The organism is Microbacterium sp. Leaf161, from assembly GCF_001423645.1.
Taxonomy (GTDB): domain Bacteria; phylum Actinomycetota; class Actinomycetes; order Actinomycetales; family Microbacteriaceae; genus Microbacterium; species Microbacterium forte.
On record NZ_LMOW01000001.1, the window covers coordinates 1,233,555 to 1,680,689 of the forward strand.

Genomic DNA, 447,135 nt, shown 5'->3' on the forward strand with positions numbered 1-447,135 from the left:
CCGCTACCCGCACGAGTTCTCGGGCGGGCAGCGCCAGCGCATCGCGATCGCGCGGGCGGTCGTCTCGCGCCCTCGGGTGCTGCTCGCCGACGAGCCGGTCAGCGCTCTCGACGTCACCACGCGCGTGCAGGTGCTCGAACTGCTCGACCGACTGCGCCGCGAGAACGGCCTGTCCCTCGTGATGGTGTCGCACGACCTCACCGCGATCGCCTCGGCGTGCGACCGGACGGTCGTGCTGCAGAACGGTCGCGTGGTGGAGCAGGGTGCCACGGCATCCGTACTGCATGACCCGCAGGACCCGTACACGCGGGCGCTGGTCGACGCCGTTCCGCGCCTCCCCCGCTGAGCGCCGCCAGCGGCGTGACTTGGCATCAATCCGCAGCCGTCAACCCGCCGAACCCGCCAGCCCGAAGTACTCCAGCTCCGCGTCGTTCAGCATCCGGGAGCGGATGAGAAACCGCATCCCCGTGGGCCCCTCGACGCTGAACCCTGCGCCGCGGCCCGGCACGACGTCGATCGTGAGGTGCGTGTACTTCCAGTATTCGAACTGCGACTCCGACATGAAGACCTCGACCGCGGCGTCCACCCCCACGTCGAGTGCGCCCAGCAGCACATCGCCCGGACCTGTGATGAACATCCCCACGGGGTAGCACATGGGCGACGAGCCGTCGCAGCATCCGCCCGACTGGTGGAACATCAGCGGGCCATGCTGCACGGTGAGGTCGCGGATGAGGGATGCCGCGGCATCCGTCACGTCGACCCGCTGATAGGTGCCGATGCTCACCATGATTCGTACCTTTCGTTAGCTCCCGGTCGTTGAGCGAGGACGGCGAAGCCGACCGAGACGAAACGCGGCGAGCGGATCAGCGCGTTTCGTCTCGGGGCTTCGCTCCTCGCTCAACGACCGGAGGTGGGCTTCGCTGCTCGAGCGAATAGCGACGGAGGGGTGACTCAGAAGAAGCCCATCGGGCCCTCCGCATACGAGACCAGGAGGTTCTTGGTCTGCTGGTAGTGGTCGAGCATCATCTTGTGGTTCTCGCGCCCGACGCCCGACTGCTTGTATCCGCCGAACGCGGCGTGCGCAGGGTACTGGTGATACGTGTTCGTCCAGACACGACCGGCCTCGATCGCACGCCCCGCACGGTACGCGGTGTCCCCGCTGCGGCTCCAGACCCCGGCACCCAGCCCGTAGAGCGTGTCGTTCGCGATCGAGATCGCGTCGTCGAAGCCGTCGAACGAGGTGACCGAGAGCACCGGCCCGAAGATCTCCTCCTGGAAGATGCGCATGTCGTTCGTGCCCTCGAACACGGTCGGTGCGACGTAGTATCCCTCGCTGAGATCGCCGCCGAGGTCGACACGGTCGCCTCCCGTGAGCAGCCGCGCGCCGCCCTGCTTTCCGATGTCGATGTAGCTGAGGATCTTCTCCAGCTGGTCGTTCGACGCCTGAGCGCCGATCATGGTGGCGGGGTCGAGCGGGTTGCCCTGAATGACCTTCCCGACGCGCTCGAGTCCGTCGGCGAGGAAGCCGTCGTAGATCGACCGCTGGATGAGGGCCCGCGACGGGCACGTGCAGACCTCGCCCTGGTTCAGCGCGAACATCGTGAAGCCCTCGAGCGCCTTGTCGTAGAACGGGTCGGCGGTGTCCCGGGCGACGTCCTCGAAGAAGACGTTCGGGCTCTTGCCTCCGAGTTCGAGCGTGACCGGGATCAGGTTCTGCGACGCGTACTGCATGATCAGGCGCCCCGTCGTGGTCTCACCCGTGAAGGCGACCTTGCGGATGCGCTTGTGCTGCGCGAGCGGTGCACCCGCCTCGATGCCGAAGCCGTTGACGATGTTCACGACACCGGGCGGCAGCAGGTCTCCGATGATGTCGAAGAGGAAGAGCAGGGATGCCGGGGTCTGCTCGGCCGGCTTGATGACCACGCAGTTGCCTGCGGCGAGCGCAGGCGCGAGCTTCCACACCGCCATCAGGATCGGGAAGTTCCACGGGATGATCTGCCCGACCACTCCGAGCGGCTCATGGAAGTGATACGCGACGGTGTTCTCGTCGAGCTGGCTGATGCCGCCCTCCTGCGCGCGCAGCACACCGGCGAAGTAGCGGAAGTGATCGACCGCGAGAGGGATGTCGGCGGCGAGCGTCTCGCGCACGGGCTTGCCGTTCTCCCAGGTCTCGGCGACGGCGATCTCCTCGAGGTGCTGCTCGATGCGATCGGCGATCCTGTTGAGGATCACCGATCGCTCTGCCGGGCTGGTCTTGCCCCAGCTCGCGAACGCCTTCCAGGCGACGTCGACGGCACGGTCGATGTCCTCGACGGTTCCCCGGCCCACCTCGGTGAAGGGCTTGCCGTTGACCGGGCTGACGTTCTCGAAGAACTGGCCCTTGACCGGATCCACGAACTCGCCGCCGATGTAATGGCCGTACCGCGGACGGTAGGTCGCGATGGCGCCCGGCTGGCCGGGAGCGGCGTACGCGGAGGATGCGGGGGCGGTGGACACGTCTTCTTCGACGATCGTCATCGGAACTCCTTCGACGGGCCACGGCGTCGGTGCTGCGGCTGTCCTCCGACGGTAGGTCGGCGGAGGTTGCACCCCGATGCGCAACGTTGCGAGGGGTTGCACGGCGGGCGCTGGCTGGATCCGCTCGAACGGCTGACGATTCCCCGGATGGCGGGCATGCCGTCGGCATGGACACGTCCGGACGGAGATCCGTCAGCCGGATGACCCCGTGTCAGCGATCTTCGATGCGTTCGATGCGCGCGACGAGTCCGGCGCGCTTCGGAGACCGGGCCGGCAGCATCTCGAGAGCGAGACGCAGCGCCGCGGCATCCCCCTGCCCCTCCGGGATCTCGGCGTATTCCAACAGGACGTCGAGGCTCGCCTCCGACAGCATCGTCTCGCGCAACGCCGCTCTCACCGACTCGCGGAATTCCTCCACCCCCGGCGAGGTCGACTCGGGAAGCACAGGGCCGCGATAGGCGGTGAGGGCGACACGATGTGCGCCTCGGTCGAGCAGCGAGAGCACGTCGTGCGCATCGGTCTCGAGCGGCACCGTCAGTCGGTAGGGCCGGGACTCGGGAACGAGGCTGGGCGCGTGCTTCTCGAGAACCTTTCGCAGGCGCACCATCTCAGGACGCAGCGTGTCGGCGGACGCTTCGGGGCCGTAGACGAGTTCGCTCAATCGCTCGGCAGACAGGCCCTGACGGTTCACCGCGAGCATCAGCAGGATGGCGGCGTGGCGGGCGCTCAGCTCGATCATCGACTCCTCGAGCTCGGTCTCGGTCTCGAGACGCGCTCTGTCTCGCCCGAGCACGTGCAGGGTCGCGCGGGTCGTGGGCTTGGCGCGCGACGAGAACGTCGCGGGGCGTGGGGCGTCGCTGCGCGCCCGAAGCCGCGCCACCATCAGCTCGGACTCGACGGCGCGCGCCGTGGCGTCGACCAGCAACCGCGCCTGGGTCGAGACGACCTCGTCACCACCCGTGACATCGATCACTCCGAGCACCCGCCGCGTCTCGGGGTCGCGCACCGGCGCCGCGGTGCACGACCACGGATGCACCCGCCGGTTGTAGTGCTCGGCCCCACGGATCTGCACCGACTGATCGAGCGTGAGAGCCGTGCCCGGTGCGGTCGTGCCGACGGCATCCTCTGCCCAGTTCGCGCCGGCGACGAACCCCATGCCCTCGGTGAGCGACTGCAGTTGGCGGTCGCCTTCGATCCACAGCAGCCGACCGGCCTGATCGCCCACGGCGACGACCACCCCCGACTCCTCGGGGGTGCCGGGCAAGAGCAGAGCACGGATCATGTCCATGGCGGATGCGAGCGGATGCGCCAGTCGATAGGCGTCGAGCTCTTCGGTCACGAGCTCGATCCGCGGCGCCTCCTCGGGCCCGACCCGGCCTCTCCACGACCGCACCCACGACTCGCGGACGAGAGGACGCACCTGCTGCAGTCGATGATCTTCGAGGTTGCCGGCGATCAGCTCTTCATGCGCACGCTCGATCAGGAGACGAGAGGCCTCAGGAGGGCCATCACGTGACACCTGCCACGACGCAACCACAGCGTCTCCATTCGTCGTCGGTGGAGCGTTACCTCAGTGTAGGAGCCGGATGCCGCGGGCGGTACCCGCGATATTCCGGTTGCGCGCTCAGATCCACGCGCAGGTGAATGCTCGGATCACGGATGCAGATCGCCACGCCGCATCCGCGCCACGCGCACTACTGTGCAGTGCGTGGTAGTGTGCAGTGCATCGAAGGAGGTCCGATGGACACCACTCAACTTCTCAAGGGCGTGCTCGATGTGGCCGTGCTCGCGGTGCTGCGCACCGAGGACGGCTACGGCTACGACATCGTTCGTCGACTCAGGGATGCCGGTCTCGGCGACGTGGGTGACGCGTCTGTGTACGGGACTCTCCGTCGTCTGTATGCCGCGGGCAGCCTGTCGAGCTACGTGGTCCCCTCGGAGGGCGGCCCACACCGCAAGTACTACGCGATCAATCCTCAGGGGCGCGCGGCTCTCGACTCGCAGACAGTCACATGGCTGGACTTCGCGGGGGCGATGTCCACGCTGCTCACTGCCGAGACCACAGACACAACCACGATCGGAGAGAACCGATGAACGACACCGCCGTCTCGATCGACGAACAGATCCGCTCCTTCGCTCTCGCGGTGCGGGAGCACCTCGACGACCTCCCGTCCGACGAGCTCGACGAGATCATCGGCGGTCTCACTGCAGACCTCACCGACCAGGCCGCCGACAATGACGGAGTGCTCGACGTCGGAGACCCGGCTGCCTATGCCGAGGAGCTGCGAACGGCTGCGGGTCTTCCGCCCCGACGCGAGACGCGGCAACGAGTGCCCCTCGGCGTGCGAATCCGGGGCTGGCGCAGTCGCACGACGCAGACGATCCGGCGCAGCCCCATCGCGGCGTGGTTCCTCGACCTGCTGCTCGCGCTGCGCCCGGTGTGGTGGGTGCTCCGTGGGTACGGTATCTACGTCGTCGTGCTGACGGTGGTCATCACGAGGGTGGGCAACGGAGGACGCCTCGACCATTGGATGGTTCCCGACTCACTACTCGAATGGGCAGCCGTCGCGGTGCTCGCGGTCGTGAGCGTCCAGTGGGGACGCGGTCAGTGGCTGCCTCGCAACGCGCTGCGCCACATCCGCACGATCTCGAGCGTCGTGGCATTCATCGCTCTCGTCGTGGCACTGCCCGCCGCGCTCACGCCCCGCGTCGAATACGTCGGCGACGAGTACGGCCTGCAGAGCGGCCTGCGTCTCGATGGTGTGCAGATCAACAACATCTTCGCGTTCGACACCGAGGGCAACCCGATCGACCAGGTGCAGCTGTTCACCGGCAAGGGCACACCGATCGATCTCTACGGTCAGAACGGCGCGCAGACCGTGCTGACGCCCGACGGTCAGATCGTGGGTTCCAAGAACGGCGGCGACCAGCAGTTCGGGATGCAGGACGATGGTCTGCGGGCGACGATTCCCGGCGACGACTACCGCGGACGCCCCGTCTGGAACGTGTATCCGCTCGATGAGGCCGACCTCGACCCGTCCTCGCTGATGCCGGAGCTCGAGACCGTCAAGCGCCCCGAGCCTCCCTTCCAGAAGGCGCCGGGCATCGACGCGGTGAACGCGACGCCGTCGCCGACCCCGTCGCCGGCCGACGGGACAGTCCCGTCTCCCACCGCGACGCCGGCACCGTGACCGCCATGGGTGAGCAGATCATCTCGATCGACATCAGCCATCTCGTCCGGGAGGCGCTGGGTCAGAGTCCCGATGCCCTCGAGTCGACCACGCCGAGCACGCCGGAACACGTGTGCGAGCGGCGGGATGACGAGTCGATACCGACACCTCCGCCGGATCGCCTTCAGCCGCAATCGGACGTCAGCGAGCTCAGGCCCGGGCGGCCCACCATTCGCGAAGGCGCTGCTCAGCGGCATCCGTTCCGATGACACCCTCGTCGAGGCGCAGCTCGAGCAGGAATCGGTAGGCCTCGCCGACCTCGCGGCCGGGCGCGATGCCGAGGATGTTCTGGATCTGGTTGCCGTCGAGCTCCGGGCGGATGGAGTCGAGCTCCTCCTGCTCGCGCAACGCGGCGATGCGCGACTCGATGTCGTCGTAGGCCGAGGCGAGCCGCCCTGCCTTGCGCTTGTTGCGCGTGGTGACGTCGGCGCGAGTGAGGATGTGCAGGCGTTCGAGCTGGTCGCCCGCATCGCGCACGTAGCGGCGCACCGCGGCATCCGTCCAGGCGCCCTCGGCGTAGCCGAAGAACCGCAGATGCAGTTCGATCAGCTTCGACACGGCCTCGGTCGTGTCCGTGTCGAACCGCAGCGCCTGCAGACGCTTGCGCGCCATTCTCGCCCCGACCACGTCGTGGTGGTGGAAGGTGACGACGCCGCCGTCTTCGAGCTTGCGAGTGCGGGGCTTGCCGATGTCGTGCAGAAGCGCGGCGATGCGCAGTGCGACGTCAGGTTCAGCCCCGGGGTTGCGCGACTGCTCCAGCGAGATCGCCTGGTTGAGCACCGTGAGCGAGTGCTCGTAGACGTCCTTGTGGTGGTGGTGCTCGTCGACCTCGAGCCGCAGAGCGCTCACCTCGGGCAGGAACTCCTCGATCAGACCTGTCTCGACGAGCACGCGGATGCCGCGCACGGGGTCGTCGGTCTGCATGAGCCGCACGAGCTCCGACTGGATGCGCTCCGGGCTCACGATCTCGAGAGTCGCTCGCAGCTGAGTGATCGCGTCGAACGTGTCGTCGTCGATGCGGAAGCCGAGCTGAGCGCTGAAGCGCGCGGCGCGCAGCATCCGCAGCGGGTCGTCGCCGAACGACACGTGAGGGCTCGCCGGCGTGCGCAGGACACCCGCGATGAGGTCTTCGACTCCCCCGGTCGGGTCCACGAGCTTCACGGCCGGCACGAGCAGCGCCATCGCGTTGACGGTGAAGTCGCGTCGGTGCAGGTCGGCCTCGATCGTGTCGCCGAACTCGACGGTCGGCTTGCGGGTCACGCCGTCATAGCTGTCGGCCCGGTACGTCGTGACCTCGACCTGTTCGCCCTGCACACGCGCGCCGATGGTGCCGAATGCGCGGCCGATGTCCCACTGTGCGGTCGAGATCGGCTTGACGATGCGCAGGATGTCGTCCGGCATCGCGTTCGTCGTGAAGTCGAGGTCGTGCGTCGGCCTGCCGATCAGCGCGTCACGCACGGGTCCGCCGACCACGGCGAGGTCGAAGCCCGCTGCCTCGAACGCCCCGGCGAGGGTGCGGACGACCGGGTTCTCGGCGAGCGCGCCGAGACGGACGAGGCCGTCAGCCATATTGAGCATGGGTTCCAGCGTACCGGGGTGCGGGTGTCATCCGTCGGCGGCTGGTGTGACTGGGCAGGGTGTCAGAACAAGGGGTTCTCGCCCTTGGCCTGCGCGACCGCGCGAGCTCTCGCCTGCACCAGCCGCATGAGGAGCATGCTCATCAGGAACCCGCCGATCACCGCGACGGCGACGATGAACCAGATCCCGATCTCGGGGTCGATCAGCTCGAAGCCGTAGATCGCGACAGCGAGGAGAAGCAGCACCGGACCCTCGATCAGCGCGAACGTGACGAACAGCCGCGTCTGACGGCGACCGAAATCGGCAGTGACCGCCCGGACGCGCGCCTCGATCGAGGACTCTCCTGCGTAGCTCATGCCCCCACCGTAGCGGCGCCGCTTTCAGCATCCCGTGCGTCGACACCCTCCGCGTCCTAGGATCGGCATCGTGACCGGAGAACAGAGCGAGTCCCCCACCGCGCCTGAGCCCTCCCGGCGAGGATTCCTCAAGATGGGCGGCGCCGCACTGGCCGGCGCCGTGATCGGCGGCGCCGGAGGTGCGGCGATCGGTGTGAACGTCGCGAATCAGCGAAAGGGCTTCGCCTCCGACCCCGATCCGTTCGCCGCGCTGACTCCGCGCAGCGAACCCGGCTTCGACCACCTCGTCGTGGTGATGGGCGAGAACCGGTCGTTCGACAACCTGCTCGGCTATCTGTACTCGAAGGAGACGCTCCCGAAAGGCGAGAAGTTCGAGGGTCTCGCGTTCGGCACGCACAGCAACACCGCGGCCGACGGCACGGTCGTCGACGCACACGTCTACACCGGAGACACCGACCGGATCATGAGCCTGCCCGACCCCGACCCGGGCGAGGAGTATCCGCACGTCAACACCCAGATCTTCGGCACGGTCGACCCGAAGGACAACGCAGACCTGTTCGTCGATCAGATGTCGGCCCCGTTCAACGCACCGACGCACGGCGAGAAGGCGACGATGTCGGGGTTCCTCGAGGACTACATCATCAACTTCCGCCGCCTGCGCAAGGGCGTCGAGCCCAAGCCCGAGGAGGCCGCGCACATCATGGGCTCCTTCTCCCCTGAGATGCTGCCCGTGCTGTCGACGCTCGCCTCCGAGTTCGCGGTGTTCGACCACTGGTATGCCGGGGTGCCGTCGCAGACGTTCTGCAACCGGTCGTTCTTCCACGCGTCGACCTCGCATGGCTTCGTCACCAACCAGGCGGGCGGCGGCTACCGCAAGTGGCTCGACGCCCCTGCGGCGCCGACGGTGTTCAATCGGCTCGAAGACGAGAAGGTCAGCTGGAAGATCTACATCGACAAGCTCCAGCTGGTGTCGTTCACGGGGATGCTGCACGCCGCAGTGCTCGAGAAGTACTGGCGCACCGAGCACTTCGGCACGATGGAGGACTTCTACGCAGAGGCGAAGAACGGCACCCTGCCGGCATACGCGTTCATCGAACCGCGCATGGTCTACGACCACAACGACTTCCACCCGCCGTTCGGATCGCCTCGCGAGAGTGTCGTCGACGGCGAGCCCGTCTACGACAGCGCGATCTCCGATGTCCGGGCCGGAGACCGTCTGATCCACGACATCTACGAGGCGGTGCGCACCAGCGCGTCGCCCCAGGGTTCGAACGCGGTCAACACCCTGCTGCTCATCACCTTCGACGAGCACGGCGGGTGCTACGACCATGTGCCCCCGCCCTCGGCGACGAAGCCGACGAAGGACACCGGGGCGGGCGAGATGGGTTTCACGTTCGATCGACTCGGATGCCGTGTGCCGGCGATCGCGGTGTCGGCGTACACGCGTCGAGGAACCATCGTCCACGACGAGATGCACCACGGGTCGGTCACAGCCACCCTCTCGCGCCTGCACGGCCTGAAGCCGCTCAACGACCGCGACCAGTCGGCGAACACGCTCTTCGCCGCCGTGAACCTCGACCAGCCTCGGCATCCCGCCGACTGGCCCGTCACGACACCCGCCTACACGCCGCCGAACCCCGAGCGCGCTGAGCCGAAGCCCGGTGACCCCACCGAGATGAAACCGCTCACCCCGCCTGCCCGAGGTCTGCTCGGTCTGCTGATCGCCAAGTACGGCAAGCCGGGCGAACCCGAGCCCGAGACCTTCGCCGACGCCTACCGGCTGCTGCACGAGCACGGCGAGGAGCTGTTCGGCCCCGCGGCCAAGTAGCACGGCAATAGGCTTGCCGCATGACCGACAGTGCCGCGCTCACCGCCTTCTGGAACCATGTCCGCGCAGAGAATCCTGCGCTTCCGGAGCAGACGCCCGGCGCCTGGGCCTTCGGTGCGACGCCCGACCATGCCGATTCTCTGCTCGCGCTCGTCCTCGCCGGCGTGAAGACCGGCACCGCCTCCTCGCAGTGGGATTACGACGAGACAGGGGACCCCGAGCCGTACGTCGGAGAGCTGAGCATCATCCTCGACGGATCCGGCGCTCCGCGCGCCGTGCTCGAGACGACCGCGGTCCGCACTGTGCCCTTCGACGAGGTCACCGACGAGCACGCGCACGCGGAAGGAGAGGGAGACCGCACCCTCACCTACTGGCGCGAATCGCACGAGCGGTACTGGCGCGCCCACTCCGAGAACCCTCGGGGATTCGAGGCCGACATGCCGATCATCTGCGAGCGCTTTCGCGTCGTCCACCCCGCCTGACGTGCCGGTCGGCCTCCGCCGCGCCGGACTCAGTCGCGTCGTGAACGGCGGCGCGAGATCAGCAGCAGCACGGCACCGACCACGAGCACCGCGGCGCCCGCTGCTGCCCAGATGAAGGTCTCGGGTCCGAGGCCTGTTCCCGGCAGCTGAGCGCCTCCGGTGTCCGGCGGCGAGGCCGGGTCGGTCGGATTCTGCGTGGGCGGGTCGGTCGGGGTGATGACGGCGGCCGAGACCGTGAAGTTCTGGCCGACGAACGACTCTCCCGCAGCCGTGACGACGAAGGTCGCCGTCGCCGGGCCGATGATCGTGCGCCCTTCCGGGGCGGTGATCGTCAAATCGTACGAATCGGGCGGCAGATCGGAGATCGCGTATCCGCCGTCGGCGTCGGTCGTCAGCTCCTGCGAGACCTCATCCGATTCCACCGTGATGATCACTCCGGCCACGGGTGTGCCGTCGTCGGTGCGCACCTCTCCCGAGATCGAGCCCAGGCGGGCGAGCTCGAAATCGACGCTCGTGAGGTCGGTCGTGGTGAGATTCTCGGTGCGAGTCACCGGGCCGGACGCGACGTAGCCGTCCGGCGTCGTCATCGTGATCTCGTACTCCCCCGCCGGCAGGCGCGGGAACGTGTAGACGCCGTCCTCGTCGGTGACCGTCGTGACCGTGTCGACGCCGTCATCGACGGTGATCGTGACGTCAGGCACTCCCGTTCCGGCGGCGCTGACGGTGCCGCTCAGATCGGCGTTCTCGACCACGACGAGGTCTTCGAGGACGATCGGCTCCTCACTGTTCTCCGGCACCAGGACCTCTGTGGGCTCGATGGCGCTGAACCCGGGCGGTGGTGTGACCTCGACGGTGTGCGGGCCGACAGGAACCCTCTCGATCAGGAACTCGCCACCCGCGTCGGTCGTCGCCGGGCCGACGCCCTCGATCGTGACGATCGCGCCGGGGACGCCGGTGCCCTCGTCGTCGACGATGCGACCCGAGACCGCGACCGGCTCGATGTCGCGCACCTCGAAGGCCGCGCTGCCGTCTTCGGTCGTGAGGTCGACGGCCTGCACGGTCGGCCCGACGGCGATCTTGCCGTCGGGAACCGTGACGGTCACCGTATATCCGTCGGCCGCGATGAAACCGGGGAAGGAGTACGTGCCGTCGGCATCCGTCGTGGTCGTTCCCACCACCGCGCCGTTCGCGTCGGTGAGTGTGAGTGCCGCTCCCGGCAGCGGGCCCTCGGCCTGGTCGGTGACGGTTCCCGTGATGTCGCGTGCGATCGAGGCGAACCAGGTCTGGTAGATCGGGAACCCCGAGCGCTGGGTGAAGAAGAACGTCAGCGACGTGATCGGCACCGAAGGCTCGAACCAGGCCGCCGAGCCGCTCGTGTCAGACGCCGCCGCGTTTCCTGTCAGGGTCTGGGTCGCGGGATCCCACGAGGGCACGTCCGTGGCGACCGCTGAGCACGACGGCTTGCCGGTGACGCCCGGTGCGCAGTAGTTGAAGCCGCCGTTGAATCCGATCTCCTCGGCGGTGAGGGTCTGACCGTCGACGCCGATTGCCTCGATGCGCACCGAATCGGCGTCGATGTCACCCAGCACGAAGGTCCAACCGGATGCCGGTGTGGGCGTCGCGAACGAGTAGGTGGTGGTCGACGGGCTCGTGGGACTGTCGGCCTTCGGTCGCAGATTCAGGTACTGCTGATTGATGCTGCTGCCGTACTTCTCACCGACGGGGGTGCCCTGCGAGAGCCAGGTCGATGCACCCGAGATGACGCCGACCTGTCCTGCGCGGGAGTCGGTGGTCATGGTCGCGGTCAGTGCCGGCTGCGCGGCCACTTGCACGGTGGTCGTATAGGCGCCACCCGTGCCGGTCAGCGGCTGCCAGGTCGCCCAGGCGGTCGTGGTGGCCGCGGCGGCCGGCACAGCTCCGACGAGCGCCGCGACGAGGACGATGACTCCGGCCACGATTCCGCTCTTGGGCGCTCGCATGCGGCCAGCGTATCGATATATCGCTGAGGGAGTCGAGGAAAAAGGGGCGGATGCAGTCCGCATCCGCCCCTCACATCCGCAGTGTCCGGTCTGTCTTCAGACCGGATCGCCCTGCACAGGCCCCTCGGTGTTCGGCTTCCAGCCGAGTGCCGGAGCGACGTGCGTCGCGAACGACTCGAGCACGTGGAGGTTGTAGGCGGGCCCCAACTGGTTCGGGATCGTCAGCAGCAGTGTGTCTGCCGACATGACCGCCTCGTCGGCCAGAAGCTGCTGGATGAGCACGTCCGGCTCGGCCGCATACGTCTTGCCGAACGTCGAGCGGAAGCCGTCGATGATGCCGATCTGGTCGGCGTTCTCCTCGCTGCGCAGCCCGAAGTAGGCCCTGTCCATGTCGGAGACCAACGGGAAGACGCTGCGACTGACCGAGACTCGCGGTGTACCGGTGTGCCCTGCCTCTTTGTAGGCGGCGCGGAAGAGGTCGATCTGCTCGCGCTGCAGCTGATGGAAAGGCACGCCCGTCGCCTCGGTGAGAAGCGTGGAGCTCATCATGTTCAGGCCCTTGCGCCCGGTCTCCTCAGCCGTGGCCCGAGAACCGGAGCCCCACCAGATGTGGTCGCGCAGAGTCGGCGACTGGGGCTCGATCGCGAGATAGCGCCCGGCGCCGACCATGCGGGGGTCGCCGGGGGCGAGGCCCTCTCCGTCGATCGCACGGAGGAACAGATCGAACTTCTCGCGAGCGATCACGCTGCCCCGCTCGGGGTCTTCCTCGTCGTGGAAGCCGAAGGTCTCATAGCCGCGCAGAGCCGTCTCGGGTGACCCCCGGCTCACGCCGAGCGCGATGCGCCCGTCGGCGATCAGGTCGAGGGCGGCGGCCTCTTCGGCGAACTGGAAGGGGTTCTCGTACCGCATGTCGATCACGCCGGTGCCGACCTCGATGCGCTTCGTGCGCGCGGCCATGGCCGACAGCAGCGGCATGGGCGAGGCGGCCTGCCGTGCCCAGTGGTGAACGCGCACCGAGGCGCCGTTCACGCCGATCTCGTCTGCACCCTCCGCGATCTCGATGGTCTGCTTCAGCATGTCTCCCGCTGTGCGGGTCGCCGAACCGGGCACGTCTGCATAGTGCCCGAAGGAGAGGAATCCGAAAGCCTTCATGGTGTATTCGAACGCATAGATGTGGTGCGGTATTCCGTCATCACTCCCCCGGAACCAGCAGGCCGTCGAGCACGAGCTGCCGGATGCGGGGTTCGAGGTCGGCCCACAGCTCGACGAGCGGCACCTCGAACAGGTCGGCGAGGGCCGAGACGATCTGCACGACGGTGAGGTCGCCGTCGCACGCTCCGACGAAACCGGCGAGCGCGGGATCGACCGTGATCGTGCGGGCGAATCCCCCGCCCTGTCGGAGTTCGATGATGCTCGGGTCGTCGTTGCCGGGGAGCAGATGGCGTGCCTCGGTGACGTCGGGAGCGACGAGCAGCGTGGCGGGCAGTCCGGTCGCGAGCACATCGTGTGCGGCGAGGCCCGCGCGCAGTGCGGCGCCCACATTCGAGACGGGTTGCGTCACGCGCTCGAGACGGCGCAGCGGGATGCCGTCGGCAACCGGCCGGCGCACCAGGATGTAGCCGAATCCGACCGCGGTGACTCCTCGAGCCGTGAAGTCGTCGAGCCAGGCCGTGAGGAGCGGAGTGAACGCGGCATCCCGCGGCGTCGTGCCCCCATCCCTGATCCACAATTCTGCGTATCCGAGCGGCGAGAGCTCTTCACGCTGGATCACCCACAGGTCGAGGTCGCCGGGAACCCAGGAAGAGAGGCGGTCGAGACCGGAACGCCCGGTCAACGCCACCTGGCCCCCGCGTGACTCCCAGTTGCCGAGCAGCTGCGCCACACCTCCCGGAGTCAGGAACGACGGAACCGCACGCAGAAACTGCTCGACGAGGGCGTCGCCGACGAGCCCTCCGTCGCGGTACTCGTATTCGGGCACGCCCTCTGCGCGCGGGGTGATCACGAAGGGCGGGTTCGAGACGATCAGGTCGAACGCCTCCCCCTCCACCGGGTCGAACATGCTGCCCAGGCGGAACTCGATGTTCGTGACGCCGTTCAGCTGGGCGTTCAACTCGGCATAGGCGAGTGCACGCGCCGAGATGTCGGTGGCCACGACCGAGCCTGCGTGGCGAGCGACCAGAAGTGCCTGGATGCCGCAGCCTGTGCCCAGATCGAGAGCGCGGTCGACCTCGATCGGCATGATGATCTCGGCGAGGGTGCGCGAGGCTCCGCCGACGCCGAGAACGTGATCCGCCGGAAGCGCGCCGTCGAGCGCCACCTCATCCAGATCGCTGGCGATCCACCATTCACCGATCCCATCCGAGTCGACGAACGACTGCGGCCGCAGAAGCGAGGTGGGAACCACGTCGCTCCCCTCGATGCGTGCGAGACCGAGAGCGGCGAGGCCGTCGGCGCCGAGTCTCGGCAGAGCCGCGGTCACCGCGGCGAGCGGCTGCGGCATGCCGAGCACCAGCAGCCTGCCGAGCGTGGCGAGCACACCGCCGTCACCGGCGATCGAGCGCAGGATCGGCTCACGCATTCCTCTGGCCAGCGCGTCGTCCTCCTCTTCGCCCCACAGTCGGCGAAGAGGCTCCGAACGCAGATCCGCGGCGTCGAGATCCGCGGCGAGTGCGGTGCTGCGGAGCGGATCTGGCGTGGGGGCGAGGGTGTCGGACACGGCCGTCACTCTACGCGTCTTCAGGGTTCTCATTCAGCCAGCCGCCTAGAATCACAAGGTCAGCACTCACGAGCAGCCTGGGATCCCCGGCGTTCGAGGAAGACCTTCATGACCGCGACCACCCCCGAGAACGGCCTCCGCACGCGCCTGCACCGCCTGGCACGCGGATCCGTCATCTCGGCGATCGTTCTCGGCCTGGCCGGCGCGGGGGCCGGCAGCGCGTTCGCCGCCACCGATGCCGAGTCCGAGGGCTCGTCGATCGATCTGCTCGTCTCTGCCGGTGTCCGCGGCACGGTCGCTCCTGGGGCCGCGACGACGGCCTCGATCACCGTGCAGAACGACTCCCGGACCGAGCTCTCGTCCGGTCGCGTCACCGTGGAGCTCAACCGCACCCCCCTCACCGACGAGGCCGCCGTCTCGACATGGCTCGACGAGGCAGACGCCACGGGCGGCTTCGAACTGCTCGGCTCTGAGACGACTGCGCCCGTCGACGCCGAGGGATCCGTGACCTCGAGCCTCTTCCTGCCGCCCGAGGTGCTGGGCGACCTCGCCCCCGGCGTCTACCCGTTGCGAGCGACCCTCAGCGGAGCACAGACCGATGCTCAGGACGATGCGCGATCGGTGACGTCGACAACGGTGCTCGTCGTGACCGCCGCCGCGAACCCTCCCATCGCCGTGATGGTGCCGATCACGGCCACGCCCGACAACGGTGCCCTCCTGACCGCAGACGAACTCAGTGCCCTCACCGCCCCCGACGGCGCACTCACCGCGGCCGTCGAAGGAGTTCGCGGAACCTCGGCGATCCTGGCGATCGACCCGGCGATTCCTGCCGCCATCCGGGTGCTCGGCTCCTCCGCGCCGCAGAGCGCCCGCGAGTGGCTGCGCCTTCTCGACGCATTGCCCAATGAGCGCTTCGCTCTGCAGTTCGCCGATGCCGACGCCACCACGCAGGCGCAGGCGGGCCTTCCCACGCTCCTGCAGCCCACGACGCTCGCGCCGTTCCTCAACCCGAGCAACTTCACCGAGCCCGCAGACGAGACTCCCACCCCTACCCCCACCGCAACTGCTGAGCCGACTCCGGCCTCGGTACCGACAGAGGGCGCTGCGCCGTCAGAAGGCACTGCGCCGACGCCGGCGCCGACACCGAGTGACGAACCGACGTCGCCGCCCACCGATGGCCCTGTGCTGCCCGATGATGCCGGACTCACCGCCATCGACGGCACGACCCCGGGAATCCTGTGGCCGCGCAGCGATGTGTCCGCCGCAGACCTCGACGTCTTCTCGACGTATATGAGCGACGGAGCGGTCACGGTCCTGTCGTCCTCGGCCATCGAGGGCGCCGTCGGTGCACACGTCGGCGTGGATGGGCGCAGCGTGCTGGTCACCTCGGCTGCAGCATCCGATGCCCTGTCGCAGGCCGCAGGGGAAGACGACACCGCCGCGCGTCAGCAGTGGCTCGCCGAGGCGAGCGCCCACATCTCCCTGACGGGCCAGTCGAACCCGACCGCACCGCTCCTGATCGGACTCGACCGCGACGAGACGCGCACGGCCGAGGCGCTCAGAGAGGCCGTCGCGTCGGTCGACTCCCTCGGATTCGGTCTCGCCGAGGTGCTGGCCGTCCCGGAGACTCCGGCGACGCTCTCGACCGATCCCGATCAGGCTCGTGCGACGGCTCTGCAGCGGATGCTCGAGAGCGAGATCGTGCTCGGCGATTTCTCCACGATCCTCGACGACAGTCAGCTGCTGCTGAGCCCCAAGCGCATCCAGATCATGCGGGCGACTGCGGTCGGCCTCACGGAGAAGGGATTCGACGACGCCGTCTCCGACGTGAACATCGCGACGACAGAGACCCTGAACGCCGTCGACATCCCTCCGGCAAGCACCATCCAGCTGCTCTCCGCCAACGCCGACCTGCCGTTCTCGGTGCGCAACGATCTGCCGTGGCCGGTGAACATCCAGCTCAGCGTCAAGCCGAGCGACCCGCGTCTCGACGTGCAGTCGGTGACGCCGTGGACGATCCAGCCCGGAACCACCACGAGGGTCAAGGTCCCCGTATCGGCCCGTGTCGGTAGCGGCGAGGTCACCCTGACGCTGTCGCTCTCGAGCCCCACCGGCGTGCCCATCAGTCAGCCGGAGAGCGTCCGCGTCTCGGTGCGGGCCGAATGGGAGGCGATCGGTCTCGGAGTCTTCGGCGGCCTCATCGTGCTGCTTCTCGGTCTCGGCATCATCCGCACCGTCCGACGTCGGCGCCGCGAGGCCATCGCTGAGAACGAACAGGAGACGACATCCGAGTCCGATGCCGTCGAGGAGATGAATGAGTAGTCTCGGGCGCGCCAGCGCCGTCATCGCGGCCGGCACCATGGTCTCTCGGGTGACGGGCCTCCTCCGAAGCATCGTGCTCGTCGGAGTACTCGGATCCATCTCTCAGGCTGCCGACGCCTTCACGGTGGCGAATCAGCTCCCCAACAGCGTCTTTCAACTGATCTCCGTCGGCGTGCTGACGGCTGTCATCGTGCCCCAGATCGTCAAGGCCACCGCAAAGCCCGATGGCGGCGGCGCCTTCATCTCGAAGATGTTCACGCTGGGCGTGGTGGTGCTCCTCGTCTGTACGGCGATCGCGATGATCGCCGCCCCCGGACTCGTCGCCCTCGCGACGTCCGACAAGCAGCAGGAGCTGCGCGCACTGGCGACCGCGCTCGCGTATTGGTGTCTCCCACAGATCCTCTTCTACGGCATCTATGCGCTCCTCGGCGAGACACTCAATGCGCGTCGCATCTTCGGCCCGTTCACGTGGGCGCCCGTCATCAACAACGTCGCGTCGATCGCCGGCTTCCTGGCGCTCGGTGCCCTGTTCGGCAACGTGCCTACGAGAGCCGCCGCCTGGACGCCCGAGATGACCGCGATGCTCGGAGGCACGGCCACCCTGGGCATCATGCTGCAGGCGCTGGTTCTGCTCGTCTTCTGGCGGCGCACCGGCCTCTCGCTCCGCCCAGACTTCCGCTGGCGAGGCGCGGGCCTCGGCACTGTGGGACGACTGGCCGGGTGGACCCTGCTGATGGCTCTCGCCGGCATCGCGGCGGGGTTCTTCCAGACCAGCATCGCTACGACGGTGTCGGGCACCGACGCTTCGACCACGGTGATGGCGAACGCATGGCTCGTCTTCATGCTCCCGTACTCGGTGATCGTGCTCTCGATCGGCACCCCGTACTTCACTCAGATCAGCGAGCACGCGGCGGCCGGTCGGGACGACGAGGTGCGTGCCGACATCAGCCGCAGCATCCGCACCCTGGTGTTCTTCATCATCGCCGCGATCGCCGCGGTCGCAGCGGCCGCTCTTCCCGCATCCCGGGTGTTCACGCGTTCCATAGACGAGACGTTCCAGGCAGCCCCGGTGCTGATCGCGTACCTCATCGGACTGCTGCCCCTGACGATCCTGTTCATCGTGCAGCGGACGTTCTACGCCTACGACGACACCCGTACGCCTTTCTGGTTCACGATCTTCCAGTGCACGCTCGTCGTCGGCACGGCCCTACTCGCGTCATTCCTCTACACCGCCGATGTTCTCCCCGCGAGCCTGCTCGCCGCAGCAGTCGCCCTCGGCCAGTCCATCGCGAGCACGGCGCAGACGCTGCTCGCGATCTGGTTGCTGCACCGCAAGATCGGCGGGCTGCAGATCGCGTCGTGGATGCTGTCCATCGGCCGGTTCGCTCTCGCGGCGATCCCGGCGGGAGCCGCCGGCTGGGGCGTGTTCCTCCTCATGGGCGGTGACGACGGCTGGACACTCCGGAGTCAGCTCTTCGGTGCCCTGGGCACCTGCATCATCGGCATCGCCGTCGTGGCGGTCTACATCGGCATCCTGGCCCTGCTGCGTGCCCCCGAGCTCAAGGTCGCGGGCTCCATGCTGCGGCGGTTCCTGCCAGGTCGCTGACCGCTCCTCGCGTGGGAATGTCGCGCGGCTACCATTGGTTGAAGCAGTCGAACGTCTTTCGGCGTCTCAGCATCTACGACGGAGAGCACATGCGTCAGGTCATCATCATCGGTTCGGGTCCCGCCGGATTCACCGCCGCCATCTACGCGGCGCGCGCGAACCTCAAGCCGCTGCTCATCGCGAGCACGGTCGAGGTCGGCGGAGAGCTGATGAACACCACCGAGGTCGAGAACTACCCCGGCTTCCCCGAGGGGATCCAGGGACCCGAGCTCATGGCCAAGTTCCAGGAGCAGGCTGAGAAGTTCGGCACCGAGGTCGTCTACGACGACGTCACCGAGCTCGACCTCGCCGGCCCCGTCAAGAAGGTCACGCTGGGCAGTGGCACCGTGCACGAGGCCCAGGCGCTGATCTACGCGACCGGCTCGGCCTACCGCAAGCTCGGCATCGAGGGCGAAGAGCGTCTCTCGGGCTACGGCGTCTCGTGGTGCGCCACGTGCGACGGCTTCTTCTTCCGAGAGAAGACGATCGCTGTCGTCGGCGGCGGCGACTCGGCGATGGAAGAGGCCACGTTCCTCACCCGCTTCGCCGAGAAGGTCTACGTCATCCACCGCAAGGACTCCCTGCGTGCGTCGAAGATCATGCAGGAGCGCGCGTTCGCGAACGAGAAGATCGAGTTCGTGTGGAACAGCGAGGTCGCCGAGATCCTCGGTGGCGACTCCGTCTCGGGCGTGCAGCTGCGCAACACGGTCGACGGCACGCTCAGCGATCTCGCCCTCGACGGTCTGTTCATCGCGATCGGCAACGACCCGCGCACGCACCTCGTGCACGACAAGCTCGAGCTGACCGCAGAGGGCACCATCTGGGTCGACGGCCGCTCGTCGGTCACGTCGGTTCCCGGTGTCTTCGCCGCCGGTGACGTCATCGACCCCACCTACCGCCAGGCCATCACGGCCGCGGGCTCGGGAACGGTCGCGGCCCTCGACGCCGAGCACTTCCTGGCCGATCTCGAAGACGTCTCGGTCGAGTTCCCGGCTGCGGAGGCCGCCGAGATCATCACCGCCTGAGCGGCAGGGAACAGTTTCACCTCGTCTGCTGTTGTAGCAGGCGAACCTCGAACAAGGAGAACTCTGATGAGTGCAAAGGCTACGAGCCAGGCGACCTGGGAGCAGGACGTTCTGCAGGCCGAAGGTCCCGTCCTCGTGGACTTCTGGGCCGAGTGGTGCGGACCCTGTCGCATGGTCGCGCCGGTGCTGGACCAGATCCAGGCCGACAACCCCGACAAGATCACCATCCTCAAGCTGAACGTGGACGAGAACCCGCAGCTGGCGATGAAGTACCAGATCACCTCGATCCCCGCGATGAAGGTGTTCCAGGGCGGTGAGGTCAAGACGACCATCATCGGCGCCAAGCCGAAGCCGGCCCTCGAGCAGGATCTCGCCGCCTTCATCGGCTGATCCCGCGTCGACACGGGCCGTCACTCCTCCGGGAGTGGCGGCCCTTTCTTGTGCCACCTACTTGTCGTAGACCGGCACCGAGGGCAGTCCTCGGGCTGCGCGCGCTCGGTCGACGATCTCCTGGATCACTGGAGTCTTCGCGGCGTTGTAAGTCGACGCACCGCGTGCGGCGGCGGCCACCGCGTCGCACTTGGCGTGGGAGTAACGGTCGGCATCGTCGGGATGCGACCGCAGCCAGTCCCTGAGCAGCCGCTGATGCACGGCATCCCACTCCCCCTCGACGAAGAAGTGCGCGATCGCACTGCGGATGCCGTCGGCTTCGAGGATCATCACCGGATGCGAGCGCACGGCGCTGCCCCGCCGCCAGCCACCGGCATGCAGAGCCTGGCTGTGGATCTCGAAGTCGTCGAGGTCCCTGATCCTGACGGCCACATCGATGATGGGCTTCGCCCGCATCCCCGGGATCGCCGTCGAACCGATGTGCTCGATCGTCCAGTCGGCATCCCCGAGAGCGCGGATCTGCCGTGCGATCCTCTCGAACTGCTCCGGCCAGGTGGGGTCGTAGCCGACAAGCATCCGAGGCACGATTCCGCGGCCCTCAGGAGGCGTCGGCGACCGAGGGATCCCAGCGGCGGTGGCGCTGCTTCTCGTCGAGAAGGCCCCAGACCGCCGGAGTGAGCTCCGGGTACTCCAGCGCGATCTGGCGAAGCACACGGTAGTGCCGGGCGGCGTTCGGGCGCACGCCGTCGTTCGCCGTGATGTTGTCGGCGCGCAGCAGGTAGACGACGAGCTCGTCGACGCTCGGCAGCTCCTCCATGAACTCCCAGGGGTCTTCTCCGCTCAGAAGCCTCTCCTGGATCAGCACGGCGAGTTCGTCCGACGCTTCTGCTCTCAGCACTTCGAGGCTGGCGCGGCGCGGAACGGACTCTGTCATGCTTCCAGCCTACGTCGCCTTGCGCGTGCCCCGGCGCTCCACCGTCAGCTCGTCGGTCATCTCCTCGAGCTCTTTGCCCTTGGTCTCCGGCACCTTGAAGTACACGAAGAAGAACGACAGCAGAGCGAAGAACGCGTAGAAGCCGTACGCGAACGTGAGGCCGATGTCGGCGAAGATCGGGAACGTCGTCGAGATGAAGAAGTTGGCCGCCCACTGCGCGGCCGCAGCGACGGCAAGGGCACCGGCACGGATCGAGTTCGGGAAGATCTCGCCCAGAAGAACCCACACGAGCGGACCCCAGGTGGCTCCGAAGAACACCACGAAGCCGTTGGCGCAGATCAGGGCCACTGTCGCCCATGGATCGGGAAGCGTCGCCGCGCCTTCGGCGTCGAGAGTGCCGAACGAGAAGGCCAGGGCCATGAGCCCGAGGGTCACTGTCATGCCCACCGAACCGACCAGGAGCATGATGCGGCGCCCCACCTTGTCGACGAGCAGGATCGCGATGATCGTCACCACGATGTTCGTCACCGACGTGATGACCGAGGTCAGCAGAGCGCTCGACTCGTCGAATCCGACCGACTGCCACAGCGTCGTCGAGTAGTAGAAGATGACGTTGATGCCGACGAACTGCTGGAACACCGACAGCAGGATGCCGACCCAGACGATCGGCTTGAGCCCGAGACGGCTGCCGCGGAGGTCGCGCAGCGACTCCTTGCGCTCCGTGTCGATCGTGCTGGTGATCTCTTTGATCTTCGCGTCGACGTCGATGGCGCCTGTGACGGTCTCCAGCACCTCTGCGGCACGTGTCATATCGCCCTTGCGCACGAGATACCTCGGTGACTCCGGAAGCCGCAGAGACACCAGCCCGTAGACCAGCGCGGGGATCGCCGCGACCATGAACATCCAGCGCCATGCCGTGAGCCCCCACAGGGGCTGGTCCGCTGCCCCTGCGATGTTCGCGAGCAGGGCGTCGGACAGCAGCGCAGCGAAGATACCCGTGACGATGGCGAGCTGCTGCAAAGACCCCAGTCGTCCTCGAATCGCGGCAGGTGAGACCTCAGCGATGTATGCAGGGGCGATGACGGATGCCGCACCGACGCCGAGTCCGCCGATGACCCGCCAGATGATCAGGTCGACGACGCTGAAGGCGAGTCCTGATCCGATCGCCGAGATGAAGAACATCGCTGCGGCGACGACCATCACGGGGATGCGCCCCCGTTTGTTCGCGATGGGGCCTGCGAACCATGCTCCCACCGCGCAGCCGATCAGAGCCGACGAGACGGCGAAGCCCTTGAGCCCGACCCCGAGGTCGAAGCCCGAGACATCGCCGGCCAGGGCATCGACGGCGCCGTTGATCACGGCAGTGTCGAAACCGAAGAGGAACCCTCCGAGAGCTGCGGCGATACTCACCGCGATGACGCGTCGCCTGACGCCTTCCGGATTCAGCGCTTTGGACATGGCATCCCTCTCGTCATCGCGATGTCGAGAGTCTACGACCGGTCAGTGGCTGCGGCGCGGCATCACGCCGGGCCATACCCCGATTCGCCGAGTTCGCTGAGGATCCGGTTCAGGTCCTGGATCGAAGCGAAATCGATGATGACCTGGCCTTTTCGTGCACCCAGCGAGACCTTGACCCGGGTGTTGAGGCGATCCCCGAGGGTGCCGGCGACCTCATCGAGATAGGCTCGGCGGGCGCCGGGGGTCGGCTTCGCGGTGCGACCAGGACTCGCCGGCTCGGTCTTCGCGGCGACCTCGGTGGCTCGTACCGACAGGTCTTCGTTCACGACCTTGTCAGCAAGACGCTGCATCGCCTCCGGCGTCTCCAGGCTGAGGATCGCGCGAGCGTGTCCAGCGGTCAGCACACCTGCGGCCACGCGCTGCTGCACGGGCATGGGCAGCTTGAGCAGGCGGATGGTGTTGCTGATCTGCGGGCGCGATCGGCCGATCCGAGTAGCCAGCTCCTCCTGGGTGATGCCGAAGTCCTCGAGCAGCTGCTGGTAGGCCGAGGCCTCTTCGAGGGGGTTCAGCTCGGAGCGGTGCAGGTTCTCGAGCAGTGCGTCGCGCAGGAGATCTTCGTCGGCTGTCTCGCGGACGATGGCGGGGATCTTCTCCAGGCCGGCTTCACGGGCAGCGCGGGTGCGCCGCTCCCCCATGATCAGCTCGTACTCGCCGTCACTGTTCTTGCGCACCACGACCGGCTGCAGCACGCCGAACTCGCGCACGCTGTGCACAAGCTCCGCGAGATCCTCCGCATTGAAGTGCGTACGCGGCTGGCGCGGGTTCGGCACGATCTTCTGCGGGTCGACCTGAATCAGGTGGATGCCGGGCACGACCTCGAGGTCGGCTTCAGCGGCAGGCTGGTCGCTGGTCTGATCCGTCGCCGGACGCAGGTTGGCACCGGGGAAGAACACATCCACGGGACGCTCGGACTGATCTGCTGTGGGAATGAGAGCACCGATGCCCCGACCCAGTCCAGTGCGCTTCGCCATCATTTCTCCTTGCTCTGCGTCGCCGTCCGCGACGCGATCTCGACAGCGGCCTCGCGATACGCGACGGCGCCGGCGGATTGCCCATCGTAGGCGATCACGGTCTGACCGAAACTCGGTGCCTCCGACACCCGCACCGAGCGCGGGATGACGGTGTCGAGCACCTGATCGGGAAAGTGTGTGCGGACCTCGTCAGCGACCTGCTGCGCCAGCCGCGTGCGGCCGTCGAACATCGTCAGCAGGATCGTGGAGAGATGAAGCCCAGGATTCAGGTGCTTCTGGATCATCTGGATGCTGCCGAGAAGCTGGCTCAGCCCCTCGAGTGCGTAGTACTCGCACTGGATCGGGATGAAGACCTCACTCGCCGCCGTGAATGCGTTGATCGTGAGCAGACCCAGAGAAGGAGGGCAGTCGATGATGACGAAATCCATCGGGCTGTCGACGAGATAGGCGTCGAGCGCTCGTCGCAGGCGATGCTCACGGGCGACCTGAGCCACGAGCTCGATCTCAGCCCCGGCGAGGTGGATGGTGCTCGGAGCGCAGAAGAGGTTCTTGTCTTCCGGGCTCTGCTGCACGATGTCGGCGAGCGGGACGTCGTCGATCAGAACGTCGTACACACTCGGGGTATCAGCGTTGTGCGGCACACCGAGAGCGGTCGATGCATTGCCCTGTGGGTCGAGGTCGATCACCAGCACCTTGGCGCCGAGACCCGCCAGTGCCGAAGCGACGTTGACGGCGCTCGTGGTCTTGCCGACACCACCCTTCTGGTTCGAGACCGTGAGGATGCGGGTGTCTCCGGTGAAGTCGATGTTCACCGTCTCGAGCGCACGGCGTCGAGCGGAGAGGTCGGCGAGTTCCCGCGCGAGCGGCGTATCCATCCCGAAAGAGTTCTTCGGTGATGCCTTTTCGGGCTGTTTCACGTGAAACATCCACTCCTTTCGGGGCCGTCCTCCACTCTAATCGCTGCGGGGGACGTTGCCGCGTCGGAGCTGGCGCTGGCAGCGGGATCGGTGGCGATTTCTGAGAGTCTCTGTGGGTGAACTCCCCCGGGGGCAGCGAGTCTCGCGGCGCACACGCCCCGCTGCGCGCCGAGGTTCTGGGGCGAGCATGGGTCGCGGTCAGAGGTGCCGCGTCGTGCGCGGGATCTGGGCACGGCCTGGTCCCGCACATTGACTCCCGGGGTGTGCGCGATTGCGGTCCCCGCGCCTTCGTCGTCATCGACTCCCTCGCACGGTGTGCACGGTGGTGGCACTGCAGATGGATCGCGCTCTGTCTGTGATGCCTTGGTGCGGCGTCTCGTCTCCCGCCCTGGGCTGCACACACGCCGGCGGGGCACCACGGCTGCGTCGTCATCCGCTGGAGCATCGCCGACTGCGATCTGCCCTCGCCCTCTGCGTCGTGGGCCTCACACGCGAAGTGGTCGCACAGCAGGAACGCCTCATCCCGTGCAGCACGTGATGTGCGGGCTGGCCCCATCCTCACCATCGTTGTGATGCGCGCTCATGCCGGTGGAGCCCAGCCGAATCACCTTCTGAACTGCACATCCGCTGCGCTGCCGGCAGCCTGCGCACAGCTAGGGGACCACGGCTGGGTCCTCCCTGTCATTGCCGCGTAGCTTTGTCAGCCTCTGCAGTCGTTCTCGCGCGCGCATCCGCGCAAGCGAACGAAGTCGGTGTGTTTCACGTGGAACGGTCAGGTCAGCGCAAGAGCTCTTCAACCCGATCGACCACACATTCGAGGGGTTGCGTAGCGTCGATCTCCACCGTCGCCGTCGCACGGAGCCGAGGTTCAACCGACGCCTGATTTGACGTGATCTCTTCCTGCTCAGCTGCGGTCGAGCCGTAGGGGTTCGTGGTGCGTCGCCGGACCCTGTCGAGAAGTACCGCGATGGGCGCCGACAACAGAACCACGTGATCGAAGCGGTCGTAGAACTCGCCTTGATTTTCGACGGTGCCGGACACGACCACTTCGGTACTCTCCCCCAACAGAGCACCCATCAGAACGTCGTCCCACAGCCCCGCCTCGGTGGTCCAGTGGCCGTAGTCCGTATCGACGACGGGGTAGCCCCGATCCCCCAACTCGCGGAGTACGCTCGACTTGCCGACACCCGACATACCGGTGATGAGCAAGCGAACCATGTGCTCACGATACCGATGTTTCACGTGGAACATTGGCTCTCCGCGTCAGCGTCACTCGCCTGTATCACTGATGGCACATCGGCGCTCGCTTACCCCTCTACGGAACGCGCGATTCACTGCGACCCCTATGGCCCTGCGTTCCGTCAGCTCCTCCACAATCGAGGCGCCGGGTGACTCCGGCTCTCTCGGGTACTGCCGCACTGACTCGGTCTCCGGTCGGGGTAGCTCGGCCAGAGACCCCATTCCTCAATGTGGCCGCGCCGCTCACGGTCTACGCGCGAGAACTCTCCCTAGTTCGGCCGTCCTGAAGAGCCTCGCAAATCGCTCACCTACCCTCTGTTGCCACAGCGTGTGTTGGCCCCAAACGCGTGAAGTGAGTCTTCGGAGTAGGAACGGCCTCCTACCCAGCGCGTATCCCCACTTCCCCGCGCTTGGGTCAGCCACCAAGGCCGGAACGCCCGACCACCCACCGTCGTGGGATCGCACATCCCGCGATTAAAACGGGTCGCCTGCACTTCACGTAACCCCAAGAGGTGGCCTCCTGTGGGGCTCGAACTCCCGCGGCCCATAGTCCCAGTCGCACTCAGAATCTGATCGGACCGCTCGAGTCACGTATATGAGAGTCACGCGACCACGGTGTTCCACGTGAGACAGCTGCTTCACGTGAGCGCGATGTTTCACGTGAAACGACCTTGATGATCATCCTCTGTGCAGCCCCTCCCCCCCCAATCGGGTCCAGACCCCAATCTCGCGCCTACGGCTCGTTCGCCATAGGACACAACGGACGTGTGACACTCCCAACACGACCCTGCGGTTCCGCTGGGTGTGTGGAAGCACGCTCCAAAGGACTCCTCCATGTTCCTCTGGTGAGGAGACGATGCCGCAACGCACCGCGGCATCGCTAAGAGGTACGAACCCTCTCGGCTGCCACTGTTATCGCCATCTCATGGCTGTACGCGCCGACTGGTGCGGGCGCACTCGAGCCTTCTGGGGTAGACGACGCTTCTCACAATGACGTTTCACGTGAAACACCCGTCCCATGCCCAGATGGTGCGTGTTAGATGTGGTCACACCTCACCGCCACCTGTCGTGGTTCGACTCCTCACGCCACGAGCACCGTTATCGCGGCTACGAACAGCCACTATGCACGTAGGCAGCCGGGCTGATTGGAAGGTCGCGAAGGCGTGTCCGCGGCACGACCAGATCTCGAATCGCGGCACTGCGTTCAGGTACTTCGCCGAGTCCACTGACGCTGGACGAACGAGTCACTCCGGACGAGGGGCTCTCCCCCGAGGGGCAGAGAGGTGCGTTTCACGTGAAACATGCTCAAGGGACCCCTATTGAAAGCGCAGCTCAAGACACAACGGGATAGCGCCCCGCGCGCCCTGGCTACTCGGATCGGTCCGGTCCCCTCCGGCGCGGTCTGGTCGACAGAGCATTGTCACCAGTGTCAACCGGGCTGGATAGGCACCTCCCACTGAGAAGGATCTACTCCAGGGACGCGCACATGACGCATGCCCGCCCACCTTCCATGAGATCTCGGCGAGCAGGCTCAATGCCGGGCGACTTCGCTGACCCGGCTCAGGCCGGACAGGGGGCGTGACGCTCGCGGCGGGCGTCGAACCCTATGAGCAAACCACAGCTCCTTCACCAGAAGTGTTTCACGTGAAACATGATGCCGAACTACCTACCCCCCCCCGGACTGCCGGAGCGGATAGTGACGCTCACGGCGGGTGTCGAGCCCTATGAGCGGACCACTGCTCCCTCGTCAGAAGCGTTTCACGTGAAACACCATGCCGATACACCAAACCCTCGAACGGGCCGACCCGGCAGTGACCTCGGTCTCCTCCCATACTCACCACCAGAAGTCGCATGCGACCGCGACACCGGTTCAACACCTGTGTCCATTGCGACTCGGCTCGCGCAGGCCGGCGAGTGAAGTTCGCGAAGTACCCCGCGACGCCTAAGAGCAAACAACAGCGGCATAAACAAGGAGTGTTTCACGTGAAACACTCCTTGTTCCCACCGACGCGTGACCGAACCACGCTGCCACTATGACTCACCTTCACTGTCCCACGGCGAAGATCCGGTTGAACGAGCGGATTCGCCGGCGCAGCCCGCGCCCGCGCCCGCGCGCGCTCCTGCTCCCGCTCGAAAAGCAACGACTCGACTCTGTGTTTCACGTGAAACATCGAAAACACTCGCCACACCAGCTGAAGTCCCTCGTCCACTCCCCATCGCCCCAGACCAGCGTCACTCACGGCGCGCAGGATCTCCGAGGGCTCCTGCACCTCCTCGGCATCCACCTCCCGCGGACGCTGACGTCACGATGTATGAGCGCCGGCCGGTGACGCGCGGGCACTGTGCGCCCTGGAATCAGGAGCGTGACCTCAGTTGCCGCGAGAGTTCGTCCGCGATGCCGCGGCAGGGGCGCCACAAGAGAAGACGTCACTGAGAACGTCAGAACCACGCAGGAGTTTCGCCGTTGACCTATCGCGCGCCGACGGGGACGTGGGGAGCAAACGCCCCCTCGAGCAGTCTCGGATTGTCTACCCCTGCCACGCCACTCAGCACTGGAGTGGGTGCCACGTCCGAAAAGGCGGACCCTGCACTCCGACGATTCCCGGCGCGGTGCGGCCACGATCCAGTGGGAGCTGCAGCGCGCGGCTTTGTCTACCGAACCCGAGCCCGAACGACGCGGGTGCTCTCAGCGAGGACTCCCTCTCCGAGCACTTCGACACGGACGTCTGAGAGGCGGAACTTCTTGATCTGCTTCTGCGCCGCTTCGATCTCGTTGTCGGCGTTCATCCCCTTGAGCAGCAGGAGCTCTCCCCCATCACGAACGAGAGGAGCGGTGAGCGGGATGAGCGTCTTGAGCGCGCTGACCGCGCGCGCGGTGACGACATCGAACCCCGCCGGACGAGGCACGTCCTCAGCACGCGCGCGCACGACCTCGACGTTGTCCAGGCTCAACCCCGCCACCTGCTCTTTCAGCCACGTGGTGCGACGCTCCATCGGTTCTATGAGCGTCCACTCCACGTCAGGGCGGGCGATCGCGAGCACGATTCCAGGCAGTCCCGCACCGGAGCCGATATCCGCAACCGATCCGTGAAACAGAGGAGCAGCGATGACGCTGTTCAGAATGTGCCTGGTCCACAGACGCGGAAGCTCGAGGGGGCCGATCAGACCCCTCTCTTCCCCATGCTCAGTCAGGGCTGCTGCGAACCGGCGTGCCAGCTCGATCCGGTCTCCAAAGAGCTCGGGCGCGACGGAGGGCTCGACCTCGACATCGACATCACTCACGACAGCATCCCGATCAGATGTCCACGTGAGACGTCAACGACGCCGCAGAACCGTGTGGCGGTCGGCACCCTCGCCGTACGACTCGGAAACAAGTCCCTGATCAGCGGCAATATCGTGCACAAGCTTGCGCTCATAGCTGGACATCGCGGGCAACGATGCCTGAGTCGCTCCATCATCGAGCTTCGCGGCCGCCGCATTCACCAGCGTCTCGAGCTGGCGACGGCGTGCGTCGCGAGACCCGCCGACATCGAGGATCAGTCGCGAGAACGAACCGGTCTTGTTCTGAACAGCCAGGCGGGTCAGTTCCTGAAGAGCCTGCACCGTGTCGGGTGCCGACAGCAGAGCCAGTCCATCTCCCTCAGCCTCGACCGACACGTAGGCGCGGCCCTGGCGGACATCCAGGTTGAGGTCACCGTCGATGTCAGCGATGTCGAGCAGCTCTTCGAGGTAGTCAGCGGCGACGTCGCCCTCGTTCTCGAGCTCGGCGACCGTGGGCTCCACGGTCTCGGTCATGTTGTCGGTCATGAACCGCTCCCCTTCTTCTTGGCACGCTTCTTGCCCACGGGCTGCTGGCGCTTCGGAGTCTGCGCCTTGGCGCGCTCCGCCTCTTCGAGCAGCCGCTGCTGCTCTGCTTCATAGGTGGCCATGGGAACGACCTTGCCCGAGGAATCGATCGCCTTGCCCTTGCGGGCGAGTCGCTCTTCACGCGCCTTCGCGGCTTCAGAACCGGGAGTCGGCATCTCGCGGATGACCAGGAACTGCTGACCCATGGTCCACAGGTTCGAGATGAACCAGTACACGACGACGCCGAGCGGGAAGAAGATGCCCGAGAAGATGAAGCCGAGCGGCAGCACGTAGAGCATGATCTTCTGCATCTGGTACGCCTGGCCGGTCTTGGCCTCGGGCGACAGGTTCTTCGAGATGATCTGCAGCTGCGTGAAGAACTGCGACGCGATCATGAGCACGACGAGCGTGACCAGGATGATGATCGCGGTGGTGTTGCCGGCGTCCACTGCGTTGCCGAGCGTCTCGTGAAGAGACGCGACCCCGAAGAGCTCTGCGTTGTAGAACTGCTCGGTGAGCTCTGCATTCAGCAGGCCCACGCCGCCGACACCCTGATTGTGGTGCTTCGAGACATCGCTCAGCACACTGAACAGAGAGAAGAAGATCGGCATCTGCACGAGGAGCGGCAGACAGCTCGACATCGGTGTCGTGCCGTGCTTCTTATAGAGGCCCATGGTCTCGCGGCTCATCGCCTCACGAGACAGCTGATCCTTCTTGCCCCGGTACTTCTCCTGAACTTTTCGCAGTTCAGGAGCGATTTCCATCATCTTTCGCTGGCTCTTGATCTGCTTCACGAAGAGCGGGATCAGGGCAGCGCGCACCACGATCACGAGGCCGACGATCGAGAGCACCCAGGTCAGACCGGATGCTGCCGGCAGACCGACGGCGGTCAGAAGCCAGTGCCAGGCGACGAGGACGAGCTCGACGACCCACTTGAGGGGCCAGAGAATGGTTCCGATCAGATCGAAGCCGCCGGAGGCAGGCTCCGGTGACGGTGTTGCGCTGGCGAGCAGAAGGTCAAGACCCACCGATCAATCCTTTCGGGCAGGGACGACGAAACCGCGAGCGGTCAGGTCATAACGGAAGTGTTGGTGCGGACGGACGTCGTCGACGCCGCCGTGGCTCCAGGGATTGCAACGAAGGATGCGCCATGCCGAGAGCATCGCTCCCTTCACCGCGCCGTGCTGTTGCACCGCACCTACAGCGTAAGCGGAACAGGATGGGTAATAGGCGCAGACATCTCCGTACATGGGGGAGATCACCTTGCGATACCCGGTGAGGAACCCCAGAACGAGATTCCTCGGAATCAGCGGGATGCTGCGAAGCACGTCCCCGGTCTGCAGATGAGCGCTGCCGATCGAAGATGCCGGAAGGGCGGTCATGCTCGACCCTGCCCGAGGCGGTCGAGGCAGCGATTCACATCGGCGCTCAGCTCTGCGTAGGTGGCTGTCGCGGATGCAGGAAGGGCACGGATGACGACATCCGTGCCCTCGGGGACCCGCGACAGCGCATCCGCACACACGGCTTTGAGTCGCCGACGCACGGTGTTGCGCACCACAGCGGTGCCCACCTGCTTGCTGATGATGAATCCGAACCTCGCGGCTCTGCTCTCGCCCGTCGTCAGCATCGATGTGACGACTTTGGCTCCGCCACAACGGGATCCGCGTCGAACGACCAGGCGATAGTCGCTCCCGCGGGTCACACGAAACGGGCGGGCGAGCACAGCGATTTACGCGGAGAGCTCGGTGCGGCCCTTCGCGCGACGGGCCGAGAGGATCGAACGACCGGCGCGCGTGCGCATGCGAAGACGGAAGCCGTGCTTCTTGGCGCGACGACGGTTGTTGGGCTGGAAGGTGCGCTTGCTCATGAAATCACTCCGGGAATGCTGCCACCGGGATCATTTTGACCGGAGACATAGGGATCTGCCATTCAGGCATAAGTCAACCGATTAAGGGTACGTCCTGGCGGCCCACAGAGCAAATCTGCGCGCTTCGGCACGGACCCAGACAGGATCCGCACAGCTATTATCCACAACCTGCCGCGTGCACGTATGCGCAACACGCGCGCGGATTTCTCAGGGCAGGTTGCCGTTCACAGCCGTGGTGACTACCGTGGCATCCGAAGTTATCCACAGGCGAGCCGCGTCATCCCGACGGCCCGTCGCCCCTCAGCACGGAGCGTCATGTCATCACCTGCCCAGCCCGACGTTCCGATCTGGACCACGGTGCAGGAGCTCCTCGAAGCGGATGACCGAGTCACCCCTCAGCTCCAGGGATTCCTCAGCCTCGCGGTTCCGGCCGGTGTGATGGCGGCGACGCTCTATCTCGAGGTTCCCAACGATCTCACCGCGGCGCAGATCAACAAGAGGCTGCGGCTTCCGATCATGGAGGCTCTCTCTCACATCGGCGACGAGGTCACCTCCTACCGGGTGGTGGTCAACCACGAACTCGCCGAGCAGCCGACGGCGCCCATCGCCGTCGCGGATTACGGCCGCCAGGAGCAGACGCGCGTCGAATCTCCGATGGAGCAGCCGACGCAGCAGCGTCACGAATCACGCCTCAACCCCAAGTACACCTTCGACAACTTCGTCATCGGCCAGTCCAACAGGTTCGCTCATGCCGCAGCAGTCGCGGTCGCCGAGGCGCCGGCCAAGGCATACAACCCGCTCTTCATCTACGGTGACTCGGGCCTGGGCAAGACCCACCTGCTGCACGCGATCGGAGACTACGCCCAGTCGCTCTATGCCGGCGTCAAGGTCAGGTACGTGTCGAGTGAGGAGTTCACGAACGACTTCATCAACTCGATCGCGAACAACCGAGGCGCGGCCTTCCAGGCTCGTTACCGCGATGTCGACATCCTCCTGATCGATGACATCCAGTTCCTCCAGGGTCGCGCCGAGACGCAGGAAGCCTTCTTCCACACCTTCAACACGCTCCACGACCACAACAAGCAGGTCGTGATCACGAGCGACGTCGCCCCGAAGCACCTGACCGGCTTCGAGGACCGCATGCGCAGCCGGTTCGAGTGGGGCTTGATCACCGACGTCCAGGCCCCCGACCTCGAGACCAGAATCGCGATCCTCCGCAAGAAGGCGCAGAGCGAAGCCCTTCATATTCCCGACGAGGTACTCGAGTACATCGCCACGGTGGTGTCGTCGAACATCCGCGAACTCGAGGGCGCGTTGATCCGGGTCTCGGCCTTCGCCAGCCTGAACCGCTCGGCTCTCGACATCTCCCTCGCTCAGACGGTGCTGCGCGACATCATCGACACGACGGAAGACAACATCATCTCGCCGACCGACATCATCACCGCCACCGCGCAGTACTTCAAGCTGACCGTCGACGACCTCTATGGCTCGAGCAGGTCGCAGCAGATCGCCACGTCGCGTCAGATCGCCATGTACCTGTGTCGGGAGCGCACGAGCCTGTCACTGCCGAAGATCGGGCAGCTGTTCGGCAACCGGGATCACACCACGGTCATGTACGCCTACAAGAAGATCAGTGAGCTCATGAAGGAGCGTCGTTCGATCTACAACCAGGTGACCGAGATCACCACGCAGCTCGGTCGGCGCTGACCTCACGACACCTCGAAAAGGGGGTCGTAGCTTCCGTTGGGACGCTACGACCCCCTTTCTGTGCGTGTGAGAGGCATACGGCCGGCTCGATCGATGCCAGTTTGCACATGTGGATAACTTGTGGATGACTCGCCTCGAGATCGGGACGGATGTGTGTGAAACCACCGAACCTGTGGATAACTAGGGGAGACGGTCGGACCGAGGGGAAGGTGTCCACCCGCGGATTCCTCAGGGTTTCCACAACTGACAACCGTGTAGTTCCTTACTCGCGTCTGCTTTCCACCGAGTTATCCACAGTATCCACAGGTGTTAACACCGTTAAGGAGTTAATTCAATTCAAGGGCGATCCGATCACCAGACGGTGGGGAAAGTCCGACGGGACGGAGGTTTGCGCCGCTCGTAGGGATCCGCCCGACTGTGGGGCTAGCATGGGAAGCCCTGCACAGGCAGGACCGATGACGAACCGTCTCAGAATGACGACAAGGGAGCACCCGTGAGGTTTCAGGTCAACCGCGATGTCTTCAGCGAGGCTGTGTCCTTCGTCGTCAAGCTCCTTCCGCAGCGCAACCCGCAGCCGATCCTCGCCGGAGTCCTGATCGAGGCAGACGGATCCGGACTGACTCTCTCCGCTTTCGACTACGAAGCATCCGCTCGAACAACCATCGAAGCAACGGTCGACACTCCCGGCACGATCCTCGTCCACGGTCGCCTGCTCTCCGACATCGCCAGCCGCCTCCCCAACGCGCCGATCGAGATCGCCGTCGAGGACGACGGCAGCATCACGGTCACCTGCGGCTCCGCACGATTCACCCTGGCCGCCATGCCGGTCGAGGAATATCCCTCGATCCCCGAAGTCTCAGGCTCGTCCGGTGTGGTTCCCGCCGACGACTTCGGAACGGCGATCGCACAGGTCGGCTTCGCCGCATCACGCGATGATGTCACCCCTGTCCTCACCGGTGTCCAGCTCGAAGTCTCCGGGCACACGCTCAGCCTGGTCGCCACCGACCGCTACCGCGTCTCGCTCAGGGACGTGCCGTGGGATGGCGAGGCCGTCGAGGCGAGCGCACTGGTTCCCGCACGCACGCTTCTCGAGGTCGGAAAGACCTTCGGTCACGCCGGGACGATCCAGATCGCGTTCTCCGGAGCCGGCGATCGTGAGATCATCGCCTTCACGGCGGGAAACAAGACCGTCACCTCGCTCCTGATCAAGGGCAACTTCCCGCCTGTCCGTCGTCTCTTCCCCGAGCAGACTGAGCACTACGCGGTCGTCAACACCGCCGACCTGGTCGAAGCGGTGCGCCGTGTGTCGCTCGTGCTGGATCGTGCAGCCCCGCTGCGCTTCACGTTCACGTCCGACAGCGTCACGATGGACGCATCGGGCAGTGAGCACGCCCGTGCATCGGAGTCCGTCGACGCGATCCTGAACGGTGGCGACGATGTCACTCTCGGTCTCAACCCGCAGTACCTCATCGAGGCACTCGGAGCGGTCAAGAGCGAGTTCGTGCGCGTCACGTTCACCTCGAGCGACAACGCGAACAAGCTCAGCCCCGTGCTGATCACGAGCCAGACCTCGGTCGATCAGGCCGGACTCGACTCGTTCAAGTACCTGCTGCAGCCCAACCTGCTGCTCCGCTGATCCTGCGACGGGCGCGCTCCGCGCGGCGACAGCGGTGTCAGACCCCGAAGGTAGGCTGACAGCGTGATTGTGGAACACCTGAGCCTGGTCGACTTCCGCAACTACGCGACCGCGGATCTCGCACTGCACAAGGGGCCCAACGTCCTGGTCGGCCGCAACGGTCAGGGCAAGACCAACCTCGCCGAGGCCGTCGTCTTCCTCGCCACGCTCGGCTCTCACAGGGTCTCGTCGGATGCGCCGATGGTGCGTGAAGGTCAGGATTTCGCGATCATCCGCGCGCGCCTCTCGCACGGCGAACGCAAAGTGCTGATCGAGGTTCAGCTCAACAAGCAGGGCTCGAACAAGGCACGCATCAACGGCTCGCCGTCGAAGACCAACGAGCTTCCCCGGTATGCCCATGTGGTGCTGTTCGCCCCGGAGGATCTGCAGATCGTGCGTGGCGACCCGTCTTCTCGGCGTCGCTTCGTCGACCAGCTGCTCATACAGCGCACTCCTCGCATGTCGTCGGTGCTCGCCGACTACGACCGTGTGCTCAAGCAGCGCAACGCCCTTCTCAAGTCGGCCCGAGCGCGGGGCATCAAGGGCGAGGGCCTGAGCACCCTCGATGTGTGGGACGACAAGCTGGTCTCCCTCGGAGCAGAGATCATCACGGCGCGACAGCGTCTGGCGGCCGACCTCCAGACCCCGGTGGCAGAGGCGTATGCGGCGATCGCCGGCGAAGACCATCGTCCCCAGCTCGACTGGGCGCTCTCGGTGCGAGGTGCAGACCCCGAAGAGGGGGTCGACGCGCCGGCCGAGACCTCGGGAGACATCGCCGAGATGTTCCACGCCGCGCTGCTCGCCAAGCGGTCGAACGAGCTCGACCGCGGGCTCACCCTCACCGGACCCCATCGCGACGATCTCGTTCTCCGCGTTCGCGGGCTGCCCGTGAAGGGCTATGCGTCGCATGGGGAATCGTGGTCGGTTGCTCTCGCCCTGCGCCTCGCCTCGGCGGAGCTGCTGCGCAGCGAGTCCCCCGCCGGCGACCCCGTGCTCATCCTCGACGACGTGTTCGCCGAACTCGATGCCGAGCGCCGTCAGCGCCTCGCCGCGCTGACGGCAGGGTACGAACAGGTGGTCGTGACCGCGGCCGTGGAGGAGGATATCCCCGAGGTGCTCCACGCGCATGTGGTGAGGATCTCGGCCGGAACCATCAGCGACGAGAGGGAGGTGCCGCATGAGTGACGCCGCACCCGTTCCGGCATCCGAGACTCCCGAGACGGTCGCGACGTATCTGCGTCTGCGCGGTCTCGCACCGAGCTCGAAGACGTGGAAGCGCAAGCGGCGCATCGTCACCGACGATGACAACGCCCCCTTCACCCCCGGACGTGACCCCGGTCCCCTCGGAGCGGTGCTCGACAAGCTCAGCCGCGACTCCGGGTGGCAGAAGACTCTTGCCCGTGAAGACCTGGTCAGGCAGTGGGCCGATCTTGCGGGTACGGACACGGCGAAGCGCTCCGAACCCGTCTCGCTCGAACGCGGAGTGCTCACCGTGAAGTGCGATTCGACGGCCTGGGCGAAGAACCTGCAGTACATGCGCGGGACCATCCTCACCGAGATCGGCCGACGGTATCCGGATGCGGGGGTCGAGAACCTCCGCTTCATCGGACCGGACGTACCCTCATGGAAATGGGGTCCCAGAGTCGTTCCAGGACGGGGCCCGCGCGATACCTACGGGTAGGGCACCGTTCAGGGGGTTCAAGAGGCTCAGAGGGCCACACACGGCCGTTCAGCGGGATTTCGAGTCGAAAGACCGCTAGAATGGGAGTTCGTGATATTGATGTGGAGAATGCCCTCTGATGACGCCTGAATTCCCTGCTGACGAGACGGAATCGACCACCGGGGAAACCCCTGACCCCTCACAGGGCGCAGAGACCCAGGCTCCCGCGGAAGCGGAGACGAGGTCCACATCGATCTCCCCCAAGATCAAGCAGCCCGGCGAGTACGGCGCCGACTCGATCCAGATCCTCGAGGGACTCGAGGCGGTGCGCAAGCGACCCGGAATGTACATCGGTTCCACGGGGCCGCGCGGTCTGCACCACCTGGTCTACGAGATCGTCGACAACTCGGTCGATGAGGCTCTCGCCGGCTACGCAGACACGATCCACGTGACGCTGCTCGAAGACGGCGGCGTGCGCGTCATCGACAACGGCCGCGGAATCCCGGTCGACCCGCACTCCTCCGACCCGTCGAAGTCGACGGTCGAGGTCGTGCTGACGATCCTGCACGCCGGTGGCAAGTTCGGTGGCGGCGCGTATGCCGTCTCCGGTGGTCTGCACGGCGTCGGCTCCTCTGTCGTGAACGCCCTGTCGACCCGCTTCGACGTCGAGGTCAAGCAGAAGGGCTTCGTCTGGCGGCACAGCTTCGCCGACGGCGGAGTGCCGCAGCAGAAGCTCGTCAAGGGCGAGGCGACCGACGACACCGGTACGAGCATCACGTTCTGGCCGGATGCCTCGATCTTCACCGAGTCGATCGACTTCGACTACGACACCCTGCGCACGCGCTTCCAGCAGATGGCGTTCCTCAACAAGGGTCTTCGCATCGAGCTGCTCGATGAGCGCGCGTCCTCGGCCTATGAGGTCGAAGAATCCGGTGTGACCGTCACGAAGCAGCCCGGTGATGTCTTCTTCTACGAGCGCGGACTCGTCGACTACGTCGAATACCTGAACAAGGTGCGTCACGCCGAGGTCGTCAACGAGGAGATCATCGCGTTCGAGTCCGAGGACACGGCGCGCAAGATCTCGCTCGAGGTCGCGATGCAATGGACCACGTCGTACACCGAGAACGTCTTCACCTATGCGAACACGATCAACACCCACGAGGGTGGAACCCACGAAGAGGGCTTCCGCGCCGCGCTCACCACGCTGGTGAACAAGTACGCGCGTGCGAACAACATCCTCAAGGAGAAGGACGACAACCTCTCCGGAGACGACGTCCGCGAGGGATTGACCGCCGTCATCTCGATCAAACTGGGCGAGCCACAGTTCGAGGGTCAGACCAAGACCAAGCTGGGCAACACCGAGGCCAAGGCGTTCGTGCAGAAGGTCGTGGGCGATCAGCTCGGCGACTGGTTCGACCGCAACCCGGCCCAGGCGAAGAACATCATCCGCAAGGCGCTCGACGCCGCGACCGCGCGCCTGGCCGCGCGCAAGGCGCGCGAGACCGCACGGCGCAAGAGCGTGTTCGAGTCGGCCGCGATGCCCGACAAGCTCAAGGACTGCACCAGCAAGGACCCTTCGATCAGCGAGATCTTCCTCGTCGAGGGTGACTCGGCCGGCGGTTCGGCAGTGCAGGGACGTGACCCGCACACGCAGGCGATCCTCGCGCTCCGCGGCAAGATCCTCAACGTCGAGCGCGCTCGCCTCGACAAGGCGCTGGGCAACCGCGAGGTCCAGGCGATGATCCAGGCCTTCGGCACGGGCATCGGCGAGGACTTCGACATCGAGAAGGCGCGCTATCACAAGATCGTGCTGATGGCGGATGCCGACGTCGACGGGCAGCACATCACGACGCTGCTGCTCACGCTGCTGTTCCGCTACATGCGCGGCCTCATCGAGGCGGGCTTCGTGTACCTCGCGATGCCGCCGCTGTACCGCCTCAAGTGGTCGAACCAGCCGCACGAGTACGTGTTCAGCGACGCAGAGCGCGATGCGCTGCTCAAGTTCGGCCTCGACAACGGCAAGCGCATCCCGAAGGATGCCGGCATCCAGCGCTACAAGGGTCTCGGCGAGATGAACGCCAAGGAGCTGTGGGAGACCACGATGGATCACACGACGCGGACGCTCCGCCAGGTGACCATCGAGGATGCCGCGGCGGCAGACGAGATCTTCAGCGTGCTGATGGGTGAGGACGTCGAATCACGACGCAGCTTCATCCAGCGCAACGCCAAGGACGTCCGCTTCCTCGACATCTGAGGCGCTCCGCGCCCTGCATTCGCTCGAACAACGACCGGAATCGACAACACACATGACTGACGAAGTACGCCCCGAGCCCCCGGCCCACGACCACGGGAACATCGACCAGGTCGACCTGAAGTTCGAGATGGAGCGCAGCTATCTCGACTACGCGATGGCCGTCATCGTCGGACGTGCCCTGCCCGACGTGCGCGACGGTCTCAAGCCCGTGCACCGCCGCGTGATCTACGGCATGTACGACGGCGGGTTCCGCCCCGACAAGTCGTTCTCGAAGTGCGCCCGTGTCGTGGGCGAGGTCATGGGTCAGTACCACCCCCACGGTGACTCGGCGATCTACGACGCCCTCGTGCGTCTCGTGCAGCCGTGGTCGCTGCGGTACCCCCTCGCGCTGGGGCAGGGCAACTTCGGCAACCCCGGCAATATGGGCGCGGCGGCTCCGCGATACACCGAGACCAAGATGGCCCCTCTCGCACTCGAGATGGTGCGCGACATCGAAGAAGACACCGTCGACTTCCAGGACAACTACGACGGACAGACCCAGGAGCCGACGGTCCTTCCGGCGCGATTCCCGAACCTGCTCGTGAACGGCTCGGTCGGAATCGCGGTCGGCATGGCGACCAACATCCCCCCGCACAACCTGCGCGAGATCTCGGACGCCGCGCTCTGGGCGCTCGACAACCCCGGCCTTCCGCGTGAAGAGCTCCTCGACGGGCTGATCCAGCGCGTTCCGGGCCCTGACTTCCCGACCGGCGCTCAGATCCTGGGCACCAAGGGAATCCACGAGGCCTATCGCACCGGCCGCGGATCCATCACGATGCGTGCGGTCGTCAACGTCGAGGAGATCCAGGGCCGCACGTGCCTCGTGATCACCGAACTGCCGTATCAGGTCAACCCCGACAACGTCGCGGTGAAGATCGGCGATCTCGTTCGCGACGGCAAGATCAGCGGCATCGCCGACATCCGTGACGAGACCTCTGACCGCACGGGGCAGCGACTCGTCGTCGTGCTCAAGCGCGATGCCGTCGCGAAGGTCGTGCTCAACAACCTGTACAAGCACACGCAGCTGCAGGAGAACTTCGGCGCGAACATGCTGGCGATCGTCGACGGCGTGCCGCGCACGCTGGCGATCGACGGATTCGTGACCTACTGGATCACCCACCAGCTCGAAGTGATCGTCCGTCGCACGCGCTTCCGTCTGGCGAAGGCCGAGCGTCGCATGCACATCCTGCGCGGCTACCTCAAGGCGCTCGATGCGCTCGACGAGGTCATCGCTCTGATCCGTCGGTCGGCCACGGTCGACGACGCGCGTGAGGGACTGAAGAAGCTCCTCGACATCGACGACGACCAGGCGCAGGCCATCCTCGACATGCAGCTCCGTCGCCTCGCGGCTCTCGAGCGGCAGAAGATCCTCGACGAGGCGGCCGAGCTCGAGCGGCTCATCGCCGAGTACCAGGCGATCTTGGCCGACGAGATGCTGCAGCGCGACATCATCCGCGAAGAGCTCACCGGCATCGTCGAGCGCTTCGGCGACGACCGTCGCACGCACATCCTGCACGGCTTCGACGGCGATGTCTCGATGGAAGACCTCATCGCCGAAGAGGAGATGGTCGTCACCATCACCCGCGCCGGCTACATCAAGCGCACGCGGAGCGACAACTACCGGTCGCAGCACCGCGGCGGCAAGGGCATCAAGGGTGCGCAGCTGCGAGCGGATGACATCGTCGAGCACTTCTTCGTGACGACGACCCACCACTGGCTGCTGTTCTTCACCGACAAAGGACGCGTCTACCGCGCGAAGACCTATGAGGTCCCCGAGGCCGGGCGCGACGCGAAGGGGACGCACGTCGCGAACCTGCTCGCACTGCAGCCCGACGAGAACATCGCGCAGGTGCTCGACATCCGGGACTACGCGGTCGCCGACTATCTGGTGCTCGCGACGCGCGACGGTCTCGTCAAGAAGACGCGCCTCGACACGTATGACACCAACCGCCAGGGCGGCGTCATCGCGATCCGTCTGAACGACGAGGACGAGCTGGTCTCGGCGCTCATGGTCAACGCCGAGGACGACATCCTTCTCATCAGCCGCCGGGGCATGTCGGTCAGGTTCAGCGCGACCGACGATGCGCTGCGACCGATGGGACGCGCGACCGCCGGAGTGAAGGGCATGAAGTTCCGTGAGGGCGACAGCCTGCTGTCGGCATCCGTCGCCGCTCCCGGTCAGTTCGTGTTCGTGGTGACGGACGGCGGGTACGCGAAGCGCACGGCCGTCGAGGAATATCGAGTCCAGGGACGCGGTGGTTTCGGCATCAAGGTGGCCAAGCTGCACGACGATCGGGGCACTCTCGCGGGTGGTCTGATGGTCTCGGCCGACGACGAGGTCCTTGTGGTTCTGTCCAGCGGCAAGGTGGTACGCTCTGCCGTGGCCGAGGTGCCCGCCAAGGGCCGAGACACCATGGGAGTGGTGTTCGCACGGACGACGGAAGCCGACCGGATCCTCGCCATCGCCCGCAACGGCGAGCGGGGCCTCACCGAGGAAGACGAATCGGATGAGGCTGAGGTGGACGCCGAGTCCACCGCCCCCGAGACGAACGAGAACCCTGAGGAAGCAGACGCATGAGCACAGTAGCCGACAAGCTGGCGAAGAAGTCCACGCGCAAGACCAGTGGCAAGCAGGTGCGCCTGCGTCTCGTCTATGTCGACTTCTGGTCGGCCGTGAAGCTCTCGTTCCTCGGAGCGGTCGCACTCGCGATCGTCACCATGGTGTCGTTCTTCCTGATCTTCCTGGTGCTCCAGGCCACGGGCCTCCTCACTCAGGCTGACGAGATCGTCGGCGCGATCACCGACAACTCGGTGCGCATCTCCGAGGTGGCAGGTCTGCCGCAGGTGATGGCGTTCGCCGCCGTCGTCTCGATCCTGAACCTCATCGTGTTCACGGTGCTCGGCGCGGTCGTCGCCGGCATCTACAACGTCGCCGTGAAGGTGACGGGCGGTCTGCTCGTAGGCTTCATGTCGAACTGATCCTCCGGATTCGAAGAGGGGCGGATGCTTCGGCATCCGCCCCTCTTCTGTGCTCTCCGACGGAGTAGGGAAAACCCGAAACCGGGTGTCTGGTTGGCTCGGTGTCGGCCCGATCGGCGCCGCCGTACCTTTGAACCATGACGACACACACTGCCACGCCACCACCGGCGACGGCCACGAAGCCGCCGCTGCGCATCGTGCTCACGATCCTGCACCTCGCAGGCATCGGAGTCATCGGCGGCTTCATCTTCGCGACTCTTTCCGGACTCCTCGGCACCGGGCTCGGCCTGCTCTTCGCGGCGGGCGTCGGCATCGTGCTGCTCGTCGGACTCGTCTACGCCCTCTTCGGCGTGGGCTGGTTCGAGGTGGCCCGGGTCAGCGCCCTCTACCGGTCGCCGATCACGCCGCTCAGGTGGCGCCCGCGGGACCGCGCCGGATTCGTGGGCTGGCTGCGCTCGCTCGGACGCCAGGCCATCGACGGCCGCATGTGGCGCGCCCTCGCGAACTTCGCGATCACCGCTGTGCTCGGCTGGATCGTGCTGCGCCTCGCCTTCGGCCTCGTCTGGTCGATCACGATCTCGTTCGCACCCCTCACCGGAGCGGACGCCGTGATGGGCCCGTTCGGCGGGGGCGGCATCGACCCTGCGTGGGCGCCGCTCGTCGGCATCCTCGGCATCGCCGCCTGCATCGCCGGAATGATCGGACTGGCACTGCTGAACCGGGTGCTCTCGCTCGCCATCGTCGTCCGCAGCCGTGAAGCAGAGCTCACGGAGCGCGTGCGCACCAGCACCGCTCAGCGCGAGGGCGCCGTGCGCGCCGCAGACGTCGAGCGCACCCGCATCGAGCGGGATCTGCACGACGGCGTGCAGCCCCGCCTGGTGTCGGTCGGCATGACCCTGGGGCTCGCGCAGCAGAAGATCGACAACGATCCGGATGCCGCGAAAGAGCTGATCGCTGAAGCGCACACTTCGACCAAGGCAGCGATCACCGAGCTGCGACAGCTCGCCCGAGGCATCCACGCATCCGTCCTCGACGATCGAGGCCTCGACGCAGCCCTGTCCGCCCTCGCAGGGCGATCCCACATCCCCGTGAGTCTCGACGTGAGGATGGACGGACGCTGCAGCCGTGAGGCCGAGGCCGCCGTGTACTTCTCGATCGCCGAGTCGCTCACGAACGCCGCCAAGCATTCACGAGCCAGTGAGGCCCGGGTCACCGTTCGTCTTCGCGACGGTGGAGTGCTCTGGGCACGTGTCGAAGACAACGGCATGGGCGGCGCACAGGTGCAACCGGGCGGTGGCCTCGACGGCATCGCGAACCGCGTCCTGGCAGCGGGCGGGACCTTCCGTCTCGAGAGCCCCGTCGGCGGGCCGACCAGCCTGGAGGTGAACGTGCCATGCGCATCCTGATCTGCGAGGATTCCGTCCTGCTGCGCGAGGGACTGGTGCGACTGCTCGAGGATGCCGGCCACAGTGTGGTCGCCGCTCTCGCTGACACCAGCGGTCTCAGCGAAGCCGTGATGGAGACCGATCCGGAGCTCTGCATCCTCGATGTGAGGCTGCCCCCGACGTTCACCGACGAGGGCATCCGCGCGGCGCTCGGACTTCGCGTCACGCACCCTGCGCTGCCGCTGCTCGTGCTCTCGCAGTATGTCGAGGAGCGTTATGCGTCCGACCTCATCTCCGCGCAGGGCGGACCGCTCGGCTATCTGCTCAAGGACCGGGTCGCCGATGTCTCAGAGTTCCTCGCCTCGGTGCAGAGGATCTCAGAGGGCGCGACGGTGCTCGACCCCGAGGTCGTGGCTCAGCTGCTCACCCGTCGCAACCGCGACGACCGCATGCAGCGTCTCACCGAGCGCGAGCGCACCGTGCTGTCGCTCATCGCCGAAGGCAAGTCGAATCAGGCGATCGCGGGCCTGCTCTTCCTCTCGGAGGCGAGCGTCGAGAAGCACATCACCGCGATCTTCCAGAAGCTGGGCTTCGAGCAGGGCGAGTCGGGCAACCGACGCGTGCTGGCGGCCCTCGCACACATCGAGAACACGGGCGGCAGCACGCCGACCGGACAGACAGGACTGGGACGATGACCACGAACGACGACTTCCAGGGCGGGCACACCCCCCTCACTCCCCCGCCGGCATCCGCGCCTCAGGGCCACGATCCGGCACCGGCACCCCCCACTGCTCCCGTTGCTCAGGCGGCGCCCGCCGATGCCGGCCGTTCATCGGGAACGACGGCGATCATGATCGTGACGGCGATCGTCGGCGGTATTGCGCTCCTCGGGGCGGGAGGGTCTGCGGCGTTCGCGGCGACCGGCAGCATGATGGGCTCCACGCAGGGCAGCGACTCGGTGCTGACCGAGGATGCATCGGGAATCAAGGGTCTCGACCTCGACGTGGATGCGGGAAACATGCGCATCGAGTTCGGGGATGTCGACGAGGCCCGGCTGGCCGTCACCGACGCCCGTGGCCCGGCGTGGACTCTCGAGCGCGACGGCGACGACCTGGTGGTGCGCAGTCCCGAGTTCCGGTTCGGATGGTGGTTCGGCAGCTGGTTCGGCGACGACCAGTCAGCCGTGCTGACTCTCCCCGAAGACCTTCTCGACGCGCAGCTCGATGCCGACCTCACCCTCGACGCCGGCAGCCTCGATGTGGTCGGCGAGTTCGGCGCTCTCGACGTCACCGTCAACGCGGGTGCGCTCGATGTTAAAGGAGCCGCGCGGAGTCTCACCATCGACATGAGCGCCGGCCGTGCGGACGCGCTGATCGACGGCGTCGACGAGGCGGATCTCAGCGTCTCGGCAGGCGATCTCAACGTCGAGCTGACCGGACGTGCACCGTCGCAGACGACGATCGACGTGAGCGCGGGGTCGGTCGACCTCACTGTTCCTGACGAGTCGTACTCGATCAGGCAGGACGTCAGCGCGGGATCGCTCGATGCGAAGGTCGACCAGTCATCCGACACCCGGAACGCGATCGACGTCTCGCTTTCGGCGGGCAGCGTGACCATCCGCCCGGGGCGCTGACCATGATCGAGGGCGAGGGCGCGCCGGTGCCCCGCCCTCGATTGGGTATTTCCGGAAATCTCCGGTAAAGTTTCGGAGGTTGACGGGCCCATAGCTCAGGCGGTTAGAGCGCTTCACTGATAATGAAGAGGTCCCAGGTTCAAGTCCTGGTGGGCCCACTCCTCAACTTAAAAATTCCCTCACGGGGCCTTAGCTCAGTTGGTAGAGCGCCTGCTTTGCAAGCAGGATGTCAGGAGTTCGAATCTCCTAGGCTCCACACTGTGTTGAGACAGTTCGAGAAGGCCCCGCCACGTGCGGGGCCTTCTCGTTTCTCCCTTCGCGTGTGCTCGGCAGGTACGATGCGGGGATGAGTGCAACGGCGACCGATCACCCTCAGGTCGCGGTCCGCGCACCGCGCTGGTTCGCCCGACGCCGCTTCGTGCTGATCATGAGCCTCTTCGTCATCCCGATCGCACTCTCCGCATCCCTGAACAGTTACGGACCACTCACCGTCGACTCCGCGCTGCGGATGGCCTTCGCTTCGGTCGCAGGCCATACGATAGCCGTCGTCGGGGCGCTGGTGGCGCTCGTCATCACACTCACTTCCCGGCGCACTCTCCCCGGTGTCATCTTCTTCGCACTCGTGGTGTTCTTCGTCACTGTGAATGCCGTCTCGGCGATGAGTGGAACAGGACAGCTGCTTCTCGATCAACTCGACCTGATCGCAGAGACGGCCGCCCTGGATTAGGCGATCTGCGCTCCTCCACAGGTGTTAACAACCCTGTTAACAACTGCCCGAGCCTGCCGGATCAGGGGCTCCTCAAGTCCACAGCTGTGGATGCATCTGTTAACAACTCGAAGATGCTCTAGTTATCAACCCCCCTTCTCACTTCCAGGTCGAGGGCGTAGCGTGCACGCATGGCTGACAGGGAGACGATGATCCAGACCGAGATCGTGTTCGACGGATCGAGCTATCTGCTCTCCCAAGACCAGGACGTGGGCGACCTGCGAGAACGCATCGAGTCCGCGACCAAGACCGCCGGCACCTTCGTCGACCTGGTCGTGGTCGGAAACAGGGCCGTCAGCGTGCTGATCACCCCGAACACTCAGGTGACGATCAGCGTGGCTTCGGTGGCGTACGACCCACGCGACACCGGCGACGTGGACTTTCCCTACAGCGGGTACTACGACGCGCTCTAGTCAGAGCTTCGGACCGCGGATGATCCGCACGGGGCCCCTGGCCTCACGGATGCTCACCGGCTCGCCCTTCTGGGTCACGACGATCTCCTCGCGGTCTGCGAGCGCGGCGGCGACCCGCCGCACGTCCGGCATCACCGCTCGCCATGATTCACCGCCCACCGTTCGCGCCACGTCACTCGGACAGATCGAGGACTCGTTCCGCTTGCGGGCGAGCGCGCGCAGCGCGGCCGCGATCCTCTCGTCGAAGCCGTCGCCGCTGCGGTCCTCCCACCAGGGCTCGCCGCGTTCACCCAGCGCGGTCTTCGCGTCCTACACCCGCCGTCGCGCATCGGAATCCTGCGCCTTCATGGCACGACGGGCAGCCATCAGCTCGTCCACGAGCTCCTGACGGAACGCGTCGGGGATCGACGGGTCCGTCGCCCGCCATCGCCGGCCGTCGATGATGACGTGATGCCCGTCTGCGGTGTGCTCCGGGCCGCGCGCATCGCCGCTCTCGGTGCTGTCGTCGGATGCCATGGGGACAGTCTCACCACCCCGATCGTGTCGTCCAAGGGGCTTGACCGCTCGGGCGCAGGCGACCCGCCGGCGAGATTCAGACGGCGGTGAGCCCGTGGGGCGCGACGTTCAGGCGTTCGCATCCGTCGGCGGTCACGACGACGATGTCCTCGATGCGTGCACCCCACTCGCCTGGGAAGTAGATGCCGGGTTCGATGCTGAACGCCATGCCCTCGCGCAGCAGCAGATCGTTGCCGGGCGCGATGTAGGGCTCTTCGTGCACTGAGACGCCGATGCCGTGACCGGTGCGGTGCAGAAAGGCCTCTCCGAGCCCCGCCTCGGCCAGCACAGACCGCGCGGCGGCGTCGACCTGCTCGGCCGTCGCTCCGGGACGCACGGCGTCAACCGCGGCCTGCTGAGCGCGCACGAGCATCGCGATGCGGTCGGCAGCCTCGGGGTCCGGGCCGCCGACGACGTAGGTGCGGGTGCTGTCGGAGTTGTAGCCGCTGGACACCGCTCCCCCGATGTCGACTACCACGATCTCTCCGTCGCCGATCACCCGGTCCGACACCTCGTGATGCGGGTCGGCGCCGTTGGGGCCGGAGCCGACGATGACGAACTCGACCGTGCGGTGCCCCTCTGCGACGATGGCTTCGGCGATGTCGGCCGCCACCTCGCGCTCGGTGCGCCCGGCACGCAGCCACTCGGGCACGCGCCTGTGCACGGCGTCGATCGCCTCGCCGGCCAGCCGCAGCTCGGCGATCTCCTCGGCATCCTTGATCATGCGACCCTCACGCAGCACCGGCGTCGCGAGCTCGACGCGCACATCGATCCGGTCGGCCAGCGGAATGACGTGCAGTGCCGGCAGTGCGTCGGAGACGCCGACCCTTGAGACGGTGCCGAGGGCCGCGGCCACGAGGTCGTAGGGGTTGTCGCCGTCGACCCAGTCGGAGACCGCGAGTCCGAGCGCCCCCACAGCGGTGGTCCTCACCTTCGCCAGCTCCATCCTCGGCACGACGATCGTGGGAGCGAGTCTGGGACCGAGCACGAGTGCGGTGAGGCGTTCGATCGTGTCACCTTCGACACCGACCAGGTACTGCAGGTCGGGGCCCGGCCCCACGACTATTCCGTCGAGACCGGCGTCGGCGGCGAGAGACGCGGCGCGGTCGAGTCGGGCGGCGTACACGGAGGCGGGGAACGGCAGTGTGCTCACGGCATCCACGCTACTGCTCGGGCCTCCGACAGGGAACGGCGACTCAGCTGACGGCGAGGCGAATACGCTCGGTGAGCACCTTGCGGTTCGCGGCAGTGAGGTCGAGCAGCGCGTAGGCGGTCGGCCACATCGTGCCGTCGTCGAGGTTCGAGATGGGCTCGAAGCCGAACGTGCCGTAACGCACCTTGAACTTGCTCGCCGGCTGGAAGAAGCACAGCACCTTGCCGTCCTTGCCCCACGCCGGCATGCCGTAATAAGTGCGCGGCATCAGCTCGGGAGCGACCTCGGTGACGAGGGCATGCAGCGCCAGCGACAACTCGCGATCCTTGTCGTCCGGCAGCTTCGCCACCGCCGCCTCGAGATCTGCGATCCCCTCGGCGCGCACTTCTTCAGGACTCTTCTTCGCTCGAGAGCGCGACTTGCGCTTGTCGGCCGCGGCCTCTTTCATCGCCTCGCGTTCCTCGGCGCTGAAGTTCTTCTCGTTGTCAGCCATGACGGGTTCCTTTCCTGGCGTGATCTGCGATGAACTTCACACTACGGATGCCACGGCCGGTTGTGCTTCTCGATTCCTGATCGATCGGGCACCCTCTGTCATGACGGCCCGACACACAGCGGTGGACGCCATCGCTCGGGGGCTAGTGTGAGGACATGGACATGCGGGTCGCGGCATACGCGGTCGTCACCGATGACGACGGACGCATACTTCTGGCGCGCTGGATCGAAGGGCGCCGAGTCGCCTGGACGATGCCCGGCGGCGGTCTGGAGGCGGGCGAGGCACCCGAAGACGCCGTGCGGCGGGAGCTTCGTGAGGAGACCGGCTACAGCGTCAAAGTCGGAGAGCTGCTCGGCATCCACTCGCGGGTGATCCCCGCCGGTCAGCGGGTGGGCGAGTCGGACCAGCCGCTGCACACGCTGCGCATCGTCTACCGCGCATCCGTGACGGGCGGGAAGTTGACCTTCGAGGCCGACGGCTCGACCGACATGGCGGAGTGGTTCCCCCTCAAGGCGGTGAAGGAGCTGCAGAGGGTGAAGCTGGTCGACATCGCACTGCGGATGGCCGGCATCCTCTGAGTCAGTCGCGCGCCTCTTCAGGAATCGAGATGTCGGCCACTGTGGCGCCGTAGGCGGCGATGAGATCGTCGGCATCGACGAACAGGCTGTACCCGTGGGCGCCGGCTCCCATGGCGATCCGCTGTCCGACGATCGACTCGTCGGCGAACACGGGCCACTCGGTGGTGCTGCCGATCGGCACGATCGTGCCGCGCTCGTATCCGGTCGCCGCGAGGGCCAGCTCCGGCTCAGGCAGGCGCAGCTTGTTCACGCCCACCACCGCACGCAGCTTGGGCCACGAGATCGACCTGCCGCCCGGAACCAGCGCGAACAGATACGTGTCGTCCGAGCGCTTGACGACGAGGGTCTTCACGATGCCGGAGGGCAGGATGCCGAGCAGCTCCGCAGCTTCGACGAGGCTGCGGGCCGCCGGTCGTTCACGGATCTCGATCTCGAGGCCCCGCGCGGCCGCGGCATCCTTCACCCGCGCATGGAGATCCCCCGGCTCAGTGGCCGGGGGATCCGGTGTCGAGGTCACGCGTCAGGTGCGGAGAGCGGGTCGTCGGCGACCCAGAGCTCGTCGTCGGCGCGCAGTGCCTGCCAGGCGGCGTAGAGAACACCGGCTGCTGCGGCGACTCCGAGGATCAGGGCGATGATCGAGCCGACGCCCGGGCCCTTCGGCTCGGGCTTGGTGGCCTTCCGGACCTTGCGAACGACACCCTCACGCTTGGCGTTCGCCACGTCCCACGCGGTGAGCGCGGTTCCGACGACTCCGCCGACGATCGGGACGACCTTGTCGTCCACGACGTGGTGGCCGAATCGCACGCCACGGTCGACGACCGGGGCGACGCGACGGTTGTAGGTGTCCTGCACGACAGGACCGACCTGCTCGCGGCCGAAGTGGCCGAGCTGGCGTCCGGCCTCACGGGCGACGTCGGCGGCGTGGCCGACCAGGACCTGCTGGTTCTCCCAGAGCTGATTCGCGTCGTTCTGAAGACGACGCAGCTCCTTCTTCCGCTTGCGGCTGATGCTCACGATGCTCTCCTGTCGATTGGAGTACGGATTCCCCATCTTGCCACGCGACCCTGGATGGGGCGAGGGAATCGCCGAACCCTTGCGCCGAAGGCGGATCGACGCTAGACGCGGGCCAACTCATGGGAAGCTCTGCGAGAATGGACGCATGGCTCACGCTTCTCATGTCGCAACCCTGCACACCAACCACGGTGACATCGTCATCAACCTCTTCGGCGACCACGCCCCGAAGACGGTCAAGAACTTCGTCGGCCTCGCCGACGGCACCCAGGAGTGGACACACCCCGCCACCGGCAAGCCGGGCGAGGGTGCTCTCTACAAGGACGTCATCTTCCACCGGATCATCCCGAACTTCATGATCCAGGGCGGCGACCCGCTCGGACAGGGCGTCGGGGGCCCGGGCTACAACTTCGACGACGAGATCAACATGGAGCTCAACTTCAACGAGCCCTACATCCTCGCCATGGCGAACGCCGGCCTGCGTCGCAACGCCATCACGGGCAAGCCCGAGGGCACCAACGGCTCGCAGTTCTTCATCACGACCGACCCCACTCCCTGGCTCCAGGGCAAGCACACGATCTTCGGCGAGGTCGCCGATGACGCCTCCAAGGCTGTCGTCGACGCGATCGCCGCAGTGCCGACGGCCGCGGGCGACCGCCCGATCGAGCCCGTCGTGCTGCAGTCGATCGACATCGTCGCGGCCTGACGCCGACGCTGGCCGATCCGGATGACGACGCCTGAGTTCGCGGACAACCGCGACAACTTCTGCTACCGGCATCCGGATCGGCAGAGCTTCGTGCTCTGCCAGCGGTGCCTGCGCACGATCTGCCCCGAGTGCCAGACGCAGGCGCCGGTCGGAGTGATCTGCCCCGAGTGCATGGCCGAGCAGCGCAAGAGCCGCACTCCCGCCCAGAAGCGTGCAGAGCGCCGGTGGGGCGGCCGCAACACGGCGACCGCCGCCGTGCGCAGCGGCAAGCCGATCGTCACGTACGCACTGCTCGCAGTGACGTCGTTCATCGGGCTGGTGCAGCTGATCCCAGGGATAGGCGACGCGATCACGGGCCAGCTGCTCTTCGCGGCGGGATATCTGTATCCGAACCTGTCGCTCATGACGTTCGAGCCCTGGCGGCTTCTCACCGCCGTGTTCGTGCACGGCGGGTTCCTGCATCTCGCGCTCAACATGCTCGCGCTGTGGATGCTGGGGCAGAGCCTCGAGCCGATGCTCGGTCGGGTCCGCTTCCTCGCGCTCTATCTGATCAGCGGACTCGGCGGTTCCGTCGCCGTCGCCCTGCTCGCGCCCGGGACCGCGACGGTCGGCGCCTCCGGGGCGATCTTCGGCCTCATGGCCGCGCTGCTCATCATCGGCAGGCACATCGGCGCGAACGTCACGGGTATCCTCGTGATCCTCGGCATCAACTTCGTCGTCGGATTCGTGTTCTCTCAGAACATCGCCTGGCAGGCGCACCTCGGTGGAGCGATCGTCGGCGCACTCGTCGCATTCATCCTCACGAGAACCCGAAGGCGAGAGCAGCGCACGCTGCAGATCCTGCTGCTCGCTGCGGTGGTCGTGGCACTCGTCCTGATCGTCGCCTTCCTGGTGCCGTTCCTGATCACGACGGTTTACTCCTGATCAAGAGTTGTTAACAGGGTTGTCAACCGTTGTGAATAACATGGGTGTAATTCTCCCCAGGGTGGGGATAACCTGTGGATAACTCAGGACGACATGTTGACCGAATCGCTCGTCGACAACACGAAGAAGGCCCCTCTCGCCTGAGCGAGAGGGGCCTTCTTCGAAGAGAGGGGGCTGGCGTCAGCGCCAGCGGGTGGTCATTAGGAAGCCGATCAGGGCGATGCCCAGACCGATCGCGAGGTTCCAGTTGTCGAGACCGGGAATCGGGAACTGCATGCCGGAGATGTAGAACACGAGAATCCACACCAGACCGAGGAGCATGAAGCCGACCATCACCGGCTTGAACCACACGGCGTTGGGTGCGGCTTCGCCTTCGCTGCGCGGAGCTTCGGGTTCTTCAGTCTTGCGGTCGCGTGCCATTCCCACAGTGTACCCAAGAGTGTCATATCGCGCGGAAAAGCAAGGCCAGAGGGCTGGTGTCCAGGTCTGGAAGATAAGATCTGGCCATGACTGCATCCGTCGTCTCGGGGGAGCGACGTGCACGACGCCGTCGCCCCCGATCGCGCGCGACCTTCACGAGCGTGCTCGGCGAGCTGTTGCTCACCGGTGGCGTGCTCGTGCTGCTCTTCGTCGCCTGGCAGATGTGGATCGGCGACATCATCATCGCCGCGCAGAAGAACGACGAGGGCGCGGCCATGTCGCAGACGCTTGCCGAGGCTCCCGCACCCGAGCCTCCGCCCCTGATCGAGGGGGAGGACGGCACGACCTACTACGAGCCCGTGATACCCGCCGCCCCCGCCGACGCACAGTGGTTCGCGCAGATGCACGTGCCGCGCTTCGGTGCTGACTACAACGTCGGCATCTACGGGGGCACGAGCCGTGCACGCACTCTCGACGACCTGGGAATCGGCGTCTACACCGACTCGAAGATGCCTGGCGAGGTCGGCAACTTCGCGATGGCCGGGCACCGCACCACCTGGGGCAAGCCCTTCAACCAGCTCGACAAGCTCCAGGTCGGCGATGCGATCGTCGTCGAGACCCCCGACGGATGGTTCACCTACCGTTTCCGGACGCTGGAGTACGTGAAGCCGACGCAGACCGACGTGCTGCTCGACGTGCCGCAGATGCCGGGCGTCGAGACGGGCGAGAAGTACATCACTCTGACCGCCTGCTCCCCGCTCTACTCACTCGCTGAGCGTATCGTCGCCTACGGGGTGTTCGACAGCTTCCAGCCCCGCGCCGAGGGCCCGCCCACGGCGCTCACCGACCCCCCGCCTCCGCCGGCTGCGCCGTCGATCTAGCCGAACGGAACGAGACGAAATCATGTATGCCGCACTCTGGCGCCTGCTGCCCGGTCCGTGGTGGCTGAAGCTCTTCTTCCTCCTCGTGCTCATCGCAGCAGTGCTCTACGGGTTGTTCTGGTTCGTGTTCCCCTGGGTGAGCCCCCTGATCACACCGGGCGAGGTCGATCTCGAATGACCCGCGTGCTGGTCGTGGACAACCACGACAGCTTCGTGCACACCCTCGTCGGGTACCTGCGTGAGCTCGGCGCCGATGTCACCCTGATCGAAGCGGATGCCACCGACGCCGCGCAGCTCGAGGCGATGCTGTCCGTCTTCGACGCGCTGCTCCTCTCGCCGGGCCCGGGCACACCAGCCGACGCCGGGGTATCGATCGATGCCGTGCGCCTCGCAGCGCGGATCAGCATGCCTCTCCTCGGCGTCTGCCTCGGCCATCAGGTGATCGGCGCGGCTTTCGGCACAGCCGTGTCGGAGGCGCCGGAGCTGATGCACGGCATGGTGTCGCGGGTCACGCACGACGGCTCGGCTCTCTTCGCCGGCATCCGGTCGCCGTTCGATGCGGGCAGATATCACTCTCTCGCCCTCGCGGAGTCGGCGCTGCCGGCCGATGTCGTCGTCACCGCGCGCACGGAGAGCGGCACCGTCATGGCCCTGGCGCACACCCGGCTGCCGATTCTCGGGGTGCAGTTCCACCCCGAGAGCGTGCTCACTGAAGGCGGCTACCGCCTGCTGGCGAACTGGCTCGACCTCTGCGGCGACCCGGACGCCGTGGCTCTGTCGGCGAACCTGCATCCGCTCTCGGGCGTGTGAGGCATCGGTGACGCCTCGGGTCAGCCGGCGGCGACGCAGTAGCGCAGTTCGACGGTCGAGCCGATCGCGACATCGCCCGGCGCGGCCGACATCGACGACACGGTGGGGGGCTCGGTCGGCGTGCAGTCGATCAGCTCGACCGGGCTCGGCGTGAGCCCGATGCGTTCGAGCTCTGCCTGCGCGGCATCCATCGTCCACCCTGTGACGTCGGTGAGGGTCACCCGGCCGCTGGCGACCACGAGATTCACGACGGTCTGCGGCGCGACCTCGCTCTCGGCGGCCTCGCTCGCCTCCATCACCGTCTCTGCTGCCAGGCCCTTGTCGTTGCGCTGGATCACCGTGCCGAGTTCGAGACCCGCTGCCGCGAGAGCATCTTTGGCGGCCGTCAACGACAGCCCCTCGAGAATCGGCACCATCACGGTCTCCTTGCCGGATGACACGTAGATGGTGACGGAATCACCCTCGCTGACGGCTGTCCCGCTCTCCGGATCGGTGCGGATCACGTTGCCCTCGACGATGTCGTTGCTCGACTCGAGCACGAGCTTGGTGGTCAGATCGAGCTCGGCGAGGTCGTCCTGGGCACGCTCGGACGAGACGTTGACGAGATCCGGCACGACGCGAGCGCTCGACGGCACATCATCCGGGCGCATGCTGAGCGTCCACACCCAGAACAGCACGGATGCCAGGAGCACCGCGAGCAGCGCGACACCTGCCCAGATCCACGCGACCGGCGGACCCGACTGCGTGCGAGCCATGGTCGTGTCGGTGCTCAGCTGGCGCAGCGACCGGGCCGTCTCCTGCGCGGCGCGCGGGCTCGGTCCATACAGCTCGCTGGTGAGCGCGCCGAGTTCCTTGCGGCTCGGCGCGTGGCCGGAGACCGCGGAGTCGAGCGCCGCGCGGAAATGCGCGGCATCAGGGTACCGCTGGTACGGGTCTTTCGCGAGTGCGCGGAGGACGATCGGGTCGAGCGCACCGGGGGAGTCCTCGTTCACCTCGGTCGGAGGCACGGGGGTCTCGCTGACGTGCTGGTACGCGACGGCGACCGGCGACTCGCCGCGGAACGGCTGACGACCGGTGAGCAGCTCGTAGAGCACCACGCCGGTGGAGTAGAGGTCAGCCCGGGCGTCGACGGGCTCGCCCTTGGCCTGCTCGGGCGAGAAGTATGCGGCGGTGCCGATGATCTGCGTGGTCTCGGCAACGGTCGAGGACGAATCGGACACGGCGCGGGCGATGCCGAAGTCCATGACCTTGACCTGGCCCTTGTCGGTCACCATGACGTTGCCCGGCTTGATGTCTCGGTGCACCACGCCCGCGCGGTGCGAGTAGTCGAGCGCCTCGAGGATGCCGTCGACGTAGCGCACGGCGTCTTCGACAGGCACCGGACCCTTCGCGATGATGTCCTTCAGCAGGGTTCCGCTGATCAGCTCCATGATGATGTACGGAGGCTCATCGGTGCTGCTGTCGGTGGTCGAGGGGTCGCCGGCGTCGTAGACGCGGACGATCGACGGGTGCGACATGCGCGACGCCGATTGCGCCTCGAGACGGAAGCGTGTGCGGAACGCGTTGTCCCGTGCGAGCTCGGGGTCGAGGATCTTGATCGCGACCGCGCGACCGAGCGTGAGGTCGTACCCTCGGTACACCTTCGCCATGCCGCCGTGCCCGATGAGCTCGTCTACGCGGTAGCGACCCGCGAGAACGCGTGGCTCTGTCGACACGTACTGACCCCCTGATACGACCTTGTGGATGCTCTAGCCTACGGCGAGAGCGGTTTATTCGCCTGAGTCGCCGCCGTCGGTGTCGCCCTCACCGGGATCCGGTGCGGCAGGCAGAATGGCGACGCCCGGCATCGCGTCGGACTGCTCGGACGGCATGTCGCTTCCGCAGAACACACGGAACGTGGCAGTGATCGTCTGACCGGCCGTGCCGGGGACGATCTGCGTCGAGAGAACGCTCGGTCCGAAGCTGCGGATGGACTCACCCGAGTTCCCGCCCGAGAAGGTCGCGTTGGTGAGCGTCACCTCGAAGGCGGACCGCGCCGGGGTGCCCGAGGGGCACTCGAAGCTCGGCCAGTTGAGCGTCACAGGAACGCCCTCGGTCGCGGTGCCGGCGATGGTCGGGGTGCCCGAGGGCTTGCCCACCTTCACCTGCTCCTTGAAGGTCGTCAGGGTGATGGTCGTGCCCTCCGGCACGTTCCCACCCGGCTGGACCGATTCGACCGTTCCGACCTGACTCGCGCTCGGGGCGATGGTGTTGCCCACGGTGCACTCGGCCTGCAGTCCGGCGTTGACCGCCGCGGCCTGCGCGGCCTCGCACTGCATTCCGACGAGCCCGAGAGCATCGACATCGATCAGCTCGGGCTCGGGCGTCTCGGTCTCACTCGGCGTCGGCTTGGGCGTCTGAACAGCCGTCTCCGACTGCGTCGGCTCGGGCTCGGGGTCACCGGGGTTCATCAGAGCGAACACGGTTCCGCCGAGCACGATCACGAGCAGGGCGATCAGAGCGATGAGCGGCCACGTCCAGGGGCTGCGCTTCTTCTTCGTCTTCTCGGCGCCCTCATCGGCCTGCTCGCCGGTGGGCAGCTGGGCCGTGGTGGGGAGGATGCGCGTCGTGCCATCGTCGCCCGATGCGGTGAGCAGTCGGGTGGCGTCGTCGGATGCCACGCCGCCGGTCGCGATGGCCGGCACGGCGATGGCCGCGGAGTTCAGGTCGCCTCGGCGCAGTGCCTGGGCCGCGCGTGCCACCGTCGCGGAAGACGAGGGCCGGTCGGCCGGCTTCTTGGCAATCATCGCCATGACGAGGTTCTGAACCGGGATCGGCACGGTCGGCGGCAGCGGCGGAGGCTGCTCGTTGATCTGCGCCATCGCGATCGCGACCTGCGACTCACCAGTGAAGGGGCGCTTGCCTGCGAGGCACTCGTACGCGACGATGCCGAGCGAGTAGGTGTCGGTCGCCGGCGATGCCGGGTGCCCGGAAGCCTGCTCCGGCGAGAGGTACTGCACGGTTCCCATGACCTGGCCGGTGGCCGTCAGCGGCACCTGGTCGGCGATGCGGGCGATGCCGAAGTCGGTGATCTTGACGCGGCCGTCGGGCGTGATCAGCAGGTTTCCCGGCTTGATGTCGCGGTGCACGAGGCCTGCTGCGTGGGCGGCCTGCAGAGCGGATGCCGTCTGCGCGACGATGTCGAGGGTCTTGTCGGCGCTCAGCGCGCCCTCGCGCTCGAGCACGGTCGAGAGCGCCTCGCCGGGCACGAGCTCCATGACCAGGTAGGCGCTGCCGTTCTCCTCGCCGTAGTCGAAGACGCTCGCGATGCCCTCGTGGTTTACGAGTGCGGCATGGCGCGCCTCAGCGCGGAACCGCTCGAGGAACCCGGGGTCCCCCATGTACTCGTCCTTGAGGATCTTGATGGCCACGGTGCGGCCGATGACGTGATCCGTCGCCTCCCACACCTCGCCCATGCCGCCGATCGCAATACGCGACTGCAGCTCGTAGCGACCACCGAACGACACACCCTGCGTCGGTCTCATCTGCCCAGCACCGCCTCTATGACCTTCTTTGCAATCGGAGCGGCGATGGTGTCGCCGGATCCTGACTGCCCTTGTCCGCCGCCGTCTTCGACGAGGACCGCTACTGCCACTTCCGGGTCGTCCGCCGGCGCGAAACCGGTGAACCACAACGTGTAGGGCTTGTTACCGTTCTCGGTCGTGCCTGTCTTTCCAGCCACATCGACCCCGTCTATTCTTGCACCCTGCGCCGCGCCGTTTGAGACGCTGGCGACCATCGACGCCGTGATCTGATCGGCGATCGTCGCATCGGTGGCCTGGCCGAACTGCGTGTCGTCGTACGAACGGATGACCGAGAGGTCGTTGCCGATCACCGTGTCGACCAGACGGGGGTTCATGACGACGCCTTCGTTCGCGATTCCCGCCGCCACCATCGCGATCTGCAACGGTGTGGCGGTGACCTGTCCCTGTCCGAATCCGGTCAGTCCGGTCTGCGGGTCGTCGAGGGCGCGGGGGTAGCTCGAGGGCGTCGATTCGAGAGGGGTGGAGAAGCTCTGGTTCCACCCGAACTTCTCCGCCATCTCGCGGATCTTGTCGTCGCCGAGCTGCACGGCGAGTTCAGCCATCGGGATGTTGCAGCTCAACCGGATCGCCTCGGCGATCGTCACGGTGTCACCCGGCCCGCACGTGCCGCCCCATGCGTTCGAGACCGTGTTGTTGGACTGCGGCAGCTGGTAGCGAGCGGGGTTCGGCAGCGTCGAGTCAGGGGTGTAGTCGCCGCTCGCATAGGCCGCGGCTGCGACGACGAGCTTGAACGTCGAGCCGGGCGGGTTGAGGTCCCCGGCGATTGCCCGATTCGAGAGCGGCTTCGTGGGGTCTTCGTCGAGCTGGTCGTAGGTCGCGTTCGCGGCATCCGCGTCATGCGTCGCGAGCAGGTTGGTGTCGAAGCCGGGCGTCGACACCATGGCGAGAATGCGCCCGGTCTTCGGCTCGATCGCGACGACGGCGCCGTTGAGTCCCTGGAGGCCCTCGTAGGCCGCTCGCTGCGCGGCGGCGTCGAGGGTCAGCTCCACACTGAATCCGCTCTGCGGCTGGCCCGAGAGGATCCGCTCGATCTCGGCGAAGAACGCGCTCGAGCCCGTGCCGGAGAGATCGGCGTTCATCGCCCGCTCGATCCCCGTCGCCGACTGCAGCGCAGGGTTGAAGTACCCGGTGACGGGCGCCCACATCGCGGCATCCGTGTAGACGCGCTGGAACTGATAGCGGTCGTCGGAGGCCGTCGAGGAGGCGATCGCCACGTCGTCGACGATGATCGATCCTCGTTGGATCTCGTAGCTGTCGAGCAGCGTGCGCCTGTTGTTCGGGTTCTGCCCGAGGGAATCGGCCTCGACGACCTGAATCCAGCTGGTCGCCGCGAACAGCGACAGGAACATGAACAGCATGACGATGCTGAGACGGCGGAGCTCTTTGGTCATGCGACGCCCCCTCGGGCGGAGTGCACGCCGGTCACTGAGCGCGGAGCGCGGCGACGAGTCGAAGAGTCGGTCATGTCAGCCGATCACCGCCCTGGGTTGGCTGCGGACACCGTCGGAGATGCGCAGCAGGATGGCCACGATGAGCCAGTTGGCCACGAGTGACGAGCCACCGGCGGCGAGGAACGGGGTGGTCAGACCGGTGAGCGGGATGAGCCGGGTCACACCGCCGACCATGATGAACACCTGCAGTGCGATGGTGAACGAGAGGCCGATGGCGAGGAGCTTGCCGAAGTCGTCCTGACCGGCGAGCCCGATGCGCACGCCGCGGCTGACGAACACCATGTAGAGGCAGAGGATGGCGAACAGCCCGATCAGGCCGATCTCCTCACCGAGGCTGGTGATGATGTAGTCGCTGTGCGCGAGCGGGGTGACCTCGGGACGACCCTGACCCCACCCGGTGCCGAGCAGACCGCCGTGTGCGAGGCCGAACAGGCCCTGCATGGGCTGGAACCCTGCGACGTCCGGGTCGACCTTCTCAGGATCGAAGAGGAACAGCCAGTTCGTGAAGCGGCCCTGCACGTAGCTGAGGATCTGGGTGGCGACCGCGACGCCGGCTGCGACGAGGCCGAGGCCGATCAGCACCCAGCTGGTCTTGCCGGTGGCGACGTAGAGCATCGCGACGAACATGCCGAAGATGAGGGTTCCGGTGCCGAGGTCGCGCTGGATCACGATGATTCCGAGCGAGATCGCCCACACGACCAGCACGGGTCCGAGCTCGCGCATGCGCGGCCAGGTGATGCCGAGGAACTTCGTGCCCACCGACGTGAGGCTCTCACGGGTGCGCACCAGGTAGCCGGCGAAGAAGATGGCGAGGCAGATCTTGGCGAGCTCGCCCGGCTGGAAGGCGAACATGCCGCCGAGCGACACCCACACCTGGGCGTTCGCGTCGGGGATGCGCAGGCCGGGCACGAATGGCAGGAGCAGCAGCAGGATGCCGGAGAGTCCGAAGATGTACGTGTAGCGGAACAGCACACGGTAGTTGCGCAGCAGGATCACGACGGCGATCGCTCCCGCGAGCGAGATCGCGGTCCACGCGAGCTGCTTCGTCGAGTACGCGTTCCACCCGGTCAGCGACTGGGCGATGTCGATGCGGTAGATCATCGCGATGCCGAGACCCGTGAGCAGGGTGGCGATCGGCAGGATGAAGGGATCGGCCGCGGAGGCCACGGCGCGCAGCACGAAATGCACCGCGAACGCGAGAACGGCGAGACCGCCGCCGATCGCGAGGATCATCGGGTCGATCAGGCCGAGCGCGCCGAGCTGCACGAGCGTGAGGGACGCGCCGCTGATCGCGACGGCGAACAGCAGCAGCCAGAACTCGCGGTTGCGCTGCGTCTGCGGCATCCGCATCTTCTTGAGGGCCTTGATGACGCTGGTGTCGGCCGTGACGTCGGTGCTCATCCCGCATCCTCCGTCGGCGTCTCGGTGGGCAGGGGAGTGGGCAGAGGAGTCTCTCCGATCACGCGGTCGGCTCCGGCCTGGAGCCGCGTGACGATCGCTTCTGCATCGGAGAAGGAACGGGCGGTGATCGTGCGCTCGACGGAATCCCGCTGGTAGGGCGGGAGGTTCGCGAGCAGGATGTCGGTGTCGCGCAGCGGCGTCGACAGCGTGATCGGGCCGATGTTCTGCTGCACGCCCTGGTAGATCACGACGCTGTCCTCGTCGGCGCCGACGAAGTAGCGGGTCTGGGTCCAGCTGTAGGCCGCGAAGGCGGCGAACACGAGCATCGCGACGACCACCAGCATCCCGGCGATCCAGCCGAGACGACGGCGCTTGGCGCGTCGGCGGTCTTCTTCGATGAGCTCCTCGAGGTACTCGGGAGCCGGCTCGAAGTGGCTGGGCTCGTTCGCCGCCTGCCGAACAGGATGCAGCCAGTTGCCGCGCGGTGCGCGCACGGGCGGCACGGTGATGTTGGCGGGGTTCGAGGCCGATCCGACGATCGTCGCGGTGCCGGAGTGCATGGCGTGCTGGCCGCCGACCTCGACGAGGACGATCGTCACGTTGTCGGGCGCGCCGCCGTCGAGTGCCTGCTTCAGCAGATTGTCGGCCGTGCGCCCAGGCGCCATGCCCATGCGCATCGCCTTGAGGATGTGCGCCTCGTCGACGACACCGGAGAGCCCGTCGGAGCACAGCAGCCAGCGGTCACCCGGCTGGGTGTGCATGACGAACATGTCGAGCTCTGGATCGGCGTCCATGTCGCTGAGCACGCGCATGAGCACCGAACGACGCGGGTGGTACCGCGCCTCTTCGGGGGTGATGCGACCAGAGTCGACGAGTCGCTGCACGAAGGTGTGGTCGGCGGTGATCTGGGTGACCGCATCGTCGCGATAGAGGTAGATGCGCGAGTCGCCGATGTGACCGATCACCGCATAGTCGTCGACCATGATGATCGCGCTGAGCGTCGTGCCGAGGCCGGCGAGTTCGGGGCGGTCCTTGGCGGCGCGGATCAGATCGCCGGCTGCCGTGGTCGCGGCGGCCTGAAGGGAGGCCTGCGCGTCCTCGACCGAGGTGTAGGGCTGGTCGAGCGGCTCGAGCCGGTGGATCGCGATGCTCGATGCGACGTCGCCGCCCGCGTGGCCGCCCATGCCGTCGGCGACGACGAACAGGTTCGCCCCGGAGTATCCGGAGTCCTGGTTGTTGGAGCGGACCTTCCCGGTGTGGGAGATCGCGGCACTCGAGCCTTCGAAGACCATGCCGGGGTCAGGCTCGCAGCTCGAAGGTCGTGGCGCCCACCTTGATCGGGGTGCCGAGGGCGAGGCCGACGGGACCGCCGGTCACCCGCTGGCCGGCGACGTACGTGCCGTTGGTCGAGTCGAGATCCTGGATGGCCCAGCTGTCGCCCCGGAGCAGCAGGCGCGCGTGATGGCTGGAGGTGTAGTCGTCGCGGATCACGAGAGCCGACTCGCTCGAGCGGCCGATCGTCAGAGTCTCGGTGCCGAGGGGCAGTTCGAGCCCCGCCTTCGGGCCGGAGGTGATCACGAGGCGCTTGGCCGTCGCGACCGTCGCGGGGCCGGTGCTGGGCTTCGACGATGCGGGGCGGGATGCCGGTGCTGAGGCGGGTGCCTTCGTCGGGGCGGGCATCGCGGCAGCGGCCTCGGCCGGCAGCTTGCGCACCTTCATGCCGAACAGGTCGGCGCGCAGCGAGTAGACGACTCCGAACACGAAGAACCACAGGATCAGCAGGAAGCCGATGCGCAGCAGGAGCAGGACGAGCTCGCTGGGAGTGCTCACGAGATGGCTCCGAACGCGCGGGTCGCGTCGTCGTCGCGCGGCCGCGGCGGGCGTGACGGGGTGGCGACGGGAACGATGCGGAACACCAGGTCGGTGCGTCCGATGGTGATGGTGGTGTCAGAGGGAAGGGCCGCTTCTCGCACCTTCTGGCCGTCGACCTTGGTGCCGTTCGTCGAGCCGAGGTCGCGCATCATGGCGCGCTCGCCGTCCCAGAGGACCTCGACGTGCTTGCGGCTGGATCCCGCGTCGGAGATCGTGATGTCGGCATCCGTTCCGCGGCCGATGACCGTGCGTGCACGGGTGAGCGAATGGCGGCGGCCGTCGACGTCGATGACGGCCTGCCAGTTGACGCGGCCCTCGACCGTGCCCGAGCTGACGTTGATCGTGCCGGTGGCGATCTTGTCGTCGCCTTCGAGTGAGATCGACAGCGGGCCGGAGAAGCTGTAGCCCTGCGCCTTCGCGTGCTTCGTGAGCAGTGCATGCAGCTCATCGGTGAGGGCCCCGCCGAGCCCCTGCATCCGCTCGGCGTCGTCTGTGCTGAGGCGCACGACGAAGTTGTTGGGCGCGATGATGCGGTCCCTGCTCACCACAGCCGCTTTGGTGTCCGCTTCACGCCGAAGGGCCGAAGCGATCTCCACGGGCTGGATGCCGCTGCGGAAGGTCTTCGCGAAGGCGCTGTTCACAGCGCGCTCGAGACCCTTCTCAAAGCTGTCAAGTAGTCCCACTGGGCTCCTCTGGCATACCGACCGGTACGCACATCGTAGCCAGGTGTGCTGGGTGAACGCCCTCGCGAGGCGGGAAAGCGCCGAGAATCCGGGGGAGTGGAGAGGGGTGTGCGGGGTTGAGGGCTGTGTCTCGCGGCGGTCGGGGGCGCGGCGTTCGGGAGGAGAACTGCCCCTGGGGAGGAGGAAATCGAGGAGATCCTCCTCCCGAGGGGCAGAAGTCCTCCCGAGGGTGCTGGGCCCACCGCGGCCTCGGTTTCTTCGCGAGGCGGAACGCGTGATATCTTTGGGAAGTTGAGTTCTTCGGAGCCCGACATACTCGCGCGAGTGGCGGAATGGTAGACGCGCTGGCTTCAGGTGCCAGTGTCCTTATGGACGTGGGGGTTCAAGTCCCCCCTCGCGCACAGCGAGAAGCAGATTGTGAAAAGGCCCGGTTCCTCTCGAGGAAGCCGGGCCTTTCGCATGCGTCGGAAGTGTGTCAGCCGCGAATCGCCCGCCGAGCCGCCTCGAACCGCACCCAGTCATGGTCGGATGCCGGGGTCAGCTCCCACTCTTCGACGGGGCCGCTCTCCCATGCTGTCGCGGCCACAGCGCCACCCGCGTCGGTGAGATCCGTGACGACCGCGGCGTCGAGTCGACCGCCGGCGAGGAGATTCTGCTGAGATGCCTTCGTCACTCGACCCCACCACTCGGGCTCGGCCGTTGCGGTGAGCACCTCACCCTTCTTCAGGACGACGGCGACGGCATCCGCATCTCCAGGCGCGGAGTCGTCGACGACGAGCACGGGCGCCCGCCTCACGCCCAGCGCCGCGATCACCGCCTCGCCGAGAGTGTCGTAGCTGCCGGTGCTCGTGTGGCGGCCGTCGAGTGTGTGCTCGATGTGGAAGCTCATGGATGAAGGCTACTCACCGCTCGCGTCTGACGCGCCGAGTGTGGCGGTTATTTTGAATGACTCAAAATAAGGTACGGTGGAAGAACAACGTGGTGCCGGGGTTGCAGCCCCGGCACCACTGTCCGTGAGACACCACCACCCCTGACTGAGGAGGCTCGCATGAGTCACGAACACGCCCCAGAGTATAGATCTCTGCCCGCCCCGCTGCTGCGGTTCGCACAGCATGAGTCCGTGCAGCGCATCACGACCGCCGACCTGCTCGCCACCCCGCCTCGCGCGAGCGAGCCCGGTCACTTCGTCGGTCGGGTGGACTCGGGCGGTCTGGGGAGCCCGCGCTATTTCGTCGGCGAGTACCGCGACGGGCGGATGCCGACTGCACTCGTGCTCGAATACGGCGCTTCGTCCCCCGCCCAGACGGGATCGGCACGGGTGTGGAGCCTTGCCGATCACCGTGGAGCGAGCCCGGACTACCGCCTCATCCACGATGACTCCTCCCGCGGCTACGTCACGGTGTGAGCCCGAGCTCACAGCACCCTCGCAGGACTCGCCGCCTCCACGTGTTGGTGGTGGCGGCTGAGTCGTGATGGTGTGAACAGGTGAGACCGCCAGCATCCTCCCCCAGTGACGGCCAGAACGACGTATCGCCCGAGACCGGACCGGTGCCACGACCTCGCCGGCGGCGTGGCCGGGTGATCGGCTGGATCAGCGCTGCCGTCGTCGTGGCGCTGGTCGCTGTCGGTGCGATCGCCTACGCGCAGCTGCAGGGGAACGTCACGACCGCGCCGATCCGCTCCGACGACGGGGAGTCCGAACCCGAGCTCGCGACAGGGGATCTGAACATCCTGCTGCTCGGATCCGACTCGAGAGCGCTCGAATCGGACGGCTTCGGCGAAGACGACGGCACCGAGCGCAGCGATGCGATGGTCATCGCTCACATCTCGAGCGACAACACCCGGATCGACGCCGTGCAGCTTCCGCGTGACACCCTCGGCGACCTGCCCGCCTGCGACGACAACGGACGCGGGTCGTACGACGGCGGCTTCGGGATGCTGAACTCGGCCCTGCAGTACGGGCCGGCCTGCTCGGTCGCGGCGGTCGAGCAGCTCACGGGCATGACGATCGATCATTTCGTGCAGATGGACTTCGAGGGCTTCATCGGCATGGTCGATGCGATGGGCGGCATCGACGTGTGTCTGCCCGAACCCCTGCAGGACGGCCACGCGAGGCTCGACCTGCCGGCCGGCGCTCAGTCGATCAACGGCGACCAGGCGCTCGCGCTCGCCCGCACCCGGCATGCGCTCGCCGAAGAGAGCGACATCGCTCGCCTCGGGCATCAGCAGATGGTGCTCTCGGCGATCGTGCAGAAGGCCACGAAGTCCGACGTGCTGGTGCGCCCCGACCGTCTCTACGCGTTTCTCGACGCCGTCACCTCGTCGATGACCGTCGACCCGGGGCTCGGCGCCCTGACCGATCTGGCCGGCCTCGCCGCGCGGGTCGCGAATGTTCCCCTGAGCAGCGTGACGTTCGTCACGATGCCGACGACCGAGGCTCCGGAGGATCCCAACCGCGTGGTGCCCACGGCGGATGCCGATGTCATCTTCCGGGCGCTGATCGACGACGTGCCGATCGTGCTGACCACCGACGAGGTGCAGCCCCCAGCCACCGTGCGCACCGCCCCCGTGCAGATTCTCAACGGAGCGGGCATCAGCGGGCTGGCATCCCGTGTCTCGGAGGATGCGACCGGCTACGGATACACCGTCGCGAGCATCGCCAATGCCGACCCGGTCGAACTGACGACGATCACCGCTGCGGACACCCCAGACGCCCAGCAGACGGCGCAGGCGCTGGCCGCCGAACTGGGCCTCGCGGTGATCGTTCAGGTCGGGGACGTCGAAGGAGTGCAGGTGCTGCTCGGTGGCGACTACGAAGCGCTCGTCTCGCAGCCCAACGCGACGCCGGTGCCGCCGCGCCCGGTCGACGCGGTGAACCGCAGCGCCGACACCGACCTCTGCGCCGGCTGAGCGGCCCTCGCTCCGGGCTGCGCCAGGCAGACTGGAGGGAACTTCGTTCCTCACCGTCAGGAGACGCAATGCCGGAGCAGCCTCGTCGAACCCCCAGCCAAGCCGTGCTCAGCGTGCAGCACGTGGAGCAGGTCAGTCCTGACCTCGTGCGCATCACTGCCGGGGGCGACGGGTATGAGGCCTTCACCGACAACGTCTTCGCCGACAAGTACGTGAAGATCCTGTTCGCCGACCCGAGCCACGGGCTCACTCCTCCGTATGACCTCGCGCAGCTGCGCGAGGAGAGCCCCGAGAAGCTGCCCACCCGGCGCACCTACACGGTGCGCGCGGCGGATGCCGAGCGGCAGCGCCTCGTGATCGACTTCGTCGTGCACGGCGACGAGGGCGTCGCGGGCCCGTGGGCTCGCTCGGCGCAGATCGGCGACACGCTCGTCGTCAGCGGAGCAGGCGGCGGGTACCTGCCCGCGCCGGGAACCCCGTGGCATCTGCTCATCGGCGACCACACCGCCCTCCCCGCGATCTCGTCGGCCGTCGAAGCCATGGACGCGGATGCCGTCGGGCACGTCATCCTCACCGTCGCCGACCCCGCGGACCGCCTCCTGCCCGAGGCGCCGGCCGGCGTGACGGTTCGATGGACCGACTCGGATGACGAGCTGCTGGCCGTTCTCGCCGAGCTGCCCTGGGGCGCGGGTCACCCCGGAGTCTTCGCGCACGGCGAGCGCGGAACCATCAAGGCCGTTCGGGCTCTGCTGAAGCAGCGCGACGTGCCGCGAGAGTCGCTGTCGATCTCGGCCTACTGGGCGCGGGGCCGCGCAGAGGATCAGTTCCAGGCCGAGAAGCGCGAGCCCATCGGTCAGATCGAGTAGCGCTCGACCTGGGTCAGAAACCCTCCGGCTCGCGAGGCGTATACGCACTGGTGAGCGCTTCGAGCTCGGCAGGTTCGAGATGGATGCTGACGGCCGCGACGGCATCCTCGATGTGACCCGCCTTCGTCGCGCCGACGATCGGCGCCGTGACCGCGCTCTGCTGAGCGACCCATGCGAGAGCGATCTGCGCGCGGGAGACTCCTCGCGCCTCGGCGACGCGAGCGACCGCCTCGACGATGGCGCGGTTCGACACCTCTTCGCGGCGATACAGCGTCGCTCCGAAGGCATCCGTCGCGGTTCGTGCCGTCTTCTCGTCCCAGTCGCGTGTGAGCCTGCCGCGCGCGAGCGGCGACCAGGGCAGTACCCCGACTCCGGAATCGAGGCAGAACGGGTGCATCTCGCGCTCCTCTTCGCGCTGCAGCAGGTTGTACTGGTCCTGCATCGACACGAACGGCGTCCACCCGTTCTGCGCCGCAACGTGCTGAGCCTTCGCGAACTGCCATGCCCACATCGACGACGCACCGATATATCGCGCCTTGCCGGAGCGGACGACGTCGTGCAGAGCCTGCATCGTCTCCTCGATCGGCGTCTGCGGATCCCATCGGTGGATCTGGTAGAGGTCGACGTGGTCGGTGCCGAGGCGCCTCAGGCTCGCGTCGATGCCCGAGAGGATGTGGGCGCGACTGAGCCCGGCCTGGTTCGCGCCCGGCCCCATGCGCCCGTGCACCTTGGTCGCGATCACGATCTCATCGCGGTTCGCGAAGTCGGCCAGAGCGCGACCGACGAACTCCTCGCTCGTGCCGTCGGAGTAGACGTCAGCGGTGTCGAAGGTGGTGATCCCGGCTTCGAGTGCGTGCCTGATCAGCGGGCGGCTGGCCTCTTCGTCGAGGGACCACCCGTGCGCGCCGCGATCCGGGGAGCCGAAGCTCATGCATCCGAGAACCACCGGGGAGATCCGGAGTCCTGAGCGACCGAGCCTCACGCTGTCTGCTGTGTCGAGCATCCGAATACTCCCTCGTGTATGGTCTGCGATCGATGCTCTCACGGTGCGGAGCGGTGCGGCTCGTCGGTCAGCTGGATCCGAACAGCACGAGCACGAGCGCGAACCCGATCGCCGGACCGAGAAACGTCGCCCAGACCTGGAGACGGATGTTGGGAGCTGACGGCGACGCTGTCGCTCGGCGCCGTGGTTCAGCGGGCGATCGGTGTCTCCGAGGCGACCACACCATTCGTCATGGGCAGTGCGCCGAGGATGTGCGCGTCGCCATCGACCCACTCGACGGCGATGCCTTCGGCGGCCAGACCCTCGGGGCGGATCGCGATGTCGAGGAGCGGCAGGGTGAGGTCGCCGAAGCGGGCGGCGACCACCGCGCCGAGGCGGTCGGCGGTCGTGGCGTGGATGAATCCGGCGTCATCGAGATGGACTCCCCGGGTCGAGACGACGTATTCGCCGAAGCCTCGGCTCATCTCCCAGTCGTCCTGGATGGCGATGTGGTGGATCAGGTCTGACACGGTGGACTCCTTAATGAAACGAGTGCGTAGCATTTATTGCTAGAGTCATCCTATGACGGGAAAACGAGGTCGGCCTTCCGCCGGTGAGGCGACCGCTCGAGACGAGAGAGTGGTCGACGTCGTCGTCTCTCTCCTCAGCGATGAGGGCTTCGAGGCGCTGACCTTCGATCGCGTCGCGGCGGACGCGCATGTCGCGAAGCGCACACTGTACGGAGTCTTCGGCGACCGCGCCGGCCTCGTGCGGGCGGCGATCCTCCGACAGCACGCCTATCTCGGCGAGGCGGGGGTCGCGGGGGACGACCTTCGATCGGCATGCCGAGCCATCCTGGCGCACCTGCTCGGAGACGAGGCGATCGGCATCCATCGTGCGATCATCGCCGAAGCTGCCCGGCATCCGTCTCTCGCCGTGGAGTTCTATGACGAGGGTCCAGGGCGCGCTCAGGGGTTCATCGCGTCGCACCTGCCGGCGGATGCCGTGGTGACGGCGGAGTTCCTTTTCGCCGCGCTGCTCGGCGAACTCCACCGACGTCGGCTGCTCGGCCTCGCCGGGCCCCCGACTCCGGCTGAGATCGACGCGCAGGTCGATGGGGTGCTCCGCTCGTTCGGACTTTCTGTCGAACCCTGATCCTGACCGGATCGGGCGGAATCCTCCCCGTCTCGAGGTGAGCTGTCAACCGCCCTGCGCTCGCCGCGGATCGGACGCATCATGATGATCCGGACGAATCAGAGGAGGGCACCATGTCGAACATCGACGCATTCGCCAACAGCTTCCCGCCGAACATGCCGGGGGTACCCCCGGTCGACGACTTCACCGATGGGACGTTCCCCACCGACACCTCGCAGCCTGAGACGCAGGGCGACGAACCACTCGAGGCCGAGCTCGGCGAGGACGGACAAGGCGATCTCGCCCCGGAGGACGAAGGCCTGCAGCACAGCGGCGACGCGCCGTCGGACCTGCGGGACGGCACCGAGTGACCCCTGGCGGCCACGAGTCCGACCGGGATGTGAGCGGCGCAGAACCCTCCGAAGACGGGATCGCGGCGCTCATCGAGGATCGGGATGCCGACGACCCTGACCAGGTCGGGGAGATTCCCGCGGGCAACGCCGGCGCGGACTCCGGAGGGTCGGGTCCGGTGCGGGTCGATCCGTCCTCGGAGTCATCCGTGCAGGACGAGTCTGTACACAACGACGAGCCGGGTGTCGGCACGCGTCGCTCCGGCGACTGAGGGACTGAGGCAGGCGCTCCGCCGGGAGGAGGACTGCGCTTCGGGAGGAGAGAATCCGAGGATTCATCCTCCCCACGCGCAGGTCTCCTCCCCACGCGCAGGTCTCCTCCCCACGCGCAGGTCTCCTCCCCACGCGCGGCGCGCCCTCCCCAGGCAGTGCCCTCCCCAGGCGCAGTGCCTTCCCCGGGGCGCGGATCTCCCCCTCACGTGCAGATCGGCCCCCGGGTACAGTGCCCTTCCGCGGCATCCGGAGCAGTCGTAGGCTGTGGCGGTGAGCGACGCACTGGATGACGGGCCCTTCTTCCACGGCACCAAGGCGGATCTGCGCCCGGGTGACCTCCTGACGGCGGGGTTCGCGTCGAACTACCGCCCCGAGATCGTGATGAATCACATCTATTTCACGGCCGTGGCTGATGGCGCGGGTCTCGCCGCCGAGCTCGCGCCGGGTGATCGCGAGCCGCGCGTGTACGAGGTCGAGCCGACCGGCGACTTCGAGAACGACCCGAATGTGACAGACAAGAAGTTCCCAGGCAATCCGACCCGCTCCTATCGCAGCAGTGCGCCGTTGAGGGTCGTGCGCGAAGTGCTCGACTGGACCCGTCTCTCACCGGAGGCGCTCGCCACCTGGCGGGAGAGGCTCGCCGCCCTTCACGCCGACGATCGCGCCGAGATCATCAACTGACTCGGCGGCGAGCACACATCTGCAGGACCCGAGCACGGATGCGGGACAGAAGGTCAAGTTCGGTCCTGCATCCGTGCGTCGCTCCTGCAAATGGGCCAGGGGTCTCCCGCGAGGGGAACGGGCCCCGTGAAGGGACCGGAAGCGTCGGATGGGACCGGAACCGTCAGGAGGGAGACCGGATCAGCGCCGTGCGACCCGTCGGGCGAGTGAGCCGAGCGCGCGGTCGATGATGACGAACACGAAGCCGACAGCGATGAGGGCGATCGTCAGGGCGATGATCCACTGGGCGACGCCGCCGAGACCGAGCGCGTCGACGTCCATGAAGGGGTACGGATACGTCTGGCCGGGCGTGAACTCTCCGCCGAGCGCTCCGTAGGCGAACGCCCACGTCAGATACGCGTAGGGGACGAGCGTCCACAGCAGCGGGTCGACCCACCGGAACGATCCCTTCGGCACGAAGAGCAGCCAGTCGACGATCACCAGCACCGGCGTGATGATGTGGATCAGGTTGTCGGTGAGCGAGAAGATCTCGGCGTCGCCGTCGGCGAACCGCGTGGGCACGAGCACGATCAGATAGATGAGCATCGTGACGGTGATCGCGAACATCACCGCTCCGCTGCCCCTGGCACTGGGCGTCGAGGTGCCGAACGGGCCGCTCTGACGCAGGTCTCGGATGGTCCGGACGATGAGGAACAGCACCCAGGCGAGACAGAGCAGATTGCTGACCATCGTGTAGAACAGCACGGTCGTCCACGACGGGTCGCCGGTCAGGAGGTTGGCGTGCCGGATGACCCCGGTGAGGATGACCGCCAGCGCCAGGAGTCGGTAGACGAGCGCGACCGGTCGGGAGTTCACCGCAGCGTGCGAGAAGAGCGATCTGCGCGCAGGCTCCGCATCGGGTGGGCCGGAAGCCGTGGACAGAGAAATGACGGCTTTGGACATCCTTCGAGGCTACGCGTTCTCGGGCTGCTTCAACGCCGAATCAACGCCGCACCGGGTCGGAATCGCCGTCGACGAACCGCTCGAGATCGCGCAGGGTCGGAGCGGCCTCCCAGTCACCGGGAACCAGGCACGCCATCGCGCCGCAGGCGTTCGCTCGCCGCAGCACGGCCTCGAGATCCTGGCCGTCGAGCAGAGCGCTGAGATAGCCGGCGACGAAGGCGTCGCCCGCACCCACGGTGTCGACCGGGTCGATCGCGAATCCCGGCGCGCCGACCACGGATCCGGCCGTGAAGACCGAGGCGCCGTCGGGACCCTGCTTGAGCACGGTCGTCGCGCACCCGGCATCGTTCAGTCGTGCCGCCGCATCCGCCACCGAGATCCCGGGATACAGGATGGCGAACTCCTCGACGCCGCCGAAGACGACATCGGAACGCTCGGCGATGTCGCGCAGTGCCCGGCCCGCGACCGCGGGGGAGGCGAGCGCCGAGCGGTAGTTGATGTCGAAGCTCACCCTGGTCCCGGCTGCACGCGCCCGGTCGATCGCGAGGTGCACGGCGGCCTCGGCCGTGTCGGACAGCAGGGGAGTGATGCCGGTGATGTGCAGCAGGGAGGCGCGTTCGACCCATCCGTCCGGCAGATCCTCCGGCCGCAGCCTGGATCCGGCCGACCCCGCGCGGTAGTAGTGCACGGCGGTGGATGCCGCAGACGGGCGCTCCTTCACCATGAGGCCGGTCGCGGCATCCGCGTCGACGATCGCTCGCACGTCGACGCCGTCGCCGCGGATCTCCCGCGCGACGCGCTCACCGAGGGAGTCGTCGCCCACGCGTCCGAGCCACGACGTCGGGATGCCGAGCCGGGCGAGGCCGATCGCGACGTTGCTCTCGGCGCCGCCGATGCCGAACGCCAGGGAGTTCGCGTGCCGCATCGAGCCGATCTCGGTCGTGCGCACGAGCGCCATGGTCTCGCCGAGGGTGACGACAGACGGCGAGGTCACGCGGAGTCCCGCGCGCACACCTCGACGAAGGCGGCCGCGCGCTCGCGCAGCGCGGCGAGATCGCCACCGCTGAACGTATCGCCGAGCAGGGGACCGCCCACGCTCACCGCGACCGCACCGGCTCGCAGCCAGGCCTCAGCACCCGCGAGGTCGACTCCGCCGGAAGGCACCGCGACGAGGTCGGGGAAAGGCCCACGCAGGTCCTTGAGATATGCGGGGCCGACCTGACCCGCGGGGAACACCTTGACCGCAGACGCACCCGCAGACCACGAGGCGAACAGCTCGGTCGGCGTGAGTCCGCCAGGGACGATCGGCACACCGGCATCCGTCGCCTGGGTGACGAAGTCGGTCGACGTGATCGGGGTGATGATGTAGGCGGCGCCCACCTCGATCGCCCGCGCCAGGTCATCGGTGTTGGTGACGGTGCCGATTCCGAGGTCGACCGTGTCGTCGAACCGCGCGAGCAGCTGGGGGAAGTGCTCGAAGGTGCCGGGAGTCGTGAGCGTGAGCTCGACACTGCGGATGCCGGCGTCTACGAGCACGTCGAGCACGGCGTCGTAGTCCTCCGCCCGCTTCGCACGGGCGACGACGATCAGGCGCGAGTCGACCGTGCGCTGCGGCAGCGCGACCCGGCGCGGCTCACCGGTCATGGCCTCACCAGTCATGGACGGTCCCGTCGAGCAGACGGTTCACCGGCAGGTAGGCCTTCGTGTAGTCGTGGCCGGCCGCGGCATCCTCGTCGAGGTCGACACCGAGTCCGGGCTTGTCGCCGGGGTGCAGGAAGCCCTTGTCGAACGTGAAGGAGGTCTGGAACACCTCGAGCGTCTGCTCGTTGTGCGGCATGTACTCCTGGATGCCGAAGTTGTGGATCGCGAGGTCGAGGTGCAGGGCGGCGGCCATGCCGACGGGAGAGATGTCGGTCGGACCGTGGATGCCCGACTTGATGCCGTAGATCGCGGCGAAGTCGAGCAGCTTCTTCATGGCGGTGATGCCACCGGTGTGGGTGACGGCAGAGCGCACGTAGTCGATCAGACGCTCGGTGATGAGGGTCTGGTAGTCGAAGACCGAGTTGAAGACCTCGCCGATCGCGAGCGGCGTCGTCGAGTGCTGGCGCACGAGGCGCAGCGCGGTCTGGTCTTCGCCGGGCGTGCAGTCCTCGAGCCAGAACAGGTCGTAGGGCTCGATGTCCTTCGCGAAGCGCGCGGCCTCGATCGGCGACATCCGGTGGTGTCCGTCGTGCAGGATGCGCAGGTCGGTGCCGAAATCCTCGCGGATCTGCGAGAAGATCCCCGGCATGTGGTTGAGGTAGTTGCGGGTGTCCCACGTCTCTTCGCTGGGGCGGTCGCCCGAGCGCTTGGCGGGCTCGTAGTCGTAGCGCACGCCGGGGCCCGTCGACGAGACGCCGTAGATCTGGCCGAGGCCGGGCACACCGGTCTGTACGCGCACCGCGGTGTAGCCGAGCTCCTCGTAGCCGGTGATCGCGTTCTTGAGTGCGGCGTAGTCGGTGCCCGAAGCGTGGGCGTAGACGCGGACTCCCTCGCGGCTGGCGCCGCCGAGCAGCTGGTACAACGGCATCCCGGCCTTCTTGGCCTTGATGTCCCACAGCGCCATGTCGACCGCGGCGATCGCCGCCATGGTCACCGGGCCGCGACGCCAGTACGGGCCGCGGTAGAGGTACTGCCAGGTGTCTTCGATGCGGTCCTCGTCGCGGCCGATGAGCATCGAGGCGACGTGCTCGGAGAGATACGAGGCGACGGCGAGCTCGCGTCCGTTGAGCGTGGCGTCACCCAGGCCGACGATGCCGTCGGAGGTCGTGATCTTGAGCGTGACGAAGTTGCGTCCGGGGCTGGTGATGTTGACGTCGACGATCTCGATGGTCATGTCGTTCTCCTGAAGAAGCGGGTCGAAGTGGGGGTGCGGGCGTTCGGGCGCCCGCACCCCGGGTCGTGATGAGCGGTTCGGTCAGATCGCGTCGCGGGGGTCCGTCAGATCGCGACCGGCGACCTCGGGCATCCAGATCGATGCGACGAGCGCGCTCAGGGTGAAGATGAACAGCATGATGATGATCGGGATGAACGAGCCGGTGACGGCCGACACCCATGCGGCGGCGATGACGGGGCCCGCACCGGTCGCGACGATGGCGGCGATCTCTCGTGCCATGGCGGTGAAGGTGTAGCGGTTGCGGGAGCCGAAGAGCTCGGGCAGCGTGAGGTTCTCGAGCGATGCGAAGCTCATCACCGCGAGGTTGTGCAGCACGACATAGCCGACGAAGACCTGCACGGTGTCCTTGCTGCTGATCATGAGGATCGTCGGGACGATGACGATGAGCGCGACGATCGACCAGACCATGTACATGCGCTTGCGGCCGAAGCGATCGCCGAGCCAACCGGACAGCGGAACGGTGATGAAGGCGACGAGTGACGACACGATCACGGCGTTGACGCCGATCGAGCGGTCGAGCAGCAGCACGACGGTGATGTAGCTGATCAGGTACGTCTGGATCATGCCGGAGTTGCCGGCCTGGCCGAAGCGCAGCAGGAGCGCGATCGAGAACGCCTTCCACGGCTTGCGCTGCAGCGCCTCGAGAGTGCGGATGTCGTTGGTCTCGGTGGCGAGCTTCACGACCTCGTCGCGGGAGAGCGCCTTGCCGTCGACGACGTCGTCGCGCTCCTCGAAGACCGGGGTCTCCTTGAGGTTGAAGCGCACCCAGATCGCGAAGAGCATGATGACCGCGCTGGCGATGAAGGGGATGCGCCATGCCCAGGCGATGACCTCGTCTTCGCTGTAGGCGACGAGGAGGATGGCCCAGATGCCCGAGGCGAGCAGCGTGCCGCAGTTGGTGCCGAGGGCGACGAGCGAGGCGATGATGCCGCGGCGCTTGGCCGGTGCGTACTCGGCGAGCATGACGCCGGCGCCGGAGATCTCGGCTCCCGCGCCGAAGCCCTGCGCGATGCGCAGCAGCACGAGGAGGATCGGTGCGAGGACGCCCACCTGGTTGTAGGTCGGCAGGAAGCCGATCAGGGTGGTCGCGAGACCCATCAGGAGGATCGTGTAGAACAGCACCTTCGTGCGGCCGGTCTTGTCACCGAGACGAGCGAAGAAGAACGCACCGACCGGGCGGGCGACGTAGCCGACCCCGTAGGTGGCCATCGCGGCGACCACGGCGACTGCCGGGTTCTCGGAGGAGAAGAACAGGTCGGCGAAGACGAGCGCGGCGGCCAGCGAGTAGAGCTGGTAGTCCATGAACTCGAGCGCCGTGCCGAGCCATCCGGAGATGGCGGCGCGGACGAGGTCTTTGACCGACCTCTTCTCGGCGGGGTCGACGGCCGTGGCCGTCGTCTGCGGTTCTGACATGGGAGGTACTCCTTCGGACCAGGAACAGGGGGGTCGGGCGGGGTGTCGCTAGAGGGAGAGCAGGACCTTCGCCGAAGCGGACGAGTCGCGGGCGAGCTCGAAGGCCTGGACGGCGTCGGATGCCGGGAGGACGTGAGAGATGACGGAGTCGAGGGCGTCGGACACGGCCAGCAGGGCGACCGCGTCGTCGATCTCGGTGGAGAAGCGGAAGGCGCCGCGGATGGTCAGCTCCTTCGCGAGCATCGGGGCGAGGTTCACTCCGATGTCGGCGTTCGGGAGCATCCCGACCTGCACGATGGTGCCGGTACGGCGGGCGGCGCGGACGGCCTGCGTGAGCGCGACTCCGACGCCGGAGCACTCGAAGACCACGTCGTAGGACTCGTTGTCGATCGTGTCGCGGCCGACGAGCGAGACCTCGGTCGCGCCGAGGTTCTTCGCCCGCTCGAGGGGCTCTTCGCGCACATCGCTGGCGCCGACGACCGATGCTCCCGCGTTGACGGCGGCGGCCACGACGAGGAGGCCGATGGGCCCTGCGCCGATCACGAGCACGCGCTTGCCTGCGATGTCGCCGGCGAGGTTCACGGCGTGGATCGCGACGGCCAGAGGCTCGGCGAGGGCGGCGCGCTCGAGGGGAAGCGAAGCCGGAAGCACGCGGATCATCTGCTCTTCGACGATCAGCAGCTCGGATGCTCCGCCCTGACGGTGCGGGTTCGCCGCGGCGCTGCCGAAGTAGTCACCGCCGGGGCGCAGGTGCGGGCGGTCCTCGAGACCGGGCACCTCGGGGCCGTAGCGCGCGGGGTGCACGGTGACGGGGGTTCCCGGTGCGAGGCGACCTGACGGATCGAGGTCGACGACACCCGAGAGCTCGTGACCGGGGGTCAGTGGCTCCTGGATCGTGTACTCGCCGTTGGCGCCGTGGAAGTAGTAGTGCAGGTCGGATCCGCAGATGCCCACGTAGTTCACGCGGAGGCGCACCTCGGCGTCGCCGGGGGTGGGAACCTCGCGGTCCTCCCAGCGGATGTCTTCTTTGCCGTGGATGGCGAGAGCCTTCATGGCTGCATCTCCTCTGCGCCGGTGAGTGATGATGTGGTCTGGGATGCCGAGACGGCATCGGCGATCGCGGCATCGACGCCGCGTCGCTGGATGGTGTCGACGAGCTCGCCGACGCGGGTGATGAACGCATCCTGAGATCCGAGTTCATCACCGAACAGGTGCAGTTCGCCGATCACGCGCTGCGCGAGCTCGCGTCCGTCGCGAGCGCTCGCCGCGTATCCTGCGAGGCGTTCGCGGGCGCCGTCGGTCATCGCGGCGGCGTGCGGGCCGGGGTCGAAGCCCGGCAGGGGAGCGAGGCACGACAGGTAGCCGGCGACAGTCAGGGCGATCAGGTGCGGCATCCCGCCGTTGCGGATGGCGAGCATGGCCGGCTCGGGGATGCGCTGACGCAGCTTGACCGAGCCGTCGGTTCCGACCTGGCTGGTGCGGTGGCCCAGGGCGCTGTTGGCCCAGCGCTCGAACAACTCGCTCTCGTAGGCGCGGATGTCGACGCCGGACGGCACCTCGATCGAGGGTTCGTACTCGTCACGCAGCACGGCGCGCGCGGCACTCTCGATGCCGTCGAGTCCGATCGCCTCGGGGATCGTGCCGACTCCGCTGAGTGCGCCGAGGTAGGCGATGAGGGAGTGCGTGCCGTTGAGCAGCCGCACCTTCATCTGCTCGTAGCGTCCGACCTCGTCGGTGAACACGGCGCCGCCGGCCTCCCAGGCGGGGCGGCCGCCGGCGAAGCGGTCTTCGATCGCCCACATCGTGAACGGCTCTGCCGGCACGGGGATGTCGTCAGTGGCGCCGAGCAGGGCGCTGACGCGGGTGCGCAGCTCAGCGGTCGTCGAGGGCACGATGCGGTCGACCATGCTGGAGGGGAACGATACGGAGCGGTCGAGGAACGCGAGCGCATCTGCGCCCTCCGAGCCCGGCAGCTCGTGCAGGAACTCGCGAACGAGCTTCTCGGTGTGCTTGCCGTTGGCCGACAGGTTGTCGCAGCTGAGGATCGAGATCGGTGCGCCGCCGGCAGCGGCACGGGCCTGCAGGCCGCGGGCGAGCTGGCCGATCGTCGAGCGAGCGGCACCGCCACGGAGGTCGGCGCGCACCGTGTCGTCGTCGAGATCGAGGCGCTGGGTCGCGGGGGAGTAGCTGTAGCCGTTCTCGGTGACGGTGAGGGTCACGATGCGGATGCCGGGGTCGGCGATCTGCGCGATCACGCGCTCGGGCTGCTCGGCGCCGACGAACGCGTCGGTGTGCACGCCCGGGATGGTCAGCGACGTGCTGCCGGGGCTGATGGTCGCGACCGAGTAGAGCATGTCCTGCGCGTGCATCGCGTCGACGATCGAGCGCGAACGCGATGCGACGCCAACGATTCCCCAGTCGCCGCCGGCGGACTGGAGTGCTGCTGCGGTGTAGACGGCCTGGTGTGCGCGGTGGAAGCTGCCGAGTCCGAGGTGCAGGATGCCTGCAGCAGTCGGGGCGACCAGGGGGGATGCGGTCGCAGAGGTCGTGCGGCGCAGGGCCGGTGCTGGGATGCTCACGCGGTGGCTCCTTCGCTCGGGGCCGCGCACCGCTGAGGGTGATCGGCCTTGATCGTCATGCAAATCAGTGTGCAGTGTTTGTACAAACTTGTCAACCTGTTTTACATCGAGGTCGAGGATCGTAGGATTACAGCGAGGGCGGGAGGTGAAGATGGCAGCGACGCTGACAGACGTGGCACGACGAGCAGGCGTCTCGATCGCGACCGCCTCCCGCGCGTTCGGAGAGCCGGATCGTCTCGCGCCGAACACCCTCGGTCGCGTCCTCGAAGCCGCGGGGGAGCTCGGCTACTCCACCCCGCAGTCAGCCACCGCGACCCGCACTTTCGGGGTCGTCGTGCCCGACGTGTCGAACCCTGTCTACGCGACGCTGCTCAAGGCGATCCAGGGTCAGGCATGGCACGGCCGCCACCGCATCGTGCTGTTCGACGCCGACGAAGACCTGCGCCGCGAGCGAGAGCAGATCGAGCAGGCCCGCAAGCTCGACGGGATGCTGCTGTGCAGCCCTCGTCTTCCCGATGCCGACGTGCTCGAGCTGGTCGGCGACACCCCCTACGTCGTGGTGAACCGCCAGATCGACGGCGCCCCCTGCGTGCTGATGGACACCGAGCATGGGCCGGCGCAGGCGATCGAGCACCTCGCGGCGCTCGGCCACACGCACATCGCCTACGCCGCGGGTCCTCGAGGGTCGTGGGCCGATGTGCGTCGCGCCGACACCGTGGCCCGCGCGTGCGAGCGCCACGGCATCCGTCTCACCGGCCTCAGTCACCACGCCGCATCCATCCAGGGTGGCCGAGCGGCCGCCGCCCCGGCCGCAGCGAGCGGCGCCACGGCCGTGATCGCCTACAACGACCTCGTCGCCCTCGGACTCGAGGCAGGACTGCTCGAGCTCGGCAAGCGCTGCCCCGCCGACATCAGCATCGTGGGCATCGACGACATCGACCTGGCCGGCGCGGTCACGCCAGCGCTCACCACGGTGCGGATGCCGATCGAACGCAGCGGTGCGCTCGCCGTGGATCTGCTGCTGCAGGCGATGAGCGGCACGGCGATCGACGACGTCGTGACGCTCGGGTCGCAGCTGATCGTGCGCGCGTCGACCGCGGCTCCTTCCGCCGTCATCCCTGGTCTCTGAGGCCCTTCAGCGGGCTGTTCAGAGCAGCCACAGTCGTATCGGACGCGAGCTCAGACCCGCTCGGGCGCGGCCGCCGCCTCGATGGTGACGTGTGGTTCCCAGGCTGGGTGCCGGAGGGCCGGGCAGTGCTCCGGCGTGGGGTTGTGGGCGATGTCGATGATGAGGTCCAGGGCATCGCGGGCGGCGGTGAGCCCCTCGATGGCGCCGGTGATGCGATCGCGTTCCGCTGCCAGCAGGGCGAAGGCCTCCGGGGAACCGTGTCCGGTGTCGACGCAGGGCAGCAGCTGCGCGATCGTGCGGCTCGGCACCCCCGCAGTGAAGAACTGCTGAACGAGTCGGACGCGCTCAACGGCCGACGCGGCATACTCGCGCTGTCCGCTGGGCGTGCGCTCCGAGGCGAGCAGCCCCTGCTCTTCGTAATAGCGGAGCGCCCTCGTGCTGACCCCGGCCTGACGTGCGACCTCGCCGATCCGCATCCGTTCCTCCGTGTTCGTGACTGGGACTTGACCTTGACGTCAACGTCAAGTTCTAGCGTAGTGGTGTCGGCCCGATCGGGCCGGAGAGCGCACAATCCCAGCCAAGCAAGGAACCCATGAACGTCACCGACCAGATCGCCCTCGTGACCGGAGCAAACCGCGGAATCGGCCGTCAGTTCGTGCTCGAACTGCTCGAACGCGGCGCCCAGACCGTGTACGCGACCGCCCGCCGCACCGACACGCTCGACTTCGCTGACCGGCGCGTGGTGCCGTTGCGGCTCGATCTGCTCGACCACGACTCGATCGTCGCGGCGGCCGGCGTGGCTCGGGACGTGACCGTCGTCGTGAACAACGCGGGGATCTCCACGGGTGCCGGCCTGGTGACCGGCGAGCTGTCAGAACTGCGCCGCGAGATGGACACCCACTTCTGGGGCACCCTCGACGTGATCCGCGAGTTCGCCCCCGTCCTCTCCGCGAACGGCGGCGGCGCAGTCGTGAACGTGCTGTCGGCGCTGTCGTGGTTCTCGTCCCCTGGTGCCGGAGGGTATGCCGCGGCGAAGGCCGCGGCGTGGAACATGACCAACGGGGTTCGGCTGGAGCTCGCAGGTCAGGGAACCCTCGTGCAGGGCGTGCATCTCGGTGCCGCCGACACGGATCTCATGGCGAACTACGACGGACCCAAGATCGATCCCCGCGACGTGGTCCGCCAGTCGCTCGATGGCCTCGTGGCCGGCTCGATCGAGGTGATCGTCGACGACTGGAGCGCGATGGTGAAGGCGTCGCTCGCGGGGGACCCCGCTGTGTTCTACGCCAAGATGACGGAACTGCTCGGAGCCGCCTGACGCCGCGTCTGCGTCGTCTCACGATCAGCGGAACGCCTGGCTGAGAACATGATGCGCCCTGCCTCGTGAGACGTCGCCTCGACAGCGAGTGATGCCAGTTGTCTCCGGAGGGCCTGGCGGAGGCCCGTGGGGCGAGGGTCGTGGGTTTTCGCAGGAACAGCACGCAGGTGGAGACTGGTGGCATGACAATCCCCCGCGTCGTCTCGGTCAGCAGTGACGACGAGCACCGCTTCACCAAGCCCCGCCGTGAGGCGATCACCCTCGTCGCCGGCCTGGGGGTGGAGGGGGACGCGCATTTCGGCGCAACGGTGCAGCATCTCTCCCGGGTTCGACGCGACCCCACGCAGCCCAATCTCGGCCAGGTTCACCTCATCCATCGAGAACTGTTCGATGAGGTCGACGCGGATGTCTCTCCGGGTGATCTGGGCGAGAACATCACCACCGAGGGGATCGATCTGCTCGCCCTCACCCGAGGAACGCTGCTGCGGCTGGGAGCGGACGCCGTGGTCGAGGTGACGGGGCTGAGGAACCCGTGTCTGCAGATCGATCGTTTCGAGTCTGGTCTGCTGAAGCAGGTCGTCGGGACCGACTCCGAAGGTCGCACGGTGCGCAAGGCGGGCGTGATGGGTGTCGTGCTCGCCGGCGGTGTCGTGAAGCCCGGCGATCTGGTCGTGGCGGAGATCCCTGCGGGGGTGGGTGAACCACTCGCTCCCGTGTGAGCACTCGATCCGGCCCGGATCTCCCGGGACGCTCCAGGCCTCAGCGGAGAATGCCCTTCCGGCGGGCCTCCGAGACCGCGGCGGTGCGTGAGCTGACGTCGAGCTTCGAGAAGATGTGCGCGAGATGCGACTTCACCGTCGTCTCGCTGACGAAGAGCTGTTCTGCCACCTCGCTGTTCGATCGCCCGGCGGCGACGAGCTCGAGCACCTCGATCTCGCGACTGCTGAGGCTGACGCGGGGCGCGCGCATGCGGCCGAGCAGGCGGGAGGCGATCACCGGGGCGAGCGCGCTCTCTCCGGCTGCCGCCGCGCGCACGGCGGCGGTCAGCTCATGCGGTGGGGCGTCTTTCAGCAGGTAGCCGCTCGCGCCGGCCTCGACGGCGCCGAGGATGTCGGCATCCGAGTCGTAGTTGGTGAGCACGAGAACGTAGGGCGGAGCCTCGAGCGCACGGATGCGCCGCGTCGCGTCCACGCCCGTGGCCTGGGACTGCGAGCCGAACTGCAGGTCCATCAGCACCACGTCGGGGTTCTCGCGCTCGGCGCAGGCGACGGCCTCGTCGGGTGTCGACGCTTCTGCGACGACCTCCAGGTCCGGTTCGAGGCCGAACAAGGCGATGAGACCGGCGCGGACGATGGGGTGATCGTCGGCGATGACGAGGCGGATCATGCGAACTCCGTCAGAGGGAGGTCGACGGTGAGCGTCGTTCCCCGTCCTGGTGCCGCATCGATCTCGAGCCTCCCGCCCAGCTGCTGCACCCGCTCGGCGGTGGCGCGCAGACCGAAGGAATCCGACTTCTCGGCGGTCCCCGGTGCAGGAATCTCCGCACCGAACCCGGTTCCGTCATCTTCGACGGCGAAGTGGAGGTGGTCGTCCTCGATGCCGATCGTGACCGTCGCCGTCTTCGCGTGAGCGTGCTGGATGACATTGGCGATCGCACCCTGGGTGATGCGCAGCAGGGCCGTCTGCAGATGCATGGGCAGGACGACCGTGTCGGACACCCGCACCTGCACGTCGAGTCCCTGCGTCGCCCATTGCGTGCGGGCCAGTCGGCGCAGCGCCCCGCCGAGGGTCTGGTCGTCGAGCTGGGGAGGCGTCAGCTCGCGGATGAACCGCCGCGCCTCGACGAGGTTGGCGGCAGCCGTCTCGCGGGCGAGCCTGATGTGCTCGATGCCCGGGCGCGCGTCGTCGGCGCGCTCTGCGGCATGCAGCAGCATCTGGATGCTGGAGAGTCCCTGCGCGAGCGTGTCGTGGATCTCACGGGCGAGGCGGGCGCGCTCTGCGAGGACGCCGGATTCATGCTCCCGTGCGGCGAGCTGCCCGCGGGTCGCGAGCAGCTCACTGACCAGCGCTTCGCGTTGCTGGGCCTCCTTCGCCAGAGCCTGGTAGCCGAGGCCGATCAGGAGTGCGACGCCGGCACCGACGAACGGGCCGACCACGCCGCCGACGCTCCACCCGCCGTGAATGCCGAGGGCGTACACCGCGACGATCGTCGACACGAGGATCGCGGCCGATCCCGCCCAGCGTCCCAGCAGGTGGAGGAACAGGAAGAACAGTGGGAAGACGAGATAGGCGGCATCGGCACTCAGCCAGAGCAGGCCCAGCCACTCCAGGGAGAGCAGCGCCAACCAGACGAGTGACACGGGTCGTCGACCATGGGAGAGGCGGGCGAGCAGCACACCCGAGGCGTACGTCACGCCGACGATCAGTGCCAGCACGATCGCGGCGGCGCTCGAATCCGACGGGTCGAGCACGGCGCGGGCGATGACGACCCCCGTCAGGGCGAAGAAGAGGACGTGGAGGCCGGTCCGCAGACCCACGAACACCGGGGTCAGAGCGGTATGCGCCATGGATCGAACTCTACGCCGCCGCACCGAGCGCGGCATCGTCCGAAAGGACGATCGAGGCGTACTCATCCTGGGCGCAAAAGCCCGTCCCGGCGGCCGATGACCGTGACGGCGCCGACGACGAGAGTGGAATGGTCGCCGCACCGGAGACAGGAAAGGCCACACCATGTTCGTCGCGTTACGCGATCTTCGCTTCGCCAAGGGGCGATTCATCCTCATCGGCTCCGTCGTCGCCCTCATCACCCTTCTCGTGGGGTTCCTCAGTGGACTGACCGGGGGCCTCGCCATCCAGAACGTCTCTGGCGTGCTGGCGCTCCCCGCAGACCGCATCGTGTTCTCGGCCCCCTCGGGCGGAGAGAGCGCGGCCAGCTTCGCGGACTCTGCGATCAGCGAGCAGCAGGCGAACGACTGGGCGGCGACGTCCGGCGTGACCGACGCGCGCCCCCTCGGCATCAGTCAGACCCGCGCCGAGACCGACGACACCCGTGCTGCGATCGCGGTGTTCGGTGTCGAGCCCGGCTTCGACGCCGGTGCGCCCTCCGGGGACGGGCAGCTGCGCCTGTCGGTGCCCGCTGCGGATGCGCTCGGCGTGAAGGTCGGAGCGCAGATCGAGATCGCCGGCGTCTCCTACGACGTCGAGACGGTCGAGGGAGACGCGTGGTACAGCCATACGCCCGTCGTTCAGATGAGCCTGCACGACTGGCAGGCCTACTCGGCATCCACGGGAAACCCCGATGCCTACGCCACGGTGCTCGCCGTCACAGGCGCCCCTGATTGGGATGCCGCGGATGCCGCGAACGACACGATCTCGGAGACGACCCTCGGATCGCTGACGGCGCTGAGCGCCTTCCGCTCCGAGATCGGTTCCCTCCTGCTCATGGTGGCGATGCTCTTCGGCATCTCGGGACTCGTCATCGGGGCCTTCTTCACCGTGTGGACCATGCAGCGCAAGGGCGACGTCGCCGTCCTCAAGGCGCTCGGCGCGAGCACGCCGTCCCTGATCCGCGACGCACTGGGCCAGGCGTTGATCGTCCTGCTGGTGGGCATCGGCATCGGTCTGGGATTGGTCACTGCGCTCGGGTTGCTCGCCGGCACCGCCCTCCCGTTCCTGCTGAGCCCGATCACGACCCTTCTTCCTGGGGGCATCATGATCGCCCTCGGCCTCGCAGGCGCCGCCTTCGCCCTGCGCTCCGTCACCTCCGCCGACCCCCTCACCGCCCTCGGGAGCAACCGATGATCCGCCTGAACGACATCACCCTGACCTTCCCCGACGGTGATTCCCGGGTGACCGCCGTGGACGGCGTCTCCCTCACCGCCCACCCCGGAACCGTCACCGGCATCACGGGCCCGAGTGGCTCGGGCAAGTCGAGTCTGCTCGCCGTCGCCGGCACCCTTCTGCGTCCGGACTCCGGCGAGATCCTCATCGACGGCAGCGATGTCACGGCCCTCGATCCGGCTGAGGCGACACGTCTGCGGCGGGACCGGATCGGGATCGTCTTCCAGCAGCCCAACCTCATCCCGTCGTTGACCGCCCGCGAGCAGCTGAGCGTCATGAACGAGCTCGGGGCCCCGCACAGCCGGCGGAATCGCGCCAGGGCGGCAGCTCGTGCGGATGAGCTGCTCGCCGCGGTCGGCCTCGCCGAGCACGGTCATAAGAGGCCGCACCAGCTCTCGGGCGGACAGCGTCAGCGCGTCAACATCGCGCGAGCGCTGATGAACGATCCGAGCGTGCTCCTGGTCGACGAGCCCACCAGTGCTCTCGATCAGGAACGCGGGGCCGCGATCATCGACCTCATCCTGCGGCTCACCGACGAGTTGAACACCTCGACGCTGCTCGTCACGCATGACCTCGTGCACCTCCCGCGCATGCACGGGGTCCTGCACCTCGTCGACGGCCGTGTGGTCGACGCCGCCGTTCCGACGCGCTGAGAGCCGACTACTCTCCGGAGCTCTGCTTGAACTGACGCTCCCAGTCGCGCAGCTCGCTGCGACCGATGAGCGAGTCGAGCGACACCTGGAACAGCAGTCCCTTGCGGGCGTTGACCTGTTTGATGTTGTCGACGATCTGGGTGGTCACCGACGACAGCGCTTCGCGCACCTCGGCGATGCGCTCGTCGGGGGCATCCCACAGGTCGGGCCGGGTGAGCAGGTCGAGCAGGTAGTCGCGGTCGAGGGCCGCGACCAGGCGGGCGAGCTTGTCGGAGTACTCGGCTTCGGCCAGCACGCTCTGATCCTCGCCGGCCTTGGCGTCGAGACGGATGAACAGCTGCTCGACGTGCGAGGCGAGGGCGTCGATCCCCGCCGCCGTCTCGGCCGCCACCGGGCTGCCCGGCACGGCGGCGTAGTCGGCGCGGAGTTCGCGCATGCGGTTCACTCGCAGACGGATGCCGGCGGGCACCGGGTCGATCGAGACGGCCGGGGTGCGACGTCGACGTCGCGCGATCAGGCCGGCGGCGGTCACGGCGGCTGCCACGAGAACCACGCCTCCGATCACCAGCGGGATCACCGGCCCGGCGACACCGGAGTCAGACCCCGATGAGGTCGGGGTCTCGGCTGAGATCTCCTGCACCGTCTCGACGAGCTTGTCTTGGAGGTTCGCCCCCGACGACTCGTTCTCGTTCGCGATGCGCAGGGCGTCATCGCTGGGAATCGCCGCTGAGGCCGCCTGCAGATCGTCGCCGACGGCGAGGATCACGGTCTCGTGGTCGCCCGCGGCAGTCAGCCGCTCGAGGATGTAGCTGCTGTAGGGCGTGGTCTTGTCGGCCTCTGCCGGCAGCACGACCACCGCGATCGATCCGTCACCGGGAACGACCCCGGCAAGGGCGTCGGTCAGCGCCTGTCCGCCCGACACGTCGGGGTCGACGTAGACGTTCTGACCGGATATGCCTGCGACGGCATCCTCGAGCCACGGGTTGTTCGACGAGGAGAGAGACGGCATCGCGAGACCTCAGAAGTTGTTGATCACGGACGCGAAGACGAGGTCGATGCGCTCGGCATCAGAGGCGTCGAAGAGCTGACCGCCCGTCACATCCGCGATCCGCTGCAGTGCCGAGGTGTCAGCACCCTCTCCATACGCGATCGGGAATATACGCACCGGAGCATCGTCGCCGCCCTCCTTCGTGCTCTTGCCGATCTTGGCGATGAGCGAGTCGAGCGAGGTGCTCGAGTCGGTGTCCTCGCCGTCGGAGAGCACCACGATCGCGTTGATGCGACCGGGTTCGGCCCGCTCGCTCATCGCCTCGTACGCGAGCAGGATCGAGTCGTAGAGCGGAGTGCCGTTGCGCTGCGCGTAGCGCAGATCGTCGAGCGATGAGTCGAGCTTCTCGCCGTCCGAGCCGAGGGCGCTGACATCGCGGAGCACCTGGATGCCCTCACCCTCGTCGGACGAGATGCCGGTGGTGAACGCCCAGACGCCGATCTCATCCGTGGAGCGGAAGTGGTTCAGTGTCGACTGCGCACCCTCGATCGCTCCGTCGAGGCGCGAGCGTCCGTCGCCGATCGGGTCGTCCATGGACCCGGAGATGTCGATGAGCTCGAGCACTGACGAGGGCTTGCGCACCTGCGTCCACTGGTCGATCGCCGTCGAGATCACGTCGACCTCGGGCTTCGGCAGCGTCACGGCGGGCTGTGCGGGGTCGACTCCGTACTTCGCGGTGAACAGGTCGCCCAGCGGCACCGATTCGTCGAGCGGGCGGAAGCCGTACTCGGGCAGGATCTTCTGCGCCGCGGTGGTCTGCACGAACTCGGCGAACGCCTCGCCGGCGGTGCGCTGCTCGGCTGTCACCCAATCGGCCCCGAGCACGGTGATCGGGTTGTCCGACCACATGGAGCCGCCTTCGGGGTAGACGGCGACGAGCTTGGTCTTCGGCGGCGTCAGGGTCTCGCCCGGCTGCACGGTGTGCGAGTCGGGGTTGCCCTGGTTGTAGTTCAGCAGCGAGGTCTCCTCCAGCGCCACGGCAGAGACGTAGGCCGAGCCGTTGGAGCCGTTCTGCGTCTCGTCATAGAGCGTCGAGAGCACGTTTCCGGTGGTGTCGCCGTAGTGGATGACGCACTCCTCGAACACCCGGGAGAAGTCCGCCGCGGCCTCGACATCGGCCGAGGTGAGTCCCTCGAGCTTGCCGGTCGCCTCGTACGACTGCATCAGGATGGTCGAGAGCCCGGTGGTCGACGTGTTGGGGTTGGTCTTCGAGATCTTGAAGGCACCCCAGATGTCCTTGCCGACGCTGCCCCACCCCGCGGGGTCCTGGCACAGGGTCTCGAGGTCGGTGATGCTGATGGGGGTGTTCGGCCAGCCGAGGGCCGTGGCCATCGGCTCGGGCATGCCGAACACGACGGGCGTGCGCGTGAACGACTTCGGTTCGCCCACGAGGCTGGGTGATGCGGCGGCCGCCACGCGATCGGTCCAGACGGTGGATGCCGGAGACCACAGGGTGGGCCAGAGCGACGTGTCGTCGCTCGGCCAGTCTTCGCCGGAGGTCAGGAAGCGCGTCGCGTTGCCGGACGACACGTTGGTCGGGCGCACCGTGGCGCACGTCTCGAGCCCCTCGTGCTCAGGTGAATCCTTGAATGCCTCGGCCAGCTCGTCGAGCATGTTGACCTTCTCAGACGAGGTGGCGACCGCGATGTGGGTGCAGCCGTCGTCGGGGAATCCCTGGCCGCCGTCGCTCGTCGTGCCCTGTTCGCCTCCACCGCCGGTGCACGCGGTGAGCGCCAGGGCGACGATCGCCGCCATGGCGAGGGCTGCGGGTGTCCGACGTGCGTTGCGAGGCGCGCTCATGGGCTTAGGGTACCCAGGTATCGGCCTCCCGATGACGTATCGATCCGATCCCGTGACCGCGGAGTACGCTCGCTGGTGTGGGGCGGATCACGACGCGGAGACCGATTCTGAAGCTCACCCTCGGCGAGGGTGCGAGCCGTCGCGCCGACACGCTGGCCGTCGAGGAGCCGCTGGAGATCCGCGTCGCGGGCTCGCCGCTCGCCGTCACGATGCGCACTCCGGGGCACGACGTCGAGCTGGCTGCCGGGTTCCTCGTGTCCGAGGGGATCATCGCCGAAGGCGCCGAGTTCTACTCGGCGATCCACTGCGGCGGCCCGGGCACGGGTGGCCAGGAGAACACGTACAACGTCCTCGACATCAGCCTGGCTCGCGGCGTCGCGCTTCCCGACCCCGATGCTGCCCGACGCTTCTACACCACCAGTTCGTGCGGCGTCTGCGGCAAGGCCAGCATCGACGCGGTGCGCACGGTGTCTCGCCACCCGGTCGACCAGGATGACGTGCAGGTCGATGCCGAGCAGATCGCCGCGTTCCCGGATCGACTGCGGGCGGAGCAGGCCGCCTTCGACAAGACCGGCGGTCTGCACGCAGCGGCGTTGTTCGACGCCGACTCCGGTGAACTGCTCGTGCTGCGCGAAGACGTCGGGCGTCACAACGCGGTCGACAAGGTCGTCGGCTGGGCGCTGCTGAACGACCGGCTGCCACTGCGCCGGCAGATCCTCCAGGTCTCCGGTCGCGCCAGCTTCGAGCTGGTGCAGAAGGCCGCGATGGCCGGAATCCCTGTGCTCAGTGCCGTCTCGGCGCCCTCGTCTCTGGCAGCGGAGCTCGCCGAGGAGTCAGGGGTGACGCTCGCCGGATTCGTCCGCGGACGATCGATGAACATCTACTCGCACGCGCATCGGGTGCGCGTCGACGGCCACGCGTCGTCTGCTTACGCCGAAGAAGGGGCACAGCATGCTCGATGACCGGGGAACAGCCGGAACCGCCGGGACAGCCTTCGGGCTGATGCCCGACGAGCCGCGTCAGGGCGGGTACGGCCCGCGCACGGATCGGCCCTGGTCGCGCAAGCCGTACGGTCACCCCGCCGCCGGCTGGGGCGCGGCGGTGTCAGTGGGTCGAGTCGTGCTGAGGGAGAGCGAGCCGATCGCCGGTCCCCTCGCGATGCTGCAGATGAACCACCCGGTCTCGGGCTACGACTGCCCCGGATGCGCGTGGCCCGACGACCCCGGCAATCTGAAGCTCGACATCTGCGAGAACGGCATCAAGCACGTCACGTGGGAGATGACGCGCAAGCGGGTCGATCGTCGGTTCTTCGCCGAGCACACCGTCACGGAGCTCGCGACCTGGCCCGACTTCGATCTCGAAGACCAGGGGCGCCTGACCGAGCCGATGGTCTACGACGCGGCCACCGATCACTACGTGCCGATCTCGTGGGACGACGCGTTCGCGCTCGTCGGCGACGAGCTGCAGGCGCTCGACAGCCCCGACGAGGCGTCGTTCTACACCTCAGGGCGGCTCAGCAACGAGGCCACGTTCCTCTACCAGCTGATGGTGCGCGAGTACGGCACGAACAACCTGCCCGACTGCTCGAACATGTGCCACGAGGCTTCCGGTCGCGCGCTCAAAGCCTCGATCGCCACAGGCAAGGGCACGGTCGACCTACACGACTGGGACGATTGCGACGCGCTCTTCGTGCTCGGCGTGAACGCGGCCTCCAACGCCCCGCGCATGCTCACCGCGCTGGCGGATGCCGTGAAGCGCGGCGCCCAGGTCGTGCACGTCAACCCGCTCGTCGAGGCTGCCGCCACCCGCACCATCGTGCCGCACGACTTCGTCGACATGGCGCGGTTCAAGGCCACGGGCACGAGCACCATGAACCTGCAGGTGCGCCCAGGAGGCGACCTCGCTCTCATCAGGGGCATGTCGAAGGTCGTCTTCGAGGCCGCTGCCACCGACCCGTCTGTTCTCGACACCGGGTTCCTCAGCACCCTCACGAATGGCGTCGACGCCTACCGCGAGCTGGTCGACGCCACCTCATGGGACGACCTGGTCGCGCAGTCGGGACTCAGTGAAGAGCAGATCCGAGAGGCTGGCGCGGTATACCTGGCTTCCGACCGCACGATCATCAGCTGGTGCCTCGGCGTGAGCCAGCACGAGCACGGCGTCGACACCGTGCGCGAGATCGTCAACCTGCTGCTTCTGCGCGGCAACATCGGGCGCAAGGGCGCCGGCCCCTCACCCATCCGCGGGCACAGCAACGTGCAGGGCAACCGCACCTGCGGAATCGACCACCACCCCACGGACGCCTGGCTCGACGGTCTCGCCGACGCCTGCCGCATCGATCCGCCGCGGCATCCGGGACTCGACACCGTGCGGACGATCGAGGCGATGCATGACGGACGCGTGAAGGTGTTCGTCGGCATGGGCGGCAACTTCGTGCTCGCGGCTCCCGACACCCCGTTCACGGCGCAGGGGCTCGAGAAGTGCCGCCTGACGGTGCAGGTGAGCACCAAGCTCAACCGCAGTCACCTCGTGCATGGCGAGAAGGCGCTGATCCTGCCCTGCCTCGGTCGCACCGAGCGCGACCGGCAGGCTCAGGGCCCGCAGGGCGTCACGGTCGAGGACGCGATGAGCATGGTGCATCTCTCGATGGGGCGCAAGCAGCCGGCATCCGCGTATCTGAGGTCGGAGCCGGCGATCATCGCCGGGATGGCCAAGGCGACGCTGCCCCACACGGCCACGCCCTGGGATTGGTATGTCGGCGACTACGACAACATCCGCGACGTGATGGCGAAGGTGCTGCCCGGGTTCGAGGGGTTCAACGAGCTGATCCGCGACAGGCACGGATTCCGGATCCCCCAGCCGGCGCGGGAGCGGGTGTTCGAGACCCCGTCGGGTCGTGCCGAGTTCTCGCACGCTCCGCTGCCGAACGTCATCCCCGAGTCGTCCGAGACCCTGGTGCTGCAGACCATGCGCTCGCATGATCAGTGGAACACCACGATCTACTCGAACGACGACCGCTACCGGGGCGTGAAGAACCTGCGAGAGCTCGTGTTCCTGCATGAGGACGACATGCGCGACCGCGGTCTCGTCGAGGGCGACCTCGTCGACATCGTGTCGACCTCGAAAGACGGATCGACGCGGATGCTGACCGCGTTCCGTGCCGTGCCCTACGACCTGCCACGCGGCAGCGCCGCCGGCTACATGCCCGAGATGAACGTGCTGATCGGACGCAAGGACTTCAGCGTGCAGAGCGACCAGCCGCTGATGAAGAGCATCCAGGTGACGGTCTCGCGCACCGGTTCGTGACCGCGCTCGCCGCGGGCTGATCCCGGTCCGGTGAATCCCGCCGTGGGTCAGGCGCCGCTGTCGGGGGTGGTCGCGAGCAGCGCCGGCTCCTCGGACCTGAAGTCGATCGACGCGACGTGCATCTGTCGCTCGGAGTGATCGGCATTCCATGCGTGGAACGCGATGCGGTCGCCACCATCGGGCCCGACGACGAGCGAGTTGTGGCCGGGGCCGATCAGCGAGGCACCCGACGAGAGAAGGGGAGGCGCCGTCGGCGGTGCGGCGACCCACGGGCCGAGCGGACTCGCTGAAGACGCCCAGGACACCGCGTAGCCGGGGCCCGTCCATGCGCCGCCGGAGAACGTCATCCAGTACCCGCCCTGCCTGTGCACCACCGCGGGTCCTTCGAGCGTGTGCCAGTCGAACGTCCCGCCGTACATCGGGCGTTCTCTTTCGTAGATCTGCCAATCGGCGTAGGGCTCGAGCACGGCCTGCGTGTCGGCGAGCTGCGCCGGCGCGGGCAGGCGGGCGACAGCGAGATGCGTGCCGGGTCGCTCCGCATCGAGCACGTCACGCGCGAAGTACAGGTACCACTCCCCGTCCGCGTCTTGGAACGGGTGCGGATCGATCGCGAAGGTCTCGTGAGGGGTGAGATCGACGCCCAGATCGTGGAATGGACCCGTCGGCTCGGCCGCGCGGGCGACGCGCAGGTGATGACCGCTGATGCCGTGCCCGACGGAGTAGTACATCCACCACGAGCCGTCGCGGAAGCAGACCTCTGGCGCCCAGTACTCGTCTCCCATCTCGGAGTCGAGCCGCATCAGTGCCAGACCGGCACTGCGCCACGTCTCGAGATCGCGCGAGAGCAGGACCTCGAAGACCCCCTCGGTCGACGTCGCCGTCGGGTTCGTCCCGTACGCCGCGTAGGTGTCGTCGGGCAGACGCAGCACGAAGGGGTCGGCGAAGTAGCCGGGATGCACGGGGCCATGCCCGGCACCGTCGCCCCGCTCCGGGACGCTCACTCCCACGGCTGGGATCCTCTCGGACCGACCATGATCGCGCGCAGCTCGTCCACGGGGAGCTTGGGGACCCGGTCGGCGCCGACGAGGCCGTTGGTCTCCTGCAGGGTGTCGGTGAGCTGCGTGTAGCAGTACCCGGCGAGGGCGGTGCTGTCGTGGATGCCGGCCATCAGCGAGCTCAGTCGGTCACGGAAGTCGCTGTCGGAGCTGGCGCTCGTGTAGCCCCAGGCATGGTCGGTGCGGTGCACGTCGAACGAGATGCCGCCGAACTCCGTGAGCATCACCGGCGCGTCGTCGACGTCGCCAGCGAGCACGAGTCGTCTGCCCGCGGGCCCGACGCCGGTGATCAACTCGTCGACAGCGGCGCGGTCCTTGTATCGGGCGCCCATCACCTCGCCGTCGCCCTCGTAGTCGTGGATGGCCACGATGTCGGTGTCGGCCTGCTCCCACCCGTCGTTCGATACGACAGGGCGAGTCGGGTCGAGGGCTTTCGTCAGGTGCACGAGCGCCAGAGCGTGGTGCAGCATGCGGCTGTCGTGCGCGATGTGCTGCACGCCCCAGCTCTCGTTCAGCGGCACCCAGGTGACGATGGAGGGATGCGAGACGTCGCGGTGGACGACCTCCAGCCACTCGCGCACCGTGCGCTCGACGGCCGTCGGTGTGAAGGAGAAGACGGCGGGCGCCTCTGCCCAGATCATGAGCCCGAGCCGGTCGGCCCAGAAGAGGAAACGCGGATCCTCGAACTTCTGGTGCACCCGGGCGGCGTTGAACCCGAGTTCCTTGATGAGCTCGACCTCTTGGCGCAGGGCGTGCGCCGACGGGGCGGCGAGATGGGTGCCCGGCCAATATCCCTGGCTGAGGACGGAACGGACGAACCGCGGCTTGTCGTTGAGCAGGAAGCAGCGCCGATCGACGCTCGTCGAACGAAGCCCGAGGTACGACGACACGGTGTCCAGGGGTTCCCCGTCATCCGATGTCCGGATGACGGCGTCGATGAGCCGCGGGTTCTCCGGCGACCACACCAGCTCTTCGTACGCTTGTCCGTTCGCCTGGCTCGGAATCGGGATGTCGATCTCGATCTCGGATTCGCGAGCGAGAGTCGAGGCGCGTGCCAGCAGGGTGTCACCATGACGCAGTTCGACGTCGACCACGCACTCGGATGCCGGCGTGGTGGTCAGACCGATGCGCGCGTGCACGCGTCCTGACGGCAGATCCGCGCGCCAGTGGATCCACTCGATCGCCGGGCCGGCGGGTACGGATTCGAGCCAGACGGGCTGCCAGATTCCGCTCGTCCGGTGGTACCAGATCGCATGGGGCTCGTCACGCCAGTCCTGCTTGCCGCGGGGCTGGGCGACATCCGTCGCCCGGTCCTCGACCCGCACCACGACATGGCCCCCGCCGTCTCGCTCGAGAGCGTCGGTGATGTCGACTGCGAACGGCGTGTGCCCGCCCTCGTGTGAGCCGACTCGCTGCCCGTCGACCCAGACGATGGCGCGGTAGTCGACTGCCCCGAAGCGGAGGATCAGTCGGCGCCCGTCACGATGGCCGGCGGCCAGCACCTCGTCGTGCGTGAGGGCGCGGTGGTACCACAGCGCCGTGTGCGGACGGGGGTCACCGATTCCCGACGCCGACGACTCGGGCGGGAAGGGCACCACGATCGACGCGTCGAAGGAGGGATTGGCGAACCACTGCTCTCGAATGCCGCGGTCGTCGTCGTCGACGGCGAAGCCCCAGCGGCCGGTCAGGTCGCTCCACTCGCTCCGGACCAGCTGAGGGCGCGGGTAGGTTCCGTCCCCCTGGCTCGCGATGGGCGGGAGTGGCGGATCGATTCTCAGCATGCAGTCCAGCATGCATGATTTATGCAGCGCTGTAAACCACGCGGAATCCGAGTCCGCGTGCGACACGCATCCCGATCACCGAGGGGACGGCGCGCTCTCGCGGACGGCCAGCCGGTAGCCGACCAGCTCGTGGCGTCCGGCCTCGGAGAACCCGGAGATCCGCTCGATGAGCATCTCGACGGCGCGGCGGGCGAGCTCGTGCAGATCGGGAGCGATGGTGGTGAGGCTCGGGAAGGTCACCCGGCTCAGCTCGATGTCGTCCCAGCCGGTGACGGCGACGTCGTCGGGAATGCGGCGGCCGCGCTCGTGCAGCGCGCGCAGGGCGCCGATCGCGGCGAGGTCGTCGCGGCAGACGAGCCCGTCGAAGTCCGCTCCGGCGTCGAGCGCGCCCCCGACGCCCTCGACCGCTCCGGACGGCGAGATCTCGCGGCTGGGGAAGAGGAGGAGGGGGTCGGGCCGAAGGCCCGCATCCTCCAGGGCCTGCTGATAGCCAGCGATGCGCTGCAGGGAGGTCGACGACATCTCCTGCGTCTCGTGGCCGGCGAAGCCGATCCGCCGTCTCCCCAGCGACACCAGGTGCGCCGTGGCGGTGCGAGCGGCGTCGAAGTTGTCGATCATGACGCGATCCACGGGGAGGGGTGCTGCCCCTTCTCCGAGGATCACCATCGGCAGGTCGCTGCGGTGGCGCGAGATCTCGGCCGACGACATCGCGGACGGCTGGAACAGGATGCCGTCGACCATCCCGGACTCGGAGCTGGTGAGCACGGCGCGCTCGCCCTCCAACGTTCCGTCGGTCTCCTCGAGCAGCACCCGGTAGCCCGCCTCGCCGGCCGCCGCCGAGACGGCGCGGGAGAGCTCGGCGAAGTACGGAAGGGCGACGTTCGCGAAGGCGAGGGCGAGAAGACCCGTCCGGCCGGTCGCGAGGCGTCTGCCCATGAGGTTGGGCCGGTAGTCCAGCTCGTCGATCGCGCGCTGCACGCGTTCGCGCGTCGATGCGCTCACGTGCTCGTATCCGCGCACCACATTCGACACGGTCTTCATCGAGACGCCGGCGAGCTCCGCGACATCCTGCAAGCGCACACCCATGCGGTCTCCAATTGGTCGCTACGTCGTCACCCGCGATACTACCTTGACAACAAAATTCCAGCGCTGTAAATTGCGAACACGGCTGGGGTATCCGGTCATCCCGCTCCGGTGCGCCGGAGTCACTCAAAGGAGAGCAATCACATGAACAGTCCATGGGCTCGCCGAGCGATAGGTGCAGGCATCGCACTCGCCATCGGCATCACGGCATCAGGGTGCGCGGCGTCGGCCGGCACCGGTGGGGGCGGCGTCTCCGGCGACGGGGAGTACACCGGCCCCGATGTCGAGATCACCTTCTGGCACGGCTGGACGGGTGGAGCAGCCCCCAAGATCGTCCCCGAGCTCATCAAGGAGTTCAACGCGGAGCACGACAACATCACGGTGAAGGCCGTCCCGCAGGAGTGGGCGGACATCACGGCGAAGATGCCGCTCGCCATCAAGGCGGGCAAGGGGCCGGACGTCGCCGTGCTGCACGGAGACGACCTGGCCACGTATGCGGCGCAGAACCTGCTGCTCGACTCCGGCGAGATCATCGACGGGCTCGGATATGCGGCGGAGGACTTCCCGCCCACCGTCTTCGACAAGGGCAACTACCAGGACACCCAGTACGCGGTGCCGTGGAGCGTGACGCCGCTGGGCCTGTTCACCAACAAGTCGGTGCTCGCGAAGGCCGGCATCAGCGAGATCCCCACCGACGAGGCGTCGTATCTGGCCGCACTCGACGCGCTGAAGGGTGCGGGAGTCCAGGGCGAGTGGGTCGACGGCTACGTCTTCACCGGCACGTTCGAGTTCCAGAGTCTGATCTGGCAGTTCGGCGGAGACCTCTACAACGACGACGTCACCGAGGCCACATTCAACTCGGAGGCGGGCGTGAAGGCCCTCACCTGGATGACCGACATGGTCGACAAGGGGTACAGCCCCGCGAACGTCGCACAGGACGGCAACATCAAGGCGCTCATCGCCGGCGACACCGCATTCAACTGGAACGGCGTCTGGCAGACGACGAACACCGCCTTCGACGATCTCGACTGGGCACCGGCACCCGTGCCGCAGATCGGCGACGAGAAGGCCGTCTGGTCGAGCTCGACCCACTGGGTCTTCCCCGCCAACAAGGGCCAGGACGCGAACGAGACTGCCGCCGCATCGGTCTTCGTGAAGTGGATGAACGACAACTCCCTCGGATGGGCCGAGACCGGCGAGCTGCCTGCCGCGAACTCGGTGCGCGAAGACCCCGAGCTGCTCTCGACCTACCCCAACCTCGCCCCCTTCATGGAGCAGCTGGAGTACGCCCACTACGAGACGGTCTCGCCGGGGATCTCCGAGGTCAACGCGCAGATCACCCTCGCGCTGAACGAGGCACTCACCGGCAAGAAGGATCCGAAGACCGCGCTCGACGACGCTGCGGCCAAGGCCGATCAGATCCTCGAGCAGAACCGGGCCAAGTACGGTGACTGAGACAGCCACCCTCGTCGCCCCCCAGCGCAGCAGCGCTGGGGGGCGACACCCGCGCAGACCTGCGGGCTCCGCATCCTCCCGGCGCAAGACGCTCACCGCGTATCTGTTCCTCGCTCCGTTCCTCGTGCTCTTCCTGACTTTCGTCGCCGGCCCAGGGATCTTCGGCATCTGGATGAGCCTCACCAACTGGAGTCCGTTCCGCGATGTGCAGGAGTTCGTCGGATTCCAGAACTACATCGATCTGTTCACGCCGGGCAACGTGCTCTCCAGCGACTTCTGGAAGTCGATGAGCGTCACCGGGATCTTCATCGTGATCAGCGTGCCGTTCCTCGTCGTCATCCCGCTTCTCGTGGCGATCCTGCTGAACCAGCGCATCCGCGCGGCCACGACGTTCCGCACGATCTTCTTCGCGCCCTATGTGCTGGGCGTCGCGGTCATCGGCGTGATCTGGGGCTACATCTTCGACACGCAGTCCGGCATCCTCAACCACCTGCTCGGCGTGATCGGGCTCCCCTCGGACATCCCGTGGACGGTCGACGTCCCCTGGGTCTGGGTCTCCATCGTCGGCGTCACCGTCTGGTGGACCATGGGACTCAACACGATCATCTTCCTCGCCGGCCTCAAGGGCATCAACGGCGACCTCTATGAAGCGGCCGCGCTCGACGGCGCCGGAGCGATGCGGAAGTTCTCGAGCGTCACCCTTCCAGGACTTCGTCCGGTGATGACCTTCATCACCACGACCACGATCCTCGCGTCGGCGAACATGTTCGGCCAGTCCTACCTCCTCACGAAGGGCGGCCCGGGCACCGAGACGCGGACGGTGATCATGTACATCGCCGACCAGGGTCTCTCGCAGAACAACATGGCACCGGCTGCCGCCATGAGCTACATCCTGTTCCTCGCGCTCGCGATCGTCAGCGTGATCAATTTCCGGCTGCAGCGCGAACGAGTCGAGAAGGCATCATGACCACAGCACTGACCCGTCGCCCGTCCGCCCGCCGCACGTGGGGGCGCGTCGCCCTCTATGCCGCGCTCGTCGCACTTGCCCTCATGATCGTCCTCCCGCTTCTGTGGATGCTGATCACGTCGTTCAAGACCGATGCCGATGCGATCAGATCGCCGTTCTCGCTGCCGGACCCGTTCTCGATCGAGGCCTACCAGAGCCTGCTCGGCTCGGGAGAGCAGCCGATCTTCCTCTGGCTCTGGAACAGCTTCGCCGCCGCGACCCTGCAGACCGTCCTCATCCTCGTGACGGCGTCGATGGGGGCGTATGCACTGGCTCGGCTCGAGTTCGCAGGCAAGAGGATCATCTTCGGCGTCATCATCGCGACGCTTCTCGTTCCTCCGGTGGTCTTCCTCATCCCGAACTACCTGATCGTGCAGAACCTCGGCTGGCTCGACACGATCTGGGCCATCACGGTGCCCGGCGCCGCCGGTGCCTTCGGCATCTTCTTCCTGCGACAGTTCTTCGTCGGGCTGCCGCCCGAGATCGAGGAGGCCGCCCGCATCGACGGTGCCGGCGACATCCGGATCTTCGTGCAGGTGGTGCTTCCGCTCGCTCGACCCGCGCTGGCGACTCTGGCGGTGCTGTCGTTCCTCGGCAACTGGAACGACTTCCTCTGGCCGGTGTACGTGCTGCTGAGCCCCGAGAACCTCACGTTGCAGCCGGGACTCAGCCAGTTGCAGGGCGCATACTCGACGCACTTCGCGATCGTCATGGCAGGAGCGGTGATCGCATCCGTCCCCGTCCTGATCCTCTTCGCGTTCGCGCAGCGGCAGATCGTCGAATCCGTCGCCGGATCGGCGGTCAAGGGGTGACCCAGGTCGCGAAGAAGTTCGCGTCCACGGTCGCCGCGAGCATCATCCTCGCTCTGGGCGTCGGTGTCGTGGGATGCTCCGGCGAGGCCGAACCCGAGGCGACCGTGGAGCGGGCGCCGTTCCTCATCGATCAGGACTTCGCCGATCCCGACGTCGTCCACGGCGACGACGGGTACGTCGCCTTCGCCACCGAGAATCAGGGCGCGAACGTGCAGTTCGCGACCTCGACCGACCTGGTCACATGGGACGTCTCGACCGATGACGCGCTGCCGGTCCTTCCGGCGTGGGCCAGCGCGGGGCGGACCTGGGCGCCGGACGTCTCGGAGCGAGCCGACGGGAGCTACGTGATGTACTTCTCGGCCGAGCACGCCGACTCCGGGAGGCAGTGCATCGGATCCGCCACCTCCGACTCGCTCACGGGTCCCTATGTCGCTGTCGGCGCGGAGCCGATGATCTGCCCGCTCGAAGAGGGCGGCGCGATCGACCCCGCCGCCTTCGTCGACGACGACGGGTCGCGGTTCCTCCTGTGGAAGAACGACGGCAACTGCTGCGAGCTCGACACGTGGATCCAGATCGCGCCCGTCTCCGCCGACGGCACCCAGCTGGCGGGACCGGCGACCCGATTGGTCATGCAGACCGAGGCCTGGGAAGGGCATCTGGTGGAGGCGCCGGTGCTGGTCGAGCGCGACGGCACCTACGTCCTGCTCTACTCGGCGAACGACTACGGCTCCGAGGACTACGCGATCGGCGCGGCGACGTCCCCGTCGCTGCTCGGACCCTACGAGAAGCTGCCGGACCCCGTCCTCTCCACCTCGTCCGCCGACGACCGCTACATCGGTCCGGGGGGTCAGGACGTCGTCTCCACACCCGACGGCGATGTGCTCGTCTTCCACGGATGGGACGACCTCTTCATCTACCGGGGTATCGCCGCCCTGCCGCTCGACTGGGAGGGTGACATGCGCTCCGTTCGGCTCTCGACCACCGACTGACGACGGCGAGCGGGCGCTCAGGCGTCGACGGTCACTGCCTGCAGAGCATGCACGACGGGCGCGAGCTCCGGCTGTGTGACCGCGTCCCCGAGAGCGCGTTCGAGCGTCTCGTCGTGGATCGGATGCGCCTGTTCGTAGAGCGCCTGGCCGGCGGCGGTGAGCTCGGTGTAGATGCCCCGGCGGTCATCGGCGCACAGGATGCGGGTGAGCAGCCCACGGTCTTCGAGGCGGGTCACGAGTCTGGTCGTCGCGCTCGGGCTCAGCGCTGTCGCTCGGGCGAGCTGCTGCATCCGCATGTGCCAGCCGTTTTGCCTGCTGAGGGCGTCGAGCACTGTGTACTCGACGACCGAGAGGCCGACCGAGGCGCCGAGCGCCTTCTCGAGATCGGCCTCGATGATGCCGTGCAGTGCGGCGAGCGTGCGCCAGCCGCGCGCGCGGATCTCGATAGCGTCGTCTGAGATGCCCACAGTGACCTCCGAAGTAGTTGCTTGCGCTGGATAGTTGCGTGTGCAATGATTATCCGTCGGACGCAATATCCCGCGTCTGCAACTACTTTAGCAGAGGACCACGGAGCACACCCATGCCACTCGGACTCATCGGGCGCGTTCGGACTCGGCACGGTGCCCGCGCTGCAGAGCCGCATCATGCACTACGCCGGCGGAGCACCGACCCTCGCCTCCGGCCGCACCCCGCCGAGTTCAACGGCTGACGCCACCGCCGGGTCATGCGGGCGCGGCGGTCACTGCGCCCGCATGAACTCCTCGGCCGCCGCGACCTGCTCGGCGGTCGGGCGAATGCCCGTGTAGAGCACGAACTGCTCGAGCGCCTGCAGCGTCGCCACCTCGGCGCCGGTGATGACGGTCTTTCCGGCCTCGCGCCCCGCCGCGATCAACGGCGTCTCGGCAGGCAGGGCGACGACGTCGAACACGACGGATGCCGCAGCGATCTGCTCCTCGGTGAACGACAGTGCATGCTCGTCCGCCCCACCCGCCATGCCGATCGGCGTGATGTTCACGATGATGTCGGCGGTCGCGGCATCCGCATCGGCCGTCCAGGCGAACCCGTAGAGGTCGGCGAGCCCCCGACCGCGCGCTTCGTTGCGGGCGGCGATCGTCACACGAGCGAAGCCTGCGTCACGGAAGGCGGCGGCCGTGGCCTTCGCCATTCCGCCCGAGCCGCGCAGCAGCACGGATGCCGCGGAGTCGAGCGAGTTGCGCTCGATCAGCTGGGCGATCGCGCTGTAGTCGGTGTTGTAGGCCGTGAGCACCCCGTCGTCGTTCACGATCGTGTTCACCGAGTCGATGGCAGTCGCAGAGGGATCCATACGGTCGACGAGCGCGATGACCTCCTCTTTGTAAGGCATAGAGATCGCGCAGCCGCGGATGCCGAGACCCCGCATGCCGGCGATCGCCTGGCCGAGGTCGGTCGGCGCGAACGCCTTGTAGATCCAGTTGAGGCCGAGCTCTTCGTAGAGGAAGTTGTGGAATCGCGTGCCGTTGTTGCTCGGGCGTGCAGACAGCGAGATGCACAGGGTCATGTCCTTGTTCAGCATGGTCACCGCACCAGGCTACTCGGGGACTCTGCTGCATCCGACCCACTGATGACCGCGATCGTCAACCCCCCTTGGCGGGATCCGATCGCCTCCCCTAGGGTGAAGCTGCATGCACAGGGGATTGATCGTCTTCGTCTTCCCCAGAGACGAGCTGCCTTCCCCAGAGGCAAAGGCGATTCGTGCATGCGATTGGGCCCTCTCGAGTAGTTCTGTCCCCAACGGATTGCTCGAGAGGGCCGCTATCGTTTGTCTTCTTCTCACAAGTTTTCGGATTTGTCCCCCAAATGGGGGACAAACGCGTGCCGGAGGGGTTAGGCTGGGATCTGACGCACCCTCCGGTCGTCTTCGGCCCTCATCGCTCCCCCCGCGGTGAGGGCCACACCATTTTCTGGGCGCGTTCGTGTGCCCCCTCGTGTGACCGCGGATGACCGCTCATGCAACATTTGGGTTACGGGCTGACCTCGGGACTTCCGCTCAGCGCGTGCTCCACTAGCGTGGAGCACGTCGGGGCATCCTGCGTCGGCTTCTTTCCAGCAGAACAGGCAGTACATGAGCACCCAGGGCACGGTTAAGTGGTTCAACTCGGAGAAGGGCTTCGGCTTCATCTCCCCCGACGACGGCGGCGCTGACGTTTTCGCGCACTACTCCGCCATCGAGTCATCCGGCTACCGCTCTCTTGAAGAGAACCAGCGGGTCGAGTTCGACGTGGCGCAGGGCCCCAAGGGCCTGCAGGCTGAGAACATCCGTCCGCTCTGAGAGCGGACGTCATAGAACTCCCCGACCGGAGGCCCGCACCCGTTGCGACCCTCCGGCGGGGAGTTCTGTGCTTTGCGGGCCGATCTCGCGGGCTCACGCTCGCTCGACGGACGTGTCCGGACACGCTCTCGGGAGGAGATCTGCCTCTCAGGAGGAGATCTGCGGGCTGAGGCTCCTCCCCGGGGAGAGTTCTCCTCCGGAGGGAGCGGGCGCGCCGGTCAGTTCAGCAGAAGCGCGCGCAACTCGTCGGGCGATGCGGCGCGGAAGGCCGCCTCGTCGCCTTCATGCGTGTCGCTGAAGCCCCATTCGACGAAGATCACCGGGACGCCGTTCGCGTTGCCGCCCTCGACGTCGTGGTGACGGTCGCCGATCAGCACCGGACGCGAGACGTCGGCGCCTCGGTCGGCCAGTCGGCGCAGCGCCTCGGCGACGATGTCGGTCTTCGACGCGAGGGTCGATTCGTCGGGTGTCGCGCCCACGGTCGTGACGAAGTACGGGCGGAGTTCGAAGAAGTCGATGATCGCGTCGACCTGGATCTCGGGCTTCGAGCTCGCGGTCGCCTGCGGGATGCCGGCGTCGTGCAGGTCGCGGATGATCTCGGGCACGCCGGGGTACGTTCTGACATCGGTCGTGTAGCCGTCGGCCTTGCCGAGCGTGCGGTAGAAGCTCACGGCCTCGGCCGACTGCTCGGGGGTCATGCCCGCCTGCGCCTGGAACGACTGGAACATCGGCGGCCCGATCCAGTGCACGAGCTGCTCGCGCGTGGGAGCGGGGTGACCGAAGTGCGTGAGGGCGACGTTCAGGCGGCGGAGGATGCCGACCGACGCGTCGGCGATGGTGCCGTCGACGTCCCAGAGCACGCACGAGTAGGGGGAAGAAGCCATGTCTTCCAGCCTATGGGCAGTGCGCGAAGCGACCGAACGCCATGAACATCTGTGCAGCTCGCCTCAGAAGAGGCGGGGGATGCCGGACTCGATGCCCTTCATGTCGTCGTAGTCGAGCACGAGGCAGCGGATGCCGCGGTCCTCGGCCAGCACACGCGCCTGCGGCTTGATCTCCTGCGCGGCGAAGACGCCCTGCACGGGGGCGAGGTGCGGATCGCGGCCCAGCAGCTCGAGGTAGCGGGTGAGCTGCTCGACGCCGTCGATGTCGCCGCGGCGCTTGATCTCGACGGCGATGGCCGCGCCGTCGGCATCCCGCACGAGGAGATCGACGGGGCCGATGGCCGTCGGGTATTCGCGGCGCACCAGCGTCGCACCGTCCGAGATGCGGTCGACCTGCTCGGCGAGGAGGCGCTGCAGGTCGGCTTCGACGCCGTCCTTCTGCAGCCCGGGGTCGACGCCCAGGTCGTGGTTCGTGTCGTGCAGGATCTCGTAGATCTGCACGCGAAGCGCGTCGCCGGTCTTCTTGTGCGTGACACGCCAGACCTCGGTGACGCCGGCGATCGACTCCTCCTCGCCCGGCTCCTCGGAGGCGAGCGAGCAGGGCGGGCTCATCCAGTTCAGCGGCTTGTAGCTGCCGCCGTCGGAGTGCACGAGCAGACTCCCATCTCCCTTGTGCACGAGCAGACGCGTGGCAAGCGGAAGGTGGGCATTGAGCCGGCCCGTGTAGTCCACGGAGCAGCGGGCGATGACGAGACGCACCCGTCGAGCCTACTTCGTCGGGCGCACTCCTTCTGCGGCGGCGGGCTGACTCGACATCTCGTCTGTGCGCAGGGGACGGGCGGCACCCGAGAAGAGGCCGGACAGCACGACCAGCCCGACCAGGATGTAGAGCGTGTTGAGCAGGCCGATGTGCTCGCTGATGAAGCCGAGCACCGGAGGGCCGCCGAGGAAGGAGATGTAGCCGATCGTCGCCGCGGCGCTCACCCGCGCGGCGGCCTTGGCGGGGTCATCTGCTGCGGCCGACATTCCGAGCGGGAAACCGAGCGATGCGCCGACGCCCCACAGGGCCGCACCCACGAAGACCAGCGGGAGGCTGGGCGCCAGGATGAACAGCAGGATGCCGGATGCCGCGGCGACCGAGAGGATGCGCAGCACCGCGACGCGTCCGAACCGGTCGACGAGCGGGCCGCCGAACACGCGGACGACGGTCATCGCGACCGAGAACGTCGCGAGGGCCGCGGCGCCCAGTGCGGTTCCGCCGCCGTGGTCCTCCGCGACACCGAGAGCCAGCCAGTCGTTGGCGCCGCCCTCGGCGAACGACATGCCGAGCATCACCACGCCGATCGCGTAGGTACGCGGCTCGCGCCAGGCCGACAGGGCGACATGCATGCGCTCGCGCCAGTGCACCTTCTCGCCGTCGTCGGTCGTCGGGTCGAGCGCTTCGGCGCGGCGCGGGACGCTGGCGATGCTGATGACGCCGATGGTGGCGATCGCCACCGCGACGACGAGCGTGTGCGTGAAGACGTTGATCTGCAGCTGGGCGGCCAGGGCGCCGAGGCCGGCGCCGATCACGGTGCCGAAGCTGAAGAAGGCGTGGAAGAGCGGAAGGATCGTCTTGCCCGAGTGCTGTTCGATCGCCGTGGCCTCGACGTTCATCATGACGTCGACGCAGCCGTTGCCCAGGCCGAACAGCACGAGACCGATCAGCACCACCGGGTACGAACCCAGCACGTTGGCACCGATGCCGATCAGGGCGACGCCGAAGGCGAACGTGAAGATCGACACCATCATGCCCAGGCGCGCGCCGGTGCGCGCCATGATCGCGGGGCTGGTCGAGATTCCGATGATCGACGCGATTCCCGCGCCGAGCAGCAGCATGCCGACCTGTGCCTTGTCGACCTCGAGCGCGAGCTTGATGTCAGGGACACGCGATGCCCAGGTGGCGATCGACAGACCGCTGGCGAGGAAGATCGCGAAGATCGCCGTGCGCCAGCGCACGTACTGCGATCGAGAGAGAGCCGTGTCCATGGTTCACAGCATATCGAATCGATTCGATGGACGGGAACCGGGGGAGCTATCCTCGGAGTATGACGAGTCATGAGACCCCGCGCCGAGCGACGATCGCCGATGTCGCCCGCGCGGCGGGAGTCGCGACGTCGACCGCCTCCGTCGTCTTCAGCGGCAAGACCAACGTCGCACCGGCAACGCGCGAGCGGGTGCTCGCCGCAGCGGCCGAACTCGGCTACGCCGGGCCCGATCCGCGCGCCGCCTCGCTGCGCCGGGGACGCAGCGGCATCGTGGCCGTGGTGCTCGAGGGGCATCTGCGCGCCGCCTTCCTCGACCCGGTGACGACCGCCATGATGGACGGCCTCACCGACGGGATGGCCGACCTGAGCGCCGGCATCCTGCTGATGCGCGACGAGCCAGGCGATGACGGATCATCGCTCTCGAGCGCGCCGGTCGACGCGGTCGTGCTCATCGGATGCTCGGGGCGCGCCAAGGCATCGCTCGACATCGTCCGCAGCCGTGGGCTGCCCGTGGTCGTGATCGAGGGCGACGCCGGAGAGGGCATCCCGAGGATCACCCTCGACAACGCCGCCGCTGCCGCGGACGTCGCCCGGCACCTGCGCGATCTCGGCCACCGCGACGTGGCGCTCGTCACACTGCCGCTCGACACGGGCCGCGAGCGCGGCCCCGTCACTCAGGAGCGCATCGATGCGGCGACGGTGGATGTGACGATCGATCGCCTCGCCGGCATGCGCGAGATCTTCCCGGATGCACCGGCGATCTCGGCGGGAGGCAGCTTCATCGACGAGGGCCTCCTTGCGGGGCGGACGCTGCTGGCGGATGCCGAGACCAGGCCGACGGCGATCCTCGCCCAGAGCGACCTCATCGCGGTGGGCGTCATCCGTGCGGCGGAGGAGCTGGGGCTGCGGGTGCCCGAAGACCTGTCGGTCGCCGGCTTCGACGGCATCGCCGCCGACGGGCTCGGCGACCTCGTGCTCACGACCAGCGTGCAGCCAGCGGTCGAGAAGGGGCGTGCCGCGGGTGAGCAGGTCGCACGGATGCTGCAGGGAGAGCCGGGCCTCACCCTGCACCTCACCTGCCGGTTCCGCGAGGGCACGACCACGGCGGCGCCCGCCCGCTGAGCGCGCTCCCTGTCAGGAGCGCTGCGGACCCAACGGCAGCGTCTCGGTGCCCAGATCGAGGATCGAGTACCGACCGCAGTCGACGACCCTCTCGGGGAGAACCGCTTGCGGCGGGTCCCACGGCACCGTCTGCGAATCCTCGACGAGGAACGACACCTCGCCGACTGCGAAGTCCGTGCGGTCGACCAGCCAGGCATACGCGTTGAGCTGATGATCGACCTGCACGAGTTGTGAGGGATCGGCCAGGTGCAGCTTGGGCAGGCGCACTGTCCAGAACGGCCCGGCACCGGTGCGACCGGAGGCGTCGACCCAGTCGGTGACGCAGGCGAGATCGGCATCGGGCCGGGTTGCGGCATCCGCGAGTCGAGGGATGCTGAGCCCCCCGGCGACGAGCAGCAGGACTCCGACCATCGCCGCCACGGGTCGCCGCACACGGTCGCCGACCCGCAGGGGGTGCGGAGCAGCGACGAGTGCGAGCACCGGTGCGAAGGCGAACGGCTGCAGATAGCGTGCCGCGTGGGTTCCCAGCATGACGGCACCGACCACGACCATGACCGGCGCGACCCACGCCATCGCCGCGACCAGCCGTGAGCCGGGGTCGCCCGCCCGCACGGTGCGCACGACGGCTGCGACGATGAGTGCGGCAGCGATCAGCAGCCCGATCACGCCGAGTGGGCTCTGCATCCGTTCGCCGACGAGCCGGCCGTAATAGTCGATCGATTCGTGCCACTGCCCGGGCTGTATGTAATCGACGCCGGTCTTCGTGATCCATGCCGCGAGCGGAATACGTGACAGGAATCCGAGCGTGGTGCCCGCGAGCAGCACGGCGATGATGACCGGCGCACGCGAGCGCAGCCCTGTGGAGACCGACGCGATCGCCAGCAACGTCACGAGCGGAATCGTCGCCCACACCGCGTAGAGCGGGTTCGAGAGGGTCGACACGAGGGCGACGACGCCGAGTCCGATCGACGGCCACGCCATGAGCGCGCGGCTGTCGATCATGCGCCGCACGATGCCGATCGTCAGGACGGCGGCGACGACGGTCGCGGAGTAATAGGTGGTCGTCAGCTGCAGCGACGCGAGGTCGAGCGCCTCGCGCGACGCCGAGACGTCGGTCATCGCGAGCACCCCGAACACCGCGAGTGCGAGCACGGACCAGGCAACGGGGGCCATGCCGGCACGGGCGCGGCCGGCTGTCAGACGGATGGCGCCGTAGAGGGCGAGCAGGTTGACGACCGCGCTGATCGCGAAGAGACCGCTCGCATCGACGGGCACCGCTGCGTCGAGGGCGGTGAACGCTGCGGACTCGGGCAGGAACAGCACGCTCGACATCGCCCAGTCGAGCGGTTCGCCGGAGAGCAGCGAGCGGGCGAGCATCGCGACGACCATCGAGTCGCCGTCGCGGAAGAGCAGATCTGCTCGGGCCGACGACGCGACCTCACCGGCGGTGACGAGCGACACAGCGGCAGCGCCCAGCCAACCAGCCAGCTCCCGCACCCACGCCCGCGTCACGGGGCTACTCTGCCACGACCGCCGAGAAGACTCCGGTCTTCGCCGGTCCGCCGGTCACGCGGTCAGCCGATCAGCCGATCAGCCGATCTGCGACCTCAGATCCCAGACCTCTTCGAGAGGAGCGGTTCCCTCGGCGCCATCCGCATCGCGGAAGAGCTCGACGAAACGCCCGATGTCGGCCTGCCAGGCGTGATCGGCCGGGTCATCCTCGAGCGCGGCGACCGCAGCGTCCCAGTCGTCGCACTCGACCAGGTGGAAGAGGCGGTGGCCGGATCGCCAGATGGTCCAGTCGTGGATGCCGATCCGCGAGAAGGTCTCAGCGAGGGCATCGGGGATGCGCGCGTGGTTCGTGCGGTAGTCGTCGATCGCGCCGTCGCGGATCTCGGAGTGCAGGGCGATGCGCATGGGTGTGCCTTTCAAGCCAGAGGGCGGAACGAGATCACGACGGGGGTCGCGGCATCCGCCACATCGACCAGGATGGCACCGTCGACGCGCTCCGCGGAAACCCCGGTGTCACCGATACGGGCCGTCTGCTCGTCGAGGAGGCCATCGGGATCGGGCAGGCGAACACTCCCGTTCTGATCGATGACCGCATGCACCGCGTCGTCGGTGCGCGTCCAGCGCAGCCAGGGTTCGTCGGACGCCCGCAGTCGCTCCTCCGGTCGCGCGCCGAACACCACGTGACCGTGACGGCTGTTCCACTCGCCGAGGCCCTCGAGGGTCTGCCGCTGGAGCTCGGGGATGCGCCCGGATGCCTCGAGCCCGATGTTCAGCAGCAGATTGCCGCCTCTCGAGACGACGTCGACGAGCAGGCGCACGGCCTCATCTGCCGACAGCAGGTGCTCGCTCGTCTCGTTGCGGTTGTGCCCGAAGGAGAGACCGATGCCCCGGGTGTTCTCCCACGCCTCTCCCACCTCGACCGCCGTGCCGTGCACATACTCGCTGGTGCGGAAGTCCCAGTGCGATTCACCCCAGCGGTCGTTCACGACGCCCTCGGGCACTCGCGCGTAGAAGGTCTCGAATGCGTGCGCGAGACTCTTGGGTCCCGGTGCGATGCCGGCATCCGGCCAGCGGATGTCGCCCCACAGGATGTCAGGTCGGTATCGGTCGATCAGGTCGATGACGTGGTCGTGCGCATACTCGGCGTAGGCGAGGTCATCGGGGGCGGGGTCGCCGTCGTGCTCGATCGGCGGAAGGTCGGAGAAGTGCCAGTCGAGCCCGCCCGAGTAGTAGACGCCGAAGCGGAGTCCCGCGGCGCGGGTGGCCTCGGCGAAGGCCCCGATCAGGTCCTGCTGAGGCCCGCGTGCGACGGTGTTGCGTCCGTCGGTGCCCGGTGCGTCCCACAGGGTGACTCCGTCGTGGTGCTTGGTGGTCGGGATGAAGTAGCCGGCTCCCGTCGCCGCGACGACCGCGAGCACCTCGTCGGCGTCGAACGCCTCGGCCTTCCACTGGTCGAGGAAGTCGTCGTAGGGGGCTCCGCCGTGCACCTCCTGCTGATGCGCGTGTGCGGGGGAGCCTTCGATGCGGATCGTGTTCGCGTACCACTCGGCGTAGGGATTGTGGGCGTACCACTGCTCTCGCGGCACTGCCCCGAGTTCGCCTGTCGGCTCGGCCCACGCGGGCACGGAGTAGGGGCCCCAGTGCACGAATATCCCGAGCGCCGCACCACGGAACCACTCGGGCAGGGGCCGTTCGAACTCTCGGTAGGCCTCGGGGCGAACGGGGTCGGTCTCGAACATCGCCATCGGAAAACACCTTTCATCACACCCTTGTGAACCGTTTCGTCTATCACGTATCCTATAGGAAATCTTGAACTCAGGGAGAGCTTCGATGACTGACGCAGGATTCCGCCGCCCCACCGACCGCATCCCCGGCGGTGAGTGGTTCAGCGGCGCGGGTTTCGGCATCTTCGTGCATTGGGATCAGGCCTCGCAGCAGGGGATCGAGATCTCCTGGCCGCTCGTCGGCCGCTCGATCATCCCCGGCGAGGACGCCGTCGAAGATGCGGTGACAGTCGCCCAGTATCAGGCGACGGCGCCGACATTCGACCCGACGGAGTGGGATGCCGCCGATCTCGCCCGCCGAGTGCGCGACGCGGGAGCGACCTATGTCGTCTTCACCGCACGCCACCACGCCGGCTACAACATGTTCTTCACCGAGCAGTCCGACTTCGGCGTCGAGCACGGCCCCTTCGGCCGCGACATCACACGCGAGTTCGTCGACGCCGTGCGGGCCGAGGGGCTGAAGGTCGGCATCTACTACAGCCTTCCCGACTGGAACCACCCGGACTACCCGGCGTTCCGCGACGAGGACCTGCCGTACAAGCTCGAGCACTGGCCCGCCGCGGGGCTGGCCGAGTTCGCCGACACCCCGGATGCCACCGATCGCCATCGTCGCTCGTCGCCGGAGGAGTGGTCGCGCTATCTCGAGTACGTCCGCGCGCAGCTCACCGAGCTGCTCACGAACTACGGACAGATCGACCTGCTGTGGTTCGACGGAGACTGGGAGCGCTCGGCGGTGGAGTGGACCTCTCCCGGCCTGCGTCGTCTGATCAAGGAACTGCAGCCGCACGTCGTCATCAACGACCGCCTTCCCGGTCAGGGCGACTACCGCACGCCGGAGCAGGGATTTCCGCTCACCCCGCCGACCGGTCCATGGGAGCTGTGCCTCACGATCGGCGATCACTGGGCATGGCGCAGCGGGCCCGACAACGAGAAGTCCGCGCGGTCGCTGCTCGTCACCCTGATCGACGTCGTCGCCCGCGGAGGCAACCTGCTGCTGAACGTCGGCCCCGGCCCCGACGGCACGCTGCCCGCGGTCGAGCAGGAGCGTCTGCAGGAGTTCGCCGAGTGGATGCAGTCGCACGCCGAGGCCGTGATCGGCGTCGAGCCCACCGTGGGCATCGACTTCCACGGCCCGACCACCGCCCGTGCCGGCCGTCTCTACCTGCACCTGACCGCGCTGCCGGTCGAGGAGATCATCGTGCGAGGGCTGCCGGTGCGTTCGATCACCCGAGTGCATCGCCTCGCCGACGATCTCGAGCTGCAGCATGACGCCAGCTTCGAGGTGCACGAGGCGTCCATCGCGGGCGACGACCTGGGCGAGCTGCGAATCGTGGCACCCGCACCCAGCGGCGCGCTGATCGACGTCATCGCCATCGACTTCTCCGAGTAACCGCACCACCCGAGCGACACCCCCTCACCCATCGCATCGAATCAGCATCCAATGAAGGAGGCAGACAGAATGAATGCACTCTCATCCCGACGCGCGAAGCGTCTCGTCCTGACCGGGGCCGCGGGCCTCACCGTGGTCGCCCTCGCCGGTTGTGCCGGGGCATCCGCCGGAGGCACCGGCGGATCCGGCGGTCCGCTCGTGCTCTACACCTGGGCCGCCAGCGAGGGCGACCAGGCGCAGTGGGCCGACTTCATCGAAGGCGCGCAGGTCGAGGATCCCGACCTCGACATCTCCGTCGAGGGCCCGAGCTTCTCGGACTACTGGACCAAGGTGAAGACCCGCCTCAGCGGATCGAACCCGCCCTGCCTGCTCACGACCCAGGCCGCGCGCGCACAGGAGCTGGGCGACCTGCTCATGCCTCTCGACGATCTGATCGAGAAGAGCGGTTTCGACATCGACAGCATCGACGCCTCGATGCTCAGCGGTATGACGGTCGACGGGACGATCCGCGCGATCCCCTATGACGCCGAGCCGATCGTGCTCTTCTACAACGTCGAGGCGTTCCAGGCGGCAGGGCTCGAGCTGCCCGGCACCGAGTACACGCGCGACCAGTTCATCTCGGACGCCAAGGCGCTCACCGATGGAGAGAAGAAGGGTCTCGCGCTCGCGCCGGGCATCTTCATCCCCAACGCCTGGTCGCTCGCCGACGGCGTGCCCGCCGTCACCGAAGACGGCGAGCTCGACCTCACGAACTCCGATTTCGTCGACCAGATCCAGAGCTTCTTCGACCTCGTCTCGGTCGAGCAGGTCGCGAAGGCTCCCGAAGCCGCCGACGGCTCCGAAGTGTCGCAGCAGGCGTTCACCTCGGGCGAGGTGCCGATGCTCATCGAAGGCCCCTGGATGTACGGCAGCTTCGCGGACGCCGCCGACTTCACCCTGGGCGTCACGATCGTCCCGTCGACGAGCGGGACGGCAGCCGCGATGACCGCAGGCTCGGGATTCGGCATCGCTGCGAACTGCGACCGCCCCGATGAGGCCTTCGCCGCGATCGAGGCGCTGACCTCGGTGTCGGTGCAGGAGAAGCAGGCCGAGGCCCGTGGCATCGTCCCCTCTCGCATCGAGGCGCTTCCGGCCTGGGCCGAGGGCAAGACCGAGGGTGCCGCCGACGTCGTCGAGGCACTCCTCGCAGACGCGACGCCGCAGCGCACCACCTCGACCTGGAACCAGGTCGAGACCCTGATGACCCAGTACGGAGTGCAGGGCTACCGGGGTGAGCTGACGGCTGCGGAGATCATGGAGACGATCCAGAACTCGGTCGCGGGCTGAGCGGATGGCGATCATGAGCGACCGGAGTGAGGCGACGGCCTCCTCGGCGATGCCCGGCGTGGCGGGGGTGCCGATCGGTGCCCCCGCCCCGCGGGCTCCACGTCTGCGACATCGGCGCGGCGACGGCTGGGTCGCCGTGGCCTTCCTCGCCCCGGGGTTGATCGGGTTCGTCCTGTTCATCCTCACTCCGCTGTTCGGATCGGCCTTCATCAGCCTGTTCGACTGGAAGCTGTTCGGCAGCCCCGACTTCATCGGGTTCGAGAACTACGTCAAGCTGTTCCGCGACCCGACGTTCTACACCGTGCTCGGCAACACGCTCATCTTCGCGGTCGTCTACACGGCGCTGAACCTCTTCGTCGCCCTCACCATCTCGCTGTGGCTGAACACTCGCATGAAGGCCGCGGGTGCGTGGCGGGTCATCTTCTTCCTTCCCGTGATCACCCCGATGGTGGCGAACGCGCTCGTGTGGCGGCTGCTCCTCTCGCAGGACGGACTCGTCAACTCGATGCTCGCGACCGTCGGCATCGACGGCCCCAACTGGCTGTCCGACTCGGCGTGGGCGCTCCCCTCGGTGATCGCGATGTCGGTGTGGCAGTCGTTCGGCTACAACGTGATCGTCCTGTCGGCCGGCCTCAGCGCGATCCCGAAGGAGCTGCTCGAGGCCTCCCGCATCGACGGCACCTCGGCCTGGCAGCGGCTGCGGTTCATCATCCTGCCGCTGCTGTCGCCGTCGCTGTTCTTCTGCTCGACCATGACGATGATCGGCGCGTTCCAGGTGTTCGTGCAGCCGCTGTTCCTCACGCAGGGCGGGCCGGGCGAGAGCACCAACACGTTCGTGCTCTACCTGTATCGCAACGGATTCGTCTTCGATCGGCTCGGCTACGCATCCGCCCTCGCGTGGATCCTCTTCCTCGTCGTGATGCTCATCACCGCCCTGCAGTTCGTCGGCCAGCGCAGGTGGGTGAACTATGAGTGACGTCGTGAGCCTTCCCCGCCGCGCACGTCAGCGCCGGGACTCCCTCAAGGAATGGCTGAACACCGCAGCCATCGCCGTGGTGGCGCTGATCTTCGCGTTCCCCTTCATCTGGATGTTCCTCACGGCGCTCAAGCCCGAGAACGAGGTGTTCACCGCGACCCCTCAGATCTTCGGATCGGAGATCCGCTGGGCGAACTTCGTCGAGGCCTGGACGGTCGTGCCGTTCGGCCGCTTCATCCTCAACGGCCTGATCGTCGCGATCCTCGGCGCCCTGCTGTCGGTGATCGTCGCCGTGCTCTCGGCCTACGCGTTCTCGCGCCTGCGCTTCAAGTACCGCGACAAGCTGTTCCTGCTGTTCGTGCTCACGCTCGTGCTGCCTCAGGAGGTGCTGGTCGTGCCCCTGTTCATCATGATCAACAGCTGGGGATGGAACGACAGCTTCGCGGCGCTCATCATCCCGTTCGCCTTCACGGCGTTCGGCACCTTCCTCATGCGGCAGTTCTTCCTCACCATCCCGATGGAGTACGAGGAAGCGGCCCTGATCGACGGTGCGTCGCGCCTGCGCACTCTCTGGTCGGTGCTGCTGCCGCAGCTGGTCGCGCCGCTGAGCGTGCTCGCGGTCTTCTCGTTCATCGGCTACTGGAACTCGTACCTGTGGCCGCTGATCATCATCAACACACAGGACATGGCCACCGTGCCCCTCGGGCTCGGCATGTTCACCGGTCAGTTCGGCACGCAGTGGGCTCTGCTCATGGCGGCGTCGACGCTGGCCGTCATCCCCTCGCTGATCCTGGTGCTGCTGCTGCAGCGGCAGCTCATCAAGGGGGTCACCCTGGGCGGACTCGGAGGACGCTGATGCACACGACACAAGACACCGCCGCGAGACTGCTCGAGGTCAGGGCGGATGCGACGGCAGGAAGCCGCATCGTGCACGTCGAGGCGCAGCTGTGCGACCTTCCGGTCGAGACGGAGCGGACGGATGCGCTGCAGACGTTCGTGAAGCAGGAGACGATCCTCGTGCGACTGCGCACCGCCGACGGCACCGAGGGCATCGGCTACAGCTACACGATCGGCACAGGCGGCGGTGCCGTGCTCAGCCTGCTGCGCGAGACACTGCTGCCGGCGCTGATCGGCCTCGAAGCAGAGCGTCCGGAGGCCGTATGGCTGGCCCTGTTCGGCATCACCCGCGCGACCACCGTGGGGCCGATCACCGCGCTCGCGCTCGCCGCGGTCGACACCGCCGTGTGGGATGCGAAGACGCGGCGATCCGGGCTGCCGCTGTGGGTCGCCGCCGGCGGCGCCTCGCCCTCCGTCCCGGTGTACGACACCGAGGGCGGATGGATGCACTTCGGCACCGATGAGCTCGTGGCGCACGCCGTCGATGCGAAGGAACGAGGCATGGGCGGGGTCAAGATCAAGGTGGGGATGCCGCGGGGCCACCAGGACCTGGAGCGACTGCGGGCCGTGCGGGACGCGGTCGGACCCGGCATGGACATCATGGTCGATGCGAACCAGTCGTTCTCGGTGGCGGAGGCGATCAGGCGCGCCCGTCTCTTCGAAGAGGTCGACGTCTTCTGGTTCGAGGAGCCCCTGCCGGCCGAGGACATCGAGGGGCACCGGCAGCTCGCGCGCTCGACATCGGTGCCCATCGCGGTCGGCGAGAGCATGTACTCGCTCGGGCACTTCCGCGAGCATCTGCAGCGCGGTGGTGCATCGATCGTCCAGGCCGACGTGGCGCGGGTGGGCGGCATCACGCCGTGGCTGAAGATCGCGCACCTCGCCGAGTCGTTCAACGCCCCCGTGGCGCCGCACTTCCTCATGGAGCTGCACGTCTCGCTCGTGTGCGCGATCCCCAATGCGCTGTATCTCGAGCACATCCCGCAGCTGCGTGCCGTGACGAGGGGCGAGCTGCGCATCGAGAACGGGCGGGCCTGGGCGCCGAACGAGGCAGGGCTCGGGATCTCCTGGAACGACGACGCGCTCGGGCGGCTGGTCGTCGCATGAGCAGTGTCGTCTCCGGAGTCGCGCAGCCCGTCGCGCAGTCGGTCGCGATCGGACGCGGCGGGCTCGCCGCTCCACCCGTCGGGTACGGCGCCGCGGCGCTCGGCAACCTCTATCAGGCGCTGGGCGACGACGAGTGGCCGGGCATCGTGCCTGCGGCGTGGGCAGGAGGCATCCGGTATTTCGACGTGGCTCCGCACTACGGGCTCGGTCTCGCCGAACGACGACTCGGCGACAGCCTGCGGCAGCTGCCGCGCGACGAGTACATCGTCTCGACCAAGGTCGGGCGCCTGCTCGTGCCGCAGGATGCCGCCGGTCGCACCGACATCGACAACCTGTTCGACGTACCCGCCGACCATCGCCGCGTGCAGGACTACTCGCGAGACGGCGTGCTGCGCTCGATCGAGCAGTCACTCGAACGGCTCGGTCTCGATCGCATCGACATCGCACTGGTGCACGACCCCGACGCGCACGAGCGCGAAGCCCTCGAGGGTGCGTTCCCCGCGCTCAGCGAGCTGCGCGATCAGGGGGTCATCACCTCGTTCGGGGCGGGGATGAACCAGAGTGCGATGCTCGCGCGGTTCGTGCGAGAGACCGACGCCGACGTGATGATGGTCGCCGGGCGCTGGACCCTCCTCGACCAGTCGGCCGCCGATGACCTGCTTCCGCTCGCACACGAGCACGACGTGACGGTGCTCGCCGCGGCGGTCTTCAACTCGGGCATCCTCGCGACGGATGCGCCCGCGCAGGACGCGCTCTTCGACTACGGGCCCGCCGAGCTCGCGGTCATCGAACGAGCCCGATCGATCGCGCGCATCGCGCGGCGGCACGGCAGCTCGCTCCCCGAGCTCGCCGCACAGTACCCGCTGACCCACCCTGCGGTGGCGGCGGTGGTGATGGGCGGCGCGAGCGCCGAGCAGGTCTCGAGGAACAGCCGCCTCGTCGCGCGCCCGGTCGCCGCCGAGGTGTGGGACGAGCTTCGAGAACACGGGCTGATCAGCCGAGAAAGGCACCCCGTACGATGAGACTCATGTTCGGCGACGACGAAGCACGCGGACCGCGGCCGCTCCCGGCGCGGCGCGCCCTCGTCGACGATGTATACGACGCCGTGCTCGGCCTTCTCATGGACCGCGTGATCGAGCCCGGCGCCCGCGTGAACATCGACGCGGTCGCTCGCGATCTCGACGTGTCGCCCACCCCGGTGCGCGAGGCGCTCACGCGCCTCGAGGCCGAGGGTCTCGTCGCGAAGCGCGCACTCAAGGGCTACGTCGCGGCTCCTCTGCTCGACGCTGCGGGGCTCCGTGACCTGTACGACATGCGCGAACTGCTCGAGCCCGAGGCCGCGCGTCGCGCATCGACCCATCTCGACGCCGCCATCGAGAGCGAGCTCGCGGAGTCCGTCGTTCAGATGCGTGCAGCGTCGGCGCCCGACGCGGAGGAGAGCTTCCGCAACTACCGCCGGTTCATCGACGAGGACCTGCACTTCCATCACCTGATCGCCGAGCAGGCGCAGAGCCCACTGCTCTCGGAGGCCATCGTGCGGCTGCGGTCGCACATGCACCTCTACCGCCTGAACTTCCGTCACCACTTCGAAGACGACACCCTCAGCGAGCACGAGAGCATCCTGGCGGCGCTTCGCCGACGCGATCCCGAGGCCGCAGCAGAGGCGATGCGCACCCACATCGCGAAGTCGTACGACAGGCTCGGCCCCGCGATCGCTCGACGGGCCGAGAACGCATCCGAATGATCTGATTTCGCGATCGACATCGCGCAAAGTGCCCGAAATCCCGGGCAAAACCGGCCATTTGCGCGGTCCGACGCCGACATGATCGACCCGGAACAGCGAAAAATCAAGGTAAACTCGATATCGACACCCGCCCGCCCGCCTGTGCCGCACCCCCGGCCGACGAGCTTTGAGGAGCCGCGTATATGCTGACGCTCCTCGCCGTGTTCCTTCTCGGGTCGATCCTGATGCCCGTTCTGGTGCGCTGGCTGGGATCCCAGGCATTCGCCATCGCGGCTCTCATTCCCGCCGCGGCATTCATCCACGCTCTGGTGCTCACCCCCCAGGTGCTCGACGGCCCGACGCCCTTCGTCTCGGTCGCGTGGATTCCGCAGCTCGGGTTGAACCTGTCGATGAACATGGATGTGCTCGGCTGGGTGCTGACCCTCATCGTCACGGGTGTCGGCGCGCTCGTGCTGCTGTACTGCCGCTGGTACTTCCACGACGACTCCGCGGGGATCGGCCAGTTCGCCGGTGTCCTGCTCGGATTCGCGGGTGCGATGTACGGCCTCGTCCTGACCGACGACCTGGTCATGCTCGTCATGTTCTGGGAGGTGACGAGCATCCTCTCGTACCTCCTCATCGGCCACTACCGTCGGCGTGCGGCCAGCCGACGAGCCGCTCTCCAGGCGCTCCTGGTCACCACCCTCGGCGGGCTCGTGATGTTCGTCGGAGTCGTGCTGCTGGTCGTCGATGCCGGCACCTCGAGCATCCGCGAGATCCTCGAGATCGCTCCCACCGGGGCGATCGTCGATGCCGCCGTGGTGATGCTGCTGGTCGGTGCCATCAGCAAGTCCGCGATCTTCCCGTTCCACTTCTGGCTCCCCGGCGCGATGGCCGCGCCCACCCCCGTGAGCGCCTACCTGCACGCTGCGGCGATGGTGAAGGCGGGCATCTACCTGATCGCGCGCTTCGCTCCGATCTTCGCGTTCACCGGACCCTGGCGGCCGATCATCATCTCGCTGGGGATCGTGACGATGCTGCTCGGCGGCATCCAGGCGCTGCGAGAGACCGACCTCAAGCGCATCCTCGCCTTCGGCACAGTCAGCCAGCTCGGGTTCTTCTCGATCGTGATCGGCTACGGCACGCAGGCGAGCGCACTGGCGGGTCTTGCACTCGTGATCGCGCACGCGCTGTTCAAGTCGGCGCTGTTCCTGATCGTCGGTGTGATCGACCGCCAGCTGTCGACGCGTGACATCACCGAGCTGAGCGGTGTGGGCCGGCAGGCGCCGGTCATGGCGACTGCCGCATTCATCTCCATCGCCTCGATGGCCGGCATCGCGCCGACCCTCGGATTCGTCGCGAAGGAGTCCACCCTCACAGCCCTCCTCGACGACGCACTGCATGGATCGCCATGGGGACTCGTCGCCATCATCGGCGTCAGCGTCGGATCCATTCTCACTGCGGCATATGGCATCCGCTTCCTCTGGGGCGCGTTCTGGACCAAGCGCGACGCAGCAGGCGATCGTCTTCCCGACACCGCGTGGCCGGACCCGCCCGTCGGATTCCTCTCGGCGCCGATCATCCTCGCCGGCTTCACGCTGGCCACCGGCATCGGAGCCCCTGCTCTCGACGTCGCGCTCCAGGGATACGCCCTCACGGCCACGCCCGGCCTCGACGCCGAGGGCGTCGCCGCCGAGGGACCAGGGCACCTCGCCCTCTGGCACGGTCTCGAGCCCGCTCTCGGCATCTCGATCCTGTCGATCCTGCTCGGCGCCGCGGTGTTCCTCCTGACCCTGCGCACGGGGTGGGATCGCAAGGCGCGGCTGATCCGCTTCACCGCGGCAGACGTCTACTACCTGGTCATGCGCGGCGTCGACCGGCTCTCGGTGCTGAGCACGACCCTCACCCAAAGAGGCTCGCTTCCGGTCTACGTCGGCACGATCTTCGTGGTCTTCGTCGCCGCCGAGATCACGGCTCTCGTCGCCAGTGACATCGACCGCTTCCAGCTCTCGGCCTGGCACACCCCCGCGCAGCTGGTTGTCGCGCCGATGATGGCCGCCGCCGGCGTCATGGCCGTGCGGGCGCAGAAGAGGTACACCGGGGTCGTGCTCGTCTCGATCACGGGTCTCGGCATGGTCGTGCTGTTCGCGACCAGCGGCGCCCCCGACCTGGCGCTGACGCAGATCCTCGTCGAGACCGTGACGATGGTCACCTTCGCGCTCGTGCTGCGTCGCCTGCCTGCGCGAATGGGCGAGCACAACGCCTCCGTCGGTCGCATTCCGCGGGCGCTGCTGGGTGTCGGAGTCGGACTCACCATGGCCCTCGTCGCGGTCGTGGCGACCCAGTCGCGTATCGCGGACCCGATCTCGGCGGCCTTCCCGAAGCTCGCGTACGAGATCGGTCACGGCAAGAACGTCGTCAACGTCGCGCTGGTCGACCTTCGCGGCTGGGACACGATGGGCGAGCTCTCGGTGCTCGTGCTGGCCGCCACGGGCGTGGCGTCGCTCGTGTTCGTCACTCACCGCGCCGACATGCTGTCGGCGACCAAGACGCTTCCCAAGGCGCGGCGCCGTCGAACTCTCAGCCGTCCCCTGGTCGAGACGACCGAGGGCGTGCGCTTCCAGACCGACGAGAACGAGAGCAGCCCCCGCGCCTGGCTCGTCGGCGGACCGAAGATGAACCCGGAGAACCGGTCGATCCTGCTCGAGGTGATCGTCCGCATCCTCTTCCACACGATCATCGTCGTGTCGATCTTCCTGCTCTTCTCCGGCCACAACCTTCCGGGCGGCGGCTTCGCGGGCGGACTCGTCGCGGGCATGGCACTCGTCATGCGCTACGTCGCCGGCGGACGCTGGGAGCTCGGCGCGGCCGCGCCCACGGATGCCGGTCGACTGCTCGGCGCCGGTCTGATCCTCGCGGTCGGCACTGCCGTCGTACCGCTGTTCTTCGGCCTCGCCCCGCTCACCAGCAACTTCTGGGAATGGGAGATCCCCGGCATCGGCCACATGGAGTTCGTCACCTCGACGATCTTCGACGTCGGCGTGTACCTCGTCGTGATCGGACTCGTGCTCGACGTGCTGCGCAGTCTCGGTGCCGAGGTCGACCGCCAGGCGCAGGAGTTCCGCGAGCGGGGGGTGAGCATCTGATGGATGTCTCGTTGACCCTGATCGTGATCATGGCCGTGCTGTTCGCCTGCGGTGTCTACGCGATGCTCGAGCGCAGTCTCACCCGCGTGCTGATCGGCTTCCTGCTGCTCGGCAACGCCACGAACCTGCTGCTGCTCATCGTGATGGGCGTGCCGGGCAACGCTCCCTTCTTCGGCACCGAAGGAGAGCTGAGCGATCCGCTGCCCCAGGCGCTCACCCTCACGGCCATCGTCATCACCTTCGCCGTCTCGGCCTTCCTGCTCGCGCTCATCTACCGCTCGTGGCAGCTGGGTCAGGCCGACACCGTCGAAGACGACGAGGCCGACATCGCTCTCCGCGAGCGCACCGACGCCGACGAAGACCTCATGGACGACGAGGCCGACGCCGCCGACGACGAGGCGACCACCGACTTCGTCGGCGTGCAGACGTCGCCGATCACGGTGCTCCATATGCGCGACCACCCCTCGATCCACGACGACGCCCCGACCGACAGACCGACGGGAGCCCGCACGGCGCCCACGGATGCACATGGGGAGGCGGAGGCGGACGTCGATGCCGGTGCGGGTGCATCCGTCCTCGACGGAGAATCGGCCCCGCCAGACGACGGCGACGCAGAGGACTCGCGGGACTCGACTGCATTCCGGACGGACTCCGACACTCACGCGGCCGACGCCCACGAGACCGACGCCGCGGATGCCGCTCGCGACACAGCGGCAGACACGGCATCCGACGACAGCGCACCTGAGCACACCGACGACGGGGAGGACCGCCGATGAGCGCCCTCGTCCCCCTGCTCGTCGCCCTGCCGCTGCTCGGCGCGGCCGCGACCCTGATCTTCGGCCGCAACCCGCGCCTGCAGGCCTTCGTCACGGTCGCGACGCTCGCGACGGTCTCGGTGATCGCCGCCGTGCTGCTGGTCGTGGTCGACGCGGGAGAACCGCTCGCGGTCTCGGTCGGCGGATGGCCCGTGCCGTTCGGCATCGTGCTCTACGTCGACAGGCTCGCGGCTCTCCTCGTGCTTATCTCGAGCATCGTGCTGCTCGCGGTTCTGCTCTTCTCGATCGGTCAGGGCGCGGCCGACGGCACCGACGAGACGCCGATCTCGATCTTCAACCCGTCATACCTGATCCTCGCCGCGGGAATCTTCAACGCCTTCATCGCGGGGGACCTGTTCAACCTGTACGTCGGATTCGAGATCCTGCTCGTGGCGTCGTACGTGCTGATCACGCTGGGCAGCACCGAGTCGCGCATCCGCACCGGCGCCGTCTACATCGTCGTCTCCCTGGTCTCGTCGATCCTGTTCCTCGCCTCGATCGCGATGATCTACGGCGCGCTCGGCACCGTGAACATGGCGCAGATCGCCGAGCGCATGACCGAACTCCCGCAGGAGACGCAGCTCGTGCTGCACCTCATGCTCGTGATCGCGTTCGGCATCAAGGCCGCGATCTTCCCCGTGTCGTTCTGGCTGCCCGACTCGTATCCGACCGCCCCTGCGCCCGTCACCGCGGTGTTCGCAGGCCTGCTGACGAAGGTCGGCGTCTACGCACTGATCCGCACTGAGACGCAGCTCTTCGCCGAGAACAGCATCGACACCGTGCTGCTGATCATCGCCCTGGCGACCATGATCGTCGGAGTGCTCGGCGCCGTGGCGCAGGCCGAACTCAAGCGAATCCTGTCGTTCACCCTGGTGAGTCACGTCGGATACATGATCTTCGGTCTCGCGATAGCGACCCCGGCGGCGATCGGCGCGACGGTGTACTACATCGTCCACCACATCATCGTGCAGACGACCCTGTTCCTCGCCGTCGGTCTCATCGAGCGCAGGGCGGGAAGCACCTCGATCCTCCGGGTGAAGGGCCTGCTCAAGGTCGCGCCGGTGATCGCCGTGCTCTACTTCATCCCCGCGATCAACCTGGGTGGACTCCCGCCGTTCTCCGGGTTCATCGGCAAGTTCGCGCTGTTCGAGGCCGCGGCATCCGTGGGGACCCCCCTCATGATCGTGCTGATCTTCGGCGGGATCGTCACTTCGCTGCTCACCCTCTATGCGCTGATGCGCGCGTGGAACCTCGCGTTCTGGCGCGAGGAGGACGACTCGACCGAGACCGAGGGGCGCATCTCGTACCTCGGCAACGCCCCGGCCGCCGACGAGCAGCAGGAGCGTCGCCGCATCCCTCGCATCATGACGGTCGCCACCGCCGGCATGGTGGGGGTCACTATCGCGCTCACCGTCTTCGCCGGTCCGCTCTACGCACTGTGCGACCGCATCGGTGCGGCGCTGCTCGACCCGGTCACCCTCGTGCAGCTGGAAGACGAGGTCGAAGGATGAGCCCCACCGAGACCGGCCGTCACTTCTGGCGGGACATCCGCGTGCAGCTGCCGTTCCTGGCATGGCTCGTCGTGCTCTGGATGCTGCTGTGGAGCCAGTTCACGGTGCTGTCCTTCCTCTCGGGTCTCGTCGTCGCGGTGTTCGTCACGCGCGTCTTCCGGCTGCCGACCGTCGAGCTGTCCGGGCGGATCAACATCTGGTACGCCGCGCTGTTCGTGGTGCAGTTCCTGTTCGCCGTCCTGCGTGGAGCGGTCTCGGTCACGGCGCAGGTGTTCGACTTCCGCCGTCAGCCCGGCGCGGCGATCATCGCGGTGCCGTTGAAATACGCCGACGACCTCATCATGACCCACGTCTCGGTGGTCTCGTCGCTGGTGCCCGGATCGCTGATCGTCGAGGCCGACCGCGACAGGCAGGTGCTCTACCTGCACGTGATCGGGGTTCGCAGCATGGCCGACGTCGAGAAGCAGCGCGAGGGCGTGCTGCGGTGGGAGCGACGGGTCGTGCGTGCGCTCGGTGCCCCCGCGCAGTACCGTGCCCTCAAGGCCGACGAACGCGCGGCGCGCGCCGGCGGTGCCGGCGGGCTGACCAGGGGAGGTGCCCGATGAACGTGCTGATGCTGGCGATCATGGTCGTCTTCGGGGTGGCCGCCATCCTGACGATCATCCGCATCGTGCGCGGACCCTCGATCCTCGATCGAGCCGTCGCCTCCGACGTGCTGCTCACCGAGGTCATGTGCGTGCTCGGTGCCGAGATGGCGATCAACGGTCACACCCGCAACATCCCAGTGCTGCTGATCATCGCCGCTGTGGGTGTCTTCGGTTCGATCTCGGTCGCCCGGTTCGTGGCCAGAAGGGACAACACGACCCCATGAACGTGTTCGGTCTCGCCATTCCCGACGCCGTCATCGACGTTGCCATCCTCGTGCTGATCCTGCTCGGCGCGGTTCTGTGCCTGTCGGCCGCCGTCGGTCTGCTGCGCTTCCGTGACGTGCCCTCGCGACTGCACGCCGCGACGAAGCCCCAGGTGCTCGGCCTCATCCTCATCTGCCTCGCGATCGCCCTGTCGCAGCGCACCGTCGGCGGAATCCTCATCGGGCTCGCGCTCGTCGCCCCGATCGTGCTGATGCAGTTCGCCACGGCCCCGCTGTCGGCCCATATCGTCGGCCGGCAGGCCTACCGCAACGGCACGACCGACGAGCGCAGTCTGGTCGTCGACGAGCTCGCCGAGTCGAAGCAGACTCCGCCGGGCGCCGGCTGACCAGAAGGAAGACGGATGTCAGCACCCCAGGGATGGTACGACGCGGGCACGCCGGGCCGGCAGCGCTGGTGGGACGGCGTGCAGTGGACCGCACATGAGCGCACGGCGCCGCCGACCGCCCCGTCGATGGGGTGGTACCAGGTGCCGGGGACCACAGACGTCCGCTGGTGGGACGGAGTCATCTGGACGCCGTACCGCGTGCGCAAGGGCAAGCCGCGGCCCGACGCCCTGGCGGTCGAGCCGCCGGTGATGGGGCTGGTGCTCGGCATCATGTTCTTCATCCTCGCGATGCTGCAGCTGTTGGCGGCGGTCATCACGCAGAGCCCCGGCAACTTCGCCCTTCCGGTGGTCCTGATGTCCATCGCCGTGATCTGGGTCCTCGGCGCCGCGCATACCCGCGCAGTGCGCAGTCTCCCCGCCCCGCAGTCGGCGGCGGTCGTCGACGCATCCGTGCAGCCGCTGCCCGGAGAGGTCGATGGACCGCATGCCGGGTGGTATCCGGTGACGGGGCAGGCCAGCCGCTGGTGGACCGGTTCCCGCTGGACCTGGTACCTCGGCACGAAGTTCGGCCCGCGCCCCGGACACGCCGGGCCCCGCGGCTATCTCACGTCGATGATCGTCGGCTGGTGCGTGGTCGGCATCGCGGTGGTCGGCCTGGTCGTCGCGGTGGCGGGAAGCGTCATGGAGCAGAGTCCCGTCACCGGGTTCATGATCGTGTTCGGCATCATCTTCGCGGTGCTCTTCGGCGGTCTGGGGGCGTTCGTCCTGCTGCTGACGAGGGCGCGACGCAACGCGATGCTCCTTCCGACCACACCCCCGCCGCTGCGCTGAGGCGGGCGCGCCGCGCGCCCGCGCGGAGCCGGTTGGTGTTCATAATTCAGCATGAGCCTGTCCCCGTGGGCGTGAAAGGGGCAGCAGGACAGCCCGACACGAGATCCATGCTGAATAGTGAACGACGCCGACCAGTGCTACTTCTCCTGCACTGACCTCTGTTCCGCGCAAGTCATCCCTGGCTGTGCGGACGACGCACTTCGATGCCCTGCGCTGTCTGCACACTTCTGCGATGGGGAAAAAACAGAAGACCGTCGCGCAGCGCGCGGACGACGGCTATGCGCATACTGTTCTCAGCCGATCGGATCTGGTGCACCGAGGGTTTACGGCGCGTCTCATCGCCGAGTCAGTCGCGCGAGGAGAACTCCTGCACGTGCGTCGCGATCGATACGCACTGCCGTCGACCCACCGGGACATCATCGAGGCGGTCCGCATCGGCGGGCGAGTGTCCTGCTTGTCTCTCCTCGCCCTTCTGGGTGTCTTCGTGTTCCGCTGCCGAGAGCTGCATGTGCTCGTGACTCCCGGTTCGTCTCGTCTGCGTGTCACGAAGGACAGAAAGGTCGTGCTCCATTGGAAGGTGCTTACAAGCGTGCGGGAGAGCCTGCATGCGGCTCCGTTGATCGATGCCGTCGCGCACTCTGTGCTGTGCCAGGCTCCGCGCGAGGCGCTCGCCACCTTGGACAGCGTGCTTCATCACGCACTCCTGACACACGATGAGCTGGCCACGATGTTCGCGGCCCTTCCCGCCCGATTCCGCCCGCTGCTCACGTTGGTCGATCCGTCGGCGGGCTCCGGCCCCGAAACGTTCATGCGATTGCTGCTGCGGGCGATGGGCGTCGCATATGAGACGCAGGTGTATCTCGAAGGCGTCGGGTACGTCGACTTCATGGTGGAGGGCTGGTTGATCATCGAGTGCGACAGCAAGGAGTTCCACGAAGGGTGGGAGAAGCAGATGCAGGATCGCGAGCGCGATATCGCCGCGGCCCGACTCGGCGTCATGACCATTCGGCCACTTGCGAAAGACATTCTCGGTGACCAGGCGTCCGTGCGACAGGCTCTCGAGCAGATCATCGCTGTACTCGGGCCGAGGTTCACCGACGCACCTCGTTCACAATTCAGCAAGAAGCGCCCCTGAGCGGCGCTCGAGTAACGAAACCACGTGGCCCAGACGCGTTCATGCTGAGTTGTGAACTACACGGCGAAGAGAGTACGGGTCAGAGATCGTCGGCGAAGGCCTGGATCAGGCGGGCCGCCGGCTCGGAGTCGCTGATCAGCGTGCCGTGACCGTGGTCGGGGATGACCCGCAGGTCGGCGCCGGGGATCTCGTCGATGATCTCCCGGCACCAGCTCATCGGCGCGAGCGGGTCGTCTTCTCCGCGCAGCACCAGCACCGGCTGTTCGATGCGCGCGAACGCCTTCTCCGGCTGGTGCACGATGGTCGCGCGGATCTTGCGGATCAGGTGCGGGCCGCCGCGGAGGTACTCCCGGGCGCCGCGCCAGATCACCAGCGGACGCTCTCCGATCAGGTCGGTGAGGAGGTACCTCGCCTGTGAGGCGATGTTACGGGCTGCCTTGTTGACGGTGGGGCCGGCCAGCACGACACCTTCGACGCGCGACGGATGCCGCGCGGCGAGCTCGGCGGCGATCTGGCTGCCCATGGAGTGCCCGATCACGACGACGGGGCCCTCGCCGACGTGACGGAGGTAGGCGGCGACGAGGTCGGCGTGGCGTTCCATGGTGAAGGTGCGCGCGGGCTCGGGCGCTTCGCCGAAACCAGGCAGGTCGAGCGCGATGACTCTGCCGCGCAGTCGCTGCACGACATCGAGGTAGACGCTGCGACCCATGCCGATGCCGTGCAGCAGCAGGAACGTGCGAGGGCCCTCGCCGAAGGTCTCCGCGATGAGCGTCGCCCCTGCATGCTCGAACTCGAGCAGGGTGACGGGGGTGCCCTTCGGGGCGAGATAGCTGGAGACCACGCACCCACGCTAACCGAGTGGGGGCCTTGCGGCTAACCGGATACAGCGTGCGCCGTATGCCGGTGTGCGGCAAGACGCGCGTGCGCGCCATGCGAGGATGAAGGGTGTCTTCGCTCAGCCCCGATCCCGATCAGATCGAGACGGGGGGCGAGACCGCACGTCCGTCGAAGGGCTTCATCGCACGCATCGCAGACGGGTTGAGCGATCCGGTGCTGCGGGCGCTCGTCGCCGCGACCGCTGTGTCGCGCATCGGCCGAGGAGTCTTCCTCGCGGTCACGGTGCTGTTCTTCACCCAGATCATCGGTCTCTCGCCTGCGCAGGCCGCCGTGGTGCTCGCGGTGTCGAGCGGATGCGGTGTCGTGGGGTCGCTCCTCGGCGGCTGGCTCGCCGATCGGTGGAGCGCCCGACGCCTCGCATTCGGCTTCGAGATGGCCGGCGGCGTGCTGCTCGCCGCCTATGCGTTCGTCGGGGATTTCGTGTCGGCGCTTCTGCTCGCCAGCCTCTCCGGCTTCTTCGACTCGCTCGGATACTCGGCTCGGTCCGCGATCATCGCGCGAGGATTCGCCCCCGACAGGCGGGTGCACGCCCGCGCCGTGCTGCGCACGGTCACGAACCTCGCGATCGCCGCAGGCTCGGGCTTCGGCGCGATCGCCCTGGCGCTCGGCACCCCCGAGGCCTACCGGGTCGTGATCGCCGGCGCGGGTGCCGTCTGCGCACTCGGGTCGCTCTCGCTCCTCCGGCTGACGTCGGCGGTCGACGCACCCGCACGCGTTCGTGTCGCGACTCAGCTCACCGAGACGGGATCCATCGACACGCAGGCGACGGCTGCGGCATCCGCTGAGCGCAGGGAGTGGAACCGTCGCTCGCCGTGGCGCGACCCGCGGTACCTGCTGCTGAGCGGGCTCTCGGCGATCTTCGGCATGCAGTTCGGAGTGGCGGAACTCGGGGTGCCCCTGTGGATCAGCGAGTACACGAATGCGCCGGATGCCACGTTCGCGGTGCTCCTGATCGTCAACACGGCGCTGGTCGTGCTGTTCCAGGTGCGTGCCTCGCGCGGCACGCATGACGTTCGGGTCGCGGGACGGGTGACCATGATCGCGGGGTGGCTCATGGTCGCCGCCTGTCTGATCTACGCGCTCGCCGCCGGGCTTCCGACGTGGGCTGCGATCGTCATCCTCATCGTCGGCATGATCACGCACACGTTCGCCGAGATCCTGTCGCAGGCCGGAGCCTGGGGGCTCAGCTTCGAGCTCGCCGATCCGGTGCGGGCGGGCGCCTATCAGGGCGTGTTCGGCATGGGCTTCTCGCTCGGAGCCCTCGCGTCGCCGATCGTCGTGAACGCCACGGCGATCACCTTCGGCTTCGCCGGATGGGCGATGCTGGCGGCGATCTTCCTCGCCGCGGCGGTGGGCATCTGGGTGATCGCACGCCGCGCAGCCGCGTCCGCCGCAGCCGGATCCGCCTGAGGCGCGGGCCCGCATCCGCCTGAGGCGCGGGCCGAGGAGAGCTACCCGGCGGGGGTCAGCACCAGGGTGTTCTGCGTCGCCGCATCGACGGCCTTCTCGGAGAACGCCCACGGCTTCTGCGCGCCGGCCGCCCAGTCTGCGGTCTGATCGACGTAGTGCTCATTGAACGCATGACCGGATGCCCCGGTGAGGTGGATCCAGGTCGAGGCGTCGAGGTCGGAGAGGTCGACCACCATCCGCATCGACGGCACAGTGGTCGTGGCGTAGGAGGTGCCGAGATCCCACCCGGTCGCGTTGACCACCGATGCGCCGCCGCCGACCGCATACGGACCGCGGTTGAAGAGCATCTCGATCGGGGCGATGCCCGACGAGCCCAGAGTGTCGCTCGTGAGGGTGATCGCGTGCAGGTCGCCCCACCGCCACCCGGTGACGGCGTCGCCCTGCAGGGTGGAGAGCTCGTCGTATGCCTCTTCGGCAGACAGCGCCAGCATCTCGTCCATGCTCGTGACGTCGATGCTCGGATTCGTCCAGAGCGGGTCGGAGGGGTCGTCGAGCAAATTCGCGACGACCGTGAAGAGGCGGCCCTGGCCGTCGATCGGCAGCGGCTGGTCGCGTTCGGCGAACAGGTTCTGCACGAGGTTCGACCAGAGCACGTTCGCGTAGGCGGCGGCAGGGGACGCCGCGTCGTTCTGCGCATCCCACGAGCGCAGCAGTGCCACGGCATCCTCGGTGCCTGCGCCCTTCACCTCGACATCGTCCATCGCGGATGCCAGGCGCTTGCCGATCCACATCTCGCTGTCCATCTGGATCTCGCGCATGTCCTGCGCGGTGAGCGGTGCGGCTGCCGCGCGTCGTTCGATCAGGTGCGCGATGCGATCCGCGCGGTAGCCGTAGTCCCAGTCCCGCGAGAGGAAGTACGGATAGTCGTCGGTGACGATCGCGTTGTTCGCGGTCACGATGTATCCGGAGGCCGGGTTGTACGACACCGGCAGCTCGTCGAAGGGGATGAACCCCGTCCAGTCGTAGCTGCTGTCCCACCCGGGCTGCGGCATCCATCCGTCGCCGGCTCCTCGCACGGGCAGGCGTCCGGGCGTCTGATAGCCGATGTTGCCCTCGACGTCGGCGTAGATGAGGTTCTGCGCCGGCACATCGAACAGGGCGGCCGCCGAGCGGAACTCCTCGAAGTCCTGGGCGGTCGACAGCGCGAAGATCGCCGTGGCGGCCGTGCCGGGGTCGAGCGCCGTCCAGCGCAGACTGACCGCGTACTCGGAGGCCTCGCCGGTGGGCGCGGTGCTCGTCGCGCCTCCGGCCGTGAGTCCAGGCTCCGGGTCGTCGGCGATCGCTGTGAAGTCATCGGTGAGCCCCGAGATGATGGGGCCGTGCGCGGTCGACCGGATGGTCAGGTCGATGTCGTCGCCGCCGGCGACCTTGATCGTCTCGGTAGTCTCCTCGACCGGCACCAGCGCTCCGTCGCGCCAGTACTGGTCGCCCTCGATGCGCTCGATGTAGAGGTCGGTGACATCGGTGGTCAGATTGGTGAAGCCCCACGCGATCTGCTGGTTGTGGCCGATCACGATGCCGGGGAGTCCGGAGAAAGAGAAGCCGCCCATGTCGAACGGGCATTCGTCTGTGACCTCGCTGCAGCGCAGCTGCACCTGGTACCAGACCGACGGCAGCGATGCGCCCAGGTGCGGGTCGTTGGCGAGCAGCGGCATGCCCGTCTCGGTCAGGTCTCCCGACACCACCCAGGAGTTCGAACCGATGCCCTCGCCGACATCGCCGACGAGCAGGCTCGCGGCCTCGATCACGTCGGAGGCCTCCTGCCACTCGATCGTCGTCGCGGCCTGCTGCATCTCATCGTCGTTCGCGTCGGTCGTGAACGCGGCGGGCTCGGCGCCGGTCTCGAGCGTGGGCACCGTGGAGATCTCGGGCACGATCACCGGGTGCTCGTCGAACGGATACGCGGGGTACAGCTCATCGAGCGTCGCGGTGATGTCGGTCGCGTCGGAGCCGTCGGAGCCGTCGGAGCCGTCTGAGCCGTCTGAGCCGTCTGAGAGCTGCGCGGTCAGCAGCGCACGCTCGGCCTCATCCTCGATGTTGCCGCGGAGATCCCAGGCCATGGCCTTCAGCCAGGCGACCGAATCGGCGGGCTCCCAGGGCTCAGGCACGTACTCGGGGTTCTGTATTCCGAGCACGGCATACTCGAGCGACAGCTCCGCACCCGAGCGTGACGAGAGATAGGCATTGACCCCGTCGGCATATGCCTCGTAGTACCCGCGCGTCTCGTCGTCCATCGCCTCGACCTCGGCCTCAGCGACCTTGCGCCAGCCGAGGGTGCGCAGGAAAGCATCCGTTGCGGCCTGCGATTCGCCGAACATCTCGGCCACGCGACCGGCCGTCACGTGGCGTCGGAAGTCCATCTCGAAGAAGCGGTCCTGCGCGTGCACGAACCCTTCTGCATAGAACAGATCGTGGGATGAGTCGGCCGTGATGGTCGGGATGCCGCGGTCGTCGCGCTGCACCGTCACCTCGGACTGCAGACCCTCGAGCGGCAGGGTGCCCTCGGTCTGCGGGAAGGACCGCTGGATGGTCCAGGTCACGAAGAAGGCGGCGGCGACGGCGACGACGATGATCGCCGCCACGACGAGGAAGGCGATGCGGCCGATGCGCGCACCCAATGATGGGCGTGAGGGCACGGCGATCTCAGGCGAATCGGTTGTCATCATCGAGAACTCTTTCGGGTGGCATTGCGGGACTCAGTCCCAGAGAGTCCCAGAGGGCGTCTCACCGACGCACTCTGGGAATACTACCCACAACGACGACGCGTGGCGGGGGAACTTCTCGCCCCGCCACGCGGCGTCAGCCGATAAGGCTCGGCTGCAGATCGCGCAGCGTGCGCCGGTGCGTCATGCGCGTCACCCCGATGGCGGCGAGCAGCAGAGCGCCGACCAGCCAGATCCCCAGCACCACCAGGTCCCATCCGGCCCTGCCGAGATTGCCCCCGTACATGAGCTGTCGCATGGCATCGACGACGTAGCCGAGCGGCAGCACGTGGTGCAGCGCGGCCAGTGGCGCGGGCAGCGTCTGCCAGGGGAAGGTGCCGCCGGCGGTGACGAGCTGCAGCACCATGAGCACGAGACCCAGGAACTGGCCGACCGAGCCCAGCCAGACGTTCAGCGTGAGGATGATCGCCGCGAACGTCGCTGACGCGAAGATCATCACGCCCAGCGTGCCGATGGGGTTGTTGAACGTGAAGCCCAGGGTGATCGCGAGGATGCCCATGAGCCCGACCATCTGCACCGCGCCCAGCATCGCCGGTGTCAGCCATCCGGCCAGAGTCACCCGGATGGGGGAGTGCAGCGCGGTCACGGCGCGGCGGGAGATCGGCTTGACGATGAGGAACAGCGCGTAGATGCCGATCCAGGCCGACAGCGCGGCGAAGAACGGGGCGAGGCCCGCGCCGTAGTCCTCGGCCGACGCCACCTTGTCGCTCGAGACCTTGACGGGATCCGCGATCGTGTCGGCCTGCAGCGCGCGCAGGTCGGGAGTCGATGCGGGTATCTGCTCCACCCCGTCGGACAGCCCGTCACGCAGCTCGGCCGTGCCCGACGCGAGGGTGCCGAGTCCGTCGCGCAGCTGGGCCGCGCCGTCCCTCGCCGCCGCCGCGCCCGTGGCGACGGTCTGCGCGCCGCCGGCGAGGGTCTGGGCGCCACTGGCGAGCGTCTGCGTGCCGCTGGCGAGCTGCGAGGCACCGGATGCCACCGACTCGGCTCCGGCGGCGAGCTGGTCGACCTTGTCGACCGCGTTCTGCACGGTGGCGTTGCCCTCTTCGAGGCGGGTGCCGAGCGGATCGAGGGTGGACAGCACCCGATCGATCTCCTCCTGCGTCAGGCCCTGATCTGCGAGCACCGTCGCGATGTCCTGGCGTGCCTGGGGCAGGGCATCCGTCGCCTGCTGCACGGCAGACCCGGCGCGGTCTGCGACGTCGGCCAGTTGCCGGTTGCCGTCGCTGACCTGCTGAGCACCCGAGGCGAGAGTCGCCGCTCCGCCGGCGAGCTGAGACGCGCCGCCGGCGAGCTCAGACGCGCCACCCGAGAGCTGAGACGTGCCGTCGGCGAGCTGAGACGTGCCGTCGGCGAGTGTGGCGCTGCCGGTCGCCGCGGTGTTGGCACCGTCGGTGAGCTGGCTCGCCCCGTCGACGGCGGTGACGAGGTTGTCTCGCACGTCGCTGAGTCCGGTGAGCAGGCGCTCTGCCGCCTCGCTGCCGACCATCTCGGCCACCGAGCTGCGGATCTTCTCGACCGCCTGAGTGCCCATGCTCGACGCGAGGTAGTTGTTCGCGTCGTTGGTCTCGAGTTCGATGCGCGCCTGGTGGGGGTCGTCGCCCGCGGCCGAGGTCAACGCCGAAGAGAAATCCTCAGGGATCGTCACGGTGAAGTCGACCGTGCCCTCGCGCAACGCGTCTGCGGCCTCGTCGGCGGACATGCGCTGCCAGTCGAAGGCGTTGCCGTCGATGAGGTTCTCGGCGACGTCCTCGCCGTAGTTGACGGTCTCGCCGGTCTCGGCCTCCGTTCCCGTGGTGGGGGCAGGGGCCCCGGCATCGTCGACGACAAGTGCCACAGGCACCTCGGGGAACTTCGCATACGGGTCCTGGTTGGCCCAGAGGTACAGGCCGCCGTAGAGGATCGGCACGCACACGAGCGCGATCAGGGCGATGATGCCCATCTTGCTCGCGGTGAGCCGCCGCAGCTCGGCGGCGATCATGGCGGGAACCTTCATCGCTCGCCTCCGTTCTCTTCTGTGTCTGTGTCTGCGTCTGTGACTGTGTCGGGCGTTTCGCGGTGGTCGGCGTCGGCGTTCTCGCTCACCGAGCCCGGATCGGCACCCGCGGGAGAATCCTGGGCGTCGGAGGCATCCTCGGCGTATTCGTCATCGAAAGGCGGCACCGCGGGCAGGCCGTCTGGGCTCACCGGCTCCGCGTCGGTGGTCGAGTGCTCGTCGGATGCGGATGCGGATTCGGACGCGGACGCGGACGCGGATTCGGACTCGGACACGGATGCCTCGTGGCCGGGGTGGTCGAGCACGAGGGGCTGGATCGGACCGGAGGCGTTGATCGCCTCGAGTTCGTGCATCCGTTCGAGGGCGACCGCAGCGGATCCGCCGATGACGACGAGCATGGCGTAGCCGCGGTCGGCGAACTCCGACGCGATGCGCCACCAGCCGTCCGGGCTGCCGCCGTGACGGTCGGGCGCGACGAGCACGATGCCTTCGGTGCCTTCGCGGAGGATCGCGAGTTCGCACAGGATGCGTACCCGCGCGGCCGGGTCGACGTTGCCGATCGGCACACCGGCGAGCTCGCCGAATCCGAGCTGATTCAGCCACCGACGAGCGTGCAGCGGGGTCGCGCCGACCCCGGCGAACATGAGCTCTTCGCCCACCACGCCGGCAAGGGTGATGTCGGGATGCGGGTCGCTGACGTCGGGGGCGTCGACCAAAGCGATCGTGCGGCGCAGCGCCTTGTTGTTCGAGTCGCCGTCGATCGTCACGCGTCCGGTGTCGGGCCGCATCCGTCCGCTGGCGATCAGGCCGAGAACGGTCGGTCGCTGCTCGGTCTCGGCGAGGGCGAAGCGCACCGCACCGCTGTGGAACTCGAGGCTCGTCGTCGGCAGTGACTGCCCGCCGCGCCCTTTGCTCACCTCGTGCAGAGTGACTCTCATGCGCTGACCTCCTGCGATTCGACGATGTCCGGGTGTGCTGCCAGCAGTTCGTCGGCCTCGCGCCACGAGAGCCCGGCGATGCTGAGCAGGGTGCGCACGGCGAGCCCGGCCGCGCCGGCGCTGTGTGCGTCCGTGCGCGAGACGACCGTGCGCGCGACCTCTTCGATGAGACGGGCGAGGGTCGGGGCGGGGAGGTCGGTGCGGAAGCTGCCGTCTTCCTGCCCGCGCCGTGCGAGGGCGGCGACGGTGCGGCGCAGAGGGGCGAGAGCGTCGGCGGTGTGCTGCACGTGGGCTTCGTCGAGCGCGAGCGCCGCGGCGACCTGCACGTGCGCGGCCTCCTGCCAGAGTCGTGCGGCGAGGCGGGCCAGCGCGATGCGCGAGTCGGTGTCGGTGACGGACTCGGCGATCGCGTTGAAGCGCTGCGCTCCGACCGAGATCAGCTCGCGGATCAGGGCCTCTCGGTCGTCGAAGTGTCCGTAGAGGGTCCGGCGTGACAGGCCGGCGCTGCGGGCGATGGCGTCGATCGATGCGCGCGGGTCGGTCGCGAGGGTCGCTCGGGCCGCATCGAGGATTCCGGCGCGGTTCTCGACGGAGTCACGGCGGGGAGCACGGGTGGTCATGCGCCCATTCTACGTATAGTGCACAGCAGTGTGCAAGATAATTCGGAGGACTCACAGGGTCCGAACAGTGGGCCGTTCACAACTCAGCACGGATCGCCGCTCAGAGCCTCTACCAGCGCGATCCAGCGTCGAAGCCCGACGTTAATGCTGAATTGTGAACGCCGAATCGCCGAGCACACGCAAAAGGGGGCGGATGCCGCAGCATCCGCCCCCTCCCGAAGAACCGAGTGTCAGTCGAGCCCGGAGTCGAAGGCCGCGCCCTCGGATGCGGTGTCGACCGCGTCGGCGAGGTTCTCGTCGACCTCCTCGACGGAACCAGTGATCTCGCCCGACTCGCCGGCGGTGACGCGCCCGACGAGCTCACCGGTCGCTCCGCCGATCAGGCCGAGACCTGCGTACTGCTCGAGGCGCGAGCGCGAGTCGGCGATGTCGAGGTTGCGCATCGTGAGCTGTCCGATGCGGTCGACCGGGCCGAAGGCGGCGTCGCCGACGCGCTCCATCGAGAGCTTCTCGGGGCCGTACGACAGGTTGGGCGACGTGGTGTCGAGGATCGTCCAGTCGTCTCCGCGGCGCAGACGGATCGTGACGGTGCCCGAGATCGTGAGGCCGACCCAGCGCTGGATCGACTCGCGAAGCATGAGCGACTGCGGCTCGAGCCAGCGTCCCTCGTACATGAGACGACCGAGACGGCGACCCTGCTCGTGGTAGGTCGCGAGGGTGTCTTCGTTCAGGATGCCGTTGACGAGGCGCTCGTAGGCGATGAAGAGCAGCGCCATGGCCGGAGCCTCGTAGATGCCGCGCGACTTCGCCTCGATGATGCGATTCTCGATCTGGTCGCTCATGCCGAGGCCGTGGCGCCCGCCGATCGTGTTGGCCTCCATGACGAGGGCCACCGGGTCGGTGTACTCGACGCCGTTGATGGCGACCGGGCGGCCGGCCTCGAACGTGACGGAGACGTCTTCGGTCTCGATCGCGACGGAGGGGTCCCAGAACTTCACACCCATGATCGGGTCGACCGTCTCGAGCGAGACGTCCAGGTGCTCGAGGGTCTTGGCCTCGTGCGTGGCACCCCAGATGTTGGCGTCGGTCGAGTACGCCTTCTCGACCGAGTCGCGGTAGGGGAAGTCATGGGCGACGAGCCATTCGCTCATCTCCTTGCGGCCGCCGAGCTCGGTGACGAAGTCGGCGTCGAGCCAGGGCTTGTACACGCGCAGGCGCGGGTTGGCCAGCAGGCCGTAGCGGTAGAACCGCTCGATGTCGTTGCCCTTGTAGGTCGAGCCGTCGCCCCAGATGTCGACGCCGTCTTCCTTCATGGCGCGCACGAGAAGCGTGCCGGTGACGGCGCGACCGAGGGGCGTCGTGTTGAAGTAGGTGCGTCCGCCCGAGCGGATGTGGAAGGCGCCGCACGACAGTGCGACGAGACCCTCTTCGACCAGGGCGGTCTTGCAGTCGACCAGACGCGAGGCCTGGGCGCCGTATTCGAGAGCGCGACCGGGGATCGACTCGATGTCGTCTTCGTCGTACTGCCCGAGATCGCCGGTGTACGTGTAGGGGACGGCACCCTTGTCGCGCATCCACGCGACGGCGACGGAGGTGTCGAGTCCTCCGGAGAAGGCGATGCCGACGCGCTCGCCGACGGGAAGTGACTGGAGGACCTTGGACATGCTTCCCAGTCTATCGGCGGCGTGTCGGCTGTTTCGGACGGGAAGGGGAGTCAGCGTGCGACGGCGGCGTCGAGCGTCTCGGGTTCGGTGTCGAGCCGTTCGAGTTCGCCTCGCTGGTGAGCCGCATACCGACCGCCCCAGTCGGTGAGCGCTTCGACCAGGGGCATCGCCCCCCGGCCGAGGTCGCTCAGCCGGTATTCGACCTTGGGCGGCACCTGGCGGTACACCGTGCGGATGAGCAGCCCGTCGTCTTCGAGCTCACGCAACTGACGGGTGAGCACGCGAGCGGTCGGCTCGTCGAGCAACCTGCTGAGCTCGCCGAATCGCAGCACCTCATGCTCGCCGAGCAGGCTCAGGATGCTGGGCTTCCAGGCCCCGCCGAGCACCGCGATCGAGACCTCCGCGTCGCACGCGTCGCCCCACTCCCGGACGATGCGCTCCGTCTTCTCCCTCATGGGATCCGCCTTCCGTTCGTCGCAATGGTATCCAAACGGTCACTATGTACCCTGAATGACCGTACTTGCCTGAAGTGTACTCGCCCACGAGACTGAGGCGGTGACCTTCTCGACCCCTACGGCATCCGCCCGTCCGCGCACGGCCATGCATCCGTGGCTGGCCATGATCCCGCTGCTCCTCGGCATCCTGATCGGGGCGCTCGCGATCAGCAGCATGTCGACCGCGCTGCCCGCGATCCGCGGCGACCTCACCCTCAGCGACAGTGGCGCCCTGTGGCTCGTCGACGTCTACGCGCTCTCGTTGGCGGCGACCCTGATCATCGCCGCCCGGATCGGCGACGCGTTCGGGCGCAAGCGCATCGTGCTCGCAGGCCTCGCGGGCTTCGCCGTGCTCAACCTGGTGGGCGGGTTCGCCCAGGACGGGATGGTGCTGATCGTCGTCCGCGCGCTTCTCGGCGTGGCAGAAGCCTTCGTCGTGGCAGGTGTCGTCGCCACGATCGGCGCGCACTATCACGCACGGCAGCGCGTGCTGGCCTATGGGCTGTGGACCGCGACCTTCGGCGCGGGCAGCGCGCTCGGCCCCGTGCTCGGCGGGTTCGTCACGGAAGGCCCGGGATGGCGCTGGCTGCTGCTGGGCAGTGTGCCGCTCGCGGTCGTCGCCGGTGTGCTCGCGATCTGGCTCGTGCCCGACTCTCGCAGCTCGCGGCGGCCGTCGTGGGACATCCTCAGCATCGTGTCGTCGATCGTCGCGCTCGGAGCCCTCGTCTTCGCCCTGCACGAGGTGCTCGCCGCTCCCCTCGCCGCGGGCGTCGCCGGCGTGGTCGCGGTCGGCACGCTCGTGTTCTTCATCCGCCGCCAGCGCATCCTCGCCGAGCCTCTCATCGACATGCGACTCTTCCGAGTACCCGGTTTCAGCCCCGCCATCGTGCGCATCGTGGCGAGCGGCGGGGTGTCGACGGCATCCGTTCTCCTGGTGAGCCTGCACCTGCAGGACGCCAGGGGCTACAGCGCGGCCGAGGCCGGAATCGCGATTCTTCCCCAAGCTGTGGCGATCGCGCTCGGCGGAGTGCTCGCCCCCCTGTTCCTGCGGTGGCTGAGCTCACCCACGCTCACGGTGCTCGCTCTCGTCGTGCAGGGCGCGGGGCTCATCTGGCTGTCGACCGGGGTCGATCTCGTCGCGATCCCGCTCGTGCTGGTCGGAGTGGGATTCGGGGTCGCGGCGACACTCGCCGCAACCACGCTCTTCGACGTGACGACCGAAGACGACGCCGGTCAGGTGGGGGCGATCCAGGAGGTCGGCTTCGCCCTCGGCGGCGGTCTCGGCATCGCGGTGCTCGGCACGATCGCCGTGATCGCAGGGTCTCGCGGATTCGTCGTCGCCCTGCTCGTCGCAGCCGGGGCGGTCGTCGCCGCCGCACTCCTGCCGCTGTGGCGGCGCACAGCCCGTCACCCCGTCTCCCACTGAAGAAAGGCCGTCCGTGTCCGCATCGCGCCCGACCGTCCACTGGATCTATGCCCACCCCCAGCAGAATTCCTTCAACGCCCGCCTGTTCCGCGACGGAGTCGAAGCCCTCTCGGGCGACCACCACGTCGAGATCACCGATCTCTACGCTCAGCGGTTCGACCCCGTTCTCGCCGCCCAGGATCTCGGCGAGCCCCATGGCAGGGAGGGCAATGTCGTCGATCTCATGGGCGAGGCGTTCGCCGCAGGGCAGCTGCCGGCGGATGTGATCGAGGAACAGCGCAAACTCGGGGCGGCCGATCTCGTCGTGCTCCAGTTCCCGCTGTGGTGGTACGGCCCGCCGGCGATCCTCAAGGGGTGGTTCGACCGTGTTCTCACCAACGGGTTCGCGTACGGCCCCTCGGATGCCGAGACCGGTCTTCCGCTGCGGTACGGCGAGGGGCCTCTCGCGGGGCGCCGAGCCCTCGTGATCGTCACGGCGGGGGAGGACGACCGGTCCATCGGGGAACGGGGCGTCAGCGGTGATCTGGACTCGCTGATGTTCCCTCTCACCCACGGAACCCTCTGGTACACGGGCATCGAGCCGCTCGACCTGCATGTCGTCCACGACGCCGACGGAATGGACTCGGCGGGCATCGATCACGAGAGCGCGCGCCTGGTCGAACGGCTCTCGGGGATCCGCGATGAATCACCGAGCCATCCCTACCGCCGGCTGCGCGACGGCGACTATCACGGAACCCGAGCGCTTCGAGCGGACCTTCTGCCCGGTCGCACCGACCTCGGCATTCACCGCGTGCGAGGCCATTGAGCGGAGCGCGAGGCGGCGGTGACGCGCGGGGTGAGCCGGATGCATCTGCGATTTCCGCCGCAGCGGTGGCAGAGTGTCCGTGAAGGAGGCGGCACATGGGTGGAGCGATTCTCTGGGGCGTCGTCGCGGCCTCGCCCCTTTTCGTCGGGGCGGTGCTGGCCCTGCTGCGCACCTGGCCGCCGCGCTGGCTCGGCATCGTGTTGGGCTTCGGCGCCGGTGCGCTCATGGCCTCCATCGCGTTCGAGCTGTGGGAGGAGGGTCTTGACCTCGCCGGGCCCATTCCGCTGGTCATCGGCGTCGCGGCCGGCGCGCTGGCGTACTTCCTTGCAGACAGGCTCCTCGATGCGCGAGCCGCGAAGTCGAAGGATCAGGGGGCCGGGGCGCCGCTCGCGCTCGGCGCGCTGCTCGACGGCATCCCCGAGCAGCTCGTACTGGGCATCGGTCTGGCATCCGGCGAGCCGGTGAGCATCGCGCTCGTCGTGGCGATCGTGGTCTCTAACCTGCCGGAGTCGATCGGCTCGGCCGCCGACCTGCTGAAGGGCGGCATGGCCAAGTCGCGCGTGCTGCTGCTCTGGGCCGGCATCTCGGTGATCTGCGCACTCGCGACCGTCGCGGGCTTCGGGCTGGCGAGTGCGACCGGCGACGAGTTCCGTGCGGGTGCGAGCGGCTTCGCGGCCGGTGCGCTGCTCGTGATGCTCGTCGACTCGATGGTTCCCGACGCGCAGGAGAAGGCGAAGCAAGTGACGGGGCTCGCGACGGTGCTCGGCTTCGCGCTCGCCGCCGGGCTGTCGCTCGCGAGCTGAGAGCGGGTCAAGGCTGCCGATGCCGGTGCGGCCGCCCGCCATCCGGCGCGCGACCTGCCTACCGGGACTCAGAACCCGGGGTACTCCTGCAGCTTCTCCTCGAACTCGGCGCGGTCGGCGTCGCTGAGCACTGCGCTCGCGATGACGACCATCTGCAGCCCTTCGAGCGGTTCTCCGGTGCGGGCGTTCTGCGCCTCCCGGGTCTTCAGGAAGTCGCCGGACGGGTCGTTCGAGAGGTCGAAGATGTTCGCGTAGAAGCGCATCGGATCGGGGTAGTTCTCGGTGTAGTACTCCCACGTGTGCTGTTCGCGGGGGTCCTCGCTGCCGTAGAGCTTGGCGATCATCGACGGATCGATTCCCGAGTACTCGCCGTTGAACGAGTACAGCGACGGCAGACCGTGCTCGGCGACGACCTCGTCGATCGTGGCCATGACCTCGAGTTTGAGGCTGTAGTCCTGGATCGGCTCGGTCGTCGCCCAGCCGACGGAGGTGTATTCGATGAGCATCGACTCTCCGCCGTAGCCGTTGCGCTCGGGGCGCAGATCCTCGTCGCCGACCTGCACCCAGTCGTACCCGTATTCGGCGGTGACGCGCTCGCGGATGTCGGCGAACAGGCTGTCGGCCTCGGCCTGCACCTCTTCGAGCGACTGCTGCCGCAGCGCATCCTGCGGGTCCGTGCCCTTGATGCCCGGGTAGGCCTCTTCGTGCTTCTGCTCGTCGGTCTTCATTCCGTCGTAGCTGCCGGAGGCCGAGGTCTGCAGTGCGCCGATGCCGCCCACCGTGGCGACGTTGAAGATCAGGGTGATCGCGAGGGCGACGGCTCCCAGGGTGCGTCCGCGAGCGGTGAACATCGCGCCGATGATGACGGCGACGACCACCAGCTGCAGCGCAAGCATCGTCACACCGTAGAGCGCGTCGGTCGCTCCGATGGCCAGCGTGATGAGCAGGATCAGAGCGAACAGGACGCCGGCGACGAGCGCGACCCAGCCGAACGCGTTCGCCGGCTTCTTCTCCTCCGCCGCGGCCTCGGCGGTGGTCGCCGTGCCCGACATGGCCGGTGCACCCGGATGCTGCACGACGGGACCGGCCTGACGGCGTGCGTTTCGATAGCCGCCGGGTGGCGGCACGGGCGGCGCACCCTCGGAGCCGGCGACGTAGCGCGCCCGCTGCTTCTCGTGATCCATCACCATGGCTTGTCCGTCCCCGAGCCTCCGCCGTCGTCGCCCTGCTGCTGATCGCGCTCCTGCGTGCCCTGCTCCAGCTTCTTCTCGAGTTCTTCGAGCTTCTCCTCCGAGGGCTGCGGCTCCTGCTCCTGCTGCTCCTCCGGGGGCGGCTGCTGCTCGTTCTGCTGCTTCTGCTTCAGACGGTCTTCGAGGTCTTCCTTGCTCTGCTGCATGTCGCGGTCAGGGTCGGACGATTGCTCCTGGGCCTCTTCGCTGTTGCATTCCTCTGGCGTCTCGGTCGTCAGGGTGAGTGCTTCGCCGTAGAACTCGGCGGCTGCTGCACCGTCGCCGTCGGCCCGAGCCGCGTCTCCCATGCGCTCGAGCACCAGTCCCAGGTTGATGCGCACCGTGCACACCTCGAGGCCGGTCGCGAGGTCGAGCGACTCCTCGAGTTTGACCCGCGCCTCCGGCAGCTTCTCGGCACCGGCGAGAGCGGTTCCCACGTTGAACGGCGCCTTGTAGGGCTCGAACCAGTTGAGGAACTCCTGGCCTCGGGCCGATGCCTCGGAACCCGAGTAGTCGTCGGCCACATAGGCGGTGATCGACTGGTGCGCGAACGCGTACATGCTGAGGATCTTGCCGACGAACAGCAGCGCCGCCAGCGCGAGGGGCAGGGTGCCGATCGCGATCCAGCGTCGGATGCTGCGCCGCCGGCGATTCGAGGCGAGCAGCGCAGCGGCGGCCGACGCCTTCAGGTCGTCGGGGCTGACGGGTGGCGTCGCGCCCGCCTGGGTCGACAGATCGGTCATGCGGCACCTCCGCCGGTCGGCTTCTTCCGGCGCGGTGACGCCGACGCCGACGGCGCTCGCAGCAGACGCAGCCGGGCCACGAGCATGCTCGCCCTCGTGAGCTCCACCCCGAGCAGCGCCACGACGACGAGGGCGGCGATCCAGTACAGTTCGGTGACGTTGCCGACCGAACCCGACTCGGCATAGCTGGTGGTGGTCGATGGGGCGGCAGGCAGTGTCAGCTCGGCATCCGCCGTGCGGTGCTGGTACTCGACGCCGAGATCCGAGGCGATCGCCTCGAGGTTCGCCTCGTCGATCACCGACAGGGCGTTCGCCCCCTGATATTCGATGTACTCGCTCGACGAGCCGTCGACGCCGCCGGTGGTGAGCCTCATCGGCCCGCCTTCGGCGGTGCCGTAGCCGAGAACGGCGCCGGCGTCTGTGAGCTTCTCGCTGCCGTCGAACGGCTCGGGCGGCGACGTCACCGTCTGCTCGCCGTCGCCGAAGTAGAACACCATGCGCGAGCGGTCGGGCGAGGTCTCGGCCGCGTTCGACAGCGTGTCGGTGAGCAGCTGGTTGGCGATGCCGATCGAGCTGCCGCGCGACTGGCTCGTCACCTCGGGGCGGAGCACCTCGAGCGATGAGACGAGCGCGGTCGTATCGGTGGTGAGCGGCATGCGCAGATCCGCCGAGGCGTCGAAGGTGATCAGGGCGAAGCGGGCGCCCGGGTACTCGTCGACGATGGCCTGCACGTCGGCGCGGACGCCGTCCAGGCGCGGCTCGTCTCCGTTCCAGTCCTCGGCGACGATGCTCGCAGTCGTATCGACGACGAGCACGATGTCGGTGTCGGTGGCGAGAGTCTCTGTCGCACCCCCGGGGATCCCCGGGCGCAGGAACATGACGAAGCACGCGAGCAGCATGACCAGCCGCATGGCCCACAGGGCCCTGTCGCGTCCCTTGGCCTTCATCAGCGCGATCACGGCGAGAGCGGCCACCGGCGCGCAGAGAAGCGCCAGGAGGAGGACGTTGAGCACAGGCTGGAAGATCACAGTCTCACCCTCCAGAGCACGACGATGAACGAGAGCATCGAGATCATCAGCACGACGATCCAGAGGTTCGGGGCGTCGGTCCAGACGACCTGCGCCTGACCCTGCAGCGCGGACGCCTCCTGCTCCTGCACCTGCGCGACGATGTCGCTCACGGTGGTCGTGTCGCGCAGACCGTAGGCGGCGCCACCCGTGGCTTCGGCGGCCTTCGCGAGCTCCGCGCTGACGTCGGCGTCTTTGCCCTGCACCGGGTTGAGCGCGAACACCCGCACCCCGTTCGAATCGGCGTACGCCGCCGCTTCGTCGAGAGTGACGATCGAGGCGCCGTTGACCTCGTTGTCGGTGGCGAAGATGATCGATCGCGACCGCTCGTCATCGGGGTGGTCGAATGCCATCGCGCACGCGGCCAGACCGTCGCCGATCAGCGAGGCGCCGTTGCCGTTGAGCGTGCCGACCCAGTGCTCGGGGATCGACTCGGTGAACTCGAAGCTCTCGCGGATGCTCTGCAGGTGGTCGCGGATGAACTCGTAGTCATCGGTCAAGGGGAAGATCTGCACGGGCGAGCTGTTGAAGATCGTGAGACCGATGCGTTCGCCCTCGAAATCCTCGAGCAGCTCCTCGAAGACCGTGAGCACCTCGACGTCGACCTCGCTCATCGACCCTGAGACGTCGAGGCACAGCATGATGTCGCGGCTCGTGTTGACGGGCTGGATGGTCTGCGACGCCATCGGGCGCGCCGAGACGACTCCGGCGGCCAGGGTTGCGACCACGCCGATCAGCAGGATGCTCGACAGCGCCAGCACTCGTCGGTTCAGCGCCTGCCGGAAGGTCGGAAGCGCGCGCAGCCGTTCGGCTCGGGCGACACGAGCGCGCTCGTGCGCCTCGGTCTTCGCAGTGCTGCGCAGACCGAGCACGATGCCGAGCGCGATCGCGATCACGACGACGCCGACGGCGACGAGGATGAGCCACCCGTTCGCTAGTGCCATGTGCGCACCACCGTTCTGGCCGCCTCGGCGCCGGCGATCGGATCGATCGCAGGGCCCGGTCGGAAGATGCTCGGATAGTAATGACGGCCCATGGCGTCGACGAGCGCGGGGTGCACTCCGCGAGCGACGAGATCGTCGAGAGCGAGCACCGGCGCCTCGAGGCCGCTGTATTCGTTCACGAACGTGCGCACCACCCGGCTGAGCTCGAGGTTCGCGTTGCGGGCCGAGAGCGTGCGTGCGCGGTAGTCGTCTTCGATGCGCTGGATGCGGTCGAAGTACTCGACCCTCAGCTGCGAGAGCACGTCGGTCGTGAGCAGAGTCGGTCCCTGTGCGTCGCGCGTCAGCGTGAGGTCGCGCCGCGGACGCGTCAGGGCGACGATCAGCCACGCCGCCGCGATCAGCAGCAGCAGGATTCCGAAGGCGAGGAGGAGCCAACCCCAGCCGTATTGGAACGGCGGGTAGAGCTCATCAGAGCCGGGCATTCGACCTCCGATTCAGCAGCTGCAGCAGCTGCGAGACGGCGTCATCCTGACCTGCCAGAGCGCTGTGGCTGATCTCCATGCGCTTGAGCAGCTCTGCCAGACGCGTGGCGTCGGCCTCGGTCTGCGCTGCGAGCTCGCGGATGATGTCGGGGTCGCCCTGCACGAAGTCGGGCACCTCCCACATGCTGTCGACATCGCTGCGGATGGTGCCCGTCGCGTGGTCGAGCACGGGGTCGGCGTCGCTCACGGTCAGCCACAGCACGTCGTGCTGCACGCGCAGTCGGCGCAGCATCCGCTCGGTCTCCGACGTGACCGGCGCCTCGTCGGTGATGACGACGACGATCATGCGCCGCGAGATCGTGCGGGTCACGTAAGACAGGAGCGCGTCTCGGTCGCTCGATGCCGTGCTCGAATCGATCGACTGATCGATCGTGCGCAGGGCATGCTCGAGCGCGCCCTCGCTGCGACCCGGTGCGCGACGGCGGATGCGATCGGAGTCGCCGTAGACGAGCGAGAAGTCGTCGCCGTGCCGAAGTGCGAGCACGCCGAGCACGCCGGTGGCGAGGATCGCGAGGTCCTTCTTCGACTTCTCGTCGTGCGCGAGCGCGGCCATCGAGCGTCCGGTGTCGACCACGAACAGGATCGTGTGCATCCGCATCGCGCGGTGCCGCTTGACCAGTGGGGTGCCCAGTCGTGCCGTGGCGCGCCAGTCGATGTCGCGCACCTGATCGCCGTACTCGTACTTGCGCAGGTCCTCGAAGTCGAGGCTGCGGCCGTGCAGCAGCGACGCGTAGGCGCCGTCGAGCGCGTGCAGCGACTTGCGCGACGAGTGGATGAAGAGCTTGCTCTTCACCTGGGCGATCAGGCTGGCCATGGCGAGGTCAGGGCGTGGGCACTGCGGCGAAGATCTGGTCGATGATCTCTTCGCTGCGGATGCCGTCTGCGTCGGCCTCGAAGGTCAGCAGCACACGGTGGCGCAGCACGAGGTGGCGCAGCGAGCGGATGTCCTCCGGGATCACGTGGCCGCGTCCGTTCAGCAGCGCCAGAGCGCGGGATGCCTGCAGGAACGCGATGCTCGCACGAGGGCTCGCGCCGTACTTGATGAAGCGGGCACGCTCTTCGCCGATGTACGGCGCGGGGTTTCGGGTCACGTACGCGATCGAGACGATGTAGTTGCGGATGGCCGGGTCGACGTAGATGCGGCTCGCGACGTCCTGCAGCATGTGCACGTCGTCGAGGCTGATCGCGCTCGAGACGTGGCGGTCGGGGTCGAGCACCCCCGAGTCGATGCGCCCGAGGATCTCGAACTCCTCGGCTGGGCTCGGGTACTCGACGATCTCCTTCAGCAGGAAGCGGTCCATCTGCGCCTCGGGCAGCTCGTAGGTGCCCTCCTGCTCGATCGGGTTCTGCGTCGCGATCACGAGGAACGGCTTGGGCAGGTGGTGCACCTCGCCGCCGATCGTGGTCTGGTGCTCCTGCATGGCCTCGAGCATGGCGCTCTGGGTCTTGGCGCTCGAGCGGTTGATCTCGTCGAGCAGCACGAAGTTCGCGTGCACCGGTCCGAGCACGGTGCGGAACGATCCGGTCGCCGCGTCGTAGATCTGGTTGCCGGTGATGTCGCTGGGCAGCAGGTCGGGGGTGCACTGGATGCGCTTGAACTGCGCCCTGACCGTGTCGGCGAGTGTGCTCGCCGCGGTCGTCTTCGCGAGCCCCGGGACACTCTCGAGCAGGATGTGGCCGCCCGCGATCAGCGAGATCAGCAGGCTCATCCGCAGGCGCTCCTGGCCGACCATCTTGGCCGAGTACGCGTCTGACACGGTCTTGAGCACGGCACTTGCGCGCTGAAGCTCAGCCTCGGAAGGGGCCTCGGACTTCTTGCTCGCAGACGTCGACGCGGCAGGAGCTGCCGGAGCGGATGCTGCGGCGTCGCGGGTCGCAGGAGCGGGTGGAGCCGGTGGGGCTGCCTGGGCGGAGGGCGCCGGAGGCGGAGGCGGCGTCGAACCTGCAGAGGGGCCGGGCGCGTAGGGCTCGTTCATCGGTATGTCTCCTCGTTCCCACGGGGGACGCGTAGACGACCCCCGTCGACCAGCGTAACCGCATCCGATCTCGCCGCTTCGGCCCGGGCACGGATGCAGGTCGAGATCACGGATGCATGCTCAGAACGGCCCGTGCGGCATGCATCCGTGATCCCGGCCCGCAGGTGTCGGCGGGGGCGCGAGCCCGAGCGTAGATCGGCAGGTGCGATGAGCCCGTGGCCGGCTGAACGGTCGATCCTCGGCCCGGTGCTCGCCGAATTCACACCTGAGGGTGGAGCTCGGCAGACCTGGCCCTCCTGCGGCCGACCCACACCACGAAGCAGGCGACGCCGATGATGGCGATGGCGATGCCGATGATGTAGCCCGCGACGCCGAGATAGCCGCCGGGCACGATGTGCGGGTTGAGGAACGGATACGGGTACCACCAGGTCTCGCCGGTGGCGGGGGCGATGATGAAGTTCGCGCGGATCATCGTGTAGACGACCCAAACGATCGGGAAGAGGGCGGCGATGGCGACCGTGCGCCAGCGCAGCGCGCGGCGACGCGGGGCGAACAGCAGGTCGGCGAGCAGGAAGAGCGGGAAGACGACATGCAGCACCTCGTTCGACCAGGGGACCGTGGAGCCCTGCGGCAGTTCGACCCCTCGAAGCAGCGTGTTGTAGACGATGCCGGTGACGATCATGTAGGTGCTGACGCAGACCAGGAGGACCGCCAGCCAGGTGGGCTCCAGTTCGGTGTCTCTGCGATGGCGGAGCGCCCAGATCGCGGCGACGATCAGCACGATCGCCGCGAGCAGGTTCGACAGGATCGTGAAGAAGCTGAAGAAGTTCGCGGCGACAGTCGGCAGGTGCTGACCCCACTCGGTGGTGGTTGCGAGAGCATTCTCGAGGCTGCGCGCGAGCTGCGCGATGATCGCCGCGAGTGCGAGCGCCGCCGCTGCGAGGCGTGCGTAGGGCCACCAGGTCGTCATTTCGCCTCCGCGCACACTTTATCGGTCAGGATGCGTGTCGACGCTAGGTCGATATGTCGGTATGTCGTCGCTGAGCCCGCGGGCCGATGGGAGTGCGGTGCGTGGACGGGGCAAGATGTGGGTGACGTGCGGTGCGTGGTCAAAAGGGCATCGGATGGTCGCGTTCAAGGTGCTTTTCTGGCCACCCACGGGCACAGCGCTCGATGACCGGTTTCGGAGAGAGATCACGCACCGGACGAACGCCGACGGTCAGGCCGTGCGGCGGCCCCACCGCATCCGGGTCACGAGCACTCCGAGCAGGCACAGCGCGCCGCCGACGAACATGAGCAGGGTCGGCACCTCGCCGAGGATCGCCCACGACAGGAGGATCGCGATCGCCGGCACGACGTAGGTGGTCGCGGAGGTCTGGCCAGCGGTGCTGCGCTGCAGCACGTACGCCCACGTGGTGAAGGCGATCGCCGTCGGGAAGATGCCGAGATACACGACCCACAGCGTCGAGCCGAGCGGAGCCGTCTGCAGCGCGCCGATCAGGCTGCCCACCCAGGGGAGCAGCGCGACGGTGCCGGCGGCGGCGCCGAGGAAGGTCAATGTCGTCGCGTCGGTGCCGGCGCTGAGCAGGCGCTTCTGCAGCAGGGTGCATCCCGCGTACATCACGGCGGCGAGCAGCGCGAGCAGCAATCCGGTGATGTCGGGGCCCTCGCTCGTCGACGAGTTCATGCCGATCAGCACGACCCCGAGGAACGCGATCGGCGCCCCGATGATGAGGGGCTTGGGAAAACCTTCCCGCAGGAAGAGCCCGCTGAAGACCACGACCATGAGCGGCGCGAGGTTGACCACCATCGCCGCGGTGCCCGCGTCGAGCGTGCGCTCGGCGGCGTTCAGGGCCAGGTTGTAGACGCAGAACCAGCCGACCCCCCACACTGCGACGAGCCACCAGTGCCGGCGTTCGGGCAGACGGATGCCGTGGCGCACCGCGATGATCGCGAGCACCGCGGTGCCCACGGCCATGCGCAGCAGCGCCAGCGCGCCGGGATCGAAGTGCGGCCCTGCGCCGCGGATGCCGATGAACGCCGACGCCCACAGCACCACCGTCACCAGAGCGGCGACGAGCACGAGCGGGCCCTGGGTTCGAGGCTTCGCTGTGGTCAGGCTGTCGTCGCGGATCGCGCGAACGGTCTTCGGCATCCTTCGATCCTGGCACCGGCCACCGACATCGGCGATGCGCGCGAGCGACAGCATCCGATGCTTTTCCGCCAGTCCTCCGTCGAGTCCGCCGGCGCCGCTTCGGCAGTCCATCTGCAGGATGGGAGCACGGATGCAGGACGACGTCCGGGCTCTCGTCCTGCATCCGTGAATCGCTCCTGCAGATGCACGGCCGAGGACGGGATCCGCCGGCAGCGACGCATCGCCGCTCCGCAGCCCGGGGGGTCGGCGAACGACCTTCGATAGGATGGAGCCGCCCGAAGAGGGCCAGCTCATCAGCCGGTGCAAACCCGGCGAAAGCAAGGGGGATACCCATGCCAGGAATCGTTATCGTCGGCGTCCAGTGGGGCGATGAAGGCAAGGGCAAGGCCACCGACCTGCTCGGCGAGCGCACCGACTGGGTCGTCAAGTTCAACGGCGGCAACAACGCGGGCCACACCGTCGTGGTCGGCAACGAGAAGTACGCGCTGCACCTGCTGCCCTCGGGCATCCTGTCGCCAGGGGTGACCCCGGTGATCGGAAACGGCGTCGTGATCGACCTCGAGGTGCTCTTCAGCGAGCTCGAGGCGCTCGGCGGCCGCGGCATCGACGTCTCGCGCCTCAAGGTGAGCGCCAACGCGCACCTGATCACCCAGTACCACCGCACGCTCGACAAGGTCACCGAGCGGTTCCTCGGCAAGCGCATGATCGGCACGACCGGCCGCGGCATCGGTCCGGCCTACGCCGACAAGATCAACCGCGTCGGAATCCGCGTGCAGGACCTCTTCGACGAGAACATCCTGCGTCAGAAGGTCGAGGGCGCCCTCGACCAGAAGAATCACCTGCTGGTGAAGATCTTCAACCGTCGAGCGATCACCGCGGACGAGATCGTCGAAGACCTGCTGTCGTATGCCGAGCGCCTGCGGCCCATGGTCGCCGACACCGGATACCTGCTCGACGAGGCTCTGCGCCGCGGCGAGGTCGTCGTGTTCGAGGGCGGCCAGGCCACGATGCTCGACGTCGACCACGGCACCTATCCGTTCGTCACGTCGTCGTCGGCCACCGCCGGTGGAGCATCGACCGGCTCGGGCATCGGACCCGGCGCTCTCGACCGCATCGTCGGCATCGTCAAGGCCTACACGACCCGCGTCGGCTCGGGCCCGTTCCCGACCGAACTGTTCGACGAGCAGGGCGAATGGCTGCGCTCGCGCGGCTTCGAGTTCGGCACCACCACCGGCCGGCCGCGCCGCGTCGGCTGGTACGACGCCCCGATCACGCGCTACGCGACCCGGGTCAACGGCATCACCGATCTCGTGCTCACCAAGCTCGACATCCTGACCGGGCTCGAGCAGATCCCGGTGTGCGTCGCCTACGACGTCGACGGTCGGCGCTTCGACGAGGTGCCGGTCAACCAGACCGACTTCCACCACGCGACGCCCGTGCTCGAGTACTTCCCCGGCTGGAGCGAGGACATCTCGACCGCGCGCACCTTCGACGACCTGCCGAAGAACGCGCAGGACTACGTGATCGCACTCGAGGGCATGAGCAACACGCGCATCTCGGTCATCGGTGTGGGCCCCGAGCGCGACCAGGTCATCGTGCGCCACGACCTGCTCGACTGAGCGCCCCGTGACACGCTTCTGGCTCGGCGGGTACGGCCCCGCGATGGACGGCTCCGCCGAGGGCATCGGCCTGCTCGCCGGTGACGAGAGTGCGCCGACAGCGCTCGAGTACCGCGGTGCGGTCACCCGCACCTCCTCGCCCTCGTGGCTGGCGCAGCATCCGTCCCTCGATGTCGTCTATGCGGCGCTCGAGGGGGATGCCGGTGTGCAGGCGTTCGGCCGCAGCGGCGAGTCGGCTCTGCGGCCGCTCGGCGAGCCGGTCGCCGCGGGCGACGGCGTGTGCCACGTGGCGGTGTCGTCGAGCGGATCGTTCCTCATCGCGAGCTGCTACGGCGACGGGCGAGTCGTGCGCATCGGCATCGACGCGCAGGGACAGCTGGTGCCGGATGCCGTGAACAAGGCCGCCGAGCTGCGCGCGGCACTCCTCGGCGAACAGCTCGAGGAGACGGCGCCGGCCGGCGTGGCCGCCGCGGCATCCGATCCGTACTCCGGAGAACTGACCGCCACCGGCGATGCGCGCTCCTCGCATGCGCATTCCGCGGCCTTCCTCGCGGACGGGCGCATCGCGACGACCGACCTCGGTTTCGACCTCGTGCGCATCTGGCGTCCGATCGCCGGAGGCCTCGTGCTCGATCACGAGGTCGTGCTGCCCCTCGGCACCGGTCCGCGCCACATGGTCGCGCACCCCAGCGGCCACCTGCACGTGGTGACCGAGTACTCGTGCGAGGTGTTCACGCTCGCCGCAGGACGCGACGGCACGTGGGCGGTCGTGTCGTCGGTGCTCGCGAGCCCCGTCGCCGAGATCGGCGTGGACTTCCCCGCCGAGCTCGCCCGCACCCGCGACGCTCGGTTCCTCTATACGGCCCTGCGCGGCAGCAACACGATCGCCGCGCTGCGCGTCCGCGGCGGAGGCGAAGCGCTCGAGGCGATCGCGCTCGCCGACTCGGGGGTCGACTGGCCGCGCCACCACCTCGTGCACGAGGGCAAGCTGCTCGTCGCTGGGCAGCGCTCCGACACCGTCGCACTGATCGACCTCGACGAGCGCACAGGGGCACCGCTCGACATCCGGCACATCGCGCAGGCTCCGGCGCCCACGCACATCCTGCCGGTGCGCTGAGGCGGTCGCAGGCCGCAGCTTGACCTCAACCTTTGTTGAGGTTCTACGGTCGAGCCTATGACCATAGACACCGATGCGGTTCCTACCGTGAAGCCCGCCACCGGCATCCTGAGCGGCGCCTACCTCTGGATCACCATCGGCGCCTGTGCGCTCGTGTTCCTGGGGGCGTTCGAGTCCCTCGCCGTCACCACGGTGATGCCTGCGGTGAGCGCCGACCTCGACGGCGACCGGCTGTACGCCCTCGCGTTCGCGGGGCCCCTGGCCACCGGAGTCATCGGCATGGCCGTGGCGGGCAACTGGGCGGATCGCCGCGGGCCCGTGGCCCCGCTCTACGCCTCGGTGGGCCTGTTCGTGATCGGGCTGATCGTCGCCGGACTCGCGCCGAGCATGGAAGTTCTCGTGGCCGGGCGCTTCGCGCAGGGTCTCGGCAACGGCGGGCTGATGGTGGCGCTCTACGTGGTCGTCGCCCGCGTATACCCGCGTGACCTGCATCCGGCGATCTTCGCAGGCTTCGCTGCGGCCTGGGTCGTTCCCTCGCTGGTCGGGCCCACCGTCGCCGGGGCCGTCACCGAGATCTGGAGCTGGCACTGGGTGTTCCTCGGCGTCGTCTTCCTGGTCGTGCCCGCGCTGCTCATGGTCGTCCCTGCTCTCCGAGGACTCTCGGGCGAAGGCGACGCCACCACGCCGTGGGCCTTCGGGCGGCTCGGCTGGTCGGTGCTCGCCGCGGTCGCCGTGCTCGCACTGAATCTCGTCGGCGATCTGCCGGGAGCCGGGCCAGTGCTCGCGGCCGCAGCCGTGGTCGTGGCGCTCATCGCGGTTCGTGCGCTGCTGCCGAAGGGCACTCTGCGGGCGCAACGGGGTCTGCCGTCGGTGCTGCTCGTGCGCGGTCTCGCCGCCGCGGGGTTCTTCGGTGCTCAGGTCTACATCCCCTACCTGCTGACCGAGCGCTACGAGGTCTCGCCGACCGTCGCCGGGCTCTCGCTCACGGGCGGCGCACTCGCCTGGTCGGCGGCCGCCACCGTGCAGGGACGCATGGGAGCCAGGCTCTCGAGCGTGCTGGCCGTGCGCATCGGAACGGTGCTGGTGGTCGTGGGCGTGATTCTCGCCCTGGTCGCCACCGTGCTCGCTGCACCCGTGGTCGTCACCATCGTCGCGTGGATCGTCGCAGGCGCCGGCATGGGCCTGATGAGTCCGAGGACCAGCGCCCTGACGCTCGAGATGTCGGCGCCCGAGAACCAGGGCTTCAACAGCTCTGCCATGACCGTGGCCGACTCCTTCGGCAGTGCGCTGGCCCTCGCGATCACGGGCGTGCTGTTCACCGGGCTGGCCGCGACGGGAGACCCGTTCATCGCGGTGTTCGCCTTCGCCGCGATCATCGCGCTCGTCGCGGCGGTGCTCGCCGTGCGCGTCGCGCCCCGGGAGCCGTGAGCCGGCCGTTCATAACGCAGCATGGATGGCGGTGATCCGGCCGAAACGGGTGGCATCGGGGGTGATTCGGCCGGTTCGTGCTGAATTGTTCACGGCGGCGAGCCATGACCGGAGGACGGGTGCCGGGTGTTGGGTGCTGGGTGGGGTGTTGGAGCGGCGGGCTCGTCCGTGTGCAGGACCACGGCGCAGATGCAGGACGAAAAGGTGGATCTGGTCCTGCAAACGTGCCTCGGCCCTGCAGACGGATCGGATCGGTCCTGCAGACGGATCGGATCGGTCCTGCAGACGGATCGGATCTCCCGGGTCGAGCCCCGGGTCGAGCCCCGGATCGAGCCCCGACGAGGCGCCTTGCGAGACTGCCGACGCGCCCGGCGACGGGCCAGCGGAACAACCACCCCGTGACTCGACGTTGCTCTTGAGCAAGACTGGGCGACGGAGAGGTGCATCTCATGACTGCTGAGAAGACAGACGAATACGACCTGATCGTCCTGGGCGGCGGACCGGTGGGCGAGAACGTCGCCGACCGCGCCGTGCAGAACGGCTTGACCGCGATCATCGTGGAGAGCGAGCTGGTCGGCGGTGAGTGCTCGTACTGGGCATGCATGCCGTCGAAGGCCCTGCTGCGTCCGGCCCAGGCGCTGCGCGCGGCGCAGAAGGTCAAGGGCTCAGCCGAGGCCGTGACGGGAAGGCTCGACGTGCGCGCGGTGTTCGACCGTCGCGATTCGTTCACGAGCAACTGGTCTGACGACGGGCAGGTGAAGTGGCTCGACTCGGCCGGCATCGACCTCGCCCGCGGACACGGTCGCCTCACGGGCGAGCGCGAGGTGACGGTGACGGATGCCGATGGCGGCACCCGTGTGATCCACGCCCGCCACGCGGTCGCGATCAGCACGGGGTCGGATGCCGTGATCCCGCCGATCGAGGGGCTGCAGGAGTCCGCTCCCTGGACCAGCCGCGAGGCGACCAGCGCCGAGGAGCTTCCGGAGTCGCTCGCGGTGATCGGTGGCGGAGTGGTCGCCGTCGAGATGGCCTCGGCCTATGCGGCGCTCGGATCCGTGGTCACGATCATCGCCCGCAGCGGTCTGCTGGGGTCGATGGAGCCCTTCGCGGGCGAGCGGGTCGCGGCAGGGCTGAAGGAGCTCGGCGTCGACGTGCGCACAGACACCGGCACCACGAGCGTCACGCGCGGCGACGACGGCGTCTCGATAGTGCTCGACGACGGATCGACGATCACCGCGACCGAGGTGCTCGTGGCCACGGGGCGCTCTCCGCGCAGCGGCGACATCGGCCTCGACGTCGTGGGCCTCGAGGCCGGGCGCTGGATCACCGTCGACGACACACTGCGGGTGCCCGGGTCGGACTGGCTCTATGCGGTCGGCGACGTCAACGGCCGGGTTCTGCTCACGCACCAGGGCAAGTACCAGGCCCGCGCTGCCGGAGACGTGATCGCCGCACGCGCCAAGGGTGAGGGCGTCGACGACGCTCCCTGGGGCAAGCACGTGGCGACCGCAGACAGCGCGGGGGCTCCGCAGGTCACCTTCTCGTTCCCTGAGGTCGCGTCCGTCGGTCTGACTGAGGCGGACGCCCGCAAGGCGGGCACCGACGCCGCGGTGATCGACTACGACCTCGGCTCGGTCGCCGGCGCGAGCCTCTACGAAGACGGGTTCGAGGGCCAGGCGCGACTCGTCATCGACAAGGAACGCGATGTCATCGTCGGTGCGACGTTCGTGGGCCCCGAGGTCGCCGAGCTCGTGCAGACGGCCACTGTGGCGATCGTCGGCGAGGTGCCGATCGCCCGGCTCTGGCACGCGGTCCCGGCCTACCCCACCATCAGTGAGATCTGGCTGCGACTGCTCGAGACCTATGGGCGGGACTCGGCATGATCGCGTCGGGCGGATGCGAAGAGCGGATGCCGCGCGGCGCCATCCGCTGCGGCATCCGCTCCGAACAGCCGGTGAGAGACCTGGCGCGATCGGCGCGCCCGGAGCAGGATTGTTTCCCACATTGACGGCCCCGGGCACAACCCCCGGCCGAATGTCGCACACCTCTTATACGCTCGAACCCACATCCGAGGAGGCAGGACCATGAAGGCTGTACTCGCAGGAACCGTCATCGCCGAAGCAGACGAGAGCGATCTCGCCCGCATCGAGGGCAACTGGTACTTCCCGCCCGCGTCGATCACCGAGGGAGCGCTCGTCGAGAGCCCGACCCCGTACACGTGCCCCTGGAAGGGCGCTGCTCAGTACTTCTCGGTGCAGGCCGGCGACGAGCTGTACACCGACTACGCCTGGTCGTATCCCACTCCGTTCCCCAGTGCCTTCGACCGCGTGGGCAAGGACTTCTCGGGCTTCGTCGCGTTCGACCCCCGGGTCGAAGTCTCAGCATGACCTCTGTATGCCGCAGCCGGGGCGCCGATGCCCGACTCGTCGATCGACCGACCGGAGAATAATCGTGATCGAGTTCCGCAACGTCACCAAGCAGTTCCCCGACGGCACCACCGCCGTCAAGGACTTCAGCCTGGTGCTGCCGTCACGCAAGACGACGGTGTTCGTCGGATCCTCGGGATGCGGCAAGACCACACTGCTGCGCATGATCAACCGCATGGTCGAGCCGACCTCGGGTGAGGTCGAGATCGACGGCGAGAGCGTGCTCGGCGGCGACCCCGTCGCGCTGCGTCGCCGCATCGGATACGTCATGCAGAACTCGGGTCTGATGCCGCACTTCACGGTGATCGACAACGTGGCCACCGTGCTGCGTCTCACGGGTGTGAAGAAGGCACCGGCGCACGAACGCGCGCGGGAGCTGCTGAAGACTGTCGGCCTCGACCAGTCGCTGGCCGAGCGGTATCCGAGCCAGCTCTCGGGCGGTCAGCAGCAGCGCGTCGGTGTGGCCCGTGGCCTCGCGGCGGATCCGAACATCCTCCTGATGGACGAGCCGTTCGGCGCGGTCGACCCGATCGTGCGCGCCGACCTGCAGCAGGAGACCCTTCGGCTGCAGCACGAGCTCGACAAGACCGTGGTGTTCGTCACGCACGACATCGACGAGGCCTTCCTGCTCGGCGATCAGGTCGTGATCCTCGACAAGGGCGCTCGCATTGTCCAGGTGGGCAGCCCGAGCGAGATCATCGAGAACCCGGCAGACGATTTCGTCGCCTCCTTCATCGGCGCCGACCGAGGCCGCCGCGCGCTGCACCTGAAGGAGACGCCCCACGGCACCGTCGTGGTCGACTCCGAGGGTCGCACGCAGGGCGCGATCGTGGCTGAGGCCGAGAAGTCCGACGGTCCGCTCGCAGGCCCGGATGCCGCTGCCCTGGGCGCCGTGCAGAGTGGGCTCACGTGAACTGGGTCGTCGACAACCTCGACCTGATCCTCGAGCTGACTCTGGTGCACCTGCGTCAGAGCATCATCCCGATCGTGCTCGGTTTCGTGCTCTCGCTGCCCCTCGGCTGGGTCGCGTGGAGATTCAAGCTCGTGCGCGGGCCGATCATCGTGCTCACGGGGCTGCTCTATACGATCCCCTCGCTGGCGCTGCTGATCCTGCTGCCGTCGGTCGCGGGATACTCGGCCCGCAGTGAGACCAACCTCATCATCGCGTTGACGATCTACGCCATCGCCATCCTCGTGCGGGGAGTCTCCGACGGCCTCGACTCCGTCGACGACGACATCCGCCAGGCGGCGACGGCCACCGGATTCGGGTCCTTCCGGCGCTTCTGGGCGGTCGAGTTCCCGCTCGCCGGCCCGGTGATCCTGGCGAGTCTGCGGGTCACCGCGGTCAGCACCATCTCGCTCGCGACCGTCGGCATCCTGATCGGCATCACGAACCTCGGCTACCTCTTCACCAACGGCCTCGATCGCCGCATCATCGCCGAGGTGTTCGCCGGCATCATCGCCGTCGTCGTCATCGCCCTGGTGATCGACCTGCTGCTTCTGCTCGCGGGTCGGGCTCTCATGCCGTGGACGCGTGCGGCGACGAAGACGAGCACGGCGCGGCCCGTCGTGGTGGGGGCGCCCGCATGAACCTCTTCCTCGAAGCATTCGCCTGGATGCTGGCCCCGGCCCAGTGGACCGGCAACTACGCCCTGCCGAAACTCCTCGGTGAGCACCTGACGCTCACAGCGATCTCGGTGGTCATCGCGGCCGCCATCGCCGTGCCGCTCGGCTGGCTCATCGGCCACACAGGCAAGGGACGAGAGATCGCGGTGGCGGTTTCGGGCGCGGCGCGTGCGATCCCTGCGTTCGGCCTCATGATCCTCCTCGTGCTCCTGCTGGGCGTGCTCCGCGTTCCCCAGGCGGCGGTCACGACGTTCGTGCTGCTCGCGATCCCGTCCCTGCTCGCCGGTGCCTACACCGGGCTCGAGGCCATCGACCGACGGGTGATCGACTCGGCGAAGGCCATGGGCATGACGGGCTGGCAGATCTTCTGGAAGGTCGAGGTGCCGCTCGGTCTTCCGCTGCTCGTGGGCGGCATCCGCTCGGCCCTGCTCCAGGTCATCGCGACCGTCACGATCGCCGCGTACGTCGGCCTGGGCGGGCTCGGGTACCCGATCATCCAGGGCATCCCGCTGCAGCGCTTCGACCAGGTGCTCGCGGGAGCGATCCTCGTCGCCACGCTGGCGCTGATCGTCGACCTGCTGCTGGCCGCAGCCCAGCACCTCGCGGTGCCGAGGGGGCTCCGCACCGGTGGGCGGCCCTCGCGCCGACGCTCGCGTTCGCTCACGCCGGCCGCCGAGCCCTCCACCACCGAGCCCTCCACCACCGACCCGTCGGCCGCCGAGTCCGGGCAGACGTCGGTCGTGACCCAGCCCGCCACCTCCTGAATCCACAGCACAGCAGTTCCAGCAGTCCCCCAGAGAAGAGGAAGTCCATGTTCACAGCACGAGGCAAGCGCTCTGTCTTCGCCGTAGGCCTTGTCGCCGCGGCCGCACTCGCCCTGTCCGCCTGCGGCTCGAGCGAGTCGCTCGGCGAGCCCGCCGACTCGGGCGAGAGCTCGGGCAGCGGCGACACGATCGTCGTCGGCTCGCAGGCGTACTACTCCAACGAGATCATCGCCGAGATCTACGCCCAGGCGCTCGAGGCAGCCGGCTTCGACGTCGAGAAGCAGCTCAGCATCGGTCAGCGCGACGCGTACATGCCCGATGTCGAGTCCGGCGACATCGATGTCTTCCCCGAGTACACGGGCAGCCTGCTCGAGTACATCTCGGACGACGACATCGACGTCACCAGCCCCGATGACGTCTACGCGGCACTGCAGGATGCCCTGCCCGAGAGCCTCACGGCCCTCGACTTCGCCGAGGCGACCGACCAGGACTCCTACACGGTGCTGAAGAGCTTCGCAGAGGAGAACGGCCTGACCACGATCGGTGACCTCGCGAAGGTGACCTCGCAGGTCACGATCGGTGCGGCTCCCGAGTTCGAGCAGCGCCCGTACAGCCCGGCCGCGGCCAAGGAGGTCTACGGCGTCGACCTGGCGTTCTCGGCCACCGGCCCGACCACGCTCGAGTCGCTGCTCGCCGGCCAGATCCAGGTCGCAGACATCTACACCGCCGACCCGGCTTTCGAGACCGAGGAGATCGTCGCGCTCGAAGACCCCGAGAACCTGATCATCTCGTCGAACGTCGTGCCGATCGTCTCGAGCGACATCGCCGACGACGTCTCCGATGTGCTCAACGCGATCAGCGCCAAGCTCACGGCCGAGGAGCTCGTCTCCCTCAACGTCCTGAGCACGGTCGACCAGCAGTCGTCGGCTGACATCGCGAAGAAGTGGCTCGAGGACAACGACCTCGTCTGACACTGAGTCGTCTTCACACGGAAGTGCCCGGTCCCTCAGTGGCCGGGCACTTCTGCGTGTGCGGGGCGGTGAGGCCGCGGTTTCTGCACGAGACCCGTGTGCGGGACGCGTGTTCGTGCGCGGATCGCAGGGGTGCCCCGGACGCGGGCGCCCGAACGTAGGCGCTAGATCCGGGCGTCCTGCCGTGGAACCAGCACCTGTTTGATGATGATGAGTATGGATGCCGCGACCGGCACTGCCACGAGTGCTCCGAGCAGCCCGAGCAGCGTGCCGCCCGCGAGTGCGCCGATCACCACGAGCGCGCCAGGCACCGAGACGGCGCGGTTCATGACGCGGGGGGTGATCACGTACGCCTCGATCTGCATGTAGACGAGGTAGATGAGAGCGAAGACCAGCGCTGCGATCGGAGTGGTGAACAGGGCGAGACCCGTGCCGATGATCCAGAAGATCACCGATCCGACGAGCGGGATCAGGGTGATGCAGAACGCGACGGTCGCCATGAGCGGCGGGAACGGCAGTCCGAGGAACAGATACAGCAGGAATGCGAGCACGGCGTTGCAGAACGCGAGCACGACCATCCCCATGACGTAGGCGCCGACAGAGTCGGTGATCTGGTCGGTGATGTCGCTGGCGCGAGCACGGTCACGGGCGGGAGCGAGTCGGAGCATTCCCGTCTTGATCGCGGGCAGTGTCGCGACGAAGTAGAGCGTGAGCACCAGCACGACGATGATGCCCGAGATGGCGTTGGCGATCGAGGCGCCGACCTTCAGGGCTCCGCCGCCGATCGCAGCGATGTTGCCGGGGTTGGTGAGGAACGACTGCACGTCGGCGACGAGATCCTGGAACTGATCGCCGAACTGCTCATCGAGCGCCGCATAGATGTCGCTGCGAGTGAATTCCTGGATCATCCCCGGCACGGATCCGACGAAGCTCGCGATCTGGTCGATCACGACCGGCAGCACCATCCACACGACGAGGCCGGCCACGACGATGAGCCCGAGGATCGCGACGACCACCGAGATCGCCCGCGACAGCCCCCGTCGCTCGAGGAACCGCACGGTGGGGTCGAGTCCGAGCGCGGCGAACATGGCGAGTGCGATGTAGATGAGCACGGTCGACAGGTTCGCGACTGCCAGGCCGAGCACGATGGCACCGAGGGCGCCGAGCGTCACCAGGAACCCGAACACGAAGGGGCGGTCGATGCGCGTCCAGAACGACCGGCTCGGCGTCATCGGCTCGACGACCCCGTGACGAGGAGCGGGCGATGTCGTCGGGTCGTGCGGGGCGGTGGCGGCGACGGCGGTGGCCCCTGACGCGGCTGAGCTCGTGGACGCAGAGGCGTCGGCGGATGCGTCGGTCGTCGAGGCCTCGCGCGCGGACGCCCGCGCGGAGTCCGCGGACGGGTCGGATGCGGCAGCGGACCCCTTCGAGGACGGTTCGTGCTCTTCTCGGCTCATGTGCTCACGATAGCGTCCGATCGGTGCCAGACCCGGCAGCATCCGCATGGTCACGAAGGGTCGTCCAGCCCCGTGTTTCCGTAGAGTAGGGGGCATGACCGCCGCCGAAGACCCCCGGGCTGAACTCCTCCGACTGCGCTCGAGCATCGACAACATCGATGCCGCACTCATCTTCATGCTCGCCGAGCGCTTCCGCGCCACGCAGCAGGTCGGGCAGCTCAAAGCCGAGCACGAGATGCCGGCATCGGATCCGGGGCGCGAGGAGCAGCAGGTCGCCCGTCTCAAGGCACTGGCCGAGGACGCGCATCTCGACCCGGAGTTCGCCGAGAAGTGGTTCAACTTCGTGGTGGCCGAAGTCATCCGCCATCACACCGAAGCCGCCGAGGGGCGATGATCCGGCCTTCCGGGCGAGTGACAGTGTGTGCAGCACTCACCCGCCCGGGGACCGAACTAAGTTTATTGAATAAACTATGACCGAGGGTACGCAGAACCACCAGGTCTGTCAACCAATTCCGACAACGGGACCGGCACCATGCTGAACGGCGACGACGCACTGGACACGCAGGCGTCGGTTCGCCGCGCGAATCTGCGTCGTGCGCTGCAGCTCGTGTTCCGCAACCCCGGCTCGGAGACGAGGGCAGGGATCGCCCGCGCCACCGGACTCACCGCCGCAACCGCCTCGTCTCTGGTGGCGGAGCTCATCGATCTGCAGCTGATCGTCGACGGCGAGCAGGCCGCCAGCACGGGTGGCAAGCGGGCGACGACCCTGAGCATCGCAGCCGAGCATCACGTCATCCTCGTTCTGGTGATCAGGCCGACCGATGCGCGCATCGCGCTGGTCGCGCTCGACGGCACCGAGGTCGAGGCGCGCAGAGTCGCGTTCTCCGACGAGTCGCGTGATCGGATGCTGGACGACGCCGTATCCGACGTCGCGGCCGAGTACTTCGGTCGGCTGCTCGTGGCGGGAGTGCAGCTGCCTGGCACGACCGACGGACGGCGCGTGTTCGAGAGCGTGCAGCTGGGATGGACGGATGTGCCGCTCGCCGAGCGCTTCGAAGCAGTGCTCGGGATTCCCGTGCTGCTCGTCAACGACGTGGATGCCGAGGCGATCGCCGAAGCCGCCAGGGAGGACGAGTCGTCGGGGTATCGACTGTTCATCCACATCGGCACCGGTATCGGTGCGGCGGTGACTCTCGACGGAGAGCTGGCTCCCGGTCCTCGCGACCGTGCGGGCGAGATCGGGCACGTCCAGGTGGAGTTCGGCGAAGAGGCGCGGACATGCCGATGCGGACGGCAGGGGTGCCTGGAGTCGGCGTCGTCGATGACGGCGATGCTCGGTGATGACTTCGATGACGCCATGGACGACGAGGCCATCGCGGCGCTCGCCGCGGCCGCCGACGACGAGCGCCTGGCTGAAGGAGCACGAGCGCTCGCCCGCACCATCAAGCTCATCGCCGCGGTGCTCGATGCGGCCGAGGTCGTGATCGGCGGGCCCGCGCGAGCGTTGGGCGACCGGTTCCTGCCACTCGTGCAGGCGGAAGTCGACTACACGGCGACCGGCACCACGAACGTGCCGGTGCGATACGCCGACTCGGACGCGTCGATCTCGACGGGTGTCGCACAGGTGGCACTCTCGAGCGCTTTGGGAGTGCGCTGGAGTCCGGCGCAGCTGCGCGCAGCATCCGCTGTTCGCGACTGAACCTCAGCGCTCTCTCCTGCGGCCGCTGCGGACGCGATGCCCGCTCAGCGCGGAGAAGCGATCCCGACCAGTGCGGCCACCAGTCCGGCCATCACCAGGATCGCGATCGCGAGGTAGTGGACGATCTTGCCGATGAGCAGCATCGGGAGGTCCGGCCCGTCGTACGACGCCGGGTTGAAGAGCGAGCCGCGCGCGCGGAAGCTCCAGCGCATGCCGAACCCGATGCGCCGCAGCGCGTGCGATGGTGCAGCGAAGCTCTGTCCGCGCTGCTCGCGAGGCGCCTTCCACGCTGCCTGCGCCGCGTACCAGGCGATCACGAAGAAGGGCATCGCGAGGGGCACCGCCCAGGCGATGAGGGCGACGCCGATCAGGGTGCCCATCCCGGGGTCGAGCGATCGGATGAAGAACAGCCCGAGCGCTGCGAGTCCGACCGCTGCCGGAACGAGCACCACGCCCCATCCCCACCCCGGGTGCGCGTCGCCTGACGGTCGTCGACCAACTCGTCCAGCATCCTGCCATGTCATGTTGCCCCCCTGTGTCAGATGTTATCGTATTAGAGAACAGGGGGTGAGGGCATGAGCATCACGAACTCTCTGCGACGTGCCCGGAAGCACTCTGGCGCGAGCCTGAGAAGCATCGCGTCTCGCGCGGGTGTGGGTGCAGGCAACCTCAGCGCCATTGAGAACGGGCACCGCGACCCCACCACATCGACGGTGGACCGACTCGCCTCCGCCATCGGCATCGATTGGATCCCTTTCTCGGCCCAGGGTCGTTCTCCCGCCGCGCGGGCCGCAGAGGACATCATCGACGCCGAAGCTCGCGGGCAGTTCGCCCAGGCTTACCGGCGATTCATCCAGCTTTCGGACGACCTCGCTTCTGCAGACCCGGTGACACGCGTGCTCCTCGCCGCTGAGAGGCCGGATGATTCGACTTCTCGATGGTTGGACGCCATCGCGGCGCTGATCGAGGTGCGATTGCACGAGGCGTCCGCGCCGGTCCCTTCGTGGGTGACAGAACGTGCCGGTCTTCCCGAAACAATCTGGGAGCCGCAGCGCAGCGCGCGGGCGTTGCCGATGTGGGCTGACCGCACTCAGGTGCCGACGGAGTTCCTCCGCAGAGGTGTCGCCATCGAGCAAGGCGAGTTGGCGAGCGCATGATGCGATCTCGGCCAGCTCAAGGGGAGAATCATGTCCGGCATCCTCACTCGCGATGACATCATCGACGGTGTCGGCGAGGTCATCACGCTGCTACGCGATTCCGGCACCAGGGCGACGCTCCGGATTGTCGGAGGCGCGGCCATCGCCTTGACGATCGACGGCGACCGAGGCAGGCTCGCCTCTGCTCGCCCGACCGCTCCCGCCTGACTTCCGATGAGACGACGATGCGGGGCGCCACCCGGTGGCGCCCCGCATCCCCTCCGTTGCTGGTTCTACTTGACGCTGCCGGCGGTGAGGCCGCCGACGAGGCGCTTCTCGATGAGCATGAACAGGATGACGACCGGCAGGATCGCGACGATCGAGACGCCGAACACGTACTGCCAGCTGGTCTCGTACTGACCGACGAACTTGGTGAGCGCGACGGACAGCGGCTGGTTCTTGTCGGTCGAGAGGATCACGAGCGATGCCGCGAACTCGTTCCAGCAGGCGACGAACGTGAAGACGATCGCGGTCACGATTCCGGGCCAGACCAGCGGCAGGTTGATCTTGAACAGCACGGTGAAGCGTCCGGCGCCGTCGATCTGAGCGGCCTCGTCGATCTCCTTCGGGATGCCGGCGAAGAACGAGTGCATGATCCACACCGCGAACGACAGGTTGAACGCGGCGTTGATGAAGATCATCGCGGCCCACGTGTCGCCGAGTCCGAGCACCGTGAACTGGCGGAACAGGCCGGAGGTGAGCACGGCCGGCTGCAGCATCTGCGTCACGATCACCAGGAACAGGAAGACCATTCGCCCGGGGAACTTGAACCGTGCCGTGTAGTACGCGGCCGGCAGCGACACCAGCAGCACCAGCAGCGTTGCGAAGACGGCGATGATGATCGTCGAGATCAGGTTGTAGGGCAGCGGCGTCTCGGGGGTCGACCACATCGAGATGTAGTTCTCCCAGTGCCACTCGATCGGCAGGTACGTCGGATCGACCGAGCGGATCTGCGACTTCGTCTTGACCGAGCCGAAGAACATGATCAGGTACGGCAGCACGAAGATCGCGAGCACCAGGATGCCGGCGGCCATGCGCAGGATGACGCGGGGCAGCGTGACCTGGTCTTCGGTGTAGCGGCGCTTGCGCCCGGGGATGCGGGGTGCGGCGTCGTCGCCTGCGGTCGTGACGAGGGCGGTCTCGGTCAGAGTCATGATCAGACCTCCTTCATGGGCTTGACGGCCTTGACGTAGATCGCGACGATCACGATCACGATGAGGAAGGCGACGACCGACAGCGCGCTGGCGACGTCGACCTTCTTCTGCAGCTCGATGTACTTGAAGATCATCGTCATGATCGTGTCTGCGCCGTAGCCCGGGATCGACCCGGTCATCACCTTGAGGATCGGCAGCGAGTTGAACACGTTGATGATGTTGATGAGGATCGCGACCGCGAGGGCGCTGCGCAGCTGCGGGACGACGACCGTCCAGTAAGTGCGGGTGGGACCGGCGCCGTCCATCTTCGCGGCCTCGAGGGTGTCGGCCGGAACCGTCTGGAGTCCGGCGAGGATCGTGTAGGTCGTGAACGGCAGGGACACGAAGATCGCGATCACGATCGACCACGCGAATGCGGTGGCCGGGTTCTTGGTCCAGCCGTAGCCGACCGCGTCATCAGAGAGCCCGATGTCGTAGAGGAACTTGTTGAAGACCCCGAAGTACGGCTCGAGGCTGTAGTAGAACACCATCGTGGTCATCACGACGGATGCCGCCCACGGCACGATGACGGCCATACGCACGATCTGCCGACCGGGAAAGGCCTTGTTGAGGATCTGCGCGAGACCGAGCGAGATCATCACCGTGAAGGTCACGACCGCCACGACCCAGATGATCGTGCGGAAGATGATCGGCCAGAACTCGGCGAACGTGAACACCGTCACGAAGTTGTCGAAGCCGACCGAGCCCTTGTCGAGACCCGAGAGCGAGATGTCGCGGGTGGAGTTGAAGAACATCACCCCGGCGGGGAACAGCACCACGCCGATGATGAGCAGCAGGGCGGGGGCGATCCAGGGCAGCGCCTGGAGCAGGTCCTTTCCGCCCGGCCTGCCCCGGGTCGCGCCCGTGCGGCGACCCGGGGTGCGGGGGCGGCTGGTGGCCGCCCCCGCGAGGTTCGAGGATTCTTTCGTCTGGCTCATGGGAATTCCCGAACCTCTCCGTCGCTTGGTGTGGGCAGGGTCGGCGGGACTCAGCCCGCGTCGACCTGTGCCTGGATCTCTGCCAGGACGTCCTGGGCAGGCTTCGACTGCAGCTGGCCGAACAGCGCCTTGAAGGCTCCATCCGTGGCCGACCACTTCTCGTTCGTCGACGGGTAGAACTGCGCGTCGGGCAGCACGTCGAGGAAGGGCTTGAGCGCCTCCTCGCCGGAGAGCTGCTCGGCACCCGACTTGGTGACGGGCAGGAAGCCCTCGGCCTGCACCCACGGCACGTACACGTCGGCCGAGTAGTAGTAGTCGAAGAAGGCGGTGATCGCCTCCTGCTTGTCGCCGTCGTTCTGGAACGCCATCAGCTGGTCCATGACGCCGAGGGTGAACGGCGAGCCGTCTTCGGTCGGGATCGGGACGATCGAGTAGTCGAGCTCGGGGTTGCCCTCTTCGATCTGGCCCACTGTCGGCGGCAGGCCGACCTGCATGCCGATCTTGCCCTGGATGAAGATGTCCATCAGGGGCGAGCGCTGGGTCGAACCGGGGTCTGCCTGAGTGGCGCCCGCGTCGATCATCTTCTTGATCTGCTCGGCACCTGCGAGGTTCTCGGGGGTGTCGATCGTGATCTCGGAGGCATCGCCGAACGATCCGCCGCCGCCCCACAGCCACACGGCCGCTTCGGCCTGAGCCTCTTCGGAGCCGAGCGGCATGCCGTAGCCGGCCACGCCGCCGCCGAGTGCCGAGACCTTGGTCGCGGCATCGAGCAGCTCGTCCCAGGTGGTCGGAGCCTCGACGCCCGCCTGCTCGAGCAGGGCGTTGTTGACGAACAGCGCGCGGGCCGACGCGATCAGCGGCAGGGCGTACGCGGTGCCGTCGACCTCGGCGTTCGCGAGGAACGCGTCCTGGAAGTCGGAGTAGGTCTCCTCCGAGACCACGTCCTCGACCGGGTAGAGCAGCTCGTCGCCCACGAAGCCGGCGAAGGGTCCGCCGTTGTAGATGTCGGGCGCCTCACCGGCCTGGATCTTGGTGGAGACGACCTTCTCGAGGTTGTCCCACGACTGCACCTCGAGGTCGACCTTGATGTCGGGGTTCTCCTTCTCGAACCCGTCGATCACGTCTTCCCACAGACCCTTGGTGGCGTCGGAGTAGCTGGGCACCAGAAGGTTGAGCGTCGTCTCGCCCTCGGCGTCTCCGCCGCCTCCTGTCGAGCCGCCGAACCCGCACGAAGCGAGCGTGAGCGTGGCGGTCGCCGCCAGGGCGACGGCACCGAATCGCAGTGACTTCTTCATGTGTATTGCATTCCTCACTGTGTAGGTGGTGCACAGTCGCAAGCACAACTCACGCGACGGTGCGTGTGATCGCCTTCGCCGGTGGCTGGGCGATCGGTTCAAGCCGGGTCGGCTCGAGGAACCCTCCGTGGACCGGATCTGCGGAGGGGCGGTGGAACTTGTTCGATTATTTGTCAGGAGAATAAACAAATCAAGAGGAACCTTGCAGGATTTCCTCGTGTCGAAATACTATGATCGAATCAGCACTTAAACGATCACAAACTTGCAACATCTGGTCCGGAGGGCCCGACATGACCGAACTTCTGCCCGGCGCACACATGCGCGAAGAACTGAACTCGCAGCCCGAGACCTGGGCCCGCGCGGCCGATCTCCGCGATGCGCAGGCGCTGCTGCCGGCATCCGGAACCCGCATCGCGGTCGTCGGCTGCGGAACGTCGTGGTTCATGGCGCAGTCCTATGCGTTCCTGCGCGAGACCTCCGGCCAGGGCGAGACCGACGCGTTCGCGGCATCCGAGTCGTTCGTCGACCGCGGCTACGACGCCGTCGTCGCGTTGACGCGCTCCGGCACCACGACAGAGGTGCTCGAGCTGGTCGACCGCATCAAGGGCCGCGTGCCCACGATCGGCGTGATCGGCGACGAGACCTCGCCGCTCGTCTCGCTCGTCGACGAGGCTGTGCTGCTGCCATTCGCCGATGAGAAGTCGGTCGTGCAGACGCGCTTCGCGACCACCGCTCTGGCGCTGTTCCGCGCCTCGCTCGGTGAAGACCTCACGGGGGCGATCGACGACGCCGCGGCCGTGCTCGCGGCAGAGGACGACGACGAGCTGCGCGATGCCGAGCAGTACTCGTTCCTCGGCCGCGGGTGGACCGTCGGTCTCGCACACGAGGCTGCTCTGAAGATGCGCGAGTCGTCGCAGTCGTGGACCGAGTCGTACCCGTCGATGGAGTACCGCCACGGTCCGATCGCGATCGCCGCACCCGGCCGCGTGACGTGGCAGTTCGGCGAGGCTCCCGAGGGGCTGGCCGCGCAGGTCGAGGCCACGGGGGCGCGTTTCGTGCAGCATCCGATCGACCCGCTCGCCGACCTCGTGCGCCTGCACCGCGTCGCCCTCGACCGCGCCGTCGCCAAGGGTCTCGACCCCGATCAGCCTCGCAACCTCACGCGATCCGTCATCCTGGATGCATGACCCGATCCACCCGCGGAGAGTTCGATGACCAGCCCTGAGGATGCCGCGAGCATCGCCGACGTCGTGAGCGATGCGTCGGGCGAGAAGCTCGCCGCCGCACGTCCACTGGGCAGCGGCACTCCGGTGCTGGCGTTCGACGTGGGCGGCACCGACATCAAATCGGCGCTGTTCGACGCAGACGGCACGGCGCTCGGCCTTCGTCGCACGCCGACCCCTGTGGCCGAGGGCGACCGCACCGAGGTGCTGATCGAGCGGCTCGGGGTGCTCGCCGCCGAGCTGCGGGCAGACCACCCCGACGTCGTGCCGCAGGCCGCGGGGCTCGTGGTGCCGGGGATCGTCGACGCGGATGCCGGACTCGGCGTCTTCGCGAGCAACCTCGGCTGGCACGATTCTCCGCTGCGCGATCTCGCCTCGGCGAAGCTCGGCCTGCCCGTCGCCTTCGACCACGACGTGCGCGCGGCGAGCTGGGCCGAGCACCGCCTGGGCGGCGCCCGCGCCTACTCAAACTCGGTCGTGCTCGTGATCGGGACCGGCATCGCGGGTGCGCTGCTCGTGGGCGGAGAGCCCTACACCGCGGGCGGCTATGCGGGCGAGATCGGCCACTCGCCGATCGCCGACGGGCCGGTGTGCGCGTGCGGTGCGACGGGCTGCCTCGAGGCGGTCGCGTCGGCAGGTGCCATTGCTCGTCGCTACCGCGATGCGACCGGCATCAACCCCGATGGCGCGAAGGACGTGATCGCCCGTGCCTCGGCCGGCGACCGCGTCGCATCCGAGATCTGGAACTCGGCGCTCGACGCCCTCACCCTGTCGCTCGCCCAGCTCACCGCTGTCGTCGCTCCCGAGGCCATCGTGATCGGCGGTGGGCTCTCGCGCGCAGGTGGGGCGCTCTTCGACGAGCTGCGTGCCCGGCTCGCCGAACGCCTGAGCTTCCATCGACTTCCCGAGCTCGTGCCGGCCGAACTGTCGGGCAACGCCGGCATCCTGGGTGCGGCACTGCGCGCACGGGAGCTCGCATGATCCTCACCGTCACCCCGAACCCGGCCCTCGACCTCACCTGGCACGTCGACCGACTGACTCTCGGCGAGACGCACAGAGCGGATGCCGGCGCCGTGCGCGCCGGCGGCAAGGGCCTCAATGTCGCCAGAGTCGCGCACGCGCAGGGTGCCTCGGTGCTCGCGGTGTCGACTGCCGGAGGTGGCAGCGGCGTCGAGCTCGCCGCCGAACTCGGTGCGAGTGGGGTGCCTCATCGGCTCGTCCCGGTGGTGGGTGCCACTCGGCAGAGCATCGCTCTCGTCGACGAGGCGCTCGGAGACACGACGATCGTCAACGAACGGGGCGTGAACCCCTCCGATCCCGAGTGGGCGGCACTGCTCGGCGAGGTCGTCGATGCTCTCCCCGGCGCACAGGTGCTGGTGATCTCGGGCAGCCTCCCGCCCGGGGCGCCTGAGACGCTCCTTCCGCTGCTCATCGGCACGGCGCGAGACGCCGGTGTGCCGGTGATCGTCGACACCTCGGGTCCGGCTCTTCTGCACGCGGCGGATGCCGGAGCATCCGTTCTCAAGCCCAACGCCGCAGAGCTCGTCGAGGCGACCGGCATCACCGACCCCGTCGACGGCGCTCGCTCGCTGATCGAGCGTGGTGTCGATCTCGTGCTGCTGTCACTCGGCGCCGACGGAATGCTCGCGGTCACGGCATCCGAGGTGCTGCACGCTCGTCTCGATGCTCCGCTCGCGGGCAACCCCACCGGCGCCGGTGATGCCGGAGTGGCCGCGTGCGCGGTGCTCTATGCCGACGGCATCCGTGATCCGGAGACGATCCTGCGCCGCGCGACCGCCTGGTCGGCTGCCGCCGTGCTCATGCCGCTCGCCGGCGAGATCTCCGACGACTGGCCGGCGCTCGAGCAGCGCCTGGTCGTCGCCCCCTACGACCCCACTGTTCGAGAGGACCCTCTGTGACCCTGGTCTCCGCCCGAGAACTGGTGACGGATGCTGCAGCGCGCGGCACCGGCATCGGCGCGTTCAACGTGATCCACCTCGAGACCGCCGAGGGGCTCGTGCGCGCCTCCGAGGCAGCGCGCCTGCCCGTGATCCTGCAGATCTCGCAGAACTGCGCCGACTATCACGGCGGACTCGAGCCGATCGCATTGGCGACTCTCGCGGTGGCGAGACGCGCGCAGACGCCGGTCGCCGTGCACCTCGATCACGCTGAGCGACCGGAGCTGGTCGATGAGGCGATTGCCCTGGGGTTCGGCTCAGTCATGTTCGACGGCGGAGCGCTGCCCTACGACGACAACGTGGCGATCACCGCGGCCGTCGCCGAGCGGGCGCATGCCGCAGGCGTCTACATCGAGGGCGAGCTGGGCGAGGTCGGCGGCAAAGACGGAGCCCACGCACCGGGCGTGCGCACCGACCCCGATGAGGCCCGCGCATTCGTGGCGGCGACCGGCGTCGACGCGCTCGCCGTGGCGGTCGGCTCGTCGCACGCGATGACCGACCGCACGGCATCCCTCGACCTCGAGCTCATCGCTCGACTGCGTGAGGCACTCGAGCGCAGCGGTCGTGACGAGCAAGCCGTGCCGCTCGTGCTGCATGGCTCGTCGGGCGTGGCGGATGCCGTCATCTCCGACGCCGTGCGCGCGGGAATGACCAAGATCAACGTCTCGACGCACCTGAACGGTTTCTTCACCCGAGCGATCCGTTCGACGCTCGACGCCGACGAGAAGCTCGTGGACTCGCGGAAGTACCTGACCCCGGCCCGTGACGCGCTCGCCGGGGAGGCCGCGCGGATGCTGCGCCTGTTCGCGCTCGAGTCCGCGGGGTGATTCGTGTGAATGCGGGCAGGATGGTGACATGAAGCGCGCCGCCCGCCTGAATGCGATCCTCGACCTGCTGGCCGAGGACGGCGAGGTGAATGTCGACGAGCTCGTCGAGCGCTTCGGCGCCTCGGCCGCCACCACCCGTCGCGATCTCGACTCGCTCGCCGAGCAGCGTCTGCTCACCCGCACGCACGGCGGGGCGGTCGCGCACTCGGTCGCCTACGAGCTGCCTATCCGCTACAAGAGCCACCAGCGCGCGCACGAGAAGGAGAGCATCGCCCTGGCCGCCGCCGCCCTCGTCGCGCCGGGCATGGTCGTCGGGCTGTCGGGCGGAACCACGACCACGGCCATCGCCGCGGCACTCGCCGCTCGAGACGATCTCGCGGCGGGGCCCGGCATCACGGTCGTCACCAACGCCGTGAACATCGCCGCGCAGCTCGCGACCCGACCCGACATCAAGGTCGTCGTCACCGGCGGGGTGATCCACTCGCGCAGCTATGAGCTGGTGGGCCCGTTCGTCGAGCAGCTGCTGCGAGGGGTGCGGCTCGACATCGCCTTCATCGGGGTCAACGGCATGGATGCCGCGGCCGGAGCCACCACGCAGGACGAACGCGAAGCCGCGGTGAACCGGATGATGGCCGAGCGAGCCCGCCGGGCCGTGGTCGTCACCGACAGCAGCAAGATCGGCACCGTGGCATTCGCGGCCGTCGGCGGCTCGGAGCTGTTCCCCGTTCTCCTGACCGACGACGGGGCGGATGCCGCGACTCTGGCCGCGTTCCGCGACGCGGGTTACGAGGTCCTGACAGCCTGACCAGCTGACTGCCGGACCTGCCGACTGTCGGCCCTGGTGGCTTGCCCGGTGTGCTCTGCCTCGGCCCACCCACCTCGGGCGCGAGCATCGCCCGCTGCGTCCCCTGTGCGGACTCCTGGTGGGGGTGCCGCGACCCCTCTCGCGGCACCCCCGGAGCAGATGGTGACCTGTCGTTCCCTCACACTCCCCAGTGCACGAGGGTTTTCCCCAGTTCGACTGCGCCTCCCTCGCGCTTCGTTTCCGAAGCCCTTCGCGTGGCACCTTCTGGAGATAAGGAGCCGGCCACCGATGTTCTGATACATCGACTGGAGAAAAGATTCAGAGTCCGCTTCCGTGGCACTGGAACGGCGCACTGAGTCCGGTGGATTCGGATGCCGCAGCCAGCGCGACGGCCGGTCGCGCGCCGGCTGCCAGCTCGACGTGCACCGCGCCGAGCAGCTCGCAGGCGATGTCGTCTGCCACCACCACCGGTGCCGCGATGACGCAGCCGGTGCCGGCGTGCAGCCAGACCCTCGTCATGCCCAGTGCCTCCTCGCCCCAGCGCACCGAAGAGCGGCCCAGCTCGCAGGCCGAGAGCACCACCGTGGCCGGCGCCCGCGAGATCAGGTCGACGTCGTAGCCGAACAGTGTGCCGTCGTGGAGTTCGAACCCCGAGAACAGCGGGTTGTCGACCGCGTGACGACCGTGGGCGGCGATGTGCAGCACGTCGACGTGCGTGGCGAGCTCGGTGACCGCCGCGACGCGGGCATCGTCACCGGTCAGGATCGTCGCGCCGCTCCAGGCCGCCGCCGCCCGGCGCACCTCCTCTTCCGCGCGCGCGACGCGGGGACCGGTCGCGAAGCCCGCCTGCCTCCTCTGTGCGGAGAGAGGTCGGCCCGAGTCGCCGAGCCAGCGCGAGACGGAGGTCGCGAGGGTGAACGGCGTGCCGGCCATGCCCGGGAGCATCGCCCAGGGGATGCCACCGAGGATGCCGGGCACGGTGAGGGCGAGACGAGCCGCCCCATCCGTCGCGGCACGCGCCGGGGCGAGGAGCGCGTCGTCGAGCAGGCGCAGCCTCTCGTCGAGCGACCGCTGCACGACCGATGCCATGGGACCGGCATGCGTGAGCGCCGCGACATCGAGATCGGCGCGGAGGCCGTCGAGTGCGGCCTCGATGCGCGGCAGAGACAGCTCGACGATCGATGAACCGGATGCGGTCACCACGACGCACAGCAGCTCTTCGCGGGTGAACACGTAGGCGAGTATCGCCGTCTCGTCATCGAGTCTGTGCCTGGTCTCGACAAGCGCGAGGCGTTCGCGATTTCCACCGGCCCCGGTCGATGACCACTGCCGGTCGCGCACCCGGTCGCGCAGCTCGCGCACCCGAGCGTCCGTCGTCCAGTCGGACCCCGCGAGGTCGGCGCGGAGCATTCGCAGCTCGGCCAGATCGGACGACAGCTCTGCGTCGTGCGGGGGACGCACGGGCGCGACCTGCTGGCTCAGGTGCCGGGCGCGCTCCGACCACTCGAACAGCACCTCGGGGTCGCGTGATCGTGCCGCGGCGGCGAGCCCGGTGAACATCAGCTCGGTGCCGTGCATCGCGAGGGAGGCCTGCAGGTCGAGGGCGCCGAACGACTGCTGCCACGCGGTGAGCAGGTCGAGACCCTCCGCAGCGAAGCGGCGGGCGTCGGCATCCCTGCCCGCGGACGCCGCCCGCACCGCACGCACCTCGTGCTCGCGCAGACGCAGCGGAGTCGGGGCGTCGCGGGTGAGCCGAGGCAGCCGCCCTCCGTCAGCGAGGCGTGCCGTCAGAGACAGGGCAGTGGCCTCTGTGCGGAATCCTCCACGGGCGAGCGCTGCGGCGGTGCGCGCGAAGTCCTCGGCCATGGGCTGGGTCGTCGGACGCGCGCGCAGCCGGGCCTCGAGACGGACGGCCTCCGCGCGAGCGGCCCAGCCTTCGCTCCCCAGAGCGGTGAATCGGCGGGAGGCCGTCGCGGCGGCACGTTCGGCGGAAGCCGCGTCGTGGCGGAGAAGTGATCGTGCGAGGTGGAACTCGGCCTCGCCGCGGGCCTGCCGCATGCGCTGCGCCCCGAACTGCACCGCGACGGCGCCGAGCAGTTCTTCGGCCTCGGTCGTGAGGCCCGCATCGCGCAGCACCTCGGCGCGGTCGAGGTCGCTGATCGCCGCGGCGAGGTCGCTGGTGGCCGCGAGGATCGGGCGCGAGCTCGTCATCAGTCCCAGTGCGGTGACGAGGTCGCCGCCCAGCAGCGCAGCGTAGCCGAGGTTGTGGCGCGCCTCGGCGAGGGGTTCCTGTTGGTCGTGCGCCTCGTAGGCGGCGATGGCGCGCTGCAGATCGGCCGCGCAGTCGTCGAGTCGGTGCCGCTGCATGCTGACGATCGCTCGGCTCATCAGCAGGTTCGCGCTCTGGATCGACCCGTCGTCGAGGCCGTCGATCGCCCGCGTCAGGAACTCGTCCGCCTCATCGAGGCGCCCACCGTGCATCAGCAGAGTGCCGAGTTGCCCGTTCGCGAGGGCGATGGTCTCGGCGCTGAGCCCCGGTCGCGACAGCGCCGCGCGCGACAGTCGCTCGGCCTCGGCGGGCTCGCCCGTCTGCGCGAGCACATACGCCAGGGTCCCGTCGATGCGGGCACGGAGGTTGTCGTCGTCGGTGCGGGCGGATGCCGCGGCCAGAGCGCGCCGCGCCTGCGCGAACCGTCGGGAATTGGCCGCGTCGACGCCACGCCGGTGCAGCTCGCGCGCAGACAGGGGCATTCAACCAGAATGCCGGTCGGTGCGGTCTCAGGGAAGGTCTGTGACCGCATCCGAGGTTCTTTCCGCCGGTAGGGAGCGTTCGTCGCGCACGTCCTGTGCAGTCAGGCCATGGCCCCTCGATCCGCAACCACAGCACACTCAGAGGTCGGGACCTCAGGTCCAGCGCGGAGCGCTCTCGCGAGTGGTGGTCGCTCTGGGGGTGCCGAAATGAGACACCTTTCACCTACCCTCGTTCGACCGGCGTCGGCAGCGTCTTGAGCACGGCGGCGACGGCCTTGGCCGCGGCATCCGCCTTCACGCCCTGCGGAGGCACCGTGCCGAGCTGCGCGGCGATCCGGCCCGCGACGTACGGAGCCGCGAACGACGTGCCGCTCCAGATCGCGAAGCCGCCGCGGTAGTCGTCGGGGTCGATCGTCTCGCGGCGCAGCCCGTCGACGTCTGCCCTCGTGGCCGCCTGCTCGCCGCCGACGAACGCCGGCGAGGTGCTGACCACCGCGGCTCCCGGCGCGTACACCTGCACCCACGGACCGACGTTCGAGAACAGCGCGACCGAGCGGGCGGAGGGGTTGAGGGCGCCGACCGACACGTGCGGGGCATCCTTGTCGCGGGGGATGCCGTTGTCGGCACCGGGCCACGGCCAGAGGGATGCCGGGAACGACGGTCGATCGATCGCGTCGTTGCCCGCCGAGCACACGACCACGCATCCGAGCTGGCGTGCCGTGGTGAGCAGCGCGTTGAGGGTCCTGCTGAACTGACCGTCGACCGGAGTCTCGTGGTAGTAGCCGAGCGACAGATTCAGGACGTCGATCGGATGCCCGGTCTTCGGGTCCTCTCGGTGTCGGCGAAGCAGCTCGACCACTTGCGCGACCGTCGAGAGGAACGTGCTCTCGTCGATCACGCCGAGCGCGCCGGCCATGCGGATCGACAGGATGTCGGCCTCCGGGGCGGTCTGCCGGATGATGCCCGCGATGAAGGTGCCGTGACCCGCGACCGCGTCGATCTCGCCGTCGAGCTGCCCGTACAGATCGGGGTAGCGCTCGGGATCCGCGTCGTCCGTGAGCCCGACCGGCACGCCGTCGAGCTCGATATGCCGGGTGACGATCTCGTCGGGCAGCCAGTCGTGCACGCCGCATCCGGTATCGAGCACCGCCACCACCGGGCGACGGCCGCGCTTCGGAGCGGCAGTGCGCTGGGGTGCGGGGCCGAGCCAGGCGACCGGCTGTCGTGCACCGCGGCCTGGTTCGAGGTAGTCGTCGCTGCCGCCGGCGCCCCCTCCGGCGCCGCGCACCGGGTTGGTGCGGCTGAACGGGTTGGTGCGGCTGAAGGGATTCGTGCGGCTGAACGGATTGAGACCGACAGGATCGATCGACAGCACGTGCTCGAGGCTGGTCCGCGGCATCGGTGTCCCCGAGCTGCGTCGTGCGCGCTGCAGCACGCGCCAGGCGTCGGGTGGCACGGGCGATTCGCCGCGGACGGGCTCGTCGGGGGTCGTGAGATGTGCCCGGAGGAAGCCGGGCACGCCGGGCACCAGCGGGTCGGCGGCGCGGACAGCATCCGGAGACTCGATGTCGAGGTTCCAGCCGAACGATCCGGCTGCCGCTCGCAGCTCACGGATCTCCGCGTCGTACGCCTCCTGGCCGTTGTCGACCTGGTCCTGCGTGATCAGCAGGCGCTCCTGCAGATACGCGGTCGGGAACGCGCGGACTCCGTCGACAGGCTCGACGGACGGATCCAGTGCCGTCCCTCGACGGATCGACCCTTCTGCCCGGTCCTGCCAGCTCCACCCCTTGGGCTGCTCCATCGTCGGTCCTCTCCTCGCGGGCGAACCCGCGTCCTGTGCGGGGAATCCTGCGAGGTGCGGGACTTGCCCTGCGGTGTGTGCGGGCGGTCCCGCGGTGTGAGCGGGTCGCCCCGCAGTGGATCACAACTCGAACTGCGGGGTCGACAGGGTGCGCTGCTCGTCGCCGACCGTGGTGGTGAGGCGCACGAGCGTCAGCCCGTCTGGTACGTCGTCGAACACGAAGCGGCCCGTGTCGCTCGCGGTCGTCGTCCGGATCCGCTCGCCCTGGGCGAGTTCGATCAGGCCGGCCGCAGTGTCGACCCAGCCGTCGATGCGATGCGCGCCGCTCGCCGTGCCCGTGACATGCAGCAGGATGCTCGTCGTGCCGTCGCTGAACTGCAGCGTCAGGGCGTCCGCGTCTCCGCGCACGGCACCGAGCGGCTGCTCGACGAGGGTCAGCAGTGCGTATTCCGCCGACAGGCCCTCGGTCGCGACGGCCGCGATCATGCGATCGATCAGCGCTGCGGGCATCGGATCGACATCGCGCCACAGCGAACGCAGGTGCGCGAAGAGCTCGGCATCCTCGTGGTTGTCGCCGCCGTTGTTGCCGTCGTTCTCGCTCATGAGGCGCCTCCCGGCCGAGGTGTCGGGGCATCGAGCAGGTCGCGCAGCTTCGCGAGGCAACGCTGGCGGGTGGGGCCGATGCTGCCCACCGCCATTCCGAGGTCAGCGGCGAGTCGTGCGTAGTCCGGCCGTTCCTCGAAGGCGATCACCCGCAGCAGACGCTGACACCTCTCGGCGAGACGCTGCACGGCAGACCAGAGTCGGCGGTTCTCGTCGCCGGTGGCGGCGCGGTCTTCGGCGGAGGCCTGTTCGGGGAGCAGCGCGTCGAGAGCATCCGACTCCGTGGTGTCGACCCTGTTGTGGGCCTTGCCCGCCCGCCAGGCCTCGCGTCGGGCGGTGGTGGTGAGCCAGGCCGAGACGGCCTTCGGGTCGGCGATCGATCGGTGTCCCCGCACGAGCTGCAACCAGGTCGTCTGGATCACGTCTTCGGCGAGCGTGCGCTCGAGACCGTAGGCGCGCACGACGTGCCAGAGCACAGGAGTCATCAGCCGCACGAGGTCGTCCATCGCGCGGCTGTCGCCGTCTCGCCATGCGTCGAAGAAGTCGGCGGCTCGCCTCCAGCGTGCCGCACCGTCGTCCGGTGCAGGATCGAGGGCGGCGCCGTCGGGTGCGCCGTCGATCATGAGTCCCATTGTGATCACACCAGTAAGGAGCACGGCAAGCGTTTGGTGATACATGGACTCGGTCAGTTTTCCGGAATATCGGTTGCGGCTGTCGGGGCCCGATCTCGCGGCGTGCCGAAAGCAGGAGAGAGGGAGGCCGCGGGCGATACCGTGGAGAGGTGATCGCCCTCGCTGTCGTCCTCTTCCTCAACGCCGCCTTCAACGTGCTGGTGTGGCCCCGCTTCTACAAGCGCGTCGCGACCGACCCGCGGGCACGGGATGCCGACGGCAAGGCGACGACCTTCCTGAAAGTGCACGCCGTGCTGATCGCGATCGCCCTCGTGCTCGCGCTGGTCTCGGTGCTGGTAGGCGTCGCGGCGCTCGCCGGCGCACTCTGACCGTCAGTCGCGGGCGACCGGCTGCTGCAGCTCGGTGATCCAGTCGGCCTGGTCTTCGGATTCCGACTGCAGGTAGACCTCGCGGCACGGACCGACAGCGGTTGCGCCCCGCTCTGTGATCGCGGCGTTCACCGCGCCCCAGCTGTCGTCGATCGTCGCCATGGATCCGTGGTGGGTGGCGGTGAACGCCGACTCGACCGCGGGCAGCTCGGCGATCACGAGGCCGTCGATCGCGGGACCGTCGTAGGTGAAGCCGACGGTGATGCGCACCCCGTGCCGGTCCATGTCGTACTCGGCTATCGGCAAGCCGGGGGTCGCCCCGGACGCCAGCAGCGCGTCGGCCACGCGGTCGAACAGCGGCCCGACGACTGCGGCGACCTCGGGCTGTGTGTCGACTTTCTCGGTCAGGGTCGCGAGGCGGACATAGGGAAGAGGCTTCTCGCTGATCTCCAGGGCTGACATCGTCGTCTCCTCAGGTCGTAGGTGCGTGCCGCCGATACTACGCGCGGACACCGACATCCGTCACAGTCCCGGTCATCCACCTCGCGAGGATCCGTAGGAAATCGGGGAAGTCCTCCGTCGCTCCTCCGAGACGTGGCGGAGCCTCTCATCTGGCGGAGCAGGATCTGTGGACGTAGGGTGATGACGCCGCGGGCCCTGGCCCGTGAGGGAGCCTGGGGGTCTGATGCGAAGTGGGACGAGTGCGAATGAGGCGGCACGCCCGACGTCACGAGAGAGCGTACGACTGTCGCCCAATCGGACGCTGGTGTGGGGAGGGGCGCTGCTACTCGTTGCCGCGCTGGGTCAGACTGCCTATTGGGCGGTCTATCCGCTGTTGTCCTGGCAGTCCCAAATCGTCTATCTCCCCGCCGCGGTCATACCAACCCTCGTTCTTGCGGCTCTCATCGTGTTCGCGGTGGGGGTGCGCGGCGGTGGCAGCGTGGTGGGGAAGAGTGTCGTGGGCAGGATCTCCCTGATCGGCTTCGGCGCCTGCCACGCGTATGCCGGATGGTTCGAGTTTCTCGGTCTCCAACTCTCCGAACCTCTTGCGTACGGCCTGATCGTGGCCCCGGTCCTGGGCTCAGTGCTCCTGATCGTCTCCGTGACCGTCATCGCGTGGAGGGGAGCTCTGCCGAGCCCGTGGCGTTTTGCTCCTGCGCTCATCGTGTCCGCACTCATCGCTCGGTACTGGCACGCGCTCGTCGTTCAGGAGGACGCCGTCGCCTTCATCAGCATCGATGCCTCCGTGATCGTCGCCCAGCTTCTGCTCGGGATCCTGTCGCTCTTCCTTTCTTTCCGTGTTGCGAGACTCCCCGACAACTCCCGATCATCGGCGTGAATTATGGTGCTGACACTCGCCATGCGATGGCTGCGGCGTACGTGAGGGTCAAGACGCCTCGTACTGCTTCGCGTGCTCGGCCCAGCGGGACTCGACGGGCAGAGCGCGCAGCGCGCGGTTGCCGAGCGCCAGGGAGACGGCGACGATGCACAGCGCCGCGCAGACGAGAATCGTCCATTCGCGGCCGATCCAGGTGAGGCCGAAGCCGGCGATCAGCGGCGCGAGCGGCAGCGCGCCCATGCCGAGAACGCCCGCGGCGCTGTTCGCCCGCCCGAGCAGCTGTGTCGGCGTCGCGACCATGAAGTAGCCCATCATCCCCGCATTGAGGGCGGGAAGCAGCAGCACCGAGGCGCCGAGCACGACGACGATCGCCCACGGCTCGGTGACCATCGAGAGCAGGATCGAGCCGATCGCGCCTCCGGAGAGACCCGCGATCGCGAGGACTCCCGTGCGGATGCGGGGCACGAGCATCGGAGCCACGATCGCCCCGACGAGCATGACCGCACCCACGCCCGCGCCGAGCGAGCCGATCAGGAGCTCGGAGTAACCCGCCTGCTGGAGCGCGTACATGACTGTCGTGATCGCGGCGTTGAAGCCGAGGTTGATGATCGTGATGATGAGGAGCACGCCGCCCAGGTCGGGTCGGGAGAACAACCAGGTGAAGCCCTCGCGGAGCTCTGCCCACGCGCTGGTCTTGCCTCGCGCACCGGCGTCCGATGCGGTGTCTGCGGGAAAGTCCAGACCATCCGCCGGATCCGCGGCGAGCCCCGCGGTGACATGCCCGTCGCCGATCGGATGCTCTCCGACCTCCGCGCCGGTGCCGTCGGCATCGGCCTCGGCCCCCGTGTCGGCGATCCCGGCGCGGCGCGCCTGCCGCTGCAGCATCCATGCCGTCACTGCGGCGACGGTGTGGCAGAGAGTCATGACGACGCCGACCAGCCAGCCGCCGACGCCGAGCAGCAGCCCGCCCAGGGGGCCACCGGCCAGCTGCAGCGCGGCATCCCGACCCTGGTTCGCGGCCTGGGCCCTGCCCATCGCGTCGTCGGGCACGATCTCCTTGATCGCGCTCTCGCCGGCGACGTCGAAGAGTCCGCTGCGCGCGGCCAGCAGCACGTTCGCCGCGAGCAGGGTGCCGAAGGTGAGGGCATCGGCGAGAGCCAGCACCGTGAATGCCCCCGCCAGCAGGATGCCGATCAGCGAGCCGATGAGCATGAGCAGGATGCGCCGGTGTCGGTCGGCGAGAATGCCCCCGGCGAGTGTGAGGACCAGCCGCGCGACCATGCCGGCGCCGCCGATGATGCCGGCCTGAGCAGGGTCGTCGGTGACCACCAGGGCGAGCAGGGGGATCGCGAAAGCGAACAGCGTCGCCGCGAGACCCTTGCTCGTGTCGCTCACGAGCCAGGTCAGATACCGGGCGTTCCGCCAGAGCCGGTGGGGTTCGGTCATGGTCGTCGTCATGCTCTCGAGAGTACTTCCGCAAGAAGACTTGCGCAACTACTCTTGCGCAATGCTTCGTGCGAGTAGGATCTGATCATGGGCGACGGCATTCACGGCGAAGATCCCGTATGGATGACGACGGCCATGCTCAAGGCCTACACGCATCCACTGCGGCGACAGATCCTTCGCCTGCTCGCCCGCCGCGATCACATGCGCGCGGCCGACATCGCCGCCGAGCTCGACGTCGCCGCGAACAGCGTCAGCTTCCACCTGCGCACTCTCGCTGACGCGGGCCTCATCGTCGAGGCTCCTGAGCATGCCCGCGATCGTCGCGACCGCGTCTGGGCGCCTGTGAAGGGCGCGATGAGCGTCGGCGACCCCGACCACCCGGTGGCCGACGAGGAGCTCGGCGACGCCGTCGTGCGAGCCGTGGCCGCCGAGCATCAGGACCTTCTCCAGCGTGTGATCGCGTGGTCGCCGGAGTACTACGGAGGTCGAGCCTCGGGCATCCATGCCGTGTTCCAGCAGCGGACCACCCGGCTCACCGAGGCCGAGTTCACCGCAGTCATGGAGATCTTCGACAAGGCGGTGGCCGAGGCTGAGGCCGCGCATGACGATGATGACCCCGAGGGCCGCTTCTGGCAGATCGATCTCGTCGCCGCCGACGACACGATTTGACCCCTACGCGCCTTCTGCCTCGGTCTCGCCCTCGGTCTCCTCTTCCGGCTCCCTGTGCCCGCTGAGAATCAGGATGCGGCGCAGCTGCATGGCCGCGAGCACGCCGGGGCCCATCGACCGCCGCACATCGATCGTGCGGTCGTCGACGGTCTCGAGCAGCAGCCTGATCGCGCGGGCGGCCTCTCCTCGAGCGCGGTGATCTGCGGGCGTGAGCGGATCCTGCTGAGCGATGACCTCGGCGACCGCGTGGCACGCGGCCGAGAGCGGCTCGGGCAGCGCCGCATCCAGCTCGAGCGCGCCAGGGCGATCCCAGATGGTGTCGGCGATCTCGTCGGAGATGTCGCGGATCAGGTGAGCGATGCGATCGAGGCGCGTGAGTTCCTCGTGGATGTGCCGTGTCTCTCCTCGGCGTCCGAACGCGCGCGGGTTGCCCCGCCGGCTGTCGTCGGCATCAGAGAGAGCGGTGCGAAGCTCCGACGTCGTGTCGGCGAGCGATGACGCGTCGTCGGCCCATTGCTGGTGCTCCGGCGGCCACGACTCCGAGACGGCCGAGCCGATGTCGTGCAGGTGCTCGCTCAGCTGCGTGCGGAAGGCGTCGACCTTCGCCGCGGCGGCGAGCGTGAGCGGAGCGGGGGCGATCACCAGGTTCACGATGAGCCCGACGACCACTCCGACCCCCATCTGCACCAGGTAGCCGAGGGAGTACTCGTCGGCGTTCTGACCGCCGACGATCAGCACGAACAGCGCGGCCATGGGCACGTACTCGCGCCCGACGCCGAACCAGCCGGTGCCCGAGACCAGCACGCCGACGCCGACCACGGCCGGGATGGACCACCACGTCGGCCCGACGGTCAGCACGACCACTGCAGCCAGGGCGATGCCGGTCGCGAGTCCGAGCAGGGTCTGCAGGCCCGATCGCACCGACCCCATCAGCGTCGGATACATGCTGACCAGCGCGCCGAGCGGAGCGTAGTACGGGTACTCGTCCGTGACTCCGGGCGTATGCGGGGCGATCAGCCACGCGAGCCCGACCGCCAGTGCGGTCTTGGCGACGAGCAGCAGCCGGGCGGGGTCGACCGCCTCGCGCAGCGAGCGCACGATGCCAGGGCGGCGCGCGCGCACTCGTGTTCTGATGTTCGTCACGGCATCCTCTCGTCATCCTCCCCGAACGGATGACGCTAGCCGTTCGGCATCCGTCCTCGCACCTGGTTGCATCTGGCGGCGAGGGCAGGTAGCGGTCGGAACGCGCGACGCCGGCCACCCCGTGAGGAGCGACCGGCGCCGACTGATCACCGAGTGATCAGGGGATCGCCCTGCGGAAGGCGAGGAACGATATGCCCGCGAGCACCGCAGTCGCGACGAGGCCCCACAGTGCGAGTCCGAGCGCGCCGGCGTCGAGGATCCCCCGCCACACCTCATCCCACAGCTCGAGTCTCGTGGCGAGGAAGGCGAGCCCGACGAGGATGAGCCCCAGACCGACGCTCGCGATGGTGAGCACGGTGGGCCCCCAGCTCTTGTAGATCGTCGCGCCGGTGAATCCGACGACGAACAGGAAGAGAGCGAGCGCGAAGTACACGGTGAACGCTCCGAGCGGACCTGCCTCCCACAGCCACGGCAGGTAGAACACGTAGCCGTTGATGCCGTATCCGTTCGTCAGCGTCTCGATGCCGCCGCCGATCAGGAACACGATCCCCAGGAACGCGCTGCCCAGGATCGCCGTGAGCATGGTCCCGAAGAAGAAGTCGCGCCGGGTGATGCTCATCGCCTGCGAGAACGGGAAGGTGAGTGTCATCGCCGAGAGGCCGATGGCGAAGAAATACCAGAGCGGAGCCTGGCCGCCGCCGCCGTACTTCGGGCCGTCCGTCGGGATCATCGCGTAGATGAGTATCGAGATGATCACCGCGGAGCCGAGGATGATCAGCGGCACCCAGATGAACGTCTGCCGGTTGATCAGCTGCAGGCGGATGACGTTGAGTGTGCGTCGCATCAGCGGACCTCCTCTTTCGCGACGGAGGCTCTGGTGGCAGAGCCCGCCTCGGCCTTCTGGGTGAGACGCACGATCAGCTGCTGCAGCGACACCGGAGCCAGATCGAGACCGGATGCCGTGACCTCGGCGCGCTCGGCGGCAGACAGCGCCCCGAGCACGGTGACGGATGCGACGCGGCCGAGCGCCTCGCGGTGCAGCACCTCGCGATCGGCGGCCCACGCGTCGACCTTGGTCGCATCGCCGATCACGGTGACGGCGCGGTCGCGCACGGCATCGGTGTCTTCGTGGAGCAGGATCTGGCCGTTGTCGATCACGATGACCTTCTCGATGAGGTTCGACACCTCATCGATCAGGTGCGACGACAGGATGATCGTGCGCGGGTGCTCGGCGTAGTCCTCGAGCAGACGGTCGTAGAAGATCTGTCTGGCGACCGCGTCGAGGCCCAGGTAGGGCTCGTCGAAGAAGGTCAGCTCGGCGCGCGAGGCGAGACCGATGATGACTCCGACGGCCGAGAGCTGGCCTCGCGAGAGCTTCTTGATCGTCTGCTTCATCGGCAGCTGGAACTGCTCGATGAGCTCGTCGGCGAGCTCCTGGCTCCAGTTGCGGAAGAACAGGCTCGCAGCCTTGAACGCATGACGCGGGTATGCGTCGTCGGGGTACTTCTGGCTCTCGCGCACGAAGCAGACCCGGTTGAGGACGTTCGTATTCTCGTAGGGGTGCTCGCCGAAGACGCGCACGGTGCCAGACGACTCGAAGTTCTGCGCGGTCAGGATCGACATGAGCGTGGTCTTGCCCGCCCCGTTGCGGCCGAGCAGTCCGTAGATCGCGCCGCCCTCGAGGGTGAGCGACACGTTGTCGAGCGCGTTCTTCTCCTTGTAGTGCTTGGTGAGGTTCTGCACCTCGATGACGGCGGTCATGCGGGGGTCGTCCCTTCTGTCTGTCGTGTCTGTGCTGGCTGTGGTTCCTGCGCCGCACGCTCGCGGAGCAGTGCGGCGAGGTCGTCTGGGCCGAGCCCCAGCGTGCGGGCCTCGGCGAGGAGCGGGTCGATGTAGCGGTCGGCGAAGGCGGCGCGGCGCTCGCCGAGGAGCAGATCCTTCGCCCCGGCGGCGACGAACATGCCGATGCCGCGGCGCTTGTACAGCACTCCCTTGTCGGTGAGCATGGCGACTCCCTTCGCAGCCGTCGCGGGGTTGATCCGGTAGAAGCCGGCGAGCTCGTTGGTCGAGGGCGCCTGCGATTCCTCCGAGAGTGAGCCGTCGAGGATCGAGTCCTCGATCTGCTCGGCGATCTGGAGGAAGAGCGGCTTGCCTTCTTCGATCACGCGTCCTCCGCTGTGGTTAGTGGGTTAGTTACATGAGTAGGTAACCATCTAACTTTGATCGTGTCAAGAGTCGGTGGCTGCTCCGGTGGTCGGCGCCCGCGTCCGAGCCGCCCTTGCCGAGTCGTGCGGGGTCAGTTGCGCATCGCGGGCGCCTGATTGCGGTGCGGAAGTCGCTCCGCATCGTGCTCGCCATGCGGAGGTGGCCCCACGTGCCGGCGGCGGCGCGGGGCGGAGCGGGGCGGGGCGGGAAGGTACGCGAAAAGGGCGGATGCCGCAGCATCCGCCCCTTCGTGCGTGGGATTCAGCCGCGCAGGTCGCGGGCTCGGAGCGCGAGGGCCGACGCGACGACGAACGCGACCGCGAGACCCCAGGTCAGGGCGAGGCCGCCGGGGTCGACGCCCTCGGCGAGCGGTGACTGCCGGTACACCCACGCGTAGGGCGAGAGTGCGTTCATCCAGTCGAGATCCTTCGACTGCTTGGCGAGTGCCTGCAGGATGTACCCGACCACGGCGATTCCCGCACCGACCCCGGTCGCCCAGATCCGGCGCCCGGTCGCCGCTCCCGCGAACAGGGCGGCAGATGCCGTGAGGAACGCAAGACCGGTGAGTGCCGCGCTCGCCCCGACGATGTGCCAGCCCTCGAGGTCGAGCCCGGCGGAGTCGTTCAGAGCCCGGACGACGACGCCCGAGAAGGCACCGAGCCACAGCAGTCGGACGAGCACCGCGAGTGCCGACTCGAGAGCGTACTGACCGCGTCCGATGCCGTGCGCGAGGTCGAGTTCGGCGCGACCGCTCTCCTCCGCCCCGGCGATCGCCGCGGAGCCCCAGATCACCGCGGCGATCGTGAGCAGCAGAAAGCCCATCAGCCCGTAGAACGTGCTCTGCGTGTACCCGGCGCCGCTGGAGATCTGGTCGTATCCGATGGTCTCGACGAGCTGCTTCGGAAGGGCGTCGATGATGTCCTGCATCTGCCCGTTGCCCCCGATGCTCGGATACAGCGGCAGATAGAGGAACAGCACGGCGGCGAGGCCGACCGTCCACCCGAGAAGACTCCGCCACGATTCGCGCAGGTTGCGCCGGAACACCGGAAGGATGCCGTTCATCGCTCCGCCTCCCCGTCGCGGATCGAGCGTCTCGTCGGGACTTCGGTGTCGGCCCCGGCATCGGCGCTGCCGCGCGTGGGACCCGATGCTGCGCTCGCCGCAGTGTCGCCGTACAGCCGCAGCACCGACTCCTCGAGGTCGGGTTCCTCGACTGTGAGGTCGCGCACCTCGAACGGGGCCAGGGCCTTGATGAACGGATCGATGGCCCCGTCGATCGTGCCGGACAAGTGCAGGATGCCCTCGGCATCCCTCGTATCGATGCCGCTCAGCCCCGGAACCCGATCGAAGTCGGCGCGGGCGGCCGCGGCATCCGTCGTCGAGATCTCCGCTCGCACGCGGCGGATCGATCCCAGGCGCAGCGAGGCGACGTCGCCGTCGGCGACGACCCGCCCGTTCGCGAGCACGGCGACCTCGTCTGCGGTCTGCTGGATCTCGCTGAGCACGTGCGAGCTCAGCAGCACGGTCTGCCCGGCATCCTTGGCCTCGCGGACCATCTGCAGGAACTCGCGCTGCACCAGCGGATCGAGACCGCTGGTGGGTTCGTCGAGGATCAGCAGCTTTGGCCGGTGCATGAACGCCTGGATCAGCCCGACCTTCTGCTTGTTGCCCTTCGACAGGGTGCGCACGGGGCGCGCCAGGTCGACCCCGAGACGGTCGGCCAGCTCGCGGCCGGTGCGGAGAGTCGCGGTGGCCTCGCGGGATCCGGAGACCTGGGCGTAGAACGACAGCATCCGGTGTCCGCTCGATCGCCCTTCGAGGTGCAGCTCGCCCGGAACGTAGCCGATGCGCCGTCGCAGCGCTGCGCCGCCATGGCGTGGGTCTTCGCCGAGGACGCGCACCGAGCCGGAGGACGGGCGGATGACGTCGACGAGTGTGCGCAGCGTGGTCGTCTTGCCGGCGCCGTTCGGGCCGATGAGTCCGAAGACGGTTCCGGGTCGCACGTGCAGGTCGAGCTCGTGCAGTGCGATGCGGCTGCCGTAGCGCTTGTGCAGACGGTCGATCTCGATCGTGTCGGTCATGATGCGTCTCCTTCCGAGGCGTTCGCCGGTGGCGTGAGTGCGTCGCGGGCGCTGTCGAGCAGTGCGGTCGTCGAATAGATGCCGTGGGTGAGCAGTTCCAGCGTGGGCAGCGTCATGCGGATGAGCCCCGCAGGGTTCAGCTGGTCGGTGCCCAGTGCGCGCGCGATCTGACTGCGCATCACGACGGGTCCGAGGCCGATCAGCGTCACGAGCAGCGTCGTCATCTCAGGATCGCTCATGGGCTCGAGCATGCCCGCGTCGCGCTGCTCGGCGAGCACGCTGCGGGTGCTCGCCAGGAAACTGTCGAACAGCCGGTCGGCGGCGGGGGAGCCGTCGACGAGCATGCGCGAGAGGTAGTCGACGTACGTGCCGTAGCGGTCGAGATCATGCAGGGCGGCGCGGATGCGATCACCCGTCGGCGCCTCGATGAGGTCGTGCTCCTCGTCGATGAACACACCGACCACATGGTCGTCGCACTCGGTGCGAAGCGCATTCTTGTCGCCGAAGTGGTGGACGATCAGCGCCGCGCTGACTCCGGCCTCCTTCGCGATGCCGCGCATGCTCGCGCCGTCGAATCCGTCGCGGGCGAAGGCGACGATCGCGGCATCGCGGATGCGGGCACGAGCGGTGAGATCGTCAGAAGCTGAACGCATGTACAGCAGACTAAACAGTCGTTCAGTCTGCGTCAAGGGGTGCCGCTCGTAGTCTTGAGTCGTGGACTTCCCCTACGGCCGCCTGCGCCGCTGGCCCGATGTCGAGGCCGACAACCTGCAGGCCTACGACGCCACCGACGTGCTGCTCGTCGAGTGCGCTCTGTCGCTCGGGATCGAGGGACGCGAGATCGCGGTGATCGGCGACGAGTACGGCGCGATCACGCTCGCTCTGACCTCTGCCGGCGTCGACGGCGTGCGTGTGCATCAGGACCTCACGACGGGCCGGCGCGCCCTCGTGCGCAACGCAGAAGAGCTCGGGCTCAGCGGGTTCTCGTCGCATGAGCTCGATGCGACTCTGCTCGACGGGGCGCGACTCGTGCTGCTGCAGCTGCCCAAGGCGCTCGCCGAGCTCGAGGAGATCACGGACGCCGTGGCGCGCTGGGCCGCGAGAGATGTCGTGCTCGTCGCCGGTGGCCGGGTGAAGCACATGACCATCGCGCAGAACGAGGTCCTCGGTCGTGGTTTCGCCGAGGTCCAGGCGCAGCGGGCCGAGCGGAAGTCCCGCCTGGTCATCGCGAGCAGGCCGAGAGAGGTCCCGGTCACACCCCCTTTTCCGGTCGTGGCGCAGCACGACTGGCTGACGCTGGTCGCGCACGGCGGGGCATTCGCGGGGGCGAAGCTCGACATCGGCACCCGGGTTCTGCTCCAGGTGCTCGGCCTCGACGGTTCACAACTCAGCACGGGTGCGCCCACTCGGGCCGAAAGCATGCCGAGATCGGCCGATCCGGCCGATCCATGCTGCGTTGTGAACGGCGGCGAGCCGAGCCCGGGGCCGATCGCCGTCGATCTCGGCTGCGGAACCGGCGCGCTCGCCACGTCATACGCCCTCGCGCATCCGGAGTCCCGCGTCATCGCCACCGATCGCTCTGCCGCAGCGGTGGCCTCCGCCCGAGCCACCGTGGCTGCGAACGGGGTGGCTGACCGCGTCACCGTCATGCACGACGACGCGGGCTCCGAGATCGCGGACGCCAGTGCCGATGTCGTGCTTCTCAACCCACCTTTCCATCTCGGCAGCAGCGTGCACACCGGGGCAGCGACACGTCTGTTCGAGGCCGCAGCCCGCATCCTCCGACCCGGCGGCGAGCTGTTCACGGTCTTCAACTCGTCACTCGGCTACCGGGCCGAGCTCACCCGTCTGGTGGGGGCGACCGAACAGGTCGAGCGCACCCCGAAGTTCACGGTGACGCGCAGCATCCGCCGCTGATCCCGCCTCCGAAACGCCCGCGCCGCACCTGCCCGCACGCACGTCCGAAACCCGCGCAATCCCCCGGTCAGCCGACGAAACTAAACGTCGATAGAAATGGCGGATTTGCCCCTGACCGGCCATTTCGTTACGTTGGTTGGTGGGCCTGACGGCCCGAAGACCAGTCCGCGATCACGTCCTTCTTTCGAATGTGCTGTGCTGCGAAGAGGCGTGGACGTACGGTCGATGCTCTATCGCGGTGGATCCGAAATCCGCCGTCCGCGCCGCCACAGCACCATGTCGAAACGGCCGGGAGGATCACCCGGGCGTAACCGAAGCAGGCTCAGCCACCCGAAGGCGAGCCGCAGGGGAAACGTGTCCGAAATCGCTCTTGAAGCGCGCAATCTGTACAAGGTGTTCGGGAAGAATCCGAGCAGTGCCGTCCGTCGACTGAAGGCCGGTGAGAGCAGATCCGAGGTCGGCGACGCAGGAACCGCCGCCGTCATCGACGCCAGTTTCACCGTGAACCGAGGCGAGATCTTCGTGATCATGGGCCTCTCGGGCTCCGGCAAGTCCACCATCATCCGCATGCTCAACGGGCTGCACGAGGCGACAGACGGATCCGTCGTCGTGAACGGCGACCCCATCACGGGCATTCCGTCGTCTCGGCTGCGCGAGATCCGCCGCGACCGCATCTCGATGGTGTTCCAGCACTTCGCACTGCTGCCGCACCGCACGGTCGCCGCGAACGTCGCCTACCCGCTCGAACTCAAGGGCGTCGGCAAGGACGAGCGGCTGAAGAAGGCCGACGAGATCCTGTCGCTCGTGGGTCTCGAGGGCCAGGGCGACAAGCTGCCGTCCGAGCTGTCGGGTGGCATGCAGCAGCGTGTGGGCATCGCCCGTGCGCTCGCGGCCGACTCCGACATCCTGCTCATGGACGAGGCGTTCAGCGCCCTCGACCCGCTGATCCGTCGCGAGATGCAGGAGCAGCTGCTCGAACTCCAGGAGAAGCTGCAGAAGACGATCGTCTTCATCACCCACGACCTCAACGAGGCCATGTTCCTCGGCGACCGCATCGCCGTGATGCGCGACGGCCGCATCGTGCAGATCGGCACGCCGGAAGACATCCTCATGGACCCTGCCAACGACTACGTCGAGCAGTTCGTGCAGGATGTCGACCGCGCCCGCGTGCTCACCGCCGCGAACGTCATGGAGCGCCCGCGCCCGGTCGTCGCCGAGACCGCCGGCCCCCGCACCGCCCTGCGCCAGATGCGCGACGCGTTCATGTCGGCCACCTACGTCACGGGTCGCGACCGCAAGCTGCTCGGAATCGTCACCGACCGCGACGCCGTCAAGCTGGTCCGCAAGGGCGTGTCGACGCTCGAGTCGATCATCAAGCCGGTGCCGCAGAGCGTCAGCGAAGACGAGGTCCTCATGAACCTCTTCATCCCGTCGGTGGAGTCACCGCTGCCGCTGGCCGTGGTGGATGCCACGGGGCGCCTGACCGGCGTGATCCCCCGCATCACCCTGCTCGCCGCCCTGGGCCCCGGCCCCGGAGCCACCGGTGAGCTCACCCTGCCGCTGCTTCCGATGCCGCAGGCCGAGATCGATGCAGTGCTCGACGACGGGTGGACCGCCGACCCGGCGGCCGCCGTGAAGACAGAGGAGGTCCGCTGATGGATGGTTTCCGCATTCCCCTCGGCAGCTGGGTCGCGACCGGAGTCGACTGGATCAAGACGAATCTCGACGGTCTGCTCGACGTCATCTCGTTCGTCGTGACCTCGCTCGTCGAAGGACTCACATTCCTCCTGCTGCTGCCCTACTTCTACGTCGTGATCGTCATCGCCGCGCTGATCGCGTGGCTCGTGCGCTCGTGGCAGCTCGCGATCGGCACGATCGTGTCGTTCACGCTGATCGTCGCGATGGGCCTGTGGGTGCCCGCGATGCAGACTCTCGCCCTCGTGCTCGTCGCTGCGCTCGTCGCAGTCGTGATCGCGATCCCGCTCGGCATCTGGTCGGCCCGCAACGCTGCCGTGCGCGCGGTGCTCAAGCCCGTGCTCGACTTCATGCAGACCATGCCGGCGTTCGTCTACCTGATCCCGGCGATCGTGTTCTTCAGCATCGGCGTCGTCCCCGGACTCGTCGCGACAGTGATCTTCGCGCTGCCCCCGGGCGTGCGACTCACCGAGCTCGGCATCCGCGGAGTCGACTCCGAGACCGTCGAAGCCGGTCAGGCGTTCGGCGCCAAGCCAGGGCAGATCCTGCGAGGCATCCAGCTTCCGCTCGCCATGCCGACGATTCTCGCCGGCGTGAACCAGGTCATCATGCTCGCGCTGTCGATGGCGGTCATCGCCGGAATGGCGGGTGCTGACGGACTCGGAAAGATGGTCGTCGAGGCCATCTCGACCGTCAACATCGCCAAGGGCGTCGAGGCGGGTCTCGGGGTCGTCCTGATCGCGGTCTTCCTCGACCGTGTCACGGCCGCTCTGGGAACGCTCGGACGCAACCCTGGTTCGCTCCTCGCCGTGATCCGGCATCGGGGCGAGTCGCAGCGCGCGGCCTCCGCGTCTGCGGCGGCCACGGCATCCGCCCCGCTCGATATGCCCGCTGAAGAGAAGGAGCTGCAGAATGCGTAAGCGCAGGATCATCACCATTGCGGCGTTCGGCGCCGCGGCATCTCTCGCCCTCGCCGGTTGCGCGAGCGACGGGGCCGGCGGCACCACCGAGTTCGGCGGTGGCGGCGGAGGATCCACCGGCGAGAAGGGCACGATCACGCTCGGCTTCCTGCCGTCGTGGACGGACGGTCTCAGCACGGCCTACCTGCTTCAGGACCAGCTCGAGAAGATCGGCTTCACCGTCGAGATGAAGACGCTCACCGAGGCGGGCCCTCTCTACACCGGGCTCGCTCAGGGTGACGTCGACGTGTTCCCGTCGGCATGGCCCGAGATCACCCACGCCGAGTACATGGCGACCTACGGGGACTCGATCGAGGACCTCGGCACCTACTACGACAACGCCAAGCTCACGATCGCGGTGCCCGAATACACGGACATCGACTCGATCGAGGATCTGGCCTCCGCCGGCGACCAGTTCGGCGGCAAGATCTTCGGCATCGAACCGGGTGCCGGACTCACGGCGCAGACTCAGAAGATGATGCCCGAGTACGGTCTCGACTCGTCGTACGAGCTCGTGACCTCCTCGACCGCGGCGATGCTCACCGAGCTGAAGTCCGCGACCGAGAAGAAGGAAGACATCGTCGTGACGCTGTGGCGTCCGTTCTGGGCCAACGACGCGTTCCCGCTGAAGGACCTCGAAGACCCGACGGGCGCCATGGGCGAGGCCGAGGGTCTGCACTTCCTCGGCACCGATGGCTTCGCCGAGGAGTTCCCCGAGGCCGCAGAGCTGATCGAGAAGATCAAGCTCGACGACGCACAGTACGGCTCGCTCGAGGATCTCGTCGTCAACGAGTTCGGCGAGGGCCGGGAGGCCGAGGCCGTCGACGCCTGGCTCGAGGAGCACGGCGACGACTTCGACTGGGTCGTCAGCTGACCTGACCCGCCTGTCGACCGTCGACATCCCGCCGGTCGTCGAGCGAAGACGACGGAGTCGACTGAGACGAAACGCGGCGAGCCGATAGCGCATCGGTACCGCGTTTCGTCTCGCTCGGCTTCGCCGGGCTCGCTCAACGACCGCCGGAGCGGGTGGCGGTGCCGGCTGTCCGCAACCCCCTCCGCGGCGTGGTGCCGCGAGCGTAGCCTGTGCTCGTGGACGGGTTCGCGGCGGTCGACTTCGGGTTCGCTCGCGAGGTCCTGCAGCGGGGCATCGCAGGGCTGTATCTCGTCGCGTTCGTCTCGACTCTGAACCAGTTCCGGGCGCTTCTCGGCGACAACGGGCTGCTGCCGGCGCCGGTGCTGCTCGACTGGATCGGCGAGAAGCGCGAGCGGCGGCGGATGCTGCATCCGACCCTCTTCGTCCGCATCCGGTACTCCGATCGACGACTCGCACTGCTGTGCGGGGCAGGGATCGTCGTGTCGGCGCTGCTCGTCATCGGCGTTCCGCAGTGGGGTCCGCCGTGGGTGCCGATGCTGTGCTTCCTCGCGCTGTGGCTCGGATACATGTCGGTGGTCAGCATCGGGCAGACCTTTTACTCGTTCGGCTGGGAGATGCTGCTGCTCGAGGCGGGGTTCCTGGCCGCGTTCCTCGGGTCGAACGACCAGCCGGCGCCGACCGTCGTGATCGTGCTGTTCTGGTGGCTGCTGTTCCGGGTCGAGTTCGGCGCCGGCATGATCAAGATCCGCGGTGGGCAGGAGTGGCGAGACCTCACCGCGCTGACCTATCACCACGAGACGCAGCCGATGCCGGGGCCGCTCAGCCGTCAGGCGCACCTGCTGCCCCGGTGGTTCCATCGCGGCGAGGTCGTCGGCAACCACTTCGCGCAGCTCGTGGTGCCCTTCTTCGTGTTCGCGCCGCTGCTGTCGGTGTGGGTCCCCGGGCCGGTGCCGCAGATCGTCGGGGCCGTGGCCGCCGTGATCGTGATCGCGACGCAGGTGTGGCTCGTCGCGACGGGCAACTTCGCCTGGCTGAACTGGGTGACCATCGTCATCGCGTTCTCGGCGATCGGCATGCCGGGGGTGGGCGCTCCGGTCGCCGAGCGAGCGGTCCCGGACGAGTCGCTGTGGCCCGGCATCCCCCTGTATTGGTTCGTGATCACCACGGCCGTCGGGATCCTCGTCGTGGCCCTGAGCTGGCCGGCCCTGCGCAACCTGTTCGCGCGTCGCCAGCTGATGAACGCGAGCTTCAACAGGTGGCAGATCGGCAACGCCTATGGCGCTTTCGGCACCGTGACCAAGGAGCGCATCGAGATCGTCGTCGAGGGGTCGGTCGACGACGACGGGCTGCTGTGGCGTGAGTACGAGTTCAAGGGAAAGCCGGGCGATGTGCGCCGCATCCCCCGCCAGTTCGCGCCGTACCACCTGCGGCTCGACTGGCTGATGTGGTTCCTGCCGCTCGGGCGCTCACTCGACGAACTGGTTCACGGTGTTCCTGCTGCGACTTCTCGAAGCGGATGCTCCGACCCTCGCGCTGCTGCGCTCCGACCCGTTCGACGGCGAGCAGCCTCGGTGGGTGCGTGCGGTGTCGTATCGCTACCGCTTCGCCACCCGAGCCGAACGGCGCGCCGACGGTGTGGTCTGGGTGCGCACGCGCCAGCGGATCGTGCTCGGCCCCCTCGGGTTGCGGTAGGGCGGGTGGCAGCCTCTCCTCTGTTCGGCATCCCCTGCCAGCCCTCACCCCTCCCTCGCCCCCACCTCGCCCTCGCTCTCACCCCTCCCTCGCCCTCACCTCTTCCTCGCCCTCACCTCCTCGGGAGGAGGACTGCTCTTTGGGAGGAGGTTTCGCGCTGATCCGTCCTCCCGAAGGGCGGATCTCCTCCCCGAAGGGCGTCACATGGCCACGGCCGAGCGCCACGAACTCCGACGCCGAGCGCGGCGAAACGCCCCGGCCGGGCGCGGGGCCCGGACGGAGCGTTCCGTCTCACTGCAGACGTTCAACTGACCTTCTTGCGGTACGCGAGGATCGCGAACACGTAGGCGACGATCAGGATGCCGACGCACCACGCGAGGGCGACCCAGATCTCGGTGCCGACCGGCTTCTCGGCGAACAGCGCCTGGATGGTGTCGACGATCGAGGTGACCGGCTGATTCTCGGCGAACCACCGCACCGGGCCCGGCATGGTCTCGGTCGGCACGAACGCCGAGCTGATGAACGGCAGGAAGATCAGCGGATACGAGAAGGCGCTCGCCCCGTCGACCGTCTTGGCGCTCAGGCCGGCGATGATGGCCAGCCAGGTGAGGGCGAGGGTGAAGAGGAACAGGATGCCGATGACGGCGAGCCACGCGAGCGGGCCGGCTCCGGTGCGGAACCCCATCAGGAACCCGACGCCGAAGATGATCGCCAGCGTGATGCCGTTGGCGGTGAGCGACGTGAGGACGTGCGCCCAGAGCACGCTCGATCGCGCGATCGGCATGGAGTGGAACCGCTCGAAGATGCCGCTCTGCAGATCGTTGAAGAGCCGGAAGGCCGTGTAGGCGATGCCGGACGCGATGGCGATGAGCAGGATGCCGGGGAGCAGGTAGTTCACGTAGTTCTCGGCGCCGGTGCTCTCGCGGAGCGCGCCGCCGAAGACGTACACGAACAGCAGCATCAGGGCGATCGGCGTGACCGCCGTGGTGATGATCGTGTCGGGACTGCGAAAGATGTGCCGCATCGAGCGGCCGGTGAGCGTCGCGGTGTCGGCGACGAAGTGCGTGCTCATGCTGCGCTCTCCTTTCCGGTTGTAGAGCCCGACTTCGGGCCGACGAGGGTGAGGAAGATCTCCTCGAGGGTGGGCTGCTTCTCGACGTACTCGACCTTGGCCGCCGGCAGCAGGCGCTTGAGGTCGGCCAGGGTGCCGTTGGCGATGATCCGACCCTCGTGGAGGATCGCGATGCGATCGGCCAGCTGCTCGGCCTCGTCGAGGTACTGCGTGGTGAGCAGCACCGTGGTGCCGGTGTTCGCGAGCTCCGTGATGACGTCCCACACCTCGATGCGGGACTCGGGGTCGAGCCCGGTCGTCGGCTCGTCGAGGTAGATGACCTCGGGGTGGCCGACCAGGCTCATGGCGATGTCGAGGCGACGGCGCATGCCGCCCGAGTAGGTGCCGACCTTGCGAGCTCCGGCATCCGTCAGTCGGAACTTCGTGAGCAGGTCGTCTGCCACCTTCGCGGCGTCCGGCAGGTGCCGTAGCTTCGCGACCAGCATGAGGTTCTCGCGTCCGGTCAGGATCTCGTCGACCGCGGCGAATTGACCGGTGAGGCTGATCTTCTGCCGCACCGCGAGCGGGTCGGCGGCGACGTCGACTCCCTGAACGACGGCCGTGCCGGCATCCGACTTCAGCAGCGTCGAGAGGATGCGCACCACGGTCGTCTTGCCTGCGCCGTTCGAGCCGAGCAGGGCGAAGATCGATCCCTTCTCGACCTCGAAGTCGACGCCGCGCAGCACGTGGAGGTCCTTGTAGGACTTCTCGAGGCCGCGAACGGCGATGGCGGGGCTGGTCATGATCGTGTCTCCTTCTTCTTCGCGTCATCGACCGCCTTGGTCAGGCGGGCGCGTTCCTTGTCGACCCACTGGGTTCCGCCGTACGCCTCGGCGTAGGTCTCGGCGAACGAGACGGGGTCGTCTCCGACGATGTCGTCGATCGGGGTGCCGTCGATGGCGGCGCGCTCCCACAGATCGGCGAGGTCGAGGAAGATCTGCACGAGGGTGTCGCCATCGGTGATGCCCCCGTAGTACATCGTGTAGCGGTGCTGGGCGTTCGCGACCGTGCGGTACGGCTCGGGGAGGGAGTCGATGCGCTTCTTCGCATCGCGGTACTGCTTCTTCTGCTCGAGCGATCCGGTGAGCGCTTCGATCCACTTCGCGGCCATGGTCAGTTCTCCTTGTTCGTGGTGCTGTCGGTGTTGTTCGTGTCGGTCTTCGTGTCTTCGGTGCGCAGGCTGTCGATGCGCTGCGCGAGGAAGCTCCAGGTCTTCCAGAACTCCTCGAGTTCCTGCGTGCCCGCCGGGTTGAGGGAATACACCTTGCGGGGCGGCCCCTTCTCGCTCGGCACCTTCTCGACATCGACGAGCTTCTTCTGCTCGACGCGCACGAGCAGGGCGTAGATCGTGCCCTCGGCGATGTCGGTGAATCCGTGGTCACGCACGCGGGTGGTGATCTCGTATCCGTAGGCCGGCTGCTCGGCGAGGAGAGCCAGAACGATGCCCTCCAAGGTGCCCTTGAGCATCTCGGTCATCTGCTTGCCCATGAAGGCCTCCTCTCGTTGTTCGGTACTCAGTGTTGCTGGGTACCAGTACAAAGTAACACTGAGTACCGGTACTTAGCAACACCGAATACTGATCTTCTCGGAGGTGGCGAAGCGGCGCCGTGCGCAATTCAGCACCGACTGCCCAGATCACCGCTGAGCGGGCGAGATCAGCAGGGGAACCGAGCACCCATGCTGAGTTGTGAACGCTGAGCAGTCCCGCACTGCCCAGGGACGGGTCTCAGGGGACCCTCACGTCACGAGAACAGGAAGGAGAGCACCACACCCACGACGATCGCGACGCCGATGTAGACCAGGTTCGGCAGCTGGAACGAGTGGTCGAAGACGAACTTGCCCATCTTCGTCGTCCCGGTCTGGTCGAACGCGACGGTCGCGACCTGGCTGCCATTGGCCGGCAGTGTGTAGATGCCCATGGTCGACGGCCAGAGTCCCACCAGCAGCGGCGCAGGCAGCCCGATCGTGATGCCGATGGGGACGATCGCGTTGGTCGCACTGGACTGGCTCGTCGTCAGCATCGCCACGGCGAACAGGGCGAGCGCGAAGAGCAGTGCGCCGAGGAACGCCGACGATCCAGAGACCACCGAGCCGAGGCCTTCGACGATGAGCGTCTGGTTCGCCGCGACGAAGGTGTTCGCGAGCCACGCGATTCCGAACAGGGCGATCGCACCGACGAGGCCGGCGGGGAACGTCGGCTGCTTGGGGACGTCTGCGGCCTTGACCTTGCAGAACACGAAGATCAGCGCGGCGATGACACCCATCACCACTTCGATGATCACGGTCACGCTCAGGCGCACGGGGTCGCCGGCGTCATCCGTGCCGATCACCGGGCGCAGTCCCTCGAAGAGTCCGAAGAGAACGATGACGCCGACACCGGCCAGGAAGAGCGCGGCAGACAGCACCGCGGTGCGCGGCAGCTTCGTGTCGTGCGCGTCCACCACCGGTGGCTTGATCTGGTGACTCTCGAGACGGCGCTGGAATTCGGGGTCGTCCTCGAGGTCTTTGCCGTGCCGCATCATCACGAGGGCCGCGACGAACAGTCCCGCGATCGACGCAGGCCACATGATGAGCAGCAGGCCGCCGAGATCGACTCCCTGGGGCGCGAGCAGCACGACCATCGACGCGGTCGCGGCCGAGACGGGGGAGCAGAGGATGCCGACCTGCGAGGCGACGGCCGAGACGGAGAGCGCCCGTTCGGGGCGGATCTTCTGCTGGTACGACACGTCGTAGATCACCGGGAGCAGCGGATAGAAGATGTTGCCAGTGCCGGCGCCGACCGTGAAGAGGAACGACATGGCGGGGGCGAGGAACACGACCGACTTCGGCTTGCGCCGGATCACCTTGGCGGCGACCGACACCATCCAGTCGATGCCGCCCGCGGCCTGCATGGTGGATGCGGCGGTGATGACCGTGATGACGATGAAGACGGCATCCACCGGGGCGTTGCCGGGGGCCTCCCCGAAGACGAAGATGAGCACGGCCACGCCCACGAGTCCCCAGACGCCCAGGCCGATCCCGCTGGTGCGGGTGCCCATGTAGATCGCGAGGATGACGACGATCAGCTGGGCGACGAGGATCCACACGTTGTCGTTCACGTCGACGGCCCCTTCGTGATCGGTGCAGAGGGGGTGAGGATCTCGGTCGCGAGCTCGGTCTCGACGATCTTTCCGTCGATGGCTTCGACGCGCAGCGCGAGCGGGTTCTCGACCGGGCTGATCGCGGTCACGAACTCGGAGTTCTCGAAGTGCAGTGACTGCAGGTTGCCGACCGCATATCCGGTGGCGAGCTCGCCGCTCAGCAGCGACGCGTGGAACAGCGGGCGTCGCTGATCCTCTGCGTCGTAGTGCGGACAGAAGCTGCCGTGCAGGAACCCGAGTCCCTCGGGCAGCACCTGCAGGGTCGGGCCATAGCTGTCGGTCGTGCCGCCCTCGAACCAGCAGATGCCGCCGGCGCTGCCTCCGGTGAAGACGACGTTCGAGTCGGGGTCCTCCCACATCTCGCGCATGATCTCGTCGAGGCCCTGCCGCTTCCACACGTCGAGCATGTTCGCCGTGTTGCCGCCGCCGACGTGGATGACGTCGAATCCCTTCACGAAACCCGCGAGGTCGTCGACCGAGCGGTGGAAGAGCGGCAGGTGATGCGGCGCGCAGCGGTCGGAGTCATATGTCGAGTAGAAACTCACGATGTAGGCCGCGTCGTCGCCGGTCGCGGTGCCGACGAACAGCACTCGCGGTCTCTTCTTTCGAGTGAGCCCGAGGATGTAGTCGTGCGTCGGATCGTTCCGGCGCTCCATCATCGCCTTGCCTGCACCTGTTGCCACCACATGAGACATGGCGCCCCCCTTCATCGCTCCCCCGCGGTACGACTCCGATGCGGCCCAAGGTACTGGTATACGACTCGATGCACCAGTGCATCTTGCGGGTCGAGTCGCGAGGGGCGGGCAAGAGGTGGGTGGTCGAAAAAGCATCGCTGTCAGGGCTGGGGGATGCGTTCTTGACCACCCACCGAGTGCCGGATGCGCGTGTGACCACCCACCACGGGGTGGCCGGAGTCGGCTCAGGCGTTGAGGCGCGCGATCGCGATCTGCGCCTCGAGCAGCGGCAGGGTGCGGTCGCGGTCGTGCGGCGGGCAGATGTCGAGCGCGTTCGCGAGTTCGAGCGCCAGTGCGGCATGACCCGCGGCGTTCGGGTGGAACGGGTCGCCCATCAGCCCCCACGGCACACCGCCGTTGCCGAGCTCGGTGAAACGGGCGTGCTGGTCGACGAGGATCACGTCCTCCGATGCGGCGACCTCGCGCACGGCATCCGCGAACTTGATGATCCGCTCGCGCCCGGGTGCGTTCGCGACGTCGATCGACGGCGGGGTCTGCAGCACCGGAACAGCGCCGGACGCGCGCACTCGTGAGACGAACTCGCGCAGCGAGGCGGCGAACGCGGCGGGCTCGACGGTGACCTGACCGGGGCCGGTCGCCATGTCGTTCGTGCCGATCATGAGGGTGACGATGTCCGGCTGCCAGGACGCGACGCGGCGATCCCAGTCGTCCAGGATGTCGGTGATGCGGTGCCCGCTGATCGCGGTGTTGATGACGGCGTCACGGGTGCGCGCGAGTTCGCCGCGGATCAGCTCGTGCAGATGCTCGGCATAGCTGCGACCGCCCTGCGTGTGGACGAGTCCGTGGGTGATCGAGTCGCCGGTGATGACCCAGTTCAGCGGATCGGGGCCGACGAGCGACGCCGCGATGCGGCTGAGGTCGGATGCGGCGGAGGCGGGGGCGTCTGCATTCGGCACGCACACGAGCCTAGCGGCGGCGACGTGGAAGACTGGTCTCATGGCCTCGTCACTGCTCGACCACCTTCTCGCCCGCATCGTCGACAGCGGCCTTCTCGATGATCCGGTCGCCGAGAACGGTCTCATCTACGGCCGCGCGACCATCGATGCCGCCGGCGCGGTGGTGACGGTCAACGTCGATCCCGAGCTGGAGGACGACGAGGAGACACTCGACGACGACGCGCTGCTCGAGGCGATCGCGCGCATCCTGTCGGTGTCCGAGACGCGGTGGCGTGCGGTGATCGACGAGGTCGCCGACGACATCGACGAGGCGGTCGACGACGAGCCGGTGCTCGAGCAGATCGACCTGCGCGACGATCTCGAGGCCACCTCCGTGGTGGTGTTCGCCGACGCGGTGCTGATCGCCTTCGACGCGCCGAAGCAGTTCCCTGACTCGCGGATCCTCGTGCAGCTCGACGACGACCTCGAGGTCGCCAACATCGAGGTGCGCGATCGCGCCGAGGTCGAGACCGTCGAGGTCGACGACATCGACGACCTGCTCGACAGGCTCAGCGGCGACGACCGCTGAGCCCGCCCGGCCTCACAACCACTTCTTGTACTTGAACACCCCGTAGAGGCCGACCGCGAAGGCGGCCATCGCGCCGATCGCCATCGGGTATCCGTGTGCCCAGTGCAGCTCGGGCATGACCTCGAAGTTCATGCCGTAGACCGTGCCGACGAGCGTGGGCGCGAAGATGATCGCCGCCCACGAGGAGATCTTCTTGATCTCGTCGTTTTGCGCCAGCCCTGCCTCGGTCTGGCGTCGCGCGACGAGAGCGGAGTGCACCGTGAGGGCGTTCTCGAGGATCGCCCGGAACGAGTCGACCCGCTCGTTCACGCGGATGACGTGGTCGAGCACGTCGCGCAGCGACCGCTGCAGCTCCTCGTCGATGCGGTACTTCTCCGACCCGCGGCGCAGCCATTCCAGCATCCCGGCGAGCGGATGCACGGCTCGCTGGAAGTTGATGACCTCGCGTGAGAGCTCATAGATGCGCCGCGAGAGGGCGTCGTCGTCGCTGTCGCCGAAGAGCTGGTCCTCGATCTCGTCGATGTCGTTGAGCAGGCCCGTGACGATCGGCTCGTAGCCGTCGACGACCTCGTCGAGGATCGCGTAGAACACCGCCTCGGGTCCCATCGCGAGCAGCTCGGGGTGCGCCTCCATGCGACGGCGGACGGCTGCGAGGTCGGGAGACTCCGCGTGCCGGATCGTCACCACGAAGTCGGGGCCGACGAACAGGTGCAGCTCGCCGAACTCGATCGACTCCTGTTCGTCGCGGTAGCGAGCGGGGCGCAGCACGGCGAAGAGCGTGTCGCCGTAGCGCTCGACCTTCGATCGCTGGTGGCCCGAGAGCGCGTCTTCGACGGCGAGCGGATGCAGATCGAATTCGCGCGCGACCGAGGCGACCTCGACGGGGCTCGGTCGATACAGGCCGATCCACGCGATGCCGCCGTGGGCGTCGAGCGACCGGTAGGTCTCGTCGAGGTTCTTCGGGGTCTCCACTCGGCGTCCGTGCACGTATACGCCGTTGTCGATGAGGGCCATGGTCGGCTCCGTTCTCGCAGGCGCACGCCGGATCAGAGATGGCGTGCGCAGAATTCGTCAGGGGGCGGAAGACGCCGCCGACGGCTGCGAAGCAGGACGTGCAGGTGCGGAGCCGAAGCTCAACGCACGGATGCCGTCAGACGCGACGCAACGAAGGCGGCGTCGCAACTATCACCGGACATCGCCATCACCGCCTCTCGCGCTCTGAACGGGCCACGTGACCCGGTGAGCCAGCATACTCCTGCCGTCTGGGAGAGGTCTCCGCGCGGTGCTGAGCTGCCCGCCGGCGCGTGCGGGATGCGGGGGCTCGGCGCCGGGCCTCGTGTCAGCTCGCGCTGATGCCGACGAGTTCGGCGCTCTTCTGCCACAGCGCCTCGGCCAGTGCGGCATCCTCGATCCGCGGGTTCACGCGACGTGTCAGCACACGTTCGTCGTAGTACTCGCCCGAGATCCAGGTCTCGTCTGGCGTGCCCTCGATGAACCAGCTCAGCGTGCTGCCGCCCTTCTCGCTGCTGATCAGCAGCAGGCGTTTGAGCGGGGTGCGGTAGACGAATCGCATGGGCGTGTTCGAGTCCGAGGCGAAGTTCGTCTGCACGGTGCCGGGGTGAAAGGCGACCGAAGTCAGCCCCTCGCCGTGGAACTTCGCATGCAGGCTCTTCGTGAACAGCACGTTGGCGAGCTTCGCATCGCCATACGCCCTGTTGGCGCTGAAGTTCTTGCGGTTGTCGAGGTCGTCGACGTCGAGCCGTGCGAACAGGCGGTGCGCGACGCTCGACGTGTTGATGATCGACGCGCGGCCGGCGCGCAGCTGGGGCAGCAGCAGGTTCGTGAGCAGGAACGGCGCGAGGTGATTGACCTGCATCGTCTTCTCGAAGCCGTCGACCGTCGGGGTCTGATCGCCGAAGATGCCACCGGCGTTGTTCGCGAGCACGTCTATCCCGCCGTCGCCCACGGTGTCGGCGATCTTCGTCGCGAGCTCGCGCACGTCGTCGAGTCTGGTGAAGTCGGCGGTGAACCACTCGGCACCGGTGTCGGCGGCGACCGCCCTCGTCTTCTCGACAGAGCGGCCGACGAGGATGAGTCGGTGACCGGATGCGGTGAGCTGGCGCGCTGCGGCTGCGCCGATGCCGTCGGATGCTCCGGTGAGCACGACCGTCTTCGGGGTCACGAGGCCACCTTCTGTGCATGCCCTGCGGTCGCGCCCGCATCCGCCGTGCGGCGGCTGCGCGCGATGTAGACGGTGTTCGAGGAGGTGCCGCCCGTGACGGCGTTCGCGAAGTCGACCACGTGGGCGACCGCATCATCGAACACGCCGTGCATCAGGCCCATGAAGTCCTCGTCGGGCGGATCGTCCGACCACAGGGCGAAGACGCCGGCGGCGGCGAGGTGCCGGTCGAGCGCACGCAGGCCGTCCGCGGTGTAGAGGTCGGCGTGCGTGGGGTCGAGTTGGTGGCGCGGCGAGTGGTCGACGTCCAGCAGTATCGCGGAGTATCCGGGGTGGTCTTCACGGGGTGCTGCCCGGACCAGGGCGAAGAAGTCGTCTTCGACCAGACTGGTGCGCTGGTCGTCGACGAGCTCTGCCGACACGGGCAGCAGGCGGCGCTGGTGCCAGCTGATCACAGCGCCGAGCCGATCGACCACGGTGAGCGAAGCCACGCGCTCGTCTCGCAGTGCGGCGACCGCGGTGTATCCGAGCCCGAGCCCTCCGACGAGGACCGAGAGACCGTCGCCGCCGACAGCGGCCAGACCCAGGTTCGAGAGCTCTTCCTCGGCCACCGTGAACAGGCTCGACATGAGGTATTCGTCGCCGAGCCTGACCTCGTAGATCTCCTGGCCGACTGCAGGCTCGGTGCGTCGGCGCAGCGTCAGCTCGCCGATCGGGGTCTTCTGCCAGTCGAGCTCTTCGAATCGGGTGATCACTGCGGGGTCTCCCGGTCGTCGTTCGCGCTCGGCTGCGCGGGCTCGGCTGTTCTGGTTCGGGGCGGGGGTGTCTTCGTCGCGGAGGGCAGGACGATCCTCTCGGGCTCCGAAGCAGGCGAGGCGGCGGCCGTCGCGTGCTCGGGCAGCTCACGGGCCACCTGCTTCTCGAGCACCTGCACGGCCTCGTCGCTCAGCAGGATCAGCCCTTCCAGTTCGTCGCGCACGCGGCGGTAGGCGACGTTGCGTTCGGCCTGCGTGGCGGATTCGTCGACCGCGACCTTGAGCAGCTGCTGCGCACGGTCCAGACGTTTGCGCTCGGGTTCGGTGAAGGTCGAGTCGCGCAGCCTGCGCGCATCCTTCTCGGCGATCTCGAATGCCACGGCATACGCGCCCACCGCGTCGAGGTACTCCGAGACCTGCCGCTCGGTCACGGTCGCGTCGGCAGACGGCGGGCGCAGCGCATCCGCCGTCTTCTTGGCCCGCAGGAAGGCGGCGACAAGCGGCTGACGGCCGTCGCTCATGGCGGGGAAGGCGATGAGCTTCGCGACGTCGAGCTCGTAGTCGAGCCAGCGGGCGGTGATCTCGTCGTGCTCGGAGAAGAGACGCTCGAGCAGGGTGTTCGGGGCGACCGATGCCCTGGTGTCGACGACCGCCGGGCCGATGCGCTTCGCGCGACCGTTGCGGGCCTCCAGCTGGGCGGTCTTGATCTCGGCCTTCAGGCGCAGAGTCTCGATGCGTCGTTCATGGCGGCGCCTCGCGCTGCGCTCCCACGCCTTCGCAGCACCTCCGGCCATACCGAGGATCGGGAAGGCGAGCCACCAGTAGTTGCCCGCAAAGATCCAGAAGCCCCGGATGAACTCGTCCATGATGTGCTCAGCCTACTTCTCGGGCCTCGCGGCGTCGCCTGCGGTTCGTTCGGGAGCTTCTGAGCCGGCATCCCTGCTCTGGGCCGGGCCGCAAATCCCCCATTTTCCGTAATTACGAACTTTTGATAGGTTCGCATCATGGAACCCGACAACCAGAGCACGGTCGAGCGCCGACTCGCCGACCTCGAGCACGAGGTCGCCCGGCTCTCCGCCCTCGCTGCGCGCGGTGCCGAATCCGCTGAGGCTGCGGAACGGGATCCGGATCCGTCGGATGCTGCGCCCGAGCCGGCCGGCTCCGACGACCCGCTCTGGTTCGTGAACGAGCTCGGCCGTCGTGCGCCGGGGGCCGTGATGATGGCCGGTGCGGTCGAGACGCAGGCGGGGCCGGTGCGCTGGCAGTACGGCCTGCACGCCGAAGGGCTGCTCGCGCACGACTGGAGCGATCTCGCCCGTCCGCTCGAAGCCCTGGGGCACCCGGCGCGCATCGAGCTCGTGCGCCAGGTGATGCGCGGAGCGCACACGACGGCCGAGCTGCTGCAGCTCGAGCACCTCGCCTCGTCGGGCCAGCTCTACCACCACCTGCGGCAGCTCGTCACTGCGGGGTGGCTCGTCTCTCCGCGCCGCGGGTACTACGAGGTACCGGCCGCCCGCGTGGTGCCCCTTCTCGTGCTGACCATGATCGCTTCGAGCTGAGGAGCCCACCGTGACCACCCCCTCGATCCCTTCTCCAGACCTGCAAGACCGCCAGAGCGCACCGGATGCTCCGCGCCGCCGCCCCACTCGAGCGATCCTCGCCGTGATCGGCGCGGCTGCAGCCGTCGGCGTCGCGCTCGGTGCGGCGATCGGTCCGCAGCAGCAGACGGTCAGCGCGTCGACCGCAGGCGATGAGGCGCTCGCCGACCGCATCCGCTCTCTGCCCGGTGGTCTCGACAGCTTCCGGGCGCTCTCGGTCGCCGAGATCGGCGCAGACGGAGCCGTCTTCGCGGGACTCGGCGATGCCGACCCGTCCGCCCCTGGGGCTCCGACCGCCGACACGGTGTTCGAGCTCGGCTCCATCACCAAGACCTTCACCGGCGCGCTGCTCGCCGATGCGATCGAGCGCGGAGAGGTCAGCGCCGACGATCAGCTCGCCGAACACCTTCCCGAGCTCGAGGGCGCGGACGCCGGCGAGGTGACGCTCGCGTCGCTGTCGCAGCACTCGTCGGGTCTGCCCGGGCTCGGCGCCACGGCTGAAACGGAGGCACTGAGCGGCGTCCTCCTCAACGAGAACCCCTACGCGACCACCACGACCGAGCAGCTGATCGCCGACGCCGCAGTCGCCCCGGTCGACCCCGATCAGGGTTCGGTCTATTCGAACTTCGCCGTCTCGCTGCTCGGAACGGCGCTGGTCGAGGCAGCGGATGCCGATGACTACGCGACGCTGCTGAGGGAGCGCATCACGGAACCGCTCGGCATGGATGACACGGTCGTCGCGGCGACGGCCGACGAGGTCCCGGCTGATGCTGTGCCCGGATTCCTGATCAACGGCGTCCCCGCTCCTCGGTGGTGGGGAGAGGGCTACCTGCCGGCCGGCTCGTCGACGTTCACGACGGCCGCCGATCTCGCGACCTGGGCGCAGGCCAACCTCGACGGCACAGCCCCGGGCGCAACAGCCCTCGACCCGACCGCCCCCATGGGAGAAGGGGCCGAGATCGGATGGGGGTGGATCACGTCGACATCGTTCGACGGCGACGGCCTGCAGACCTGGCACAACGGCGGAACCGGGGGATTCCGCACCATGCTCACGCTCGACCGTGAGTCCGGCACCGCCTTCCTCGCGCTGTCGAACACAGTGGCCCCTGCCGACTACATCGCGATGTCCTATGTGTCGGGCGCGCCGATTCCGGCGGTCGACAGTGCATCCGTCGGCATCGCGTGGGGCATCTTCGGTCTCGCTGTGCTGTTGAGCCTGGTGGCCCTGATCCGCGCGTTCCGGGTGAAGGCCCTGCTGCCGTCGATCGGCGACCTGATCTGGGCGGCGTTCGGCCTCCTGCTGCTCTGGCACAGCGGGCCGTGGTTCTCCGTCGGCGGCTGGCTGTGGGGCATCGCGTTCGCGCCGGCGCTCGCCGCGATCGGCGTACTCGTGCTTCGTGGGTCGCGGGCTCGCCTGCCCTTCCTCCCGCGCCGGCGGGCGTGGTACTGGTGGGCGGTGGCCGTGATCGGCGCGGTATGCACCGTCGGGGCCACGTTCCTCTGGTGATCCTGCACGGGGTACCGGCGTGCTCGGTCGTCGAGCGACGACGGCTGCGCCTCCCGAGATGAAACGTCGTCAGGTCGTCTGAATCTCCGGCTCAGAGGCCGAGCTTCTCGGCACACGCGACACAGTGGGTCGCGAACGGACGCACGTCGAGACGAGCCTGCGGAATCGGTCTGCCGCAGTTCGCGCAGATGCCGTAGGTGCCGGCATCCCACCGAGCGATCGCATCGTCGACCTGCCGGAGTTCGGATGCCGCGGCCTCGGCGAGCCCGGTCAGCCGTGACCACTCCGAGGAGAGCGTGACGCCTTCGGGGTCGTGCTCGTCATCGTCGTTCGAGCTCTCACGGTCGTGCATGAGCTCGGCGAGCGCGGCTCCGGTCGCCTCGACCCGCTCCGCCGCCTGGGCGCGCAGCCGTTCGAGGCGAACACGGACATCGGGGGTCATCCGCACACTCTAGGCCCGGGCGCCGACATCCGTTCCCCCGACCACCGACACCAGCCGTTCACTCAGCGTTCCGTTTCGAGTACGGCGGTCTCGTAATTCCCTGTCACCTTCGCGAGTTGGAATACTCCTGTTCTCGGAATTCGGGAACGTCTCCTCCCGAAAGGTCATCATGCGCCGCCTCACCCTGCCCGCCGTCGGCCTCCTCGGCGTCGCCGCCCTCGCCCTGACCGGCTGCCAGAGCCCGTCTGCCGAAGCGGCTCCCGCCGACCCGAACGCTCCCATCACGATCGCGACGCTTCCCGTCGGCGACGACCCCACCGCCGAGAACCCGATCGAGGTCTTCGCCGAACTGCTCGAAGAGTCCACCGGCCGCGATGTCGAGATCACCGATGTGCCCGACTATCTGAGCGTCGTCGAGGCGATCCGTGCCGACCACGTCGACATCGGCATCATGAGCGGTTTCCCCTCCGCCCTCGCCGTCAACACGGGCGAGGTCGACGCACTCGTCGCCTTCCAGGGCGACGGCAAGCCGGTCTCGACCTGCGTCGTGCTGAACGATTCGCCGATCGAGACTGTCGAAGACCTCGAGGGCAAGACCGTCGCCTTCGCCGACCAGGCGTCGAGCTCGGGCTACTTCATGCCGGTGTACATGCTGCACGAGGCAGGGCTCGAGCAGGGAACCGACTACGAGGCGATCTTCGCGGGCGGCCACGAGGGCAGCTTCGCGGCGCTGCAGCAGGGGCAGGTGGACGCCGCGTGCACCGCGGTCATGCTCACCGAGCTGGGCGCCCCTATGTTCCCCTTCGCCGACGGCGAGTGGCGCGCGGTGGGCGAGAGCCCGGCCATGGACATCCAGGGCGCGGTGCTCGGCCGTCAGTCGCTCGATGACGAGACCCGCAAGCTCATCCAGGACGGCATCGCCGAGGTCTTCTCGCCCGAGAACGCCGAAGCCCTCGGAGCCTACGGCGCCTTCGCCGCGGCAGAGCAGACGGTCGACCCCGACGGCTCGTCGTTCGCCTCGTTCGCCGAGATCGCCGAGGTCGCGGGCGTCGAGCTCAAGGACCTCAAGTGACGAACCCCTCACTGATGAGGGCGGATGCTGCGGCATCCGCCCTCCCGGCCCCGGCCACCGGATCCGCCCGCACCTCCACCGCCGAGCTGCGCCAGGCTCTGCCGCTCGTGTCGGTGCGCGACCTCAGCGTCGCGTATGACGCCACCACGGTGCTCGACGGCGTGGACCTCGAGCTGTTCGCCGGCGAGATGGTCGCGCTGCTCGGCGCCTCGGGGTCGGGCAAGTCGACGTTGATGCGCAGTCTCACCGGCTTCGCCCCGATCTCTGCGGGGTCGGTCAGGGTCGCCGGCCACGACGTCACCAACCTCGCACGCGGAGAGCTGCGCACCCTGCGGTCGGATGTCGGCCAGGTCTTCCAGCAGTTCAACCTGATCCCGCGGCTCAGCGTCATGACGAACGTGCTCACCGGAGCGCTGCACGGCGCCGGCGCGATCAACCTGGTGGGCGGCTTCTCGACTGCGCATCGCCGCCGCGCGCTCGAACTGCTCGACCGCGTCGGCATCGCTCACAAGGCCACTGCCCCTGCGCGGTCGCTCTCGGGCGGCCAGCAGCAGCGCGTGGCGATCGCCAGGGCGCTCATGCAGCAGCCCAAGGTGATCCTCGCTGACGAGCCGGTCGCATCGCTCGACCCCAAGCTCGCCGATTCGGTGCTCGAACTGCTGCGCGAGATCGCCACCGAAGACGGCATCCCGGTGCTCGTCAGCCTGCATGTGCTGCCGCTCGCCCTCGCGCACAGCGACCGCATCATCGGCCTGCGGCACGGACGGATGCTGGTCGCCGGCGCCACATCGCAGCTGGATGCCGCGGCACTCGCGCCGCTCTACGACGACGAGGAGCACGACGATGACGCTCACCACTGATCCCCGTTCGACGGATGGCCCGGCGGGCCGCTCGACGGATGGCCCAGGCGGCAAGGCCGACCGGCCGTCCACTCGCCCGACCCTGGATGCCGGGGAGCGCTCGCGCCTGGAGCGCGCCTTCCGCATCCCACGGGCTCGATTCCTGATCGGCCTGCCGATCGCCGCGCTGCTGCTGATCTGGTCATTCAACGGCGCCGAGTTCAACTTCATCAAGCTGGGTGACGGCGCCGTCAACATGGGCGAGTTCCTCTCCCGGCTGTTCCCGCCGGACTTCTCGAAGATCGGCACCATCCTCGCGCTGCTGCTCGAGACGTTCCAGATGGCCGTCGTCGGCACGGTGCTCGGCGCCGTGCTGTCGCTGCTCGCCGCGTTCGGCGCATCGTCGAACATCGCGCCGAAGTGGGTCTACTACCCGACGAGATGGGTGATGAACATCATCCGCTCGGTGCCCGATCTCGTGTTCGCGCTCATGTTCGTCTCGGCCGTCGGACTCGGCCCGTTCGCCGGCATCCTGGCCATGACCCTCGGATCGATCGGATCGATCGGCAAGATCTTCGCCGAGGCCATGGAGCAGGTCGACCGCGGACCCGTCGTCGCGATGGAGGCCGTCGGCGCCTCGAAGCGGCAGGTCATCCAATACGGCATCCTGCCGCAGTCCGCGCCCCTGCTGACCTCGTACACGCTGCTGCTGTTCGAGGGCAACGTGCGAGGCGCGACCATCCTGGGTCTCGTCGGCGCCGGTGGCATCGGCCTCGAGCTGACCACCGCGATGCGCATGTACGACTACGGACACCTCAGCGCCATCATCATCTGCATCATCGTGCTCGTCACGGCGATCGACCAGGGCAGTGCCCTCATCCGAAGGAGAATCACATGACCATCGCAGACATCGACCTCGTGCTCAGCGCCCCCGTGAACCTGCGCGACCTCGGCGGCATTCCGATCGACGGCGGCGTGCTGCGCGAGGGCCTCGCCATCCGCACCGACGACCTCGCCTACGTCACGACCGACGTCGCCGCACAGCTCGTCGCCGCGGGGCTCACCGCGATCATCGACCTGCGCTCGCCGCTGGAGGTCTCGGTCACCGGCCGCGGCCCTCTCGCCGAGTACCCGGTGGCCTACCACCACCTGCCGTTGATCGCGGATGTCGGAGAGTCGATGAACCGGGATGCCCCCGAGCTCACCCACGACGCGATGGGGCGGATGTACCTGCGCATGGTCGAGGTCGCCGCACCGCAGCTGGTCACGGCGCTGAACGTGATCGCACACACCCCGGGAACCGCGGCGTTCCACTGCGCAGCCGGTCGTGATCGCACCGGTGTGGTGGCGGCGATGCTGCTGCTCGCACTCGGCGCGGCGGATGACGACATCGTCGCCGACTACGCGCTCACCGGCGGCAACATGGTCGCGATCATGCAGCGGACCGCCCCGGTGATGGGCGCGATGTGGAAGGCGCTCGGGTTCGACGCGGGTGCCGCCGGGGCCAGCTCGGCTCTGCTCGAGGGATCGATGGAGGTGTCGATGCGCACCCTGCTCGACACGCTGCGCGCGCAGCACGGCGATGCTCTCGCACCGCTGCGAGCGGCAGGGCTGTCGGACGCGACGATCACGCGTCTTCGCGAGCGGGCGCTGGTGTGATCACGGCTGTGGCACAGGATGCTGTCGGGGCTGCGGTTCGCCGCCGCCCCGGCCGTCCGCGCGATGAGGACATCGACGGGCAGATCGTCGCCGCGACGCTCGAGATCATCGACGCGGGGGAGGAGGTGACCGTCAGCCGCGTGGTCGCACAGAGCGGGGTGAGTCGGGCAGCGCTGTACCGTCGGTGGCCGTCGCTCACGACCTTGATCGCCGCAGCGCTCGACGTCGGGCGCATGGTGCCGCCGGAGTATCCGGACGATGTCGATCTTCGTGATGCGCTGTTCGACGGGCTCGGACTCGGCGAGAGCGGAGTGGCTCTGTCGGTCGCGGCATCCGGGTATGCAGAGGAGCGATTCCGTCAGCGCATCCGGCTCGTGATGTCGGATCGCGCGCTGCAGAAGGCGTACTGGCAGTCACATGTGTCGCGTAGGCGGGTGCCGTTGCTGAACGCGCTGCGCGCAGGAATCGCTCGCGGCGAGCTGCGGGCTGATCTCGACGTCGACGCGTGCTTCGATGCGATCGCCGGCACCGCCTACTACCAGATCGTCGTGCGCGGCGACCGGATGGACGACCCCGCAGTCGCCGCCCGTCTCAGGGCAGCCGTCGAGGTGATCTGGCGCGGGATGGTGGTCTGACCCGGGTGTGGTCGTGCCGGTTCGTTTGGCTGGAGACCCGGTTCGTTTTGGCTGGAGACCCGGTTCGTTTGGCTGGAGATCGCATGCCTGGCGGGCGAATCGCCCGGGGCCTGTCCAGCCATTCGGGATTCGGCCATCCGACCGCTGAGCGAGGGTGACTACTCCAGCCACTCCGTGATGAACCGGTCGCTCGAATGGATGTGGGTGGCCTCATAAGTGCCGCCGTCGAGCACCTCGAAACGGTGGCCGACGAGCGCCGGAACGACCAGCACCTGCCCTCCGGATCCGACGACCCGCTCGTCGCCCACGGTGAACAGCGCGCGGCCTCGGTGGATCACGAAGGTCTCGACGTACGGATGCCGGTGCAGTCGCGGCCCGCTGCCGAGGGTCGAGGTGAACTCGCGGATGATGCTGACGGGTGAGCCGATCAGGTGGCCCTCGATGTTCGCGTCGAGGGCCACATCGATGGGTGCGATGGCCATGGTGCCTCCTTGCTGGCCGAGGCTACCCACGCTCGAGCGTCCGCGGAAGAGGAGGCGTGCTGTTGCCGCCTCATCCGGGTTCGGGGTGCGTGACGTCAGCGCGCTTCTGTGTTGTCTGCGGGCGCGACGACCTGAACCGTGTCGGTCCGCACGCCGGGGTGGTCGCGCTCGAGCGCTGCACCTTCCATGTCGACGTTGGGGAGGATGCGGTCGAGCCACCGCGGCAGCCACCAGGCCGAACGGCCGAGCAGGTGCATGAGCGCGGGCATGAGCAGCATCCGCACGACGAAGGCGTCGAGCAGTACACCGAAGGCGAGGCCGAAGCCGATCGAGCGGATGATCGTCGACTCCGAGAAGATGAACCCGCCGAAGACCGAGACCATGATGAGTGCCGCGGCGACGACGACCGAGCGTCCGGCTCGGAAGCCCTGGGCCACCGCATCTCGGGCTGAGGCGCCGTGCACATACGCCTCGCGCATGCCCGAGGCGAGGAACAGCTGGTAGTCCATCGCGAGCCCGAACAGGATGCCGACGAGGATCACCGGCAGGAAGCTCAGGATCGGACCCGTGCTGTGCAGACCGATGATCTCGGCGCCCCAGCCCCACTGGAACACCGCGACGATCAGGCCGTAGGTCGCGAAGAGCGAGAGCACGAAGCCACCGGTCGCGATGATGGGCACGAGCAGCGAGCGGAACACGACGATCATGATGAGCAGCGAGAGCCCGACCACGACCACGAGGTAGAGCGGCAGCACGCCGGCAAGCGCCTCGGAGATGTCGATGTTGGTGGCCGCCTGGCCGGCGACCCCGAGAGTGATGCCGCCGTCGAGCTGCGGCAGTGCGCGGATGTCCTGCACGAGCTTCTCTGTGGAGGCGCTGTTCGGGCCCTCTGCGGGGAGCACCTGGAACGCGAGCAGCGTGTTGTCGTCGGACGTCGCGATCGGTGCGACGCCGACGACGTCGTCCTGATCGGAGAGAGTCTGGGCGATCTCGACCTGCGTGGCGAGCAGGTCGTCGTCGCTGACCGCGTCGTCGAGAGTGGCGGTGACGAGCAGCGGACCGTTCGCCCCCTCGCCGAACTGCTCGTCGACGATGTGGAACGCGCGGTAGCTGGTCGAGTCGGAGGGCTCGCCCGCGCCGTCGGGCAGGCCGAGGCGCATCGACATCGAGGGGATCGCGACGATCAGCAGCGCGATGACGCTGACGAGCACGGTGACGATCGCACGCAGCGTCGACATGCGCTTGACGGGCTTGCCCGCGGCGTGCGGCTGACCGATCGTGGAGCGGGCCTTGCCGCTGAGCAGGCGGGTGCCGACGAGCCCGAGGATGGCGGGAGCGAGCGTGATCGCGACGAGCACGGCGACCGCGACGCAGACCGCACCGACGGTGCCCATGAGTCCGAGGAACGGCACGCCCGTCACATTGAGGGCGAGCAGAGCGACGATGACCGTGGTGCCGGCGAACACGACCGCCGTGCCCGAGGTGCCGGTGGCGAGGCCGATGGACTCCCTCACCGGCACACCGTTCAGCAGCTGCTTGCGGTGCCGGTTCACGATGAAGAGCGAGTAATCGATGCCGACCGCGAGACCCAGCATCACACCCAGCACCGGGGTGACGGATGCCATGTCGACGACGCCCGAGAAAGCGAGGGATGCGGTCACGCCGACGCCTACGCCGACCACCGCCGTGACGATCGGCAGGGCCGCGCCGATGAGCGTGCCGAGCATCACGATCAGCACGACCGCAGCGAACGCGAGACCGATCGCCTCTCCGACGCCGAAGATCTCGGGGACCCCCTGCGCGATGTCGGTGCCGAAGTCGACCTCGACGCCATCGATCGGCGAGGAGTCGAAGTGCTCGATCGTGCCCTGCTTGACCTCTTCGGAGAGTTCGAGGCGGGGATCTTCGAACGAGACGTTGACGATCGCGGTGGAGCCGTCGTCGGACACGACGCCGATGCCGTTCGTGAGATCGAGGAGCGTGGATCCGAGGTCGACCTTCTCGGCGTTGGCGTCGAGCTCGTCGCGCGACTCATCGATCGTCTTCTGCTGGGCTTCGAGTTCGGCGAGCTGGGCGTTGAGGGCGGCGATCTGCGCGTCGAGCTCGGCGAGCTGCGCGGAGGGGGCACCGCCCGCCTCGGCCTGTGACCGGGCAGTGGTGAGCTGTTCGAGACCCGCATCCAGCTGGGTGCGTCCGTCGTCGAGCTGTGTCTGACCGGCATCCAGCTGGGCGCGACCGCCCTCGATCTGGTCCTTGCCGTCTGCGAGGTCCTGCGCCTGCACGGCCTGCTGCTCCTGCGCGTCGAACGGGTCGACGACAGAGGCGACCCCGTCGAGGTCTTCGGCGCTCGCGGCGAGCTTCGAGATCTCCTGCTTCTGCTGCTCGGTGAAGGCCGAGCCGTCGGTCGTCCGGTAGACCACGGTTCCCGTGCCGCCGGCGGTGTCGGGCAGCTTCTCGGCGAGCTGGTCGGTCACGGCACCTGAGGCAGTGCCGGGGATGTCGAAACTGTTGCTCAGCGTGCCCCCGAGCGTGAGGAACGCGCCGACACCCAGGCCGAGGATGACGACCCACGAGACGATCACCGTCCACGCCTTGCGTGCAGCGAACGAACCCAGGCGGTACAGCAGTGAAGCCACAACGATCTCCTTCAGACGGATAGATCATACGGGGCGTCTCGTCTAGTGTTCTGTGGTTATCCTGAACGTGTGGTGAACGAGCATCGAAGCGGACCCGTGCGCAGCACTGCCGCCCGTGAGGCGATCCTCGACGCGACCTCTCGCCTGTTCCACAACCAGGGGTACGACCGGCTCACGATCGAAGGCATCGCGAAAGAGGCCGGGGTCGGCAAGCAGACCATCTATCGCTGGTGGCCGTCGCGCGGAGCCCTCATCGGCGAGTGCCTCGCTGAGGGCCGCCTGATTCCTGTCGACTTCGTCGTCCCGGATACCGGAGACCTCGCCGCCGACGTCGAGACCTGGCTGCGCAGCGTTCTCTCGATCCTCGAGGCACCCGAGGGAGGCGCTCTCCTCCGATCTCTCGTCGCAGCGGCGACGGAGGACGCCGGAGTCGGCGCGCACCTCGGCGAGAGCCTCGGTGTCGAGAAGTACCTCACCGAACGCATCCGTGGGGGCATCCGCGACGGGCAGCTCGCAGAGGACGCGCCTGTCGAGCAGCTCGGACGAGCGATCCTCGGCGCGATCATCGTCGAATCGCTGGGGCGCGAGCACCACGACCCGGATTCGATCGTGCGGCTGACCCGCTTCTTCTTCTCCCGCTAGGCGCAGCGGTCTCAGGCGCAGCCGGTGCGGTCATCGCGCCGCCACCGCTCTGCCGCCACCTGTCTGAGCCTCCAGACCTGAGCGGTGACCGTGCGCGAAGGAACCGGGGTCCGCACCGCGTCGCCGCCGTGAGTGCTTCGTCGCCATCTCATCGACCGCGGCATCCACGCGGCTCCGGCGCGAGGTGAGAACGAGCTCGGTCCCGGTGCCGCTCTCTTCGACGGCCGCGCGACGACTCTCCTCGATCCGGTTCATGGCACCGACGGCGAAGCCTCGGAGGAAGCCGCTGCGCGCTCGACGTTTCACCCCGTCGCGATGGCCGGTGTACAGGTCTCGATGCTCGAGCCACCAGTTGCGCATCGCGACCATCGCCTGCACCTCCAGGCTGGCTGTCAGCGTCTGGACCTGCCTCACATCCGACGAGTGTCCGACCAGGAGCAGACCCGCGAGCGGCGGGTGCTCGGCGAGCAGCGGGCGCACGACGCCGAGCGCCCGGGCGACGCCGATCCCGATCTCGCGGAGGTCTTTCGCGTAGACGCCGCGGAAGAGCATCCGCTCGGTGACGATCTGCTCGCGCGTTTGCCCCAGTCGGCCTCGTCGTTCATCGATCTGCGCCTGTTCGATCCCGTACTTCACGATGAGTCGTTCGGCGTGCTCGGTCAGAGCTTCGGCCTCTTCGGGCGTCGTGCTCTCGGCTTTGGCGAGCAGCTTCGCGATGAGATCGAGTTTGGCTTCGGTCATGGCATCCCCCTGAGATCTGTGATCCCTCGAATCCTTCGCGGGGGCGCCTACATTGCGCGGCTGAACTCCGGGGTCTGTGGAGAAGGTCAGAGCAGGGGAACCGGTGCAGAAGAGAACGTCGATTCAGATGCAGGCTCAGACCACAGGTGCATGCGCAGAACCTCGGGCCCGGGCATGCAGGTGCGGTCTGAGCCTGCGAGTGTCAGCTGAGCGGCGACGTCAGCCGAGAGACGATCTCAGCCGAGCAGCAGCGTGATGACGGTCGCGCCGCCGCCGCCGAGGATGAGCGCGATGATGACGCTCCAGGCGACGATGCGCAGACGGCGATTGCGCTTCTCGCCCAGGTCGCCGTAGTCCTCGCTCAGGCCGTCGCCGCTCATGCGCTGACCGGCTCGCTGACGGTCGGGCCGAAGGCGGCGGGCAGGGTGGCCTGCGAGCGCTCGCGGATCTCGGCGACGGGAACCGTGAAGACGTCCTGCACCTCGAGCTTCGCGCCCTCGGAGTCGGTCACGCCGATGCGCATCACGGGGTAGTCGCGGCCTTCGCAGAGCCCACGGAACTTCACGTCGTCCTCACGCGGGACAGTCACGATGACGCGACCGGTCGACTCGGAGAACAGTGCGGTTGCAGCATCCACTCCGTCGCGCTCGATGATCTCGTTGAGCCAGACGCGTGCGCCGACGCCGAAGCGCGAGACGCCCTCGGCGAGGGCCTGCGCGAGGCCACCCTCCGACACGTCGTGCGCCGACGAGATCAGCCACTCGTCGCGTGCCGCGCCGAGCAGACCTGCGAGGCGCTTCTCGCCCGCGAGGTCGACCTTCGGGGGCAGTCCGCCGAGGTGCTGGTGCACGGTCTCGGCCCACGCTGAACCCGAGAGCTCCGTCGAGGTCGTGCCGAGCAGATAGATGTTCTGACCCTCGTCCTGCCACCCGGAGGGGATGCGACGAGAGACGTCGTCGATGATGCCGAGCACGCCGACGAGCGGGGTCGGGTGGATCGGCACGTCGCCGGTCTGGTTGTAGAACGAGACGTTGCCGCCGGTCACAGGGGTGCCGAGCTCGTAGCATCCGTCGGCGAGACCGTCGACGGTCTGCCCGAACTGCCACATGACCTCGGGGTTCTCGGGAGAGCCGAAGTTGAGGCAGTCGGTGATCGCGGTGGGCACGGCGCCGGTGACGGCGACGTTGCGGTACGCCTCGGCCAGGGCCAGCTGCGCACCCGCATACGGGTCGAGCTGGCAGTAGCGGCCGTTCGCGTCGGTCGAGATCGCGAAGCCGAGACCCGACTCCTCGTCGACGCGGATCATGCCGGCGTCATCGGGGAAGGAGAGGGCCGTGTTGCCGAGCACGTAGTAGTCGTACTGGTTGGTGATCCAGCGGGTGTCGGCCAGGTTCGGCGAGGCGACCAGGTTGAGGAACTGCTCGCGCAGCACCTCGGGGTCGTTCGAGCGGGGCAGGTTCTCGGCGGCATCCGCCTGCAGTGCGTCGATCCACGTCGGGTAGGCGACCGGGCGGTCGTAGACCGGGCCGTCGACCGCGACGGTCGCGGGGTCGACGTCGACGATGCGCTCGCCCTGCCAGTCGATGATGAGGCGGCCGTCTCCGGTGACCTCGCCCAGCACCGACGTCTCGACGTCCCACTTCTGCACGACCGCGAGGAACGCGTCGAGCTTCTCGGGGGCGACGATCGCCATCATGCGCTCCTGCGACTCCGACATGAGGATCTCCTCAGCCGTGAGCGAGGGGTCGCGCAGCAGGACGTTGTCGAGCGAGACCTTCATGCCGCTGTTGCCGTTGGCCGCGAGCTCGCTGGTCGCGCACGAGATTCCCGCGGCGCCCAGGTCTTGGATCGCCTCGACGAGCTCGTCGCGGTACAGCTCGAGGCAGCACTCGATGAGCACCTTCTCGGCGAACGGGTCGCCCACCTGCACCGCGGGGCGCTTGGTGGGTCCGGTGCTGTCGAACGAGTCGGATGCCAGGATGCTGGCGCCGCCGATGCCGTCGCCGCCCGTGCGGGCGCCGAACAGCACGACCTTGTTGCCGACGCCGGTCGCGTTGGCGAGCTTGAGGTCTTCGTGGCGAAGGACGCCGACCGCGAGCGCGTTGACGAGCGGGTTGGCCTGGTAGACGGAGTCGAAGACCGTCTCGCCGCCGATGTTCGGCAGGCCTAGGCAGTTGCCGTAGAAGCTGATGCCGCTGGTCACGCCGTGCACGACGCGGGCGGTGTCGGGGTGGTCGATCGCGCCGAAACGCAGGGCGTCCATGATCGCGACCGGGCGTGCGCCCATCGAGATGATGTCGCGGACGATGCCGCCGACGCCGGTCGCCGCACCCTGGAACGGCTCGATGAACGAGGGGTGGTTGTGCGACTCGGCCTTGAAGGTGACGGCCCAGCCCTCGCCGACGTCGATGACGCCCGCGTTCTGGCCCATGCCCACCATCAGGCGTTCCTTCATCTCGTCTGAGACCTTCTGGCCGAAACGGCGCAGGTAGTTCTTCGACGACTTGTAGGAGCAGTGCTCCGACCACATCACGGAGTACATGGCCAGCTCACCGGAGGTCGGGCGGCGGCCCAGGATCTCCCTGATGCGGGCGTACTCGTCGTCCTTGAGGCCCAGCGCCGCGTAGGGCTGTTCCTTCTCCGGAGTCGCGGCTGCGTTCTCGACGGAGTCGGGGACGTGCTTGTGGGCAGGTGCAGGGGCGGTGGTCACGCGCACTCCTAGATGAGGGGCCGGCGGGGCATGGCCAGTCTACCGGGGGATGCTGTGGCCGATCGCCCGGGCGGAGGAGCATGACGAGTGCGTGGTCGAAAACGCATCCTGAACCGGGTGCGTGGTCGAAAAGGCATCCGAATCAACGCTGGAGCATGCACTTTTGACCACGCACGGGAAGCGATGCAGGCCGCAGATCAGGATGCGGCGGCGAACCGCCCCGTGAGGGTGCGAGCAGCATCCGCCAGAGCGGGTGGCCCGACGACCGTGAACGGCGCATCGAAGCGGGCGATCGACGCGAGGATGCCGACCCACGACCACGACCCGACCGTGACGCGACACGAAACGTCGTCGATGGGCTCCACCGTGCCGTCGCGGCCGATCCACTGCGCGACCTCGTAGGTGGGCAGGTCGAGCACGAGCTCGCCGATGCAGGGCCAGCGGTCCTCGGCATCCGACCCCTTCGCGCGAGCCGCCAGGTAGGTCTGCGCGCCGGCGGCGGGAAGTTCGCGCGGCGTGAAGGCGGGGCCGGTCGGGATGCGCGGGGTCATCCGATCGAGTCGGAAGGTGCGCCAGTCGTCGGCTTCGAGATCCCACGCGAGGAGGTACCAGCGTCCTTCGCGGGCGACGACGGCGTGCGGTTCGGTGCGGCGGGCCGGGCGGTCGTGGTCGCCGTAGTCGAAGCGCAGCACGTGCCGGTCTCGCACTGCGGCGCTGACGGCCTCGAGCACCGCCGGATCCACCCGGGTCTCGTTCTCGACGCCGGTGAAGCGGATGCCGTCGACCCGATGTCGCAGGCGCGACGGCATCACTTGGCGCACGGTGGCCAGCGCGCGAGCGGCGCCCTCGTCGATGTCGATCCCCGTGGCCGAGACGCTCTGCAGCGCGACCGCGATGGCGACGGCCTGCTCGTCGTCGAAGAGAAGAGGTGGCAGCTCCGATCCCGCAGCCAGCCGGTATCCGCCGTCAGGGCCCTTGATCGCGCTGATCCGATAGCCCAGTTCGCGCAGGCGGTCGACGTCTCGGCGCACCGTGCGCGGTGTGACGTCGAGGCGGTCGGCGAGCATCTGCCCCGGCCAGTCGCGCTGCGTCTGCAGCAGCGAGAGCAGGGCGAGCATGCGCGAGGAGCTGCCTGTCATGGCATCCATTCTGTGTCAGGTAGAGGACCGAAACTGTCCTCTTCTGCTGTGAGTGTTGGTCTCGACGGCGAATCCGCCGCACGACGATCGAGGAGACATCATGAGCATCGCAACCACCACCCACCTGAACTTCCGCGGCACCGCTCGCCAGGCGCTCGAGTTCTACGGAGCTGTCTTCGGCGGCGAGGTGACACTCGCCACCTACGGCGACTTCGGGATGCCTGCGGGCGTGCCAGGCGCCGACAAGATCGTGTTCGGGCAGGTCGAGAACGCCGACGGCTTCCGGTTGATGGCATACGACATCCCGGGTGCGGATGACTCTGACGCGACCGCGGGCACCACCGCGCGGGAGAACGGGATGACGATCACCGACCGCCCCTTCTTCCAGTCGCTGCGCGCCGACTCGCTCGACGAGCTCACCGGATACTGGGACGCTCTCGCAGACGGCGCCTCGATCGTCGAGCCGCTCGCCGCGTCGGCCTGGTCACCCGGGTTCGGGATGCTCACCGACCGCTTCGGCGTGACCTGGGTGCTCGACGTGCGGGCCGCCTACGCGGGCTGACGCACAGCGAGACTGTCGCGCCGTCGCGGCCGGGCGGCGGCGTCGGCGGTGGAGTTCTTGGGTTGGCACCTGCTGTCGGTGTTCCGAGGGGATACCGACGGGAGGTGTCAACCGAGGCGCGGAACCCACCCCGCCGCCAGCACGAACCTGCCGAGCGCGGAGGGTTCGCCAGTGCTACTTGTCCTTCTCCTTCGGCGTCTTGCCGTTGGACTGGCCCTTGTCCGAGTTCCCCGAGTTCCCCGAGTTCCCGGAGTTCCCCGGGTTGCCCTTGTCGGCCTTGTCTTCTTTGTTGCCGTTGCCCTGATTACCCGAATCGGTGACGACCTCGACCGGTGCGGCGGGGGCCTCTTCGGTCACGGTTTCTGCGGGCGTGGTCTCCGCAGGCGTCACGGCGGTGCGAGCCGCCACAGCCGACGCGAGCCGGCCGAGATCGGGGTTCGGCGCGGTGAAGGCCGCGAGACCCACGACGAGTGCGCCCGTCGCGACGAGTCCCGCTGCGCCGACGAGCATTCGTCGGCGGGGGTGGGGGCGCGCGCGCACTCGCGTCGGCGAGAGTGACGACGCATCGAGCACCGCCGTCGCGCCGGTGGTGCCGGCGATCTGCGTCGTCCGGGTTGTCGGGCCGGCAGCGGCCTCCGGCGCCGCCGGCGGCGCGGCGCTGCCGTCCGGCTGACCGACGACAGCCTCACTCGGCGGAGTCCCGCCGCGAGCTGAATCCGCACCGGCATCCTCTACCGGCGCCGTGCTTCCCACAGGATCCGCTCCGGCCGACGCGACGATGGCTGCCGCCGCCGCGGCGACTGCGGAACCGTTGGCGTCCGACGCATAGCCCCGCAGCAGACCTCGCGCTGCGCGAGCGACCTCGGCCGCGGTCGGTCGCTCTTCGGGCTCGAGCCGCGTCATGCGGGTCAGCAGATCGCGCCACTCCTGGGGAACCGTCTCGGAGATCCTCGGCGGTTGCGCGAGGCGGGCGATCGCCGCCGCGCGCCCGGAACCGAGCGCGGCGTACCCGGTCTCCCCCGAGAGGGCTTCGAGCACGACCAGGCCCAGCGCGAAGACATCGACCGGAGTGCCGGGGGCGGCGTCGCGCAGCTGCTCCGGAGCCATATAGGTGAGTGTGCCGAGCACGATCCCCGGCGTCGTGAGCCGAGTGTCCTCGATCGACGTGGCGATGCCGAAGTCGGCGAGCTTCGCGGCGAGAGGCCGGCCCGACCGACCCCGTGCCAGCAGCACGTTCGACGGCTTGACGTCACGGTGCACGATCCCCGCCGCGTGCACGGCGGCCAGTCCCTCGGCGAGGTCGCGAGTGATGCGCGCGACGTCTCGGGGTGGTAGCGGGCCTTCGGCCATGCGCGCGGCGAGGGTCGGTCCGTCGACGAACTCCATCACGAGGTATTGGGGGCGCCCGGGGACGAGCTGCGCGTCGTACAGCGTCACGAGCGACGGGTGGCTCAGCGACGCGAGAAGCGCCTTCTCGGTGTGCGCCCGCTCGATCGATGCGACCGGGCCCTCGCCGTGGATCATCTTGATCGCGACGATGCGTCCGAGGTGCGTGTCTTCAGCACGATAGACGGTCGCCATGCCGCCCTGCCCGACGCGGTCGTGCAGCACGTACCGTCCGTCGAGGAGTGCAGCCGTGGGCGAGACCACTTCCAACGTCATCACTTGCTCCCTGCTGATGCATCCGGGTCATGCATCCGATAACCGTAAACCGCACGAGCAGAGCTCGTCACAGGGCTTGACGTCGCGACTATTTGGTGAATGGTCCGCTCTTTCGACCTTCATCGCGACGCTCATGGCCGTCTGACGACGGGGCGGCACACTGTCAAGGGGCTCTCCCGGTGTCAGGCCCGTCACGTAGAAAGGAGGCAGATCGAAAGGACGTGGCATGGCCGCAGGCGACATCGAGACCTTCCAGCGTGACGGGATCTGGTTCAACCGCATCGAGGGCGAATCCCGCACCCTGGGTTCCAGCTTCGGGACCCAAGACGAAGCTGTCCGGGCCGGCCGCGGGGCAGCGGCGGCGCGTCAGGTGCAGCACACCGTGCGCACCGACGAGGGACCATCCGACACCGGAAACCTGTACGACTGGCATCCGCGCGACCTCATGAACTGATGGGCGGCGATTCGTTGGACCGATCAGACCGACGGATGCTGTTGCAGGCCTGCATCAACGGCGCCCGTTCGGCAACAGAGCATCCGGCACTGAGTGCCGACGCAGCCCTCTCCGCAGCTGATGCGGCGCGGGCGGTGGCCGCGGGAGCGACCGAGATCCATGTGCACCCGAAGGATGCCGCGGGGCGCGACAGCCTGGCTGCCGCTGACGTCGAGCGGTGGCTGCTGGCTATGAGGGCCGCGTGCCCCGAGGTGCCGATCGGTGTGACCACGGGGGCGTGGATCGAGCCTGACGTCGAGCGGCGGCTGGCCGCGATCTCGGAGTGGACGGACCTGCCCGACTTCGCATCCGTCAACTGGCACGAGGCCGGCGCCGACGACGTGGCCGAACTGCTGCTCAGCCGGGGAATCGGAGTAGAAGCGGGCATCTGGGACGCCACGGGACTCGAAGCCTGGAGTCAGTCGCCGGCCCGAGGCAGGTGCGCTCGCGTGCTCATCGAACTGCCGGATGAGGCCGTCGAGGTCGTGCGACGCCATGCCGAGGGGCTGATCGCACACGTCCGGCTCGACGAGCCGAGCATCCCGATCCTGCTGCATGGGGAGCTGCGATCGGCGTGGCCCGCGTTCACGCTCGCCGTCGAGCTCGAGCTCGATTCGCGCATCGGACTCGAAGACACCCTGTCCCTCCCCGACGGACGGACCGCCCCCGACAACGCGACGCTGGTACGCACGGCGAGCGGGATGGCCTTCGCAGGCCGACGCGACGCGGCATCCTGACCGTCACTCACCGAAACGAGAATCGCACGACGACAGGACCTTCCTTAGTGTGGAAGCTCACGTTGTGAAGGAGTACTCGTGTCTGAGATCACGACCACCGACCGCGCCGGTCGACCGACGACGGGTGACCGCGTGAGCACCCGTCGTGCCGGTGGCGCTGCTCGATGTCGGTTCGCGGGCTGCTGAGAGCCGCTCGCCATGACCGATCACCGCGCCCGCACTGACCCGCATCCGTTCGACTCCCGCACGAGGTTCGACCTCGATCGACCTGAGAGCCGCAAGTGGAGTCTGCACCCTGGACGCATCGGCGCGTGGGTCGCCGAGATGGACTTCGGCGTCGCGCCCGTGATCGCCGATGCGATGCACCGAGCGATCGACGAGGAGAACCTCGGATACCTGTCGCCACCGCTCGCCGCCCGGCTCGGTGAGGCGACCGCCGAGTGGATGCAGGGCGAGTACGACTGGGTGATCGATCCCGAGCGCGTGCACCCGGTGTCCGACGTGATGGCCGCACTGCGCGTCGCGGTGGAGGAGTACGCGCCCGCCGGATCACCGGTCATCGTGCCCACTCCCGCATATATGCCGTTCCTGACATATCTGCCCGCCATCGGGCATCCGGTGATCGAGATCCCCGGTGTCGAGGTCGACGGACGCTGGCATCACGACCTACAGCGCATCGATGATGCGTTCGCAGCCGGTGCCCGCACGCTCGTGCTCTGCAACCCGCACAACCCGACCGGAACCGTCGTCGAGAGAACCGAGCTCGAGGCGCTCGCCGAGATCGTGGAGCGCCACGGCGGTCGGGTGTTCGCGGATGAGATCCACTCTCCACTGCGCTTCGACGGCCGGCCGTTCATCCCCTATGCGTCGGTGTCTGAGGCGACGGCCGCGCACACCGTCACCGGCACGAGCGCGTCGAAGGCATGGAACATCCCCGGGCTCAAGACCGCTCAGCTGATCACGTCCAATGACGCCGACCAGGAGCTCTACCGCCGGTTCGGGTTCTCGGTGCAGCATGGAGCCGCGACGCTCGGCGTGGTCGCGTCGACCGCGGCGTATCGCGAGGGCAAGCCGTGGCTCGACGGAGTGCTCGCGTATCTCTCCGAGTCGCGACACCTTCTCGGATCTCTTGTCGCCGAACATCTCCCCGGCGCGATCTATCGTGAACCGGACGCGACCTACATCGGCTGGATCGACACGAGCGCGCTGGGGATCGAGGGCGCGCCGGCCGCCTTCTTCCGCGACCACGCCGGAGTCGTGCTGACCGAGGGTGCGCTGCTCGGACGCGGGTACGAGGAATTCGTACGCGTCGTGTTCGCGACTCCGCAGCCGATCCTGCGCGAGGCGTTCGCCGCGATGGGGGATACCGTTCGCGCACGATGAATCGTTCCCGTGGCGGCGAGGCCGTTCGCGCGAGGTGGCTCCCGAAGATCGGCGCGCGCATCCGCAGAAGGAACTCCACCGCCCGGCGGGTGCGTGGTCAAAAAGGCATCCCCAGGGCGCCGTTCCGGTGCAAAATTGGCCACGCACGACCCGAGCGTGAGCGAGGGTGCGAAATCGATCTCCTTCGGCGGGAAAAGCTCGCCCGGCAGGCCGCCTGTCGTCGGGTGCTAGACCCGCGGCCCCGCGTCGATTACGAATCGCTGCGCGGCCGCCGCGAACTCGAGGTCGAAGGTGAGGATGCTCTCGATCGCGGCGCCTATCTCGAGGGCGGTCGCGAGATGCAAGGCAGCGAGGGTGCGCAATCCGCTGTGCAGCTCTACGGCCCGTGCGAGCGTGTCATCGCTGAGCGAGACGAGAGCCACGCGGTCGAGGAGCTCCTGTGCGGCCTCCGTGCTGATAGCTCGCCGGTCGGCGACGGCATGCAGCTCGACCGCCAGCAGTCGGGAGGAGACGAAGCCGGTGCCGTCGGCGAATGCCTGGCGCATCGCTGCGCTGCCATCCTCGTCGATGAGAGCCTTGGCTGCTGCGGAGGTGTCGAGGTAGATCACAGCCGCTCGGCACGAAGGTCGTCGAGGATGTCTCGGGTCGAGCGTTCACTCGCGGCGGCGGGTGTCGGGAGCGCCCCGGACTTCGCGGGCAGCGTCACGCGGCCTGACGATATGAGTCGCTCCCAGTCGTTCTGTGCGGGAGGGGTGAGCTCAGCGATCGGGCGTCCGCGGTCCGTGATGATCAGTCGCTCCCCGGCGGCCACCCGCGCCAGCACCTTCGCGGTCTGCTGATTGAGTTCCGTCTTCGTCACCCTGGCCATGCCGCCGATTCTACGCGCGATCTACTAGAAGTAGTAGATCGCTGGCTCTTGCTGGATTCCCTTCATCCTGCAGTGGGTTTCGGACGTTTCCCCCGGGTGTCTGGCGGGCCGCTGCGATCCACATACTTGTGCCGTCCTATATATGTATGGTCTGATACCAGCATGCAGCTTCGGCACGCCGTCCTCGGCCTCCTCGACGTCGCTCCGCAGAGTGGATACGACCTCGGTCGGGCGTTCGACCGGTCCGTCGCCCACTTCTGGAACGCCGACCAGTCGCAGATCTACCGCACCCTCGACCGTCTTGAGGCAGACGGCGCGATCGAGACCGAGACGATCCCTCAGCAGGGCAAGCCGGATCGCCGGGTGCACTCGCTGACCGACGTGGGCCGAGCCGAGCTCGCGCAGTGGCTCAGCACTCCGCTCGAGACGCTGAAGCCGAAGGAGCCGTTCCTCGCGCGACTGTTCTTCGCCGAGTCGCTCGGGGTCGACGGCATCCTGGCCCTGCTCGACGAACGCGAGGCGGCGGTGCGCGAAGGGCTCGAGCAGCTGCGCTCCCTTCCCGCGGCGAGTGGCGATCTCGGTGCAGTCTTGCGCATGGCGACTCTGGATGCCGGCATCCGACAGGGCGAGGTGGAGCTGGCGTGGCTGCGCGCTACGCGGGCATCGGTCGCAGGCATCGAGGAGTCCTGATGGATCCCGACTACGCCGTCGAGCATGGCAAGCGCCGGGGCGAGTCGATCATCCTGCTGCACGGAGGCAACGTCGGCAACTGGATGTGGGAGCCGCAGGTCGAGCGTCTCGTCGGAAGGCATCTGATCACACCGGATGTCATCGGCTTCAACGCCCGCCGCGGCGAAGCCTGGCCAGGTCTCGCGGGCGCCGCCGATGACGTGGCGGCGACAATCAGAGAGCGCGCGGTCGGCGGGCGGGCGCATGTCGTGGGGCTGTCGATGGGAGCGGTCATCGCCGTGCACCTGGCCGCCCGGCATCCGGACCTCGTGCGATCGTGCATGGTCACCGGCGCGATGATGCTCGGCGTCACCGGAACCCAGCGTCGCCTGGCGGAGCTGCAGCTGCGCGCCTGGGATCGGCGATGGTTCTGGCGGATGCAGGCGGCGATGTTCCGGATTCCCGCCGATGCGAGCGAGCAGTTCATCGCCGCGGGCATGGGTGTCAGTTCGCAGACGGCGCACGCGATGTACGGGGAGATCTTCGACGGATCGATGCCGGAGGGCCGGTTCGATTACGAGGGTCCGATGCTGGCGATCGCCGGAGAGCGCGAACCGCGCGATGTGGCCAGGGCGTTCCCCGCGCTCGTGGGGGCGATGCCGCAGACCCGCACGTGGGTCGCCCCGCGGATGCGCCACGTCTGGAGCATCCAGGACCCCGACCTGTTCACGAAGACGATCGTCGACTTCGTCGACCGGGATCTCGTCCCGCAGCCCTCGGTTCGTTGAGCGCCTTCGTCCCTGTTCGTTGAGCGGGGCCGGCGGACCCTTCGTCCCCCGGTCGTTGAGCGAGGCCGGCGGAGCCTTCGCCCCCGGTCGTTGAGCGAGGCCGGCGGAGCCGCCCGAGACGAAACGCGCTACCTCACCGCGGGACGCTTCCCCCGAGCCGCCCGCTCGCGCCGCTCCCGCACGCTCCACCCACGCACCGCATCCAGCCCGCCGTCGATGAACGCCAGTCGCTTCGCGTGGCTCCACCCCTGCAGACGCTTCTCCCATGCGAAGGCGTCATCGATGCGGGCGTGCTCGCTGCTCCAGATGAGTTCGACCGGGAGCCGCCGTTTCGTGTACTCGCTGCCCATCCCCTCCTGGTGCTGGACGATCCGCTTGCTGAGATCGCGGGTGCTGCCGACGTAGAGCGTGCCATCGGAGCAGCGAAGAATGTAGACGTATCCCATGCAGGCGGAGCGTACGCGCGGATGCCGACACTCGCCGCCGTCCGCAGTGTGGGTGCGTTTCGTCTCGGTCGGCTTCGCCGTCCTCGCTCAACGACCGGGAGGAGGGGGTGCCGTCCTCGCCCAGAGGAGCAACGCGCTCAGACGGCCCGGTCGCGCAGTGCGGCGGCGATCCGGTCGACCGCCTCGACCATGACCGGTCGCGGGAGCGCGAAGACGAAGCGCGTGTATCCGATCGCGGCCTCACCGCAGGCGGCGCCATCCGTCATCGCGACCCCGGCGTGCTCACGGAACCACTCGCCGAGGTCCCCGGTCAACCCGGTCTCGCGGAAGTCGAGCAGCGCGATGTAGCTGCCCTCGGGCACGATCATCCGCACGCCGGGCAGCTTCTCGTCGACGAGCTGCGCCAGCATCCGCCGGTTGCCGTCGAGGTAGTCGACCACCTCGTCGAGCCACTCGCGGCCGCCCGTGTAGGCGGCGATGTTCGCGACGACGCCGAGCGTCGAGGTGCCGTGCCCTGCCCAGAATCCGAGGCTCTCCCACAGCGCGGCGTCTGCATCGTTCGAGAGGATGACCTGCGCGCACTTGAGGCCTGCGAGGTTCCACGCCTTCGACGCCGACGTCGCGGTCAGCGTGTGCGACGCCGCCGCCTCCGACACCGATGCGTACGGAATGTGCTGAGCCGGCGCGTAGACGATGGGTGCGTGGATCTCGTCGGAGAACACCCGGCCACCGGCATCCGCCACGACCGAGGCGATCGCGAGCAGCTCGTCACGGGTCGCCACGGTGCCGAGCGGGTTGTGCGGGTTGCAGAGCACCAGCATCTCGCCGCCGTCGCGGAATGCCTGGGCGACGGCATCCAGGTCCATGACCCAGCGTCCGTCGACCTCGATGCTCGGCACCTCGATCACTCGACGGTCATGCATCGGCGGCACCAGGAGGAACGGCATGTATGCGGGCGTCGGCACGATGATCGCCGAGCCGGGAGTCGTGAAGTGCTCGATCGCCAGCTCGAACGCGGCGATCACGTCGGGGACATGGTGCACCCGCTCGGGCGAGATCTCCCACCCATACGAATCGGAGTACCAGCGGGCCGTGGCCTGCGAGAGGTCCTTGGCGAGCTTCTCGGGCAGGTAGCCGGTGACGCCCAGATCCAACGCATCCTTCACCGCGCTGTTGATCGCGGGGGCGAGTCCGAAGTCCATCTCGGCGACGAACGCGCCGATCATGTCGGGGAAGTTCGTCCATTTCAGGCTGCCTGCCGCTCGCAGGTCGTCTTGCGTGATCTGGTCGAACGTTCCGGTGGTCATTCTTCAATCCTTCCATCCGCCGGGAGCCCTCGGCCCGGATGCGGAAGGTCTGGGCTGTTCACTCGTCGACACCTGCGCGTCCGGATCACGGATGCGTGCCGAGAACGAGGGGCTCGGCCTGCATCCGTGATCTGAGCGTGCATCTGTGAGGGCTGCCCGGACGCGGCCCTCACCGAGTGCGGGCCGCGTGCGGGGTCACTTTCGCATCGGAAGACGGCCTTTCGGATGCGTTTTCGACCCCGCACCGAGTGCCCGATGCGTGCGAGGTGACTTCTGCACCGCAAACCGAGGCCAGCGGTGCATCATCGACCCCGCACCGAGTGCCCACCGAGCCACGGCATTGAGCCACCCCTGAACCCGTGCCAGGATTGCCCCGACTCGGCCCATCGGGGGCGGGGACGAAGGGATTCTCATGCAGCTGGCGATGATCGGACTCGGTCGGATGGGTGCCAACATCGTGCGCCGCCTCATGCGGGCGGGGCACGAGTGCGTGGTCTATGACGTGAATGCCGATGCGGTGCAGGCGCTGGTCGCCGAGGGAGCCGTGGGTGCAGACAGCATGGCCGACCTGGCGTCGAAGCTCGAAGCGCCGCGGGCTGTGTGGATGATGGTGCCTGCCTCGCTCACGGGAGCGGTGGCCGACCAGGTCGCGGAGGTGCTCGATGAGGGCGACATCCTGATCGACGGCGGCAACTCGAATTACCGCGACGACGTCAGGCGCGCGAAGGTGTTCCGCGAGCGCGGCATCCACTACGTCGATGTCGGCACGAGCGGTGGCGTGTTCGGGCTGGACCGCGGGTACTGCCTGATGGTCGGCGGACCGGATGAGGCCGTGCAGCGCATCGAGCCCGTGCTGCGCACGATCGCTCCAGGGGTCGGCGAGATCGAGCGCACTCCCGGTCGCACGGGAGATCTCACCCCCGAGGAGCAGGGCTATCTGCACTGCGGGCCGTCGGGCGCGGGGCACTTCGTGAAGATGGTGCACAACGGCATCGAGTACGGCATCATGGCGTCGATCGCCGAGGGCCTCAACCTGCTGCACAACGCGGATGCCGGAGTGCGCGAGGCCGAGCACTCGGCCGAGATAGCCCCGCTGGAGGAGCCCGAGTTCTACCAGTTCCCGATCGACACGTCGAAGGTCGCGGAGCTGTGGCGCCGAGGGTCCGTCATCTCGTCGTGGCTGCTCGACCTGACGGCCGCCGCGCTGGCAGAGAATCCGCAGCTCGACGATCTGGCCGGTCGGGTCTCCGACTCGGGCGAAGGCCGCTGGACGGTCAAGGCCGCTGTCGACGTGGGCGTGCCCGTGCCGGTGCTCGCGGCGTCACTGTTCGAGCGCTTCGCCTCGCGCGACGAAGACAAGTTCGCCAACCAGGTGCTGTCGGCGATGCGCCTGCAGTTCGGCGGACACCAGGAGCTTCCGGCCGGCGACGTGCTCGAGGCCGGGTCGCGAAAGGCCGACTCGGACAGCGCCTGACCTGGGGCTCTTCCCGTTCGAGCGTGGCTTGCGGCGCGGCCCACGTTCACAATTCAGCAAGAATCGGATGCGTCCGCGGACTCGGCCCCGCAATTCCGTGGGACCGATGCGTCGGCCGACTCGTTCTTGCTGAGTTCTGAACCGGCGGCGCCGCTCGCCGGGTCGAAACGAAGCGCTCCACCCGAGAAAGGCAACCGCATGACCACCGTCACACGTCGAGCCACCTCCCACGACGCCAACCGCCTCGCCGCGATGCTGCACGCCTTCAACACGGAGTTCGACACCGAGACCCCGGGGGTCGAGGTGCTCGCCGAACGATTGCGCACGCTGCTGGCCGGAGACTCGACCTTCGCGGTGCTCGCAGACGACCCTGCCGCGGGAGTCGCGCTCGTGACCCTGCGCCCGAACGTGTGGTCTGACGGGCCGGTCGCGCTGCTCGACGAGATGTATGTCGAGCCCGAGCAACGCGGCACCGGCATCGGCAGCGCGATCCTGCAGCACATGGTCGAGATCTGCCGGGAGCTCGACGTCGCAGCGATCGAGATCAACGTCGACGAGTCGGATGCCGGGGCGATGCGCTTCTACGAACGGCACGGGTTCAGTGGCGTCGACCCGAACTCCGGCGAGCGCGCGTTCTACTTCTATCGATCGCTCGAGGCGGGAGACTAGCGGCTAGTCGCAGGCGATCCCGTCTCCGTCGCGATCGAGGTCGTAGATGTCCGAGCCGACGATCTGCACCGGGCCCTGCACATACGCCGGTCCGTTCCCGCTGCCACCTGCGCAGTCGACGTCACTGGAGATCGGCACGCATGCACCGGTGTAGTTCGAGTCGCAGCCACCACCGCCCTGCTGCACGAGCGGCACCGGCGCGGGCGCAGGAGCGGGCACGGCAACCGGTGCGGGAGCCTTGCTTCCGATCGCTGTCACCTCGTTGACCGGCTGCACCGAGACAGCCTCGCTGACGACCTCGCGAGACACTTCCACACCGTCGACCATGGTCACGCGGTATGTGATCACCTTCACACCGTTCACGCCGGCGGAGACGAGCGCTGTGGCGCCTTGATCGAGCTGAGGGTCGTCGACCGTGGCCGCCTCGAACGGCACGGGCACCTCTTCGGTCGCGGTCTCGAACGTGGTCGGCGTGGGGGTCGGGCTGGGCTTCGGGGTCGATGTCGCTACCGCTGCGAAGTTCTGAGGTTCGGATGCCGTCGGAGTGCCTCCGCCGTTCGCGCTGGCGATGCCGCCACCCGTGACCAGAAGAGCAGCCATGCCCAGGGCGACCACACCCGACATCCGTGACCGCAGTCCCAGTGCCGGAAGAGGGCGAGCGGCCATCACATAGAGGGCGACGCCGACCATCGCCGTGGCCACCAGGAGGATCGCGATCGGCGACACGCGGGCCAGTACCCCGCCGACCACGAGTGCGCCGATGATGATGCCGGCGGTGCGCCACCCGCTGCGTCGCTTCGATGCGACGGATGCTCCGGTCGGAGCGGGGTGCGACATCTGCGATGTCACGGCAGCAGCCGGCGACGGCGATGTGGCATCCGTCCAGCGATGGCCGTCCCACCAGCGCAGCTGATGCGGATTCTGCGGATCTGGATGCCAGGAGGCAGGCGGCAGTGACATGAGAGTTCCCCTCGACAGTGAGGCGACGAATCGCCAGCGCCCCCAGAGCGCTTTGACCTGTATATCGGTTGCTGGACGCGTCGGACAAGTAACGATTCAGACCGGAATGCCACCTCGGTCGGCGAGAGCGTCAGCGCTGGGGCGGGACCGCGTCGCACTCCCCGGTCGGACGGCGATGCAAGATACTGCACTGTCCTCATATGTGTGCTTTGCTACGTCGTGCGGTCGCGAAGACGGGCAAAGGCGCCGATTGACATGTCTCCCGACCGTTCGAGCGGACCTCGAGCGCTCGCACTCTCCCGGGGTCCGCTCGACAACGTCTGGCGAGGTGAGTTTCGACGAAGGGGGCGGGTATGAATCAGAACGACCGGGTGCGGTATACGCGGCTGCGATTGCTGGGAAGCACGGGGATCGTGGCTTCCCTCGCGATGCTCGCCCTCGCCGGGTGCACGGGGACGGTGACGAGCATCCAGACTTCAGCTGCGTCACCGGACACTCGTGACACCCTTGACTTCTCCGGGCCTTTCGCATCGGACTATGCCGAAGCGTGGGTGGAATCGGAGTCGGATTTCGTGCGCCTCGTGATCGAAGACGAGAAGATCTCCGAACAAGAGTGGGCTGCGGTCGAACGACGGATGGCCGCCTGCTTCTCGAGTAAGGGTGCGACGTTCGAGGGGTACACGCGGGATGGCGGCTACGAGGCGCAGGGAAACTCTCTGTCGGTCGATCGTCTCAGCGAAGTCATGGGCGAGTGCGAGCGATTCACGGGCGAGGCCTGGCTCGGCTTCCTCTGGTTCTGGCCACAGAAGAATCCGCATAACCTGCCCATCGAAGAGATCGTTTCTGAGTGCCTGATCCGTAACGGCATCGTCGCTCCTGACTACACGCCCGAGGACTTCCTCCGTGACAATCCGACCCTGTCCTTTCCCTACCTGCGTTCTGGTGAGGGAGAGCGGGGTGCGCTCGAATGCAACGCAGACCCGAGGGTCAATCTGTAGGCGCGGTTCCAGCGACCCGGCTCAGTCTTCCCGATACCGCTCCCACCCCGCCCAGTCCGGTCGGTCAACGACACAGAATCGGTTGCCCTCGGGGTCTTCCATGATCACGTAGTCGGCGTCGTCGGCCCGGTTGTCCCAGTGCACCTCGTGGGCGCCGAGCTCGGCCAGGCGGCGCACTTCGGCATACTGATCCTCGGCGTAGATGTCGAGGTGGATGCGCGGCGGCAGCACCCGCTCGGAACGGTGAGCGTCGAGCGCGATGCAGGGGGCGTCTGCATCGCGCGGCTTCAGCACGACCCAGTCGTCGGATGCCGGGTCCCGCTCGACATAGTCAAGAGCTGCCTGCCAGAAGCGCGACTGCGCCGGGAGGTCGTTCACGCGGATCACGATCGACACGATCTTCAACATGCGCGTCAGTGTAGGCAGGGCGTGGCACTCCGACCAGGGGGTTCCGCTCAGATCGTGAGCGGCACGACTTCGCCCGACGCGCGCCCGTCGGCGTGCAGCAGATGCCCGAGATGCTTCGTCGTCCGCAGCACGACCGACCGGTCGGCGATGCTCACCCCGGGCAGACGTTCTTCGATGATCGCCTCCATGCGTGCGACGTCCTGCAGGGTGCGCAGCCACACCGCCATGATCACGTTGTACTCGCCGACGGTGTTCGCGACGAGGCGCACCTCTTCGATGCGTCCGAGCTGCGCACCGATGCGGGCCGCCATCGCGGCCGGCACCCGCAGGAAGTACCACGCGTAGATGGGCCAGGGCGTGTAGCGCCGGGCGACGTCGACGCGGATCGCCAGCCGCCCCGACTCGCGCATCTCGGCGATCGCATCACGCACCCGCCGAGGGGCCATCCCCAGCCGCGAGGCAAGCTCCGTGATCCCGACGCGACCGTCGTAGGCGAGCTCGGCCGCGATGGCGTTCCTCTGCTCCGCCGACATGCGCACGGATGCTGAGGGCGCCCGCCGTTCCAGGGCCTCGATCTGCGCGACCTCCTGCGTGGTGAGTGCGCGGAGCCGCCATCCCCGCGCATCTCGGACGGTCTCCGAGACCAGGTGAGTGCGCATCGAGCGCACGCCGGCGACCCCGCGGATGCGCTCGAGCGTCCAGACGGCCAGGGCCTCGGCATCCGGCACTGCGAGTGTCAGGAAGATGTCGCGTCCACCCGCGGTGAGGTCGATCGTGAACGCCTCGGGGTCTCTTCCGAGAGTCTCGGCGACCGCCAGCGTCTCGCCCGGGCTGCACTCGATCTCGATCAGCACGAGCACCGCCGGCGCCCCCGCGCCATACCCGGTGACGTAGACGATGCCCTCCCCCACGAGCCGAGCCCACCGCCGCGACAGGGTGGCGGGGTCAGCGCCGACGATGGGTGCCAGCGCGTTCCAGGTCGCCCGCGGACTCACCTGCACGGCGTGGATGAGTCGCTGGTCGAGGTCGTCCAGTCCGATTTCCTGCATACGCCACACCCCTGCATCCGATTTCGTGCACCTGACCGTGATCGTACAACCCCGTTCCTAGAGTCGCTGCAACCCGATCCGCTCTTGCTCCACCCGATCCCTCTCAAGGAGTCCTCATGGCTGTCCCCGCACCGCCTGGCAAGACCATCTCCGGCCGCACCGCTCTGCGCGGTGCCGTCGGCTTCCTCGTCGTCATGGAGCTCGGCTCCGGAATGCTGCAGGGCTGGTACCCCGTGCTGCTCGCTGCGATCGGCGAGGAGTTCGGCGTCGGCGCCGCGCAGCTCAACTGGGTCAGCGCCGCCTACATGCTCGCTACCGTCGTCTGTGTGCCGATCCTGGCCAAGCTCGGCGACCGCTACGGGCACAAGCGACTGCTGCTGATCTCGACGGCACTCGTCGCGCTCGGATCGATCGTGGTCGCCGTCGCCCCGAGCTACGAGCTCTTCCTCGTGGGCCGGGCCCTGCAGGCGCCGCTCGCCGCCTTCCTGCCGCTGGAGTTCGCCATCGTCCGCGATCGCGACGAGAAGTCCGCCGGACGATCGATCGGCAAGCTCGTCGGTGCGCTGACCTTCGGGGCCGCCCTCGGAGCACTCGGCTCCGGCCTGCTCTTCAGAGCGCTCGGCGACCTTCGGGCGGTTCTCTGGTTGCCCGCGATCTTCCTGCTCATCTGCGTCCCGGTCGTGGCGTTCCTCGTTCCCGAGACCACCGTCCGCGCCACCGGCAAGACCGACTGGCTCGGCGCCTCGCTGCTCGGCATCGGCCTTCTCGCCGCGCTCGGTGGCATCTCGAACGCGTCGGCGTGGGGGTGGACGAACCCGATCACATGGGTCGCGATCCTCGGCGGTGTCGCTCTGCTCGTGGTCTGGGTGATGGTCGAGAAGCGCGTCGCGCACCCGCTCATCGACATCGCTCTGCTCACCAAGGGCGGCATCGGACTGCCGATCATCATCGCGTTCCTCTTCGGTGCGCAGCTCTTCGGCGGGCAGACGGCCTCCAGCGTCTACGTGCTCAGCGATCCGGATGCCGTCGGCTTCGGCCTCGGGTTCACCGCGGCCATGGTCGGCGTCATCTCGCTCGCCGCAGCGCTCTCGGCCTTCCTCGCGTCGATCGTCGGAGACCGCGTCGCCGGGCGCATCGGAGCGAAGGGCGCGATCGTCCTGGGCGGCGCGCTGGTCGCGGGAAGCTACCTCGCTTTCATCACTGCGCCGACCGTCGTCGCGGTGTTCGTCGGGTCGATGGTGATGGGTGGCCTCGGCAACGGTCTGCTCATCTCGGTGCTGCCGACCATCGTGGTGCGTCGTGCCCCCGCCGACTCGGTCGGCATCGCCTCGGCCCTCTACAACACGTCTCGCACCGCGGCCGGAGCCGTCGCGGGTGCCGTGTTCGCCCTGGTCATGGGCAGCTTCCTCATGACCGTCGGCACGGGTGACACCGCCGTGACCACCACCTCGTTCGGCGGATACGTCGCAGTGTGGAGCATCTGCGCGGCCATCGGCGTCGCGATCGCGGTGCTCGCTCTCTTCCTCCGCGTCCCTGCTCCGGTCGCTGAGACCCCTCTTCCTGTCCCCGCCGCCACGGCCGACCCCGTTCTCGAAGGAGAAACCGCATGACCCTCGCCGACCCGTCCACCCGCACCCTGCTCGACCTCGCGGAGGCGAAGCAGCGCAGCGCGGATGCCGTGCGCTCCTGGGAGCAGCGTCTCGTCGAGATCAGCCATCAGATCCACGACGATCCCGAGATCGCGTTCGAGGAGGTGCGGGCGGCGAACCTCGTCGCGGCGGCCCTGCGCGATGCCGGCTTCACCGCCACCGTCGGCGCGTTCGGCGTCGACACGGCCATCGACGCCAGCTTCGGCGACGGGGAGTTCGTGGTCACGGTCTGCGCCGAGTACGACGCTCTTCCGGTGATCGGTCACGCGTGCGGACACAACGTCATCGCGGCTGCCGGACTCGGTGCGGCCATCGCGCTCGCGGCCATCGCCGACGACGCAGGACTCACCGTCAAGCTGCTCGGCACGCCCGCTGAAGAGCACGGCGGCGGCAAGGTGCTCATGCTCGAGGGCGGCGCGTGGGAAGACGCCACGGTGTCGCTCATGGTGCACGGCGCTCCCGGCATCGACGTGCGCTGCGAGAGCTTCGCAACGCAGGCCGTCGATCGCTTCCAGATCACCTACACGGGACGCCCGGCGCATGCTGCGGCGGCTCCCGACAAGGGCGTCAACGCGCTGGATGCCGCGACGATCGCGCTCACGGCGATCGGACTGCTCCGTCAGCAGCTGCCCGGCACCGTCCGCACCGCAGCCGTCATCACACAGGGCGGCGAGGTCACGAACATCATTCCCGCGCGCACCGTGCTGCAGGCGGAGGTGCGCTCGTTCGATCTCGACGAGCTGCGCGACGCCAAGCGGCGGGTGATGGCCTGCTTCGAAGCGGGAGCGCTCGCCTCGGGCTGCGCGTGGGAGCAGGTGCGCACCGAGCCGCGCTATGACCCGCTCGTGCAAGAGCCGCTGCTCGCCGACGCCTGGAACGACGCGCTGACCGAGCTCGGCCGCGAGCCGATCGCCTTTTCAGGCATGGCTGGCGGATCGACCGACATGGGCAACGTCTCTCAGGTCGTGCCGTCGATCCACCCCGGCATCGCGATCATCGGCTCGACGTCGGCTCCACACACCGAGGGATTCGCGGCGGATGCTGCGACACCCGCCGCCGACCGAGCAGTGATCGACTCGGCGATCGGCCTCGCGTGGGCGGCGGCCACCGCGGCGCTCACGCCGTCGTCGCGTGCGGATCTGCTCGCCCGACAGGCCGCGCGACCGGTCGGAGCGACCACCCACCCGCAAGGCGAGGAGTGACGACTCTCGCCTCCGCGACCGACGCCCGCCGCGGCGTGTACGTCTCGGCGTTCGACCTGTTCTCGATCGGCATCGGCCCCTCGTCGTCGCACACGGTGGGGCCGATGCGCGCCGGGTGCGACTTCGCCCGGCGCGTGCTGGCGCAGCATCCCGGCGGCCCTCGTCGTGTGGAAGTGGTGCTGTACGGATCGCTCGCGGCGACCGGACTCGGGCACGGAACGCCGGATGCCGTCGTCGCGGGGTTGGCCGGTCTTGATCCTGAGACATGCGATCCGGCATCCGTGCGCGGCGCGTGGTCGGGGCATCCGGCGGGGTCGCCGTTGCTGTTCGGTGGCGTCGCGCCCGTGGCCTTCGACAGCTCCGATGTTGTGCTCGATCCGTTCACCCGGCAGCCCGCGCACCCGAACACGTTGGTGATCCGGGCGTTCGGGTCTAGGGAGGCGTTGCTGGCGGATGAGACGTACCTCTCGGTGGGTGGCGGGTTCATCCAGCGCGTCGGCGAGGTCGTCGAGAGCCCGGTCGTGGCTGACGGGATGCCGTCGTTCCGCACGGCTGCGGAGTTGCTCTCGCTGTGCGTCGATGGCTTGTCGATCGCCGACGTCGCGCGTGCAGGTGAGCTCACCGCCCGTGACGCCGATGCCGTCGACGCTGGTCTCGATGCGATCTGGACCGCCATGCGCGACTGCGTCGAGGCGGGACTGGATGCCGAGGGAGTGCTGCCGGGCGGACTCGGCGTGCCGCGGCGGGCGCGCTCGATGCGCGACAGCATTCTGCGTGCGGAGGCGGCGGGACAGCCGGTCACGTCCGACTGGCTGCAGGCGTTCGCGCTCGCCGTCAACGAGGAGAACGCCGGGGGCGGACGGGTCGTCACCGCTCCCACGAACGGTGCTGCCGGCATCCTGCCCGCGGTGCTCATGTACTACTCGCGGTTCGTGCCCGGCGCGGATGCTGCGGCTGTGCGGACCTACTTGCTCACCGCCGCCGCGATCGGATCGCTCATCAAGGCGAACGCGTCGATCTCGGGAGCGGAGGGCGGATGCCAGGCGGAGGTCGGGTCCGCGTGCGCCATGGCGGCCGCGGGACTCTGTGCCGTGCTCGGCGGAACCCCGCAACAGGTCGAGAACGCGGCGGAGATCGCAATGGAGCACCACCTCGGGCTCACGTGCGACCCGATCGCCGGACTCGTGCAGATCCCCTGCATCGAGCGGAATGCCGTCGCGGCGTCGACCGCCGTCACGGCTGCTCGCCTCGCCCTGCACGGCGACGGCAGCCATGTGGTGTCGCTGGACGCCGTGATCGAGACGATGCGCCAGACGGGCGCCGACATGAGCGACAAGTACAAGGAGACGAGTCGCGGTGGGCTCGCGGTGAACGTCGTGGAGTGCTGACGGGTCTGCGCTCCCCTGTCTCGGTGCGGAAAGGCATACCGATATGTAGTCGTGTGTGTGCTTTGCTACCCCAAGATGAGACTGTCTCGCTCGATCAGCGCAGTTTCTTGCTCACGACGGAGAGGGCCTTATGGCAATCCAGGGTCTCGGCGAAATGGTGGTCTACGTGATCGCTGCGGCCCACGCGGTGGGCGTCGGCATCGTATTCGCAGTCGCTTCGGCGAACAGACATCGAACGGGCCTGCGTGTTGCGGGAGTCCTGTTCGTCGGGGTGGCCGTGGTTGCAGGCTTCCTGCTCGGCGCGAGCGCTCCATGGACAGGGCCGATCCTTGCGGTCGTCGCAGCTGTGACAGGCATTCTGGCCGCTGCTGCGACGCTCGGGAGCGATCCGGCTATGCGGGAAGAATCCTTCGGGCAGCGGGTCGTCTTCGCACTGTCGCGACGCCCACATTCGTCCGACCTCGACAAGAACTAGGGCTGGGGGATACGCGCACCCGCGCAGCAGTACCCTGGTGCTCATCACGCACCACGCACCGCCCGCATCGAAGGAGATCGGCGAGATGAGACCCCTGCGCTACGCGATCAACGTCACGCTCGACGGCTGTGTGCATCATGAGGCGGGCATCGCTCCCGATGAGGAGCTGATGGGCTTCTGGACAGCCGAGATGCAAAGCGTGGATGCCGTGCTCTACGGCAGGACGACCTACCAGATGATGGAATCCGTCTGGCGGCGTCCGGCATCCGGGCGGTGGCCAGACTGGATGGAGGAGTGGGAGATCCCGTTCGCCGAGGCCATCGACCGCGTGCCGAAGCACGTCGTGTCGAGCACTCTGGATGCGGTCGACTGGAACGCCGAGCTGGTTCACGGCGACCTGGCTGACGCGGTTCGCGCGCTGAAGAATCAGCCGGGCGAAGGGACGTCAGTTGGTGGCGTGACGCTTCCGCTGCGATTGGCCGAGTTGGGGCTCATCGACGAGTACATCTTTGTCGTGCATCCAGTCCTCGCTGGGCACGGGCCGAGGCTGCTTGATGGGTTGAGTGAGCGCACAAACCTTGAGCTCATCGACCGGCGGGAGTTCGGATCGGGAGCGGTCGGGCAGTGGTATCGGCCGGTCGCTTGACCGCGGACTTACGGTAGAAGGTATGTCTTCGAGCGCAACCGCCCAGGAGGATCCCAAGGGGGTCGAGCCGCACCTCTACTTCGGAGAAGCGTGGCGGAAGTACCCTAAACATCGCTGGTTCGCCGGAACTGCCTGGCACTACACGTCAGTCGAAGGCTGCTTCGGGATCGTGTCGAATCATGAGCTTTGGGCTACTGCTGCGCCGATGCTAAATGACGCGGGTGAGATGCTGTACGGCCATGATCGGGTCCTCAACGTCATGCGTGGGTGGATGCCCGAGGCCGGAGCTGAATCTTCGGCTGTCGAGATGCTCAAGGCCGCAGTAGAGGTCTTTGAGCGCACGCTGGTTGAGAAGCCGCTCTTTGTAGTCAGCGCATCGAAGTCGCCGGATCTTCTGAATCAGTGGGCAAACTACGGCGATTCATCCGGGTGCGCTGTTGGGCTCAAATCAATGTCTGTTCTCGTGTCCGGGGGCAAGCAGGGTGGATTCAACGCCCCGGCGGCACTCCCGCTTTGGCTTGATGTGCTGTACGACAGGGATGAGCAGGATGCCCACATTGCCGCATTGCTCAACGAACTTGTCGCGCCGGAGGGGTTGCTTACTCAAGCTATACGCTTCGAGACGCAGGCAATGGAGCTGGCCGAGCAGAACTTGGCGATGTTGGTTGCGAGCCTGAAACACCCGGGTTTCAAGGCGGAAGACGAAGTCCGATTTGTCACGGTGAAGGAGTCGGACACCGAGGTGCATTACCGGCCGTCTCCGCGGGGCATCGTCCCTTACGTGAGGCTTCTTGGGACGGAACAGTCGGAGACGGAGGGAGTGCAGTACTCGACGAGCGCGGTCGACAAGATCCGGTTGCCGATTGCGGGAGTTCGGGTCGGGCCGCCCGAAGGCGCCTCCGAAGCGCGCCGCGTTGCGTCAATGCGGGAGTTCCTGCAAGCGAATGGGTACGCCGTCGATGTCGCTGGTGCGGGTATCCCGTACTTACCGTGAGCTCAACAATGCCGGGCCGACCAGTTCGGCTGAGTAGCCTGTTCAGGTGCCCCGTCCCCGAAGTGAAGCCGCGCGCCAGTCCGTGCTCGAGGCGATGCGCGCTGCTGTCGTGGCCGGCACCTACGAAGCGGTGACGATCGAGGGGCTTGCCGAGACCGCGGGAGTCGCCAAGCAGACGATCTACCGCTGGTGGCCGTCGAAGGCGGCGATCCTCGGTGAGGCGCTGCTCGAAGGAGACCTGCCCGGGGCGGATCCCGCCGTCGCGATGAGCGACGACATCCGGGCTGACCTGCACGCCTGGTTCTCGGCGATGTCCGCCGGGCTCGCGAAGCCCGAGGGCGTTGCACTCGCCCGTGCTCTGATCGCGGTGACGGCCACCGACCACGAACTCGGCCTGGCGCTCAACGAGCGTCTCGCGGCTCCGATCCGCTCGTGGGTCGCCGAACGGATCGCGCGTGGACAGGTCGACGGGCAGGTGCGGGCAGACGTGGATGCCGACGCGATCGCCGACCAGCTCATCGCCATGGCGTCGTACGCGGCGTTGATCGGTCAGCCGTTGAGCGCAGAGCGCGTCGAGGAGACGGTGACGCGGCTGCTGCGAGGCATCGCTCGGTAGAGGGTTACGGGGTGCAGTAGGCGAGCATCGCGTCGGTCGCGGCGTGCATCTCCGTCGTCGCCGCGTCCAAGCCCGTGACGTCACCCGCGATGGCCTTCTCGCCCTCGGCGGCGAATGCGTCGATGCTTGTTGTCCACGAGTCGCGGAGCGTGACGAACTCCTCGGGTCCGTCGACACCCCGGAGGTTCTCAGCGACCTTCTGGACTTCATCGAGAGCCGCCTGCGCGGCCTCGGGAGTCGGCGAGCTGACGCTGCCGATCACACCCGTCACCTGCGCGGCCTGAGCGGCGACCTGGCCACAGGCCGCGATGGTCGACGCCTGCGAGCATCCGGAGAGCATCAGGATGCCGACGGCCAGCGACGCGAGCGTGGGGAGCTTCTTCATGAGAGCCACTGTAGGCGGGGGAGATGTGATTCTGCGGCGCTTACGCCGTCGCCTTCCGAATGGCGTCGATTCGGCAGAGAACTCGCACGTGTGCCGGCGCGCCAGGGTTTACCCGCTCCGCGACAGCTGTCAGCGACCATCCGTCCTTGATCAGATCGTGGATGTCGTGGCAGAGCCAATCCGGAACGTACCCAATCTTCGAGCCGTCGACCGTGTCGATGAGTACTGCCTTTGGATTCGCTTGGTTCGCCTCGTCGAGCTCCAGAGCAAGCACGGATCCGTCGTGAATCTCGCCGAGGATTCGGGCGGCATCCGGAATGTAACGAATGCCCGAGATGAAGAAGCGGCTGGTGAATGTGGCGCTTCCCTGGACCGGCAGATCCACGACGTGGAAGGTGTCGGTGGCCCGCCCGCCGCCTGAGCGCGCGAGAAACTCGAATGGGATCGCGGAGCCATCAAGTTGTTCAATGCCAAGCCACGTCAAGTACTTGTTGTACCCGCGGCGCTCCGCGGAGAGGATGCGGTTCGCGAAGAACGCCGGAACCTCATCTGACACGTACGCGTGGGTCAGGCTAGGGAACTCGTCGAGGGGCACGAAGTCCTCGACATCGACGATCTGGGGAAAGTAGTGAAATGCGAATCGATTATCGGGAAGGGAATCGAGCTGGCCGACCTTCGTGAATCGGCGGTTCGCCGGGTTCTGCCAGACGAGGATCAACGCGCGTTGGCTCACGCCGAGATTAACTTGGTCAAGCGGGAGCAGCTGAGTAGCCATCGAGTAACCTCCTTCGATTCGTGTCTAGCAGGGAGACGACAAACCTACGGGACACCTCCGACATTACGTCATGGGGTACTGGCTCTAGCTCAGCGTCGACTCCGTCAGGCTGAAAATCATGCAGGTGGCCTATCCAGAAATCCTGTGCGTCGCGCGAAGACACGCGCAGTGCACCAATCGCCAGGTCGACCAGCGTGGGGCGCCCGACGAAGTGTTGACTGGTGCCTCGGCGTACCCACCGATCAAAGAGCTCGCGGTCCCTGAGAAGGCGCATCCGCTTCGCGTCACGTTCCTGGAACCCGAGTGCGTTCCCGTGATCGAAGGAAGGAGCCAACCACCGATCACCGCCGCGGCGAATGACTCCCCAGTTTTCGTGGTGACGGTCACGACCTGCGACGAGCGCGTCACACATCAGATAGCCCGCGATCGTGTCGAAGGCCTCCAGGCGAATGGACAAGTCAGGCGGGCCGGGGATCCCCACGACCGCGTCCTGCACGGCACTCAGCGTGTATCCGGGGTTCTCGCCCCGGATGCTCTGGTCGTAATTCGGAAACCGAGCGCTGAGGAGCTCGTTTCCATGGATCAGACGTTCGGAGTCATTCCGAAGCATCGACCGCGATGCCGTTGCCCTCTGCCCTTCGAATAACGCTGGCCGAACATGGGCCGTGGGCACGCCTACGCTGTTCGCGATGTGCTGCACTAGCCACTCGGCCCAGTCTTCACCGCTAATTGTGCCGTCGCGTTCGTCTACTCGTGCGACCTTGACCAACCAGCGCCGATCGTCGTCCGCGATCCGGACCCAGTTCTTCTCCTTCGACCCCATCTGTTCTTCGGGGTCGTCGGCGTCGAGATCGCTCTCCCCGAGATCGAGTGGCACCCATTGATGCGGCATGACTTGACGGTACTCGAGACGCCCGACACCGAAGCGAGCCCTCGCGGCGGGGCGCTTACTGCACCGACCATCCACCATCGGATGCCAGCACGGCACCGTTGATGTTGACGGCGTCGTCCGACAGCAGGAACGTGATCGACGCGGCGAGGTGCTCGGCGGTCGCGACCGTCGGGATCGCCTGCTGGAACGGGGCCAGACGAATCGAGCCGTACTCCGACATGTTCGGGGGCATCGGGATGCCGGTGGCGACGCCGCCCGGTGCGACGGAGTTCACGCGGATGCCCTTCGGTCCGTACATGAACGCCGCGGACTTCGTGACCCCGATGATGCCGTGCTTGCTGGCCGTGTAGGCGTTGCCCGACGAGTTGCCGCGCAGGCCCGCTTCGCTCGAGACGTTGAGGATCGAGCCGCGGCCGGCCTTCTCCATGATCGGCAGCACCGCGCGCATGAGCTTGAACGGGGCGGTGAGGTTGATGGCTATGACGCGGTCCCAGACGCCATCCGTCGTCTCGCCCGCGGGAGAGAAGTCGTCGTTGATACCGGCGACGTTCGCGAGGGCGTCGATGCGGCCGCCCGCGGCGGCGATGACGGCGTCGATTGCGTCCTGCTTGGTGAGGTCGCCGGCGACGGTGGTGATGTCGGAATCCGGGAGTTCGGCCTTCAGGGCGCCGAGCTTGTCGGCGGCGATGTCGGAGGCGATCACGCGTCCGCCTTCGCGGGCGATGCGGGATGCGGTGGCCTTGCCGATTCCGGATGCTGCGCCGGTGACGATCACGGTCTTGCCGGCGAAGCGACCGGTGGTGGGCTTCTCGGTCCAGCCCTCCGACTCGTCGGCCTCGGGGATCTCGCCGCCGTTGGCTGCGCGCACGAGGCCGTCGACGACCGGCTGGGGCAGTTGGCCCTGGCTCATCGCGACGAGCTGCTGCAGCGGCAGCCCGAGCACGGGGGTGAGGAGCTCGGGGTCGGCGCCCGTCTGCTCGAAGAGTGCGCGGATGAGTGGCCCACCGGTCGGGTCGTTCAGCCAGTCGCCAATGGTGGAGTGTGCGGTGAGGGCCATGGTCGAGCTCCTTGAGGCTTGGGTTTCGCAACGGTGCGTCTACTTATTGGAGTCTACTGCGTGAGCGCGCACGTTCGAACTATCTCTTGAATGAGCAGGTCGTACGGCTGCCCCCAGAGTCGAATCTCATCGTCGACACGCTGCAGTCTGCAAGGGTGTTGGCTTTAACAACTGTGCGTTGGGGCTCGACAAACCGAGAATTGGGGCGCGGCAAGAGCTGAATGGAGCGCTCGTCCAAGGTGCGTCTCCGCCCATCACGAGTTGAGTCACCGAATCGGTCTACCTCGCTAGGGTTCGGAACAAGAGTCCATAGGCGACGCCGTTTGCGTACCCATATCCCAGCAACTCAACACGAGCCACAATGCCACGCACCAATTTTCTCATCATGGGTACGAGCGATGCCGCGAGGGTTCGCTACACGAATCGTGCCTGTTCGCTCCATCGCCCAACCTCGGCAAGGCGTTCCCGAATACCATCGAATCGTTTGGTAGCGGAAGCGATCAGCGCTTGCTGCTCTGTCGTAGGAGCCATCGTCGTTTACAGGAACGGAAACCTCTAGTTCCCTGACTCGCGTGGCAAACAGCTTCGCCTCATACAGATAGCCACCAGCGGTGACCGAGTTTTGCAGAGCGATGGACAGATAGTCCAGATTAAACAACCCTTCTTGTGCTGGGGTGACAGCAATGACATCGTCGGTTAGCAGACACCCGGCGGGTCGAACAAATACCTTTCCTACGGATGCCCCGTTTGCGTTCACTGTGATAGTCGCTGTGGGTTCGAGCGGATATTTGTCGCTTCGAGTCTTGTTTCCGCGCCGAAGCGCTGTCTGCGTTGCCAGCCAGGTCCTACTGACCGAACCTTTCGAGATGTATGGGTTCTTGAAACAAGAATAAACCACCACCTCATCTCGCGAATCGGAAGGGGGATGCTCGTTAATCTCGCGAGTGGTGATGCGGGTTCCTGAGCGAACCTTGAATAGACTCTCATCAGCAATTGAAATGGAAACGGTCGGTCCCGCCGTCAGTACCTCGAGCTCCCGTCTTGCCTCATCGAGATCCGTGATCAGCGCGTCGAGCGAGTCACGAGCTTCCTCGATAAAGTCAGTTCGCCCAACTGGGGCCACGCTTTCGCCGAGTTCGACAAGCTCCTCATCGTCCCAGAATCGGAGCACGTCCCAGCGATCGTCGGGACCAAAATGCGAACCAGGAACTACTTTGACTACCGCCGAACCTTCGGCAAGCGTGGGGTCGCCGTTGTCTCGACGGACGAAGGCGGCTGCAATGTCCGCGAGATCATTATCATCAGGTGAGGGAGTGCGTCTCCAGTCAAGAGATTCGCCAATTGATCGAGCGATTCCACACAGTACATCAGGGCGGTCATCAACGCTGGTGTGCCTACGCTCAAGAACCAGAATATATGTCTTTTGGGCGGTGTTGAAGAAAGCGTTTCGCGGGAGTTGTATCGACGCCAGAATATTGCACTCGTCGAGAAGTAGTTGCTTGGGTCCTGTTTCTGTTCTATTCAGGAGTCCCTGCGGCACGATGACGAATGCGCGGCCGCCCGGCTTAAGCGCCCCAGAGACGTAGCGGAGAAAAAGCGCCTCGACACCCAGGCCAGCTTTGTCGTAATAGTCCTTGAGGACCTTCCCGTTCCGTGCGCCTTGCACCTGCTTGATGTGGTCCTTGTAGACGGCGCTCCCTCGAGTTACGTAAGGAGGGTTGGTCAAGACCACCGATACTGAATCTGTCGGAGGCTGGAGGAGAGAACCAAGTGTTTTGTCGTCGTCCATCAGGACGAAGCTCTCAGCCATTGCCTTATTGAGCGCGCTCATCGTCGTCGCAGGGTCTCGAACTATCTCAGCCAGGTGAATAAGCATATTCGCCTTGGCTAGAATATGGAGATCGGGGTCTATGTCCAGGCCGATTGTTCTGATTCGACGCTTTGGTTTCCCATTCTTGATCTCCAGGTTACCTTCGAGCGCGTCCGCCCACATGAGTGGTTCAAGCAGAAAGCCACCAACCCCAGCTGCGGGATCGAGCACGATGTCGCCGTCGTTTAGCTTGTCCAGTTGCGCCATGGCCACCATCGGTCGAACGACGTTTCGCGGTGTGAAGAACTGGCCAAGACGCTGCAATCGCGCTGATTTCCGGAGGAACGTCTCGTACAACCGCAGCTTGAACTCGGGGTCGATGTTTGTAAGCGGCCCGAAATCATCAAATGCGTCGATGATCGAACGGAAGGTGTTGTTATACGACTCGTGGGTTTTCGCCCCGCCTTGAAGAAACACAAATCCATCGATGATTGATGTCTTCGAGGTTATAGCTTTCATTCCGAAGAGCGCGGGGATGGCAGGATCCTCGCAAATAGTTTCCTCGGGGAAAAGGGACTTAATCTTGGGGCGAATCTGGTTGACGTAGTATTCAACTTCAGTCACCCCGAAGTTCTTAGCGAATTCGGCTGGGTCGCCAACCAATGAATAGAAGTCAAGGTTTGAGGGCAGGACCGAGTTTGGCAGGTTGTCGCTCAAGAATTTGAGCATGAATATTTCCACAAACGTTAGAAGGCACTCTTTAGGCTCCGCTTTGGTCGCGTGCCAGATGAGCTGCCATATCCGCTCCGCGAGTGGTGTCGGGTCAGTGACCTGGCCTGTTTGCCCTCTCAATAGCTCCTCAAGAACGCCAGGCGTGAAGGCTCTGCGATCTTCTAGGGCGACCACCGCTCCAGTGCTTACGGAGGCGGAAACATCCACGTAGGAGATCGTCGAGCCGTCAGTCGTGAAGGCAAGAGGTGCTTCTAGCGCTAGCGCGGACATCAGCGCTTGCTCCTGGGCGGAAAGGAGTCGGCGCTGTGCACCGGGCCCCGAAAATTCGCTGGGTTTTTTGTGCTCCCCAACCGCAACCGGCATTGGTTTATCGTCGTCGCGCCGGAGATACACAGTGTCTGGCTTAAGGGAGGCAGGCTTTTGCGGCGCCTTGTACGCGAGAGGAGTAAAAGAGTGGCTGGACGGAATCCTAAGCTGTAAGCCGGCTCTCACCAGAGCAGCAAGGTTGGTATTTCCGATGTTCAGCAGCTCGAACGCACCGAAGGTCGTACCCCTGAGGGCTCCCTGGCTTAGGTAGCCTCGCTGATTGAGCTCTTCGTTTGACATGCACCACTTCCGGATTGACGTTGAGTCGACTGTATCAACGAGGTGTGACATCGACAGCGATCGGATCGTCGATCGGGCGCAGGTCGACCACCACCTTCGACACCAGGTCGTGCTGCAGAGCGAATCTCCAGAGCGCGGCCAGGGCATCCGTCGTGGTCGAGGTCCGTTCGTTCGTCACCGCAGGTCGGGCCTGCGGCGCCAGCGCCGTGCGGTCGATGAGCGCATAGAGACCGCCATCGACGAGGTCTTCGGGGAGTCTAAGGTGCGATCGGATCGTCGATCGGGCGCAGGTCGACCACCACCTTCGACACCAGGTCGTGCTGCAGAGCGAATCTCCAGAGCGCGGCCAGGGCATCCGTCGTGGTCGAGGTCAGGTGGTGGATCTCCATGTCCGCGCGAAAGCTCCCCGCGACCTCCTTGAGCGTGTACGCCATCGCACCCCGGACTGCCCCGTCGGCGTCGACGTAACGCACGCCTCGGACGGCCCGTGGAGCGGTGTGTCCCACCGACAGCCCGGCGATCCGCTCCCAGCGCGCGTCCCACCCGGCGATCTGCCCCGAACGCTGGGTTCGCGCCTGCNGCCCCGTCGGCGTCGACGTAACGCACGCCTCGGACGGCCCGTGGAGCGGTGTGTCCCACCGACAGCCCGGCGATCCGCTCCCAGCGCGCGTCCCACCCGGCGATCTGCCCCGAACGCTGGGTTCGCGCCTGCATCCGTCTGCTTGCGTCGCCGGCGTCTGCCGCGGGTAGTGCCCCGAGGCTTCATCGTCTACTGACTGACCGCGCGAGTTTGTGGCGCTCTGCCGAAGACTAGGCACCGTCCATGCGCATCGACCCGCATACCGGGCCCCTCGGGCTTGCCTCTCAGGTTCACCGCGTGTCGACGATGGCCGACGCCTTGGCGGGACACGTCGGGCACACCGTCCAAGAAGGGGCGATCTGCTCACAGCGCCCCTCGGCAGATACCGACGAAGTCGCGTCGATAAGCTTCCGGCGAGGCGAGGCGAGGCGAGGCGGGGCCCGGGCTGGCGGTGCTCGCTCGGGACGAGAGAGCTTCGAGACGCCGGAGGCAACATCCAGTTTGTCCTTGGCGCTGAGAAGTATGGTCAGCCGCTATCCCGATCGGACGGCTCACGCTCCCCTTCAGCCATGACAGCACTGCTGCGCAGACGGAAACCTCCATCAGCTTGTTCGAAGTATGCGGTGTCACGAAGTGACAGGTCGCGCCGCAATGTAGCTTCCGGGGTTCGAGCGCTTCGGAGGTCGCGGAGCCCAAGCCGGCCGATCTGTTCGACGAGTTCGGCGATGGACCATACGCGGCGTGGATCGCTTGCCGCCACCTGAGCAGCCGCCTGAATCCAGCTGAGCTGATTCTGTTCCTGGCTCTCATACTCGACGAACTCGGGAGGCACCCGATATCCGATCGTTCGCCCTTGTCCCTCATACACAGCTTCAAGTGGAGCATCTGCGTTCTCGGCGACGATGCCGTCCTCGACGAGGCTTAGCGTGACTCGCTGCGCCGGCAGCGCGAATCTTCGCAAGGAGCGGTCCTCCGAGAAACCGGCAAACTCGTAAATCTCGGCGCGCGAAATGAATCCGCCAGCTCTCGCAGCTAGAGCAATCACGTCAGCTTGCAATTCGCTTCCCGAAGCGCGAAGCTCCGCGACGAGCCTTCGGAAGGCGGCATGCGACCAGGGGGCCACCGATGAGTCGGCGGGTGCACTGGCCGTTCGGGTGCTTGCCTCCACTAGAGAATCCGAAACAGCGACGTCCACTTGGCTGAGTCGGGTCATGAGGCGGTAGAAGTCGCTCTGTTGTAGGAGTACCAGTCGGGCATTTGTGCGCGCGAGGGACTCCGCGACTAGTTCGGGGCGAACGCCAAGAGATCGCTTGCGGGGCTTGGAGACAGCAATTCGCCAGTCTTCTTTAGCGTCGTTCGTTACGAGAACGAATGACTCCTGGGGGCCGAGAGATGATATGTGACGGAGCGTCTGCTCCCAAAGCAGAAAATCTCCGGTGCCTTGCTCTGGAAGTTGATCGCGCTTCTCTTCGCCGTCTTTATAGCCAGGCGGAATCTGCATCGCGAAGCGGCGCAGGCCTTCAGCAACCATTGCCGGTTCCTCTTCCTCAAACGAGGATCCGACTCGGGTGTTGAGCGTCTCCTCGAGCTTCTCCAGTACTGGATCAAGGCTCGTGTCGTTCAGTAGCTGGTCCTTATTCAACGGAGCGCCGCGGGCCTTTTCTATTGCGTCGGACAGATCGTTCAGCTGAGCCTCAACGGTGTCACGCATAGCCTGAATGTCCTCAGGGCGCTCCCGATCCGGCCTCAGGGAATTGACGATCGCCAGCAGCTCTTGCCTCACGCCGTCAATCGGCTGCGCGGGGGCCGCAAGGTCAGCAATCACGCTGTGTCGATTCCGCCAGAACTCGCGCATGACCTGATGCGGAATCCAGACTCGATCTCGCACCGAGTCAATCACTTCGAGCGCCAACAGCCGTGCTGGCTCCTCGAACGTGTAGATGTCCAGGAGGACGTTAGTATCGAGAATGATTGGACAGCTTTCTAGGTGCGCGAGCACTTCATTCTCTGTCGGATCTCGGTACCCCTCGAAGCCCGTGTAGATGCTCATCCTAAATTATCCCCTCCGCACGAAAATCGGCGATGACTTTCGGATACAATGCGCCCTCGCTCGGTCGAACTCGAACTCGAACTCGAACTCTTGAAGTCTATTCGCAGGACAAGCGTAGGGCCAAGAAATCGTTGATGGGAGAGCGCGAGGCGTAACTTCGACTGAAGCGTCGCTCCTCAATGCTTGCTGCTCGAGTCCGTCTGCGAACTGCCCGTTGCATCCACTGCCGTTGATCGTTCACCACTATCCTGAGACGCGGACCTGAGTGAGGCGGCTGGGGGTGCATCGTCGGTTCCACGACGTACGATCCAGGTTTGACGGCGGCAGAAAAATCGGGCTCTTTGTGGAACTTGAAAGTGCCGCTACGCCACCATCTGCGCGTAACGCGAGTACCCGTATAAGCCTCTGCGGGAGATCGGGCGCAGAGGCGGGACATCGGAGGATTTGGAGCCCGTCCTCGATGGTGTTGTCGATTCACTTATTGCCGATGGCCTAGTCGCCCCAAGCTTCTCTGGCCTAATCACTGACGTGCCAGAGGGCGAGGGCATTCCGGTGCCGTGACATTTTGTGACAGACAAGGGATTTCGATTCCATCGCCATCTGACCCAGTACCCGACACAACGAGATGGCATCGGCTAGAAGCGGTGAAGCGCATCCGCTCCTCGAGGCGCCTCGTTAGATGCGTCCTCACTCCGCTACCTCAGGCCTCAGTCGGTGTCGTCACCCTCAACCAATTCCTCGTCAAGATCTGAGGACGCTTCCGAAGCGCCTCCGGGAATGTGGGTCGTCGGCGTCAGCATCTTGACGATTCGCGCCTCGAGGTTGGATCGGCGCTTATCGAAGAAGGCAATGAACTCTTCTGCGGAACTCGGAAGGGTGGAAGGTAGGGCGTTCCTGTCGAGGAACGAGGCCCGCTCCTCTGGCGAGGGGTACTTGTCAGACAGCCATGCAGCAGGAGTGGCTGCCAGCTTTCCGATGTTCTCCAGGCCGGGGAGAAGCTCTAGGTTCGGCAACTGGTCCTTCAGTTCTATGAGTTCGTCGACCTGAGACGGGGAAAAGGCCAGTTCTCCGTCCTCATTTACCTGACGATTCAGCGTCTTCGGGTCAAGGAGTGCGGATGGGAATATGTGATCGACGTGGAACTGGTTGCGCGTGTCGACGTGGGGGAACAGCGCGGCGAGCACGGCGAAGGTACGGGGTCGCCCGTACTCAAGGCTGAGGACGTCGTCGACGAGCGCGTCCGTCACCGCGAGCGACTTACCGCGGCGCGCCATCGCACGCTCGATGGCGGCGACAGGGAACGCCTCGTCACCCTCGAACCGGATGATCTCGCGCAGATCGCGCAGCAATGTGTCGAGCCCGGATCCCCAGATCCCGCGCACGATCAGTGAGCGCAACACCCATGAACGCAGGGCCTCCCGATCCTCCCGGGTCTTCGGTGACTCCCGATAAGCGTGGCCTAGCCCGCGGTGGTGCACGTAGTACGCGACGGGGATCAGAACGCTGTCCGCCGTGAGCGACCCGCCTGACAGCCCGAAGTCGCTCAGCAGCCCGACTGCGACCTGGAGAGAGGTGCTCAGTGAGTCCCATCCCGCCTCGAGCTTCGCCATGTTGGCCGAAGTGAAGTTCTTGACCTTGAATCCGATATCGCCGACGTCGGCGATCACCAACCCTGACTTGAGCACTGTGTCACGAGAGAAGCTGAAACCGTTTCCAGTCTGGTTGAGTTCATCCACCAAGCCATGGACGGCCGCACGCGCATCGCCGTCCCATTGCGCAGTGGCGATCGAGAGGAGGAGATCGCTGTACGACAGCACCGTCCCGCCGGAGTTCACGCGCACGAAGATGTCCAGGACACGCTCGATGTCCTGCTCGGTCTCTTCATAGAAATGGAGGCTGGCTGTTTTATGAATCGCATCCCACAGCTTGCTGACGAGCCCGGAAGCGACGGGATCATTGCCCACGCCGTACTTCGCCAGGAGCTGGATCAGGGAGGACATCTCTGACGCCTCGAAGACTTCGGGCACGGGCAGCCAGATCTTGCTGTCGTCATCACGCGACGCGTCGACGTCTTTGCCCGTAAGGAACTGGAAGTGGTACTTGAGGCCGAGCTCGTTCTCCGGTGCCTCACCCGCGAGATTCAGGTAGAGCTGGCGTTCCGGGTACGACCAAGACTTGTTGGCCCATCCGCCATGGTTCTTATAGGCGTATGTACCGCGGAGACCGATGTTCAGCGACGTCAGCCTCTGCTGACCATCCAAGATCGCGACCACCTCGCGGTCTGTGGGAATATCGACGACTGGGTTGTGGCGGTTGTCGAATGCGTTGTAGTCGCGCATGAAGCCATAGAACTTGAACTCGCTAATGGTCTCTGGCAGAACCTTCCAAGACAGGAAGCTCCCGACGGGGTATCCACGCATCACGGAATCGAAAACTCGAATCACTTGCGACGGTTTCCACACGTACTCCCGCTGGATCGCGGGAAGAATGAGCGTGCGATCCTGGATCTGTCGGAGAGCGCTGGCAATCGTCATTGGTTCCTTGTGTCCCATGTCCGAATCATATTGGGACGGCTGCGTCATCCGCACCGACCTCGGCTTCCGAGATTCTGCGTCAGCAGACGTCGACTAAAGTTCTGGTTAAGTTCCTTGGGAGCGGGCGTGAGCACCGATGGCACCACGAACAAAATGCTGGTCAAGCAAAACATCGGAGTCCACTGCGGTCAACGAAGGCATCGAGTATGGTCAACGACATGACACATCACACACCGCGCGAGCTGGCCGAGGAACTCGGATACGAGGGTGAAAGTAGCCCGGGGATAGTTGTCCGGAAGTATCTGAGGAAGAGATACCCTGAGCACCCCAAAAATACTCTGTGGATCTTGGATGAGCAGCAGGCCGCAGACGTTCGTCAACATGTGCCACGTCGCTCGCAGGGTGACCGGAAGGTCACCTAGTGGCTGTCGGCGACGTGGAGCGAGCGGTCGCGGAGTCGGCCGCTACTAACGGGGTCGCACTCGTGGCGATGCCGCGAGTCGACTGGCTCAATACTCACGGTCATTTCAGCCTCCCGAAGGCGGCCACATCGGCAATGCCGGTGTTGCAGCGGGCATTCGATGATCTCGGGGGCAACGAAGACGAGCAACGTTCCAAGCGCTGGGGTTCGTTGCCGAGCGATCTCCTTCACCTCGAATCCAGAACGATGGTGGAGGTGGACGAGATGCAGCATTTCACTTCATTCCGACTGCTCACACGTCGGGCGGCGCCTAGCGACTCGGTCGATCGTGACCGGTATGCCGAACTGTGTGGACGGTGGAGTCCCAAAGCCGACAGATACCGAGCGTCAAAGGTCGCGAAGGGCTTTCCCGGGTCGCATGGCCGGGCTCGTCAACGCGCGTACAACGATCTCCTGCGCGACCTCGTGGCGCCGATGATGGGCTATCGGATGGTTCGAATGCCCGCGCCAGGGCTTTCGGTCGACGAGGCCTACGCTGCAGCCGCGCATAGGCTGCGGCGCATCCTCGCTGTGCGCTGATTCTTATGTCCATGGTGAGCGGCGTCTTCGCGTTCGGCTCGTTTCGTCTCGCTGGGCTTCGCCGGGCTCGCTCAACGAACGGGGTGCCGCTCCCGCCAGGAGATCCCCCGCCCAGCAATCCTTCGCCCGGCCTCCTCCGCCGCAACCGGCTCCCCAACGTCCGCACCGACTTCAAGCCCCACAACCGAGTGCACGATGGTCCCGTCGTACACGTGCACGAGGTTGTACCCCTGCGCAGCATCCTGCCCGCGCGTAGCTCCCACAGGCTGAGCCAGATCCTGCCCGTACGCACTCGACGACGCGGCCGCCACCGGAATCCCGGCGAACGTCCCGAACGACGGGTGGTGCACGTGTCCCGACAGGATCCCCCGCACATCAGACCCCGCCAGCACCGCAGCCAGCGCCGCCTGCTCGCGCAGCTCGACCGTCACCGCGAGGTCGAGCACCGTCGGCAGCGGCGGGTGATGGATCATCAGCAGCGAACCCTCCGGCGCAGGCGTAGACAGCTCAGCCGACAACCACTCCAACTGCGCCTCATCGACCCGCCCCCAGTGGTGCCCGGGAACCGTCGAATCCAGCACGATCACCCGCATCCCACCGAACCAGCGCACCTCGACCACAGCATCCGAAGCGCCACCGGCGAGCCCCAACTCCGCCCGCATCGCCCCGCGCTCGTCGTGGTTGCCCATAGCCCAGACCACATCGCAGCCCAAAGCAGAAACAGCGGGCAGAACCAACTCCCGCAACCGCCGATACGCCGATGCGTCCCCTCGATCCGCGAGGTCGCCGGTAAACAACAGAGCGTCAGGGCGAAGCCCGGAAGACACCAGCCGCGACAGCACAGAAGCCAGGTTCGCATCGGCGTCCGCCCCGCTGCCATACAGCGGCGCGCGTTCACCGGGAAGGTGCGTATCGGAGATGTGCACGAAGGTGTGCGATGGGCGAGAGTGTTCGGTGAGGATCATTTCTCTTCCAGTGAGACGACGAACAAGTACAGGACAGAAGTCAGATGGCCGCGGCAGTCGACCCGGGCACGAGGGTTCCGACAAACGGCTGCCGGACGGTCGGCGCAGAGTCGGCGTCAGAACTCAGAAGAAGCTGCATCGTCTCCACAGCCGCGGCCGCAACGGCCTCGACCGGAATCCGCAGCGTCGTCAGCCCAAGCAGGTCGGCACCGGGAAGGATGCCGTCGCACCCCGTCACGCTCACATCCCCGGGCACAGACAACCCCGCAGCACGCAGAGCGCGCATGACCGCGAGCTGCCGATAGTCCGACGCGCACATCACAGCCGTCGCCCCGTCGCGCACGGCTTCCAGCGCCTCATCCACTCCATCTGTCGGCGCCGCCCCCGCCGACACCAGAGTCACTGATGCGCCGCCGGCAACCAACGTCGACTCCATCGCCGACGCCCGCAGATGCTCCGCAAACGACACATCTTCCGCGCCAGAGAGCACGACCACACGACGGTGCCCCAGCGACAACACGTGCGACGCCAGCATCCGCCCGTGCTCCGGATCGTCATAGTGCGCGGTGTGAATCCGTTCCGCCGTCTCGACCCGCCCCGCGCGCACGATCGGCACCTGGTCGGCGAACGGCTCGAGCTGTGCGGCGGTGATGCCTCCGGTCGCGACGATCAGTCCGGCCACCCGCATGCCGAGCAGCCGGTGCAGCGCGTTCACCTGCTCGGCGCCCTGCACGTCGGCGCCGATCGTCACGGTCACGAGGTCGAGGCCACGCCTGTGCGCCTCATCCTGCAGCCGCGAGAACAGCAGACCGTATGCCGGGTTGCTCGCGTCGCGCAGCATCAGCCCGACCGTGCCGGTGCGACCGGCGGCGAGCTCGGCGGCCATCGTGTTGCGCACATATCCGAGGCGCTCGGCCTCGGCGAGGATCCGCTCCTGGGTCTCGGGAGCAAATCGCCCCTCGCCCTTCAGCGCTCTGGTCGCCGTGGCGCGGGACACCCCGGCGGCCGCGGCCACATCACTGACAGTGACGCGCAGCCCCGGAGCATCCGAAGGCGATGCACCACTCACGCGCGAGCCTTCTTCGCCTTGCGGGGCGCTCCGGCGCGCGAACCTCGTCCATACACGAGATACATGGTGACACCCATGATGATCATGAGCAGCACTGTATAGACGAACGTGATCGGCATCGCGTCGAGGTTGTTCTCGCCGCGCGTGCTCTCTTGAATCGCCACACCCAGCGGCTTGAACAGCGGGTGGTAGAGGAAGATCGCCGCGTCGTAGTCGTCGAGCAGGCTGTTGAAGTTCAGCGCCGTGATCGCCGCGGCCGTCGGCAGCACCAGCGGCACCAGCACCTTGCGGAACGTCGTCAGCGACTTCGCCCCGAGGATGCGCGAGGCATCTTCGAGCGAATCGGGCACCGATGCGAACCCGGCCTTGAGCAGGCGCAGCGTGAACGGGATCTTCACGCAGATGTAGGCGATGAGCAGCAGGATCGGCGTGCCGGTGAGCACGAATCCGCCCACGATCGCCCGCGGCTCGTCGAACGCGGTCACGAGGGCGAGCGCGATCAGCACGATCGGCAGGATCCACGGGATGTGCAGCACGTACTCGATCGCGGTCGTCAGCAGGTTGCGGTGCTTCTGCAGCATCCGCGCCACGAACAGCAGACCGCCGACCACGACGATCGAGGCCACGGCGCTGTAGACGACGCTGACGATGAACGGACGGATCGCCTCGGCGCTCGAGAACACCGTGATGTAGTTGTCGAGCGTGAAGCTGTCGAGGGTGATCGAGCCGGCGAGGATGCTGCGCGCATCGACGAACGAGAAGATCACGATCAGCACGACCGGGATCAGGTAGATCACCCACAGCAGGTAGGCGATGACGTGCACGACGACGTTCGCGAACGGGTTGCGGATCTTCTGCTTCTGGATCGGCGTCGCCACCTTGGCGACCGAGAAGTACACGCCCGACTTCTCGAAGCGGTTCATGATCGCGAGCAGGATGATCGTCGCGATGCCGAGCACGATTGCGAGCAGTGCCGCGATGTCACGCGTGATGGGGCTGCGCGAGAGATCGATGATCAGCGGTGCGACGGTCTGGAAGTCGGGCCCGCCGAGCACGAGCGGAGCCGTCAGCGCCCCGAGCCCGATGAGGAACGTGAGCACCGTGACGGCGAACAGCATCGGCTTCATCACCGGCAGCACGATGCGGCGCAGGATCGTCCAGGTCGAGGCGCCCATCAGCTTCGCCGCCTCGATCGACGCGTAGTCGACCTTGCCGAGCGACGACGAGAGGAACAGCATGTGGTTCGTCGTGGTCGCGAACGTCATCACGAAGACGACGGCGAAGTAGCCCGAGAACCAGTCGCGGTCCATGTCGGGCCACCAGTTGACCATCATGTTCGTGAAGAACCCGAACCGGCCGTAGATGAAGTTGTATCCGGCGGCCAGCACGATGCCGCCGTAGATCAGGGTCGTGGCATAGCCGAGCCAGAGCACCTTGGCTCCGCGCACCTGGAAGTACTTGGTCACCAGCACGATGAACACACCGACCACGTTGACCGTGATCGACAGGGTGATCGCGAGCACGAAGCTGTTGCCGAGCGTCTTCAGCGCACGCTCGCTGCCGAACAGCTTCTCGACGGCGCGGATGCTGAACTGCCCGTCGGGGAAGAACGTGACGCCGAGCAGGGCGGCGTTCGGCAGCACGAGGAACGCCGCGGCGAACCAGATCACGATGATTCCCGTGATCCACGCGAGCGGCGAGAGGAGCATCGCCTTCACGCTGCCGGGGCGTCCTCTCTTACGGAGCCGCGGTCCCGCCGTCTGACCCTCGACGACCGCGTGGGTCGTCAAGGAGCCGGCTTCTCCGGTCACGGCCGCTGAGGGCGGGACCGCGGGGCTTGAGGGGTCTTGGGGCTTCTGCGCATCCGACATGTCATGCCGCCGGGTACTGCAGGATCCAGCGAGGATCCACGTCGACGCGCACCGCGTCGCCCGGGTTCCACTGGCGGGCGCTCGCCGCAGCCGGAACGCTGACGCGCAGCGCGGCATCCTCTGCCGTCACCGTGTAGACGCTGTGGCTGCCGTGGTACGTGCGGTCGACGATGGTGCCATCGAGCGAGGCGGATGCCGTCGAGCTGTCGTGCGCCTCGGCGAGGTGCAGCTTCTCGGGCCGCACATAGCTCTCTGCCGTGGCATCCAGTCCGCCGCCGAGGCTCGTGATCTGCGCCGGGCTGAGACGGTTGTTCTCGCCGATGAACCGGCAGACGAACGGCGTCGCGCTGCGGTCGTAGATCTCCTCGGGAGTGCCCACCTGCTGCAGCGTGCCGGCATCGAGCACGGCGATGCGGTCACTGAGGGTGAGGGCTTCTTCTTGATCGTGCGTGACGTAGACCGTGGTCACGCCGACCTCGCGCTGCAGCTCTTTCAGCTGCTCACGCAGCTGCACGCGCAGCTTCGCGTCGAGGTTCGACAGCGGCTCGTCGAGCAGCAGGATGCTGGGGGTCAGCGCGAGCGCGCGGGCGATGGCCACGCGCTGCTGCTGCCCGCCCGAGAGCTCCGACACGTTCTTCGCGAGCTGCGACTGCGCGAGCCCGGTGCGGTCGGCGATCTCGTCGACGCGCCGGCGCTGGTCGGCCTTCGACGTCTTCTGGACAGAGAGGCCGAACGCGATGTTCTCACGCACGTTCATGCTCGGGAACAGCGCGTAGTTCTGGAACACCATGCCCACGCCGCGCTTCTCGCTCGGCACGCGCGTGACATCGCGCCCGCCGATCAGGATGCGCCCGCCGGTCGGCTCGACGAATCCGGCGAGTGTGCGCAGGGCGGTGGTCTTGCCGCATCCGGACGGACCCAGGAGGGTGAAGAACTCACCCTCCTGGATCTCCAGATCGAGGTGCGAGACCGCATGGTGATCGCCGAATGCGACCTCGACATCTTCGAAACGGATCATGTGTCTTTTCCGGTCAGTCCTGGATGAGGGGTGTGGAGGCTCGATCAGCCGATGTACTCGAGCGTGACCTTCTCGACCCACGCTCCGAGGTTCTCGCTCACGAAGCCGAAGTCGATGTCCTGACGGTCGAGAGTGCCCATGAGCTCGACGACCTCGGGGTTGGCCTGCTCGACCGCACCCTCGTTGACGGGCATCGAGTTGAACTCGGCGGCGAACTCGCCCTGCACCTCGGCGCTGCCGAACCAGTCGATGAACTCCTGCGCCTTGGCCTCGTTGCCGGTGCCGTTGATCTGCGCGATCTGCTCGGTGACGTACGGCACGCCGTAGTCGGGAATGATCATGCCGGTCTTGGTGCCGTACTCCTCGTCACGGGCGGCGATGCCGCTCGAGGGGAGCACGCCGTAGTCGATCTCGTCCCGCGTGATGCGGGCGTAGAGGTCGGTGCCTTCGACCGCGGGCGAGCCGTTGGCGTAGTACGCCTCGACGAGGTCCCAGCCCTCATCGCTGACGCCGAGGTCGCCGTCCTCATCGAGGTGACGCGACAGGATGCTGGCGAGCACGAGCTGCGGGGTGGCCTGGCCCAGTGCCGGGTTGACCTCGTAGCGACCCGCGTACTTCTCGGTCCAGAGGTCCTCCTCGTCGGAGGGGGCGTCGGTGATCTTGTTCTCGTCGTAGACCGTGACGATGGCCTGCTCGACGAGCGGCCAGAAGGCGCCGTCGGCCGGGTCGCCCGCGTCGGCGGGGACCTCTCCGCTCCACTCGGGCTCGTAGGCGGTGATCGCCTCTTCGGCCTTGAGCTGCTCGAAGAACATATTGTTCAGACCGAACACGACATCGCCGACGGGGTTGTTCTTCTCGGCGATGATGCGGTTGGTGAGGTCGGCGCCGCCGAGGCCCACGATCTCGATGTCGATGCCGGCATCCGCGGCCTTCTCGGTGATCCACTCACCACGGCCGTCGCTGTTCGAGTTCGTGTAGACGATGAGGGTCGCATCCGACCCGCCGTCGCTCGAGCCGCCTTCGGTCTCGGTGCTGCCGCCTGCGCAGCCGGTCAGGGTCACGGCCGCCACCGCAGCGATTCCCAGGAGAGACCAGCGCTTCTTTCGGATGTCGACCATGGTCGCCTTTCTCGTCATCGAGGTATGTCTGATCTGACTCTACCCCGGAGTTGTGGTTTATGTACAACGATCTGTCTGTTTCTTAGCCGCGTTCGCGCGACCGCACTCAAGATAGGCGGCGGAGGTGAACGCAGGGGGAGTGCGAAGTGAACGTTGCGCCGTTCGATGGGTGCGTTTCGTCTCGCTCGGCTCCGCCGTGCTCGCTCAACGACCGGGGGGTTCCGTTCGTTGAGCGAAGACGACGAAGTCGCCTGAGACGAAACGTGGTGAGCCGGTGTGGGAGCGTTTCGTCTCGCTCGGCTTCGCCGTGCTCGCTCAACGACCGGGGGCGACGACGGCTCGCTCGACGACCGGGGACCGCGTCAGGCGGAGAAAGCGGGCACGGCCTCGATCAGCATCCGGGTGTACTCCTCCTGCGGAGCCGTGAAGATCTGCGTCGCGTCACCGCACTCGACGAGCTTTCCGTTCTTGAGAACCGCGACGCGGTCGGCCGTCTCGGCGACGACTCCGAGGTCGTGCGTGATGAAGAGGTAGGTCAGCTCGCGCTCGCGCTGCAGCTCGTCGAGCAGCGTGAGGATCTGCGCCTGTACCGACACGTCGAGCGCCGAGACCGCCTCGTCGAGCACGAGGAACTCGGGATCGAGCGCGAGGGCGCGGGCGATCGCCACGCGCTGTCGCTGGCCGCCGGAGAGCTCGTCGGGGAAGCGGCCGAGCATCCCGTCGGGGAGAGCGACCTGCTCCGACAGCTCGAGAGCGCGCTTCGACCGTGACTGTCGATCGCCCTCGCCGAAAGACAGCAGCGGCTCGGTGATGAGCTGCTCGATCGTCATGCGCGGGTTCAGCGAGTCGAACGGGCTCTGGTAGACCATCTGGAACCGCCGCCGCAGCTGACGCAGCTTCTCGCCCTTGAGGTGCGTGATGTCCTCGCCGGCGAAGGAGATCGATCCCGACGTCGGCTCCTCGAGGCGCAGCACGAGTCGCGCGAGCGTGCTCTTGCCCGATCCGGATTCGCCCACGACGGCGAGCGTCTCGCCGCGGCGCACCTCGAGTGAGACGGCGTCGACGGCCGTGAGCGTGCGGCGGTCGCCTGCGCCCTTGGGCAGCGGGAAGATCTTGGTCAGCTCGGTCACCCGCACGATCGGCTCGCTGCCGAACTCGATGCGGGCCGTGGTCGATGCAGTCCGCCGCTCGTGCGCGCTCAACCGGGGCGCTGCGGCGATGAGCTTGCGCGTGTACTCGTGCGTCGGAGCGTTCATCACCTGCTCTGCGGGCCCGGAGTCGACGATCTCGCCCTGCTTCATGACGATGACCCGGTCGGCCCGTTCGGCCGCCATCCCCAGATCGTGGGTGATGAGCAGGATCGCCGTTCCGAGTTCTCGGGTCAGGTTCGCGAGATGGTCGAGGATCTGCTTCTGCACCGTCACATCGAGCGCGCTCGTGGGCTCATCGGCGATGATCAGGCTCGGCTGCGCGGCCAGTGCTCCCGCGATCAGCGCGCGCTGCTTCATGCCACCCGAGAACTGATGCGGGTACTGCTTCGCCCGCTCGGCAGGATACGTCAGCCCTGCCATCTCGAGCAGTTCGACCGCGCGATCGTGAGCGTCGTGCTTCGTGGCGAGTCCATGCACGAGCAGCGGTTCCGCCACCTGCACGCCCACGCGCCGCACGGGATTGAGAGACAGCGCCGGATCCTGCGGCACCAGCCCGATCAGGCGTCCGCGGATGCTGCGCCAGCGCCGCTCGCTCAGCGGAATGAGGTCTTCGCCCTCGAACTCGATGCGCCCGCTCACCACTTCGGCGTTGGGAGCGAGAAGATTCATGATCGACTGCGCGACGGTGCTCTTGCCCGAGCCCGACTCGCCCACGATCGCGACCACCTCGCCGCGACCCACGCTCAGGTCGACGCCCCGCACCGCATCGACCTCGCGGTCGCCGATCCGGTAGGCGACGCGCAGATCTTCGACACGCAGGATGTCATCACGCACGGCGGATTGCCCGCTGGGCGTCGGGTTCACGGACTCGCCGAGTCGAGCGGACTCATCGGCGGTCGCGGCGACGTCGTTCGGCATGCGTCCTCCTCATCGAGCACGGGTCGTGCCATCAGCACTGATCATCTTCCGTTCACGCTAGGCGTGCGGATTCATCCTGATCAAGCCCTACATCGGCATTGGGCTATGCGCTCGCTGCATCGATCACGCGGAGTCATCCACCTCGTCGACCAGGCTCAGCAGTCGTTCGACCAGCGGATTGTGAGACTCCGCGTTCCACGCGATGTCGAGTTCGACGCTGTTCACCCGCGACGACGGATCGGCGTCGCTGATCGGCAGCAGCGTCACCGAGTCGGGGGAGATCCGCTCGGCGGACTCCGGCACCAGCGTGAACCCGATGCCGGCGCTGACCATCGCGAGCAGCGCGGGCACCTGCCCGGCGTACTGCACGATGTGCGGATGCACCCCGCTCGCCACGAACATCGACAGCAGCAGGTCGTGGAAGTACCGTGCGCCGCTCGGCGAGTACATGAGCAGCGACTCGTCTTTGAGGTCGATGAGCTTCAGTGGCTCGCCGCGCTGCGCGAGGGCCGAATCGCTCGGAAGCGCCACCGACAGGCGCTCGCGGTAGACCGCGCGACTGCTGATCTGCGGTCGGGCGAGCAGCGGCCGCATCAGGCCGATGTCGACCGTGCCCTTCTCGAGCTCCTCCACCTGGTCGAGGGAGACGAGCTCGCGCAGCAGCAGCGTGACGCCGGGCAGTTCGGCTGACGCGCGGCGCAGCAGATCGGGCACGACCGCCTGGCCCGCCATCGCCGTGTACGCGATCGTGACGGTGCCGGCCGCGCCCTCGCCGACCGAGCGCACATCCGAGACGGCCTTCGCCGCGAGGTCGAGGAGGCGGCGCGCGTTGGGAAGCAGCGCGCGCCCGGCCTGGGTCAGCGCCACACGACGACTGGTGCGGTCGAACAGCCTGGTCGAGAGCTCGCGCTCGAGCTGCTGGATCTGACGACTGAGTGGCGGCTGGGTCATCTTCAGCCGTGTCGCCGCCGCCCCGAAGTGCAGTTCTTCGGCCACGGCGATGAAGCATTCGAGCTGTACCAGCGAGATCATCGATCCACTCCCGACATCAATCAGTGCGACTTTTGGTTTGTCTGCGCATCTGTCCCCACCATAGTGTCGGAGAAACTCGATGACGCGGAATCCGCTGATGCGGAGTCCCCGGAGTCTCACCAACGGAGGCGTGATGTCCGAAGAGCTCCTGCTGTCTGTCCCTGCTGCCACGCGGCTGGCCGAGAACGCGGTGCGGTCCGTCCGCATCACGCCCGTGGCCTTCCAGGACCCACCACTGCTCAACACCGTCGGCGTGCACGAGCCCCTGGCGCTGCGCGCCATCGTTCAGGTGACCACCGAGTCGGGGGTCGTCGGGCTCGGCGAGACCTATGGCGACAGTGCGCACCTGCAGCGGATGAAGGTCGCCGCCGACGCGGTGCTCGGATGCGACGTGTTCGCGACCAATGATCTGCGCGCGCGGGTCGAACGCAGCGTGGCCGGCGACGGCATCCGCGGTGGGCATGGCATGTCGGGCATGGTCACGGGCACCAGCACGGGCGACCGCGTGCTCTCGCCGTTCGATGTCGCCACCGTCGACATCCGCGGAAAGCTGCTCGGGGTGCCGGCGAGCGAGCTGCTGGGCGGGCGCGTGCGCGATGCCGTTCCGTTCAGCGGCTATCTCTTCTACAAGTGGGCGGGTCATCCGGGAGGGTCCGTCGACGAGTGGGGCGAAGCCCTCACGCCCGAGGGGATCGTCGCGCAGGCGCGGCGCATCGTCGACACTTACGGCTTCACCGCGCTCAAGCTCAAGGCCGGGGTTTTCGCACCCGACGACGAGATCGCGGCGATCCTGGCGCTGCGCGAGGAGTTTCCCGATCACCCGCTGCGCATCGATCCGAACGGCGCCTGGACCGTCGAGACCTCGCTGCGGGTCGCCGACGCGCTGAAGGACGTGCTCGAATACCTCGAAGACCCCACCCCGGGCCTTGCGGGCATGGCCGAGGTGCGCCGCCACACGGATCTGCCGCTCGCGACCAACATGTGCGTCGTGGCGTTCTCGCACATCCCCGAGGCGGTGCGCCTCGGCGCGATCGACATCGTGCTCTCCGACCACCACTTCTGGGGAGGGCTCGAGCGTTCGCGCCTGCTCGCCGGGTTCGCCGAGACTCTCGGGTGGGGGCTCTCGATGCACTCGAACTCGCACCTCGGCATCAGCCTCGCCGCGATGACCCACCTGGCCGCGGCCACTCCCGGCGTCGGATACGCATGCGACACGCACTGGCCCTGGAAGCGCGAGGACGAGGACGTCATCGCGCAGGGCGCACTGAGCTTCGTCGACGGCTCGCTGGCGGTGCCGACCGCACCGGGCCTCGGCGTCGACCTCGACCCCGAGGCGCTGGCGCGGCTGCATCGGCAGTACCTCGACGGCGGCATCCGCGAGCGCGACGACACCGGCTACATGCAGCGGGTCGACCCCGGATACGTGCTGGAAAGTCCCCGCTGGTGAGCGCGGCGAGCCGTCCGTTGCGCATCGCGGTCACCGACCCGATCATGTCGGCGTTCGCCGATGATCTGCGCCGCACCGAGCGGCCGCACGAGTGGGTGTTCGCCGATCCTGGAGTATCCGGCTCCGCGCGCGCCGCGATCGACGGTGCCGACGTGGTGATCTGCTCGCGGCTCACGACCGACGACATGGCCGGCGCCGATCACGTGCGGCTCGTGCACGCGACGGGTGCCGGAGTCGACCGGATCGATGCCGAAGCCGTGCCCGATGGTGTGCCGATGTGCAACACCGGTCATCACGGCCCCGCGATCGCAGAGCACGTGATCATGACGGCGCTCATGCTGCGCCGTCGAGCGCTCGAGGCCGACGCCGAGATGCGCCGGGGTGAGTGGCGCACGATCGCCACCGTGCCGGGCTCTCCTCCGGCGGGCGTGCCGTACCACCGATCGCTCGCCGGCAGCACCCTGGGGCTCATCGGCTATGGCGAGATCGGCCGCTCCGTCGCCCACCTCGCGAAGGCGTTCGGAATGCGCGTGGTCGCCCTGCGCCGGCATCCGGACGCGGGCGGACCCGGCACCGAGCTGCTCGACCGCGTGTACGGCGAAGAGCAGCTGCATCCGATGCTGCGCGAGAGCGATGTGGTCGTGGTCACCGCACCCCTCACCGACAGCACGCGCGGGATGATCGATGCCGATGCGCTCGCGCAGCTGCACGCCGACGCGCTGATCGTCAACGTCGCCCGCGGCGCGCTCATCGACGAGGACGCCCTGTACGCAGCCCTCGCAGAAGGGCGCATCGGAGGGGCGGCGATCGACGTGTGGTGGGATGCACCGCAGGGCGCCGAGGCGCCTCCTGCCGTGCAGAGGTTCGCCGCGCTCGACCGGGTGGTGCTGACCCCGCACCACTCGGGTCACGCCAGCGAGGTCTTCACCGCGCGCGCCGCCGACATCGCCCGCAACATCGACCTGCTCGACGCCGGTCTTCCCCTCGAGCGTCAGGTGCGCTGAGCAGGAGGACCGAGGCTCGCTGAGCAGGAGGGCCGAGGTGCGCTGAGAGCCTCGGCATCCGGTCAGAACATCTCGACCAGGCGGGTGGCGATCAGCGTCACGGCGCCCAGAGCGGATACCCCGAGGGCGATCGCTCGCGTGCGCCGCCGATTGAGGAACCTGTTCACGAACCGCGACAGCACCACGCCGCCCACGGCGAACGGCGCCATCCAGGCGGCGGTGGCGAGCGCATGCGCGGGAACCGCGCCCCACAGGAACAGGGCCACGAGCGACAGCGACGACCCGACGAGGAAGAACGCCGACATCGTGCCGCGCAGCCGCGGTCCCTCTGACCCCTGCCAGATGATCGCCATCGGTGTGCCGCCCACAGACGTCGTCGTGCCCATGAGGCCCGACAGTGCCCCGGCCACCGCCTGCGTCGTCCTGGTCACCCGCGGGTGCCAGCCGCGCAGCGACATGACGACCCCCAGCAGCACGACGCCGGCGACCGCCCACGACAGTGCGGTCGCCGACATGACGGCGACGAGCCCCGCCCCGACGACGGTTCCCGGCACGCGGCCTGCCAGCGCCCAGCCGGCACCTCGCAGGTCGAGCGATGCGCGATCCATCACCACCACGATCAGCGTCACGACCATCGCCAGCATGATCACGAGCACCGGCAGCAGCGTGGCGTCGATGAGGGCGATGAACGGGGCAGCCAGCATGCCCATGCCGAATCCGATCGAGCCCTGCATGCAGGCGGCGGCGAGGATCACCGCACCCAGCAGCATGAACTCGAGGACCGTCACCAGGGGCTCAGCGGCGCGCGGCGATCGAGCCGATCACACGACGACGCTTCTTGCTCTGCAGGCGCCAGCGCTGGCCGGGATCGGTCGCGAGACGCAACCACGCGGCCAGCACGTTGGCGCAGACCGTGGTGATCACGATCGCAAGACCCGGGAGCACCGACTGCCACCACGCCTCGGCGAGGTACTGGCGCCCCTGCGAGACCATGAGGCCCCAGCTGACGTCGGGCGGCTGGATGCCGATGCCGAGGAAGCTCAGCGACGACTCGGCCAGCATCACGTAGCAGAACTCGAGCGTGGCGAGCGTGACGAGAGTCGGCAGCACGTTCGGGACGATGTGACGGAAGACGATGGCGCGGTTCGTGGCGCCGAAGTTCGTCGCGGCATCGACGAACATCCGGGAGCGCAGCTCGGCGGCATCCGCTCGCGCCGTGCGCAGGTAGAGAGGGATGCGCGTGATCGCGAGCACGAGCACGATGTTCGCCGCGCTCGGGTTGAAGACGTAGAGGATCACGACGGCGAGCAGCAGCGAGGGGAAGCTCATGATGACGTCGGCGATGCGCATCGATACCGACTCGCGCCATCCGCGGTGGAATCCGGCCCACATGCCCCAGATCGATCCGACGATCGCAGAGACGACCACGGCCGCGGCGGCGACACCCAGGGTGGTGCCTGCCGCGGTGATGATGCGGGCGAGCAGGCTGCGTCCCAGCGAGTCACTGCCGAGTGCGTACTCCCAGCCGAGCTGGAAGCTGAACGGCGGCATGTTGCGCGCCCCGAGATCCTGCCGCTGCGCGATCTCGCCGAACAGCGGGGGACCGACGATCGCGGTGAGCACGATGAACGCGAGGATGATGGCGGCGGATGCGGCGACCTTGTCCTTCCACAGCAGCTGCCAGAGGTTGGCGCGGCCGGACGACCGAGCTCCGCGCGCCTTCTGAGTGAGGACGGTGACTGTCGATGCGTTGTTGTCAGACATTCGTCAGCACCTCTGCCTTCGTGTCGGAGAGCGCCCCCGGGCCGCGACGACGGGCGCGAGAGCCGGACGTCGGCCTGACTCGCGGGTCGAGCAGTGCATAACCGAGGTCGATGATGATGTTCAGGGCGAAGATCGCCAGCGCTGTGATCAGCACCGCGGCCTGCAGCACCGCGAAGTCGCGCTGCAGGATCGAGTCGATCATGAGCTTGCCGATGCCGGGCCAGCCGAAGATCGACTCGACGACCACGGCGCCGTTGATGAGGCCGACGGTCAGGTCGCCTGCCACGGTGAGGGCGGGGGCTGCGGCGTTGCGCAGCGCATGCTTCGAGACGATGTGCATCTGCCCGGCACCGCGGCTGCGGGCGACCTGGATGTAGGGCTGACCCAACACTGTCACCATCGACCCGCGCACGACCTGGGCGAGCACTCCGACCGGACGCAGCATGAGCGTCGCGACCGGGAGGATCCAGACGAGCGCTCCGTCGGTGCCGGAGGTCGGCAGCCAGCCCAGCGTGATCGCGAAGATCCAGATGCCGAGGATGGCCACCCAGAAGTCGGGCACGCTCGCCGCCGTCATCGAGAAGAAGCTCACGATGCGGTCGGCGATGCCGTTCGGCTTCAGCGAGGCCCAGCTGCCGAGCGCCACGGCGATGACGATCGCCAGGATCATCGTGACCGCGGCGAGCTGCAGGGTGGCGGGGAAGGCGCGCAGCGCCATCTCGGCCGCGGGTTCACCGGTGCGCAGCGACTGACCGAAGTCGAGCTGCAGGACTCCGAGGAAGTAATCGCCCATCTGCTTCCACAGCGGCTGGTCGAAGCCGTTGCGGGCCGCGAAGTCCTCGCGCATCTGATCGGTCGCGTTCAGCGGCAGATACAGCTGCGACGGATCGCCGGTGAGGCGGGCGAGCACGAAGACACCCAGGACGACTGCGATCAGCGGCAGCGCGCTCTGCAGGATTCGTTTTCTCAGGTAGGTCCACATGGTCGCCCGCCTCTCACTCTCACTCTCGCTCGCGGTCAGCCCGCGAGCGAGACCTCCTTGATGCGCAGCTCGTCGCCGGTCGACGAGTTGGGCTCGTAGGTCACCCGGTCGGCGAGACCGAGCATGACCGTCTGGTGCGCGATCGGGGCCAGGGCTACGACGTTCTCACGCTCGTAGGCGAAGACCTCTTCGTACGCGGCCTGGCGCTCGTCGCCGGTGAGGGTCCGCGCGGTGGTGATGAGCTCGTCCAGGGCCGGGTCGCCGAACTCGGCCTGTGCGCCGCCCGTGAGCATGTACTGTTCGACCGTGAACTGCGCGTCACCTGCCTGGTTTCCGTGCTGGATGAGCATCGAGATCGGACCCTCGTTCGTGACGAACGGACTCAGCTGGTACTGCAGGTGCTGAGTGGTGTCGACCATGCGCAGCTCGACGTTCAGCCCCGCGGCCGCCAGCTGCTCGCGCAGCACCTCGCCCAGTTCGCTGACCTTCGGGAACTGCGCGGTGCGCACCGGCATGAGGATCTTGGTGTCGACCGCGACGCCGTCGGCCGCAGCCTCCTCGACCAGGGCCTTCGCCTTCTCGGGGTCGTACTCCCACGGCTCGAGGTCGGCGTTGAATCCGACGATGCCCTCGGGGATCAGCTGCGCGGCCACCTTGTCGCCATCGGGGTAGAGCGACGAGACGATGCCCTCGCGATCGATGGCGTAGTTGATCGCCTGACGGATGCGGATGTCGTCGAGCGGAGCCGTCTGGCCCGAGAAGCGCAGGGCGATCGTCTCGTTGTTCGGGTAGCTCACGCCCAGGTCTCCGATGCCGTCCTCGGCACTGAGGCCGAGGGCGATGTCGGCTTCGCCGCTGGTGATCATCGCGGCACGGACGGTGCCCTCGGAGCGCCACTGGTACTCGACGTCGGCGAACTGCGGGGCGTCGCCCCAGTAGTCGTCGTTGCGCTCGAGCGTCAGCTTCGTGCCGGCCTGCCACTCGCCGATCGCGTAGGGACCGGTGCCGACCGGCTCGCGCACGAACTCGATGTTCGAGGTCTCGGGCGAGACGATCTCGATGAACGACAGCTTCAGGGGGAGGATCGGGTCGGGGCTCGGGGTGGTGACCGTGAGCGTGGTGGCGTCGGTCGCCTCGACCTCGAGGTCGTCGTCGCCGAAGATGTAGCCCTCGACGTTGCAGCCGAGGTCGCCGTTCACGGCGCGATCGATGGAGTAGGCGGCTGCCTCGGCATCGAACGGCGTGCCGTCCTGGAAGGTGACGTCATCGCGGACGGTGAACGTCCACTCCGTGTCGCCGGTCTGCTCCCACTCGGTGGCCAGCAGCGGTTCGAGCTCGCCCGTCGAGGGGTTGCGCTCGACCAGCGGCTCGGTGACCGTGCTGCGCACGACGACGCCGGTGGAGGTGAGGTTGGCGTCGCACGCCTCGAGGGTCGGGGGCTCCTGCGTGAGCACGACGCGGAGGGTGTCGCCCGCGCCGCCCTCGCCGCCGCCTTCCGACTCCGAGTTGGCGACGGAGCACGAAGCCAGCAGTGCGATCGATGCGATTCCGGCAGTGACCGCGGCTGCCCGGGTGCCTCTGCGTCGGGGGGAAGAAAGCTTCATCGGGTTCCTCCAGGTAGGGGACGGCCGCGGCCCTCGTTGGCTGTCGGCCCGTTGTGAATGTCGCAGACCGCCTCCCGAGCGTCAACAGGTGCGAAGGCCGCACCGGCGGCCGGTGCCGAGGGCCGGTGCCGTGCGGCATCCGTCGGCCGAGTCGCGATCCGCGAGATTACGCCGGTCTCACCCCATAGATGCTTGCGGCGCATCAATCCATGCAACTTCGCTTATGGAACTGCATCGTTGGCCGGACGTAGTCTCGCGCCATGACCAACTCTCCCGAAACCTCCGCTCCGTTCGCTCCCGGCTCCATCGCTCAGGCGGGGCCGCTGCTCGATTCTCTCGAGCGGACGCTGCAGGACGAGTACTCCGTGGTGCGCCTGCCCGACGACCTCGCAGCCCTCGACCCGACGGATGCCGCGAAGGTGCGCGCCGTCGTCACGGGCGGTCGCAACGGCGTTCCCTCCGAGCTGATGGCCGCCCTCCCGAACCTCGAGATCGTGACCAACTTCGGCGTCGGATACGACACGACGGATGTCGCCCAGGCGGTCGCCCGCGGCATCCGGGTGACCCACACGCCCGACGTGCTCACCGACTGCGTCGCCGACACGGCGCTCGGGCTCATGCTCGATGTCTTCCGCCGGTTCGGCGCCTCCGAGCGGTTCCTGCGCGACGGCGCCTGGGAGTCGGGCGGGTTTCCACTCACACGTCGTTTCTCGGGCAGCACGGTCGGCGTGCTCGGCCTCGGCCGCATCGGGCAGGCGATCGCCAGACGCGCCGCCGCCTTCGACGCGACGATCCTCTACACGACCCGACGTCCTGTCGAGGGCGTGCCGTGGGAGCACGTGGCATCGGCCGTCGACCTCGCGCGCCGATCGGACGTCGTGGTCATCGCGGTTCCCGGTGGGGCGGCGACCGAGAACCTCGTGGATGCCGAGGTGATCGACGCGCTCGGACCCGACGGCTTCCTGGTGAACATCGCACGCGGCTCGGTCGTCGATGAGGATGCACTGATCGCCGCTCTCGAGGACGGTCGGATCGCGGGAGCTGGCCTCGACGTGTTCGCGCACGAGCCGCACGTGCCCGCGCGGCTCATCCGCGATGACGTCACGCTGCTGCCCCACGTCGGCAGCGGCACGCACGAGACCAGGCTCGACATGCGAGACCTCACACTCGCGAACCTGCGGGCCCACCTCGACGGTCGGCCGCTGCCGACACCGGTGCCGGAGATGTCGGCACTCTGATGCAGACGGCGCATTGATCCATCCACCATTTGGTTTGTAGGCGCATCGTTTCACGCATAGCGTGACGATTGTTCAGATCCAAGCCGGATACCGGCGCGACACCCCAGGAGTGCACCGTGGCACGATTCACGCCCACCGAGCTGGCCGACCACCTTCGCGAAGGTCTTCTCTCGTTCCCCGCGACGGCGTTCACGCCGGAGCTCGAATTCGACGAGAAGCGCTACCGCGAGCACGTGGAATGGCAGGCGAGCTTCGGGGTGGCCGGTCTCTTCGCCGCCGGTGGCACCGGCGAGGGGTTCAGTCTCGATGCGGCCGAGTCCGCAGCGGTCGTCCGCGCGGCCGTGCAGTCGTCGCGACCCGAGGTTCCGGTGCTCGCCTCGGCCGGCGGCTGGACCCGGCACGCGATCGCGAACGCCCGGGCGGCCGAGGAGGCCGGCGCGGAGGGGATCCTCGTGCTGCCCCCCTACCTCACCGAGTGCGACCAGGCGGGTCTCGTCGAGCACGTCTCGGCGATCGCCGCGGCTACGAAGCTCGCGATCATCGTCTACAACCGCGGCAACGCCATCTACTCGGCCGAGACGATGGCGATCCTCGCCGAACGGCACGAGAACGTCGTCGGGTTCAAGGACGCGACGGGCGACATCGAGCACCTGGCATCGGTCTACGTGCGCAACGGTGAGCGCCTGTTCTACCTGGGCGGTCTGCCCACCGCAGAGACCTACGCGCTGCCGCTGCTGCAGATGGGCATGAGCACGTACTCGTCGGCGATGTTCAACTTCGTCCCCGAGTTCGCGCTCGAGTTCTACCGCGATGTGCGCGCTCAGGACCGTGCCGCGGTGACCGAGAAGCTGGGGCGCTTCGTGCTGCCGTACATCGCGATCCGCAACCGCGGGAAGGGATTCGGCGTCTCGATCGTCAAGGCGGGTCTCCGTCTGACCGGACACGGCGTCGGTCCCGTCCGCCCGCCGCTGCACGACCTGTCGGCGCAGGACGACGCCGATCTGGCGCAGCTTCTCGAGCGAGCCGGCCTGCTCGCCGCCGTTCCCGCCTGACCTCGCCGATCCTCTCGGCGCCACCGCCGTCGACTCAAGGAGTGTGACATGACCACCGCCATCCTCACCGGGCATTCGTCGATCGCCGGACGTTCGGTGCCCGGCACCGGCACCGCGCTGTACGCCATCGCCCCGGCCACCGACGAGCAGCTCGAGCCCCCCTACTCGCAGATCGACGTCGAGCAGCTCCGCGCGGCGACCGCCGCCGCGGCCGAGGCCTTCACGTCGTTCTCCCGACTCGCCCCCGACGCTCACGCGGCGTTCCTCGAATCGATCGCCGACGAGATCGACGCGATCGGCGACACGCTGATCGAGCGGGCGATGCAGGAGACCGGGTTGCCGCAGGCGCGACTCCTCGGTGAGCGTGCTCGGACCACCGGGCAGCTGCGGCTGTTCGCCGACGTCGTGCGTGCCGGAGAGCACCGCGGCGTGCGGATCGACCCGGCGCAGCCGGACCGCACACCTCTTCCGCGCGTCGACATCCGCCAGCGCAAGATCGCGCTCGGGCCGGTGGCCGTGTTCGGGGCGTCGAACTTCCCGCTCGCGTTCTCGACTGCCGGGGGAGACACCGCATCCGCTTTGGCCGCCGGGTGCCCGGTCGTGTTCAAGGCGCACAGCTCGCATCCCGGCACGAGCGAGCTCGTCGCATCGGCGATCGCACGCGCCATCGACGCGCACGGACTGCACCCCGGAGTGTTCTCGCACATCTTCGGCCCCGGACGCAGCGTCGGGCAGGCGCTCGTCGCCGACCCCGACATCTACGCCGTCGGGTTCACCGGATCACGCGAGGGCGGTCTCGCGCTCGTACGCACGGCACAGGCGCGGCCGGTGCCGATCCCCGTATACGCGGAGATGAGCTCGGTCAACCCGGTGTTCATCCTGCCGGGGGCCCTGCACGGCGACATCGAGGCGCTCGCCGCGGGGTATGTGCAGAGTGCGACGGGGTCGAGCGGGCAGCTGTGCACGCAGCCCGGTGTCGTCTTCGTCCCTCGTGGCCCCGAGGGTGAAGCGTTCCTGCGGGCCGTGTCGGAATCCCTGCGTGCGGCCACAGGGCAGACCATGCTCTCGCCGAGCATCGCGCACGCGTGGCGCGACGGTGTCGCGACCAGAGACGAGAACGCCGAGGTGCTCGCACGGGGAACCCACGGCGAGGGGCCGCACGCTCCGGCGCCGGTGATCCACGCCGCCGAGCTCTCGTCGTTCGAAGAGAATCCCGTGCTGAACGAGGAGATCTTCGGGGCCGCGTCCCTGGTGGTGCGCTACGGCGACGCCGCCGAGCTGGTGGAGGCCGCCTCACGGCTCGAGGGTCAGCTGACCGCCACGCTGCAGCTGAGCGCCGATGATCATGAGCTCGCCGCCGCGCTCCTTCCGGTGCTCGAGCGCAAGGTCGGGCGCATCCTCGCGAACGGATGGCCCACCGGGGTCGAGGTCGGGCACGCGATGGTGCACGGGGGCCCGTTCCCCGCCACGAGCGACTCGCGCACGACGAGCGTCGGCAGCCTCGCGATCGAGCGCTTCCTACGCCCGGTGGCGTATCAGAACATCCCCGATGGACTGCTCCCCGAGGTGCTGCGCGACGCCAACCCCTGGCACGTGTCGCGTCTCGTCGACGGGCGGCGCGAGGTGTCGGCATGACCTCCGTGCCCACGATCGAGAGGATCGAGGTCGTCCCGGTCGCCGGACACGACTCGATGCTGCTGAACCTCTCGGGCGCGCACGCGCCGTTCTTCACACGCAACATCGTCATCGCGACGGACTCGGACGGACGGGAGGGGCTCGGCGAGGTCCCCGGCGGCGAGTCGATCCGCGGCACCATCGCCGAGGCCGCGGAGTTCCTCACGGGCCAGCCGGTCGGCCGATACCGCTCGCTGCTACGGGCGATCGCGACCCGCTTCGCCGACCGGGACGCGGGCGGTCGTGGGCTGCAGACGTTCGATCTGCGCACGACCGTGCACGCCGTCACCGGCATCGAGTCGGCGCTCCTCGATCTGCACGCCCAGCACCTCGGCGTGCCGGTCGCGGAGCTTCTCGGCGACGGCCAGCAGCGCGACAGCGTGCCGATGCTGGGGTATCTGTTCTTCATCGGCGATGCTGACCGCACCGACCTCCCCTATCTGCGCGAGAGCGGCGACGGGTGGGAGAGCGTGCGGCGCGAAGAGGCCATGACGGCCGATGGCATCGTGCACCTGGCCGAAGCCGCGCAGACGCGCTACGGGTTCTCGGACTTCAAGCTCAAGGGCGGCGTGCTCGACGGCGAGGTCGAGGCCGACGTCGTCACCGCGCTCGCCGAGAGGTTTCCCGAAGCGCGCATCACGCTCGACCCGAACGGCGGGTGGCTGCTCGAGGACGCGGTGCGCATCGGCCGCCGCCTGGCCGATGTGCTCGCCTACGCCGAGGATCCGTGCGGCACGGAAGGCCGATTCTCGGGTCGAGAGGTGATGGCGGAGTTCCGTCGCCGCACCGGCCTGCGAACAGCGACGAACATGATCGCGACGGACTGGCGAGAGATGGCGCACGCGATCCGCTCCGACGCCGTCGACATCCCGCTCGCGGATCCGCATTTCTGGACCATGGCCGGTTCGGTGCGGGTGGCGCAGCTGTGCCACGACTTCGACCTGACGTGGGGGTCGCACTCGAACAACCACTTCGACATCTCGCTGGCGATGTTCACACAGGTCGGCGCAGCGGCGCCCGGCGAGATCACGGCACTCGACACGCATTGGATCTGGCAGGACGGCCAGCAGCTGACGGTCGATGCGCCCGAGATCCGAGACGGGGCGGTGCGAGTGCCCGACCGCCCGGGGCTCGGCGTGACGATCGACCGCGCTCGGCTCGCCGAGGCGCATGAGCTGTATGTCGAACACGGGCTGGGAGCCAGGGACGACGCCATCGGCATGCAGTACCTCGTGCCCGGCTGGCAGTTCGACAGCAAGCGGCCCTCTCTGGTGCGCTGAACGGGCGCCTGTCGTTCGTTGGGCGAAGACGACGTAGTCGCCTGAGACGAAACGTGGTGGCCCGACGGACCCGGTGAGGTGCGTTTCGTCTCGCGCGGCTCCGCCGTGCTCGCTCAACGACCGGGGATGCTCGGCGCGGTGCTACTCGAACCCGCCGGTGAGCCTTCCCCGCATCCGCTGGCTGCTGTCGTTCATCCCGATGATCTCGACCGTCTTGCCGAGCGCGGTGTACTTCGTCTCGATCGCATCCAGAGCTGCGACCGTCGAGGCGTCCCAGATGTGCGATCCGGTGAGGTCGATGACGACGCGGTCGGGATCCTCCGGGTACGAGAACAGGGTCGTCAGGTCGTTGCTCGAGGCGAAGAACAGCTCGCCGGTCACCGTGTAGGTGACGGCGTCGCCGGCATCCGACAGGGTCCGGCTCACCGACACGAAATGCGCGACCCTCCGCACGAACAGCACCGACGCGACCAGCACTCCGCCGACGACGCCGACCGCGAGGTTGTGGGTGATGAGCACGAGCACGACGGTCGCCACCATCACGAACGTCTCGCTCTTCGGCATCCGCTTGAGGGTCGACGGCTTGACGCTGTGCCAGTCGAACGCTCCGATGGCGACCATGATCATCACGGCGACGAGGGCGGCCATGGGGATCGTGCTGACGAAGTCGCCGAAGACGACGACCAGCAGGAACAGGAAGATGCCGGCGCAGAACGTCGAGATGCGGGTGCGCGCGCCCGAGGCCTTGACGCCGATCATGGTCTGGCCGATGACGGCGCATCCGCCCATGCCTCCGAAGGTTCCGGAGAGGATGTTCGCCACGCCCTGAGCCCACGACTCCCGCGTCTTGTTCGAGTGGGTGTCGGTGATCTCGTCGACGAGCTTGGCGGTGAGCAGCGACTCCATGAGTCCGACCAGCGCCACCCCGAGCGCGAACGGCGCGATGATCGTGAACGTCTCCCACGTCAGCGGCACGTTCGGGATGAACAGCTCGGGCAGGCTCTTGGGCAGCTCGCCCTGATCGCCGACCGTCGGCACCGTGATCGCGAACGCCATCACCACAGCGGTCACGATGATCACCGACACGAGCGGTGCCGGCACGATCGTGGTGATCTTCGGCATCACGATCATCACGATGATTCCCAGCGCGACCAGCGGGTAGACCAGCCACGGCGCATCGATCAGCTGCGGGAACTGCGAGCTGAACACGAAGATCGCCAGCGCGTTCACGAACCCGACCATGACGCTGCGGGGGATGAAGCGCATCAGCTTCGCGACCCCCAGCACCCCGAGGATCACCTGGAAGATGCCGGCGAGGATCACCGTCGCGATGAAGTAGTCCATCCCATACGTCGGCGCGACCGGGGCGATCACGAGCGCGACGGCTCCGGTCGCCGCGGTCACCATCGCCGGACGCCCACCGAGGAAGGCGATCGACACCGCCATGATGAACGACGAGAAGAGTCCCACCTTCGGGTCGACGCCCGCGATCACCGAGAACGCGATCGCCTCGGGAATCAGCGCGAGACCCACGACCAGACCCGCGAGCACCTCGCGCGTCAGCATCCTCGGACTCTTCAGCGCTTCGAGAACCGTCGGGTTCGCCCGATAGCGGGCACGATCGTCGACCGCAGTTGCAGACATGGGGATGCTCCAGAGAAGGTGCCCGGGGGTGGGGCAGAACAGTTAAGGGTACGGCGGATGCGGGGGCCTGCCGTTCCCCGGTCGTTGAGCGACGTCCCCAGTCGTTGAGCGACGTCCCCGGTCGTTGAGCGAAGACGACGAAGTCGACTGAGACGAAACGCGGCGAGGGCCCGTCATCGAGCAGGCCGCCCCTGTCCGGTGTCGGCGGCCGCGGATAGAGTGCGGTCATGGAACCCGTGCCGACCGACTTCTGGGGCGTCGTCGTGCCCTCGTGGCTCGGCGCCGTGGCATCCATCGCGGCGTCGACCGTCGCTGTCATCGCATTCATCAACAGCCTCTCGGCGAAGGGCGGGGTGCGCGAGATCGGGGAGGCGCTCAACCGCGAGCCGACGGCACAGCCGGGTGGCCGCAGCCTCCGGGCGTCGTCGGTTGCCGAGCCGGAGCCGTGGATGTTCCGCAGCGATGGACGGGTCGGGAGCTTCCGCAACACGAGCGGGGAGGTTCTGACCGTGTCAGGCATCACGGCGACGGCCGGCATCGAGGCGACGTTGAGCGAGCAGCTTCCGCTCGCCGTGCCGCCGACAGCGTCGTTCGAGGTGCTTCTGGGTCGGACTCTGGGAGGTCCAGCGGTGCGCAGCGTCACGATCGAGTGGGTCCGCGAAGACGGTGAACTGCTCTCGCGCACGTACTACCTGTAACTCGGGACTGCGGCATCGCAGCGTTCGGGGCGTCTCGTCTCGGGCGGCTTCGCCGACCTCGCTCAACGACCGGGCGGAAGTCGAGCCGAATCAATAAGCACGGCTGCTAGCGTGATAGTTGATTATTTCTGCAACCCGCACACGCGAAACGGTGTGCACATCGCTCTCAGATTTTGCGCGCACCCCGTCTCGGGCGGATACTCATCCCATCCGCGCCGCACGTCTCGGCCGGGAATCGACATGCACAGAACCCCTGCTCTCGCCCCTGACACGACCATCGCCATCGTCGGCGCCGGCCGTCTCGGCGGCGTACTCGCGCGGGCGTTGCGCGCGGCGGGCCTTGTCGTCCGGGGGCCTCTACGCCGGGAGGACTCGATGCCGGATGCCGACATCGCGCTGCTCTGCGTCCCGGACTCCGCCATCGCAGCGGTGGCCTTCGCCGTCCGCCCCCACGCGCGGCTGGTGGCGCACGTCTCCGGTGCGACGCCGCTCACCGACGTCGACTTCAGCCTCCACCCGCTCCAGACCTTCACCGGCAAGGAGGCGAGCGAGGTCTTCCGCGGCATCGGCGTCGCCGTCGATGGGCGCACGCCCGAGGCGCTCGAGACGGCTGAAGCGCTCGCGCGGGTGATCGGTGCGAACCCCTTCCACATCGACGACGCCCACCGCGGGGAGTATCACGCCGCCGCATCCTTCGCCTCGAACTTCGTGCTGACCGTGCTCGATGCCGCTGAACACCTCGCGAAGGATGCAGGCGTCGACCGCGCCCACCTCGCACCACTCGTGCGACAGACGGTCGACAACTGGGCGGCGCGCGGCGCGGCATCCTCGCTCACCGGGCCGATCGCGCGCGGTGACGAGACCACCGTGGCACGGCAGCGCGCGGCATCCGGCGACTACCGAGACCTCTTCGACGCACTCGCCGCCGCCACCCGCGCGGTCGCGGGACGCGCGCCACAGACGACCGCCACACAGACCGCCGATCACGCGGCCACCCAACAGACCGCCACCACCGAGGAGCCCGAGGCATGAGAATCCTCCGCACGATCGCCGAGGTGCGGGCCGCGGTGCGCGACGCCAAGGCAGCGGGCCGGTCGGTCGGACTCGTGCCGACGATGGGCGCGTTCCACGAGGGGCACCTCTCGCTCATGCGGGCAGCGCGAACGGAGAACGGCCTCGTCGTCGTCTCGCTGTTCGTCAATCCGACCCAGTTCGCCGCGAACGAAGACCTCAGCACCTACCCGCGCGACGAGGCCCGCGACGCCTCGCTCGCCGAGGCCGAGGGCGTCGACATCCTGTTCGCACCGGATCGGGCCGAGATCTACCCCGATGGGTTCGCCACGAACATCCACGTCGCGGACATCACCGAGGTGCTCGACGGAGCGAGCCGCGGACCCCACCATTTCGACGGCGTCGCCACCGTCGTCACCAAGCTGTTCGGCATCGTCCAGCCTGACGTCGCCTACTTCGGTCAGAAGGATGCGCAGCAGGTGCTGGTCGTGCGCCGGGTCGTGCGCGACCTCGACCTCGACGTGCGCGTCGTGGCGTGCCCGATCGTGCGCGAAGCAGACGGGCTCGCGATGAGCTCGCGCAACGTCTACCTCGACGCGGATGCTCGCGCACAGGCGACCGCGCTCAACCGCGCCCTCGACGCCGCCGACGCGGCGCACCGATCGGGGGAGCGCGACGGCGACAGCATCCTCTCCTCCGCCCACGCTGTGCTCTCGGCGGCCGGAATCGACGCCGAATACCTGGAACTCCGGGATGCCGAGACCCTGCGGCCGGTGGCGGTGGTCGACCGGGACGCGCTGCTGCTCGTCGCCGCGCGCGTCGGCGCTGCCCGGCTGATCGACAACCACCTGCTGACTCTCACCTCGACCACCGAGACCAGCGAGACCACCGAGACCAGCACGACCACCGACGGAAAGGGCGATGCCTGATGCGACGCACCATGCTGAAGTCGAAGATCCACCGCGCCACCGTCACGGGCAGTGACCTCCACTACGTCGGGTCGATCACCGTCGACCCCGACCTGCTCGAGGCCGCTGACATCCTGTCGCACGAGCAGGTGCACGTCGTCGACGTCGACAACGGCTCGCGCTTCGAGACGTACACGCTGGTCGGCGAACGTGGGTCCGGCGTCATCCAGGTCAACGGTGCCGCCGCCCGCCTCGTGCACACCGGCGACACGATCATCGTCATCTCCTATGCCGACTACTCGCCCGAAGACCTCGCCGACTACGAACCCGTCGTCGTGCACGTGGATGGGTCGAACGCCATCGTCCGCGTCGACGACGCCGTCGGTGAACTGGTGGCGACCCGATGAGCGCTCACGCCGCCCCGACCAAGCGCCTCACCCTGCGCGATCTCGACGTGAAGAAGCATGCCGGCGAACCCATCGTCATGGTCACCGCGTACGACTTTCCGAGCGCGCAGATCGTCGAGGAGGCAGGCGTCGACATGGTGCTCGTCGGCGACTCGGCCGCGATGACGGTGCTCGGCTACGACAGCACGGTGCCCGTCACGACCGACGAGATGCTGATGCTCACGAAGGCGGTGCGGCGAGGACTCACCACGCCGCTGCTCGTCGGCGATCTCCCCTTCGGGTCGTACGAGGCGTCGGACGAGATCGCCATAGCGACCGCGCAGCGCTTCGTCAAAGAGGCGGGAGTCGACCTCGTCAAGATCGAACGCGGCGGTGCCACGGTCGATCGTGCCCGCGCGCTCGTGAATGCCGGAATCCCCGTCGTCGGGCACGTCGGGCTGACGCCCCAGACAGCCACGTCGCTCGGCGGATACCGCGCGCAGGGACGCACCGCCGACGCCGCACTCACCGTGATCGACGATGCGCTCGCCCTGCAGGACGCCGGAGTCTCACTGATCGTCATCGAAGCGGTGCCGTCGGAGGTCACCGCGGCGCTCGCACCCCTGCTGCGGATTCCGCTGATCGGCATCGGAGCCGGAGCGGATGCCGACGGCCAGGTGCTCGTCTTCCACGACCTGCTGGGGATCTATGCCGGAGGGGTCGCCAAGTTCGTCAAGCGCTATGCCGATGTGCGGTCTGTGTCTGTGGCCGGAGTCGCGGCGTATGCGAGCGAGGTGCGCGAGGGCGTGTACCCGGGGCCCGAGCACGGATACGGGATGGCCGAGGGCGAGGCCGAACGGCTGCGGGAGCTGCTCGCGGGGCGGTAGGCATCCGGCATCCGATGCTGCGCGTGCGTCGCATCCGCGTCGCAGGCCTCCCGACCCTCACGCCTCCCAGCGCAGGATGTCGCCCGGCTGACACTCCAAGACCTCGCACAGAGCGTCGAGGGTCGAGAAGCGCACGGCCTTCGCGCGCCCGTTCTTCAGCACCGCGAGGTTCGTGGGGGTGATTCCGATGCGCTCTGCCAGCTCGCCGACGCCCATCTTGCGCCGCGCCATCATCACGTCGATGTCGACGACGACGGGCATCAGATCACCTCGTTGTCGAGCTCCGAGCGCAGCGACTGTGCTTCGTTGTCGCGCTCGATGGCCTGCCGCAGCAGCGCCTTCATGACGACGACCAGCAGGGCGATGCCGGCGAGCACGACGCCCGCGCCCCCGATGAGCGCCACCAGGCCCGGTGCGGCAGAGCCCGGTGCGAGTATCGCCGCGAGGATCCAGGTGAGTGCCGCGGCCACGAGGATCGCTCCGATGATCACGTCGATGTAGCGGAACGACGAGCTCGAGAAGATCGATCCGCGGCGCACCTTCGTCAGCAGCATCCACACGCAGATGCCGAAGACCTGCAGGGTGCCGACGCCGAGAACCACGATCGACACGAGGGCGATCCGGCCCCACAGCTCTTCGGCCGCGAGGTCGATCCACAGCAGCGGCACGATGAGCGCCTGCACCGCCACGGATCCGATCAGCGCCACCACGATCACGACCTTCAACACGACGATCGTCGACTTCCCCATGACTCCACCTCTCATCGACCAACAACAGAAATCTATCGTTAATCGTTCGATAGGGGAAGTCGGCGAATGCGGGACGCGGCGCTTCGGGAGGAGATCCGCCCTTCGGGAGAGGAGATACGCGCGAAGTCTCCTCCCCAGGAGCAGTTCTCCTCCCGAAGAGGTGAGCACCTTGTGCTGCGGGTCCCCCCAATGTGGGCTCCCGAAGGGGGCTGTGAGCCCCGCGGGAACGCGGCGCTTCGGGAGGAGATCCGCCGTTCGGGAGGAGAGATTCGCGCGAAGTCTCCTCCTCAGGAGCAGATCTTCTCCGCAGCGGTTCTCCTCCCGAGGAGCAGGACTCCTCCCGAGGGAGTGGGGGCTTCGTGATGCGCGTCCTCCCGATGCGGGCTCCCGAAGGGGGCTGTGAGCCCCGCGGGAACGCGGCGCTTCGGGAGGAGATCTGCCCTTCGGGGAGGAGATCCGCCCTTCGGGAGGAGGGATTCGCGCGAAGTCTCCTCCCCAGGAGCAGTTCTCCTCCCGACGAGGTGAGCACCTTGTGATGCGGGTCCTCCCGATGTGCGCCCCGATGCGGCCTCGCGAAGGAGTGAGGGCCCGCGCGCGCCAACCCCGCGCCCGCCTACTCCGCGCGGCGTACCCGCAGCACGAGGGCCACCACCGCGAGCACGATGACCACGACCCCGTATCCCACGCACACCGCGCCGAGCCCGAACACGCCGACCAGGGTTCCGGCGACGACGGCCGGCGCGCCGAATGCGAGGTACGCGAGCAGGTAGATCACGGCGAAAGTGTCGGCGCGATCGGTGGCGGGGATGCGCGGTGCGAGTGAGGCGACGACTCCGGAGAACGCGGTGCCGAAGCCCATGCCGGTCACAGCCGTCGCGGCGAGGTAGAAGGGGAGCGACTCGACGCCGAGCGCGATGAGCGACAGCGCCGTGCCGGTCGCGAGAGCCGCGGTGCCGAAGATCACAGAGGTGCGCGGTCGGCGATTGCGGAACACGAATGCGGTGATCGCGCCGATGCCCGCCAGCATCGCGACGGCGAGGCCCTGCCAGACATGCGCTTCGCCGCCGAGCTCGGTGCGCACGATGTTGGCGCCGAGCGAGAGGAAGAGCCCGCCCGTCGCCCACCCGGCGATGATCGCCGGTGTGCCCCGCCAGAAGTCCGAGCGGATGCCGGCGGGCACCGACAGCCGGAAACTCAGCGACCCCCACGCCCCAGGATGCTGCGGTGCAGTCTCGGGTGCGAGGAAGAACAGTGCGGCGAGCACGAGGTAGATGACGGTGAGCGGTGCGAAGACGTCGAGCAGCGGTTGGCCGGTCACATCGAGTGCGATGCCCGAGACGAGCGCGCCGAGCGCCAGGCCGATTCCGGGGCTGAGGGCGTTCCAGAGGGCGGCGACCCTCGAGCGTCCGCCGGGTGCGAGATCCAGGGCAGCGGCCGAGAGTGCTGCGATGAGCACACCACTCGCGGCACCCTGCAGGATGCGCGCGAGCATCAGGGTCGCGACCGAGTCGGCGTGCCAGAAGAGCAGCATGCTGCCGGCGAGCAGCAGGAGGCCGCCGATCGCGACGGGACGGCGTCCGATGTGATCGGAGAGGGAGCCGGTCGAGAGCAGCGCGAGCAGCAGTGCGACCGCGTAGACGGCGAAGACCGCGCTGATGACGATCGCGTCGAATCCGATCTCGGCGGCGAGCACCGGATAGAACGGCGAGGGAGCGCTCGCGCCGGTCATCATCGCGATTTGCGTCACAATCGCCAGCGCGAATCCGAACCGCGGGCGGCGGATGGCGGATGCTGACCCCCGGGGTCGTGGTGATCGGTGCCGTGGTGGTCATGCGTGCTCCCGCGGGGTCGGTCTCGAGTCCTGAGTTCGAGAATCATCGAACTATCGGAGCGTACTCGCGTTCCACGGATTGTTCAACTATTCTCGAACCATGCCAGGCGAACTCCCGCACCCGGATCGCTCCGAGATTCAGCTCACCGACGTGCTCTTCGCGCTCAGTGACCCCGAGCGCCTGGCGATCGCGCGGCAGCTCGCCGACGGTCCACTCGACATGGCCGCGTGCCACTCGACCGATCCGAACCTCCCCAAGTCGACCAAGTCGCACTTCATGAAGGTGCTGCGTGAGGCGGGTGTGATCCGCAACGAGGCCAACGGTCGGCGACGGCTGCTGACGCTGCGGCGAGACGATCTCGATGCGCTGTTCCCTGGGCTGCTCGAGTCCGTTCTCCGGGCCTGAACGCCGGGCCGCGCGCGCGGAGCGAGCTCGCCGCCGGGAGGAGATCTGCCCCTCGGGAGGAGAGATTCGCGCGAAGTCTCCTCCCCACGGACAGATCTCCTCCCGAGGGTGTGCGAGACCGAGGGTGTGTGCCCGAGGGTGTGCGAGCCCGAGGTGGTGCGGGGCCGAGGGAGCGGCGAACTCAGCGGAAGTACGACGCCCCGTTGAGGTCGAGCACTGCGCCCGAGGCCCACACCGCCGAGGGTGACGTGAGGTAGGCGACGGCATCCGCCACCTCTTCGGGAGTGCCGACGCGACCGAACGGGCTCTGCCCGCGGATGCTGTCGCCCTGCTCGCTCTCGAGCTTCGCCGACTGTCGCTCGGTCGCCACCATTCCAGGAGCGACGGCGGTCACCGAGATGCCATGCGGGGCGAGAACGAGGGCCATCGACTGGCCGAACGCCTGCAGCCCGGCCTTCGTCGCGGCATATGCGGGGTGTTCGGCCTCGCCGCGGAACGCTCCCCGCGACCCGACGTTGACGATCGCCCCGCCGCATCGGCGCTCGATCATGTGCTGCGCGACGAGCATCGTCACGTTCGATGCCCCGAGCAGGTTGACCGACACCATCGCAGACCAGGCGGCCTGCCACTCGGCATACGACGCCGAGTCGACGCGATGCGCGTTGGCCACGCTCGGCGCGACCGCGGCGTTGTTCACGACGATGTCGAGCGAACCCAGGGCGGCGACGGCCTCCTCGACCACGCGCTGCGCCTCGACCGGATCCCCGAGGTCGCCGCCGATGACCGCGTGACCCGATCCCTCGAGTGAGGCGAGAGTCTGCTCTGCGGCACTCCGATCGCGGCCGTAGTGCACGACGACACGGTCGCCTCGGCGAGCGAACGCCTGAGCGACCGCGCGACCGATGCCTCGCGAGCTTCCCGTGATCAGCGCATTCGCCATCTCAGGACGCGACCTGCGCACGACCGATCGCGTGCACCGGCGGCTCGATCTCGGCCCAGACCGAATCGAGCGAGAGGTGCAGCACACCGGCGATCGCCGCGATGGTCGAGAAGGCGGGAGTCGCGACCCGACCCGACTCGATCTTGCGCAGAGTCTCGGGTGAGACACCCGCGTCGAGGGCGACGCTCAGCATCGACCGCTCGCCGCGCGCTCGCCGCAGCAGGGCGCCGAGACGCTCTCCGCGTTCGACCTCGGCGGGAGTCAGTGGCATGCGAACCATCATGTGCCCATTCTAATACCGGGATAGTATTACCGGGATAGTTATTGGAATGACCACGACGCCGAACGCGGAGACCACAATGATCGAGATCCTCAACGACGACCAGCTCGCCCGAGCGAGGGATGCCGGCGCGCTCGTCGGCAGCATCCTGCAGTCGCTTAAGCAGCGGACGACGGTCGGCGTGAACCTGCTCGATCTCGACCGCTGGACGAAGCAGATGATCGAGGATGCCGGCGCAGTGTCCTGCTACGTCGACTACGCCCCGTCGTTCGGCCGCGGGCCCTTCGGCCACTACGTCTGCACCGCGGTGAACGATGCGGTGCTGCACGGTTTGCCGCACGACTACGCCCTCGCAGACGGCGACCTGCTCACCCTCGACCTCGCCGTCACGCTGCGCGGGATCTCGGCGGATGCCGCCATCAGCTTCGTGGTCGGCGGCGGTGCCGGATCCACCGACAGCGCAGCATCCGCTGATCTCGCGATGATCGACGCCACCGAGCGCGCGCTCGCCGCGGCCATCGCCGTCGCCCGCCCGGGCGCCCGCATCGGCGACCTCTCGCACGCGATCGGCACGGTGCTCAGCGGTGCGGGCTACCCGATCAACCTCGAGTTCGGCGGCCATGGCATCGGCTCGACGATGCACCAGGACCCGCACGTCGCCAACGACGGTCGCCCCGGCCGCGGCTACACGCTGCGCCCTGGTCTGCTGCTCGCGCTCGAACCGTGGGTCATGGCCGACACCGACGTGCTGGTGACCGACGCCGACGGCTGGACCCTCCGCAGCGCCACCGGCTGCCGCACGGCCCACACCGAGCACACGATCGCGATCACCGAGACCGGAGCCGAGATCCTCACGCTCCCGCGCTGAGCGTCACTTCTTGCGCGACCCGCTCCGCACGCGGCGCACCGCACGGCCGGCCAGGTCCTTGAGTCGCCCACCGGGCCACTGCCGGCGCAGCTCGACAGAACCGCCGCGCCCCACGACCGGCGTGCACGTGCGACCCGCGAGCAGGGGGGAGCGTCCGGCGGCGGCGAGCGTCGCGGCATCCGCGGTGAGGGGCACGTCGAACGTCCACCCCGCCCGCCTGACCGTCACGAACAGCTTCGCGCCGCGTGACTCGTCGGCAGGCCCGAACACCTTCAGCGGATCGATCGCGACGGAGATCGCACCGAGGCTGCGCGGATGCACGGAGGCGATGCGACGCTCGACCCCTGCAGCCTTGTCGCGCAGCACCAGCTCGACCTGATCGTTCTGCAGCTCGCGCCCTGCTTCGAGCAGAGCGGTCGGCAGGCCGTGCATCGACACCGGCAACGAGGTCAGACGCCCCGTGCCGTGTTCGAACACGAGGGCTTCCTGTCCATCGCGGGTGACCGAGACGTCGAACGTCAGATACAGGCCGCCACCCCGCGACCACCGTGCCGACGTCACGACCGCGCGGCATTTCATCTCCATCTCGAACCGTGCGAAGCCCACCAGGTCGGCCCGCCGATCGGCGCGCAGCAGCCCTGCCCGGATGCGGTTCGGGAACGACAGGCCGCCGTCGACGCCCGGTCCGAATCGGCGCTTCGCGAGCGGCCCGACCACGTCGATCAGACGGTCGCGATACTCATCCGGATAGCCGAGGAACTTCTTGCCGGTCAGCCGCTTCAGGATCTTTCCGCGGAACCAGTGACGCAGCAGCCTGTCGCGCAGTCGCCCGGGCTCGGTGTAACGCTCGACCAGGTCGAGGACGGCCTCGAGATGAGGGAAGTACGTCTCCGGCTCGATGCGCGACGAGCTCGCGCTGCCCGCATGCTTGACCCACGCGTAGCAGGGCTGGCTCGCGAGGATCGAGATCGTCGACGCCTCGAAGTACGCCCGCATCACGAACAGGTGATCTTCGAGCCGCACCTTGCCGTCGGGGAAGCGGATGCGGTTCTCGCGCAGGAACGAGGTGCGGAACATCTTGTGCGGCGTCAGCATCTCGAGCAGCGGATCCTCGCCGAGGCGCGCCCGGGGCACGTCCTTCCGGAAGATCCGGCTCGGCAGCCGGCGGCCGATGCCGACCTCCTTGCCCACCACGACATCGGAGGAGTGCTGGTCGGCATAGTCACAGAGGGCTTCGAGGGCGCCGTCGTAGAGCCAGTCGTCCTGATCGACGAACTGGATGTGCGTGCCGCGTGCATCGTCGATGCCGTGGTTGCGTGGGGTTCCCGGCCACCCCGAATGCGCAAGGTACGCCACGCGCACGTAGTCGCGATCGCGCGCGATCTCGACCAATCGCGCGGCCGTCTCCTCGCCCGAGCCGTCGTCGCACAGCAGCACCTCGAACCGGTCGTGATCGAGCGTCTGTCGGTCGAGGGAGTCGATGAGTTCGTCGAATGCCGCTCCCGGTCGGAACACAGGGACGACCACGCTCACCCGGATGGACGTGGACGCAGGGGAAACGGCAGCAGAATTCGACATCGACATCAGTGAAACATCGTCGGCTGTGGAGCGCAGGGGGCTTGCTTTCAGGAGCCCGTGCGTGCAGTGCGCGTCAGCGCCCCTGGGTGTGAGCTGCCGCGCGTGCGCGGAGGAAGCCGGCGACGGCTTCATCGTCGGCGAGCGCGATCGCCCGGGCATACGCCTCGGTCGCATCCTGACCGGCCTCGGCAAGCAGCCCCGCTCGCACCGCCCAATACGGCTGGAATCCGTCCGACCCGGACGGAAGCGCGGCAAGCCCCGCCTCCGGTCCGTCGGTCCGGGCGGTGACGACGGCCGCCGCGACCCGGGCGCCGAGCGTCGGCGCGACGGTGAGCAGCGCCGAGTACAGCATCCGCAGCGAACTCCAGTCGGTGACGCCTGAGCGCAGCCGATCGCAGTGCACCGCCTGGATCGCGGCCTCCAGCTGGAACCGCCCCGGGGCGCCCGCCGGCCGCGCGCGCCGCAGGTAGGCCTCGCCCTCGGCGATCAGCTCGGCATCCCACGAGGCGGGATCCTGTTCGTCGAGCGGAACGAACTCGCGAGAGCGCCGTGAGAGCGCCAGCGTCGCGAGGGCGGCGAGACCCCACGCCTCCGGCTCGTCGTCGAGCAGGGTGGCCAGAGTGACGGCCAGATACTGCGCCTCGCCCGCCATCGACTCGGAATCCCCGCGCCACGTGAGGGCGGCGCAGCCGTAGACCGCCTCGAGCACTGCGGGCAGTCGTTCGGGCATCGACCGGCGATCGGGAACCGCGAACGGAATCCGAGCATCCCTGATGCGGCGCTTCGCCCGCACCAGTCTCTGCGCCATCGCCGGCGGTGGAACCGCGAACGCCCGTGCGACCTCGGCGGCCTCGAATCCGAGCACGGCCTGGAGCATGAGCGGCGCGCGCACGGTCGGATCGATCGCCGGATGCGCGCACACGAACAGCAGCTCGAGCCGTTTGTCGCCGATCGCGAGCGGATCGTGGTCGGCGAGCGGGTCGACTCGCGCGCTCGCCTCATCGAGAGGAGCGGATGCTCTCGCCGCCATCGACTTCCACACGTCGCGCAGCCTGTTCCTCGCCACGGTCAGCAGCCATCCCTCCGGATTGTCGGGCACACCGCCGTCGGGCCAGCGCCGCAGCGCCTCCTCGAAGGCGGCGGACAACGAGTCCTCGGCGAGTGCGAGGTCGCCGGTCCGCGCGGCGAGCAGGGCGACGAGCCGGCCATAGGAGGTCCGCGCCGTGCGCTCGGCGGCGGTGCGGACCTCCTCGGGGATCATCGGTTCGGCGTCCAGATCCCGTCGACCGTGAACACGGCCCCGGGGCGGATCTCGACCGCGCCCCAGAACGCCGGAGGCGCCTGACGGGCGAACCCGATCGCGGCATCGAGGTCGGGCACGTCGATGACGACCGTGCCGCCGAGCTGCTCTTTCGTATCGGCGAACGGGCCGTCCTGCACCTGCAGTTCTCCCTCGCGCACCCGCACCGTGGTGCTCACGGCCGACGGCTGCAGGACCTCGGCGGAGATTAGGACTCCCGCCGCCTGCAGTGTGGCGGCGTAGCTCGCGAACGCGGCCTGGCCCTCTGCGAGTGCCTCGGCTCCCAGAGCCTCGGCATCGAGCTCTTCGTAGTGCAACAGCAGTGTGTAGCGCATGGTCTCATCCTCACTGTTCGTCGGTCAGCGTACAGAGGGATGACGATCGAGCGATCGGGCGATCGACACATCCGCCGAAGTTTCTCGAGGATGCCGGATTCCCACCCGACACTCAGCCTTAACGATATATCGTTGACTATCGCTCACCACTTCCGGGAGGTCATCATGAACAACGCATTCCCCTCGAACCCGTTCGGCGGATCCGGCTTCGGCTCGGGCCCCGGCGGACCCGCATCCGCGATCTTCGATGCCATGGACCAGCTCCGCAAGACGTTCGAGCAGCGCCCCAGCGGCGGCTCGCGCATGGCTAAGGGCGACGTCCGCACCGCGGTGCTGTCGCTGCTCGCCGAGAAGCCGATGCACGGCTACCAGATCATCAACGAGATCGCCGACCGCAGCGGTGGTTCGTGGAAGCCCAGCGCAGGCTCGGTCTACCCCACGCTGCAGCTGCTCGCCGACGAAGGCCTCATCGAGGCCGATGAGCAGAACGGTCGCAAGACCTACTCGCTCACCGAGGCCGGCCGTGCCGTCGCCGCCGAGCACACCGAGACCCCTGCCCCGTGGGAGTCGCAGTCGAAGGGCGAGGGCTCGCACGACAACCCCCGCTACAGCGCGCTGCCGAAGGCCGGTGTCGACCTCGCGGCCGCCGCCGCAGCCGTCGGTCGCAGCGGCAGCACCGAGCAGGTGCAGCAGGCGGTCGAGATCCTCGATGAGGCCCGCCGTAGGCTGTACTCGATCCTCGCTCAGGACTGATCGCACACGACCCAGGGACGACACATGACGGATGCTGCGGCGCAGGGCGCCCATCGTGCCCGGTACCGCCGCATCCTGTCGTTCGCGGCGCGCGAGTTCATCAAGGTCTGGTGGTTCGAGCTCGTCCTGCCGCGCTTCGGCATGAGCTCGATCGCCGAGCGCACCCGCGCCCCGCGCATGCAGCGCTTCGCGAAGCGGTTCCACGTGCTCGCGGTCGAGCTCGGCGGACTCATGATCAAGGTCGGGCAGTTCATGTCGTCGCGCCTCGACGTGCTGCCCCCTGAGATCACGAAAGAGCTCGAGGGCCTGCAGGACGAGGTTCCGGCTGTGCCGTTCACCGGCATCCGCGCGGCCGCCGAGGCCGAACTCGGCATGCCGCTGGAGCAGGCGTATGCCTGGTTCGATGAGACACCGGTTGCTGCCGCATCCCTGGGCCAGGCGCACCGAGCCCGCCTGTCGGCGCAAGATGCCGTCGACACCGGACTCGCCGATGTCGTCGTCAAGGTGCAGCGTCCCGGCATCGACGAGATCGTCGCGGTCGACCTCGCGGCGCTGCGCCGCGTCGCTCGCTGGGCGATGCGCGTGCGACTCGTCAGCGACCGCGTCGACGCGCCCGGCCTCGTCGAGGAGTTCGCGCAGACCAGCCTCGAGGAGATCGACTACCTGCACGAGGCCGCGAGCGCCGAGCGGTTCCGGGAGAACTTCGCCGGGGATGCTCGCGTCGACGCTCCCGAGATCGTCTGGGAGCGGTCGACGCGCCGCGTGCTCACGCTGTCCGACGTCACGGCGATCAAGATCAACGACACCGATGCTCTGCGTGCGGCGGGCATCGATCCGTCGGAGGTCGCCGACGTGTTCGCAGAGGTCATGTTCGATCAGGTGTTCACGCACAGCTTCGTGCACGCCGACCCGCACCCCGGCAACATCTTCGTGACGCCGGAGCCGGCATCCGCCACCGGCAGGAACTTCCGCTTGACCTTCATCGACTTCGGCATGATGGCCGAGGTGCCGGACAACCTTCGCGACGGCCTGCGCACGCTGCTGATCGCGGTCGCCGGTCGTGACAGCCGCGGGCTCGTCACCGCGGCTCAGGAGATCGGCGTGCTGCTGCCGTCGGCCGACACCGCCGAGCTCGAACGGGCGCTCCGTGCGCTGTTCGCCCGCTTCGGCGGCATGGGCTTCGCCGAGCTGAGCAAGGTCGACCCCCGTGAGTTCACGGACTTCGCCGACGAGTTCGGCGACATGGTGCGCTCGCTGCCGTTGCAGCTGCCCGAGAACATGCTGCTGCTGATCCGCGCCGTGTCGCTGACCTCGGGCATGTGCTCGAGCCTCGACCCCTCGTTCAACGTGTGGGATGCCGCCGAGCCCTACGCCGCACGGCTGCTGCGCGACGAATCGGGCAACCTCATGCAGGACATGGCTCAGCAGGCCATGGAGACCGCCGCCGTCACATACCGCCTGCCCAAGCGCATCGACGCGATCATCACCCGCGTCGACGACGGCAACGTCACGTTCGACACCTCGGCCCTCGAACGCCGCCTCGACCGACTCGAGGGCATCGCGCGCCGCATCGGCTCGGGCGTGCTCTTCGCCGCGATGCTCGTCGGCGGCGCGCTGCTGGTGCCCTCGATCCCGCCGCTCGGCATCACGCTCCTCTGCGTCTCGGCACTGCCCCTGCTTCACTCGGTCTTCGGCGGGCGCCGCCAGCCCCGCTGACGGGGCCGCAATGCCCCCGACGCGGGGCTGACGCGCCCGGAGAACCCAGAGCCTCGGGCATCCTCACGGCGCGTCCGGTCCTGACGCGCGGCCGATCGACCGGGTGATCTGGGTTTTCCCATCCGGCCGCAGAATGCCGGCATGGGAGAATTGGTTCTCATGGACACTCCGGACGACACCCCCACCTCACGGACCGACGCTCCGAAGACCACCACCGCCGCAGTTCGACAGGCTGCGAAGGCCACGGAAGCCGCCCAGAAGATCGTCCGCGACATCGCGGCCGTGCCGCCGCGCGGCGTGCACCCCGCGCTCGTGCCAGGGGTCTCGGTCGAAGAGACCGGGCGCACGTATCGCACCGACCCGCTCGTCTTCGGAATCGCCGTCGCGCTGACCGTCGCCTTCATCGCATGGGGAGTCTTCGCGGGCGACAACCTCTCGGGCACGACCTCGACCGTGCTCGCGTGGGTCGTCGAGTACTTCGGCTTCTTCTTCACGACGATCGCCACCGTCATCCTCGTCTTCATGCTGTTCATCGGCTTCAGCCGCTACGGACGCATCCCCCTCGGCCGCGATGACGAAGAGCCGGAGTTCTCGATGTTCTCGTGGATCTCGATGCTCTTCGCCGCCGGCATGGGCATCGGCCTCGTCTTCTGGGGCGCCGCCGAGCCGCTCACCTTCTTCGAGAACCCGCCGCCCGGCACCGTCGAGGCCGACACTCTCGAGGCCATGCACACCGCGCAGGCCCAGGTGCTCTATCACTGGGGTCCGCAGGCGTGGGCGTTCTACGCGCTCGTCGGTGGCGCGATCGCCTACGGCGCGTTCCGCCGCGGCCGCACCCCGCTGATCTCGTCGATCTTCGCCCCGCTGCTGGGAGAAGGCCGCACGACCGGACCCCTCGGCCGCACGATCGACATCTTCTCGATCATCGTCACGCTGTTCGGCACCGCCGCATCGCTCGGCCTCGGCGCACTGCAGATCGGCCACGGCGTCGAGATCGTCAGCGGCATCGGCGAACTCGGAAACGGCGTGCTCATCGCCGCAATCGCCGTGCTCACGGCCTGCTTCATCGCATCAGCCGTCTCGGGCGTCTCGAAGGGCATCCGCGCGCTCTCCAACATCAACGCGGTCGTGGCGCTGCTGCTCGCGTTCTTCGTGTTCTTCGTGGGCCCGACGCTGCTGATCCTCAACGTCATCCCGTCGGTCGCCGTGCAGTTCCTCGGCGACCTGCCCGAGATGGTCGCCCGCTCGGCCTCACAGGGCGACGAGGCGCAGATGTTCCTGTCGAGCTGGACGATCTTCTACTGGGCGTGGTGGATCTCGTGGTCGCCGTTCGTCGGCATGTTCATCGCCAAGATCTCGCGCGGCCGCACGCTCCGCCAGTTCGTGTCGGTCGTCATCGTCGTGCCCGCCGTCATCTCGCTCATCTGGTTCGCGATCTTCGGGACCACGGCCATCCAGCAGCAGATGGACGGCGCGAACCTCACGGTCGATCCGCCTGAGGAAGTCCTCTTCGGCGTGCTCGAGAACCTGCCGTTCCCGCTGATCACCAGCATCGTGCTGATCCTGCTGATCGCGATCTTCTTCATCACCGGGGCGGATTCCGCATCCCTCGTGATGGGCACGCTGTCGCAGCAGGGGCGGCCCGAGCCGTCGCGCTGGGTCGCGGTCGTCTGGGGTGTGCTGGTCGGAGTCATCGCCGCGGTGCTGCTCGTCACCGGCGAGGAGGGCAGCGGGTTGAAATCGCTGCAGAACGTCACGATCATCGCCGCCCTGCCGTTCGCGGTGATCATGATGTTCATGATGGTCGCGTTCATGAAGGACCTCCGGCGCGATCCGCTGATCCTGCGCGACCGCTATGCCCGCATGGCCGTGCGCCACAGCGTCATGGCGGGGCTCGAGGAGTACGGCGACGACTTCGCCCTCGTGCCGGTCGAATACGACCACTCCGAAGACGACCTCGCCTGGATCGACGAAGCCGACGTCGACGACAGCCTCGCCGAGGTCTACGCGACGGCCACCGAGGCGATCGACATCATCCCCGCCGACGCCGCGACCTCTTCGGAGGCGGATGCCGGGGCGGGTGCGGGTGTCGGTGCGGATCCGCATGCGGATGCCGGTGCTGGCCCTGGTGCGGATGCCGGTGCCGACCCTTCCGGCCTCGCCGAGCGCCCCTCCTGACCCCTCACGCCGGCCTCTGGAGCCCCATCACTTCTGTGCGTGGTCAATAAAGCATCCGAATCAGCGGTTTGCGATGCGAAATTGACCACGCACCGGATGCCGGATGCGAAATTGACCACGCACCGCCTGCGCGATGCGAAATCAACCACGAACCGGATGCCGGAGGCGCAATCGACGCCTCATGCCCGCGAAGACAGGCCGAGTCTGCGAGCGGTCAGGCCGTCGCCGGATCTCTCTCTGGCGCACCCGGCGCATCCGCAGCACCCGGCGCACCCGGAGCGATCGTCTCGACGGGAAGCGCGGCAGTATCGGTGATCTTCGCCGCCATGCCCGCGAAGATGAAGCCGTGGAACGGCAGCACAGCGAGCCAGTACAGCCGGCCGGCGAGCCCTCGGGGGAAGAACACGGCGCGCTGCTCGTAGCGCGACCCATCGCCGTCGGGCAGCGCGCGCAGCTCGAGCCACGCATCGCCCGGAACCTTCATCTCGGCGCGCAGGCGCAGCAGTCCGCCGCTCGCGGGGGAGGAGTCGGTCTTGCGCCCGGGCTCTTCGACGGCCTCGACGCGCCAGAAGTCGATGGCGTCGCCGACGCGCGCCTCGGCCTTGCTGCGGCGTCCGCGGCGAAGGCCTACACCGCCGACGAGGCGGTCCATCCACCCGCGCACCGCCCACAGGAACTTCGACGAGTACCAGCCGTTCGATCCGCCGATGCCGATGATCACGCGCCACAGGCCGTCGACCGGTGCATCGGTGCGCAGCTTGCGCGTGTCGGTGAACACCGTGCGACCGGCCCAGTCAGGATCGCTCGGCAGCGGATCGCTCGGCGCGCCCGAGACCTCCGCATCCTTCCAGCTCGTCTCGATGGTGTCTGCGGCGTCACGACCCAGCGCGAGCGAGACAGCCTTGCGATACGGGGTCAGCCCGCCGTCTGGTTGCGGAATGAGGCCGTCGATCGCGTGGTCTTTCACGATGCACTCGTTCTGCAACGACGCGACGAGCGGGCGGGCGATCGACCGCGGAACCGGCGTCACCAGATTGACCCAGTGCGAGGCGAGGCCGGGGGTCAGCACCGGCAGTGCGGCGATCGCACGCTGACGGAGTCCGGCTTCGAGCGCGTATCCGTTCATCATCTGGCCGTATCGCAGCACGTCGGGTCCGCCGATGTCGACCGCGCGGTTCACGTCGTCGTCGACGCGGGCAGCGCCCAACAAATAGTGCAGCACGTCGCGCACGGCGATCGGCTGGATGCGGTTGCGCACCCACTTCGGCGCCGGCATGTAGGGCAGCACATCGGTGAGGTGGCGGATCATCTCGAACGATGCAGACCCCGAGCCGATCACGACGCCCGCCTGCAGCACGAGCGTGGGCACGCCCGACTCGAGGAAGATCTCGCCCACGCGCACTCGGGATCGCAGGTGCGGCGACAGCTTCGCGTCCTCGGGATGCAGTCCGCCGAGGTACACGATCCGACGCACCCCGGCCTTGGCCGCGGCATCCGCCACCGTGGTGGCCGCTCGTTCGTCGCTCTCTTCGAACCCCTTGCCTGCGGTCATCGAGTGGATCAGGTAGTAGACCACGTCGACATCCTTCATGGCCTCGGCGGCGGCTTCGGCGTCGTCGGCCGAGCCCTCGACGATCTCGCAGTCGGGACCCCAGGGGAAGGATGCCGCACGAGCGGCGTCACGGGCCAGTGCGCGCACCCGGTATCCGGCGTTCAGCAGTCGTGGCGTCAGCCGCCCGCCGATGTATCCGGTGGCACCGAGCACCAGCGCGCGAGGTGCCGATCCGTCTTCGCGGGGGAGGGCTCGAAGGGCCTCTTCGTGCCCCGTGGGCTGCGTGAGTTCGGTCATGGCTCGAGCGTAGGCGCGATGCCTGATGTTTTCACTAGGCTGGCGAATCACTAGTTCATCTAGTAATCTTTTGGACGAGGAAGGGGAAGCATGTCGACAGCAGCGCAGTACCGCACACGTCGCGATCTCCGATCGCGCCGTCTCGCGCCGATCGACTCCGTCGACGTCGCCCCGCTCTCGGCCCGTGCGGCCGTCGGTCGTTCGACCGGGATCCGACGCGTCCCGGTGGCCCCTGCGCGACCGCCCCTCTGGAAGTCCGCCGGAGTCGCCGGCCTCATCGCGGTCATCGCCGCGGCAACCCTGCCGCTGGCGGCCTCCGCGCTCGACATCCCCCTGTGAGACGACATCACAGCACCCCGACCGCAGACCACCGCTGGTAAGAGAAAGGATCCCCCATGGGACTCGATGACAAGATCAAGAACACCGCGCAGGACCTCGCCGGCAAGGCGAAGGAAGCCGTAGGCAAGGTGACCGACAACGAGAAGCTCGAGGCGGAGGGCCGCGCCGACCAGGCGAAGGCCAACGTCAAGCAGGCTGGCGAGAACGTCAAGGACGCTTTCAACAACTGACAACAGTGACACAGGCGGGGAGGCGGCGTATGCCGCCTCCCCCGTACGACGCGGATGCCGCAAGAGAAGGAAGATGGCACGATGTCCGATCCCCTGAAGAGCACCCCCCTGAGCCTGTGGCAGCGACTGATCCGTCGCCTGCGGCCGGTGACGGACGAACCGCGACGACTGACGGTCGACGATGTCACCGTGGTCGACCGCCCGATGCTGCGCCGCGCCGTCGCCGGCACCGTGGTCGGCAACCTCATGGAGTGGTACGACATCGGCGTCTACGGCTATCTCGCCGTGATCATCGGACGCGCGTTCCTGCCGGATGCGTCCGCCGGAGCGCAGTCGCTGTTCTCACTCGGCGTGTTCGCCGTGACCTTCGTCGCCCGTCCGCTCGGCGGCGTCGTGCTCGGCCAGCTCGGTGATCGTCTCGGCCGCCAGCGCGTGCTGGCCTTCACGCTGATCATGATGGCGGCGGCGACGTTCCTCATCGGCGTGCTGCCCGACTTCTCGGTGATCGGCATCTGGGCGCCGATCCTGCTCATCGTGCTCAAGCTCGCACAGGGCTTCTCGACCGGTGGAGAGTATGCCGGTGCCACGACGTTCATCACCGAGTACGCACCCGACAAGAGTCGCGGCTTCTATGCGTCGCTGCTCGATCTCGGGTCGTACATGGGCTTCGCGATCGGTGCCGCGTTCGTGTCGATCCTGCAGCTGACGCTCTCGGCGGAGACGATGCAGGGCTTCGCCTGGCGCATCCCGTTCCTCGTCGCGCTGCCGCTCGGACTCATCGCGATCTACTTCCGTCTCAAGATCGAAGACACCCCGGCGTTCCAGGAGGCGCAGGACGCGGCGAAGCGCGCGGCTGACGACGCTCAGGCCTCGCCGGATGCGCCGAAGGGCGTCATCGCGCTGATCCGCGCGTACTGGCGCGAGCTGCTCACGGCGTTCGTGCTCGTGGCCGCCGCCAACACCGTCGGGTACGCGCTCACCTCGTACATGCCGACCTACCTCACCGGCACTCTGGGCTACGACGAGGTGCACGGCACTCTGCTCACCCTGCCCGTACTCGTGGCGATGGCGCTCTGCATTCCGCTCACCGGCAAGCTGTCCGACCGCATCGGGCGCAAGAGGGTGCTGTTCATCGGCTCGATCTCGGCGATCGTGCTCGCGGTGCCGTCGTTCCTGTTCATGATGCACGGCGAGATCTGGTCGACGCTGCTCGGGCTCGTGCTGCTGGCCTTCCCGGTGACGTTCTACGTGGCGAACCTCGCGTCGTCGCTGCCCGCGCTCTTCCCCACGTCGTCGCGCTACGGCGGCATGGGCATCTCGTACAACCTCGCCGTCGCGCTCTTCGCAGGCACCGCGCCCGTGGTGATGGAGGCGCTCGTGCAGCTCACCGGCTCGTCGCTGGCACCGGCCTTCTACGTGATCGGCACATCGGTCGCCGGCTTCATCGCCGTGATCGTGCTCAAGGAGTCGGCGCGCCGACCGCTGCCCGGCGCGATGCCGAGCGTGCAGACGATCGAGGAGGCCGTCGAGCTGGTCGAGACGCAGGAGGAGAATCCCGATCTCGATCTCGATGAGCTCTTCCCCGAGCGGGTGGCGGTCGCAGCGGATGCCGAGGGAGAGGCGGACGCTCAGGCGAAGGGCGACGTCGACAGGGCCTGACCGGAGCGTCGGGTGGCCGGCCGATCGTCGGCCGGCTCTCGACGATCACTCGCCGGAGGACTCGGATTCCTCGTGCGAGCGGATGACCTCGCGCAGTTCCTGGTCGAGATCGGACGCCTCTTCGATGGCCGAGGTCATGCCAGCGAGGAACCGCGTGACCACGGCGCGCTCCTTGTCGCTCATCTCGTCGACCAGTGCCAGCATCCGCCTGTGCATCGCACCGAGGGTCTCGCGAACCTCGTCGTCGCTGCTGACCGTCGGCACCACGATTCCGGCACGTCGATCGGTCGGGTGCGGCTCTCGCCTCGCGTGCCCGCCCTTCTCCAGGCGGTCGATGAGCGTCGTCGTCGATGCGGTGGAGATGTCGAGCATGCGGGCGATGTCGATGGCTCGCACGATGCGGCCGGCCCGCTGCTCGCGCAGCAGGAAACGCAGGGCGACGAGGTCGGTCTCGTTCATCTTCATCGAGATGCGTGTGCGTTCCCGCATCGCGGTCTCGGCCGCGCGGTAGCGACGCAGCAGGTTCAGAACGTCGACGGTGCTGGCGCTGTCGGCCTCGGGGTACCAGTAGCCGGAACGGCTGAACTCCTCAGAGCGCTCCATCACGCCACCTCGCCATCATCGCTCAGGCTTTCTTCACTTCCACGGGGTTCCGCCTCGCGTGCGAGCATCTCGGCCGCGCCGGACTCGACCTCGGCCGGCACGATCCGGAGTATCCCGCCGGTGATCGCGTCGTGTTCGGCGGTGACGATCTGATCGATCCGCCACGCAGGCACGGAGGGAAAGTCCGCGCGCAGACGGTCGATCATGTCGGCGTACATGATGTACCCGGCATCCTCGAGTGCGAATCGCTCGACCATGAGGCCCCTTTCCCAGAATTCCATCATCTCACTTCATCAGAGTGGCTGGTCGCATTGGATTTCGCTAGGCAACCTGGTTACCTGTTTGTCGAGTACCATGGAAGGGTCAGGGGGTGACGCATGAGCAGCAGGACTGAGACCACGACGCGGGCGACCGAACTCGTCGCGCGTGTCGACGAACTTCGCAGGGCCGAGGCCCAGTTCGGGCGACGCCTTGCCGCGGTGCGCGCGCCGAACGACACCGACAGGGAGGCGATGAGGTACATCCTCGACGCCCCTGACGACGCCCCTGCCACGCCGGGTGGCCTCGCCGCTCACCTGAACGTCAGCACGGCGGCGATCACGAGCCTGCTGCGTCGACTTCAAGAGCGCGGTCAGATCGTCGTGGCGCCGCACCCTGCCGATGCCCGCTCCAAGGTGCTGCGCCCGTCCCTCCGCGATCTCAACGCGCAGGCCGATGAGCTGACGCAGCGCATCGAGTCGCTCGCCAGCGAGTTCACCCCGGATCAGACCGATGCGATCACTCGGTTCCTGCGACGCCTGGCCGAGGAGATCGGCGACCTCCCGTAGACCGGACTGGGATTTAGCTAGGTAATCTAGTAATCTATTTCTCAGCGGAATGTTCGTCTGAGGGAGAGATCATGGGACGCCTGACGTACGGCAACACAGCAACGCCGATCGAGCTCGACGATCGGTTGATGACGCACCTGCGGCTCGTGATCGTGACGAAGCTGCGGCGAAACGAGTCCTTCCCGCTCACGCTCGCGATGGGCGACGGCGTCGCCGAGACGATCTGGGTGCACGCGTCGATTCCGCTGCGCTTCTCCATGACGCAGGAGACGGATGTCGATCGATCGCTGGTGGTGGCGATGATGAACGCGGCGAGCTCCGCTGGAGGCCTCGATCTGACCCGCGACGAGTTCGCCCGGGCCGTCGACGGATCCCGCGCCCTGCATGCGATGAGTGCGTGAACCATGTCTGCACGCATCAGGAACGCCGCCAAGGCTGTGACCAGCGCACGGGTGCGCTCGGCATCGCGGCCCCGAGGGCTGTGGGTGGAAGTCGACCCCGGCTTCCACGTCGGCAATGACCGACGTCAGTTCCTCGGTTCGATCACCGGGACGCCCCGCGAGGGCTTCAGGGCGTTCGGGGCGCAGTCCGATTTCATCGGTCAGTTCGACCGCCTCGATGACGCGAAGGCCGCGATCGCCGCGGCGTCGGCGACCATCGAGGGGTCTGCCCAGGTCGAACCGCTGCTGGGCTGACCACAGTCAGGCGACTCCGGGGCAGCAAAGGGCGATTTTCGGCAAGGCCCTGAGGCGTGTACCGTCGTTGCTATGACTTCGATCGAATCGATTCGACGGCCGGTCGCGGACCGGGCGACCCGTCGTGCGCGGATCGCCGTCTCGGCGCTGTTCCTCACGAACGGCGCGCTGTTCGCCAACATCCTGCCTCGCTACCCCGAGATCAAGGCCGCCCTCGACCTCGACAATGCCGGCTACGGCCTCGCGATCGCCGCCTTCCCCGCCGGAGCCATCGCTGCCGGACTCTTCGCCGCCGTGTTGATCCGCCGTTTCGGCTCGGCGCGGATCGCAGTGATCGGCACGATCGGCACCGGCCTCGGGCTGCTCGCGGCAGCCCTCGCACCCTCCGGCATCCTGTTCGCCGTCGCTCTGCTGCTCGGCGGAGCATTCGATGCGATCACCGACGTCGCGCAGAATGCGCACGGTCTGCGAGTGCAGCGGCGCTACGGCCGTTCGATCATCAACTCGTTCCACGCCATCTGGTCGATCGGCGCGGTGCTCGGTGGCGGCATGGCCGCGGCGGCGATCGCTCTGCAGCTGCCTCTCGGCGTGCACCTGGGCATCTCGACCGCGGTGTTCGCGGGGGTAGCCTTTACGGCGCTCTGGTTCTGCCTGCCCGGCCGCGATGAAGAAGCGGATGCCGAGGCGACTTCCGAACCGGTCGAACTGCAGACCGCGGTGCGCCGCGGTGTGAGCCCGCGGACCGTGATGATCCTCATCGCACTCACGCTCATCGCGATGGCCGGGGCGATCGCCGAAGATGCGGGCAACTCGTGGGCGACCCTCTACCTCAGCGACTCGCTGGGCGCCGCTGCCGCGGTCGCGCCCCTCGGATTCATCGCCCTGGTGGGAGCGCAGTTCATCGGAAGGATGCTGGGCGACGGCATGACCGACCGCTTCGGCCAGCGCGCCGTGGCCCGCGTCGGAGGCCTGATCGCCGCAGGGGGAATGGCCCTCGCCCTCATCTTCCCGAGCGTGCCGGGAACGATCGCCGGGTTCGCCGCCGTCGGCTTCGGCATCGCGACGCTCATCCCCGCGGCCATGCATGCGGCCGATGAGCTGCCGGGTCTGCGACCCGGAGCCGGTCTCACGATCGTGTCGTGGTTGCTGCGGGTCGGCTTCCTGCTCTCGCCGCCGTTCGTCGGCTTCATCGCCGACACCGAGAGTCTGCGTGCCGGGTTGATCGTGGCCCCGGCCGCGGCGTTGGTCGCGGTGCTGCTCGCCGGCGTGCTCGAGAAGCGTCGTCCGCGGGGGTAGCGGACGGCGTCGGGCTCGTCCCTACCCCTGTCAGCCCACCCTGCCGCGGGTTTCGGCAGTATACGTATTCAATCCTCAAGAATTCCGGGAATATAGGCTTCCCTAAGTCCGTTGCATACGTATACCATCAGCGTCATGGGACACATTAAGCATCGGGCACTGCCGGTACTCGCCCTCGCAGCAGTGGGCATGATCGCCCTCTCCAGCTGCGGCGCCGGAACCCGCACCGACAACGCGAACTCGACAACGGTGTCGTGTGACTACACGGCTCCGGAGGGCAAGACCACGGTCAACGTTCTCGCCTATAACTCTTCAGCGATCGATCCGTTCACCGACACCATGGTGTCGAGCTGCTCGACCGACGATGTGACGCTGAAGCACGACCCGATCGACTTCGGGGGGCAGGTGACCAAGACCACCGCGACGCTCGCCGGCGACTCGGGCACTTATGACATCCTCGAGACCTACGGATTCGTCATCCCTGGCTTCGCCGAAGAGGAGAAGCTGGTCCCTCTGAACGACCTGTGGGACCAATACGCCGACGACTACGGTCTGGGTGAGATCAGCCAGTCGATGGTCGAGGGCATGTCGTACGACGGCGAGATCTATGCCATCCCGATGCAGGCGCAGATGTTCGTCATGGCCTACCGCACCGACATCTTCGAGGACCTCGGGCTCGAGGTGCCGACCACCTTCGACGAGATGATCACGGCGGCAGAGGCGATCCAGGCCGAAGGGCTCATGGACTACCCGATCGCGCTGCCATGGCTCGCGACGAGCGACGTCTCGACCGGCTTCCAGGCCGCGATGAACTCGCTTGGAGCGGACTTCGTGAACGCCGACGGCGACGTGACACTCGATGGCCCCGAGGCCAAGCAGGCCGTCGAGGCGATGCTCGCGCTCAAGCCCTACATGGATCCGCAGGTCACGACCTTCGACCAGCCCAAGGTGCAGCAACAGATGTTCAACGGCACTGCGGCCATGTCGATCATGTTCTCCGGTCGGATGATCGACCTGACCCTGCCGGAGAACTCGAAGCTGTCCGACTCCTTCGGGTTCGCGGGAGCTCCCAAGCTCTCGGACGACGCCGACTATTCCTACAACCGACTGTCGATCGACGGATGGTCGATCCCGTTCAACACCAAGCTCGACCACGACATGCTCTTCCAGATGATGGCATCCGCGGTCAGCGAGGACGCCTCGAAGGCATCCGTGCCTGCTGCGTACCCGGCTCGTGAGGGCATGGTCACTGAGGAGAACTCGCCCTACGGCGCCGCTGCCAACGACTCGATCGCCTCGGCGATGCCGCCGATCGTCTCGCCGGTGCTCGCCGATCTGACGAACGAGATCCGCCCGATCCTGGTCGAGATCCTCAACGGCAATGTCTCCGTCGACGAGGGCCTGTCGCAGATGCAGGCCGCAGGCGAGGCATTCGTCGGCTGATCCAGGACCGTCGGTCCGCAGCTGTGGCCTGAGCGCGAGTTCAGGCCACAGCTCGTCCAAGGGAGGACGCATATGAAGACACGCGAGTTCTGGCTGCTCTTCGCCCCGAGCCTGTTGGTGATGGGAGCGCTTCTCGTGCTGCCGCTGGTGCGCACGGTGCAATGGAGCTTCGAGCAGGTGCGCTACGGCTCACCCGGATCCTTCGTGGGGCTGGACAACTTCGTCTACGCGCTCACCGATCCGCGCTTTCACCGGGCGGTCGCCTTCACCGTGATCGTCACGGTCATCACGACCGTGATCCTGCTCGTGTTCGGCTACATCATCGCGACCGGTGTCAACAGGATCACGACTTCTCGCCCTCTGGTCCTGGGCATCCTGCTCGTGTCGTACGTGCTCCCGAACCTCGTCGGAGCCGTGGCGTTCTCCTGGCTCTTCGACGACAGTTTCGGCGGCGTCGTCAATCGGTTCATCGGGTTGATGGGCGGCACACAGGTGCTCTGGTTCACCGATCAGGTGCCCAACGCGATCCTGGTGATCGCCAACACGGTCTGGTCGATGCTCCCGTTCGCCATGCTGATCATCCTGGCGGGGCTGCAGGGGGTGCCGAACGAACTGAAGGAAGCCGCGAAGATCGACGGCGCCAATGCCGTCCAGACCCACATCAGCGTGATCATCCCGACCATTCGCGGGGTGCTCGGGTTCGTGACGCTGATCACGATCATGGACGTCCTGAGGATGTTCGACAACCTGATCCCCCTGTCGCCGCAGGCGCAGTCGATCGGCAACGAGTCGATCATGCTCTACGTCTACTCGGTCGCCTTCGCCGACGGCGCACAGAACCTCGGCCTCGGCAGCGCGATCAACGTGCTCACCATCGTCCTCATCCTCATCATGCTGATCCCGTTCATCCGGGGCATCTTCAAGGAAGCGAAGGCAGAACGATGAGCCTCACGACCTCCGAGCTCTCCGACTCCGAGCTCTCCACCCGGGCGATCATCACCAGCGGCGCATCGAAGCGCAAGCGGCGCGGACCGAACCGCCCCCCGGTCGTCACCGGACTGCTGCTCGGCATCCTCTGCATCGTGATGCTCAGCCCGTTCATCTGGATGGCGCTGTCGGTCACGAAGCCCACAGACGTCGCGTTCTCGAACCCGCCGGTGTTCTGGGACTACGAGCCCACGCTGCAGGCCTTCGTCAACCTGTGGGAGACGACCTACTTCGCGGACTACCTCGTCAACACCCTCGTGGTCGCCGTCGTCTCGACCGTGCTCGCGCTGGTCATCGGCATCCCCGCGGCGTACGCGCTCTCAAGGTTCCCGAGCTATGTTTCGGCGCTGCTGCTGGTGCTCGCCCTGATCTTCCGGGCGCTCCCGCGCTTCTCGGTCGTGCTGCCGATGTACGACATCAGCAGGGCGCTCGGCATCTACGACACGACGTTCGCGTTGGCGATCGCCCTCGTCGCGATCAACCAGCCGTTCACGATCTGGCTGCTGCGCAACTTCTTCGCCGAGATCCCCCGGGAGCTCGACGAGGCCGCCATGATCGACGGATGCACCAGGATCGGGATGCTGCGCCGGGTCATGATCCCGCTGATGGGCCCCGGCATCCTGACGGCCGGTATCTTCGTCTTCCTGTTCGCGTTCCAGGAGTACCTGACGGCTCTCGTGCTCACCGACACCTCTTCGAAGACCGTGCCGGTCTTCATCGCCACCCAGCTCGGGCAGACCCTGCCGATGCTGCAACAGGCGGGAGCCGCATCGATGCTGCTCACGATCCCGGTGTTCGTGATCGCGTTCATCGCGCAGAAGTATCTCGTCGCCGGCCTCAGCGACGGCGCTGTGAAGGGCTGACATGGCGGTCGCGGTGCCGCCGATCGTGCTGCTGGCCGGCATGAACTGCACCGCCGATCTATGGGAGGACGGCGGTTTCGGAGGGGGAGCAGGTGGGGCGATCCGGCCGGTGCTGGATCGCCCCACCGTCTCGGGGCAGGTCGATGCGCTGCTCGACGAGCTGCCCGATTCGTTCATCGTGGTCGGGCACTCGCTCGGCGGCATCGTCGGCATGGCGCTCGCGCTCGCCGCTTCGACGCGTGTCGCGGGGCTCTGCCTCGTGTCGACCAACGCCAAGGCGCCGACCGATGCGCAGCGCTCCGGCTGGACGAGCTGGCTGGATGCTCTCGACGGTGGTGCTGAGCCGCGAGCGCTGCAGGACAGCATCCTCCAGCCTCTGCTCGGAGAGAACGTCGTGCGAGATCGTCCCGACCTCGTGGAGCGCACGCTGCGCATGGGCGAGGAGACCGGGGTCGAGCGGCTGCGGGCTCAGCTGCGGATGCAGCTCACACGCACCGATCTGCTGTCGCGACTCGGCGTACTGACCATGCCGACGCTCGTCGTCTCAGGACTCGACGACGTCATCTGCCCGCCGCGCTTCCACACCGAGATCGTGTCGGCGATGCCGGACGCAAGGCTCGTGTCTCTGGATGCCGGCCACCTGCTGCCGCTCGAGAGGCCGCGGGAATTCGGTGGACTCGTGGGGTCTTGGCGCTCACACCTCCGCATCTGAGCCCGCAGACGCTCGGGCGCCGTCGCGCGGCGTCCTCTCGGGAGGAGGACTGCGCCCGGGGAGGAGAGAACCCGCGGATCTCTCCTCCCGAAGCGCAGTTCTGCTCCCGAGGGGTGGGGATGCGGCCGCGGGTCCCGAGGGGTCGGGATGCGGCCGCGGGTCGCGAGGGGTGGGGATGCGGCGCGCTCCCGAGGGGTGGGGATGCGGCCGCGGGCTCAGCGCTCGGGCGTCGCCAGTCCGCGCAGATGCGCCATGAGCGAGGAGGCGAGGTTGTAGACCACGAGGTCGGCGCCGGCGGTGAAGGCCGCGCTTGCCGCATCCCGCGTGCCGACGATGTCCATGCGCAGCGAACCGGCGCGCGCGAGGGCCGAGTGCACGGCGGCGATGGCGTGCGGCACGGGCTCATCATCCGGGCCGGAGCTGGCCGCGAGATCGGCCGGACCGACCATGATGCCGTCGAGGCGCGGCACAGTGACGAGCGCATCGACGTTCGTGACGCCGCAGGGCGACTCGATCATGCCGAGCACCAGAGTGTTCTCGAGCCACCACTCGCGGTGGTCGGCGGGGTCGACGAGACCGAAGCGCCCTGCCCGGCTGTACGTCGCGAATCCGCGCGACCCGAGCGGGGGATACATCGCCGCGGCCACCAGCGCCTCGGCATCCGCAGTCGTGTCGAGGTGGGGAGCCAGGATGCCCTCGGCTCCCTGATCGAGCACCCGCAGGATCTGACCCCGATCGCCCTCGCCGACGCGCACGATGACCGGCACATCGTGCACCTGCGCGAGCGCGATGTGCTGACGCAGCGCGACGAGGTCGGCCGGTCCGTGCTCGCAGTCGATCAGGACGAAGTCGAACTCGGCGACGGCGAGCATCTCGACGAGCTCTTCGGACGGCATCCGCAGCAGGGCGCCGATCAGCTTCTCGCCCGCGCGTGCCCTGGCGCGCAGCGACGGCATCAGGCCACCATCCCGGCCGAGAGGTCGATGTCGGCGCCGCACATGCCCGGCATCGCGAGCATCGCGATGACCGCCGCGCCGACCTCGTCTTCCGTGACCATACGGCCGAGAGCCGCACGCGACACGAACGCCTGCTCGGCATCGTCGATGCTCGTGCCCGAGCGCTCGGCCTCGAGGCGGAAGTTGCGTTCCATCCGCGGGCCCTGCACCGGGCCGGGTGAGAGCGAGTTCACGCGCACGCCGGCGGGGCCGACCTCGAACGCGAGCGTCGACGTGAGTCCGATCACGGCCATCTTCGAGGCGCAGTAGGGGGTGCGATGCGCGAGCGGACGCTTGCCAGAGACGGATGCCACGTTGATGACGTCGCCGTCGCCGCGCTCGACCATTCCGGGCAGCAGCGCCTTGCAGAGCAGGAAGGTGCCGCGCACGTTCACGGCGAACACTTCGTCCCAGTCCGCGACGTCGACGTCGGTGAGCGCCGCGACCGGACCCGGGATGCCGGCGTTGTTGACGAGGATCGACACCTCGGTGCCGACGAGCTGCTCGCGGAGCGCGTCGACGGATGCCGGGTCGGACACGTCGCACGATATCCCCCGCGCCCGTGACCCGAGGTACGCCGCGACGCGGTCGAGCTTCGCGGCGTCGCGCCCGACCACCACGACGTGCGCACCGGCGGCGTGCAGCGACCGGGCGATGGCCGCCCCGAGTCCGCTGCCGCCGCCGGTGACCACTGCCGTGCGACCGGAGAGGTCGGTCATCGCGTCTCCGCGCCGACCGCGGCGTGGCTCTCTTCGATCCAGGCGAATTCCGTGCCGGCATGACGCCAGGCACGGGCGTCACCCGAGCGGGCGTGGCCCTCGAACAGCTCGACCCGGGCAGCGCGCCCGCAGACGGCGCCGAGCTCGGCCGACGACTCGGTGTTCTGCACTTCCTGGTACGTCACGGTGCGCAGATACTTGCCGACCCAGAGCCCGCCCGTGTACCGGGCAGCGCCGAGCGTCGGCAGCACGTGGTTGGTGCCGATCACCTTGTCGCCGTAAGAGACGCACGTGTTCTCGCCGAGGAACAGCGCGCCGTAGTCGTGCATCTTCGTCAGAGCCTCGCGCGGGTTCCGGGTGAAGATCTGCACGTGCTCGAAGGCGAAGTCGTCGGCGATCCGATAGGCCTCGTCGAGGTCGTCGGCGACGATCACCTGACCCCAGTCGCGCCAGGCCGGACCCGCGTAGTCGCGCGTGGGCATGCCGGGAAGGATCTTCTCGATCCAGTCCATGACCTCTTCGGCCAGCGCCTGCGACGTCGTCACGAGCACGGCGGGCGAGTCGGGTCCGTGCTCTGCCTGAGACAGCAGGTCGACCGCGGTGAAGAACGGGTCGGCGTGCTCGTCGGCGACGATGAGGATCTCGGTGGGGCCGGCGAACAGGTCGATGCCGACCTCGCCGAACAGCTGTCGCTTGGCCTCGGCGACGTAGGCGTTGCCCGGCCCGGCGATCATGTTCACCGGCTCGATCGAGTCGGTGCCCACGGCCATCGCGGCGACGGCCTGGACTCCGCCGAGGATGTAGATCTCGTCGGCGCCGGCCATCTTCATCGCGGCCACTGTCGCAGCGGGGATCTCGCCGCGGATGGGCGGGGTGCACGCGACGACCCGAGGGACCCCCGCCACCTTGGCCGTGATGATCGTCATGTGCGCGGACGCCGTCAGCGGGTACTTGCCTCCGGGGATGTATGCCCCCGCAGCCTGCACGGGCACGTGCTTCTGGCCGAGGAACACCCCCGGAAGGGTCTCGACCTCGATGTCGACCAGTGAATCGCGCTGCGCCTGCGCGAACCGGCGCACCTGGCTCTGCACGAACTCGATGTCGGTGATCACCTGTGCGTCGAGCGTGCCGATGATCTCCGTGATCTCCTCCTCGGAGAGTCGGTACGAGTCGCGACTCCAGTTGTCGAACTGCTCGGCATACCGGCGCACGGCGACGTCGCCGTTCTCGCGGATGTCGCCGATGATTCCCCTCACCCGCTCGGCGACGTCCTGCTGAGCGGTGTCCGCGAACGTCTTCGTCGGCGCGGTCTTGAGATGCAGGGGCATGGCCCTTCCTTCCGTTGCATACGTATGTGCTGATTATGACCGCGTATGCATTCGGGCGTCAAGAGCAGTAGAATCCGTGAGATCGAGGGGGAGGCGCCAGATGGTCGTCACGAGTCGTGATGTGGCCCGCTTGGCGGGTGTCTCGCAGCCGACGGTGTCTCGGGCGCTGCGCGACGATGCGCGAGTGTCCGAGGCGACGAAGCTCAGGGTGCGCGAAGCGGCCCAGCTGCTGGGCTACGTGCCGAGCGAGGCGGGGCGTGCCCTGTCGTCGGGTCGAACCCGGCGCATCGGCCTGCTGCTGACCGATCTCGACAACCAGTTCTACTCGCACATCATCGCCCCGGTGCACCGGGAGCTCGAGACCCTCGGCTACCAGCTGATGCTGCACACCGAGTCGGCCGACAACGACACGATCGTCGAACGGCTGCTCGCCAACGGTCTCGACGGCGTGATCCTCGCGACCACCACGGTCGAGTCCGTCGCACCGTTGCGCCTGAAGGACCGCGGCCTGCCGTTCGTGTACTTCAATCGCACCGGCTCGTTCGTCGAGGCGGATGCCACCGTCGTCGATCCCGCGCCGGGCTATCGCGACGCTGTCCGGCGGGCGGTCGAGCTCGGTCACACGCGCGTGGGAGCGGTCCTCGGACCGAGCAACACCAGCACGGCGCAGAGCCGAGAGGCGGCCTTGCGCGACGCCCTCGTCGCCGAGGGCGTGACGCTGCACGAGAGCGATGTGCGGCGGGTTCCGTACGGAGCAGCCGAGGGTGAGGCGGCGGCATCCGAGATCCTCGCCGGAGCGGACCGCCCGACCCTCCTGTTCTGCGGCAACGACGTGGTCGCATACGGGGCGCTCAACGCCGCCCACCGCGCGGGTCTGCGCGTGCCGGAGGACCTCTCGGTCCTCGGCTTCGACGATCTGCCCGAGGCGGCCTGGCCCATCATCGACCTGGCCACGATCGGATACGACATCGCCGGCATGGCGCGCACCGCCGCAGACCTCATCGTGCGTCGCATCGAGGACCCGGACGCCGCACTCGAGAAGACGCGGTTCGAATCCGCTTTCGTGCCGCGGCGCACTCTCGCGGCCCCGCACGCCGGCTGACCCCGCCGCTCGGCGATGATCACCGTGTGCGCAGGATCGTCTCTTGCGCTGGTTTGTGCATACGCATACACTGACGAAGACGAAGCCAGCGATCACCGATGAACCGCAGCTTCGCGTCTCGAAGGAGTGAAAAGCGTGTCTCTCGACCCGGTTGCTTACCTGCCGTACAAAGACCCCGACGACTTCATCCGTGAGGTCACCGATCTGATCTGGGTCGATCGGTCGATCAGCTTCATCCGCGAAAACTACGAGCCCGACTCGATCGTGCACGGCGCCTACGGCACCTCGACCACGCGGCAGGAGGTCATCGAGGGAACGCTCATGCGCATCTCGGCGACGCCCGATCGCACCGGCCAGGCGGAGGACGTGATCTGGGAGGCCCGTGGAGACGACGCGTTCCTCAGCTCGCATCTCGTGCTCTCCGGACATCTGCAGACGTCGTCGCACAGCCGCACGATCGCCAACTGCCTGTACCGCAAGGGGCGCATGGTCGAGGAGTGGGTGGTGCGGGACTCGCTCGCCGGTGCGCTCGAGAGCGGCCTCGACGTCGATGAGCTCGCCCGCGCCCAGGCCTTCCGCGGGTACACCGGATCATGGACCGAGCCGGCCCCCGCCGATCCGATCGCGAAGGGCGACTCCGGTGCGCGCCCCGACGACTACCGCTCCGAGGTCGAGACCGTGATCGACATGATCCAGACGGTCTGGAACGACCGCGACCTGCAGAAGGTCGAGAAGTTCTTCCACCGCGACCTCGTTCTGCTCACGGTCGGCAACCGGGTCGTCATCCGTCCCGAGGGCTACCGTCGGGCGCTGCTGCGGTTCCTCGAGTCGTTCCCCGCGGGACAGTTCGAGATCCGCGACATCCAGACCAACTACGACGTGCGCTATGCGGGCCTGCGCGTCGCCGTCACCTGGAAGTTCGTGGGCGACTACAACGGCGTGCCGAACTACGGCAGCCTCACCGGCAAGCCGATCGACCTGATCGGCATCTCGCAGTTCACATTCCACCAGGGAGCCCTCGTCAAAGAGGTGCGCCTGTGGGACGACATCGCCCTGCGCGCCCAGATCGCGGGCGTTCGCGGCGACGAGCCTGCGGCCTTCAGCAACATCTACTGATCAGCGACTGATCGACAAGGAGAAGAAGAAATGAGCAACGCCATCGTCGACCAGGTCGACGTCATCGTCCCCGCAGACGAGATCCAACGCCGCACCATCCGCCGTACTGATTGGGTGCCGTGCAACTCGGCCTTCATCGACTGCCGCACCCCGGGTTCGGACCGCAAGGAGAACTACTCGTTCATCGGTGCCGGTGTTTCGCAGAATGCCAGCCAGTACGTGAACCTCGAGGTGAACCACGGCTTCAACACCGGGGCCGCCGGCATGCCGAACGGCATCTCGAACAATCTGCACCTTCACTTCACCGCAGAGGTGTTCATCAACCTCGGCGGCGAGTTCCGACTCCGCTGGGGTGTCGACGGCAAGCAGGGCGAGTACATCAGCCACGACGGCGACATCGTCACGATCCCCACCTGGATCTTCCGCGGCTTCACCAACGAGGGGCCTGACGACGGCATCCTCTACACGGTGCTCGGTCGCGATGACAACGGCGGCATCATCTGGGGTCCCTCAGTGCTTCGTGAGGCGGAGTCGTACGGGCTGCACCTCACTGCCGACAACAAGCTCATCGACACGGTCGCGGGAGATGTGCTGCCCGACGACGTGCCCCTGATCACGCCGATGAAGCAGCACTACATCGACGAGCTCACGACCTACACGGTCGAGGACATGCGCTCGCGGGTCATCCAGCCGGGTGACCGCAAGTACTCGTCGGCGGCACTGCTCTGCGCAGCGGTCGACGGCGGCCGCGTCGAGCTGGCCACCGCCATCGGCTACGGCATGAGCGAGAACCGTCGCCAGGTGCCGAACGTGACCGAGCCGCACTCGTTCAACCTCGCGTGGGTGCGTGCCGAGGCGGGGCAGGGCGTGCTTCGCCACCGCCATGACAAGACGCAGGCGCTGCTGTTCAAGACCGGTCGCTGGGAGGTCACACTCAACGGCGACCCGTCTACTGCCGTCACGCTGGGCGCAGGCGACACGTTTTCGGTGCCCGAGGGCAGCTGGCGCTCGTACGTCTGCGTCGAGGGCGACGAGACCGGAACCGGAACGGTGCTCGTGATCAACGGCGGCGACGACCGCGTCTACCTCGAGTGGGCTCCGGAGGTCGTCGAGGCGGCGGCCGCCGCCGACTGGACCATCGACCCCAACAGCTACCTGGCCCCGCTCGGAGTGATGGTCACCGCCACCGAAGATGACTGAGATCGCAGGGGCGCGAGGGGCTTCCGGCTCCTCGCGCTCCGGCGTCTCCTCCGCGGGTGCCGGAGCATCGGATGCCGGTTCGCTGCGTGTCGCCGCGATCTCGCCCGAGATCGTGATCGGCGACGTCGACGGCAACCTCGACCGCATCCGCTCGGCGATCTCCGCGGCCGCGCGCCGCGGCGCTCAGCTGATCGTGCTGCCGGAGCTGGCCACGAGCGGCTATGTGTTCGCCGATCGTGAGGAGGCGCTCGGCGCCGCTCTGACCGCCGACGACCCGCGGTGGTCGTCGGTGCAGGAGGCGATCCCCGAGGGTGCCGTCGTCGTGGTCGGGTATGCCGAGAGCGACGGCGTTCGTCTGTTCAACACCGCCGCGGTCCTCACCCGCGATCTGCGCCTCGCCGACTATCGCAAGGCGCACCTCTGGGGGGCCGAGAAGCTGGTCTTCGACAGCGGGTCCGAGGCCGGACTCGTCGTGGATGCCCCGTTCGGGCGTCTCGGCGTGGCGCTCTGCTACGACAACGAGTTCCCGGAGGTGCCCCGTCGGCTGGCGCTGGCGGGCGCTGACGTGCTCGCACTTCCGGTCAACTGGCCGCTCGTTCCGCGCCCCGCTGGTGAGCATGCTCCCGAGCTCATCCAGGCCATGGCATCGGCCAGGTCGTCGCGGCTCCCCGTCGTGATCGCCGATCGGTGGGGCTCGGAGCGCGGGGTCGACTGGACAGACGGCACGGCGATCATCGACGAGCAGGGGTGGATCGTCGCGTTCCGGGCCGTCATGGGGGCGACGGCCGTGCTGTCGCTCGACGCGGTGCGCGGCAAGGCGCTCCCGCCGCACAACGATCTGTTCGCCGACCGCCGGGCCGACCTGTACTGACCCGTGCCGGTTGCAGGACCTGACCCGTGCCGGTTGCAGGACCTGACCCGTGCCGGTTGCGGGACCTGCCCCGTGCCGGTTGCGGGACCTGACCCGTGCCGGATGCAGGACCTGACCCGTGCCGGATGCGGGACCTGCCCCGTGCCGGTTGCAGGACCTGACCCGTGCCGGATGCAGGACCTGCCCCGTGCCGGTTGCGGGACCTGCCCCATGCCGGTTGCGGGACCTGCCCCGTGCCGGTTGCGGGACCTGCCCCGTGCCGGTTGCGGGACCTGACCCGTGCCGGATGCAGGACCTGACCCGTGCCGGATGCAGGACCTGAGCGCGGATGCAGGGCTGGATCGTCGATCTGCTCCCGCATCCGTGCCGTCGTCCTGCAGACGGGTCGGAACCCGCGGTCATGCGAGAGCGGTGCGCCCCTGATGCTCCGGCAGTCGTTCGCGCAGCATCCGCTCTGCCAGCTCGGCCAGCTTCTGCGTCGCGGGCGACAGCAGCACGCCCTCGCGCTGCACGAGCGCGATGGTGTCGTGCATCGGCTCGGCGAACGGGAAGGTGCGGATGCCTGACGGAAACGCGTCGGATTCGGCGATCGACCGCGACACGATCGTGTCGGCGGTGCCCGCCGCGACCAGGCTGAGCGCCGTCTCGACGTGCTCGACCTCGACCGCCGGCTCGATGGTGAGCCCCCGCAGCCGTGCGCGTTCGAGCAGCTGGCGCCGCGTGGGGTCGTCCCATCCGGCGAAGGCGTCGTAGAGCACGAGCTTGGCGTCGGCGACCTCGTCGATCGTGACGGCCGGGGTGTCGGGCTCGCGGGTGGCCGAGGCATAGAGCACCTCGTCGCGGAACAGCGGGCGCACCTCGAGGCCGTCCTCGTCGACCGGAAGAACCAGCAGGCCGGCTTCGAGCTCGCCGGCGGCGATCGAGCGGGCGACGTGCGCCGAGTTGATGCCGACGAGCCGCAGTCGCACGTTCGGATGCCGGTGATGGAAGGTCTCGGCCAGATCCGCGAGCGCGTAATAGGCCGCGTTGCGCAGCACGCCGAACGTGCAGGTGCCGCGGTCCAGCGACGTGAGCGCCTGGATGGTGTCGATGCCGTTCTGCACCGCGCTCACTGCCTGCGCCGCGTGGGGGCGCAGCTCGAGCGCGGCGGCCGTCGGCACGAGGCGCCTGCTGCCGCGGGTGAAGAGGGTCACGCCGAGTTCGCGTTCGAGGCGCGCGACGAGCTCAGAGACGGAGGCCTGCGTCATGCCCAGAGTCCTGCCCGCCGCCGTGAACGAGCCGTCGTCGAGCGCCGCGAGGAAGGCCGTCAGCTGCGTGATGGTCATAGCCAATGGTAAACCCGATGGATCGCCACGGATCATCAGGCTTGTCTCGTGGATGCAGCGGATCTAGCCTTCCTGCATGCGTTACTCCTCAGCTGTCCTCGCCCGCTACGACGGCGACTTCCATCACCTCAAGACCCCGCTCATCGACGCACCCGCCGCGCAGCGCGATCCGGCCGTCATCGAGACCGTCACGAGCATGCTCGCCGACATCCGCGAGCGCGGTCTGGATGCCGTGCTCGATTACGCACGCACGCTCGACAACTACCAGGGTGCCGACATCGAGCTCACCGCCGAGCAGATCGCGAGCAGCGGAGACCGCCTCGACCCGGATCTGCGCGCGGCGATCGAACTGGGGGCCGAGCGCACGCAGGCGTTCGCGCGCGCCTCCCGCGAGCACCTGACCGACTTCGAGACCGAGTTCGTTCCCGGCATCGTGACCGGCGCCAAGTACATCCCCGTCTCGCGCGTCGGTGCGTACCTGCCGGCCGGTCGATTCCCGCTCACGGCGAGCGCCTTCATGACCGTGGGCGTGGCGAAGGCGGCGGGTGTGCCGACCGTGATCGCGTGCACGCCTCCGCAGCCCGACGGCGGAGCGAACGACGCCGTCGTCTACGCCGCGCACCTTTCGGGCGTCGATCGCGTGTTCGTGATCGGCGGGGTGCAGGCGCTCGCGGCCATGGCCTACGGGCTGCTCGGCGATCTGCCCGTCGACATGCTCGTCGGCGCGGGCAACGCATTCGTGGCCGAGGCCAAGCGTCAGCTCTTCGGCACGGTCGCGATCGACCTGCTCGCGGGTCCGAGCGAGGTCGCCGTGATCTCCGACGAGACCGCCGACCCCGTGCTCGTGGCCGCAGACCTGTTGGGGCAGGCGGAGCACGGGCCGAACTCGCCCGCGGCGCTCATCACGACATCCGAAGAGCACGGCCACGCCGTGATCGCTGAGATCGAACGACAGCTCGAGACGCTGGCGACCGTCGACATCGCGGGTGCCGCCTGGCGCGACTACGGTGTCGTCACGGTCGCGAAGGATCGCGAGACCGCCGCGGCCCTCATGGATGACCTCGCTCCTGAGCACCTCGAGCTGCTCACGGCCGACGACGAGTGGTACCACGAGAATCTGCGCAACTACGGCTCGATCTTCATCGGGCCCTGGAGCACCGTCGCCTACTCCGACAAGGGCATGGCCGGCACCAACCACGTGCTGCCGACGGCCGGTGGGGCGAAGCACAGCGCGGGTCTCTCGGTGTCGCGATTCCTCAAGCCGCTGACCTATCAGCGCATCAGCCGGGAGGCGACACCCGAGCTCGCGAACGCCGTGCAGGTGATCTCCGACTCCGAGGGGATGGCCGCGCACAGCGCGACGGCCACGCTGCGGTTGGACCGTCTCGCCTGACGGGGCGTGCCCTCGGTGGTCCGATCCGGTATCGACGGGTAGGTCGGTGCCGGATGCAGGACCGAGGCACGGATGCAGGGCGAGATCGCCGATCTCGCTCGGCATCCGTGCTTTCGTCCTGCGGCGGGCCGGGGCGCCTGGGCTGCGACGCCGGAGGTGGGGCCGGATGCCGGCGGATGTGGGGCCTGACCGGTGTCGGATGCAGGACCGAGGCACGGATGCGGGATCATGCGGGTGGTTCAGTCCTGCATCCGTGCTTTCGTCCTGCAGATGTGCCGCACTGCGAGACCCGCGCGCGGCCACCGAACCTCAGAGGGCGGTGTAGCCGCCGTCGACGAGGTGGTAGCTGCCGGTGATGAAGCTGGCGGCGTCGCTGGCGAGGAAGGCGATGAGGTTCGCGACTTCGTCGGCCTGGCCGAGACGGCCGATCGGGTGCTTGCTCACGAGGAACGCCCTCGCCTCTTCGCCCATGCTCGCGAGCAGCGGGGTGTCGATGAAGCCGGGGCCGACCGAGTTCACGCGCACGCCCTGCGCGGAGTACTCGAGCGCGGCCGACTTGGTCATCCCGACGACCGCGTGCTTGGCGGCGACGTAGGCGGGCGAGTTCGCGAAGCCGACGCTGCCGAGGATCGACGCGATGTTCACGACAGAGCCGCCGCCGTTCGCGAGGATCGAGGGGATCTGCGCCTTCATGTTGCGGAAGACGGCGTTGAGGTTGATCGAGATGACCTTGTCCCACGCGGCGTCGTCGTATTCGGCGGTGGGGGCGGATGCTCCGCCGATGCCGGCGTTGTTGACGCCGATGCGCAGCGGGGCGAGCGTGTTCGCGAGCTCGACCGAGCTGGCGATCCAGGCTGTGTCGGTCGCATCGCCGACCGATGCCTCGGCGGTGCCGCCAGCGGCGCGGATCTCATCGACGACCGCGTTCGCGTGCTCCGCGTTCAGGTCGTTGACGACGACGGATGCGCCGTTCTGAGCGAGCAGGAGAGCGGTCGAGCGTCCGATTCCGCTGCCTGCTCCCGTCACGATCGCCGAGCGGTTCGAGACGTCGTACTGAGCCACGAGTGACTCCTCTTCCGGACGGTCGCGGTGCCGGGAGATCTTCTCGGACGGTCCGTCCTCGGCTTCCAGCCTACGCCTCCGGAGAGGAGATGGATTCGTCTGAATGAATCTGCGAGGGTCGATCCAGGGTGCGTATCGAGGAGCGCTCGATGACCGGCATCGGAATGAGCACGGCGCCGAGCGGCCGCTCGCCGAGCAGCATCTCGACCGCGGTGCGCCCCATCACGTCGTAGGGGAGTCGCGCGGTCGTGAGCCCCGGACGCTGGAAGCTGGCGAGCTCCTCGTCGTCGAAGGAGGCGACGGAGATGTCGTCGGGCACGCGAAGCCCTCGCTCCGCGATCGCCTGATACGTGCCGAAAGCCACACCGTCGTTGCCGGCCAGGATCGCCGTGAGGTCGGGGTGCGCGTCGAGCATCTGCAGGGTGCGGGTGTATCCGATGTCGGGGTTCCACTCGGGGACGTCCATGATGAATGGCTCGACGTCGGCCTCGGCGAAGGCGGCGCGGATGCCGTCGAATCTCGGGCCGATGGTCACCGAGTGCAGGGGCGACGAGACCGCATGCGGGTTGTTGCCGATCACGCCGACGCGGCGGTGGCCGGCATCCGTGAGCAGGCGCGCCATCGCGTGGCCCGCGACGCGCTCGTCGGGGAGCACGGAGGGGTGCCCGGTCGTCGACGTGCCGTTGACGATCACGACCGGCACGTCGGCGGGTGTCTCGGGCACTTCGATCATGCGGGCGCCGAGGAGTCCGATCAGGATGCCGTCGACCCGGCGGTCGATCATCGCTTGGATCTCGTCGGAGATGGTGGCGTCGTCGCCCTCGGTCTCGGCGATCAGCACGGTGTGCCCGTGCTCCTTCGCCGCGGACAGCAGGCCCCGGATCATCTCGGAGGCGTAGCGGGTGACGGTGATCTGATCCGAGATGAAGCCGAGGGTCTTCGTCTTTCCCAAGCGCAGGCTCTGGGCCGCGGGATTCGGTCGGTAGCCGAGCTCCTCGGCGGCGGCGCGAACCCGACGAGCGGCATCGGCGGAGAGGCGCGAACCCGGCCGGTCGTTGAGGATCATGCTCACGGCGGTCTTCGACATGCCCGAGAGCGCGGCGACGTCGGCGAGCGTGGGCCTGCGATCGACCTTCTTCGGCACCGGCATCCTCCTGTCGTGACATCTCCAGCTTAGGCAGTGCACGTGGTGCCGCGGAACCGCGCCGGTTGAATTGATTTAGCAAAATCGTTGCGGCCGCCCATCGGCAATGCTAACCTCGGCGATGCTGAATCAATTTAGCTTCGTCGTCGGGACTCACTTGCCTCGCTGCGAAGTCATTCACTCAGGAGAGAACATCGTGGTTGATCTCACTCGCAGGGCTCTGCTCGGCGCGATCGGTCTGGGCATCGTGGGCACCGTCGTCTCGTGGCCGAGGCTCACCGGAGCCGACATCCCCGGCCGCGGCACAGACACTCTGACCGTCGCCCTCTTCGGCACCGCGCAGGACGCGGTGGCGCGTCAGGCGCTGGTCGACGGCTTCCAGCGCAAGCACCCCGGCATCACCGTGCGCATCGTGGCCATTCAAGGACAGGACTGGAGCGAGTACTTCGCGAAGATCCTCACGATGATCGCGGCGGGCACGCCGCCCGACGTCGTCACGGTGGCGACCGAGGGGGCGCAGCTCTTCGCGTCGCGCCTCGCGCATCCTCTCGACGAGTATGTGCGCCGCGACGCGTCGGAGATGCAGGAGTACTTCGACGACGTGAATCCGACCCTCATCGAGGCGTTCATGTACCAGGGCAGCCTGTTCCAGATGCCCGACAACTTCAATGCGGCGAACGTCTTCTACAGCACGAAGGCCTTGGAGCGCGCGGGGCTGGAACGCCCTGCCGACAACTGGACGCTGGAGGACTTCCTCGGCACCGCCCGCGCGATGAAGAAGAGCGCTTCGGGGCAGTTCCTGCCGTACTTCTGGAACAACCGGCTGTGGGGCGGCGTCGTCCCCTGGCTGTATGTCAACAACACGAGCTTCCTGCACGAGGAGAAGGCGAGCGGCGGCGACTGGCTGTGGGACCGCTTCTACCCCGGCCAGCCGGCCCGCAGCGGCGGCTATCTGTGGAAGCAGGCCGACGCGCTCAACGAGCACGCGATCGAGAGCTTCTCGGTGCTCGAGCGGATGGTCTCGGAGGGTCTCGCGGCGAACCCCGCACAGGGCGGCGGAAACGAGCTGGTCTCCCTGTTCTCCACCGGCTCGGTCGGGATGACCCCCGCGGGAGGCTTCTGGGTCAGCGGCCTCGAGGAAGCGGGCGTCGCGAACGACGCCTATGACGTGACCTACTTCCCCAGGATGTCGGGGCAACGGCACCAGTTCGGGGCGGGCGGCTACGCGATCATGGAGACCTCGCCCCGCAAGGACGAGGCATGGGAGTGGCTCAAGTACTGCGTCTCGGTCGAGGGCATGACGATCGCCCACCCGAAGCCCGACTCATCGCTCCCTCGTCGCTCCCTCAACGCCGAGCTCTATGGCGCGGGGGTGGGGCCTGCGCACTGGGAGGTCTTCTACGACACGCTCGACAGGTTCCCCGACACCGGTCCGATGCCGGCACCTCCCCAGCAGGCCGCCGTCGAGTCCGCTCTGCTCAAGAACGTGGTGTCGACCATCACGAACGGCCCATCCGGCGTCCGTCGAGGGCTCGAGACCATGCAGCGAGATCTCGAGCTCGCGCTGGGGGGAAACTGATGTCCGAGAACACCACCCGCACTCTCACCGTGCCGCCGGGGTCCCGGCGCGAGACCGGCACGGTCGCCCGCTCGGGGCGATCGATCATCTGGGTCTTCCTCGCGCCCACCCTCATCGGGCTCGGGCTGTTCAACTTCGTCCCGATCATCGGATCGTTCGTCCTGGCCTTCTTCCGCTGGGACATCATCTCCGACCCGGTCTTCGTCGGGTTCGACAACTTCGTCGACCTGGCGACCAACCCGACGGTGAGCGTGTCGTTCCTGAACACCATCGGCTTCGTCGTCGTCGCCGTCATCCTGCAGCTCGGGGTCGCACTGGTGCTCGCGGTGCTCGTCCAGTCGAGGATGCCGAGCTGGCTGCGCACCTTCTTCCGGTCGGCGCTGTTCTTCCCGCTGATCCTGTCGGCGGCATCCGTCTCGCTGATCATGGCGTACCTGTTCAACCAGGAGTTCGGCCTGGTGAATCAGACGCTGAATCTGATCGGCATCGCGGACGTCGGGTGGTTGACGACCGGATTCGGCGCGAAGGTCGTGGTGCTCCTGGTCTACGTGTGGCAGAACTTCGGGTTCACGTTCCTGCTCTTCATCGGAGGGCTCGCCGCGATCCCGAGTGAGGTCTACGAGGCGTCCTCACTCGACGGTGCGGCGGGATGGACCCAGTTCCGCATGATCACGCTGCCCCTGGTGAGTCCGACACTGCTCGTGGCATCCGTCATGGCGATCATCAACGCCCTGCAGATCTTCGACCAGCCCTGGGTGCTCACGCGCGGTGGCCCCGGTGACGAGACCCGCACGGCCGTGATGGTGATCTACGAGTCCGCGTTCCGACAGCTCGATTTCGGTGGAGCGTCGGCCATCGGCATCGTGCTGACCCTTCTCATCATGCTCGTCACGGCCATCCAGTTCCGGCTGAGCCGCCGATTCGTCTTCTACGGGTGAGGCCCATCATGACAACGACAGCGGTTACGAAGCGTTCCTGGCTCTACACCCTCGGCACGGGCGGCAAGTTCGCCCTGCTCGGACTCGCGGCTCTGCTGACCCTCGGGCCCGTCGTCTGGACCCTGATCACGGCGCTGTCGCCGACCGACAGCGCGACCCAAGAGGTCAACGTGGGTTTCGGCGCCTTCGCCGACGTCTTCACCAAGATCCCGATCTGGCTCTACGCGTGGAACAGCGCTCTGGTGGTGCTGCTGGTCGCTGCCGGCCAGATGCTCTCCGCCGCGATGGCCGGCTATGTGTTCGCGAAGTTCGAGTTCCGTCACAAGAGGCTGATGTTCGCGCTGATCCTCGCGACGATGATGGTTCCGCTGCAGGTGACGATCGTCCCGGTGTTCATGCTGGTGAGGGGCATGGGGCTCGCCGACACCCTGCTCGCGCTCATCGTGCCTGCGCTCCCCACCGCGTTCGGCACGTTCCTGATGCGGCAGTACTTCATGGGCATCCCGACCGAGCTGGGTGAGGCCGCGCAGCTCGACGGGGCCGGGCCCTGGCGCACGTTCTTCGGCGTCTATCTGCCGCTGGCCACCCCCGGGCTCGCGATCGTCGGCATCCTCGCCTTCAACTATCACTGGAACGAGTTCTTCCGACCTCTCATCATGACCATCAGCGATCAGAACTTCACGCTGCCACTCGGCCTGGTGACGCTGCAGGGCAACCTCGGCACCGGCAGCGTCTCGACGGTGCTCGCCGGTGTGATCCTCTCGATGATCCCCGCACTCCTGGTGTTCTTCTTCGGGCAGAAGCCTCTGCGCGAAGGACTCACGGCGGGCGTCGGCAAATGACGCACGCCCCCATCAAGTAGAAAGACGACTGCCCCGGTGACCCCCACTGACCTTCCCCCGGTCCGCACCATGAGCCCGCGACTGCACTTCGCTCCGCGCAACAACTGGATGAACGACCCGAACGGTCTCGTCTTCCACCACGGTCTGTACCACCTGTACTTCCAGTACAACCCGCAGGGCGGCGAGCACGCCCACCTCAGCTGGGGCCATGCGACGAGCACCGACCTCGCGCGATGGACCGAGCACGAGCCGGCGATCCTCTGGGACGACACGGAGCAGATCTACTCCGGCTCCGTCGTGGTCGATCACGGCAACACCTCAGGGTTCGGCACGGTCGAGGAGCCCCCGCTGGTGGCGCTCTATACGGCGGCCGCGGACGAGCACCAGGCGCAGGCGCTCGCGTACAGCACCGACGGCGGATACGTCTGGACGAAGTATCGGGGCAACCCGGTGCTCGACCGGGGCACGAGCGACTTCCGTGATCCGAAGGTGTTCCGCTACGACGACGGAGGCGACGGCTACTGGGTCATGGTCGCGGTCGAGGCAGAGGACCGCCAGGTGCTGTTCCACCGCTCCGACGATCTCAAGACGTGGACCTATCTGTCGTCCTACGGTCCGGCCGGCCCCGTCGGCGGGGTCTGGGAGTGCCCGGACATGTTCAGGCTGGCGGTCGACGGTGACGAGGCCGATGCGCGGTGGGTGCTGCTCATCAGCCTCAACCCGGGAGGCATCGCGGGAGGCTCGGGAACCCATTACGTCGTGGGTGATTTCGACGGCACGACCTTCCGGCCGACTGCGCCCCTTCCTGCTCCCGCGCCGGAGCTCCTGGTCGACCGCAGTCAGTCGCGTGACGAGCTCGAGGCGTTCGGCTGGATCGACTTCGGCCCCGACTGCTACGCCGGCGTCACGTTCGACGGCCTCGCCGCGCACCAGCGGACGCTGATCGCCTGGATGGACAACTGGCAATACGCAGGCAGCATCCCGCACGATGACTCCTCCGAGTACCGCAGCGCGATGACCCTTCCGCGCAGGCTCTCGCTCGCCCGCGACCGCAGCGGCGCGGTGCGTCTGCGGCAGGCGCCGGCGATCGAGGTCGGGCCTGACGAGATCACCGAGCTCGGCTCGCTGACGGGTCGTGTCGCTGTGGCCGCGGGCCTGGTGGGTGCGGGGTCGACGGATGCTGCGCTGGCGGATGCTGCGCTGGCGGATGCGGCACTGGCGGATGCGGTGCGGATCCGTGTCACGGCGACGTTCGGCGACGCCGACAGCGTCGAACTGCGCATCGGGGCCGCGGATGCCGGCGAGGTCGTCATCCGGCAGAGCCACGCGAGCGGGCGCATCGACGTCGTCCGACCCGACGTGGTTCCGCCCGCGGGGGTGGGCGGGTCGATGTCGATGCCCGTCGCGCGCGCGGGCGAGATCGCCTGGGAGATCTGGATCGACGCGCTGAACGACCGGGTGGCGTCGCTGGAGCTGTTCGCGGAAGACGGCGATCGGGTGCTCACCGCGCTGATCCCCGCCTCCTCGCATCGCACCTGTTCGCTGGCGGCCGTGGGGGGAGCGCTGCGCGAGGTGCGCGTCGCCGTCGCAGAGGAGGCGTACTGACCTAGCGGCACGACCTCGCGCGCGACAGCTGCGGTCGCGCCAAGTCATCGACCCATCGCGGAATACCCCGAGAGGGTATACGCTTGTTCTTAATACCCCCCAGGGGTACTAGAACGAGAGAGGGAGACATGATGACGAAGAACGAGTTCCAGGTGACGGGCATGACCTGCGGCCACTGCGAGATGTCGGTGCGCGAAGAGGTCTCCGAGATCCCCGGCGTCGAAGACATCCAGGTGAGCGCGCAGACCGGAAAGCTCGTCGTCACCGGCTCGGCAGCGCTCGACGATGCGCAGATCCTGGCCGCCGTCGCAGAGGCAGGCTATTCGGCGGTGCGGACGGCATGAACGCCGGCGCACGGCTCGGCCTGTTCGGGGCGGGCCTCGTGGTGGCGTTCGGCGCGGCCTTCGGGCTGGCCGGCGTCATCGTTCCCGCGAGCGCGGTCAGCGACTGGACGAAGGGTGCGGAAATGGATGATCACGATGGTCACGCCGAGAGTGCTGTCGGCGCGGATGACTCGGCGAGTGCCGCCGCAGTCGACCTGAAGGGCCTGTCGCTCGGTCTCGACGGCTATGTGCTGTCGCCGATCGAGGCGCCGGCATCCCCCGGTGAACCCGGTGCGCTGGCGTTCCGGATCGACGACGCCAACGGCGTCCCCGTCACGGACTATGCGACGGCGCACGACAAGGACCTGCACCTGATCGTGGTGCGCTCGGACGGGAGCCGGTTCCGTCATGTCCATCCGGTGCTCGACGCGGCCACGGGAACGTGGTCCCTGTCGTGGGAGTGGACGGAGGCCGGAACCTATCGCGTGTTCGCGGACTTCACCCCGGCAGGTGCCGATGCCTCATCGCTCACGCTGACTCGCACGGTTCAGGTGGCGGGCGAGTTCGCACCCGTCGCGCCGCAGCCGACCCGCGTCGCGCAGGTCGATGGCTTCACGGTCTCGCTCGACGGCGACCTCGAAGCAGGAGTGGCGAGCGATCTCACCTTGACGGTCACACAGGACGGTCGCCCGGTCACCACCCTGGAGCCGTATCTCGGCGCGTTCGGCCACCTGGTGGCGCTGCGCGACGGCGACCTCGCGTACCTGCACGTGCACGCCGCGGGTGACGAGCCCGAAACGGGCGAGACGTCGGGGCCCGAGATCGAGTTCGCCGCAGAGGCCCCGACCGCGGGGCGGTATCTGCTGTACCTCGACTTCCAGGTCGACGGCACCGTGCATACGGCCGAGTTCGTGCTCGATGCCGCTCACGCACAGGGCGTGACCGAAACCGAGGGCGATTCGCACGACGACGGACACTGACCGTCAGCCGTCGTCCCTGCCGCAGCTGATCGCTGCGGCCCACAGCCACAAGCCAGAGAAGGAACGAACATGAGCACGTCAGCACCTGCGAACGCAGGGACCGGAGTCGAACTGGAGATCGGCGGCATGACCTGCGCCTCCTGCGCGATGCGGATAGAGAAGAAGCTGAACAAGCTCGATGGTGTCGTGGCGACCGTCAACTACGCGACCGAGAAGGCGAAGGTCACCGTGCCGGACGGGTATGACCCGGCGGCGCTGATCGCGGAGGTCGAGAAGACGGGGTACTCCGCGTCGATCCCCGCCCCGAAGGGCTCGAAGAACGACGTCGGTTCAGCCGGGGATGCCGACTCGGATCCTGAGCTGCGGTCGCTGCGCAACCGTCTGATCGGCGCGATCGTGCTGACCGTGCCGGTGATCGCGATGGCCATGATCCCGGCGCTGCAGTTCACGTACTGGCAGTGGGCCTCGCTCGCACTCGCGGCCCCCGTGATCCTGTGGGGTGCCTGGCCCTTCCACCGGGCGGCGTGGATGAATCTCAGGCACGGCACCGCGACGATGGACACGCTCATCTCCCTGGGCACATCGGCCGCATTCCTGTGGTCGCTATACGCGCTCTTCTTCGGCACGGCCGGAACTCCCGGCATGACCCACCCGTTCGAGTTCGCACTCGCCCCCTCCGACGGGGCGGCGAACATCTACCTCGAGGTCGGTGCCGGGGTGACGATGTTCATCCTCGCCGGGCGCTACTTCGAGAAGCGGTCGAAGAAGCAGGCCGGCGCAGCCCTGCGCGCGTTGCTCGAGCTCGGCGCGAAGGACGTCGCCGTGCTGCGCGGTGGCGTGGAGACGAAGATCCCGGTCGAGGATCTGCAGGTGGGAGACGAGTTCGTCGTGCGGCCGGGCGAGAAGATCGCGACCGACGGCGTCGTGGTCTCGGGCACGTCTGCTGTCGACGCATCGATGCTCACCGGTGAAGCGGTGCCTGTCGAGGTCGCAGAGGGCGACGCCGTCACCGGTGCCACGACCAACGTCGGCGGCCGGCTCGTCGTGCGCGCCACCCGGATCGGCTCTGACACGCAGCTGGCGCAGATGGCCCAGCTCGTCGAAGACGCTCAGACGGGTAAGGCCGAGGTGCAGCGTCTCGCCGACAGGATCTCGGGCGTCTTCGTGCCGATCGTGATCGTGATCGCCGTCGTCGCCCTCGGTGGCTGGCTCGGCGCGGGGTTCCCCGTGACCGCGGCGTTCACTGCGGCGGTGGCCGTGCTCGTGATCGCGTGCCCGTGCGCGCTGGGCCTGGCGACCCCCACCGCGCTGCTGGTCGGCACCGGGCGGGGTGCGCAGATGGGAGTGCTCATCAAGGGGCCGGAGGTGCTGGAGTCCACCCGCACGGTCGACACCGTCGTGCTCGACAAGACGGGCACGGTGACCACCGGCAAGATGACGCTCGTCGACGTGTTCGTCGAGCCCGGCACCGACCGCGCGGAACTCCTGAGTCTGGCCGGCGCGTTGGAGGAAGCCTCGGAGCACCCGATCGCCCAGGCCATCGCCAAGGGTGCGACCCAGGAGGTCGGGACTCTGCCGACGCCCGAGGACTTCGCGAACATCGAGGGCAAGGGAGTGCAGGGGATCATCGACGGTCACGCCGTGCTCGTCGGACGGGATTCGCTCCTCGCCGAGTGGTCGCAGACGCTGAGCCCCGAGCTCGCGTCGACGAAGGCCCGCGCCGAGGGCGAGGGCAAGACCGTCGTCGCGGTGGGCTGGGACGGGCAGGCGCGCGGCATCCTGGTCGTTGCCGACACGGTGAAGCCGAGCAGCGCCGAAGCGATCGCCCAGTTCACGGCGATCGGGCTGACCCCCATCCTCCTCACCGGCGACAACGCCGCGGTCGCCAGGCGCATCGCGGCAGAGGTCGGGATCGACCAGGTCATCGCCGAAGTCCTGCCGAAGGACAAGGTCGACGTCGTCACGCGACTGCAGCGCGAGGGAAAGGTCGTCGCGATGATCGGTGACGGCGTCAACGACGCCCCCGCACTCGCGCAGGCCGACCTCGGCATCGCGATGGGCACCGGGGCGGACGTCGCGATCGAGGCATCCGACATCACCCTGGTGCGCGGAGACCTGCGCAGCGCGGTCGACGCGATCCGACTGTCGCGAAAGACCCTCGGAACCATCAAGACCAACCTGTTCTGGGCCTTCGCCTACAACGTCGCGGCCATCCCTGTCGCCGCGCTCGGAATGCTCAACCCCATGCTGGCCGGCGCAGCGATGGCACTGTCGAGCGTCTTCGTCGTCGGCAACAGCCTGCGCCTGCGGGGGTTCCGGAGTGTCATCCCGCGGTGACACGCATGGTTTCTCGCAGCGACGCGGAGCCAGGCCTGATTCACTTATCCGTCCGCACCCGGCTCGACCCCGGGCGCATCGAACAAGGAGTTCTGATGAGCCAGCACGACGAGCACACCCATCACGCCGTGAACGAGAATCACGGCACCGCGCCGACGGTGCAGCACGACCACGCGGCTATGAGCCACGACCACGGCGCTCCTCAAGAACACGCCGGTCACGGCGGTCACGCGGACCACGGCGATCACGTGGGCCAGTTCCGGCGGTTGTTCTGGATCATGCTGATCCTTGCGGTCCCCGTTGTCGGGTTCTCGACGATGTTTTCGATGATCCTCGGGTACTCGTTGCCAGAGGCCGCATGGGTCGGGTGGGTATCCCCGGTTCTCGGAACCGTCATGTACGTGTGGGGTGGGGCCCCGTTCCTCACCGGCGCGGTGAGTGAGCTCCGTGCACGCAAGCCCGGAATGATGCTGCTGATCGCCCTGGCGATCACGGTGGCGTTCCTCGCGTCATGGGGCGCGAGTCTCGGGCTGCTCCATCACGAGCTGGACTTCTGGTGGGAGCTGGCGCTGCTGATCGTGATCATGCTGCTCGGTCACTGGATCGAGATGCGATCCCTCGCACAGACGACCTCAGCGTTGGACTCGTTGGCTGCGTTGCTGCCCGATGAGGCGGAGAAGATCGAGGGCGATACGACCGTCACGGTCGCCCCGTCTGATCTGCTGGTGGGAGACGTGGTGGTGGTGCGCCCCGGCGGGCGGGTCCCCGCGGACGGACGGATCGTGCAGGGCTCGGCCAGCATGGACGAGTCGATGATCACCGGCGAGTCCCGGCCCGTGCGCCGCAGCGACGGCGACCAGGTCATCGCCGGCACCGTCGCTACCGATTCCGGTGTGCGGGTCGAGATCACCGCTATCGGTGAGGACACTGCTCTCGCGGGAATCCAGAAGCTGGTGACCGAGGCGCAGAATTCATCCTCGCGGGCGCAGCGACTCGCTGACAAGGCGGCGGGATGGCTGTTCTGGTTCGCGCTCGGCGCTGCCGCGATCACCGCCATCGTCTGGACCGTCGTCGGCATGCCCGACGCCGCCGTGATCCGCACGATCACCGTGCTGGTGATCGCCTGCCCGCACGCGCTCGGTCTGGCGATCCCGCTCGTCGTGTCGATCGCGACAGAGCGCGCTGCCCGTGGGGGCGTGCTGATCAAGGACCGTCTCGCGCTGGAGAGTATGCGCACCGTCGATACCGTCCTGTTCGACAAGACCGGCACCCTCACCAAGGGCACCCCCGCGGTGACCGCGATCGACCCGGTCGCCGGGACCGATCCCGACCAGCTGCTGGCGTGGGCCGCTGCCGCGGAGGCCGACTCCGAGCACCCTCTCGCTCGCGCGATCGTGAACGCGGCGAAGGAGAAGACCCTCACGGTCCCCTCGTCAGCCGACTTCGAATCCTCCCCGGCGGTCGGGGTCCGTGCACGTGTCGACGGACACGTCGTGCAGGTGGGTGGCCCCTACATGCTCGAGCAGGGGCACGCCTCCGAGCTGCCCGTTGCCGATGAGTGGCGTGACGAGGGTGCGATCATCCTCCACGTGCTCGTCGACGGACAGGTCGCCGGAGCGCTGCGCTTGGCGGATGAGATCCGCTCGGAGTCACGTCACGCAGTCGACGCCCTCCACCAGCGCGGCGTGCAGGTGGTCATGATCACCGGTGACGCCGACGCGGTTGCCGCCTCGGTGGCGGGAGATCTCGGCATCGACCGGTACTTCGCCGGCGTCCGACCCGAAGACAAGGCCTCGAAGGTGAAAGAGCTGCAGAACGAAGGCCGCAGGGTTGCGATGGTCGGAGACGGTGTCAACGACGCCCCCGCCCTCGCGCAGGCAGACGTCGGTATCGCCATCGGCGCCGGGACGGATGTCGCGATCGCCTCCGCCGGCGTCATCCTCGCCAGCGACGACCCCCGGTCGGTGCTCGCGGTGATCGAGCTGTCACGCGCCAGCTACCGCAAGATGAAGCAGAACCTCTGGTGGGCCGCCGGCTACAACCTTCTCTCCGTCCCACTCGCCGCCGGCGTGCTCGCTCCCATCGGGTTCGTGTTGCCGATGTCCGTGGGCGCGGTACTGATGTCCCTGTCGACGATCGTGGTCGCTCTCAACGCGCAGCTGCTGCGCCGGTTGGATCTGCGCCCGGATGCCGTGATCGGGAACTGACGAGAACCGCAGAGGGTGACCGTCGTAGGCTGGGCAGAACGGGAGGTGAGTATGTCGCTGATCGATGTCGCGCGACAGGTGAGCGGACCGCGCACGCTCACCCGCGCCGTCCTGGCCGCCCTCGTGATCTCCCTGGGAATCATCGCCGGGCTCCTCGCGATGCACTCCTTCAACTCGCACGCAACGACAGCCGGTCATCATGGCACGGTTGCTGTCAGCGCGCAGTCCGGAGCATCCGAGCATCATCATGACGCCGCATCCGCCGCATCCGCCGCCCTGCTGCCGAGCTCACCGGCGACAACCGAAGGGTGTGCGACGTGCGGTGGCGGCGACCCGATGACGTGGATGGCGTGCGTGCTCGCACTGCTGGTCGCCACCATCTTGTTCAGGCGGGCAGGGCTCGGCTGGAGACACACTCCGCTGACCGTGATCCCGGCCACCACGACGCCCCAGTGGCACGCTCGTGCTCACGACCTTCCGCCACCCCCCTCTCTCACGGTTCTCTGCATCAGTCGCACGTGATGACGCGCCAGCCTGCTCAGCAGGCAACGCACACCTGGCACCGGCAACCGTCGGGCCTCATCACCGACCCTTGGAGAACACTCATGAAAATCCGCCCCGCGGCGATCGCCGCGCTCATGCTCACCGCACTTCTCGCGCTTTCCGGATGCGTCGTCACCACCGGCTCCGACAACGGCATGGATGGCATGCATGGCGGCAGCGGCTCCTCTGCATCCGCCGACGCGAACACCGAAGACATCATGTTCGCCCGCATGATGATCGAGCACCACGAGCAAGCCGTCGAGATGTCCGACACCATCCTCAGTAAAGAGGGCATCGACGAGCGCGTCGTCTCGCTAGCCGAAGAGATCAAGGCCGCTCAAGAGCCCGAGATCCAGACGATGGATCAGTGGCTCGAAGAGTGGGACGCCGACATGGGCAACATGGGCGGCATGGACCATGGCGACGGCATGATGTCCGACGAGGACATGCAGGCCCTCGACGATGCCACGGGCGCCGAGGCGAGCCGTCTGTTCCTCGAGCAGATGATCGAACACCACGAAGGCGCCATCGATATGGCGCAGGACGAAGTCGACGACGGTCAGAACAGCGACGCCGTCGCACTGGCTGAGACGATCATCGACACGCAGACCACAGAGATCGCGACGATGAAGGCCATCCTCGCGACCCTGTGATCCATGAGCGGGGTGCGGGATCTACCGCGCCCCGCTCGACCGGACGTGATGCGAGAATCGGATGCAATCCGAGATCGGTTCGGCGTCGAACAACTCTCGGACATCGAGCCCGTCGACGGTGCGGACGCTCGCCTGGTCGAGAGGAAGCCCATGAGACTCGCACAGACGCTCAAGCGGATCGAGCTCGAGACGCGCCCGATCCATCCCGAGACGCGCCGCGCTCTCGCCATCCGCTGGTCGGAGCTGCCAGAGCATGCGAAGACGCCGAACCAGCTCCTCGGACGCTGCGCCGTGGGATGCGAGGGAACGCACGGCGTCTTCCCCAAGTGCAACCTCACGTGTTCGCCCTGCTACCACTCGGCTGACGCCAACAAGGTGCGCATCGACGGCGACCACACGGTCGACAACGTCGCGCGACAGATGTCCTACCTGCGCCAGGTGCGGGGGCCGCGAGCTCACGCGCAGCTGATCGGCGGCGAAGTCAGCCTGCTGTCGGCCGAAGACCACGCCCAGGCGCTTCTCGCCATGCGAGCGGTCGGGCGCGAGCCGATGTCGATGACCCACGGTGACTTCGAATACGACTACCTCCTCGACGTGGTGCTCGACGAGGATCGCAAGCCGAGGTTCGACAAGGTGTCGTTCGCCGCCCACTTCGACTCGCTCATGCGGGGGCGCAAGGGTGCGGTGCGGCCGCACAGCGAGGCCGAGCTCAATCCGTTCCGCGAGAAGTTCGCGCAGATGTTCATCGATCTCAAGCGCGACCACGGCGTCGACAGCTACCTCGCGCACAACATGACCGTCACGCCGTCGAATGTCGACGAGGTCGAGCAGGTCACCCGCGACGTGCTCGAGATGCCGTTCGACATGATGTCCTTCCAGCCGGCCGCGTTCATCGGCGACGATCGGCGGTGGCGGGAGGACTTCGGCGAGGTCACGATCGACGCCGTGTGGGAGCGGATCGAGGCGGGTGCGGGGCACAAGCTGCCCTGGCAGGCGACGCAGTTCGGCGACCCGCGGTGCAACCGGTCGACGGTCGGCGTGCGTGTCGGCGGCGGTTTCGCGGCGCTGCTCGACCCCGACGACCCGAAGGACATCGCGGCGCGCGACCGATTCCTCGACCACTTCGGCGGCATGATCTTCGGCGGCATCCCGAAGCCGGTGCTCGTGGTGAAGGTCGTCCGTGCGATCGCCGGCCACCCGGGCGACATCCCTCCGCTCTTCGGTCTCGCCCGACGCGTGCTCCGCCGTGCCGGCGGACTGCGTCGCGTGCTGCGTGAGGCACGCCGAGGCAAGGTCTCGTTCAAGACCTTCGTGGTGCACAACTTCATGGATGCCGAGCAGGTCGATCCTGCGTGGAAGCTCATGGAACAGGGCATCGTCGCCGACGACCCGCTGCTCAAGGAGACGCAGGAGCGCCTCGGCTCGTGCATGTACGCGATGGCGCACCCGGAGGACGGGCGCCTGGTTCCGGCGTGCGTGCAGCACTCCGTTCTCGACCCGATCGAGAACATCGAACTGCGACGACTGCTGCCGATCCCCTCGGTCCGCGACGGCGCCGAACCGCAGGTGGTCTCTCGGCCTTCAGGTCTCACGGGCGTGCGGGAGACGGGCGCGTCCCGAGCCACCACCCGCTGATCCGCGACGGCCGTCTGCGCCGAGGAGCCCGGCGTCGGCGGCGGGATCAGCCGGCGATCACGTGCACGGCGGTGGTCGGCAGCCCGAGCCGCACACGGTCGCCGAGCTGACACCGCTGCGTCGGTGGCGCCTCGGCATGCAGCGCGGCGCCACCGCAGCGCACGACGATGTCGGACCGCGCACCGGTCACCCGGACCGACTCCACGACGCCCGAGATCGCGCCCGACGGGGCCGCCCGATCGCCGTCGTCTGCGAGCACGGCCACGTCCTCCTGCCGGATCACGAGGGTTCCGGCACCTGTCGGTGTCTCAGGCGGCACCGGCACCGAGCCGAGCGCGCTGTGGTGACGCCCGTCGCGAACCTCGCCGACGATCGCGTTCCGACCTCCCATGAGCTGCGCCGCTCGCAGATTCTGCGGCTGGCGGTACGCCTCGCGCACGGTGCCCTCGTGCAGCAGCACGCCGTGCTCGACCAGGGCGATGCGATCCGACGCCCGTGCCGCCTCGTCTCGATCGTGTGTGACCAGCACGATGGTGGGCGAGACCGCGCGGCGCACGGCCTCGAGAAGGTCGTGCATGTCGCTGCGCAGCGCGGGATCGAGAGCGCTGAACGGCTCATCGAGCAGCAGCACCGACGGCTCAGCTGCGAGAGCCCGAGCGATCGCGACCCGCTGCTCCTGACCACCTGACAGCTCGCCGACCCGGCGCTCGCCGAACCCCTGCAGCTGCACCATCTCGAGGTAGTCGTCGGCGCGGGATCGCGCTGCCCTGCGGCTCATGCCCGATACGCGGTCGGAGAACGCGACGTTGTCGAGGATCGAGAGGTGCGGGAACAGCAGCGAGCGCTGGAAGACCATCCCGACTCCGCGACGCTCCGCCGCGACCCCGGCGACATCCGTGCCGCCGATGCGCACCGTTCCGGCATCCGGGTCTTCCAGTCCGGCGATGACGCGCAGCAGGGTGCTCTTGCCCGACCCGCTGGGGCCGAGCACGGCCGTGCAGGTGCCGGCGGCCACCGTGAGAGAGAAGGCCCGCAGTGCAGGCGTCGGCGAGCCGGGGAATCTCTTGTCGAGTCCGTCGAGGACGAGGTCGGCGCTCACGCGGAAGCTCCTGGGGTCGTGGGGTGGGAAGACGAGGCGGCGGAGGTGGTGTTCGGGGGAGCGGATGGCCTGCGGCGCCTTCCGCCAGCGGCTCGGCCGGATCCACGCAGGGTCAGGACGCCGACGAGGAGGAGCACCGGGGGGATGACCGCTCCGAGGGACATGACGGCGACGGCGGCGTCGTTGCCGAGACCGGCGGCGGCTCCTGCCACGATCAGCGGAAGGGTGACGAGCTCGCCGCCGCCGACGATGACCGTCACGATGTAGTCGCTCCATGCGACGAGGAATGCGAGGAACGCGGCCCGCGCGAGCGCGGGGGCGATCATCGGCAGGTGCACGCGGCGCAGCACTTGAGAGGGCGTGGCGCCGAGCAGTCGCGCCTCCTCTTCGTATGACAGGTCGTAGGCGCCGTACGCCGCGCGCATCACGAACGTCGTGTACGGCAGAGCGAGCACGACGAGCACCAGGACCACGCCGACGATCGGAGGCACATATGCGCGCAGCAGCAGCACGTTGACGCCGAGGACCGCGGCGAACGGTGGCAGGGCGATGGGTGCGAGCAGCAGCGCCGAGACCGTGCGAGGGAAGGGGACGGTGCCGAAGGTCAGCGCCCGCGCGGCGAGGGCGCCGAGCGGTGTGGCGACCGCGGCGACGACCGATCCGAGCAGCACGGACCGGGCGAATCCCGGCACCAGGCCGAAGCCCAGAGCCTCCTCGAGGCCCTGCACTCCCCATGCCGTGGGCAGGGGAGACGGAAACGACCAGGCGTCGGCGGACGCCCAGAGCACGAGGGGGAGGAACGGCAGGGCGAACCAGGCCACCAGCAGCATCGTCAGCGCCACGCGGATGACACGGCCGGCGCCTCGTGGCGTGGTGAGGGTGCTCTGCATGGTGGGGGTGCTCTGCATCGGCAGGGTCGGCGATGGCATCCGATCACCGCCAGACGGCCGTGCGCCGGAGCGCCGCGAAGGTGAGGGCCACGACGGCGAGCGAGATCGCGCAGGTCACGAGCGCGACGGCCGCTGCCTCGGGACGAGATGCCAGCGAGACGCCCTGGAACAGCCGCACGGCGAGCACGGGCAGTGGCTCGGGGTAGGTGCGACCGAGCAGCCACGCCACCTCGTACGACCCGAGAGCGTAGACGAAGCTGATCGCGGCGCAGATGACGATCGTCGGCGCGGTCAGGGGCAGCAGCACATGACGGAAGCGCCGCCACCGGCCGGCGCCGAGCAGCGCGGCCGCCTCGTCGTAGGTGGCGATCCGGGTGGCGAGGGTGCCCGTGACGACGAGCGCGACGAAGGCGGACTCCTTCCAGGCGAACTCGGCAATCACGGCACCCCACAACGGACCCCCCACCCAGGGCGCCCACGACTCGGGCGGGATCCCGAGCAGTCGGGGCAGGACGCCAGCGTCGGAGAGCAGCAGCCCGATGGTGGCGGCGCCGATGAGGTGCGGCACGGTCACGGTCGTCGCGCCGAGGGCGGCGAGCAGGCGACTGCCCTCGCGACCGGACGCGATGACGACCGCAGCGCCCGTGCCGATGACGACGGCGATCACGGTCGACGCCGCGGCGACGGCGATCGACACCCCCGTCGCGGCGGCGAGGTCGCGCGGGTGCGCGAGGAAGGCGTCGATCCCGGGGGTCACGGGTCCCGCGATGGGCATGAGTCCGAGGGCCTGGAGCAGCGTGGCGCCGATGCCGCCGCCCACCACGAGCAGCGTCACGAGGGCGGCGGGGAGCACCAGCAGCGTGCCGCGGAGGAGCTGACGGGCGCTCCCACGACGGCGCGCCACCGGCGCGAAGCTCATCGGTCGAGCACGCCCGTCCGCCAGCCCTCATCGAGCGCGGGGACCCACTCGGCAGCGAGCTCACCGTGCGCGTTCTCGGAGAGCACCTCGTACCCTGGCACGACCGGCGACGTCGGGAGGGCGTCGAACAGGGCGCGGTCGTCGTCCGGCAGGCTCTCGATATCGAGCACCGTGAACTGGCCCCACACGTCGGGCTGGGCCTTCGCAGCCTGCTGCTCCGCCGAGAGTGCGACGTTCGCAACGACCATCGCCCCCGCGATCGAGTCGGAGTTGGCGGGCAGGCCGAGGAAGCTCGCGTTGCCCACGGTGCCGTCCTCGAGCGGCAGCACGGTGGTCTCCGGCGGGTACGTCCCGTCGGCGACGAGATCGGTGAGTGTCGCGGGCCCGTAGGTCATCGTCATGTCGATCTGACGGTCGGCGAAGAGCTGACCGAGCTCGGCTTCGTTCGCGGGATACGTGTCACCGCCGCGCCACAGGCTCGGGGCCAGTTCGCTCAGTCGGTCGTAGAGAGCAGGGCTCAGCTCGTCGAAGGCCTCGTCCGAGTACGCCGCGGGCACCTCGTCGGCGCCGCCCGAGACGCTCGCCAGCACCTCGCGAACGAACACCGAACCGGTGAAGTCCGGCGGGGCGGGGTAGGTGAAGCGTCCGGGGTGGGCTTCGGCCCAGTCGAGCACCCCGGCGAGGGTCGTCGGCGGGTCGGGGATCGCCTCGGCGTTGTAGGCGAGCGTGAACTGCGCCTTGTGCCACGGGGCTTCGCAGCCGTCGACGGGCGTGCCGAAGTCCGACTGCAGCAGCGGGTCGTCGGGATCGGTGGCAGCCATCGACGGCAGCAGGTCGGTCCAGTCGCACAGCCAGGCATCGGCCTCCTTGCCGGTGCGGAAGTTGTCGCCGTTGACCCAGATGAGGTCGACCGTGCCGTCGGAGCGGCCGGCCTGGATCTCGGTGAAGACGCGGTTCAGCGCATCTCCCGTATCGGTCACGGGCACGCGCTCGAGCGTCACTCCGTACTCCGCGACGGCCGGGGTGAGGATGTCGTCGACGTAGGCGTTGCCCTGGTCGTCGCCGCCGTACATCCACAGCTGCACGGTCTGACCCTCGGCATCCGCGAGCACGGCATCCCAGTCGTCGTATGCCGTCGACGCGCTGCTCTCGGGTGCCGCGCAGGCCGTGAGGGCGAGCAGCGGCACGGCGAGAGCGAGGGCTGCGGTTCTCCGAGGTCGTCGTGCGATGCTGCTCATCAGGGGTTCCTCGCTTCGGAATCGGTGTATCGGCATATCGCGCCGGGCTAGGGTATAGGAGTCGGGGAGGATGCTGTGGACGCTGGTGATTCGCGTGTCAGAGACGCCCCCTCGAAGCGGTCGGCGATCGTCCGCCTCGTGCTTCTCCTCCTGTTCGTCGCCCTCGTCGGAACGGTTGGGTATTTCCTCGCTCCGAGCGACATCGACGCGGTGCGTGACTGGGCGGCGAGCCTCGGACCGGGCGGCGCGCTGCTCTTCGTGGCGGGGTACGCCGCCCTCACGCTGACACCGGTGCCCAAGAATCTGCTCACGATCGCGGCGGGTCTCGTGTGGGGATTCTGGCTCGCCCTGGTGCTCGTCTACGTCGGTGCCCTGCTGGGCGCCGCCGCGTCGTTCGTGATCGGTCGAGCGCTCGGCAGAGAGGCGGTCGAGCGGCTCACCGGGGCTCGGGTCGTGCGCCTCGACGCCGCCCTCGCGCACCGCGGATTCCTCGCCGTCCTCGGCGCTCGACTGGTGCCGATCATCCCGTTCACGCTCATCAACTACGGCGCGGGGCTGACGGCGGTGCGACGACGCGACTACGCGCTGGGCACGGCCATCGGCATCCTCCCCGGGTCCGCCGCCTATGTGGCGCTCGGCGCGTTCGGACTCGAGCTCGGACCGCCCTTCTGGATCGCGGTGGCCGTGCTGGGCGTGCTCATCCTCGGCGGCGTCGTGACGGCGGCGATCCTGCGCCGCGGGAACGGCGACCGCTCGTCGTCGGCGCAGAGGACTGCGAGTGGCCACGATGCTTGACCGTTCTCTGCGGGCCGTGCTCGCCCGACCACTCGAGGTGACGGCCGCCGCCCTCGACCGCCCGGGGATCACTCCCGACCGCCTGACGGTGCTCGGACTCGCGCTCGGCGTCGCATCCGCCGTCACAGCCGGGTTCCAGTTGTGGTGGGTCGCCCTCGTGCTCTGGCTCGTTTCGCGGATCGCGGACGGTCTCGACGGCACCCTCGCCCGACGCCGCCGACGGCTGGCCGAGTCGCAGGGGCGGGACTCCGCGCCCTCCCACGCGGGCGGATTCCTCGACATCACCGCCGACTTCGTCGTCTACGGTGCCACGGTCGTCGGGGTCGCCTTCGGTGCCACGGCGCAGTTCGGCGCTCCGTGGTGGCCGTTCCTGCTGGTGCTCCTCGTCTACTACGTGAACGGCACGGCCTTCCTCGCCTTCTCCTCGATCGCCGAGCGCACCGGGCGAACGATAGACGACGGGCGGTCGCTCTCCTTCCTCGGGCGGATAGCCGAGGGCACCGAGACCATCGCCGTGCATGCGCTGTGGCTCATCCTGCCGTTCTGGGCGTGGCAGATCGCGTTGGTGTGGGCGCTCTTCGTGGCCGTCAGCGCTGTGCAGCGCATCGTCGTCGGCTACCGCAGCCTGCGCTGAGTCGGGCAGGGCTCAGCCGCGGCGACGATGGATGCGGCTCAGGACGCGGATGCCGAATGCGACGGCCCCGCCGCGAAGGCCGCGCTGCGCCTCCTTCACGACGGCATTCCACCCGGCGTCGGAGTAGCTCGGGTAGGCGTGCATCGTCGTGGCCAGCGTGCGCACGTTCATGCCGGTCTTCACCGCCACGGTGTACTCCGCGAGCGACTCTCCGGCCCGCGGTCCGACGATGACGGCGCCGGTGACGCGGCCTCGCCGGTCGACGACGATGCTCGTGAAGCCGTCGGTGTGCCCGTCGGCGATCGCCCGATCGAGATGAGCGTGGGAATGCACGACCACTCGCATCCCGCGTCCAGGTGCATCGTCCGGCGTGATGCCGACGGCCGCGACCTCGGGCGAGGTGAACGTGATGCGTGGCACGACATCGGCGTCGATCCTGCGGGAGAGCCCGAGCACGGCGTTCGTCGCGGCGACGCTGCCGTACATGCCGGCGGTGTGCGTGAACCGCGGCAGCGGGGTCACATCACCGGCGGCACGGATGCGCGGGTTCGACGTGCGCAGCGAGGCGTCGACGTCGACGGCTCCGCGGCGATCGAGGCGCACACCGGCTGCCGACAGTTCGAGGTCTCCGGCCTCGACGCGACGACCCAGTGCGGCCAGCGCTCGATCGAATGCGACCTGCGTGCCGTCGCTCAGCGTCGCGGTTCCTGACGGGGAGGGATCGTCGTCGGACCCGGCGGAATCGAAAGAGCGCACGGTCGTGCCGAGGCGCACGTCGACGCCGTCGGCCCGCAGCGCTGCGAGGACCACGGCGCTCGCCGCGGCATCCTCCTTCGGAAGCAGCCGATCACCGCGGTGCACCAGCGTGACCGCGCTGCCCAGACGCGCCATCGCCTGTGCGATCTCGCAGCCGATCGCGCCGCCGCCCTGCACCAGCAGCCGCGCGGGCAGTTCCTCCAGATCCCAGAACGTCTCGTTCGTCAGCACGTCGATCGACGCCTCGCCCTCGACGGACGTGCGCACCGGCGTGCTTCCCGCGGCGATCAACGCGTCACGGAACGCGATGCGTTCACCGCCGACCACGACGGATCGAGGGCCGTCGAACCGCGCGCGTCCGACGAGCGTGTGGACGCCGTCTCGGTTGAGCGTCTCGGGGGAGTCGACGGGCTCGATGTCATGGATCGCGGAGTGCACGTGCTGCATGACGGCGGGGAAGTCGACCCGGATCTCGCCCGCGGTCACGCCCAGTCCTGCACTGCTGCGCGCGGCGTGCGCGGCGGCGGCCGACGCGATGAGCGCCTTCGACGGCACGCAGCCGGTGTGCAGGCATTCGCCGCCGAACCGGTGCGCCTCGACCAGCAGCACGCGCGCGCCGAGCGCGGCCGCGGTGCGCGACCCGACGAGTCCGGCGCTGCCGGCTCCGATCACGACCAGGTCCCACATGCGTCCGCCTGCTTCACGTGCGGTCAGTGCGCGCGCCGGTCTGCGAGAAGGGGTGCTCATGCCTGAAGCCTAGAGTGGACCCGGAAGCGGGAGGGCGGATGGCGGCATTGATGCGGCGCTACGGCGTGGGTGCGCGGTGGTACGACGTGCTCTCCGGTGAGCGCCCGGTGTATCGGGCCGGACGCCTCGCGGGGATCTCGCTGCTCGACCTGAGCCCCGGCGACGCCGTCGTCGACCTCGGATGCGGCACCGGTCTGAACTTCGCGCTGCTGCTCGACGCGACGGGGCCGTCGGGGGTCGTGATCGGCATCGATCGCAGCGCCGAGATGCTGGCCGTGGCCCAGAGGCGGATCGACCGGGAGGGCTGGGGGGACAGGGTGCGCCTGATCCGTGCGGATGCGGCAGAGCTGCAACCCGAAGCGGTGACTCGGACCGTGACCGAGCTGCGCGGCGGTGGCGACGGACGTGCGGATGCCCTGCTCGCGACCTACTCGCTCAGCGTGATCACCGAGCGAGAAGCGGCCTGGCGTCGAGCGCGGGCGTGCCTGCGCCCCGGCGCACGGGCGTGCATCGTCGACATGCAGCCGCCGCACGGGTTCTGGCGTGTGCTCTCACCGCTGGCGCGTCTGGCCTGCGCGACGGGCGGGGCAGACATCTCGGCACGGCCGTGGCGGATGCTCGAGCGCGATGCCGTCGACCCCGCGTCGGTGCGCCGGGTCGAGCGCAAGGGCGGGCACATCGTCGCGGTCGTTGCGACGGTCGACGGCGGTTCGCCGCTCTGACCTGACCGAGGGGTGACCGGAGCGCCGTGCGGTCGGTGCCCGACCGCACGGCGCTCGTGCGTCACGGGACGATGACTGCGCGACCGCGGATGCTGTTCGCGGCGAGATCCTCGTAGGCCTTCGGGCCGTCGTCGAGCGAGTAGGTCTCGGTCTGCACGTGGATCTTGCCCGCGCGGGCGAGGTCGAGGACCTCGATCAGCTCGGAGCGGGAGCCCCAGTAGGGGATGCGCACGGCCGCGTCGTAGGCGATCGAGCCGAAGCCGAGGCTCATGGTCCCGCCGCCGATGCCGACGATCGTGACGTCGGAGTCCAGCGCCGCCACGCTCTGCGCGAGCGCCATCGTCGGGTTCGCGCCGACGAAGTCGAACACGGCGTTCGCGCCCAGGCCGCCGGTGATCTCGCGGATCTTGTCGGCGGCGGAGGCATCGCTGATCAGCACGTGATCGGCGCCGACCTCTGTGGCGAGTGCCAGCTTGGTGTCGTTCACGTCGAGGGCGATGACCGTGGCACCCGAGATCGCCTTCAGGATCTGGATGCCGACGTGGCCGAGGCCGCCGGTGCCGATGACCACCGCGAAGGTGCCTGCACCGAGCTTCGGGAGTGAGCGCTTGATCGCGTGGTACGGGGTGAGGCCGGCATCCGTCAGCGAGACGTTCTGAACGGGGTCGAGGTCGCCGAGCGGCACGAGGTGGCGGGCGTCGTCGACGATCATGTACTCGGCCATCGAGCCCTGGCTGCCGAGACCGGGAGGGCGGATGCCCTCAGCGGCGGCGTTCGTGCAGTAGTTCTCCATGCCCTGCGAGCAGTTGTGGCAGCGTCCGCAGCCCCACGGTCCGTAGACCGCGACGGCGTCTCCGACCTTCAGCGTCGAGTCGACGCCCTCACCGATCTCGTGCACGATGCCGGTGCCTTCATGACCGAGCGTCAGCGGCAGCGGGTAGCTCTGCTCGAGGTAGTCCTTCTCGGGGAGGCCCATGACGTAGTCGTCGGAGTGGCAGACGCCGCCCGCTGTGACCTTGAGCAGAACCTGGCCCGGCCCCGGCTTCGGAATCGGGATGTCGACGACGACGGGGGGCTTGCCGATCTCGACGTAACGGAGAGCTTTCATGTGATTCTTCTTCCTGGCGCACGAGCGGTCTGCCGCGCGGTGCGGAAGGCGGGAGCGCTCGAACCTGCCACTTCAATTATCGAACCTGTTGACATCCGGTCCGCCCGGATCTAACGTACAACCAAATGGTTGCACAAAGAGAACTGAGCGAAGCGGAGGTCGACCGTGTGTTCCACGCACTGGCGACGTCGACCCGGCGAGACATCCTGCGCCGGACGATCGAGCGGGAGCAGTCCGTCTCGACCCTCGCCTCCGAATACGAGATGTCGTTCGCCGCGGTGCAGAAGCACGTGGCCGTGCTCGAAGCAGCGAATCTCATCGTCAAGCGCGCCGAGGGACGCGAGCGGCTCGTCCGCGCGAACCCCGAGATGATCGCCCGCGCCAGGGCGCTGCTCGCCCGATACGAAGAGCTGTGGCGGTCGCGCATCGCCCGACTCGACGAGCTGCTGGCCGAGACGCCGGCACCCACCGCTGATAACAGCACCGAAGATCCACGAAACGAAGAAGGAGCCTGACAATGCCTGTCACCGATGTCACCACTGATGCCGAGAACCTGACCATGACGGTTCTCGCAGATTTCGCCGCCCCTGTCGAGCGGGTCTGGGACGCCTACAGCGACCCGCGTCAGCTCGAGCGCTTCTGGGGCCCTCCCGGATGGCCGGCCACGTTCACGAAGTGGGACCACACGGTGGGCGGCAAGGCCAACTACACCATGAACGGCCCCCGCGGCGAGAAGGCCTCGGGCACGTGGGAGTTCCTGCGCATCGATGCCCCGCACGGCTTCGAGGTGCTCGACGCGTTCGCCGACGAAGAGGGCACGCCCGACCCCGACCTGCCCTCCATGCGCATGGTGTTCACGTTCGAGCCCACGGCAGACGGCACGCGGATGGTCACCACGAGCTACTTCAGCTCGGCCGATGCACTCGAGCAGGTCGTGTCGATGGGCGCGGTCGAGGGCACGAAGCTCGCGATGAGCCAGCTCGACGCGGTTCTGCAGGACCTCCGCGACTACGCGCAGGGCAAGGGCACGCAGGTCGAGCTGCTTGACGACACCCACGTGCGCATCACGCGTCTCGTCGAGGGGCCGCGCGAGCTGGTGTGGCGTGCGCACAACGATCCCGAACTCATGAAGCAGTGGCTGCTGGGCCCCGACGGGTGGGAGATGACCGAGTGCGTCGTCGCGACCGAGGTGGGTCAGACCTACCGCAACTCGTGGGCGCCCGTGGGTGACACCGAGGGGCAGGCGTTCGGATTCGAGGGCGAGGCGCTGCTCATCGACGCGCCCCGGCGTTCGGTGCAGACCGAACGGATGGTCGGGATGCCGGTCGAGACGCTGAACGACCTGAACCTCTATGAAGAGGACGGTGCGACGCTGATCACGCTCTACATCGAGTACCCCGACAAGGAGACGCGCGACATGATCCTCGCCACCGGCATGGCCGACGGCATGGAGACCTCGTACGCACGCCTCGAGCGGGAGCTGCTCGCGGTCTGACGTTCACAATTCAGCAGGAGGAGGCGGTTCTCGCGAGAACCGCCTCCTTTCTGCTGGCTTGCCGGCTCTCATGCTGAATTGTGAACGAGCAGCGGCGACGAGGTCAGAGTGCGGCCGTGCGATCGGCGCGGCGCGGGGTGCGCGTCGACCAGATCGCGAGGGCGATGAGCACGGGCTGGAAGAACAGCCGCACGAAGCGCTTCATGTCGGTGTCGAGGCCGAAGGCGTCGCGGTGCTCGACCCACTGCGCGATGTTGCCGGGGAAGACGGCGACGAAGAACAGCGCGGTGATCACGCCGACCAGCCCCCGACGCTTGCGTGCGACGAGCAGGGCCGCACCCAGACCGACCTCGACGACGCCCGAGGCGAGCACCGTCACGTCCGGATCGAGCGGCACCCAGTCCGGCACCTGCGCCTGGAACTCGTCTCGCGCGAAGGTCAGATGCGAGACGCCGGCGAAGAGGAGGAAGGAGCCGAGGAAGATCCGACCGACGGTACGCGCGACACTCTTCTTGGGCATGGTGCGAGTGTACGCGGGCTGTGCGGCGGAAGCCCCGCGCGCCTCAGATCAGGCGGCGGAGCGCCTCTTCGAGCGAGATGCCCTGCGCCTCAGCGCTGTCTCGCAGGCGGGCGTGCTCATCGGACGAAAGCGCCAACTGCACCACGATCGGGTCGTCGACGGGGGCATCGAGGCCGTCGAGCAGATCGGATGCCTCGGCCCACAGCGGCTCGGCGATCGCCGTCTGCGCGCTCGTGGTGGCAGCAGTCGAGACAGGAGGGGAAGCGGATGCCGGAGCGGCCGCGGCGATCGGTGCGGATGCCGCGACGGCGGCCCCGGCATCCGTCGCCATGGTGAATCCGGGCCCGCGGCGCGGCTCCTGCTTCGCCTGGTAGGCCTTGGCTGCGGCGTTCGCGCGCTCGTCCGCCGCCTCGTTCAACGGGTGACCGGCATGACCCTTGACCCACGAGAATTCGACGTCGCGCCCGCGGATGGCCTCGTCGATGCCTTCGAGCAGATCGCGGTTGAGCACCGGCCCGCCGTCCGACTTGCGCCAGCCCTTGCGCTTCCAGCCCGGCATCCACTTGGTCACCGAGTCGATCACGTAGCGGCTGTCGCACTCGATCATCAGCTTCTCGGAGATGCCTGCGGTCGCCTGCAGCAGCTCGAGCACGGCCCGCAGCTCGCCCTGGTTGTTCGTCCCGTGCGGCGAACCGCCCGCGGCCCAGTTGGCGTCGTCGATGTACCAGGCCCAGCCGTTGGGGCCGGGGTTGCCCAGGGCGGAGCCGTCTGCGGCGGCGGTGATCGTCATCCCTCAACCGTAGCCGCGCGCGGCGACACCGCACGCTGGCCGGCGTCTTTCGCGTGCTGCCCGGCCGCGGCATAGTGTGGAGTGATGCCTTCCGACTTCACCTGGAATTCCTGGATCGGCAGCGCGGTGGCGATCGGCACCGCGATCGTCGTCGCCGCAGCCGCACTCGCGCTGCTCGCTCTGGTCGCCAACCTGATCAGCCGGCGGGTGCCGTGGGTGCGTGATCTCGCCCGTCGGGTGCGCAACGCGATGATCGTGGCCGCGGCAGTGGTCGCGATCTGGATCGCCGCGTCCGTCACCGAACCCGCGGAGCAGTCCTGGTGGCCATCGGTGTCGAGGATCTTCTTGATCGCCACCATCCTGACCGGGTCGTGGCTTCTCGCCGCATCGGTCTCGTTCGGCTTCGAGAGGCTCATCGACCGTGAAGAGGCCGTGCTCGTCGGTCCGGAGGCGCGCCGTCGGCGCACGCAGCTGCTCGTCATCCACCGCCTCGTGCTGGTCACGATCGCCGTGCTCGCATTGGGCACCGTGCTGTTCACGTTCCCCGAGATGCGTGCAGTCGGCACGAGCCTTCTCGCCTCCGCCGGAATCGTCAGCATCATCGCGGGCCTTGCCGCGCAGTCGATCCTCGGCAACCTCATCGCAGGCGTGCAGGTCGCGTTCACCGATGCGATCAAGGTCGGCGATGTCGTGGTCATCCAGGGCGAGTGGGGGCGGGTCGGTGAGATCAATCTCTCGTACGTGGTCATCTACGTCTGGGATGAGCGGCGACTCGTCGTCCCGTGCAGTTACTTCACGACCACGCCGATCGAGACCTGGACCAGGAAGTCCGACAAGATCCTCGGAACGGTCTATCTGGATCTCGACTGGCGGGTGCCGATGGACGAGCTGCGCCAGGAGTTCCAGCGCATCGTCGAAGCGTCGCCGGCGTGGGACGGGCGGTCGTGGGACGCGGCCGTCACGGATGCCCAGGGTGGTTTCGTCACCGTGCGCCTGGTGATGTCGGCCAAGGACTCGGGCGATCAGTGGACGCTGCGCTGCGAGGTGCGGGAGAAGATCATCGGCTGGCTGCAGCGAGAGCACCCCGACGCGCTTCCGCGAACACGGGTCGACCTGGCCCCGCAGCTCACGGACTGAGGCGCAGCGAGGCCGACGTCAGTCCTCGGGTTCGGGTTCGCCGTTCTCGGTCGAGGACGACTCGGGCGCGGGCGGCGCGACGGGGAACGCGACCGAACTGACCGACACACCGGGACCGAGTCCCAGGCCGATCGACAGCGGGTCGACGGCCGGCACCTCGTCGAGCACCTCAGACTCGGTGCGTTCGAGCGGCTCGGAGGGCAGAGTCCACTGGTTCTCTTCTTCGTCGGTGCGCTGCTGGAAAAGTCCCATGGGTCCCATTCTCGACCTGTCCCGCGGCAGGGAGACCGGATTCACACCGGATTGGTCGGTTCAGACGGTCGCTTCGGACGGTCGGTGCAGACGGATGCCGTCAACCGACGCGACGGAACGTGAAGTACCCCGCGACATGGCCGTGGTTGACGACGCCGGTGCCGGTGCTCAGCATGCGCGCCGAGGTCGTCGCGCCGGATTCGACGAACGTGTAGCCGGTGTGCTCGAGACGCCACCCGATGCGCTCGACCTCGCTGAGGAAGTAGCCGACGTGGTCGTCGCTCACGAAGTCGTTCTCCGCGGAACCCCATGACGAGGGCTGGCCGGTCAGTCGGCTGACCTCGGCCTGCAGGTGCAGCAGCGCATCGCCGCGGTCGTAGGCGTCGCGTGACAGCTGCAGCAGGCGCGTGGCCTCTTCGCTCGTCGGCATGATGTCCCCTCTTGTCGTCATTCCTCAGCGATGGTGGTTCGTCGCGGTCGCCTCGCTCGGTGCGGCGCGTCAGGCGGATGCCTCACGGACGGCGTCGACGAGTTCTCGCCACGGGCCGTCCAGCGCGGAGTCGGGAAGCTCCCGCTCGCGCTCCTCTGACGGCGTGCGCACTCTGATCAGCCAGACGAAGCGGTCTGCGCCCGAATCGGTGTCGCTGTCGGCATCCCACGGGCAGCTGTCCACCATCGCGATCCAGTGGTGCGTCTCGGCGGGATCGGGTTCGACCTGCCATTTGCGACGGATGCCGGCGATGCCGCCCGTGCGCACCACCGCGATGACGACCTGCGGGTCAGTCGGTGCGGGGGACTCGCTCATCTTCATAGACTCCCACGGTCGCCCACGCACGTCGAGCGGCTGCGGCCGTGGCGTCGTCGATGGCGGATGCCGCGGCGACGGTCGCGTCGGCGAACTCGGTGAAGCTCGCGGTGCTCGACAACCCGCCGGTGAGCGCGCGATACCAGACGGTTCCTGCGGTCTCCCACGCGTTGCCGCCGAGGTCGATCGCGAAGAGGGCGAAGGCGCGATTGGGGATGCCGGAGTTGATGTGCACGCCGCCGTTGTCTTCGGTCGTGCGGACGAAACCGCTCATGTGCGCCGGCTGCGGATCTTTGCCGAGCTCGTCGTCGTCGTAGGCGGTGCCCGGCTCGATCATGGAGCGCAGTGCGCTGCCCTGCACGGCATCCGTGAAGATCTCGGCACCGATGAGCCAGGTCGCATCCGCTGCACTCTGCCCCAGGAGGTGCTGCTCGGTGAGAGCGCCGAACACGTCGGCGATCGACTCGTTGAGCGCACCAGGCTGCCCCTGGTACTCCAGGTTGGCGGTGTACTGCACGACGCCGTGCGCGAGCTCGTGACCGATGACGGTGGTCGACGAGGTGAAGCCGACGAAGACCTCGCCGTCGCCGTCGCCGAACACCATGCGCTCGCCGTCCCAGAAGGCGTTGTCGTAGTCGATGCCGTAGTGCACGGTCGCATCGAGCGGCGCGCCGGCGTCGTTGAGCGAGTTGCGGCCGAAGGCGGAGAGCAGCATCTCGAACGTGGCCCCGAGGCCGTCGAACGCCTCGTTGACGGACGTGTCGGCGACCGGCTCGTCGTCTTCACTGCGCACGATCGCACCGGGGAGGGTCTGCGTGTTGCCCGCGTCGCTGATCGTGCGGTTGGGGGCATCGGAAAGCTGGGCGACGAGGTCGCCGTTCTCGTCGATCGAGAGGTCGAGGCGTGCACGGAACGGCGGTCTGCCCGCCGTGAGCGTCTGCCGCGCGGCGGCGGCGGCGCGAGGGTAGCGGCCCGACTCGGCGAGGCGCGCGAGCAGGTAGGACGGGACGACTCCTGGGGTTTCGGTGTGGCTGCTCATGTTCAGACCCTACGCCGGGGGTCCGACGTTCCGGCAAGGGCCGGCGCGCGTCGGACGTGGACGAAGCGCGTACGCCCGTCACGGTGAAAAGCGCCCAGAAGTCCCAGTTCTCCGCATCCAGACGGCGCACACGCCCACGGACTCCCCCATGCACGCGGACTTCGCCGTGTCGTCCGACCTGCCCGAACTCCCACGCACATCGCCTCGATTTGAGATTGAGAATCGTTCTCAATAGTGTGGAGTCTCGTGACCCCCTCTCCCCGCGCCGGCCGCACACTCGTTCTCGCTTCGCTGCTCGCCGCCGGTCTGACCGTGACCTCGTGCGCAGCATCCGATGCTCCTGCACCCGCCTCAAGCGCGGCGGTCGCGCCGAACGACGGGGTCGACGGCGGGGGAGCCGCCGAGGTCGCATCGCCGGCGCTCGCACTCGTCATCGCCGACGCCGACGGCGAGCTCACCCTGCTCGACCTCGAGACCGCAGAACGCTCGACGCTCGCGGATGCGGATGCGGATGCGGATGCGGATGCCGTGCTCGGCGTCGGCCGTTTCGCCCACCTGATCCATGTCGACGGAGACGGCACCCGTGTCGACATCATCGACTCGGGCCGGTGGACGGTGCCGCACGGCGACCACACGCACTCTTTCCTCGGCGATGCCGGCATCACCGGGTCGATCGACGGAACCGGCCCCGCCGACATCCGGGTCGGCGACACCGCCACCGCCGTCCGCTTCGGCAGAGAGGTCGCTCTCGTCGATCACGAGAAGCTCGCCGACATCGAGGACGCCCCACGCGTCACTCTCCCCGTCGATCCGACCGGCCCCGTCGTCCCGTTCTCGGGACACCTCCTCGCGGCCGCAGGCGAGATGATCCACATCGTCGACACCGAGGGCACCGCGACCGGCGTCGGCGCGCCCTGCACGAGCTCGACCGATGCCGACCTCACCCGCGTGGGCGCCGTCTTCGCCTGCGACGCCGGAGCGGTGCTCGTCACCCGACAGGTCGGGGGAGCGCTCGCCGCTGAGCTCATCGCGTATCCGGCGGGATCCGCGCCGGCCTCCGACCTCGCCGGACGCGCCGACCGCCCCGACCTCGCGGGCATCGCCGCCGACCAGGGCGCCTGGTTGCTCGACGTCAGAGCCCGAGAATGGATGCTGCTCGCCACAGACACCCCGCTGCTCCGTGCCGCGGCGATCGGCGACGACGAGAGTCGCACGGTCGCGATCGCGACCGACGGCACCGTGCGCGTGCTCGCTCCGGACGGCACCGAGCTCGCCAGAACAGAGCCGCTCCTCGCGGCATCCGCCTCCGACCCCTCCCTGCGCGATCGGGTGCAGCTCCTGGTCGACGCCCGCCATGCCTATGTCTCCGACCCGGCGACCGGAGTCGTGTTCGAGATCGACCACGCCGACGGTGCCGTGACCCGCACCCTCGACGGCCTCGATCCCCATCAGATCCAGCTCGTCGGCTGAGCCGCACCCGAACTCATCGACGGCATCCGTCGTCACGCGCATCCTGCGCACCCACCCAGAAGAAGGAGAACCCCATGCATCGACCTGCCCGCAGCCGCCTCGCGGCCGGCGCGATCGCCGCGCTCGCCGTGGTCGCGCTCGCCGGATGCGCGACCGCAGCGCCATCCGCGTCCGGAGAACCCGAATCCTCATCGGCGCACGAGGGCGACACGAGGGTCGCCGTCGCCTACGACGGCGGCATCGTCGTGCTCGACGGCGAGACCCTCGAGACCGTCGACTCCGCCGAGCTCGACGGATTCCTGCGCGTCAATCCGGCCGGCGACCATGACGGACACGTCTTCGTCACCGCGGCCGACGGCTTCCACGTGCTCGACACCGGTCTCGCATCCGACACCGTCGAGTTCACGGGCGAGGTGTTCGATGCCGTCACCCCCGGCCACGCCACCCCGCACGCCGGGCGCACCGCGCTGTTCGACGACGGCACCGGAGACGTGACCCTCTTCGACACCGATGCCGTCGGCACCGGAAACCTGCCGGAGTCGCAGACCGTCGAGTCGGAAGCAGCCCACCACGGCGTCGCGATCGAGCTGTCGGACGGCACGCTGCTGTCGACCATCGGCACGTCGGAGTCGCGCAGCGGCGTGCGTCTGCTCGCCGACGACGGCTCGGAGCTCGCTCGCAACGAGCAGTGCCCCGGGGTGCACGGCGAGGGCGCCCTGAAGGGCGAGACCATTGTGTTCGGCTGCGAAGACGGCGTGCTCGTGTTCGCAGACGCAGCCTTCACGAAGCTCGACGCCCCCGACTCGTTCGGCCGCTCGGGCAACGCCTACGTGACCGACACGAGCGCGATCGCAGCGCTCGACTACAAGTCGGACCCCGATCAGGAGGGCTACCTGCTCTCGCAGCTCGCGCTCGTCGACACCGATGCGCAGACCCTGTCGGTCGTCGCCCTGCCCGAGGGAGTCGAGTACACCTGGCGCGGCGTCGGCCGTGACGGCCACGACAACATCATCGTGCTCGCATCCGACGGCACGCTCAACGTGCTCGACGAGGCCGGCGCTCTCGTCGATTCGTGGGATGTCATCGAGCCGTGGGAGAGCCCCGAAGAGTGGCAGCAGCCGCACCCGGGCCTGCGCGTCGTCGGGGACATCGCGTACGTGACGGAGCCTGCGGACAACCGCATCCTCGCCGTCGACCTGCACACCGGCGAGATCTCGGCCGAGGCGACGCTCGACGTCGTGCCCGGCGAGTTCGTGGTGGTCGGCGCCGCCGGACACTGACGAGGATTCAGCGGATGCTGAGGGGCGGGACGGTGCTTTCGGCCCCGCCCCTCAGCAGTGAGGCGTTCACAATTCAGCACAGACAGCGATTCGGGAAGCCGTCTTTCCCGCTGTTTCGGCCCGCCTCTCGTCGACGACGCCGATTCTTGCTGAGTTGTGAACGCCGACCGGCGGTCTGCGGTCCGGCCTTCCCAGGAAAGCACCGCGCGATCTCGCGTAAAATCGGCACAATGACCGATGCCTCCTCCGACGCTGCACCCGACCTCGGACCCGGCATCGACCCCGAAGATCTGGCCACCACGCTGCGGGTCCTGTCCGAGCTGCACCAGATCGACAACGAGCACCCCGACTTCGTCGCGGTCCGTCATGCGACCGCGGCGATGTTCAAGGCCGTCAAGCGCGTGCGTCGCAAAGAGATCCGCGATGCGATCGCCGACGCCGACAGGGCCGTCGTCGCCCGCACCGCCACCGGAGCGCCCGACCGCATCGACGACGAGACCCGCGGTCACGACCTCGCGACCAGCGTCGTCGACGCTCCGATCGCGGGCGAGCTGCTGAAACCCCGCAACTGCTACATCTGCAAGCAGCCGTACACGGTGGTCGACGCGTTCTATCACCAGCTCTGCCCCGACTGTGCGCGCTTCAGCCACGGCAAGCGCAACGCCCGCACCGACCTCACCGGCAAGCGGGCGCTGCTCACCGGCGGCCGCGCCAAGATCGGCATGCACATCGCGCTGCGGCTGCTGCGCGACGGCGCCCACACGACGATCACGACGCGCTTCCCGCGCGATGCGGTTCGCCGATTCTCGGCGCTCCCCGACTCGGGCGACTGGCTGCATCGCCTGCGCGTGGTCGGCATCGACCTGCGCGACCCCGCCCAGGTGATCGGTCTCGCCGACTCGGTCGCCGCTCAAGGCCCGCTCGACATCCTGATCAACAACGCCGCGCAGACCGTGCGTCGCTCACCCGGCTCCTACTCACTGCTGGCGGATGCCGAGCTGCAGCCGCTTCCCGACGGTCCGCTGCCCGAGATGGAGACCTTCGGGCACACCGTCGACCCGCATCCGCAGGCGCTGCAGGCCTCGGTCGACTCGCACCCGCTGCTGTCGGTCGCGGCCCTCGGCGGAACCGTCGCCGAGCAGGGCGGCCAGGCGCTGACGGCTGAAGACCTCGCACGCCTCGCGATGGCCCCCGGTTCGTCGTCGCTCGAGAAGCACGCCGACGGCACGGCGATCGACGCCGGCGGCCTCGTGCCCGACGTGAACACCTCGAACAGCTGGGTGCAGTCGATCGACCAGGTCGATCCGCTCGAGATGCTCGAGGTGCAGCTCGCCAACACGACCGCGCCGTTCCTGCTGATCAGTCGTCTGCGCGCCTCGATGGCCGCCTCGCCGTCGAACCGCAAGTACGTGGTCAACGTCTCGGCCATGGAGGGGCAGTTCTCGCGCCGCTACAAGGGCCCCGGACACCCGCACACGAACATGGCGAAGGCCGCTCTCAACATGCTCACCCGCACGAGCGCCGGCGAGATGCTCGAGACCGACGGCATCCTGATGACCGCCGTCGACACCGGCTGGATCACCGATGAGCGCCCGCACTACACGAAGGTGCGTCTGGCCGAAGAGGGCTTCCACGCCCCGCTCGACCTCGTCGACGGAGCTGCCCGCGTGTACGACCCGATCGTGCGCGGCGAGGCAGGCGAAGACATCCACGGCGTCTTCCTGAAGGACTACGAGCCCAGCCCCTGGTGAGTTCAGCGACCATGTCCGCGGTCGTCGGGTTGAGGACTCCCCGGATGTCTGTCTGAACGGATCTTCCCGGTCGGCCGGGCGCGCATCGGTCAGCCAGGCGGGGCGGGAGCCGGCCGCAGGGGCGGCGTCAGCGTGCGCGGATCTCGAGGTTCGCGGACGCCCAGGTGCCCAACTGGTCGAGGATCGGCAGGAGTCCGCGGCCGCTGTCGGTCAGCGAGTACGAGACTGTGACTGGCGGGCCCGCGTCGACCGCGCGGGCGACGAGTCCTGCATCGGCGAGTTCGGCGAGACGGTCGGAGAGCACGGTGTCACTGATGCCCGAGACTGCGCGGCGCAATGAGACGAAGGTGGAAGAGCCCCCGCCGAGCGACGAGACGATCATGCCGTTCCAGCGCTTGCCGAGCACGCTGAAGGCCAGTGTGACGGCGGCGTCGCATACGTGACGCTCTTCGTCGATCTCGGCCATGGCCCCATCATACCTGTGCTACGTTAACGCGAGTCGCTAAGAAAAACAGAGCGACTACGCAAACGAAAGGCACCCTCCATGTCCCTGTTCCGCCTCGACGCCAGCATCCTTCCTGCGTCGTCCGCCAGCCGTTCGCTCGCCGACCTCGTCGAGGCCGAGTGGACTGCATCCCACCCCGACTCCACCGTGACCCGCCGCGACCTCGCCGCCGACCCCGTGCCCGCGACGGCATGGGCGGATGCCGTGACCGGCGGCTTCGTCGACGAGGCGCAGCGCACCGATGCCCAGCGTGCGGCCCGCGCCCTCGCCACGACCTTCGCCGACGAGCTGATCGCCGCTGACGCGCTGCTGTTCGCCGTGCCGCTCTACAACTACGGCGTCTCGCAGCACTTCAAGACCTGGTTCGACCTGGCCTACACCGATCCGCGCATCGACCCCCAGGGCACTGCGCTCCGCGGCAAGCCCGCGACCCTCGTCACGGTGCTCGGCGGCAACTACGCCCCCGGAACCCCCAAGGAGGGCTGGGACCACTCCACCGGATGGCTGCGCCGCGTGCTCGAGGACGTCTGGGGTCTCGACCTGCGCATCGTCGAGCGGCCCTTCACTCTCGTGGGCGTGAACCCGGCACTCGACGCCTTCGCCGACACCGCCCGCGAGCTCAAGGAGAACGCCGAGCAGTCGGCGCGCACCTACGGCCGCGAGCTCGCTGCACTCCGGGGCGAGCAGGTCGCCTGACCCGGCATCCGGAGGGCCCCGTCCCATCGGGGCGGCCCCGCCCCAGCGGCGGCCCATCTGCAGGATCACAGCACGGATGCGGGGCTGAACGACGTTTCTGGTCCTGCATCCGTGCTTCGGTCCTGCAGACGGCATCCGACCTTGACCGTCGGCGGTCGGCCGACCTTCGGGGTGGGCCACTTTCGGAGTGCCCCGATCAGCGGCGGCCCGTCTGCAGGATCACAGCACGGATGCAGGGCTGAACGACGTTTCTGGTCCTGCATCCGTGCTTCGGTCCTGCAGACGGCATCGAGCCCGGACCGCCGGCGGTCGGCCTCAGTCCTGGACGTCCGGCATGCGGCTTCAGCCCCGGACCGGCGGCGCCCCGGCTTCAGATGCCCGGTTTCAGACGGAGACAGTCAGGCGAGGGGCCCGGGGAACGGATGCGGCAGCCACACCGTCACGTTCAGCCCGCCCCCCTGGCGAGCGGTGAGCACGAGCGACCCCTCGTGCGCCTGAGCGATGCGCTGCACGATCGCGAGGCCCAGGCCGACGCCCCCGTGATCGTCGCTGCGGGTGCGGTCGGCACCGCGTTGGAAGGGCTCGGCGAGCGTCGCCACGAGATGGGCAGGCAGCACGTCACCGGTGTTCTCGACCACGAGCGCGACGGCATGCGGCAGGGTGTGCGTCCGGACGACGACGGTGCCGTCGACGGGGCGATTGTGAACGATCGCGTTGTGCACGAGGTTGGTGATCAGCTGCTGGAGCAGGGCGGGGGACCCGAGCACGTTCGCCGTGTCGCCGCCGACGTCGATCGTCACGCCGCGGCGCTCGGCGAGCGGAAGCAGCGTCTCAGCCGATTCCTCGGCCAGCAACGAGAGGTCGATCGGCTCGCGCGTGAACGTGCGGCGCTCGGCGCGGCTGAGCATCAGCAGCGCTTCGGTCAACTCGATCGCCCGTGCGTTGACCTCGTGCAGCCGGTCGATCAGCGCGTCGACGTCGCGGTCGGGGTCGTTGCGGGCGACCTCGAGCATGGTCTGCGAGATCGCGAGCGGGGTGCGCAGCTCGTGCGAGGCGTTCGCCGCGAATCGCTGCTGCTCGGCGAGGTGCGCCTCCAGCTGCTCGAGCATCGAGTCGAAAACGTCGGCGAGGTCGCGGAACTCGTCGCGCGGCCCTTCGAGGGCCACCCGGTGTGACAGCGACCCCTGTGCCGCGAGCTGCGCCGCGCGGCCGATGCGGTCGAGGGGAGCCAGCATCCGACCGGCGATGATCCAGCCGCCGCCCAGCCCGATCGCGAGCAGCACGAGCATCATCGCGACCGCCGCGGGGATGAAGGCGCGGATGAGGTCTGAGCGGTTCGGCACGAACATATCGAGATCGGTGGGAATGTTCACGTCGGGCACGTACCGCAGCAGGTAGAGGGCGACGGCCGCGAGCAGCCCGATGCCCGACACCACGACGACGCCCGCATAGCTCAACGTGAGCTTCCAGCGGGCGCTCATGCCGCGGCGCCTCGGTGTGCGGACCTGGTCAGCCATCGGCATCCGTCCCGATGCGATAGCCGACGCCCGGCACCGTGAGGATCAGCCAGGGCTCACCCAGTCTCTTGCGCAGCGACGAGACGGTGATGCGCACCGCGTTGGTGAACGGGTCGGCGTTCTCATCCCACGCTCGTTCGAGCAGCTGCTCGGCGCTGACGACTCCGCCGGCCGCGTCGATGAGCACCTCGAGCACGGCGAACTGCTTGCGCGTGAGGGCGACGTACTTGCCGTCGCGGAAGACCTCGCGGCGGAACGGGTCGAGCCGCAGCCCCGCGATCTCGAGCACGGGCGGCCGCACACGCTGGCGCCGACGGTCGAGCGCACGCAGCCGCAGCACGAGCTCGCGCAGCTCGAAGGGCTTGGTGAGGTAGTCGTCGGCGCCGATCTCGAAACCTGTCTGCTTGTCGTCGAGGCGGTCGGCCGCGGTGAGCATGAGGATCGGGATGCCGCTGCCCGACGCCACGATCGAGCGGGCGACGTCATCGCCCGAGGGGCCGGGGATGTCGCGGTCGAGCACGGCGAGGTCGTAGGAGTTGATGCTGAGCAGCTCGAGCGCCGTGTCTCCGTCGCCGGCGATGTCGGCGGCGATCGCCTCGAGCCGCAGTCCGTCGCGCACGGCCTCTGCGAGGTAGGGCTCGTCCTCGACGATCAGCACCCTCACGACACAGCTCCCATGTGCTCAGAGCTTACGCACCCGGGCATATCGGGAGCATATGCAAAAGCGCATACGCCGTCGCAACAGGGCCCCTTCTTGACTGAGGACATGAACACACGCACTGCCCTCAGACAACGACGCCTCATTGCGGTCATCGGTGTCGCCCTGCTCGCCGCGGCCATCACGGGCTCGGCCGTGCTGATCGGCCAGCAGTCTCTGGCGTCGGCATCCGTCCCCCCGACCGTCTCGCCTGCATCGCTCACCGAGGCCGACGGGGTGATCCGCGATGAGGGCGCCGTGTCGGTGTTCGACGAGACGCCCGCCGTGACGAACCTCGACTCCGACCTCCTCACTGCCGTGCGTGCCGCCGCCACTGCCGCCGAACGCGACGGCGTGCGCATGCATGTGAACAGCGGATGGCGCTCGGCCGAGTACCAGCAGGTGCTGCGGCAGGATGCCGTCGCCGAGTACGGATCCGAAGAGGAGGCCGCGCGCTGGGTCGCCACTCCCGAGAACTCGGAGCACGTGTCGGGGGATGCGATCGACCTCGGCCCTCTCACCGCGCAGGACTGGCTGGCGCAGCGCGGCGACGAGTTCGGTCTGTGCCAGATCTACGCGAATGAGCGCTGGCACTTCGAACTGCGTCCGGCGGCTGTGGCGAACGGCTGCCCGCTGATGTACGACGACCCGACTGCCGACCCGAGGACCCAGCGATGACGACCGCACTCACGACTCCGCGCCTCACACTCTCGCGCATGCACGCTCCGACCCTGCACACGCTGCCCGACGCGATCGCGGCGAACGTCGAGCGGATGCGGTCGGCCACCGACTCCCGCATCATGGCGGTCGTGAAGGCCGACGGCTATGGTCTCGGCGCCGTCCACGTCGCCCTTGCTGCGATCGACGCCGGAGCCGAATGGCTGGGCGTGACAGACGCAGGGGATGCCGCCGAGCTGCGCGATGCGGGCATCGAGGTGCCGATCCTCGCGTGGCTGAACCCGGCGGGGGTCGACGTCTCGCAGGTCGTCGCGGATCGCGTCGACATCGCGGTCGGCTCTGTCGACGAGCTGCGGCAGCTGATCGCCGATGCGTCGTCGCTGCCCGGCGGACGCGTGCGCGTGCACCTGCACATGGACACGGGCATGTCACGAGGCGGCGCGCCGGTCGAGGACTGGGCCGAGCTGCTGCAGGTGGCGCGCTCCGGACGCGGTCGCATCGAGGTGATCGGCGTCATGGGGCACCTTCCCGACGCCGACGCCGCTGACCCCGCGATCAACGCACCGGCGGTGCTGCGGATGAGACAGGCGAGGGATGCCGTGCTGCGTGCCGGGTTCGGACCGCTGATCGTGCACCTCGCGGCGACCTCCGGCACGCTGACGGACCCGGCGACGCACTTCGACATGGTTCGCGTCGGCGCGGGGCTCGTGGGCATCGACCCGTCGGAGACTGTGTCGTTGCACGGAACTGCGCGCCTGACAGCGTCGGTCGTGCACAGCAGTGTCGTGCCAGCGGGCACACCGGTCGGCTACGGCGGCGCATACGTGACCGAGCACCCGACCCGGTTGAGCGTCATCGGCGTCGGGTACGCCGACGGCATCCCGCGGGAACTCGCACCAGGTGCGGGCGTCGCGATCGAGGGCATCCGATGCCGGATCGTCGGGCGGGTGTCGATGGATCAGATCGTCGTCGACACGGGGGATCTGGCCGTGCCCAGAGGCACGACAGCAGTGGTGTTCGGCCCGGAGGGCGGGGCGGCGCCGAGCGTGCAGGAGTGGGCCCGGTGGGCGGGGAGCATCCCGCACACGATCGTCACGGGCATCGGTCCCCGGGTCGAGAGGGCGATCGCGTGAGAGTGCTGGTCATCGGAGGAGGGCAGAACGCCGAGCACGCGGTCTCGCTCGCGTCGGCTGCCGCGGTCGCCGAGGCTCTGCGTGTCGGGGGATACGACGTCAGCACGGCCACCATCTCGCGAGAGGGTGTCTGGGAGGTGGCGGGCGTCTCGGAGGGTGCCACCGCCGCCGAGTCCCTGGCCCTCGCGATGCCGCTCCTAGCTGCTGCGGATGTCGTATTCCCCGCGGTGCATGGAGCGCTGGGCGAAGACGGGGTGCTCGCTGCACTGTGCGCTCTCGCGGGCGTGCGCGTGGTCGGATCCGGGCCTCGGGCGGGGGCGATCGGCATGGACAAGTGGGCGACGAAGCTCGTCGCCGAGGCGGCGGGGCTGCGCACCGCGAGGGGCCGATTGATCGATGCAGCCGACTGCGGGGATTCCGAGTTCGAGGGGCCGGTGGTCGTGAAGCCGGTGTCGGCCGGATCGAGCTACGGTGTCTCTCTCGTGCGTGACGAGGGCGAGCTCGGGCCCGCCCTGCACGAGGCGGCGCGGTTCGATCGACGAATCCTCGTCGAGGAGGTCGTGCACGGGAGGGAGATCGACGTCGCCGTGATCAAGGAAGCCGGAGGGGTGCGCTGGGCGGCGCCCCCACTGGAGATCCACGCGGCGGGGCTCTTCGACACCGCCATGAAGTACGACGGCAGTGCGCGGTTCACGGTCCCTGCGCAGCTCTCGGCTGCCGAGACGACTTCGCTCACGCGCGCGGCTCTGAGCATGTTCGATGCGCTCGGATGCGCCGGCGTCGCGCGCATGGACTTCTTCCTCACGGCGGCGGGGCCGGTGCTGAACGAGGTCAACACGATGCCGGGGTTGACGGCGGCGTCCCAGGTGCCGCGGATGTTCGCGTCGGCCGACGTGTCGTACGTCGAGCTGGTGTCGCGCCTGGTGCGCGCCGCCGAGGTGCCGGGGCGGTGACCGCTCGCGTCGGCTGGCCCGATGTCGCGAAGGGCATGTGCATCATCCTCGTGGTGCTCTGGCACGTCGTCACCAAGCACGCGATCGCGGTCGAGGGTGCAGGACCCGTCACCGATGCCTGGGCGACTCTCAACGCGCAGCTGCTGCCGCTGCGGATGCCGCTGTTCTTCCTGATCTCGGGAATGTTCGCCGGTCGCGTCGTGAACGCGCCCGCGGGCACCCCCTGGCGACGTCGCGCCGGCCGCCTCGCGGCGGTTTACGTCATCTGGGTCGTCATCCAGACATTCGTGCTCGCGCTCACGCCGGACTTCGACACCGCCAGAGCCGAGAACGGATGGCAGCTGCTCGCGCAGCTCACGATCAGCCCGACGAACCTCTGGTATCTGCTCGCCCTGGCGGTGTACCTGCTCGTCGCGCGCCTCGTGAGGCAAGTGCCGACCGCCGTGGTGCTGCCGGTCGCGTTCGTGATCGCTGCGGTCGCGTCGGCGGGGGTCATCCCCGACCTGGGCAACCTGTGGCAGGTCGTGCAGAACCTCCTCTTCTTCCTCGCGGGGCTGCGGCTGCGGAGCGTGATCGAGCGTTTCGCCGCGGCATCCAGCCCTTTTCGCACTCTCATGCTCGGAACGGCATATGTTGCAGCCGTCGGCGCGGTCGGAGTTCTCGGCATGCGTCAGTGGCCGGGCGTATGGCCCCTGCTCGCCATCGTCGCGGTCGCGTTCGGGGTCGCGGCCTGCGCGACGATCGACCACTGCGCGAGCGTCGTCGCCCGTCCGCTGCGGTGGGTGGGTCAGCGCACGCTGCCGATCTACGTGATCCACATGATCCCGCTCGCGCTGATCGACGGAGCGCTGCGCGGGGCGGGCTGGCTCACGACCCCGGCGACCGAGGTCGTCTGGCCGGTCGTGCTCACGGGTGCCGTCATTGCGATCTGTCTGGTGGTGCACGCGGGTCTCGTGCGTGTGGGGCTCGGGGCGCTGTTCGACCCGCTGCTCCTCGTCGACCGCGAGGCTGCGGCCCGCGAGGCTGCGGCCCGGGCGGCTGACTGAGGCCTGGGTGGCTGACTGAGACTCGCGTGGTTGAGGCGCGGATGGCTCAGGCGCAAAAGGCTGACCGAAGCCAGGATGGCTGACTGATGAGCGTCATACGGTCAGCCATCCGTGGGGAAGACCAGCCATTGGCCGCCTCAGAGTCGGTCGACGCCCGTCACGGTGAGCACCGCAGCACCCTCCTCATCGGAGGCGGCGAGGTCGACGGTGGCGGAGATTCCCCAGTCGTGGTCGCCGGCCGGATCATCGAGGATCTGACGCACGGTCCACTCGGTCGTGCCCTCGGTGATGAGCAGCAACTGCGCGCTGCGTGCGTTCGCACCGGTGAGGATCTCGTCGTGATCGGCGAAGTAGCCGTCGAGAGCGTCCGACCAGGCATCCGCGCCGAACGACGGGTCGAGGTCCGCGAGCGCAGAGACGTCTTCACGAGCCGCGAGCTGCACCCGTCGGAACAGCTCATTGCGCACGAGGGTGCGGAAAGCGCGGGTGTTCGACGTGAGACGCTTCGGCGCCGGCGGCACGATCGGCTCGTCGTCAGGGCCGTGCAGCACGCCGTTGACCAGCTCTTCCCACTCGTCGAGCAGGCTCGAGTCGACCTGACGCACGAGCTCGCCGAGCCACTCGATCAGGTCGCGGAGATCCTCGTCCTTCGCCTCTTCGGGAATCGTCTGGGAGGCTGCCCGGTAGGCGTCGGACAGGTAGCGCAGCACGACGCCCTCGGAGCGGGCGATCTTGTAGTACGCGACGTATTCCCCGAACGACATGGCCCGCTCGTACATGTCGCGCACGACCGATTTCGGGTGCAGTTCGAAGTCGCGGATCCACGGCTGCGCGGCGCTGAAGGTCTCGAACGCGGCCGTGAGCAGCTCATCGAGGGGCTTCGGATAGGTGATCTCCTCGAGCAGCTCCATGCGCTCGTCGTATTCGATGCCCTCGCGCTTCATCGCGGCGACGGCCTCTCCGCGCGCGAGGAACTCCTGCTGCCCGAGGATCGCCCGAGGGTCGTCGAGCGTCGACTCGACGATCGAGATCATGTCGAGCGCGTAGGAGCCGGTTCCCGTGCCTGCAGTCGGATCGCGGTCGAGCAGGTCGAACGCCGCGAGGGCGAACGGCGACAGCGGCTGGTTCAGCGCGAAGTTCGGCTGCAAGTCGACGGTGAGGCGGATCTCGCCGTCGTCCGTCTGCTCGACGACGCCGGACTCGAGCAGAGTCCGGTAGATGCCGATGGCGCGCAGGGCCAGCTCGCGCTGCCGCTTGCGTGGCTCGTGGTTGTCGTAGACGAGGGCGCGCATGTTGCCGAAGACGTCGCCGCCGCGGCCGATCACGTTGAGCATCATCGCGCTCGTGATCTGCATGTGCGAGGTCAGGGTCTCGGGCTCGGCGTCGATGAGCTTGCGGAACGACGGCTCGCCCCACGACACGAAGCCGTCGGGTGCCTTCTTGCGGACGATCTTGCGCTTCTTCTTGGGGTCGTCACCGGCCTTCTTGATCGCGGCGACGTTCTCGCTCTCGTGCTCGGGAGCCTGGGCGACCACGGTGCCGGCGGTGTCGAAGCCCGCGCGTCCGGCTCGCCCCGCGATCTGGTGGAACTCGCGAGCGCTGAGCTGCCGCATCCGGGTGCCGTCGAACTTGGTGAGAGCCGTGAGCAGCACCGTGCGGATGGCCACATTGATGCCGACGCCGAGGGTGTCTGTGCCGCAGATCACGCGCAGCAGTCCGCGCTGGGCCAGCTGCTCGACGAGGCGCCGGTACTTCGGCAGCATCCCGGCATGGTGAACGCCGATGCCCGCACGCAGGAACCGCGACAGGGTCTTGCCGAACGCGGTGGTGAACCGGAACCCGCCGATCAGCGCGGCGATCTCATCGCGCTGCTCACGCGTGGCGACCTTGGTGCTCGACAGCGCCTGTGCCCGCTCCATCGCCGCCGCCTGCGAGAAGTGCACGACGTAGATCGGGGCCTGGCCGGTGCCGAGCAGGTCGTCGATCGTCTCGTGGATCGGCGTCGTCTCATAGAAGTAGTGCAGCGGCACGGGACGCTCGACGCCCGTGACGGATGCCGTGTCGCGGCCGGTCCTGCGGGTGAGGTCGCTCGACAGCTGCGAGACATCGCCGAGGGTCGCCGACATGAGGATGAACTGCGCCTGAGGAAGCTCGAGCAGCGGAACCTGCCACGCCCACCCGCGGTCGGGATCGGCGTAGAAGTGGAACTCGTCCATCACGACCTGGTGCACCGCGGCGTCCGTGCCCTGGCGCAGCGCGAGGTTCGCGAGGATCTCGGCGGTGCAGCAGATGATCGGCGCATCGGGGTTGACCGAGGAGTCACCGGTGATCATGCCGACGTTCGAGGCGCCGAACACGTCGACCAGGGAGAAGAACTTCTCGCTGACGAGCGCCTTGATCGGAGCCGTGTAGAACGAGCGACGCCCCTCGACGAGTGCCGCGAAGTGCGCCCCGACCGCGACGAGCGACTTGCCGGTGCCGGTGGGCGTCGACAGGATGAGGTTGTTGCCCGAGACGATCTCGATGACCGCCTCGTCCTGCGCGGGATACAGGCTGATGCCGGTCGACTCCGCCCACTCGACGAACGCCGTGTAGACGGCATCCGCATCGGATCCGTCTGTCAGCGTCGTGTGGTCGAGGATCGCAGGCATGGTCTGTCGATCATCCCACCTCCGGCACGGGCGAACCTCGTGCAGTACTCAGCAGGGAATCGTCCGATGCGGCCGAGATCACCGGATTCGAGCGGTCAGCACGATCTCATGCTGAATTGTGAACGCCTCAGACCGAGGTCGCCGCGCTCAACGCGATGCGGATCATGTCGCCGAACGTCTGCTCGCGCTCCTGGGCGGTGGTCTGCTCACCCGTGACGATGTGATCCGACACCGTGCAGATCGCCAGAGCGCGGCGCCCGTGGAACGCCGCGAGGGTGTACAGCCCTGCTGCCTCCATCTCGACGCCGAGTGCGCCGTGCTGCACGAAAGGCTCCGTGAGCTCGGGGCGCGTGCTGTAGAACTGGTCGCTCGAGAACAGCAGGCCCACGTGCACGGCGGCGTCGAGAGGCTCGGCCTCGCTCGCCTCGACCGCGGCGCGCAGCAGACCGAAATCGGCGACCGGTGCATAGTCGAGCCCGTGGAAGCGCACCCGGTTGATGCCCGAATCGGTGCAGGCGCCGTTCGCGATGATGATGTCGCGCACCTTCAGCTTCTCGGTCAATGCCCCGCACGAGCCGACGCGCACGATCGTCTGCACGCCGTACTCCTCGAACAGCTCGCTCGCATAGATCGCCATCGACGGCTGACCCATGCCCGAGCCCTGCACCGAGACACGGTGGCCGTTCCATGTGCCGGTGTAGCCCAGCATCCCGCGGGTCTCGGAATACAGCTCGGCGCCGTCGAGGAAGTTCTCGGCGATCCACTTCGCCCGCAGCGGGTCGCCGGGGAACAGGACGATGGGGGCGATCTGACCGGGCTGTGCGGCGATGTGCGTGCTCATGGATTCAGCGTAACCAGCCGTCTCTGCGTGGCGCGTCCGACGACGGCATCGGCCTTGAGATCATCGGTACGGATGCGGTGATCGGCACCGCTCAGGAGGGACGATGATGTCCGACCAGATCTTCTTGTACGGGGCGCTCGGGCTGTACTTCGCCGGAATGCTGCTCATCGGGTACTTCGCGTACAAGCGCACCTCCGACCACGAGGACTACATGCTCGGCGGACGCAACCTGCCCCCGTGGGTCGCCGCGATCAGCGCCGGCGCGGCAGACATGTCGGGCTGGCTGGTGATGGGTCTTCCCGGGGCGATCTACGCCGCCGGCCTCATCGAGGCCTGGATCGCGATCGGTCTGACGATCGGCGCCTACCTCAACTGGCTGCTGGTGGCTCCGCGTCTTCGCGCCTACACCGAGGTGTCGCGCAACTCGATCACGATCCCGAGCTACTTCGAGAACCGACTTCGCGACACGAGCCGCTCGTTGCGTGTGGTCTCCGGCCTGATCATCCTGGTCTTCTTCACGCTCTACATCTCGTCGGGCATGGTGGCCGCGGGCGTCTTCTTCGAGAGCTCGTTCAACGGCGACTACCTGTTCGGGATGCTGCTGGTCGGCGGCATCACGCTGCTCTACACGCTCTTCGGCGGGTTCCTCGGGGCCTCGCTCACCGACGTCGTGCAGGGCCTGATGATGGTGCTCGCGCTGGTCGTCGTTCCGGTCGCGGCCGTGATCGCGATCGGCGGGCTCGAGGAGACCTCGACGCTGATCACGGAGAACGGCGGGGAGGGATTTCTGTCGCTGCTCGGCGGCGGAGCAGTCACGGGCGGCACCTTCCTCGCGATCGTCTCGGCCCTCGCCTGGGGTCTCGGATACTTCGGGCAGCCGCACATCATCGTGCGGTTCATGGCGCTGCGCTCGCCGCAGGAGGCCAAGCGCGCTCGCCGCATCGGCATCTCGTGGATGGTCCTGTCGATGGGCGGCGCGGTCGTCTCGGGTCTCGTCGGCATCGCCTACATGGCCCAGCGGGGCATCACGCTCGACAACCCCGAGACGGTGGTGCTGCTGATGTCGCAGACGCTGCTGCATCCGTTCGTCGCGGGTCTCGTGCTGGCAGCGGTGCTGGCGGCGATCATGAGCACGGTGTCGAGCCAGTTGGTCGTGTGCTCGTCGGCGCTGGTCGAAGACCTCTACAAGGTGGTGCGCAAGACCCCGCCGTCAGACAAGCGACTCGTGCTGATGGGGCGCATGGCGGTGCTCGCGGTCGCCATCATCGCGATCCTCCTCGCGATCACGCCGAACGACTCGATCCTCGGACTGGTGTCGTTCGCATGGGCGGGGTTCGGCGCCGCGTTCGGCCCGATCATCTTGCTCAGCCTGTTCTGGCGCAAGCTCACGAACTGGGGCGCGCTCGCGGGCATGTTCGTCGGTGCGGTCACGGTGTTCGTCTGGAAGGCGCTCGACACGGCTCTGTACGAGCTTCTCCCGGCGTTCGTGTTCGCATTCGTCGCCGCGGTTGTGGTGAGTCTCGTGACCTACAAGCGCAACGACGAGATCGAGCAGGAGTTCACCGACACCGAGACGATGCTCGCTGCGCCCCGCGCTCAGGCGGTGGCAGACAGTCGCTGACGGTGCGCGCGAGGGCTGAGTCTGCGGATGCTGCGGCTCAGCCCTCGCGACGTCTGACGATCTCGCCGATCCAGATCGGGGCGAACGGCGAGGTGCAACCCGGGGCGGTGGGGTAATCGGCGAGCACCTGCAGGCGTTCGCCGATCTCGAGCGCCCTTGCGCGCAGCTCCGGGTGGAAGATGCCGATGTTCGCGAGCGTCTCGTTCATCGCCCACTGCAGGCGCTTCGGGGCATTCACCAGGTCGCGCTCGATCAGGTCGAGCAGGTGCTCGAGGTCGAGGCCCTCGGCATCCTTCGCCACTCGAACGGTCGTGAGCGACCAGGCTGCGGCGGCGACCGTCGGGTCTGCGTCGTCGAACCAGCGCAGTCGCAGCTCTTCAGCGAGCGGAGTCTTCTTGGCGACGTAGTTCACGAACCAGTCGTTGACCTTGGGGGCCTGCGTCTGGCGCAGCATCGCGTCGAGCTCGTCGGCGGTGAACTCGCGGGGCTTGCAGATGAGCAGCGCGAGCAGGCGGGCGGACGTCTCGCCGGTCGCCCAGAGGTCCTTCGCGAGGGGCTGGTCGATCTTGATGCGCTTGGCCAGCCCGCGCAGCCGACTGAGGTTCATGCCGTGGTCGTCGCCGCGCTTCTCGTTGGCGGCGCGCATCTTCGGATCCTCGAGGGCTGCCAGTTCGGCGAGGGCTTCGGGCACGGTCATGTCGGGCATGTGACCAGGGTAGGCCTCGGGCGCTTGTCAAGGCCCGCGCTTCAGGGCCTCATGGCCCGTAGCCTCGCACCTAGCAGACCGAACGCCGACGAGAGGAACGCCATGAGCCGCGACAGCGACGACATCGACACCGACCGCAACGACCTGAGCACCGAGCCGTCGCCCGGTGCGGAGGAGAACGACAATCTCGGCACCGAGGACAACAAGGGCGAGCCGCCCACGGTCGTCCCCTCAGGCCCTGCCTCGGACGACGACGGCGACGTGCTCGCCGACGACCCCGACCAGGACTGACGCCGCGCTGCCCCTTCCGGAGCGGGGCAGCGCGCTCACTCCTCCTCGACGAGCTCCCCGCGGATGCGCCGGAGGTCTTCCATCAGCGATCCGATCAGGATCCAGTGGGTCGACGCCGGCGGCCGGATGACCAGCGGCGCGGTGAGCGCGGGGATCGCCGAAGTCAGGGTCTCGGGCTCGGGCGACACGTCGGCGATCTGCACGGCCAGCCGCACGTCGTGCCCCGCACGTCGCAGCTGCTCGGCGATCGCCGGGACCGCCGGCTCCTGGCCGATCGAATCGTCGTAGTGATCGAAGTATGCGCGGGTCATGCCGATGGTCTGCGTCACGATCGGCGACAGCCTCTCGAGCAGCGCCCGCATCTCGCGGAGCTCCTCGCGGTGCGTCGAGCGCCGCGGATTCAGGGTGAGCGACTCCTCGCCGGCCGCGATCGAGGCCTCTGCGGCATCTTTCATCGGGCGCAGCAGTCGGGCCTCGAGCATGAGCTCCTGCAGCTTCGCGGGGGTCTGCGGTTCGGGCAGCGCATCGGCCAGTCGGTCGAGGCTCGCGGCGAGCTCACTGCCTAGCAGTCCCAGATCGCGGCGGGCGGGGGCGACCAGCACCGGCGGCACGATCAGCGCGTTCACGACGATGCCGATGACGACGCCGATCAGGGTCTCGAAGATGCGCGCGATCGCATAGTCGGGGGTCGAGCCGAGTGCGAGCACGAGCATCGCCGAGATCGCGACCTGATTGCCGGTGCCCGGCGTCGCCTTGAACGCCCACGCGACCAGCATGGCCACGACGATGGCGAGCAGCACGATCCAGCTCGGCGAACCGAGCAGCAGGCCGAGCGCCACCGCGATCACGACGCCGACGATCACGCCGATGCTGCGCTCGAGCGCCTTCGACAGCGACTGGTTGACGCTCGGCTGCACGACGAGGAGCGCCGCGATCGCCGCGAACACGGGCAGCTGCCCCGGAACCACCCAGCCGGCCAGCAGCCACGCGGCGATCGTCGCCGCGGCGGACTTCACCACCTGCAGCAGGGGCGAGCGCTTGGAGGCGCGGATCGCGGCGTGGATGCGCATGCGCTCCACGCTACTCGCGCGCATGCTCGGTCGTGGCGCCCTCGATGTCAACCCCGTCGCGGATCCCTGTCGCATGCAGCTGAATGGGATCACACGAACGACGAACAGTGAGGAGCATCACATGGCGCAGATCATCGAGACCATCGACGTACACGTTCCGGTCGACATCGCTTACAACCAGTGGACGCAGTTCGAGAGCTTCCCCCACTTCCTCGACGAGGTCGAGTCGATCGTCCAGATCGATGACACCCACAACCGCTGGACAGTCAAGGTCGGCGGCGCGGTGCGTGAATTCGACGCCGAGATCACCGAGCAGCACCCCGACGAGCGCGTCGCCTGGAAGAGCGTCGGCGGCGACACCGAGCATGCGGGCGTCGTGACCTTCCACAAGCTCGAGGAGCTCACGACTCGTGTGACGGTGCAGATCGACTGGGAGCCCGAGGGCCTTCTCGAGAAGGTCGGATCGCTCGTCGGCGCCGGCTCGCACGCGGTGAAGAAGGACTTGAAGAACTTCAAGGAGTTCATCGAGAAGCGCGGCGCCGAGACCGGTGCCTGGCGCGGCGACGTCGACGCCTGATCGACCCCTGATCCGAGGCCCGGGCGGTGGTGCCCCCATCACCGCCCGGGCCTCTTTCGCTGCCCGCGCGCAGCCTGCCTGCAGCCTGCCTGCTGCGGCCTAGGCCGCGCTCGACGCAGAAGATAGGGCATCCTCCCGATGTAGGAGGGGCACCTCAGAGCGGAGTGTAGGGACATCCCAACCGAGGAGATGTCATGTACGAGCACCCCTACTTCGCCGAGAAGATCAGCGAGTACGAGAACGAGCGTCGGGAGCGGGCGGCTGAACGCCGTCGCTTCGTCGCCGAGCACGCCGACCAGATCGTCCCGCGGACGCCCGGTTCGGTGGGACGGTTCGGACAGCGGATGCTGCGCACAGTCACCCGGCGACAGTCGAATGCGCCGGATGCTGCCGCGCATGCTGCCGCGGACGTTGCGCCGGATGCCGCCGCGGCCGCCCCGCGCACCACCACGACGGCCGCCCCGCGCACCACGACGGTCGCTCCGCGAGCCTCGCGGGTCGCTGCGCCCGCTGAAATGGCGCCCGGTGCACCAGCCGCCGGTCTGGCAGCCGTCTGCTGCGAGCCCGCGGCGGTTCGGTGAGTTCGGCATCACTGGCACCGACCGCGCCACCCCGCCCGGATGTCGGAGGGGAGTGGGACGATGAGTCCATGTCACTCTCCGCCGCGAGCGCTGCGATGGTCGGCCGAGAGGCCGAGATCGCAGTCGTGCGCGGCCTCTTCGACCGCGTCGTCGAGGGGGTTCCGCTCGCGGCGCTCATCGAGGGCGAGGCGGGCATAGGCAAGTCCCGGCTGCTGCGCGAGTTCGGCGCCGAGGTGGTCAACCGAGCCGATGTGCATGTCGGGTGGTGCCTCGATCTCGGGGCTTCGCGCACGCCCTTCGGGCCGATCACCGGCATCCTTCGCTCGATCGTCACGCGCATGGGCGCAGATCGGGTGCGCGAAGAGCTCGGTGTCGGCGTCGAGGCTCTGGGGATGCTGCTGCCCGAACTCAATCCGACCGAGCGCTCGCAGACCAGCCCCGACAGGCTGCGCGATGCGATCGCGGCACTCATCGAGGCCGCGGCCGAGCACGCGCCGCAGGTGCTCGTCGTCGAAGACCTGCACTGGGCAGACGAATCGACCCTCGCGCTCCTCTCCTTCCTGCTGCGCACGCTGACCCACGGGCGCATCCTTCTTCTCCTCACCTGCCGCTCGGACGACGTCCGCCGCGGAGACGCGGTCAGTCGATTCATCGGCGAGGCCACTCGCGCGCGCCTGCTCGAGCGGGTCACTGTCGAACGGCTGGAGACGTCGGCGGTTCGCCAGCTCGCCGAATCGATCACCGGGCAGCCCCTCACCGACGCGGCACTCGAGCGCATCCAGGACCGCGCCGAAGGAGTCCCCTTCTTCGTCGAAGAGCTCGCCGGATGCTCCTCGGGTCCGCTTCCCGGCAGCCTGCGCGACCTGCTCCTGGCCCGTTTCGACCGCCTCGGCGATGATGCGAGACGGGTGGTGCAGGTGGTCTCGGGGGCAGAGCGCCCGCTGACCCATCCGCTGGTCACCCAGCTCGCGGGTCTGGCCGAGGCGCGCCTCGATGAGGCGATCCGTGAGGCGACGCTCAGCGGCATCCTCATCGTGGCCGACGACGACTATCGATTCCGCCACGCGCTGCTGCGCGAGGCCGTGCACGACGATCTGCTTCCGGGTGAGAGAGCGCGGCTGCACCGAGCGTATGCCGAGGCGCTGGAGGAGAACTGCGAGGGCTCCGACACCGCCGACTCGGCGGCGCTCGCCTATCACTGGCAGCTCGCGCAAGACGACCGCCGAGCGCTCGCCGCGGCCGTCGCCGCGATGTTCGACGCCAAGTCGCGGTTCGCCTTCGCGAGCGCGGCACGCTTCGGAGAGCTCGCCCTCGATCTGTGGATCCAGGTGCCAGACGCCGAGAGCGTCGTGGGTCTCGGTCGCCTCGAGGTGCTCCGCACTCTGGGTTCGGTGCTCCGCAACGCCGGTGACGGCGAGCGAGCGCTTGCTGTCGTCAATCTCGCGCTCGACGAGGTAGACCCCGACACCGTCGACCCGCGGATGCACGCGAAGCTGCTGCGAGACAAGGCCTACTACATGATGAACCTCGGCCGATCGGGGCCGATCCAGCTGCTGCAGCAGTCGCTGGAGATCCTCGAGAGGCAGGTCGACGATGATCGACTGCGCGCATCGGTGCTCAATCAGCTCGCGAGTCGCTACATGATCGCCGGGCGACTCGATGAGGCGATCGCGCTGGCGACCGAGGCCGGTGAGCGCGCCGAGCGGGTCGGGGCCGACGATGAGGCGTCGATCGCCGCGAACGTGCGCGGCGGGGCTCGAGCGCACCTCGGTGATCTCGAGGCCGGGCACCGGGAGTATGCGGCCGCTCTCGATCTGGCGCGCAGTGCGAACCCCGAGATGCGATATCGCGTCAACTACTCCGACCTGCTCGGGCTGCTCGGGCGCTATAGAGATGCCGTCTCCGTGGCCGAAGACGGCCTGGCCAGAGCGCGTGCGTTCGGCGTCGAACGCACGACCGGTGCGTTGATGACGCAGAACATGGCCGTGCCGTTGCTCGAGATGGGGGAGATCGAGCGGGTCGAGGGGATGCTGTCCCGTGAACTCGCGCAGAGGACGCTGCGCATCTCTCACATGTACTCCACGATGACCCGCGTGCGTGTGCTCTCCTGGCGAGGGCGACATGACGAGGCGGCCGAGATCCTGCGCGAGTGGCACCCCGCCTTCGACGAGACCGGTCGCGTAGAGCGGCAGATCTGGTACGACGAGGTGATGATGCGCGTCTCCGTCGCCGAGGGCCGTGGAGACCTCGCCGGTGCGCTCGACGAGATCCGCGCGATGCTCGCCGATGACGGTCCGGTCTTCCTGCACCAGAGGCGGCTTCTTCTCGAGGCGGGGTGGTTGATCGCCGAGCTCCGGGCGGCGGGCGTCGACGTCGGCGAGGCGAGCGACGAAGTCCGAGCCGCGTGGCTCGCCCAGCCGGAGCAGCTGCTCGGCGACAGGTGGTGGTCGATTCTCGAGTCGCTGCTGTCGCCGTCGGCACCGAGCCTGCGGAAGGCCGTCGAACTCGCCGACGCCGATGACGTGCCTGTGACCTTCCGCCTCATGACCCGGCTCGAGCTCGCACGGGTGCTGGTCGATGCCGGCGATCGTTCCGAGGCGACGGCGGTCCTCGCCCAGGCATCGAACGAGGCCGAACGCCTCGGGCACGTTCCCCTCACACGGACGATCGGTGCGTTCGCCGCCGCGGCAGGCCTCGCGGCGGCGCCGACGAGTGCGCAGAGCGCGGAAGAGTCCGACCCGCTCACGGCCCGCGAACGGCAGGTTCTCGACCTGATCGCCGAGGGGCTGAGCAATCGTCAGATCGGCGAGCGGCTCTTCATCAGCGTCAAGACGGTGAGCGTTCACGTGTCGGCCGTGCTGCGAAAACTCGGCGTCAGCACGCGCACCGAGGCGGCGGTCCTGCAAAAGAATCCGAACTTCGGGGTTTCACGTCAGGATGCCGTGGTACGTTGAGCTTGCGCGTATGTCGGACGTTCCGTCACGGCGCAGGCCGCGCAAGCGGCCGTTTGAAAAAGAAAGTAGAAAACACATGGCCACTGGCACTGTGAAATGGTTCAACGCTGAAAAGGGCTTCGGCTTCATCGCTCCCGATGACGGCACGGACGACCTTTTCGCCCACTACTCGGCAATCACCGGCTCCGGTTTCAAGGAGCTCCGTGAGAACCAGAAGGTCGAATTCGACGCTGAGCGTGGCCCCAAGGGCATGCAGGCTGCGAACATCCGCGCTCTCTGAGCGCGAGCAGACTTCCTGAAGCCGGTCGGATCCTCACGGATCCGGCCGGCTTTCTCTATGCCCGAGCGCTTTCCGAGACGGACGTGATGCGGTGCGGGGTCAATAACGCATCTGAGCGGGCGTGCGGGGTCAATAAAGCATCCGAATCGGGCGTGGGGGATGCGTTTTTGACCCCGCACGCGCGGACTGGCTGCTGACCGCTGCGGCGTCGAGCCTGCATCCGGACATGCGTTTTCGACCAGGCACGCGCGGGATGGACGCCGCCCGGCGCCCGGACCCGAGATGAGGCTTGCCTAACTTTCTGTTAGATTAGGCCAGGCTTACCAAAGCCTGGCGCCCCTCCGCGCCGCACCCCCTCATCCCAACCCGAAGGGAATGCCTGTGCGCACCTCTCGTCTTCTCGCCGCCGGTGTCGCCGCGGCCCTCGCCGTCGGCCTCACCGCCTGCGCGACGCCGTCGAACGACTCGACCTCCGACTCCGCCGGCGGAAACCCCGCCGATGACAGTGCCTTCCCCGTCACGATCGAGCACGTCTATGGCGAGACCACGATCGAGACCAAGCCCGAGCGCGTCGCGACCGTCGCCTGGGCCAACCACGAGGTTCCCCTCGCGCTCGGCATCGTTCCCGTCGGCATGAGCAAGGCCTCGTGGGGTGACGACGACGACAACGGCATCCTGCCCTGGGTCGAGGAGAAGCTCGACGAGCTCGGCGGTGAAGAGCCCGTGCTGTTCGACGAGTCCGACGGCATCGACTACGAGGCCGTCGCCGACACTGAGCCCGACGTGATCCTCGCTTCGTACTCCGGCCTCACGCAGGAGGAGTACGACACCCTCTCGAAGATCGCTCCGGTCGTCGCGTACCCCGAGGTCGCCTGGGGCACGCCGGTCGACGAGATGATCGAGATGAACTCGAAGGCTCTCGGACTCGAAGCAGAGGGCGATGCCCTCATCGAGGATCTGCACGCCGACGCCGAGGCCGCTCTCGAGGAGAACAGCGCTCTCAAGGACAAGAAGGTCCTCTTCGCCTACATCGACCCGAGCGACCTGAGCCAGGTCGGCTACTACACCGCGATCGACACGCGCCCCGGATACCTGCACGACGACCTGGGCCTTCCTCTGCCGTCCGTCGTCGAGGAGAACGCCGACAGCGACCAGTTCTACCTGACCGTGAGTTCCGAAGAGGCCGACAAGTTCGCTGACGTCGACGTCTTCGTGACCTACGGCGACGAGTCGCTCATCGCGACGCTGCAGGCAGACCCGCTGCTGTCGAAGATCCCGGCCATCGCCGAGGGCCGCATCGCGATCCTCCCGGATGCCACTCCGATCGCCGCGTCGGCGAACCCCTCGCCGCTGTCGATCCCGTGGGGTCTCTCCGACTACCTCGGCCTGCTGGCGGCACCGCTCGCCGCGAAGTGACCTTCAGCGTCACCCTCGCGCACTGAATTCCCGTGACCGCTGTCACCCTTCCCATGCCGGGCACCGCAGACCTGCGGCGCCCGGCATGGGCGCGCTCGCTCTGGCTGCTCGTCGGTCTCGGAGTTCTGCTCGTGCTCTGCATCCTGTCGATCTGCTTCGGCGTGCGCGCCGTGAGCATCGACGACATCTTCGCCGCGCTCAGCGGGCAGGATGACACCCTCGCCCAGGCCGCGATCATCAAGCGCTTCCCGCGCACCGTGCTCGCACTCCTCGTGGGTGCCGCCCTCGCCCTCTCCGGCGCGACGATGCAGGCGGTCACCCGCAACCCGATCGCCGATCCCGGCATCCTCGGTGTCTCGAACGGCGCCTCGCTCGCCGTCGTCATCGGTCTCGCATTCATCGGCCTCACCGACGCCTACAGCCAGATGGCGCTCGCGATCATCGGCGCCGCACTCGCCGCAGCCTTCGTCTACACGGTCGGCTCGCTCGGCCGCGGTGGCGCCACTCCTCTCAAGCTCGCCCTCGCGGGTGCAGCCACGTCGGCCGCCTTCGCCTCGCTCATCAGTGCCATCATGCTGCCGCGCGTCGACCTCCTGCAGGCATTCCAGTCGTGGCAGATCGGGGGCGTCGGCGGCGCCGAATGGCCGCGTATCGCGATCACGGCGCCCGTGCTCGCGCTGGGAGCGCTGATCTGCTTCGTGAGTGCCCGCGGCATGAACTCCCTCGCCCTCGGCGACGACATGGCCAAGGGCCTCGGCGAGCACGTCTTCCGCACGCGCCTCATGTCGGCGCTCGGCGCCGTGATCCTCGCCGGCGCCGCCACCGCCATCGCAGGTCCGATCGGCTTCGTCGGACTCGTCATTCCGCACGTGTGCCGGATGCTGATCGGCACCGACCACCGCTGGCTTCTGCCGTTCTCGGCCATGGCCGGTGCAGCGCTGCTGCTCGCGAGCGACATCGTCGGCCGCGTGATCGCGCCCTCGTCGGAGGAGATCCAGGTCGGCATCATCACCGCGATCATCGGAGCCCCGTTCTTCATCTGGATCGTCCGCCGTCAGAAGGTGCGTGAACTGTGAGCACCATCGACCGGGCCGCGGCCCAGACTCCTGCCGCATCCGAACGAACGGGCGGGTCCGTCGCGGCGATCATCGCCGGCCGTCGCTCGCGACACCGCCGCCACGCCGTCGCGACCATCGTGCTCGGCGCGATGCTCGTGGTGCTGTTCGCCGTCGCCTTGATGATCGGCAACACCTTCTATCCGCTCGACGAGGTGATCCGCGTCATCGTGGGCGAGACGGTTCCGGGGGCGTCGTTCACGGTCGGTGAGCTGCGTCTGCCCCGCGCGGTTCTCGCGATCCTCGCCGGGTTCGCCTTCGGCATCGCAGGCGTCTCGTTCCAGACGCTGCTGCGCAACCCGCTCGCATCTCCCGACATCATCGGCATCTCGAACGGCGCCGGCGCCGCTGCGGTGTTCGGCATCGTGGTGCTGTCGCTGAACGGCCCGGTGGTCTCGCTCCTGGCTCTCGGTGGAGCGATCGTGACCGCGGGCATCATCTATCTGCTGTCGATCAAGAACGGCTTCGCGGGCACGCGACTGATCCTGATCGGCATCGGCGTCGCGGCGATGCTCCAGAGCCTCATCTCGTACATGCTGTCGCGCGCAGCGAGCTGGGACATCCAGACCGCGATGCAGTGGCTCACCGGAAGCCTGAACAATGCCTCGTGGGAGCGCGTGATGCCGCTCGCGATAGCCGCGGCCGTGCTGATGCCGCTGCTGCTCTCGCAGGGGCGCGCACTCGGCGCCATGCAGCTCGGCGATGATTCGGCGTCGGGTCTCGGCGTGCGGGTCAACACCACTCGCCTGCTGTTCATCCTGGGTGCCGTCGCCCTGCTCGCCTTCGCGACCGCGGCCTGCGGCCCGATCGCGTTCGTCGCGTTCATGGCGGGCCCGATCGCCGCCCGCATCACCGGTCCGGGCGCGAACCTGCTGCTTCCGAGCGCGTTCATCGGTGCCGTGCTGGTGCTCGGCGGCGATCTTCTCGGCCAGTTCGCGTTCGGGGATCGCTATCCGGTCGGCGTGATCACCGGTGTGCTCGGCGCTCCGTATCTCATCTTCCTGCTCATCCGCACCAACCGCTCGGGAGGCTCACTGTGACCGAGGCGCACACTCTGACGGCCGAGTCCGTCACGCTCGCCTACGGCGACCGCACGATCATCGATGGCCTCGACCTCGCGATCGCGCCCGGCAAGATCACGACGATCGTCGGAGCCAACGGATGCGGCAAGTCGACGCTGCTGCGCTCGCTCGCGCGTCTGCTCTCGCCGACCGCCGGCCAGATCGTGCTCGACGGCAAGTCGGTGCATGCGCGCCCCACCAAGGAGGTCGCGCGCATCCTCGGTCTGCTGCCGCAGTCGCCCGTCGCGCCGGAGGGCATCGCCGTCGCCGACCTCGTGGGTCGTGGCCGGCATCCGCACCAGAAGATGCTCGCCCGCTGGAGTGCCCACGACTACGAGATCGTGGCGGACGCCCTCGAGGCGACCGGAACCACCGACCTCGCCGACCGCAGCGTCGACGAGCTCTCGGGTGGCCAGCGTCAGCGCGTGTGGATCGCGATGGCGCTGGCGCAGGAGACCGACATCCTGCTGCTCGACGAGCCCACGACGTTCCTCGACGTCGCGCACCAGGTCGAGGTGCTCGACCTGCTCACCGACCTGAGCGTGTCGCGCGGCACCACGATCGTCATGGTGCTGCACGACCTCAACCTCGCCGCGCGGTATTCCGACGAGCTCGTCGCGATGAAGGAGGGCAGGGTGCACGCCACCGGCGCTCCGCAGGATGTCGTGACCGCCCAGCTCGTAGAAGAGGTCTTCGACCTCGCGAACCAGATCACCATCGACCCGGTCTCGGGAAAGCCGATGGTCACCCCGATCGGAAGGCATCATGTCCGCTGAGACGACGACCGAACGCCCCACCTACGTGCTGGCCCGCGCCGAGGTGCGCGCGGTCGAACGGGTGTCGCCGAACTTCGTGCGCGTCACCTTCGGCGGTGACGACCTCTTCGAGTTCGGCACTCCGGGCGACACCTTCGACTCTCGGATCAAGATCGTGTTCCCGCCGGCATCCGGCATCCTTCCCGAGCTCGATCGGGACACCGACGACTGGTGGGGGTCGTTCCTCGCCGTGCCCGAGGACGAGCGCGGATCCATGCGCACCTACTCGGTGCGCGAGCTTCGCGTGACGGATGCCGGCACCGAGCTCGACGTCGATTTCGTGCTGCACCTGGCGCCTGGACTGACGGGCCCCGCGTCGAGGTGGGCCGATGCGGCCGCCGCCGGCCAGGAGCTGTTCATCGTCGGACCGCGTCGCGGGGTCGCCGCAGCGGCTCACGGCGGTGCCGAGTACGAGCCGGGCACTGCTGCGTCGGTCGTTCTCGCCGGTGACGAGACCGCGGCTCCCGCGATCGCCCGCATCCTCGAAGACGCCCCGAGCGACCTCCGAGGCTGCGCGTTCATCGAGGTGCCGTCTCCCGCCGACATCCTGCGCATCGACGCTCCCGCCGGCGTCGAGGTGCACTGGCTGCCCCGAGATGCGGGCGAGCCTCATGGCGTGCGGCTCATTCCCGCCGTGCTCGAGTATCTCGGCGATGCGGATGCGGCGGATGCCATCGACGTGAAGGACATCGAGTCCGACGAGCTGCTGTGGGAGACTCCTGATTACTCGGGTCTCGGCGAGGAGATCGCGGCAGCGGATGCTCCCGCCGAACGATACTTCTGGATCGCCGGCGAAAGTGGCGTCGTCACGACGCTGCGACGGCACCTCGTCAAGGATCTCGGAATCGACCGCTCGCAGGTCGCCTTCATGGGCTACTGGCGCCGCGGCGTCGCCATGCGCGGCTGAGTCGCCTGCTTTCGCGCGGTCGGCCGCGCAACGGTTCGCGTCGCCCTTTGAGTCCTGGAGTTCGGCCCCGGCAGAGGTCAGACTGGGCGGATGGAGTATGCCGGAGCAGTGCCGATGGACGCCCCTGACCCGAGCGCCGATTTCGAAGCTCGCGTGCGCGGGCTCTCCTTCCCGGTGTTCCAGCTGCGGACGCAGCCGTCGCTCACGCGGATACCAGGTGCCTCGTTCATGGAGATGGGCGCGTCGGCGACAACGGGCGCGCCGATGGCACTGGCGGAGTCGTCGGTGTCGCTCAACTACACGCTGTGGAAGAATCCCGACGACCATTCCGACCCTCGCAACGAGATCGAGTTGGACCCCGACCTCCGGCGGTCGATCGAGGAGGAACCGCCGTGGGGTCGCCCAGCGTGGCTGATCGAGCGGGCTCAGCTGCTCAAGTACCCGATGCTCTGGGAGGCGGTGCGCACCAGCTGGCAGGCGTCACCCGATCCCGAGCGGCACGCTCTCTCGCAGCAGCTGGTCGACCACGCCAATCACATACTGCGCAACAGATTCCGCGAGGAGCTCGGACTTTCCGACCTGCCGAGCGAGGGTGACGACGGCTGGGAGGCGAAGACATCGGCGGCGAGGGATGCCGTCGTCGCAGTCGATGGCCGGAATCGACCGGGTGTGCAGATCGACACCGATCCCTTCGTCTACGCGGTAGGGTTCCGCGTCGACGAGCACGTGGTCTGCACGACGGTCGTTCCCCGCGACAGCCTGCCGATGATCGACCTCGCCATCACGACCTACGAGTGAGCCGACGGGTGTCCGGCGAGTCCAACCGCCTCGTGGCGGGACATGGCCTGGTGGCGCACGAGGATGCGGCGTCGTAGCATCCCAGTGGAATCGTTCGACGACGAGGAGGCCGTCCATGACGCAGCACACTCTCGAGCTCCCGGAGGTCGATCTGGTCTACGACGTTCACGGGCCGCTGCCGACAGCGGAGGGTCGCCCTCCGCTGATGATGATCGGGCAGCCGATGGACGCGAGTGGATTCCAGGCCCAGGTGACGCTGTTCGACGACCGCACCGTCGTGACCTACGACCCGCGCGGGTTGGGTCGGAGCACACGCAAGGACGGCGGCGTGACCAACGAACCAGAGACCCAGGCCGAGGACGTCCACGCGATCATCGAGGCGCTCGGCGCCGGCCCGGTCGACATGCTGGCGAGCAGCGGCGGTGCTGTGACCGCGCTCGCTCTGGTCACGGCGCACCCGCACGACGTCGCGACCCTGGTCGCCCACGAGCCGCCGATCGACAGCGTGCTGCCAGACGCCGAGGCTGTCCATCGTGCGCGGGTGGCCTACACGAAGGTGTATCAGGACAAGGGTTGGGGTGCCGGAATGGCGGCGTTCATCGTGATGACCTCGTGGGAGGGCGAAGTCACCGACGAGCACCTCGCGCAGCCTGCGCCGGACCCCGCGGCGTTCGGGATGCCGACCGAAGACGACGGTTCGCGGGATGACCCGTTGCTGTCAGAGCTGTCGTGGGCGGTGCCCCTCTATGTGCCGGACATCGAAGCTCTGAAGGCGGCGCCGACCCGGATCGTGGTGGCGGTCGGGGAGGAGTCGCTGAAGGTCTACACCGGACGCACTGCGATCGCCCTGGCCGAGCAGCTCGGCCAGCAGGCGACGGTCTTCCCCAGTCACCACGGCGGTTTCATGGGCGGCGAATTCGGCTATGCAGGCCAGCCCGAAGCCTTCGCGGCGAAGCTCCGCGAGGTGCTCGACCGATCGTAGAGGTGAGAACGCCGCCTACGCGCTCTCGCGCACCACGAGCTCGGTGTCGAGGATGACCGAGCGGGGCGATGCTCCGGCGATGACCTCGAGCAGCACGGCGACCATCTGCGCGCTGATCTGATCCCAGGGCTGGCGCATGGTCGTAATCGGAGGCTCGTGGGTGGCGGCGAGGCCCGAGTCGTCGAACCCGGCGATCGCGATGTCCTCCGGCACGCGGTGTCCGGCACGGCGGGCGGCGGCGATGGCTCCGGCGGCCATCCGGTCGGATGCTGCGAACACGGCGTCGACGTCGTGCTCGAGCATCCTCGTCATGGCGGCCTGCCCTGATTCGTACGAGTAGTCGCCCACCTCGACCAGCGTCTCGTCGAACTGCTCGCCGAGCTCTTCGCGGAAGCCGACCAGGCGGTAGCGCCCGCCGGGGGTGTCGTCGGGGCCGGTGATCATGCCGATGTGGCGGTGTCCCTGTGCCACGAGGTGCGCGGCCATCGTGCGGGCCGAGGCGACCTCGTCGACCGAGATCGTCGAGAGCTCGCGTTCGTGCCCGAGGGGCAGACCGCAGCAGACGGTGGGGATGCCGACCTCGATCAGCTGGTCGAGCAGCGGGTCGGACTCATGCGATGAGATCAGCATGACGCCGTCGACATGACCGGCGCTGAGGAACTGGGCGACGCTCTCGCGCTCGGCGGGCGTTCCGGCGACGAGCAGCACCAGTGTCATCGCCCGCTGCGCGAGGGCTTCGGCCGCTCCGCGCAGCAGCAGTGCGAAGGTCGGGTCGTCGAACAGCAGCTGCTGCGGCTCGGTCAGCAGAAACGCCAGTGAACCGGCGCGGCCCGTCGCGAGACTGCGCGCGTGATGGTTCGCCGTGTAGCCGGTGGCGAGGATCGCCTCTTCGACGGCCTGCCTGGCATCGGGGGACACCCAGTGCCCGCCGTTGATCACACGCGAGACCGTGCTGCGGGACACCCCCGCCTGCGCCGCGATCTGGCGGATCGTCGGCTTGCGCTTCGCGCTGACATCACTCATCGCCTGTGACTCTACCCACAGCATCCCATCGAGCGGTAGTCCAACCTGGGACCGGTCTCAGTTCGGTAACGGCAGTTGTGATCGACGGCAGACCTGGGGTAGAACTGAGACCGGTCCCAGTCACTCTCATGAGTCAGGCTGAGACCGGTCCCAGTCGAATGAGCGACAGCACGCCGGGACCCGCACCACGACCATACCGACCCGATGGAGTGCCGATGACCTCGCCCCACGCCTGGCCTGAGCTGCGCGGAATCGCCTATGGCGGCGACTACAACCCCGAGCAGTGGTCGCCCGAGACGTGGCGCGAAGACGTCATCCTGATGCGCGAGGCCGGAGTCAACCTGGTGAGCGTCGGCATCTTCTCGTGGGCGCTCATCGAAGTCGCCGAGGGCGAGTTCGACTTCGCCTGGCTCGACGAGCTGCTCGACCTGCTGCACGCGAACGACATCAAGGTCGACCTGGGCACGCCCACGGCATCCCCGCCGGCGTGGTTTTTCGCGAACCACCCCGACGCCCACGTGATCGACCGCGAGGGTCGCACGATGGGCTTCGGCTCGCGTGGCATGGCCTCGCACTCGTCACCGGCCTACCGCGAGGCGATCGTGCGGATCGCGGATGCTCTCGCGGCGCGCTATGCGCAGCATCCGGCCGTCGTGCTGTGGCACGTGCACAACGAATACGGCGTTCCCGTCGGCGAGGACTACTCGCCGAACGCGGTCGCCGCCTTCAGACTCTGGCTCCAGGAGAAGTACGGCTCGCTCGATGCGCTGAACAGCGCGTGGGGCACCGCCTTCTGGGGTCAGCACTACTCGGCGTGGGAGCACGTCGGTGCGCCCGCCATCGCCCCGAGCGTCGTGAACCCGGCTCAGCGCCTCGACTTCGCGCGCTTCACGGATCACCAGCTGCGTGCGTGCTTCATCGCCGAGCGCGACGCGATCCGCGCGCACGCCGATCAGCCGGTCACGACGAACTTCATGGCGAACCAGAGCTGGACCACAGACCTGTGGGCCTGGGGCCGCGAGGTCGACATCGTCTCTGACGACCACTACCTGTGGGCCGCCGACGAGGACGCGCACATCGGGCTCGCGATCGCAGCCGACCTCAGCCGCTCAGTCGGCGGCGGCAAGCCGTGGATCCTCATGGAGCACTCGACCTCGGCCGTCAACTGGCAGCCGCGCAACATCGCCAAGCGTCGCGGCGAGATGAAACGCAACTCCTTCACGCACCTCGGCCGCGGAGCCGACGGCATCCTGTTCTTCCAGTGGCGCGCAGGCCGCTCGGGCGCCGAGAAGTTCCACTCCGCGATGCTGCCGCACGCCGGCACCGAGTCGCGGGTCTTCCGGGAGGTCGTCGATCTGGGTGCCGCGCTCGGCCGCCTCGACGAGGTGCAGGGCAGCACGGTGAAAGCCGACGTCGCGATCCTCTGGGACTTCGAGTCGTTCTGGGCACAGGACCTCGAATGGCGCCCCTCCGAAGATGTCACGCACGCCGCCCAGGTTCGCCGCTTCTACGAGCGGCTGTGGCGTGACGGCATCACGGTCGACTTCGCCCTGCCGGGCCAGGACCTCTCGGGCTACCGCCTGGTGGTCGCTCCGGCGCAGTACCTGTTGAGCACCGCGGATGCCGCGAACCTCACCTCGTATGTCCGCGACGGCGGCACGCTGCTCGTGTCGTTCTTCTCGGCCATCGTCGACGAGAGCGACGCCGTGCACGCCGGTGGCTTCGTCGCCCCGCTGCGTAAGGCGCTCGGGCTCACGGTCGAGGAGTTCCTGCCGCTGCGCGAGGGCGAGAGCCACGGCCTCGACTGGGTCGATCACGACGGCATCATCGCCGACGTCTGGCAGGAGGACATCGCGCTCGAAGGAGCCGAGGTCATCGCGAACTTCTCGGGCGGACCCGGTGAGGGCGAGCCCGCGATCACGCGTCACCGTCACGGGGCGGGCACCGGCTGGTACGTCGGCACCCGGCTGGATGCGGCGGGAATGCGCGCGCTCCTGCACGAGGTCTACGCGGATGCCGACGTCACCCCGTCGGGTGTCGCCGAAGGCCTCGAGGTCATCACCCGTCACGGCGCCGACGCGGTCTACCGCATCGCCGTGAACCACCGTGATGACGACGTCGAGCTCGAAGCCGCAGGCGTCGAGCTCCTCAGCGGCGCCGAGATCTCGGGCGCCCTGACGATCGCGGCGGGCGGGGTCGCCGTCATCCGCACCTCCCACTGACAGCACGACCCGCACGACCCGCATCACCCTGCACCACCACGAACCACACAGCAACACCCACCCCGGTCGCGATGACGCGCAGCGCATCGTCGGCCACGACAGATAGGAAAACGCATGCGCAAGCACATCGGAGTCGGCGCACTCGCTCTGGCCGCGGCCGTGGTCCTCGCGGGCTGCTCCGCCGGCGCACCCGAAGGCGGCGACGACGCCGCATCCGGCGACGGCGCTGAACTCGTCATCTGGACGGACGCTGAGCGCGAAGCCGCGATCACCGCAGCCGCCGAGGCGTTCGAAGAGGAGACCGGAGCCAAGGTCACCCTCGTGCAGAAGAACTTCGAGGACCTCCGCAACGACTTCATCGCGCAGGTTCCGACCGGCGAGGGACCCGACATCACGGTCGGCGCGCACGACTGGCTCGGGGCGCTCGTCGCGGCCGGTGTCGTCGACACGATCGACCTCGGCGACAAGGCGTCGGAGTTCGAGCAGGTCGCCCTCGACGCCATGACCTACGACGGCCAGCTGTATGCGATGCCGTATTCGCTCGAGACCATCGCCCTCGTGCAGAACGTCGACCTCGTCGGCGCCGAGGCCCCGGCCACCTGGGACGACATGATCGCCAAGGGTGTCGCGGCGGGCACCGAGCGTCCGTTCGTCATCAACACCGGCGGCGAGACCGGCGACGGATACACGATGTACGGACTGCAGACCTCGTTCGGCGCCCCCGTCTTCGTGCAGGATGACACCGGCTCGTACACGAGCGAGGTCGGCATGGGCGGAGCACCCGGCGAGGCGTTCGCCAGCTGGCTCGGGGCCAACGGCTCGAGCGGCACCGGCTACATCTCGACCACCATCGACTACGACATCAACAACGAGCTGTTCGCGTCGGGCAAGGCCCCGTACACGATCCAGGGCCCGTGGGCCATCAGCGCGTTCGACGGAATCAACGTCGCCGTGAACCCGATCCCCTCTGCGGGCGGCGAGCCCGCAGCCCCGTTCGTCGGCGTGCAGGGCTTCTACCTCTCGAGCAAGAGCAAGAACGCCCTTCTCGCCCAGGAGTTCCTCGTGAACTACCTCGGCACCGAAGACGCGCAGCGTGCCCTCTACGAGGCCGACCCCCGCATCCCCGCGTGGTCGACGCTCGCCGACGAGGTCTCGTCCGACCCGATCACCGCCGGCTTCGTGGCCTCCGCCCAGAGCGGCGTGCCGATGCCGTCGATCCCCGAGATGGGTTCTGTCTGGGATCTCTGGAACGCCGCGCAGGCGCAGATCATCAACGGCGCCGACCCCGTGTCGACGTGGAACACCATGGTCGCCGACCTCGAGACGACTCTCGCGGGTTGACCGACCGAATGCCGGTCGTTGAGCGAGGACGCGAAGCGACCGAGACGAAACGCGTCATCGTACGCGGGCGCGTTTCGTCTCGCTTCGCTCGCTCAACGACCGATGCATCGACAGGACTGATGACATGACGATCCAGGCACCACCGGCCGAGGCCCCCACCCCCGTGGTGAAGCCCTCGCGCGAATCCCACGCCCGTCGCTTTCGCGGCCTCGGCTGGGGCTTCCTCATCAAGCTCGCCCTGATGGCGTTGGTCAACGCCTTCGGCATCATGACCGCGATCTCGGCCTGGAGCGCCGAGTCATGGATCGTCCTCGGCGTCGTCGTGCTGCTGGTGATCATCGCCGACTGGGTGTACTTCACTCGCAAGGCGCTGCCGCTGAAGTACCTGCTGCCCGGGCTGATCTTCCTGCTCGTCTTCCAGGTCTTCATCTTCGGCTACACGGCGTACATCGCCTTCACGAACTACGGCACGGGTCACGTCGGCACACAGGAGCAGGCGGTCGAGGCCGCGCTGATCCAGGGCGAGCGTCGCATCGAGGGCTCGTCCGACTACCCGCTCTCGATCGTGCAGCGCGGCGACGAGCTCGGCTTCGCAATCGTCGATGACGACGGTGACGTGCAGGTCGGATCCGCGACCGAGCCGCTGACCACCGCATCCGGTGCCGAGATCGGCACCACCGGCGCCCCGAGCGAGGTTCCGGGGTGGACGGTCGTTCCCCGGGCGACCGTGCTGACCGACCCGACGCTCGGAGCGACGATCAAGGACCTCAGGGTGCCGGTCTCGGACGACCCGAACGACGGTTCGATCCGCACCCGAGAGGGCTCGACCGGCTCGGTCTACGAACCGACGCTGGTGTGGGATGCCGAGGCGCAGACGATCACCGACACGCAGTCGGGCACGGTCTACACGGCGACGGATCTCGGTGCGTTCGTGGCCGAAGACGGCACGGCGCTGCCGACGGGGTGGTCGGTGAACGTCGGGTTCGCCAACTTCCTCAAGCTCTTCACGGATGCGAACCTCGCGGGCACCCTGTTGAGCGTCACGGTCTGGACCTTCGCGTTCGCGATCCTGTCGGTCGTGCTGAGCTTCGCCGTCGGACTCGGCCTCGCGATCGTCTACAACGACCCGCGCGTCAAGGGTCGCCGGTTCCTGCGAGCGCTGTTCATCCTTCCCTACGCGTTCCCCGCATTCATGGCCGCGCTGCTGTTCCGCGGCATGTTCAACGCCGAGTTCGGCGTGATCAACGACCTGTTCTTCTTCGGCTCGCAGATCAACTGGCTCGGCGACCCGTGGCTCACCCGAGCCGCGGTGATCTTCGTGAACGTGTGGCTGAGCTACCCGTACTGGTTCCTCGTGTGCACGGGCGCGCTGCAGTCGCTGCCGGGCGAGACGCTCGAAGCGGCCGAGATCGACGGTGCGAACAAGCTGCAACGCTTCCGCGCGATCGTGCTGCCGCTGCTGCTCGTGTCGACCGCCCCCCTGCTGATCGCCTCGTTCGCCGTCGCGTTCAACAACTTCACCGTGATCTACACCTTCAACAACGGCGGGCCGGCCATCGCCGGCGCTCCGTACGCACTGGGCTCGACCGACATCCTCGTCTCGGCCATCTACGACGTCTCGGGCGTCTCAGGTGGTGCGGCCGACTACGGCCTCGCGAGCGCGCTGTCGATCATCGCCTTCATCGTGGTCGGTCTCATCTCAGCGCTGAGCTTCCGACAGACCCGCAAGCTCGAGGAGTACCAGTGATGAGTGAGACAAGAGTCATCGTGACCGGTTCATCGAAAGGAGCGGATGCCGCGCGCGCAGGCGCTCGACGGCGTCGGTGGTGGGGCGAGGTCGGCTGGAAGTACATCCTGGCCGCAGGCGTGCTGTTCTTCGCCGCATTCCCGCTCGTCTACGTGCTGTCGGCGTCGCTCAACCCGAGCGGCAGCCTCGCGGCATCCAGCGCTCTGTTCAGTGCGTTCGATCCCGCGAACTACATCGCCCTCGGCGAATCGCGCTACTGGGTGTGGTTCGGCAACACCCTGCTGATCGGCGGCGTGACCGCGGTGGGCTCGGTGCTGATGGGAGCCTGCGGCGCCTATGCGTTCTCGCGCTTCCGCTTCAGTGGGCGGCGCGCGAGCCTCACCACCCTGCTCGTGCTGCAGATGTTCCCGCAGGCGCTGGCGTTCATCGCCATCTTCCTGATGCTGCAGACCCTCGGCGACGTGGTCCCTGCTCTCGGCATCAACTCGAAGATCGCGCTGATCTGCGTCTACCTCGGCGGTGCACTCGGCGCGAACACGTTCCTGATGTACGGCTTCTTCAACACGATCCCGGTCGAGATCGACGAGTCCGCGAAGATCGACGGCGCCAGCCATGCGCAGATCTTCTGGCGGCTCATCATGCCGCTGGTCGTGCCGATCCTCGCGGTCGTCGCCCTGCTCGCATTCCTCGCGGCGTTCGGCGACTTCATCCTGTCGAAGATCATCCTCACGTCCGAGGACAACTGGACCCTCGCCGTCGGCATGTACCAGTGGGTCTCGAACCAGCTGACCTCGCGCTGGGGGCTCTTCGCCGCCGGTGTCGTCGTCGCCGCCGTGCCCGTGCTCGCGCTGTTCTTCTCGCTGCAGAAGTACATCGTCGGAGGGCTCACCCAGGGATCCGTCAAGGGCTGATCCTCTCTTCCGCACCGCTCGAAAGGCCGTCATGCACCGTCGCACGCGTTCCCTTCTCTCCACCGCCCTGGCCACGGTCACCGCCGTCGCCCTGATCGGCGTCGCGCTGCCGGCGTCGGCCGCGCCATCCCCGGCATCCGTGCCGGCTGCTGTCGCCGCCGCCGAACCGGTGGATGCCGGCATCACCGTCCCTCGGGTCGAGAACCTGCCCGACGACTTCATCGGCGGCGTCGACGTGTCGTCGGTGCTGTCTCTCGAAGAGTCGGGCGTCGTGTTCCGAGACTCCGACGGCACGCCGGGTGATCTGTTCGAGATCCTCGCCGACGCCGGGGTCACCGATGTGCGGGTGCGCGTGTGGAACGACCCGTTCGACGCGAACGGCAACGGCTACGGCGGCGGCGACGTCGACGTCGACCGTGCGATCGAGATCTCTCAGCGCGCGACGGATGCCGGACTCGGGGTGCTCGTCGACTTCCACTACTCCGACTTCTGGGCAGACCCCGCCAAGCAGCAGGTGCCCAAGGCCTGGGAGGGGATGACGGCTGACCAGGTCGCCGCCGAGGTCGGCACCTTCACCCGTGACGCCGTGCGGCGCCTGGTCGATGCGGGCGTCGACCTGCGCATGGTGCAGGTGGGCAACGAGACCAACGGCGGCGTCGCCGGAGTGCGCGGCTGGGACGACATGGCGAAGGTGTTCTCGGCAGGTTCCGCCGCCGTGCGCGCCGAAGCGCCCGACACTCTCGTCGCCGTGCACTTCACCAACCCCGAGCGGGCCGGATTCTATGCCGACGTCGCAGCCCAGCTCGACAGCCACGACGTCGACTACGACGTGTTCGCGTCGTCGTATTACCCGTTCTGGCACGGCACCCCCGAGAACCTCACGTCGGTGCTCTCGCATGTCGCCGAGACCTACGGAAAGAAGGTCATGGTCGCCGAGACCTCGTGGGCGTTCACGCTCGACGACGGAGACGGCCATGGCAACGTGGTCGACCTGCCGTCCGAGGCGACGCAGTATCCGGTGAGCGTGCAGGGCCAGGCCGATGCGGTGCGCGCCGTCGTGCAGGCCGTCGCCGACGTCGGCGAGGCCGGGATCGGCGTGTACTACTGGGAGCCCGCGTGGCTGCCGGTCGGCACACCCGCTCAGGTCGATGCGAACAAGGTGCTGTGGGAGCGCGACGGATCGGGGTGGGCGTCGAGCTTCGCCGGTGAGTACGAGCCGCATGATGCGGGCCAGTGGTTCGGCGGATCGGCGTGGGACAACCAGGCGCTGTTCGGCTTCGACGGCACGGCATCCGATGCGCTGAACATCTTCTCGTACGTGCGCACCGGGGCCCAGGCTCCGCGCGCGGTCGAGTCGGTGCAGCCCGTGGCGCTGCAGCTGGTCGAGGGTGACTCCGTCGAGCTGCCGGGCGAGGTGTCCGTGCTCTACAACGACGGCTCGTCGGAGCAGCAGACGGTCACCTGGTCTGACGCGGCGCAGTACATCGAGGGCATCGGCGAGTACGCGATCTCGGGAGTGACGGATGCGGGCCTCGCGGCCTCGGCCACAGTCACGATCTCGGCGCGCAACTATCTGCGCAACCCCGGCTTCGAGGATGCGGACACGAGCATGTGGGGTGCGACCGGGTCGGGCCTCACTCTGCGTGCGTGGGACGACCCGCGCAGCGGCACCCATTCGGCGCACTTCTATTCGGCATCCGGTTTCTCGTTCGAGCTGTCGCAGACGGTGACAGGGCTGCCCGCTGGGTCGTACGTCGCACGGGCATCTTTGCAGGGAGACGGTGAGGGTGCGGACGGACGGGCTTCGCTGTCGCTCTCGTCGCCGTCTGCAGCGGCCGCCGCTGCGGCCTTCGGGTTCGACGGCTGGCGTGTGTGGTCGACGCCGACGACCGAGGCGCTGCAGGTGGGTGCCGAGGGCACGGCGACCGTGCGGATCTCCGCGGCGCTGCCGGCGGGGGCGTGGGGCACGATCGACGATCTCGAGCTCGTGCGCGAACCGATGCCCGGTGTCGATACCACGCAGCTGCGGGAGCGGCGCGATGCGGCTGCGGCTCTCGACCTGACGACGTATGTCGAGTCGTCGACGACCGCCATGCCCGATGCGATCGCGCGTGCCGACATCGTGCTCGCAGCGACCAGCCCGAGTGAGGATGCCGTGGCGGGAGCCGTAGCGACGCTCGATGCCGCCGTCGACGCACTCGTGCGGAAGGATTCGGCGACGGCCGCGCCGGCTCGCGGGGTGCTGTCGCACGACAACGGCCATGACACCGGGCTGCTCGACGGCGACTTCACGCTCACCATGAATCTGTGGTGGGGGCAGAACGCCACCAAGCTGCGAGTGTTCGAGAACGGCGTGCTGATCGAGACGGTGCCGCTGACGTTCGGAGGCACCGGTGCGCAGACGGCACAGGTCGCCGTGACCGGCAAGGCGAACGGCAGCTACGTGTACACCGGCGAACTGGTCAACTCGCGAGGCGTGACGGCGGTGAAGCCCGTGACGGTGAAGGTGAAGGATGCGGCTCCCGGCACGCCCGTGCTGTCGGCCGACAACTGGGACGGCGACGGGTCGTACACGCTCACCGCCGACATGTGGTGGGGCACGAACGCGACCTCGTACCGCCTGTACGAAGACGGTGTGCTGATCTCCGAGGGCGACATGGTCGCGAACAGCCCCGCCGCGCAGCGCGTTGCGGTGCCGGTGTCGGGGCGGCCGGTGGGAAAGCACACCTACCGTGTGGAGTTCGTGAACGTCGCGGGCAGTACTGAGAGCAAGACGCTCACGGTGATGGTCAAGCGCTGAACTCGATACGAGAGACCTTCCGCCCGTTGAGCGAGCGGAGCGAGACGAAACGCGGTGGGGTTCCAGAGCGCTGAACTCCGGCATCCCACCGCGTGTCGTCTCGTCGCTGCGCTCCTCGCTCAACGACCGGAAGGAAGGATCACTTGCTGAGGAAGTCCTTCAGCGCGGCGTTGACCTCGTCGGCGTGGGTCCAGAGCAGGCCGTGCGGGGCGCCCTCGACCTCGACGTAGGTCGCCGCAGGCACTGCCTGGTGGAACCGGCGGGCGGTGGCGTCGATCGGCAGGATGTTGTCCTTGGTGCCGTGGAGGATCAGCGTGGGCTTGCCGGCATCGCGCACCGCATCCACGTCGCCGCGGAAGTCCTCGATCCACGACGAGACCACGGCGTAGGCGGCGACAGGAGCGCTGCCGATCGCGACGTTCCAGCTGCCGGTGACGGCCTCCTGGCTGATGCGCGAGCCGAGGTTCTCGTCGAGGTTGTAGAAGTTCTTGTAGAAGTCGGTGAACCAGGCGAAGCGGTCGCCCTTGGCTGCGGCCTCGATGCCGTCGAACACATCCTGCGGCACACCCTCGGGGTTGTCATCGCGCTGCACGAGGAACGGTTCGAGCGAGGCGAGGAACGCGAGCTTGGCGACCCGGTCGTGGCCATACGTGGCGACGTAGCGGGCGAGCTCGCCGGTGCCCATCGAGAAGCCGACGAGCACGACGTCGCGCAGGTCGAGGGTCTCGAGCACCGTGTTGAGGTCGGCGGCGAAGGTGTCGTAGTCGTATCCGGTGCCGACCTTCGACGACTGACCGAATCCGCGGCGGTCGTAGGTGATGACGCGGTAGCCCTGGGCGAGCAGCTCGCGGGTCTGGCGCTCCCAGCTGTGTCCGTCGAGCGGGTAGCCGTGGATCAGGACGACGGGCTGGCCCGATCCCTGGTCTTCGTAGTAGAGCTCGATCGGGGTGCTGTTCTCGTTTCCGACGGTGATGTAACCCATGATCCTGATCCTTTTCGATCCTGTGAGAACGGTCGTTCTCGGCTGATGTTGTCCACTGTAGAGAACGGTCGTTCTCATGTCAAGTACACTGAGAATATGACGGAGCAAACGGTGCGTGAACAGATCCTTGCGGCGGCGGACGAGCTCTACTACCGCAAGGGATACGCGGCTGTCGGCATGGACGAGCTGAGGGCCGCGGCCGGCGTGTCGCTGCGCCGCCTCTATGCGCTGTTCCCGTCGAAGACCGACATCGTCACGGCTGTCCTCGCCCGCAAGCACGGGGAGTGGGAGTCGGGGCTCACGGGGGCGGTGGCGGATGCCGGGGCTGACCCGCGCGACAGACTGCTCGCCGTCTACGGGTATCTCGAGGACTGGTTCTGCACCGACGATTTCCGCGGCTGCGCCTTCATCAACGCGTTCGGCGAGCTCGGCGGCACGAACCCCGAGGTGGCCAAGATCGTCCGCGACCATAAGGCCTCCTTCCAGGCGTATATGGCGGGGCTCGTGGTCGCGGCTGGGGCACCGGCATCGCTCGCCGCGCAGCTGTCGATCCTCGCGGAGGGTGCGCAGAGCACCGCGGCCATCGCCGCCGATCCGCAGGTCGCCGTGCAGGCGCGCAATGCGGCCGAGGTGCTGATCGACGCCGCCGTCGCCGCCTGATCGCGGCGCACTCGAGGATTTAGCTAGCCTGGCTAGCCTTCTCGGATGCCGGTGTCAAGGCTGGTGTGTTCCCGTGCTCACGCGCGTATGGTGCGAGCATGGAATCCCGGACGCAGGACATCGCCCGCCAGTCGATCATCATCGCCTCGGCCACGTTCATGCTGATAGCCGCGGCCGTGGGGTCCGGCGCCTTCGGCGGCACCTCGGTCAGCGAGCTGCAAGACGGAGCGCTCTCGGCGCAGGGATCGTATCTCGCCCCGGCCGGCCCCGCCTTCTCGATCTGGTCGCTGATCTACCTCGGCCTCATCGCCTACACGGTGTGGCAGGCGCTTACGCCGCAGCGGGCGGATGAGCGTCAGCGCGCGGTCGGCGGATGGATCGCCGCAACGATGATCCTGAACGGGCTCTGGCTCGTGACGGCGCAGTTCCTGTCTCTTCCGCTGACGGTGCTCGTGATCGCACTGCTGCTCGCCACCCTCGCCCGTGTCATCGTGATCCTCGGCCGCAGCCGTGCCCGGACCTGGCCCGAGCGCATCGTGGTCGACGGCGCGAACGGCCTGCACTTCGGCTGGGTCACCATCGCGACCGTGGCCAACACGACGGCGTGGTTCACGCAGATCGCCCCGGCAGCGTGGGCAGACCAGGCCGAGATCTGGGCGGTCGCCGTGCTCGCCGTCGTGCTCGTGATCGGAGTGGCCAGCGCGCTCGTCACTCGGCGCATCGCCCCCGCTCTCGCGACCGCGTGGGGCCTCGGCTGGCTGGCTGTCGGCCGCCTGACCGGCGAACCCGAGAGCACCGTCACCGCCATTGCCGCGATCATCGTCGCGATCGTCCTCATCGCCGCAGGCGTCTGGGGAGTGCTGCGCCGCCCACGCGCCGACACCGCCCTCTGATTCAGCGCTCGGTCGCGAATAGCCTGTTCTCATGAGTGCGGATCAGCTGAGCTTTCACACGACGATCGGTGTCGAGGTCAAGGGCGAGACGTGGAGTTGCGTCGAGATACCCGGCTCCGCCGAGTTCTTCGGAACCGGGAAGACGGTCAGGGTCGACGCCCTGATAGACGATGTGAAGCTCGAGAACGTCGGCGCGATGGTGACCGGTTCGGGTGGACACATGGTGTCGCTGAACGCTAAGACGCGGAAGTCGCTGGGCAAGGACATCGGCGACACCGTCGAGGTCACCATCATGAAGCGTTGATCACGCACACCGTTCACAATTCAGCACAGACTTCGGCCGAAGGCCCTGAACCCGTCTATTCCGCCGGCCGCCGAAAGTTCATGCTGAGTTGTGAACCGGGAATGACGAGAACTGCAGACCTGGGTCAGAGGACGAGCCGGTAGCCCATCCCCGACTCGGTGAGCAGATGCACGGGAGCGCTGGGCTCGGCCTCGAGCTTCTTGCGCAGCTGCGACATGTACAGCCGCAGGTAGCCGGAATCGGAGACCTGCTCGCTGCCCCAGATCTCCTTCAGCAGATCCTGCCGGGTCACCAGGGCGCCCGGGTGTCGGGCGAGATGCTCGAGCATGCGCCACTCGGTGGGTGTGAGATGAACCCGCGTGCCCGCCCTGGTGACGGTCTTCGTCGCGAGGTCGACCACGACGTCGCCGAATCCGACGGTCGACTCGCCGCCGGCCGGAACCGACCGGCGAGACAGCGCCCTCAGTCGTGCGAGCAGCTCGTCGACCTGGAACGGCTTGGTGACGAAGTCGTCGGCTCCGGCGTCCAACGCCTCGACCTTGTCGGCTGACCCGGTGCGGCCGGAGACGACGATGATCGGCACGGTCGTCCAGCCGCGCAGCGCCTGGATCACCTCGATGCCGTCGAGCCGCGGCATGCCGAGGTCGAGCATGATGATGTCGGGGTGCGTCTGCGCGGCGGCGGCCACGGCAGCGGCACCGTCAGCGGCCACGACCACCTCGTAGCCGTGGGCGGCGAGGGTGATGCGCAACGCGCGCACCATCTGCGGGTCGTCATCGGCGATGAGGAGCTTCACTCCGTCTCCTCCTGCGTGAGATCGGGCTCTCCTGCCAGCGGCAGCGAGATGACCATGGTGAGTCCACCACCCGGGGTGTCCTCGGGTGTCAGGGTACCGCCCATGCCCTCGGTGAACCCGCGCGACAGCGCGAGGCCGAGGCCGAGGCCTGCGGTGTTGTCGGTGTCGCCGAGGCGCTGGAACGGCTGGAAGATGCGGTCGTGCTTCTCGGCCGGCACGCCCTTGCCCCGGTCGATGATGCGGATCTCGGCGCGCTCGCCGAGCGTGCTCGTCGACACGATCACGCGGCTGTCGGTCGGTGCGTGCCGGTGCGCGTTCGCGATCACGTTCACGAGCACCCGCTGCAGCAGCACCGGATCGGCCGACACCGCGGGGAGGTCGGCATCCAACGCCAGCTCCACATCGTCGGGGCCGAGACCGAGTTCGTCGACCGCCGCCAGCACAGGACCCGCGACATCGAGTCGCATGTTCGAGACGGCGAGCACTCCCGCCTGCACGCGGCTGACGTCGAGCAGGTCGGTGACCAGCGACGACAGGGTGGCGAGGCTCTCATCCGCTGTGGCGAGCAGTTCTTCCCGATCGGATGCCGACAGGCCGTGCGCCCCGCGGAGTCCGCCGATCGCGGCGACGGCCGACGCGAGCGGGCGGCGCAGGTCGTGGCTGACGGCCGAGAGCAGGGCACTGCGCACCTGGTCGGTCTCGGCGAGAGCGGCGACCTCGCGCGCTGTGGCACGCAGGTCTGTGTGCTCGATCGCCGCCGCGAGCTGCGCGACGATCGCGTCGAGCAGTCGCCGGGCGGGGGTGTCGAGGGGCTCGCCGTGCAGCTCGAGCACAGCGGGAGACGATCCGCCCGCCCCGACCGGAATCGAGGTGGCCCGACCGTCGGGCACGGGTTCGCCGTCGCTCGCCAGCACCTCGCCCTCGGCGGTGAGCAGGCGCACACCGGTGAGGCCGAAGGCCTCGCGCGTGCGACTGACCATGGCGAGCACGGCGTTGTCTCCGCGGAGCACGTTGCCGGCGACCGCGGCGAGGAGCTCGGCCTCGGCGGCGGCACGCTGGGCCGTGCGGGCTCGCCGTGCGGCCTGGTCGACGATGATGCTGACGAGGATCGCGATGATCACATAGAGCGCGAGGGCGAGCACGTGCAGCGGATGCGCGATCGTGATGGTGAAGATCGGCGAGACGAACAGGAAGTCCAATGTGATGCCCGAGAGCACCGCCGCGAAGACGGCCGGTCGCAGCCCGCCCACGAGCGCGACGATCACCACGAGCAGCTGGAAGGCCAACACCTCGACCGTGATCGACTCGGGACTGCGGAAGGCGAACATCGCCCACGAGAGCAGCGGTCCGACGATGAGCGCGATCACGAAGCCGAGCAGCTGACGCCGCCAGCCGAGCGCGCCGCCGGTGATGCGGGGGAGCGCAGCGCGCCCGCCCGCGGCGGCGTGCGTCACGATGTGCACGTCGATGTCGCCCGAGCGGCGGATGACCTCCGACCCGATGCCGGGTCCGGTGAGCGCGGCCGCGAGGCGACCGCGACGACTGACGCCGATCACGAGCTGCGTGGCGTCGGCGCCGTGCGCGAACTCGACGAGGGTGCCGGGGATGTCGTCGCCGATGATCTGGTGAAAGCTGCCGCCGAGCGACTCGACGAGTGAGCGCTGAGCGGCCAGTGCCCCCGGGGTCTCGTCGCGGAGGCCGTCTTGCGCGGCGATGTGCACTGCGAGCAGCTCGCCACCGGCCGAGCGGGCGGCGATGCGGGCCCCTCGACGCAGCAGCGTCTCGCCCTCGGGGCCGCCGGTGAGGGCGACGACGACGCGCTCGCGCGCCTGCCAGGTGCCTTCGATGCCATGGTCGGCGCGATAGCTGCGCAGCGCGCTGTCGACCTCGTCGGCCAGCCACAGCAGCGCGAGTTCACGCAGCGCCGTCAGGTTTCCGAGGCGGAAGTAGTTCGACAGCGCCGCGTCGATCCGCTCGGCCGGATACACGAGGCCGGCCGACAGCCGATCGCGCAGCGACTGCGGCGCCAGGTCGACGACCTCGATCTCGTCGGCGGCGCGCACCACGGCATCCGGGATCGTCTCCTGCTGAGCGATGCCGGTGATCTTCTCGACCACGGCGTTCAGCGACTCGATGTGCTGCACATTCACGGTCGTGACGACGTCGATGCCGGCGTCGAGCAGCGCGTCGACGTCCTGCCAGCGCTTCGCGTTCTGCGAACCGGGGGTGTTGGTGTGGGCGAGCTCGTCGACCAGCGCGATCTCGGGGTTCCGCGCGAGAACCGCCTGCAGGTCCATCTCGGTCAGCGGCACGCCTCGGTGCAGATCGGTGCGGCGGGGTACCTCGGGGATGCCGATGGTCTGCGCCGCCGTCGCCGCGCGCTCGTGCGTCTCGACGATCGCGATCACGACGTCTCGACCCTCGTCGAGCAGTCGGCGACCTTCGACGAGCATCTCGTAGGTCTTGCCGACACCGGGGGCTGCGCCGAGCAGCACGCGGAGTCGGCCGCGCCGCGGCATCCGCTCTGCTGTCATCAGCCCTCCTGCTCATCGAGCGCGAGATTGAGTTCGGCGACGTTGATGCGTTCTTCGCCGAGGAATCCCAGATCCCGCCCTTGAATCCTAGACTCCACGAGGTCGCGCACCTGCTGCTCGGGCAGTCCGCGCTCCTCGGCCACCCGCGGCACCTGCAGCAGGGCGTAGGCGACGCTGATGTGCGGGTCGAGGCCCGAGCCCGATGCCGTCACGGCGTCGGCCGGCACCGCATCCGGGCTCGCTCCCTCACGCTCGGCGATGGCCGTCTTGCGCTCGGCGATCGATGCGACGAGGTCGGGGTTCTCGGGGCCGAGGTTGCTGCCGCTCGAGCCCGCCCCGTCGTAGCCGTCGCCGGCGGCCGACGGACGCGACTGGAAGTACTCGGCAAGCGCCTCGCCGTCGGCATCCGTGAAGGACTGCCCGATCAGCGAGCTGCCCTTGCCGTCAGCGAGCGGAGAGCCGTTCGCCTGGAACGGCATCAGCAGCTGGCCGATGCCGGTGACGACCAGCGTGTAGCCGACGCCGAGCACGAGGGTGAGCACGAGCATCGCGCGGATGGCGACGCCGGTGGTGCGGGCCACGGTGCGAGAGGAGGACATGAGATGCCTTTCAAAGAAGTCGGTCGTTGAGCGAGGAGCGGGTGACCTCGCCCGGTCGTTGAGCGAGGAGCGAAGCCCCGAGACGAAACGCGGTGAGTCGCGCTCAGAAGCCGGGGATGAGGGTGATCACGAGGTCGATCAGCTTGATGCCGATGAACGGAGCGATCACGCCGCCGAGGCCGTAGACGAGCAGGTTGCGCTGCAGGATCTGCGAGGCGCTCGCCGGGCGATACTTCACTCCTCGGAGCGCCAGCGGGATCAGGAACACGATCACGATCGCGTTGAAGATGATGGCGCTGGTCACGGCGGATGCCGGCGAGTGCAGCTGCATGATGTTGAGCGCCGCGAGTCCGGGGAAGACGCCCATGAACATCGCCGGGATGATGGCGAAGTACTTGGCGATGTCGTTCGCGAGCGAGAACGTCGTGAGGGCTCCGCGGGTGATGAGCAGCTGCTTGCCGATGCGCACGATGTCGATGAGCTTCGTGGGATCGGAGTCGAGGTCGACCATGTTGCCGGCCTCCTTCGCTGCCGACGTGCCGGTGTTCATCGCGACGCCGACGTCGGCCTGGGCGAGCGCCGGGGCGTCGTTCGTGCCGTCGCCTGTCATCGCGACGAGGCGGCCGCCCTCCTGCTCGCGCTTGATCAGCTCGAGCTTCTGCTCGGGAGTCGCCTCGGCGAGGAAGTCGTCGACACCGGCCTCCTTCGCGATCGCGGCGGCGGTCAGCGGGTTGTCACCCGTGATCATGACGGTGCGGATGCCCATGCTGCGGAGCTCTTCGAACCGCTCGCGCAGGCCGTCTTTCACGATGTCCTTGAGATGCACGACGCCGAGCACTTCGCCGTCGGTCGTTGAGCGAGGAGCGAAGCCCTCATTCCCGGTCGTTGAGCGAGGAGCGAAGCCCCGAGACGAAACGCCTCGATCGGCGTCGAACGCTTCGTCACCGCGTTTCGTCTCGGTCGCTGGCGCGTCCTCGCTCAACGACCGAGAGCTGTTCAACGACCGGGGGGTGGCGTTGTCCGCCATCCGCACGGCGACGACCAAGGGGGTGCCGCCGCTCGACGCGACGCCATCGGTCAGGGTGGTGAGCTCGGCATTCGAGTCGAGTCCGAGCCAAGCGCTGATCGCCGAGCCTGCACCCTTGCGGATCTGCGTGCCGTCGGGCAGGTCGAGGCCGGACATGCGGGTCTGCGCGGTGAAAGGCACGACGACCGCTCCGGCCGGCTCCTCGACCTGGAAGCCGTGAGACGCGGCCAACGCGACGATCGACGCGCCCTCGGGCGTCGGGTCGGCGAGGGATGCGAGGGCGGCGACGCGCAGCAGTTCCTCGGGGTCGACCCCCGCGAGCGGCAGCACCTCGTGAGCCTGTCGGTTGCCGTAGGTGATGGTGCCGGTCTTGTCGAGCAGCAGGGTGGTGACGTCTCCCGCGGCCTCGACCGCGCGTCCCGACATGGCGAGCACATTGCGCTGCACGAGGCGGTCCATGCCGGCGATGCCGATGGCCGAGAGCAGGGCGCCGATCGTCGTGGGGATGAGGCACACGAGCAGGGCGATGAGCACCGGGATGCTGACGGGCGAGGCCGCGTATGACGCGATCGGGTTGAGTGCGAGCACCACGACGACGAACACGATCGACAGGCTCGCGAGCAGGATGTTCAGCGCGATCTCGTTGGGGGTGCGCTGACGGCTCGCGCCCTCGACCAGGGCGATCATGCGGTCGACGAACGTCTCGCCGGGCTTCGAGGTGATGCGCACGACGATGCGATCAGACAGCACCCGTGTGCCGCCGGTGACGGCGCTGCGGTCTCCGCCGGATTCGCGGATGACCGGAGCGCTCTCGCCGGTGATCGCCGACTCGTCGACGGTCGCGATGCCCGCGACGATGTCGCCGTCTCCGGGGACCAGCTCTCCCGCCGCGACGATCACGATGTCGTCGCGCTGGAGCTCGGCCGACGAGACGTCGACGGTTTCGGAGCGCTCTGCCGTGGCATCCGCACCGGGGTCATACCCGACGACCTTGCGCGCCATGGTACTGGTGCGGGTCTTGCGCAGGCTTGCGGCCTGGGCCTTGCCGCGGCCCTCGGCCACCGACTCGGCGACGTTGGCGAACAGCACGGTCAGCCACAGCCAGATCGCGATGCCCCAGGTGAACGGCGCGGGCACCGGGGTTCCACCCGAGTCGGCCGGGCCTCCGAGGAAGGGCTCGGCGATCGCGAGCACGGTGGTGAACGCGGCGCCGACCCAGACGAGCAGCATCACGGGGTTGCGCACGAGCGAGGCGGGGTTGAGCTTGCGCAGCGCGCCCGGCAGGGCCTGGGTCAGCTGCGCCCAGCCGAACGCGCGGGGCGGTTCGGTCGAGGCGGATGCCGCGGCATCCTGCTGTTCCGACGGCGTCTCGGAGGGGGTGGTGATGAGGGTCATGTCAGACGAGTCCTTCAGCGAGGGGTCCCAGTGCGAGCACGGGGAAGTAGGTGAGTGCCGTGATGATGACCGTGACGGCGGCGAGGAGGCCGACGAACTGCGGTCGGTGCGTGGGCAGGGTTCCGGTGTTCTCCGGCACGCGCTGCTGTGCGGCGAACGATCCGGCCAACGCCAGCACGAGCACGATCGGCAGGAAGCGGCCGAGCAGCATCGCGATGCCCAGTGCGGTGTTGAACCACGGGGTGTTGGCGGTGAGGCCGGCGAAGGCCGAACCGTTGTTGTTCGACGCCGAGGTGAAGGCGTAGAGCACCTCGCTCATGCCGTGCACGCCGGGGTTGAGGATGCTGGTCGCCTCGACGTCCGCTCGGATTCCCGGGATCGCGAAGCTCAGCGCCGTGCCGACCAGCACGAGGGTGGGCGTCACGAGGATGTAGAGGCTCGCGAGCTTGATCTCCTTCGGGCCGATGCGCTTGCCGAGGTACTCGGGGGTGCGGCCGACGAGCAGTCCGCCGACGAACACCGCGATGATCGCGAGCACGAGCATGCCGTAGAGGCCCGAGCCGACACCGCCGGGGGCGACCTCGCCGAGCATCATGTTGAGCATCGGCATCATGCCGCCCAGGGCCGTGTACGAGTCGTGCATCGAGTTGACGGCACCGGTCGAGGTCAGGGTGCTGGCGCTGCCGAACAGCGTCGAGCCGAGGATGCCGAAGCGCACCTCCTTGCCCTCCATGGCGGCGCCGGCGAGTTCGGGCGCGCTGCCGCGGCCGGCCAGCTCGAGGGCCGAGAGAGCGAAGGTCGAGATCAGGAAGATCGTTCCCATCACAGCGGCGATCGCGTAGCCCTGGCGGTTGTCGCCGATCATGCGGCCGAAGGTGCGGGGGAGTGCGAACGGGATCACCAGGATGAGCAGGATCTGCAGCAGGTTGGTCCAGCCGGTCGGGTTCTCGAACGGATGGGCCGAGTTGGCGTTGAAGAATCCGCCGCCGTTGGTGCCGAGCAGCTTGATGGCCTCCTGTGAGGCGACCGGTCCGCCGGGGATGGTCTGCGTGCCGCCCGAGACCGTGGTCACGTCGGTGAAGCCGGCGAAGTTCTGCACCACGCCTCCCGCGATCAGGGCGATCGCGCCGATCAGCGCGATCGGCAGCAGGATGCGGCCGAGTCCGCGGATCAGGTCGACCCAGAAGTTGCCGATCGTGGTCGAGCCGCGACGAGCGAGGCCGCGGATCAGGGCGACGGCGACGGCGAGGCCCACGGCGGCCGAGACGAAGTTCTGCACCGTGAGGCCCGCGAGCTGCACGGTGTAGCCCATCGTCTGCTCGGGCGAGTACGACTGCCAGTTGGTGTTCGCGACGAAAGACGCGGCGGTGTTGAACGCCAGCCCCTCGGGCACGGCCGGAAGTCCGAGCGACTCGGGCAGGAAGCCCTGCAGACGCTGCAGCCCGTAGACCAGCAGCAGACCGACGACCGAGAACGCGAGGACGCCGCGGGCGTAGGCACGCCAGGTCTGCTCGGATGCGGGGTCGACGCCGATCAGACGGTAGATGCCCCGCTCGGCCTTCAGGTCACGCGGGGTGCTGAAGACGTGCGCCATGTAGTCGCCCACGGGGCGGTAGAGCAGCACGAGGGCGACGATGAGGACGGCGGCCTGGAGGACGCCGAACCAGAGTTCGGCGTTCATCGAAGAGCCGGCGCCCATCAGAACTTCTCCGGGGCGACGAGAGCCACCACGAGGTAGATGACGGCGGCCACGGCGAGGGCGGCGGCGATGATCTCGAAGACGATCACAGTCGTTCCACCCCCTTCGCGACCAGGGAGACGAGGGCGAACAGCGCGAGAGTCAGCGCGATGTAGATGATGTCGAGCACGAGACTCGATACAACTCCCGTGCGGACCGGCATATGGCGATCCTCACGCTTTGCCTACGGGGGCGTGCGGGATGCATGCGAGTTGCTCACGTTCCGAGGTCGCGTGGACTTTTTCGCGCCTCGATGTCGCATCCCGCCGTCGTCGTTCGTGGTGCAGGTAGGAGGCGACCGTTTCGGGTGGTCTCGCAGATGAGAGGCACGGTGACGACGTGTACAACGATCCGATGATGGCGAGTGTTCTCTACCGGCTGGAGGCAGAGGAGGCAGAGCAGGCCATTGAGCGGCGCCGCGTCGCCCTCGAGCATCCCGGCATGATCAGGCGGCCGTCGCTGTGGGCTCGCGCTCGCCGCGTCTGGACGGGCGGCCCTTCTCGCCGACGCCGTGAGCGGCAATGATCATGGTGACGGCTGGTTCGCTGCAGATCCTGCTGGTTCGACCGGATGGAGAGAGCACAGATGACGCGATGGGGCGGCGCCCAGGGGTCTCGTCACGGAACGACGCGATGATTGCGCATGCCGGGCGGTCGCGACGCGCTGACATCGACGTGCGCGTCGCCCAGGTGTACCGCGAGGAGTGGGCGAGGATCGTCGCCGGTCTGACGCGGCGCTGCGGTGATCTCGGGCTCGCCGAGGAGATGGCCGCTGAGGCGTTCGCCTCTGCTGTCGAGCGGTGGCCGGCCGAGGGCGTGCCACCGAATCCGGGCGGATGGATCACCACCACCGCCTATCGCAAGGCCATCGATCGGCTGCGTCGGGAGTCGTCGCGCGACGCGAAGCAGCGGGAGGCACTGATGCTGCACGATCCCGAACCGCCCGAGCCGACCGGCGCCATCGACGACGATCGGCTGCGTCTGCTCTTCACGTGCTGCCATCCGGCGCTGTCTCTCGAAGGGCGCGTCGCCCTCACTCTGCGCGTGGTCGCCGGCCTCACGGTCGAGGAGATCGCGCGAGCCTTCCTGATGCAGGAATCCGCTGTGCGGCAGCGCATCACACGAGCGAAGTCGAAGATCAAGACCGCGCAGATCCCCTATCAGGTGCCCGCGCCTGAAGATCTGCGCGTGCGCATCGACGGGGTGCTGGCGGTGCTCTATCTCGTGTTCAACGAGGGCTACTTCGCATCCGGCTCCGAGATGCCGGCGCTCCGCAGCGAGCTGACCACCGAGGCGATCCGGCTCACCAGACTCGTGAGAGAGCTGCTGCCCGACGACGCAGAGGTCGCGGGGATCCTGGCGCTGATGCTGCTCAGCGAGGCGCGCTCTCCGGCCCGGATCACGGCGAAAGGCGAGCTCGTGCGGCTCGATGAGCAGGACCGCGGGCTGTGGAATCGTGAGGTGATCGACGAGGGCCTGTCGCTTCTCGACGGACTGCGCGGTGCGGTTCCCGGTCGCTACACGCTGCTCGCCCAGATCAATGCGGTGCATGCGGCGGCCGTGGATGCTGAGCACACCGACTGGCAACGCATCGTCGAGCTCTACGAGCAGCTGGAGCGCGTCGACCCGAGTCCGGTCGTCACCCTGGGCAAGGCCGTGGCGATCGCCGAACGGGACTCACCACAGCAGGCGCTGGTCATCGTCGAGTCGCTGAGCGACGCACTGGCGGACTTCCACGGCTTGCACGTGACTCGGGCCGAGCTGTTGCGCGCGGCGGGCAGACCTGCAGATGCCATGGACGCCTACGACCGAGCGATCTCGTTGGCGAGCAACGACGCCGAGATCGCCCACCTGACCCGGCGCCGCGATGAGATCGCGGTGCCACTCGTGCCCGGACCCTCCGGGACCACGTCGAACGGAGAGAGCAGATGAGCAACAAGTACCTCGTGATCCACATGACCGACCCGACTGGCGGCACGATGCCGCAGGGAGAGGATCAGCGCCTGCTCGAAGACTGGGCCGAGGAAGGCGACGCGGCCGGCCGGCTGGGCGACGGTGCACCCGTAGCAGGCCCTGAGGAGGCGAAGTCTGTGGCTGTGCGAGACGGCAAGGTGCTCGTCACCGACGGTCCGTTCCCCGAGTTCAAAGAGTGGTTCGCGGGCTACGACATCGTGACCGCCGAGTCGATCGACGAGGCCGCGAGCTTCATGGCGAAGCATCCCACCGCCGTCATGGGGCGGGTCTACATCCTGCCGGTGGTGAAGCTCCCCTGGGACGAGTGACCACACCCGGCTGACAGGCCGCGTGCCGGACGCTCACCGGATCACGCCCCCACCGGATCTACACTCAGCGAGTGAGTGCGACGCGACGGCGGCTGGGAGCAGGGACGATCATCGTCCTGGCGCTCATCGCCGTGGCACTCGTCTGCATCGTCACGGGCGTTCTCCCGCCCTCGGATGCCGGGGCGCTCGGCGCCCGCATCGCACCGGTGCTCGGGTTCGTCATCGCGATCACGATCGTCGCCGAGCTTGCCCGGGATGCTGCGGTGTTCGACGTCGTCGCACAGCGCCTGGCGCGCTGGGGTTGCGGGCGGGTCATCCTGCTCGGGTTGTTCGTCGTCGTGCTCGCCGTCATCAGCACGGTGTTCCTGTCGCTCGACACCACGGCGGTGATCGTGACGCCGGTCGTGGTCGTGCTGGCGCAGAGCGTCGGCATCCCTCCGCTGCCGTTCGCCCTCGTCACCGTGTGGCTGGCGAACACGGCATCCCTCGCACTGCCCGTGTCGAACCTCACGAACCTGCTCGCGGCACGGTCGATCGGTGACGACCCGCTCGCGTTCCTCGCGCTGAGCTGGGCGCCGACACTCGTCGGGGTGCTCGTGCCCGTCGTGATCCTCACACTGCGACACCGACGCACGCTCTTCGGCGCGTATCGCGCCCCGACAGGCGGTGACCCGTCCGACCGGGTGCTCTTCTGGGCGGCCTCCGGCATCCTGCTGCTCCTGATGCCCCTGCTCGCACTGACCCATGACGTCTGGATCCCCGCGACGGTCGCCGCGCTCGTGCTCATCGTCGTATTCGGCATCCGGCGTCGCCATGTGCTGCGACTCTCGCTCGTGCCGTGGCAGGCGATCAGCCTGGCGGCGGCCCTGTTCGTCGTGGTCGAGACCGCGCACGCGAACGGCATCCTCGACGTCCTGTCGGTCCTCGCGACCAACGGACACGCGCCCGCAGAGCTGCTGCGTCTCTCGGCAGCGGGAGCGCTCGCTGCGAACGGGGTCAACAACCTGCCCGCCTACCTGATCCTCGAACCCACCGCCGGCGACCCGGTCGCGCTCATGGCGCTGCTGATCGGAGTGAATCTCGGCCCGCTGATCACACCGTGGGCGTCGCTCGCCACGCTGCTCTGGCACCACAGGGTGGTGTCGCTGGGTGTCGAGATCCGCTGGGGCAGCCTGATGCTCTGGGGTGCGATCGTCGCCGTGCCGACGGTGCTGGTCGCCACGCTCGTGCTCGCGTTCGTCGCAGGCTGAGACCGTTCATCCCGGCGCCCGCCCCGGGGTAGGGAAAAGGGCAGCGACTCAGGTCACGGGATCTGGGGGAGGTCCGCAGCACGACATGGGGAGTGTGTGCCGGGTGAGGGTCGCTGCCCTACGCCTCCACGCTACGCACATGTCGCCGGATCCGGTGAAACTTCAGTGCCTGATGTATGGTGCGGGGGCATGACACCGGCATAAAGTGTGCCCGTGGGCGACATCAGCGCATCTCTGCCGATTCGGCCGCGGCAGCTGATCCGCGACCAGGTCTTCGCCACGCTCGCCGAAGAGATCATCTCTGGGCGCATGCAGCCGCTCGAAGAGATCCGCGACCAGGATCTGCAGGCCGAATACGGCGTCTCCCGCACGCCCATCCGCGAGGCCCTGAACCGCCTCGCCGACCTCGGGCTCATCGAAGTCAGCACCAACCGGTTCACTCGCGTCGCCCCGGTCGATCTCGACGCCCAGGCCGACCGGGTCGAGACCGCCGTCGCGATGATCGGATACTGCGCGGTCAAAGCCGTGCCGACCTACACCGACGAACAGGTCGCGTCGCTGCAGGGGCGCATCGACGGTCTGCTCGCCGCCGGTCTCGCCGGAGCCTCCAGCCGTGAGGGGCTCAGCCTCTGGTACGCGCTCTGGGGTGAGATCGTGCTGAGCGCCCACAACCAGACGATGATCGACATCCTCGACGGGCAGCTCGCCCTGCACCTGACCAGAACCGTGCCAGCGCAACCGGTCGCCGCCGAGCTCGTCGACTTCATGCGCACGGCGCTCGAGCAGCTGCGCGCGCTGCTCGAGCGACGGGATGGCGTCGGGGTGCGCGAGGTCATCGAACCTCTGTTCCTGAGATCGACGATCGAGCCGCTCAGAGCGGCGGCTGCGCTCGCATCCGCATCCGCATCCAGCGATCCGACACGCATCGGCCGATCACCCGGGGAATGACATGCCCGACCGGCGGATCGACAAGCTGAACTCCACGCGACTGCTGGGAGGGGTCGAGCAGCCACTGCCTCTCTTCACCTCGAGAGCGGATGCCGTCGTCGACTCGCTCGCGCACTCGATCGAGTCGGGCGAGCTGGCCCCCGGCGACCCCTTGTCGGTCACCGCCCTCGTGCAGCGCCTCAATGTCGCCGCCGGCACCGTGCGATCGGCCCTGGGCGCGCTCGAGGCGATGCACCTGATCGACCACCGGCTCAACAGGGCGTCGGTCGTCGTGACACCGACTCCCGCGTGGTTCGTCGCCGTCGCCGCCGAGTGCTCGGGGCTGTCGATCGCGGCGGCCGACCTGGGCATCGCGCACGCGACCGAGGCGCAGGTCACCGAGTTCGCCGCGAGGGCGGCGACCGTCAGAGAACTCTGGGAGACCGACGACAACGACCAGGTCGTCGGAGCAGAGGGGCTGTGGGAGCTGCTCGACCTGCTCGCGGTGTTCTCGCGCAACCGATACCTGAGCGCCCTGCACGCGTCGAAGAGACCTGCGCTGGTGCTCGGCATCCGCTCACTCAGCCGACCTCGCAACCCCGCGATGCTGCGATCGGTCGTCGATGCGCTCGTCGCCGCGGCGAGCGATCGCGACCGTCTCGAGGCGACCGACCTGGTGAGAGACCTCTACACCTTCGTCGTCGACGGAGTCACAGCCCTCTGACCGTCGACGTCCACTCCTCGGCGAGGAGGCCGTAGTTCAGGCCGTCGAGCCACTCGCCCGACCGGTGCAGAGCGGTCTTGCGGCTGAACTCCTCTCGGCGCATGCCGAGTCGCTCCATCAGACGCCACGAGGGCTCGTTGTCGGCGAAGCATCCGGCGTGCACGCGACGCAGCCCGAGCGGGCTGAAGCAGACGTCGATCACGGCGCGGATCGCCTCGGTCGCATAGCCGCGACCTGTGTGTTCCGGGTCGAGCACCCAGCCGAGCTCGGCCTCGACGCCCTTCGCCTCGTCGGCGACCTCGAACTGCGCCCATCCGTCGCCGATCCTGATCATGATGTCGCCGATCGGCACGGGCGCCGCGTCGTCGCCTGCAGGCAGCAGCTCGACGAGGTGCATCGAGGCGAGCCGCTCGGGGTCGAGGTATCGCTCGCGGAACGCCTCGAGGGTCGCAGGGGCGAGCCCGAGCCAGCGGTTCACCTCGGGCAGGCGTCGCCACTGCCACATCGCGTCGACATCGGTCGCGGTCATCGGCCGGATCTGCAGCCGCTCGGTGCGGACAGGCCAGACGTCGGTGCGCGGCGAATCGGTCATCACCCCAGCCTATTGAGCCGTCTGATCCGCGACCCGCCGCATCTCGGCCGCGAGTGCCGCGTTCGTCTCGTCGAATCGCCCTGTGATGTTGTTTCGCACCTCAACCGACTTGTTCTGGCTCAGCTTGGCGCGCGCATCGAAGCGCTCGACACGCATCCTCAGGCCCACGGTGCCCTTCGCCGCGCGCCGCGTGCCGGCCTCATCCTCCGACAGACTGCGCCCGTGCGGCGTGCCCTTCTCGAAATGGTCGGTGAGCTGCGCGAGCATGGCGTAGTTCTCCTCCTCGCTGAGGATCTCGGGTGTGCCATAGAGGTGGGCCGTGACGTGGTTCCAGGTGGGCACCACGTCTCCCGGCGCGTAGAGGCTCGGCGACACGTAGTCGTGCGGGCCCTGGATGATCACAAGGACCTCGTGGTCGCCCAGCTCGTGCAGCTGCTCGTCGGGGCGGCCGAAGTGACTCGCGATCACGATCTCGTGCTCGTCTTCGATCAGCAGCGCGGGATAGTGCGAGGCGACCAGTCCGGTGCTCGCGGGCGACACGAACGTGGCCCAGGGGTTGCCGCGGATGAGGCGCTTGACCTCGAGTGGGTCGGTCATCAGGTAGCGGGGTGTGTGTCGCATCAGGACTCCTCATTCAGGGGGTGGGCGGTGGGTCGGGTGTCGACCAGACGGCTGCGCACCGCGAGTGCGGCGCACAGGACGACGGCTATGCCACCCAGCGCGGTGGGCCAGCCGATCTGCTCGTGAACAAGCAGTGCGGCCCAGGCGATGCTCATCACGGGCTGAACCAACTGGATCTGGCTGACGGGGGCCATTGGCCCGATCGCGAGCCCGCGATACCAGGCGAAGAACCCGAGGAACATGCTGACGACGGCGAGGTATGCGAAGGCGAGCCACTGCACCGGCGAGGCGGATGGCGGGTCGGCGAGCGCCGATCCCAGCGTCAGCGCGAGCATCAGCGGCGCCGCGAGCACGAGCGCCCAGGACACGGTCTGCCATGAGCCGATCTCGCGAGCGAGCAGCCCACCCTCGGCGTAGCCGATGGCCGCCGCCAGCACCGCCCCGAACAACAGCAGATCGGCCCAGTGGAGTTCGCCCAGGCCGCCGTTCTGCAGTGAGGCGAAGACGACCGCCGCGGCGGCACCCAGAGCGGCGAACCACCAGAACGCCCGTCCTGGTCGCTCGCGAGTGCGCAGCACCACCATGACGGCTGTCGCCGCGGGCAGCAGGCCGATCACCACGGCGCCGTGGCTCGCGGGTGCCGCGGTCATCGCGAACGACGTCAGCAGGGGGAATCCTGCGACCACACCGCCGGCCACGATCGCGAGGCGCCAGCACTGCGCCCTGGTGGGCGGATGCTGACGTGTCACCGCCAGCGCCAGGGCGGCGAGCGCTGCAGCGACGACCGCGCGGCCGGATCCGATGAACAGCGGCGAGAGGCCGCCGACCGCGATGCGGGTGAACGGGAGGGTGAACGAGAAGGCGGTGACGCCGAGGAGTCCCCACCAGAGTCCGGGATGCGAGGATAGCGGCGCACGCGTGTGGACGATAACGCTACTCTGTTCTTTCATGAGTCAGGATAGCAGTGACCGAATCGTGGCCGGCCTCCGCCGGTGGATCGCGTCGGCTCCGCCGGGCGCCCGCGTGCCGTCGAATCGCGCCCTCGTCGCGGAGTACGGTGCGAGCCCCGTCACGGTGCAGAAGGCCATGGCGCACCTGGCGCGACTGGGGCTGGTCGAGTCGAGGCCCGGAGCAGGCACGTTCGTGCGGGCGCAGCGACCGCCCCGCGCTGCGGACTACGGCTGGCAGACATCCGCCCTCGGGGCGCCTCCCGCCCGACTCGCCGGTCTCACCTCGACGCAGCGCACCGTCGCCCCCGACGCGATCGGCATGCACTCGGGGTACCCCGCCGTCGAGCTGCTTCCCGAACGGCTCGTCCGCCAGGCGATCACCCGCGCGGCGCGCACCTCCTCGGCGCTCACCCGTTCACCCGCCGCCGGGCTGCCCGAACTCCAGGCATGGTTCGCCGCCGAGCTCGCGGCATCCGCACCGGCAGACGTCGCTCCGGCATCCGCGAGGGATGCTCTCGTGATCGCGGGCAGTCAGAGCGGGCTGAGTTCGATCTTCCGAGCTGTGGTCGGCGCCGGCCAGCCGCTGCTGATCGAGTCCCCCACCTACTGGGGTGCGCTGCTCGCTGCTGAGCAGGCAGGGGTGGTCCTGGTGCCGATCCCGTCGGGCCCCCACGGTCCGGATCCGGATGCCGTCGAGCGAGCCTTCGCCGAGACCGGGGCTCGCGCGTTCTACGCGCAACCCACATTCGCGAACCCGACCGGCGCCAGGTGGCCGGCGGCGACGGGCCTCGCCGTGCTCGAAAGCGTGCGTCGACACGGGGCCTTCCTCATCGAAGACGACTGGGCGCACGATCTGGCCATCGATGGCGATCCGCGGCCGATCGCGGCGATGGACGATGACGGCCATGTCGTCTATCTCCGCTCGCTGACCAAGAGCGTCTCACCGTCGCTGCGGATCGCAGCGCTGATCGCCCGCGGCCCGGCTCGCGAACGCATCCTCGCCGACCGCGCCGCCGAGTCGATGTACGTGAGCGGGGTGCTGCAGGCCGCAGCGCTCGACGTCGTGACCCAACCGGCCTGGCGGACTCACCTCCGTGGATTCAGAGAACAGTTGCGGGCGCGACGGGATCTGCTGCTTTCGAGCCTCGCCGAGCACGCGCCGACGGCGATCGTCGAGACGGTGCCGACCGGCGGCCTCAACCTCTGGGCGCGGCTTCCGGAGGGCACCGATGTCGTCGCAATCGTTCGCGCATGCGAGGCGCGCGGCCTCATCATCTCTCCCGGGTCCGAGTGGTTCCCCGCCGAGCCCTCCGGGTCGTATGTGCGCCTCAACTACGCCCACGCCGACCCGTCGCGTTTCCCGGAGGCGGCAAGAATCCTCGGGGGTGTGCTCGCCGCATCCTGAGCAGCGTCAGCTCTCGGGCGGACCTTCGGGCCGGTGCGCGCGACGCCCGCTCACGACGACCGGACGCCCCGCACGCTCCTGCCCGGGCAGGGGACGCGAGCGCCGTCCATAGATCAGCTCGGACGAGTCGAGCAGCCACGGCACGAGCGTGATCGACACCCCGTGCACGAGCATCAGCTGGTTGGCGAGACGACGCGAGCGCCGGTTGTGGAGGAATGTCTCCCACCAGTGCCCCACGATGTACTGCGGCAGGTAGACCGTGACCACCGACGAGCCGTGCTTCTCGCGGTACTGCGTGATGAACTGGGTCACCGGCTGAGCGAAGGACCGGAACGGCGACTCGACGATCACCAGGGGGATCGGCACGAGGTGGTCGGCCCATTCCTTCTGCAGCTGCGCGGCATCGTCGGATGCCACGGCGACGTGCACCGCCAGCGTCTTGCCGTGCTTCGCGGCGACCGCATAGTCGATGGCCTTGATGACGGGCTTCTGCAGACGGTTGACGAGCACGATCGCCAGGTCGCCCGTCGCGCCGAACTTCGTCGTGTCGTCGATCGCGATCTCGTGCTCGACGTCGCGGTAGTACCGCTTCACGCCCATCATCAGGAACGCCAACACCGGGATCGCGAAGAACACCAGGTACGCGCCGTGCGTGAACTTCGTGATCGTCACGATCAGCAGCACGGCGACGGTCATTGCGGCGCCCACCGAGTTGATGACCAGGCCGATCCTCGCCGAGCGGCGATCGGATGCCGAGGCGCCGTCGATTCCCGATCCTGACGTCTTCTCGGCCGGTCCGCGCAGGATGCGCCTCCAGTGACGCACCATGCCGATCTGCCCGAGCGAGAACGACACGAAGACGCCGATGATGTACAGCTGGATCAGCGTGGTGAGCTTCGCCTGGAACACCACCAGCACCGCGATCGCGGCGATGCCGAGCACGATCATGCCGTTCGAGAACACCAGGCGGTCACCGCGGGTGTTCAGCGCCTTGGGCGCGTATCCGTCGCGGGCCAGCACCGAGCCGAGCAGCGGGAAGCCGTTGAAGGCGGTGTTGGCCGCCAGCAGCAGCACGCACGCCGTCGCGGCCTGAATGATGAAGAACAGGATGCTGCCGCCGCCGAACGTCGCCGAGGCGATCTGCGCCATCAGGCTCGGCTGCGGGTTCGAGCAGTCGAAGCCGATCAGGTCGCAGGGGTTCTCGGCGTAGTGCACCCCGGTGATCAGCGCGAGTGCGGTGAGACCGGCGAAGAGGCAGGCCGCGATCGAGCCCATCAGCACGAGCGTGGTCTGCGCGTTGCGCACCTTGGGCGTGCGGAAGGCGGGCACGCCGTTCGACACCGCCTCGACGCCGGTGAGGGCCGAGCATCCGCTCGAGAACGCGCGCAGAATCAGGAGGATGACCGCAGCCTGCCCGAGGTCTTCGGAGTGCACGGCGAACTCGGCGCTCGACGCCACCGGTGCATCGCCGAGGAACGTGCGGATGAGTCCCGTCACGATCATGAAGCCCACCGAGCCGATGAACACGTAGGTGGGGATGGCGAAGACGAGCGACGCCTCGCGCACCCCGCGCAGGTTCACGATGATGATGAGGATCACGAATCCGACCGCGAGCTCGACCCGCAGGGGATCGAGCCCGGGCACGGCCGAGATGATGTTGTCGACACCGGAAGCGACCGACACGGCGACCGTCAGCACGTAGTCGACCAGCAGGGCCGCCGCCACGATGACGCCGGGGATCTCGCCGAGGTTCTTCGAGGCGACCTCGTAGTCGCCGCCACCCGATGGGTAGGCCTTGATGAGCTGCCGGTAGCTGAGCACCACGACGATCAGCAGCACCACCACCGCCACCGCGACGATCGGCGTGAACGACAGGAAGGTGAGCCCGCCGATGAGCAGGATCATCACCAGCTCCTGCGGCGCATAGGCGACCGAGCTCAGCGCATCCGATGCGAAGATCGGCAACGCCATCTTCTTGGGGAGCAGCTGATCGTCGACCTGCGCACTCGTCAGCGGGTCGCCGATCAGGATGCGCTTCACGCGAGGAGGAGCGTCGGTGTTGCCGCGGGTTTCTTCTGACACGTCGGGCGACATTACGCCCGCAAACGGCTTCCTCACGCGTTCCTCACGGAATCCCTACGGGTGCTCGAGCGTCCCTAACGGAATCCTCACGGGCCACTGTCGAGACCCGTCAGGTCAATCCTGATGAGGGCGGGGCATGTACCACTCGGTGAAGGCGGTCGCCCGCCCATCCGCATCCAGCCGGACGATCCAGAGGTTCACGTAGTCGCGCTCCGCCGGATACTTCGTGCGCCCCTCGACCACGACGAACTCGTCGTCTTCGCGCACGATCCACCAGTCGAACGACCACGTTCCCGGTTCGTCCAGGTCGTCGAGCCAGCCGGCGACGATGTCCGCCCGGCCGACGCGCGGCTCGGCGTCCGGGCTGGTGAGGTAGATCGCGTCTTCACTGAAGAGCGCGGAGATCTGCTGGGGATCGTTCGACTTCCAGGCCTCGACGTACGCCTCGGTCCACTTCTCTCCTGCGCTGGTCATGTCCTCCGTTCTAGACCCGGCCTCCGACATCGTCAAGGTTCACGACTCCATCGAAGATGCACAGCCACTTCCGATCACGGACGGATAACGTCAAGGCATGACGTCTCTTCAGGTCACCGACGACGCGATCCAGCAGACTCGGGAGCTCCGCGACGAGTTCCAGCGCTTTCTGCGCGAGTACGAGTTCGGCATGCGGGAGGTCGAGACGAAGATCGGGATCCTGCGCGACGAGTTCACCCACCATCACGCCTACAACCCGATCGAGCACGTGAAAAGCCGGTTGAAGACTCCCGACAGCATCGTCGAGAAGATCGCCCGCAAGGGGATCGCCGAGCCGGACTTCGCGCGCATCCGCTCGGAGATCACCGACATCGCGGGCGTGCGTGTGACCTGCAGCTTCGTCGCCGACGTGTATCGCCTGTTCGACCTGCTGACTGCTCAGGACGACGTGACCGTCGTCACGGTCAAGGACTACATCGCGAACCCCAAGGACAACGGATACAAGAGCCTGCACGCCATCATCGAGGTGCCGGTGTTCCTGTCGACCGGAGCTCTGTCAGTGCCGGTCGAGGTGCAGTTCCGCACGATCGCGATGGACTTCTGGGCCAGCCTCGAGCACAAGATCTATTACAAGTTCTCGAATCAGGTGCCCTCGCACCTCGTCGAGAGCCTGACCGACGCGGCCGAGGCCGCAGCCGAGCTCGACAGCCGCATGGAGCGCCTGCACCGCGAGGCACACGGGGTGCCGCAGCGCCAGCTCGCGCCGCCGCCCCCGCCGCACGTCGTGCAGGTCTGACCCGCCGCCCGCGCGATGGGTGCGCAGGCGGTTCGTTCACAATTCAGCATGAGCGCATCGAATGGGCCGGTTCTGGGGGTGTTCTGGCCGTTCGCGCGGCTTTCGTGCTGAATCGTGCACGGCGGCGCACGCGAGTACCGCGGTGTGGTGCCCGCGCTACCGTGTTGCGCGCAGCCGCGCACCCCTGGGAACATCGGCAGGTGGTGAAAACGCAGCAGCCTCCGGTCTCCGACGTCGAGCGAACCCTCGTTGAGCTCCCCGGTCTCGACGATCGCGGACGCCAGCTCTGCGAGTGCGACCACGGTGACGACGAGGCGTACGCCGCCTGCGGCCGCAAGGCCAAATGGCGCGTGACCGTCGACTGCGTCTGCGGCGAGAACCACCCTCGTCGCGTCGAGATCCTGTGCTCCCGATGCCTGCGCACCCTGCGTCAGCTGCAGGACCGCGACACCATCACGGCGCGCCGCCTCTAGCGACAGCTCCCGCGCGCCCATCCGTTCGCGTCTCCGCTCCGAACAAACGCTGACCACACCGTCGGCGGTGCGAAGGAGCAGACCATGGCACAGCGCAGCAAAGGCACTCAGCGCAGCACAGGCAGACGATTCATCTTCTGGGCCGCACTCTCGGGTGTGATCAGCGGGGCCGTCTTCCTCGCCACCGCCGAGCTGTTCGCGCTGATCTTCGCGCGCTCAGCGAGTCCGATACTCGCGGTCGGCGGGTTCGTGATCGACATCGTGCCCCAGCCGTTCAAGGAGTTCGCGATCGCGACCTTCGGCGAGTACGACAAGATCGCGCTGCTGGTCGGTCTCGGTCTCGCGGTGGTGATCGCGTCGGCGATCGCCGGAATCCTGCAGCTGCTCCGTCCCCCGCTCGGCGTGATCGCCCTGGCGGTCGCGGGCGCGCTCTCCACCGCCGCGATCGTGACCAGGGCCGGTGTCACGGCCCTCGCCTTCCTGCCTCCCGTGCTCGGCACCATCGCAGGGTCGATCCTGATCGTCCTCCTGATCCGCCGTCTGAAAACGTGGAAGGCGTCGGCCGTTCCCGTCGCGATGACCGACCGCAAGGGCGAGGGTCTCGCGGTGACCGATCGCGAGACGGTGGGCCAGGATGCCGAGCAGCCCCCGAAGGCGATGGGGCGCCGTCAGTTCTTCATCCTCGCGGGCATCGCCAGCGCCTCAGCCGTCGTCGTCGGCCTCGCCTCGCGTGCCGTGAGCATGACCGTCGCCTCCGTCGCGACGATCCGCGACGCGCTCAAGCTGCCCGCGCCGAAGTCGACCGTCACCGTGCCGAAGGGCGCCGAGCTCGACATCCCCGGACTCAGCACGCTCTTCACTCCCAACAAGGACTTCTACCGCGTCGACACCGCACTGACCGTGCCCACGATCGACCCCAGCACCTGGCGTCTGGTGATCGACGGCATGGTCGATCAGCGGGTCGAGATGAGCTTCCAGGACATCCTCGACATGGGACTCGACGAGTATGCGATCACCCTCACCTGCGTCTCGAACGAGGTCGGCGGCGACCTCGTCGGCAACGCGAAGTGGCTCGGTGTGCCGCTGCGCGATGTGCTGAAGAAGGCCGGCGTGAAGTCGGGTGCCGACATGGTGCTCTCGAAGAGCGTCGACGGCTACACGGCGAGCACGCCCCTGTCGTCGCTGACCGACGACAACATCGACGCGATCCTGGCGGTGGGCATGAACGGCGAGCCGCTGCCGCTCGAGCACGGCTTCCCGGTGCGCATGGTCGTGCCCGGCCTGTATGGCTACGTGTCGGCGACGAAGTGGCTCACCGAGCTGAAGGTCACGACCTTCGACAAGGACGAGGCCTACTGGACACCTCGCGGATACAGCGCCGAGGCACCGATCAAGTTCGCGTCGCGCGTCGACACCCCCAAGGTGGGCCAGGCGGTCGATGCCGGGCGCATCCCGATCGCGGGTGTCGCCTGGGCGCAGACGGTCGGCATCGAGCGCGTCGAGGTGCGCATCGACGAGGGCGAATGGATGCCGGCGACGCTCTCTGCCCCGATCAACGAGAACACCTGGGTGCAGTGGTTCATGGAGTGGGATGCCACTCCCGGCACGCACTACGTCGCCGTGCGCGCGATCAACAAGAACGGCGACATGCAGATCGAAGAGCGTGCGCCGATTGCGCCGAACGGTTCGTCGGGCTGGCAGCGCTCGCTCATCCGCGTCGCGTGATGCCGGCGCGTCCGACCGGATCTCGCCCTAGTGTGGGAGCCATGACGTCGCTCCCCGCCTGCGTGATCACCGTCTCCGACCGATCCTTCGCGGGTGAACGAGAAGACCGGGGCGGCCCCATCGCGGTCGGCCTGCTGAGAGACGCCGGGTGGCACTGCCCCGATGCCGAGGTCATCGCCGATGGTGCCTCGTCGGTCGCTGACGCGCTGCGCCGGGCGGTCGCGCGCGGCGTGAAACTGATCCTGACCACCGGGGGGACCGGCGTGGGCCCGCGGGATGAGACCCCGGAGGGCACCCGTCGGGCGATCACCCGTGAGGTGCCGGGCCTCGCCGAGGAGCTGCGCCGCAGCGGTCTCGCCGACACTCCGCTGTCGGTGCTGTCTCGCGGAGTCGCCGGCATCGTCGACCCTGCCGGAGTCCTCGTGGTGAATCTTCCCGGATCCCCGCGGGCCGTGGCATCCGGGGTTCCCGTCGTGCTGACCGTCGCGAGACACGTGGTCGACCAGGTCGCGGGCGGTGACCACTCGTGAACGAGGTGCGGATCGCTGCGATCTCCGAAGAGCGTCTCGACGTCGACGCACATCTCGCCGCGGTCGATGATCCCGCCCTGGGTGGGGTCACGACGTTCATCGGTCGCGTGCGCGACAACGACCCCGATGCGACGACTGCGGTGGTCGGGCTCGAATACAGCTCGCACCCCGATGCCGAGTCGACGCTGCGACGCATCGCCGAAGAGGCTGCGGCGGATGCCGTCGGCGACGCGAGAGTGGTGGTGGCCGTGAGCCACCGCATCGGTCGACTCGATGTGGGTGATGCAGCCGTCGTGATCGCGGTCGCCGCCGAGCACCGCGCCGAGGCGTTCGAGGTGTGCCGAGCGGTGATCGAGGACATCAAGACCTCGCTGCCCGTGTGGAAGCGTCAGGTCGAGTCCGACGGCTCGACGTCGTGGAAGGGCATCGGCGGCTGAGCCGCACCCGGCATCAGCCCCCGGCGAAGGGCGGGAGCACGTCGATCAACTGCGCGTCGTCGAGAGACCGATCGTCGTCGCTGCGCACGCCGTCGACCATGACCGCGCACCGCGGCAGGATGCCGACGAGAGCCGGATGCTCCGCCACGACCGCGGCGCGCAGGGCTCCGAGCGACGTCTCATGCCGTTCTTCCGCATCGACGCCTGCCGCCTCGGCTGCGGCGGCGAAGTAGCGCACGCGAGTCATCGCGATTCTCCCTCGCGCACCCAGTCGCCCGAGCGGCCGCCCGACTTCGCGACGATGCGCACGTCTTCGATGACCACAGACCGGTCGATGCCCTTGATCATGTCGACGATCGCGAGTGCGCTCACCGAGACGGCCGTGAGCGCCTCCATCTCGACGCCCGTGCGGTCGGCGGTGCCGACGGTCGCCTCGACGTGCACGCCGTCGTCGACGATGTCGAGCTCGACGTTGGCACGGTGCACGCCGATCACGTGGGCGAGGGGCAGCAGGGTAGGGGTCGACTTGGCGGCCTGGATGCCGGCGATGCGAGCGACTGCGAGCACGTCGCCCTTGGGTGCGGTGCCGTCACGCAGGGCGGCGATCACGTCGGCGCTGCAGCGCACGAAGCCGCGCGCGGTGGCGGTGCGGACGGTCGGCTGCTTGGCGGTCACGTCGACCATGTGCGCGTGGCCGGCCGAGTCGAGATGCGTGAAGCTCATTCGACCAGCATGACATCGATCGCATCGCCGACGGCGACGGCCTCGACCTCTGCGGGCACGATCGCGAACGCGTGCGCTCTGGCGAGGCCTCCGGCGAGGTGCGAGCCCGAGCCGCCGGCGGTCGCCGGGCGCACTGTGCGGTTCGCGAGGTCGACGACCGCCGGGAGGTACTGGCGGCGGCCGGGAGGCGGCGTCCACGACGCATCGGCGGTGAAGGATGCGCGAGGGCGATGGATCTCGGTGCGACCCTGCAGTGCGAGCAGCGCCGGCCGCACGAAGACCTCGAACGACACCGTGACGCTCACGGGGTTGCCCGGCAGTCCGAACACGAGGGTGCCGGTGTCGAGCACGCCGAACGCCTGCGGTTTGCCCGGCTGCATCGCGACGCTCGCGAACTCGACCTCGCCCCGGCCGTCGAACGCTCCGCGGACGGGTTCGTAGGCGCCGGCGCTCACACCGCCCGTGAACACGATCACGTCGGCGCCGCGCTCGACCGCCGTCGCCGTGACGGTGCGCACGGCCTCGGCGTCATCGGAGACACGGGCGACGAGCACGACCTCGGCATCTGCATCGGCGACGAGGAGTTCGAGCAGGGGGCCGTTGGAATCGGGGATGCGGCCTCGGGTCGCGGTCTCGCCCGGCTCGAGCAGCTCGCTGCCGGTCGAGACGACGGCCACCCGCGGCGCTCGGGTCACCGACACGCTCTCGACCCCGGCGGCGACGGCTGCGGAGAGCTGGAAGGCACCGAGACGCTCGCCGGCGTGCACCACGGAATCTCCGGCCCGCAGGTCTGCGCCTCGGCGGCGGATGAAGGCTCCGGCAGCGGCCGGTGCGCGCAGCACCCGCACCTCGCCCAGAGAGTCAGCGAGGCCTCCCGCAGTGTCTTCGAAGGGCACGATCGCATCCGCCGCGGTCGGGGCAGGGGAGCCGGTCATGATGCGCGCGGCCTCGCCTGCCGCGAGCGGCGGGTCGTCCGACACCCCGGCGGGCAGGTCTGCGACGACACGGAGCGTGACGGGGTTCTCTTCGGATGCCGCGGCGACATCGGCCGCTCGCACCGCGAAGCCGTCCATCGCGGAGTTGTCGAAGAGGGGGATGTCGTGGGCTGCCGTCGCGGGCTCGGCGAGGGTGCGATGAGCGGCGTCGCGGATCGCCCGTGTCTCACCGGGCAGGGTGCGCACGGCGTCGAGCACGCGAGCGAGCTGCTCCTCGACCGATCGGCGGCCGCCTCCTGCGGCGCTCATGCCGACACCGCCGAGCGGATCGCGATCTCGTGCTGCCGCGAGGTGAGGGCGTCGATCATGGCGAGGCGTCCGAGCAGCGGCTCGCCCGCGCCGGTGATGAGCTTCACGACCTCGGTCGCCAGCATCCCTCCGACCTGCACGCACAGCGCACCCAGCACGCCCACTTGCGCGCAGCTCGGCGGCTCGCCCTCGGTGCCGAGTGGGAAGAGGTCGGTCAGCACGACCGGATCGCTCTCGGGCGGGTTCGACCAGAACACGGTGGCCTGTGCGTGCCACTCCTGCACGGCTCCCCAGACGAGAGGGATGCCGAGGGCCTCGGTCGCGGCCGCGACGTCGCGGCGGGTGGCGAAGGAGTCGCTCGTGTCGACCACGATGTCGGCGCCGGCGAACAGGCGCTCGGCATTCTCAGAGTCGAGTCGCTCAGTGGCGAGCAGCACGTCGGCGTCGGGCGACAGGGCGGTGATCGCGCGGGCGGCGGAGGCGGTCTTGGGGCGGCCGATGTCTTCGACGCGGTGCGCGAGCTGCCGCTGCAGATTCGTCAGTTCGACCACGTCGTCGTCGATCACGGTGATGGTGCCGATGCCGGCGGCTGCCAGCGCGAGCAGCACGGGGGAGCCGACGCCGCCGGCACCGACGACCGCGACGTGGGCGGCCGAGAGCCGGCGCTGCCCCTCTTCGCCGATGCCCGCGAGCACGGCGTGCCGGGCGGTGCGGACGAGCTCTGCCGGATCGAGGGCGGGTGCGGGTGCGACGAGCGGCTGCATGGCACCAGGCTATGCCCGGCGTGCGACGTCGCGGTGAAGTCAGCGAGATTCGTCGACGTCGGAGAGTGGACGAGAGCGCGCCAGGGTGTCGTGCTCCGCATATGCGGTTTATTGTGGCCGCAGTATCCGCGTTCACGGTAATGTTCACGCATGCAGACCTTTCGAATCGCCCGGGCCGCGCAGCTGCTCGGCGTGAGTGACGACACCGTCCGGCGTTGGGTAGATCAGGGACTGCTGCCGACGACCGACGCGGTGCCCGCCGAGATCCCCGGCGATGCCCTCGCAGCGCGAGCAGTCGAGCTGGCCGATGAGGCGCACGAATCCGGCGACGCCCACTCGAGCGCCCGCAACCGCTTCGTCGGCATCGTGACCCGCGTGCAGATCGACGGGCTGATGGCGCAGGTCGACCTGCAGTCCGGTCCGCATCGCGTCGTCTCCCTCATGTCGGCCGAGGCGGCACGCGATCTGCACCTCGAGGTGGGTTCTCTGGCCACGGCATCCGTCAAGGCGACGCAGGTCGTCGTCGAAGTGCCGAAGGTCTGACATGCGTCGCACACCGCGCCGAACCATCGCGATCGCACTGGCTGCCGCCGCCCTGGCGCTGGCCGGGTGCGCAGCCGAGTCACCGACGCCCGCTGGCACTGATGGGGCGTCCGGGGGTGCAGTGAGCGGCGATCTCACGGTGTATGCCGCCGCGTCGCTGTCCGGCGCCTTCGACGAGATCGGCGACGCGTTCGAGCAGGAGAATCCCGACGTGCGGTTCACCGGCGTGTACGACGGCTCGTCGACGCTGGTCACCCAGCTGCTCGAGGGCGCCCCCGCTGATGTGTTCGCCTCGGCCGACGAGGCCAACATGCGCAAGCTCGAGGATGCTGCGGTCGACCCCACCCTGTTCGCCTCCAACACTCTCGTGATCGCCGTGCCGACGGGCAACCCCGGCGGCGTGAAGACCCTCGACGACCTGGCCGACGTCACCACAGTGCTGTGCGCCCCCGAGGTTCCGTGCGGTGCGGCATCCGCCACGCTGCTCTCGAACGCGGGCGTCACGGTCGCTGCGGCGAGCCTCGAGCAGAACGTCACGGCGGTGCTCACCAAGGTCGCGGCCGGCGAGGCGGACGCCGGGCTCGTCTACGCGACGGACGTGGTCGGCCGCGACGATGTCGAGGCGATCGTGCCCGACGGTGCCGACGAGGTCGTCAACCACTATCCGATCGCAGCGCTGTCCGAGGCATCGAACTCTGCGGGGGCTGAGGAGTTCGTAGCCTTCGTGCTCTCGGACGAGGGCCAGCGGATCCTCGCCGACCACGGTTTCGGGGCTCCGTGAGCGCTGCGGTCTCGCACGGATACGCTCCGCGCACGCTGGCGATCCCGGCTCTGATCGGCTTGGCGTTCCTCATCCTGCCGCTCGCGGCTCTCGTCGCCCGCGTCGAGTGGTCGACCTTCATCTCCGACGTGACGTCGGAGGCCGCACGCTCGGCGCTGCTGCTCTCGCTCGGCACAGGTCTCATCGCCACCGTGCTCTGCATCGTGATCGGAGTGCCACTGGCTCTGACGATCGCCCGTTCGGGCCCGCGTCTCGCCGCCGTGCTGCGGGCCGCCGTCACCGTTCCGCTCGTGCTGCCGCCCATGGTCGGCGGCGTCGCGCTGCTCTACCTGTTCGGACGAGCGGGGTGGTTCGGCGGCCTCGGCCTCTCGTTCAGCACTCCGGCCGTCGTGCTCGCGCAGACCTTCGTGGCGCTGCCCTTCCTGGTGCTGGCCGTCGAAGGGGCCGTGCGCACCTCCGGTGTCGAGTACGAGCGCACGGCCGCGGCCCTGGGCGCCGGGCGCTGGACGATCCTGCGCCGCATCACTCTGCCCCTGGCCGCCCCCGGCATCGTCGCCGGAGTGGTGCTGTGCTTCGCTCGCGCGATCGGCGAGTTCGGGGCGACGGCGCTCTTCGCCGGCAATCGCCCCGGGGTCACGCAGACCATGCCGCTGGCGATCTACACCGCTTTCAACGGCGCAGGAGTGACGCAGGGGGCCGCAGTCGCTCTCGCGCTTCTGCTGCTCGTCACGGCGATCCTCGTGCTGCTGCTCGTGCGCGGCTGGCGGCCGGGGGCGGCGCGATGACCGGCGCAGAGGGGCTTCGGGCTCACGTCGTCGTGCAGCGAGAGCACTTCGTCGTCGACGTCTCGCTGCAGGTGCCCGCCGGTGCGACCGTGGCCGTGATGGGTCCGAGCGGCGCGGGAAAGTCGACGCTGCTGCAGGCGATCGCCGGGCTCCAGCCGCTCGATGCCGGAGAGATCGCGGTCGAGGGACGCGTCGTCGATCGTGTCGAGAAGCCGCGAGTGCGGACCGAGCCGATGGCCCGCGGCATCGTGCTGCTGGGGCAGAAGCCCCGGCTGTTCCCCCACCTCTCGGTCGGCGAGAACGTCGCCTTCGGTCCGCGCGCTGCGGGTGTCGACGCGCGCGCGGCCCGTGCGGGTGCCGACGACTGGCTCGACCGCGTCGGGCTCCCCGGCTCCGGAGATCGGATGCCGCACGAGCTGTCAGGCGGCGAGCAGCAGCGCGTCGCCGTCGCTCGTGCGCTCGCCGCATCCCCTCGCGTCGTCCTGCTCGACGAGCCGCTCGTCGCCCTCGACCCCGAGACCGCGGGCGACATCAGGCGGATGCTGCGCGATCAGCTCGCTTCGACCACCACCGTCGCCGTCACGCACGACGCTGCGGATGCCGTCGCCCTGGCTGAGCACCTCGTTGTGGTCGAAGCAGGCGTCGTCACCCAGGCAGGGCCGGTGCGTGAGGTGCTCGCCGCCCCGGCATCCGGTTTCGTCGCCTCCATCGCCGGGGTCAACCGCCTGGTCGGGGTCGCGAGCGGGGGATCGTGGCGCAGCGGCGAGGCGAGGTTGACCAGCGCCGATGCCGCTTCGCGCGCGCTTGCTGCGACGGACGGCGCTGCGCTCGCCGCGGTCTTCCGCCCGGGGGATGTGCGGGTCGACGGTGGTGTCGCTGGCCCGAACGTGTGGGAGGCCGTCGTGACGCGGATCGAGCCCACGCTCGTCGGGGTGCGCGTGCACACCGACGCCGGGGCCGTCGACCTGTCGCTGACGGAAGCCGGGGGGCTGGCGATCGGCGACAGGTCGCAGCTGCGGATCGACCCGGTCCTCGTGCGATTCGTCGCCGCCTGAGGAGCGCGCGCGGTGCGGTGCGGTGCCGCGACATGGGCGACACGGCGTCGTGGGCTGCACCCCGATCGATAGCATGAGTGGCATGCGTCGATCTCGTGCTGCTGCAGTGCTCCTTGTGGCCGGAATTCTCCTGCTCACCGCCTGCGGACCAGATGACCAGCCGGTGAGTTCGGAGAGCGCACCCGCGACGGTCGCTCCTCTGGACGATCCACAGGCGCCTGCGGTCGAGCGGAGTCTCGGTGAGTTCCGCGAAGAGGTCCCCGAACTCTCAGATCTGCCACTCGAGCAGATCGAGGGACTCACGATCCAGCAGAATGATCGGTTGTGGATCCTCGGATCCAGTGAAGGTTCCGACCCGGGCGCTGCTCTGCACGACGCAATCGTGGGCGAGTTCGGTGAGTTCCCGGAGTCCGATCAGACGACGGTCGACGGCGGCACCGTGTATCAGACGACCGTCGTCCCCGATGGTCGCGCGATCGAGCTGACCCTCAACGATCTGAGGGGCGAGGCGTTCCTGCTCTCCGTGCTTCTCGAGGACTAGATCGCGCCATGCTCGACGCCGCTCCGCGACCTGGCAATATGCCGGTCGTCGCGCCAGACGGACCCCGGCACCGAACGCGCGGGTAGTCTCGGAACATGTCGGGGAGTGGGGAAGCGCGATGACGGCCGTGCCGGTCGTGATCGGTGTGCGCTCGCCGAATCCCGTGATCGCCGCCGATGCGGCGTCCGCATCGCAGGGCCTCGTCGACACACACGGCCGAGTCCACCGCGATCTGCGCATCTCGCTGACGGACCGCTGCTCGCTGCGATGCACGTACTGCATGCCCGAGCAGGGCAACGAATGGCTCGCGCGCACCAGCATCCTGTCGACTGAGGAGATCGTCGAGGTCGCCCAGGTCGCGGCATCCCTCGGCATCCGCACCTTCCGCCTCACGGGTGGTGAACCGCTGCTGCGCGCCGACATCGTCGAGGTCGTGCGTCGGGTCTCCGCGATCGAGGGCGAGGACGGCCCTGTCGAGGTCGCGATGACCACGAATGGCATCACGCTCGCGAAGCACCTGCCTGCGCTGATCGAGGCCGGCCTCACGCGCCTGAACATCAGCATCGACACCGTCGACCGTCAGCGCTTCGCCGACCTCACTCGGCGCGATCGGATCGACGACGTGTTCGAGGGCATCGCGGCAGCGGCGGCATCCGAGCTCCGTCCGCTCAAGCTCAACACCGTCGCCATGCGCGGCGTCAACGACGACGAGCTGCCCGATCTGGTCGCGTTCGCGATGGAGGTCGGCGCGCAGCTGCGATTCATCGAGCAGATGCCGCTCGACGCCGGGCACACATGGGATCGTGCGTCGATGGTCACGCGTGAGGAGATCCTCGAGAAGCTCGGCGCGCGGTGGAGCCTCGAGCCCGTTCCCGGACGCGGCGGAGCACCGGCCGAGAAGTGGCGCATCGACGGCGGACCGCACGAGGTCGGTGTGATCGCCTCGGTCACCGCACCCTTCTGCGGCGCGTGCGACCGGCTGCGCCTGACGGCAGACGGTCAGCTGCGCAACTGCCTGTTCTCCAACGCCGAATACGACCTGATCGGTGTGCTGCGCGGGGACGAGGCCCCCGATGCGGGTGACCGTGCGGCGGGGATCGCCGACATGCTGCGCTCGTGCGTGCACGGCAAACTGCCCGGTCACGCGATCAACGACCCGTCGTTCCTGCAGCCCGCCCGCGGCATGAACGCGATCGGCGGCTGAGGCAGCGCCTCATCGCGTTCACAATTCAGCAGAGAACGCGCGTTCCGCGGGCTCAGGGCAGGGTCGCGGCCCGGTTCCGGCCGTCCATGCTGAATTGTGAACGGCGAGAACGCGCCTCAGTCGAGGAACTCGCGCGCTGCCGCCGACAGTGCCGTGACGCCGACCTCGATCGTCGGGTGGATCTCGGGTGCGAAGAACGGCGAGTGGTTGGTCGGGATGTCCTTGTCGAGGGTGCCGGCCGCGGCTGACTCGGCGAACTTCGCGGCGTCGACGCCGCCCCAGAACCAGAACACCAGCGGCGCCCCGGTGTCTCGGGCGAACCACGAGACGTCCTCACTGCCGGTGAACATGCCGGGGTCGATGACCGCGGCCTCGCCGAGCGCGCGCTGCAGCGCCGACGTGACGCGTGCCGTGGCGTCCGCATCGTTGATCGTCGGCGGCAGGGTGTGGTCGGTGCGGATCTCGGGCTCGCGCTCTGCTCCCGATGCCGCGGCCTCGGCGCGCACTATGCGCTCGACGCTCGCGAGCACCTTGTCGCGCATCTCGTCGTTCGGGTAGCGCAGGCTGAGCTCGAGCTTCGCCTCGGAGGGGATGATGTTGTTCTTCAGACCCGCGTGGATCGAGCCGACCGTCACCACGGCGACGTCGCGCGGGTCTACCTCGCGCGACGCGATGGTCTGCAGTCGCATGACGGTCGCCGCGGCCATGACGACGGGGTCGATGGTCGAGTGCGGCCGCGAGCCGTGACCGCCGCGTCCGTGCAGCACGACGGTGAGGCCGTCGGATGCCGCCATCTGCGTGCCTGGGCGTACGCCGATCGTGCCGGCGGGCAGGGGAGTGACGTGCTGGCCCAGGACGACATCGGGGTGCGGCACGAGATCGCGCAGGCCGGCATCGAGCATGGCGCGGGACCCTGCTCCGTACTCCTCGGCGGGCTGGATCAGCACGACCACGGTGCCCGACCAGTCGGCCTTCTCAGCGACGAGCTTCTCGACCGCACCGATCATCGCGGTGACGTGCATGTCGTGACCGCAGGCGTGCATGACGGGCACGGTGTTGCCGGCGGGGTCGATTCCGGTCGCGGTGCTGGCATAGGCGAGGCCGGTCTCTTCTCCCACGGGCAGTGCATCCATGTCGGCGCGCGCCCAGACGACCGGACCCTCGCCGTTGCGCAGGATGCCGACCACGCCGGTGACGCCGATGCCCTCGTGCACCTCGAGGCCGAGATCCCGCAGGTGACCGGCGGCGATGCCGGCGGTGCGCGTCTCCTGGAACGAGAGTTCAGGGTGCTGGTGCAGGTCTGTGTAGAGCGCTTCGAGGTCGATCGTCATGGCCCCGAGCCTAGTCGTGGCGTCTAGTCGCGGCGGTACGACTCCAGTGCCGGTCCGGGGTGCAGCACACCGTTGACGATCGAGCGGATCGCGAACTCGCTCGCCTCGCCCAGGTCGAAGACGTCACGGTGCAGCAGCCACTGCAGCTGCAGCCCGTCCATCACGGCGAGGATGCTGGCCGCGGCGGTGGCCACGGTGTCGGGCTCTGTCACACCCTCCTGCGCGCACAGCAGGTGGAACGCGTCGGTGACCTCGCGCCGGAGGGTCGTGTAGCGGTCTTCGAAGTAGTCGCGACCGGGGTGGTTGTCGGTCACCGACTCCGACGACAGCACGGTGTAGGCCTGCACGATGCCGGGGCGCCGCTCGTTCGCGACCGCCGTGCGCACGAGGTGCAGGAAGAGCTCCGGCCCGCCGGGGATGTGCTTCTCGGCGAGCTCTGCGACGTCCGCCTGGTCGCGGTAGGCGAGCACCTCGAGCAGCAGCTTCTGCTTCGAGCCGAAATGGTGCAGCACGCCGGCGTGGGTGATGCCCACCTGCTCCGCGACATCGGCGAGAGTGCCGTTCGTCGACCCCTTGTTGCCGAAGATCTCGACGGCGGCTTTGAGGATCTGCTCCCGCTTCTCGCGGGTGGCAGGCCGGACGGACGTGTGAGCGACAGCATCCTTCGACATGGTCCATCCTCTTCTGCACCGAATCCTGCACTGGACGTACTTGCCAACTCTACTTACTGGCGGGTAACCTCGCACCAGCTTACTTTCTCGCCAGTAAGCGAATGCGGTCGGATGCCCGTGCACCGACAGCCACACAGCACAACGACCCGTGCCCAAGGAGAAGCAATGAAGCTCAGAAAGTCCATGATCGCTGTCGCGGCGATCTCCGCCCTCGGCGTCTCGGCCCTCGCCGGCTGCGCAGCCGGCGGATCGAACGACGGAGACGCCGGAGCAGGCGGCGCAGCCCTGACGATCGCCAAGCCCGACGGTGCGATCACCACCGAGTCGAACAACCCCTACGTCGGCGACTCGTCGGCCTCGAAGTACGGCTACGGCAAGGTCATCTTCGAGACCCTGGCCCTCGTGAACCAGACCGGCGATCGGGGGGTCACCCCCTGGCTCGCCGAGAGCATCGAGTGGAACGACGACTACACGGCCCTCACCGTCGTGCCTCGCAAGGACGTCACCTGGAGCGATGGCGAGCCCTTCACCGCCGACGACATCGTCTTCACCTACGAGCTCGTCTCGACCCCTGCGCTCGACACCGCGGGCCTCAAGTTCGAGGGCGCGACCGTCGACGGCGACGCTGTGACGCTGAACTTCGGCGAGTCGAAGTACGTGAACCAGGCCCGCGTGCTGCACGTGCCGATCGTGCCGAAGCACATCTGGGAGAACCTCGACGAGCCTGCCACCGACCCCGTCAAGGGCGACGACCTGGTCGGCACCGGTCCCTACGCGCTGTCGAACTGGTCGACCGAGTCGGTCACCCTCGAGGCGCGCGACGACTACTGGGGCGGCGACCTCGCGGTTCCCGAACTGCACTACGTCTCCTACGGCGACAACACGGCACTGACCACCGCTCTCGCACAGGGCGAGGCCGACTGGGCGCAGGCGTTCATCCCGCAGATCCAGGAGCAGTTCCTCGACGCCGACCCCGAGCACAACAAGTTCTTCGTGGCCCCGACGACCGGCTCTGCGACGCTCTTCATGAACCTGCAGCAGAAGCCGTTCGACGACGTGGCATTCCGCCAGGCCCTCGCATGGGTCATCGATCGCGACGCGTACGTCGACATCGCCCGCGAGGGTGCCAGCGAGCCGGTCTGGTCTGTGACCGGACTCTCGTCGATCCTCGAAGACGAGATCCAGCCCGAGTTCCAGGGCGAGGAGTACTCCGTCGACGCCGAGAAGGCCCGCGACCTGCTCGAGGGAGCCGGATACACCTGGAAGGACGACGCGCTGATCGACCCCGACGGCACGCCCGTCTCGTTCACGCTCTCGGTGCCCTCGGGCTGGAGCGACTGGAACACCGCGCAGGAGCTCATCGCCGAAGACGTCACCGAGGCCATCGGCGCCGAGGTCAAGATCGACATGCCCGACTGGGGCGGCTGGGCAGGACCCCGTGACGACGGCTCGTTCTCGGCCATCATCCACTGGCTCGAAGACAGCGGCACGGCCTACGGTCTCTACACGTCGACGATGGACCCGCGCTGGATCTCGCCCGAGGGCATCGCCGGATTCAACTTCGGACGCTTCGAAGACCCCGCTGCGACCGACGCGCTGAACACCTACGCCAACGCGTCGTCCGATGACGAGCGCACCGCGGCCATCACGACGCTCGAGCAGATCTTCGTCGAGCAGGTCCCGGCGATCCCGCTCGGCGCGCACCCGCTGCTCGGCGAGTACAACACCCGCAACTACGTCGGGTGGCCTTCGGAGGAGGACCCGTATGCCTCGGGTGACCCGACTCAGCAGAACATCGTGCAGATCCTCACGAAGCTGAAGCCGGCCGAGTAAGCAGTCCCGGGGGCGCGTTTCGTCTCGGTGCTTCGCTCCTCGCTCAACGACCGGTGATTCCTGGTCGTTGAGCGAGCGGAGCGAGACGAAACGCGCCCCACCCGACCGACGAAGGACCCCTCATGTCAGAACCCCTGCTCAGCGTGCGCAACTTCTCAGTCGTGTACGACGTCGATCCGCCCGTCGAGGCGGTGAAGAACGTGACGCTCGAACTGCAGCGAGGAGAGATCCTCGGCCTCGCGGGAGAGAGCGGATGCGGCAAGACCACCCTCGCCTACGGCGTGCAGCGTCTGCTGCGGGCTCCCGCCGTGATCGCGGGCGGCAGCGTGACGTTCCACGACGCATCCGGTGTCGACGTCGACATCAACGCGCTCGACGTCGATGCGATGCAGAAGTTCCGCTGGGACAAGGTCTCGATGGTGTTCCAGGGGGCGATGAACGCGCTCAACCCGGTGGCGACGATCGGCTCGCAGCTCGAGGACGTGTTCGAGATCCACCGGCCCGGCATGAATCGCAAGCAGCGCAGGGCCGAGGCCGAGGAGCTGCTCGAGATCGTCAAGGTCGGCCGTCAGCGCACGCGCTCGTTCCCGCACGAGCTGTCGGGTGGCATGCGTCAGCGGGTCATGATCGCGATGGCCCTGGCGCTGCGCCCGCAGCTGATGGTCATGGACGAGCCGACCACGGCTCTCGACGTGCTGGTGCAGCGCGAGATCCTCAAGCAGATCTCGCAGCTGCGTCACGAGTTCGGCTTCTCGGTCATCTTCATCACCCACGATCTGCCGCTGCTGCTCGAGATCAGCGACCGCATCGCGATCATGCGCGAGGGCGAGATCGTCGAGCTCGCCTCCGCCGAGCAGATCTGGACGAACCCGCAGAACGACTACACGAAGACCCTGCTGTCGTCGTTCCCCCGTCTCACCGGCGCGAGAGGAGTGCTGACCCGATGACGACTCTCGAGTTCGCCGATGTCACCAAGGTCTACAACGTCAGAGGAGCCGGTCAGCTCAAGGCTCTCGACAACGTCAGCTTCACCCTGAACTCCGGCCAGACCATCGGTCTCGTCGGTCAGTCGGGCAGCGGCAAGTCGACCATCGCGAAGATCCTCACCCAGCTCGAGACGCCCACGTCGGGCGAGGTGCGGCTCGACGGCACGCCCATTCCGCGGCGCGGCAAGGGCCTGAGGAAGTACCGTCAGCAGCTGCGCATGGTCTTCCAAGACCCGTTCGCGTCGCTCAACCCGTACCACTCGATCAGGTACCACCTCGAGCGCCCCATCCGGCTCGACGACGTCGTGCCCAAGAACGAGACCGAGGCAGAGGTGCGCCGACTGCTCGAGCGAGTGCGCCTCGATGCGGATGCCGTGATCGACCGCCGTCCGCACGAGCTCTCCGGTGGCCAGCGTCAGCGCGTCGCCATCGCCCGCGCGCTCGCCTCGCGTCCGTCACTGCTCGTCGCCGACGAGCCCGTGTCGATGCTCGACGTGTCGATCCGCCTCGGGGTGCTGAACCTGCTCGCCGACCTGCAGCGAGAAGAGGGCCTCGGAGTGCTCTACATCACCCACGACCTCGCGACCGCGCGGCACTTCAGCGACAAGATCATGGTGCTCAACCAGGGTCGCGTCGTCGAGTACGGCGATGCCGACGACGTCATCCTCAACCCGCAGGACCCCTACACGCGCGAACTGCGGGCGGCGTCTCCCGACCCCGACAAGCATTTCGCGACGACCGGCTCGCACGGAGGTGCACTGTGACCACCGCATCCCCCGATCTGGGTCAGATCGAACAGGAGAACCGCGACGCGCTCGAGGTCGGCACGACGGCGACCACCGCGCAGAAGGGGAGGAAGCTCGTGCCCTGGCGGTTCTTCGCCGGACGGGCGGGCTTCTACCTGTTCACGCTGTGGGCGGCCATCACGATCAACTTCTTCCTGCCGCGGTTCATGAAGGGCGACGCGGTCAGCTCGTACCTGGCCCGCAACCGCAACGTCAGCCCCGAGGCTGCGGAGTCGCTGCGCATCCTGCTCGGCGTCGACACCGACAAGTCGATGTGGCAGCAGTACCTCGACTACTGGGCGATGCTGTTCCGCGGCGACCTCGGCATCTCCACGCTGCACGGTCTTCGTCCGGTGACCGAGGTGCTGGCATCCGCTCTGCCGTGGACGCTCGGCCTCGTCGGAATCGCGACGATCATCTCTTTCGCGCTCGGAACGGTCGGCGGCGCGATCGTCGGCTGGAAGCGCGGCAGCAGGCTCGACGCGCTCATCCCGATCACGACGTTCTTCAACACGATCCCGTACTTCTGGCTGGGTCTGATCGCGATCGCGATCTTCTCGTCGACGCTCAAGTGGTTCCCGTCGTCGCACGCCTACGACAAGGGCCAGTCGCCCGAATGGAGCCTCGACTTCATCGGTCAGGTGATCATGCACGGCACCCTGCCGGCGGTCACGATCATCATCGCGTCGCTCGGCGGATGGATGCTGGGCATGCGCAACATGATGCTCACGGTGCTCGACGAGGACTACATCACGGTCGCGCAGGCCAAGGGCATGCCGAACAAGCGGGTGCTGTGGGCATACGCCGCCCGCAACGCCGTGCTGCCGCAGATCCAGAGCTTCGCGCTCTCGATCGGCTTCATCGTCGGCGGCACGATCGTCATGGAGATGGTCTTCAGCTACCCGGGCGTCGGCAAGCTGCTGCTGGACGCCACCAATGCGAAGGACTTCGCCCTCATGCAGGGAGTCTTCCTGGTGATCACGCTGTCGGTGCTGGTCGCCAACATCCTCGCCGACATCGTCTACGCATACCTCGACCCGCGCACGCGCCAGACGGAGGCCTGACATGAGCGTTCCCACCTCGACCGACACCACGGCCCCCGACGGCAGCACGGTCCCCACCGGGATGCCGGAGACCGCGACGTTCCTCACGGCGCGCGACGGCACGCCCGGCCGCAAGACCTTCTGGTCGCAGCTCGCGCACTCGTTCGCCATGTTCCGCAACCCCAAGTCGATCGCCGGCCTGATCATCCTCGGGGTGTTCGTGCTGATCGCGATCTTCGCCCCGCTGCTCGCCCCCTACGGCGCCACGCAGAAGGACCGCACGGCTCTGCGGCAGCCGCCCTCGCTCGACCACTGGCTCGGCACCACGCACATGGGTGAAGACGTGCTCAGCCAGCTGATCTTCGGCACGCGCGGCGTCGTCGTGGTCGGCTTCCTGTCGGCCATCATCGCCACGATCATCGCCATCACGATCGGCGTCATCGCCGGCTACGTGCGCGGCTGGAAGAGCGAGTCGCTCTCGGCCCTCACCAACGTGTTCCTCGTGATCCCCGGCATCCCGCTGATCATCATCGTGGCGTCGCAGTTCGAGAACCCGCCGCTCATCGTGATCGCCGCGGTGCTCGGACTCACGGGCTGGGCGTGGGGTGCGCGTGTGCTGCGCGCGCAGACCATGTCGCTGCGCAACCGCGACTTCATCCAGGCCGCCCGCGCCAACGGCGAACCGCTGCACCGCATCATCACGGTCGAGATGCTGCCGAACCTCATGGCGCTGATCGCGTCGAGCTTCGTCGGCACCGTCACGGCGGCGATCCTCGGCCTCACGACGCTCGCCTTCATCGGCGTGATCCCGGTGAGCAACCTCAACTGGGGCACGATCCTGTTCTGGGCGCAGCAGAACGGCGCCTTCCCCCGCCTGTGGTGGTGGTACGTGCCCGCAGGCCTCTGCATCGCGATCATCGGCGTCGCCCTGTCGCTCATCAACTTCGGCATCGACGAGTACGTGAACCCGAGGCTGCGGTCGGCGGGTGAGCGCGCCCGCGCGATGAAGAAGAAGGGGCTCAACGTGAACGACCCGGTGACGGCGGTGCGCAGCGTGCAGACGACCGACTCGGGTACCGTGCAGAACGCCGCGGACGATACGACGAACCAGACACACGACACGAAGACACAGAACACGAAGTGATGACCTCTCAGACCCTGACCGAATCCCTGCCCTACCTCGACCCTGAACTGCCGATCGCGGCGCGCGTCGCCGACCTCCTCGACCGCATGACGGTCGAGGAGAAGGTCGGGCAGATGCTGCAGCTCGACGCCCGCGACGACCTCGACGACCACGTGCTGGGCAAGCACGTCGGCTCGATCCTGCACACCTCGCCCGAGCGCATCATCCGGGCGAACGAGCTGACCTCCCAGACACGGCTGCGCATCCCGCTGCTCGTCGCAGAGGACTGCATCCACGGCCACTCGTTCTGGCCCGGAGCGACCATCTATCCGACACAGCTCGGAATGGCTGCGACGTGGGACGCCGAGCTCGTCGAGAAGGTCGCGAGAGCGACCGCGGTCGAGGTCGCGGCGACCGGTATCCATTGGACCTTCTCGCCGGTGCTGTGCATCGCGCGCGACCTGCGCTGGGGCCGCATCGACGAGACCTTCGGCGAAGACCCGTTCCTGATCGGCGAACTCGCCTCGGCGATGGTGCGCGGATACCAGGGCGACGGCCTCGACGACCCGACCGCCATCCTCGCGACGGCCAAGCACTTCGCCGGCTACTCCGAGACGCAGGGCGGACGCGACGCGAGCGAGGCCGACATCTCTCGGCGCAAGCTGCGGTCGTGGTTCCTGCCGCCGTTCGAGCGGGTCGCCCGCGAGGGATGCCGCACGTTCATGCTCGGCTACCAGACCACCGACGGCGTGCCGATCACGGTCAACGACTGGCTGCTCAGCGACGTTCTTCGTGGCGAGTGGGGCTACACCGGCACCCTCATCACCGACTGGGACAACGTCGGTCGCATGGTGTGGGAGCAGCACGTGCAGCCCGACTACGCCCACGCCTCGGCCGCCGCCGTGAGCGCCGGCAACGACATGGTCATGAACACTCCGGGCTTCTTCGAGGGTGCACTCGAGGCGGTGTCGAACGGGTTGCTCGCCGAAGACGCGTTCGACGACGCCGTGGCCCGCATCCTCACCCTCAAGTTCGAGCTCGGGCTGTTCGAAGACCCGCGGCTTCCGCAGGCCGACCTGGATGCCGTGGTCGGCAGCGCCGCCCACGCCGAACTCAACCTCGAGACCGCGCGTCGCTCGATCGTGCTGCTCGAGAACGACGGCGTGCTGCCCCTGGATGCCGCGACAGCGCTGAAGGTCGCCGTCGTCGGGCCGCTCGCCGACGACGCCCAGACGCAGCTCGGCGACTGGGCCGGTGGCTCCGGCCAGGCCGGGTGGCTCGACGGTCAGCCGCGCGAGATGATCACCACCGTGCTCGACGGCCTCGCAGGCGTCGAGGGGTGGTCGGTCACGCATGCGCGCGGCGCCGACATCCTCACCCTTGAGGAAGACCCTCGGGGCGCGAAGTTCCCCGACGGCCAGCCCCGGCCATCGGTCGTCGTGCCGAGCGCACCGGACGAGACGCTGATCGCCGAGGCCGTAGGTGCGGCGGCGGAATCCGATGTCGTGGTCGCCGTCGTGGGCGACCGCATCGAGCTCGTCGGCGAGGGGCGCTCGACCGCGACCCTCGAGCTGATCGGTGGGCAGAACGCCCTGCTCGACGCGCTGATCGCGACGGGGAAGCCCGTGGTGATCGTGCTGCTCGCATCCAAGCCGCTGGTGCTTCCGGCATCCGCTTCGCAGGCAGCCGCCGTGATCTGGGCGGCGAATCCGGGCATGCAGGGCGGGCGCGCGCTCGCCGAGATCATCTCGGGTGCGGTCGAGCCGTCAGGGCGACTGCCGATCTCGTTCGCGCGTCACGTCGGCCAGCAGCCCACGTACTACAACCAGATCCGCGGACAGCACGGCGACCGCTACGCCGACCTGACCCAGTCCCCGGCCTGGGCGTTCGGCGAGGGGCTGTCGTACTCGACGGTGTCGTACGGCGAGCTGTCGCTCGCATCGACGACGCTGGGTCGCGACGACACGATCATCGCCGAGGTGACGGTGACGAACACGGGGGAGCGTCCGGTTCGCGAGACCGTGCAGGTCTACGTGCGCGACTCCATCACGAGCGTGAGCTGGGCCGACCGGGAGCTCAAGGGCTACCGTCAGGTCGACCTCGCGCCGGGGGAGTCGGCACGAGTGCGTCTCGAGCTCGCGGTGGCGGAGTGCTCGATCGTCGACGCCGCAGGCATCCGTCGCGTCGAACCCGGTGCGTTCGAACTGCTCGTGGGTCCGAGCTCGCGCGACGAGGTGCTGTTGAGCGCCGCGTTCACCGTGGCCTGATCATCTGCGACGGGGGCGCTCAGGCGTCCTCGTCGCGGAGGCGCTGCGGGCCCGCGCCCTGGCTGCTGAGCGCGTCACCCGGGTTCAGCAGGCCGCACGCCTTCATCGACAGGCACCCGCAGCCGATGCACCCGGTCAGCTCGCGTTCGAGGCGCTCGATGCCCTCGCGGCGCTTCTCGAGCTCGCGCTTCCAGCGTCGCGATGCGCGCTGCCAGTCCTCGTGGCTCGGCGTCTGCGTCAGGGGAACATCGGCGAATGCGTGCTGCACATCGGCGAGGGGGATGCCGAGGCGTTTCGCCACCGTGATGAGTGACACCCGACGCAGCATGTGCCTGGCGTAGCGGCGCTGGTTGCCGGCCGTGCGCGTCGAGGCGATGAGGCCGAGACTCTCGTAGAAGTGCAGGGCCGAGGGTGCGACCCCGGTGCGCCTGCTCATCTCGCCGATCGTCAACGGCTCGTCAGGGCCGTGGACGGTGCGGTCCGTGTCGGTGTCTGCGCTCATCCCGACCTCCTCGATTTGACCTCAAGTGTACTTGAGGTCATACGGTTGCAACCGTGACCCGAACGGAGACCGCCACCCTATGACCTACGTGATCGCCCTTCCCTGCGTCGATGTCAAGGATCGTGCGTGCATCGACGAATGCCCCGTTGACTGCATCTATGAGGGCGAGCGCTCGCTGTACATCCACCCCGACGAGTGCGTCGACTGCGGCGCGTGCGAACCCGTCTGCCCCGTCGAGGCGATCTACTACGAAGACGACCTGCCGGAAGAATGGCAGGACTACTACAAGGCCAAGCACTTCCGCCCCAGGAGGCACCCGAATGAGCAGTCAGCAGCACCCCGCAGCGCCGGTTCCCTCGGAGGTCGGTGAGGGGCTCAAGGCCGCGTTCCGCGCGCATCCGGCAGGAGTCGCGATCATCACGGCGATGACCCCCGCGGGGCCGGTCGGCCTCACGGCATCCAGCGTCGCGTCCGTGGCGGTCGATCCCGCCGCGATCGTCTTCTCTGTCACCAGGGCCACCGGCAGTGCAGGGTCGATCCTCTCGGCCGACACGTTCGTCGTGCATCTGATCGACGACGAGCACTCCGCGCTGGCGCAGAGCTTCGCCGTGAGCGGCGCTGACCGGTTCACCCCCGAGCAGGGCTGGAGCTCGCTGCCCACGGGCGAGCCGTATCTTCGCGAAGCCCGCGTGGCGATGCGCTGCCACCCGATGACGACTGTCGCGGTCGGCTCCTCGACCGTCGTGATCGCCGAGGTCGACGAAGTGCTCCTGGGGCAGCCCGGCCGCCCGCTCGTGTACCTCGATCGTCGATTCCACTCGCTGCCGAACGACCAGCACTGAAACCCCACCGAAAGGAACAGCATGACCTCTGCGTACACCCTCCCCGAGCTGCCGTACGACTACTCGGCTCTCGCCCCGCACATCTCGGGCAAGATCATGGAGCTGCACCACTCGAAGCACCACCAGGCCTACGTGACCGGTGCCAACACCGCGCTCGAGCAGCTGGCCGCAGCCCGCGACTCCGGCGACTTCGCGGCTGTGAACAAGCTCGAGAAGGACCTCGCGTTCAACCTCGGCGGACACATCAACCACTCGGTGTTCTGGGAGAACCTGTCGCCCGACGGCGGCGGCAACCCCGAAGGCGAGCTCGAGGCGGCGCTGACCGACGCGTTCGGCTCGATCGACGCCTTCCGCGCGCACTTCACGGCGACCGCGCTCGGCGTGCAGGGCTCGGGCTGGGCCGTGCTCGCGTGGGACAGCGTCGGAGCTCGACCTGTCATCATCCAGCTGTTCGACCAGCAGGGCAACGCCCCGCTCGGCGTCACCCCGCTGCTGCAGCTCGACGTCTGGGAGCACGCCTACTACCTCGACTACCTCAACGTGCGCGCCGACTACGTCAAGGCGTTCTGGGAGCTCGTCAACTGGTCCGACGTGCAGCGTCGGTTCCAGGCCGTGCAGGAGAAGACGCAGGGCCTCATCGTCGCCCGCTGAGTCGCCTGCTGATCCGTCCCGTCCGTGCCTTCGGGAGGAGATCTCGTCTTCGGGAGGAGGATGCCGCAGCATCCGTCCTCCCGAAGCGCAGTTCTCCTCCCGAGAGGTTGCGATCAGGCGAGCAGTTCGCCCGCGAGCGTCTCGATGCGGCGGCGGATCTCGTCACGGATCGGACGCACGGAGTCGATGCCCTGGCCGGCCGGGTCGTCGAGCTTCCAGTCCTCGTAGCGCTTGCCGGGGAAGAACGGGCAGGCGTCGCCGCATCCCATCGTGATGACGACATCGGACGCCTGTACGGCCTCGGTCGTGAGCACCTTGGGCTGCTCGACGGTGATGTCGATGCCGAGCTCGCCCATCGCCTCGACCGCGACCGGGTTGATCTGCTCGGCGGGCATGGAACCGGCGGATCGCACCTCGATGCGGTCTCCGGCGAACTCGCGCAGGAAGCCTGCGGCCATCTGCGAGCGTCCGGCGTTGTGCACGCACACGAACAGGACGGAGGGCTTGGTGCTGGTCGTCATGATGTCTCCAGGGTAAGCGAGCGTGCGGGCTCGGGCGACGGGAACGGGATCCTGCCGATCTGGAGCACACTCGGTGCGGCGCAGCAGCGTGCACCATCCGCTTCACCGAAGTCTCCCGATCCGCCGCAGACGCCGGTGTCAGGGAGGACGAGTTCAGTGCGGGCCGCGGCCTCGTGATCTCCGGCCAAGTGTGCGGCGACGCTGCGCACCTGCTCGTACCCCGTCAGCGCGAGGAACGTCGGTGCGCGGCCGTACGACTTCGCGCCGACGATGAAGAGCCCGAGCTCCGGTTGTGCGAGCTCGCGTGCGCCGGTCGCCGACACCGATCCGCACGAGTGGATGTTCGGATCGATCTCTGCGGCGATGCCGGCGACGGCCTCGAGGGAGGTGTCGAGGTCGATGCGCAGCTCCCGCAGGATGCCGCTGTCCGGGCGGAAGCCGGTGAGCGCGAACACCCGTCCGACAGCCGCCACCTCGCGTCCGTCCTCGGCGCAGATCGTCATGCCGTCGCCCCCGGCGCGGAACTCCGCGACGCGGAACCCCGTGACCAGCTCGACCACGCCCGCGTCGATGACCTTGCGGGCGCGAGCGCCCAGTGCAGCGCGCTCCGGCAGCTCGTCGCCACTGCCGCCGCCGAAGACGTTCGCGGCGCTGCCGCGGCGCAGCAGCCAGGTCACCCGGGTTCCCGGTGCCCGGCGAGCCAGCTCGCTCAGGCGCAGCACCGCATGGGTGGCGGAGTGCCCCGCTCCGATGACGACGACGTGCTCGCCGGCGAGCGCAGCCACGTCGGCCGGGATGCGATACGAGATGAGATCGGATGCCGCCCGCTCGCCGACCGCCGGGAAGCCGTCGGCGCCTGCGGGATTCGGCGTGCCCCACGTGCCGCTCGCATCGACGACGGCACGGGCGAGGATGCGGGACTCGACACCGTCGGCGTCGACGGTGTGCACGACGAACGGCGAACTCTTGCGCCCGGCGTCGACGACCTTGTCGCGCCCCTGGCGGGCGACTCCCGTGACGGTCGTCGCGTAGCGGATGCGGCCTCCCAGGGCGCCAGCGAGCGGCGCCAGGTAGTCGCTCACCCACTCCGCCCCGGTCGGGTAGCCCGACGCAGGAGCGCTCCACCCCGTCGGCTCGAGCAGGCGACGCGCGGCGGCGTCGGTCAGCTCCGGCCATGCCGAGAACAGGCGCACATGCCCCCACTCCGAGACGGCGCTCGCAGCCCCCTGCCCTCGTTCGACCACCACGACGTCTTCACCGCGTTCGACCAGATGTGCCGCTGCGGCGAGGCCCTGTGGTCCCGCTCCGATCACCACGACGGGCAGTTCAGACATCGCATCTCCTCAGATTGAAAATCATCGATATGAGAAGCGTCGCTCACGTATCGAAGAATGTCAATACGTGAGAGGATGGTCGCATGACGCTTCCGGTGACGATCGAGCAGACCGCCTGCTGCACCCCGGGCACCGCAGCCGCGCTGCCGGTCGCCGAGGCCGAGCGCATCGCGCACCTCTTCAAGGCACTCGGAGACCCCACGCGCATCCGCCTGCTGTCGCTCATCTCGTCGGCGGAGGGCGGCGAGGCCTGCATCTGCGATCTCACCGCCCCGGTCGGCCTCTCGCAGGGCACCGTCTCGCACCACATGAAGCTCCTGGCCGACGCCGGACTCGTCACTCGCGAGCAGCGCGGCAAGTGGGCGTATTTCTCTCTCGCCGACGGCGCGCTCGACGCGGCCGGAGAAGCGCTGCGACGCGTCTGAGTCGCTCAGGCACACCCCGATAGGCTTGCTCCATGGCCCTTCTCTCGATCGCCGGCTCGACGCGCGCTCCGCATGAGCTGCGTTCGGCGACCCCGATGAGGAAGTCGATGCGCGTCGTCATGCACCCGGGCACGAACGGCTGGACCAGCGTCTGGGGCACACTCTCGCACGGTGAGATCGCGGGCTGCCCGCCGCCACGCGACTAGACCACGCCTCGATGGGGTGTGGTCTTCCGCGCCGTTCACCCCTTCTCTCGCGTGAGGTCTCTTCGTGTCCACTTCTCCTTCCCGTCCCCGTCTCCGCCTGGCTCCGCACGAGCTGTGGCGCGGCATCCGGAACAACGCCCGCAGCGACGTCCTTGGTGGCTCGCTCCTGCTCGCCGCCACCGTCGCCGCGCTGATCCTCGCCAACACCTCCGCGGTGTCGTGGTACGAGTCCGTGCGCGACTTCACCTTCGGCATCCCCGCGCTGCACCTCGACCTCAGCATCGGTGCCTGGGCGGCCGACGGCCTGCTGGCGATCTTCTTCTTCGTCGTCGGTCTCGAGCTGAAAGAGGAGTTCGTCACCGGCCGCCTGCGCGACCCGCGCCAGGCCGCGTTGCCGATTGCCGCGGCCGTCGGCGGGGTGGTCGTGCCGGCTGTCATCTTCGCCGTCATCAACGCCGGCGACGGTGACGCCCTGCGCGGCTGGGCCATCCCGACCGCGACGGACATCGCCTTCGCCGTGGCCGTGATCGCCGTGGTCGGCAGGTTCCTGCCGCCCGCTCTGCGCGTCTTCCTGCTGACGCTCGCCATCATCGACGACCTCATCGCCATCACGATCATCGCCACGTTCTACACCGACACGATCAGCTTCCCGTGGCTAACTCTCGCCCTGCTTCCGCTCGCCGGATTCGCCCTCCTCGTGCAGAAGGGTGTTCGAGCGTGGTGGATCCTCCTGCCCCTCGCCGTAGCGGTCTGGGTCTGCATCCACGCCGCAGGGATCCACGCGACGGTCGCCGGTGTGCTGCTGGGCTTCGTCGTGCCCGTCGTGCCGACCGAGCGTGCCAGGGTCCCACGGGGACTGGATGCCGACGGCGAGCCGGTGTACGACGGCCTGGCCCCGCACTTCGCCGATCGGTGGGGCGTCGTGGCGACGCTGTTCGCCGTGCCGGTCTTCGCCTTCTTCGCGGCCGGAGTCACCATCGGCGGTGTCGAGGGACTGCGGTCGGCTCTCACCGACCCGATCGCGATCGGAATCATCGTCGGACTCGTCTTGGGCAAGCCGATCGGGATCCTCGCGACCACCTTCCTGCTCAGCCGCGTGCCGGCGCTGCGCCTCGACGGGACGCTGCGCTGGCCCGACCTGATCGGCATGGCCTTCCTCGCGGGGATCGGATTCACCGTCTCCCTGCTGGTCGGTGAGCTCGCCTACGGGTCGAGTTCGATCGCCGACGAGCACGTCAAGATCGGCGTCCTGCTGGGATCCCTCATCGCGGCGGTCATCGGCGGCGGCATCCTCGCGCGGCGGAATGCCGTGGCGCGACGCGCGCGATGACGACGAGAGTGCGCCCGTGGCGAGGCCAGCGCGATCAGACCAGGCGCGCGGTCGTTCCTCGGACGTTGAGCTCATAGGGGAGCTCTGCGGGTATGCCTGCGGCGTCTCCGTCGGCGAGCTTGGCGAGCACGGCATCCGCTGCTCGTTCTCCCTGACCCAGCGGGAACTGGTCGACCGTGCTGAGCCGGAAGAACTCGCCGAGCTCATGGCCGTCGATGCCGACGATCGAGAGGTCGTCCGGCACGGCGAAGCCGAGGTCGCGGGCGGCGAGGATCGCACCGATGGCCATCTCGTCGGATGCCGCGAACACGGCGGTGGGCCGGGGGCCCGGGCGGCCGAGCAGCTGCTTCGCCGCGCGGTATCCGCCCTCGACGGTGAAGTCGGCCGGTTCGAGGAAGGCGGGGTTCAGGGGGATTCCGGCCTTCGCCAGTGCCTTCTCGAACCCCAGGCGACGGTTCGTCGGGATGTGGAAGTCGATGTCGAACTCGGGGTTCGCGCCGATGTGAGCGATGTCGTGGTGCCCGAGACCGATCAGGTGCTCAGTGGCGAGCTGCGCGACTGCCACGTCGTCGACCGTCAGCGTGTCGAGCTTCGGATTCGGGCCGCCGATCGCGATCACCGGCAGCCCGAGGTCGAGCAGGTGCTGCGTCTCGTCGGCGTCGAGCTCGATCGACACCGCGATCACGGCGTCGACACGCTGCCGCCGCAGGAACGTGTCGAACACGTGGCGGCGCACGTCCTTGTCGGCGGTGATGTTGTAGAGGGTGATGTCGTAGCCCTCGCGCATCAGCGCCGACGACACCCCCGACAGCACGGTGCTGAAGAACCAACGGTCGAGAAAGGGCACCACCACGCCGATGTTGCGGGTGCGACCCGACGCCAGACTCGAGGCTCGAGACGAGACCACGTACCCGAGCGCCGCCGCCGCCTCCTGCACGCGTTGGCGAGCAGACTCCGACACGTGGCCTCGGCCGCTCAGAGCGCGCGAGACCGTCGCGGTCGAGACGCCGGCGAGCCGGGCGACCTCATCGATGCTCGCCATGGGGATTCCTCTCTGAGTCGGTGGGGCCGCGGCATCCCATCGGATGCCGCGGCCCCACCGTGTCCGGCTTACGCCGTGGTGTACCAGACGGCCGTGTCGACCGGCACAGCGCCGCCGTCGAACAGCTGGCTCTGCAGGATCACGAACGCGTCGGCGGGCAGCGGGATCGGCTCGGTGCCCAGGTTCGCGAGCACGTGCACGTCGCCGCGGCGGAATGCCACCGCATCCGCTCCGGCGTCCTCCCACACCAGGGAGCCGCTGCCGAAGCCGTACTCCCGGCGTCCGGCGAGCAGGCGCTTGTAGAGCGCGAGCGTCGACGAGGGGTCGACCTCCTCGACATCCCGCGAGTACGAGGCCCAGTCAGCCGGCTGCGGCAGCCACGACGCGCCGGTCTCGTTGAAGCCGAATGCCGGAGCATCCGCCTCCCACGGCAGCGGCACGCGGCATCCGTCTCGTCCGTAGCGCTCGCCGTTCGTGCGGAACCACGTCGGGTCCTGACGGAACGCGTCGGGGATCTCCATCGCCTCCGGCAGGCCGAGCTCTTCGCCCTGGTAGAGGTACGCGGAGCCGGGGAGGGCGAGCATCACGGTCGTCGCCGCGCGGGCGCGGGCGAGTCCGATCGCGGTGTCGGGCTTGTGCGGGGTGTTCGGGCCGATGCCCTCACCCTGCGGGTTCTCGGCGGTCAGCGCGAGGCGCGAGGCGTGGCGCACGACATCGTGGTTCGACAGCACCCAGGTGCTCGGAGCACCGACCGCACCGAACGCGTCGAGAGATTCGCGGATGACGTCGCCGAGAGCCTTCGCGTCCCACTCGGTCATCAGGTACGGGAAGTTGAACGTCTGGTGCATCTCGTCGGGGCGCACCCACAGAGCGGTCTGCTTCAGCGTCGGCATCCAGGCCTCGCCGCACAGTGCGCGATCGCCGTCGTACTCGGCGAGCACCTTGTGCCAGTCGCGGTAGATCTCGTGCACGCCGTCCTGACCCCAGTACGGCACGTCGTCCTCGCCGCCGCCCATCGAGTCGGCGTCGGCCGGCGGGGTGTAGTCGGGCAGGCCCTCGGCCTTGATCATGCCGTGAGCCACGTCGACGCGGAAGCCGTCGACGCCGCGGTCGAGCCAGAAGCGGAGGATGGAGCGGAACTCCTCGCGCACCTCTTCGTTGTTCCAGTCGAAGTCGGGCTGCGTGGGGTCGAAGATGTGCAGGTACCACTGGCCGGGAGTGCCGTCGGCCTCGGTGATGCGCTCCCACATGCCGCCGCCGAAGACGGATTCCCAGTTGTTGGGGGGCAGCTCGCCGTTCTCGCCCTTGCCATCGCGGAAGATGTACCGTGCTCGCTCGGGGCTGCCGGGAGCCGCCTTCAGCGCCTCCTGGAACCAGGCGTGCTGAGCAGACGAGTGGTTCGGGACCAGGTCGACGACAACGCGGATGCCGCGGGTGTGCGCCTCGTCGAGCATGGTGTCGAAGTCGTCGAGCGTGCCGAAGAGCGGGTCGACGTCGCGGTAGTCGGCCACGTCGTATCCCGCGTCACGCTGCGGGCTCGTCATGAACGGGCTCAGCCAGATCGCGTCGACGCCGAGCTCCTTCAGGGAGTCGAGCCGGCTGGTGATGCCGGGCAGGTCGCCGATGCCGTCGCCAGAGGCGTCGGCGAACGAACGAGGGTAGATCTGGTAGATGACCGCACTGCGCCACCACTCGGAACCGGGGGCTGCGATCTGCTCAAGCTGTGCCATGGGATCAGATTAGTGCAAACGCTTGCAGGTCTGCCACCATTGCGATCGAATCGTTTCGGCAACGCGATATTCCACGCCGCTCCACAGCGACTTGCAGCCCGGGAGTAGGCTTCGGGCATCCGACGACTGGAGGCTGTCATGGTTCCCGAGATCAACTACTGGGCCGTTCTGCTCGCGACCGCGTCGAGCATGATCGTCGGCACGATCTGGTACTCCCCGAAGGTGTTCGGCACGCGCTGGTCGAAGCTCGCGAACGTCGACATGGATCGCCCGGGCTCGAGCGCGACGATGGCGATCATCACCACCGTGTTCGTGAGCTTCGCGACGGCCTGGGTGCTGGCCGGAGCCTCGGCCATCGCGTGGCACTTCTACGACGGGTCGTTCTTCTGGGCGGCCGTCGTCACCGGTGTGCTGCTGTGGGCCGGATTCACCGCCGCGCGGTTCATCACCCACGATGCGTTCGAGGGGCGCCCGACAGCGCTGACCACCATGAACATCGCCCACGAGCTCGTCACGATCGTGGTCATGGCGCTGATCATCGGCGTCTGGCCGCCTGCGCTCGGCTAGCCCGCTGCGGCATCCTTCGTGAGGTCCTGCGCGAGCATCACGAGGATCCCGCTCGGGCCACGCAGGTAGGTGAGCTTGTAGACGTCCTGGTAGTTCGCGACTCCTCGCAGGGGCCGGAATCCATGCCGGGCGGCGATGGCCAGGGACTCATCGATGTCGTCCACCGAGAACGCCACCCGGTGCATCCCGATCTCGTTCGGCAGCGTGGGCTCGGTCTCGATCGCGTCGGGGTGGATGTACTCGAACAACTCGAGCTGACCGTGGCCGTCCGGTGTCTGCAGCACGGCGATCTTCGCATGATTGCCGTCGAGGCCGACCGCGGTGTCGGCCCACTCTCCGCTGACCTCGTCGCGGCCGAGCACGGTGAGGCCGAGATCGGTGAAGAAGGCGATGGTCGCGTCGAGGTCGCGCACGGCGATGCCGACGTTCTCCAGTGTGATGGGCATGCGTCGGATGCTACTCGCGAGCGCGACACGCCGGAGGAGCCGAAAGACTAGACCTTCGCCCCTTCCGCTCGGACTTCTTGGTATGCCAGCATTTTGCACGTGGCCTCCTGGTCGCTCGCGGGTCGTGCACTCGAACCGCGGTCCACACCGAGGGGGTCTTGATGTCGGGTTCGTCGCGTCGATCTGCTCCGTGGATGATCGCCGCCGCGCTCATCGCCGCCGCCCTGGTCGCGGGTGCGGCGACCGCAGCCTCGGGTGATGGCCCCTCCGACGCTCCGACCGCCGACGTCGCCTCCGACCCCACGCTCTCCGTCGCTCTGGCGTACGAGTTCCTCGATGCCCGTGTCGACGAGTTCTGCGACGGTGCCGGGCACTGCCTCCCTCGCAGCTACGAGGGAGGGTTCTTCACCGACCTGCCGACATGGGACTTCACTCCGTCCTTCGTCTACGACGACGCACTCGTCGTGATCGCGTACACCGCCAGGGGTCTGCCGGACGACATCCGCCGGGCGCAGACCATCGGCGACACCCTGCTCTTCGTGCAGGCGAACGATCCGAGCGGCGACGGGCGAGTCCGCACGTCGTACGAACCCCACGGCATACGACAGGGGCGTGTCGAGATCACCGGCCCGGGCACCTTCACGGGCAACCAGGCGTGGGCGGGCATGGCGCTCGCGCGTCTCTTCCACGCGACCGGCGAGTCGAAGTACCTCGACGGAGCCGTGCGGATCGCCGAGTGGATCCAGACCAACACCGCCGACATGGCGCGGGCCCCCTTCGGCTATACGGGGGGTCAGCTCGAGAACGGCTCTTCGCTGGAGTGGAAGTCCACCGAGCACAACACCGATATCGCCGGCTTCTTCACGCAGTTGGCCCAGCTGACCGGCGACCCGGTGTGGGCCGACAGAGCGGCGGTGGCCACGGCATTCGTGGCCGCGATGCAGAGCGCAGACGGTCACGTCGACACCGGCACGCTGCTCGACGGGTCGACCACGAACGTCTATCCGGTGCCGCTCGACGCCCAGACCTGGACGCTGCTCGGCACGGGTGACCCGCGGTACGGTGCGGCTGTCGACTGGGCGCTCGCGAACCTCATGGCCACCGACGGGCCTTACACCGGCCCGTCCATCAGCCACGTCGACACCTCCAAGGTGTGGTTCGAGGGCAGCGGACACCTGGCACTGGCTCTGAAGCTGAGGGGTGGAGCGGGCGACGCCGACCGCGCGGAGGCGCTGTTGAGCAGCATCCGACTGGGCCAGCGCGATGCGGTGAACGGAGACGGCAAGGGCATCGTGGCGACGTCGACGGACGGCCTGGATTCCGGCTTCGGCGACCTCTACTACGCCAGCCTTCACACCGGCGCGACGGCGTGGTACCTGCTCGCAGCTGCCGGTGACAACCCCTTCAGTCTTCCCGTCGATTGACGGGTTCCCGCCGGGGCGATAACGCATCCGTCGGCTGGTGCGTGGTCGATAACGCATCTGATTCAGGTGGTTCGGATGCTTTCTCGACCACCGCTCGACGTTCGGATGGGGATGCGGATGCGAGCATGCGGATGCGGACGACGACCTCGCTCGGCGCGGGCGCGTTCATCTTCGGCGCGAGCTACGAGCTAGAGCCGAAGCGGCGCGGCGCCCGGGTGCTGCTTACGCGGCGACGCGGGCGACCGCGGCGACCGCGCTCGTGAAGAAGTCGAGTCCGTCGAGGCCCGAGCGCATGGCGGCCGAGGTGTCGGGGCCGAAGCCGGCCTCGGTGGCGTGCTCGGGGTGCGGCATGAGCCCCACGACGTTGCCCGCCTCGTTGGTGAGTCCGGCGATGTCGCGCAGCGATCCGTTGGGGTTGACGCCCGCATAGCGGAAGGCCACGAGACCCTCGCCCTCGAGACGGTCGAGCGTCTCTTCGTCGGCGATGTAGCCGCCGTCGGCGTTCTTCAGCGGGATCGTGATCTCCTGGCCGGTGCGGAAGCGGTTCGTCCACGCCGTGTCGGAGTTCTCGACGATGAGCTTCTGGTCGCGACGCACGAAGTGCTGGTGGTCGTTGCGGATCAGGCCGCCGGGCAGCAGGTGCGCCTCGACGAGCATCTGGAAGCCGTTGCAGATGCCGAGGATCGGCATGCCCTTGGCAGCTGCGTCCTTGACCTCGCTCATGATCGGCGACAGTGCGGCGATCGCTCCGGCGCGCAGGTAGTCGCCGTAGCTGAAGCCACCGGGCAGTACCAGGGCATCGACGCCTTCGAGGTCGTGCGAACCGTGCCAGAGGGCGACGGGCTCGGCGCCGGCGATGCGCACGGCGCGCTGCGCGTCGCGGTCGTCGAGCGAGCCGGGGAAGGTGATGACGCCGATGCGCGTGGTCACTCGGCGACCTCGATGCCCACGACGTCTTCGATCACGGAGTTGGAGAGCACCTCGTCGGCGATGCGACGAGCCTCGTCGAGGATCTCGTCGGTGACCTCGCCCTCGACGGTGAGCTCGAAGCGCTTGCCGATGCGGACATCGGTGAAGCCCTCGACGCCCAGACGGGAGAATGCGCCAGAGACGGCCTTCCCCTGCGGGTCGAGCAGTTCGGGCTTGGGCATGACGTCGACGACGATGGTGGGCATGTGGATCCTCCTGGCGGCCGCAGGCCGCAGCTATCGGTCGTTGAGCGACGAGCGCAGCGAGGAGTCGAAACGCGGAAGTCGCGGGCGGACGGGCGCGACCAGTCTACCGGCTCGAGAGTCGCTCGATTCCCGGGGTGACGAGGGTCAGGCGTGGAAGACGGTGTGCAGGTCGCCGATGGCCTCGCGGCCGCCCAGGCCGTCGATCTCGAACAGCACCGAGATGCCGACGACGTGGCTGCCGAGGCGCTCCACGAGCTCGCGTCCTGCGGCGAGTGTGCCCCCCGTGGCGAGCACGTCGTCGATCAGCAGCACGCGGGATCCCGCGGGCAGGTCGTCGTGCATCTCGATCGTCGCCGTGCCGTATTCGAGGGCGTAGTCGACGGATGCCGCGGGGCGGGGCAGCTTGCCGGCTTTGCGGATCGGGATGAGTCCCACGCCGGCGGCGATGGCGGCGGCCCCCGCGAGGATGAACCCGCGCGCCTCGATGCCCGCGACCACGTCGAACTGCCCTGCGAACGGCGCGATGATCGCATCGGTCGTGGCCTGGAGCGCCTCGGCGTCGGCGAGCAGCGGCGTGATGTCGCGGAAGATCGTCCCCGCCTCCGGGTAGTCCGGGATGCTGCGGATCAGCGATTCGGCGCGGACGAGGGTGGGGGAGAGTTCGGTGTCGGGCACCGGTCAAGGGTACGCCAAAGCGAGGGCTTGACATTCGTGGGAGCGCTCCCATAGAGTCTCTCTTCAATGCGTGGGAGCGCTCCCACAGGCGCCCCGTGCATCACCCCGACGCACCACACGCACCACCACCGCACGACCCACCACAAAGGAGTGAACTGTGAACACACGTGCCCGCAAGCGGATCCTGACGGCAGCAGCCGTCGCATCCGTCTCTGCCCTGGCCCTCGCCGGCTGCGCCTCCGCCGACTCGGGAGACAGCGCCACCGGTGACGAGAAGGTCACGCTGACCGTCACGACGTTCGGCACCTTCGGATACGACGACCTCTACGACGAGTACGAGAAGGCGAACCCGAACGTCACGATCGAGGCGACCAACATCGACACCGGCGGCAACGCCCGCACCGACGCGTTCACGAAGATCGCGGCAGGCTCGGGCCTCAGCGACGTCGTCGCGATCGAGGAGGGCTGGCTCGGCGCCATCATGGACGTCTCCGACACCTTCGTCGACCTGCGCGACTACGGCATCGAAGACCGCAAGGCCGACTGGGTCGACTGGAAGTACGGACAGGCGACCGATGCCGAGGGCCGCGTGATCGGCTACGGCACCGACATCGGCCCGAGCGGCATCTGCTACAACGGCGCAGCCTTCGAGGCGGCCGGACTCCCGAGCGACCGCGAGTCGGTGGCCGAGCTGCTGAACGGCGACTGGGAGAACTACTTCGCGGTGGGTGCCGAGTACACGGCGAAGACCGGCAAGGCCTGGTATGACCACTCCGGCTTCGTCTGGAACGCCATGGTCAACCAGCTCGACGAGGGCTACTACACCTCCGATGGCGAGCTCAACGTCGAGGACAACGCCGAGCTCAAGGAGCGCTTCGAACTGCTCGGCTCCGCGACCGAGGGCGGCCAGTCCGCCGCGCAGACCGCATGGGACTGGAACGGCGGCAAGTCGTTCGTCGACGGCACCTTCGCCACGTTCGTCTGCCCCGGCTGGATGCTCGGAGTCGTGCAGGGTCAGGTCGAGGCCGGAGGCGGCGACGCGTCCACCGGCTGGGACTTCGCCGACGTGTTCCCCGGCGGAGCAGCCAACTGGGGCGGCGCCTTCCTGTCGATCCCCGAGAGCTCCGAGCACAAGGAAGCCGCGGCCGACCTGGCCGACTGGCTGACGCAGCCCGAGCAGCAGGTCAAGCAGTCCGCCGCCGCGGGCAACTTCCCCTCCACCGTCGAGGCGCAGGAGACGCTCTCTGCAGAGGCGACGCCGAACGCGTTCTTCAACGACGCCCCCACCGGCGCCATCCTCGCCGAGCGTGCGAAGGGTGTCGTGGCGCAGTTCAAGGGCGCCGATGACTCGGTGATCCAGGAGAACGTCTTCGGTCCGGCCCTCAGCGGCCTCGACCGTGGCGAGACCGACACCCAGGGTGCCTGGGACGCCGCGGTCAAGCTCCTGAACGAGCTGGTCGACTGACCCTCCGGTCGTTGAGCGAGCGCGGCGGAGCCGCCCGAGACGAAACGCTCACCGCGTCTCGTCTCGGGGCTTCGCTCCTCGCTCAACGACCGACGACTCTCCGGTCGTCGAGCGAGCACGGCGGAGCCGAGCGAGACGAAACGCGCCACCCAGACGAAGGAACCCCTCATGACCCTCACAGCGGAACGCCGCGAGACGGCATCCGATGCGCCGAAGGCGGATGCCGCCGGCCGGCGTCCCTGGCGGCACCGCCTCTCGCGGTTCGACCAGAACGCGTCCCCGTACTTCTACATCTCGCCGTTCTTCCTGCTGTTCGGGCTGGTCGGACTCTTCCCTCTGCTCTACACGGTGTGGGTGGCCGTGCACGAGTGGGACCTGCTCAAGGGGCAGGGTGAGTTCATCGGCGCAGGGAACTTCGTCGAGATCCTCGGCGACGCGATGTTCTGGAACTCGATCTTCAACACCCTGAGCATCTTCCTGCTGTCGGCGATCCCGCAGCTCGCGGTCGCCCTGGTGATCGCCTACCTGCTCGATCGCGGCCTCCGCGCCCCCACCTTCTGGCGCATGAGCATCCTCATCCCGTTCGTGGTCACGCCCGTCGCCGTCGCCATCATCTTCTCGAGCATCTTCAACGAGGCCGACGGCCTCGCCAACAACCTGCTCAACCTGATCGGCATCGCCGACCAGCAGTGGAAGCACGACACCGCGCTCTCGCACCTGGCGATCGCCGTGATGGTGAACTTCCGCTGGACCGGCTACAACGCCCTCATCCTGCTCGCCGCCATGCAGGCGGTGCCTCGCGACCTCTACGAGTCGGCCGCGCTCGACGGCGCAGGAGCCGCGCGTCGCTTCTTCTCGATCACGATCCCCACGATCCGCCCGACCCTCATCTTCGTGATCATCACGGCCACGATCGGCGGTCTGCAGATCTTCGCCGAGCCCCGTCTGTTCGACGTCTCGACCGCGGGCGGCATCGGCGGCAGCGACCGACAGTTCCAGACCACGGTGCTGTTCCTGTGGGAGCTCGCCTTCTTCCGCCGAGACCTCGGCGAAGCATCCGCCGTCGCGATCCTGCTGTTCCTGCTCATCGTGGGCATCGGAGTGATCAACTTCCTCATCTCGAGGCGGATCTCGACCGGGGATGCTCCCCAGAGCCGTGTCGCGCGACGGCGCGCACGCACCGCCGCGGCCGCAGCCGCGACGGCCGCAGCCGCGACGGCCGCAGCCGCCGGCTCGACGATCGCCACCACTACTGAGGAGAACGCGCGATGACCGCCACACAGGCGCTGAGCGTCCCCGAGAAGATCCGCAGGCGCCGAGGTGCCGTCGGCGGAAATGCCGGAATCGGCAGCCGCCCCGGATTTCTCACCTACGGCCTGCTCGCCGCATTCATCATCGGCAGCGTCTACCCGCTGTGGTGGTCGGTCGTCGTGGCGAGCGGCACCAACTCGACGCGCGGCGAGACCCTGCCGCTGATCCCCGGCGGCAACTTCTTCACGAACGCCGCCAAGGTGTTCGACGCGATCCCGTTCTGGCTGGCGCTCGGAAACTCGTTCCTCATCTCCGGCATCATCACGCTGTCGGTCGTGACGTTCTCGACGCTCGCCGGCTACGCGTTCGCCAAGCTCCGCTTCAAGGGACGCGACGGACTGATGATCTTCGTGATCGCGACCATGGCGATCCCGACGCAGCTCGGCATCATCCCCCTGTTCATGCTGATGCGCGAGCTCGGCTGGACGGGATCGATAGGCGCGGTCATCGTGCCGACCCTGGTCACCGCCTTCGGCGTCTTCTTCATGCGGCAGTACCTGGTCGACGTGATCCCCGACGAGCTGATCGAGGCCGCGCGCATGGACGGCGCGAACCAGTTCCGCACGTTCCTCACCGTCGGCCTCCCGGCGGCTCGGCCCGCCATGGCGATCCTCGGGCTCTTCACCTTCATGACCGCGTGGACCGACTACCTGTGGCCGCTGATCGTGCTCTCCCCGCAGAACCCGACTCTGCAGACGGCGCTCAGCCAGCTGCAGTCCGGCTATTACATCGACTACTCGATCGTGCTCGCCGGCGCGGTGCTCGCGACCCTTCCGCTGCTCGTCCTCTTCGTGGTGGCGGGCCGGCAGCTGGTCAGTGGCATCATGGCGGGCGCGGTGAAAGGATGACCCCTATGACCCGCGCCTTCCCCGAGAACTTCCTGTTCGGCGCCGCGACAGCGGCGTACCAGATCGAGGGGGCCGCTTTCGAAGACGGGCGCACCGCGTCGATCTGGGATGCCTTCAGCCGCGAGCCGGGTGCGGTGATCGGCGGAGACAACGGCGACGTGGCGTGCGACCACTATCACCGCTATCCGCAGGACGTCGCGCTCATGAAAGAGCTCGGGCTGCAGACCTACCGCTTCTCGACCTCGTGGTCGCGGGTGCGTCCTGACGGCGGCGCGGTCAACGCGAAGGGCGTCGACTTCTACGAGCGCCTCGTCGACGAGCTGCTCGCGAACGACATCCTGCCGTGGCTGACCCTGTATCACTGGGACATGCCGCAGGCGCTGCAGGAGACCGGCGGCTGGACGAACCGCGACACCGTCGGACGCTTCCTCGAGTACGCGGGCACGATGCACGACGCACTGGGCGACCGCGTGAACGTGTGGACGACGCTGAACGAACCCTGGTGCTCGTCGTTCCTCTCCTACACGGGCGGCGAGCACGCTCCCGGCCACACGAGCGTCGCCGAGGGGCTGCTCTCGGCCCACCACCTGCTGCTCGCCCACGGCGAGACGGTGCGCGAGCTGCGCGGTCGGGATGCGAGCCTCAACCTCGGCATCACCCTGAACCACACCGTCGCAGACCCGGCTGATCCGGCGAATCCCGCCGACGTCGACGCAGCTCGTCGGGTCGACGGCCAGTTCAACCGCTGGTTCCTCGACCCGATCTACCGCGGCGTGTACCCCGACGACATCATCAGGGACATCAGGGCGGTGGATGCCGACGCGGTGGCGCGCTTCACGGATGCCGTACATGACGGCGATCTCGACGTGATCTCGCAGCCCATCGACACGCAGGGCGTCAACTACTACCACGGCGACTTCGTGTCGGGCACGGCGCCGGCGGAGATGCCGGTCAGCGGAGGGCCCGCGACGGATCGCCCCGCACGCAGCCCCTACCCGTCGAGCGATGGCATCTACGCGGTCGAACGCGGACTGCCGCGCACCGCCCAGAATTGGGAGGTGCAGCCCGAGGGGCTGACCCGTCTGCTGCAGCGCGTGTGGACCGACTACGCCGAGCCCGCAGGAACCGTGCTTTACATGACCGAGAACGGTGCTGCCTACGACGACGTCGCCGTGGTCGAAGACGGCGAGACCCGTGTGCACGACGCCGACCGCACCGAGTTCCTGCGGCTGCACCTCGCGGCCGTGCTCGATGCGGCAGATGCCGGCGTCGATGTGCGCGGCTACTTCTACTGGTCGATGTTCGACAACTTCGAATGGGCATGGGGCTACGACAAGCGCTTCGGCATCGTGCGCGTCGACTACGACACCCAGGAGCGGAGTCTGAAGGACTCCGGTCGGGAGTACGCTCGCATCATCGCCGCCCGCGCTCTCTGACGCCGGCAGCGACAGTCGAGAGCATCCGGCCTCGCGGCCGGACAGAGGGGAGAGCCGTGTCGTCACGAGCGACCATCGAAGAGGTGGCATCGGCCGCAGGGGTGTCGAGATCGACGGTGTCGCGGGTCGTCAACGGCTCGACGGCGGTGAGCCCTGAAGCCCTCGAGTCGGTGAAGCGCGCGATCGAGGAGCTCAGCTACGTGCCCAATCGCGCGGCTCGCTCGCTCGCGTCGAGGCAGACTCACGCGATCGCGCTGATCGTGCCCGAAGACACCACGCGCTTCTTCGGCGACCCGTTCTTCGCGTCGATCGTCGCAGGCATCACGGGTGCGCTCCGGGGGTCGGACTACCTGCTCAACCTGCTCATCGCGAGCGACGATCCCGGCGACAAGATGACCAGCTTCGTGCGCAACGGCGGTGTCGACGGCGCGCTCATCGTGTCTCACCACACCAGCGACGCCTTCATCGACCGGGTCGCCGACGCCGTGCCCGTGGTCTGGGGCGGCCGACCGGTGCGGATCCGCGAGGGCGACTACGTGGTCGACGTCGACAACGTCGCCGGAGCTCGCACGGCCACCCAGCATCTGATCGAGACCGGCCGCACACGCATCGCGACGATCTCGGGACCCATGACGATGGTCTCGTCGGTCGACCGCGTGCAGGGCTTCCGCGGCGCACTGGCGGACGCCGGGCTCGCGCCGTTCGCCGAAGAGGCGGGTGACTACAGCGAGGCCAGCGGAGCGGATGCGGCGCGCCGCATCCTCGCCGAGGGCCGCCCCGACGCGATCTTCGTCGCCAGCGACCTCATGGCCCGTGGCGCACTGACGGCGCTGCGCTCCGCCGGCATCCGCGTTCCCGAAGACGTCGCGCTCGTCGGATTCGACGACTCGTCCGTCGCGCTGAGCACAGAGCCGCAGCTGACCACGATGCGACAGCCCATGTATGCGCAGGGGGAGGCGATGGCCGGAGTGCTGCTCTCGCGCCTCGCCGGTCGAGACCCCGCGCACACGACGATCCTTCCGACCGAGCTCGTGGTGCGCGCCTCGTCGTAGCCGCTCCACGCGATCCGCGTCTCCGCCGGCGCGGAAGTGAACACGGATGCGGACCCTACGCCCCTCCAGGTCGGCCCGCATCCGTGGGTCTGGGTCGGTCAGGTGATCCGGTACTGGTGACGGCGCCGAGATCGCTGATCGATGACCGCGGGCCACGGCATCGTCGCCCACGGGCCGTTCCGCTTCGCGGTGGATGCACTCGCGAAGACGGTCCACGAATCGCCGTACTTCTCGAACGAGTCCTCGTCGAGATCGCCATCGCTCCAGTGCATGACGCGTCCGGCGATGTAGCTCAGGCCGAAATCGGCCCACGACACGAACGACGGGCGGGTGTCGACGCTGATCCGGTGGATGATGCGACGCGCCTCGGCGACGTCGGCGTATCCGAGAGCCACACCCCAGGTCGTCATCGCCACGGCCTGGCCGAGTGCGTACGCGTCGAGGGTGCGTACGTAGAGGTCGGGCGTCACGATGTCTTTGCCGACTCGCCTGCGCACCTCCTGCTCGATGTGCTCGATGCCGCGGGCGAAGGGTCGTGCGTCGCGTCGGTCCCCGCCCTCATCGGCGATCGCGGCGAGCCACTCCGTCGTCGTCGGGACACGCCCGAGGGCTGTGTGCAGGTCGTTGCGCACGGCGAGATGGAGCATCCAGGCATGACGTCGTCGTCGCACCGTGGTCAAGTGGTCGATCATGCCGAGCCAGTCCGCGCGATCGTGGATGCCCCACTGCTCGGCGAGCAGCGCCTTCTCCTCGGTTCCGAGGCCGGGGGCACTCGGGTC

At 68.0% G+C, this 447,135-nt stretch carries 435 protein-coding genes, 3 tRNA genes and 3 pseudogenes (2 of these 441 running past the window's edge); 235 read left to right on the top strand and 206 right to left on the bottom strand.

Annotation, left to right across the window (positions count from 1 at the left end):
• On the top strand, positions 1-346 hold the end of the coding sequence (locus tag ASF87_RS06085) for an ABC transporter ATP-binding protein (protein WP_056374955.1). It extends 410 nt beyond the left edge of the window; the window shows 346 of its 756 coding nt (coding positions 411-756); its start codon lies beyond the left edge, outside the window; it ends in the stop codon at positions 344-346.
• Between the two features lie 39 nt (positions 347-385).
• Here the strand turns inward: ASF87_RS06085 and ASF87_RS06090 are convergent, their stop codons facing one another.
• From ASF87_RS06090 to ASF87_RS06100, 3 genes are all read right to left on the bottom strand, one after another.
• Entirely contained in the window at positions 386-787 is a 402-nt protein-coding gene (locus tag ASF87_RS06090; protein WP_056374957.1) for a DUF779 domain-containing protein, read from the bottom strand.
• A 164-nt stretch (positions 788-951) separates the two neighbouring features.
• Positions 952-2,517 (bottom strand): acetaldehyde dehydrogenase ExaC, encoded by a 1,566-nt coding sequence (gene exaC, locus ASF87_RS06095; RefSeq protein WP_056374959.1) that lies wholly within the window; start codon positions 2,515-2,517, stop codon positions 952-954.
• Positions 2,518-2,728: 211 nt separating this feature from the next.
• Complete coding sequence (locus tag ASF87_RS06100) at positions 2,729-4,054, bottom strand: GAF domain-containing protein (protein WP_056374961.1); 1,326 nt, start codon at positions 4,052-4,054, stop codon at positions 2,729-2,731.
• A 203-nt stretch (positions 4,055-4,257) separates the two neighbouring features.
• Between ASF87_RS06100 and ASF87_RS06105 the strand changes: the two genes are divergently transcribed.
• Both ASF87_RS06105 and ASF87_RS06110 read left to right on the top strand, forming a co-directional pair.
• Positions 4,258-4,611 carry a PadR family transcriptional regulator gene (locus ASF87_RS06105; RefSeq protein ID WP_056374963.1) on the top strand — a complete coding sequence of 118 codons (354 nt, stop codon included), beginning with the start codon at positions 4,258-4,260 and terminating at the stop codon, positions 4,609-4,611.
• Positions 4,608-5,708: a hypothetical protein gene (locus ASF87_RS06110; RefSeq protein ID WP_056374965.1), complete on the top strand. Its 1,101-nt coding sequence runs from the start codon at positions 4,608-4,610 to the stop codon at positions 5,706-5,708. Before ASF87_RS06105 ends, ASF87_RS06110 begins: the two co-directional genes overlap by 4 nt.
• A gap of 189 nt (positions 5,709-5,897) precedes the next feature.
• On the opposite strand, the gene ASF87_RS06115 is transcribed toward ASF87_RS06110, so the two are convergent.
• Positions 5,898-7,325 carry a CCA tRNA nucleotidyltransferase gene (locus tag ASF87_RS06115; RefSeq protein WP_056374967.1) on the bottom strand — a complete coding sequence of 476 codons (1,428 nt, stop codon included), beginning with the start codon at positions 7,323-7,325 and terminating at the stop codon, positions 5,898-5,900.
• A 62-nt stretch (positions 7,326-7,387) separates the two neighbouring features.
• Entirely contained in the window at positions 7,388-7,681 is a 294-nt protein-coding gene (locus tag ASF87_RS06120; RefSeq protein ID WP_042541538.1) for a hypothetical protein, read from the bottom strand.
• Between the two features lie 70 nt (positions 7,682-7,751).
• Here ASF87_RS06120 and ASF87_RS06125 point away from each other — a divergent pair, with 70 nt between their 5' ends.
• Together ASF87_RS06125 and ASF87_RS06130 are read left to right on the top strand one after the other, a co-directional pair.
• Positions 7,752-9,509 (top strand): alkaline phosphatase family protein, encoded by a 1,758-nt coding sequence (locus ASF87_RS06125; RefSeq protein ID WP_042541539.1) that lies wholly within the window; start codon positions 7,752-7,754, stop codon positions 9,507-9,509.
• Between the two features lie 20 nt (positions 9,510-9,529).
• The gene (locus ASF87_RS06130; RefSeq protein ID WP_042541540.1) at positions 9,530-9,991 is read left to right on the top strand and encodes an ASCH domain-containing protein; all 462 of its coding nucleotides are present in this window, start codon (positions 9,530-9,532) and stop codon (positions 9,989-9,991) included.
• 29 nt (positions 9,992-10,020) lie between these two features.
• On the opposite strand, the gene ASF87_RS06135 is transcribed toward ASF87_RS06130, so the two are convergent.
• The 3 genes from ASF87_RS06135 to ASF87_RS06145 form a co-directional block, all read right to left on the bottom strand.
• Positions 10,021-11,970, bottom strand: coding sequence for an MSCRAMM family protein (locus ASF87_RS06135; RefSeq protein WP_056374969.1), 1,950 nt, complete (start codon positions 11,968-11,970; stop codon positions 10,021-10,023).
• A gap of 96 nt (positions 11,971-12,066) precedes the next feature.
• On the bottom strand, positions 12,067-13,122 hold the full coding sequence (locus ASF87_RS06140) for an LLM class flavin-dependent oxidoreductase (RefSeq protein WP_056374971.1): 1,056 nt from the start codon (positions 13,120-13,122) through the stop codon (positions 12,067-12,069).
• Between the two features lie 40 nt (positions 13,123-13,162).
• The gene (locus ASF87_RS06145; RefSeq protein WP_235558883.1) at positions 13,163-14,695 is read right to left on the bottom strand and encodes a DUF7059 domain-containing protein; all 1,533 of its coding nucleotides are present in this window, start codon (positions 14,693-14,695) and stop codon (positions 13,163-13,165) included.
• Between the two features lie 99 nt (positions 14,696-14,794).
• Between ASF87_RS06145 and ASF87_RS06150 the strand changes: the two genes are divergently transcribed.
• From ASF87_RS06150 to trxA, 4 genes are all read left to right on the top strand, one after another.
• Positions 14,795-17,008: a DUF6049 family protein gene (locus tag ASF87_RS06150; RefSeq protein WP_056374973.1), complete on the top strand. Its 2,214-nt coding sequence runs from the start codon at positions 14,795-14,797 to the stop codon at positions 17,006-17,008.
• Positions 17,001-18,614 carry a murein biosynthesis integral membrane protein MurJ gene (gene murJ, locus ASF87_RS06155; protein WP_056374975.1) on the top strand — a complete coding sequence of 538 codons (1,614 nt, stop codon included), beginning with the start codon at positions 17,001-17,003 and terminating at the stop codon, positions 18,612-18,614. Before ASF87_RS06150 ends, murJ begins: the two co-directional genes overlap by 8 nt.
• A gap of 89 nt (positions 18,615-18,703) precedes the next feature.
• A complete protein-coding gene (gene trxB / locus ASF87_RS06160) occupies positions 18,704-19,678 on the top strand; it encodes a thioredoxin-disulfide reductase (RefSeq protein ID WP_056376366.1) in 975 nt (324 codons plus the stop codon).
• Positions 19,679-19,744: 66 nt separating this feature from the next.
• A complete protein-coding gene (gene trxA, locus ASF87_RS06165) occupies positions 19,745-20,068 on the top strand; it encodes a thioredoxin (protein WP_042541543.1) in 324 nt (107 codons plus the stop codon).
• Positions 20,069-20,125: 57 nt separating this feature from the next.
• On the opposite strand, the gene ASF87_RS06170 is transcribed toward trxA, so the two are convergent.
• The 12 genes from ASF87_RS06170 to rpmH all read right to left on the bottom strand — a co-directional run bounded on the left by ASF87_RS06170 (position 20,126) and on the right by rpmH (position 31,360).
• Positions 20,126-20,644: a GrpB family protein gene (locus tag ASF87_RS06170; protein WP_042541544.1), complete on the bottom strand. Its 519-nt coding sequence runs from the start codon at positions 20,642-20,644 to the stop codon at positions 20,126-20,128.
• 22 nt (positions 20,645-20,666) lie between these two features.
• Positions 20,667-21,002, bottom strand: coding sequence for a hypothetical protein (locus ASF87_RS06175; protein WP_042541545.1), 336 nt, complete (start codon positions 21,000-21,002; stop codon positions 20,667-20,669).
• A 9-nt stretch (positions 21,003-21,011) separates the two neighbouring features.
• A complete protein-coding gene (locus ASF87_RS06180; protein ID WP_056374976.1) occupies positions 21,012-22,460 on the bottom strand; it encodes a sugar porter family MFS transporter in 1,449 nt (482 codons plus the stop codon).
• A gap of 62 nt (positions 22,461-22,522) precedes the next feature.
• On the bottom strand, positions 22,523-23,491 hold the full coding sequence (locus ASF87_RS06185; RefSeq protein ID WP_079113844.1) for a ParB/RepB/Spo0J family partition protein: 969 nt from the start codon (positions 23,489-23,491) through the stop codon (positions 22,523-22,525).
• Positions 23,491-24,366 (bottom strand): ParA family protein, encoded by an 876-nt coding sequence (locus ASF87_RS06190; RefSeq protein ID WP_157550015.1) that lies wholly within the window; start codon positions 24,364-24,366, stop codon positions 23,491-23,493. The genes ASF87_RS06185 and ASF87_RS06190 overlap by 1 nt, the downstream gene beginning before the upstream one ends.
• A gap of 819 nt (positions 24,367-25,185) precedes the next feature.
• On the bottom strand, positions 25,186-25,626 hold the full coding sequence (locus ASF87_RS06195) for an AAA family ATPase (protein ID WP_056376367.1): 441 nt from the start codon (positions 25,624-25,626) through the stop codon (positions 25,186-25,188).
• A 2,673-nt stretch (positions 25,627-28,299) separates the two neighbouring features.
• On the bottom strand, positions 28,300-28,929 hold the full coding sequence (gene rsmG, locus ASF87_RS06200; protein ID WP_056374980.1) for a 16S rRNA (guanine(527)-N(7))-methyltransferase RsmG: 630 nt from the start codon (positions 28,927-28,929) through the stop codon (positions 28,300-28,302).
• 33 nt (positions 28,930-28,962) lie between these two features.
• Positions 28,963-29,454, bottom strand: coding sequence for a Jag family protein (locus tag ASF87_RS06205; RefSeq protein ID WP_056374982.1), 492 nt, complete (start codon positions 29,452-29,454; stop codon positions 28,963-28,965).
• Complete coding sequence (yidC, locus tag ASF87_RS06210) at positions 29,451-30,521, bottom strand: membrane protein insertase YidC (protein WP_056374984.1); 1,071 nt, start codon at positions 30,519-30,521, stop codon at positions 29,451-29,453. Before yidC ends, ASF87_RS06205 begins: the two co-directional genes overlap by 4 nt.
• Before the next feature lie 3 nt (positions 30,522-30,524).
• The gene (yidD, locus tag ASF87_RS06215) at positions 30,525-30,875 is read right to left on the bottom strand and encodes a membrane protein insertion efficiency factor YidD (protein ID WP_042541553.1); all 351 of its coding nucleotides are present in this window, start codon (positions 30,873-30,875) and stop codon (positions 30,525-30,527) included.
• A complete protein-coding gene (rnpA, locus tag ASF87_RS06220; protein ID WP_079113846.1) occupies positions 30,872-31,216 on the bottom strand; it encodes a ribonuclease P protein component in 345 nt (114 codons plus the stop codon). The genes yidD and rnpA overlap by 4 nt, the downstream gene beginning before the upstream one ends.
• A 6-nt stretch (positions 31,217-31,222) precedes the next feature.
• The gene (gene rpmH / locus ASF87_RS06225) at positions 31,223-31,360 is read right to left on the bottom strand and encodes a 50S ribosomal protein L34 (RefSeq protein ID WP_042541555.1); all 138 of its coding nucleotides are present in this window, start codon (positions 31,358-31,360) and stop codon (positions 31,223-31,225) included.
• Positions 31,361-31,738: 378 nt separating this feature from the next.
• Between rpmH and dnaA the strand changes: the two are divergent.
• The 14 genes and pseudogenes from dnaA to ASF87_RS06295 all read left to right on the top strand — a co-directional run.
• Positions 31,739-33,067, top strand: a pseudogene (gene dnaA, locus ASF87_RS06230) (chromosomal replication initiator protein DnaA); the annotation flags it as partial.
• Positions 33,068-33,560: 493 nt separating this feature from the next.
• A complete protein-coding gene (gene dnaN, locus ASF87_RS06235; protein ID WP_042541557.1) occupies positions 33,561-34,703 on the top strand; it encodes a DNA polymerase III subunit beta in 1,143 nt (380 codons plus the stop codon).
• Between the two features lie 63 nt (positions 34,704-34,766).
• On the top strand, positions 34,767-35,927 hold the full coding sequence (recF, locus tag ASF87_RS06240) for a DNA replication/repair protein RecF (RefSeq protein WP_042541558.1): 1,161 nt from the start codon (positions 34,767-34,769) through the stop codon (positions 35,925-35,927).
• Positions 35,920-36,423, top strand: a complete 504-nt coding sequence (locus ASF87_RS06245; RefSeq protein ID WP_056374988.1) for a DUF721 domain-containing protein — start codon at positions 35,920-35,922, stop codon at positions 36,421-36,423. Before recF ends, ASF87_RS06245 begins: the two co-directional genes overlap by 8 nt.
• A gap of 118 nt (positions 36,424-36,541) precedes the next feature.
• Positions 36,542-38,656 (top strand): DNA topoisomerase (ATP-hydrolyzing) subunit B, encoded by a 2,115-nt coding sequence (gene gyrB, locus ASF87_RS06250; RefSeq protein WP_228385607.1) that lies wholly within the window; start codon positions 36,542-36,544, stop codon positions 38,654-38,656.
• 52 nt (positions 38,657-38,708) lie between these two features.
• Positions 38,709-41,273 (top strand): DNA gyrase subunit A, encoded by a 2,565-nt coding sequence (gene gyrA / locus ASF87_RS06255; protein WP_056374990.1) that lies wholly within the window; start codon positions 38,709-38,711, stop codon positions 41,271-41,273.
• A complete protein-coding gene (locus ASF87_RS06260; RefSeq protein WP_042541050.1) occupies positions 41,270-41,674 on the top strand; it encodes a DUF3566 domain-containing protein in 405 nt (134 codons plus the stop codon). The genes gyrA and ASF87_RS06260 overlap by 4 nt, the downstream gene beginning before the upstream one ends.
• 137 nt (positions 41,675-41,811) lie before the next feature.
• Positions 41,812-43,080, top strand: coding sequence for a sensor histidine kinase (locus ASF87_RS06265; RefSeq protein ID WP_056374992.1), 1,269 nt, complete (start codon positions 41,812-41,814; stop codon positions 43,078-43,080).
• Entirely contained in the window at positions 43,068-43,754 is a 687-nt protein-coding gene (locus tag ASF87_RS06270; RefSeq protein ID WP_056374994.1) for a LuxR C-terminal-related transcriptional regulator, read from the top strand. Before ASF87_RS06265 ends, ASF87_RS06270 begins: the two co-directional genes overlap by 13 nt.
• Positions 43,751-44,692 carry a DUF4097 family beta strand repeat-containing protein gene (locus ASF87_RS06275; RefSeq protein WP_082508773.1) on the top strand — a complete coding sequence of 314 codons (942 nt, stop codon included), beginning with the start codon at positions 43,751-43,753 and terminating at the stop codon, positions 44,690-44,692. The genes ASF87_RS06270 and ASF87_RS06275 overlap by 4 nt, the downstream gene beginning before the upstream one ends.
• An 84-nt stretch (positions 44,693-44,776) precedes the next feature.
• Positions 44,777-44,850 (top strand) — tRNA-Ile (locus ASF87_RS06280).
• 25 nt (positions 44,851-44,875) lie between these two features.
• Positions 44,876-44,948 (top strand) — tRNA-Ala (locus tag ASF87_RS06285).
• 90 nt (positions 44,949-45,038) lie between these two features.
• Positions 45,039-45,419, top strand: coding sequence for a hypothetical protein (locus tag ASF87_RS06290; protein ID WP_056374996.1), 381 nt, complete (start codon positions 45,039-45,041; stop codon positions 45,417-45,419).
• Positions 45,420-45,589: 170 nt separating this feature from the next.
• Positions 45,590-45,871, top strand: a complete 282-nt coding sequence (locus ASF87_RS06295; RefSeq protein ID WP_056374998.1) for a hypothetical protein — start codon at positions 45,590-45,592, stop codon at positions 45,869-45,871.
• Here ASF87_RS06295 and ASF87_RS18005 read toward each other — a convergent pair whose 3' ends face one another.
• From ASF87_RS18005 to ASF87_RS06310, 4 genes are all read right to left on the bottom strand, one after another.
• Positions 45,872-46,165: a DUF3253 domain-containing protein gene (locus ASF87_RS18005; RefSeq protein ID WP_327037345.1), complete on the bottom strand. Its 294-nt coding sequence runs from the start codon at positions 46,163-46,165 to the stop codon at positions 45,872-45,874.
• Positions 46,166-46,180: 15 nt separating this feature from the next.
• The gene (locus ASF87_RS18010) at positions 46,181-46,387 is read right to left on the bottom strand and encodes a hypothetical protein (RefSeq protein ID WP_235558884.1); all 207 of its coding nucleotides are present in this window, start codon (positions 46,385-46,387) and stop codon (positions 46,181-46,183) included.
• A 76-nt stretch (positions 46,388-46,463) separates the two neighbouring features.
• Positions 46,464-47,579 (bottom strand): M24 family metallopeptidase, encoded by a 1,116-nt coding sequence (locus ASF87_RS06305; RefSeq protein ID WP_056376370.1) that lies wholly within the window; start codon positions 47,577-47,579, stop codon positions 46,464-46,466.
• Positions 47,580-47,622: 43 nt separating this feature from the next.
• Entirely contained in the window at positions 47,623-48,072 is a 450-nt protein-coding gene (locus tag ASF87_RS06310) for a DUF1801 domain-containing protein (RefSeq protein ID WP_056375000.1), read from the bottom strand.
• Positions 48,073-48,227: 155 nt separating this feature from the next.
• Between ASF87_RS06310 and ASF87_RS06315 the strand changes: the two genes are divergently transcribed.
• On the top strand, positions 48,228-48,650 hold the full coding sequence (locus ASF87_RS06315; RefSeq protein ID WP_042541037.1) for an NUDIX hydrolase: 423 nt from the start codon (positions 48,228-48,230) through the stop codon (positions 48,648-48,650).
• Between the two features lies 1 nt (position 48,651).
• Here the strand turns inward: ASF87_RS06315 and ASF87_RS06320 are convergent, their stop codons facing one another.
• Positions 48,652-49,113: an aminoacyl-tRNA deacylase gene (locus ASF87_RS06320; RefSeq protein WP_056375002.1), complete on the bottom strand. Its 462-nt coding sequence runs from the start codon at positions 49,111-49,113 to the stop codon at positions 48,652-48,654.
• Positions 49,114-49,163: 50 nt separating this feature from the next.
• Positions 49,164-49,664, bottom strand: coding sequence for a hypothetical protein (locus tag ASF87_RS06325; RefSeq protein ID WP_042541033.1), 501 nt, complete (start codon positions 49,662-49,664; stop codon positions 49,164-49,166).
• Between the two features lie 145 nt (positions 49,665-49,809).
• Here ASF87_RS06325 and ASF87_RS06330 point away from each other — a divergent pair, with 145 nt between their 5' ends.
• Both ASF87_RS06330 and ASF87_RS06335 read left to right on the top strand, forming a co-directional pair.
• Positions 49,810-50,367 (top strand): peptidylprolyl isomerase, encoded by a 558-nt coding sequence (locus tag ASF87_RS06330; RefSeq protein ID WP_056375004.1) that lies wholly within the window; start codon positions 49,810-49,812, stop codon positions 50,365-50,367.
• Positions 50,368-50,388: 21 nt separating this feature from the next.
• The gene (locus tag ASF87_RS06335; protein ID WP_056375006.1) at positions 50,389-51,291 is read left to right on the top strand and encodes a rhomboid family intramembrane serine protease; all 903 of its coding nucleotides are present in this window, start codon (positions 50,389-50,391) and stop codon (positions 51,289-51,291) included.
• Positions 51,292-51,471: 180 nt separating this feature from the next.
• Here ASF87_RS06335 and ASF87_RS06340 read toward each other — a convergent pair whose 3' ends face one another.
• Positions 51,472-51,711 (bottom strand): cell division protein CrgA, encoded by a 240-nt coding sequence (locus ASF87_RS06340; RefSeq protein ID WP_042541028.1) that lies wholly within the window; start codon positions 51,709-51,711, stop codon positions 51,472-51,474.
• Positions 51,712-51,797: 86 nt separating this feature from the next.
• Here ASF87_RS06340 and ASF87_RS06345 point away from each other — a divergent pair, with 86 nt between their 5' ends.
• Genes ASF87_RS06345 through ASF87_RS06350 form a run of 3 tightly spaced genes read left to right on the top strand, consistent with a single transcriptional unit; the run spans position 51,798 to position 53,402 of the window.
• Complete coding sequence (locus ASF87_RS06345) at positions 51,798-52,592, top strand: class E sortase (protein ID WP_056375007.1); 795 nt, start codon at positions 51,798-51,800, stop codon at positions 52,590-52,592.
• 22 nt (positions 52,593-52,614) lie between these two features.
• On the top strand, positions 52,615-52,770 hold the full coding sequence (locus ASF87_RS17815; protein WP_042541024.1) for a hypothetical protein: 156 nt from the start codon (positions 52,615-52,617) through the stop codon (positions 52,768-52,770).
• Entirely contained in the window at positions 52,767-53,402 is a 636-nt protein-coding gene (locus tag ASF87_RS06350; RefSeq protein WP_056375009.1) for an anthranilate synthase component II, read from the top strand. The genes ASF87_RS17815 and ASF87_RS06350 overlap by 4 nt, the downstream gene beginning before the upstream one ends.
• Positions 53,403-53,422: 20 nt before the next feature.
• Here ASF87_RS06350 and pknB read toward each other — a convergent pair whose 3' ends face one another.
• From pknB to ASF87_RS06385, 7 genes are all read right to left on the bottom strand, one after another.
• Positions 53,423-55,117 carry a Stk1 family PASTA domain-containing Ser/Thr kinase gene (pknB, locus tag ASF87_RS06355; protein ID WP_042541020.1) on the bottom strand — a complete coding sequence of 565 codons (1,695 nt, stop codon included), beginning with the start codon at positions 55,115-55,117 and terminating at the stop codon, positions 53,423-53,425.
• A gap of 54 nt (positions 55,118-55,171) precedes the next feature.
• On the bottom strand, positions 55,172-56,926 hold the full coding sequence (locus tag ASF87_RS06360) for a protein kinase domain-containing protein (protein ID WP_082508774.1): 1,755 nt from the start codon (positions 56,924-56,926) through the stop codon (positions 55,172-55,174).
• Positions 56,923-58,377: a peptidoglycan D,D-transpeptidase FtsI family protein gene (locus ASF87_RS06365; RefSeq protein ID WP_056375013.1), complete on the bottom strand. Its 1,455-nt coding sequence runs from the start codon at positions 58,375-58,377 to the stop codon at positions 56,923-56,925. Before ASF87_RS06365 ends, ASF87_RS06360 begins: the two co-directional genes overlap by 4 nt.
• A gap of 75 nt (positions 58,378-58,452) precedes the next feature.
• The gene (locus ASF87_RS06370) at positions 58,453-59,838 is read right to left on the bottom strand and encodes an FtsW/RodA/SpoVE family cell cycle protein (RefSeq protein ID WP_042541014.1); all 1,386 of its coding nucleotides are present in this window, start codon (positions 59,836-59,838) and stop codon (positions 58,453-58,455) included.
• On the bottom strand, positions 59,835-61,130 hold the full coding sequence (locus ASF87_RS06375) for a PP2C family protein-serine/threonine phosphatase (RefSeq protein WP_042541012.1): 1,296 nt from the start codon (positions 61,128-61,130) through the stop codon (positions 59,835-59,837). The genes ASF87_RS06370 and ASF87_RS06375 overlap by 4 nt, the downstream gene beginning before the upstream one ends.
• 7 nt (positions 61,131-61,137) lie before the next feature.
• Complete coding sequence (locus tag ASF87_RS06380; RefSeq protein WP_056375015.1) at positions 61,138-61,668, bottom strand: FHA domain-containing protein FhaB/FipA; 531 nt, start codon at positions 61,666-61,668, stop codon at positions 61,138-61,140.
• Positions 61,665-62,393: an FhaA domain-containing protein gene (locus tag ASF87_RS06385; protein WP_042541009.1), complete on the bottom strand. Its 729-nt coding sequence runs from the start codon at positions 62,391-62,393 to the stop codon at positions 61,665-61,667. Before ASF87_RS06385 ends, ASF87_RS06380 begins: the two co-directional genes overlap by 4 nt.
• Positions 62,394-62,711: 318 nt before the next feature.
• Between ASF87_RS06385 and ASF87_RS06390 the strand changes: the two genes are divergently transcribed.
• Positions 62,712-62,794, top strand: a tRNA-Leu gene (locus ASF87_RS06390).
• Between the two features lie 74 nt (positions 62,795-62,868).
• Here the strand turns inward: ASF87_RS06390 and ASF87_RS06395 are convergent.
• Positions 62,869-63,282, bottom strand: coding sequence for a hypothetical protein (locus tag ASF87_RS06395; protein ID WP_056375017.1), 414 nt, complete (start codon positions 63,280-63,282; stop codon positions 62,869-62,871).
• A gap of 159 nt (positions 63,283-63,441) precedes the next feature.
• Here ASF87_RS06395 and ASF87_RS06400 point away from each other — a divergent pair, with 159 nt between their 5' ends.
• From ASF87_RS06400 to ASF87_RS06410, 3 genes are all read left to right on the top strand, one after another.
• Positions 63,442-63,798 carry a hypothetical protein gene (locus ASF87_RS06400; RefSeq protein WP_056375019.1) on the top strand — a complete coding sequence of 119 codons (357 nt, stop codon included), beginning with the start codon at positions 63,442-63,444 and terminating at the stop codon, positions 63,796-63,798.
• Between the two features lie 143 nt (positions 63,799-63,941).
• A complete protein-coding gene (locus ASF87_RS06405) occupies positions 63,942-65,303 on the top strand; it encodes an LCP family protein (protein WP_162238674.1) in 1,362 nt (453 codons plus the stop codon).
• 68 nt (positions 65,304-65,371) lie between these two features.
• Positions 65,372-66,169, top strand: a complete 798-nt coding sequence (locus tag ASF87_RS06410) for a siderophore-interacting protein (protein ID WP_056375021.1) — start codon at positions 65,372-65,374, stop codon at positions 66,167-66,169.
• A 13-nt stretch (positions 66,170-66,182) separates the two neighbouring features.
• On the opposite strand, the gene ASF87_RS06415 is transcribed toward ASF87_RS06410, so the two are convergent.
• Together ASF87_RS06415 and ASF87_RS06420 are read right to left on the bottom strand one after the other, a co-directional pair.
• Complete coding sequence (locus ASF87_RS06415; protein ID WP_056375023.1) at positions 66,183-67,172, bottom strand: aldo/keto reductase; 990 nt, start codon at positions 67,170-67,172, stop codon at positions 66,183-66,185.
• Between the two features lie 188 nt (positions 67,173-67,360).
• Complete coding sequence (locus ASF87_RS06420; RefSeq protein WP_056375025.1) at positions 67,361-67,681, bottom strand: DUF952 domain-containing protein; 321 nt, start codon at positions 67,679-67,681, stop codon at positions 67,361-67,363.
• 52 nt (positions 67,682-67,733) lie between these two features.
• On the opposite strand from ASF87_RS06420, the gene ASF87_RS06425 reads away from it, so the two are divergent.
• The 4 genes from ASF87_RS06425 to arr all read left to right on the top strand — a co-directional run bounded on the left by ASF87_RS06425 (position 67,734) and on the right by arr (position 69,589).
• Positions 67,734-68,306: a TetR/AcrR family transcriptional regulator C-terminal domain-containing protein gene (locus ASF87_RS06425; RefSeq protein WP_082508776.1), complete on the top strand. Its 573-nt coding sequence runs from the start codon at positions 67,734-67,736 to the stop codon at positions 68,304-68,306.
• 113 nt (positions 68,307-68,419) lie between these two features.
• On the top strand, positions 68,420-68,656 hold the full coding sequence (locus ASF87_RS06430) for a hypothetical protein (RefSeq protein WP_056375030.1): 237 nt from the start codon (positions 68,420-68,422) through the stop codon (positions 68,654-68,656).
• 29 nt (positions 68,657-68,685) lie between these two features.
• Complete coding sequence (locus ASF87_RS06435; protein ID WP_056375032.1) at positions 68,686-68,907, top strand: hypothetical protein; 222 nt, start codon at positions 68,686-68,688, stop codon at positions 68,905-68,907.
• Between the two features lie 271 nt (positions 68,908-69,178).
• A complete protein-coding gene (arr, locus tag ASF87_RS06440) occupies positions 69,179-69,589 on the top strand; it encodes an NAD(+)--rifampin ADP-ribosyltransferase (RefSeq protein ID WP_056376371.1) in 411 nt (136 codons plus the stop codon).
• A gap of 180 nt (positions 69,590-69,769) precedes the next feature.
• On the opposite strand, the gene ASF87_RS06445 is transcribed toward arr, so the two are convergent.
• The 7 genes from ASF87_RS06445 to ASF87_RS06475 form a co-directional block, all read right to left on the bottom strand.
• Complete coding sequence (locus tag ASF87_RS06445; RefSeq protein ID WP_056375035.1) at positions 69,770-70,531, bottom strand: Pr6Pr family membrane protein; 762 nt, start codon at positions 70,529-70,531, stop codon at positions 69,770-69,772.
• A gap of 40 nt (positions 70,532-70,571) precedes the next feature.
• Positions 70,572-71,525 (bottom strand): sugar kinase, encoded by a 954-nt coding sequence (locus tag ASF87_RS06450; protein WP_056376372.1) that lies wholly within the window; start codon positions 71,523-71,525, stop codon positions 70,572-70,574.
• On the bottom strand, positions 71,522-72,190 hold the full coding sequence (locus tag ASF87_RS06455) for a bifunctional 4-hydroxy-2-oxoglutarate aldolase/2-dehydro-3-deoxy-phosphogluconate aldolase (RefSeq protein ID WP_235558885.1): 669 nt from the start codon (positions 72,188-72,190) through the stop codon (positions 71,522-71,524). The genes ASF87_RS06450 and ASF87_RS06455 overlap by 4 nt, the downstream gene beginning before the upstream one ends.
• Positions 72,180-73,406 carry a D-mannonate dehydratase ManD gene (gene manD, locus ASF87_RS06460; RefSeq protein ID WP_042540987.1) on the bottom strand — a complete coding sequence of 409 codons (1,227 nt, stop codon included), beginning with the start codon at positions 73,404-73,406 and terminating at the stop codon, positions 72,180-72,182. The genes ASF87_RS06455 and manD overlap by 11 nt, the downstream gene beginning before the upstream one ends.
• Positions 73,407-73,487: 81 nt before the next feature.
• Positions 73,488-74,879: an MFS transporter gene (locus ASF87_RS06465; RefSeq protein ID WP_042540985.1), complete on the bottom strand. Its 1,392-nt coding sequence runs from the start codon at positions 74,877-74,879 to the stop codon at positions 73,488-73,490.
• Between the two features lie 48 nt (positions 74,880-74,927).
• A complete protein-coding gene (locus ASF87_RS06470) occupies positions 74,928-75,932 on the bottom strand; it encodes an L-idonate 5-dehydrogenase (RefSeq protein WP_056375041.1) in 1,005 nt (334 codons plus the stop codon).
• Positions 75,929-77,458 carry a mannitol dehydrogenase family protein gene (locus tag ASF87_RS06475; protein WP_235558886.1) on the bottom strand — a complete coding sequence of 510 codons (1,530 nt, stop codon included), beginning with the start codon at positions 77,456-77,458 and terminating at the stop codon, positions 75,929-75,931. The genes ASF87_RS06470 and ASF87_RS06475 overlap by 4 nt, the downstream gene beginning before the upstream one ends.
• A gap of 151 nt (positions 77,459-77,609) precedes the next feature.
• On the opposite strand from ASF87_RS06475, the gene ASF87_RS06480 reads away from it, so the two are divergent.
• A complete protein-coding gene (locus ASF87_RS06480) occupies positions 77,610-78,587 on the top strand; it encodes a LacI family DNA-binding transcriptional regulator (protein ID WP_056375043.1) in 978 nt (325 codons plus the stop codon).
• A 50-nt stretch (positions 78,588-78,637) separates the two neighbouring features.
• Here ASF87_RS06480 and ASF87_RS06485 read toward each other — a convergent pair whose 3' ends face one another.
• Positions 78,638-79,063, bottom strand: coding sequence for a MerR family transcriptional regulator (locus tag ASF87_RS06485; RefSeq protein WP_056375044.1), 426 nt, complete (start codon positions 79,061-79,063; stop codon positions 78,638-78,640).
• Between the two features lie 116 nt (positions 79,064-79,179).
• Between ASF87_RS06485 and ASF87_RS06490 the strand changes: the two genes are divergently transcribed.
• The gene (locus tag ASF87_RS06490; RefSeq protein ID WP_056375047.1) at positions 79,180-79,905 is read left to right on the top strand and encodes an SDR family oxidoreductase; all 726 of its coding nucleotides are present in this window, start codon (positions 79,180-79,182) and stop codon (positions 79,903-79,905) included.
• Positions 79,906-80,087: 182 nt separating this feature from the next.
• Complete coding sequence (locus ASF87_RS06495; RefSeq protein WP_056375049.1) at positions 80,088-80,624, top strand: MOSC domain-containing protein; 537 nt, start codon at positions 80,088-80,090, stop codon at positions 80,622-80,624.
• Between the two features lie 40 nt (positions 80,625-80,664).
• On the opposite strand, the gene ASF87_RS06500 is transcribed toward ASF87_RS06495, so the two are convergent.
• On the bottom strand, positions 80,665-81,291 hold the full coding sequence (locus tag ASF87_RS06500; RefSeq protein ID WP_056375050.1) for a response regulator transcription factor: 627 nt from the start codon (positions 81,289-81,291) through the stop codon (positions 80,665-80,667).
• A complete protein-coding gene (locus ASF87_RS06505; protein WP_056375053.1) occupies positions 81,288-82,472 on the bottom strand; it encodes a sensor histidine kinase in 1,185 nt (394 codons plus the stop codon). The genes ASF87_RS06500 and ASF87_RS06505 overlap by 4 nt, the downstream gene beginning before the upstream one ends.
• Before the next feature lie 163 nt (positions 82,473-82,635).
• Between ASF87_RS06505 and ASF87_RS06510 the strand changes: the two genes are divergently transcribed.
• Positions 82,636-83,706: an FtsX-like permease family protein gene (locus ASF87_RS06510; RefSeq protein WP_056375055.1), complete on the top strand. Its 1,071-nt coding sequence runs from the start codon at positions 82,636-82,638 to the stop codon at positions 83,704-83,706.
• On the top strand, positions 83,703-84,398 hold the full coding sequence (locus ASF87_RS06515) for an ABC transporter ATP-binding protein (protein WP_056375057.1): 696 nt from the start codon (positions 83,703-83,705) through the stop codon (positions 84,396-84,398). Before ASF87_RS06510 ends, ASF87_RS06515 begins: the two co-directional genes overlap by 4 nt.
• Before the next feature lie 7 nt (positions 84,399-84,405).
• Here ASF87_RS06515 and ASF87_RS06520 read toward each other — a convergent pair whose 3' ends face one another.
• Entirely contained in the window at positions 84,406-85,407 is a 1,002-nt protein-coding gene (locus ASF87_RS06520) for a hypothetical protein (protein ID WP_056375059.1), read from the bottom strand.
• Between the two features lie 9 nt (positions 85,408-85,416).
• The gene (locus ASF87_RS06525; RefSeq protein ID WP_056375062.1) at positions 85,417-87,246 is read right to left on the bottom strand and encodes a substrate-binding and vWA domain-containing protein; all 1,830 of its coding nucleotides are present in this window, start codon (positions 87,244-87,246) and stop codon (positions 85,417-85,419) included.
• A 77-nt stretch (positions 87,247-87,323) separates the two neighbouring features.
• On the opposite strand from ASF87_RS06525, the gene fdhD reads away from it, so the two are divergent.
• The gene (gene fdhD / locus ASF87_RS06530; protein WP_056375064.1) at positions 87,324-88,208 is read left to right on the top strand and encodes a formate dehydrogenase accessory sulfurtransferase FdhD; all 885 of its coding nucleotides are present in this window, start codon (positions 87,324-87,326) and stop codon (positions 88,206-88,208) included.
• Entirely contained in the window at positions 88,198-90,552 is a 2,355-nt protein-coding gene (locus ASF87_RS06535) for an FdhF/YdeP family oxidoreductase (RefSeq protein WP_200933699.1), read from the top strand. Before fdhD ends, ASF87_RS06535 begins: the two co-directional genes overlap by 11 nt.
• A gap of 47 nt (positions 90,553-90,599) precedes the next feature.
• Here the strand turns inward: ASF87_RS06535 and ASF87_RS06540 are convergent, their stop codons facing one another.
• From ASF87_RS06540 to ASF87_RS06550, 3 genes are all read right to left on the bottom strand, one after another.
• On the bottom strand, positions 90,600-91,559 hold the full coding sequence (locus tag ASF87_RS06540; protein WP_235558887.1) for a glycoside hydrolase family 43 protein: 960 nt from the start codon (positions 91,557-91,559) through the stop codon (positions 90,600-90,602).
• On the bottom strand, positions 91,550-93,388 hold the full coding sequence (locus ASF87_RS06545) for a glycoside hydrolase family 2 protein (RefSeq protein WP_056376376.1): 1,839 nt from the start codon (positions 93,386-93,388) through the stop codon (positions 91,550-91,552). The genes ASF87_RS06540 and ASF87_RS06545 overlap by 10 nt, the downstream gene beginning before the upstream one ends.
• A gap of 75 nt (positions 93,389-93,463) precedes the next feature.
• Positions 93,464-94,474 carry a LacI family DNA-binding transcriptional regulator gene (locus ASF87_RS06550; RefSeq protein WP_056375066.1) on the bottom strand — a complete coding sequence of 337 codons (1,011 nt, stop codon included), beginning with the start codon at positions 94,472-94,474 and terminating at the stop codon, positions 93,464-93,466.
• A 141-nt stretch (positions 94,475-94,615) separates the two neighbouring features.
• Here ASF87_RS06550 and ASF87_RS06555 point away from each other — a divergent pair, with 141 nt between their 5' ends.
• From ASF87_RS06555 to ASF87_RS06570, 4 genes are read left to right on the top strand one after another with little or no spacing between them, the layout of a single operon-like run.
• Positions 94,616-95,926, top strand: a complete 1,311-nt coding sequence (locus ASF87_RS06555; RefSeq protein ID WP_042540959.1) for an ABC transporter substrate-binding protein — start codon at positions 94,616-94,618, stop codon at positions 95,924-95,926.
• Positions 95,919-96,893, top strand: coding sequence for a carbohydrate ABC transporter permease (locus ASF87_RS06560; protein WP_056375068.1), 975 nt, complete (start codon positions 95,919-95,921; stop codon positions 96,891-96,893). The genes ASF87_RS06555 and ASF87_RS06560 overlap by 8 nt, the downstream gene beginning before the upstream one ends.
• Positions 96,890-97,744 carry a carbohydrate ABC transporter permease gene (locus tag ASF87_RS06565; protein WP_056375070.1) on the top strand — a complete coding sequence of 285 codons (855 nt, stop codon included), beginning with the start codon at positions 96,890-96,892 and terminating at the stop codon, positions 97,742-97,744. Before ASF87_RS06560 ends, ASF87_RS06565 begins: the two co-directional genes overlap by 4 nt.
• On the top strand, positions 97,741-98,733 hold the full coding sequence (locus ASF87_RS06570; protein WP_056375072.1) for a glycoside hydrolase family 43 protein: 993 nt from the start codon (positions 97,741-97,743) through the stop codon (positions 98,731-98,733). Before ASF87_RS06565 ends, ASF87_RS06570 begins: the two co-directional genes overlap by 4 nt.
• Before the next feature lie 17 nt (positions 98,734-98,750).
• Here ASF87_RS06570 and ASF87_RS06575 read toward each other — a convergent pair whose 3' ends face one another.
• Complete coding sequence (locus ASF87_RS06575) at positions 98,751-99,200, bottom strand: MarR family winged helix-turn-helix transcriptional regulator (RefSeq protein ID WP_056375074.1); 450 nt, start codon at positions 99,198-99,200, stop codon at positions 98,751-98,753.
• A 272-nt stretch (positions 99,201-99,472) separates the two neighbouring features.
• A complete protein-coding gene (locus ASF87_RS06580; RefSeq protein WP_200933700.1) occupies positions 99,473-100,291 on the bottom strand; it encodes a shikimate 5-dehydrogenase in 819 nt (272 codons plus the stop codon).
• A 543-nt stretch (positions 100,292-100,834) separates the two neighbouring features.
• Here ASF87_RS06580 and ASF87_RS06585 point away from each other — a divergent pair.
• Complete coding sequence (locus ASF87_RS06585; RefSeq protein WP_042540947.1) at positions 100,835-101,041, top strand: cold-shock protein; 207 nt, start codon at positions 100,835-100,837, stop codon at positions 101,039-101,041.
• 218 nt (positions 101,042-101,259) lie between these two features.
• Here ASF87_RS06585 and ASF87_RS06590 read toward each other — a convergent pair whose 3' ends face one another.
• The 3 genes from ASF87_RS06590 to ASF87_RS06600 all read right to left on the bottom strand — a co-directional run bounded on the left by ASF87_RS06590 (position 101,260) and on the right by ASF87_RS06600 (position 103,953).
• Positions 101,260-101,925, bottom strand: coding sequence for an HAD hydrolase-like protein (locus ASF87_RS06590; protein WP_056375075.1), 666 nt, complete (start codon positions 101,923-101,925; stop codon positions 101,260-101,262).
• 63 nt (positions 101,926-101,988) lie between these two features.
• Positions 101,989-102,684: an endonuclease NucS gene (gene nucS, locus ASF87_RS06595; RefSeq protein ID WP_042540943.1), complete on the bottom strand. Its 696-nt coding sequence runs from the start codon at positions 102,682-102,684 to the stop codon at positions 101,989-101,991.
• A gap of 9 nt (positions 102,685-102,693) precedes the next feature.
• Positions 102,694-103,953, bottom strand: a complete 1,260-nt coding sequence (locus ASF87_RS06600; protein ID WP_056375078.1) for an MFS transporter — start codon at positions 103,951-103,953, stop codon at positions 102,694-102,696.
• Between the two features lie 59 nt (positions 103,954-104,012).
• Here ASF87_RS06600 and ASF87_RS06605 point away from each other — a divergent pair, with 59 nt between their 5' ends.
• The gene (locus tag ASF87_RS06605) at positions 104,013-105,074 is read left to right on the top strand and encodes a LacI family DNA-binding transcriptional regulator (RefSeq protein WP_056375080.1); all 1,062 of its coding nucleotides are present in this window, start codon (positions 104,013-104,015) and stop codon (positions 105,072-105,074) included.
• A gap of 12 nt (positions 105,075-105,086) precedes the next feature.
• Here ASF87_RS06605 and ASF87_RS06610 read toward each other — a convergent pair whose 3' ends face one another.
• The 3 genes from ASF87_RS06610 to ASF87_RS06620 all read right to left on the bottom strand — a co-directional run bounded on the left by ASF87_RS06610 (position 105,087) and on the right by ASF87_RS06620 (position 108,331).
• Entirely contained in the window at positions 105,087-106,586 is a 1,500-nt protein-coding gene (locus tag ASF87_RS06610) for a hypothetical protein (protein WP_056375083.1), read from the bottom strand.
• Between the two features lie 78 nt (positions 106,587-106,664).
• Positions 106,665-106,991, bottom strand: a complete 327-nt coding sequence (locus ASF87_RS06615; RefSeq protein ID WP_056375084.1) for an L-rhamnose mutarotase — start codon at positions 106,989-106,991, stop codon at positions 106,665-106,667.
• Between the two features lie 11 nt (positions 106,992-107,002).
• Positions 107,003-108,331, bottom strand: a complete 1,329-nt coding sequence (locus ASF87_RS06620; RefSeq protein ID WP_056375086.1) for an alpha-L-fucosidase — start codon at positions 108,329-108,331, stop codon at positions 107,003-107,005.
• A gap of 85 nt (positions 108,332-108,416) precedes the next feature.
• Between ASF87_RS06620 and ASF87_RS06625 the strand changes: the two genes are divergently transcribed.
• From ASF87_RS06625 to ASF87_RS06695, 15 genes and pseudogenes are all read left to right on the top strand, one after another.
• Positions 108,417-109,760, top strand: a complete 1,344-nt coding sequence (locus ASF87_RS06625) for an alpha-L-fucosidase (protein ID WP_056375088.1) — start codon at positions 108,417-108,419, stop codon at positions 109,758-109,760.
• A gap of 69 nt (positions 109,761-109,829) precedes the next feature.
• The gene (locus ASF87_RS06630; RefSeq protein WP_235558888.1) at positions 109,830-111,086 is read left to right on the top strand and encodes an ABC transporter substrate-binding protein; all 1,257 of its coding nucleotides are present in this window, start codon (positions 109,830-109,832) and stop codon (positions 111,084-111,086) included.
• A 13-nt stretch (positions 111,087-111,099) separates the two neighbouring features.
• Complete coding sequence (locus tag ASF87_RS06635; protein ID WP_079113854.1) at positions 111,100-112,062, top strand: carbohydrate ABC transporter permease; 963 nt, start codon at positions 111,100-111,102, stop codon at positions 112,060-112,062.
• Positions 112,063-112,066: 4 nt separating this feature from the next.
• Positions 112,067-112,918 (top strand): carbohydrate ABC transporter permease, encoded by an 852-nt coding sequence (locus tag ASF87_RS06640; RefSeq protein WP_235558889.1) that lies wholly within the window; start codon positions 112,067-112,069, stop codon positions 112,916-112,918.
• Positions 112,918-114,066 (top strand): mandelate racemase/muconate lactonizing enzyme family protein, encoded by a 1,149-nt coding sequence (locus tag ASF87_RS06645; protein WP_082041117.1) that lies wholly within the window; start codon positions 112,918-112,920, stop codon positions 114,064-114,066. Before ASF87_RS06640 ends, ASF87_RS06645 begins: the two co-directional genes overlap by 1 nt.
• Complete coding sequence (locus ASF87_RS06650) at positions 114,063-115,088, top strand: aldo/keto reductase (protein ID WP_056375096.1); 1,026 nt, start codon at positions 114,063-114,065, stop codon at positions 115,086-115,088. The genes ASF87_RS06645 and ASF87_RS06650 overlap by 4 nt, the downstream gene beginning before the upstream one ends.
• A 5-nt stretch (positions 115,089-115,093) precedes the next feature.
• Positions 115,094-115,810 (top strand): GntR family transcriptional regulator, encoded by a 717-nt coding sequence (locus ASF87_RS06655; RefSeq protein WP_056375098.1) that lies wholly within the window; start codon positions 115,094-115,096, stop codon positions 115,808-115,810.
• Between the two features lie 182 nt (positions 115,811-115,992).
• On the top strand, positions 115,993-118,935 hold the full coding sequence (locus tag ASF87_RS06660) for a Na+/H+ antiporter subunit A (protein ID WP_056375100.1): 2,943 nt from the start codon (positions 115,993-115,995) through the stop codon (positions 118,933-118,935).
• Positions 118,935-119,438, top strand: a pseudogene (locus tag ASF87_RS06665) (Na(+)/H(+) antiporter subunit C); the annotation flags it as partial. The gene ASF87_RS06660 and the pseudogene ASF87_RS06665, both read left to right, overlap by 1 nt.
• Positions 119,439-119,707: 269 nt before the next feature.
• Positions 119,708-121,261, top strand: coding sequence for a Na+/H+ antiporter subunit D (locus ASF87_RS06670; protein WP_056375101.1), 1,554 nt, complete (start codon positions 119,708-119,710; stop codon positions 121,259-121,261).
• A complete protein-coding gene (locus ASF87_RS06675; protein WP_056375103.1) occupies positions 121,258-121,866 on the top strand; it encodes a Na+/H+ antiporter subunit E in 609 nt (202 codons plus the stop codon). Before ASF87_RS06670 ends, ASF87_RS06675 begins: the two co-directional genes overlap by 4 nt.
• Entirely contained in the window at positions 121,863-122,132 is a 270-nt protein-coding gene (locus ASF87_RS06680; protein WP_042540345.1) for a monovalent cation/H+ antiporter complex subunit F, read from the top strand. The genes ASF87_RS06675 and ASF87_RS06680 overlap by 4 nt, the downstream gene beginning before the upstream one ends.
• A complete protein-coding gene (mnhG, locus tag ASF87_RS06685) occupies positions 122,129-122,518 on the top strand; it encodes a monovalent cation/H(+) antiporter subunit G (protein ID WP_042540347.1) in 390 nt (129 codons plus the stop codon). The genes ASF87_RS06680 and mnhG overlap by 4 nt, the downstream gene beginning before the upstream one ends.
• Positions 122,519-122,533: 15 nt before the next feature.
• Positions 122,534-123,349 (top strand): DUF2510 domain-containing protein, encoded by an 816-nt coding sequence (locus tag ASF87_RS06690; protein WP_056375105.1) that lies wholly within the window; start codon positions 122,534-122,536, stop codon positions 123,347-123,349.
• Positions 123,350-123,581: 232 nt separating this feature from the next.
• The gene (locus ASF87_RS06695) at positions 123,582-124,484 is read left to right on the top strand and encodes a hypothetical protein (RefSeq protein ID WP_056375107.1); all 903 of its coding nucleotides are present in this window, start codon (positions 123,582-123,584) and stop codon (positions 124,482-124,484) included.
• 79 nt (positions 124,485-124,563) lie between these two features.
• Here ASF87_RS06695 and ASF87_RS06700 read toward each other — a convergent pair whose 3' ends face one another.
• On the bottom strand, positions 124,564-125,325 hold the full coding sequence (locus tag ASF87_RS06700; RefSeq protein ID WP_056375110.1) for an alpha/beta fold hydrolase: 762 nt from the start codon (positions 125,323-125,325) through the stop codon (positions 124,564-124,566).
• Between the two features lie 104 nt (positions 125,326-125,429).
• Between ASF87_RS06700 and ASF87_RS06705 the strand changes: the two genes are divergently transcribed.
• Positions 125,430-126,791, top strand: a complete 1,362-nt coding sequence (locus ASF87_RS06705; RefSeq protein WP_056375112.1) for an MFS transporter — start codon at positions 125,430-125,432, stop codon at positions 126,789-126,791.
• Positions 126,792-126,832: 41 nt separating this feature from the next.
• Here ASF87_RS06705 and ASF87_RS06710 read toward each other — a convergent pair whose 3' ends face one another.
• From ASF87_RS06710 to ASF87_RS06735, 6 genes are all read right to left on the bottom strand, one after another.
• On the bottom strand, positions 126,833-129,514 hold the full coding sequence (locus tag ASF87_RS06710) for a penicillin acylase family protein (protein ID WP_082508888.1): 2,682 nt from the start codon (positions 129,512-129,514) through the stop codon (positions 126,833-126,835).
• 136 nt (positions 129,515-129,650) lie between these two features.
• Positions 129,651-131,570 (bottom strand): YhgE/Pip domain-containing protein, encoded by a 1,920-nt coding sequence (locus ASF87_RS06715; protein ID WP_056375113.1) that lies wholly within the window; start codon positions 131,568-131,570, stop codon positions 129,651-129,653.
• Entirely contained in the window at positions 131,567-132,508 is a 942-nt protein-coding gene (locus ASF87_RS17890; RefSeq protein WP_200933705.1) for a hypothetical protein, read from the bottom strand. The genes ASF87_RS06715 and ASF87_RS17890 overlap by 4 nt, the downstream gene beginning before the upstream one ends.
• Positions 132,505-133,128, bottom strand: coding sequence for a TetR/AcrR family transcriptional regulator (locus ASF87_RS06725; protein WP_056375115.1), 624 nt, complete (start codon positions 133,126-133,128; stop codon positions 132,505-132,507). The genes ASF87_RS17890 and ASF87_RS06725 overlap by 4 nt, the downstream gene beginning before the upstream one ends.
• A 230-nt stretch (positions 133,129-133,358) precedes the next feature.
• On the bottom strand, positions 133,359-134,792 hold the full coding sequence (argG, locus tag ASF87_RS06730) for an argininosuccinate synthase (protein WP_056375117.1): 1,434 nt from the start codon (positions 134,790-134,792) through the stop codon (positions 133,359-133,361).
• A gap of 50 nt (positions 134,793-134,842) precedes the next feature.
• Positions 134,843-135,247 (bottom strand): winged helix-turn-helix transcriptional regulator, encoded by a 405-nt coding sequence (locus tag ASF87_RS06735; RefSeq protein ID WP_056375119.1) that lies wholly within the window; start codon positions 135,245-135,247, stop codon positions 134,843-134,845.
• 100 nt (positions 135,248-135,347) lie between these two features.
• Here ASF87_RS06735 and ASF87_RS06740 point away from each other — a divergent pair, with 100 nt between their 5' ends.
• From ASF87_RS06740 to ASF87_RS06750, 3 genes are all read left to right on the top strand, one after another.
• On the top strand, positions 135,348-136,712 hold the full coding sequence (locus ASF87_RS06740; RefSeq protein ID WP_056375120.1) for an MFS transporter: 1,365 nt from the start codon (positions 135,348-135,350) through the stop codon (positions 136,710-136,712).
• 13 nt (positions 136,713-136,725) lie between these two features.
• Entirely contained in the window at positions 136,726-137,517 is a 792-nt protein-coding gene (locus ASF87_RS06745) for an NAD(P)H-dependent oxidoreductase (protein ID WP_056375123.1), read from the top strand.
• 95 nt (positions 137,518-137,612) lie between these two features.
• Positions 137,613-138,320 carry a ZIP family metal transporter gene (locus ASF87_RS06750; RefSeq protein WP_056375125.1) on the top strand — a complete coding sequence of 236 codons (708 nt, stop codon included), beginning with the start codon at positions 137,613-137,615 and terminating at the stop codon, positions 138,318-138,320.
• Positions 138,321-138,388: 68 nt separating this feature from the next.
• On the opposite strand, the gene ASF87_RS06755 is transcribed toward ASF87_RS06750, so the two are convergent.
• The 9 genes from ASF87_RS06755 to ASF87_RS06795 form a co-directional block, all read right to left on the bottom strand.
• Complete coding sequence (locus ASF87_RS06755; protein ID WP_056375127.1) at positions 138,389-139,510, bottom strand: hypothetical protein; 1,122 nt, start codon at positions 139,508-139,510, stop codon at positions 138,389-138,391.
• Positions 139,504-140,292 (bottom strand): hypothetical protein, encoded by a 789-nt coding sequence (locus tag ASF87_RS06760; RefSeq protein ID WP_056375129.1) that lies wholly within the window; start codon positions 140,290-140,292, stop codon positions 139,504-139,506. Before ASF87_RS06760 ends, ASF87_RS06755 begins: the two co-directional genes overlap by 7 nt.
• Positions 140,289-141,320 carry a vWA domain-containing protein gene (locus ASF87_RS06765; RefSeq protein ID WP_056375131.1) on the bottom strand — a complete coding sequence of 344 codons (1,032 nt, stop codon included), beginning with the start codon at positions 141,318-141,320 and terminating at the stop codon, positions 140,289-140,291. The genes ASF87_RS06760 and ASF87_RS06765 overlap by 4 nt, the downstream gene beginning before the upstream one ends.
• Positions 141,317-142,303, bottom strand: a complete 987-nt coding sequence (locus ASF87_RS06770) for a vWA domain-containing protein (protein ID WP_056375133.1) — start codon at positions 142,301-142,303, stop codon at positions 141,317-141,319. Before ASF87_RS06770 ends, ASF87_RS06765 begins: the two co-directional genes overlap by 4 nt.
• Positions 142,294-142,785, bottom strand: a complete 492-nt coding sequence (locus tag ASF87_RS06775; RefSeq protein ID WP_056375135.1) for a hypothetical protein — start codon at positions 142,783-142,785, stop codon at positions 142,294-142,296. The genes ASF87_RS06770 and ASF87_RS06775 overlap by 10 nt, the downstream gene beginning before the upstream one ends.
• Positions 142,772-143,659, bottom strand: coding sequence for a DUF58 domain-containing protein (locus tag ASF87_RS06780; protein WP_056375137.1), 888 nt, complete (start codon positions 143,657-143,659; stop codon positions 142,772-142,774). The genes ASF87_RS06775 and ASF87_RS06780 overlap by 14 nt, the downstream gene beginning before the upstream one ends.
• A gap of 7 nt (positions 143,660-143,666) precedes the next feature.
• On the bottom strand, positions 143,667-144,821 hold the full coding sequence (locus tag ASF87_RS06785) for an AAA family ATPase (protein ID WP_235558890.1): 1,155 nt from the start codon (positions 144,819-144,821) through the stop codon (positions 143,667-143,669).
• 259 nt (positions 144,822-145,080) lie between these two features.
• Entirely contained in the window at positions 145,081-145,791 is a 711-nt protein-coding gene (locus ASF87_RS06790) for a Pr6Pr family membrane protein (RefSeq protein WP_056375141.1), read from the bottom strand.
• 249 nt (positions 145,792-146,040) lie between these two features.
• Positions 146,041-146,976 carry a DMT family transporter gene (locus ASF87_RS06795; protein ID WP_056376379.1) on the bottom strand — a complete coding sequence of 312 codons (936 nt, stop codon included), beginning with the start codon at positions 146,974-146,976 and terminating at the stop codon, positions 146,041-146,043.
• A gap of 332 nt (positions 146,977-147,308) precedes the next feature.
• Here ASF87_RS06795 and ASF87_RS06800 point away from each other — a divergent pair, with 332 nt between their 5' ends.
• The 9 genes from ASF87_RS06800 (at position 147,309) to ASF87_RS06840 (ending at position 156,927) form a co-directional block, all read left to right on the top strand.
• On the top strand, positions 147,309-148,595 hold the full coding sequence (locus ASF87_RS06800; protein ID WP_042540385.1) for an adenylosuccinate synthase: 1,287 nt from the start codon (positions 147,309-147,311) through the stop codon (positions 148,593-148,595).
• 7 nt (positions 148,596-148,602) lie between these two features.
• Positions 148,603-149,712, top strand: a complete 1,110-nt coding sequence (locus tag ASF87_RS06805; RefSeq protein WP_056375143.1) for a lactonase family protein — start codon at positions 148,603-148,605, stop codon at positions 149,710-149,712.
• Positions 149,713-149,769: 57 nt separating this feature from the next.
• Complete coding sequence (locus ASF87_RS06810) at positions 149,770-151,140, top strand: MFS transporter (RefSeq protein ID WP_056375146.1); 1,371 nt, start codon at positions 149,770-149,772, stop codon at positions 151,138-151,140.
• 449 nt (positions 151,141-151,589) lie between these two features.
• A complete protein-coding gene (locus tag ASF87_RS06815; protein WP_056375148.1) occupies positions 151,590-153,023 on the top strand; it encodes a dihydrolipoyl dehydrogenase family protein in 1,434 nt (477 codons plus the stop codon).
• A gap of 201 nt (positions 153,024-153,224) precedes the next feature.
• On the top strand, positions 153,225-153,527 hold the full coding sequence (locus ASF87_RS06820; RefSeq protein ID WP_056375150.1) for a DUF427 domain-containing protein: 303 nt from the start codon (positions 153,225-153,227) through the stop codon (positions 153,525-153,527).
• A gap of 64 nt (positions 153,528-153,591) precedes the next feature.
• On the top strand, positions 153,592-154,479 hold the full coding sequence (locus ASF87_RS06825) for an ABC transporter ATP-binding protein (protein ID WP_082041094.1): 888 nt from the start codon (positions 153,592-153,594) through the stop codon (positions 154,477-154,479).
• Entirely contained in the window at positions 154,476-155,156 is a 681-nt protein-coding gene (locus tag ASF87_RS06830) for an ABC transporter permease (protein ID WP_042540393.1), read from the top strand. The genes ASF87_RS06825 and ASF87_RS06830 overlap by 4 nt, the downstream gene beginning before the upstream one ends.
• The gene (locus tag ASF87_RS06835) at positions 155,153-155,956 is read left to right on the top strand and encodes an ABC transporter permease (protein ID WP_082508782.1); all 804 of its coding nucleotides are present in this window, start codon (positions 155,153-155,155) and stop codon (positions 155,954-155,956) included. The genes ASF87_RS06830 and ASF87_RS06835 overlap by 4 nt, the downstream gene beginning before the upstream one ends.
• Before the next feature lie 47 nt (positions 155,957-156,003).
• Positions 156,004-156,927, top strand: coding sequence for an ABC transporter substrate-binding protein (locus ASF87_RS06840; protein ID WP_056375152.1), 924 nt, complete (start codon positions 156,004-156,006; stop codon positions 156,925-156,927).
• A gap of 164 nt (positions 156,928-157,091) precedes the next feature.
• Here ASF87_RS06840 and ASF87_RS06845 read toward each other — a convergent pair whose 3' ends face one another.
• On the bottom strand, positions 157,092-158,384 hold the full coding sequence (locus ASF87_RS06845; RefSeq protein WP_056376380.1) for an AI-2E family transporter: 1,293 nt from the start codon (positions 158,382-158,384) through the stop codon (positions 157,092-157,094).
• A 94-nt stretch (positions 158,385-158,478) separates the two neighbouring features.
• Here ASF87_RS06845 and ASF87_RS06850 point away from each other — a divergent pair, with 94 nt between their 5' ends.
• Positions 158,479-158,778, top strand: a complete 300-nt coding sequence (locus tag ASF87_RS06850) for a chorismate mutase (RefSeq protein WP_042541193.1) — start codon at positions 158,479-158,481, stop codon at positions 158,776-158,778.
• Positions 158,779-158,916: 138 nt separating this feature from the next.
• The gene (locus tag ASF87_RS06855; protein ID WP_056375154.1) at positions 158,917-160,083 is read left to right on the top strand and encodes an ROK family protein; all 1,167 of its coding nucleotides are present in this window, start codon (positions 158,917-158,919) and stop codon (positions 160,081-160,083) included.
• Between the two features lie 44 nt (positions 160,084-160,127).
• On the opposite strand, the gene ASF87_RS06860 is transcribed toward ASF87_RS06855, so the two are convergent.
• Positions 160,128-160,607, bottom strand: coding sequence for a hypothetical protein (locus tag ASF87_RS06860; protein ID WP_157550016.1), 480 nt, complete (start codon positions 160,605-160,607; stop codon positions 160,128-160,130).
• Positions 160,608-160,658: 51 nt separating this feature from the next.
• On the opposite strand from ASF87_RS06860, the gene ASF87_RS06865 reads away from it, so the two are divergent.
• Positions 160,659-161,240 (top strand): helix-turn-helix domain-containing protein, encoded by a 582-nt coding sequence (locus ASF87_RS06865; protein ID WP_056375157.1) that lies wholly within the window; start codon positions 160,659-160,661, stop codon positions 161,238-161,240.
• 30 nt (positions 161,241-161,270) lie between these two features.
• A complete protein-coding gene (locus ASF87_RS17675) occupies positions 161,271-161,447 on the top strand; it encodes a hypothetical protein (RefSeq protein ID WP_157550017.1) in 177 nt (58 codons plus the stop codon).
• Between the two features lie 65 nt (positions 161,448-161,512).
• Here the strand turns inward: ASF87_RS17675 and ASF87_RS06870 are convergent, their stop codons facing one another.
• Genes ASF87_RS06870 through ASF87_RS06880 form a run of 3 tightly spaced genes read right to left on the bottom strand, consistent with a single transcriptional unit; the run spans position 161,513 to position 164,705 of the window.
• Entirely contained in the window at positions 161,513-162,433 is a 921-nt protein-coding gene (locus ASF87_RS06870; RefSeq protein ID WP_194285985.1) for a carbohydrate ABC transporter permease, read from the bottom strand.
• 2 nt (positions 162,434-162,435) lie between these two features.
• On the bottom strand, positions 162,436-163,410 hold the full coding sequence (locus ASF87_RS06875; protein ID WP_056375159.1) for a carbohydrate ABC transporter permease: 975 nt from the start codon (positions 163,408-163,410) through the stop codon (positions 162,436-162,438).
• 50 nt (positions 163,411-163,460) lie between these two features.
• Positions 163,461-164,705, bottom strand: a complete 1,245-nt coding sequence (locus ASF87_RS06880; protein WP_056375161.1) for an extracellular solute-binding protein — start codon at positions 164,703-164,705, stop codon at positions 163,461-163,463.
• A 290-nt stretch (positions 164,706-164,995) separates the two neighbouring features.
• On the opposite strand from ASF87_RS06880, the gene ASF87_RS06885 reads away from it, so the two are divergent.
• The 5 genes from ASF87_RS06885 to ASF87_RS06905 are packed head-to-tail and all read left to right on the top strand — an operon-like array spanning position 164,996 to position 169,518.
• On the top strand, positions 164,996-165,892 hold the full coding sequence (locus ASF87_RS06885; RefSeq protein ID WP_056375163.1) for an SIS domain-containing protein: 897 nt from the start codon (positions 164,996-164,998) through the stop codon (positions 165,890-165,892).
• A 24-nt stretch (positions 165,893-165,916) separates the two neighbouring features.
• Positions 165,917-166,909 (top strand): ROK family protein, encoded by a 993-nt coding sequence (locus tag ASF87_RS06890; protein WP_082508783.1) that lies wholly within the window; start codon positions 165,917-165,919, stop codon positions 166,907-166,909.
• A complete protein-coding gene (locus ASF87_RS06895) occupies positions 166,906-167,847 on the top strand; it encodes a 1-phosphofructokinase family hexose kinase (RefSeq protein WP_056375166.1) in 942 nt (313 codons plus the stop codon). Before ASF87_RS06890 ends, ASF87_RS06895 begins: the two co-directional genes overlap by 4 nt.
• The gene (locus tag ASF87_RS06900) at positions 167,844-168,713 is read left to right on the top strand and encodes a class II fructose-bisphosphate aldolase (protein WP_056375168.1); all 870 of its coding nucleotides are present in this window, start codon (positions 167,844-167,846) and stop codon (positions 168,711-168,713) included. The genes ASF87_RS06895 and ASF87_RS06900 overlap by 4 nt, the downstream gene beginning before the upstream one ends.
• Before the next feature lie 28 nt (positions 168,714-168,741).
• The gene (locus tag ASF87_RS06905) at positions 168,742-169,518 is read left to right on the top strand and encodes a DeoR/GlpR family DNA-binding transcription regulator (RefSeq protein ID WP_056375170.1); all 777 of its coding nucleotides are present in this window, start codon (positions 168,742-168,744) and stop codon (positions 169,516-169,518) included.
• A gap of 318 nt (positions 169,519-169,836) precedes the next feature.
• Here ASF87_RS06905 and ASF87_RS06910 read toward each other — a convergent pair whose 3' ends face one another.
• From ASF87_RS06910 to ASF87_RS06925, 4 genes are all read right to left on the bottom strand, one after another.
• Positions 169,837-172,269 carry a CHAT domain-containing protein gene (locus ASF87_RS06910; protein WP_056375172.1) on the bottom strand — a complete coding sequence of 811 codons (2,433 nt, stop codon included), beginning with the start codon at positions 172,267-172,269 and terminating at the stop codon, positions 169,837-169,839.
• Positions 172,270-172,492: 223 nt separating this feature from the next.
• Complete coding sequence (locus tag ASF87_RS06915) at positions 172,493-174,070, bottom strand: S8 family peptidase (RefSeq protein WP_056375175.1); 1,578 nt, start codon at positions 174,068-174,070, stop codon at positions 172,493-172,495.
• Between the two features lie 120 nt (positions 174,071-174,190).
• A complete protein-coding gene (locus ASF87_RS06920; RefSeq protein WP_056375176.1) occupies positions 174,191-174,673 on the bottom strand; it encodes a hypothetical protein in 483 nt (160 codons plus the stop codon).
• Positions 174,670-175,296, bottom strand: a complete 627-nt coding sequence (locus ASF87_RS06925; RefSeq protein ID WP_235558891.1) for an RNA polymerase sigma factor — start codon at positions 175,294-175,296, stop codon at positions 174,670-174,672. Before ASF87_RS06925 ends, ASF87_RS06920 begins: the two co-directional genes overlap by 4 nt.
• Positions 175,297-175,454: 158 nt before the next feature.
• Between ASF87_RS06925 and ASF87_RS06930 the strand changes: the two genes are divergently transcribed.
• Complete coding sequence (locus tag ASF87_RS06930; RefSeq protein ID WP_056375182.1) at positions 175,455-175,673, top strand: SCO4848 family membrane protein; 219 nt, start codon at positions 175,455-175,457, stop codon at positions 175,671-175,673.
• 3 nt (positions 175,674-175,676) lie between these two features.
• Here the strand turns inward: ASF87_RS06930 and ASF87_RS06935 are convergent, their stop codons facing one another.
• Complete coding sequence (locus ASF87_RS06935; protein ID WP_056375185.1) at positions 175,677-176,135, bottom strand: GyrI-like domain-containing protein; 459 nt, start codon at positions 176,133-176,135, stop codon at positions 175,677-175,679.
• Positions 176,136-176,631: 496 nt separating this feature from the next.
• Between ASF87_RS06935 and ASF87_RS06940 the strand changes: the two genes are divergently transcribed.
• Positions 176,632-177,012 (top strand): hypothetical protein, encoded by a 381-nt coding sequence (locus ASF87_RS06940; RefSeq protein ID WP_157550018.1) that lies wholly within the window; start codon positions 176,632-176,634, stop codon positions 177,010-177,012.
• Positions 177,013-177,060: 48 nt separating this feature from the next.
• Here the strand turns inward: ASF87_RS06940 and ASF87_RS06945 are convergent, their stop codons facing one another.
• Positions 177,061-178,470, bottom strand: coding sequence for an MFS transporter (locus tag ASF87_RS06945; protein ID WP_056375188.1), 1,410 nt, complete (start codon positions 178,468-178,470; stop codon positions 177,061-177,063).
• A 75-nt stretch (positions 178,471-178,545) separates the two neighbouring features.
• On the opposite strand from ASF87_RS06945, the gene ASF87_RS06950 reads away from it, so the two are divergent.
• Entirely contained in the window at positions 178,546-179,127 is a 582-nt protein-coding gene (locus ASF87_RS06950) for an ArsR/SmtB family transcription factor (protein ID WP_056375190.1), read from the top strand.
• A 3-nt stretch (positions 179,128-179,130) separates the two neighbouring features.
• Here ASF87_RS06950 and ASF87_RS06955 read toward each other — a convergent pair whose 3' ends face one another.
• The 7 genes from ASF87_RS06955 to ASF87_RS06985 all read right to left on the bottom strand — a co-directional run bounded on the left by ASF87_RS06955 (position 179,131) and on the right by ASF87_RS06985 (position 185,209).
• Positions 179,131-180,270 (bottom strand): FUSC family protein, encoded by a 1,140-nt coding sequence (locus ASF87_RS06955; protein WP_056375192.1) that lies wholly within the window; start codon positions 180,268-180,270, stop codon positions 179,131-179,133.
• Between the two features lie 157 nt (positions 180,271-180,427).
• Positions 180,428-181,114, bottom strand: coding sequence for a hypothetical protein (locus ASF87_RS06960; RefSeq protein ID WP_056375194.1), 687 nt, complete (start codon positions 181,112-181,114; stop codon positions 180,428-180,430).
• Positions 181,114-182,031 carry an ABC transporter ATP-binding protein gene (locus ASF87_RS06965; protein ID WP_056375196.1) on the bottom strand — a complete coding sequence of 306 codons (918 nt, stop codon included), beginning with the start codon at positions 182,029-182,031 and terminating at the stop codon, positions 181,114-181,116. Before ASF87_RS06965 ends, ASF87_RS06960 begins: the two co-directional genes overlap by 1 nt.
• On the bottom strand, positions 182,028-182,435 hold the full coding sequence (locus ASF87_RS06970; RefSeq protein ID WP_056375199.1) for a GntR family transcriptional regulator: 408 nt from the start codon (positions 182,433-182,435) through the stop codon (positions 182,028-182,030). The genes ASF87_RS06965 and ASF87_RS06970 overlap by 4 nt, the downstream gene beginning before the upstream one ends.
• A gap of 301 nt (positions 182,436-182,736) precedes the next feature.
• On the bottom strand, positions 182,737-183,537 hold the full coding sequence (locus ASF87_RS06975) for an ABC transporter permease subunit (RefSeq protein WP_056375201.1): 801 nt from the start codon (positions 183,535-183,537) through the stop codon (positions 182,737-182,739).
• Positions 183,534-184,556 (bottom strand): ABC transporter ATP-binding protein, encoded by a 1,023-nt coding sequence (locus tag ASF87_RS06980; protein WP_082508785.1) that lies wholly within the window; start codon positions 184,554-184,556, stop codon positions 183,534-183,536. Before ASF87_RS06980 ends, ASF87_RS06975 begins: the two co-directional genes overlap by 4 nt.
• Positions 184,553-185,209, bottom strand: a complete 657-nt coding sequence (locus tag ASF87_RS06985; protein ID WP_056375203.1) for a TetR/AcrR family transcriptional regulator — start codon at positions 185,207-185,209, stop codon at positions 184,553-184,555. Before ASF87_RS06985 ends, ASF87_RS06980 begins: the two co-directional genes overlap by 4 nt.
• Positions 185,210-185,270: 61 nt before the next feature.
• Between ASF87_RS06985 and ASF87_RS17895 the strand changes: the two genes are divergently transcribed.
• From ASF87_RS17895 to ASF87_RS07010, 5 genes and pseudogenes are all read left to right on the top strand, one after another.
• A complete protein-coding gene (locus ASF87_RS17895; RefSeq protein ID WP_056375205.1) occupies positions 185,271-186,473 on the top strand; it encodes a class I SAM-dependent methyltransferase in 1,203 nt (400 codons plus the stop codon).
• Positions 186,474-186,827: 354 nt separating this feature from the next.
• Positions 186,828-188,129: a quaternary amine ABC transporter ATP-binding protein gene (locus tag ASF87_RS06995; protein ID WP_056375207.1), complete on the top strand. Its 1,302-nt coding sequence runs from the start codon at positions 186,828-186,830 to the stop codon at positions 188,127-188,129.
• Complete coding sequence (locus tag ASF87_RS07000) at positions 188,129-189,088, top strand: ABC transporter permease (RefSeq protein ID WP_056375209.1); 960 nt, start codon at positions 188,129-188,131, stop codon at positions 189,086-189,088. The genes ASF87_RS06995 and ASF87_RS07000 overlap by 1 nt, the downstream gene beginning before the upstream one ends.
• Positions 189,081-190,001, top strand: a complete 921-nt coding sequence (locus tag ASF87_RS07005; protein ID WP_056375210.1) for a glycine betaine ABC transporter substrate-binding protein — start codon at positions 189,081-189,083, stop codon at positions 189,999-190,001. The genes ASF87_RS07000 and ASF87_RS07005 overlap by 8 nt, the downstream gene beginning before the upstream one ends.
• A 215-nt stretch (positions 190,002-190,216) precedes the next feature.
• Positions 190,217-191,693: pseudogene (locus ASF87_RS07010) on the top strand (lipase maturation factor family protein).
• A 304-nt stretch (positions 191,694-191,997) separates the two neighbouring features.
• Here ASF87_RS07010 and ASF87_RS07015 read toward each other — a convergent pair.
• The 7 genes from ASF87_RS07015 to ASF87_RS07045 form a co-directional block, all read right to left on the bottom strand.
• Complete coding sequence (locus ASF87_RS07015) at positions 191,998-192,765, bottom strand: ABC transporter permease (protein WP_056375213.1); 768 nt, start codon at positions 192,763-192,765, stop codon at positions 191,998-192,000.
• A complete protein-coding gene (locus tag ASF87_RS07020; protein WP_056375215.1) occupies positions 192,762-193,547 on the bottom strand; it encodes an ABC transporter ATP-binding protein in 786 nt (261 codons plus the stop codon). Before ASF87_RS07020 ends, ASF87_RS07015 begins: the two co-directional genes overlap by 4 nt.
• Positions 193,544-193,915 carry a DUF1048 domain-containing protein gene (locus ASF87_RS07025; protein WP_056375216.1) on the bottom strand — a complete coding sequence of 124 codons (372 nt, stop codon included), beginning with the start codon at positions 193,913-193,915 and terminating at the stop codon, positions 193,544-193,546. The genes ASF87_RS07020 and ASF87_RS07025 overlap by 4 nt, the downstream gene beginning before the upstream one ends.
• 2 nt (positions 193,916-193,917) lie before the next feature.
• A complete protein-coding gene (locus tag ASF87_RS07030; RefSeq protein WP_056375218.1) occupies positions 193,918-194,292 on the bottom strand; it encodes a PadR family transcriptional regulator in 375 nt (124 codons plus the stop codon).
• Between the two features lie 254 nt (positions 194,293-194,546).
• The gene (locus tag ASF87_RS07035; RefSeq protein WP_056375220.1) at positions 194,547-195,902 is read right to left on the bottom strand and encodes an anaerobic C4-dicarboxylate transporter family protein; all 1,356 of its coding nucleotides are present in this window, start codon (positions 195,900-195,902) and stop codon (positions 194,547-194,549) included.
• On the bottom strand, positions 195,899-196,639 hold the full coding sequence (locus ASF87_RS07040) for a peptidase E (RefSeq protein WP_056375222.1): 741 nt from the start codon (positions 196,637-196,639) through the stop codon (positions 195,899-195,901). The genes ASF87_RS07035 and ASF87_RS07040 overlap by 4 nt, the downstream gene beginning before the upstream one ends.
• A gap of 224 nt (positions 196,640-196,863) precedes the next feature.
• The gene (locus tag ASF87_RS07045) at positions 196,864-197,595 is read right to left on the bottom strand and encodes an SGNH/GDSL hydrolase family protein (RefSeq protein ID WP_056376382.1); all 732 of its coding nucleotides are present in this window, start codon (positions 197,593-197,595) and stop codon (positions 196,864-196,866) included.
• A gap of 40 nt (positions 197,596-197,635) precedes the next feature.
• Here ASF87_RS07045 and ASF87_RS07050 point away from each other — a divergent pair, with 40 nt between their 5' ends.
• Positions 197,636-198,163, top strand: coding sequence for a hypothetical protein (locus ASF87_RS07050; protein ID WP_056375224.1), 528 nt, complete (start codon positions 197,636-197,638; stop codon positions 198,161-198,163).
• Between the two features lie 12 nt (positions 198,164-198,175).
• On the opposite strand, the gene ASF87_RS07055 is transcribed toward ASF87_RS07050, so the two are convergent.
• The 4 genes from ASF87_RS07055 to ASF87_RS07070 all read right to left on the bottom strand — a co-directional run bounded on the left by ASF87_RS07055 (position 198,176) and on the right by ASF87_RS07070 (position 201,963).
• On the bottom strand, positions 198,176-199,177 hold the full coding sequence (locus tag ASF87_RS07055; protein WP_056375226.1) for a magnesium and cobalt transport protein CorA: 1,002 nt from the start codon (positions 199,175-199,177) through the stop codon (positions 198,176-198,178).
• A gap of 325 nt (positions 199,178-199,502) precedes the next feature.
• Complete coding sequence (locus ASF87_RS07060) at positions 199,503-200,345, bottom strand: SDR family NAD(P)-dependent oxidoreductase (protein ID WP_056375227.1); 843 nt, start codon at positions 200,343-200,345, stop codon at positions 199,503-199,505.
• Positions 200,342-201,097, bottom strand: a complete 756-nt coding sequence (locus ASF87_RS07065; protein WP_056375230.1) for a hypothetical protein — start codon at positions 201,095-201,097, stop codon at positions 200,342-200,344. The genes ASF87_RS07060 and ASF87_RS07065 overlap by 4 nt, the downstream gene beginning before the upstream one ends.
• The gene (locus ASF87_RS07070; RefSeq protein WP_235558892.1) at positions 201,094-201,963 is read right to left on the bottom strand and encodes a hypothetical protein; all 870 of its coding nucleotides are present in this window, start codon (positions 201,961-201,963) and stop codon (positions 201,094-201,096) included. Before ASF87_RS07070 ends, ASF87_RS07065 begins: the two co-directional genes overlap by 4 nt.
• Before the next feature lie 138 nt (positions 201,964-202,101).
• On the opposite strand from ASF87_RS07070, the gene ASF87_RS18015 reads away from it, so the two are divergent.
• Positions 202,102-202,656, top strand: coding sequence for an ArsR/SmtB family transcription factor (locus ASF87_RS18015; protein ID WP_056375232.1), 555 nt, complete (start codon positions 202,102-202,104; stop codon positions 202,654-202,656).
• A 103-nt stretch (positions 202,657-202,759) separates the two neighbouring features.
• Positions 202,760-204,202, top strand: a complete 1,443-nt coding sequence (locus ASF87_RS07080) for a serine hydrolase domain-containing protein (RefSeq protein ID WP_442922803.1) — start codon at positions 202,760-202,762, stop codon at positions 204,200-204,202.
• 91 nt (positions 204,203-204,293) lie between these two features.
• Here ASF87_RS07080 and ASF87_RS07085 read toward each other — a convergent pair whose 3' ends face one another.
• The gene (locus ASF87_RS07085) at positions 204,294-204,644 is read right to left on the bottom strand and encodes a TraR/DksA family transcriptional regulator (RefSeq protein WP_056375237.1); all 351 of its coding nucleotides are present in this window, start codon (positions 204,642-204,644) and stop codon (positions 204,294-204,296) included.
• A 169-nt stretch (positions 204,645-204,813) separates the two neighbouring features.
• Here ASF87_RS07085 and phnD point away from each other — a divergent pair, with 169 nt between their 5' ends.
• The 5 genes from phnD to ASF87_RS07110 are packed head-to-tail and all read left to right on the top strand — an operon-like array spanning position 204,814 to position 208,849.
• Positions 204,814-205,716 (top strand): phosphate/phosphite/phosphonate ABC transporter substrate-binding protein, encoded by a 903-nt coding sequence (gene phnD / locus ASF87_RS07090; protein WP_056375240.1) that lies wholly within the window; start codon positions 204,814-204,816, stop codon positions 205,714-205,716.
• Positions 205,713-206,576, top strand: coding sequence for a phosphonate ABC transporter ATP-binding protein (gene phnC / locus ASF87_RS07095; RefSeq protein WP_235558893.1), 864 nt, complete (start codon positions 205,713-205,715; stop codon positions 206,574-206,576). The genes phnD and phnC overlap by 4 nt, the downstream gene beginning before the upstream one ends.
• Entirely contained in the window at positions 206,560-207,453 is an 894-nt protein-coding gene (phnE, locus tag ASF87_RS07100; RefSeq protein ID WP_235558894.1) for a phosphonate ABC transporter, permease protein PhnE, read from the top strand. The genes phnC and phnE overlap by 17 nt, the downstream gene beginning before the upstream one ends.
• Positions 207,450-208,214 carry a tyrosine-protein phosphatase gene (locus ASF87_RS07105; protein ID WP_056375244.1) on the top strand — a complete coding sequence of 255 codons (765 nt, stop codon included), beginning with the start codon at positions 207,450-207,452 and terminating at the stop codon, positions 208,212-208,214. Before phnE ends, ASF87_RS07105 begins: the two co-directional genes overlap by 4 nt.
• Before the next feature lie 8 nt (positions 208,215-208,222).
• Positions 208,223-208,849 (top strand): TetR/AcrR family transcriptional regulator, encoded by a 627-nt coding sequence (locus ASF87_RS07110; protein WP_235558895.1) that lies wholly within the window; start codon positions 208,223-208,225, stop codon positions 208,847-208,849.
• 158 nt (positions 208,850-209,007) lie between these two features.
• On the opposite strand, the gene ASF87_RS07115 is transcribed toward ASF87_RS07110, so the two are convergent.
• Positions 209,008-209,331: a cupin domain-containing protein gene (locus tag ASF87_RS07115; protein ID WP_157550019.1), complete on the bottom strand. Its 324-nt coding sequence runs from the start codon at positions 209,329-209,331 to the stop codon at positions 209,008-209,010.
• A gap of 95 nt (positions 209,332-209,426) precedes the next feature.
• Entirely contained in the window at positions 209,427-211,967 is a 2,541-nt protein-coding gene (locus ASF87_RS07120; protein ID WP_056375245.1) for an MMPL family transporter, read from the bottom strand.
• A 72-nt stretch (positions 211,968-212,039) separates the two neighbouring features.
• On the opposite strand from ASF87_RS07120, the gene ASF87_RS07125 reads away from it, so the two are divergent.
• Positions 212,040-212,609, top strand: a complete 570-nt coding sequence (locus ASF87_RS07125) for a TetR/AcrR family transcriptional regulator (RefSeq protein WP_235558896.1) — start codon at positions 212,040-212,042, stop codon at positions 212,607-212,609.
• 30 nt (positions 212,610-212,639) lie between these two features.
• Here ASF87_RS07125 and ASF87_RS07130 read toward each other — a convergent pair whose 3' ends face one another.
• From ASF87_RS07130 to ASF87_RS07140, 4 genes are all read right to left on the bottom strand, one after another.
• Complete coding sequence (locus ASF87_RS07130; RefSeq protein ID WP_056375250.1) at positions 212,640-213,350, bottom strand: DUF2786 domain-containing protein; 711 nt, start codon at positions 213,348-213,350, stop codon at positions 212,640-212,642.
• Positions 213,351-213,586: 236 nt separating this feature from the next.
• Complete coding sequence (locus ASF87_RS17820) at positions 213,587-213,730, bottom strand: hypothetical protein (RefSeq protein WP_164481679.1); 144 nt, start codon at positions 213,728-213,730, stop codon at positions 213,587-213,589.
• On the bottom strand, positions 213,727-216,060 hold the full coding sequence (purL, locus tag ASF87_RS07135) for a phosphoribosylformylglycinamidine synthase subunit PurL (protein WP_056375252.1): 2,334 nt from the start codon (positions 216,058-216,060) through the stop codon (positions 213,727-213,729). Before purL ends, ASF87_RS17820 begins: the two co-directional genes overlap by 4 nt.
• Positions 216,061-216,257: 197 nt before the next feature.
• Positions 216,258-217,199, bottom strand: coding sequence for a helix-turn-helix transcriptional regulator (locus ASF87_RS07140; RefSeq protein WP_056376386.1), 942 nt, complete (start codon positions 217,197-217,199; stop codon positions 216,258-216,260).
• A gap of 100 nt (positions 217,200-217,299) precedes the next feature.
• On the opposite strand from ASF87_RS07140, the gene ASF87_RS07145 reads away from it, so the two are divergent.
• The gene (locus tag ASF87_RS07145; protein WP_056376387.1) at positions 217,300-217,761 is read left to right on the top strand and encodes a VOC family protein; all 462 of its coding nucleotides are present in this window, start codon (positions 217,300-217,302) and stop codon (positions 217,759-217,761) included.
• 174 nt (positions 217,762-217,935) lie between these two features.
• Here the strand turns inward: ASF87_RS07145 and ASF87_RS07150 are convergent, their stop codons facing one another.
• Entirely contained in the window at positions 217,936-219,423 is a 1,488-nt protein-coding gene (locus tag ASF87_RS07150; protein WP_056375254.1) for a serine/threonine-protein kinase, read from the bottom strand.
• A 226-nt stretch (positions 219,424-219,649) separates the two neighbouring features.
• On the opposite strand from ASF87_RS07150, the gene ASF87_RS07155 reads away from it, so the two are divergent.
• The 3 genes from ASF87_RS07155 to ASF87_RS07165 all read left to right on the top strand — a co-directional run bounded on the left by ASF87_RS07155 (position 219,650) and on the right by ASF87_RS07165 (position 222,036).
• Complete coding sequence (locus ASF87_RS07155) at positions 219,650-219,877, top strand: DUF2188 domain-containing protein (protein WP_042540651.1); 228 nt, start codon at positions 219,650-219,652, stop codon at positions 219,875-219,877.
• Between the two features lie 35 nt (positions 219,878-219,912).
• Positions 219,913-220,653 carry a 3-keto-5-aminohexanoate cleavage protein gene (locus ASF87_RS07160; protein ID WP_056376388.1) on the top strand — a complete coding sequence of 247 codons (741 nt, stop codon included), beginning with the start codon at positions 219,913-219,915 and terminating at the stop codon, positions 220,651-220,653.
• Between the two features lie 198 nt (positions 220,654-220,851).
• Complete coding sequence (locus ASF87_RS07165) at positions 220,852-222,036, top strand: MalY/PatB family protein (RefSeq protein ID WP_056375256.1); 1,185 nt, start codon at positions 220,852-220,854, stop codon at positions 222,034-222,036.
• 227 nt (positions 222,037-222,263) lie between these two features.
• Here ASF87_RS07165 and ASF87_RS07170 read toward each other — a convergent pair whose 3' ends face one another.
• Both ASF87_RS07170 and ASF87_RS07175 read right to left on the bottom strand, forming a co-directional pair.
• On the bottom strand, positions 222,264-222,644 hold the full coding sequence (locus ASF87_RS07170) for a PIN domain-containing protein (protein ID WP_056375258.1): 381 nt from the start codon (positions 222,642-222,644) through the stop codon (positions 222,264-222,266).
• Entirely contained in the window at positions 222,641-222,904 is a 264-nt protein-coding gene (locus ASF87_RS07175) for a type II toxin-antitoxin system Phd/YefM family antitoxin (protein ID WP_056375260.1), read from the bottom strand. The genes ASF87_RS07170 and ASF87_RS07175 overlap by 4 nt, the downstream gene beginning before the upstream one ends.
• Before the next feature lie 162 nt (positions 222,905-223,066).
• Here ASF87_RS07175 and ASF87_RS07180 point away from each other — a divergent pair, with 162 nt between their 5' ends.
• Both ASF87_RS07180 and ASF87_RS07185 read left to right on the top strand, forming a co-directional pair.
• Positions 223,067-223,594: a PadR family transcriptional regulator gene (locus ASF87_RS07180; protein WP_056375262.1), complete on the top strand. Its 528-nt coding sequence runs from the start codon at positions 223,067-223,069 to the stop codon at positions 223,592-223,594.
• Positions 223,594-224,361, top strand: a complete 768-nt coding sequence (locus ASF87_RS07185; RefSeq protein WP_056375264.1) for an alpha/beta fold hydrolase — start codon at positions 223,594-223,596, stop codon at positions 224,359-224,361. Before ASF87_RS07180 ends, ASF87_RS07185 begins: the two co-directional genes overlap by 1 nt.
• A gap of 128 nt (positions 224,362-224,489) precedes the next feature.
• On the opposite strand, the gene ASF87_RS07190 is transcribed toward ASF87_RS07185, so the two are convergent.
• A complete protein-coding gene (locus ASF87_RS07190) occupies positions 224,490-224,807 on the bottom strand; it encodes a GIY-YIG nuclease family protein (RefSeq protein ID WP_056375265.1) in 318 nt (105 codons plus the stop codon).
• A gap of 137 nt (positions 224,808-224,944) precedes the next feature.
• The gene (locus ASF87_RS07195) at positions 224,945-226,114 is read right to left on the bottom strand and encodes a MalY/PatB family protein (protein ID WP_056375267.1); all 1,170 of its coding nucleotides are present in this window, start codon (positions 226,112-226,114) and stop codon (positions 224,945-224,947) included.
• Between the two features lie 412 nt (positions 226,115-226,526).
• On the opposite strand from ASF87_RS07195, the gene gnd reads away from it, so the two are divergent.
• Complete coding sequence (gene gnd / locus ASF87_RS07200) at positions 226,527-227,588, top strand: phosphogluconate dehydrogenase (NAD(+)-dependent, decarboxylating) (protein WP_056375270.1); 1,062 nt, start codon at positions 226,527-226,529, stop codon at positions 227,586-227,588.
• Between the two features lie 198 nt (positions 227,589-227,786).
• Complete coding sequence (locus ASF87_RS07205) at positions 227,787-228,257, top strand: GNAT family N-acetyltransferase (protein ID WP_056375272.1); 471 nt, start codon at positions 227,787-227,789, stop codon at positions 228,255-228,257.
• 3 nt (positions 228,258-228,260) lie between these two features.
• Here ASF87_RS07205 and ASF87_RS17465 read toward each other — a convergent pair whose 3' ends face one another.
• Complete coding sequence (locus ASF87_RS17465) at positions 228,261-229,217, bottom strand: G5 domain-containing protein (protein ID WP_082508786.1); 957 nt, start codon at positions 229,215-229,217, stop codon at positions 228,261-228,263.
• A 413-nt stretch (positions 229,218-229,630) separates the two neighbouring features.
• Between ASF87_RS17465 and ASF87_RS07215 the strand changes: the two genes are divergently transcribed.
• On the top strand, positions 229,631-230,215 hold the full coding sequence (locus tag ASF87_RS07215; RefSeq protein WP_157550020.1) for a hypothetical protein: 585 nt from the start codon (positions 229,631-229,633) through the stop codon (positions 230,213-230,215).
• Positions 230,216-230,236: 21 nt separating this feature from the next.
• On the opposite strand, the gene ASF87_RS07220 is transcribed toward ASF87_RS07215, so the two are convergent.
• Both ASF87_RS07220 and ASF87_RS07225 read right to left on the bottom strand, forming a co-directional pair.
• Positions 230,237-230,623, bottom strand: coding sequence for a VOC family protein (locus tag ASF87_RS07220; protein WP_056375277.1), 387 nt, complete (start codon positions 230,621-230,623; stop codon positions 230,237-230,239).
• 47 nt (positions 230,624-230,670) lie between these two features.
• Positions 230,671-231,672 (bottom strand): Lrp/AsnC family transcriptional regulator, encoded by a 1,002-nt coding sequence (locus ASF87_RS07225; RefSeq protein ID WP_056375279.1) that lies wholly within the window; start codon positions 231,670-231,672, stop codon positions 230,671-230,673.
• Positions 231,673-231,788: 116 nt separating this feature from the next.
• On the opposite strand from ASF87_RS07225, the gene ASF87_RS07230 reads away from it, so the two are divergent.
• From ASF87_RS07230 to ASF87_RS07260, 7 genes are all read left to right on the top strand, one after another.
• The gene (locus tag ASF87_RS07230; RefSeq protein WP_056375281.1) at positions 231,789-233,282 is read left to right on the top strand and encodes an MFS transporter; all 1,494 of its coding nucleotides are present in this window, start codon (positions 231,789-231,791) and stop codon (positions 233,280-233,282) included.
• On the top strand, positions 233,279-234,523 hold the full coding sequence (locus ASF87_RS07235; RefSeq protein ID WP_056375283.1) for a M20 family metallopeptidase: 1,245 nt from the start codon (positions 233,279-233,281) through the stop codon (positions 234,521-234,523). Before ASF87_RS07230 ends, ASF87_RS07235 begins: the two co-directional genes overlap by 4 nt.
• Positions 234,520-235,911, top strand: coding sequence for an L-serine ammonia-lyase (locus ASF87_RS07240; RefSeq protein ID WP_235558897.1), 1,392 nt, complete (start codon positions 234,520-234,522; stop codon positions 235,909-235,911). The genes ASF87_RS07235 and ASF87_RS07240 overlap by 4 nt, the downstream gene beginning before the upstream one ends.
• Positions 235,912-236,065: 154 nt before the next feature.
• A complete protein-coding gene (locus tag ASF87_RS07245; RefSeq protein WP_056375285.1) occupies positions 236,066-236,386 on the top strand; it encodes a hypothetical protein in 321 nt (106 codons plus the stop codon).
• A gap of 85 nt (positions 236,387-236,471) precedes the next feature.
• Entirely contained in the window at positions 236,472-237,032 is a 561-nt protein-coding gene (locus tag ASF87_RS07250; RefSeq protein WP_056376391.1) for a dihydrofolate reductase family protein, read from the top strand.
• Positions 237,033-237,054: 22 nt separating this feature from the next.
• A complete protein-coding gene (locus ASF87_RS07255; RefSeq protein WP_157550021.1) occupies positions 237,055-238,026 on the top strand; it encodes a DUF2971 domain-containing protein in 972 nt (323 codons plus the stop codon).
• Positions 238,027-238,072: 46 nt separating this feature from the next.
• Positions 238,073-238,642, top strand: a complete 570-nt coding sequence (locus ASF87_RS07260; protein WP_235558898.1) for a TetR/AcrR family transcriptional regulator — start codon at positions 238,073-238,075, stop codon at positions 238,640-238,642.
• Between the two features lie 4 nt (positions 238,643-238,646).
• On the opposite strand, the gene ASF87_RS07265 is transcribed toward ASF87_RS07260, so the two are convergent.
• The 9 genes from ASF87_RS07265 to ASF87_RS07295 form a co-directional block, all read right to left on the bottom strand.
• Complete coding sequence (locus ASF87_RS07265; protein WP_056375289.1) at positions 238,647-239,027, bottom strand: hypothetical protein; 381 nt, start codon at positions 239,025-239,027, stop codon at positions 238,647-238,649.
• A 40-nt stretch (positions 239,028-239,067) separates the two neighbouring features.
• A complete protein-coding gene (locus ASF87_RS07270; RefSeq protein WP_056375291.1) occupies positions 239,068-239,802 on the bottom strand; it encodes an HIRAN domain-containing protein in 735 nt (244 codons plus the stop codon).
• Positions 239,777-240,694, bottom strand: a complete 918-nt coding sequence (locus ASF87_RS07275) for a hypothetical protein (RefSeq protein ID WP_056375292.1) — start codon at positions 240,692-240,694, stop codon at positions 239,777-239,779. Before ASF87_RS07275 ends, ASF87_RS07270 begins: the two co-directional genes overlap by 26 nt.
• A gap of 55 nt (positions 240,695-240,749) precedes the next feature.
• Entirely contained in the window at positions 240,750-241,751 is a 1,002-nt protein-coding gene (locus tag ASF87_RS07280; RefSeq protein WP_056375294.1) for an SDR family NAD(P)-dependent oxidoreductase, read from the bottom strand.
• A 346-nt stretch (positions 241,752-242,097) separates the two neighbouring features.
• Positions 242,098-244,899 carry an HsdM family class I SAM-dependent methyltransferase gene (locus ASF87_RS17470; RefSeq protein WP_162238675.1) on the bottom strand — a complete coding sequence of 934 codons (2,802 nt, stop codon included), beginning with the start codon at positions 244,897-244,899 and terminating at the stop codon, positions 242,098-242,100.
• Positions 244,900-244,933: 34 nt separating this feature from the next.
• The gene (locus ASF87_RS18020) at positions 244,934-245,077 is read right to left on the bottom strand and encodes a hypothetical protein (protein WP_235558899.1); all 144 of its coding nucleotides are present in this window, start codon (positions 245,075-245,077) and stop codon (positions 244,934-244,936) included.
• A gap of 79 nt (positions 245,078-245,156) precedes the next feature.
• Positions 245,157-245,450 carry a hypothetical protein gene (locus ASF87_RS18025; protein ID WP_268776064.1) on the bottom strand — a complete coding sequence of 98 codons (294 nt, stop codon included), beginning with the start codon at positions 245,448-245,450 and terminating at the stop codon, positions 245,157-245,159.
• A 555-nt stretch (positions 245,451-246,005) separates the two neighbouring features.
• Positions 246,006-247,529 (bottom strand): PIN domain-containing protein, encoded by a 1,524-nt coding sequence (locus ASF87_RS07290; protein ID WP_056375298.1) that lies wholly within the window; start codon positions 247,527-247,529, stop codon positions 246,006-246,008.
• A 707-nt stretch (positions 247,530-248,236) separates the two neighbouring features.
• On the bottom strand, positions 248,237-250,081 hold the full coding sequence (locus tag ASF87_RS07295; RefSeq protein WP_056376393.1) for a DUF262 domain-containing protein: 1,845 nt from the start codon (positions 250,079-250,081) through the stop codon (positions 248,237-248,239).
• 403 nt (positions 250,082-250,484) lie between these two features.
• Between ASF87_RS07295 and ASF87_RS07300 the strand changes: the two genes are divergently transcribed.
• Positions 250,485-251,063 carry a DUF7255 family protein gene (locus ASF87_RS07300; RefSeq protein WP_056375299.1) on the top strand — a complete coding sequence of 193 codons (579 nt, stop codon included), beginning with the start codon at positions 250,485-250,487 and terminating at the stop codon, positions 251,061-251,063.
• A 71-nt stretch (positions 251,064-251,134) separates the two neighbouring features.
• On the opposite strand, the gene ASF87_RS07305 is transcribed toward ASF87_RS07300, so the two are convergent.
• The 7 genes from ASF87_RS07305 to ASF87_RS07335 all read right to left on the bottom strand — a co-directional run bounded on the left by ASF87_RS07305 (position 251,135) and on the right by ASF87_RS07335 (position 260,205).
• Positions 251,135-252,028: a metallophosphoesterase gene (locus tag ASF87_RS07305; protein ID WP_056375301.1), complete on the bottom strand. Its 894-nt coding sequence runs from the start codon at positions 252,026-252,028 to the stop codon at positions 251,135-251,137.
• Positions 252,029-252,068: 40 nt separating this feature from the next.
• Positions 252,069-253,097 carry a LacI family DNA-binding transcriptional regulator gene (locus ASF87_RS07310; RefSeq protein WP_082508789.1) on the bottom strand — a complete coding sequence of 343 codons (1,029 nt, stop codon included), beginning with the start codon at positions 253,095-253,097 and terminating at the stop codon, positions 252,069-252,071.
• Positions 253,094-254,887 carry an ABC transporter permease gene (locus ASF87_RS07315; protein ID WP_327037339.1) on the bottom strand — a complete coding sequence of 598 codons (1,794 nt, stop codon included), beginning with the start codon at positions 254,885-254,887 and terminating at the stop codon, positions 253,094-253,096. The genes ASF87_RS07310 and ASF87_RS07315 overlap by 4 nt, the downstream gene beginning before the upstream one ends.
• An 82-nt stretch (positions 254,888-254,969) precedes the next feature.
• Complete coding sequence (locus ASF87_RS07320; RefSeq protein WP_056375304.1) at positions 254,970-255,986, bottom strand: ABC transporter ATP-binding protein; 1,017 nt, start codon at positions 255,984-255,986, stop codon at positions 254,970-254,972.
• Between the two features lie 44 nt (positions 255,987-256,030).
• Positions 256,031-257,104 (bottom strand): extracellular solute-binding protein, encoded by a 1,074-nt coding sequence (locus ASF87_RS07325; protein ID WP_056375306.1) that lies wholly within the window; start codon positions 257,102-257,104, stop codon positions 256,031-256,033.
• 362 nt (positions 257,105-257,466) lie between these two features.
• On the bottom strand, positions 257,467-259,173 hold the full coding sequence (locus ASF87_RS07330) for a dipeptide ABC transporter ATP-binding protein (protein WP_082508790.1): 1,707 nt from the start codon (positions 259,171-259,173) through the stop codon (positions 257,467-257,469).
• 123 nt (positions 259,174-259,296) lie between these two features.
• A complete protein-coding gene (locus tag ASF87_RS07335) occupies positions 259,297-260,205 on the bottom strand; it encodes a LysR family transcriptional regulator (RefSeq protein WP_042540702.1) in 909 nt (302 codons plus the stop codon).
• A 133-nt stretch (positions 260,206-260,338) separates the two neighbouring features.
• On the opposite strand from ASF87_RS07335, the gene ASF87_RS07340 reads away from it, so the two are divergent.
• On the top strand, positions 260,339-261,652 hold the full coding sequence (locus ASF87_RS07340) for a glucarate dehydratase family protein (RefSeq protein WP_082508791.1): 1,314 nt from the start codon (positions 260,339-260,341) through the stop codon (positions 261,650-261,652).
• On the top strand, positions 261,649-262,656 hold the full coding sequence (locus ASF87_RS07345) for a 2-hydroxyacid dehydrogenase (protein WP_235558900.1): 1,008 nt from the start codon (positions 261,649-261,651) through the stop codon (positions 262,654-262,656). The genes ASF87_RS07340 and ASF87_RS07345 overlap by 4 nt, the downstream gene beginning before the upstream one ends.
• 62 nt (positions 262,657-262,718) lie before the next feature.
• Here ASF87_RS07345 and ASF87_RS07350 read toward each other — a convergent pair whose 3' ends face one another.
• From ASF87_RS07350 to ASF87_RS07365, 4 genes are read right to left on the bottom strand one after another with little or no spacing between them, the layout of a single operon-like run.
• Positions 262,719-263,444: a sulfite exporter TauE/SafE family protein gene (locus ASF87_RS07350; RefSeq protein ID WP_056375308.1), complete on the bottom strand. Its 726-nt coding sequence runs from the start codon at positions 263,442-263,444 to the stop codon at positions 262,719-262,721.
• 7 nt (positions 263,445-263,451) lie between these two features.
• Complete coding sequence (locus ASF87_RS07355; RefSeq protein WP_042540704.1) at positions 263,452-264,420, bottom strand: ABC transporter permease; 969 nt, start codon at positions 264,418-264,420, stop codon at positions 263,452-263,454.
• Complete coding sequence (locus ASF87_RS07360; RefSeq protein ID WP_079112023.1) at positions 264,413-265,402, bottom strand: ABC transporter permease; 990 nt, start codon at positions 265,400-265,402, stop codon at positions 264,413-264,415. Before ASF87_RS07360 ends, ASF87_RS07355 begins: the two co-directional genes overlap by 8 nt.
• 35 nt (positions 265,403-265,437) lie before the next feature.
• Positions 265,438-267,006: an ABC transporter substrate-binding protein gene (locus tag ASF87_RS07365; RefSeq protein ID WP_056375310.1), complete on the bottom strand. Its 1,569-nt coding sequence runs from the start codon at positions 267,004-267,006 to the stop codon at positions 265,438-265,440.
• 260 nt (positions 267,007-267,266) lie between these two features.
• On the opposite strand from ASF87_RS07365, the gene ASF87_RS07370 reads away from it, so the two are divergent.
• From ASF87_RS07370 to ASF87_RS07385, 4 genes are all read left to right on the top strand, one after another.
• Positions 267,267-268,244, top strand: coding sequence for a 2-hydroxyacid dehydrogenase (locus ASF87_RS07370; protein WP_056375312.1), 978 nt, complete (start codon positions 267,267-267,269; stop codon positions 268,242-268,244).
• Positions 268,245-268,360: 116 nt separating this feature from the next.
• Entirely contained in the window at positions 268,361-269,296 is a 936-nt protein-coding gene (locus ASF87_RS07375) for a 5-dehydro-4-deoxyglucarate dehydratase (protein ID WP_042540707.1), read from the top strand.
• A gap of 48 nt (positions 269,297-269,344) precedes the next feature.
• Positions 269,345-270,931, top strand: a complete 1,587-nt coding sequence (locus ASF87_RS07380; RefSeq protein ID WP_056375314.1) for an aldehyde dehydrogenase (NADP(+)) — start codon at positions 269,345-269,347, stop codon at positions 270,929-270,931.
• A complete protein-coding gene (locus ASF87_RS07385; protein ID WP_056375316.1) occupies positions 270,928-272,250 on the top strand; it encodes an enolase C-terminal domain-like protein in 1,323 nt (440 codons plus the stop codon). Before ASF87_RS07380 ends, ASF87_RS07385 begins: the two co-directional genes overlap by 4 nt.
• A gap of 141 nt (positions 272,251-272,391) precedes the next feature.
• Here the strand turns inward: ASF87_RS07385 and ASF87_RS07390 are convergent, their stop codons facing one another.
• Positions 272,392-273,894, bottom strand: coding sequence for a SulP family inorganic anion transporter (locus tag ASF87_RS07390; protein WP_056375318.1), 1,503 nt, complete (start codon positions 273,892-273,894; stop codon positions 272,392-272,394).
• Between the two features lie 227 nt (positions 273,895-274,121).
• Here ASF87_RS07390 and ASF87_RS07395 point away from each other — a divergent pair, with 227 nt between their 5' ends.
• The 5 genes from ASF87_RS07395 (at position 274,122) to panB (ending at position 277,784) form a co-directional block, all read left to right on the top strand.
• Positions 274,122-274,592, top strand: coding sequence for a hypothetical protein (locus tag ASF87_RS07395; protein ID WP_056375320.1), 471 nt, complete (start codon positions 274,122-274,124; stop codon positions 274,590-274,592).
• A gap of 240 nt (positions 274,593-274,832) precedes the next feature.
• A complete protein-coding gene (locus ASF87_RS07400; RefSeq protein ID WP_082508792.1) occupies positions 274,833-275,624 on the top strand; it encodes a Rossmann-like and DUF2520 domain-containing protein in 792 nt (263 codons plus the stop codon).
• A complete protein-coding gene (gene panC, locus ASF87_RS07405; RefSeq protein WP_056375321.1) occupies positions 275,621-276,532 on the top strand; it encodes a pantoate--beta-alanine ligase in 912 nt (303 codons plus the stop codon). The genes ASF87_RS07400 and panC overlap by 4 nt, the downstream gene beginning before the upstream one ends.
• Positions 276,532-276,918, top strand: coding sequence for an aspartate 1-decarboxylase (panD, locus tag ASF87_RS07410; protein ID WP_056375323.1), 387 nt, complete (start codon positions 276,532-276,534; stop codon positions 276,916-276,918). Before panC ends, panD begins: the two co-directional genes overlap by 1 nt.
• Positions 276,915-277,784 (top strand): 3-methyl-2-oxobutanoate hydroxymethyltransferase, encoded by an 870-nt coding sequence (gene panB / locus ASF87_RS07415; protein ID WP_056375326.1) that lies wholly within the window; start codon positions 276,915-276,917, stop codon positions 277,782-277,784. Before panD ends, panB begins: the two co-directional genes overlap by 4 nt.
• A gap of 57 nt (positions 277,785-277,841) precedes the next feature.
• Here panB and ASF87_RS07420 read toward each other — a convergent pair whose 3' ends face one another.
• The 3 genes from ASF87_RS07420 to ASF87_RS07430 form a co-directional block, all read right to left on the bottom strand.
• Complete coding sequence (locus ASF87_RS07420) at positions 277,842-278,045, bottom strand: helix-turn-helix domain-containing protein (RefSeq protein WP_042540715.1); 204 nt, start codon at positions 278,043-278,045, stop codon at positions 277,842-277,844.
• On the bottom strand, positions 278,045-278,533 hold the full coding sequence (locus tag ASF87_RS07425) for a DUF2975 domain-containing protein (protein ID WP_056375328.1): 489 nt from the start codon (positions 278,531-278,533) through the stop codon (positions 278,045-278,047). The genes ASF87_RS07420 and ASF87_RS07425 overlap by 1 nt, the downstream gene beginning before the upstream one ends.
• Before the next feature lie 613 nt (positions 278,534-279,146).
• Entirely contained in the window at positions 279,147-280,280 is a 1,134-nt protein-coding gene (locus ASF87_RS07430) for an MFS transporter (RefSeq protein WP_268776057.1), read from the bottom strand.
• A gap of 184 nt (positions 280,281-280,464) precedes the next feature.
• Here ASF87_RS07430 and ASF87_RS07435 point away from each other — a divergent pair, with 184 nt between their 5' ends.
• Positions 280,465-280,770: an ArsR/SmtB family transcription factor gene (locus ASF87_RS07435; RefSeq protein WP_042540718.1), complete on the top strand. Its 306-nt coding sequence runs from the start codon at positions 280,465-280,467 to the stop codon at positions 280,768-280,770.
• Positions 280,771-280,951: 181 nt separating this feature from the next.
• Here the strand turns inward: ASF87_RS07435 and ASF87_RS07440 are convergent, their stop codons facing one another.
• Positions 280,952-281,710: an SDR family NAD(P)-dependent oxidoreductase gene (locus tag ASF87_RS07440; protein ID WP_200933707.1), complete on the bottom strand. Its 759-nt coding sequence runs from the start codon at positions 281,708-281,710 to the stop codon at positions 280,952-280,954.
• Between the two features lies 1 nt (position 281,711).
• Positions 281,712-281,990 carry a helix-turn-helix domain-containing protein gene (locus ASF87_RS07445; RefSeq protein ID WP_056376399.1) on the bottom strand — a complete coding sequence of 93 codons (279 nt, stop codon included), beginning with the start codon at positions 281,988-281,990 and terminating at the stop codon, positions 281,712-281,714.
• 79 nt (positions 281,991-282,069) lie between these two features.
• Here ASF87_RS07445 and map point away from each other — a divergent pair, with 79 nt between their 5' ends.
• Complete coding sequence (gene map / locus ASF87_RS07450) at positions 282,070-282,858, top strand: type I methionyl aminopeptidase (protein ID WP_056376400.1); 789 nt, start codon at positions 282,070-282,072, stop codon at positions 282,856-282,858.
• A gap of 3 nt (positions 282,859-282,861) precedes the next feature.
• Here the strand turns inward: map and ASF87_RS07455 are convergent, their stop codons facing one another.
• The 3 genes from ASF87_RS07455 to ASF87_RS07465 all read right to left on the bottom strand — a co-directional run bounded on the left by ASF87_RS07455 (position 282,862) and on the right by ASF87_RS07465 (position 286,071).
• Positions 282,862-284,436 (bottom strand): glycosyltransferase family 2 protein, encoded by a 1,575-nt coding sequence (locus ASF87_RS07455; RefSeq protein ID WP_162238676.1) that lies wholly within the window; start codon positions 284,434-284,436, stop codon positions 282,862-282,864.
• Between the two features lie 73 nt (positions 284,437-284,509).
• On the bottom strand, positions 284,510-285,697 hold the full coding sequence (locus tag ASF87_RS07460; protein ID WP_056375333.1) for an RNA polymerase sigma factor: 1,188 nt from the start codon (positions 285,695-285,697) through the stop codon (positions 284,510-284,512).
• Entirely contained in the window at positions 285,694-286,071 is a 378-nt protein-coding gene (locus ASF87_RS07465) for a YciI family protein (protein WP_056375335.1), read from the bottom strand. The genes ASF87_RS07460 and ASF87_RS07465 overlap by 4 nt, the downstream gene beginning before the upstream one ends.
• Positions 286,072-286,236: 165 nt before the next feature.
• Here ASF87_RS07465 and ASF87_RS07470 point away from each other — a divergent pair, with 165 nt between their 5' ends.
• From ASF87_RS07470 to ASF87_RS07480, 3 genes are all read left to right on the top strand, one after another.
• Positions 286,237-286,824, top strand: coding sequence for a PadR family transcriptional regulator (locus tag ASF87_RS07470; protein ID WP_042540719.1), 588 nt, complete (start codon positions 286,237-286,239; stop codon positions 286,822-286,824).
• A gap of 24 nt (positions 286,825-286,848) precedes the next feature.
• Positions 286,849-288,540 carry an ABC1 kinase family protein gene (locus tag ASF87_RS07475; RefSeq protein ID WP_056375336.1) on the top strand — a complete coding sequence of 564 codons (1,692 nt, stop codon included), beginning with the start codon at positions 286,849-286,851 and terminating at the stop codon, positions 288,538-288,540.
• A 141-nt stretch (positions 288,541-288,681) separates the two neighbouring features.
• Positions 288,682-290,718: a BCCT family transporter gene (locus ASF87_RS07480; RefSeq protein ID WP_235558901.1), complete on the top strand. Its 2,037-nt coding sequence runs from the start codon at positions 288,682-288,684 to the stop codon at positions 290,716-290,718.
• Positions 290,719-290,932: 214 nt separating this feature from the next.
• Here the strand turns inward: ASF87_RS07480 and ASF87_RS07485 are convergent, their stop codons facing one another.
• Positions 290,933-292,567 (bottom strand): SDR family oxidoreductase, encoded by a 1,635-nt coding sequence (locus ASF87_RS07485; RefSeq protein ID WP_082508796.1) that lies wholly within the window; start codon positions 292,565-292,567, stop codon positions 290,933-290,935.
• A gap of 90 nt (positions 292,568-292,657) precedes the next feature.
• Here ASF87_RS07485 and ASF87_RS07490 point away from each other — a divergent pair, with 90 nt between their 5' ends.
• The 3 genes from ASF87_RS07490 to ASF87_RS07495 all read left to right on the top strand — a co-directional run bounded on the left by ASF87_RS07490 (position 292,658) and on the right by ASF87_RS07495 (position 294,795).
• On the top strand, positions 292,658-292,906 hold the full coding sequence (locus ASF87_RS07490; RefSeq protein ID WP_056375337.1) for a hypothetical protein: 249 nt from the start codon (positions 292,658-292,660) through the stop codon (positions 292,904-292,906).
• Between the two features lie 56 nt (positions 292,907-292,962).
• Positions 292,963-293,136, top strand: coding sequence for a CsbD family protein (locus ASF87_RS17480; RefSeq protein WP_079112043.1), 174 nt, complete (start codon positions 292,963-292,965; stop codon positions 293,134-293,136).
• A gap of 81 nt (positions 293,137-293,217) precedes the next feature.
• Complete coding sequence (locus ASF87_RS07495; RefSeq protein WP_082508891.1) at positions 293,218-294,795, top strand: MFS transporter; 1,578 nt, start codon at positions 293,218-293,220, stop codon at positions 294,793-294,795.
• A gap of 45 nt (positions 294,796-294,840) precedes the next feature.
• On the opposite strand, the gene ASF87_RS07500 is transcribed toward ASF87_RS07495, so the two are convergent.
• Together ASF87_RS07500 and ASF87_RS07505 are read right to left on the bottom strand one after the other, a co-directional pair.
• Positions 294,841-295,398 (bottom strand): MarR family winged helix-turn-helix transcriptional regulator, encoded by a 558-nt coding sequence (locus ASF87_RS07500; RefSeq protein ID WP_056375338.1) that lies wholly within the window; start codon positions 295,396-295,398, stop codon positions 294,841-294,843.
• The gene (locus ASF87_RS07505) at positions 295,398-295,616 is read right to left on the bottom strand and encodes a hypothetical protein (protein ID WP_235558902.1); all 219 of its coding nucleotides are present in this window, start codon (positions 295,614-295,616) and stop codon (positions 295,398-295,400) included. Before ASF87_RS07505 ends, ASF87_RS07500 begins: the two co-directional genes overlap by 1 nt.
• A 159-nt stretch (positions 295,617-295,775) precedes the next feature.
• On the opposite strand from ASF87_RS07505, the gene ASF87_RS07510 reads away from it, so the two are divergent.
• The 8 genes from ASF87_RS07510 (at position 295,776) to ASF87_RS07545 (ending at position 302,221) form a co-directional block, all read left to right on the top strand.
• A complete protein-coding gene (locus tag ASF87_RS07510; RefSeq protein WP_056375339.1) occupies positions 295,776-296,225 on the top strand; it encodes a MarR family winged helix-turn-helix transcriptional regulator in 450 nt (149 codons plus the stop codon).
• Between the two features lie 71 nt (positions 296,226-296,296).
• Entirely contained in the window at positions 296,297-296,626 is a 330-nt protein-coding gene (locus ASF87_RS07515) for a DUF7882 family protein (RefSeq protein WP_056375340.1), read from the top strand.
• 3 nt (positions 296,627-296,629) lie between these two features.
• Positions 296,630-296,920 carry a hypothetical protein gene (locus tag ASF87_RS07520; RefSeq protein WP_056375341.1) on the top strand — a complete coding sequence of 97 codons (291 nt, stop codon included), beginning with the start codon at positions 296,630-296,632 and terminating at the stop codon, positions 296,918-296,920.
• A gap of 72 nt (positions 296,921-296,992) precedes the next feature.
• A complete protein-coding gene (locus ASF87_RS07525) occupies positions 296,993-298,216 on the top strand; it encodes an MFS transporter (protein ID WP_056375342.1) in 1,224 nt (407 codons plus the stop codon).
• Positions 298,217-298,351: 135 nt separating this feature from the next.
• The gene (locus tag ASF87_RS07530; RefSeq protein WP_082508797.1) at positions 298,352-299,659 is read left to right on the top strand and encodes an ABC transporter substrate-binding protein; all 1,308 of its coding nucleotides are present in this window, start codon (positions 298,352-298,354) and stop codon (positions 299,657-299,659) included.
• A gap of 72 nt (positions 299,660-299,731) precedes the next feature.
• Positions 299,732-300,604 carry a carbohydrate ABC transporter permease gene (locus tag ASF87_RS07535; protein WP_056375344.1) on the top strand — a complete coding sequence of 291 codons (873 nt, stop codon included), beginning with the start codon at positions 299,732-299,734 and terminating at the stop codon, positions 300,602-300,604.
• Entirely contained in the window at positions 300,601-301,509 is a 909-nt protein-coding gene (locus tag ASF87_RS07540) for a carbohydrate ABC transporter permease (RefSeq protein ID WP_056375345.1), read from the top strand. Before ASF87_RS07535 ends, ASF87_RS07540 begins: the two co-directional genes overlap by 4 nt.
• 1 nt (position 301,510) lies before the next feature.
• Positions 301,511-302,221 carry an alpha/beta fold hydrolase gene (locus ASF87_RS07545; protein ID WP_056375346.1) on the top strand — a complete coding sequence of 237 codons (711 nt, stop codon included), beginning with the start codon at positions 301,511-301,513 and terminating at the stop codon, positions 302,219-302,221.
• Positions 302,222-302,436: 215 nt separating this feature from the next.
• On the opposite strand, the gene ASF87_RS07550 is transcribed toward ASF87_RS07545, so the two are convergent.
• The 3 genes from ASF87_RS07550 to hisD (ASF87_RS07560) are packed head-to-tail and all read right to left on the bottom strand — an operon-like array spanning position 302,437 to position 305,263.
• Positions 302,437-303,177 (bottom strand): HpcH/HpaI aldolase family protein, encoded by a 741-nt coding sequence (locus ASF87_RS07550; protein WP_056375347.1) that lies wholly within the window; start codon positions 303,175-303,177, stop codon positions 302,437-302,439.
• Positions 303,177-303,935: an SDR family NAD(P)-dependent oxidoreductase gene (locus ASF87_RS07555; RefSeq protein ID WP_056375348.1), complete on the bottom strand. Its 759-nt coding sequence runs from the start codon at positions 303,933-303,935 to the stop codon at positions 303,177-303,179. Before ASF87_RS07555 ends, ASF87_RS07550 begins: the two co-directional genes overlap by 1 nt.
• The gene (gene hisD / locus ASF87_RS07560; protein WP_056375349.1) at positions 303,932-305,263 is read right to left on the bottom strand and encodes a histidinol dehydrogenase; all 1,332 of its coding nucleotides are present in this window, start codon (positions 305,261-305,263) and stop codon (positions 303,932-303,934) included. Before hisD (ASF87_RS07560) ends, ASF87_RS07555 begins: the two co-directional genes overlap by 4 nt.
• Before the next feature lie 100 nt (positions 305,264-305,363).
• Here hisD (ASF87_RS07560) and ASF87_RS07565 point away from each other — a divergent pair, with 100 nt between their 5' ends.
• The 4 genes from ASF87_RS07565 (at position 305,364) to ASF87_RS07580 (ending at position 309,552) form a co-directional block, all read left to right on the top strand.
• Positions 305,364-306,365: a LacI family DNA-binding transcriptional regulator gene (locus ASF87_RS07565; RefSeq protein WP_056375350.1), complete on the top strand. Its 1,002-nt coding sequence runs from the start codon at positions 305,364-305,366 to the stop codon at positions 306,363-306,365.
• A 135-nt stretch (positions 306,366-306,500) separates the two neighbouring features.
• On the top strand, positions 306,501-307,481 hold the full coding sequence (locus ASF87_RS07570) for a nuclear transport factor 2 family protein (protein WP_056375351.1): 981 nt from the start codon (positions 306,501-306,503) through the stop codon (positions 307,479-307,481).
• Positions 307,482-307,511: 30 nt separating this feature from the next.
• Positions 307,512-308,681, top strand: coding sequence for a cupin domain-containing protein (locus ASF87_RS07575; protein WP_056375352.1), 1,170 nt, complete (start codon positions 307,512-307,514; stop codon positions 308,679-308,681).
• Positions 308,674-309,552 (top strand): nitrilase-related carbon-nitrogen hydrolase, encoded by an 879-nt coding sequence (locus ASF87_RS07580; RefSeq protein WP_082508798.1) that lies wholly within the window; start codon positions 308,674-308,676, stop codon positions 309,550-309,552. The genes ASF87_RS07575 and ASF87_RS07580 overlap by 8 nt, the downstream gene beginning before the upstream one ends.
• A 398-nt stretch (positions 309,553-309,950) precedes the next feature.
• Here ASF87_RS07580 and ASF87_RS07585 read toward each other — a convergent pair whose 3' ends face one another.
• Positions 309,951-310,877, bottom strand: a complete 927-nt coding sequence (locus ASF87_RS07585; protein WP_056375353.1) for a LysR family transcriptional regulator — start codon at positions 310,875-310,877, stop codon at positions 309,951-309,953.
• A gap of 76 nt (positions 310,878-310,953) precedes the next feature.
• On the opposite strand from ASF87_RS07585, the gene hisD (ASF87_RS07590) reads away from it, so the two are divergent.
• Positions 310,954-312,270, top strand: coding sequence for a histidinol dehydrogenase (gene hisD / locus ASF87_RS07590; protein WP_056375354.1), 1,317 nt, complete (start codon positions 310,954-310,956; stop codon positions 312,268-312,270).
• A gap of 309 nt (positions 312,271-312,579) precedes the next feature.
• On the opposite strand, the gene ASF87_RS07595 is transcribed toward hisD (ASF87_RS07590), so the two are convergent.
• On the bottom strand, positions 312,580-313,332 hold the full coding sequence (locus ASF87_RS07595; protein WP_056375355.1) for an SDR family NAD(P)-dependent oxidoreductase: 753 nt from the start codon (positions 313,330-313,332) through the stop codon (positions 312,580-312,582).
• A 70-nt stretch (positions 313,333-313,402) separates the two neighbouring features.
• Entirely contained in the window at positions 313,403-314,476 is a 1,074-nt protein-coding gene (locus tag ASF87_RS07600) for a LacI family DNA-binding transcriptional regulator (protein WP_056376403.1), read from the bottom strand.
• A gap of 196 nt (positions 314,477-314,672) precedes the next feature.
• On the opposite strand from ASF87_RS07600, the gene ASF87_RS07605 reads away from it, so the two are divergent.
• From ASF87_RS07605 to ASF87_RS07660, 11 genes are all read left to right on the top strand, one after another.
• On the top strand, positions 314,673-316,055 hold the full coding sequence (locus ASF87_RS07605) for an ABC transporter substrate-binding protein (RefSeq protein ID WP_056375356.1): 1,383 nt from the start codon (positions 314,673-314,675) through the stop codon (positions 316,053-316,055).
• Positions 316,055-316,993, top strand: coding sequence for a carbohydrate ABC transporter permease (locus ASF87_RS07610; protein WP_200933709.1), 939 nt, complete (start codon positions 316,055-316,057; stop codon positions 316,991-316,993). The genes ASF87_RS07605 and ASF87_RS07610 overlap by 1 nt, the downstream gene beginning before the upstream one ends.
• 8 nt (positions 316,994-317,001) lie before the next feature.
• Positions 317,002-317,835, top strand: a complete 834-nt coding sequence (locus ASF87_RS07615) for a carbohydrate ABC transporter permease (protein ID WP_056375357.1) — start codon at positions 317,002-317,004, stop codon at positions 317,833-317,835.
• 36 nt (positions 317,836-317,871) lie between these two features.
• Positions 317,872-319,440: a glycoside hydrolase family 32 protein gene (locus ASF87_RS17690; protein WP_056375358.1), complete on the top strand. Its 1,569-nt coding sequence runs from the start codon at positions 317,872-317,874 to the stop codon at positions 319,438-319,440.
• A gap of 131 nt (positions 319,441-319,571) precedes the next feature.
• The gene (locus ASF87_RS07625) at positions 319,572-319,784 is read left to right on the top strand and encodes a heavy-metal-associated domain-containing protein (protein ID WP_056376405.1); all 213 of its coding nucleotides are present in this window, start codon (positions 319,572-319,574) and stop codon (positions 319,782-319,784) included.
• Positions 319,781-320,743, top strand: coding sequence for a hypothetical protein (locus ASF87_RS07630; RefSeq protein ID WP_056375359.1), 963 nt, complete (start codon positions 319,781-319,783; stop codon positions 320,741-320,743). Before ASF87_RS07625 ends, ASF87_RS07630 begins: the two co-directional genes overlap by 4 nt.
• 69 nt (positions 320,744-320,812) lie before the next feature.
• Positions 320,813-323,080 (top strand): heavy metal translocating P-type ATPase, encoded by a 2,268-nt coding sequence (locus ASF87_RS07635; RefSeq protein ID WP_056375360.1) that lies wholly within the window; start codon positions 320,813-320,815, stop codon positions 323,078-323,080.
• 95 nt (positions 323,081-323,175) lie between these two features.
• Entirely contained in the window at positions 323,176-325,287 is a 2,112-nt protein-coding gene (locus ASF87_RS07645) for a heavy metal translocating P-type ATPase (RefSeq protein ID WP_164481680.1), read from the top strand.
• A 51-nt stretch (positions 325,288-325,338) separates the two neighbouring features.
• Positions 325,339-325,809 (top strand): hypothetical protein, encoded by a 471-nt coding sequence (locus ASF87_RS07650; protein WP_056375362.1) that lies wholly within the window; start codon positions 325,339-325,341, stop codon positions 325,807-325,809.
• A gap of 83 nt (positions 325,810-325,892) precedes the next feature.
• A complete protein-coding gene (locus ASF87_RS07655) occupies positions 325,893-326,483 on the top strand; it encodes a DUF305 domain-containing protein (RefSeq protein WP_056375363.1) in 591 nt (196 codons plus the stop codon).
• A gap of 150 nt (positions 326,484-326,633) precedes the next feature.
• The gene (locus tag ASF87_RS07660; RefSeq protein ID WP_200933712.1) at positions 326,634-328,118 is read left to right on the top strand and encodes a hypothetical protein; all 1,485 of its coding nucleotides are present in this window, start codon (positions 326,634-326,636) and stop codon (positions 328,116-328,118) included.
• A gap of 46 nt (positions 328,119-328,164) precedes the next feature.
• Here ASF87_RS07660 and ASF87_RS07665 read toward each other — a convergent pair whose 3' ends face one another.
• The 4 genes from ASF87_RS07665 to ASF87_RS07680 are packed head-to-tail and all read right to left on the bottom strand — an operon-like array spanning position 328,165 to position 332,264.
• Positions 328,165-329,217: an ABC transporter ATP-binding protein gene (locus ASF87_RS07665; protein WP_056375364.1), complete on the bottom strand. Its 1,053-nt coding sequence runs from the start codon at positions 329,215-329,217 to the stop codon at positions 328,165-328,167.
• Positions 329,214-330,146 carry an ABC transporter permease gene (locus tag ASF87_RS07670; RefSeq protein ID WP_082508800.1) on the bottom strand — a complete coding sequence of 311 codons (933 nt, stop codon included), beginning with the start codon at positions 330,144-330,146 and terminating at the stop codon, positions 329,214-329,216. Before ASF87_RS07670 ends, ASF87_RS07665 begins: the two co-directional genes overlap by 4 nt.
• 4 nt (positions 330,147-330,150) lie before the next feature.
• Positions 330,151-331,026 carry an ABC transporter permease gene (locus ASF87_RS07675; RefSeq protein WP_056375365.1) on the bottom strand — a complete coding sequence of 292 codons (876 nt, stop codon included), beginning with the start codon at positions 331,024-331,026 and terminating at the stop codon, positions 330,151-330,153.
• Positions 331,023-332,264 carry an ABC transporter substrate-binding protein gene (locus tag ASF87_RS07680; RefSeq protein ID WP_157550025.1) on the bottom strand — a complete coding sequence of 414 codons (1,242 nt, stop codon included), beginning with the start codon at positions 332,262-332,264 and terminating at the stop codon, positions 331,023-331,025. Before ASF87_RS07680 ends, ASF87_RS07675 begins: the two co-directional genes overlap by 4 nt.
• Before the next feature lie 75 nt (positions 332,265-332,339).
• Here ASF87_RS07680 and ASF87_RS07685 point away from each other — a divergent pair, with 75 nt between their 5' ends.
• Together ASF87_RS07685 and ASF87_RS07690 are read left to right on the top strand one after the other, a co-directional pair.
• Positions 332,340-333,059 (top strand): TVP38/TMEM64 family protein, encoded by a 720-nt coding sequence (locus ASF87_RS07685; protein WP_056375367.1) that lies wholly within the window; start codon positions 332,340-332,342, stop codon positions 333,057-333,059.
• On the top strand, positions 333,052-333,693 hold the full coding sequence (locus tag ASF87_RS07690; RefSeq protein WP_056376407.1) for a CDP-alcohol phosphatidyltransferase family protein: 642 nt from the start codon (positions 333,052-333,054) through the stop codon (positions 333,691-333,693). Before ASF87_RS07685 ends, ASF87_RS07690 begins: the two co-directional genes overlap by 8 nt.
• Before the next feature lie 12 nt (positions 333,694-333,705).
• Here the strand turns inward: ASF87_RS07690 and ASF87_RS07695 are convergent, their stop codons facing one another.
• Positions 333,706-335,196 carry a dihydrolipoyl dehydrogenase family protein gene (locus tag ASF87_RS07695; RefSeq protein WP_235558903.1) on the bottom strand — a complete coding sequence of 497 codons (1,491 nt, stop codon included), beginning with the start codon at positions 335,194-335,196 and terminating at the stop codon, positions 333,706-333,708.
• A gap of 38 nt (positions 335,197-335,234) precedes the next feature.
• Here ASF87_RS07695 and ASF87_RS07700 point away from each other — a divergent pair, with 38 nt between their 5' ends.
• Positions 335,235-335,918, top strand: a complete 684-nt coding sequence (locus tag ASF87_RS07700; RefSeq protein WP_056375369.1) for a class I SAM-dependent methyltransferase — start codon at positions 335,235-335,237, stop codon at positions 335,916-335,918.
• 61 nt (positions 335,919-335,979) lie between these two features.
• Here the strand turns inward: ASF87_RS07700 and ASF87_RS07705 are convergent, their stop codons facing one another.
• Positions 335,980-337,026: an NAD(P)-dependent alcohol dehydrogenase gene (locus ASF87_RS07705; RefSeq protein WP_056375370.1), complete on the bottom strand. Its 1,047-nt coding sequence runs from the start codon at positions 337,024-337,026 to the stop codon at positions 335,980-335,982.
• 125 nt (positions 337,027-337,151) lie between these two features.
• On the opposite strand from ASF87_RS07705, the gene ASF87_RS07710 reads away from it, so the two are divergent.
• Both ASF87_RS07710 and ASF87_RS07715 read left to right on the top strand, forming a co-directional pair.
• Positions 337,152-337,541: an ArsR/SmtB family transcription factor gene (locus tag ASF87_RS07710; protein WP_056375371.1), complete on the top strand. Its 390-nt coding sequence runs from the start codon at positions 337,152-337,154 to the stop codon at positions 337,539-337,541.
• 2 nt (positions 337,542-337,543) lie between these two features.
• Positions 337,544-338,521 carry an SRPBCC family protein gene (locus ASF87_RS07715; protein ID WP_056375372.1) on the top strand — a complete coding sequence of 326 codons (978 nt, stop codon included), beginning with the start codon at positions 337,544-337,546 and terminating at the stop codon, positions 338,519-338,521.
• A gap of 103 nt (positions 338,522-338,624) precedes the next feature.
• Here ASF87_RS07715 and ASF87_RS07720 read toward each other — a convergent pair whose 3' ends face one another.
• Both ASF87_RS07720 and ASF87_RS07725 read right to left on the bottom strand, forming a co-directional pair.
• The gene (locus ASF87_RS07720; protein ID WP_056375373.1) at positions 338,625-339,041 is read right to left on the bottom strand and encodes a DoxX family protein; all 417 of its coding nucleotides are present in this window, start codon (positions 339,039-339,041) and stop codon (positions 338,625-338,627) included.
• A gap of 43 nt (positions 339,042-339,084) precedes the next feature.
• Positions 339,085-339,831, bottom strand: a complete 747-nt coding sequence (locus tag ASF87_RS07725; RefSeq protein WP_056375374.1) for a ribonuclease H family protein — start codon at positions 339,829-339,831, stop codon at positions 339,085-339,087.
• 84 nt (positions 339,832-339,915) lie between these two features.
• Between ASF87_RS07725 and ASF87_RS07730 the strand changes: the two genes are divergently transcribed.
• Entirely contained in the window at positions 339,916-340,968 is a 1,053-nt protein-coding gene (locus ASF87_RS07730; protein ID WP_056375375.1) for a mechanosensitive ion channel family protein, read from the top strand.
• An 18-nt stretch (positions 340,969-340,986) separates the two neighbouring features.
• Here ASF87_RS07730 and ASF87_RS07735 read toward each other — a convergent pair whose 3' ends face one another.
• The 4 genes from ASF87_RS07735 to ASF87_RS07750 all read right to left on the bottom strand — a co-directional run bounded on the left by ASF87_RS07735 (position 340,987) and on the right by ASF87_RS07750 (position 343,064).
• A complete protein-coding gene (locus ASF87_RS07735; RefSeq protein WP_056375376.1) occupies positions 340,987-341,220 on the bottom strand; it encodes a hypothetical protein in 234 nt (77 codons plus the stop codon).
• A 100-nt stretch (positions 341,221-341,320) separates the two neighbouring features.
• On the bottom strand, positions 341,321-341,650 hold the full coding sequence (locus ASF87_RS07740; RefSeq protein ID WP_042538227.1) for a hypothetical protein: 330 nt from the start codon (positions 341,648-341,650) through the stop codon (positions 341,321-341,323).
• A 69-nt stretch (positions 341,651-341,719) separates the two neighbouring features.
• On the bottom strand, positions 341,720-342,025 hold the full coding sequence (locus ASF87_RS07745) for a protealysin inhibitor emfourin (protein WP_042538225.1): 306 nt from the start codon (positions 342,023-342,025) through the stop codon (positions 341,720-341,722).
• On the bottom strand, positions 342,000-343,064 hold the full coding sequence (locus ASF87_RS07750) for a M4 family metallopeptidase (protein ID WP_056375377.1): 1,065 nt from the start codon (positions 343,062-343,064) through the stop codon (positions 342,000-342,002). The genes ASF87_RS07745 and ASF87_RS07750 overlap by 26 nt, the downstream gene beginning before the upstream one ends.
• Before the next feature lie 246 nt (positions 343,065-343,310).
• On the opposite strand from ASF87_RS07750, the gene ASF87_RS07755 reads away from it, so the two are divergent.
• The 3 genes from ASF87_RS07755 to ASF87_RS07765 all read left to right on the top strand — a co-directional run bounded on the left by ASF87_RS07755 (position 343,311) and on the right by ASF87_RS07765 (position 347,565).
• A complete protein-coding gene (locus ASF87_RS07755; protein WP_056375378.1) occupies positions 343,311-344,534 on the top strand; it encodes a hypothetical protein in 1,224 nt (407 codons plus the stop codon).
• Between the two features lie 74 nt (positions 344,535-344,608).
• Positions 344,609-345,814, top strand: a complete 1,206-nt coding sequence (locus tag ASF87_RS07760; RefSeq protein WP_056375379.1) for a hypothetical protein — start codon at positions 344,609-344,611, stop codon at positions 345,812-345,814.
• A gap of 230 nt (positions 345,815-346,044) precedes the next feature.
• Entirely contained in the window at positions 346,045-347,565 is a 1,521-nt protein-coding gene (locus ASF87_RS07765; protein ID WP_056375380.1) for an SDR family NAD(P)-dependent oxidoreductase, read from the top strand.
• Between the two features lie 127 nt (positions 347,566-347,692).
• Here the strand turns inward: ASF87_RS07765 and ASF87_RS07770 are convergent, their stop codons facing one another.
• On the bottom strand, positions 347,693-348,031 hold the full coding sequence (locus tag ASF87_RS07770) for a winged helix-turn-helix transcriptional regulator (protein ID WP_056375381.1): 339 nt from the start codon (positions 348,029-348,031) through the stop codon (positions 347,693-347,695).
• Between the two features lie 78 nt (positions 348,032-348,109).
• On the opposite strand from ASF87_RS07770, the gene ASF87_RS07775 reads away from it, so the two are divergent.
• Complete coding sequence (locus ASF87_RS07775) at positions 348,110-348,766, top strand: FMN-dependent NADH-azoreductase (protein ID WP_056375382.1); 657 nt, start codon at positions 348,110-348,112, stop codon at positions 348,764-348,766.
• Between the two features lie 398 nt (positions 348,767-349,164).
• On the opposite strand, the gene ASF87_RS07780 is transcribed toward ASF87_RS07775, so the two are convergent.
• A complete protein-coding gene (locus tag ASF87_RS07780; RefSeq protein ID WP_056376408.1) occupies positions 349,165-350,247 on the bottom strand; it encodes a sensor histidine kinase in 1,083 nt (360 codons plus the stop codon).
• 28 nt (positions 350,248-350,275) lie between these two features.
• Positions 350,276-350,947 carry a response regulator transcription factor gene (locus ASF87_RS07785; protein WP_056375383.1) on the bottom strand — a complete coding sequence of 224 codons (672 nt, stop codon included), beginning with the start codon at positions 350,945-350,947 and terminating at the stop codon, positions 350,276-350,278.
• 102 nt (positions 350,948-351,049) lie between these two features.
• On the opposite strand from ASF87_RS07785, the gene ASF87_RS07790 reads away from it, so the two are divergent.
• From ASF87_RS07790 to ASF87_RS07805, 4 genes are read left to right on the top strand one after another with little or no spacing between them, the layout of a single operon-like run.
• Entirely contained in the window at positions 351,050-351,658 is a 609-nt protein-coding gene (locus ASF87_RS07790; RefSeq protein WP_056375384.1) for a M15 family metallopeptidase, read from the top strand.
• A complete protein-coding gene (gene alr, locus ASF87_RS18030; RefSeq protein ID WP_082508801.1) occupies positions 351,655-352,791 on the top strand; it encodes an alanine racemase in 1,137 nt (378 codons plus the stop codon). Before ASF87_RS07790 ends, alr begins: the two co-directional genes overlap by 4 nt.
• On the top strand, positions 352,788-353,744 hold the full coding sequence (locus ASF87_RS07800; protein ID WP_056375385.1) for a D-alanine--D-alanine ligase family protein: 957 nt from the start codon (positions 352,788-352,790) through the stop codon (positions 353,742-353,744). Before alr ends, ASF87_RS07800 begins: the two co-directional genes overlap by 4 nt.
• Positions 353,741-354,790: an acyltransferase family protein gene (locus ASF87_RS07805; protein ID WP_056375386.1), complete on the top strand. Its 1,050-nt coding sequence runs from the start codon at positions 353,741-353,743 to the stop codon at positions 354,788-354,790. The genes ASF87_RS07800 and ASF87_RS07805 overlap by 4 nt, the downstream gene beginning before the upstream one ends.
• A 137-nt stretch (positions 354,791-354,927) precedes the next feature.
• Here ASF87_RS07805 and ASF87_RS07810 read toward each other — a convergent pair whose 3' ends face one another.
• Both ASF87_RS07810 and deoD read right to left on the bottom strand, forming a co-directional pair.
• On the bottom strand, positions 354,928-357,441 hold the full coding sequence (locus tag ASF87_RS07810; RefSeq protein ID WP_056375387.1) for a DEAD/DEAH box helicase: 2,514 nt from the start codon (positions 357,439-357,441) through the stop codon (positions 354,928-354,930).
• A 127-nt stretch (positions 357,442-357,568) separates the two neighbouring features.
• Positions 357,569-358,282 carry a purine-nucleoside phosphorylase gene (gene deoD / locus ASF87_RS07815; protein ID WP_056375388.1) on the bottom strand — a complete coding sequence of 238 codons (714 nt, stop codon included), beginning with the start codon at positions 358,280-358,282 and terminating at the stop codon, positions 357,569-357,571.
• Between the two features lie 106 nt (positions 358,283-358,388).
• On the opposite strand from deoD, the gene putP reads away from it, so the two are divergent.
• Positions 358,389-359,903: a sodium/proline symporter PutP gene (gene putP / locus ASF87_RS07820; protein ID WP_056376410.1), complete on the top strand. Its 1,515-nt coding sequence runs from the start codon at positions 358,389-358,391 to the stop codon at positions 359,901-359,903.
• A 37-nt stretch (positions 359,904-359,940) separates the two neighbouring features.
• Here putP and ASF87_RS07825 read toward each other — a convergent pair whose 3' ends face one another.
• On the bottom strand, positions 359,941-360,609 hold the full coding sequence (locus tag ASF87_RS07825) for a DNA alkylation repair protein (RefSeq protein WP_056375389.1): 669 nt from the start codon (positions 360,607-360,609) through the stop codon (positions 359,941-359,943).
• Positions 360,610-360,711: 102 nt separating this feature from the next.
• On the opposite strand from ASF87_RS07825, the gene ASF87_RS07830 reads away from it, so the two are divergent.
• Positions 360,712-360,900 (top strand): hypothetical protein, encoded by a 189-nt coding sequence (locus tag ASF87_RS07830; RefSeq protein ID WP_056375390.1) that lies wholly within the window; start codon positions 360,712-360,714, stop codon positions 360,898-360,900.
• Between the two features lie 35 nt (positions 360,901-360,935).
• Here the strand turns inward: ASF87_RS07830 and ASF87_RS07835 are convergent, their stop codons facing one another.
• Positions 360,936-361,970, bottom strand: a complete 1,035-nt coding sequence (locus tag ASF87_RS07835; protein WP_056376411.1) for an FUSC family protein — start codon at positions 361,968-361,970, stop codon at positions 360,936-360,938.
• 121 nt (positions 361,971-362,091) lie between these two features.
• On the opposite strand from ASF87_RS07835, the gene ASF87_RS07840 reads away from it, so the two are divergent.
• From ASF87_RS07840 to ASF87_RS07890, 11 genes are all read left to right on the top strand, one after another.
• Positions 362,092-362,547, top strand: a complete 456-nt coding sequence (locus ASF87_RS07840) for an SRPBCC family protein (protein WP_056376412.1) — start codon at positions 362,092-362,094, stop codon at positions 362,545-362,547.
• Positions 362,548-362,741: 194 nt separating this feature from the next.
• Positions 362,742-363,128: a hypothetical protein gene (locus ASF87_RS17910; protein WP_056375391.1), complete on the top strand. Its 387-nt coding sequence runs from the start codon at positions 362,742-362,744 to the stop codon at positions 363,126-363,128.
• A 68-nt stretch (positions 363,129-363,196) separates the two neighbouring features.
• Positions 363,197-366,082 carry a helix-turn-helix transcriptional regulator gene (locus ASF87_RS07850; protein WP_056375392.1) on the top strand — a complete coding sequence of 962 codons (2,886 nt, stop codon included), beginning with the start codon at positions 363,197-363,199 and terminating at the stop codon, positions 366,080-366,082.
• 76 nt (positions 366,083-366,158) lie between these two features.
• Positions 366,159-366,362 carry a cold-shock protein gene (locus tag ASF87_RS07855; protein WP_042538190.1) on the top strand — a complete coding sequence of 68 codons (204 nt, stop codon included), beginning with the start codon at positions 366,159-366,161 and terminating at the stop codon, positions 366,360-366,362.
• Positions 366,363-366,743: 381 nt separating this feature from the next.
• Positions 366,744-367,778, top strand: a complete 1,035-nt coding sequence (locus ASF87_RS07860) for an iron-siderophore ABC transporter substrate-binding protein (RefSeq protein WP_056376413.1) — start codon at positions 366,744-366,746, stop codon at positions 367,776-367,778.
• Between the two features lie 53 nt (positions 367,779-367,831).
• Entirely contained in the window at positions 367,832-368,854 is a 1,023-nt protein-coding gene (locus tag ASF87_RS07865) for a FecCD family ABC transporter permease (protein ID WP_056376414.1), read from the top strand.
• Positions 368,851-369,933 (top strand): FecCD family ABC transporter permease, encoded by a 1,083-nt coding sequence (locus tag ASF87_RS07870; RefSeq protein WP_442922800.1) that lies wholly within the window; start codon positions 368,851-368,853, stop codon positions 369,931-369,933. Before ASF87_RS07865 ends, ASF87_RS07870 begins: the two co-directional genes overlap by 4 nt.
• Positions 369,930-370,730 carry an ABC transporter ATP-binding protein gene (locus ASF87_RS07875; RefSeq protein ID WP_042538187.1) on the top strand — a complete coding sequence of 267 codons (801 nt, stop codon included), beginning with the start codon at positions 369,930-369,932 and terminating at the stop codon, positions 370,728-370,730. Before ASF87_RS07870 ends, ASF87_RS07875 begins: the two co-directional genes overlap by 4 nt.
• On the top strand, positions 370,720-371,676 hold the full coding sequence (locus ASF87_RS07880; RefSeq protein ID WP_056375393.1) for a siderophore-interacting protein: 957 nt from the start codon (positions 370,720-370,722) through the stop codon (positions 371,674-371,676). The genes ASF87_RS07875 and ASF87_RS07880 overlap by 11 nt, the downstream gene beginning before the upstream one ends.
• A gap of 90 nt (positions 371,677-371,766) precedes the next feature.
• Entirely contained in the window at positions 371,767-372,474 is a 708-nt protein-coding gene (locus tag ASF87_RS07885; RefSeq protein WP_056375394.1) for a hypothetical protein, read from the top strand.
• A 115-nt stretch (positions 372,475-372,589) separates the two neighbouring features.
• Complete coding sequence (locus ASF87_RS07890) at positions 372,590-373,456, top strand: alpha/beta fold hydrolase (protein ID WP_056375395.1); 867 nt, start codon at positions 372,590-372,592, stop codon at positions 373,454-373,456.
• Between the two features lie 15 nt (positions 373,457-373,471).
• On the opposite strand, the gene ASF87_RS07895 is transcribed toward ASF87_RS07890, so the two are convergent.
• The gene (locus tag ASF87_RS07895; RefSeq protein WP_056376416.1) at positions 373,472-374,479 is read right to left on the bottom strand and encodes a LacI family DNA-binding transcriptional regulator; all 1,008 of its coding nucleotides are present in this window, start codon (positions 374,477-374,479) and stop codon (positions 373,472-373,474) included.
• 215 nt (positions 374,480-374,694) lie between these two features.
• On the opposite strand from ASF87_RS07895, the gene ASF87_RS07900 reads away from it, so the two are divergent.
• The 5 genes from ASF87_RS07900 (at position 374,695) to ASF87_RS07920 (ending at position 383,500) form a co-directional block, all read left to right on the top strand.
• The gene (locus tag ASF87_RS07900; protein ID WP_056375396.1) at positions 374,695-376,701 is read left to right on the top strand and encodes a beta-galactosidase; all 2,007 of its coding nucleotides are present in this window, start codon (positions 374,695-374,697) and stop codon (positions 376,699-376,701) included.
• A gap of 114 nt (positions 376,702-376,815) precedes the next feature.
• The gene (locus ASF87_RS07905; protein WP_056375397.1) at positions 376,816-378,042 is read left to right on the top strand and encodes a sugar ABC transporter substrate-binding protein; all 1,227 of its coding nucleotides are present in this window, start codon (positions 376,816-376,818) and stop codon (positions 378,040-378,042) included.
• Positions 378,043-378,166: 124 nt separating this feature from the next.
• Positions 378,167-379,789 (top strand): ABC transporter permease subunit, encoded by a 1,623-nt coding sequence (locus ASF87_RS07910; RefSeq protein WP_056375398.1) that lies wholly within the window; start codon positions 378,167-378,169, stop codon positions 379,787-379,789.
• Complete coding sequence (locus tag ASF87_RS07915) at positions 379,789-380,700, top strand: sugar ABC transporter permease (protein WP_056375399.1); 912 nt, start codon at positions 379,789-379,791, stop codon at positions 380,698-380,700. Before ASF87_RS07910 ends, ASF87_RS07915 begins: the two co-directional genes overlap by 1 nt.
• 31 nt (positions 380,701-380,731) lie before the next feature.
• Complete coding sequence (locus ASF87_RS07920; RefSeq protein WP_056375400.1) at positions 380,732-383,500, top strand: glycosyl hydrolase 53 family protein; 2,769 nt, start codon at positions 380,732-380,734, stop codon at positions 383,498-383,500.
• 139 nt (positions 383,501-383,639) lie between these two features.
• Here ASF87_RS07920 and ASF87_RS07925 read toward each other — a convergent pair whose 3' ends face one another.
• Positions 383,640-384,482, bottom strand: coding sequence for an alpha/beta fold hydrolase (locus ASF87_RS07925; RefSeq protein WP_042538169.1), 843 nt, complete (start codon positions 384,480-384,482; stop codon positions 383,640-383,642).
• 96 nt (positions 384,483-384,578) lie between these two features.
• Here ASF87_RS07925 and ASF87_RS07930 point away from each other — a divergent pair, with 96 nt between their 5' ends.
• From ASF87_RS07930 to ASF87_RS07940, 3 genes are all read left to right on the top strand, one after another.
• Positions 384,579-385,142 carry a TetR/AcrR family transcriptional regulator gene (locus tag ASF87_RS07930; RefSeq protein WP_042538167.1) on the top strand — a complete coding sequence of 188 codons (564 nt, stop codon included), beginning with the start codon at positions 384,579-384,581 and terminating at the stop codon, positions 385,140-385,142.
• A gap of 98 nt (positions 385,143-385,240) precedes the next feature.
• Complete coding sequence (locus ASF87_RS07935; RefSeq protein ID WP_056375401.1) at positions 385,241-386,035, top strand: tryptophan-rich sensory protein; 795 nt, start codon at positions 385,241-385,243, stop codon at positions 386,033-386,035.
• A gap of 31 nt (positions 386,036-386,066) precedes the next feature.
• A complete protein-coding gene (locus ASF87_RS07940) occupies positions 386,067-386,339 on the top strand; it encodes a DUF1905 domain-containing protein (RefSeq protein ID WP_056375402.1) in 273 nt (90 codons plus the stop codon).
• Between the two features lie 124 nt (positions 386,340-386,463).
• On the opposite strand, the gene ASF87_RS07945 is transcribed toward ASF87_RS07940, so the two are convergent.
• The 6 genes from ASF87_RS07945 to ASF87_RS07970 form a co-directional block, all read right to left on the bottom strand.
• Positions 386,464-387,135 carry a response regulator gene (locus ASF87_RS07945; RefSeq protein ID WP_056375403.1) on the bottom strand — a complete coding sequence of 224 codons (672 nt, stop codon included), beginning with the start codon at positions 387,133-387,135 and terminating at the stop codon, positions 386,464-386,466.
• Positions 387,132-389,654: an ATP-binding protein gene (locus tag ASF87_RS07950; RefSeq protein WP_056376417.1), complete on the bottom strand. Its 2,523-nt coding sequence runs from the start codon at positions 389,652-389,654 to the stop codon at positions 387,132-387,134. The genes ASF87_RS07945 and ASF87_RS07950 overlap by 4 nt, the downstream gene beginning before the upstream one ends.
• 14 nt (positions 389,655-389,668) lie before the next feature.
• On the bottom strand, positions 389,669-390,268 hold the full coding sequence (kdpC, locus tag ASF87_RS07955) for a potassium-transporting ATPase subunit KdpC (RefSeq protein ID WP_056375404.1): 600 nt from the start codon (positions 390,266-390,268) through the stop codon (positions 389,669-389,671).
• Between the two features lie 103 nt (positions 390,269-390,371).
• Positions 390,372-392,690 carry a potassium-transporting ATPase subunit KdpB gene (kdpB, locus tag ASF87_RS07960; protein ID WP_056375405.1) on the bottom strand — a complete coding sequence of 773 codons (2,319 nt, stop codon included), beginning with the start codon at positions 392,688-392,690 and terminating at the stop codon, positions 390,372-390,374.
• Position 392,691: 1 nt separating this feature from the next.
• Positions 392,692-394,371 carry a potassium-transporting ATPase subunit KdpA gene (gene kdpA / locus ASF87_RS07965; protein WP_056376418.1) on the bottom strand — a complete coding sequence of 560 codons (1,680 nt, stop codon included), beginning with the start codon at positions 394,369-394,371 and terminating at the stop codon, positions 392,692-392,694.
• Positions 394,372-394,388: 17 nt separating this feature from the next.
• Positions 394,389-394,478, bottom strand: a complete 90-nt coding sequence (locus ASF87_RS07970) for a potassium-transporting ATPase subunit F (RefSeq protein WP_056375406.1) — start codon at positions 394,476-394,478, stop codon at positions 394,389-394,391.
• Positions 394,479-395,060: 582 nt separating this feature from the next.
• Here ASF87_RS07970 and ASF87_RS07975 point away from each other — a divergent pair.
• From ASF87_RS07975 to ASF87_RS07995, 5 genes are all read left to right on the top strand, one after another.
• A complete protein-coding gene (locus ASF87_RS07975) occupies positions 395,061-396,359 on the top strand; it encodes an RNA polymerase sigma factor (RefSeq protein ID WP_056376419.1) in 1,299 nt (432 codons plus the stop codon).
• On the top strand, positions 396,356-396,709 hold the full coding sequence (locus ASF87_RS07980; RefSeq protein WP_056375407.1) for a YciI family protein: 354 nt from the start codon (positions 396,356-396,358) through the stop codon (positions 396,707-396,709). Before ASF87_RS07975 ends, ASF87_RS07980 begins: the two co-directional genes overlap by 4 nt.
• Positions 396,710-396,780: 71 nt before the next feature.
• A complete protein-coding gene (locus ASF87_RS07985) occupies positions 396,781-397,959 on the top strand; it encodes an SLC13 family permease (RefSeq protein ID WP_200933713.1) in 1,179 nt (392 codons plus the stop codon).
• A gap of 213 nt (positions 397,960-398,172) precedes the next feature.
• Positions 398,173-398,907: a GntR family transcriptional regulator gene (locus tag ASF87_RS07990; protein ID WP_056375408.1), complete on the top strand. Its 735-nt coding sequence runs from the start codon at positions 398,173-398,175 to the stop codon at positions 398,905-398,907.
• Position 398,908: 1 nt separating this feature from the next.
• Positions 398,909-399,610 (top strand): GntR family transcriptional regulator, encoded by a 702-nt coding sequence (locus tag ASF87_RS07995; RefSeq protein WP_056375409.1) that lies wholly within the window; start codon positions 398,909-398,911, stop codon positions 399,608-399,610.
• Here ASF87_RS07995 and ASF87_RS08000 read toward each other — a convergent pair.
• Genes ASF87_RS08000 through ASF87_RS08010 form a run of 3 tightly spaced genes read right to left on the bottom strand, consistent with a single transcriptional unit; the run spans position 399,597 to position 401,773 of the window.
• Positions 399,597-400,202 (bottom strand): GNAT family N-acetyltransferase, encoded by a 606-nt coding sequence (locus ASF87_RS08000; RefSeq protein ID WP_056375410.1) that lies wholly within the window; start codon positions 400,200-400,202, stop codon positions 399,597-399,599. The two genes, ASF87_RS07995 and ASF87_RS08000, sit on opposite strands and share 14 nt — an antisense overlap.
• A gap of 9 nt (positions 400,203-400,211) precedes the next feature.
• On the bottom strand, positions 400,212-400,823 hold the full coding sequence (locus tag ASF87_RS08005; protein ID WP_056375411.1) for an FMN-binding negative transcriptional regulator: 612 nt from the start codon (positions 400,821-400,823) through the stop codon (positions 400,212-400,214).
• Positions 400,823-401,773, bottom strand: a complete 951-nt coding sequence (locus ASF87_RS08010; protein ID WP_056375412.1) for a DMT family transporter — start codon at positions 401,771-401,773, stop codon at positions 400,823-400,825. Before ASF87_RS08010 ends, ASF87_RS08005 begins: the two co-directional genes overlap by 1 nt.
• Here ASF87_RS08010 and ASF87_RS08015 point away from each other — a divergent pair.
• Positions 401,772-403,178 (top strand): aminotransferase-like domain-containing protein, encoded by a 1,407-nt coding sequence (locus tag ASF87_RS08015; protein ID WP_056375413.1) that lies wholly within the window; start codon positions 401,772-401,774, stop codon positions 403,176-403,178. The two genes, ASF87_RS08010 and ASF87_RS08015, sit on opposite strands and share 2 nt — an antisense overlap.
• A gap of 6 nt (positions 403,179-403,184) precedes the next feature.
• On the opposite strand, the gene ASF87_RS08020 is transcribed toward ASF87_RS08015, so the two are convergent.
• A complete protein-coding gene (locus ASF87_RS08020) occupies positions 403,185-405,272 on the bottom strand; it encodes an APC family permease (protein WP_056375414.1) in 2,088 nt (695 codons plus the stop codon).
• A gap of 102 nt (positions 405,273-405,374) precedes the next feature.
• A complete protein-coding gene (locus tag ASF87_RS08025; protein ID WP_056375415.1) occupies positions 405,375-405,734 on the bottom strand; it encodes a nuclear transport factor 2 family protein in 360 nt (119 codons plus the stop codon).
• Positions 405,735-405,831: 97 nt separating this feature from the next.
• Between ASF87_RS08025 and ASF87_RS08030 the strand changes: the two genes are divergently transcribed.
• The 5 genes from ASF87_RS08030 (at position 405,832) to ASF87_RS08050 (ending at position 409,695) form a co-directional block, all read left to right on the top strand.
• The gene (locus tag ASF87_RS08030) at positions 405,832-406,530 is read left to right on the top strand and encodes a GTP pyrophosphokinase (RefSeq protein ID WP_042538139.1); all 699 of its coding nucleotides are present in this window, start codon (positions 405,832-405,834) and stop codon (positions 406,528-406,530) included.
• A gap of 200 nt (positions 406,531-406,730) precedes the next feature.
• Positions 406,731-407,003, top strand: a complete 273-nt coding sequence (locus ASF87_RS08035) for a hypothetical protein (RefSeq protein WP_056375416.1) — start codon at positions 406,731-406,733, stop codon at positions 407,001-407,003.
• An 84-nt stretch (positions 407,004-407,087) separates the two neighbouring features.
• Complete coding sequence (locus tag ASF87_RS08040; RefSeq protein ID WP_056375417.1) at positions 407,088-408,728, top strand: molybdopterin-dependent oxidoreductase; 1,641 nt, start codon at positions 407,088-407,090, stop codon at positions 408,726-408,728.
• Between the two features lie 41 nt (positions 408,729-408,769).
• A complete protein-coding gene (locus ASF87_RS08045; protein ID WP_056375418.1) occupies positions 408,770-409,258 on the top strand; it encodes a MogA/MoaB family molybdenum cofactor biosynthesis protein in 489 nt (162 codons plus the stop codon).
• On the top strand, positions 409,255-409,695 hold the full coding sequence (locus tag ASF87_RS08050; protein WP_042538130.1) for a molybdenum cofactor biosynthesis protein MoaE: 441 nt from the start codon (positions 409,255-409,257) through the stop codon (positions 409,693-409,695). Before ASF87_RS08045 ends, ASF87_RS08050 begins: the two co-directional genes overlap by 4 nt.
• A gap of 13 nt (positions 409,696-409,708) precedes the next feature.
• Here the strand turns inward: ASF87_RS08050 and ASF87_RS08055 are convergent, their stop codons facing one another.
• From ASF87_RS08055 to ASF87_RS08070, 4 genes are read right to left on the bottom strand one after another with little or no spacing between them, the layout of a single operon-like run.
• Positions 409,709-409,942: a MoaD/ThiS family protein gene (locus ASF87_RS08055; RefSeq protein WP_056375419.1), complete on the bottom strand. Its 234-nt coding sequence runs from the start codon at positions 409,940-409,942 to the stop codon at positions 409,709-409,711.
• Positions 409,939-410,418 (bottom strand): cyclic pyranopterin monophosphate synthase MoaC, encoded by a 480-nt coding sequence (gene moaC / locus ASF87_RS08060; RefSeq protein WP_056375420.1) that lies wholly within the window; start codon positions 410,416-410,418, stop codon positions 409,939-409,941. The genes ASF87_RS08055 and moaC overlap by 4 nt, the downstream gene beginning before the upstream one ends.
• On the bottom strand, positions 410,415-411,662 hold the full coding sequence (locus ASF87_RS08065) for a molybdopterin molybdotransferase MoeA (protein ID WP_056375421.1): 1,248 nt from the start codon (positions 411,660-411,662) through the stop codon (positions 410,415-410,417). The genes moaC and ASF87_RS08065 overlap by 4 nt, the downstream gene beginning before the upstream one ends.
• The gene (locus ASF87_RS08070) at positions 411,659-412,426 is read right to left on the bottom strand and encodes a HesA/MoeB/ThiF family protein (RefSeq protein WP_056375422.1); all 768 of its coding nucleotides are present in this window, start codon (positions 412,424-412,426) and stop codon (positions 411,659-411,661) included. The genes ASF87_RS08065 and ASF87_RS08070 overlap by 4 nt, the downstream gene beginning before the upstream one ends.
• Before the next feature lie 150 nt (positions 412,427-412,576).
• Here ASF87_RS08070 and ASF87_RS08075 point away from each other — a divergent pair, with 150 nt between their 5' ends.
• From ASF87_RS08075 to moaA, 6 genes are all read left to right on the top strand, one after another.
• The gene (locus ASF87_RS08075) at positions 412,577-412,969 is read left to right on the top strand and encodes a TOBE domain-containing protein (RefSeq protein ID WP_056375423.1); all 393 of its coding nucleotides are present in this window, start codon (positions 412,577-412,579) and stop codon (positions 412,967-412,969) included.
• A gap of 1 nt (position 412,970) precedes the next feature.
• On the top strand, positions 412,971-413,750 hold the full coding sequence (gene modA / locus ASF87_RS08080) for a molybdate ABC transporter substrate-binding protein (protein WP_056375424.1): 780 nt from the start codon (positions 412,971-412,973) through the stop codon (positions 413,748-413,750).
• Positions 413,747-414,535 carry a molybdate ABC transporter permease subunit gene (gene modB / locus ASF87_RS08085; RefSeq protein WP_056375425.1) on the top strand — a complete coding sequence of 263 codons (789 nt, stop codon included), beginning with the start codon at positions 413,747-413,749 and terminating at the stop codon, positions 414,533-414,535. The genes modA and modB overlap by 4 nt, the downstream gene beginning before the upstream one ends.
• Positions 414,532-415,590 carry a sulfate/molybdate ABC transporter ATP-binding protein gene (locus tag ASF87_RS08090; protein ID WP_056375426.1) on the top strand — a complete coding sequence of 353 codons (1,059 nt, stop codon included), beginning with the start codon at positions 414,532-414,534 and terminating at the stop codon, positions 415,588-415,590. Before modB ends, ASF87_RS08090 begins: the two co-directional genes overlap by 4 nt.
• Before the next feature lie 82 nt (positions 415,591-415,672).
• Positions 415,673-416,131: a hypothetical protein gene (locus tag ASF87_RS08095; protein WP_056375427.1), complete on the top strand. Its 459-nt coding sequence runs from the start codon at positions 415,673-415,675 to the stop codon at positions 416,129-416,131.
• A gap of 118 nt (positions 416,132-416,249) precedes the next feature.
• Positions 416,250-417,335: a GTP 3',8-cyclase MoaA gene (moaA, locus tag ASF87_RS08100; protein WP_056375428.1), complete on the top strand. Its 1,086-nt coding sequence runs from the start codon at positions 416,250-416,252 to the stop codon at positions 417,333-417,335.
• A 116-nt stretch (positions 417,336-417,451) separates the two neighbouring features.
• Here moaA and ASF87_RS08105 read toward each other — a convergent pair whose 3' ends face one another.
• Positions 417,452-418,666, bottom strand: a complete 1,215-nt coding sequence (locus tag ASF87_RS08105) for an amidohydrolase (RefSeq protein ID WP_056375429.1) — start codon at positions 418,664-418,666, stop codon at positions 417,452-417,454.
• Positions 418,667-418,689: 23 nt separating this feature from the next.
• Positions 418,690-419,337 carry a TetR/AcrR family transcriptional regulator gene (locus ASF87_RS08110; protein WP_042538103.1) on the bottom strand — a complete coding sequence of 216 codons (648 nt, stop codon included), beginning with the start codon at positions 419,335-419,337 and terminating at the stop codon, positions 418,690-418,692.
• Positions 419,338-419,502: 165 nt separating this feature from the next.
• Here ASF87_RS08110 and ASF87_RS08115 point away from each other — a divergent pair, with 165 nt between their 5' ends.
• The 6 genes from ASF87_RS08115 to ASF87_RS08140 all read left to right on the top strand — a co-directional run bounded on the left by ASF87_RS08115 (position 419,503) and on the right by ASF87_RS08140 (position 427,374).
• On the top strand, positions 419,503-421,170 hold the full coding sequence (locus tag ASF87_RS08115; protein ID WP_042538101.1) for an ABC transporter substrate-binding protein: 1,668 nt from the start codon (positions 419,503-419,505) through the stop codon (positions 421,168-421,170).
• 122 nt (positions 421,171-421,292) lie between these two features.
• Complete coding sequence (locus ASF87_RS08120; RefSeq protein WP_056375430.1) at positions 421,293-422,117, top strand: ABC transporter ATP-binding protein; 825 nt, start codon at positions 421,293-421,295, stop codon at positions 422,115-422,117.
• Entirely contained in the window at positions 422,114-422,920 is an 807-nt protein-coding gene (locus tag ASF87_RS08125; RefSeq protein ID WP_056375431.1) for an ABC transporter ATP-binding protein, read from the top strand. The genes ASF87_RS08120 and ASF87_RS08125 overlap by 4 nt, the downstream gene beginning before the upstream one ends.
• Positions 422,917-424,005 (top strand): ABC transporter permease, encoded by a 1,089-nt coding sequence (locus ASF87_RS08130; RefSeq protein ID WP_056375432.1) that lies wholly within the window; start codon positions 422,917-422,919, stop codon positions 424,003-424,005. Before ASF87_RS08125 ends, ASF87_RS08130 begins: the two co-directional genes overlap by 4 nt.
• A 1-nt stretch (position 424,006) precedes the next feature.
• Positions 424,007-425,128: an ABC transporter permease gene (locus ASF87_RS08135; RefSeq protein ID WP_235558904.1), complete on the top strand. Its 1,122-nt coding sequence runs from the start codon at positions 424,007-424,009 to the stop codon at positions 425,126-425,128.
• Entirely contained in the window at positions 425,128-427,374 is a 2,247-nt protein-coding gene (locus ASF87_RS08140; protein WP_056375433.1) for a glycoside hydrolase family 3 N-terminal domain-containing protein, read from the top strand. Before ASF87_RS08135 ends, ASF87_RS08140 begins: the two co-directional genes overlap by 1 nt.
• Before the next feature lie 19 nt (positions 427,375-427,393).
• On the opposite strand, the gene soxR is transcribed toward ASF87_RS08140, so the two are convergent.
• Positions 427,394-427,876 carry a redox-sensitive transcriptional activator SoxR gene (gene soxR, locus ASF87_RS08145; protein ID WP_042538088.1) on the bottom strand — a complete coding sequence of 161 codons (483 nt, stop codon included), beginning with the start codon at positions 427,874-427,876 and terminating at the stop codon, positions 427,394-427,396.
• Between the two features lie 79 nt (positions 427,877-427,955).
• Between soxR and fdxA the strand changes: the two genes are divergently transcribed.
• From fdxA to ASF87_RS08160, 3 genes are read left to right on the top strand one after another with little or no spacing between them, the layout of a single operon-like run.
• Positions 427,956-428,246 (top strand): ferredoxin, encoded by a 291-nt coding sequence (fdxA, locus tag ASF87_RS17695; protein ID WP_235558905.1) that lies wholly within the window; start codon positions 427,956-427,958, stop codon positions 428,244-428,246.
• Positions 428,197-428,718 (top strand): flavin reductase family protein, encoded by a 522-nt coding sequence (locus ASF87_RS08155; RefSeq protein ID WP_056375434.1) that lies wholly within the window; start codon positions 428,197-428,199, stop codon positions 428,716-428,718. The genes fdxA and ASF87_RS08155 overlap by 50 nt, the downstream gene beginning before the upstream one ends.
• Positions 428,719-428,739: 21 nt before the next feature.
• A complete protein-coding gene (locus ASF87_RS08160; protein WP_056375435.1) occupies positions 428,740-429,369 on the top strand; it encodes a superoxide dismutase in 630 nt (209 codons plus the stop codon).
• A gap of 113 nt (positions 429,370-429,482) precedes the next feature.
• On the opposite strand, the gene ASF87_RS08165 is transcribed toward ASF87_RS08160, so the two are convergent.
• Both ASF87_RS08165 and ASF87_RS08170 read right to left on the bottom strand, forming a co-directional pair.
• On the bottom strand, positions 429,483-429,890 hold the full coding sequence (locus tag ASF87_RS08165) for an arsenate reductase ArsC (RefSeq protein ID WP_056375436.1): 408 nt from the start codon (positions 429,888-429,890) through the stop codon (positions 429,483-429,485).
• Positions 429,887-431,224, bottom strand: coding sequence for an FAD-dependent oxidoreductase (locus ASF87_RS08170; RefSeq protein WP_056375437.1), 1,338 nt, complete (start codon positions 431,222-431,224; stop codon positions 429,887-429,889). The genes ASF87_RS08165 and ASF87_RS08170 overlap by 4 nt, the downstream gene beginning before the upstream one ends.
• Before the next feature lie 83 nt (positions 431,225-431,307).
• Between ASF87_RS08170 and ASF87_RS08175 the strand changes: the two genes are divergently transcribed.
• The 3 genes from ASF87_RS08175 (at position 431,308) to nhaA (ending at position 433,185) form a co-directional block, all read left to right on the top strand.
• A complete protein-coding gene (locus tag ASF87_RS08175; protein WP_042538075.1) occupies positions 431,308-431,649 on the top strand; it encodes an ArsR/SmtB family transcription factor in 342 nt (113 codons plus the stop codon).
• A gap of 32 nt (positions 431,650-431,681) precedes the next feature.
• Positions 431,682-431,855: a hypothetical protein gene (locus ASF87_RS17830; RefSeq protein WP_164481681.1), complete on the top strand. Its 174-nt coding sequence runs from the start codon at positions 431,682-431,684 to the stop codon at positions 431,853-431,855.
• 64 nt (positions 431,856-431,919) lie between these two features.
• Positions 431,920-433,185 (top strand): Na+/H+ antiporter NhaA, encoded by a 1,266-nt coding sequence (nhaA, locus tag ASF87_RS08180; protein WP_056375438.1) that lies wholly within the window; start codon positions 431,920-431,922, stop codon positions 433,183-433,185.
• 34 nt (positions 433,186-433,219) lie between these two features.
• Here the strand turns inward: nhaA and ASF87_RS08185 are convergent, their stop codons facing one another.
• A complete protein-coding gene (locus ASF87_RS08185) occupies positions 433,220-434,227 on the bottom strand; it encodes a LacI family DNA-binding transcriptional regulator (protein WP_056375439.1) in 1,008 nt (335 codons plus the stop codon).
• 68 nt (positions 434,228-434,295) lie between these two features.
• Complete coding sequence (locus tag ASF87_RS08190) at positions 434,296-435,957, bottom strand: glycoside hydrolase family 13 protein (protein WP_056375440.1); 1,662 nt, start codon at positions 435,955-435,957, stop codon at positions 434,296-434,298.
• Positions 435,958-436,095: 138 nt separating this feature from the next.
• Here ASF87_RS08190 and ASF87_RS08195 point away from each other — a divergent pair, with 138 nt between their 5' ends.
• Positions 436,096-436,524, top strand: coding sequence for a DUF1761 domain-containing protein (locus ASF87_RS08195; RefSeq protein WP_042538072.1), 429 nt, complete (start codon positions 436,096-436,098; stop codon positions 436,522-436,524).
• Here the strand turns inward: ASF87_RS08195 and ASF87_RS08200 are convergent.
• Positions 436,521-436,970 (bottom strand): VOC family protein, encoded by a 450-nt coding sequence (locus ASF87_RS08200; RefSeq protein ID WP_056375441.1) that lies wholly within the window; start codon positions 436,968-436,970, stop codon positions 436,521-436,523. The two genes, ASF87_RS08195 and ASF87_RS08200, sit on opposite strands and share 4 nt — an antisense overlap.
• A 194-nt stretch (positions 436,971-437,164) precedes the next feature.
• Here ASF87_RS08200 and ASF87_RS08205 point away from each other — a divergent pair, with 194 nt between their 5' ends.
• On the top strand, positions 437,165-438,394 hold the full coding sequence (locus ASF87_RS08205) for a hypothetical protein (RefSeq protein WP_235558906.1): 1,230 nt from the start codon (positions 437,165-437,167) through the stop codon (positions 438,392-438,394).
• A 222-nt stretch (positions 438,395-438,616) separates the two neighbouring features.
• Here the strand turns inward: ASF87_RS08205 and purQ are convergent, their stop codons facing one another.
• From purQ to ASF87_RS08220, 3 genes are all read right to left on the bottom strand, one after another.
• Positions 438,617-439,324 carry a phosphoribosylformylglycinamidine synthase subunit PurQ gene (purQ, locus tag ASF87_RS08210; RefSeq protein ID WP_056375443.1) on the bottom strand — a complete coding sequence of 236 codons (708 nt, stop codon included), beginning with the start codon at positions 439,322-439,324 and terminating at the stop codon, positions 438,617-438,619.
• Positions 439,321-439,569 (bottom strand): phosphoribosylformylglycinamidine synthase subunit PurS, encoded by a 249-nt coding sequence (purS, locus tag ASF87_RS08215; protein WP_056375444.1) that lies wholly within the window; start codon positions 439,567-439,569, stop codon positions 439,321-439,323. Before purS ends, purQ begins: the two co-directional genes overlap by 4 nt.
• 144 nt (positions 439,570-439,713) lie before the next feature.
• The gene (locus ASF87_RS08220; protein ID WP_056375445.1) at positions 439,714-440,244 is read right to left on the bottom strand and encodes an adenine phosphoribosyltransferase; all 531 of its coding nucleotides are present in this window, start codon (positions 440,242-440,244) and stop codon (positions 439,714-439,716) included.
• A gap of 157 nt (positions 440,245-440,401) precedes the next feature.
• On the opposite strand from ASF87_RS08220, the gene ASF87_RS08225 reads away from it, so the two are divergent.
• The 5 genes from ASF87_RS08225 to ASF87_RS08245 all read left to right on the top strand — a co-directional run bounded on the left by ASF87_RS08225 (position 440,402) and on the right by ASF87_RS08245 (position 446,356).
• Complete coding sequence (locus tag ASF87_RS08225; RefSeq protein ID WP_042538061.1) at positions 440,402-441,709, top strand: ABC transporter substrate-binding protein; 1,308 nt, start codon at positions 440,402-440,404, stop codon at positions 441,707-441,709.
• A gap of 168 nt (positions 441,710-441,877) precedes the next feature.
• Positions 441,878-442,981, top strand: a complete 1,104-nt coding sequence (locus ASF87_RS08230) for a carbohydrate ABC transporter permease (RefSeq protein ID WP_056375446.1) — start codon at positions 441,878-441,880, stop codon at positions 442,979-442,981.
• The gene (locus tag ASF87_RS08235; protein WP_056375447.1) at positions 442,978-443,868 is read left to right on the top strand and encodes a carbohydrate ABC transporter permease; all 891 of its coding nucleotides are present in this window, start codon (positions 442,978-442,980) and stop codon (positions 443,866-443,868) included. Before ASF87_RS08230 ends, ASF87_RS08235 begins: the two co-directional genes overlap by 4 nt.
• 5 nt (positions 443,869-443,873) lie before the next feature.
• Positions 443,874-445,304, top strand: a complete 1,431-nt coding sequence (locus ASF87_RS08240) for a GH1 family beta-glucosidase (protein ID WP_200933714.1) — start codon at positions 443,874-443,876, stop codon at positions 445,302-445,304.
• Positions 445,305-445,360: 56 nt separating this feature from the next.
• Entirely contained in the window at positions 445,361-446,356 is a 996-nt protein-coding gene (locus tag ASF87_RS08245) for a LacI family DNA-binding transcriptional regulator (RefSeq protein ID WP_056375449.1), read from the top strand.
• 98 nt (positions 446,357-446,454) lie between these two features.
• Here ASF87_RS08245 and ASF87_RS08250 read toward each other — a convergent pair whose 3' ends face one another.
• Positions 446,455-447,135, bottom strand: the 3' portion of a protein-coding gene (locus ASF87_RS08250; RefSeq protein ID WP_056375450.1) for a DUF1266 domain-containing protein. Its footprint extends 135 nt past the window's final position; the window shows 681 of its 816 coding nt (coding positions 136-816); the start codon falls outside the window, past its right edge; its stop codon occupies positions 446,455-446,457.

Excerpts from the sequence above, each read along its gene's own strand:
- ASF87_RS06090 (WP_056374957.1), bottom strand. The coding sequence starts at position 787 with ATGGTGAGCATCGGCACCTATCAGCGGGTCGACGTGACGGATGCCGCG.
- exaC (WP_056374959.1), bottom strand. The coding sequence starts at position 2,517 with ATGACGATCGTCGAAGAAGACGTGTCCACCGCCCCCGCATCCTCCGCG.
- ASF87_RS06105 (WP_056374963.1), top strand. The coding sequence starts at position 4,258 with ATGGACACCACTCAACTTCTCAAGGGCGTGCTCGATGTGGCCGTGCTC.
- ASF87_RS06110 (WP_056374965.1), top strand. The coding sequence starts at position 4,608 with ATGAACGACACCGCCGTCTCGATCGACGAACAGATCCGCTCCTTCGCT.
- ASF87_RS06115 (WP_056374967.1), bottom strand. The coding sequence starts at position 7,325 with ATGCTCAATATGGCTGACGGCCTCGTCCGTCTCGGCGCGCTCGCCGAG.
- ASF87_RS06120 (WP_042541538.1), bottom strand. The coding sequence starts at position 7,681 with ATGAGCTACGCAGGAGAGTCCTCGATCGAGGCGCGCGTCCGGGCGGTC.
- ASF87_RS06130 (WP_042541540.1), top strand. The coding sequence starts at position 9,530 with ATGACCGACAGTGCCGCGCTCACCGCCTTCTGGAACCATGTCCGCGCA.
- ASF87_RS06135 (WP_056374969.1), bottom strand. The coding sequence starts at position 11,970 with ATGCGAGCGCCCAAGAGCGGAATCGTGGCCGGAGTCATCGTCCTCGTC.
- ASF87_RS06140 (WP_056374971.1), bottom strand. The coding sequence starts at position 13,122 with ATGAAGGCTTTCGGATTCCTCTCCTTCGGGCACTATGCAGACGTGCCC.
- ASF87_RS06150 (WP_056374973.1), top strand. The coding sequence starts at position 14,795 with ATGACCGCGACCACCCCCGAGAACGGCCTCCGCACGCGCCTGCACCGC.
- murJ (WP_056374975.1), top strand. The coding sequence starts at position 17,001 with ATGAGTAGTCTCGGGCGCGCCAGCGCCGTCATCGCGGCCGGCACCATG.
- trxB (WP_056376366.1), top strand. The coding sequence starts at position 18,704 with ATGCGTCAGGTCATCATCATCGGTTCGGGTCCCGCCGGATTCACCGCC.
- trxA (WP_042541543.1), top strand. The coding sequence starts at position 19,745 with ATGAGTGCAAAGGCTACGAGCCAGGCGACCTGGGAGCAGGACGTTCTG.
- ASF87_RS06170 (WP_042541544.1), bottom strand. The coding sequence starts at position 20,644 with ATGCTTGTCGGCTACGACCCCACCTGGCCGGAGCAGTTCGAGAGGATC.
- ASF87_RS06175 (WP_042541545.1), bottom strand. The coding sequence starts at position 21,002 with ATGACAGAGTCCGTTCCGCGCCGCGCCAGCCTCGAAGTGCTGAGAGCA.
- ASF87_RS06180 (WP_056374976.1), bottom strand. The coding sequence starts at position 22,460 with ATGTCCAAAGCGCTGAATCCGGAAGGCGTCAGGCGACGCGTCATCGCG.
- ASF87_RS06185 (WP_079113844.1), bottom strand. The coding sequence starts at position 23,491 with ATGGCGAAGCGCACTGGACTGGGTCGGGGCATCGGTGCTCTCATTCCC.
- ASF87_RS06190 (WP_157550015.1), bottom strand. The coding sequence starts at position 24,366 with ATGGATACGCCGCTCGCGCGGGAACTCGCCGACCTCTCCGCTCGACGC.
- ASF87_RS06195 (WP_056376367.1), bottom strand. The coding sequence starts at position 25,626 with ATGGTTCGCTTGCTCATCACCGGTATGTCGGGTGTCGGCAAGTCGAGC.
- ASF87_RS06205 (WP_056374982.1), bottom strand. The coding sequence starts at position 29,454 with ATGACCGACAACATGACCGAGACCGTGGAGCCCACGGTCGCCGAGCTC.
- yidD (WP_042541553.1), bottom strand. The coding sequence starts at position 30,875 with ATGACCGCCCTTCCGGCATCTTCGATCGGCAGCGCTCATCTGCAGACC.
- rpmH (WP_042541555.1), bottom strand. The coding sequence starts at position 31,360 with ATGAGCAAGCGCACCTTCCAGCCCAACAACCGTCGTCGCGCCAAGAAG.
- ASF87_RS06245 (WP_056374988.1), top strand. The coding sequence starts at position 35,920 with ATGAGTGACGCCGCACCCGTTCCGGCATCCGAGACTCCCGAGACGGTC.
- gyrB (WP_228385607.1), top strand. The coding sequence starts at position 36,542 with ATGACGCCTGAATTCCCTGCTGACGAGACGGAATCGACCACCGGGGAA.
- gyrA (WP_056374990.1), top strand. The coding sequence starts at position 38,709 with ATGACTGACGAAGTACGCCCCGAGCCCCCGGCCCACGACCACGGGAAC.
- ASF87_RS06260 (WP_042541050.1), top strand. The coding sequence starts at position 41,270 with ATGAGCACAGTAGCCGACAAGCTGGCGAAGAAGTCCACGCGCAAGACC.
- ASF87_RS06265 (WP_056374992.1), top strand. The coding sequence starts at position 41,812 with ATGACGACACACACTGCCACGCCACCACCGGCGACGGCCACGAAGCCG.
- ASF87_RS06270 (WP_056374994.1), top strand. The coding sequence starts at position 43,068 with ATGCGCATCCTGATCTGCGAGGATTCCGTCCTGCTGCGCGAGGGACTG.
- ASF87_RS06275 (WP_082508773.1), top strand. The coding sequence starts at position 43,751 with ATGACCACGAACGACGACTTCCAGGGCGGGCACACCCCCCTCACTCCC.
- ASF87_RS06290 (WP_056374996.1), top strand. The coding sequence starts at position 45,039 with ATGAGTGCAACGGCGACCGATCACCCTCAGGTCGCGGTCCGCGCACCG.
- ASF87_RS06295 (WP_056374998.1), top strand. The coding sequence starts at position 45,590 with ATGGCTGACAGGGAGACGATGATCCAGACCGAGATCGTGTTCGACGGA.
- ASF87_RS18010 (WP_235558884.1), bottom strand. The coding sequence starts at position 46,387 with ATGGCATCCGACGACAGCACCGAGAGCGGCGATGCGCGCGGCCCGGAG.
- ASF87_RS06310 (WP_056375000.1), bottom strand. The coding sequence starts at position 48,072 with ATGGCTGACAACGAGAAGAACTTCAGCGCCGAGGAACGCGAGGCGATG.
- ASF87_RS06315 (WP_042541037.1), top strand. The coding sequence starts at position 48,228 with ATGGACATGCGGGTCGCGGCATACGCGGTCGTCACCGATGACGACGGA.
- ASF87_RS06330 (WP_056375004.1), top strand. The coding sequence starts at position 49,810 with ATGGCTCACGCTTCTCATGTCGCAACCCTGCACACCAACCACGGTGAC.
- ASF87_RS06335 (WP_056375006.1), top strand. The coding sequence starts at position 50,389 with ATGACGACGCCTGAGTTCGCGGACAACCGCGACAACTTCTGCTACCGG.
- ASF87_RS06340 (WP_042541028.1), bottom strand. The coding sequence starts at position 51,711 with ATGGCACGCGACCGCAAGACTGAAGAACCCGAAGCTCCGCGCAGCGAA.
- ASF87_RS06345 (WP_056375007.1), top strand. The coding sequence starts at position 51,798 with ATGACTGCATCCGTCGTCTCGGGGGAGCGACGTGCACGACGCCGTCGC.
- ASF87_RS17815 (WP_042541024.1), top strand. The coding sequence starts at position 52,615 with ATGTATGCCGCACTCTGGCGCCTGCTGCCCGGTCCGTGGTGGCTGAAG.
- ASF87_RS06350 (WP_056375009.1), top strand. The coding sequence starts at position 52,767 with ATGACCCGCGTGCTGGTCGTGGACAACCACGACAGCTTCGTGCACACC.
- ASF87_RS06360 (WP_082508774.1), bottom strand. The coding sequence starts at position 56,926 with ATGAGACCGACGCAGGGTGTGTCGTTCGGTGGTCGCTACGAGCTGCAG.
- ASF87_RS06365 (WP_056375013.1), bottom strand. The coding sequence starts at position 58,377 with ATGACCAAAGAGCTCCGCCGTCTCAGCATCGTCATGCTGTTCATGTTC.
- ASF87_RS06370 (WP_042541014.1), bottom strand. The coding sequence starts at position 59,838 with ATGAGCACCGACGTCACGGCCGACACCAGCGTCATCAAGGCCCTCAAG.
- ASF87_RS06375 (WP_042541012.1), bottom strand. The coding sequence starts at position 61,130 with ATGGTCTTCGAAGGCTCGAGTGCCGCGATCTCCCACACCGGGAAGGTC.
- ASF87_RS06395 (WP_056375017.1), bottom strand. The coding sequence starts at position 63,282 with ATGAGCTTCCACATCGAGCACACACTCGACGGCCGCCACACGAGCACC.
- ASF87_RS06400 (WP_056375019.1), top strand. The coding sequence starts at position 63,442 with ATGAGTCACGAACACGCCCCAGAGTATAGATCTCTGCCCGCCCCGCTG.
- ASF87_RS06410 (WP_056375021.1), top strand. The coding sequence starts at position 65,372 with ATGCCGGAGCAGCCTCGTCGAACCCCCAGCCAAGCCGTGCTCAGCGTG.
- ASF87_RS06415 (WP_056375023.1), bottom strand. The coding sequence starts at position 67,172 with ATGCTCGACACAGCAGACAGCGTGAGGCTCGGTCGCTCAGGACTCCGG.
- ASF87_RS06425 (WP_082508776.1), top strand. The coding sequence starts at position 67,734 with ATGACGGGAAAACGAGGTCGGCCTTCCGCCGGTGAGGCGACCGCTCGA.
- ASF87_RS06430 (WP_056375030.1), top strand. The coding sequence starts at position 68,420 with ATGTCGAACATCGACGCATTCGCCAACAGCTTCCCGCCGAACATGCCG.
- ASF87_RS06445 (WP_056375035.1), bottom strand. The coding sequence starts at position 70,531 with ATGTCCAAAGCCGTCATTTCTCTGTCCACGGCTTCCGGCCCACCCGAT.
- ASF87_RS06455 (WP_235558885.1), bottom strand. The coding sequence starts at position 72,190 with ATGACTGGTGAGGCCATGACCGGTGAGCCGCGCCGGGTCGCGCTGCCG.
- manD (WP_042540987.1), bottom strand. The coding sequence starts at position 73,406 with ATGACCATCGAGATCGTCGACGTCAACATCACCAGCCCCGGACGCAAC.
- ASF87_RS06465 (WP_042540985.1), bottom strand. The coding sequence starts at position 74,879 with ATGTCAGAACCGCAGACGACGGCCACGGCCGTCGACCCCGCCGAGAAG.
- ASF87_RS06470 (WP_056375041.1), bottom strand. The coding sequence starts at position 75,932 with ATGAAGGCTCTCGCCATCCACGGCAAAGAAGACATCCGCTGGGAGGAC.
- ASF87_RS06480 (WP_056375043.1), top strand. The coding sequence starts at position 77,610 with ATGGCAGCGACGCTGACAGACGTGGCACGACGAGCAGGCGTCTCGATC.
- ASF87_RS06485 (WP_056375044.1), bottom strand. The coding sequence starts at position 79,063 with ATGCGGATCGGCGAGGTCGCACGTCAGGCCGGGGTCAGCACGAGGGCG.
- ASF87_RS06490 (WP_056375047.1), top strand. The coding sequence starts at position 79,180 with ATGAACGTCACCGACCAGATCGCCCTCGTGACCGGAGCAAACCGCGGA.
- ASF87_RS06495 (WP_056375049.1), top strand. The coding sequence starts at position 80,088 with ATGACAATCCCCCGCGTCGTCTCGGTCAGCAGTGACGACGAGCACCGC.
- ASF87_RS06500 (WP_056375050.1), bottom strand. The coding sequence starts at position 81,291 with ATGATCCGCCTCGTCATCGCCGACGATCACCCCATCGTCCGCGCCGGT.
- ASF87_RS06505 (WP_056375053.1), bottom strand. The coding sequence starts at position 82,472 with ATGGCGCATACCGCTCTGACCCCGGTGTTCGTGGGTCTGCGGACCGGC.
- ASF87_RS06510 (WP_056375055.1), top strand. The coding sequence starts at position 82,636 with ATGTTCGTCGCGTTACGCGATCTTCGCTTCGCCAAGGGGCGATTCATC.
- ASF87_RS06515 (WP_056375057.1), top strand. The coding sequence starts at position 83,703 with ATGATCCGCCTGAACGACATCACCCTGACCTTCCCCGACGGTGATTCC.
- ASF87_RS06520 (WP_056375059.1), bottom strand. The coding sequence starts at position 85,407 with ATGCCGTCTCTCTCCTCGTCGAACAACCCGTGGCTCGAGGATGCCGTC.
- ASF87_RS06525 (WP_056375062.1), bottom strand. The coding sequence starts at position 87,246 with ATGAGCGCGCCTCGCAACGCACGTCGGACACCCGCAGCCCTCGCCATG.
- ASF87_RS06535 (WP_200933699.1), top strand. The coding sequence starts at position 88,198 with ATGCTCGATGACCGGGGAACAGCCGGAACCGCCGGGACAGCCTTCGGG.
- ASF87_RS06545 (WP_056376376.1), bottom strand. The coding sequence starts at position 93,388 with ATGCTGAGAATCGATCCGCCACTCCCGCCCATCGCGAGCCAGGGGGAC.
- ASF87_RS06550 (WP_056375066.1), bottom strand. The coding sequence starts at position 94,474 with ATGGGTGTGCGCTTGCAGGATGTCGCGGAGCTCGCCGGCGTCTCGATG.
- ASF87_RS06555 (WP_042540959.1), top strand. The coding sequence starts at position 94,616 with ATGAACAGTCCATGGGCTCGCCGAGCGATAGGTGCAGGCATCGCACTC.
- ASF87_RS06565 (WP_056375070.1), top strand. The coding sequence starts at position 96,890 with ATGACCACAGCACTGACCCGTCGCCCGTCCGCCCGCCGCACGTGGGGG.
- ASF87_RS06585 (WP_042540947.1), top strand. The coding sequence starts at position 100,835 with ATGAGCACCCAGGGCACGGTTAAGTGGTTCAACTCGGAGAAGGGCTTC.
- ASF87_RS06590 (WP_056375075.1), bottom strand. The coding sequence starts at position 101,925 with ATGGCTTCTTCCCCCTACTCGTGCGTGCTCTGGGACGTCGACGGCACC.
- ASF87_RS06600 (WP_056375078.1), bottom strand. The coding sequence starts at position 103,953 with ATGGACACGGCTCTCTCTCGATCGCAGTACGTGCGCTGGCGCACGGCG.
- ASF87_RS06605 (WP_056375080.1), top strand. The coding sequence starts at position 104,013 with ATGACGAGTCATGAGACCCCGCGCCGAGCGACGATCGCCGATGTCGCC.
- ASF87_RS06615 (WP_056375084.1), bottom strand. The coding sequence starts at position 106,991 with ATGCGCATCGCCCTGCACTCCGAGATCCGCGACGGCGCGATCGACGAC.
- ASF87_RS06620 (WP_056375086.1), bottom strand. The coding sequence starts at position 108,331 with ATGGCGATGTTCGAGACCGACCCCGTTCGCCCCGAGGCCTACCGAGAG.
- ASF87_RS06625 (WP_056375088.1), top strand. The coding sequence starts at position 108,417 with ATGACTGACGCAGGATTCCGCCGCCCCACCGACCGCATCCCCGGCGGT.
- ASF87_RS06630 (WP_235558888.1), top strand. The coding sequence starts at position 109,830 with ATGAATGCACTCTCATCCCGACGCGCGAAGCGTCTCGTCCTGACCGGG.
- ASF87_RS06635 (WP_079113854.1), top strand. The coding sequence starts at position 111,100 with ATGAGCGACCGGAGTGAGGCGACGGCCTCCTCGGCGATGCCCGGCGTG.
- ASF87_RS06645 (WP_082041117.1), top strand. The coding sequence starts at position 112,918 with ATGCACACGACACAAGACACCGCCGCGAGACTGCTCGAGGTCAGGGCG.
- ASF87_RS06650 (WP_056375096.1), top strand. The coding sequence starts at position 114,063 with ATGAGCAGTGTCGTCTCCGGAGTCGCGCAGCCCGTCGCGCAGTCGGTC.
- ASF87_RS06655 (WP_056375098.1), top strand. The coding sequence starts at position 115,094 with ATGTTCGGCGACGACGAAGCACGCGGACCGCGGCCGCTCCCGGCGCGG.
- ASF87_RS06660 (WP_056375100.1), top strand. The coding sequence starts at position 115,993 with ATGCTGACGCTCCTCGCCGTGTTCCTTCTCGGGTCGATCCTGATGCCC.
- ASF87_RS06670 (WP_056375101.1), top strand. The coding sequence starts at position 119,708 with ATGAGCGCCCTCGTCCCCCTGCTCGTCGCCCTGCCGCTGCTCGGCGCG.
- ASF87_RS06675 (WP_056375103.1), top strand. The coding sequence starts at position 121,258 with ATGAGCCCCACCGAGACCGGCCGTCACTTCTGGCGGGACATCCGCGTG.
- ASF87_RS06680 (WP_042540345.1), top strand. The coding sequence starts at position 121,863 with ATGAACGTGCTGATGCTGGCGATCATGGTCGTCTTCGGGGTGGCCGCC.
- mnhG (WP_042540347.1), top strand. The coding sequence starts at position 122,129 with ATGAACGTGTTCGGTCTCGCCATTCCCGACGCCGTCATCGACGTTGCC.
- ASF87_RS06690 (WP_056375105.1), top strand. The coding sequence starts at position 122,534 with ATGTCAGCACCCCAGGGATGGTACGACGCGGGCACGCCGGGCCGGCAG.
- ASF87_RS06695 (WP_056375107.1), top strand. The coding sequence starts at position 123,582 with ATGGGGAAAAAACAGAAGACCGTCGCGCAGCGCGCGGACGACGGCTAT.
- ASF87_RS06710 (WP_082508888.1), bottom strand. The coding sequence starts at position 129,514 with ATGACAACCGATTCGCCTGAGATCGCCGTGCCCTCACGCCCATCATTG.
- ASF87_RS06715 (WP_056375113.1), bottom strand. The coding sequence starts at position 131,570 with ATGAAGGTTCCCGCCATGATCGCCGCCGAGCTGCGGCGGCTCACCGCG.
- ASF87_RS17890 (WP_200933705.1), bottom strand. The coding sequence starts at position 132,508 with ATGAGAGTCACTCTGCACGAGGTGAGCAAAGGGCGCGGCGGGCAGTCA.
- ASF87_RS06725 (WP_056375115.1), bottom strand. The coding sequence starts at position 133,128 with ATGACCACCCGTGCTCCCCGCCGTGACTCCGTCGAGAACCGCGCCGGA.
- argG (WP_056375117.1), bottom strand. The coding sequence starts at position 134,792 with ATGTCCAAGGTCCTCCAGTCACTTCCCGTCGGCGAGCGCGTCGGCATC.
- ASF87_RS06735 (WP_056375119.1), bottom strand. The coding sequence starts at position 135,247 with ATGAGGGAGAAGACGGAGCGCATCGTCCGGGAGTGGGGCGACGCGTGC.
- ASF87_RS06750 (WP_056375125.1), top strand. The coding sequence starts at position 137,613 with ATGGGTGGAGCGATTCTCTGGGGCGTCGTCGCGGCCTCGCCCCTTTTC.
- ASF87_RS06755 (WP_056375127.1), bottom strand. The coding sequence starts at position 139,510 with ATGGTGATGGATCACGAGAAGCAGCGGGCGCGCTACGTCGCCGGCTCC.
- ASF87_RS06760 (WP_056375129.1), bottom strand. The coding sequence starts at position 140,292 with ATGACCGATCTGTCGACCCAGGCGGGCGCGACGCCACCCGTCAGCCCC.
- ASF87_RS06770 (WP_056375133.1), bottom strand. The coding sequence starts at position 142,303 with ATGGCACTAGCGAACGGGTGGCTCATCCTCGTCGCCGTCGGCGTCGTC.
- ASF87_RS06775 (WP_056375135.1), bottom strand. The coding sequence starts at position 142,785 with ATGCCCGGCTCTGATGAGCTCTACCCGCCGTTCCAATACGGCTGGGGT.
- ASF87_RS06780 (WP_056375137.1), bottom strand. The coding sequence starts at position 143,659 with ATGGCCAGCCTGATCGCCCAGGTGAAGAGCAAGCTCTTCATCCACTCG.
- ASF87_RS06785 (WP_235558890.1), bottom strand. The coding sequence starts at position 144,821 with ATGAACGAGCCCTACGCGCCCGGCCCCTCTGCAGGTTCGACGCCGCCT.
- ASF87_RS06790 (WP_056375141.1), bottom strand. The coding sequence starts at position 145,791 with ATGACGACCTGGTGGCCCTACGCACGCCTCGCAGCGGCGGCGCTCGCA.
- ASF87_RS06795 (WP_056376379.1), bottom strand. The coding sequence starts at position 146,976 with ATGCCGAAGACCGTTCGCGCGATCCGCGACGACAGCCTGACCACAGCG.
- ASF87_RS06800 (WP_042540385.1), top strand. The coding sequence starts at position 147,309 with ATGCCAGGAATCGTTATCGTCGGCGTCCAGTGGGGCGATGAAGGCAAG.
- ASF87_RS06810 (WP_056375146.1), top strand. The coding sequence starts at position 149,770 with ATGACCATAGACACCGATGCGGTTCCTACCGTGAAGCCCGCCACCGGC.
- ASF87_RS06815 (WP_056375148.1), top strand. The coding sequence starts at position 151,590 with ATGACTGCTGAGAAGACAGACGAATACGACCTGATCGTCCTGGGCGGC.
- ASF87_RS06820 (WP_056375150.1), top strand. The coding sequence starts at position 153,225 with ATGAAGGCTGTACTCGCAGGAACCGTCATCGCCGAAGCAGACGAGAGC.
- ASF87_RS06835 (WP_082508782.1), top strand. The coding sequence starts at position 155,153 with ATGAACCTCTTCCTCGAAGCATTCGCCTGGATGCTGGCCCCGGCCCAG.
- ASF87_RS06840 (WP_056375152.1), top strand. The coding sequence starts at position 156,004 with ATGTTCACAGCACGAGGCAAGCGCTCTGTCTTCGCCGTAGGCCTTGTC.
- ASF87_RS06845 (WP_056376380.1), bottom strand. The coding sequence starts at position 158,384 with ATGAGCCGAGAAGAGCACGAACCGTCCTCGAAGGGGTCCGCTGCCGCA.
- ASF87_RS06850 (WP_042541193.1), top strand. The coding sequence starts at position 158,479 with ATGACCGCCGCCGAAGACCCCCGGGCTGAACTCCTCCGACTGCGCTCG.
- ASF87_RS06855 (WP_056375154.1), top strand. The coding sequence starts at position 158,917 with ATGCTGAACGGCGACGACGCACTGGACACGCAGGCGTCGGTTCGCCGC.
- ASF87_RS06860 (WP_157550016.1), bottom strand. The coding sequence starts at position 160,607 with ATGACATGGCAGGATGCTGGACGAGTTGGTCGACGACCGTCAGGCGAC.
- ASF87_RS06865 (WP_056375157.1), top strand. The coding sequence starts at position 160,659 with ATGAGCATCACGAACTCTCTGCGACGTGCCCGGAAGCACTCTGGCGCG.
- ASF87_RS17675 (WP_157550017.1), top strand. The coding sequence starts at position 161,271 with ATGTCCGGCATCCTCACTCGCGATGACATCATCGACGGTGTCGGCGAG.
- ASF87_RS06870 (WP_194285985.1), bottom strand. The coding sequence starts at position 162,433 with ATGACTCTGACCGAGACCGCCCTCGTCACGACCGCAGGCGACGACGCC.
- ASF87_RS06875 (WP_056375159.1), bottom strand. The coding sequence starts at position 163,410 with ATGAGCCAGACGAAAGAATCCTCGAACCTCGCGGGGGCGGCCACCAGC.
- ASF87_RS06880 (WP_056375161.1), bottom strand. The coding sequence starts at position 164,705 with ATGAAGAAGTCACTGCGATTCGGTGCCGTCGCCCTGGCGGCGACCGCC.
- ASF87_RS06885 (WP_056375163.1), top strand. The coding sequence starts at position 164,996 with ATGACCGAACTTCTGCCCGGCGCACACATGCGCGAAGAACTGAACTCG.
- ASF87_RS06890 (WP_082508783.1), top strand. The coding sequence starts at position 165,917 with ATGACCAGCCCTGAGGATGCCGCGAGCATCGCCGACGTCGTGAGCGAT.
- ASF87_RS06895 (WP_056375166.1), top strand. The coding sequence starts at position 166,906 with ATGATCCTCACCGTCACCCCGAACCCGGCCCTCGACCTCACCTGGCAC.
- ASF87_RS06905 (WP_056375170.1), top strand. The coding sequence starts at position 168,742 with ATGAAGCGCGCCGCCCGCCTGAATGCGATCCTCGACCTGCTGGCCGAG.
- ASF87_RS06910 (WP_056375172.1), bottom strand. The coding sequence starts at position 172,269 with ATGCCCCTGTCTGCGCGCGAGCTGCACCGGCGTGGCGTCGACGCGGCC.
- ASF87_RS06915 (WP_056375175.1), bottom strand. The coding sequence starts at position 174,070 with ATGGAGCAGCCCAAGGGGTGGAGCTGGCAGGACCGGGCAGAAGGGTCG.
- ASF87_RS06920 (WP_056375176.1), bottom strand. The coding sequence starts at position 174,673 with ATGAGCGAGAACGACGGCAACAACGGCGGCGACAACCACGAGGATGCC.
- ASF87_RS06925 (WP_235558891.1), bottom strand. The coding sequence starts at position 175,296 with ATGATCGACGGCGCACCCGACGGCGCCGCCCTCGATCCTGCACCGGAC.
- ASF87_RS06935 (WP_056375185.1), bottom strand. The coding sequence starts at position 176,135 with ATGTCAGCCCTGGAGATCAGCGAGAAGCCTCTTCCCTATGTCCGCCTC.
- ASF87_RS06945 (WP_056375188.1), bottom strand. The coding sequence starts at position 178,470 with ATGACGACGACCATGACCGAACCCCACCGGCTCTGGCGGAACGCCCGG.
- ASF87_RS06950 (WP_056375190.1), top strand. The coding sequence starts at position 178,546 with ATGGGCGACGGCATTCACGGCGAAGATCCCGTATGGATGACGACGGCC.
- ASF87_RS06960 (WP_056375194.1), bottom strand. The coding sequence starts at position 181,114 with ATGCGACGCACACTCAACGTCATCCGCCTGCAGCTGATCAACCGGCAG.
- ASF87_RS06965 (WP_056375196.1), bottom strand. The coding sequence starts at position 182,031 with ATGACCGCCGTCATCGAGGTGCAGAACCTCACCAAGCACTACAAGGAG.
- ASF87_RS06975 (WP_056375201.1), bottom strand. The coding sequence starts at position 183,537 with ATGAACGGCATCCTTCCGGTGTTCCGGCGCAACCTGCGCGAATCGTGG.
- ASF87_RS06980 (WP_082508785.1), bottom strand. The coding sequence starts at position 184,556 with ATGACCGACACGATCGAGATCGACCGTCTGCACAAGCGCTACGGCAGC.
- ASF87_RS06985 (WP_056375203.1), bottom strand. The coding sequence starts at position 185,209 with ATGCGTTCAGCTTCTGACGATCTCACCGCTCGTGCCCGCATCCGCGAT.
- ASF87_RS07000 (WP_056375209.1), top strand. The coding sequence starts at position 188,129 with ATGGATGGTTTCCGCATTCCCCTCGGCAGCTGGGTCGCGACCGGAGTC.
- ASF87_RS07005 (WP_056375210.1), top strand. The coding sequence starts at position 189,081 with ATGCGTAAGCGCAGGATCATCACCATTGCGGCGTTCGGCGCCGCGGCA.
- ASF87_RS07015 (WP_056375213.1), bottom strand. The coding sequence starts at position 192,765 with ATGAGCACGCACTTCGTCGCCGACACCGCGACGCTCACCGGCCGCTCG.
- ASF87_RS07020 (WP_056375215.1), bottom strand. The coding sequence starts at position 193,547 with ATGACCAGCCCCGCCATCGCCGTTCGCGGCCTCGAGAAGTCCTACAAG.
- ASF87_RS07025 (WP_056375216.1), bottom strand. The coding sequence starts at position 193,915 with ATGGCCGCGAAGTGGATCGAAGCGCTCACCGGATCGCTCGAGCAGAAG.
- ASF87_RS07030 (WP_056375218.1), bottom strand. The coding sequence starts at position 194,292 with ATGGGCAAGCAGATGACCGAGATGCTCAAGGGCACCTTGGAGGGCATC.
- ASF87_RS07040 (WP_056375222.1), bottom strand. The coding sequence starts at position 196,639 with ATGTCTCATGTGGTGGCAACAGGTGCAGGCAAGGCGATGATGGAGCGC.
- ASF87_RS07050 (WP_056375224.1), top strand. The coding sequence starts at position 197,636 with ATGGCCTCGTCACTGCTCGACCACCTTCTCGCCCGCATCGTCGACAGC.
- ASF87_RS07055 (WP_056375226.1), bottom strand. The coding sequence starts at position 199,177 with ATGGCCCTCATCGACAACGGCGTATACGTGCACGGACGCCGAGTGGAG.
- ASF87_RS07070 (WP_235558892.1), bottom strand. The coding sequence starts at position 201,963 with ATGGACGAGTTCATCCGGGGCTTCTGGATCTTTGCGGGCAACTACTGG.
- ASF87_RS18015 (WP_056375232.1), top strand. The coding sequence starts at position 202,102 with ATGGAACCCGACAACCAGAGCACGGTCGAGCGCCGACTCGCCGACCTC.
- ASF87_RS07085 (WP_056375237.1), bottom strand. The coding sequence starts at position 204,644 with ATGACCCCCGATGTCCGTGTTCGCCTCGAACGGCTGCGCGCCCAGGCG.
- phnD (WP_056375240.1), top strand. The coding sequence starts at position 204,814 with ATGCGCCGCCTCACCCTGCCCGCCGTCGGCCTCCTCGGCGTCGCCGCC.
- phnE (WP_235558894.1), top strand. The coding sequence starts at position 206,560 with ATGACGCTCACCACTGATCCCCGTTCGACGGATGGCCCGGCGGGCCGC.
- ASF87_RS07105 (WP_056375244.1), top strand. The coding sequence starts at position 207,450 with ATGACCATCGCAGACATCGACCTCGTGCTCAGCGCCCCCGTGAACCTG.
- ASF87_RS07115 (WP_157550019.1), bottom strand. The coding sequence starts at position 209,331 with ATGGCCATCGCACCCATCGATGTGGCCCTCGACGCGAACATCGAGGGC.
- ASF87_RS07130 (WP_056375250.1), bottom strand. The coding sequence starts at position 213,350 with ATGACCGAAGCCAAACTCGATCTCATCGCGAAGCTGCTCGCCAAAGCC.
- ASF87_RS17820 (WP_164481679.1), bottom strand. The coding sequence starts at position 213,730 with ATGAGCGGCGACGGCCTGAGCGAGGACTACGGCGACCTGGGCGAGAAG.
- ASF87_RS07140 (WP_056376386.1), bottom strand. The coding sequence starts at position 217,199 with ATGACAGGCAGCTCCTCGCGCATGCTCGCCCTGCTCTCGCTGCTGCAG.
- ASF87_RS07145 (WP_056376387.1), top strand. The coding sequence starts at position 217,300 with ATGAGCATCGCAACCACCACCCACCTGAACTTCCGCGGCACCGCTCGC.
- ASF87_RS07150 (WP_056375254.1), bottom strand. The coding sequence starts at position 219,423 with ATGACGTTGGAAGTGGTCTCGCCCACGGCTGCACTCCTCGACGGACGG.
- ASF87_RS07155 (WP_042540651.1), top strand. The coding sequence starts at position 219,650 with ATGGCCGCAGGCGACATCGAGACCTTCCAGCGTGACGGGATCTGGTTC.
- ASF87_RS07160 (WP_056376388.1), top strand. The coding sequence starts at position 219,913 with ATGCTGTTGCAGGCCTGCATCAACGGCGCCCGTTCGGCAACAGAGCAT.
- ASF87_RS07165 (WP_056375256.1), top strand. The coding sequence starts at position 220,852 with ATGACCGATCACCGCGCCCGCACTGACCCGCATCCGTTCGACTCCCGC.
- ASF87_RS07175 (WP_056375260.1), bottom strand. The coding sequence starts at position 222,904 with ATGGCCAGGGTGACGAAGACGGAACTCAATCAGCAGACCGCGAAGGTG.
- ASF87_RS07180 (WP_056375262.1), top strand. The coding sequence starts at position 223,067 with ATGCAGCTTCGGCACGCCGTCCTCGGCCTCCTCGACGTCGCTCCGCAG.
- ASF87_RS07185 (WP_056375264.1), top strand. The coding sequence starts at position 223,594 with ATGGATCCCGACTACGCCGTCGAGCATGGCAAGCGCCGGGGCGAGTCG.
- ASF87_RS07190 (WP_056375265.1), bottom strand. The coding sequence starts at position 224,807 with ATGGGATACGTCTACATTCTTCGCTGCTCCGATGGCACGCTCTACGTC.
- ASF87_RS07195 (WP_056375267.1), bottom strand. The coding sequence starts at position 226,114 with ATGACCACCGGAACGTTCGACCAGATCACGCAAGACGACCTGCGAGCG.
- gnd (WP_056375270.1), top strand. The coding sequence starts at position 226,527 with ATGCAGCTGGCGATGATCGGACTCGGTCGGATGGGTGCCAACATCGTG.
- ASF87_RS07205 (WP_056375272.1), top strand. The coding sequence starts at position 227,787 with ATGACCACCGTCACACGTCGAGCCACCTCCCACGACGCCAACCGCCTC.
- ASF87_RS17465 (WP_082508786.1), bottom strand. The coding sequence starts at position 229,217 with ATGTCACTGCCGCCTGCCTCCTGGCATCCAGATCCGCAGAATCCGCAT.
- ASF87_RS07220 (WP_056375277.1), bottom strand. The coding sequence starts at position 230,623 with ATGTTGAAGATCGTGTCGATCGTGATCCGCGTGAACGACCTCCCGGCG.
- ASF87_RS07225 (WP_056375279.1), bottom strand. The coding sequence starts at position 231,672 with ATGCAGGAAATCGGACTGGACGACCTCGACCAGCGACTCATCCACGCC.
- ASF87_RS07230 (WP_056375281.1), top strand. The coding sequence starts at position 231,789 with ATGGCTGTCCCCGCACCGCCTGGCAAGACCATCTCCGGCCGCACCGCT.
- ASF87_RS07235 (WP_056375283.1), top strand. The coding sequence starts at position 233,279 with ATGACCCTCGCCGACCCGTCCACCCGCACCCTGCTCGACCTCGCGGAG.
- ASF87_RS07245 (WP_056375285.1), top strand. The coding sequence starts at position 236,066 with ATGGTGGTCTACGTGATCGCTGCGGCCCACGCGGTGGGCGTCGGCATC.
- ASF87_RS07250 (WP_056376391.1), top strand. The coding sequence starts at position 236,472 with ATGAGACCCCTGCGCTACGCGATCAACGTCACGCTCGACGGCTGTGTG.
- ASF87_RS07255 (WP_157550021.1), top strand. The coding sequence starts at position 237,055 with ATGTCTTCGAGCGCAACCGCCCAGGAGGATCCCAAGGGGGTCGAGCCG.
- ASF87_RS07265 (WP_056375289.1), bottom strand. The coding sequence starts at position 239,027 with ATGAAGAAGCTCCCCACGCTCGCGTCGCTGGCCGTCGGCATCCTGATG.
- ASF87_RS07270 (WP_056375291.1), bottom strand. The coding sequence starts at position 239,802 with ATGGCTACTCAGCTGCTCCCGCTTGACCAAGTTAATCTCGGCGTGAGC.
- ASF87_RS07275 (WP_056375292.1), bottom strand. The coding sequence starts at position 240,694 with ATGCCGCATCAATGGGTGCCACTCGATCTCGGGGAGAGCGATCTCGAC.
- ASF87_RS07280 (WP_056375294.1), bottom strand. The coding sequence starts at position 241,751 with ATGGCCCTCACCGCACACTCCACCATTGGCGACTGGCTGAACGACCCG.
- ASF87_RS17470 (WP_162238675.1), bottom strand. The coding sequence starts at position 244,899 with ATGTCAAACGAAGAGCTCAATCAGCGAGGCTACCTAAGCCAGGGAGCC.
- ASF87_RS07290 (WP_056375298.1), bottom strand. The coding sequence starts at position 247,529 with ATGAGCATCTACACGGGCTTCGAGGGGTACCGAGATCCGACAGAGAAT.
- ASF87_RS07295 (WP_056376393.1), bottom strand. The coding sequence starts at position 250,081 with ATGGGACACAAGGAACCAATGACGATTGCCAGCGCTCTCCGACAGATC.
- ASF87_RS07305 (WP_056375301.1), bottom strand. The coding sequence starts at position 252,028 with ATGATCCTCACCGAACACTCTCGCCCATCGCACACCTTCGTGCACATC.
- ASF87_RS07320 (WP_056375304.1), bottom strand. The coding sequence starts at position 255,986 with ATGATCCGTTTCGAAGATGTCGAGGTCGCATTCGGCGATCACCATGCG.
- ASF87_RS07325 (WP_056375306.1), bottom strand. The coding sequence starts at position 257,104 with ATGGTCGACATCCGAAAGAAGCGCTGGTCTCTCCTGGGAATCGCTGCG.
- ASF87_RS07330 (WP_082508790.1), bottom strand. The coding sequence starts at position 259,173 with ATGCCGAACGACGTCGCCGCGACCGCCGATGAGTCCGCTCGACTCGGC.
- ASF87_RS07335 (WP_042540702.1), bottom strand. The coding sequence starts at position 260,205 with ATGATCTCGCTGGTACAGCTCGAATGCTTCATCGCCGTGGCCGAAGAA.
- ASF87_RS07340 (WP_082508791.1), top strand. The coding sequence starts at position 260,339 with ATGTCCGAAGAGCTCCTGCTGTCTGTCCCTGCTGCCACGCGGCTGGCC.
- ASF87_RS07355 (WP_042540704.1), bottom strand. The coding sequence starts at position 264,420 with ATGTCTGACAACAACGCATCGACAGTCACCGTCCTCACTCAGAAGGCG.
- ASF87_RS07360 (WP_079112023.1), bottom strand. The coding sequence starts at position 265,402 with ATGTGGACCTACCTGAGAAAACGAATCCTGCAGAGCGCGCTGCCGCTG.
- ASF87_RS07365 (WP_056375310.1), bottom strand. The coding sequence starts at position 267,006 with ATGAAGCTTTCTTCCCCCCGACGCAGAGGCACCCGGGCAGCCGCGGTC.
- ASF87_RS07370 (WP_056375312.1), top strand. The coding sequence starts at position 267,267 with ATGACCAACTCTCCCGAAACCTCCGCTCCGTTCGCTCCCGGCTCCATC.
- ASF87_RS07380 (WP_056375314.1), top strand. The coding sequence starts at position 269,345 with ATGACCACCGCCATCCTCACCGGGCATTCGTCGATCGCCGGACGTTCG.
- ASF87_RS07385 (WP_056375316.1), top strand. The coding sequence starts at position 270,928 with ATGACCTCCGTGCCCACGATCGAGAGGATCGAGGTCGTCCCGGTCGCC.
- ASF87_RS07390 (WP_056375318.1), bottom strand. The coding sequence starts at position 273,894 with ATGTCTGCAACTGCGGTCGACGATCGTGCCCGCTATCGGGCGAACCCG.
- ASF87_RS07395 (WP_056375320.1), top strand. The coding sequence starts at position 274,122 with ATGGAACCCGTGCCGACCGACTTCTGGGGCGTCGTCGTGCCCTCGTGG.
- ASF87_RS07400 (WP_082508792.1), top strand. The coding sequence starts at position 274,833 with ATGCACAGAACCCCTGCTCTCGCCCCTGACACGACCATCGCCATCGTC.
- panC (WP_056375321.1), top strand. The coding sequence starts at position 275,621 with ATGAGAATCCTCCGCACGATCGCCGAGGTGCGGGCCGCGGTGCGCGAC.
- panD (WP_056375323.1), top strand. The coding sequence starts at position 276,532 with ATGCGACGCACCATGCTGAAGTCGAAGATCCACCGCGCCACCGTCACG.
- panB (WP_056375326.1), top strand. The coding sequence starts at position 276,915 with ATGAGCGCTCACGCCGCCCCGACCAAGCGCCTCACCCTGCGCGATCTC.
- ASF87_RS07420 (WP_042540715.1), bottom strand. The coding sequence starts at position 278,045 with ATGCCCGTCGTCGTCGACATCGACGTGATGATGGCGCGGCGCAAGATG.
- ASF87_RS07425 (WP_056375328.1), bottom strand. The coding sequence starts at position 278,533 with ATGGGGAAGTCGACGATCGTCGTGTTGAAGGTCGTGATCGTGGTGGCG.
- ASF87_RS07435 (WP_042540718.1), top strand. The coding sequence starts at position 280,465 with ATGCCAGGCGAACTCCCGCACCCGGATCGCTCCGAGATTCAGCTCACC.
- ASF87_RS07440 (WP_200933707.1), bottom strand. The coding sequence starts at position 281,710 with ATGGCGAATGCGCTGATCACGGGAAGCTCGCGAGGCATCGGTCGCGCG.
- ASF87_RS07445 (WP_056376399.1), bottom strand. The coding sequence starts at position 281,990 with ATGGTTCGCATGCCACTGACTCCCGCCGAGGTCGAACGCGGAGAGCGT.
- map (WP_056376400.1), top strand. The coding sequence starts at position 282,070 with ATGATCGAGATCCTCAACGACGACCAGCTCGCCCGAGCGAGGGATGCC.
- ASF87_RS07455 (WP_162238676.1), bottom strand. The coding sequence starts at position 284,436 with ATGTCGAATTCTGCTGCCGTTTCCCCTGCGTCCACGTCCATCCGGGTG.
- ASF87_RS07460 (WP_056375333.1), bottom strand. The coding sequence starts at position 285,697 with ATGATCCCCGAGGAGGTCCGCACCGCCGCCGAGCGCACGGCGCGGACC.
- ASF87_RS07465 (WP_056375335.1), bottom strand. The coding sequence starts at position 286,071 with ATGCGCTACACACTGCTGTTGCACTACGAAGAGCTCGATGCCGAGGCT.
- ASF87_RS07470 (WP_042540719.1), top strand. The coding sequence starts at position 286,237 with ATGAACAACGCATTCCCCTCGAACCCGTTCGGCGGATCCGGCTTCGGC.
- ASF87_RS07475 (WP_056375336.1), top strand. The coding sequence starts at position 286,849 with ATGACGGATGCTGCGGCGCAGGGCGCCCATCGTGCCCGGTACCGCCGC.
- ASF87_RS07480 (WP_235558901.1), top strand. The coding sequence starts at position 288,682 with ATGGGAGAATTGGTTCTCATGGACACTCCGGACGACACCCCCACCTCA.
- ASF87_RS07485 (WP_082508796.1), bottom strand. The coding sequence starts at position 292,567 with ATGACCGAACTCACGCAGCCCACGGGGCACGAAGAGGCCCTTCGAGCC.
- ASF87_RS07490 (WP_056375337.1), top strand. The coding sequence starts at position 292,658 with ATGTCGACAGCAGCGCAGTACCGCACACGTCGCGATCTCCGATCGCGC.
- ASF87_RS17480 (WP_079112043.1), top strand. The coding sequence starts at position 292,963 with ATGGGACTCGATGACAAGATCAAGAACACCGCGCAGGACCTCGCCGGC.
- ASF87_RS07495 (WP_082508891.1), top strand. The coding sequence starts at position 293,218 with ATGTCCGATCCCCTGAAGAGCACCCCCCTGAGCCTGTGGCAGCGACTG.
- ASF87_RS07500 (WP_056375338.1), bottom strand. The coding sequence starts at position 295,398 with ATGGAGCGCTCTGAGGAGTTCAGCCGTTCCGGCTACTGGTACCCCGAG.
- ASF87_RS07505 (WP_235558902.1), bottom strand. The coding sequence starts at position 295,616 with ATGTACGCCGACATGATCGACCGTCTGCGCGCGGACTTTCCCTCCGTG.
- ASF87_RS07510 (WP_056375339.1), top strand. The coding sequence starts at position 295,776 with ATGAGCAGCAGGACTGAGACCACGACGCGGGCGACCGAACTCGTCGCG.
- ASF87_RS07515 (WP_056375340.1), top strand. The coding sequence starts at position 296,297 with ATGGGACGCCTGACGTACGGCAACACAGCAACGCCGATCGAGCTCGAC.
- ASF87_RS07520 (WP_056375341.1), top strand. The coding sequence starts at position 296,630 with ATGTCTGCACGCATCAGGAACGCCGCCAAGGCTGTGACCAGCGCACGG.
- ASF87_RS07525 (WP_056375342.1), top strand. The coding sequence starts at position 296,993 with ATGACTTCGATCGAATCGATTCGACGGCCGGTCGCGGACCGGGCGACC.
- ASF87_RS07530 (WP_082508797.1), top strand. The coding sequence starts at position 298,352 with ATGGGACACATTAAGCATCGGGCACTGCCGGTACTCGCCCTCGCAGCA.
- ASF87_RS07535 (WP_056375344.1), top strand. The coding sequence starts at position 299,732 with ATGAAGACACGCGAGTTCTGGCTGCTCTTCGCCCCGAGCCTGTTGGTG.
- ASF87_RS07540 (WP_056375345.1), top strand. The coding sequence starts at position 300,601 with ATGAGCCTCACGACCTCCGAGCTCTCCGACTCCGAGCTCTCCACCCGG.
- ASF87_RS07545 (WP_056375346.1), top strand. The coding sequence starts at position 301,511 with ATGGCGGTCGCGGTGCCGCCGATCGTGCTGCTGGCCGGCATGAACTGC.
- ASF87_RS07550 (WP_056375347.1), bottom strand. The coding sequence starts at position 303,177 with ATGCCGTCGCTGCGCGCCAGGGCACGCGCGGGCGAGAAGCTGATCGGC.
- ASF87_RS07555 (WP_056375348.1), bottom strand. The coding sequence starts at position 303,935 with ATGACCGACCTCTCCGGTCGCACGGCAGTGGTCACCGGCGGCGGCAGC.
- hisD (WP_056375349.1), bottom strand. The coding sequence starts at position 305,263 with ATGCCCCTGCATCTCAAGACCGCGCCGACGAAGACGTTCGCGGACACC.
- ASF87_RS07565 (WP_056375350.1), top strand. The coding sequence starts at position 305,364 with ATGGTCGTCACGAGTCGTGATGTGGCCCGCTTGGCGGGTGTCTCGCAG.
- ASF87_RS07575 (WP_056375352.1), top strand. The coding sequence starts at position 307,512 with ATGAGCAACGCCATCGTCGACCAGGTCGACGTCATCGTCCCCGCAGAC.
- ASF87_RS07580 (WP_082508798.1), top strand. The coding sequence starts at position 308,674 with ATGACTGAGATCGCAGGGGCGCGAGGGGCTTCCGGCTCCTCGCGCTCC.
- ASF87_RS07585 (WP_056375353.1), bottom strand. The coding sequence starts at position 310,877 with ATGACCATCACGCAGCTGACGGCCTTCCTCGCGGCGCTCGACGACGGC.
- hisD (WP_056375354.1), top strand. The coding sequence starts at position 310,954 with ATGCGTTACTCCTCAGCTGTCCTCGCCCGCTACGACGGCGACTTCCAT.
- ASF87_RS07610 (WP_200933709.1), top strand. The coding sequence starts at position 316,055 with ATGTCCGAGAACACCACCCGCACTCTCACCGTGCCGCCGGGGTCCCGG.
- ASF87_RS07615 (WP_056375357.1), top strand. The coding sequence starts at position 317,002 with ATGACAACGACAGCGGTTACGAAGCGTTCCTGGCTCTACACCCTCGGC.
- ASF87_RS07625 (WP_056376405.1), top strand. The coding sequence starts at position 319,572 with ATGACGAAGAACGAGTTCCAGGTGACGGGCATGACCTGCGGCCACTGC.
- ASF87_RS07630 (WP_056375359.1), top strand. The coding sequence starts at position 319,781 with ATGAACGCCGGCGCACGGCTCGGCCTGTTCGGGGCGGGCCTCGTGGTG.
- ASF87_RS07635 (WP_056375360.1), top strand. The coding sequence starts at position 320,813 with ATGAGCACGTCAGCACCTGCGAACGCAGGGACCGGAGTCGAACTGGAG.
- ASF87_RS07645 (WP_164481680.1), top strand. The coding sequence starts at position 323,176 with ATGAGCCAGCACGACGAGCACACCCATCACGCCGTGAACGAGAATCAC.
- ASF87_RS07650 (WP_056375362.1), top strand. The coding sequence starts at position 325,339 with ATGTCGCTGATCGATGTCGCGCGACAGGTGAGCGGACCGCGCACGCTC.
- ASF87_RS07655 (WP_056375363.1), top strand. The coding sequence starts at position 325,893 with ATGAAAATCCGCCCCGCGGCGATCGCCGCGCTCATGCTCACCGCACTT.
- ASF87_RS07660 (WP_200933712.1), top strand. The coding sequence starts at position 326,634 with ATGAGACTCGCACAGACGCTCAAGCGGATCGAGCTCGAGACGCGCCCG.
- ASF87_RS07670 (WP_082508800.1), bottom strand. The coding sequence starts at position 330,146 with ATGCCATCGCCGACCCTGCCGATGCAGAGCACCCCCACCATGCAGAGC.
- ASF87_RS07675 (WP_056375365.1), bottom strand. The coding sequence starts at position 331,026 with ATGAGCTTCGCGCCGGTGGCGCGCCGTCGTGGGAGCGCCCGTCAGCTC.
- ASF87_RS07680 (WP_157550025.1), bottom strand. The coding sequence starts at position 332,264 with ATGAGCAGCATCGCACGACGACCTCGGAGAACCGCAGCCCTCGCTCTC.
- ASF87_RS07690 (WP_056376407.1), top strand. The coding sequence starts at position 333,052 with ATGCTTGACCGTTCTCTGCGGGCCGTGCTCGCCCGACCACTCGAGGTG.
- ASF87_RS07695 (WP_235558903.1), bottom strand. The coding sequence starts at position 335,196 with ATGAGCACCCCTTCTCGCAGACCGGCGCGCGCACTGACCGCACGTGAA.
- ASF87_RS07700 (WP_056375369.1), top strand. The coding sequence starts at position 335,235 with ATGGCGGCATTGATGCGGCGCTACGGCGTGGGTGCGCGGTGGTACGAC.
- ASF87_RS07705 (WP_056375370.1), bottom strand. The coding sequence starts at position 337,026 with ATGAAAGCTCTCCGTTACGTCGAGATCGGCAAGCCCCCCGTCGTCGTC.
- ASF87_RS07710 (WP_056375371.1), top strand. The coding sequence starts at position 337,152 with ATGGTTGCACAAAGAGAACTGAGCGAAGCGGAGGTCGACCGTGTGTTC.
- ASF87_RS07715 (WP_056375372.1), top strand. The coding sequence starts at position 337,544 with ATGCCTGTCACCGATGTCACCACTGATGCCGAGAACCTGACCATGACG.
- ASF87_RS07720 (WP_056375373.1), bottom strand. The coding sequence starts at position 339,041 with ATGCCCAAGAAGAGTGTCGCGCGTACCGTCGGTCGGATCTTCCTCGGC.
- ASF87_RS07725 (WP_056375374.1), bottom strand. The coding sequence starts at position 339,831 with ATGACGATCACCGCCGCCGCAGACGGCTCCGCCCTGGGCAACCCCGGC.
- ASF87_RS07730 (WP_056375375.1), top strand. The coding sequence starts at position 339,916 with ATGCCTTCCGACTTCACCTGGAATTCCTGGATCGGCAGCGCGGTGGCG.
- ASF87_RS07735 (WP_056375376.1), bottom strand. The coding sequence starts at position 341,220 with ATGGGACTTTTCCAGCAGCGCACCGACGAAGAAGAGAACCAGTGGACT.
- ASF87_RS07740 (WP_042538227.1), bottom strand. The coding sequence starts at position 341,650 with ATGCCGACGAGCGAAGAGGCCACGCGCCTGCTGCAGCTGTCACGCGAC.
- ASF87_RS07745 (WP_042538225.1), bottom strand. The coding sequence starts at position 342,025 with ATGAGCGAGTCCCCCGCACCGACTGACCCGCAGGTCGTCATCGCGGTG.
- ASF87_RS07750 (WP_056375377.1), bottom strand. The coding sequence starts at position 343,064 with ATGAGCAGCCACACCGAAACCCCAGGAGTCGTCCCGTCCTACCTGCTC.
- ASF87_RS07760 (WP_056375379.1), top strand. The coding sequence starts at position 344,609 with ATGCATCGACCTGCCCGCAGCCGCCTCGCGGCCGGCGCGATCGCCGCG.
- ASF87_RS07765 (WP_056375380.1), top strand. The coding sequence starts at position 346,045 with ATGACCGATGCCTCCTCCGACGCTGCACCCGACCTCGGACCCGGCATC.
- ASF87_RS07770 (WP_056375381.1), bottom strand. The coding sequence starts at position 348,031 with ATGGCCGAGATCGACGAAGAGCGTCACGTATGCGACGCCGCCGTCACA.
- ASF87_RS07775 (WP_056375382.1), top strand. The coding sequence starts at position 348,110 with ATGTCCCTGTTCCGCCTCGACGCCAGCATCCTTCCTGCGTCGTCCGCC.
- ASF87_RS07780 (WP_056376408.1), bottom strand. The coding sequence starts at position 350,247 with ATGAGCGCCCGCTGGAAGCTCACGTTGAGCTATGCGGGCGTCGTCGTG.
- ASF87_RS07790 (WP_056375384.1), top strand. The coding sequence starts at position 351,050 with ATGAACACACGCACTGCCCTCAGACAACGACGCCTCATTGCGGTCATC.
- alr (WP_082508801.1), top strand. The coding sequence starts at position 351,655 with ATGACGACCGCACTCACGACTCCGCGCCTCACACTCTCGCGCATGCAC.
- ASF87_RS07810 (WP_056375387.1), bottom strand. The coding sequence starts at position 357,441 with ATGCCTGCGATCCTCGACCACACGACGCTGACAGACGGATCCGATGCG.
- deoD (WP_056375388.1), bottom strand. The coding sequence starts at position 358,282 with ATGAGCACGCACATCGCCGCACAGCCCGGTCAGATCGCCCCCATCGTC.
- putP (WP_056376410.1), top strand. The coding sequence starts at position 358,389 with ATGTCCGACCAGATCTTCTTGTACGGGGCGCTCGGGCTGTACTTCGCC.
- ASF87_RS07825 (WP_056375389.1), bottom strand. The coding sequence starts at position 360,609 with ATGCCCGACATGACCGTGCCCGAAGCCCTCGCCGAACTGGCAGCCCTC.
- ASF87_RS07830 (WP_056375390.1), top strand. The coding sequence starts at position 360,712 with ATGAGCCGCGACAGCGACGACATCGACACCGACCGCAACGACCTGAGC.
- ASF87_RS07835 (WP_056376411.1), bottom strand. The coding sequence starts at position 361,970 with ATGCGCATCCACGCCGCGATCCGCGCCTCCAAGCGCTCGCCCCTGCTG.
- ASF87_RS07840 (WP_056376412.1), top strand. The coding sequence starts at position 362,092 with ATGGCGCAGATCATCGAGACCATCGACGTACACGTTCCGGTCGACATC.
- ASF87_RS17910 (WP_056375391.1), top strand. The coding sequence starts at position 362,742 with ATGTACGAGCACCCCTACTTCGCCGAGAAGATCAGCGAGTACGAGAAC.
- ASF87_RS07850 (WP_056375392.1), top strand. The coding sequence starts at position 363,197 with ATGTCACTCTCCGCCGCGAGCGCTGCGATGGTCGGCCGAGAGGCCGAG.
- ASF87_RS07855 (WP_042538190.1), top strand. The coding sequence starts at position 366,159 with ATGGCCACTGGCACTGTGAAATGGTTCAACGCTGAAAAGGGCTTCGGC.
- ASF87_RS07865 (WP_056376414.1), top strand. The coding sequence starts at position 367,832 with ATGCCGGGCACCGCAGACCTGCGGCGCCCGGCATGGGCGCGCTCGCTC.
- ASF87_RS07880 (WP_056375393.1), top strand. The coding sequence starts at position 370,720 with ATGTCCGCTGAGACGACGACCGAACGCCCCACCTACGTGCTGGCCCGC.
- ASF87_RS07885 (WP_056375394.1), top strand. The coding sequence starts at position 371,767 with ATGGAGTATGCCGGAGCAGTGCCGATGGACGCCCCTGACCCGAGCGCC.
- ASF87_RS07890 (WP_056375395.1), top strand. The coding sequence starts at position 372,590 with ATGACGCAGCACACTCTCGAGCTCCCGGAGGTCGATCTGGTCTACGAC.
- ASF87_RS07895 (WP_056376416.1), bottom strand. The coding sequence starts at position 374,479 with ATGAGTGATGTCAGCGCGAAGCGCAAGCCGACGATCCGCCAGATCGCG.
- ASF87_RS07900 (WP_056375396.1), top strand. The coding sequence starts at position 374,695 with ATGACCTCGCCCCACGCCTGGCCTGAGCTGCGCGGAATCGCCTATGGC.
- ASF87_RS07905 (WP_056375397.1), top strand. The coding sequence starts at position 376,816 with ATGCGCAAGCACATCGGAGTCGGCGCACTCGCTCTGGCCGCGGCCGTG.
- ASF87_RS07910 (WP_056375398.1), top strand. The coding sequence starts at position 378,167 with ATGACGATCCAGGCACCACCGGCCGAGGCCCCCACCCCCGTGGTGAAG.
- ASF87_RS07915 (WP_056375399.1), top strand. The coding sequence starts at position 379,789 with ATGAGTGAGACAAGAGTCATCGTGACCGGTTCATCGAAAGGAGCGGAT.
- ASF87_RS07920 (WP_056375400.1), top strand. The coding sequence starts at position 380,732 with ATGCACCGTCGCACGCGTTCCCTTCTCTCCACCGCCCTGGCCACGGTC.
- ASF87_RS07925 (WP_042538169.1), bottom strand. The coding sequence starts at position 384,482 with ATGGGTTACATCACCGTCGGAAACGAGAACAGCACCCCGATCGAGCTC.
- ASF87_RS07930 (WP_042538167.1), top strand. The coding sequence starts at position 384,579 with ATGACGGAGCAAACGGTGCGTGAACAGATCCTTGCGGCGGCGGACGAG.
- ASF87_RS07935 (WP_056375401.1), top strand. The coding sequence starts at position 385,241 with ATGGAATCCCGGACGCAGGACATCGCCCGCCAGTCGATCATCATCGCC.
- ASF87_RS07940 (WP_056375402.1), top strand. The coding sequence starts at position 386,067 with ATGAGTGCGGATCAGCTGAGCTTTCACACGACGATCGGTGTCGAGGTC.
- ASF87_RS07950 (WP_056376417.1), bottom strand. The coding sequence starts at position 389,654 with ATGCCGCGGCGCGGCCGACTCCGCGTGCTGCTCGGCGCAGCCCCCGGT.
- kdpC (WP_056375404.1), bottom strand. The coding sequence starts at position 390,268 with ATGTCCTCCTCTCGCACCGTGGCCCGCACCACCGGCGTCGCCATCCGC.
- kdpB (WP_056375405.1), bottom strand. The coding sequence starts at position 392,690 with ATGACCCTCATCACCACCCCCTCCGAGACGCCGTCGGAACAGCAGGAT.
- kdpA (WP_056376418.1), bottom strand. The coding sequence starts at position 394,371 with ATGAACGCCGAACTCTGGTTCGGCGTCCTCCAGGCCGCCGTCCTCATC.
- ASF87_RS07975 (WP_056376419.1), top strand. The coding sequence starts at position 395,061 with ATGATTGCGCATGCCGGGCGGTCGCGACGCGCTGACATCGACGTGCGC.
- ASF87_RS07980 (WP_056375407.1), top strand. The coding sequence starts at position 396,356 with ATGAGCAACAAGTACCTCGTGATCCACATGACCGACCCGACTGGCGGC.
- ASF87_RS07995 (WP_056375409.1), top strand. The coding sequence starts at position 398,909 with ATGCCCGACCGGCGGATCGACAAGCTGAACTCCACGCGACTGCTGGGA.
- ASF87_RS08000 (WP_056375410.1), bottom strand. The coding sequence starts at position 400,202 with ATGACCGATTCGCCGCGCACCGACGTCTGGCCTGTCCGCACCGAGCGG.
- ASF87_RS08005 (WP_056375411.1), bottom strand. The coding sequence starts at position 400,823 with ATGCGACACACACCCCGCTACCTGATGACCGACCCACTCGAGGTCAAG.
- ASF87_RS08015 (WP_056375413.1), top strand. The coding sequence starts at position 401,772 with ATGAGTCAGGATAGCAGTGACCGAATCGTGGCCGGCCTCCGCCGGTGG.
- ASF87_RS08010 (WP_056375412.1), bottom strand. The coding sequence starts at position 401,773 with ATGAAAGAACAGAGTAGCGTTATCGTCCACACGCGTGCGCCGCTATCC.
- ASF87_RS08020 (WP_056375414.1), bottom strand. The coding sequence starts at position 405,272 with ATGTCGCCCGACGTGTCAGAAGAAACCCGCGGCAACACCGACGCTCCT.
- ASF87_RS08025 (WP_056375415.1), bottom strand. The coding sequence starts at position 405,734 with ATGACCAGCGCAGGAGAGAAGTGGACCGAGGCGTACGTCGAGGCCTGG.
- ASF87_RS08030 (WP_042538139.1), top strand. The coding sequence starts at position 405,832 with ATGACGTCTCTTCAGGTCACCGACGACGCGATCCAGCAGACTCGGGAG.
- ASF87_RS08040 (WP_056375417.1), top strand. The coding sequence starts at position 407,088 with ATGGCACAGCGCAGCAAAGGCACTCAGCGCAGCACAGGCAGACGATTC.
- ASF87_RS08045 (WP_056375418.1), top strand. The coding sequence starts at position 408,770 with ATGACGTCGCTCCCCGCCTGCGTGATCACCGTCTCCGACCGATCCTTC.
- ASF87_RS08055 (WP_056375419.1), bottom strand. The coding sequence starts at position 409,942 with ATGACTCGCGTGCGCTACTTCGCCGCCGCAGCCGAGGCGGCAGGCGTC.
- moaC (WP_056375420.1), bottom strand. The coding sequence starts at position 410,418 with ATGAGCTTCACGCATCTCGACTCGGCCGGCCACGCGCACATGGTCGAC.
- ASF87_RS08065 (WP_056375421.1), bottom strand. The coding sequence starts at position 411,662 with ATGAGCGCCGCAGGAGGCGGCCGCCGATCGGTCGAGGAGCAGCTCGCT.
- ASF87_RS08070 (WP_056375422.1), bottom strand. The coding sequence starts at position 412,426 with ATGCAGCCGCTCGTCGCACCCGCACCCGCCCTCGATCCGGCAGAGCTC.
- ASF87_RS08075 (WP_056375423.1), top strand. The coding sequence starts at position 412,577 with ATGCAGACCTTTCGAATCGCCCGGGCCGCGCAGCTGCTCGGCGTGAGT.
- modA (WP_056375424.1), top strand. The coding sequence starts at position 412,971 with ATGCGTCGCACACCGCGCCGAACCATCGCGATCGCACTGGCTGCCGCC.
- ASF87_RS08090 (WP_056375426.1), top strand. The coding sequence starts at position 414,532 with ATGACCGGCGCAGAGGGGCTTCGGGCTCACGTCGTCGTGCAGCGAGAG.
- ASF87_RS08095 (WP_056375427.1), top strand. The coding sequence starts at position 415,673 with ATGCGTCGATCTCGTGCTGCTGCAGTGCTCCTTGTGGCCGGAATTCTC.
- moaA (WP_056375428.1), top strand. The coding sequence starts at position 416,250 with ATGACGGCCGTGCCGGTCGTGATCGGTGTGCGCTCGCCGAATCCCGTG.
- ASF87_RS08105 (WP_056375429.1), bottom strand. The coding sequence starts at position 418,666 with ATGACGATCGACCTCGAAGCGCTCTACACAGACCTGCACCAGCACCCT.
- ASF87_RS08110 (WP_042538103.1), bottom strand. The coding sequence starts at position 419,337 with ATGTCGAAGGATGCTGTCGCTCACACGTCCGTCCGGCCTGCCACCCGC.
- ASF87_RS08115 (WP_042538101.1), top strand. The coding sequence starts at position 419,503 with ATGAAGCTCAGAAAGTCCATGATCGCTGTCGCGGCGATCTCCGCCCTC.
- ASF87_RS08120 (WP_056375430.1), top strand. The coding sequence starts at position 421,293 with ATGTCAGAACCCCTGCTCAGCGTGCGCAACTTCTCAGTCGTGTACGAC.
- ASF87_RS08125 (WP_056375431.1), top strand. The coding sequence starts at position 422,114 with ATGACGACTCTCGAGTTCGCCGATGTCACCAAGGTCTACAACGTCAGA.
- ASF87_RS08135 (WP_235558904.1), top strand. The coding sequence starts at position 424,007 with ATGAGCGTTCCCACCTCGACCGACACCACGGCCCCCGACGGCAGCACG.
- ASF87_RS08140 (WP_056375433.1), top strand. The coding sequence starts at position 425,128 with ATGACCTCTCAGACCCTGACCGAATCCCTGCCCTACCTCGACCCTGAA.
- soxR (WP_042538088.1), bottom strand. The coding sequence starts at position 427,876 with ATGAGCGCAGACACCGACACGGACCGCACCGTCCACGGCCCTGACGAG.
- fdxA (WP_235558905.1), top strand. The coding sequence starts at position 427,956 with ATGACCTACGTGATCGCCCTTCCCTGCGTCGATGTCAAGGATCGTGCG.
- ASF87_RS08155 (WP_056375434.1), top strand. The coding sequence starts at position 428,197 with ATGAGCAGTCAGCAGCACCCCGCAGCGCCGGTTCCCTCGGAGGTCGGT.
- ASF87_RS08160 (WP_056375435.1), top strand. The coding sequence starts at position 428,740 with ATGACCTCTGCGTACACCCTCCCCGAGCTGCCGTACGACTACTCGGCT.
- ASF87_RS08165 (WP_056375436.1), bottom strand. The coding sequence starts at position 429,890 with ATGACGACCAGCACCAAGCCCTCCGTCCTGTTCGTGTGCGTGCACAAC.
- ASF87_RS08170 (WP_056375437.1), bottom strand. The coding sequence starts at position 431,224 with ATGTCTGAACTGCCCGTCGTGGTGATCGGAGCGGGACCACAGGGCCTC.
- ASF87_RS08175 (WP_042538075.1), top strand. The coding sequence starts at position 431,308 with ATGACGCTTCCGGTGACGATCGAGCAGACCGCCTGCTGCACCCCGGGC.
- ASF87_RS17830 (WP_164481681.1), top strand. The coding sequence starts at position 431,682 with ATGGCCCTTCTCTCGATCGCCGGCTCGACGCGCGCTCCGCATGAGCTG.
- ASF87_RS08185 (WP_056375439.1), bottom strand. The coding sequence starts at position 434,227 with ATGGCGAGCATCGATGAGGTCGCCCGGCTCGCCGGCGTCTCGACCGCG.
- ASF87_RS08190 (WP_056375440.1), bottom strand. The coding sequence starts at position 435,957 with ATGGCACAGCTTGAGCAGATCGCAGCCCCCGGTTCCGAGTGGTGGCGC.
- ASF87_RS08195 (WP_042538072.1), top strand. The coding sequence starts at position 436,096 with ATGGTTCCCGAGATCAACTACTGGGCCGTTCTGCTCGCGACCGCGTCG.
- ASF87_RS08200 (WP_056375441.1), bottom strand. The coding sequence starts at position 436,970 with ATGCCCATCACACTGGAGAACGTCGGCATCGCCGTGCGCGACCTCGAC.
- ASF87_RS08205 (WP_235558906.1), top strand. The coding sequence starts at position 437,165 with ATGATCGCCGCCGCGCTCATCGCCGCCGCCCTGGTCGCGGGTGCGGCG.
- purS (WP_056375444.1), bottom strand. The coding sequence starts at position 439,569 with ATGCCCACCATCGTCGTCGACGTCATGCCCAAGCCCGAACTGCTCGAC.
- ASF87_RS08230 (WP_056375446.1), top strand. The coding sequence starts at position 441,878 with ATGACCCTCACAGCGGAACGCCGCGAGACGGCATCCGATGCGCCGAAG.
- ASF87_RS08235 (WP_056375447.1), top strand. The coding sequence starts at position 442,978 with ATGACCGCCACACAGGCGCTGAGCGTCCCCGAGAAGATCCGCAGGCGC.
- ASF87_RS08240 (WP_200933714.1), top strand. The coding sequence starts at position 443,874 with ATGACCCGCGCCTTCCCCGAGAACTTCCTGTTCGGCGCCGCGACAGCG.